We start from the raw sequence: 461,373 nt of genomic DNA, 5'->3' as shown, positions 1-461,373 counted from the left end.
AACGGCATCGCAAACACTCGATGCTTGATCTTTTTAAAATCCACTAAATGACTGTGTAAGTTGGCTTGGTCGAACACATATTCGGCAGGAACTTCGAAAATCGAATCTACCTCGTTGGGATCGATTTTGGGTGTGTAGTCAGGGTCAATCAGTGCGACGACCGGTGTCACTGAAAATTTACTGATGGTATTCAGAGCGGGAAGCTGACCTATTACTTTGACCTGTTCTTTAACAACTCCAATCTCTTCTTGAAGCTCTCTGAGTGCAGTGTGTTGCAACGAAGAGTCACTTTGTTCATATTTTCCACCAGGAAAGCTCACTTGGCCGGGGTGATGTTTCAGATGTGCAGCGCGTTTAGTAAAAATTACGTTAAGTTCATTATTGCGTTCTACTAATCCGACAACCACAGCGGCTTGGCGTAGATCTTCGTCACGAAACTGTGCCACACGCTCTATGGATTCGGGGTGGTAGCCGACAATCGGGTTGAGTTGGAACTGTTGCAAAAAGTTTTGTTTATTCATATCGAGCCAATGTACTGATTATTATGCTAATAAGTATAGACATAACTTCTAGCTCAACACCAATCGGTAAAACTCGACAGTTTTAAAGAAGAAGAGGTGCGAAGTGTTGCATATTTGCTATATTGATAAAAAAGATCGCCCAATTTTTGAGTTTTCACTGGGCTGTTAAGTACTTAGCAAAGACACTGCTATGCAAACCGGACATCTAGAACTCTACTTTGATGTCGGAATTCTAAAAACAAAAAATGAAGGTATGCAATGAAAGGAATCATATTTACCGAATTCTTAGAGCTTGTTGAAGATAAGTTTGGTCTGGACCTCCTTGAAGAGGTACTTGAAATGTCTGACGACGAGGGTATCTACACCTCAGTCGGCAGCTATGACCACAAAGATTTAGTGAAACTCATCATCAACCTTAGTAAAAAGACCGATATTGATGCCGCTAGTCTGCAGCGAGTATTTGGTCAATCAGTATTTAAAAACCTACTCGATTCACTGCCTGACAAAGCCAGTCTTGCGCACAGCAATACCACTTTTCAGTTTATTCAGCATGTTGAACGCTACATCCACGTCGAAGTGAAGAAACTCTACCCAGATGCAGAGCCTCCTCAGTTTACATTTTTGACTACGGACGAAGCGCAGCTGGTGTTTGATTATAAAAGCGCGCGCTGCATGTCTCACGTATGCTTAGGTTTGATAGAGGGGTGTGCAGAGTATCATAACGAATCTATCGCGATTGAGATGATCCCTCAGAATGAAGACCAAAGCGTTGTACGTTTTAACCTGAGAGTAGAATAGCAGTATGAGTTCAGAGTCGGCCATTGAGCGAAAGCTTAAACGACAGATTGCTGCGAGAAAGGAAGCGGAAAGGTTACTAGAGCAGAAAAGCCTAGAACTCTTTGAGGCAAACCAGCAGCTCGAGCTAGCGCTCCGTCAGTTAGAGAAGCGATCCAACGCCAACTTACGTCGGATTGAATTCCAAGAGCAAATAGATAACTTGCTGATCAACTTTGGTCGCGCGTTTTTGCGCAACGATCTTGACGACGTTATGCTCCAAGAGTTAACCACCAATATCACCAATAGTTACCTAATTGAAGCTAGCCGTTTAGTGCTGCCTCCCAAACTGCTCCCTGAACTCAAAACCAATGATTATGGAGATGCAATACTTGGTGGGATCGATTTGGATACACAAGAGCTGACTTGGCAAGGCGATGTGTTGTTGATTCCGTTAGAGGTAGAGAAGGTTATTATTGGTTCGCTGCTAGTAAAGGTAAACCTTGTCGATCAAGATAGCGACTTTATTCAGAGTCAGCTGATGTTGGTGACGGATCTCATTTGCAGTGCTATCACTCATCAACTCGCCATTAATCGAAATATAGAGTCAAGACGACGCGCTGAGGAGTCCGAACGCTCAACACGTGATTTTGTTGCAATGATTAACCACGAGCTTAGAACACCGCTCAATGGATTGTTAGGTAGCGCAGAACTGATTAGCGACACAGAGCTGACCGAACCGCAACGTGAAATTGTCAACAACCTCAGTCAATCCGGTGAATTTCTCAGAACCATCATCAACGACCTGCTCGACTACAGCAAAATCAATGCAGGTATGCTGGAGCTTATCCCGAAAACATTTGCGTTGCGTGATCTGAAAAACACCATCGAAAGTATTTTCGTCAACCGAGCAACGGAAAAGCAGATAGACTTTACTATTTCAATAGGTAAACAGGTTCCATCTTACTTTAATGGCGATTTGGAGCGAATTACTCAGCTTTTTGTCAACTTAATTGGTAACGCTATTAAGTTTACGGAAGAAGGTTATGTTCGAGTCAACGTAAATTGGAAAGACGGCCAATTCGTTTTTGCAGTGGAAGACTCTGGGGTAGGTATTGCCGAAAGCGCTATGACTACCTTGTTTGATCCATTCACACAAGCTGACCGATCCAGCAGTCGAAATTATGAAGGCACTGGCTTAGGTTTAGCCATATGTCGCAAGTTAGTTAGCCTCATGAACGGTCACATCTTTGTAAAAAGTGAGCAAGGGGTAGGGACAACCTTTACCATCGCGCTCCCTCTTATCGTAGTGGACACCTCTCATTACGAAGAGAAGGTCAAAGAGAATATCGTTTCCGATACGGGTTTATCACTATTGAAAGTGCTGGTGGTCGATGACATCAAGATGAATCAAATTATTATTCAACAGATGCTGCGTAAGCATGAGATAGAGCCGGCAATTGCGAACAACGGTGTAGAAGGCTTTGAGTTAGCCAGTGTTAATGAGTACGACGTGGTATTCATGGATTGCCGGATGCCAATAATGGATGGTTTTGAGGCTACCGAGAAGCTTCGCGAACAAGGCTACACCAAATCGATTGTGGCTTTGACCGCGGGAACAACTTTAGAGGAACGTGAGCGTTGCATCGAATGCGGGATGGACGACATCCTTAGTAAGCCTTATACAGCTAGCGATCTGAAAGAGATGCTTAAAAAGTGGGGAATGAGTTCTGTTACTCAATAGTTATGGCAAAAGTGCGCCCAAATAGTAGCTTGCACATTTTGCTAGCGTGACTTACATAAAAACCAGAAACTCGAGCTTCTGATTTTTTATGTTGTTAGTACATATAGAACATCAAGTACATACAGAGCATTCCGCTAGGCTTTCGGCTAGTTATGAGCAAGCACTGGCAGGATTCTACTCAGCTTATCTAGCGTCTCTTGATATTCTGATTGACAGTCACTGTCTGCAACAACGCCACCACCTGCCCAAGCGTATAACGTGTGATCTTCTGCAACTAGAGTACGAATGGTGATGCTGGTATCCATACGACCATGACGGCTAATGTAACCGATACTGCCGCAATAAGCAGAGCGCCTGTGCGGTTCAAGCTCTTCGATAATCTGCATCGCTCTTACTTTCGGAGCACCCGTAATCGAGCCTCCTGGAAAACAAGCTCTCAATAGATCCGTTGCATGGTATTGTTCATCGAGCTCGGCACGAATGGTACTCACTAGGTGATGAACTGCAGGGAAACTTTCGATATCAAACAGTTTCGGGACGTGTACTGTACCCGGCTTAGCCACGCGACCAATGTCGTTCCGCAGTAGGTCTACGATCATCAGGTTCTCAGCTTGGTCCTTTTCTGCATGAGCTAAATCGTTGGCATATTCAGCATCGATTTGAGCTTCTTCAGAGCGAGGGCGAGTCCCTTTGATTGGCTTGGTCTCAATTGTGTTGTCTTTAAGTTCAAGGAAGCGTTCTGGAGAGACACTTAAAATAGAGCAATCTTCAAGGCGAATAAAGCCAGAGAAGGGGGCGCTGTTATATTGCTCAAGCTTTTCATACGCTTGCCACTCTGAGCCTTGGTACTGAGCCTTGAAGCGCTGCGCCAAGTTAATCTGATAGCAGTCACCGGACAATAGGTACTCTTGAACAGAATCGAACTTGCTTGCGTAGCTCTCCTGACTCATATTCGATTGCCATTCACCGATTAAGCTAAATGGAGCTTGCGATCCCGCACTGTGCTCCTGAAGCCATGCAAGTCGAGCTTCAACATTCAAACCAACCACACACGCTGCTTTGAGTTTATGGTCAACAATAACTGCCCAATCATACAGTCCAACGGCCATATCCGGCGCTTTGATATCGTGTTCGGCGAGCTCTGGTAAGGTCTCGACACGGCGGCCTAAATCGTAGCTGAAATACCCCAGAGCACCACCGACGAATGGCAGGTCATGTTCAAAATTAAGATCTGGGATTAATTCCTGTTGATACTGATGAAGCAACTCAAACGGGTCGCTTTCTGAAATTATAGGGTCTTCTTGGAGTACACGATTTTCATTAACATTGATCGTGGTTCTTTGACCCGTGGTCTCGAAAGTGGCGACTGGTTGAGCAACCAAAATATCAAAACGACTATCGACATGGCTTTCTGAAGCTGAGCGTAATAGCATTGCCCACGGTAGGGTTTCTATACCTGAAAACAGCTGTTTAGCTAAATTTGATTGATATTCGAGCGGCTTAATTTGGATAGACTGGAGTTCGTTGTTATTCATTTGTTTAATTTGTGACAAAGAGTTCGATCACTGCATGGCGTGTGAGAGGAAGCAAGAGTATCATAAATTGAAATTAAAATGGGCTCCTGGTTCACACAGTTCAAAACAAGGGGTTTAGTGCAATGCGAAGCAGACGACTATCTTGGCTATTTGATGGTTCAGATAAGCGAGTGCCAAAGCAACTAAATTAAGCTCAACATTATAATAAGCTAAACACCCGTAGTGCCATGAGCCCAACATGGAACTAGAACAATAAAGAGGCATGCAATGACGGTTATTCGTAAGCAAGATGTGATCAGCAGTGTCGCTGACGCACTTCAGTACATTTCTTATTACCACCCTTTAGACTTTGTCCAAGCCCTAGAAAAAGCCTATGAGAAAGAAGAGAGCCAAGCAGCAAAAGATGCGATCGCTCAGATTCTGATTAACTCTCGTATGTCGGCAGAAGGCCACCGTCCAATCTGTCAAGATACCGGGATCGTAACCTGCTTCGTCAACATCGGTATGGATGTGAAATGGGAAACAGACCTAACCGTTCAAGAGATGGTTGATGAAGGCGTTCGTCAAGCTTACAACAACCCAGATAACCCACTGCGTGCATCTGTGCTAATGGACCCAGCAGGTAAGCGTATTAATACCAAAGACAACACACCAGCGGTTGTTCACATTAATATGGTTCCAGGCAACAAGGTTGAAATCCAAATCGCGGCGAAAGGCGGCGGTAGCGAAAACAAAACTAAGATGGTGATGCTTAACCCTTCTGATGACATTGCAGAATGGGTAGAGAAGACACTACCAACTATGGGTGCAGGTTGGTGTCCACCGGGCATGCTAGGTATAGGTATCGGTGGTACGGCTGAAAAAGCGGCGGTACTGGCGAAAGAGTCTTTAATGGAGCATATCGATATCCAAGAGCTTATCGAAAAAGGCCCTGAGAACGCAGAAGAAGAGCTTCGTCTAGACATCTTCAACCGCGTAAATAAGCTAGGTATTGGTGCACAAGGTCTTGGTGGTCTCACTACCGTTGTTGACGTGAAAATCAAAACTGCGCCAACACATGCGGCGTCTAAGCCTGTATGTTTAATCCCTAACTGTGCAGCGACGCGTCACGTACATTTCACTCTAGACGGTAGTGGTCCAGCAGAGCTAACACCACCTAAGCTAGAAGAGTGGCCAGACATCACTTGGGAAGCGGGCGCGAATACACGTCGTGTTAACCTTGATGAAGTCACTAAAGAAGATGTTCAAGAGTGGAAGACAGGTGAAACGGTTCTTCTATCAGGCAAAATCCTTACTGGCCGTGATGCTGCACATAAGCGTATCCAAGGCATGTTAGAGAACGGTGAAGGCCTACCTGAAGGCGTCGATTTCAAAGGTAAGTTTATCTACTACGTAGGTCCAGTTGATGCAGTAGGTGATGAAGCGGTAGGTCCTGCTGGCCCAACAACTTCAACACGTATGGATAAGTTCACTGATATGATGCTAAACGAAACAGGCATCATGGGTATGATCGGTAAAGCAGAGCGCGGTCCTGCAACGGTTGAGTCTATCAAAGAACACAAAGCGGTTTACCTGATGGCAGTAGGCGGTGCAGCTTACCTTGTAGCGAAAGCGATCAAGAAAGCGCGCGTTGTCGCGTTTGAAGACCTAGGCATGGAAGCGATTTACGAATTTGAAGTGGAAGATATGCCAGTAACGGTTGCAGTAGATTCAACAGGCGCTAACGCTCACCAAATTGGTCCAGATACTTGGAAGGTCAAAATCGCTGAAGCAGCACAGTAATCAGTGAATGATCAGGGCATAAAATTTAGATTTTTTGCTCGAAAAAGAGAAAAGTGCAGCAACTCCTGCACTTTTGTCTTATTATCAATGATATAGTGATAAACACATAGTTTGATATAAGAGTATAGGAGAAACGGATGCCTCGTTTTATTCAGATCCTCCAGATTATTTTAGCCGTAGTGATTGGTGGTTTTGTTGGTTATGATCTGATCTTGAAAGGGATTAGCATTTTCGATAATAAATACGTCACAATTACATGTGCGTTGTGGTTGATTGCAGAGATTGCACTATTTGTTATCTATAAGTTGATAGAAGACGATTAATCGTAAAATGCAAACAGATAAATTGTCAAAAGCCCCTGATTATAATGATAATCAGGGGCTTTTATTCATCTAGCATTAAGAAATGATGTTAGATAATACTTCGCATAAACAGGACAGGTGCATTCATTTACTTCTCTTTCTTATCCCCTGTTTTTGAAATGCGCTCGTAGGCAGTTAAGCATGCGAGCCAAGTATAACGGAGTCGTTCGAATGAAAAAAATAACACAAGAAGTGAGTGACTTTATCAGTCGAGGAACGGATTCTCATATTAGAGTGGCGGTGACTGGCTTATCGCGCGCGGGTAAAACTGCTTTTATCACTTCCTTAGTGAACCAACTGCTGCATACCTCAACCCACAATAACTTGCCCCTGTTTACTGCGGCGCGAGATGGACGCTTAATTGGCGCAAAACGCATCCCACAGCACAACATGATGATTCCGCGCTTCTCTTATGATGAGGCGATGGATGCGCTGCATGCAGAGCCACCATTTTGGCCAGTGCCAACGAGAGATGTGAGTGAGATTCGCTTGGCACTCAAGTACAAGCCAGCGCGCGGCGCAAAGAAGCTGCTCAGTAAAAATAGCACCTTGTATCTCGATATTATCGACTATCCGGGAGAGTGGCTACTGGACTTACCGCTACTGGATATGGATTTCGATACTTGGAGTCAGTCTCAGTTTGCCGCGCTGAAAGGTCAGCGCGCTGAATTGGCACAAGTATGGAGAGAGCAAGCAAGTGAACTGGATCTACTTGTCGATGCGGACGAAAAGCGCTTGGCTGAGATCGCGGACACATACATTCAATATCTACACGGTTGTAAAGAGCAAGGTTTGCATTGGGTTCAACCGGGGAGATTTGTCCTGCCGGGTGAACTAGAAGGTGCACCTGTGCTTCAGTTCTTCCCATGTCTTGAGCCAGCGGAAAAATATGGCAAACAGAGTAATTACGCGGTATTAAAAGCGCGCTATGAAGAGTACCAACAGAAAGTGGTAAAGGCGTTTTATAAGAATCACTTCGCTACGTTTGACCGCCAAATCGTGTTGGTCGACTGCTTACAGCCTCTAAATGCTGGCCATGACTCTTTCATGGACATGCGTGGTGCACTAGAGCAGTTATTAAAGAGCTTTAAATATGGGCGTAGCAATATTTTGCGTCGTCTGTTTGCGCCGAAAATCGACAAGATCCTATTTGCAGCAACCAAAGCAGATCATGTAACACCGGATCAGCATCCCAATCTCGTGTCTTTATTGCAGCAGATGGTTCATCCAGCTTGGCAGCAAGCGGCCTTTGAACACATTGAAATGAGCTGTATGAGTATCGCGTCGATTCAAGCAACCAGTGCAGGCTTCATCGCCTCAGGTTCGAGTAGCCAACCAGCGCTGCAAGGCACCACATTGGATGGGCAACCACAAACCATGTATCCAGGTGAAGTGCCGAAGAAGTTGCCGCACAAAGACTATTGGCGACAGAATAGCTTCGATTTCACTAGCTTCAGGCCTATGCCTCAGCATTCTGATGAACCTTGTCAGCATGTGAGAATGGACAAAGCACTTGAATATCTTATTGGCGATAAACTGAAGTAGGGGGTGAAAGAATGAGTGAATTGAAAACCAAACAAGTCTTCGACCAACCACTGAATAGTGAGTTTGCTGATGAAGAAAAACGTCAAGATACGCCAGAGCTGAATGCACAGACCGTATTTCAACAGCAAGAGAAGTTCATTCCTGCTGCTGTAGAACAAGACAGCGAACAGCAGGGGGAACCAGAGAAGCAGCTGGAGCAGGTCATCCGTCCAAGTCGCGGACGTAAATGGCTGGCTTCAGGTCTACTAGCGGCTTTTGCTGGCTTAGTAGGCTGGCAAGCCATCGATAGTGTTATTACTGCTATCCAAACGGCAGATTGGTTATCACTTGGTTGGGCAGGTTTTATGGCGATAATTGCTTCTCTTGGCCTTGGTGCTATGGGTAAAGAGTTGTGGAAATTGCGCTCTTTGAGAAACCACTTCAGTGTGCAAGAGCAAAGCGAAGTGCTACTGAAAAGCGATAGCGTCGGCAAGGGCAAAGCCTTCTGTGAAGATATCGCCAAGCAGGGCGGCATTATTGCTGAGTCGCCAGCGTTTGATAAATGGAAGAACAGCATTAACCCAGCGCACAGCGATGCCGAAGTGCTAGATATGTACGATGCGATTGTCGTGTCGCAACAAGATAAGATTGCTACCAATCTTGTTACACGATACTCAACAGAATCTGCAGCCCTTGTCGCTGTAAGCCCATTGGCCGCCGCAGATATGTTGCTGGTGGCTTGGCGTAATTTCACCATGATCGACAAACTGGCTGATGTTTATGGTATCGAGCTAGGTTACTGGTCGCGTTTGAAATTGTTCAAACTGGTATTGGTGAACATGGCGGCTGCGGGTGCTAGTGAGCTGGCAATCGATGCAAGCATGGATCTCGTTTCGATGGACTTGGCGGGCAAAGTATCAGCGAGAGCGGGTCAAGGCTTGGGTGTTGGTATACTGACAGCCCGTTTAGGTTTAAAGGCGATGGCACTGCTGCGACCAATGCCTTGGCATCAAGATCGCAAAGTGAAGCTATCACATATGCGCAAAGCGGTGGTTCACGAGCTGAAACGTATCGCAATTAAATAATTATTGAGAGAAGAGTAAACATCTGTTTACTCTTCTTCTTGACTGAATAGAGGCCTTAATTCACACTACTGTCAACTTATCCTGACACCTTGAATAGGAACACTTGTGCGTCTTGAAGTATTGTGTGAAGACAGACTCGGTTTAACCCGTGAGCTGCTTGATATTTTAGCAACCAAAAGCATCGATCTACGCGGTATCGAGATTGATGTTAAAGGTATTATTTATCTGAATTGCCCAGATATAGACTTTGATGCCTTTAGTGAACTTATGGCTGAAATTCGTCGAATTTCTGGTGTAAAGGATGTCCGAAAAATTCAGTTTATGCCAAGTGAAAGGCATAACACAGAGCTGATTGCACTACTTGCCAACCTTCCTGACCCGGTTATCTCTATCGACCTTAAAGGGTCAGTAGACATGGTTAACCATGCCGCGCTTAATCTGTTTGGTAAGACAGAGAAAGAGGTCGTGGGTGAGCCTATCTCTACTTTTGTCCCTAACTTCAACTTCAGTCGCTGGATTGAAGGTGACGTAAAACGTCATCGTCAGGTTGTGGTTTTGGATGGTTTAGACTTCTCTATCGAGATACTCCCTGTTTATCTAGGTGGCGACGTTAATGAGCCAGTGCTGGCAAGTGGTGTAATGACCATTCGTTCGTGTCAGCAAGATCAAGCGCAGCAAGATTCACTATCAGAGCAAAACAATTTAGGCTTTGAACATTTTGTCGGTGTCTCTAACCGTCATAAGGCGCTGATCAGCCAAGCTAAGAAACTGGCGATGCTCGACCAACCGCTGCTTATTGAAGGTGATACGGGCACAGGTAAAGAAATGCTAGCGAAAGCGTGTCATAACCGCTCTCATCGCTCTTCATCGCCTTTCCTTGTCTTGAGCTGTGCCTCAATGCCAGATGATGTTGCAGAAACGGAACTGTTCGGCCACGCTCCAGGTTCGTTTAACCATGAGCAGGGCCATAAAGGTATTTTTGAGCAAGCGAACGGTGGTACGGTTTTCCTCGATGAAATCGGTGAGATGAGCCCACACCTGCAGATTAAGCTACTGCGCTTCCTACAAGATGGCAGCTTTAGACGTGTTGGTGAAGAAGAAGAGATGCATGCAGATGTGCGCATTATCGCTTCAACTCGCCACAAGCTCTCTGAACTGGCAGATTCCGGCTCCTTCCGTGAAGACCTGTTCTACCGCTTAAATGTACTGACACTGTCGATTCCAGCACTGAGAGAGCGCTCGAATGACGTTGCGCCGCTACTTGAGCTTTTTGTGGCGAAGTACGCACAGCAACTCGGTATGCTAAAGCCCAAGCTCACTGCAGAACTGGTTGAGCAGCTTGGTAATTACCAGTGGCCGGGTAATATCCGCCAGCTTGATAATATGGTTCTACGTGCGCTGACAGAGCTGGAAGGTGATACTTTGGCGATTGAACAGTTCCATTTGCCGCAGTTAGAAACCATGAACTCTGGTATGGCTAACCTTAGCCTCGACGGTTCACTGGATGAGATAATGAAAGACTACGAATCGCAAATCTTAGAGAAGCTTTATCAGTCTTTCCCATCGAGCCGCAAACTCGCTAAGCGATTGAATGTGTCTCATACCTCGATTGCCAATAAGCTTCGAGACTATGGTATCCGCAAGAATTAGGGACGTTTGATGGAAGATAAGAGCACTCCTGAGCGTCTATATAAACGTTCAGGTAACCTGATTGTGCGTACTGCAGAAATAGACGATGCGTCTTTGATCAGTGGTTATTTTCAAGCCAACCGTGAGCACTTAAAGCCTTGGGAGCCGACTCGTGAAGAGGCGTTTTTCGAACGTACTGGTTGGGCCCAGCGTTTAATCAAGCTCAATGAACTGCACAAAATGGGGCTGGCTTATTACTGCTTGATTATCAACGCAGAGACCAACGAGATGTTAGGTACTGTGTCGTTCAGTAACCTATCTCGATTCCCATTTCATGCGTGTAACTTGGGTTATTCCCTAGCGAAAGATGCGCAGGGCAATGGTTACATGCGCAAAGCGCTTCGTATGGCGTTGGATTACATGTTTGAAGTGCAGAAGATGCATCGCATCATGGCAGGGTATATCCCACATAATGAAAGAAGTGCGGCGGTATTACAGCATTTAGGCTTCGAGAAAGAAGGGTTTGCTAAAGATTACCTTTTGATCGACGGCCAGTGGCGAGATCATGTCCTCACTTCATTGATCAACCCAAATTGGGAAGAGAAATGATCGCGATGATCTAGAATTAGCATTTACTGAGCGTTTAAGCTCGGTAGGAAAAATATCAAGCCGATTGAACAAGGCTTTTTAAAAGTTAAGGAAATTTGATGTCATATACAACTTTGGACGAATACCAAAGAAAATGGATTTTCACTCATCAGTCAATGCCATTGCCTGCTGAAGACTTAGAAAAGATCAAACCTATGACACAGGCGCGCGCTTCGCAGTTCTGGAAAGAGAATGTAAGCCCACAGAGCCCAGATGCAGATAGATTGAGCTCGCAAGACTGGCCAAGCAAAGCATCTAACTGGGAGCAAGAGATCAGTTGGATGGAAAACTGGGAAGCTGACGAACCCGATATGCCACAAGAGATCTTAGACTTCATTGACTGGCAAGATGACGTAACTGTTTACTTTTGCTATGAAAAATACAATGTTCTTGAGACTAAATGGTCGGTATTTAAGAAGCATTGGAAGAACTTTTTGTTCTACGATGATGGCCCGATTTTACTCGGACGTCGTCGCTCACAAGCACTATGGTTTGCAACCAATGGTACAGTGAAGATCGGTAATCGCGCGGAGTAACAACTCGGTATGGGTTTGGCGTGATCAGATGAACAAAGCGGGCTCAGTGCTCGCTTTTTTGATCGTGCTGATTGGATAAAAACTGACCTGATAATTAGCTGAATTCTCAAAATGAGATCGCTATCTCATTAGTTTATTTGAAGTTTTTCGCCTGTGAACTAAATTTATAGTACTGCCTTAGTGGAGGTGAAGTATTATGATTTGGGAAACTCTCGAACGTGTAAATAAACTTCGCAAGGAAGCAATGGAAGATCCAGATTTCTTGGATTCGGCAAAAATGCATGAGGAGTGGATATTGAACGAAACTCATCAGCCAACTAAACGAGGAGCAAAACCGAAGAAACCTAAAAAACTGTCTGATATTTATGAACACACGGATTTTACGATTAACCCAACCGGAACAAAACATTAGTAATGACAAACCACATTATGGTTCAACGATTTAAATGGTTAAACAAGGTAACCAACATAAACTAAAAAGCCACTTTCAATCAGCGAAAGTGGCTTTTTTATTATCAACTGGTCGTATTAAAACGGATTAGCTCTGAATTAAACTCAGCCCGCTTGGTAGAGCATCACCAAACACACGCTTAGACTCGCTTTCTGAAAGCTCAGTCACTTCAGTCACCAGTGTTAGCCATGAGTCTGGCACTTTACTGCTCTTCAACTTCTCGATAACTTGTGCGCGGAAATCATCAGAAATATCGAATAAGCGATCGCCCGTCTTACGACAAATCATGACGGCTGCAAAGGCAATCATAGGCTCTTTGTGCCAGTTCTGCTCAAGTAGCTTAGGTAGCCATTGTTCAGCTTGCTCACGTGGAATGACAGTGTGTTGGCTTCCATACAGAGGTGTACGAGACGCCAAACGACCCAGTGCCCACCAGTGTGCTTGCTCGAACTGATTATGATTAATCGCTTTGTTGAGGAACCAAGTCGAAAGTAGCGCTTTGTCTTCGACTTCTAGTTGCTCTAAAGAAGCTGCCAAGCGAACCATAGATTCGTAACCGTGGTCTTGCGCATCTTTCGCTGATTTAGGATTCTTCATCGCACCCGGGTGTAGATACTTAGCAATATCTGCCAAGATGGTCTCTTGCTGCTCTTGGTTCAAGCCGCCTGCGACACGACGCCAGAATACCCACCAGTCCGTCCAACCTTGGTGATTCTTGAACTGAATACCTTGTTGATACAGACCCCACAGTTGTTCCATACGCCATGAATCCGTTGGATCACCAAAACCGGGACGCATGGAATACCCAGCCAAGCGAAGCCAGTTTTTCTCGTGGGCTTCAGAGCGGCGGCGGCGTTTTCTACCGAGTGAGAAGGTATCAAATAGGTGACGCAAGGTGGTGAAATCCCACTCATCCCGTTTCCCTAAACGCTTTTCAAGATCTTTAGCGAGTGTCTTAATCTCTTTTGAATCGGCACTTTTCTTATTCCCACTGTAGAGGCGAGATATGAGCTCTTTACACTCTTCAAGGCGAGGGTGGAGCTGCTCTTGCTCAGTATCATCACCTTGCTTATTGCGAACCTCAAACTCCAACGACCAACGCTGGTTGTCATCATTAACACTCACACACTCCATTTTCAGTGTGCCGACTTCTGTTAATTGGCAAGCAAGCTGAACCTCAACACGCTCTTTCTGGTTAGCTTGAAGCTCTTTGTCATCCAAGCTTTCCAGCGTTGAGATATAAGGCGGTAACGGTGAAAAAAGATCCGCATCGACGTCAACCATCACGCCATTTTGAATCGCAGTATCGTGAGCGATCTGATCATGAGTGGAAGTCAGTAGGTTGAATCGTACTGGTTCGCCAAGAGTTAAAGAGAAACGACGACTGCTTAGACGAATCTCGTGACCTTCTTCGGTACCTTTAGCCAGTAGACAAAGTGCTTTGCCCATCTTGTTCTTTTCTTGTAGATGCAAGAAGTAAGAACGAGCGGCACCACCGCCAATTTTTAGTTGTGCGCCACGACGTGCTTTACCAAAGGCAACGGCACCTAAAGCGACCGACCAATCTGGATGCGGGTTATCTAATACGGTGATATCCGAGCCTCTCCAACCACTCATTAATTGAGTGATACGATCGGTTACCAAGTCACTGTTAAACACACCACCGTTCAATAGGATGGCTACTGGAATCGCTGGTGCAGACTCATCATGCTCAATTGAAGAGTTTTCCAACGCAGCTTTTGACACTTGTTGGTGCTGAGTTAGAAACTCGGCAATGTGTTTGCTTACTGCTGGATCAGCAACATACGGAAGACCAAACTCGACCACCGCACTGCGGCGTTTGTCTGGAACTTCATTAAAGTCAGAAAGAGGGAAGAAGCCTTCCAGAGCAATCTGATGTACTTCGGCCTTGGTCAAGCCAATACTCTTTGTACCACCAAGTAGCTTTGAACCACTACCCAGCATGGTGATTTTCACATCCTCTGGCGCTTGGCTTGAGAGTAGGCTCTCTTTAGCGCTTCGAGTTTGCTGAATCAGCTTGGTTAGGCTAGAAGCATTCAACTTTTTGGTTTGGTTGAAACGCTGCTCAGCAAGGTGCGCTAGAGCCAAGTCTAGGTTGTCACCACCAAGCATTAGGTGTTCGCCAACACCAATACGATCAAGGGCGAGCTCTGCTTCACCGCCATTGTTGGAATTAAAGCGTGCTTCAATCAAGCTTAAGTCGGTCGTACCACCACCAACGTCACACACTAAGATCAGCGGCAGTTGTTCAAGCTCTTCTGCCGCTGTTTGCTGGTGGCGAGCATACCAGTCGTAGCAAACCGCTTGAGGCTCTTCCAGTAGTAAGATCTTGTTAAGACCCGCCAGTTGAGCCGCTTCTAACGTCAATTTACGCGCTGTTTCATCAAACGATGCGGGTACTGTTACCACAACATCTTGATCTTCTAGCTTGTTACTTGGGTTGCGGTAGTTCCAAGCTTGACGGATATGGTTGAGGTAGCTTGCACTTGCTACAACAGGTGAGACTTTATCGACGTCACTTGCACCTGCCCATGGCAAGATGTCCGAATTACGGTCTACAGCTTGGTGAGAGAGCCAACTTTTAGCACTGGATACCTGACGACCTTCAACTTTAGCGCCGAGTTCACGTGCCCATTCACCAACAATCACATTACTAATATCGCCAGCGACAGGTTCAACGTCCCAAGGAAGTGTAAGATCGTTTTGCGCAATCTGCCCTTGAGCTGGGTGATAACGGAAAGAGGGGAGTAGAGGTTTACGGACCACTTCGCCAGGGCCGATAAGCTGGTCGATGTCGAACAGAGAAACAGGGGATTGTTGTAAATCGTCGGTGATTTCACAGTAAGCCACCACAGTGTTGGTGGTACCCAAATCGATACCGACTAAGAAACGAGGAGATGCCATACAAAACCTTATTCTTCTCAAGTGATGACCAGTTTGTTGAAAGAGTTGGTCTTATTGTCGTAATTCTTAAACGTCATTCCCGATAAGGAGGTATTACATCAATCGTGATAAACAATTGAGTCGGGAATATCATCACTTTGGATTTCAATGTATCGGTTGAAAACAGATTCTCTAGGTTATCCGTATCAGCGGCAGAGAATCACGCTTTGATAAAATAACGGCACCCGCGAAGGTGCCGTTGAATCATTATGCTTGCTCGTTTGAGTCTTGGTTCGAATCTTCACGAACGTCAAACTCAACGTGCCACTTCTGACCGTTGTCAGTCGCAATTGCTTCTAGGTAAAGCGTACCTAACTCAGTGACGCGTGAAGCAAGCGTTACAGGAACGACTTCGCCTTCACGACGACCTTCAGACACAGGCAGAGTCACTTGGATCTCTGGCAGTTCTTCTAGATCTTCTGGTGCCCAGTGGTCAAGGTGAGTACCCGCCTCATCGTCACGGCGTGTCGTCGAACCGAAGAATTGGAAGTGAACCGGTTGACCGATGACTAGGCCGAACTCTTGGCTTGGTACTTGAACACTTGAGCCCTCTTCCATACCAAATGGAGCAACACACAGTGCTTCCATTGGAGGAGCCATACCTGGAATAGCTGGCATCGCACTTTCAATACCTACGTAGTAAGCAGAAGCGATACCACCGCGAATACGTACGCCTTGGCCACGACGAACAGCGCCGTAGTAAGAAGCACCGCTTGCAACGGCAAGATCAAGATCCAGACCAGAAAGTTGCTTAGCAAATTCTGCATCTGCATTGATTAGCCATTCGTTGATCGTATCTGAAAGACGATCAGCCAGTAGGCTAGATTTCAAAACACCACCGTTGAATAGGATAGCGGTAGGTTTGATGAAATCAGCAGCAGGCGCTTCAGCACCCGGCATGCCTGGCATGTTTGCGAATGGGTTGAAATCTTGCTGAGTCGTTTCTTCGCCACCTGATAGCGCGTTTGCTTGCTTAGATAGGAAAGCCGCAATATGGCGCGTGATGCCCGCATCTTGAGCGTAAGGCAGACCCATTTGAGTCAGTGCACCACGTGTTTTCTGAACTGGGTGATCAGTTACAGCCACTTTAGGGAAGAAGCCATCAACCAGAGTTTGCTGTACTTCCTGTTGTGTCAGTTCAGTTTTTAGTGTTGCACCCAGTAGCTTAGAGCCACGGCTTGGAACAACGATTGGCACAGATTGCAGCTCGGCATCGTTCAGCAGCGCTTCTTTTGCGTCACGACATGCGTGCGTCATCGCTTGAACTTGCCAAGGAGCCAGCTCTTTGCCTTCTTGTGCTAGCTTCATCTTCAGACGGTAAGCCAGCGCTAAATCCATATTGTCACCGCCGAGTAGGATGTGTTCACCTACCGCGATACGGTTCAGAGTTAGATTGCCGTCGTCTTCAGTCACTTCTACCAAAGAAAGGTCAGTCGTACCACCACCGATATCGACAACAAGCACGATGTCGCCAACTTCAACTTCATCACGCCACTGATCGTTGCTGTTATCGATCCAGCTGTACAGTGCCGCTTGTGGCTCTTCAAGTAGAGTCAGGTGAGTGAAACCAACGTTACGTGCTGCTTCTGCCGTTAAGTCACGAGCTGCAGGGTCGAAAGATGCAGGAACAGTAATGGTCACATCTTGCTCAGAAAGCGGGTGTGATGGATTAGCGTGGTTCCAAGCTTCTTTCAGGTGCTCTAGGTAAAGCTCAGTCGCTTTCAGCGGTGATACTTTTTCAACTTCTTCAGGGCTACCTGCAGGAAGGAAAGCATCACGACGGTTAACGCCAGCGTGACATAACCAAGATTTCGCGCTAGCGATTAGGCGGATTGGTGTTTTTGAGCCAAGGTTACGAGCAATTGCGCCAACCAGTGCTTTTGGTTCTGTTGACCAAGGAAGCACGCGTGACGCTTCGTTCATCTCGTGTTCGTGAGGCTGATATAGGAACGAACCCAGTTGGCTGCGTGTTTCTACTGTACCCGGAGCTGTAAGCTGAGGGATTGGCATTACTTCTACTCGCGCATCTTCATTAGTTGTATCAATGAAAGACAGCACACAGTGGGTAGTACCCAAGTCGATACCTACGCTGTATTTAGCGCCTTGCTCTTGTGCTGGTTGCTCTTGAGACGAAGCGTCTTGAGATAAGTGGTTATGCTGTTCCATTATAGTTCTACCTCTGCAGGAGCAATAACCGACGCATCGTAGTTTTCAGCCAGTTTAGGCAGCTTCATTTCAGTCGCTTTCCAGCCTTTGTGAACAAGCGTACCGTTGAATGGTGCGCTACCAGTTACGTTACCTGTTAGACGAACTTCTTGTGGGTTGAAACCTTCAGCTACAGTAATGCGCGTCTCTTCGTCTTCGCTACGGATGTGAGATAGAGTTACGTAGTCACTCAGTACTTTTTGGCCGCCAGTGTGGATAACACGTGCTGCAGCACCAACTTCTTCGTCAGAGAACGACGTTAGGTCTTCTTTTAGGAAGTCAATCAGGCGAGCTTCTTGTTGCATGATAGATAGAAGCTGCATTGCAGAATCTGTGGATGCTGTTGCTAGCTTAGATTCAACTTCTACGACTTTTTCGATAACTTTTTCTACTTCAACAACTTTCTCAACTTCTACGATCTTTTCAACCGGCTTTTCAACTTCAACAATTTTCTCTACTGGCTTTTCAACCACTTTCTCGACGACTTTAGATTTGCGAGATACAGCGATCAGCAGTAGTAAAACGCTTGATGCAGTTAGACCTGCGTGAAGCATATCAAACGTTTGTGGGATAAGGTTTAAATCAAAGTTCATTGTGATTTCTCTTTAGATTGATTTAACGGTATATTCGCTGGTATATGTGAATATACTGGTTGGAAAGAAGAGTCATTTACCTTGGGGTAAGAGAGTTTCTTTCAAGCTATAAATATGAATGGATACTAGCATATTCAAGGTCTAAGAGCTTTATTTAATGTTTTTGATAAAAGGTTTTTTTGGTGTGTTAGCTTGAAAAGTAACCGAGATTTGTTGCTTTAATCGCCGTTTATGTCCGCAGTTTGTGAATAGTGTCAGCACTAATCCAAAATAATCCCTAAAGGGTAATAGAGACTGTTATATTGTCGGTGTATAATTTAGAATCAAATAATATGTTTTGGAAGGTCCATGCCCCATACTATCGACCCTAGAACTGGGTTGAAAAAACGAACACTTCCGTTAGTTACTTTTTCTGTCACGTTTTTGATAACACTGTTGTGTCTTGTCGTTGTTGCCATAACGCAAAGCCGATCCTTAAAGGCAAACTTAAACAGCTTTGCTGATCATCAAACTCTGAGTTTGGAAGCTTTCATTGACAACGACGTGGCCTATATTGGCTCTGGCGCAAATTTCTTTTACTCCAATGATCCTCAACATTGGGATAAGTTCGACCGTTTCGCTGAGCAAACCGTTAACGGTTCCAAAAGTCTTATCGGTCTGCAATGGATGCAAAAGGTCACAGCAGATGAAATTGATCAATATACGGCGAAAATGAAAACGCTGTACCCATCTTTTGAACTCTACACTATCCCTAAACATGGCCCTAAAACCTATGGCTACGTTCTAGATGGCGAGCCAGCATTTGTCGCAACCGACGTTTATCCAAATACAGAGCGCAATAATCAAGTCTTAGGATTCTATTCCTCCCGTGAACGCTTTAGGCTCATCATAGATAATATACGTGAGACTCGAAAAGCGAACATTTCGGATAAAGTACGATTATTGCAGGATGGTTTGAGTCGCGATCTACCCAAAACAGGTATGTTGGTGTACCACCCAGTATTTGATGGAAAAACCGATAATCTGCTCGGTGTGGTGATTGGAGTGATCCGCACAACCTTCTATTTTGAAAACCTTCTTGCTTCAACTGTGGGTGATATGAATGTACATGTTCGTGTTACGGATCATGGATTTGAAGCAGAAGATGCCCCTATTTTATTCGAGTCTGACGGGTTTGAGGACATCGATGGGCAGCGTATCACTAAACATATCATGCTGACCAATCGACAATGGACAGTCGACTACCAAATCAACTCTTACATCTCTTCCAATGGCTATTTGGTATTGGCGGGTATCGCGCTAGTGGGAACCATGATTTCCCTGTTACTGGCGTACATTGTGAACTTGCAAGTAAGGGAGAAAGAAAGACTCTATCAAATGCTCGATAAGCGTACCGAAGAACTTCGTTTTCTTGCTAATCACGATAGCTTGACTGAGATTTACAATCGCCGCGCGTTTAATAAAATGCTCGATAATGCCATACGAAGCGACAAGCCTTTTAGCCTCATTGGGTTTGATATTGATAAATTTAAAGCGATAAACGATGAATACGGCCACCCCGCTGGTGATGCTTTGTTAATGCACGTGGTTAAGGTTATTTCCGTCAGTCTCAAGTCTGGAGATAACTTGTTCCGAATTGGTGGGGACGAATTTTGTATTCTTTCATCTATTGCTGATAGAGAACAGCTGTCGAGTTACTTGGACTCTATTCTAAATAAGGTACGAGAGACAGTTTGTGAGCACAATGGTCAGACACTTCGTTGTACATTGAGTATCGGTGCGACTATTCGCGTGAATGAGGGGGTAGAAGAAACTCTTCAACTTACCGACAGCATGCTCTATCAAAGTAAAGTGAATGGGCGAAACCAGGTGACAATTGCAGGTGATTTGAACACTTAACAGCCTTGGGGTCGAGATCTTGAAAAGGCTCAGGTACAATCCCTGCTTTAAATTTTAGATGAGAGAATTAGGCAACGTATGAATCACAATCGAGTAGTTTGTTTCGATTTGGAAATGTGCTGTTGGAACGAAGATGGAGTGGGAACAACGGGCGAGATCATTGAAGTGGGTCTGGCTGAGATTGATCTGGCTTCGGGAGAAATCGTTAAACGCGCTCAGTACTACGTTAAGCCTGAAAAAGATGAAGTCTCTCTGTTTTGTGCGGAATTAACCGGTATTACACCGCGTAAGATCGAAAAACAGGGTCGCCCATTGGCGTCTGTGGTTCAGTCGATGATCAAAAACTTTGGCGGTCCAAATAAGATTTATGCAGCGTGGGGGCGTGACGACTTGATTTTACACAAAGAGTGTATCGAGAAAGGGATTGAACCTCCGTTTACCGAGTTCCTCAATATCGCGACCTTGTATCGCATTCAACATCGCTTGAAAGACAAGCGCATTGGTCATCGAGCGGCTCAAGAAGCACAAAATATCGAGTGGGAAGGGCGTCAGCACTCAGGTTATGTCGATGCATACAACTTGGCCAAGCTCACTTTAACGATGCTTTAAAGCCCAGCGTTACTCATTAGAAAAGCCATCATTACTCAATCTGTAATGATGGCTTTTTTCTTATTAGTTACTCTTTATCGGTTGGGCTATCGACTCTGTTACCACGTTTTAGATGGCGCAGGGTTAGAGTGCCAATCCGTATGAGTTGCACCACCGCTTTCTACCCAAGGCGTGATGTCTGGGTAAGCTTGGCTGGTATCTGTTTTCTCGTATGGATGAGCCCAATTTGCTGGAACATCTAATGCCCAAGGTAGACCTGCCTGCGTTTGATAGAACTCGTTATTCTCAGCAACACTGTCATCATCGCCGACACCGAATATGCTGGTATTGGCTAGGTCTGTGTTCGGGTAGTTCATTAAGTGAATCTCTTTATTTCTAGAGCCTACTTTGAAAATGAACGGGTTGAACGCTTTTGGTGCTAAGCTGCTCATAGAGCCATCAATGACTATCGATGCGCTGTAATCTACCGCGCTTCGGTTATCACCCGCTTCGGTATTGTAGAAGTTAGATGAACTGCTGGCTGGCAATAGTTCGTTTACGCTGTCAATCAGTATGAATACCATTTCGCCGCTATGACCGGATTCAGGAGTCACCGTTGTCGTGACACCGTCGATCGTACGCGTCAACGTACCAACATCAGATGCTTCCAATCCAGCTAGAGATATCGCAAAGCTGTTGTTTTCAGCCGCACCACGAGCAACGGCTTGACCGTAGTAATCGAATCGAGTGACTTCATTGCTTGCGTTGGTGTAAACACCGTAAGCGTAGCGAGTGACGAAATCATTCAGATCGTAATCGCCCTCATAAGGCCATAGATCTTCGTACGCTAATGTATGCCAGCCGGTTGTTGGTGTTCGGCTATAGAATGCGATATTCGGATCGTTTGGTGCGTAGTCATTGGCATCAGCCACACCGTCGCCATCGCTATCACCAATCTTTGGCCAACTGATTTCTGCAAAGTTACTGATCAGACCGTTAGAGTCAACCGCGGTCACCTGCACTTTCCACAGTTCGCCATTTTCAGTCTGGTTAGCAGGTAGGGTTGCACCATTGTTGTCACTCTTGCCGACGAACTCATCATCTACATAGAAGCCTTGTCCGACATCGACAAACCAACGATAAGTGTACGTGACTGAGTCACCATCTGGATCGGCAGGGCTCGGGCCTGTTACTGACACCACTAGTGGGTCATTGTCGCCTAAACCGCTGCTGCGAGATAAGGTTGGAGTGAATGGAGGATCGTTCTCAATCTCGGTGTAGGTTACCGTCAATAGGCTGTAATCGAGAGTAGTTAACCAACCATCACCATTCACATCGATGTCTAGGTCTACGTTGATCAAGCCGTCTTCCAGTGAAGCAAGTGGTAAATCAAACACCGTTGTAGACCAGTTGTTGTTGGTGCCTTGAAGGAAACCTGGATTGAGCATAGTGCCGTCAACCGTCACACTATCGTACTCCCCATTTTCACCATGATGAGCTTCAGAATCCACATCGTAAGCATAGATTGTGAGTGTCGCGGAGGTGACTTGAGCACCAGATGGAATAGAAATGTTGTGTTGCCAAGAGTAGTCTTCGTTCTTGTTACTGTAGATCGAAAATCCGTATCCAGAAGGTGCAACATAGTGAGGAGAAGTACTGCTGGCATTGATCTTTTGAGTTACGGTCGTAGAGCCGTCACCGTTATCGACAGTTTGGTTGTCTGAAGCCGCTGCAAATACTTGATTGGAAAGACTACACGCAGCTATGGAACCGACTACAAGCAGTGATTTCTTCATATTATCCATAATAATTCACTCCTTAATCTGCGTCTAAAACGATGTTGCAACTGACATACAGCGCATCGGTAATGTTCGTCGAATCAACCTGAGAGATACACTCGTTGCCACGAACAAGCGCTACCAATTTAATGCCTTGCCATGTGTCTAACAGGCTCAGTGTGTTCGTCAGTTGACCATCGTTGTTTGTCATGCCGGTATAGAAGGGTTGCGAATCGGTAGTGCCACTACTCATGCTATAAAGCTTGATAATGTGAGAGCCGCGGATCGCTGCCGCTTCTCCGTCACGCTGTGACACATCACTGACAACATTGATAGTGAGATCTCGAGAAGTCGAGCCGCTCCACTCAAAAGAGCTCGGCACTGAAATGTCTGAGAAACTCTGAGTTGCTGCAGGCGTTGATGTACTGCCACCGCCTCCGCCGCCACCTCCACCGCATCCATGTAAGGTGAGAGCAACTGCTGTCGTTAGTATGGTTGGAAGTAGCTTTCTCATGGTCGATTCCCTCTTATCCCTAAAAACCTAACTAGAGCAAAGAGGGTGCCAATTTTTAACCTTATGAAATCAAAAGGGTTTGTAGATTTTTGTTATTTTGGCAATAGGAGATCGAATGAATATCTCAATATGAGAATCAAAATGCTGCCAAAGTGAAGTTCAGAAATTGCAATAGTGGGTTTTTGTATGTTTTTGGGTTCGTATAACTCATCTATTTTTAATTAATATTAAAAATCGATTCGTGGTCTTTTTATCGTCAAAACATGTGTTAAGTTTCTCTCGTTTTTAACAAGGAGTGAGTATGAAAGAGACAATAATCAGAAAATCGATTAAGCACACACTCGGTGCTTTGATGGTAACGATTAGCAGCCTGGCAATGGCTGAGCCGGTGGTGTTAATCAATACGTTTGCTGTCGATGCAGCGAGCGAAGAGGTAGCACTCGAATATTGGGAGGCCGCGAGAGACATTCTCGAGCAACAACCGGGATATATCTCGACCAAATTGCATCGTTCACTTTATGACGATGCGACGTACCGTTTTATTAACGTAGCGCAGTGGGAGAGCGAGGTCATGTTCAAAAATGCGATAGCAAACATGAGAAAGGAGTTACCGCCGATAATGATGAAAGGCGTGTCTGCCGACCCTAACCTATACCGGATTATACGAGACTAAGAGATGATGTTGATGCGATACACAGCCCCACTGACTTTAGCTTTTTTTAGCTTATTTTTATCTTTTAATATTAATGCGGCAGCCTTTGGTGTTGCTGTTGCGTGGAAAACCGACGATGCTCAAGCGGTGTTTGATACGATGCCTATTCAAAAGAAAGCCTTCTCAAACTTGATTGATGCTGGATTAATTCACGATATGTTTGTGAGTAAGAGTAACATCGGTGACAAGTCGTTTCCCATCATTAAATTCGTGATGGAAGCGAATAGTGAGCAAGAGGTACGGGATACGATCGGCAACTTACCACTACAATACAAAGAACTAGCTGAGGTTATCGAGGTTAGAGATATTGGGAATAAGTGGTTAAATTCCGATGTAGCCTTCGTCAACTACGCCGTAGAATTGAGTTGGAAAAAACCGGAAGACAAATTGCTGGTGGATAAGGTTATCAGCCGTGACTTGCAGAAAATTGTCGATTGGAGCGCGACAAGTACCATCACTTCCGCTTATCTTTATAACAAAGACATCTCTGGTTCATCAGGTGGTGACTCAAAGATGGTTCGTCCTGTCTACTCTATTGCAGTACTCGCCAAGGATGAAGACCATGCACGACAAGTGGCTAGTGAACTCGAAGCAGTTAAGCTCGGCTTTGCGGATGTCCATGTTAGTGAGCTGGGCTTTAAGCTAACGCTCTGATTATGAAATAATATTTATAAATGTGCTAGTCTGTGTTGATTGGCACATTCGCTTTTTACTGTATGGATAACAATAAAATCACCTTAGATGACTTGATGCTTGATCTTGATACTTGCACACTACAAAGCACGACCACTTCTCATCAAGTTAACCTATCTTGTTCAGAGAGTTTGATCTTAAGTCTTTTGTACAAAGATTCTCCTAAGACCATCAAGCGCGACGTTTTGCTCGAACAGTGTTGGCCTGGAAAGGTAGTCACGAGTAGTTCGTTAAATGTTGCCGTTAAAAACCTACGTAATGCGTTGATTACATTAAATGCACCGTTCAAAGTGGTGACGGTACAAAAAGAGGGTTACTGTATTCCAGCTCTTGATACCCTAGCATCGACTCCAACTTCAACTCCGACTACTGACAGCACGACAGTGAAAGCAAAAACGGTGAGTCAGTTTAAATTCGCAGCATCTGAGTTATCCGATACTCATGAATCTTTAGAGAAAGTGGTGTTTGGCATTGGTTTATCATCATTAGTCAAAGGAGCGCTCGGAGTTGTAGTAGCTGTTGGGCTTTTAATCCCCTTTTCTCAAATGGCATTCTTCATGAATCATGACACTATAGCCGGGATAGAGGTCGTTCATGATGACATTAAAATCATTAAGAAAGATGAGGCGCTTTTTGAAGAACTCTCCAAACGCGGTGTGACTAGAGTGTATCTACATGAACGCGGTGTTGGATGCAAAAATATTCAAGCCGTTGCTTTAATAGATGGGCAGTGGGTTGAGATTTCCTCTGAATTTTTGTCAATTACTTGCCGCCAAGAGTCCTAACGTGAGATTTTTTTGTCTGCCAATTATCCTCGTCATTGTACTGCTTTTAACGGTTGGGTTAGTTTCTGGGATCTCCACCAATAATACGTACCAGTTTAAGATCACTTATGACGGCGTAGGATATGAGGAACTGACGCTGCGCCTCAGAAATGGTCGCTCAAAAATGCACTACATTGGCTATGACCGAGACGGTGTGATTCATGCAAAGCAGTTCTTTGGCGTTTTCTTGCGTTGGGGCGACCATTACTATTTCTATCAAACGGAACAAGACCAAGCGTCGAGTCCTCAAGCATTCAATGTAAAGAACCTGTTTATTCAGGAACTAGAGAATAAACGTAGTGTGTTGATATCAGACCAAAGAGGACTGTTTATTCGTAAAAACGGTGACCCTTTAGAGCTGAAAGGGATCTTTTACGGGCGTTCTCTCTCTAGTGATTAGATAGGGCACAGGCTAACCATCTTAGGTTAGCCTCTAACATTAGTGAGGAGTACGATGGCGTTGCAGAAGGGAAGGCTGTAAAGCTACTCTTTTCCAATAACACTCAGTTTTGTTTTGATGAAATCACTGTGGTCTACGTAGAGCAGTTCTGCAGTTTTACGAATCACGGCATCTTCCATTGGATCAATCTCACCATCAGCATGAGCCACTTCCCACATCGCCTTAATTAAGTCGATGCGTACAGATTGTGAAAGCTCGCGCAGTTGCGATGTGAAATCATACAGAGACACCGATTGGTCTACTTGTGGCTGCGCTTTATCGAGCAACTGAGCGGCTTCTTCTTCAGTTAAACCTAACAGACGTTGAATCAGCATGAGTTTAGCGGCTTGCTCTTTCTCACCAATTTCGTGATCAGCGCCTGCGACTTCACACAGTAAACTCGCTATCGCAATATTGGGTGATGCTTTTGAGGTTTGACTGAGGTCTTCACCTTCAATCAGTTGTTTGAACAGTGAGGTAAGAGAATTAAACATAATAAGCTCCAATCGTACGAAACAGGATTTATTTGCAGGCTCAACATAACAATAGTTGGCTGATAGGCCGCCCTAATGCTAATAACATTGGGATTGATTTGGTCAATCCCAAGCGGGTTTACACGATGCTGACAAAATTATAGGTCGTTTGAATCGCCATCACTCTTTATCAGGCTCAGGGAAGCGAGTTACTTTGCCATCACCACTTAAGGTAGCGATTGAAATAGGTTTTCCCGAATCATCGAGCTTGAGTTCACCAATCGCGCTACGGTTTGAAAGGCGATAGAAGTTCTGGTTGTCAGGGCTTCGTTTCTCAATTTTCAAACGCTTGCGTTTAGTGAAATAATTAAGTATTGAACGTGGGCTGTAGAGCAGGCGATCACATACGTCACAGAACTTAAGTAGCGATGGTGGGAAGTTGTTCTTAATCCCGCTGCAAGTGATTTGATAGATGTTTGGACTGTTCTTGCGATAACGAAGCTTGATGTCGTATGCAAATGAGTAGTGTACATCTCCAGAAAGCACCACGAAATTGGTCGGTGTTTTGGTGTGAGTGAAAATGCTGATCAATGTGTTAGCACTACCAGGGTGAGCCATCCAGTTTTCCGCATCAACCAGCAACGGTTGACCACAAGTCGTCATGATTTTCTGTAAAGCTTCAATGAACTTAACCCCAAACATCGGAGCAGCAGAGATAATAATCACCTTGTCTTGATGCATAAGTTGATGTTGAAGCTCAATTAACGCTTCCCAGTCCATCAAGCCTGACGGTTTATTCATGCGTGATTCTGAACGCCAGCGACGTGTACGAGTATCAAGCACTATGACTTTTGGTGATAGATCGATGGTGTAATGCCAATCTTCAAAGCGGTTCAAATATTCGATGAACGCTTGATGTGTTTGTTCGTCGATCATGTGTTGAAGAGGCGCGTTCTCTTGCGAGGCTTGAATCTCAAACACTGATTTAGCGTGATCGATAAATTCATCATTGAACTTTTCGGGCGCATTTCCCCAACCTTGGCAAAGCCAGTATGACGCGAGACCATTCCCAATCACTTGTGTAGCCAGTTTGTTTTGCAGTACCGCTTGTTCCCACCCTATGGTTAGGTTCCAATCATCGGTCACATCATGGTCATCGAAGATCATGTAAGTCGGGATGTGGGCGAGTAAGCGTTGAACCTGCGGCAAACCTTCGATGAAATCGTTAATGACTTCAGTTTCATCACGCCACTGTTGTTGCTCGAGTGGTGTGAGCTTTCGACCACCTTGCTCAAAGTTGTTCTCAATCAAACGCTCGCGGTTAATGCATTGCCATAGAGTAGGTGACCAGACCAATAGGTACATTGCAACAAATTCAGACAAGGTCACTAGGTGGTTTTCACAGTCGCTAGAACTGAAAATTGCCACTTTTCGATTGGGAAACAGCTTATCTAGCAGAGAGTCTGATTGCTTGTGATGTGGCAGGTAATGGTGGCGTTGATACAGGTGATATTCACTTCCAAACAGAGATTGGCCGTCATGAATATGACCCACCTGAGCGTCGGTTGGTAAGCGTTCATCCGGCAATCCTAACAGTTGGATCACTTGGTAAATGGCATCTAGCGTTGGTCCTGCTACATGGTCAGCGTAAATTTGGTCGCCACTCATCATTAGTAGATTAGGGCGTTCTTGCGGGGACTGTGTTTCAACTTTGCTGTCAGCGGCAACCAAGCTGTCTTTGCTTGGGTGGTGTGGATTACGACAAGAGCCATGAAGTATGTAGTTCGACTCTTCTGAGACAACAAACTCAACACGCTGGCGATCCTTGTAAGTAAGATGTGACGCTAACGCTTTAAGTCCGCCTTGGTTCGTCTCGATATCGTACTCGAGCGGCGTATTGGTTGGGAAATCTCCTTCAAGGTGGATAAGCGTTACCCAAGCTGACACACCAATTCTCAAGCTTTGCTGCTCAGCCAACTTTGACTGAAAAAAGGCACGATCTTGATCGCGATGGTAGAGCGAGATCCTACCCAAAAGTGGTTGACTGGTAACGACCCAGATTACAATTTCGTTCTTGGTCGTTTTACGCAGTATTGGACCAGCAATAAGCAAAGGGAGTGTTTTAGGTGTCGAATGCTTCACAGTGTTCCTAAAATCGATGTGGTGGACGATTCTTTAGTTATATTGAGTCTTTATCTGATTCGGGTGTTTCGAGTATTTCGATAACTTCCGAGCTAGAAAGTTCATGCGCCATCAAAAATAGAGCCAGCATCGCGTCGGCTTTTGTTTTTGTGTCTGAGGGAGCATCAAGTATTTGTTCGAGTTTTTCTCGGATCATGGTAACTTCGTGCTCCACAAAACCACGACCTTCTTCGTCTCCCTGTGTTTCTTCAGGAGCGTTATCAAATTGAAGAAAAAGCAGCTCACCATCGAGCGTAGTGTCGATAAGTCTTTCAGGTAACCAAGCCTCTCCCATAACGACGTCAGGGTCTGCATCGTTCGGAAGCTGGTTTATAATGTTTTGTAATTCGGAAACTTTCACAATACTTTAAATTGACCATAGGATGATCGCCATTGTAACGATCAATGGCGATCAAACCTAAAGTTAGTTACTTAAAATTAAGTTAGTTGACCAAAATTGGTCAAGAAATACCTATTCGTTAGCAGAAATCGGATAAATAGAGAAAAAAACAGTAATGAAGAATAAATTAATAGCAACCATGATGAGCTCGGGCGCGCTACTTAGCTGTGGTAATGCGGTAGCGATTGAAGAGCAGGAGTGGGGTATTGCCGCGATGTATCGAACGGCGAGTATTCCCTACGACACGTCCGGTGGCGATCAAACGGTAAGCTCGTTTGTACCTATGCTGTTTTTTAAAAATGATTATGTCTTTATTGATGGTACAGAAATGGGGGCATACCTGCTCGAGTCAGAGGATGAAAAGTGGCAACTGAACGCCATTTCGCGTATGCGCTTTATCGACATTCCCGCATCTGAACAGAATGCGATTGAGGGAGATACCGCTGATTTTGGTGCGCAGCTTACCTATCAACTGGATGATCAATGGCGATTAGAAACCGAACTGATGACTGATGACTCTTACCGTTTTCATGGCAATTTTAGAGCCAAAGGGTACTACGAGGTCGGAGATTGGGAGTTCACACCTAGTGCGACACTTCGTTATAAGAGCGCAGACTTTAACACTGAATATTACGAAGTCGATGGAAAGTCTATAGGTGCTGGTGCCGATTTCAATGTGGGCATTGAAGCCAAATACCATGTTGTTTCCAACTTGTACCTGCTTGGTTCGACGAGTGTCACTCGTCTAGATGATAACGCCTACCAATCGTCAATTGTTGAAGATCGCTATCAAGGTGAATTTTACGTTGGTTTCGGTTTCTTCAATGACAAAGAGAAAGCGCCCAAACCACGATTAAGTAACCCTGCTTATTTGCGCGTGGCACACGGTTGGGCAACGCCATCAAACATTGGCGATATCATGAAGTTCAATCGTGAGAAAGATGAGTTTAATAACCAGTTGACCTCATTCTTCTATGGTCATCCATTGACGGATGAGATATTTGGCTTCCCATTGGATATCTACCTAACACCGGGTATTGTTCACCACTGGAGCTCAGAGGTTCAATCAAGCAGTACGGAATATGTGGTTGCAATTAAGGCTTACTATACCTTTAACTGGCCAACACAATGGCGTTTTGGTGTGGCAGAAGGTATGTCATACATCGATTCAATTACTTATATTGAAGCGACGGAAATGGCAGAAAAGGGCTACACCGCCAGTCATCTATTGAACTACCTAGACTTCTCGTTCGATGTCAATGTAGGCGATCTGTTCGGCAAGAGTGATCTCAACAATCTGTGGTTCGGTTATTCGCTGCACCACCGTTCGGCTATCTTCGAAAATGCGTCACAGTTTGGTCGCATCAAAGGTGGCAGTAACTACAACACCATCTATTTCCAGTATGAGTTTTAACTCCAACCCGATTTAACGACAAAAGCCTCATAGTGATGAGGCTTTTTAATTGCAATTTTTAGCGTCTACGCTCGATGTTCGCGCATACGTTGTTGGATGCTCTTAAGCCAATTCAGCCAGTTTGCTCTGCGCTTCTGAGATGCCTTTTGCTGCTGCGTCTTCACCCATGTTGAGTGCTTCAGCGTAAACAAATTCCACTTCTGTGATGCCAACAAAGCCAAGTACTGTGCGTAGGTAAGGTGTCACGCTGTCAGTCGCTGCGTCTTTATGGATGCCGCCACGAGTCGTTACTACGATTGCTTTCTTACCTTCGATTAGACCTTTAACGCCGTTTTCTGTGTAAGTGAACGTCACGCCAGCACGAGCAATTAGGTCAATCCAGTTTTTAAGCTGAGTCGGGATAGTAAAGTTGTACATAGGTGCAGCAATCACTAGCGTATCTGCCGCTTTAATTTCTTCGATTAGCGTATCAGATAGGTCAACAATCGCTTGTTGGTCTTGAGAAAGATCTTCCGTTGCACGAAGCGCAGTGGCTACCGAAAAGTCCAATACTGGTAGTGGGTTTGCAGCTAGGTCGCGAACCGTCAGTTTGTCTTGGTCTACATTCTTGATGAACTCTTCTACCAGTTTGGTTGATTGAGAGTAGTCGCCTAGGATGCTTGATTTTAGGGCTAATACGCGAGACATAATGGTTTTCCTTGAATGAGTGCTTTCTTGTAATGTGATGCATTATAGAGGAACAAAGAAAGCTAAAAAGGCGATAGTTTCGCTTAAGTTGTTCGAAAAAATTGAATAACTCTAGAAGGGTACTGTCCGTAAGGTGCTTTCCGTTATCTTGTTCTAGCCCTTGTGTGCTACAATTCGCAAAGTTTTATGTAATGAAAAGAATAGGACACGCTTTGACTTCGTCTCCGGAAAAAGCAGATAAGAATCAAGACGCCGCACGTTCGGACGCGGCAGACAAGAATTCTGCTTCTCAGGCTAAGGCCTCCCAAAATACACCTGCCTCTCTTCGTAAAGCGCTCAAAGAATGTATGATGCGCGATCGCTTCCGTCTGAGTAAGCGAATTGCAGGTGCTAGCCGAATTAAAAATGAGAAATCGAAACACGCCGTCTTTGACGAGATTGCACTAGATATTGCCCAATCGATGATGACGGCAACCCAGCGCGCAGCGCAAAAGCCAACCATCGAATACCCAGAAATCCTGCCAGTAAGCCAAAAGCGTGACGATATCGCTAAGGCGATTGAAGAGAACCAAGTGGTGATCGTTGCGGGTGAAACGGGTTCAGGTAAAACAACTCAACTTCCTAAGATCTGTTCTGAGCTTGGACGTGGTCGCTATGGCCTAATTGGTCATACTCAGCCACGTCGTCTGGCTGCGCGCTCTGTTGCGAACCGTATTGCTGAAGAGATGGAAACCCAACTGGGTGAGTTTGTGGGCTATAAGGTTCGATTTAACGACCAAATCTCGGACAACACTCAAATCAAATTGATGACCGACGGTATTCTACTGGCCGAGATTCAGCACGACCGTTATCTAAACCAGTACGACACTATCATTATCGATGAAGCGCACGAACGTAGCTTGAACATCGACTTCATCATGGGTTACTTGAAAGAGTTGTTGCCAAAGCGTCCTGATCTGAAAGTGATCATCACGTCGGCAACCATCGACCCTGAGCGCTTCTCTAAGCATTTCAATAATGCGCCAATCATTGAAGTCTCAGGTCGTACTTACCCAGTAGAAACTCGCTACCGCCCACTTGGTGGTGAAGACAGCGATTCCGATCGCGATCAAATGGAAGGTATCTTCGAAGCGGTTGATGAGCTGTGTGATGAAGGCTTAGGTGACATTCTGATCTTCATGAATGGTGAGCGTGAAATTCGTGATACCGCAGATGCGCTAAGTAAACGTAACCTGCGTGATACTGAAATCGTGCCGCTGTACGCACGTTTGTCAGCGGGTGAGCAAAACCGCATCTTCCAATCTCACACGGGGCGTCGAATTGTACTGGCAACCAACGTAGCGGAAACCTCGCTCACGGTTCCGGGTATCAAGTATGTAATCGACCCAGGTACTGCGCGTATCAGTCGCTACAGCTACCGTACGAAAGTTCAGCGCCTACCGATTGAGCCTATCTCTCAAGCGAGTGCTAACCAGCGTAAAGGTCGTTGTGGTCGTGTGGCTGAAGGTATCTGTATTCGTCTTTACTCCGAGGAAGATTTCGAATCACGTCCAGAGTTTACTGATCCAGAGATTCTGCGTACCAACCTAGCGTCGGTAATCCTACAGATGACGGCGCTTGGCCTAGGTGATATCCAAGCCTTCCCATTTGTAGAAGCGCCAGACAAACGCAACATCCAAGATGGTGTAAGACTGCTTGAAGAGTTGGGTGCGATTGCATCGGGCAAGCCAAATAGCAAAAACAAGAACCAAGGTGACGATACTAAGAAGCTAACGGCTATTGGTCGCAAGCTATCTAAGCTGCCAATCGACCCGCGTTTAGCGCGTATGGTGATTGAAGCACCAAATAATCGCTGTCTACACGAAGTGATGGTTATCGCGTCTGCATTGTCGATTCAGGATCCGCGTGAGCGTCCGTCTGACAAACAGCAGTCGTCTGACGATAAGCACAAGCGTTTCTTCGATAAAGACTCAGATTTCATCACCTTTGTGAACCTGTGGGACTACATCAAGAAGCAGCAAAAAGCGCTGTCGAGCAACCAGTTCCGCAAACAGTGTAAGCAAGATTACCTGAACTACCTGCGTATTCGTGAGTGGCAAGATGTCTACTTCCAGATCCACCAAGCGATGCGTGAGTTAGATACCAAGCTTAACGATGAACCGGGTAGCTACGAAGGTATTCACCAGTCGCTACTTTCAGGCTTGCTATCGCACGTTGGTATGAAAGACCAAGAGAAGAACGAGTACCAAGGTGCGCGTAACGCTCGTTTCCATATCTTCCCAGCGTCTGGTCTGTTTAAGAAGCAGCCTAAGTGGATCATGTCCGCTGAGCTGGTGGAAACTTCAAAACTTTGGGGTCGCATTATCGCCAAGATTCAGCCAGAGTGGATTGAACCGTTAGCTAAGCACCTAATTAAGCGCAGCTACAGCGAACCACATTGGTCGAAGAAGCAAGCCGCGGTCATGGCTCACGAGAAAGTGATGCTTTACGGCATTCCAATCGTACCTAAGCGCCTTGTGAATTACGGTTCGATTGACCCAACTGTCAGTCGTGAACTGTTTGTACGCAGTGCACTGGTTGAAGGTGAGTGGGAAACCAAACACGCTTTCTTCAAACAGAACCGCAAGCTTCTGCAAGAAGTGGAAGAGCTAGAGCATAAATCTCGTCGTCGTGACATCTTGATTGATGACGATGAGCTGTTTGATTTCTATGACCAGCGTGTTGGTGAAGAGGTGGTGTCTGGCCGTCACTTCGATACGTGGTGGAAGAAAACCAGCAAACAGACGCCTGAGCTACTGAACTTTGAGAAATCGATGCTGTTCCGTGGCGATGCGAGCCATGTTACCGATTTAGATTACCCGAACTTCTGGCATCAAAATGGTTTGAAGCTAAAACTGAGTTACCAATTTGAGCCGGGCGATGACAACGATGGTGTGACCGTTCACGTACCACTGCCGATTCTGAACCAAGTAGAGCAGAGTGGCTTTGACTGGCAGATCCCAGGGTTACGTCAAGAACTTGTCATTAGCCTTATCAAATCGCTACCTAAGACGTTACGACGTAACTTTGTGCCTGCGCCAAACTATGCAGATGCATTCCTTGCGCGAGTAACACCACTTGAAGCGCCGCTGCTCGATTCTCTTGAGAAAGAGTTGCGTCGTATGACAGGTGTTGAAGTTGTGCGTGATGATTGGAAACTGGATCAGATCCCAGAGCACTTGAAAGTGACATTCCGCGCGGTAGACCACCGTCGTCGTAAGTTGAAAGAACACAAAGATCTGCACGAGCTCAAAGAGAGCTTGAAAGACAAGGTTCAAGAGACACTATCGAAAGTGGCTGATGATGACATCGAGCAGCAGAACCTGCACACGTGGAGTTTTGGTGAACTGCCGAAAGTGTACCAACAGAAACGTGGCGGTTACGACGTAAAAGCCTTCCCTGCGTTGGTGGATACCAAAGACAGCGTAGAGATCAAGCTGTTCGAAACCGAGCAAGAGCAGATTTCAGCAATGAAAGCGGGTCAGCGTCGCCTGATCTTACTTAACGTGCCATCGCCGATTAAGTATCTACACTCAAATCTGCCAAACAAGTCTAAGTTAGGTTTATACTTTAACCCTTATGGTAAAGTGCTTGATTTGATTGATGATTGTATCGCTTGTGGTATCGATAAGCTTATCGAAGAGAAGGGCGGTTTGGTTTGGGAACCAGAACAGTTTGAAGCACTGAAAGAGCACGTTCGTGCAGAGCTTGGTGATACGGTGGTAGAGATCGCTCAGCAAGTTGAAACCATTCTGACGACAGCGTTCAATATCAATAAAAAGCTTAAAGGGCGTGTTGATCTGTCGATGGCATTTGCCTTGTCGGATATCAAAGCGCAGATAGAAGGGTTAATATTTAAGGGCTTTGCGACTGAGTGTGGTTGGAAGCGTTTGCCGGACATCCTACGTTACATGCGTGCGATTGAGCGTCGTATGGAAAAACTGCCGATTGACCCGAACAAAGACCGCTTACACATGATTAAAGTCGAATCAGTAATGAACGATTACAAAGAGTTACTGAATAAGGTACCAAAAGGGATCGCGGTTCCAGAAAATGTCAAAGAGGTGCGTTGGATGATAGAAGAGCTTCGTGTAAGCTTCTTCGCACAGCAACTTGGCACGCCGTACCCAGTATCGGATAAGCGTGTTAAAAACGCTATCGATGCTTGTTAAGGATAGAGCGAGATAACGAGCAAGGTTTAGGTATGAATCTTGCTTGTTTTCTTGTTAATTGGATAGTAATTACAAAAAGACGTTTTAGTGGCAATCATTTACCACTTAAGCGTCGCTAGGACGAGAAGGTCAAGTATGAAAAAAACGTTATTAGCGCTAGCTCTGCTAGGTGCATCTTCAACAGCGATGGCTGATTCATGGTTATACGGTGGCGTAATGGGTGGCCAAAACTCACTAGGCAACGAGAAAGAAACGGCAGTTGGTATCCACGTAGGTACTGGTATTCTACCTATCATCGGTGTAGAAGCTGGTTACTGGGATCTAGGTTCTTTCGATAGCGTTAAATATGGTAACCGTACAGTTCAGAACATGGATGCAAGCACGGCATACCTAGCTATTAAACCAAGCATCGACTTCGGCCCTCTACACGTTTACGCGAAAGGCGGTCTGCATTCTTACGAGCTGAAGGGCGATTCTTTCAAGCAAGACGATGTTGATATCATGTACGGTGTTGGTGCAGAGTACTTCATCTTTGGCCCACTATCTGTTGGTGCAAGCTACCAGAACTTCAAGATGAAAGACGATGACTCAGGTGTATTCACGCTAAACGCGACAATCCACCTACTGTAAGATTTTTCTAAAGCAGTGAGTCGTCATTTTGGCGCTTTCGATTCGAACGGCACCAAAAACAACGAATGAATAAAAACGCCAGCGTAATTGCTGGCGTTTTTGTATTTGGGCTTTTAGTAACTAGTCTAGCGAGACTTTTTACTGTCTAGAATCTTTTGGATTCTTGGGTTCAGCGCTTTGCCGTGCTTCTCTTCGTACTCTTCACGTTTCAAATCGTTGAGGTTCTTCACTGAGTTCGCAGCCAACAAATGTTGCGGCAGTTCAGTATGAAGCATACCTTTCTCATCGAGTCTCTTCGCTTCTAAGTAGTACTTCTTGAATAGCGCATCAAGCTTGTTCTCGGCTGTGCGTTTCAAGTCGTAGAGCTTGTTCTGAATCAGCCATTTTTCAATGGGGTTGATAGCAGAGCGCGACAATACACGAATGCGACTATCCAATAGCTCTTCTTCTGTCAGTGAATCTTTTAAGATCCACAACTCACCCATTTGTGGTGGCCAACTGTTACCCAGTTGAATACGCTCATGGCAGTGCATCAGTACGCGATTTAAGCCGTCTGAGTCGATGGTATTAGCGAACTCGATGAACTTGCCGCTTGGCTCACTGCCGTATTGGTACTCCCACTGCGTTTCATACACACTTAGGAAAGAACCAAAGACATGGATGCACCAGTCAGACAGCTCCAGATCAGCCGGATCTTGGTCAACAACGGGTACTTGTTGATTAGATCCTGTATTTGACTCAACAACAGGTGCCGATGGTGAAGTAGCGGCCGGCAGAACTTCTGGAGTAACAGTAGGCTCAGGATCAGAAAGTTGGCTTTTTGCCTTTCTGGATGAGTTGCTGCCTGAAGCGCTCAGATGGGCTAAGCTTTTGTCGATACCCATTTCCTTGAGTTTGTCCTGAAGTTCCTGAATATTGAGCGGTTTTCGGTTGTTGTCTTTCATTTTGCTTCTCGTTTACTAGCCAGTACTGCAACTTAGATTCAATTCGAGATATTGGCATTAATTCATTGGCTTTGGCTTTGTACCAAAGGACAAACTTCTTCCATATTAGATTATGGTCACCGGACAATCCGGAAAACTTAAACGCACGTTCAGCCCACGATGGAATGTTCTCTTCATCCAAGTCGTGAGTTGAAATTGTGTTGCCATTCATTCCACCGCGGCTTTGTGGGCGAGGGGAGGTCGACATCACTTGCATTTGTGCTGGAGCCGGCTGATATTTCGGTGCAGGTGCAGGTGCAGGTGCAGGTGCAGGTGCATAAACTGGAATTGAGTTGACCGGTTGTGTTGGTTGCTCTTGTTCCAGCAGCATCTTAAACACGTGAATTTCTTGATTGTCTCTGCGCTCGACTTTCACTTTATCTAGCCAACCATTGTCGACTAGGGCTTTCAAGCAGTCCGCTAATCCAAAAACAGATAGGGCCGTCAGCGCAGAAGCTCTGTGAAGTTCAATCGTTGCGTAGCCTTCATCATCGGCATTGTCTGCGAGTAAAAGCATCACCAACTTTTCAGCTGGGCTGCTGGTATTAATTTTCCAAGTAAGATAGGTAAATTTGGCGCTCAAAATGATGCTCTTGATAAAGTACAACTCATGTCCCCATTGTAAGCCACACTCAACGGAATTTATAGCAACTTCACCTAAATCAATGTCAGCTAAACAAATATTAACCATCGTTCAGTATTGAAAGTCGCGCCTCAGTTTTAAAGCGACACATTTTAGTTTCATAAACGTTTGAGAATGAAGTGTTCGTCGTATCTGACATTTGAAAATGTATGAGCTTGGTTGAGTAATTACCAGAAATGATTCATCAGTCGAATAAAATTATAAAATCAACTTGATCTGATCAATGTTTGCGCTATTATGACGATAAGTCAAAAATGACGAAGCGTCACAAAATGGCAGCGTACATGATTATGGGATTCATGTTATTATATTGAGTAGGAGTATTGTTTAATACAGACAAGGTTTAAAACAGACCATGCCATTATATAGGCTGAGTTAAGGTACGGACTAAATATGAAGTTTGGCTTAGGTTGCAAAGATGAAATTAAAGGAATGCTGGGGTGTGTCTCGGGCATGACTAAAAAACAACAAGCGATCGCAGAACGCGAGGTAGAGCTTATGTTGTTGGCAAGAGATATCGTTCGAGAGCAGGGTTTTGGTAACTTAACTATGGATAAGCTGACCGCTGCAAGCTCTTACTCAAAAGGGACGATATACAACCATTTTTGCAGCAAAGAAGACGTTGTTTTAGCCCTGTGCATTCATTCACTTAAAACAGAGGCGATGTTGTTTGCGCGCTCTGCGGAGTTTGAAGGCACAAGCCGTGAAAAAGTAATGGCACTGCACGTTGCATACCGAATTTATGCACGTATGGAACCGGTACTTTCAACCTGTGCAATTATGGCCAAGAGCCCTTGGATACTAGAGAAGGCTTCGCCAACAAGAGTACAAGAGCTTAATCAACTCGAAGAGATGGTGATTCAGCATGCGGATGATTTGGTTAATCGTGCGGTTGAGGCTGGAGATTTGAAATTCTCTTCTGGGATTGGGTCTGATGCGATTGTCTTTGCTAACTGGTCTATCGCTTTTGGTTCAAACGCCTTGAATCAAAATGCGTCTAACAGTCACTGTATTAAACGAATCCAAGACCCATACTCTGTGCTGCACAACGCTAATATGCTTTTAGATGGCTTGAACTGGCAACCGCTCTCTTCGGAATGGGATTATAAAAAGACCTGGCGCCGAGTAGAGCAAGAGTTGTTCAGTGAAGAAGTTGCTTATCTAGAATCTGTTGGTCGTTAAGTTTAGATAGCCCATTGCGCAAGTTAATGGGTTATTTTAGCGCCATTAGTGACGAATCGTCAAAAAGATGAATTGATTTAGGTTGTATCGAGTCAGTTCTTAATTTTGACCTCATTTTGTATGTTTGCCAGCGAATTGCTGGTTTTTAAATGTACATTTATGACGAATCGTCACATATGGAGACTGTGATGGAACCCCAAAATCAACCATCAGAAACACAGAGCGCTTGGTATACGTTACCCACCCAACGCTCGTTTATAACCTTATTCGTAATGTTAGCAGTGATCGCCGTTGCTACGTTCGGTGCTAAGAACCTCTATTTTAGAGGTGATTACAATATCTTCTTTGAAGGAACCAACAAACAGTTGATGGCGTTTGACGAGATTCAAACCACCTTCGCCAAAACAGACAACCTTTCCATTGTGATCGCCCCAGACGATGGCAATGTTTTCACGCCAGAGACTTTGACTCTGATCCAGAGCCTTACCGTCGATTCATGGCAAATTCCATACTCTAGCCGTGTTGACTCCATCGCTAACTATCAACATACCGAAGCACTCGAAGATGACCTCTTGGTAGAAGATCTCTTGTATGAAGAGTACGAACACACCCCCGAGCGTATTGCAAAAGTAAAACAGATCGCGTTAAACGAACCACTACTTAAGAATGCATTGGTGTCTGAGTCTGGTGATGTGACGATTGTTAACGTGACGGTGCAATTACCAGAAGTGGACAAAACCGCGGAAGTTCAAGAGGTCATCACGGCCATTAACGCTATGATCGGCAAATACCAAGCTGACTATCCGAATGTTGATTTCTACAAAGCGGGCATCATAGCCATGAATGACGCCTTTATGACTTCAGCTCAAGAGGACAGCTCAACGCTAGTGCCTTTAATGCTGTTGGTAGTGTTGGTATTTCTCACCTTGATGCTGCGCTCCTTCTTTAGCGTTGTAGCAACCCTTGTGGTGATTATCTCTTCTATCCTAGCAACAATGGGGTTATCTGGTTGGGCAGGCATGTTTTTAAGCACTGCAACCGTGAATGTGCCTACATTGGTGTTAACCCTAGCGGTCGCTGATTGTGTTCACGTGATTGTGACCATGCGCCAAGCCATGCAGCGCGGAATGATCAAAGCCGAAGCAATTCAATACAGCATCAAGCTTAACTTCATCCCGATTCTAATCACGTCAGTGACCACGGCGATTGGTTTCTTGATGATGAACATGTCGGACTCTCCCGTACTGCGTGACTTCGGTAACTTGTCTGCACTGGGTGTGATGATCGCATGTTTGCTGTCAGTCTCTCTGCTGCCTGCACTGCTTAACCTGTTGCCTGTGAAGCGCCTTGCGCCATCCACTACTGAGTCTGAAAAAGTAACCTTTATGGACAAGTTGGGCGATTTTGTAGTGAACAATCGCAAAACCTTATTGCCTGGTTCTGCGCTAGTGATCGTGATTGCTGCGGCCTTGATTCCACTTAATAAAGTCAACGACGAATCGGTGAAGTACTTTGATACCTCAAACGAGTTTCGCCAAGCCGCTGACTTTATGGAGCAGACGATCAGTGGCATGACCAACCTGAGCATCGCGATAAAAACCAACGAGTCTCAAGGCATTGCTGATCCTGTGTTCTTGCAAGCGATAGGCGACTTTACTGAGTGGTTACGCGTTCAACCAGAAACCGACCATGTCGCGACACTGTCAGATGTTTATAAGCGTTTGAATAAAAACATGCATGGCGATGATCCTAGCTATTATCAATTGCCACTCGATCGTGAACTCGCGGCGCAATATCTGCTGCTGTACGAGATGTCTCTGCCTTACGGATTGGACTTGAACAACCAGATCAACGTCGATAAGTCCTCAATCAAAATGGTACTCACCGTCGATAACCTTGGCAGTGTGGAGCTAGTGGAACTTGAAGAGCGTATCTACGCATGGTTTGCAGCCAATGCGCCTCAATATGAAGTGGTCGCATCCAGCCCATCACTGATGTTTGCTCACATTGGTGAAACTAACATGGCGAGCATGCTCTCTACCTTGCCAATTACGCTCGTGCTTATCTCTGCGCTGATGATCTTCGCTCTGCGTTCCGTTCGCTTGGGTGTAATTAGCCTAGTACCAAACATTGCACCAGCGATCATTGGCTTCGGTTTATGGGCGCTTATCTCAGGCGAAATCAACCTCGGATTATCGGTCGTTGTCACGCTTACCTTAGGTATCGTGGTGGATGATGCAGTCCACTTCTTGAGTAAGTACCAGCGCGCACGCAAAGAAGGTCAGTCAGCTGAACAGGCGGTACGTTACGCCTTCCACACTGTGGGCCGCGCATTGTGGATCACCACAGTGGTGCTTGTGGCTGGCTTTAGTGTACTCGCGCTATCTGGTTTCAGACTCAACGCCGACATGGGTTTATTGAGTGCCATTGTTATCTTCATCGCACTGGTTGTGGATTTCATCTTGCTACCAATCTTGCTGATGATTTTCGACAACGAGAACCACTACGTGAGCGACGCAAAAAAGCAAACGCCAGAGACACGAACCACCTCAGCGAATCAAACACAGCCCAACCCAGCTGCTCAACTATCCACTTCGACCAAATAAGGAAATGTCAGCCTGCGGATATGGGCTGACCAAGGAGATCATGATGAAAAACACCAAATACTCGATCAAAAAGAAAACAATGTTGACGTCAATCATAACAGTAGGGGCGCTGACCATAGGTACATTTGCGACTCTACCTGCGTTGGCTGATCCTGCAAAAGGGCTAGAAATCGCGGAAAAACGCAAAAACCTAGACACTGGTTGGGGTGATTCAGTGGCAACGATGGAGATGCTGCTTAAAAACAAACAAGGGGAGAGCAGCACCCGTTTAATGCGATTGAAATCATTAGAGGTGGAAAACGATGGCGACAAAGGCTTGACCATTTTTGATGAGCCGCGCGATGTAAAAGGCACCGCTTTCCTTAACCATTCGCACATCACCGAGCCAGATGACCAATGGTTGTATCTTCCTGCTCTGAAACGTGTGAAACGCATCTCTTCACGTAACAAGTCGGGTCCATTCATGGGCAGTGAGTTTGCTTACGAAGACTTGAGTTCATTCGAGCTAGAAAAGTACACCTTTAACTACGTGGAAGATGCCAAACTCGATGGAGTAGAGACCTTTGTATTGGAGCAAGTGCCAACCGATAAAAACTCCGGTTACACCAAACAGAAAGTGTGGCTCGACCAAGAGCACTATCGCCCAATGAAAGTCGAATTTTACGACCGTAAAGGTGCACTGCTAAAAACCTTGTCATTCCAAGATTACAAACAGTACCTGAACCAGTATTGGCGTGCTCATACTATGGCAATGCAGAACCACCAAACGGGTAAAAGTACTGTTCTTACCACAACGGATTTGGTGTTCCAGAATGGGTTAGAAGATCGCGACTTCCAAAAGAACACCCTTAAGCGAGCGAAGTAGGGCATTAATATGAAAAGGAATATGTTACTCGGCTCGCAGTTGGCGGTGACCATCGCTGCAACACTCGGTTTAATGAGTGTCTCTGCAATGTGTCATTCGATAGAGTTAGCGGGACAAGTCAATGTAGAGCATCGTCAGTTTTTCAGTGACGGCTTACAGGGGCAAAGCAAAGAGCAAACCTCATTAGTGCTACAACCTGAACTCTATTGGGAGCAAGAAGAGGGCAACGGCAGCTTTACCTTTATCCCGTTTTATCGCTTCGATAGCCAAGACGACGAACGAACACACGGTGATGTTCGTGAGGCGCTTTATCTCACTTATTGGGATGACTATGAACTGCGTGCCGGTGTTGGCAAAGTGTTTTGGGGTGTGACGGAATCGGCGCACTTAGTCGATGTGGTTAACCAAACCGACGCCATTGAATCGGTCGATGGCGAAGCCAAACTTGGTCAACCTATGGTGCACTTCACCTCTGTCAAAGAGTGGGGTACGGTGAATGCCATGCTCCTGCCGTATTTCAGAGAGCGCACCTTTGCGGGAGAAGATGGAAGGCTACGTCCAACCATCCCTGTTTCTGACGATGCCCTGTATGAATCCTCGAGAGAAGAAAAGCACGTCGATGTCGCGCTGCGCTATAGCCAAATGTACGGTGATTGGGACGTTGGCTTGAGCTACTTAGCGGGCACCAACCGCGACCCATATTTTCGCTTTGAAGGGAACAAGCTCAAACCTTACTACGCGCAAATGCAGCATGTCGGGTTGGATGTTCAAGGCATTGTTGGCGACTGGCTACTCAAGCTAGAAAGTGTTTATCGCGACAGTTTCGATAATCATACAGGGCTAGTGACAGGCTTTGAATACACTTGGGTCGGGGCGTTGGATTCGTATTGGGACATTGGCTTTCTGGCAGAATATCTGTATGACAGCCGAGGCAACAATGCGCAAAACGTAGGGCAAAACGATCTGTTTGTTGGGACACGATTTGCACTCAACGATGAAGATGGTACTGAAGTTCTGGTTGGCATGACACAAGACTTAGACAACAGTGATGTTTACAGCGCTCGTCTAGAAGCCTCAGCGCGAATCAATAACCATTTCAAATGGCGATTGAATGGCTGGTTGTTCGAGAACGAAACGCCGGAAGATTTGCTCTTCTTCGCGAGAAAGGATGACTTTGTCGAAGTGGCAATCGAATATTATTTCTAGAAACTGACATCAAAAATAGACACTTAAGCCTTTTGGTTATTAAACAAATTAATCACTTAAACAGTTAAGCTGTGAAACAGTTAAACAATGGGCTCTGACATAGGGCCCATTTTTGTATTTAGAAGTGTCATCTACTGTTCATCAAGCCTGATTAGCATCAAGTTGTACAGCATAGCTATGTTTGAAAACGACAACTTTTGCCTGTTTCTGGGGAAGACTCAGCGGTATTTGGTTTCAATGACATTAAAGAAGGCTAAATTTGTCGTGTTTTTAGTCAATAACTTGTTCTTTTGGCAATTCAATTTGGCATTAGTAGCTGGTTTGATTACTATGTGTAGCTATCGAAAAAACTAATCATCCGATACGGACACTACCAGAAGGTAGATGAGGAAACGATGCAACATCTAGAAGAGATCATTGCTAATGCAACGACAGCGATTGAAAGCGCTGATTCGTTAGTCGCACTTGATGAAGTGCGAGTTCAGTATTTAGGTAAGAAAGGTGAACTAACTTCACAGCTTCAAAGCCTAGGTAAACTACCACCTGAAGAGCGTCGCACTGCTGGTCAAGAGATCAACAAAGCGAAAGGTGCTGTTCAACAAGCGATCGCAGCTCGCAAAGACGCACTACAACGTGCAGAGCTAGAAGCGAAACTGGCTGAAGAGACAATCGATGTGAGCCTACCAGGTCGTCGCATTGAGAACGGTGGTCTACACCCAGTAACACGCACAGTTGAGCGTATTGAACAGTTCTTTGGTGAGCTAGGCTTTAACACTGAGTCTGGTCCTGAGATTGAAGATGCATTCCACAACTTTGATGCACTAAACATCGCAGAAGATCACCCAGCTCGTACTGACCACGATACCTTCTTCTTTAACCCAGACCTAATGCTACGTACGCACACTTCTGGTGTTCAAATCCGTACAATGGAAAACGGCAAGCCTCCTTTCCGTTTCATCGCTCCGGGTCGTGTTTACCGTAACGACTACGACCAAACTCACACGCCAATGTTCCACCAAGTGGAAGGTATGCTGGTAGATGAGAACGTAAACTTCGCTCAGCTGAAAGGTATTCTGAACGACTTCCTATGTAACTTCTTTGAAGAAGAAGTAGAAGTGCGTTTCCGTCCTTCATTCTTCCCATTCACAGAGCCTTCAGCAGAAGTTGACGTGAAACGTAAAGATGGCAAATGGCTAGAAGTTCTAGGTTGTGGCATGGTTCACCCTAACGTACTTCGCTCTGTAGGCATCGACCCTGAGAAATACTCTGGTTTCGCATTCGGTATGGGTGTTGAGCGTCTAACAATGCTTCGTTACGGCGTAAATGACCTTCGTGCGTTCTTCGAGAACGACCTTCGTTTCCTAAAACAATTCAAGTAATCCGGGGCAGTCAAAACTATGAAATTCAGTGAATCTTGGCTACGCGAGTGGGTTAAACCTGCAATTAACAGCGAAGAGCTAGCTCACCAAATCACTATGGCTGGTTTGGAAGTTGACGATGTAGAACCTGTTGCTGGTGAATTCACCGGCGTTAAAGTAGGTAAAGTGGTTGAGTGCGGTCAGCACCCAGACGCAGACAAACTACAAGTTACAAAAATTGATATCGGTGAAGAAGAGCTGTTAGACATCGTATGTGGTGCATCTAACTGTCGTCTTGGCCTAACTGTAGCAGTTGCAACAGTTGGCGCAGTACTTCCTGGTAACTTCAAAATCAAGAAAGCAAAACTACGTGGCGTTCCATCGCACGGCATGCTTTGTTCTTTCTCTGAGTTAGGTATCGACGTAGAGTCAGACGGCATCCTTGAGCTACCAGAAGGTACAACTCTAGGCATGGACGTTCGTGAACTTCTAGATCTAGAAGACGTAGCGATCGACGTAGACCTAACAGCTAACCGCGCTGACTGTTTCAGCATCCGTGGTCTTGCTCGTGAAGTTGGCGTACTAAACCGCGCAGACGTTACAGAGCCAGCAGTTGAAGCTGTTGCTACAAGCATTGAAGACACAGTATCTGTTGAAATCAAAGCAACGGATGCGTGTCCACGTTACCTTGGCCGTGTGGTTAAGAACGTAAACGTGAAAGCGGAATCTCCAATCTGGATGCAAGAAAAACTGCGTCGTTGTGGTATCCGTTCAATCGACCCAGTTGTAGACATCACAAACTACGTGATGCTAGAGCAAGGCCAACCAATGCACGCATTTGATCTCGCTAAGATCGAAGGTGGCATCGTGGTGCGTCTAGCAGAGCAGGGCGAAAAACTAACACTTCTAGATGGCAACGAAGCTGAACTAAACAGCAACACGCTTGTTATCGCTGACCATAACAAAGCACTAGCAATCGCTGGTATCTTTGGTGGTGAAGAGTCTGGTGTAACAACTGAAACTACAGACGTTCTTCTAGAAGCAGCATTCTTCGCACCGGATCACATCCGTGGTCGCGCACGTGCTTACGGCCTACACACTGATTCTTCTCTACGTTTCGAGCGTGGTGTTGATTCAACACTTCAGCTAGCTGCTATGGAGCGTGCAACACAGCTTCTAGTTGAAATCTGTGGTGGTGAAGTTGCGCCAGTAAACGGTAGCGAATCTGAAGCTGATCTACCAAAAGCAAACGTAGTATCTCTACGTCGCGCTAAGCTAGACAGCCTACTAGGTCACGAAATCCCATCTGAAGACGTGGTAGAAATCCTAACTCGTCTAGGTTGTGAAGTTGAGACTACGGACGCAGGTTGGACGGCAACGTCTCCATCTTGGCGTTTCGATATCGCAATCGAGCAAGACCTAATTGAAGAAGTAGGTCGTATCTACGGTTACGATAACATTCCAAACCAAGCGCCTAAAGCGGCACTTAAGATGAACGACCACAAAGAAGCTGAACAACCGCTTAAGCGCGTTCGTGATCTTCTAGTTGACCGTGGCTACCACGAAGCAATCACATACAGCTTCGTTGAGCCAGAGCAGCAAAAACTGATCGTTCCAGATGTTGAACCGCTAATCCTGCCATTCCCAATCTCTGCGGATATGTCAGCTATGCGTCTTGGCCTAATCCAAGGTCTTCTAAACACAGTTGTTCACAACCAGAAGCGTCAACAGCCACGCGTTCGTCTATTCGAATCTGGCCTACGTTTCATCCCAGAAGCATCAGCTGAAAACGGCATGCGTCAAGAAGTAATGCTAGCGGGCGTTATCTCTGGTACTCGCGGTGAAGAGCACTGGGACGTTGCAACTAACACTGTTGACTTCTTTGACCTGAAAGGCGACCTAGAAGCAGTTCTAGAGCTAACAGCGAATGAGAAGGCTTACAGCTTTAAAGCAGCTAAGCACCCAGCACTTCACCCAGGTCAAACTGCGGCTGTCGTAGTAGACGGCAAAGAAGTGGGTATCATTGGTACTGTTCACCCAGAACTAGAGCGTAAGTTTGGTCTAAACGGCCGTACTATCGTATTCGAAATCGAATGGGCAGCTATCAACACTCGCGTGCTTCCAGAAGCAGTAGCAGTATCTAAGTTCCCTGCAAACCGTCGTGATATCGCGGTTGTTGTGGACGAAGCAGTCGCTTCTGGCGACATCGTAGAAGCGTGTATCGCAGCTGGTGGCGAATTCCTAACAGACGCTAAACTGTTCGACGTTTACGTAGGTAAGGGCGTAGAAGAAGGCAAGAAGAGCCTAGCTATCGCACTGACTCTACAGTCTGTAGAGCGCACACTAGAAGATGCAGACATCGCTGGTTCAGTAGATGCAATCGTAGCTTCAATCTCAGAGAAATTCGGCGCAGCACTTCGCGACTAATCTCTTCTGATAGATAGAAAAACCAAAGGCCTCGCATTGCGAGGTCTTTTTTGTTGGGTAAGGAGTAGGGTGTTAATTCGTCATTGGACAATTGTCATTTTCGGAAAATCGAACATTAGCAATTAATTAATAACTTTTTATAAGGCAAACTTGCCAATTAGTGCGCCTTTGTACAGTGCGCACTTTGTCACTTTGAGTTAGGTGGGGCTAGTTTCACATTTGAAGTGGCAGCGTCACGTATCGGTACTTTTACACTCCCTACTGGCCAACTGGTATCATCTCAACAGGTACTGACGGGTATTGTGCTGCTAGAAATACAATCAGAATTAGAAATTAAAACTTCACGAAAGCTGTTAAGTTACGCTAGGTTACTAGCATCACTAAAGTAAAAAAGAGGGCATTAGCCCTCTTAAATTATGTAAGACCACTTATCTCATTGTATAAATCAATCAAGTGAGTAATCGATAAATCTAAAATTGGCTCATACATAAATGAGTTTAAGTGAATGTTTGAACATACGGTGACACTAACTTTTTTAAGTGTAGCTAAATGTTGTGAATCTGGAAATTGAGTTTCGAATTCTTTACCTAAGAGTTTGCCATAGGAAAATTGAGTACTCCAATAATCGGCTCCCTTAACTGTTCTCAATTCCTCAGTTATAAACTTTTCTGCTTTTACTCGAATTGCTATGGATAAAAGAACCTTATCTTGTAAGTTAACACCTTCATGATCAGCTTGGCTGACGATTGAGTCTGCGGTATCAAAAAGTAAATCAATCATATAGGAATCCTGATTATCAGGACTATGTTCAGTAGAAAATACCTGATTATATACCTCGAAATATTGACCAACGGTTATGTCACTAGAGCCTTGCTTCCAATGTAGTAATTTTGTCAGAAGTCGATAGCCTTCATCGTCCATGCCAGTCGTAAACTCAATTAGGTTTCTAGTGAATGGTACGCATGAATATAGAATTGAATTAGAAGTTGTTACGTTTTTCTTCCAAAGCCCAACAAAGATGTTTCGTACTCCCTCTGATTGAACAAGTTGCAACTCTGTCTCTGATTTATTCACCATTAAACATCGTTTATCAGGGATAAATGACAGCAATAGAGAACGGTAGAAATCGAAGTTATGAGTTAGGATTACTTGATAAAAGAACTCTGTTTTATTCAAGTCATCTAGATACTGCAAAATTGCATGCTTGTTTTTATAGTCGAAAGAATCAGCTACATCGTCAATTATGAAGATTGTTTCTAGAGACTCCCTTTTTCTGTACTCAACGTCAAAAATAAAGCTAAGCAAGTACAAAGCTCGGCGTTCTCCTTGGCTGAGGGCGGAGATTTCATGACGTTCGCATTCTAGGGTGTCTTCTTTATCTGTAAATATGAACTTCAATACAGCTTTTGATTTTCCTAGAATTGCGTCAGATTGATTAAACAAACCTAACTTGAATGGCATATCGACAAAACGAGAGTTAAAAAGTTCTATTGCATCTAGCCATTGAGGGGCTTCTTGAGCAGCTTGCTCCTCAAGTTTTTGGATCTGTTCTTTATTCGATTCCCATGCTGACAAAAAAAGATCTACTTCAGGACAGTTCTCAATATACATTCGCCATAGTTCTTGTTTGAACCATTCGCGTTTGCCAGGATTCAAATTAACAATTAAGGATTCAGCTTCAGTTGGACTGCTAGACTCTAAGAGAGTTTGGATTGCCATAGATTGAGCATTTTTTGCCAATTTAGTTTTGAGAGTTTTGAGCTTTGTGTCTGTATCTATCCCTTTGTTTACTTCTTTAATTTTTTCTTTAAACTCTTCTAGCCCAATGTCTCCGGTGTCACCTTGTATTTTTATGGTATGACCAGCGTCGAAAAAAGCGTTTTTTTCTAGAGCATCACGACTGGCGTCAGCTTGGTTAGGATTAAAAACTCCTTTTAGATATAGTCCTCCACTTGATTTAAAAACATCGTCATAGCGTTCAAGAAACTCTCGTGCTTTTAATACAAACTCGGGACTGTCTAGTACTTCTACTGCCTTTTGATGAAAAACATCGGCATAAAAAACTTTATCTGATGAGAATGTAGGTGAAATAGTTTTTGCTTTTTTCAGAGATTCGATAAGTGACTGCGCAGGGAAATCTTTACGAATTGTTTCTTCTACGTCAGCTTTTTTAACCTTTGATAGTTTTTGAAGTTTCGAAAGCATTTTAGATTTAGCACTTTCAATATCTTTAACTAATGAATCATATTTCTCTTTACTTTCTCTGTTGATCAAAAGGTTAGTGACGGATTCGTCATCAGTGGTGAGATCTATGTTTGAATTGAGGACGTAAATATAATTTGGGTCTATCTGATCCCCCTTGAAATTAACATTCGCAGTCGAAGGGCGTTGAAACCTCTCTTCCTGAGGTTGTTTCTCTTGTCGTAAAGCATCAAATGTTCTGGTAAATGAGGTTTTCATTAATCCATTTGGAGCGTAGATGGCAAAAGCTCGATTTCCACGACCAGAAAAGTCGAAGTCATACTTTAATTCTGAAATTCCGTAACAATTCTTCAATTGCACATTTAATATAGTCATCCAAATCCCTCTAGTAACAAAGTCATCAATAGTGTTTATAAATCAATAGATTAGAGAAGATGGTATGTTACTCAATAAGAAAAGTGAAAGCCGACTTGACGATTTTGATAAGTAGACCTGATAGTCATGTGGAATTTACCCCGTAATACAACACGGGAATTCACGGCGAACAGTATTAGAAGAGTGGATAACTTTTAGTAAGGCAAAAGCTCATGAACAGAAGGTTTAAGCAACTTTGGGGCAGAAATGAGTTGGTTAAAGCACCATCACGAGAGCGGGCTTTATCTAAATTACTATTGACCTGTCTACAACTTCACACTTTATAGTGGCTATATTGATTGAGAGGGGCGCTTTCTGTGTTCCCTTCAAAGTAAGTAGAGAGACACTATGAAGCGTTTAATTCTAAACATCACATGCCTGATATTCATGGCACTTGGTAGCATGAATGCCATGGCTCATGATTCAAAGGTTAAGTACGATATTGCAATATCTCACGATGGTGAGCGAATTGCGTATGGCAAAAGTGGGAGTTGGTATGCGGGCTTATTGTCATACGTGGCTGGATCCCAGATAGGAAGGTAAACCAAGTCAGCTCTTGCTAATAGCCTCTCAATTTCTTCCACGCTTACTGCTCGATAGTGATAGAATCCCCGCACTAGAAATATCGAGAACCACTATGTTTATCCATCATGTAAACGGCATCGACTGGCTGGTGATTACTGCCTTTGAAGAACTGAAACCGATGTTTATTGAAGATGCTGGCCCAATCCCATCGTACTTCTCTATCAATAGCGAATTGAGCCTGATTGACCAAGCCAAGCGCAGCTATGGTTTTTTGCCAACACTTCGCGGCGTGATCACTGATACTGGCACATTCCAAAGCAAAGATCTTGAAGAAGATTTGAACCCGCAGCTAGCGTGTATCGTTGAAGGTCGTGGTCGCGTGTTTATCTACGACGGCGACTACGTGGCTTTTGTCGATGACGAGCAAACCTTCATTACCCGAATGGATTAAAGCCAGTGAAGTAGGGCAGTTAAGATCTAAATAGAAACCAAGGCCTCGCGTTTGCGAGGCTTTTTTGTGAGCGGAGGTTTTCTCGGTACATTCACATCAATTTGCGAGTCGCGACGGAATCTATCATCCATTAACCGTCCTATAACGGGTGTCTCATAGTTATATAAATGATTCATCAACCGCCCACTCTATAGGTAATTAGCTTTGTTTATATTGACCAAAGCTGAACGTACCCAGCGGGTGTTGGTTATTGAAAATAATCACTTTAACTCCGTAACTTAGGACGCCAGTTATGGCTAAGAAAATCATATTCATTCATGGTCGCGCTCAAAAGCCTGACAAAGCGCTACTTCAAGCACTCTGGTACGATGCGATAGAACATGGCTTGCTGAGAGACTATGGGGAGTCAGGTTCATTGCAAGCTTTTAGAAATGTCGATAAACGGTTTGTCTATTACGGTGAGCTTTCAAACTCATTGTTAAGAGAACCAGCGGAAGACCCTGTAAGTCGACAACAAGCCCTATCCGATCTCAAAGCGTACCAAACCAACCAGTTCGACGAAACAACGTATAGCGAAGTATCTAAAGTGGGCTTTCTAAAAGAGTCCTTAGCCGATACCTTTTCTGCGATATTGGGGCGGATGGGTGCGGCAGAAACGCTAGTTACAATGGCCGCACCGGATATGGCGCACTATTGGAATGAAGATACCTACTTTGGTAGCGATGTTCGGCATAGATTAATGCTCGAACTGAAGGAAGCACTTGATAATCAAAATGACGTAATGATTGTATCGCACAGCCTTGGTTCGATGATCAGTTATGACGTGTTATGGAAGTTATCTCACTATGGAGAGTACAGACACGATTATGGCGCTGATAAGAAGGTAGATCTATTGGTTACACTCGGTTCACCGCTGGGTGATGAAAACGTAAAAGACAGGCTCAAAGGCAGTCGCCTAAAAGGTGAGAAGAAGTACCCTTTAAACATTCAACGGTGGATAAACCTATCGGCAGAAGATGATTTTATCTCTCACGACAGTAGAATCAAAAACGATTATCAAGAGATGCTTGAGCTGGGGTTAGTACCCGGCGGGATGAAAGACATCTACCCAATTTATAACCTCAACATCCGCAACGGGAAAAGTAACCCGCACGCTTCAATAGGCTATCTTATCCACCCTGAATTCATTGCAGTACTGGATGAATGGCTCTTGAGTTAACTAGCTCTCGGTAATTTCTGGTTGAACAACAGATACAATAAGGCCTCGCGTGTACGAGGCCTTGTTCTTTCAAATTAAATGCTATTCGAGCTTAGCGGAAGCTTGGGATGATTGCTGGAATCCCCGGTAGAAGGCCAACCAATGCCATCACGCTTGTTAGAACAACAAACATAATGCCCGGTAGCACCCAACGACTCATTTTACTCAGCTCACCACTGCGTTCTTTACAGCCAACTAAGCCTAAGTTGTCTAATAGCATAGTGATAGACCAACCAAATGCTGGGTTCACAAGCGCTGATGAGAACACAACAATCGCGGCTGATTGAGTGGTTTTACCCTCACGCGTCATCTCCATGCCTGCCTCTAGCAGTGGAACGAATACACCCACAATCAGAGCTACACAAAGTACAGGTTGCCAGATAGCTAAATCCATCGGGTAGCCCCAAACAGCGGCGATGATACAGAACAGAGCCGTCAGCAAAGCTCCTGCCGGAATAGGGCGTTTCGCAATCGCTGCAGGTACGATGTAAGTACCCCATGAAGAGGTAAAGTTAGTCCCACCAAGTAGAGAACCAAAAGTTTGACGAATAGACGCTGTGGTCATAGTGTCATCAATGTTCATGTGTACTTTTTCAGTACGATCTGGGTAGCTGATCTTTTGGAATACTTGATGCCCCAAGAAATCGGGTGACCACATCGCTACCGCTAGAATCGCGAACGGCAGTACTACCATGAAGTGTTCAATCGTCGGTAGACCTAGCATCCAGCCAGTATCTTCTCCCCACCAATACATAGGGTTCATGTTCGGTAGACCTGGCTCGGTTTGGAACGAGAACGGCGCGCCCATAGCAAATGCAATCGTACCACCCAACAAACAGCTAAGAGGCACAGCTAACCAACGCTTACGGAAGTGCTCCAATAGCGCGTACAGGATAATGGTACAGAAGATCACGACAAAAGCGATGTGGCTCATATCGATTCCTTCAGCCCAAGCGAACAGCTTCTTCACTTGAGAAACGGTACCCACAAAGCCAAGGTAGAGCAGTAAACCGCCGCACACGCCTTTACTGGTGAGGTTGGCTAACATACTGCCTCCTTTACTGATGGCTAACAGCAAGCCAAATGCACCAATCAGTAAGCCAAACGCCATAGGGTGTCCACCAGCGGCAACCACGATAGGGATTAATGGAATAAGAGGGCCGTGTGTACCTGCAAGGTTAGCCGTCGGCAAGAGAAAACCAGAAAAAAGAATGATAAAAACAGAGGCGATAAGAAGTTCATAACGAACGTTTTCTAGGATGAAGCCTTCGTTTAGCCCAAGCGCTCCCGCAAAGGTGGCTGCAATCGCGCCCACCATCACCACTTTACCAATGGTCGCGGCCATCGCTGGGATGGTGTCTTCTATCTCGAATCGGTAATCTTTAAACGGCAAATTTGGGCGCCAGCGCTTAGGCGACATGATTTGTAATTCGTGCTCGAGATACTGCTCTCGCGAATCAAATTCCGAACTTGGTTTGTGTTGTTGTTCATAAGAGAGTTCGTCCTCATTGGTTTGAGGCTTCTCTGTTCGTATATTTAGGGACTCTAAAGTACTGCTCATTTTGATTCCTTTCTTTCACACTCTAAGGCGTGTTACTCCAACAAACGTAAGTGACTCACGGCACGAAGATTTAACAGAGTAATTGGCTCTGTTGTTTTGTTACATTGAACTTGCTGACTCTATTTTCTTTATAAGTAGACTTGTTATTTGTCAGTGAAACTGACCTACCTAGATATAAAAACAATACATCAACTTGTAATTAAAGAATTATTAACATTTGATTGTTAGTACCTTATACCAAACCAAAAAAAACAAATAGACTCAGTCAGTTAGACATTAGTAGTAGAGTGTTTATTGTTCTCGGCAAGCACTTTAAGCTGTTTGAACTTGATTTGCCGATGCATTTGGGGGTGCTGGTGGGCGGAATTTTCATCGCATGACACTGCGTGCTGTTAGACTAAGTGGTATGATTTTGACTAATCGCATGAATTAAAGGGTTAGCACGATGGCAAAAACGATCTCATTGGTACTTGGCAGTGGCGGCGCGAGAGGCTTGGTGCATGTTGGTGTTATTCGTTGGCTAATCGAACATGGTTATGAGATAAGATCTATTTCTGGCTGCTCAATTGGTGCGCTTATCGGTGGTGTGTATGCTGCTGGGAAGTTGGATGAATTTGAAGAGTGGATCACTAGTATTGATCAATCGAATATGACTATGCTGTTGGACTTCTCATGGCAATCGAGTGGTATGTTCAAAGGGGATAAGATCATAGATTCACTGCGTCAGCTGATCGGTGAGATTTCTATCGAAGAGCTATCTATTCCTTACACTGCCGTTGCTGCAAATGTCGCTTATGAGAAAGAGGTTTGGCTGCAATCTGGTTCTCTGTTTGACGCGATTCGCGCGTCTATTTCTCTGCCACTCTTCTTCACACCTCATGTCATTAATGGTCAAGAGCTTATTGATGGCGGAGTGCTTAACCCTGTTCCGATTGCGCCTACATTTGGTGATCATACAGACGTGACATTGGCGGTGAACTTAGGAGGGGAACCGGAGCCGCTTGAACAAAAAGTCACTCCCGTTTCATTGCCCACCAAAGAGAGTAACTTGCACGACAAGGTTGTTCATTTCATCGATAACCTAGGCACTAATGTGAAAAGTAAAATGAGCTTTAATTTTGCCGCTTACGACATTGCCAACCAAGCGTTTGATGCAATGCAATCGACCATCGCTCGCCAAAAATTGGCCGCTTATCCTGCTGATATTACACTTGAGATTCCGCGTAATGCCTGTGGTACGTTGCAGTTTGAACGGTCAAAAGAGATGATAGATAGAGGCTACCATTTAGCACAGGCTAAATTGGGTAATCGACTTTAAAATACAGAGAAAAAGAGAGTGTCTATTGAAACTGGGCTCGCGCCACTGTTCTTAGAGTTTGAGCCACTGTCCTTTGGTCTGGCGTTGTCTACTGAGTAGCAGACAACGCCAAAGTTAAGATGAACGCTTTAGCTTAATTAGCGGCTTCTATGGTGCCTTTGAAAGTACTGGCTAGAAAATCGTTTATCTCTTGCGAGTGATAAATTGAGATGATCTTTTTATACGTCTCATTATTTTTATCTTCTTCTCGCGTTGCCACCACCATCACGGCTAGAGGTGCGTCTTTGTTCTCTAAGTAAATCCCTTGTTTCTTAGGGTCGAGTCCAGCAGACATAACGTAGTTCATAGTGATTGCTGCTGCATCTACATCATCAAGCGAGCGAGGTAACTGAGCTGCATCCACCTCAACAAATCGAATGTTCTTTGGGTTGCTAACAATATCGCTTAACGATGCTTTGAAACCAACGTTTTCTTTTAATGAAATCAGCCCAGCATCTTCAAGCAGCAATAGCCCGCGCCCACCGTTCGTTGGGTCGTTTGGAATCGCGATTCGCGCGTTGTCTGGGATAGAATCAAGCGAAGTGTACTTGTTAGAGTAGATACCCATTCGCATCAAAATTGAACGTCCGATGGAGACCAGTTTACTATCGTGATTGTTGTTATAGTTGTCGAGAAATGGCTGGTGTTGGTAACTGTTCAGCTGGATACTTCCATCCTCTAATGCGGCATTGGGTGTGATGTAGTCTGAGAACTCGACCAGTTCAATGTTGATCCCTTGCCTCGCCGCTTCTTTCGCCACTGCCTGTACCACTTGCGCATGTGGGCCAACTGTCGCCCCAATCTTGATGACAGCCTCGTCTTTATTTCCACATCCTGTTACGCCGAATATGAATGCTAATGTTAGCAGGGATGCGGTGATTTTTTTGTAGCTGATCATGATAACTCCATTTAATTAACCAAAAGACATTTAGGTGTCTGGACGTCTATATTAGCTAATTATGCGATCGGGTCAATATGTTTCTCAGGAATAGGCTAAGATAGGCTTTCGTAGCCAACTTAACAGAAAAATATTATTGTATTTTAATAACCCTAATGAACTGTTGAAGCTATTGTGACTTGCCCAATCACAACACGCTTTTAACCTTGAACAGTTTTCAATCGTTAAGTGATAGGTTTTCCGACTTAAAAGCTAGAGAACGTAAACATCACATATTTCACATTAAGTTAGAGGTGTACGCGCCATTTTAAATATTGGGCAATACTCTATTCACAATTCTAATGTGATTTATCTCACTGCCTGAACGTTTTACCTCTGTTTAAGTAATACAATAGTGCTAGATCACAGTAATTGAGTGATTGTGTGAATACAATTCAAACTATAGGAATTCACAACGATGTGACTCTTTCTGATTGAAGCTTTTTATCAGAGAGTGTCGATTAATAGGGTAGTTAAAAACATGAAAAACATATTCAAAACTTGTTTCTTGGCAGCTGCGGTATCTTTAGCGTTTGGCGCAAATGCTTCAGATAAGGCTGCTCCAGCAGACTACGAACAATTTCAAGATGTATTAAAAGTGTCTAAGCTTCAGGCGTCTGATCCCGAAGGAAAATCGGGAAATAAGTCGGAGTATGCTTTAAACGGAGAGTTCGATGGTTTGGTGCTTGATAGCTTTTATGTAGACAAAGCATCGGAAGCGCTTGTGTTTAAAATGCCTGGTTACAAAAATCGTAGTGAAGTACGCATCTATAAAAACTTTAATGTCGGAGAGGCCGATAAATACTATCATTTGGGCGCAGAAATTAAGCCAATCAACCCACGCGCGTCAGTAGCTAACACGGACAAAGCGAAGAATGATGCGATCACATACCTTCAAGTACATAATGCGGGTAGTGTCTCTGCTGATTTCCCTGACGGTGTGTCTGGAGAAGGTTATATTCCACACCCACTAGTGCGCGTAGTTTATGAAGCTGAACGTAGTGGCAAGAACGATTGGTACTGGGCTGTAATTAAGAACAATGCTGTGAACTGTGGTTCGAAGAGTGGCAATAAGGGCACAGAAGAGTGTAAAAATGCGTATTTGAAGCTACCAATTGCACCAATCGCCAAAGAAGGTACAGACAAGTTTGATATCTATGTTGGTGGTAACAAGTTGATCATTAATCATAACGATAAAACGGCCATCAACCACGACATCACATATTGGAATGAGAAGAAAAGCTATTTCAAAGCCGGTGTTTATAACCAGTTTAAGAACGGAGAAAGTGAAGCTCATTTTTACAAGCTAACGTATTCGGTAGAAAGCGAGCCGGTAATTCGTTAATCATTTGTGATTTAATGAATCAATACAAGACCTCGCAGATGTGAGGTCTTGTTGCTTTGAAGCTGGGTGAATTAGCTCGCGGTTAACTGAACAGAAACAAGCTAATTCATAACCAAATTAAGAGAGTTTATTGCTGAAAAACTCGAGTGTCCGAGCCCATGCTAACTCTGCTTCTTCTTTCGCGTATCGACCTGTTGAATCGTTGTGAAAACCGTGGTTCACACCTTCATAGATGTAAGCGGTGTAGTCTGCCCCAATCTCTTTCAGTTCAGCTTCATAGTCTGGCCATGTCGCATTAACTCGTTTATCGATTCCGGCAAACTGTATGAGTAGTGGCCCCTTAACGTTTTTTCTTAAGTCTGGGGCTGCAGGAGTACCATAAAATGGAACACCAGCATTGAGTTGATCTGGTATGACGGCTGCCAACATATTCACGATGTAACCACCAAAGCAGAAGCCGACTGCACCGAGCTTTCCGTTACTTTTTACATGAGATTTTAAAAAGTTCGCTGCTGCAATGAAATCCTCTTCAATTTTGTCTCTCGACAGGGATTTCTGCATCACTCGACCTTCATCATCATTACCTGGATACCCGCCAAGTGAATGGAGCGCATCAGGAGCAAAGGCAATGAATCCTGCTGTTGCAAGACGTCTTGCCACATCCTTTATATATGGATTTAAGCCTCTATTTTCATGGACAACTAATACCACAGGTGCATTATCTTTTAACTGTGTAGGTACGACCAAGTAACCACGGCCTTCTCCGTGTCCTTTTGGGGAAGGGAAGGTTTCATAGGTGGCTTTGATGGATGGATCATTGAACGAGACTTGCTCTGCCTTAGCGTAATTGGGAATCAGTGCAGAAGTTAATGTTGTCATGGTTAAACCTACAACAGCTAACCCTGATAGACGAGCCATAAACTCTCGACGATCAATCAGCCCGTGCGCGTATTCGTCATACCAGTCAAAGGCTTCTTGTGGGATAGATCGAGTTTGTACTGATTGCGATTCGGCATTTTGATTCATAACTTTTCCTTGTTGTGAGTTCTTTTACCTGTCAACTATAGTAGAAATTCAGATAGTACCTGAACGTTCGCTCAAATATTTTGTGTTATTTGTTATACCAAAGTACATAAAGTTGATGACAGTCAGATAAAACGGCGGGTCGATCTGCACTTAGGACAAAGAAAAATGCCCACCCAAAAGGGCGGGCATTGATAGAAATTAGTTTGTTTTAGTTGCTTCGTGCTGTTCAACCATGAACGCTATTGCATCATCATTCAAACATGACTTGCTCACGTATTGGCGCTGTTTACCAATATGGATGATAAGGCCCAGTTCAGTCTGCTCAAGCTTGTCGATTTGGCTCCACTTGATAGTGTTCGTCGTTTTATAGTTTTTGTAACTTACTCCATTTAAGTCGCCTTTAAACACTACCTTGCTGCCCGAACCAGAGCTGATTCTTTGACGCCACAACCACCATGTTCTTTTACAGTAAACACTGAACGCTTCAATCACACTCAACACAATAAAGAACCAGCCTACATAACCGCTAGGTAACAGCTCAAATTCGAGTAAAACCCAACCAAAAATAAGGAACAGGAAAGCCTTTATGTAGGCCTTAGGAAACTGCGCAGGCATGCTAGTTTGGTCGTAGCATTCTGCAAAGAAAGTTTTGTCTAGGGTGTACTCTGTGGTGAAGCCAGGTTCTTTGGACATGTATCGTTACTTTTTGGTTCTTGTAAATAGGAAGCTTGTGCCACTGGTGTGTGGTATCAGCATTGTATCGCTTCTTAGTGCCTTTCTTTAGTTCTTTTAAGTCTGTTTTGTAAGTCGATACTACCAAATGATACACGCTCGATAGTGCTTGTTTAACGAAAAACGGGCGAGGTATCTCTGAATATTTGTCAAAAATTAACATTGATAATGAGAATTGTTCGCATTAGTATGTATTGAAAATACGAACAAATCGCACAAGTGTGGATGTGTTTGTACCGAATGTTAAAGATTCCTACCCTCGAGGAGACAGGTATGAAAAAACTCGCGGTGGCTGCTTCGGCGCTGCTTTTGGCCATGGCGCCATTAGTTAATGCTGCAGAAGATAAGATGAAGGTCGTTACTACTTTTACTGTTTTAGCTGATATAGCTTCAAATGTTGCAGGGGACGCTGCTGAAGTTGTGTCTGTCACAAAACCGGGTGCCGAAATTCATGGTTACGAACCTACACCGAAAGACATTGTTCGTGCTTCTGATGCTGATCTTATTCTGTGGAACGGCATGAATTTGGAATTGTGGTTTGAGCAATTTCTATCAAACATGAAAGACGTGCCGGCGGTAACACTGACTAAAGGTATTAACCCAATTCCTATCGCTTCGGGCTCTTATCAAGGTAAACCAAACCCGCATGCGTGGATGGGCTTAGATAATGCGCTCATCTATATCGATAACATCGTAGAGGCATTTGCTGAGCACGATCCAAGTAATGCGGCGATTTATGTAAAGAACGCAGCTGCTTATAAAGCCAAACTGAGAGCAACAATCGAACCTCTAAAAGACCAAATCGCTCAGATCCCTGACAGCAATCGTTGGTTAGTCACGTGCGAAGGTGCGTTTAGCTATCTTGCGAAAGATTTTGGCTTGAGAGAGCTGTACCTATGGCCGATGAATGCAGATCAAGTCGGTACTCCACAACAGGTACGCTCGGTGATTGATGGCGTGAAAAAGAACCAAATCCCGGTTGTCTTTTGTGAATCAACCGTCAATACCTCTCCAGCAAAACAAGTGGCAAGAGATACTGGTGCTCAGTATGGCGGCGAATTGTTTGTCGATTCGTTATCAACGGCTGATGGTCCGGTTCCTACGTATTTAGATCTGTTAAAAGTGACCTCGACTACCGTAGTGAATGGTCTTACGGCGACCAACTAAGACACATGTCCAACAACATTAGACACAATCAAACAGATATTGGGAGTAGAGCACCTGTTATGAATGATGTTAAAAATGAGGAACGCCTTGGCATTTCAGTCAGTGATGTAACGGTGACTTATCGTAATGGTTACACGGCCCTTTATGATGCGGACTTTACCGTTCCACAAGGATCGGTGACGGCATTAGTTGGTGTAAATGGAGCAGGGAAGTCGACTCTTTTTAAAGCCATTATGGGTTTTGTACCTATGTCTAAAGGGCAGATCCAAATACTGGGTGAGAGCGTTAAAAAAGCGCTCAAGAGTAACATGGTGTCTTACGTACCTCAGTCCGAAGAGATTGATTGGAGCTTCCCTGTTTTGGTTGAAGAAGTGGTCATGATGGGACGCTACGGTCACATGAATTGGCTACGTAGGCCTAAAGATGTTGATCATCTTGCGGTCGACCTGGCTCTTGAACGAGTCAATATGCTGGAATTTAGAAAGCATCAAATCGGTGAGCTATCTGGAGGTCAGAAGAAACGCGTGTTTTTGGCGAGAGCATTGGCACAAGAAGCCAAGGTGATTCTGTTGGATGAACCTTTTACTGGGGTTGATGTAAAAACTGAACATCAAATTATCGACCTTCTCAAATCACTTCGTGATGAAGGACATGTAATGTTGGTGTCGACACACAATCTTGGCTCTGTGCCAGAGTTCTGCGATAGAACCATTATGGTCAACAAAACAGTTTTGGCTTCAGGACCAATTGAAACGACGTACACAGAGGAAAATCTACAGCGCGTTTTTGGTGGCTCATTAAGACACTTCAAGTTAGGTGGTAATACACTTCATCACGATGAAGATACGAGGGAACTGACCATTCTTACGGACGATGAGCGACCATTCATTCAGTATGACGGTAAGGCGTTAACAACCAAAAAGACGGAGCCTCAATTATGATGGATCTGTTGTTACAACCATTTGGCTATGGCTATATGACTAATGCTATGTGGGTGTCTGCGTTAGTCGGTGGTGTTTGTGCGTTTCTATCTGCGTATTTGATGTTAAAAGGATGGTCCTTAATCGGTGATGCTCTGGGGCATGCCGTTGTACCGGGTGTCGCATTGGCTTATATGATTGGCCTTCCTTTTGCTTTCGGTGCTTTTATCTCAGGAGGAATAGCCGCAGGCACAATGTTGTTTTTGTCTGAGCGATCTGGCTTAAAAATCGATGTGATTATCGGTTTAGTCTTCACTTCATTTTTCGCACTTGGGCTTTTCCTTATTTCAATCAACCCCATCTCTGTCAGCGTTCAAACCATCACCATGGGTAACATTCTTGCGATTACACCTGAAGATACGCTTCAGTTAGTCGTGATTGGTGTCGTCACGCTGGTGGTTTTATTGGCGAAATGGAAAGATCTTATGGTGACATTTTTTGATGAGAACCATGCGAGATCCATAGGTCTGAATCCGGGTATTCTAAAGGCGATCTTCTTCACTCTTTTATCAGCGTCGATTGTTGCTGCTATGCAAACAGTAGGAGCGCTGTTGGTGATTGCTATGGTGGTGACGCCGGGTGCCACGGCATATCTGCTTTGTGATCGTTTTCCTCGATTGATTTTGGTGTCAGTCGTTATTGGCAGCACAACGAGTTTTGCCGGCGCTTACATCAGTTTCTTCTTAGATGGGGCGACAGGGGGCATTATCATTTGTCTGCAAACCATTATCTTCGTTTTGGCGTTTTTCTTTGCTCCCAAGCATGGTTATCTGGCTGCGCGTTTGAGGGCGAAAAAGGCACTAGCAAAGAGGCTAAGATCTGACAAGCGTGCCACTTCTCATTCACCACTTGAGCACTCATCTTTGGCAAAGGAGTATTAGTATGGATTTATTGTTGCCATTCCAATTTCCTTTTATGCAGAACGCTTTCCTGATCTGTTTGATTGTTGCGTTGCCAACGGCACTATTGTCTTGCTTTTTAGTGATGAAAGGGTGGGCTCTTATGGGGGATGCCGTCAGCCATGCTGTACTGCCGGGGATTGTTCTGGCGTATGTGACGGGTTTGCCTTTATTGCTAGGCGCATTTTTGGCCGGGATGTTGTGTAGTTTTTTGACCGGTTTCTTAGCCGAAAATTCTCGAGTAAAACAAGATACGGTGATGGGAGTGGTGTTCTCAGGCATGTTCGCACTAGGGATTGTGCTTTATGTAGCGTTAGATACTCAGGCGCATCTAGATCACATCCTGTTTGGCAATATGTTGGGTGTGGATGCACAAGAGCTTACGACTGCAGCGATTATCTCAGTGGTGGTTGTTACAGGTATTGTATTGTTCTGGAAAGACTTCCTCTTGCACTCTTTTGATGAAGTTCAAGCTAAAGTTAGTGGATTGAATGTGAAGGTGTTGCACTACACCTTGCTAACCTTTCTCTCGCTGACGATTGTTGCCACACTGAGCGCGATCGGCCTTATCTTAGCGATTAGCTTGCTTATCGCCCCCGGTGCAATAGCGTTTTTGTTAGTAAAGCGTTTTTCAAGCATGCTATGGATTGCGTGCGTGGTAAACCTCTCGACTATGGTGTTGGGTGCGTATTTAAGTTTCCATATCGATAGCGCACCAGCTCCAACTATTGTTTTGATTCAAAGCCTAGTGTTTATTATTGCACTTGTACGACGTATCTCTATGACCAAGAAACAGTCGCAAAAGTTGCACACAACGACGGCATAACGTTATTAAGAATATCAAGGTCAACATTCGAAAAGCGCTCACATCGGAGTAATGCCGATGTGAGCGCTTGCGTTTGTATTTAAAGCAGATACTTACTCTGAATAAACACAAGTCTAGAAACGCCAACTAGTGCTGGAAGATGAGTGTATGAGTCTCGGTGTCGGTCGAGGTTGTACCAACGATGTTGAGCTTACCGTCTGCGCCGTAGAAAACGAATTTAGGTACAGTAGGGTGGTCGATATTATCGATGGTAGAATCCGCTAAACTAAAGCTCTCTTGCAAGCTCAAATCAGACGATGATAAGACTCTTATTGTACTGCCTTCTCCCTGCATAGCGTACGCGAGCTTCGTGCTATCGTGTGATTCGTCCAAAGTTTCAATTGCTGAATAATATGGCCAACCCTGTGTTGGTGGTAGCGTAATTTGACCAGCATAACGCATATCTTCATTGGCGTTGTCTGATGCATTTAACTTCACACCACATTGGGTAAAGATCGCTGTGCCAGTGTGGTTGAACCAAAAGTCATTACAGAATTGGTAGTTGCCATGATAAATCGAGCTTACAGGGTATGCAGGTGAAGCCGGATCGGTGAGGTCGGCTCTAGAAATATTACCTGGGCTTAATGCAGTGGTTAGGCTGTAAAGGCCAGAGCTTGTTGGGTTAATCTTCAACTTGGTCTTTTCATAATAACTCCATTCATCGCCGAGTTTGACTGAACCGTCATTGAGGTTGATGATTTGTAGCTCTTCCCACTGATCGGTATTCGGTAATGTCCATGCGTATGTACCATCGGTAGACAAATCAAAGACATCATGAGAATTGAATATCTGATTGGTTTGGCTACTTTGTGGTGCGACGTTATTGTAGTTTAACGTCGTGAGCATCATGTTGTGACCAACGATGAAGCGATTCGTCCCGTTGATATTATCGACTGCGACAGAAGTGGGAGCGCTGGTAAGCTCGATTTCATAAGAACGGGCATCAGACAGGCTGTAGAAATAGATCGCGTTCTTTGGTGAATCAGAAACGATAGCTATCACATTTAATGCGTCAGAATAGACGGCATCTATTGTGTTGTGACTTGGTTGATTATCAAAATAGACCTTTGCATTGTTGGTTGGAGGCGTCGTTGGTGTTCCTGTGTCTGGCGTTGTTGTTGCCCCTGTAATCACGTAATCAACTGGAACGGTAATTGGGCTGCCTTCAATTGGATAAACACAGCTAGGATCGTAACAAGCCTTAACGGTGACAGCCGAGCTGTATGTCCCACCTCCGACCACAGAAGGCGTTTCAAATGTCATATTAAGCCCGATGCTAGCGAGAGCAGGGAAAGGGTTAACAGATGTTACCATTGGATTGCTAGCTTGCGCTTCTATGTGAAGCTGGTAAGGGTCAGAACCAGAAAATTGGATGACCTCAGCAACATTATGACCTATGTTTACATCGTTGTAATTTGCAGTCACTTTGATTTTGGCTTCAGCTAGGCTGATTTGTTGATCCAATGTTACTTCGTTAGTCAGAACGACAGATTTTGGTGAACCAGAATAGTGCTTGTTACAGTAGTAGTCGTGACAAATATTGAACTCTATATTGGTTGATTTCGTACCATTCCCCAATTGGTAGCCAGGCTTAAATAGCACGGTCGCATAGCCAGTTTTATCGTCGTTAGCGTAGATATCGATCCTCTCAACCACCTCACTGTCGCCGAAAACACCATAGTAAAGGTTATCTCCCGCAACGTGTCGAACACTAAAAGGGATATCGATACTGACCTCTTCGAATGCCGTTGATTTGAGATCAAATCTGGTTTGCGGGACGGAAAGCGAACTGCTTGGTGAACTGTCTCCGCCGCTACCGCCACACCCTGTAAGGGTAGTCAATAGAACTGCGGGGAGGAGGCAATGAAAACCATTCCTAATCATATAATTACTTCCAATTTATAGATCTTAACTAAATTGGATTATTATAATCATGCTGTTTCATTTGGATTCAATGCATATTAAAAACAAATACGTGGCGTTTCACATTTGATTTTTGATGAATGCGTTATGGATCGCACTTATCTAGTTGAAAAAGAAAACAAAGTTTAGGACAAGTACTCTCACGGTTGTTGCCAAATATGCAAACTGCTATCCCATTTAAGCAGCTAGTTTTAGCTGGGAAGAGGGCTTTTATAGAGTAGAACTAAGCATCACTGAGATCGATTTTTTCGATGTCAGTATTCGAATTAAATTCTGTAGAACAATAAATGGAATGAAATACTGTGTTCGAATTATAATCTTTGTTGAGATTAATGTTAAACCAAGTGGCTGATTTTATTGAAGGTAAGCCCAAATTCTCGATTTTCTGCAAAAGTATCAATTTGGCTTTATATTCTTACTATGTGCATTTGTTTGGTTTTTAATTCTAATGGATGTTCTATGGTTGGATGTTTTTTAGTTTAATATCCACTTAATCAAGAGAGTTATGTTCTTGATTTGCATAAATAATTAAAGAGTTGACACAAAAAAGTTGGCGAAAATCAGAAGCTTGGCATACACTTTCCTTGTAAACAGCCTTATCTCATTGATTGAATAGGGTAAATGCTTCGGCGCTACTGACGATAGTAGCAAGGTTTAACATAGCTTTGAGGAAAGTTTTATGGCACTCACGAAGGCCGATTTGGCTGAGAACCTGTTTGAGACACTCGGGTACAGCAAACGGGATGCCAAGGAAACGGTGGAAGTGTTTTTCGAAGAAGTTCGTAAAGCACTTGAAAATGGCGAACAGGTAAAACTGTCAGGTTTTGGTAATTTTGATCTTCGCGAGAAAAATGAGCGTCCGGGTCGTAACCCTAAAACTGGTGAAGACATTCCAATCTCTGCTCGACGTGTTGTTACTTTCAGACCGGGTCAAAAACTAAAAGCCCGCGTAGAAAATATTAAAATCGAGAAGTAGCCAAGCAATAGACCACGCACAGCGTGGTCTTTTTCTATCTATCCATGTGAAGTTAACAATCTGTCACCATTGAGTGCTAAGTGACTAGGCTGCTTTAATATGAGTGGTAATGTAAGGCTGCCAAGCCTGTTGATAAAGCTCTAAGGATTGGCGTCTTAGGTTGTTGATTTGCGCCGCTTCGATATCGTTGAGTGAGCGATTTTGTGCCATTGCATTACGCTCAATACCTTGGATGATTTCGTACAGCTCATGTTCTGGACCACTTTTCACATCAGCGATCGCTTTAAGGTGAAGCTGGACTTCTGCAATGATATTCGTTTTAGGTAAGCGAACCAACAAGTTAAGGTCACGGTAACCCGAGTCTGCAGGAGACTTAAACTTGTTTTTTACTTTAACAACATCGGCCTCTCTGCTGACCGCTTCATACACTTCCACTAAGCTCTCTACATCATTAGCGATAATAGTCGCACGAGCAAGATCAGTGATTCGGGTAACGTCGCCGTTAAGCTCTAATGCAATCTTTTCTTCTGCACGAGCTTGCGATTTTACGCCCGCAAACAGCGCTTCAGAGTTAGTGAGTAGAGCAGTACTTTTACAGATGGTTTCTAGCTCTGCTTGAGCTTGGTGTGATTTGCTGTAAAGCACGTCGAAGTCGGTGTAGGGTTGAGTTGGCTTTGAGTCAAAGGCTTTGATGCCGTACAGACCGCTTAGGCTGTGACGGAATACTTTTGATGACACTTGGTTTTGTGCTGGTGTGCGAGTTGGTTCTGCTGAGTTAGTTGATACAGTTGCTGCGAATGCAGGCGCGCGGCTCAATACAAGAAGCATTAGTGCCGTGGTACGGAGAAATACACTCATTCAAACTCCAATATACTAGGTTACAAAACGGTGAAACTAAAAGGGGTAACCAGTAACGCTAAGAGCAAATTGTTGTTCAAATAGCAGTGTCTCTAAATACGATATGGGGCCGTTTGAACAGAAACCAACCTTAACGTTTTTTCGTGCCTTAATATGTGAACATATAGACAAATTAAACCAATGTGAGTACCACATTTTCAAGAACTTTGACGCCTGCCAAGGTTGCTCTTACCTGTCTATCCTGTACCCTTGCATTATTGAATCAACAAGATGAACGAAAGATGAATAATCCTGAATTTTGGCACAATAAATGGGCCGCAAACCAAATTGGTTTCCACCTAGAAGATGTGAATCCGCTGCTGATTGAGTTTTGGAAGCACACTGAACCGAGCGACGCGAAGAGCGTTTTTGTTCCATTATGTGGTAAGAGCGAAGATTTGGTTTGGTTGGCGTCTAAGCATCAAGACGTTCAGGGTGTTGAACTAAGCCAAATCGCAGTTCGTGCATTTTTCTCGGAACATTTTTATACGCCGATGGTGACGCAGATTAATGGTCAACATGAGTTGTACCAGTTTGATGAACTCAGTATCTACACTGGTGATTACTTCACAGCGCCGATTCAAGCAGTTGATACTATTTACGACCGTGCTTCTTTAGTGGCATTGCCTAAAGAGATGCGAGTACAGTATGTGGCTAGGTTGAAGCAGTTACTAAAACCGGGTGGTAAGATCTTATTGGTGACTCTGGATTACGATCAAGAAGAGATGAGTGGGCCTCCATTCAGCGTACCAAGAGATGAAGTAGAGCAGCTATTCTCTGGATACAAGATTACACAATTAAATCAAGATATTGCTGATGACGATCATCCTAAGATCGCCAAGAAAGGTTTGTCTCGCTTCTCAGAAGAGGTCTACTTGATTGAGTGTCAGGCTTAATAAAACCTGCATACAATTTAGCAACGACAAAGACGGGCATTGAAGCCCGTCTTTGGTTTTCTTCCGCTGGAGAGTACGCGAACAAATGTCACCGATAAAGGTTACAGGCTCTAGTAGATGACTTTAATCTTAGAAGCGGTTTCTACGGCGTCTTCAATCGCTGACTCAACACTATCACGGCGAGTAAGGGCGACACCTAAGCGGCGGCGGCCATTGATGTCTGGCTTACCAAATAATCGAACCTGAGTTTGAGGAGCATTTAATGCGTTTTCCAAACCTTCGAAACGAATATTTGTCGACGTACCCTGACCAAGAACAACGGCAGACGCACAAGGGCCGTACTGAGTGATATTCTTGATTGGCATGCCTGTAAATGCGCGGACGTGCAGAGCAAACTCAGAGGAGTCCTGAGACAGCAATGTAACTAGGCCGGTATCGTGTGGACGAGGTGATACCTCATTGAAGATCACGTGATCACCTTTGACGAACAGTTCTACACCAAAGATGCCGTAGCCGCCTAGAGCGTCAACCACTTTACCAGCGGTGTATTGCGCTGCCTTAAGTGCATTGTCAGACATCACCTGTGGTTGCCATGACTCGCGATAGTCTCCGTCTTCTTGTCGGTGGCCGATTGGCGCACAGAAGTGAATACCGTCCACCGCTCGAACTGTCAGCAAGGTGATTTCGTAATCAAAGTCGATAAAGCCCTCTACGATGACTCGTCCAGCGCCAGTACGACCTCCTTCTTGAGCGTAGTCCCACGCTTTTTGGATATCGTCTTCACTCTTAATAACACTTTGACCTTTGCCAGAAGAACTCATTACGGGTTTGACGACACAAGGGATACCGACAAATTCTACCGCGGCAGAGAAATCTTCAAAACTATCGGCGAAGCGATAAGGTGAAGTCATTAGTTCCAGCTCTTCTGCTGCGAGGCGACGAATCCCTTCACGGTTCATTGTCAGCTTGGTCGCATTCGCAGTAGGAACAACGTTTAAGCCTTTTTCTTCTAATTCAACCAGTTTGCTGGTCGCGATGGCTTCAATTTCAGGTACTACGTAATCCGGCTTTTCTAGCTCAATGATAGCTTCAAGCGCATCGCCATCCAGCATGTCTAGGACATGACTACGATGAGCAACTTGCATTGCAGGGGCATCTGGGTAGCGATCACAAGCGATCACTTCTAAACCTAAACGTTGACACTCAATAGCAACTTCTTTGCCTAGCTCTCCAGAGCCCAATAGAAGTACACGAGTAGCATTGTCACGAGTGGCGGTACCAAACATAGTTATTCCTTCCGAACATGTTGAACGAGTATTTGAGAACGGGGAGATCATACTCATTCCAACCTCAAAAGCAAACGTTTGCGTGATGGTTTTAGTGAATTTTAAGCATAAAAAAAGCAGCCGACTAAAAGAGGGCTGCTTATGTAAATCGCATGTTAACTTAATGCAGTTATATTGCTAAGTAAGTGACTGGGATATCTGGGTTAATTGCTTCTAGCGTTGATTGGGTCTCTGCCAAGTGACTGATGTTGCCTTGTGCGTTTTCAACCAGAGCTGCACTCTCGATTTGGTCGAAGTTATTACCTGCCAGCATTACTTGAATCATCGCTACTTGAAGTGGAGGCAAGCTCGGGTTAAATGCCGCGTTTTCTGCGTATGCACCTGAGAAGATCTCACCCGACGCAAGTTGAAGTGAAACACCGCTTAGGTTTTTGGTGTAAGGGGCATGACTGCGGTTCATGGCCTCTAGAGCTTTAACAACAATAGGTGTTGTCTCTTCAGTCGTGTACTTGTGGTCAAGTTCTGTCATCAGGCCTTCGGTGATACCAAGATCAGAAGGGCCGAAAGAGTCGGGCAGATAATCTTGGAGTGAACGCTCTTCACGTTCTGGTAACTGGATTTTCAACTCATTAGCCGTAGTCAATTCGTTCATAAATTGACGACAGTGACCACAAGGGCTGTAGTTGATGGTGATATCAGAAAGTCCTTTTTCACCTTTCATCCAAGCGTGACTGATTGCCGCTTGTTCTGCGTGTACCGTTTGACCTAGCTGTGCACCTGCAATCTCCATGTTTGCACCGAAGTAGATGTGACCAGATAGGCCGCGCACTACTGCGCCAACGTAGAAATCAGAAAGTGGTGCGTAAGAGAACGCAGCTGCGATTGGCAGTAAAGCTAGACGAACTTCTTTATCAGAAAGACCGCTTGCATCTAGCAAGCTTTGAAACTGCTCTTTAGAGATGGTGGCGTCAAAGTTGTCTGCTAATACGATGTCACTTAAAAGTGCTTTCAATGAAGCTGGAGCACTTTCCAGCGCCAGGGTAATACGACTGTTCATGTTGAATCCTTAATTGACCTTAGGCTTTAAGTTTATGCAATACCCAGAAACTTTCTGTGATCGAGGTCACCAATGTATGTTGCTTGTTACATTGTGTTGCACAATTAGAGTGAGGTCACAAATGAAATCGTTTGCAGCCAGCAAAGTGTAATTAAAGTCACAAATTGATGGGTGCATCACATTGCATGAATAAATAGTTTAGCTGAAAAAAAGAGCGCATTTCCTAAAGATTTGTTGGAAAAGCGCTCTGATTTTGTTCGGGAATTAGCAATGACATAGATTGACTATCAGCTACTTCAAGTTAAGTATTTTGCTATTAGGAGTATATCCATAGCACCAATGAGAACATTGAAGGTGCTAATATCGAGGTGATAACACCACACAGAACTAATGCCAGAGAGCTAAATGCTGCATCTCGTGGATCTTTCTCGGCGCTAGTCGCTGTACCTAATGCGTGTGATACGGTTCCCATCGTAAGTCCACGAGCGATAGGGCTCTTAATACCGATCAGGTTGTAGATTGGATAGGCGAAAATTGCCCCGAAAAGTCCAACCAAAAGCACTAAGATCGCGGCTATGGCAGCTTCACCACCAAGATGACTAGACACTTCCATTGCGATAGGAGTCGTCACCGATTTACCGAGTAAACTGGCAATTAAGCCAAGGTCTGCATGAAAAGCTGCAGCGATTAATACAGCGCTTAGCATCGACATCACGCTACCTAGCAGACTCGCAAAGGTGATAATGCGCCAGTTAGCTCTTATCTGTGGGAGTTGTTCATACAGTGGGTAAGCAAGCGCAACAACGGCTGGTTGGAGCATGTAGGTAATCCAAGTGTTGTCTGCGTAATACTCTTCGAATGGGATTCGCCAATAGGTGAGTACAGGAATAATGATCGCTAAGCTAATCAATAGAGGGTTACATAATGGCGAGTTTACTTTTTGACTTACCCAACGTGCAAAAAGAAACACAACAATAGTCAGAAGAATCCACATATTATTTCCCCTTCGCAATCACTCGGTCTAGGAACCAAGACAGAGAAACAAGAACGATCAGTGTGCCACCAACCGCACTGGCTAAAATAGGAAGGGCGTTGGCAATTAGCATGTCGAAGTGTTCCATTAGGCCAACACTGATAGGCACAAACAGTAAGATCATGAAACGGATGATCAGGCTCGCACCAGGTTGAACCCAATGAGATGGAATAATTCCGATCACCATCGCGAAGAAAAGCAGCAGCATCCCAAAGATACTTCCGGGAATTGCAGTATCGAGAAGGCTTTGAATGGCATTGCCTGCTGTTAGTGCACCGATGATTAATGTAAAAGAGATCATTAGATACACGAGTTGGATCAATCTTTCTTTCAAAGGGGGTCTCTTTCTGAGTTAATGGATAACGGCTAACGAGTAACCGTTATTTAAGGCTTTAGAATGACGACACTTTTAATTTAACTCGCTAATTTCTCAACGTATTGATATACCGCTTTGAGTATCGCCATCTTCTTTTCGTCGTTTTCATGCTCATGAGCAAGATTCTCAAGGTTGAGCATGTACTCTTCAAGTCGACTTTCGTAAAACTCACGACAGTGATTAGCCCATTTTTGCTGCTCTGACTCGTCTAATGTCCAAGGGTAGTGACGCGCTTTGTAACGGAACAGAAGGGGTTCTATACGTTCGTCGGCAAAGCTGATGTCGAGTGCTGCAAGGTTGTTTGGTTCGGTTTGGCGAATAATATCCATTGCGGCTTTATCTGATGGAGAGAAGAAACCATCGTAAAGCTGAGTATCAACATCGTCGTCTTTCTCGTATTCGCGCTCAACAGAGTAAAGACCAATCAGTTTTTCGCGAATCTCTGGGTGTTCACGAAGAATCGCTAAGTTTGCGAGACACTGCTGACGATCAATGCCAATGGTTTCAGCATTTTCGGCTGTTAGTGTTTTCGCAGGAGCAAGAATAGGGCACTTGTTCAGTTGCACGAGTTTAATCGGCACTGGTCGCTCATCTGGGCCCAATTCGCTGTGTTTGGTGTAGAGTCGTTCACGCAATTCATCTGCGTCTAATTCAAGCAGTGGTGCTGGGTCTTTCGCTAGATCAACAACGATAACCGCGTTTTGATTGGTCGGGTGCCAAGCCATTGGAACAATCCAACTGGTGTAGTTGCACTCTTTCCCCAACATACCAGACACGTGCATCAGTGGTGTCATGTTTACAATGTCGATCAGCTCATTCAGTTTACGCTTGTGGCGCATGTTGTATAGGTAGTCGAACATTTTCGGTTGAGCGGCTTTAATTTTCTTTGCCAGCTCAATGGTTGCGATAACGTCAGCCATCGCGTCATGCGCATTCTCGTGCTCAATACCGTTAGCAACAGACAAGTGCTCTAGTTTAAAGCTTGGGAACCCTTCTTCATTCTCCGGCCAAACGATGCCGTCTGGACGCAACGCATGTACGGCGCGCATCACATCTAATAGATCCCAACGAGAGTTACCGTTTTGCCAGCTCCATGCATATGGATCGATAAAGTTGCGGTAACAGGTATAACGAGTCACTTCATCGTCGAATCGAATACTGTTATATCCAAGACTGGTTGTGTTTGGCTTAGACAGTTCTGCATGAATTTTAGCGATGAACTCAGGCTCTGGTAGGCCTTGTGACATTGCTTTCTGTGGGGTGATTCGCGTAATCAATGCAGCTTCAGGTGCTGGTAGATAATCAGCGGGTGGTTGGCAATAGATAACCAGTGGATCTCCAATGATGTTGAAATCTTGGTCGGTGCGAACACCCGCAAATTGACTTGGTCGATCTTTGGCTGGGCTCGTTCCCCAAGTTTCGTAATCGAAGAAGAAGTAGGTTGGCTGATTATCTGAGCTCATGGAATATCCTGACAGTAGATAGGGTCTACTGTGACTGAAGTTAACTTTACTTCAGTATCTGACAGGAGGCGGTGAGGGTGCAAGCGGCATTGTAAATAAATTTCATCAAATCGATGCATTACTATTCAATTAAGCACGATGCCATGGCTCAGCGTATCAAAACGTATTAATTCAGCTAAATTAAGAAGATGTACCTCTCTCAGTCTGTTGGTGGTACGAACATCATTTTTAGCTTTGTTCGCCAGCTGTATTCTCTGTTTTTTAAATCTCGGAATATGAGTTTCCACTCTTGGAAGGTGACGGTGATAGGATTGTCGCTGTTGACTGGCTTAGTCGTTCCATAGCGAACGGTTTCCACTTCCGGCTCAAAAGTGCCAAACAACTTGTCCCAAATGATGAGTACGCCTGCGTAGTTTTTGTCGATATATTGTGGATTACGGCCATGATGAACGCGGTGGTGAGAAGGTGTGTTGAACACCCACTCTAAGGGGCCTAGTGTCCGTATCCATTGAGTATGAACGAAGAACTGTAGACCAAGGTTGAGAAGCACGACAAAGACCACCCATTTAGGTTCAAAACCGATGATCACCAATGGCAGCCAGAAGATCCACATACCTGATACTGGATACATTAAGCTTTGACGGAATGCGGTACTAAAATTCATTCGTTCAGAACTATGGTGAGCGACATGCGATGCCCACATCCAACGTGTTCTGTGGCTGGCACGGTGAAACCAGTAGTAACAGAAATCTTGCAAAATCATTAGGCATAGGAAGCTGACTAGCCCCATTTCAACATCTATGAGCCGCCAATCAAAGAGCCAAAGGTACAGGTAAGCCACGAATAGCCCCGTCACTAAATCGGAAAGTTGATGCATCCCCGCCAAGGTAAAATTACAAGCGACTTCCGTAATCGTATAGCGCGAATTTTCAGGAAGCTGTCCCTGCTTTTGTCCAATCAAATACTCTGCGAGCATACAAACAATAAAAAGCGGTGCCAGTACCACAAGTAACCATTCTGGATTATTGATGAGCGACTCTATGTTCATCTGATGCCTCGGTGTGTATTTATAACAGTGTTAGGGTAGAACTCTGTGATTGGATGTAACTTCTCTTACCAGCACGCGAAATGATCTTCGGTTAATCCAAGTACATGCTCAAGCTGGTGGGTGACCCCATTGTTATCCTTTATCGAGCCAGAAAAATGACCGATGAACTGACGGAAATTGCTCTTGAGTACGATAAAATTGAGCTTTTCACTGCGTTTATTACGAGGAGTAAAAGTGAGATCAATTCGTCGATCTTCAGAGTAAATTTGCCAAGGTTGAGTGGTGTCATCACGGTTAAATTCAAAATGGACGGCAGGAAGTAGATGCTTTTTACCGTCTATCCAAAGTGCGTTCTCACAGGTTCCAGTTTCATTAACGCCCGCCGCTAGATTCATCCCCAACGGAATCCGCTTTGATGACTCTCCTAACAGATGCGTGTTAATGCTTGCCCAGCGCCAGCTTGTTTCACGACGCATATAACCCGCTGAAAAGTCGTAGCCTCCTAAGGCGTGGTCGAGCTCAACTTCATGGTTGTTAACGGTCAACTTCCCACTGACTGAAAGCGCGTTGTGTTTTTGGGTGTAGGTCCACCCTGAATATCCAGTGGGTGTCGTCATAGAAAGCGGCTGACTGTCTTCTCTAACTTTGAGTTTAAGGTTGGCTTGTACGAGCTTAGTATTGATTTCTACTGTCCAGTCGCCTTGATTGATCTTGAATTGGATCTGGCCGCGAGCAATATGGGTAACCCCTTGATGTGGAGAAGAGGTCACCACTTTGTCGAAAGAGAGTGGACGAAGCCAAGATTGCTCTTCGAGACTATTTTCGTTGATGTTGTATACATAACAGAATGCAGAGCTAAGATACCTGATATCGGCGATTGCTACTCCAATCACATAGTCTGCGGTAACCACGCTGACAAACTGGAATTGCTTGTAATGAAAGTAGCGTTGCCATCGACTGGCTGGATTATCCATGACGTTACGATAATCGAACCTCTCTATATCGAGCTCATGGGGGATAGTATCGAACTGACCAAAAACAGGCTTGCCCTGAGAATCAATAATACTTCTCGGCGCTTTGTGGATGGTTTCAGGTTTAATCATGATTAAAGTTTACATGGCATTAACATAATGGCTATTCTAGCTAGCCACTTAGCGAAAAGTTAGGTCATTATCGGACACTGTTGGGCTTGCTCTCACGCTGTGGGATTTGGAGATGGTAAAGTTCCAATAGAGAGGCCAACTCAATTATTGATTAGAAGGGAAGCCGACGACGGATGATGGAACAGTCATGACAGAAGAGAAAATATTGGCGGCATATCAGCCAAGTAGTGCTCATCAACTGTTGGGAAGCTTAGATATTGCATTGCTGTTTGATAGCTTGGAAACTCGTGGTATCAATGGCAAAGCGCTACTGTCTTCTCTTGGTCTAGTTAACATTGATTGGCAAGATCCGAATATTCAACTTAGCTTTGCCGACAAGTTGATTGTGTTCAAGGCGGTGAATCGTCTACTGCCTCAAGAGGGGCTGGGTTTGTGGCTTGGGCAGCAGGCGAGGTTGAACCATTTTGGCGTGCTAGGTTACGTACTAGCGACGAGTGAAAACGTGTTGCAAGCCGTTAAAAGTGGTTTCAAATATCTTAGGCTCAATGGTCCGATATTCTCCGTAGCATTGATTCAAGACGTCGATGAAGCAATCATTCGAATCGAGAACTCTTTGGATATCGGTGAAATGTTACCTTTTTGCTGCGAGTACTTTTTCAGTTCTCTTGTTTCTCTGTTTTATCAACTAACTCGCCAGCCTCTCAAGCTCAATGCGTTGCGTCTCTCTTATCCTGAGCCTATGTATTCATTGTCTGGGCATGGCAATAAATACCGGCATCGGTTTGGTTGTCAGGTTGAATTTAACCACATGTTTTGTGAACTCCGCTTTGATCGTGATTTACTCCACAAACCACTGCCGAATCATGATGCTGCTACTCTCGAGTGTTATTTAGCATCTTGCCATAGCATTATGTCGAGTCTGGGATCCCCTTCTATTTTGAGTAATCAAGTGAGATCTATGCTTTATCAAGCACCTAGTCAGTTTCCGACGATTGAGCAATTAGCGGAGGAATTTGGTTGCTCCTCACGAACATTGCGACGGGAGCTCTCAAAAGAGGCGACGAGCTACCATGATTTACTTGCCGAAGTGCGTCGAGAACTGGCCAAGGAGTTGCTGCTAAATACCGACATCAGTGTAGAAGATATCGGTGAGCGTCTTGGATACAGTGATTCAGCTAACTTCAGACGCGCATTTAAGGGGTGGATGAAACAGACACCCGTACAATTTCGCCAACGTTTGTCCTAGTTTCTAGGGCGTGAGTAGTTTCTGGGGTGTGAATAGATTTTAGGGTGTGAATAACAGCAAGTTTAGCAATTTGACTCTTTATCCTTGTCATAAACCGAGTAGGGGATATAAACAGAATGACAAAAAACAGGTATGATAGTGCTGTTTTTAATCCTGAACTGGGAAAGTCATGGCAAAGTTAACACTCCAAGAGCAGATGCTGAAAGCTGGCTTGGTTAATGAGAAAAAGCTGAAAAAAGCAAAGAAAGGCTCTAAGAAGTCACGTGTTCAAGCGCGCGAGGCGAAAGCTGCCGCAGAAGAGAACCGTTTGGCACAACAAGCGAAAGACAAAGAGCTGAATCAACAAATGAAAGAGAAACAACTGAGCAAAGAGATAAAAGCTCAGGTGAAACAGTTGATTGCGATGAATAAGATCGAGCAAAAAGATGGCGAGATCAAATACAACTTTACTGACGGTACGTTAGTTAAACATCTTTACGTTGAAGAGTTGACTCAAAAGCAGCTAAGTAAAGGTATTTTAAGTATTGCTCGTGATGGCGAAGGATACGTGATTATCCCGACCAGCGTTGCTAACAAGATTGCGATGCGTGACGAAGAGTCTATCGTTGATACTCAGACAACTTCAGAAGAAGCGGTTGATGAAGATGACCCGTACAAAGATTTCGTCGTACCGGATGATTTGATGTGGTAATTAGGCACTAAGCCTTAACGAATTAAAAATGCAGTTGTGCTCGTATGAGTCAACTGCATTTTTTATGCCTTAGATAACGCGAACACATCAGTCGTCGTTTGCTAACGTCAATCATTCACTCATTCAAGACAAAAAATTAATTTGTACTCTAATTATTTTTTGAAAAAAGTTACCACTAATAAATCCTTTATAATCAGATGTTTATACTGACCTTGGTGGGCTAATAGGCAGAGGTTACCAAAAAAATGTTTTATTCTGTGTTATAATAGCGCCATCGGGATTGAGCAAGACGCCGTAAGTGATTGATTAAATTCACTTATTTTCACCCTTTTATATGGTACGGCGCGCTGATCAAATTTTAATTGGATATGGAGTTGGTCCTTATATTCGAATTGTCGAATATGTGTACACCTTAATTTATGAGTTTTAAGTCAAAAAAATACAGTATAGATTCAACAGATTATCAAGTCGGTCAAGACAACATTAATAAGTGGGGCATGGATGTCCACAACACGGTTTTCACTGCTTCGGTAGGCCTTTCAATTCTCTTCATTGTTACACTTCTCGCAATGGCACCCGGCGATGCAAAAGCTGCAATTGACACGGTAAAAGCCGCCGTTCTCGCGAACTTCGATTTCCTATTTATGTGGGGCGCGAACCTTCTACTCATTTTCGCTATCGGTTTAGCATTCTCTCCATTGGGTAAAATTCGACTTGGTGGTGAAAATGCGACAGCGGACTACACCACGACATCTTGGATTTCGATGCTGTTTGCTGCAGGCATGGGTATTGGTCTTATCTTCTGGGGTGTGGCTGAACCCACTGCGTTCTTTACTGATTGGTATGGCACGCCATTAAATGCGGAAGCTTATACTGAAGCTGGCCGTGAAGCGGCACTCGGCGCCACGGTATTCCACTGGGGTCTGCATGCTTGGGCGATTTACGGTATGGCAGCACTGTGCCTTGCTTACTTTGTTTACAACAAAGGTTTACCACTATCGATGCGTTCAGTTTTCTACCCAATTCTTGGAGACAAAGTTTGGGGTAAAACGGGCGACGTTATCGACGTGATGACGGTACTAGTAACACTATTTGGTCTAGCGACTTCACTTGGTTTAGGTGGCACGCAAGCCGCGAGTGGTATTAGCCATGTATTCGGTCTAGAGAATAACCTATTCCTACAACAGTTAATCATTGCGTTAATTATGGTGCTGGCAATCGTTTCTGTACTACGTGGTATGGACGGTGGTGTAAAACTACTGAGTAACCTAAACATGGTTATCGCGTTTGTTTTCCTAGGTTTTATCGCAGTGCTTAACTTCACTACGGTTCTAGACTCGCTTGCGACAGCGGTAACCGGTTACGTGAAGAACATTATCCCGCTAAGTCAAACAGCAGGTCGTGAAGACACCACTTGGTTACATGGTTGGACAGTATTTTACTGGGCATGGTGGGTAGCCTACGCACCGTTCTTCGGTATGTTCGTGGCTCGTATCTCTAAAGGCCGTACGGTTCGTGAGTTCCTGTTATGCGTTCTGATCATCCCTACGCTTGTTACTACGGCTTGGATGTCTATCTTTGGTGGAGTGGCGATTGAGCAGGTGATGGATAAGGTTGGACAACTGGGTATCGACCAGGGTATCGCTGATGTTTCTCTAAGCTTGTTCTACATGTTAGACGCCTACCCGCTAGGTAATATTCTGTCTGTGATTGCGGTTGCGCTTATTATCGTATTCTTCGTAACCACTCTAGACTCTGGTTCTATTGTTATCGATGGTATGACTGCAGGCGGTAAGTTAGAAGTGCCTGTTCGCCAGAAAGTTGTCTGGGCAATCATTTCAGGTGCAATTGCAATGGTTATGCTGTGGATTGGTGGCACGCAATCTATTCAAGCACTGCAATCAATTACAATCATTGCTGCATTGCCGTTTACCATCATCCTAATACTAGGTTGTGTAAGTCTGATTAAAGGTCTTCTGACTGAAGTTGAACAACCAAAAGTGGCGACTGATACCGCGAAACAATAACGTGTTGTGAACTCAGGTAATGACTTTACGCCCTTGTTTTTGCAAGGGCGTTTTTTATGAATCGTAATTCGAAGAGCGTCAGAAGTGGATCACCTTTCTGGGATTCGACGATAGGCGTTGCTATTCACATCAAGGTTGTCTGGCGAGAAGTCGTCCAACATACGTTGTTCGTAGTGTTCATAGCCATCAAAGCGGCATTCACCGATCTCATTTCGTGGGCACACCTGTGCATGGTGTCTTTCGATTAATTCGGTCGAGCAGAACGGGCAGTATTTCATACATCCTCCTGATTGTACTCATTGTCTCAATGGGCATTTTCAGTAACGCAAATTCATGTTTCGATTTGATGGCATTTTTAAGTCATTTTCTAAATGAGCGATCTGTATGCCAAAGCGTATAAACACATACCGACAATGTTAAGGTTATTCGGATACGGCGCCAAAGACGATCACTTGAACCTGTATGAAAAGGTAACAATTTGTGTTGCCTGTTATGGTGCACGTTTTTAGTAAATCGGTATCAGTTATTGATGAATAGAGAATGAGTTTTTGAGTTGAAGCTCTTCAAAGTAGTCTTGAACGAATTGAACAAACGCTTTGTGTTTTCTAGCTGGGTAGACCATTTGAGGATAAAACAGGTAGATGGAATTACCATTAGCGATGCATTCATGGGTAAGCAGTGGTGTTAAACGGCCTTGTTTTACCTCTTCAGCAACGTAGTAACTCGCGATACGGATTATGCCGCTGCCGTGTACAGCTTGCTGCTTTAAAAGGTGGTTCTCGTTGCTTGATAACCAGCCAGATACATGCACGTTACCACTGTTAAATGGCCATTCATGCTGGTGTAGGGTCGCAAGACACTGATGATCTTGCAGATCGTCGAGTGACTTAGGCTCCCCACACTTTTCTAGATAGCTTGGCGCCGCAACGAGATCATGTTGATACGAAAATAACTTCTTAGCCACCATATTCTCTGGTGGAGTATTGGTCGCTCGAAACGCAATGTCGATATCTTCACGATTGAGGTTATAGGTGGTGTAGCTGCTATTAATTTCGAAATAGATGTCTGGATAGATCGCTTGGAAGCGTTGGCACAGATCAGACAGAAAGATCTCTGTGAACATTTTTGGTGCTGTGATCCTTAAAACCCCTTTAATTGCTTCATGTTCATCCGACACGCTTCGCTCTAGGTCGAGGACTTGAGATCGAATTACCAACCCTTGAGCAAGTGCTCGTTCACCTTGAAGCGTGAGTCGAACACTGCGTGTGGTCCGGACTAACAACGGACACTCTAAGTCGCTTTCTAAACGTTTTATCTGTTCCGACAAGTAACTTTTTGAAATCCCCAGTTGTTCTGCTGCTTTGGTGAAGTTGAGCTGTTGAGCAAGCTCAACAAACAACATCAACCTTTCTATTCTTTTGTGCTCATTCATATCTTATCTCCAGTTTCCATTTGTTCATTATAACGAACAATTATTTCGTATTCAGGCTATTCTGTTTTTCTTGTAGAACAATATGATTGAGGCTGATTTCATGAATACGAGAATGAACAATGAAAAACGTACTTCCTTTATCAAAACATTTAACCAACGTCAGTGAGATTGCTTACGGCTGTATGGGGCTAGGCGGTGGTTGGAACGACAACCCTGTTTCTCAAGATGATGTTTACCAAACACAAGGTATTATCGAAACGGCAATGGCTTCAGGTATCAATCTTTTTGATCATGCAGACATTTATACATTTTCTAAAGCAGAGCAGGCCTTTGGCCAAGTACTAAAGAGCCAGCCTGAATTGCGCGATCAAATGTTTCTGCAATCGAAATGTGGCATTCGTTTTCAAGGCGAAGGTAATGTTGGACGCTATGATTTCTCTGCGCAATGGGTGCAGAGCTCTGTGGAAGGCATTCTTGAACGCTTAAATACGGAAAAGCTAGACGTACTCTTATTACACCGCCCTGATCCATTGATGGAGCTTGATGAGCTAGCTCGTACGCTTCAAGACCTGCATGCAGCGGGTAAGGTCGAACATTTTGGTGTGTCTAACATGAGTGGTCATCAGATTGAGTATCTGCAATCTGCTCTTGACCAACCTTTAGTGGTTAACCAGATGGAAATGAGCCTAGCGAAACTGGATTGGCTTAACGATGTTGTTCTAGTTAATTCTCAAGGGTTGAATGAGTCTGATTGGGCTCCGGGCACACTAGAGTACTGCCGAGCTCATGGCGTGCAACTTCAAGCATGGGGTTGTTTGGCACAAGGACGCTTCTCTGAGCAGGGCTTAAATTCAGAGGACGAAAGTGTACGAGCGACTTCGAAATACGTTCAACAACTTTCTGAGAAATACGGTGTGACGAGCGAAGCGATTGTATTAGCGTTTCTTCTGCGCCACCCAGCCGGTATTCAACCTGTGATCGGCACAACTAATCTCGACCGAATTCGCGCAAGTGCTGCTGCGACTCAGATTAAGTTAACTCGCGAAGAGTGGTACAACTTATTTGTTTACTCTCGTGGTCAAGCACTACCATAGGTAAATAATCATGCTGACTTTAAATAAAGCTCAACAAGCGGTAGCGACGGCGATTGAAATAGCAGCTCAGAATCAGCAGCAAATTGCCGTTGCTGTTTGTGATACGCACGGTGAATTGATCGCATTCGCTAAAATGGACGACGTTAGTGTCCAGGCTGGTTTGCTCGCAAAAAGCAAAGCGTATACGTCGGCGCGTGATCGTCAACCAAGTGGTAACTTAGGTGAGTGGGCGCGTGCGACAGGCAAGGATATGGGTTATTGGAATGACTCGAATATCACTGGCTTTAAAGGTGGTGTACCTATTGTTTCCTCTGGCCGTGTTATTGGAGCTATTGGTATCAGTGGCTTGAGCGAGGAAGAAGATGAATTGCTTGCTCAGTCAAGTATCTCTGATCTTCAGCTTTAATATTCTTACGCAAGAAACAAAAACCGATGCAAGCGCATCGGTTTTCTTTAGCTTAAATGAGTATACGTTGCTCGCCTTGAGTCGACGCTTACTAGCAAGTTATGCTTGAGCTTGTTGAAGATCGTTCTTCTCTTCTTTGTTGCCTAAAATACGACTCGTGATAGTACCTGCAGTCATTGAACCCGATACGTTTAGCGCAGTACGAGCCATATCGATAAGCGGTTCGATAGAGATAAGCAGTGCTGCGATAGTCACAGGTAACCCCATAGCAGGCAGTACGATTAACGCTGCAAACGTTGCACCGCCACCTACGCCAGCAATACCAAATGAGCTTACTGTAATGATAGCGATCAGCGATAAGATGAAGTTGATGTCCATTGGGTTGATACCCATGGTTGGCGCAACCATTACCGCTAGCATAGCAGGGTAGATACCCGCACAGCCATTTTGACCGATTGTTGCACCGAATGACGCAGATAAGTTTGCAATCGCTGGTGGCACATTGAGCTTAGTGATTTGTGCTTCAACGTTAAGAGGAATCGTTGCTGCAGAACTGCGCGATGTGAATGCAAAGGTCAGTACTGGCCAGATCTTCTTGAAGTATTCTTTCGGGTTCACACCAAAAAATGAAACTAATACGCCGTGAACCACAAACATCAGTAAAATTGCCACGTAAGAAGCAACGATGAAACCGAGTAGGCTAAGAATGTCGGAAGCACTTGATGTTGCGACAACTTTCGCCATTAGTGCAGCGATGCCGTATGGCGTTAGAGCCATGATCATCTTAACTAGGCGCATAACGATAGATTGAGCCGCTTCGACAAAAGTGCGAATCGGAGACTCTAGTTCTTCTTTTTCTGCCATTACTTTACGTGCTGCAATACCCGTCAATACACCAAAAATAACAACGGCAATAATAGAAGTAGAGCGAGCACCAGTTAGGTCTGCAAATGGGTTAGTCGGAATAAAGCTAACCAGCATTTGAGGGATAGTCAGGTCAGAGACACGGTCTGCGCGAGTTTCAAGCGCTGCTAGACGTGCTGTTTCACGAGCACCTTCTGTAAGCCCCTCTGCAGTCAGACCAAATGCCTGCGTTACCATGATACCGATGATTGCTGAGATTGCGGTTGTCGCCAATAAGATTGAAATGGTGATGCCTGAAATCTTACCTAGGGAGCCGCCTTTCTCAAGTTTCACAACCGCTGCGATCATGGAAACAAGCACCAGTGGCATGATCACCATTTTGAGTAAACCAACGTAACCACGGCCAACGATGTTGACCCAGTCCAATGTCTCTTTGATGATTGGGTTGCCTTCGCCAAATAGCAGTTGTAGAGCAAGACCAAAACCACTACCAAAGACAAGTCCAAGCAGCACTAAGCGGGAAAGTGTGTGTTCTTTTTTCTGCTGCCCGTAGAGAAAAAATAGAATACCAGTGAATACCGCCAAGGCAGCGATAGCAGGGAGTGACATTGAATTTCCTTATGAATTACTTCAGAACAATAAGAGCCTAGGGGTATAGGCGTGAGCACAGCTAGCTAAAATAACGTTCTGTAACAAAACGTAAAATAAGGAAAAGTAATTTGATAGAACAATTAGTCATATCCAAAAGAACAGTTGTTCGCATATTCAACAGAGTGACGGTTCTGGCATCAATCTAACGATATTTCGCCAAAAAATTGAACACCTCACTCGGAGAAAGATTTGGACATTTTTTTGAATTTTTTTCGAATAATCTAAACAGCATCGCATCGGCAATCGACTCTAACTCGAGCGAATTTTGTTCAATCCAACAACAATCGCAGTTTGAAAGGCGAGTTATCGATAGATAGATAAGACGATAGCAAGTACACTGATTGTTACTTTGTCACAGCCAAGGAAGCGCGATGAACCTCCAGTTCGATTCTCTCTCTGCAAATGAAATCTACCACCTGATGACTCAAACAGTTGTCCCTCGTCCCATAGCGTGGGCGCTGACCAAATCAAGTGGTGATGTATTTAATCTTGCTCCATTTTCCTACTTCACTCCAGTATCGAGCCAGCCTCCATTGTTGATGCTTTCTGTGGGTAAAAAGCCGACAGGTGAAATCAAAGACACTGCAAAAAATGCGATAGAAACCGGTAAGTTAGTTATTCATATCGCGTCTGAATCTTCTGCGGAGGTGATGACCTCTACAGCTGCAACACTGGATCATGATCATTCGGAAGTACAAGCGAACGATATAGAGTTGGTCGAGTTTGAAGGCTTCTCTTTGCCTCGAGTTAAGTCTTGCTCTGTGGCGTTTGGGTGCACGCTTTTTGAAGTTAAAGAAGTAGGAGAGGTTCCCCAAAGCTTAGTGTTTGCAAAGGTTGAAGCGGTGTACATTGCTGAAGAGATTATCGATCAAACCAGTGAGCGATTGAAAATCGATGCCTTAGCGTTAAACCCGTTGTCACGTCTTGGTGGCGGTGAATACGCAACTCTCTCTAATGTTTTTTCGGTAGCACGACCAAAATAATTGAAAGCTGAGCCAACGATGGGCTTAGCTTTCTGATTTTTCTATGTAAGAAACTATTTTTCTACGTAAGAAACTACTGCGCTCTCAGTAAAAACCGTCATTTAACGATTAAAAGTCTCAAATCATCACATTGGTAAGTCATCTTCATGCTAGATACTCAACACTCTGCGTTTATCCAAAATCGAATCGATCAAAAAACCAAACCATTGGGCGCCCTTGGCCTTTTAGAGAAGACCGCTTTTCAACTGGCGCTTATTCAAAGCCAGCAAAGCCAAACGCCGATTGAGAAAATTCAAATCGCCAAGCCTTCAATGTTTGTTTTTGCTGGCGATCACGGAGTTGCGGATGAAGGGGTAAGTATTGCCCCAAGTGCCGTGACTCAGCAAATGGTATTGAACTTTGTTCATGGTGGCGCCGCGATCAACTGCTTCTGTCGGTTAAACGATATTGACTTAACCGTTGTGGACGCAGGTATTTTACAAGCCATAGATACCAGTGATATTTCGGGTAGTCATACCGAGTTATTGGTCGCTCAAAGATTGGGTAACGGCACTCACAATTTTAATCAGCAAGCAGCGATGTCACTTGAGCAAGTCGAGAAAGGGATCAGCTATGGTCAGTCTTTGATTGAAAGTAAAATCGCGCACGGCTGCAATCTCGTTATGTTTGGTGAAATGGGTATTGGTAATACCAGCAGTGCTTCGGCAATACTGAGCGCCTTAACGGGGTTAGATGCAAAAGAGTGTGTTGGCCTTGGTACTGGAATAGATGACGAACAACTTAAGCGAAAGCAGCAAGTGGTTGCCAACGGTGTTGAACGCTGTAAAGGAAAAAACGTAGAGCAAGTACTTGCTGAAGTGGGCGGCTTTGAAATTGTACAAATGGTTGGTGGATTTATCGGCGCAGCAAAGGCGCAAACACCGATTTTAGTTGATGGTTTTATTGTTTCGGTGGCGGCATATGTAGCGAACTTAATTGAACCAAGGTGTCGCGATTACATGCTGTTTGCACACAAATCTCAAGAACACGCGCATCAATATGTGTTGAGAGAGTTAGATGCCGACCCTATGTTGGACTTGGGACTCAGGTTGGGTGAGGGCACGGGTGCTGCATTGGCACTGCCTTTGATTAAGGCCGCCGCTGAGTTTTACAACAACATGGCAAGCTTTGAAAGTGCTGGAGTGACGGTGTAATGGACCAGTCTGAGACAAACAGCGGCTTTAAATATCAGTGGCAACTGTTTTTGTTGGCGTTGGGCTTCTTCTCTCGTCTACCGGTGCCACACGATACGCCTTATTCCGAAGAGCGTATGAATCGAGCTGGGCGATGTTTTTCAATGGTCGGCATTGTGCTCGGTCTACTGTGTGCCAGCGTTTATGTTTTGCTAAGTTTGTTCTTACCTACTGACGTCGCATTAATCCTTATGATGGTATTCAGCTTAATGCTGACAGGTGCATTCCACGAAGATGGCCTGACAGATATGGCTGATGGTATTGGTGGAGGCATGACCGTTGAGCGGCGCCTAACCATTATGAAAGACAGTCGTATTGGGACTTATGGTGCTTCCGCATTGATAATGGCTCTTTTAGGTAAGTGGGTATTTCTGAGCGAGCTTATTGGGCAAACAAGTACAGCGGATCTTTTTATGATCTTGGTTTCTAGCTACGCATTTAGTCGAGCGATCGCCGCATCGCTGATTTATGACATGCCTTATGTAAGCGATCCCGATACCAGCAAGAGTAAGCCATTAGCTAATAAGCAGACACGCTCTGAAACTCTATTTTTGATTACCATTGGATTCATACCGAGCTTATGGTTTGGTATTGAATTTAGCGCTTTGTTGCTAGTCATTGGTTATGCCGTTCGTACACTGCTTAAACGTTGGTTAACGCTTCGTATTGGTGGCTTTACTGGAGACTGCTTAGGTGCCGCGCAGCAACTGGTCGAACTTTCAACTTACTTACTGTTTATCGCTGCGTTTTATAACGGGCTTATTGGGTAAACACGAATCATGAACCATCAAAAATCTACGCATTTAATTCTTGGTGGAGCACGCTCAGGAAAGTCGAGCTTCGCTGAAAAACAAGCCATCGAGACTTCGAGTAACCAAGCACTTCAGCTGCACTACATAGCCACCGCTATAAGCTTTGATGAAGAGATGGAGGCTCGTATTCTTCATCACCAACAACGACGCGATGCACGTTGGCAAGAACATGAAGTACCACTTGAGCTTGCAAATACACTGCGTGACTTAAATTCATCAGATGTCGTGTTAGTTGATTGCTTGACCCTTTGGCTCAATAACGTGATTTTTCAGCTTGGTGAGCAAGCGACGAACGCGCAAGTCGAAAGTTGGATAGAAGAGTTAGTCGATGTCGTCGAAGCGAGTCCTGCAACTATCATTTTGGTTTCGAATGAAGTGGGGCTTGGTGTTGTTCCTATGGGGCAAGTGTCTCGTTTATTTGTCGACAATGCTGGCAGAATGAACCAAGCCTTAGCGAAAGTGGTGAAGCGGGTCACTTTCATTGCAGCAGGGTTACCTATGGTTCTTAAAAACGAAGGCTAACGAACTCACATTGAACAAGATACGCACCAAACATATTTACCTAGTTCGCCATGGCAAAGTACTTGGAGAGGCTGCACTCAATGGCAAGACAGACGTGCTCGTTGACGCGTCACTCCAAGATGAGATTTGCGCAGCAATCACAGCTCTGCCGTTTAAAGTTGATGCAGTAGCAACATCACCACTGCGCCGCTGTCATGATTTGGCAGAGCGAGTGGCACAATCGCAATCAATACCTTTACAGAGCATCGAAGAACTGCAAGAGATGAATTTCGGTAATGTTGATGGGGTGCCTTTCGACCTTCTAAGCGGGCAATGGGAGAGTTTAGAGTCGTTTTGGAAAGATCCAGCAAATCACCAACTTGCTGGAGCGGAAAGTTTACAGGCATTCCATCAACGAGTAATTCAAGGTTGGTCGCAACTTATTAGTTACACCAATGACAACACATTATTGGTTACGCATGGTGGCGTAATTCGAATGATTTTGGCGCACTGTTTGGATATTGATTGGAAGAAGCCAACGCTTTACTCCAACCTTGCTATTGGCAATGCGTCTCTGACACACATTCAAATCACACAAACAGACAATAACTATATCAGTGTGAAGGTGATAGGGCAGCCATTATTGACGCCTTAAGCACCAGCCAGTGAGAGCTGGTTTTTTAATATACCAATTTATCGATGTAACATCGCACAGAATAAGGACAGAACTCATGACAACGCCAAGTTGGGATTTGAGCATTGCATATCGTGGATTAGACGATTCAAAAATTGATCAAGATATTGAATTGATCGAGCAGTGTATCGAACTGCTTTATCTTCATGTTGAAAAGCGCGATACCGTGATCGCGATGCAGAATGCGATCCAAACCTCAGAAGCGGCAGGCACGCTGCTAGGAACCATTCATACCTTCGCAAATTGCCATGCGTCAGTGGATGCCACGCATACCGAAGCGAAGCAGCTTTTGGGTCGTGTGGCAAAACTCAACTCTGAAATGTCTCAAGCTTTTAGTCCATATGAAGACACCTTAATTCACGCTGACGTGGAATTTATTACAAAAGTACTAGACCACGCCAGCCCAGATGTCGCAGGCCAAGGCTTTGCTATCGAGAGTTCTCGTAAGCTCGCGGCAACTCGTTTAAGTGTTGCTGAAGAGCAACTGCTTGCGGCAATGGAAGTTGATGGTCGTGATGCGTGGGGTCGTTTATACGACAACTTAACGGGTTCATTAAAACTGTCTCTACAGCTCGAAGGCGAAGAGGAAGTGCTTGGCTTCTCACAAGCAGCAAGCCTTCTTTATGGCAGCGAGTTTGAAAAACAAGAACCTGCTTGGCGCGCTGTTCAACAAGCAATGGCTACGCATCAAGAATCGTTCGCTTCCATTCTTAACGCATTGGCCGGCTGGCGCTTAACTGAAAACAAAAAACGCTCCAAGATCTGCGATGTGCACTTCTTAGCGCCAAGTCTGCATGGCAGCCGTATTGTGCCTGAAACACTCGACACCATGATGGCGACCGCAAAAGCCAATCGTTCGGTAGGCCAAAAAGCGGGATTGCTGATGGCGAAAGTACATGGTTTGGATGAGATGAAACCGTGGAATCATCTTGCTGCGATGCCACCGCTTGGTGATGGTGAATCTAAGGTTTACCCGTTTGATGAAGCGATCGATGTGATCAAAACGGCTTTTGCTGAAGTGAATCCAGAAATGGCACAGTTTGTTGATCTTATGGTTGAAAACGGTTGGATTGATGCAGCGCCAGCGCCAAACAAACGCTTGGGAGCTTACTGCACTAAATTCGCCGCGACACGTTCTCCACTGGTCTTCATGACTTGGAGTGGTAGTCGTTCTGATCTGATGACGCTTGCTCATGAGCTTGGTCATGCCTTCCATAACTGGGTGATGCGTGACATGCCGCTGTGTCAGACTCGTTACCCGATGACGTTGGCGGAAACCGCTTCCATCTTCGCTGAAAACATTGTTCGCGACTACTTGCTAAAACAAGCTGAAACGCGTGATGAGAAGCTTGAAATGTTATGGGAAGAGCTCTCTTCTTCTTTAGCATTAATGATCAATATTCCAGTGCGTTTTGAGTTTGAAAAAGCGTTCTATGAACAGCGTGAAAAAGGCGAGCTTACGGCTAAGCAGCTGTGTGATTTAATGGAGAAAACATGGAAAGCGTGGTACGGCGACGCCATGAGTGAAGCTGACCCATACTTCTGGGCAAGTAAACTGCACTTTAGTATCTCGCAAGTCAGTTTCTACAACTATCCATATCTGTTCGGTTACCTATTCAGTAAGGGCGTATATGCCCAGCGTGAAGTGAAGGGTGAACACTTTTACAGTGACTACGTTGCTCTTCTTAGAGATACAGGCAGCATGATGGCTGAAGATGTGGTGGCGAAGCACTTAGGTATGGATCTCACTGAAGCAGACTTCTGGCAACAGAGTATCGATATGGTCTCTGCCCAAATCGACGAATTTGAAAGACTGCTCAATCAGGAAAATTAATTGGTCTTAATAGGTTCATACTCAATAAGAGCTGTGGTAGTTTACACGGCTCTTATCTGATTGATATAGCTTGAAAACCTCGCAAGGTTTGATTTTCCCTGCTGTGAACAGGGCCAATACAACGATTTATGGGCAGTATTTGTGAGTGACAACGGAGTTTCTGTTGATAAGTGCGATCCTAGCAACACAATTTCTTTGTACAATTTATTAACATACGGCCGTGCAATTAAGGAGTAGCGCATGACGAAATCTCTCTTTCGCCAATCATTTCTTTTGGACAGCCTAGATCTTGAACAAGAAGTGCTTGCAGGACAAACCGTACTAGGTAATGGAGTACAGCTAAAAGTTCATCAACGTGGTGTCTTTGAAGTGATTCCAGCGGATTACGATCAACAGACCAAGAACATCATTTTTTCAACCGGCGTTCATGGTGATGAAACCGCACCTATGGAATTGGTTGATAAGATTATTGAAGACATTGAAACAGGTTTCCAATCAGTAAAAGCTCGCTGTTTGTTTATTATCGCTCACCCAGAAGCGACTAATGCTCATACCCGTTTTCTTGATGTAAACATGAACCGTCTTTTTGACGATAAAGCGTATGAAGTAAACCGCGAAAGTAAGATTGCGAAGCAATTAAAACACTTAGTTACTGAGTTTTATAGAGATACTCAACCTGAGACGCGCTGGCATTTAGACCTTCACTGTGCAATTCGTCTATCGAAGCACTATTCATTTGCCGTGAGTCCTAAAGTTCGTCATCCTGTTCGAAGTAAAGAACTCATTGATTTTATTAATAGTGGGCACGTAGAGGCTTTGTTGCTCTCGAACTCTCCAACCAGTACATTCAGCTGGTACAGTGCTGAGAACTTTGGTGCACAAGCACTAACTATGGAACTTGGGCAGGTTGCACGCATTGGTGAGAACCAACTTGAAAGGCTAACGGCATTTGATTTGGCGATGCGCAATCTTATCGCTGAAACAGAACCAGAGCACCTTCCAAAGAAAACCATTACTTATCGTGTCAGCCGTACTATCGTTCGTCTGCATGAAGATTTTGATTTTATGTTCTCGGATTCTGTTGAGAACTTCACCGCATTTAAACATGGTGAAGTGTTTGGCCACGACGGTGATAAACCGCTGATGGCTAAAAATGAGAACGAAGCGGTGGTGTTCCCCAATCGCAATGTTGCTATTGGACAACGTGCTGCGCTGATGGTGTGTGAAGTGGAAACGCGATTTGATCATGGCCAACTGGTCTACGATTAATCAACACCAGCAATTCATCTCAAACGATTGATATCACAAGGTTCGCACGTTATGGCGAACCTTGTGTTTATTTGGGGATACAGGTAAGGTTACGCCAACTTAGTTAAAGTAGCTTGATATGGATTTCCAACACCTTATTCAACAAAAACAGCGATGCTGGACTCGTGCCATCTATCTAATGCTTACAGCGTTGATTGTTCTTAGCGGCCTCTATTTAATGGTCGGCGACCTTTTTATCTCTCCGTTGAATGCACTCTCTCCACTTGAAGAAAAGTTACTTGTCGATTTACGACTTCCACGCTTGCTTGCTGCGATTGCAATAGGGGCTGCGCTCGCTGTCTCTGGTGCAAGCTTACAAGTCTTGTTAGGAAATGTGTTAGCCGAGCCCGGTGTACTCGGAATTTCCGGTGGCGCCAGCCTCGCAATGGTCGTTGTTCTGTTTTTCTTACCCTTCGCTCCAACGCCCGAACTGTTTATGATAGCAGCCGTGATTGGCTCGCTCTGTTTTACACTCCTGCTGGTGGGCATGGTGGGAACGATGCGTTTGACCACAGCAAAACTCTTGTTGATTGGCGTTGCTCTCGGGATTTTGTCTGGGGCGATGGTCACTTGGGCATTCTATTTTAGTGATGACCTAAGCCTTCGCCAATTGATGTACTGGCTGATGGGCAGTTTAGGCGGTGTCGCTTGGTATCAACATACACTGACTCTAGTTATGATTCCCGTCATCATCTGGCTGTGTTTGCAGGGCAGCAAGCTTGATAAATTGATGATTGGGGAAGTGCACGCTGCTCAATTAGGGATTAACGTTCCAGCGCTGCGTTGGCGTTTGATTTTCGCCGTCTCAATACTTGTCGGTTGTGCTGTTGCTCTTGGAGGGGTGATCAGCTTTGTGGGCTTAGTAGTGCCACATCTATTGCGCTTGGCAATCGGTACTGATAACCGATATCTGCTGCCACTGTCTGCGGTATCAGGCGCAGCACTGTTGGTGTTTGCCGATATCTGCGCTCGTACACTGCTGGATTCTGCTGAACTGCCGCTGGGTGTTATGACAACCACGATTGGCGCGCCAATCTTTATTTGGATGTTGGTGAAAAATCATGATTCAAATTAAAAGTCTAAGCGTAGGCTCAAGGTTATTGCCACTCTCATTCAACCTGAAACCGGGTCAGGTTACTCATGTTATCGGGCCAAACGGCAGCGGCAAGAGTACCTTACTCGAGGCGATCTCTGGTATAGGAGAGGGTTATACAGGCGAGGTAATTTGGGTTGATAAACCATTATCGAGTTTTTCACTGCAAGACCTCTCTCTGCAGCGTGCTTATTTAAGTCAGAGCGCACGACCAGCGTTCAACCTAGAGGTGTTCCAATTTCTTGCTTTGTCATTGCCAAGCTCAGTCAATCTAAACAGCGCAATCGTGTCAGAGGTGCTGGTCGAAGTGAGCGAGATGTTGGAGATAAGCGATAAGCTGCACCGTTCAATACAGACCCTTTCTGGCGGGGAATGGCAACGTGTGCGTTTGGCGGGTATGTGTCTGCAAATTTGGCCGTCGTTAAATCCCTATTCGAAGTTACTGATTTTGGACGAACCGGCTGCACCGCTGGACATTGGTCAAGAAGCTTTACTCTACAAGCTGATAGACCATGTTGCCAAACAGGGGATCTCAGTATTGATGGCGAACCATGATTTGAATCGTACCTTAAGACATGCCGACCAAGTACTTCTGCTTGATAAAGGAGTGTTGCAAAAAGTTGGCTCAGCTGAAAAAGTGATGGTTCCAGAACGGCTTGAGCAGGTCTTTAATACTCGAATTAAAAGTATTACGGTAGACGACGCCACCTATCTACTTTTTGAATAAATGATTCACAGCCTGAGTCCTAGGTACGTGTAGTCGTGTCTTCCCAGAGCCTCGATTGAGGGCTAAACCTGACCACTAATGGCTTGTCGCCTTAAGTCGAAATATTATTTAGCTTCTTTTACTATGTAACTTGTTAATTTCATTATTTTTCTTCTGCTCTGTTGTTATTTAACGCTGTTTTGTTACTGTGAAAGGAACAGCAATTAGAGTGATACAACAACATGAACTAAGAAGGAAATGAAATGGAAATACAAGTAAGACGCACAGAACCGAGTGATGCCAGAAGTGTTAAAGAGATCTATGAGTGCCCAAACGCGTTTCGCGGCACCTTACAACTCCCACACCCTTCGCTCGACCTCTGGGAGAAGCGTCTCACCCATGTTCCAGAGCATGTCTATTCTTACGTCGCGCTGTATCAAGGTGAAGTGATTGGCAATCTTGGTTTAGAGGTTTGTGTTAACCCAAGACGTCGACACGTTGCCTCGTTGGGTATGGGTGTTAAAGATAGCTTTACGGGCAAAGGTGTGGGTAGTGCGTTATTGCAGACTGCGGTCGACCTTTGTGATAACTGGATCAATATTAAGCGTCTTGAACTGACGGTTTACACCGACAACGAGCAGGCCATCAACCTCTATAAGAAGTTTGGTTTTCAGATTGAAGGGGAGTCTGCGGCGTTTGCATTTCGTGATGGCGAATATGTGGCGGCTTACCACATGGCGAGAATCCAACCAAGTTGACTTAGTCATTTTGAACGGCAGAAAGAAACAAAAAGCGCCTCAGAATTTGAGGCGCTTTTTTAATTCCCGTATAAGAAGATGGTTTTAAACCGTTAGCGGCGCAAGATCTGCTGGGCGGTAGTAAACCGACTTAAGCACTTTTCCTTGGCGAATGGTTTTCTCTTCTGACACGAAATCTTCTGCACATTTCGCGATGATGTAATCACCTTTCTGTACAGCCATCAGTTTGATGTTTTGCTTGGCGTAGAACGCTTCAGTTTCTGCGTACTCTTTCTCGTTGCGGCACACTTTGCTCATGTTGCTTGAGTGTACTTCGTCCCAGCATGGTAGGAAGTCGATAGCGCGATTCTTCGCAACATTAAGCAACAAGTCAATTAGGTAGCTGATCGCTAAGTTGTCTTCAACTTTGTCTTGGCCCATGTGGACTAAACGCCCCATCAGTACATAGACGCTGTCGACAATTGCGTCGGCTTGCTCAATTTTTGAATCGGCTTCTGCAAGTTCAGTCAGCTCTTCGATCGCTAAAGAGGTGTGAAGAGTGTCACCTTTGTCGTCCATAGTTTCTGGTGCAGCAACAGGAAGATCAAAAGTGCTACGGAACTCTTTGATGTCGCGGTACAGGTGATCGAAGATGGTTTGGTTTAGTTGAGAAAGGGTCATATTCCTATCCATTTGTCTTTGGTAGGGGAGCATTTTAGCAAAGCTCGAAGTTTGGCGCTATTCACAAGATAAGCGGTCGGAAATGTATTCTTTGTGCCAACGTCTGTGATTGAGATTGATCGCTGATGAGTGTTTGTATCTCACTAAAAAAATGGGCGGGACACAATTTTTGGCCTGCCCATATAGGATGACTTCACAGAAAGTTTGTACTAGCTAGCACCAAACAAATAAGGGAAGAGTTTGCGTCGTTCTTCGGGCGTCAAAGATTCCACACGAGCGATATTGGTATCTGGAATCGCTTCTGGGTTCGGGTAGTGCTTCAGCACTTTTTCCATGCTCTCTTCGCGAATCAAGTGATAAACAGGATAAGGTGAACGGTTGGTCAGGTTCTCATCGTCTTCTGGATCTGCACCACCGAAGCAGTAATCAGGGTGAAACGTCGCCACTTGGTAGATGCCTTCCCAATCTTGCTGCTTAATCAGTGCCTCGATCCAATCGATAAACATGTTGTAGTCAAAGAAATCTTTAAGCATGTTTGGAACAACAACCAGCGTTGTCTCCAGTACCTGAGGCGACGTGTTATCAAGTTCAACAAAGTGCGCCATAATGTCTTCCAACAACATCTCTTCAGTTGTGGCTTCACTAACGAAAATCTTAATCTGCTTATTACGCTGTGGTTTGGCTGCAAAAGGGCATAGGTTGAGTCCAATCACAACGTCATTGAGCCATTGTTGAACTTGGTCGTGAATAACCTGAAGATCGTTCGAGGGTGGGTTTGACATGACTTGCTCCGAATAATTTTTGCGTAGCATAACAAAATCGGTCGTAATCAAAACCCTAATTTGCGGTTACCGAGATAATCCGCTGTTTCAAATGCTCAATGGAGTGCTTGTCAGGCTTGAGCTTGAGTCATCGCAGGTTTGGTTGCGCGATGATGGTGCAGTTGATAGAGCCAGATGAAGATCAAGCCGTATAACAACGAACCTCCCGCCATAACACCGTTCCAACCAAAATGTTGCCAGCAATACAGCAGCAAGAATCCGCCTAGACTACCACCAATATAGTAGTGAACGAGGTAAAGTGCGGTTGCCGTCGCTTTTGCCTTTGTCGCCTTTTGACTCACCCAAGCGTAAGCCAGCGTATGGGCAAAGAAAGCACCAAAACTTATCAGCAGTAAACCTACAATCATGAAAGGAATCTGTTCGACCGCTGAAACAAGCATACCAAGTAAACTGATACTTACACCAAGGGCAATACCCTTGAGTGGGTCAAACTTTTGTGTCCAGCGGCTGGAAAATTTAGAGCTAAAGGTGCCTGCTAAATAACATAGGAAGATCAGTGATGCTAAGCTGACCGCAAGTGAGTGAGGAGCCGCAACAAGCCTAAAGCCCATTACAGAATATAAGTTGACGAATAGGGCAAAGTTAGCACCACCAATTAGCATTGCTGTCCAAAGTGTAGGGTTTTTAAGGTGGGTGATCACCGCGCGGTTGTGGTGAAAGAACAGCCCTTTCTGTGGTTTAAATCCATGTTGGTTAGGCAGTTTCCAAGAGATGTAAACAGCACCGATAAAGGAACCTACAACAAAGAATATAACGGCAGCATGCCAATCAAAGTAATCAGTAATGAGTCCACCTAAAACACGACCAAAAATCCCTCCTAAAGAGTTAGCTGCGATGTAACCGCCAATAGCGATGGCGAACGCTTTTGGTGTTAGCTCTTCAACCATATACGCAACGGCAACGCCAGCAAAGGCAGCAACCGCAACTCCCATGATTGCTCGAGCCGCAACCAGTTGCCACAGAGTGGATGTAAATAGCATGAAAGTGCCAACAAGCGGGATTAAAAACAAACTCAGGAGAATGATAGGTTTCCGGCCAAAGCTCTCAGATGCGATTGCCCACGGAACGAGGCTGAGTGATAAACCCAATGTGGTAGCCGCAAACAACCAGTTTACTTGGGTCTCGCTAACTGAAAATACTTCAGCCATATGCGGAAGAATGGGTTGAAACACATAGAGGTTACAAAAAATAATAAACGAGCCAATCGCCAATGAACGGGTGATGTTTCTGTATTGTGGCGTGCCTGCGTCAAACATGAAGTGAGCCTTGTGTTATTTATTTACTGACTTGTGAACAAAGTAACAACTCATCAAGGATAAAAGAAATATATTAAACATATAACCTCAATATATTTTTTATATCACCATGCTTGAGTCTAAATCACTCCGTCACTTCTTAGCGGTTGCCGATTCTGGCAACTTTACGCAAGCCGCTAAATCGCTTCACATTGCACAACCTGCCCTAAGTATTTCGATAAAAAAGCTTGAACAAGCCCTTGAACTCACGCTATTCCGACGCGGGGATAAGAAGGTGAGTTTAACGGAGGAAGGCAAGGTGCTTTATGAGCACGCCAAACGCATCGGGCAGCAGTTTGAAGATGCGCAACTAGCGATGAATGAGCTCAAGGGGTTGGAAAAAGGGGAGGTGCGGTTAGGTGCTCCAAGCATGATGGGAAGCTACTTTTTTCCAAGAGTCGTTATGGCGTTTAAAAGCCGGTACCCAAACCTCAAGATCACTCTGATAGATGCTGGTACTGCATCAATTAGAGAAATGCTCCTTAATGGCGAGCTCGATATCGGTGTGATAAATCATGAAAAGGTGCCCGAAGATTTAGAAACAGACCACTTGCTAGCTTCAGAAATGTTGGCTGTTGTCGGTAAAGATCACCCATTCGCGACACAAAAAAGCCTGACCTTTGAGCAGTTCTTTGAGCAAGACTTGATCATGTTTAAATCGGGATACTTTCATCGCGATTTTATAGACCAAATGTGTGTTAAGCATAATCTTGATATGAGTATTGCCTTTGAAACGAATCTATTACCTATGATTCTGTCAATTGTAAAACAGGAATTTGCAATAACTGCTTTATTAAGTTTGGTGACTGAATATGAATCGGATGTTGTGGGTATTCCATTTAGTGAACCAGTCAAGCTCAATTTATCGTTAGCCTGGCGAAAAGAAGGATATTTATCGAAAGCAGATAGAACATTCATTGAATTCGTTAAGCAGTATGTTTAGGAGATAGTGAACGTCAATAAATAGTCGCTATCGCCACTTTACAAAAGTGAGTGTCTTGAGAGCAATGATCATAAAACTCTGTCTTTCTGAGTATTATTGGCTAAATGTCACATTATTAGTGTGGTCAATACCCGCGATTTTATCGAGTAACTCTTGATTTTTTACGATTAGATGTAAATTAATTTTACTTTAAGTAATGGTTACGTATAATTCGGATTATTGACGGTTTCCCATTCAGATATTATGAAATGTAAATGTAAAGAACAGCAAGTTGTAAGAGTACACAGAAATTTATTTGATAAAATTCTGGGTATCAAAGCGAAATACAAATGCGTTAAATGTAATGCTGTATTTAAAATTAAAGGTTGATTTCATCCTGCCATTTTTATATTTATTTTTGTTACGGGTATAAATAAACCCGCATTATACGGGCTTAATTTATAGCGTAATTTAGACCGACTGAGTATTAGTTGTAGTTGGCGTTATACATCTTGTCGAAGTTTTTCTGATTCCATCCCACCATAATTTGATCACCAATTTTAAGTACTGGTATTGAGCGAGCACCCATTGCTTGTAACTCTTTGCGGCCACGTTGCATTTTTGCGTTGGTCAGGCGGTAGGTGATGTTCTTTGAATCTAGGTAGCGTTGAGCATCTTTGCAATGAGGACATTTATCCGCTACGTACAATACAACACGTTTCATTTCGGTTCTCTCTTAATGGTTCTAAGCAAAGTGTATCGAATCTAAGGTGATTAGAAAAGTGTGATCAGTTACACTATACCGCTTTGGTTTGTGCCCTCTCTTAAGAGCTCATTTAAGGTGTAGCTTAATGCATCCATCACTACGTTACATTCAAGGTTACCCGCAACACATTATTGATCCTGTGACTCAAATGGTTGAGTCCGGTCGACTGGTGAAATGGTTCGAGTCGCGCTATCCGGAAAACCATACCATCAAGAGCGAGAAAGCGCTGTTTGATTATGCGATAGCGATCAAAAACCGTTACATGAAGAAAACGCCACCAATCAGTAAAGTGGTGTACGACAGTAAAATCCACCTCATCAACAACGCATTGGGTCTGCATTCATATGTGGCTAAGAACCATGGCGGTAAAATCAAATCTAAGAACGAAATTCGTATCGCCAGCGTGTTTAAGAATGCACCAGAGCCACTTTTAAGAATGCTCGTGATTCATGAACTCGCTCATATCAAAGAGAAAGAGCATGATAAAGCCTTTTATCAGCTATGTTGTCATATGGAGCCTGAGTATCACCAGTTAGAATTGGATGCTCGTCTGTTTATGATCTATTTAGACCTAAAGAAATAAATGATGAATCAAAAATCTAAACGCAATTTTGCCTCGAAAAGTCGAAATGATAGAAAAAATACATCAGCTAAGATGTCTAAGGGGCAAAAGCCTGTTTCGTCAAAGAAAGGCTCTACGTCTAGCAAGCAAAGCAAAGCTATAAAGAGATCTGGTCAAACTACGGTAAAGAAACCACAGGTCAAAAGTGGCTTGCATCCACGAAATCAACACCGAGGGCGGTATGACTTTAGTGCTTTGGTGAAAGCTCTGCCTGAACTACAAGACCACTTGGTGAAAAATCCTGTTGGTGATTCAACGATTAACTTTTCTGATCCACTCTCTGTAAAGTTATTAAACAAAGCCTTGCTAGCACACCACTATGGTGTTCAACACTGGGATATTCCTGCGGGCTACTTGTGCCCACCGATCCCGGGGCGAGCCGATTACATTCATCGAGTTGCCGACCTACTTAATTGTGAGAGTCAGGGTAAGCCGTATTCACATGACAAGGTTAAAGCCCTTGATATTGGTGTAGGAGCAAACTGTATCTACCCAATCATTGGAACGACTGAGTACGGGTGGCGTTACAACGCAAGTGACGTGGACCCTGTCTCAGTGAAAGCGGCAAACTTCATTGCTGAAAGTAACCGCAACTTGAAAGATAAGATTCATTGTCGATTACAACACGATTCGGCTGCCTTCTTTAAAGGGATCATTAAGGATAATGAACGTTACGATGTCACAACGTGTAACCCACCATTCCACAGTTCTCTAGAAGAAGCACAGAAAGGGACTCAGCGAAAATTAGATAACCTTGCAGCGAATCGTGCAAAAAAGCAGGGCAAATTCGATAAAAAGGTTTCGCGTCCGAGTGCAATGGCGAATAAGCAAAGTAAACCGGATCTTAACTTTGGCGGTCAAAAAGCGGAGCTATGGTGTCCTGGCGGTGAAGCTAAATTCATCACTGGTTTAGCCAAGGAGAGCTTGGAGTTTGCTACGCAAGTTCTATGGTTCACCACTTTGATTTCTAAGAAAGAAAACGTCTCCGTATTAAAGGCTCAACTGGCTAAGCTTAATGCGAAAGAGGTTAAAGTTGTTGAAATGGCGCAAGGACAAAAAATCAGTCGTTTTGTCGCCTGGAGCTTTATGGATAAGCCGCAGCGTCAGACTTGGATTTCACTGAAGTAACTCGCTGAACTCATTGAATAGTAGGTTATGTTTTAGCTGTAGCTGATTGAAGGATTAAAGCCGATGGTTGATGAGACTCAATCATCGGCTTTTTAATAGATATCGCTTTTTAGGAAACTTTCATCTCATCAAGCATCGATTGGTATTTATCACGCAACGCGTGGTTACCTGCTTTTGATTCCAACTCCACTAAGATCTGCAAAGAGGGGATTTGATATCCATAACGCTGGTGGAATTTGAACAAGCGTAATCTTGCATCTCGAAACTCTCGTTGTGACACCTCAATTTTTGCTAGTTGGAGCGTCGACTTGATGCGGTTGGGCTCATGGTCAAGAGCGCGAGTGAAGTAGTATTTAGCCTGTTCACTATCACCTGACTTTAGTGCACAAAACCCAGCGTTCTCATAGCTTGCCGAAACCAGATAATAGAAAGGCTGGTCAATTGCTTTATTGAAGTAGCGGTCGGCTTGGTCGTAGTTGCCTTGTTTACACAGAAAAGTACCGTAGTTGTTAAGAACGTTACCGTTGTTCGAATCCAGTCGCAGTGCTCTCTTATATTCTTTTATTGCTTGATCGACTTCACCTACTTTTTCATAGTAATGCGCCATCGAGAGACGAGCGCGGTAATAGCTCGGAGCATGTTGAATTGCCAGTTCGAGATTCTCTCGTGCTCTAACCATATTCTCTTGTTCCATGTAACCTAGGCCAAGAGCGATTCTAGACTCGGACATTGCGATTGGATTGGCTTCAACTTTTAATGACTCACCTTCGGTCACTGATACACAGCCGGTAAGCGCAAATAAAACTAGGAAAGAGGATAGGTTAGCTAGCTTGAGTGAAGGCATTGAAAGGCTCCTTTTAAATACTAAAACATCATAGGAGAACTCGAGCCGCTGATTGGTAAAAAGGCGAGGTAATGCGATCCACTCACCATAAAAAGGCCGTTTGTTACTGACTCAAAATAGAGTGGTGACAAACGGCTCGAATCAATGTGCCAGTATGAAAACACAGCCAAGATAAATCAGTCGTCTTTGGTGAAGTTTTCTTCGCTGAAATGATCCAGATCGTATGGCGTTTGTTGATAAACGCAATAGTTTAGCCAGTTTGAAAATAGAAGGTGTCCGTGACTGCGCCAGCTCGCGATAGGCTTGTTATCCGGGTTGTTGTTAGGATAGTAGTTGATCGGAATAACCGGCTCCATCCCTTCGCCTAGGTCTCTAACGTATTCATTGTGAAGTGTATGAGCGTCGTATTCTGGATGCCCAGTAACGAACACATTTCGTTTGTCTTTGGTGGCCGCTAAGTAGACACCTGCGATGTCAGATGTCGCCAGAATATCGAGATCCGTATGGTCTGATAAGTATTCTGGTGAGAAGTCTGCATAACGAGAATGTGGTGCTAAGAAGGTGTCGTCAAAGCCTCGTAGTATCGGGTGATAGGGGTTATGAATTTCATGGTGATAAACCCCAGATAGCTTCTCTTTGCGAGTTCGTTTTGGTAGATCATAAAGCAGTTTTAAACCTGCCTGCGCCGCCCAACAAACATAAAGGGTAGAGGTCACGTGTTTATTAGCCCACTCCATGATGGTTTTTAGGTGGTCCCAGTAGATCACATCTTCAAACTGAACCAAACCTAGCGGTGCGCCTGTGATGATCAGTCCATCAAAGTTACGATTTTTTACCATCTCAAATTGACGATAGAAGTTGTCAAGGTGTTCAGTCGGTGTGTTTTTACTTGGCCTGTCGTCAATGCGCAAGAGCTCTACATCCACTTGCAGTGGGCTATTCGAAAGTAAGCGTAAAAATTGAGTTTCGGTTTCAATCTTCTTTGGCATTAGGTTGAGGATCAAAACTCGAAGTGGACGAATTTCCTGTGTCGATGCTCTTGATAGCGGCATAACAAAGATGTTTTCTTGACGAAGTACATCGCTCGCTGGCAATTGGTCTGGAATGCGAATAGGCACAGCTTTCTCCCTAAGCTAGATATTTAGACGTCTATACTTCTAAATCTATAATATATTGTGACGCTTGTCGACATACAAAACGAACCTTTGTATATATTTCGTTATTGAGCTGGCTAAGTATTCACTTCACCTATGTAGCGACGGAAACTATATTGGAGCAGGTGAATACACCAAGGGTGCCTTTTCTGCGCGAACCGATTCTTGGTGATCTAGGTTTATGATTCTGAACTCAGATACGTTAACATCCTGTTTTCTATTATTTTGATAGCCGTTGAGTACAAGTTTGAAACTTATCTTAATTCGAGGCTTACCTGGTTCGGGCAAGTCGACAAAAGCCAAGTCTCTTGATGCCTTCCATGTAGAAGCCGATATGTATTTTGTAAGTCGTGATGGTGATTACTGCTTTGATCCGGCTTTACTTCCCAAAGCACACGAGTGGTGCCAAAAATGTGCGGAGGGTGCCCTAAAGCAAGGGCTCGATGTGGTGGTTTCGAACACGTTCGTTAAGCGATGGGAGATGAAAGCGTATCGAAACATGGCACGCAAACATGGTGCTGAACTGGTGATTGAGGTGTGCCGTGAACAGTATGGCAATATCCACGAAGTGCCTGAGTCAGTGGTTGCACGCATGAAGAAAGATTGGCAAGAGTAATAAAATCTTTACCATCGAACGAACTCGATGACCCAAAGTGTCTTTTTGTATGAAGACAAATGAAGAAAACAGTTAAAGGTTAATTGAACAATGGCAAAACGTTCTGTTGTCGTGGATATGACTTCCTATGGTATCTACTCGACTTGGGATTCAAAATCTAAAGATCTACCTAAGATTCAGGAGTTCACTCATCGAGTCGAAGCAGAAATCGATGTAGAGTTTGGGTATATCATCAACATCAAAAAGGCCAAAGGTGAAAAGATCCGATACTGCATCTATCACCCCAATATCACCACCGACAAAGGAGAAGTGCTTGAGCCATTCGATGGTGAAGAGTATGTCGGAAGCAATGACTGGGACTTTTATCTCGGTGATACGATTTGGGCGCCTATCGACAATAAAATTGGCAAATGGAGAATGACCGTCGAGCTTGAGGGGAGAGTGATAGCTGATAAGACCTTTGATTTAGTTGCGAAAGATGAAGGTCAATTTTGGAAAAGGCGAGGGTTCTAAGCTATTGCCGTAGATTCGCGAAGCTCCATTGAAACAACAAAGCCAAGCTGTCGCGCTTGGCTTTTCCGACTTTTCGGTCCTTTAAATAATTCTGAGCTACTGTGTTACGTAGGTAATAACAAACTCAGTGATTGCAACCATATCTTTAACTGCGATGTACTCTTCAGTTGTATGTACTTTCGCCATACCTGTTGACAGATTAACGGTGGTTAAACCTTTCGCGTTAAAGTTGTTTGCATCACTACCACCACCAGTACCTTTGGTTGCAGCAGTAACGCCTAACTTTTCGAATGCTGATTTAATTGACAGGATGTGAGGGTGATCATCGGCAATAACAAAGGCGTCGTATGCGCGAGTTGATTCGATTTCCACTTCAGCACCAAACTGCCTAGCACTCTCTTCAAAAGTCGAGATCATGTGGTTGACTTGGTTAGTCAATTTATCACCATTCAATGAGCGCGCTTCGGCAACAACTTTTAGTTCAGGCATTACGATGTTCGTCGCTTGTCCGCCCTCAACAATACCTACGTTAGCTGTGGTCTCTTCATCGATACGCAGCAAGTTCATCTTAGTGATAGCGTCAGCCGCAACTTGAATAGCACTAATGCCTTCTTCTGGTGCTAGACCTGCGTGGGCAGGACGGCCTTTGATTTTAGCCACAATTTTTTGCTGGCCTGGTGCAGCATTAACGATAGTACCGATAGGGCCGCCAGTATCCAGTACAATAGCGTTGTCTGATTGGATGAAAGACATATCAAAGTTCAACGAACCAAACAGGCCACCTTCTTCATAAACGGTAAACGCAATCTCAATAGTTTGGTGCTCGAGACCTTCGGCCTTAATACAACGTACTGCTTCCATGATCGCAGCGATGCCTGATTTGTCGTCACCACCTAAGATGGTATTGCCTTTGGAACGAATGATGCCGTCTTCGATAAACGGCTCGATACCAATTCCCGGCGTTACGGTATCCATATGACAGCTAAATACAGTGCTACCTTCCAGTGAACCCTCTAGGCGTGCGTAGATATTGAAGCCGTTTGAGACTTCTTCTGGTACAGGCAGTTTGTGAACGGTGAAACCAAGCTCACCTAATTGCTCTGCTAATGCCTCTGCTATCGCTTTTTCGTTACGTGATTCACTGTCAATTTTTACTAGATCGCAAAAGTGCTCAACCAGACGTTGCTCATTAACTTTAGTCATTTTTAACTCTCACTATGATGATCACTTTTTCTTGCGAAATAGTGGTCTGTAGGAACAGGAAATTCAATATAACGCCAACTTGACGCGCCATTGTCTGAGTTAAATCAAGAAAATGCTCTGAATCGTCTAAATTTCCCAAAATCTGAACGACAATTGTTGCTGAACCGACGTATGTGGCTAGCTATATAGTGATATCTTTGAGGCTTTTACTTGCCTACGACGGTTTTTATACATACGCTAACGGTTCTAGTTCATAGTTAAGCAATGGCAAAATGACGAATATTTTTATTGTTGTAATTCTTCTGGTTGTGTTCTTTTACTTCATACAAAAATATGTGGTTAAACATGATGATACAAAGGATCATGCTTACCAAAAGAGAGGTGCGCTACTGAACATGCAGCAAGCCGCTTTTTATAACGCTTTGAAATCTGCAGTTGGTAATCACGGCGCTGTCTTCGCCAAAGTTAGCATGACTAGTGTGTTAACCCCAGCTAAGTCAAACTCTAAAAAGAATTGGTTTATTGCCAACAATAAGATATCTCGTAGCTATTTCGATTTTGTTGTCTGCGACCCAAGAACGTTAGAACCGCGAGTCATTATTGAACTTGATAACGGTAAGGAACTGAATAAGGGCAAAGTAGACCGTGAAAAGTTGCTGATTCACGTGTGTAAATCGGCGAATTTACCTTTGATCGGTGCGTCAATTAAGCACAGTTATCAAGTAAGCCGTTTGAAGAGGTTACTGGCTGCGCACATTGATTTGATTGAGCCTTCTAAAGAAGTTCGCTTTTGTAAAAAGTGTGGTTCACCGATGATCATCAAGCTTGCAAGTCAAGGCGAGCACAAAGGTCGTCGCTTCTTTACATGTAGCCGCCAACCCAATTGCACCTACACTGAAAACTACAATGTCGTTTTCGAAAGTGATGAAGAGTAGAAATTTTAGTGACCCAACTCAATAAAACGAGCTCGTAGAGTCTAAAAAAAAGACGCTTTGTCGATATATAGAGCAAACGGTTGATTTAAAGTAAATTTCTACTTGCACCATTTCGGCTGTGTCGCTAATATCTCTCTCGTTCTTAAGGAATGGGTCCGTAGCTCAGTTGGTTAGAGTACTACCTTGACATGGTAGGGGTCGGCGATTCGAGTTCGCCCGGACCCACCATCCCTTACTGCATAACAATGCAACGAACAACATTTTGGATCCGTAGCTCAGTTGGTTAGAGTACCGCCTTGACATGGCGGGGGTCGGCGATTCGAGTTCGCCCGGATCCACCAAATATAAAGACAAAGCCTCGCATTATGCGGGGCTTTGTTGTTTCTGAATTGGTAAGACTGTGCGTTCGAACTGTTGGGCTTGTTACTTGATATGCTAACTGCTCTATACATATTTATTCTTGTACCTAGAATGACCTCTGTCTTCATATCTAAGTTTGTGCCCACTCTGTGACCATAACGTGACTAGGCAATATTTCAGATAGTGCCAATCGTTATGGCTTGAGAGCTTGCACTAGTCATTTAACCTGTCATCAACACGTTAAACCAACTAAATAACACATTATAATCGTCGAGAAAGTTAATTTTCACAAGCTTATAAACCTCTCTGCTCTAGACCTATCAAATACTATGACCCTCAACAAAACGACATCAGTTGAGAGGCCTTCATGTTATCCGATTGAGAAAGCTATCGACATTGGAGATCTTCCGGTGAATTTGAGTGAGCATGTTTCAAAAAGTTTGGCGTTAAATGGTAAAGATCTCGATTCTATATTTTGTAACATTATGAGTTGTCGTTCTATTTTAGAGAACCTCGACTCTATCAGGGAAGGTTACATGACATTTAGAAGAGATTTAGATCAAGAGCAATGAGAGCTACAAAGAGACTTAGAAAAAACTAAAAGTGACTTAATGAACCAATGGTTAGCTAAGGGCATTGATGAAGATACCTTTACTAATAAATTGAATTTGTTAGATAAAAAACACAGCGATATTTAGTTTGCTATGCAGTTGCTGAGAAAGAGCTTTTTAAGGCTTCGATGCCTGGCGTTCCAGAGTCGATGTTTGAGGAACTAGTTAGTTTTATAAAAAGGACTTGAACCAAGGACCTTATGTTTTTAGATGTCAATCTCATTAATAGTTTTTGACAAATGATCAGTTGAATTATGGTTGGTATCGGCTATTTTGCACGCAAATTACGCAGCACATGCAAATCAATAACCACTGCAAACCCAGTATTTATAAATTTGATTTAAATCATTACTCAAATGAATGATTTATAAAACTTTCATTTTGAGGTTTGTGAATGGCGTTCTGTTAATATAGAATGCCGTCGTCTTATTACATACTACTGAACTACTTATATGACCGAACTATTAGCTTCATTTATTGCTTCATTTTCTGCAGAGTCCATTTCAAATAGCTTTATCTACCTAATTTTATTGTTATTGGTAAGTTCGATTTTATTGGCTGTATTGGGGAAGGCACCTCGATTTACGGCAAGTACGACTAATATTTTAACGTCGCTAGGTATTCTTGGTACGTTTGCAGGCATCGTTGTTGGCCTGATGGACTTCGATCCACAAAACATTGACGGTAGTATCGAATCACTGCTGGGTGGCCTGAAAACGGCGTTTTTAACAAGCTTAGCTGGTATGGCGGGCTCGATTTTTTACAAAGCTGCATTAGGTTTGATCCCTCAAAAAGAACTAGAAGAATCTAAATCAGTGGGTCCAGAAGAAATATTCTCTGTTATGTCTCAACAGCTGCAGGCATCGACTGAACAGTTGAACGCTTCAAACGAGTTGCTATCAGCGATTAAAGGTGATGAAGACTCATCATTGACCTCCCAAATTAAGAACCTCAGAACTGACATTAATGATGGTCAAAGAACCTTAAATGAGCAGTTCAAGCAGAAAACAGAGCGCAATGCTGAATTCCAAAGCACACTATGGAAGAAAATGGATGAGTTCGGTGAGCTTCTGTCTAAGTCAGCAACAGAGCAAGTAATCAATGCGTTAAAAGAAGTCATTGTCGACTTCAACGAGAAGTTGACGGAGCAATTTGGTGAGAACTTTAAGCGTTTGGATGAATCAGTCAAGAAACTAGTCGATTGGCAAGAGAACTACCGTCATCAGCTCGAAGATATGGCGACTAAATACCAGTTGGGGGTTGATGCTATTTCATCTACTGAGAAATCTGTGGCGCACATCAATGAGCGAGCGGAAGCAATCCCAGTAACAATGGAAAAACTGCATCAGGTAATGGAGCTTGGCCATGGTCAAGTGACTGAGCTTGAACAACGTTTGGAAGCATTCAAAGATCTACGTGACAAAGCTGTTGAAGCAATGCCACAAATCCGCGAGCAAATGGATACAACAATGAATGTTATTGGTGATTCAGTTAAAGCAGCTTCTACTCATTATGAATCGATGCTTAATGAATCACAGACAATCATCGACAACTTTAGCTCTACCGCGAACCAGAGCGTTGATGTTATGCGTACTAACTTGGAAGAGGGTGCTCAGGATATCTCTACTCAGTTAAGAGAAAGCGCTCAAGATATCGGCGGTAAACTTGCAGAAGCTTCGTCTGATATTCAGGAGCAAGTAGGCACGGCGACTGGTGGTTTAAGTAATGCTACAAGTCACTTAACAGATACAACAGAACAAATCCGCCAACACCTTGAAGATTCGATTACAGAATTGAATGGTCAGCTACGAGTTTTAGTCGCAGATATTAAAGATGATTCAAAAGAAACTGGCCGCGTACTTAAAGAGGCTAATCAAGAGCTAATTTCAAGTACTAAAGAACTTCAGGTAGAAACGACTTCAGCTATCTCCAAGCTGCATGATCGATTGGAAACCACATTAGAAGATGTGTTCCAAGTTCAAGCTCAAGCAGTAAGACGCACGTTTGATAGCTTAGAAGATCAAATTACAGAATCAGTGGGCAAGACAGGCAGCGCGGTAGAGAAACAGGTGGAAGTACTTGATCTACAGATGCAACAAGAACTGAACCGTACAATAAGCGAAATGGGTGAAGCACTCGCAACCGTTACTCAACAGTTCACTCGCGATTACAAAGATCTTGTGCGTGAAATGAATAACGTAGTTAGCAGTCGAGTAGCGTAATTATGGAAAAGCTATTTGGTTCTTCAAAACGCTCTAATGATAGCGGTGAACATTGGATGTCAGTTTCAGATTTGATGGCTGGCTTAATGATGGTCTTTCTCTTCATCTCTGTTGCGCTTATGCGCGACGCGATGGTCGAGCGCGATAAGATCAAAGAGGTCGCAGAGACTTATCAGCAAACACAAGAAGCTATCTATGTTGCTCTTTTTAAAGAGTTCGAGGTTGATTTAAAAAAGTGGGGGGCTGAGATTGACCGCGATACATTGAGCGTTAACTTCACATCTCCTGACGTTTTGTTTGCTAATGGTAAAGCGAACCTTACAGGTAACTTCCAGGCTATCTTAGACGATTTCTTTCCACGTTATTTGAAAGTGCTCGACAGCTATAAACCGATTATTCAAGAGATAAAAATTGAAGGGCATACATCAAGTAAGTGGAATCATGATTCTACGGACTATGAAGCTTATTTCAATAATATGCGCTTGTCTCAATCGCGAACCCGCGCAGTTTTAGGTTATGTAATGTTATTGCCTAACGTTGCTGAACAGCATTATAGCTGGGTAAAAGCTAACGTGGCGGCAGTAGGTTATTCATCTTCTAAGCTAGCAACGAATGAAGAAGGCCTTGAAGACGAAGATCGTTCTAGACGCGTGTCATTCCGTGTCATCACTAATGCTGAAGAACAGATCCGTAAGATTTTGGGTGCTTCATGAAGTTGAGTATAAGTTTTGGCAGTTTGAAAAATGCGATCAACTTGATGGAGCCGGAACAAAAAGGCGAATTCAAGCTTGAGTTACATGAGACGCAAATAGAAAAGCTTGATATAGAGCTTGCCGAAGGTAAAGACGTTGAATTAAAAGACGTTGATGTAGATTCGGGCTTATTGAGTTACAAGGGGCGTCAGGTTCTTTTGTATATCAAGGACCATGGTTCAGCTGTCCAGAATGTAATTCGTAAACCTGAAATGGGTAACAAGTTTCACGTCGCCGACTGTTCAAAACTGAAATCGATGCGTTCAGAGGGACGTTTTGAGCGATACGTTGTAATAAATGATACCTCTGGAGAATTCCCAATTTCGGGCTCATCGTACTACGGCGGTCATCAAGAAGAAGGAAAAGCGAAGCTTAAAATTTGTAAATTTTGTCTTGGGCAGCTTAATTATCAGGGGTACTCTTCGGGCAATAATAAAAATGCTATCTTTGAAGGATTCGATATGGCTGAGTTCTTCGCAACCTACAGCTCGTTCTTCCCACATATGCCATCTAGGAAAGCTGAGTCAGCAGAAACAGGATATACAGAAGATTGGTCTAAAATCTCTTCTCATTATAGGGTTGAGAAAGGCTTTCAATGTGAACAATGCAACGTCAACCTCCGTTCGAATAGAGGCTTACTGCATGTACACCATATGAATGGTGTTAAGTCAGACAACTCACCTAGGAACTTAAAAGCGCTGTGTATTGACTGTCACAGTAAACAGCCAATGCATTCGCATATGGCAGTAAGTCATTCAGAAAGGCAGTTAATTAACAAGCTACGGAACGAACAAGGGTTACTAGAAGATCTAGGTGATTGGCAAAGTCTATTTGATTTCGCAGACCCAGGTTTACATGGTGTTTTGCATGCTTGTAAAGGCTTTGGAACTACATTGCCAGAGGTTGGGTTTTATATTTTAGATTCATTCGGAGACCTAGCTGTGAAAATTGAGCTAGCCTGGCCTAAACACAAATTTGGCATTGCTATATCAGCGAATGATATTGAAGATGCTAACAATGAAGGCTGGCATGTGGTCACGGCCAATGAATTTTTAGCAGACTATCGATCTCAAGCGGGGAATTTACGTTGGTAGGTTATGTATTAGGAGATAGGACGTGAGAATACGTTTTGATGAGGTCCTCGAAAGAATAATCACAATTAACCATGCATGGAAACTGTCTCGTGATGAGTTTGGAAACGATTTTGTGGCTACAAAATCGTTTCGCGATACAAAGTCATCCTTGCAAGCTACCTTGCTGCGTGAGTTTACAGAAGAGGTCTACCTAAAAGTGGCAACTGATAACGATGACTATGGTGAGGCCATGTATAGCGTCCGGCTCAAGAACCCTATACGAATTAATGACACGTTACGTACAGATGCTGAGCACCTTCCGATAAGAATCGCCGAAGAGCTGTTTACTCCCCAAGAATTACAAAACTTACTAAATCAATAGGCTTAACATGCTTCAATTTATTTTGAATTTATTCAGCGAACCTGTGACCGCGGTGATCATTAGTTCAACTATAGTGTGCTTTATTTTCTTTCTTTATAGGGAATGGAAGACTAACTCTGATGAAAAAATCAGGTTATCTGCTCTAGCATCACTTACCGGGAGGTTCAGTGATGGTCAGCTACCAATCGCTAAGCTGACTAAAGACGAATTAGTTTGGGTTACAGACCATTTGGTGTATGACGCTAAAGATGAGTTACTTGTAGTCGAGTCTAAACAAGGCAAGTGGCTATCTAAATCTCCAGTCACACAAATGTTACCAAGTTTTGATGCCAGTCGTTACAAGCTGGTACCAGCTCTATTAACGAGCTTAGGTATCACAGGCACATTTTTAGGTATCACCCTGGGTCTTAGTGAGTTCTCCATGGCTGGTGAATCTCAAGCGCTTTTGAAATCAGCAGCGCTATTATTGGAAGGCATGAAAACAGCCTTTTACACGTCGTTGGTAGGCTTATCATTATCTGCTGTGTTTATGGCTGTTATGAAGGCCTCTTCGAGTACGATTGCTAAAAAACAGAGTGATTTTATTGCTGCTATCGCTAGTCAATATCTAGAAGCTAGCCCAATCATGTATTTGAAAAACATCTCCAACGAAAACCAACAAGAAGTGATTGATGCTCAACTAAACTCTGCGCTTGTAATGGAAAAACTGGGTGTGAGCATGGACTCAGTTGTTACTCAATTGTCTGCTTTAGGGCAATCATTTAATGGTGAAATCATGGCGAATACGATTTCAGCAGCAGTGACAGAGTCAATCGAAAAACAAATGTCACCTGCTTTAGAAGGTATTAAAAATGAACTTTCACTTCTTAAAGAGATAAAAGAGCAAAATCAGAAAGAGCTGATGGAGCTTATGATCGGTGAGATGAAAATCCAGCTGATTGAACCTGTTATAGCAGAACTAGAGAAAACGGCGAGCGCAGTAGAAAAAAACAACGAAGTATCGGAGCTACTCAACCGCAACGTTGAACAAGTAATGACACGTACAGCTGAAACAGTAGAAACAATCGATAAATTCCAACAAGAAACCATGGTTAAACTCCAAGGCTTTGCTGAGTCGCTTAAAGAGATCTTAAGTAGTTTTAAAGACGACACCCAAGGCGCTATGGGAGCAATTGCTAACGAAGTTCAGCAAATGCTTAATAGTGCAACAGAGGGGATGGATAAACAGCGCGTTGCTTTTGAACACAGCTCAGAAACAGCTGCTTCCGCTTTCGAAGGCATCAAAGATTCAATGGATAAAGCGCTCTCAGAACGACAAAGTGCAGAGCAAGCTCTATTCAATAATGTTGAAAGTCGAATTGCTTCTTTGTTGAAAGAGTCGCAAGACATTTTTGATAACCAAACCAAAGTACTGGAAACGGTAGGTGAAGAGGCGAGCGGTCTGATGTCATCTGCAAAAGATGAGTTGATTTTAGGGCTTGGTGATATCGATAAGAAAGTGATCTCAATGTCACAAGCAGTACAAACTGAGCTAGAAGCGTTCCGTGAACAGTATCAGCAGAACTTAACCAATTACTTCAGCCAGCAAAATACGTTATTGGAAGATAGTCTTGGTAGGCAACGTGATGGTTTAAATGGTGTGGTTGATAATTTCCGTAAAGTCTTTGAAAGTGAGTATCAGACTCGTCACAACCTACTGCAAGAACTAACGGCTCAACACACTGAACTACAAAAGTCAGCGAAAACGATCGAGCAAGTAGCTAAGGCGATCGGCTTAAATGAAGCGTCGAAAATGGCTGAGTTGCAAGATGCAGCACGTACCATGGGTCGAGAGATTGGACAGCTTAAATTAGAGTATTCAAAAGCGGCTGCTACGTTTAATGACGTTACCGAAAACCTGCCTAAGGCTATGGATGAATATTTCACAAGAGCGAACCAAAGTTTCGAAAGCTTCTTTGGTGACTTTGATACAGCAGCAAGCTCTATTCATAACAAGTTATCGCAAGCTGCAGGTTATTTGATTAACTCTCAAGTACAGCGTCGAGAGTTTGAAGCCGACGAGCGAGCTGTTGCTAAGGCGGAAGCGTAATGCGTGGGTTGAGAACAAGCCCGCGAACAGCCGATGCTGAAGAGTCTGGGGTTTGGTTATCGATAGGCGACTTGATGTCCGTACTCTTGATGATCTTTGCATTGTTATTGATTAGTGCGTTAGTACAGATCTCGGAAGTTCATGAAAATAGCCAAACCACCCGAGTTGTTATCATTAAAGGCATTAATGACGCTTTGGAGGGGGCGGGTATTGAAGTTCAAGCTAACTCTGAAACTGGTGATATCTCAATTTTAGATTCAATTCTATTTGATAGAAACGAGTACCGCTTGAAACCGTCTGGCAAAGCGTTTCTCGATCAGTTTATCCCTATTTATTCCGACGTGATATTTCAATCTAAGCAAACGTCTGATGAAGTAAGTCGCATTGTGATTGAGGGGCATTCAAGTTCAGAAGGCTCATTTGATCGCAATATGGAGCTTAGTGTCTTAAGAGCAAATAGTGTAGCGAAATACATAAACAGCATGGATTTTGCGCACAAGCTGCCGTTTTTTGATAAAGCGATGATCTCAGGTCGTGGACCAATAGAGGCCAACCAAGAAGCGACAGATCCGGCAGACCGAAAAGTGAAATTCAGATTCCAGTTTAAAGATGATGAGTTCCTAGGTTATTTCTCTGAGGTGAAATCAGTTGAGTAATAAAGGTTTTACTTTTAATCAGCCTGTCGTCCCTGGCGCAAATAGCCTCGACAGAATGTCATTTGATGATTTCTACAACATGGGTGATCTAGAGGGCAACTTACCGAGCTTCCCTCCCAAAACGATAAAACAGATCATCCAATTGGTTGACCAAGGGAAAAGTGACCAAATCTCGATTTTAGAGTGGCTAGATGCAGTAGATAACCAGAGTCAGTGGAACGATCTCGAAGCGAGTGAAGTTAACGATGCTTGTCGTGCTATTTGGTACGCAATGTGTACCAATGTCGCGTTGGGGGATATTGCATTCTTTAAAGTAGCATTAGCACTTGATGGTAAGCCAACGTCTATTATCCCTGATTTGATTCAAAGCATGGATATTGTTCAAGGCGTATCTGAACTTGCAGACTTAGAACGGAAAAAGATCGATTGGCTTCAAGCGATAAGAAACCAAAGCTACCAATCAATGAGTCAGTATTGCTTTGACAACAATAGAACGCCAAAGAGTTACGTAAAATATTTACGTCTACCAAAAGCTAATTCGTACGAACGTCATTTATCAACTGAATTAGTTAAAGTCGCTCCTAAACCGCTTACTAGCGTAGCGGACTTATGGCTACAAGAATGTTTTCGTAGCCTAAAAACGACCAGTGATAAGTTGGCTTTTTGCGATACAGCAATCAGCTACTTCAAAGACTGTGATTACGGAAAACACGTCGAAGACATTCTCGAAGAAAAATGCTTACCAACGAGCGATGATTCTTTTTGGTACTCATTGTCTGAGCAAAGTAAAAGCATACTCAAAAAGAAATTCAATATTTCAAGTTATTACGAGCTAAAGAGTATATCTAGGTTATTAACGTCAGAGCACGGCAAAGAGCATCTTAATTTCGAGGAGCATGAAGCGAGGCAGATTCATAGCCGAACCATGTTTTGGTCTAACTATAGTGCTCGATTTAATCGAATAAGAGCACTGTTACCTACGCAAACTCTTCAATACCTGATGAGCCAAGGGTATTCACCTTCTGGTCAAATTGAGGCGTTGTCTGATAAATCTCATTATCAATGTGAAGTGCTGATTTTCGAGTTAGACAAAATTATCGCAGTTGAAGTTTTGAGAGGAGATCTGAGCGAAACTCGCTTTTTCAAAAATACAGAGTGGAACGCTAAGCGTCTGTTTGAATCGTCAGAGCTGACCATCGAAGCCATACGCGAAATGTCTCAGCTCGATGTTCATGACCATTTGACGTCGTGGCAGTATTTCTGTGAAAAACTTTTGAGAACCAAGTTTAAGCTGTTACCAAATCCCGATATTCCTTATTTCAAAGGCTTACCTCCTGCCGTTAATAGTTACAGTGAAACTCGTGGTTTGCCAAAACCTGAACAAAGTTATCTGGATGAAAGGGCTAGGAAACTCGAGCGTTGGGTGGAATATTTTTGGGAAACTGAATTTAAGACATCTAAATATGGCGACCAGTCTGGATTGCAGCAGAAGAGTAATTTTTATCTGTCTAAAGCATATGTTGCTAAGCAACTGGGCAAAGATGAAGACCATGAACTTTACATTAAGAAATCTGCGAATCAGGGTAACCCTGAGGCAATGAACCAGCTGGGTCAAATATTATTGCGAAACAGTGATGCAAACTTACGTCGCCATGGTGAACGTTGGTTGGCGAAGGCTGCTGTAACTGGACATGAGAATGCTCAAACCCTAGTCAAGAAGTTCAAGATAGAAGTGGAGCAAGGCGCTGATTATTACACTCAAAAATTGAATTCAAAACTTAAAAAAATAGACAAAAGCCATTACAAATACGAGGCAACATTAAAACCTGCCTCTCTTGTAAGCCTTAGTATTTTTGATCTTGAACGCAAATACCGTTTTGTAGAGCATAATGTTGGAGACTTGATTCTTCTCCTTCGAGAGCTTGAGAAAAGGACTGGTAAACAGGAAAAGGAATTTAAGAATATAGTGACTGATAGACTCGAAGACATTTTTGAGTCGTTTGACTAGCTTTCACAAGCTTACAAAACTCGCAATTTTCTATGTACGCCGTAGAATTCGCACATGATAAAATTTGACGAGATAAAACAGTGAAGAACAAAACGATAGCGGCACTTTCAGAAAAGATGGGCGTGCCAACGAGAGAAACTAAAAAAGCGTTAGCATGGGACATTACCTCTGGCTTTGGTGTTGTTGTGCAAATAGACCAGCCTAGCACTGGCGAATATGCTTTGGTTTGGTTGCCTCACAACGCGGATGCATTGAAAGAGCTTTCTTGTGAAAAAGATGTCTATCCAGAAGAAAAGGGCAGACACAGTAATACGTACGCCTCTCCAGGTTTAAAGCGTGGTGATGCAGCTATACGTGCCAAGATAAAAACAGAACAAGAGCTTAACGAGTTATTGAGCTTCTTATTTGACCCGTTTTACTAGGCTAGGGATGTTTCGCGTTGTGGACGTTATTGCACGCAAGCCTGAGTGCTAACTGTGCAATTATGTGAATAAATGGATGTTATGTGAGCGATAGTCACATCTTTAAAAAAAAACTAATAGGTCGCATGCGGCCTATTTCACCGTTTTATATAAGGTTTTTATTGTAACCAAAGATTTTTGGTGAGTTAATTACCCTTATCGAGCCTTCAAAGCGTAAAGGTTCTGATGAGTTTATTGAACTTACACTTCCTCAATCTAAGAAACCTTTCTCTGTACCGAACAACCTGTATTTGATTGGCACAATGAACACCGCTGACCGTTCTCTAGCCATGATGGATACCGCTCTGCGTCGTCGTTTCGATTTCGTAGAAATGATGCCTAAGCCTGAGTTGCTTGTAGGTACAGAAGTGAAGAGCGTCGATTTACAGCGTCTGCTCGAAGTGCTGAACCAACGTATTGAAATCCTTTATGACCGTGAACATACTCTTGGCCATGCTTTCTTTATGCCCATAAAAGCTTTAGTTGACGCGGGCACGCAAGATGAAGCGTTTAATGCTTTGGTCTCTGTTTTCAAAAACAAGATCATTCCTCTTCTGGAAGAATACTTCTTTGAAGATTGGAGCAAGATCCGTCTAGTGCTGGCAGATAATCAGAAGAACGATATCAACTTGCAATTTGTTCAACAGCATAAGCAGACCAAACAAGACCTCGATGGTTTGTTTGGCCGTAACCATAACTTAGATCAATATGGTCAAGAAGTTGTGAAATACACACTTGCTGCTGATGAAGATGACGTTTGGAATAACGCCAAAGCTTATATTGGTATCTACAAATCAACGGAAGAAGCACCAACTGAGTCACCAGAGTCTCAGACCGAATCAAACAATGAGCCGTCGTAATGCATACCACTGTATTTGAATATGGCTACTTAACGCATGACAAAGCAGCGAGTGATGAAATAGGCGCAAAGCTTATTTCTAAGCGTGCATTCGAGTACTTAAAGGATGTGAGTTTAAGTGCTGGGGAGTCTGACACCAACAAGTGTTTAGGTTTAACCAAGCGTTTTGGCTACGAGTTACTTCAAGTGAAAAACTACGTCGGTGTATTGTTTACACCGACTGGTGAGCATATTGAAGTTCTACCTAAAACAGGGCGTAAGTCAGCAACGCAAGAACAGGCTGTTTCAGAATCCCGCGATATGTTGTTGATGATGCTGCAGCATTTGGGTTTATTTCGCTATGTGTCTTTCAATCAAGCTAGTATCGCGACAAAGCAGATGCTATTGCTAGAGGTGTTTATTAGTCAGTTTTTACAATCTGTAAATACCTTGGTTAAGCGAGGGCTAAAAAGTGACTATGTCACGCAAGAAGATAACCTCCATTTCCAAAAAGGTAAGCTGAAAGTTTCTCAGCAAATCAAATACAACGTAGTTAACAAACATAAGTTTTATGTTGAATATGATGAGTATCTGATTAACCGCCCAGCCAATCGACTTATTAAAACGGCTCTGTTGAAGTTAGCTCATTACACAAGGTTAGCAAGCAATCAGAAGCTGCTGCGTGAGCTGCAGTTTGCTTTTGCAGATGTCCCTACGAGTCAGTCCGTTAAACAAGACATCAACGCCCTTAAGCTGGATAGAGGTATGTTGGATTATCATTCGCCGATTGCTTGGGCAAAATTGATATTAGATGGGTTCTCTCCACTGAGTATGAAAGGTGACAGCAGCGCGCTTTCTTTGTTATTCCCAATGGAAGCGGTATTTGAAAGCTATGTTGCTTCAGTGCTTCGAAAACAACTTCCTGATGGTGCAGAGCTTACGACACAAGCATCTTCGAAATACCTCGTAACTCATAATCAGCAGAGTCAGTTTCAGCTGAAGCCAGATCTATTGTTAACATTACCGGATAATTCGAAGTTGATTCTCGATACTAAATGGAAACTGATCGATACCGAGGAACACAACTACGGGCTGTCCCAATCCGATCTCTATCAAATGTTTGCTTACGGGCATAAATATCTAAATGGGAAAGGTGACCTTTTCTTGATTTATCCATCTCATCAATCTTTTAATCAGCCGATAGAATGCAGTTTCGACTTTAGCGGCACACTAAGGCTATGGGTTGTGCCATTTGAATCAGGTCTAAATGGTGATAGTCGTCTCATATTGCCAGACAAATTTTCGCGCAAGGCGCTGTTTTCGTAAGCTTACGTACGTCATTTATTTATTAGATATCGTACATTACCAATTATAAAAATAAGTTTGAATCAAGCGCATTTAGAGGCGCCACACAACGTCAGGATTCGTCATGCAAACATACAGAAATGTCCTCTCTTCAATTCTTAATGCGAGAGAGTTGACCAAACCAAATGCTCAACCTGTATATAGTTATAAAGTGACGGCAACGGAGTTTGAGTTACTTAAGCAATCATTAGTTGCTAGTGTCGAAAGTAATGGTATTCAGACCTATTCGAACAAGCCAACAAGGGAATGGGCGGGGTGCTTTGTATTGTATGCGGCAGAGTGGTGGCGCACATCTTTTCAAGGCGGCGTTTGGGCTTGGGAACCTGTATTAGAGTCTCTCGGCTTACAGGCCAACGCAATTTCACCAACTCAAAGAAGTGAGATTGTTGCTAAGGGTTTAAGCTTTTGGGGGCGAAAGTTATTATGCAACACTAAGGGACGCATGTTACTTGGCACTGTCGCGGTTGAAGGTGGTTTGCCACAAACGCTTATTCAAGATCCAAATAGCAGGCTTGCCCATTATTTCGAACAAGTGATTCAAGATTATGGCCAATTTGCTAACTCACGGTTAAGTGCTGTATCAGTTGCTAAATTACACGCGCACTATATCGCGGCATCATATCGTGATGAGACGGTTTATAGCATTGTCGCCCAAGTTGCTGAGTCCATTTATTATTTGGTCGATAAGCACGGGTTAGATGAGCAAAGCGACCCGCTTCATTACTTGAATACGGTCGATGCAAATTGGTCGCAAGGTTTACCATTGAATATGGAGCCTGAAGCCGCTCGAACTTTATTGGGTAATGCGCTTGGTCTTGCTGTTGAAGTTCAACGTCGTTTACCAAACTCTATTAAGATTCTTCGTTCTCTACGTAAATCTTATTCTCATTATGCCTCAATGATGGATATGTCGGCATCGGATGACGATTATCAGTGGCAATACCAAATTGATATCACACTCAAGTCTCGTCTTAATGCCAAGTTCTTACAGCAACTGTTTAGTAGCGTGAATTTGCCAGACCGCATAAACCTGTTTGCGGTTGGAAGTAAGAGTCTTTTATTGGCAAAGGCATTCAAACGTGGCGCTGACTCTGAGCACTATTTGCTCGATGTTTATACTAAGTCGCTTCCTGCAGAGTGGTTCGACTGTGATATACAATTGAAAGCAACGGATGACGCTGGTAATGAGTGGTTCGCTCCAGTGCTTGGTGGCGCGGGAGTTGATGCCAATGAACCTTGGGTATTCACGCAACATAACGATGAATGGCTACTCAAAGGTGGTGGAAATGTCGAATGTGCAGAAGCGAACGTTTTAGTTTCAGTACCGGAGCGCTTATCGCATCCTACACTTGCTAGGGTAGGTCACATCAGTGGACGTGTTCTTTATGATGTTAATACTCAAGTAGATAGGGAATTTTATTTTGACGCCTATTGTGTGTCACTTGAGCGAGAAGATGGGGCATCTCTTGAGTTCAATTTAGTTGGTCAGGCCATTCCTTATCAAGCTAACCCAAGTAAGTGTTTTATTGGTGTGCCTAGCTTAGTTGCCATTGATGAAAATGGTCAGCAATCAGAAATCCCAAACACGCAACTTCGTTGGCGCAATACAATGCTTGAACGGTGGCAGTCAATGAATACGGTACCTTTTGGTAAGGTCGATATCGCTTTGTTTGAGAATAACAAACCTGTTAAGCGTTTCACTGTAGGTTTGTTACCGGACGATTTTTCTATTGAACTGCAACCGAGCCACACGGTACAAATTGGTCAGATCGGCTTTTATTCTAATAAACCACTACCAACTATTGCGCTAAAGGACGCAGAACAACTCGATGTTCTGCCGAGCTCAGTTCTCTCTCATTCTCAGCAAGATCCGAATCAAGCTAAACGCACTTTGGATATGCTCAGTCATCAAGCTCACCCACCAGCACAAGTTGACGTAGCGATATGGTGGCAAGATCAAGCAAAGTCGTTGTCGATAACATTGCCATTCCCCGCTAAAGGTATTTGTCTAATTAGTTCTGGGGGTGAAGCGGTTCGTAACGCTGAAGCAATTTTAGTCGATACGCTTAATCGTTATGAGCTATTCGGTTATGGTGTCAGTGATTCGTTAGAGGTGGAGTTCAAGCTTCTCGCTAGAGATATTTATGGTGCTTTTTCTAAATCCGCTTACGTGAAGCGAACTTTGCCAAAAGGCGACGTTTTATCTACCGGATTTTCCTTAGCAACGTTTAAAGAGGATATTGAATCCCTACTGGCTCTATCATCCTCATTAGATGCAGCCGTTAAGGTATCGGTGTTGGATAATGCACATACCATTTTCAATTTCAGTGTTAACGCGTACAGCAATACGCTTATTCCAAACAGAGCACAAGGCACGATTGAAATCGACAGCGATAGATTCATAGGCACACTTTCGATGGTGCCTTTGGATAACCCAACTTATGCACCGATTACTTTAACCAAGAATGGCGGGCAGTGGTATTTCCCTGAAGAAGATGTAATGCCCGGTGCTTGGCTTATTTATGCTGATGAAGCAGAACAGGGTGTAAGACCTTTGATGTGGAGTAAAGACCTTGAGCTGTTATCGTCGCCAAGTAATCGACTAGAAGAAGCGGCATCTATTGGGGCCCGTAAGGAGCGTCTAGAGAAGTTTTCTGCGGTTTGCGGTCAGTTGGCGACAGAATTTAGTGCGCCTGAATGGAAATACATCAAAGCATTGTTGGCCTTTGATCGTGTTCCGCTAACTGCGTTTGATCTATGGAGAGGTGCGATAAATAAGCCTGAATTCATGCTCGCGATGCTACTAAGCGCAAATAAGAAAGAAGCCGAGCGTATATGGCAGTTTAGTCAGCAGTTTCCTTTCTTATGGCACTCTATTAAAGCTCGAGATGCGATCGCGGTAGTGAGCGCTTTTTATGCTTCACGTATCGAGGTTTACGGCCACGATTTTTCGGACATTATCTGCAGCCAAATTGAATCGGTATTAGGCGAATTAGTAACGCGCTACCAAGGCTTACAAAGCCTCAAGAACCTTTTAATGCATAAAATCGATGCCAATCGAGAGAAACCTTCTCTTAATCCTGCCGCCTATATTCAGCAATTGTTTGACCTGCGAAATGCATTGAATAACCAATACAACGAATCTCGCTGGCCTTGCGAATTTTCAGATCACATATTCAAGAGTTCAATTAGGGCTGTCGACCAGCAGTTAGCTGGAGTGTGTTTCACGACTAAGGACCTGTACCGCAACAACGTGATGAATGCGCCAGTACTGCTGGCTTTGTCCACATGTGGTTCTGCATCTCTGAGAATGTCACCAGAGGTAGTACATGCGATGAGAGAGTACAACAGTTTTGATCCAGAGTACTTTGAGCAAGTGTTCGCTCTTACACATAAAATGATTTTCGGCCTAGTGAATAGCTAAAAAAGGTAAATCAACCATGCAATATTTTGAGTCTTTAGTTGATCAACTGACTAAACGTGCAGCGCGCGCTACTTTAGGGCAGTTTGGTTTGAGATCTAAGCCGTTACGTGAGTTTTTATGGCAGTCATTTTCTCAATCCCCAGGTAAAGAAGGCGCTTTTCTTGCTGACCCTGTATTTGAAGCGACCTTTGGCTGGAAACCGCATACTCAAAGCATGCGAGACTTATCAGGTGGGTTATTAAACAGCTCGATTGTAAACGCGATGGCAAATCCACCGAAAGAGCTGAAAGAAGACTATCTTTTTGATAGCAGTTGGCACCCGTATTCCCATCAACATGAAGCATGGTCTCATCTATTGGAGCCATCTCCTAAGTCTGTCATTGTGAGTAGTGGTACGGGTTCTGGTAAGACAGAGTGTTTCTTAGTGCCAATTCTGAATGACATTGTTGAACGAAACAGCAGGCCAGATGGCGTTGAAGCTTTGTTCTTATATCCACTTAATGCATTAATCAACAGTCAGAGAGAGCGTTTAACGGCATGGACTCACCAATTAGGTGAGCAAGTTAAATTTAGCCTGTTTAACGGCGATACGCCCGAATCAGTAAATGTGGCAGAACGAAAAAAGCACCCAAATGAACAGCTTTCTCGTAAGGAGCTGAGAGAAAACCCAGCTCAAATACTTGTGACCAACTCTACGATGTTGGAGTACATGTTGGTTCGCCAAAAAGACGCGAATATTTTGAACCGCTCTAAAGGCAAACTGCGTTGGATCGTTTTAGATGAAGCTCATACCTATATTGGTTCTCAAGCTGCTGAGTTGTCGTTGCTGCTTCGACGAGTAATGCATGGGTTCGGTGTCACGCCAGATCAAGTGAGATTTGTCGCAACTTCCGCAACGATTGGTGGAAAGGAGTCTGACGCGGATCTAAAAGCGTTTTTGGCTGATGTCGCTGGTGTCGATATTACTCAAGTTCATTTAGTGAAAGGCGAGCGAGAAATCAAACCGCTGATGGAACTAGAGCAAATCAAGGCGATGAACCTTGATAGTGTTTCAAGAATAACGAGCGAGATAGAACGTTACGATGTGTTACAAAGCTTACCGCCTCTAAGAACGTTAAGGCAGCACCTGAGTTCAACCGATAACAGATTGACGTTGAGCGAAATAGGGAAGCTATTGTCTGCAACTGAGGAACCGTTATCTGAACAAGACTCACTTCAATGGCTTGATATCTGTGCTTCGACAAAGAACGCAGATGGAGATGCATTTATTCCGTTTAGGCTACATTTATTCCATAGAGTTGCTGGTGGGCTTTGGGCTTGCTCAAATTCAGATTGCTCGGCAAAGGTAGGCACGCCTCTAGAGTCGATTGATTGGCGATTTGGTATGGTTCATATGTCACGTCGTGAGAAGTGCTCGTGTGGTTCACCGATATTTGAAATGGTTAGCTGTAATGGTTGCGGAACTAGCTTATTGGCTGCGACTGAAAAAACGGATTCAGAGACCAGTCATTCACAACTTCATTTAACCAAACCAGATTCATCGATCGATGACTTTGCCTTGGACCTTGTTGGAGAAGAAGATCTCACCATCGAAGATGATGAGGAAACTTCAGAGGAGTATGACCGCTTTGCTCTCATCTCTCCGTTAAGTTTTGAAGAAACCGGTGAATACTGGATTAATAACCAGAGAGATGTAAAAACCGCTAAAGTTCCAGGCGCGCATTTAATCCATCGAGTCGAAGGGTATCGTAAAAGTGACGGTGTTTTGTCTATGCGCTGTCCATGTTGCCAGCATACTAAAATCAAGAATTTCGAGTTCTACCGTCACTTCAGAAATGGCGCCCCGTTTATGCTGTCGACGGTGATCCCTACATTATTGGAATATTGCCAAGACGGTAAAAAAGAGCAGTTGAAAGGTCCTTGGAACGGCCGTCGCATGATTACTTTCACCGATAGCCGTCAAGGTACAGCTCGTTTTTCTGCCAAGTCACAACAAGATTCTGAAAGGCAGTTTTTGCGTTCCACCATTTATCATTTGATCTTGGATAAAGCGATCCGAGAGAGTGGTTCAAGCTCTGAAGATACTGCTGAGCTCGAGAAATTTCAGAAAATGCTCAAGATGGCTAAAATGAGCGGTGAAGAGGACATGATCGAGTTTGTTGAAGGTCAAATCGCCTCTTTGGTTGGTGGAAGCTCAAAGTCGGTTGCAGTAACTTGGCAAGAAGTTGAGGATTTTTTAGCAGAACAGAAAGAAGTGAAACTGTGGATCAAAAAGTTTTACGAACACTTCGATGACCGGATGGATATGGTTGCAAACCCTAAGTTGTTAGCCCGCCTATTGCTACTGCGCGAATTCAATAGTCGCCCTAAAAGACAGAACACTCTGGAAACTATGGGCTTAGTTTCCATGGAATATCCAGTTTTAGCCAAAAAGGAGGGTTCAGCTCCTAGTGAATGGCTGAGACATTTTGATAGTGCTGAAAAAGCGCGTGAAGAGTGGGTTAATTTCCTAACCGTTTGTGTGAATTTTCATGTGCGAAGCATGAAAGCCGTGAGATTAACGGATGAACAAATCAACTGGATAGGGGCAAAATATTCGCCAGCTTTCTTAGTAGGACAAGATGAGCCTACCCATATTTGGAACGTGGAAGCATGGCCAAAAATTAGGCGTAAAGGGCCACGACAACCAAGGTTAGCTAGATTGCTTGCGACGGCTCTGAATATAGAGTTAGAAGATTCTGATACACGTGCAGATATTAACGAAATTTTACGCCAAGCGTGGATGGCTCTTCAGTCGTCAGTGTTGACACCGAGTGGTGACGGCTATCGTTTAGAGCTTGAGCAACAAGTGAGTTTCTCATTAGTTGCAGATAAGCACCAATGTCCTCATACCCAAAAAATCATAGATAAGCCATTGTTAGGGGTGACTCCATATCTGAATTTATCTGGGGACCGCAGCGAGCATTTGTGCAAACAGATATCTACCCCAAGTTATCCGTACCCATTTGGTCGCGATCCTGAAAGTGGAGAAACGGTTGATCTAAACAAAGTTAGAGATTGGCAAGAGCAGCCAGACTTAATTGATGTACGCAAAGAAAACGCGTGGTCAGATATTGCTGACCGTGTTGTAGAGCGTACGCCTTACTTTAGAGTCGCAGAGCACTCTGCACAGTTAAAGGCAAGCCAGTTACGCGAATATGAAAAAGAGTTCAAAGAAGGAAAAATAAACGTTTTAAGCTGTTCTACGACGATGGAAATGGGTGTAGATATTGGCGGTATATCGGTAGTAGCTATGAATAATGCTCCACCTAACCCTGCGAACTACTTGCAACGTGCAGGTCGTGCTGGCCGTCGTGGAGAAACTAAGTCGATTGCGCTTACGTTATGTAAATCCACTCCACATGGGGAGCATATCTTCTCGAATACGCGATGGGCGTTTGATACTGAAATTAAAGTACCGAACGTATCGCTATCGAGTGACTACATTGTTCGTCGCCATGTGAATTCGTTATTACTTTCAACCTTTTTAAATCATGTTGTGAAGTCAGAGAACTCTTTGAAATTGAATTGTGGTAACTTTTTCAAATCTGATCATGAATCGGCGGCTTCTCAAGCTGACCAATTTGTTGACTGGTGTGTAAATGGAGCATTAGATTTTGTACAAGACGGGTTGGATATTTTGTTACGTCGAACTTCTCTTGATGCAACATCACGTATCGAAATTCTAGATGCGTCCGCTAAGCATATGAAGCGCATTGTCGAGCGTTGGTCCGTTGAGCATCAATTGCTAAAAGAACAATCTAAAAGCTTAGAAGAGAACCCTAACTCGCTATCAACAGCGCAAGCTGCAGTAGAAAGCCAAATTCAACGCTTAGAGGGGGAGTTCTTACTTTCCGAGTTAGCACGTAAAGGCTTCTTACCCGGATATGGGTTTCCTACTGATGTGGTATCTTTAAATACCGATCATGCCAAGGTGATCGAAAGGCGAAAACGCTACATTAAAATGAAACAAGACCAAATCAACGATAATACGTCTCGCAAAGATAACTTGTATAGCTCTGGTGGCTTTCCATCTCGAGACCTTTCAGTTGCTATTCGCGATTATGCACCGGGTAATGATGTTGTGATTGATGGACGAGTGTATCAGTCAAAAGGCGTTTTGTTGAACTGGCATAGTCCTGCGTCTGCCGACCAAGTAAAAGAGATACAAGCATTAAGGTGGGCATGGCGTTGCGACAAGTGTGGTGCCAGTAATACTTCGTTATTAAGACCAGAACTGTGTGAATGTTGTGGTAATGAGTTCAATTTTAGTGACGAGAAAACAAAAGATCGTATTCACCCTTATATTCAGCCAGCGAGCTTTGCGGTCGATATTAGAGACGAACCTCATAACGATATCTCGCGTCTGAATCATGTACCTTTCAATGATCCTTGGGTGACAGTAGATGGCTCTGAGTGGCATGAAGTAAGCGTAAACCCCGGAGCATCATACCGTTCAAGTCATAATGGTCATGTTTATTATTACAGTGCGGGACCCGTTAACCAAGGGTACGCGCTTTGCTTAGAATGTGGTCGTATGGAAGCTATGCCCGAAGGTGGAGATAAGTCACCAAAAGAAGTGTTGATGGGGCACACTCGCTTACGCGGTGGTAAGGGCCATTTAACCAGCTCAAGCGAAGTTTTGTGTGGCGGGAACGACAGGGAGTTCACTGTAAAAGGTCCGCTAAAGTTGGGCCATAGCACCTATACGGACGTGTTCGAATTATTGTTATTTGATGAGCTGGGTAAACCGCTTGTAGAGAGAAGTATTGCTCGTTCAGTCGCGGTACTGATGCGAAACCAGTTAGCTGAGAAGCTGGGTATAAATAATGATGAAATTGGCTGTACAACCAAGCCAGTGAATCATGAGGGACGAGAAGTACAAGCTATCGTGTTGTTTGACAATGCAGCTGGTGGTGCAGGTTTTTCAATTCAAGCTTCTGAGTATGTTGTTGAGTTACTCAAAGGAGCAAAGAAGGTTGCATCTAATTGTCACTGTGACAAGGCATGCCATCGTTGCTTAGTGGATTATTCAACTCAACATGTCCTTGATTTACTTGATAGAAGAAAAGTGGCTACTTATTTGAGTAACGGCTTTTTTAACAATCTTAGCTTGCCAGTGGAATATGAATTGTTCGACCATCACAATAGGCGTGAACTACGTCCGCTAATGATAGCAATAGAAAAAACACTGGCTAAATATGATGACTCAGAACTCTATGTTGAACTCCCTGTAAGTCAATTGAACGATTTGGGTGATTGGCAACTGTACCAAGCATTTAGTCGCTGGGTTACTGAGCGAAAGGTAAACTTGATATTGACAGAGGCTCAAGTGCAAGAGTTGTCACTAGAGCAAAAAGTGACCTTGTCTTGGTATCAGAACCACCCAAATGTTAAGGTAATGAGCAAACTACTAAATGAGCATGCTGGTCACCAGGTGGTAGCTTCAGTGGCTAATGAATCATATTGCTATCAATGGGGAAACCGTATCGATGATCTTGAAACTTTAGTGGTTGGTATTGGTTCTTTGGGTGAGTTGGTGGACTTTGATTCTACGCGTTTGAGTCAAAGTTCTGATGTAGAAAAAATAGTGATTGATAATGAACTGGATGGAAAAGCTTCTGAGTTCGGATTCAAGTTTTGGACCCTTGTGTTTAAACGCTCACCTACATTGATGAAGTTGATGCAAAACCAAATTATCGAATCGGTTACGTACTCTGATCGTTATCTGGCCGCGACTTTACCTGTTTCTCTTTGCTTCAATACCTTGAAGTTTATCGGGGAGTATTACAAAAACTGCCAGGTCGAAATTCACACTGGGGAATTAAGTCGAGGCTGTAAGCCAGCGACAGTACAAGATAACTTTTTCGATGATTACTCACGTGACAAGGTAATCGGTTTGGCATTTGAAAACTCTGATGCAAATATGAGTTTCAAAACGACCTCGAAATACAAGCTGCCTCACTCGCGAACGCTCGTATTATCTTTTGACAACGGCCAGCAAGTGACGTTGTGGCTTGATCAAGGATTTGGGTACTGGTTTGCTGATAAACGTCTACCTGAGAACCACTTACCTTATCATCTTGATGATGAAGAGCACGCAAATATTATTGCTGAAGGGCAAGCTCAAATATCATCAGGTACATTCCCAACAGATGTATTTGTGTCATTTCGTTGATTGAAATGAATGGAGAGCGAGCCCCACGTTGGATTCGTTCTCCTTTTTAACTAAATGGAGTGCAGTTTCATTAATTACAGTGTATGAGCGAGTTCATAAGCTTAAGAATACCAATCTGAATTATTAACTTTTATCATAGCGTCTGAACAAACAGGGGTTTAGCGTATATGACAATACAATTGGTATAAATTTTAAGGTTATAGCACAACTATTAAGTCCTTCTTTTTCATACAAGACCAAATAACTTAGTGAGCTTATTTTGAAAAACATTTTGGTAGCCGTAACAGGCGCAAGTCCTCAAGTCCTAACTGAAACGTTGTTTGCACTGAATTATCAAGGTAAAACAATGCCTGATGAAGTATTTGTGATTACTACCGCCAACTCTAAGCTAACGTTAGAAAAAGGGTTGTTTCAAGATGGTCATTGGAACAAGTTAATAGAAGATTATCAGCTTCCCGAAATTAAGTTTAGTTCTGACAATATTTGGTTGATCTCTGATGAAGAAGGCAATGTATTAGATGACGCTAAGGCTGAAGCCGACCAAGTCGTTATGGCTGACTTTATTACACGGAAAGTAGAGGAGTTGACTCGTAATGACGATGTTGCGATTCATGCTTCAATTGCTGGTGGCCGAAAGACAATGGCTTTTTATATGGGCTACGCAATGTCTTTGTATGGCCGTGAGCAAGATGTACTGAGTCATGTGTTCGTAGACGATGATTTTGAGTTTGTAAGCGACTTTTATTATCCAACTCCTTACGACAAGTATATTGTTGGAAGAGACAAAAAAAAGGTAGTAAACACCAAGGATGCCAATGTTACCCTAGCAGAAATCCCGTTTGTAAGAATGCGTCGTCAAGTTGATGAATCAATTTACAACCAAATGCAAAGTCACTCGTTTTCAAAGACTGTATCAGCGTTTAATAGCGCATATAGCTCGGAAATTAAAGTAAAAATTTCGACCAAGGACAAGACGTTAGATGTGGTTGGTGTACCTGTAAAACTCACAGCTAAAGCGCTAGCCATCTACTTATTCTTCATCAAAAAAGCCATGAGAACGGAAACGTTGGGGCGAACTTTTGAAGAAGACGTTGACCAAACGCGTGAATATTTAGAAATATTAGATTCAATGAAAGCCGACGTACGTTTGTATAAAAGTATGGGCTTGGAAGATGAGGGACAGTGGCGTCAGAATGATTTTGTACTGACACCTAAATTGACGAAGGACTTCGTACGTCAGTCATTAAGTGCATTCCATAAAGCGTTAGAAGGGCGTTTAGTTCCAGATATCGTAGAAAAAATCAAAGTGCACTCTGATGGTGCCAAATCTGGTGCGAGCTATAGTGTAAGGAACGACATTGTTATTTTGTTGGATGGAGTCTCGCTTTAAGAATTATTTATGCAGAGAATATTTCTCAACGCAAAACCCTAAGCCTAAAACCCTTCAAATAATGCTCCAATAATAGGCAGCATCACCAAGAGCAGTAAAAAGAAGGCCCAGTCGCTACGCGACTAGGCCTTCAAAAAGGTTTTAAATGGTTCTTAACTTACAAGCATTAAGCATTATGCGGGGCTTTGTTGTTTCTGGAGTATGGGAAGTTACCTCGCTTCCATTAGCGATAACAGCTTAAATAGATAATGACGATTCTTAACTGGATAAAGCGCCCGATAACAGCTTTGGATTCGAGAATCGTTGCTATCGAAACGCCATATCGACAAGAGTCGCTTTCCAGTGCCACTTCGTAGTGTCTACTGGGTGGAAAACTATGCTTGAAAGCTAGTGACTTCTTCTTTGTCTGAAAACTGCTCCCTTACTGTCATACAGGTATCGAGATTCTGTTTAAGGGCATCAACACAGTTTGGATCGAACATTATGCCAACGTTTTCTTCGATGTACTCCAACACATCATCAAGTTCCCATTCCGATTTATAGGCTCTTTTGCTGAGCAAGGCATCAAATACATCTGCCAGAGTAACGATACGCGCTTCTAGAGGAATCTGAGTCCCACATAGCCTGTCAGGTAAGCCCGTTCCGTCGTAGCGTTCGTGGTGATGTCGAATAATGTTTTTCAGAAACTGTATTTCATCATGTGAGATTGAGTGGTTATCTGAAATTGAGACGACATCGTCAATCATAGCCTCACCGAAAATCGTGTGCTGATTCATTATGGCTCGGTCTTCATCAGTAAATCGTTTGGTACTAAAAAGTACATGATCGGGGATACGATATTTACCGATATCATGAAAAGGTGCATAAACACGGATTCGATGAATGAACTGATAAGTGATTTCCGGTTTTTGCTCTGACATAGCGCGCGCCAGTATCTCGCTGTAACGTCCCATGCGAATCAAATGCTCCTTGGTTTCAGGATCTCTTGCATGGCCCATATTGAGGGCGATTGCGAGAGAAGTTTGAAAGTGTTTTTGACTCTCATGCAGTCGAGTAAACAGGTTCGCGATAAGTTGAGATAGGTACGCGATGTCCGCTTGAATGCTTTTCTGATTGAAGAAACCGATCGTGGTGGCATTAATAAATATAAAACCGAGGTTTTGGTCGCGATAGTAGATTGGAGAGGTGTAGCTACTTTGATGTCCAATATCGATTAAGCGACAAATTTGTCGTGTTGGGTTCATCGTCGATAAGTCATTGATAACTCGTATTGAAGGCAGTTCAGACATCTTTCTCAGGGAAGATTCTGGTCTGATGTTGTATTCGATGTAGCTATCATTCGCTTCTTGGCACAAGGCATCGGAAACAAAGTAATTGGTGGCTTTGTTTTCATTTGTTAAAGCTATAGAAAGGCGCGAGAGCGTCGGGTAGAACGAACGCACAAGCTGGAAAAGATCGTCTAATGTGGAGGTAATATCTTGATCTTTAGCTGCGATTTTACTGAGTTGGGAGTAGTCAAACATGAGCGGGGCTGACCTTTATTTATAATTATATAATTGTTTTTCTTTGACTTATTGATTTCTCATATTTAAGAATATGAACATACCAGTCCTGTTAATGAATTGTAATCTCGTCATCTTATAAATTCTAAATACATCACTAAAAATGTGGTTATTACATTAGAGCATCATCCATTTTGTTAACTGGGTTCGCTTTTTTGTTATGTCGATCTAGATTTCCAATCCATTAGGGGTATTTACAGCGACGTTGGTTCCATAAAGTACGCTCAATAAATGCGATGATTATTAATAGGTTGGGTGAACAGTATCGGAAATAGATGTGTTCTAACCACGTACTGAAGTCAGAATTGTTAGATGTTTGGATTAGAAAACGGACTTATTGAGTGATGTGTCGGTTAGTTCTCACGCGATCAGACCATAATTAAACATATCCATCGATGATAATTAGGAGAGTGACAGGCTTTGTGCCATCATTACCTTCAGTAACAGGCATGCAGGAAGCTGACCTAAGTAAACAACCGTTATGATGATGGTGAACTAACGCAGAGTACTTGCTCTGTTTAAGGTACGACGATGACAGATGAAGAAAGAATTGAGCTGCAGAAAAACAACCCACTGCACGGCTTAAAGTTAGAAACCATGATCACCGAGCTGGTCGATCATTACGGTTGGGAAATACTTGATGCAGCAATGCGCATGAACTGTTTTAACACGAAGCCGTCTGTTGCGAGTGCGGTGAAGTACTTAAAGAAAACACAGTGGGCGCGTGAGAAAGTAGAGAACTTTTACTTGTACCGCTTCAAACGTATGCCTAAAGCGTCTGATCTTGAATATCAAATGCCGCCGCGTTCACGTACTTTCCGCCATGGGCTTGAGCCTAAAGAACCGATGGAGCTGACGGTAGAGTCTATCTTAGCATCTCAAGCTAAGGCCGCGTCTTCATTTAAAGCGCGCCGCTCGGGTGGTAAAGGACGCAACTTCCGCCGTTAATCGCTATGGTGGACTGAACAAGATACAAAAAAGGAGCATCACGCTCCTTTTCTTTTACTATCTACTTTTGAAGTAGGGTAAACCCATCAAGTTGTATTGCTCTGCGAGTGCTCAGGCTTCGCGGTTTTTCTTTTGATTCTTAATAAAATCACTTAAGTAGATTGCAGCGCTGAAGACGAGAAACAGAGCAGAAACCGAAAAAAGAGCGGGCATTTTTAGTATCCACGCAAAGGTTGCTGCTAAGAATGCAATGAAGCAGATCAGTCTGCTTGATGACATAACATGACCGAGTTTGATGTTCATAATGCCCCCTAATATGCTTGCTTCTTATACGCAGTCAGTATCGCACCTCTGGATAAAAATTAATCTAAATTAATATCAAACAAGGTGATTATCAGATTCTCTTCACAAATTCAGCGAATGCTATTTTCATGATTGGAAGTAACGCTCAAAAGTAAAACGAACTCCTATAGGCAAAGGGCATATCTGGCGGTTTTTAATAACCGGTTAATTGGCGTAGAAAAAGTATGCGGTGATCAAGAAACTGGCAACGATAACGCTATTACGAACATAGTTTTGTGGAATGTTGCGTGATATCTGAGCAGAGTAGTAGCCACCAACCAGTGTACCGAGTAAGACTACAAGTCCTGAACTCCAATCAATTGAACCATCAACAATAAACAATACAATGGCCGCCATTGAAGCGCTTGCTGAGACCAACAATTTAATCCCATTCATGACATTGATGTTGGTATAACCAGCTAAGGCAAGATAGCTTAGCGTGACAATACCAAGACCAGCATTGAAGTAACCGCCGTAAACACATACCAAAAGCAGCAATAGGGCAGAGAAGAAGGCGCCTGCTTTCCCTGCGTGTTTGTGCTTTGATGCCGCTTTTTTAATGAAGCTGTTGATGTGGCCGCCAAAGGTAAACAGTAGTGCTGCGAATAGCAGTAGCCAAGGAACAGATTGGGTAAAGAGTGCCTCAGGTGTATGTAGCAGTAAGAAAGCACCGATGGCACCGCCCAAGACACTCAGAATCAAAGTCAATTTAAGCTGTTTTGTGCCTGATAGAATCTCTTGCTTTAATGCATAAGCCCCACTTATGTAACCGGCACAAGAAGCAAAGGTATTGGTTGCGTTGGCAGCGACCGGAGGTACGCCCACAAAAAGTAAAGCAGGGAACGTAACAAAACTGCCGCCACCTGCAATGGAGTTCAATATGCCACCAAGCACACCGGCGAGAAAAAGTATCAGCCATTCCATGACGATAGTTCCTAATTGAGAGATGAATAACTAACTTACTGAATTTTGAATCTAAAACCAGCTTTATCAAGATGTTATGGGTAAGTTTGTGATTTGTTGCAACGGATGCTTGCTCCATTAATAGAAAAGGGAGCCGAAGGCTCCCTAGATAAAGTAAGATTTGATTAAGCTTCTACAGGTTTGGCTTTAAGGCTCTTAAACAGCTTCATGAATAAAGGGCTGAATAGAACCAACACTGCAAGGATGGTAAAGCTCATAGTAATTGGGCGCTCCCAAAGGAAACTCAATTCGCCATCACTAATCATGAGTGCACGTCTTAAGTTCTCTTCCATCAACCCGCCTAAGATGAAACCTAACAGCAGTGGTGCCAGTGGGAAGTCAGCTAATCTCAATCCTATGGCAGCCATTGCTATAAGCAACATGATAAAGACATCCATAGTGTTAAATGACACCAAGTAAACGCCAGTAATTGAGAAGAACAGAATCATAGGTAGTAAAACGGTTCTTGGTACGGCAAGCAGTTTCGAGATATATGGGATCAGCGGTAGATTTAAAATCACCAGTACAATGTTACCGAAGTACATAGAGATAATAACTGACCAGAATACATCTGGGTGTTCAACGAACAGACGCGGACCTGGTTGAATACCGTAGGCAATCAAAGCACCAAGCATAATCGCCGTCGTACCTGAACCTGGGATACCAAGAGTCAACAAGGGAACAAATGAACCGCTAGAAGCTGCGTTGTTTGCAGATTCTGGTGCAACAAGACCGCGGATACTGCCTTTACCAAACTCTTTCTGCTTCTCTTTTGGCGCTAGACTACGTTCCATACCATAGCTTAGGAAGGCTGCGATAGTTGCACCAGCACCCGGTAGTACGCCTGTAAAGAAACCAAGAATAGAAGAACGAATCGATACAGGGGCGACGTCTTTTACTTCTTCTTTGGTCACTTTCATGCTGCCAATATCGGACATCTTACGGCTTTCTTCTTCGCTGGTGTCTTTTTGAGGTTTAAGCACACCCATCAGGGTTTCACCCAGCGCGAATGTTGCCATCGCGAGCAGTAAGAAGCTAAAGCCGTCCATTAAATCGGTTAAGCCGAAAGTAAATCGTTCAACACCGACACCTTTATCGATACCTACCGTTGAAAGCATCAAGCCTAGAACGGTCATCATCCACGCTTTGATCACTTGTCCCGGTCCAGCGAAAGCTGCGACTGCCGATAGGCCAAGTAACATCAGTGCAAAGTAGTCTGACGATTGGAAACTTAGCGATACGCTTGCAAGCGCCGGCGCTGCGATAAGGAGCATGATCGCTGATAACGTACCTCCAGTAAATGAAGAGTAAGCCGCCAGTGCAAGTGCCTTACCCGCTTGGCCTTTTTGGGCCATTGGGTAGCCATCAAATGCAGTCACTACGGTTGATGAACAGCCCGGAGCATTAATGAGAATCGACGAAGTGGAGCCGCCAAATACCGCACCATAATAAACACCTGCCATTAGGATTAGACCTGAAGAAGGTTCTAAACCGTAAGTAATTGGGATCATTAGCGCGATCGCAGAAATAGGCCCTAAGCCCGGTAGCATGCCGATAAAAGTACCAACGAAGCAGCCCACGATCACCATCATGATGTTCATCGGCATTACCGCGGTCGAAAGTCCTTGTAAAATTCCATCTAACATAATGCGGTTCCTACCAAAGTGTGTAGATAAGACCAGGTTCTAGATAGATATCCAATCCCTGAGTTAATAGAAGATAAAAAACGATGACGAACGGAAATGAAGCACCAATCAGGATTGGCTTTCTGCGTTCACCCAGTAGATAAAAACCTGCCAACAAGAAGAAGCCGGTTGCTAAAACAAAGCCAAGATAGGTAAGCCCAACACCATACAGTGCCATTAGAATCAAGAAACCGATCAACAGCTTCCAGTTAAGCGGTGTGGTATCGCAGGATTTCTTCGGTTCTTGTTTTCCGGTTACGAGTAAGATCAGCGCCAGCCCAATACCCGCAAAGGTGAGTAGGGTTGGGAGTGTTCGCGCTGTAAAAGGTTCGTATTCATCCCCAGGAAACAGAGGAATAAGGGTTGTCTGGTAGCCATAGCATAAGCAAACCAGTAAGAAAACGAGGGCACCGATGCGATCGCGAGTGAGTAGGTTCTCTTTGGATAAGAACGTGTTCGACTGTTCCGACATATCCAACTCCATAAAAATAAAAAAGCCATGCATGAGCGGGTTAATGAAAAATGTCTGGGATCACTAACGGAATGTAGGAAGAGAGTAGTGCTCAACTGCCCACAAATTACAAAGGAGATTGAGTGAACTCATGCATGGCAAAACAGAGAATAAGGAAGGAGGGAGCTGGTAATTCCCTCCTGAATATTGTGATTACTTAAGGAAACCAAGTTCGCGCATTAGGTCACCCATTTGCTTCTCTTGATCTTCTAAGAAGGTGTAGAAATCTTTATCGGCTTTGTAGTTGTCGATCCAACCGTTACGGTCGCGAACCACCTTCCACTCATCGGTGGTGTACATTTTTGTCAGTGCTTGGTTCCACTCATCAATTTTCGCTTGGCTTGTCCCTGGAGCTGCGAAGAAACCACGCCAGTTAGCAAAAACAGTTTCGTTACCGTACTCAGTTAGAGTCGGGATATTCGGCGCTGCATCGAGTCGTTTAGGTGCTGTAACCGCCAGTACCTTTACTTGGCCAGATTTCGACATTTCTAGTACTTCGCCAAGACCTGTTGAAAGCAGTTGTGTCTCACCCGAGAGTAGAGCTGCCATCGCTTTGCCGCCCGCATCGTAGGCAATGTAACGCACTTTCTTAGCGTCAAAACCTTCACCTTTAAATGCTGCCGCTACGACTAAATGGTCCATGCTACCACGAGCTGAGCCACCAGCAATTTTGACTTTACGAGGGTTAGATTCGAACTCTTTAACCACATCTTCCCAAGTATCGTACTTAGAGTCTGCAGACGTTACGATCGCGCCATAGTCCGCAATGGTTGCAGCAACTGGAGTTAGGTCACGGAAAGATTGAGGGAATATCCCTGTCAGTGAACGAACAACAATCGGTGTGGAGTTGACCATTAGCGTGTCTTCTTGACGCTTAGCCGTTTCAATAAGGTGTGCAATCGCTTTACCGCCGCCGCCACCAGACAGGTTTTGGAAAGAGACATTTTCTACGATGTCAGACTTTACCAATACATCGCCAGTACCACGAGCAGTCATGTCCCAACCGCCGCCTGCGCCGCCAGGAATTAAGAAGTGGATTTTCTCTACGTCTGCCGCAAAAGTGTTGAATGAGAAGGTAGCGGCGATCACAGTCGCTGCGATAGAGGGTTTCATTGCCTTGAACATGTTTCACGTTCCTTATGTCTTGTTCTCTTATCTAACCGAGAAACTTATTGATGTATTAACTACTGGGTATTGAGCGAAGTTCAAATAACCAGTCGATGCTCAAAGGTTAATGTTGTGTTAATGAATTGTCTTTAATGTGGTGATATTGAGGATAAAGAGCATTGAATTAATAAAGTTCATAAAGTTCACGGCTCGCAAATTGGATGATAAATCGTCGGGTTAGGGTGAACGTTTTAGTAACTTACTAACAATCTATTATGGCACTCAATCACTATACCTTAGTCTAAATTGTCGACAATATGCTTGATTATTGACAGGTTGGTACGCTATTTTGTTATCAAAGCTGAATGATTGTTAACAATTGTTGTGATTATAAAAACAATCATTAGAGATGAATACGTAGGATTAGGGTGAAAAGAAGATGGCGACAACAGCAGTAAATACCTTGCTTAATGAGGACCCTAAGTTAAAAGGGGGCGACAAAGAGCATACTAAGTCAGCGAGTCTGACTGAGTATCTGATTGAAGCCATTGTTAGTGGTGAACTTGAGCCGGGCGCAAAAATCTCTGAGCCAGAACTGGCTAAACGATTTGAAGTGAGCCGTGGCCCGCTACGTGAAGCCATGATGAGAGTGGAAGGACTTGGGCTGATTGAGCGTATTCCTCACGTTGGTGCTCGCGTAATTACCCTTTGCGAACACAAGCTGATCGAACTCTATTCGGTACGAGAAGCACTAGAAGGCATGGCGGCGAGATTGGCGGCTCGTTACATCACAGCTGAAGAGTTGATGAGTTTAGAAGGGCTGCTACTGACTCACTCAAAGCACATTGACCAAGTAGATGGCGCTTCTTACTTCCATCAGCACGGTGACTTTGACTTCCATTATCGAATCATCAAAGCGAGTCGTAATAGTAAGCTAGAGGCGCTTTTGTGTGACGAGCTTTATCACTTACTTCGTATGTACCGCTACCAATCTCCTCGAGCTCAATCACGCCCAATCGAAGCTCTCAACGAACACAAGTTTATTCTGCAAGCAATCAGTCAGCGAGATGAAGAGTTAGCAGAAATGTTGATGAGAAGACACATATCTGGCAGTCGCCGCCTTATCGAGCAACGATTGCAACTTAAACAGGACGCTCAATAAACCGAGTGAATCTGAAATTCTTACTTAAAGCACATAAAGCGTGATGACTGCAGCTGTTCGCAGTCACACCAACAGAAATCGAACACATCAGGGAGAGAAATCATGAATCTATCGCCAGGAGCTAAGTTTCGTGAAGCGGTTGCAAATAACCATCCGCTGCAGATTGTCGGAACCATTAACCCTTATTGCGCAATGATGGCGAAAAACCTAGGGCATCAGGCTATCTATTTGTCAGGTGGTGGTATTGCCAATGCGTCTTATGGACTACCCGATTTAGGCATCACCACATTAAACGACGTGCTAGTGGATGTAGAGCGCATTACCAATGCGTGTGATTTGCCACTTTTGGTCGACATTGATACTGGTTTTGGTGGGGCATTCAATATTGCTCGTACTATCAAAGCGATGGAAAAAGCTGGAGCCGCGGCGGTTCATATGGAAGACCAAGTGGCGCAGAAACGATGCGGTCACCGTCCAAATAAGGCCATTGTAAGCCAAGCTGAGATGGTCGACCGAGTAAAAGCGGCAGCAGATGTAAGGGTAGACAGCGACTTTGTGATCATGGCGAGAACAGACGCTTTGGCCGTTGAAGGCATCGATAGTGCTATTGAACGTGCAATTGCATGTGTAGAAGCAGGCGCAGACATGATCTTCCCTGAGGCGATGAATCAGCTTGATCAATACGTGAAGTTCTCAACAGCGCTGCAATCTGCCACTGGTCGTCATATTCCTATCTTGGCCAATATTACTGAGTTTGGTCAGACACCATTATACAACTGCAAAGAACTGGCAGAGGCTCATGTCGACATGGTTCTTTACCCGTTGAGCGCCTTTAGAGCGATGAACAAAGCGGCAGAAAACGTCTACAAGCACTTGTTAGTAGAAGGAAACCAAGAGGCGCTGCTTGATTCAATGCAGACACGAAAAGAGCTTTACCAGCACCTCAATTACCACGATTACGAGAATAAGCTCGATCAGCTGTTTGCGAGTGACGAGAGCGAATAGAGCGGCTCAGTAACGCAATTAGAAATAACGAATTTAAAGAAACATTAAGAATACCTAATCCAATAACGTGAAACAGTTAGCTCGACCTATAACAGCCAAGTGACTCTATATTTTGGATGAAATATGCGCTTGGGACTGAATCAAAAACGCACCAGAGAGTGCAGGCGGCTAACACAGAAAAGGAGTTCATCATGACCACTACAGCGAGCAACAAAGCAAGTGTCGAAGAGAAAGCATCTGCTAAAGCACCGATCGGCGGGGCGGGTCTTCGAGGCCAAAGTGCAGGCGAGACTGCTTTGTGTACCGTGGGTAAATCAGGTACTGGTTTGACGTACCGCGGCTACGACATTACCGATCTTGCTAATAATGCCCAGTTTGAAGAAGTGGCGTACCTACTGCTCAGAGGCCATCTACCCAATGCGAAAGAGCTTGATGATTACAAGACTAAGCTTGTTGGCTTACGTGGCTTACCTGATTCATTAAAAGCGGCGCTTGAGTTAATTCCTGCTGATGCGCACCCAATGGATGTGATGCGAACAGGTTGTTCCATGCTGGGCAACATTGAGCAAGAGACAGATTTTACTCAGCAACTTAATGCGACTGAGCGAATGCTTGCGCTGTTTCCTGCCATTATCTGTTACTGGTATCGCTTTAGTCACGACGGCGTAAGAGTAGATACTGAGGATCACAGTGAAGCATGTATCGGCGGCTACTTCTTGAAAATGCTAACCGACGAAACGCCATCTGAGCTACATAAGCAGGTGATGCACTGTTCACTTATCCTTTACGCTGAGCATGAGTTTAATGCATCAACTTTTGCAGCACGTGTGTGTGCTTCGACACTGTCCGATATTCACTCTTGTGTGACTGCGGCGATTGGTACGCTGCGAGGGCCTTTGCATGGTGGTGCGAATGAAGCAGCGATGGAGATGATTCAAGATTGGCAGACACCAGAAGAAGCTGAATCCAATATCATGCAGATGCTTGCTAACAAAGACAAAATCATGGGCTTCGGTCACGCCATCTACCGTGAAAGCGATCCACGTAACGCTCTGATTAAGCAATGGTCTAAGGCGCTTTCTGAAGAAGTGGGTGACACCAAACTGTATGCAGTTTCAGAGCGCGTTGAGTCGGTAATGAAGCGCGAGAAAGGCTTGTTCTGTAACGCTGATTTCTTTCATGCCTCGGCGTACCACTTCATGGATATCCCAACTAAGCTGTTCACTCCGATCTTTGTGATGAGTCGTTTGACTGGCTGGGCTGCGCACGTGTTCGAGCAAAGAGCGAATAACCGTATCATTCGCCCAAGTGCGGACTACACAGGACCTGAGCACCAAGAGTGGTTGCCTATCCATTTGCGTTAACTGTAACGATAGACAGAGTGGATTGCTCTGTCGGCAATGGATGTCGTCTGACTCTATTTAGACGTCATCCACCTTTATCAAGCAGTGAAGTTACGTCCAATATGGAGGGGCGACTATGACCGAATATACCCAAGACCGTGAGCAGTATCGAAATCAGTTTCGAAAAGTGTTGCCGGGAACTAACCTTGAATTTTATGACGTACGTGAAGCGGTTGAGCAACTCGCTCCCGGTAGCTACGACACCTTACCTTACACCTCTAAAGTGCTGGCTGAGCAGATTCTAAGACGTTGTGATATCGACTCGCTACAAGCCAGCCTAGAACAGATCATCGAAAGAAAACGAGAGCGTGATTTCCCTTGGTATCCGGCTCGCGTTGTTTGCCACGACATCCTTGGGCAAACCGCATTGGTTGATCTCGCAGGATTAAGAGATGCCATTGCGGATCAGGGCGGCGATCCAGCCAAAGTAAACCCTGTGGTTGAGACGCAACTGATTGTTGATCACTCATTGGCTGTTGAACACGCCGGCTTTGAAGACGACGCTTTTGATAAAAACCGCGCCATTGAAGAGCGTCGCAATGAAGACCGCTTCCATTTTATTGAGTGGTGTAAAACGGCGTTTAAGAACGTGAATGTTATCCCTGCGGGTAACGGGATCATGCATCAGATCAACCTTGAGAAGATGTCGCCAGTGATTCAAAACAAAAACGGCCTAGCATATCCAGACACCTGCGTCGGTACCGATAGCCATACTCCTCACGTTGATGCACTAGGCGTTATCGCGATTGGTGTTGGCGGACTAGAAGCTGAAACTGTGATGCTTGGGCGACCATCAATGATGCGTTTGCCTGATATCGTGGGTGTTAAGCTCACTGGGAAACGTCAAGAAGGTATTACTGCAACAGATATCGTGCTCGCGATTACTGAGTTCTTGCGTAAAGAGCGTGTTGTCTCTAGCTACTTGGAGTTTTTCGGGGAAGGGGCGAGAGCCTTGTCGATTGGTGATCGTGCGACGATCTCTAACATGACACCGGAATATGGCGCGACAGCGGGTATGTTCTACATCGATGAGCAGACCATTCAGTACCTCAAATTAACGGGGCGTGAGCCAGAGCAGGTCGACTTGGTAGAGCGTTATGCTAAGCAAGTAGGGCTTTGGGCTGATGATATGAGTTCAGCAAAATATGAGCGTGTGCTTGAGTTTGATTTGTCTCAGGTTGAGCGAAATCTTGCTGGCCCATCTAACCCTCATCGTCGACTACCAACTTCTGAATTACAGCAGCAAGGAATCAGCCATGAAGAGCTGACTGAGAGCGACGACGATCAAATGCCAGATGGCGCGGTGATCATTGCTGCTATCACGTCTTGTACTAATACCAGTAACCCAAGAAATGTGGTTGCAGCAGGCTTAGTCGCTAAAAAAGCCAACCAGTTGGGGCTTGTTCGCAAACCGTGGGTGAAAACTTCGTTTGCTCCGGGGTCAAAAGTGGCCAAGCTTTACCTTGAATCGGCAGGCTTGTTGGACGAACTCGAAACGCTTGGTTTCGGTATTGTCGGCTATGCCTGTACTACCTGTAATGGCATGAGTGGCGCGCTAGATCCTAAGATTCAACAAGAAATCATAGACAGAGACCTGTATACCACAGCGGTGCTATCTGGAAACCGAAACTTCGATGGTCGTATTCACCCTTATGCCAAGCAAGCGTTTTTGGCCTCCCCTCCACTGGTTGTCGCTTATGCGCTTGCAGGGACAATGCGTTTTGATATTGAGAAGCACAGCCTCGGCAATGACGCGTCAGGCAATCCGATCTATTTGAGCGACTTATGGCCAAGTGATGAAGAGATCGATGCAGTTGTCGCGCAGCACGTAAAACCACAACAGTTTAACGATATCTACATTCAAATGTTTAAGTTGGATGAAGAGCAGTCTGCCAGCGAGCCTCTCTACGATTGGCGTCCGAAGAGCACCTACATCCGTCGTCCTCCATATTGGGAAGGAGCTTTGGCTGGCGAGCGTTCTCTGAAAGGAATGCGACCGCTGGCAATTCTGGGTGACAACATCACCACGGATCACCTTTCTCCGTCTAATGCGATTCTCGCGAGCAGTGCAGCCGGTGAGTACTTAGCCAAAATGGATTTGCCAGAAGAGGACTTTAACTCTTATGCGACTCACCGAGGCGACCACTTAACGGCGCAACGTGCCACCTTTGCTAACCCTAAGCTCTTTAATGAGATGGTCCAAGAAAATGGCAAAGTGGTACAGGGCTCCCTCGCTCGAATCGAACCTGAGGGCAAGGTAACACGCATGTGGGAAGCCATTGAAACCTATATGGATAGAAAGCAACCTCTGATCGTGATCGCGGGTGCAGACTACGGTCAAGGCTCATCTCGAGATTGGGCTGCCAAAGGTGTTCGCTTGGCAGGTGTAGAAGCGATTGTTGCTGAAGGCTTCGAGCGTATCCACCGTACCAACCTAGTCGGTATGGGCGTGCTGCCACTGCAATTTAAAGCAGGGGAAAATCGCAATACGCTCAAGCTAGATGGCACAGAACTGTTTGATGTCCATGGGGATATCACACCGGGCGCTGATCTCGCGCTAGTTATTACACGTCAGGATGGTAGCCGATTGGATGTGGCAGTGACTTGTCGTCTCGATACCGAAGACGAAGTGCATGTCTATCAAGCTGGTGGCGTACTTCAACGCTTTGCCAAAGACTTTTTGGCGCAGTAGGGAGGCATTATGAGTATTCATCAATTGAAAATTGCGGCCACCTACATGCGAGGTGGCACTAGTAAAGGAGTTTTCTTTAATCTTGTTGACCTGCCAGAGCGTGCGCAAACGCCCGGCGAGTATCGAGACAAGTTATTGATGCGCGTGATTGGTAGCCCAGATCCTTATGGCAAACAGACAGACGGTATGGGAGGAGCGACATCCAGTACCAGTAAAGTGGTGATTGCATCTAAGAGTGAGCAACCCGGTCACGATGTCGATTATCTATTTGGTCAGGTAGCGATTGATAAACCGTTTGTCGATTGGAGCGGTAACTGTGGCAACTTATCAGCGGCTATGGGGCCTTATGCCATTCATGCGGGTTTAATTGATCCAGAACGAGTCCCAATGAACGGCGTCGTTGAAGTTCGGGTTTGGCAAGCCAATATCGAGAAGACGATTATTGTCCATGTACCAATGATTAATGGTCAAGTTCAAGAGGTCGGTGATTTTGAGTTAGATGGCGTGACTTTTCCTGCGGCTGAAATTCAGGTCGACTTTATGGAACCCGCAGGTGAGGTGGGGAGTGTGCTTCCAACCGGACAAGCGGTCGATCTGCTCGATGTTCCTGAACTGGGTTGTATTGAGGTGAGTTTGATTAACGCGGGGATACCAACCATCTTTGTTGATGCCTCCGTTCTTGGATATCAAGGAACCGAACTGCAAGAAGACATCAACTCTGACGAGAAAGCCTTAGCGCTGTTTGAGTCGATTCGAGCACACGGCGCTGTTGCTATGGGGTTGATTGACGACATCAGTGAGGCGCAAATGCGTCAGCACACGCCGAAGGTAGCGTTTGTATCGCCACCACAACCGTATAAAGCATCCAGTGGGAAGATGGTCGAAAAGGATGAGATTGACGTCTTGGTTCGAGCGCTGTCCATGGGCAAATTGCACCACGCCATGATGGGGACAGCAGCCGTTGCCATCGCGTCGGCCGCCGCCATATCCGGAACATTGGTTAATCGCGCTGCAGGCGGTGGCGAACGAGATTTTACGACCTTTGGACACCCTTCTGGAACGTTGAAAGTGGGAGCCGGTGCTTCGTTAACCCCTCAAGGTTGGGCGGTAGAGAAAGCCATGATGAGCAGAAGCGCTCGGATCCTAATGGAAGGGTTGGTGCGCGTACCTTGCCCATTGTAAATACTTGGGTCATGGCATGGTCTGTCTATTACGACATTGGCTGTGCGAAGCCCTGAATAAGCTATTCAATACGGGAAATAAAACGTAAAGACAAAAGATCAACAGGCCGAGTATACGGCTGATCGTTTTCTGACGAATTCAAGGAGGAGGCGTTATGTCTTCTACACTAGAGCAAAAAGAGCAATCAACTGAAACTTCAAACGAAGTTACCATGCAAACAGGAGCTTACCAAGCTGCCTATGATTTTGCGACGCGTAACCCTGAGCAATACTGGCAAAGCCAAGCCCAATTTATTGATTGGTTTGAAGAACCTACCCGAATTTTAGAGAAAGATGATAATGGTATTGAGCGCTGGTTTTCGGATGGCGTGATGAATACTTGTTGGCTCGCACTTGATTATCATTGTGAGCAAGGGCGAGGCGATACTACTGCGCTTGTCTATGACTCTCCCGTAACTGGCGTTAAAAAGCGCTACAGCTATGTGGAGTTACGCAATCAAGTGGCGAAAGTCGCTGGTTTGCTAGCGGATCAAGGAGTCAAGAAGGGTGACCGAGTAGTTATCTATATGCCGATGATTCCCGAAGCGGTGATGGCGATGCTTGCCTGTGCGAGACTTGGTGCGATTCACTCAGTGGTATTTGGAGGTTTTGCCCCTCATGAGCTTGCGGTACGCATTGAAGACGCTGAGCCCAAGGTGCTGATCACAGCGTCATGTGGTATCGAAATCAACAAAGTTATCCCTTACAAGCCTTTGGTTGATAGAGCGATCATGGATAGCCGCTGGAAGCCACAAAACGTACTGGTGTTTCAACGTCCTGAATGTGAAGCTGAGCTACAAAATGAGCGAGATTTGGATTGGCAGCAGGAGATGGAGAACGCACTGCCTCACGGTTGTGTGCCTGTGCTTGCGACCGATCCTCTTTATATCTTGTATACCTCAGGCACCACAGGTAAGCCTAAAGGGGTTGTGCGCGACAATGGAGGTCATGCGGTCGCGATGAAGTATTCGATGAGTACCATCTATAACATGCCTCAAGATGGTGTTTTCTGGGCTGCCTCTGACGTTGGATGGGTTGTTGGTCACTCTTACATTGTCTATGCCCCTTTAATTCACGGTTGTACGACCATTCTGTTTGAAGGTAAGCCAGTTCGAACTCCCGATCCGGGCGCATTTTGGCGAGTTTGTGAAGAGTACTCTGTGAACGTTTTATTCTCAGCTCCTACAGCGTTCCGCGCTATTAAGAAAGAAGACCCAGAGGGTGAATGTCTCAAGCAGTATGATCTATCAAAGCTCGACACTATCTTTATGGCCGGGGAGCGTTTGGACCCACCAACCCTAGAGTGGGTTGAAAGTAAAACAGCTAAACCGGTTGTCGATCATTGGTGGCAGACCGAGACAGGTTGGGCGATAGCGGGTAATCCAACTGGCTTAGAACTGATGCCGGTGAAAGCTGGTTCAGCCACTAAACCTGTTCCGGGCTATCAAGTCGAGATCTTGGATGAGTTGGGAGAAACGGCTCAGCCAAATCAGCAAGGCTTCGTTGCGATTAAGCGGCCTCTGCCACCGGGTTGTCTCCCTACAGTGTGGCGCAATCACGATCGTTTCGAATCTGGCTACTTGAGTCAGTTCCCCGGTTACTACGTATCGGGTGATGGTGGATATCTAGATGAAGAGGGCTATCTATTCATTATGGGACGTATTGACGATGTGATTAACGTTGCCGGTCATAGATTGTCGACCGGTGAAATGGAAGAGATAGTTGGTGGCCACCCTGCTATTGCTGAATGTGCGGTTGTGGGAATTCACGATGACTTAAAAGGGCAGCTTCCGCTTGGATTAGTGGTGCTCAAAGATGGCGTAAAAGTCGATGACGTTGAGCTTCAAGGTGAATTGGTAGGCAAGGTTCGTAATGAAATTGGGGCGGTTGCCTGTTTTAAACAAGCGCTGGTGGTTGATCGTCTGCCTAAAACTCGTTCTGGAAAGATTCTACGTAAGACGATACGGCAAATCGCGGACGGAGAGCAGTACGTTGTTCCTTCAACGATTGATGACCCGTCTAGCCTCAAAGAAATCGAAAGTCGTCTATCTAAAGAAGTTTAGCTAGTACTGTTAATACAATTAGTACAGTTAATAAAATAAAGACGTTTAATAAGCCGCTTAGTGATGACTACTAAGCGGCTTTCTTCTTTATTCAATTGGAATAATCGTAGTGGCTAAACAGGCTGTTACAAGTATCTGTGCTTGTATCGTCGCTATGGGTAAGTAAACTAGGCTATAGTGTTATTTTGTGGAATAAAAGAAGACTCTACGCTATGAGCCTAACATTGAGAGCTGCACAAAGCTCAGACCTTGAGCAGCTGAACGAGATGATGTTCGATCTACATCATTATCACCATCTCGCTAGCCCGGAGCACTTTAAAACTGCTGAGGAGATTGAACAGGAAAAGAGTATCGCTCGATACCTTGATGATCCTCAATGCTTGGTTTATGTGGCTTTGAAAGGACAGCTGATAGTGGGTTTTGTCACCGGACATTTTTGTGAATTGGTGTCCACAGTGAGTAAACCGGTTCAAATGGGCAGTATTGATGAATTGTTTGTTTTGCCCGATTACCGAAATCAAGCAATTGCTGAGAAGCTATTCAGTAAATTAGAGAAAACATTTGATGATTATGGAGTGAAGCAGGTGTTCGTTGAAGTATGGGACTTTAATGACAATGCCAAGCAGTTCTATCAAAAAATGGGGTTCATACCGCACATTCAATGGTGGAGAAAGTCTTTGGTGATAAGCTAGGCTGCGCGTGGTGAGTGACTCCATTACACTGCGTTGTTTTCGTTCATATTTTCTTATTAGTTTGTAGGTACTTTCGTTGTTATATCGTTTCTTCCTCATAATATTGGTTTCTATTTTAGGCATCTCAAATGTATCGGCTCAAGAACAACTGCCCGATAACCTAGCGGGGGCGCTCTGTTTAGTTCGAGCTGATGATCAAATTGTTTTGGTCGATGAGCTCATTACAGGTCAATTGTCTTTACCAGGGGGCACTATAGTGGCTGGCGAGCCTGCTTATGTCGCCGCTCAAAGGGAGACATGGGAAGAGGCTGGCCTAGCCGTTACCGTTGGTGATGTTCTGGGGTATACCGATGGTGCAGTGGTGTTTGATTGTGTTTCTGATTCGGAAATCATCAGCTACGACACGAAAAACGAAATCGGTGGGTTTGAGCTGCCAATCTGGTTTGCTCCGCACTATGGTGTAGAGGTAAGCCGCGCTATGCTTCTAACTCCTGAAGCGCTAGATGCCAAAGAATACCGCTACCCAGAGCAGTGGAACACCATTGTCGAGATGTTTGGTCGCGCGTCGGATCAACCCGCTACTTATGTCTCTGAGTTAGTCGCCGCAGCGCCTCAAATCCATCAAGGGGAGCTTGGTGTCATCGCAATGCTTCAAACTGCCATAAACTCACTGCCGAGTACTATTCGTCATACCATTCTAGTGACCGATCTTGTTGCGCAACCTTGGATTTTTATTGTTGTTTTGCCTTTGATAGCTTGGCATTTTGGCCGCAATTTTGCGCTCAAGTTTGGTTTTACGCTTATCTCCGTGACTCTACTGACTTTGATTGCTCATCAGGGCTTTGGTTTGCCCCGTCCACACGCATACCTCCCAACGCTTAAGCTGGTGGATAGCAGCGGTTATAGTTTTCCAAGCATGTTAGCGGCTATCTGGGTAAGCCTCACCAGTCTGGTCGTTTGGAAGCTGAACAAACTCGACGATCAAAAAGCGTGGTCTTGGATCGGTATTGGTTTGTTGTGGATTACACTATTTAAAGCATATTCAGGAAGTGCGTTCTTCAGTGATGTCTTAATGGGGGCGGTGTTAGGTGGCCTAGCGACTTGGCACATTGTTCGATTAGATACAAAGCCAGATGTAAACATTAGTGAGTTATTGAGTTCCAAGTCGGTTTGGTGGGGACTTGCGATTATTTCTATTGTTCTAACCGTCATATGGCCACTTCCCACTTTTACATTCTGGGTCGCTATTCTAATGACAATAGCCTGTTTGGTGACTTTGACTCACGCTAATCCCCTAGTAGGTCAGTTCTCATTTAACATTGTACTGGGCGTGATCGTGCTGCTTTTAGCAACCAATGGAGTAATTAGCTGGGTAGGAAGCTTTGTTTCGTTTAGCGGTATTGGTTCGTTGATTGTCGAAACATTTCGTTTTCCGCTGTTGATTCTGCTTGGTGTAGTTGCTTTCCGCTTACCTTGGAAAAGAGTTTAGAATCGATATCGCGTAATAAAAAAGGCTGTGAAGACAGCCTTCAGATTGCTGACGAACCCCACTTTTTGAAGTGGGGTTCTCTTTTCGAGCGGCCGTAGGCCGCGATCGCGATATTTTTTTATTATGCGAAGTTTGGAAGAGCCCAACACTTAAATTGGCATCTAGACGCCATAATTTGACGTATTTGGGACATATTTAGCCCTATTTTTTGTAAATAGCTCACCACCAAGGCTATCTTCTTGATGTTTTGAGCGGCAGCTGCCAACCAACATTGCATTTGCACTTTCGAGAGCCCGCGGAAGCGGGCATAACGGTGACCATGGTGCTGCTTAGCGTCGGCGAAGCTCCGCTCTACCGTCTCACTTCTTCGCCTATACGTCTTTTTTCCATAAGGTGAGAGCCGCATTTGGTTGGCTCTATCCATCGCGTCCGTATAGATGTGTCTTGTAATGACTTTCTTCATATTTTTACTTTGCGTACAGTCATCTCTCATTGGACAGAACGCACACTCTTTCGGGTCGGAGTGATACTCACGATACGCATCTCTAGACGTTGTTTTATAGATGAGCTCTTGACCGTTAGGGCAGCGGTAACTGTCTCGCTCTTCATTGTAGATGAAGTGCTTTTTCTTGAACGCATTCTTTGTTCTCGATGGTCTGCGATAACCGAACACGCCTAAGATATTTCGACGCTCTAATGACTCAGCGACTGGCGCAGTGAAGTAGCCCGCGTCGAGTCCAACGGCGATTGGATTAAGGTTAAATTGCTCTAGGGTATAGTCCAGACGCTTCACATAAGGTTGAGAGTCATTGATATTACCTGCTGTGACATGGGTATCTAAGATAATGCCATGCTGTCCATCCACTGTACGGTGGTCGAGATAGAAGAAGCCTTGGGGCTTATTATCTCGAGTCATGAAGCCACTTTCCGGGTCGGTAGTACTCGTTTTGGTGTTCTTAGTTTTAGGCTCAGCGGTACGTGACTTTAGAGGTTTCTTACCCTCTTTCTCTCGGTCTAGCGCGACATCTTCATCGAGCATATCAAGATAAGCACTGGCGCGAACCTTAGTCACTTTGTTCGTGTGCTTATTTTTGTTGGCATTGGCTTTTAGGTGCGTGCTGTCAGTAAATAGTTCTTGGCCTGCGACCAAACCTTTCGCCATTGCCTGCTCTACGATATTGATAAAGATACGCTCAAACACATCGGTACCATTAAAGCGGCGAATACGGTTTTGGCTGAGTGTCGATGCATGGATAACTTTCTCTGTCAGTGACATACGCAGGAACCATCGATAAGCGACATTGACTTCAATCTCTTTCACGAGTTGTCGCTCGCTTTTTATTCCGAAGAGGTAACCAAGCAGGATGATTTTAAACAGGCGTACAGGGTCAACAGGTGGGCGACCGTTGTCTTTACAGTAGAGGTGAGCGACTTCATTACGGATAAACTCGAAGTCGATGGCTTTATCTATCTTACGAACTAAATGGTTCTGAGGAACGAGCTGTTCCATGGTGACCATTTCGAGTTCATATTGTTGAGGTGAAGACTCTTGAAGCATAGTGAGATATCCATATTTCGATACCCCTATTAGATCAAAGGTCTAGCTTGAAAGCTAGACCTTTGTCAGCAGTCTGAAGGCTGTGAAGACAGCCTTTTGTGTTTTTACCCGGAAGGGCGAGAGCCCAATTAGCGATTACTTGTCGAAGATAAACTTATCAATAGCTTTCGCTACACCGTGGTCGTCATTACTTGCGGTAATGTAGTTGGCAATTTGTTTCGTCTCTTCCATCGCGTTTTCCATTGCAATACCGAGGCCTGCGTATTCCAGCATATGATGGTCATTTTCAGCGTCACCCATACAAATCACTTCATCAGAGTGAATGCCAAGGTGGTTCGCAATGGCTTCGATACCCACGCCCTTGTTTGATTTAGGGTTTAAGAATTCAAGGAAGAATGGCGCACTTTGAACAATTGTGAATTGAGACTTAAGTTGTTCAGGTAATTTCCCAATGATTTCTGTCAGTTTGCCCGGCTCTGCGACAATCATGGTTTTGATGATCTCGTGATCGTCTTCTAGTTGAGAAAAATCGAATTCAGTAATTTCTAGGCCGTTGATGCGCGCTTCGATGCCTGTGTATTCGTTGTTTTCTGGTGTGATTAGACCATGAACCTTACTGAATGCATGAACATACCCACCCAGTTCATAGGCAAGTTCAGCAATCTCCTTAGCCGCTTTACCATGGCTGATTTCGCTATGAATCACCTCTTTGGTTGATACGTTTTGTACCATTGAGCCGTTGTAGAAAAGGACGAAGTCGTCTTCGCCATCGATGTTTAACTCGTCGAGTTTGCTCTGCATCCCTTCAAGTGGACGCCCTGATGCTAATACAACTTTTACGCCTGCTGCACGAGCTCGGGCAATCGCATCTTTGTTCTCTGTCGAGATGACTTTGTCACTGTTTAACAGTGTGCCATCCATATCCAGAGCAATCAGTTTGTACATGTGGACCCTTACTTACTAAAAATAAAAAGCTAACAAAAAATGAATGTTGGCAAGGATAAGCCAAGTGGAAACTGCAAGCTAGGGCTTTGATCAACGGATTTTGTAATACTCATTTGTTTGACCCAAGCCTTTAAGTGCTTTATCGTCTCCGCCTAATTTGTTTTACGAAATGATGTGAGCTGAGGGAAAGTTGTACAAGATTAATGAAATGTTTGAAACCATCCAGGGTGAAGGTGTCTTTACTGGTGTTCCAGCGGTGTTCGTGCGCCTGCAAATCTGTCCGGTCGGTTGCTCTTGGTGCGACACCAAACAGACATGGGAAGCACTGGCTGAAGATGAAACATCCCTTGGCGATATTATGGTGAAAACAGAAGACTCACCCACTTGGTCCTCAGTTGATGCTCAAGGCATTGTTGACCAATATGTTAAACAAGGCTTCAATGCCAAACATATTGTGATTACTGGTGGTGAGCCTTGTATTTATGATCTTGTACCTTTAACTGAGGCTTTTGAAAAGATGGGGTGTCGCTGCCAAATTGAGACCAGCGGAACATCAGAAGTAAAAGCGACGGCGAATACTTGGGTGACAGTGTCACCTAAAGTGGCGATGAAAGCGAAGCTAGAAATCTTAGACAGCGCTCTGCAGCGTGCTGATGAAATTAAACACCCAGTGGGTACGTCTAAAGATGTCGACCAACTTGATCACCTATTAGAGCGTGCAAAGGTCTCTTCAGACACGGTTATTGCACTGCAGCCGATTAGCCAAAAAGATCGTGCGACACAGTTATGTATCGACACTTGCATCGAGCGAAATTGGCGCCTATCTATTCAAACGCACAAATATTTGAGCATTGCGTAACTTAGCAGCATTGTTGAAAAGGAATAAAAATGAAGAAAGCAGTTGTTGTATTCAGTGGTGGACAAGATTCGACCACGTGTTTGGTTCAAGCTCTTAAAGAATATGATGAAGTTCATGCGATTACTTTTGATTATGGCCAGCGTCATCGATTAGAAATCGAAGTTGCGCAGAAATTAGCAAAAGAGCTAGGAGTAAAAGCACACAAGGTTATGGACGTAACGTTATTGAATGAGCTTGCGATTAGCTCACTGACGCGTGACGACATCCCTGTATCTCATGAACTGCAAGAGAATGGCTTACCAAATTCATTTGTACCGGGTCGTAATATCCTATTTCTAACGTTGGCGGGTATCTATGCGTACCAAATTGGTGCACAAGCGGTGATCACAGGTGTTTGTGAAACAGACTTTTCTGGTTATCCGGATTGTCGCAATGACTTTGTGAAAGCAATGAACTCTGCCCTTGTGCAAGGTATGGACAGAGAACTGGATATCAAGACGCCGCTTATGTGGCTAAACAAAGCAGAAACTTGGGCGCTTGCGGATCAATACTCAGCACTTGAGCTTGTTCGTAACAAAACTCTGACTTGCTACAATGGCGTGATTGGCGATGGTTGCGGTGATTGCCCAGCATGTGAGTTACGTAAAGTAGGGCTCAACGACTATCTAGATAATCGTGAGCAAATCATGGCTGAACTGGTTCGCAAGCAATCGGTGAATCACTAAAATTGTGAGTTTAGATTGGGTCGTTATACGCATCGATAATGCAGTTTCTTCCATTCGCTTTTGCTTGATACAGTGCTTGGTCAAGTAACGAATAGAGAGTGTCAAAGTCACTCAATGATTTTTGCGTCGCTAAATAGGCGAAACTTGCAGTAATCGTGAGTGGCTTTTTTGATTCTGATAGAAATTTGCTGGTGGAGATGGCGTAGTGGATCTCTTCAACACGTTCGCGAACGTCTTCGATATTGGTATCCTTTAACAGAATGAGAAATTCTTCTCCGCCAAGACGCCCCAATAATTCACCTCTGCTTAGATGCTTAACGATCTGATGGCTAACATGAACCAAAGCACGATCGCCAGTAGGGTGACCAAACTTATCATTAATCGTCTTGAATCTGTCTAGATCTAATAGAACTAATGCGTGTTGTTTATTCGGTTTTGAAGGCGCTTTGGTCTCTTTCACTCGCTTAATGATTTCCGCGCGACTGTACGCCTTTGTCATTGAATCAATGGAAGCTTTACGGCGTATTTTGTTATTCGAGTAAAAAGTGAGGCTAGCGGTAACGACCAAAAGTAAAACGATAGCATTGTACATCAGCTTTTGCTGTTGCATTTTTTCTAATTGCAATTGGTTAAGGTCTTGTTGACTTCGAAGTTCAGCGCTTTCTAGCTCTTGCTCGTATTTATTGTGTGACAAACTTAACGCCTCTAATGCTAAGCGGTTATCAGTGTTGCGAGTAGCAATTTGTGATTGTGCGTATTGTTCATAGTAGAAGAGTGCCTGTTGGTAATCTTCTTTGGCTCTGTAAAGTCGTGATAACTGGCGATATACATCGGCTATGTAACTCTCTCGCTCCAGTTGTTTCGCAAGAACCAAAGCACGGTTTGCGTAATCGAATGCTTCTTTCAGTAATTGTTGTTCTTCAAACATGTCGCTTATGGCTAGATAGGCTTGAATGCGAATCACTTTATTATTGATGTCGCTAGCATAATCTAAAGACTCTATGAGGTATCCTCGTGCCAAGGTGTATTGTTTGGTTGCTGTGTATGCTTTACCTAAACCCAATGTCGTCATAGCCGTGCCGTAGTGGTGACCTGAAGAGTGGAGCAATGTCTTGGCTTGTAAAAACTGCGAGATAGCTAGGTCGTATTTAGATTGATCCATATAAAGTTTAGCAAGACTATGGCGAACTTGTGCTTTCATCAGATCAGAGCCATCGAGGCGTAATTTGAGGGCTGCTTTCAAGTATTGTTCTGACTTATCAAACTGTTTCATCTCTTTGAAAAGGTTACCTAAATCGTTATAGATCCCAGATATGTCTTGCCCTTGAGGAAATAACTCAATCAAAGTCATATAGGTATTCAGCGCTGCTTGGTAATCGCTTCTGAAGTACTGATTATTGGCGATAACGCGGTAAGCGATAGATTTGGGCACTACAGGGTCTGCAATATCGTTGATGTCTGCGTCAAGTATCGAACAGTAGTAATTGGCTTGATGATAGCGAGACTGTTCATTGAAAGAACGGCAAAGGTGATATTTCAATAACAATTTACCAGTTTGGTCATTTTGAGCTTTCATCTGTTTGAGCAGCTGCATTAATCCTTGTTGGGCTGCTTGATATTGCCCCTGACTATCTAAGGACAACGACTCAATGAACTTGACTTCTAACGCTTGGTAATTTTCATTGCCTGAGCTTCCTCCATAAAAGGGTTGATCATGGCGTTTCATATAGTGATAGAGGAGGGCAGCGATATAAAGCTTTTCACCGTTAGATTCAGCGCTGGTGTATCGAGATTTGAGCATGTTAAGTGCTCTAACTGAATCTGTGTTGAGTGTTGATAGATAAAGAGTATTCCAGTCTGAATTAGGGGTTTCGCCCAGGTGAATTTTAACATCAGCCTCCGTCCTATCAATCTCAGATTTGACAGGTAAGCTTATGAAGATAAATAAGAATAAATAAATTAGGCGAATCACAAATGAACGTCTGAACCAGATAAAGAACGCCATTCTAAATTTAGTTTGATCTTGGTTCAAATTATCAGTGGAAAGTGTTCAGAAATGTGTGAGTGAAATCTCTGTCTTTGCCTGGGATAGCATCGAATGTTAAACAACAGATAAAAAAATGGCCGCTGTTGAGCGACCATTTCTTATGATTTAGATGTATAGCTTAGCTAGGTCTGAAGGCTCAAGCTCTTTGCCTTCTAAAGAAGCGTTCCAGTTAACGCCCACTAATACGCCATCTTCAGCAAGTGTTAGTAGCCAATCTTCAACGAAGATATCAAGAGGGATTTCAAGTACTTCGAAATCAGCCCACTCTTCAACGTTGTGCGTTTGAGCATCTTCCTTCGAAGACCAGAAAGGCATAACTTCGCTATTTTCAAATTCAGTAGAGTCACATGCTAGCCAACCTTCTTCGTTACGAAGGCCCCATACAAGTTTGGTTTCTTTTGATTCAGAAACGAATAGATCAAGGTTTGCTTGAGTATCAGCTGTTAGTTTGCTCATGAAATAGTTCTCTATATTGATAACGGAGCAAGGTTACCACTAACACAGCCTTAGGTACATGGCTGAAGTGGGGTAACCTATACCTTTACTGGTTATTTGCGACCATTAAGTTTTCAGCTACTTGGGTATTTTAGTAAAGATATGCCATTCTTCTTTGATGTGTCCCTTAAACCCAGCCACAGATGCCACTACTTTACGATTGAGTGCATGACTAATGTTGTCTTGATTGACTCCTCCTGAAGCCGAATCACCGTAGCCGACAATATTAATTCGTGATGGAGCGATACCATTGCTGATCAGAGCTCGACGCACATTAGCAGCACGTTCTTTTGACAGCATTAAGTTATGCTCTGCATTACCTGTTTTACTCGCGTAGCCTTGCAATTGGATAGTCGTGGTTTCATAGCGTTTTAAAAAAGCAGCCATTTGACGGATCTGACTCAAGAAGGCAGGGTTGATTTCCGTTGAGTTATTCGCAAACAAAATATGAAGCTGTTTCTGCTCAGAAGATTCAAAATATGATCCGCAACCATCATTATCTATTTCAGCATCAACAGGCGTCCCCGGGCAGAGGTCACGAGCATTAATGACACCGTCGTTGTCATCGTCTTGCAAGTCATAGATTTGCTCTGGTTTTGGTGTCGGTAAGTAGGCATATTCATCGTTGAACTGCTGAGCTATGGCTGATGATGACGTCACCATGATCAAAGTAGATAAGATGCTAAATTTATTCATTGCTTAGTACTCCACTTCTTCATGCCACTCATCGGGCGTTTGTACTCGCAGTGCGGTGAGTAGGTTGCCTGTTGCGTTCATGACTCTATACTTTGCATATTGTTCATCATATTTAGCATCTAGATAGTCTTTTCGTGCTTCAAAAAGCTCATTCTCGGTGTTGAGTAAATCAAGGAGAGTACGTTTGCCTATACGGTATTGTTTTTCATAAGAAATGACAGTGTCAGACGCTGAATCAACGTGGTCAGACAGAAATTCTTTCTGTTGAACAGTTAAATCAAGTGCGCTCCAAGATAGTCTTAAGCTCTCTTCAACATTTCGATAGCTTCTTTCTCTTAGATCTTTCGCTTTGTTAAGCTGGTAAGCCGCGCTTTCTGCCTTATCTTGATCTGCCCCGCCATTATAAAGATTGTACCTAAGTCGCAACATCGCTGAAAATTCATCGCTACTGCCTTCTGTACCACCGGCATCGTTTCGCCAAGTTTGTGCGGCTTCAACAGATATGGTTGGGTAGTTCGTGCTTTTTGATTGTTGGTACTGAAATTTTGCAGAATCAACATCGGCACGAGCAATTTGAATAACAGGGTGAGTTTGAAACGCAAGCTCAAGTGCATTGTCGATGGTATATGGAATCGCAGTAGAGTCTGCTCTTGGGAAAGTCAATCCAAGTGGCTTTTGACCAGTGAGACGCTTGAATTGAGTGTGTGTATCAAGGAGATTGTTTTGAGCGGCAAGTAAATTACCGTGTGCTTTAGCTATACGAGCCTCAACTTGTGACATGTCAGCAGTGGATCCAATACCTGAATCTACCCGTTTTTTGATATCGCGGTAGATATCTTTGTGGGTTGCTAGGTTACTTTCGGAAAGGGAAAGTACCTCGTATGCCTTTACCGCATCGAGATAAATTTTTGTTACTTCCAACGCTGTATCTTGTGCCGTTGCCAGTAGTTGATAACGGACTGATTCAGCATCTGCGGCAGTCCGGTCGATATCATTGAGAGTATTGGAACCATCCCATATCAACTGCGTGAGAGTTATCGTCGCTTCTTTGCGAGTGAGATCTGTTGTATTTGCGTTTGTTACAAGATCGGTGTGCTCATAGCCAATACCTGCGTCAAGGTCGATACTTGGTCTGTATGCGCCTCCAGAAGCGTCATTGAGATAACGTTTGCTGATGTACTCGTTATAAGCGCTTTTTATATCTGGGTTGTTTTCAAGAGTAAACGCAACCGCCTGCTCTAAAGTTTGGCTATATGAGGGCATACTAAAGACAACTGCAAGCCCAAACGTTGCGGTTTTAATCGTATTCACTGAAATCTCCGTACTGTGCGAATTACAAACAAAAATCAAGCTGAAATAGGTCACTAATTCATGCGCCAAAAAAATAACGATCTTTGGATTGTATTGATAAAAAAGAGAAGGTTTTTGAGGGACTATTGAGACTGTTAAATCCCCTGAGGTTTTAACAAATCTTACCAGTTGCCATCTTCTTTAATATTAGAAAACACAATAACTTATATCGATGTTTTGAGCACTGAGACTATCATTTGATGTGATCTTTGTCATTACTCTGTATCTGTTTTTGTTAAATGAATGAGTGCTACCTATGAAATGGCTATAAATAGGTGTTATATTTTATCTAATTAGCATTTTTTATGTGTCGCATTTTTGACACGCCACTTCAAAAGTGGACTTAGGGGTAAATATGGATATGACAATTTTAAACCTAGTAGGCGTACTAGGTGCTGGACAACGTATTGTTATAGGTCTTGATGGCAACGTGCGAGTTTTGGAAGCCGGAGAAGCATTAAGAGCTGGTGACCTCATTTTGGAAAGTCAAAATAATGAGGCGGTCAACCCTAACTTGTCTGTGAAGAGATTTGAAGATGATGTCGAGATAGAACTTGATGAAGACATCGCAAATATTTTCGCTGCATTAGAAGAGGGAGCGGACCCGACGCAACTCGGCGATGAATTCGCTACTGCTGCCGGTGAAAGTGGCTCAAGCCTAGTTAATAGCGGCACTATCGAGCGTGACGGTGAAGAGACTATTCCCGAAACTGAGTTTGTAACCAGTGGGTTTCAGTCAATCGGTTTGTCAGAAACTCAAAGCCTGACTCTTTTAGAAGCATTCCGCTCATTTACCTCGGAAAATAGCACGCCCAATTTTACTAACCCTGATGGTTCTCTATCTGGAGATACGCTGTCAATTTCAACAGACGAAGATACGTCAGTTAGTGGTCAACTAGAAGCAACAGATGCAGATGGTGACTCGGTCACATTTTCAGAGGGTCAATCCCCATCAAATGGTCAGTTAGCTCTTTCGGCAGATGGCAGCTGGACCTACACCCCAAACGCAGACTACAACGGCAGTGATAGCTTCACCGTTATCGTCTCTGACGGCCAAGGTGGCACAGATACAATCACAGTTAACGTTGACGTTACCCCTGTCAACGATGCCCCAACGCTTGTTGATAGCAATGGCGATCCATTAGGCGACAGTGTTTCAGTCTCAACCGATGAGGATACCCCAGTCAGTGGCTCTCTCTCTGCATCTGATAGCGATAATGACTCATTAAGCTTCTCCAAAGGCAGCGATCCATCTAATGGCTCAGTGACTGTCGACGAAAACGGCAACTGGACTTATACACCAAACGAAGACTACAACGGCAGCGATAGCTTTACGGTTATTGTCTCTGACGGCCAAGGTGGTACGGATACACTGACAGTGAATGTTGGTGTGACTCCGGTGAACGATGCTCCGACGCTTGTTGATAGCAATGGCAACCCTCTAGGTGACAGCATTGCTGTAACAACAGATGAAGATACTCCAGTCAGCGGCTCTCTTTCTGCATCTGACGGAGACAACGACTCTTTAAGCTTCTCAAAAGGCAGTGATCCAACTAATGGTTCAGTGACGGTTGATGAGAACGGCAATTGGACCTACACACCAAACGAAGACTACAACGGTAGCGACAGCTTCACAGTCATCGTCTCTGACGGTCAAGGTGGCACAGACACACTGACAGTGAATGTTGGTGTGATTCCAGTAAACGATGCTCCGACGCTTGTTGATAGCAATGGCGATCCATTAGGCGACAGCGTAGCAGTAACCACAGACGAAGACACTCCAGTCAGCGGCTCACTTTCTGCATCTGACGGAGACAACGACTCTTTAAGCTTCTTAAAAGGCAGCGATCCAACTAATGGCTCAGTGACTGTCGACGAAAACGGCAACTGGACTTATACACCAAACGAAGACTACAACGGCAGTGACAGCTTTACTGTTATCGTCTCTGACGGTCAAGGTGGCACAGACACACTGACAGTGAATGTTGGTGTGACTCCAGTAAACGATGCTCCGACGCTTGTTGATAGCAATGGCAACCCTCTAGGTGACAGCATTGCTGTAACAACAGATGAAGATACGCCAGTCAGCGGCTCTCTTTCTGCATCTGATGGAGACAACGACTCTTTAAGCTTCTCAAAAGGCAGTGATCCAACTAATGGCTCAGTGACTGTCGACGAAAACGGCAACTGGACCTACATACCAAACGCAGACTACAACGGCAGCGACAGCTTTACAGTTATCGTCTCTGACGGCCAAGGTGGCACGGATACATTGACGGTGAATGTTGGTGTCAGTCCAGTTATAGCGCCGACGCTGGACATCACCAGCAATGATGCGAACCTGATCGAGGGCGAAACCGCGACCATCACGTTCACCTTCAGTGAAGCGGTGGATGGCTTCGATGCGAGCGACATCGTCACTTCAGGCGGTACGCTGAGCGGTCTGACGACCACAGACAACATCACCTGGACGGCGACCTTCACGCCAGCGGAAGACTTCGATGGCACCGCGAGCATCACGGTAGCGGATGATAAATACACCGACGTGGACGGCAACAATGGTACGGGCGACAGCCTGAACCTAGGCGTTGATACGGATGCGCCGACGCTGGACATCACCAGCAATGATGCGAACCTGATCGAGGGCGAAACCGCGACCATCACGTTCACCTTCAGTGAAGCGGTGGATGGCTTCGATGCGAGCGACATCGTCACTTCAGGCGGTACGCTGAGCGGTCTGACGACCACAGACAACATCACCTGGACGGCGACCTTCACGCCAGCGGAAGACTTCGATGGCACCGCGAGCATCACGGTAGCGGATGATAAATACACCGACGTGGACGGCAACAATGGTACGGGCGACAGCCTGAACCTAGGCGTTGATACGGATGCGCCGACGCTGGACATCACCAGCAATGATGCGAACCTGATCGAGGGCGAAACCGCGACCATCACGTTCACCTTCAGTGAAGCGGTGGATGGCTTCGATGCGAGCGACATCGTCACTTCAGGCGGTACGCTGAGCGGTCTGACGACCACAGACAACATCACCTGGACGGCGACCTTCACGCCAGCGGAAGACTTCGATGGCACCGCGAGCATCACGGTAGCGGATGATAAATACACCGACGTGGACGGCAACAATGGTACGGGCGACAGCCTGAACCTAGGCGTTGATACGGATGCGCCGACGCTGGACATCACCAGCAATGATGCGAACCTGATCGAGGGCGAAACCGCGACCATCACGTTCACCTTCAGTGAAGCGGTGGATGGCTTCGATGCGAGCGACATCGTCACTTCAGGCGGTACGCTGAGCGGTCTGACGACCACAGACAACATCACCTGGACGGCGACCTTCACGCCAGCGGAAGACTTCGATGGCACCGCGAGCATCACGGTAGCGGATGATAAATACACCGACGTGGACGGCAACAATGGTACGGGCGACAGCCTGAACCTAGGCGTTGATACGGATGCGCCGACGCTGGACATCACCAGCAATGATGCGAACCTGATCGAGGGCGAAACCGCGACCATCACGTTCACCTTCAGTGAAGCGGTGGATGGCTTCGATGCGAGCGACATCGTCACTTCAGGCGGTACGCTGAGCGGTCTGACGACCACAGACAACATCACCTGGACGGCGACCTTCACGCCAGCGGAAGACTTCGATGGCACCGCGAGCATCACGGTAGCGGATGATAAATACACCGACGTGGACGGCAACAATGGTACGGGCGACAGCCTGAACCTAGGCGTTGATACGGATGCGCCGACGCTGGACATCACCAGCAATGATGCGAACCTGATCGAGGGCGAAACCGCGACCATCACGTTCACCTTCAGTGAAGCGGTGGATGGCTTCGATGCGAGCGACATCGTCACTTCAGGCGGTACGCTGAGCGGTCTGACGACCACAGACAACATCACCTGGACGGCGACCTTCACGCCAGCGGAAGACTTCGATGGCACCGCGAGCATCACGGTAGCGGATGATAAATACACCGACGTGGACGGCAACAATGGTACGGGCGACAGCCTGAACCTAGGCGTTGATACGGATGCGCCGACGCTGGACATCACCAGCAATGATGCGAACCTGATCGAGGGCGAAACCGCGACCATCACGTTCACCTTCAGTGAAGCGGTGGATGGCTTCGATGCGAGCGACATCGTCACTTCAGGCGGTACGCTGAGCGGTCTGACGACCACAGACAACATCACCTGGACGGCGACCTTCACGCCAGCGGAAGACTTCGATGGCACCGCGAGCATCACGGTAGCGGATGATAAATACACCGACGTGGACGGCAACAATGGTACGGGCGACAGCCTGAACCTAGGCGTTGATACGGATGCGCCGACGCTGGACATCACCAGCAATGATGCGAACCTGATCGAGGGCGAAACCGCGACCATCACGTTCACCTTCAGTGAAGCGGTGGATGGCTTCGATGCGAGCGACATCGTCACTTCAGGCGGTACGCTGAGCGGTCTGACGACCACAGACAACATCACCTGGACGGCGACCTTCACGCCAGCGGAAGACTTCGATGGCACCGCGAGCATCACGGTAGCGGATGATAAATACACCGACGTGGACGGCAACAATGGTACGGGCGACAGCCTGAACCTAGGCGTTGATACGGATGCGCCGACGCTGGACATCACCAGCAATGATGCGAACCTGATCGAGGGCGAAACCGCGACCATCACGTTCACCTTCAGTGAAGCGGTGGATGGCTTCGATGCGAGCGACATCGTCACTTCAGGCGGTACGCTGAGCGGTCTGACGACCACAGACAACATCACCTGGACGGCGACCTTCACGCCAGCGGAAGACTTCGATGGCACCGCGAGCATCACGGTAGCGGATGATAAATACACCGACGTGGACGGCAACAATGGTACGGGCGACAGCCTGAACCTAGGCGTTGATACGGATGCGCCGACGCTGGACATCACCAGCAATGATGCGAACCTGATCGAGGGCGAAACCGCGACCATCACGTTCACCTTCAGTGAAGCGGTGGATGGCTTCGATGCGAGCGACATCGTCACTTCAGGCGGTACGCTGAGCGGTCTGACGACCACAGACAACATCACCTGGACGGCGACCTTCACGCCAGCGGAAGACTTCGATGGCACCGCGAGCATCACGGTAGCGGATGATAAATACACCGACGTGGACGGCAACAATGGTACGGGCGACAGCCTGAACCTAGGCGTTGATACGGATGCGCCGACGCTGGACATCACCAGCAATGATGCGAACCTGATCGAGGGCGAAACCGCGACCATCACGTTCACCTTCAGTGAAGCGGTGGATGGCTTCGATGCGAGCGACATCGTCACTTCAGGCGGTACGCTGAGCGGTCTGACGACCACAGACAACATCACCTGGACGGCGACCTTCACGCCAGCGGAAGACTTCGATGGCACCGCGAGCATCACGGTAGCGGATGATAAATACACCGACGTGGACGGCAACAATGGTACGGGCGACAGCCTGAACCTAGGCGTTGATACGGATGCGCCGACGCTGGACATCACCAGCAATGATGCGAACCTGATCGAGGGCGAAACCGCGACCATCACGTTCACCTTCAGTGAAGCGGTGGATGGCTTCGATGCGAGCGACATCGTCACTTCAGGCGGTACGCTGAGCGGTCTGACGACCACAGACAACATCACCTGGACGGCGACCTTCACGCCAGCGGAAGACTTCGATGGCACCGCGAGCATCACGGTAGCGGATGATAAATACACCGACGTGGACGGCAACAATGGTACGGGCGACAGCCTGAACCTAGGCGTTGATACGGATGCGCCGACGCTGGACATCACCAGCAATGATGCGAACCTGATCGAGGGCGAAACCGCGACCATCACGTTCACCTTCAGTGAAGCGGTGGATGGCTTCGATGCGAGCGACATCGTCACTTCCAGGCGGTACGCTGAGCGGTCTGACGACCACAGACAACATCACCTGGACGGCGACCTTCACGCCAGCGGAAGACTTCGATGGCACCGCGAGCATCACGGTAGCGGATGATAAATACACCGACGTGGACGGCAACAATGGTACGGGCGACAGCCTGAACCTAGGCGTTGATACGGATGCGCCGACGCTGGACATCACCAGCAATGATGCGAACCTGATCGAGGGCGAAACCGCGACCATCACGTTCACCTTCAGTGAAGCGGTGGATGGCTTCGATGCGAGCGACATCGTCACTTCAGGCGGTACGCTGAGCGGTCTGACGACCACAGACAACATCACCTGGACGGCGACCTTCACGCCAGCGGAAGACTTCGATGGCACCGCGAGCATCACGGTAGCGGATGATAAATACACCGACGTGGACGGCAACAATGGTACGGGCGACAGCCTGAACCTAGGCGTTGATACGGATGCGCCGACGCTGGACATCACCAGCAATGATGCGAACCTGATCGAGGGCGAAACCGCGACCATCACGTTCACCTTCAGTGAAGCGGTGGATGGCTTCGATGCGAGCGACATCGTCACTTCAGGCGGTACGCTGAGCGGTCTGACGACCACAGACAACATCACCTGGACGGCGACCTTCACGCCAGCGGAAGACTTCGATGGCACCGCGAGCATCACGGTAGCGGATGATAAATACACCGACGTGGACGGCAACAATGGTACGGGCGACAGCCTGAACCTAGGCGTTGATACGGATGCGCCGACGCTGGACATCACCAGCAATGATGCGAACCTGATCGAGGGCGAAACCGCGACCATCACGTTCACCTTCAGTGAAGCGGTGGATGGCTTCGATGCGAGCGACATCGTCACTTCAGGCGGTACGCTGAGCGGTCTGACGACCACAGACAACATCACCTGGACGGCGACCTTCACGCCAGCGGAAGACTTCGATGGCACCGCGAGCATCACGGTAGCGGATGATAAATACACCGACGTGGACGGCAACAATGGTACGGGCGACAGCCTGAACCTAGGCGTTGATACGGATGCGCCGACGCTGGACATCACCAGCAATGATGCGAACCTGATCGAGGGCGAAACCGCGACCATCACGTTCACCTTCAGTGAAGCGGTGGATGGCTTCGATGCGAGCGACATCGTCACTTCAGGCGGTACGCTGAGCGGTCTGACGACCACAGACAACATCACCTGGACGGCGACCTTCACGCCAGCGGAAGACTTCGATGGCACCGCGAGCATCACGGTAGCGGATGATAAATACACCGACGTGGACGGCAACAATGGTACGGGCGACAGCCTGAACCTAGGCGTTGATACGGATGCGCCGACGCTGGACATCACCAGCAATGATGCGAACCTGATCGAGGGCGAAACCGCGACCATCACGTTCACCTTCAGTGAAGCGGTGGATGGCTTCGATGCGAGCGACATCGTCACTTCAGGCGGTACGCTGAGCGGTCTGACGACCACAGACAACATCACCTGGACGGCGACCTTCACGCCAGCGGAAGACTTCGATGGCACCGCGAGCATCACGGTAGCGGATGATAAATACACCGACGTGGACGGCAACAATGGTACGGGCGACAGCCTGAACCTAGGCGTTGATACGGATGCGCCGACGCTGGACATCACCAGCAATGATGCGAACCTGATCGAGGGCGAAACCGCGACCATCACGTTCACCTTCAGTGAAGCGGTGGATGGCTTCGATGCGAGCGACATCGTCACTTCAGGCGGTACGCTGAGCGGTCTGACGACCACAGACAACATCACCTGGACGGCGACCTTCACGCCAGCGGAAGACTTCGATGGCACCGCGAGCATCACGGTAGCGGATGATAAATACACCGACGTGGACGGCAACAATGGTACGGGCGACAGCCTGAACCTAGGCGTTGATACGGATGCGCCGACGCTGGACATCACCAGCAATGATGCGAACCTGATCGAGGGCGAAACCGCGACCATCACGTTCACCTTCAGTGAAGCGGTGGATGGCTTCGATGCGAGCGACATCGTCACTTCAGGCGGTACGCTGAGCGGTCTGACGACCACAGACAACATCACCTGGACGGCGACCTTCACGCCAGCGGAAGACTTCGATGGCACCGCGAGCATCACGGTAGCGGATGATAAATACACCGACGTGGACGGCAACAATGGTACGGGCGACAGCCTGAACCTAGGCGTTGATACGGATGCGCCGACGCTGGACATCACCAGCAATGATGCGAACCTGATCGAGGGCGAAACCGCGACCATCACGTTCACCTTCAGTGAAGCGGTGGATGGCTTCGATGCGAGCGACATCGTCACTTCAGGCGGTACGCTGAGCGGTCTGACGACCACAGACAACATCACCTGGACGGCGACCTTCACGCCAGCGGAAGACTTCGATGGCACCGCGAGCATCACGGTAGCGGATGATAAATACACCGACGTGGACGGCAACAATGGTACGGGCGACAGCCTGAACCTAGGCGTTGATACGGATGCGCCGACGCTGGACATCACCAGCAATGATGCGAACCTGATCGAGGGCGAAACCGCGACCATCACGTTCACCTTCAGTGAAGCGGTGGATGGCTTCGATGCGAGCGACATCGTCACTTCAGGCGGTACGCTGAGCGGTCTGACGACCACAGACAACATCACCTGGACGGCGACCTTCACGCCAGCGGAAGACTTCGATGGCACCGCGAGCATCACGGTAGCGGATGATAAATACACCGACGTGGACGGCAACAATGGTACGGGCGACAGCCTGAACCTAGGCGTTGATACGGATGCGCCGACGCTGGACATCACCAGCAATGATGCGAACCTGATCGAGGGCGAAACCGCGACCATCACGTTCACCTTCAGTGAAGCGGTGGATGGCTTCGATGCGAGCGACATCGTCACTTCAGGCGGTACGCTGAGCGGTCTGACGACCACAGACAACATCACCTGGACGGCGACCTTCACGCCAGCGGAAGACTTCGATGGCACCGCGAGCATCACGGTAGCGGATGATAAATACACCGACGTGGACGGCAACAATGGTACGGGCGACAGCCTGAACCTAGGCGTTGATACGGATGCGCCGACGCTGGACATCACCAGCAATGATGCGAACCTGATCGAGGGCGAAACCGCGACCATCACGTTCACCTTCAGTGAAGCGGTGGATGGCTTCGATGCGAGCGACATCGTCACTTCAGGCGGTACGCTGAGCGGTCTGACGACCACAGACAACATCACCTGGACGGCGACCTTCACGCCAGCGGAAGACTTCGATGGCACCGCGAGCATCACGGTAGCGGATGATAAATACACCGACGTGGACGGCAACAATGGTACGGGCGACAGCCTGAACCTAGGCGTTGATACGGATGCGCCGACGCTGGACATCACCAGCAATGATGCGAACCTGATCGAGGGCGAAACCGCGACCATCACGTTCACCTTCAGTGAAGCGGTGGATGGCTTCGATGCGAGCGACATCGTCACTTCAGGCGGTACGCTGAGCGGTCTGACGACCACAGACAACATCACCTGGACGGCGACCTTCACGCCAGCGGAAGACTTCGATGGCACCGCGAGCATCACGGTAGCGGATGATAAATACACCGACGTGGACGGCAACAATGGTACGGGCGACAGCCTGAACCTAGGCGTTGATACGGATGCGCCGACGCTGGACATCACCAGCAATGATGCGAACCTGATCGAGGGCGAAACCGCGACCATCACGTTCACCTTCAGTGAAGCGGTGGATGGCTTCGATGCGAGCGACATCGTCACTTCAGGCGGTACGCTGAGCGGTCTGACGACCACAGACAACATCACCTGGACGGCGACCTTCACGCCAGCGGAAGACTTCGATGGCACCGCGAGCATCACGGTAGCGGATGATAAATACACCGACGTGGACGGCAACAATGGTACGGGCGACAGCCTGAACCTAGGCGTTGATACGGATGCGCCGACGCTGGACATCACCAGCAATGATGCGAACCTGATCGAGGGCGAAACCGCGACCATCACGTTCACCTTCAGTGAAGCGGTGGATGGCTTCGATGCGAGCGACATCGTCACTTCAGGCGGTACGCTGAGCGGTCTGACGACCACAGACAACATCACCTGGACGGCGACCTTCACGCCAGCGGAAGACTTCGATGGCACCGCGAGCATCACGGTAGCGGATGATAAATACACCGACGTGGACGGCAACAATGGTACGGGCGACAGCCTGAACCTAGGCGTTGATACGGATGCGCCGACGCTGGACATCACCAGCAATGATGCGAACCTGATCGAGGGCGAAACCGCGACCATCACGTTCACCTTCAGTGAAGCGGTGGATGGCTTCGATGCGAGCGACATCGTCACTTCAGGCGGTACGCTGAGCGGTCTGACGACCACAGACAACATCACCTGGACGGCGACCTTCACGCCAGCGGAAGACTTCGATGGCACCGCGAGCATCACGGTAGCGGATGATAAATACACCGACGTGGACGGCAACAATGGTACGGGCGACAGCCTGAACCTAGGCGTTGATACGGATGCGCCGACGCTGGACATCACCAGCAATGATGCGAACCTGATCGAGGGCGAAACCGCGACCATCACGTTCACCTTCAGTGAAGCGGTGGATGGCTTCGATGCGAGCGACATCGTCACTTCAGGCGGTACGCTGAGCGGTCTGACGACCACAGACAACATCACCTGGACGGCGACCTTCACGCCAGCGGAAGACTTCGATGGCACCGCGAGCATCACGGTAGCGGATGATAAATACACCGACGTGGACGGCAACAATGGTACGGGCGACAGCCTGAACCTAGGCGTTGATACGGATGCGCCGACGCTGGACATCACCAGCAATGATGCGAACCTGATCGAGGGCGAAACCGCGACCATCACGTTCACCTTCAGTGAAGCGGTGGATGGCTTCGATGCGAGCGACATCGTCACTTCAGGCGGTACGCTGAGCGGTCTGACGACCACAGACAACATCACCTGGACGGCGACCTTCACGCCAGCGGAAGACTTCGATGGCACCGCGAGCATCACGGTAGCGGATGATAAATACACCGACGTGGACGGCAACAATGGTACGGGCGACAGCCTGAACCTAGGCGTTGATACGGATGCGCCGACGCTGGACATCACCAGCAATGATGCGAACCTGATCGAGGGCGAAACCGCGACCATCACGTTCACCTTCAGTGAAGCGGTGGATGGCTTCGATGCGAGCGACATCGTCACTTCAGGCGGTACGCTGAGCGGTCTGACGACCACAGACAACATCACCTGGACGGCGACCTTCACGCCAGCGGAAGACTTCGATGGCACCGCGAGCATCACGGTAGCGGATGATAAATACACCGACGTGGACGGCAACAATGGTACGGGCGACAGCCTGAACCTAGGCGTTGATACGGATGCGCCGACGCTGGACATCACCAGCAATGATGCGAACCTGATCGAGGGCGAAACCGCGACCATCACGTTCACCTTCAGTGAAGCGGTGGATGGCTTCGATGCGAGCGACATCGTCACTTCAGGCGGTACGCTGAGCGGTCTGACGACCACAGACAACATCACCTGGACGGCGACCTTCACGCCAGCGGAAGACTTCGATGGCACCGCGAGCATCACGGTAGCGGATGATAAATACACCGACGTGGACGGCAACAATGGTACGGGCGACAGCCTGAACCTAGGCGTTGATACGGATGCGCCGACGCTGGACATCACCAGCAATGATGCGAACCTGATCGAGGGCGAAACCGCGACCATCACGTTCACCTTCAGTGAAGCGGTGGATGGCTTCGATGCGAGCGACATCGTCACTTCAGGCGGTACGCTGAGCGGTCTGACGACCACAGACAACATCACCTGGACGGCGACCTTCACGCCAGCGGAAGACTTCGATGGCACCGCGAGCATCACGGTAGCGGATGATAAATACACCGACGTGGACGGCAACAATGGTACGGGCGACAGCCTGAACCTAGGCGTTGATACGGATGCGCCGACGCTGGACATCACCAGCAATGATGCGAACCTGATCGAGGGCGAAACCGCGACCATCACGTTCACCTTCAGTGAAGCGGTGGATGGCTTCGATGCGAGCGACATCGTCACTTCAGGCGGTACGCTGAGCGGTCTGACGACCACAGACAACATCACCTGGACGGCGACCTTCACGCCAGCGGAAGACTTCGATGGCACCGCGAGCATCACGGTAGCGGATGATAAATACACCGACGTGGACGGCAACAATGGTACGGGCGACAGCCTGAACCTAGGCGTTGATACGGATGCGCCGACGCTGGACATCACCAGCAATGATGCGAACCTGATCGAGGGCGAAACCGCGACCATCACGTTCACCTTCAGTGAAGCGGTGGATGGCTTCGATGCGAGCGACATCGTCACTTCAGGCGGTACGCTGAGCGGTCTGACGACCACAGACAACATCACCTGGACGGCGACCTTCACGCCAGCGGAAGACTTCGATGGCACCGCGAGCATCACGGTAGCGGATGATAAATACACCGACGTGGACGGCAACAATGGTACGGGCGACAGCCTGAACCTAGGCGTTGATACGGATGCGCCGACGCTGGACATCACCAGCAATGATGCGAACCTGATCGAGGGCGAAACCGCGACCATCACGTTCACCTTCAGTGAAGCGGTGGATGGCTTCGATGCGAGCGACATCGTCACTTCAGGCGGTACGCTGAGCGGTCTGACGACCACAGACAACATCACCTGGACGGCGACCTTCACGCCAGCGGAAGACTTCGATGGCACCGCGAGCATCACGGTAGCGGATGATAAATACACCGACGTGGACGGCAACAATGGTACGGGCGACAGCCTGAACCTAGGCGTTGATACGGATGCGCCGACGCTGGACATCACCAGCAATGATGCGAACCTGATCGAGGGCGAAACCGCGACCATCACGTTCACCTTCAGTGAAGCGGTGGATGGCTTCGATGCGAGCGACATCGTCACTTCAGGCGGTACGCTGAGCAGTCTGACGACCACAGACAACATCACCTGGACGGCGACCTTCACGCCAGCGGAAGACTTCGATGGCACCGCGAGCATCACGGTAGCGGATGATAAATACACCGACGTGGACGGCAACAATGGTACGGGCGACAGCCTGAACCTAGGCGTTGATACGGATGCGCCGACGCTGGACATCACCAGCAATGATGCGAACCTGATCGAGGGCGAAACCGCGACCATCACGTTCACCTTCAGTGAAGCGGTGGATGGCTTCGATGCGAGCGACATCGTCACTTCAGGCGGTACGCTGAGCGGTCTGACGACCACAGACAACATCACCTGGACGGCGACCTTCACGCCAGCGGAAGACTTCGATGGCACCGCGAGCATCACGGTAGCGGATGATAAATACACCGACGTGGACGGCAACAATGGTACGGGCGACAGCCTGAACCTAGGCGTTGATACGGATGCGCCGACGCTGGACATCACCAGCAATGATGCGAACCTGATCGAGGGCGAAACCGCGACCATCACGTTCACCTTCAGTGAAGCGGTGGATGGCTTCGATGCGAGCGACATCGTCACTTCAGGCGGTACGCTGAGCGGTCTGACGACCACAGACAACATCACCTGGACGGCGACCTTCACGCCAGCGGAAGACTTCGATGGCACCGCGAGCATCACGGTAGCGGATGATAAATACACCGACGTGGACGGCAACAATGGTACGGGCGACAGCCTGAACCTAGGCGTTGATACGGTCAACGACAAACCAACCGCAACCGACTTCTCTGTGACCCTAGATAACCAAGATGAGGCATTCTTTACGTTTGATGGTGGTCAGTCTGGTTCTCAAGATAACGTTGGTGACATTGAAGATGATGCTTCCGGAACGTCAGTTAATGTGAAGATTCTTGAAGAGCCATTATTCGGTAACCTTTACGACGTTAGTGGCGGCGGCAAAGTACTGATTAAAGCTGGAGATATCATCAGCAGTGATGCTCAAATTGAATATGAACAAGACCAGAATGCGGTTGACAACTTAGACTTCGTTGCAAGTACGTTCCAAGGCCAAGTTGGGAATGGGACTACTAGTGTTAGCTACCTACAGAGCGACGATAACGATCCACAGAGTGGCGTCGTTATCAGTGCGGGACTTTATAGTGGTTCTTCTCCAATCGATGAAAATATCGATACTAACACCGCGTCTTATCTTGTTTATGATACGGGAAATAATAACCAAGAAAACGGTTTTGGCGTTTCTAAGAGTGTAACAGCAACAAGTGGTGAGCTAGACGTTGTAAACGACGATGCTCAAGAGTACATTTCCATCGATTACTCAGCGACTGGTGCATCTATCACACAGGCGAATATCGAGTTTGGTAGCGTATATGGTAACTACAGTGCAGGTAACAATGCAGGTGGTCGTATTGAAGTTATCGCGCTTGACGAAAGTGGCAATGTAGTTGGGACTTTCTATTTCGATAGTGATGAGTCTGGTGCAAACGGATTGAGTATTGATAGCAATGGTAATGCTACTGTCAACATCCAAGTTGATGGCGGTTTTACTGAGTTGCGTGTATTCACTACTCAGGATGGTTCTGATAATCCAAATAAAAACTCTAATATCACACTTAAAGGTGTTGACGTAGTAAGTGCGGAACTATCTGAAGAAATTGATTATCAGTCGGTGGACTCTAGTGGTTTGGTGAGTGACGAAGTCGCGCAACTTTCTATCGCACTAAACACAGCTAATGCGAAGCCAGTAGCCCAAAATGACACAGTGTCTGTCTTTGGAGGATTATCAGGATATTATTACAGCTCGAGTGACAGCGTTAATGGCAACATCGATTCTGTACAAGACGCGTTAGATGTTATTGCTAGCAAAGATGCGGACCTGACATTTGAAGCAAAAGATATCAATTATACGTTAAACGGAAACAACAACGGCTTAAGTTCTCAAAGTCAGTTTGAAGACTTCTTAAATACCGACTCTGGCTCAGTTGAAGGCACAGTTGGTGAACACACTGACGGTGTCGTTAAAATGAGTGGCTCAATCTACCTCGAAGCCGGCGATTATGCGTTCAAAGTTACCGCCGATGACGGCTACACGGTCTTGATTGATGGGGTTGCCGTTGCAACTGTTGATCGGAATCAGTCATCTACGACGACTCTGCATAATTCATTTACAGTAAATAGCGATGGCTACCATTCAATTGAAATCGTCTATTGGGACCAAGGCGGTGCTGCTAATCTAGACATCAATCTTGGTACGGTTGACGGCAATGGTAATTACAATAATGGCGAGCACGACTTAAATGATTTCCCACTGCTAGGAGATGTTTTGTCTGTTAAAGAGGGAGAGTCTTTAACGGTTGATTCGTCGCTTCTTTTGGCTAACGATTACGATCCAGATGATGGCGATACGTTTACTATTGTCGCCGATGGATTTAGCTCGACTGACGGAACAGTCTCATACGATCAAAATAGTGGTGAGATCTCCTTCACGCCAAATAGTAACGTGACGGGCAGTGCGTCATTTACATATACCATTGTCGACAGCGTTGGGCTCACTAGTACCGCGGTTGTGACAACTACTGTTACACCAATCAGTAACGGATTGACTGTTTCAGCAGACCTAACCAGCATAAGTGGAAACATCTCAGATTCAATCGTCTCACGCATTGAATCTAATCTGGCCACGAAGTCTGTTGATACAAGTGCGGACAACAGCGACAATCACCTTCAAAGTTCTGAAAGCGTAGCTTGGGTTGAGGCCCTTGATGGTAATGACACAGTTGTTTATGGCAGCGGAAATCATATGCAGGTACGAGGCGGAGACGGTGAAGACATCATTATCGGAAGTGATGGTACATCTTCTGTCTTGACGGAAAACTTACAAGGTGGCGACGGTAGCGACATTTTGGTTGGCGGGATAGATACATCCACAAGTATTAATCTGTTGGGAGATGATACTGGAGAATCTGGTAATGATGTTCTCATCTCTCGTAGTCCAACAACGAGCACAGCATACTATGGTGGTTCTGGTATCGACGTAGCGTACCTTGCAGGTCAAAGTACAGACTACACCTTTAGTACAGCAGGAGCCCCAGATTTCCGCTTAACTCATACTGGAACAGGGAATGCAAAACACGATTTTTATAGTATCGAGTCGTTGTATTTCTCTGACGGAAAATTCGAAGTCCAAAATGGCAACTTAGTTAAGGTCGCTGACGTTTACGAGCTCAATATCGATATCGATTTACACGATAATGATGGAAGTGAAGTCGTCACTGAAGTAACGGTTAGCAATGTACCTCAAGGTTCAGTGCTTTCTATCGGTACAGATAATGGCGATGGCACTTGGAGTATTCCAGTCAGCTCTTTAGACGCGGAAGGGAAAGTAACGATTCAAATTGAAAGTATCGTTGGTTCTACACCTAATTTGGTTGTTACAGCGGGTGCCCAGGAAATCGACAGCGATGGCGAGCCTGTAGACTTGCCAAAATATGCACAGGATGAGACAGGTAACATTCATAAACCTGAAATTGACCCTAACGGCGATAACAATGTTATGGGCGGTAAAGGTGAGGATGTACTATTAGGAGATTCAGGCGGATTTGTAACTAACGTTACCCCTGGTGTTAACTACAACATTGCTTTGGTTGTTGATGTCTCGGGAAGTATGGGATGGAACACAACAGATGGCGACGGAAATACGATAACACGCATTGCGATGCTTCAAGATGCGCTCAAGTTGCTAGCCGCAGATCTTGCGTCTCACGATGGCACGATCAATTTGAAACTGATTGGATTTGAGTACGAGGTAGTCGTTGAATTTGCAGTCAATGATTTACAACCTAATAGTCAAGGATATCTCGATTTAATTAACACCATCGAGAATGAGTTGGACCCAGATGACGGTGGTACCGGCTACGATGATGCTTTGGCTGCTGCAAATACATGGTTTGATACTCAGACGGTCGATAGTAATACCGAAAATTTGACGTTTTTCTTAACAGATGGCCAGCCAGCGAATAGCACTGTTGAAGATGCGCTTACTGAGTTTGCTGTACTGAGCACCAAGTCTAGCGTTATGGCCATAGGAATTGGTAACGATATTGATGACTCAATATTGAAGTTCTTTGACAATACTTCTTCTACTGGCCTTGCTGCAGTGCCTGGTTTAGGGACTGAAACTAAGCTAATCGATGTTTCTAATCATGGCTTTACAAATGTTAGTGATGACCACTATTACTCTGCTGTATATACCGATGACGGAAACTTAGTGTTTTATGACTATGATTCAAACGCGAGTAGTGATGTTGAAGCAGTTAGAACTCAAGAGTTTTCTGTTGCTAAGGATAGTAGTTCTATAAAGTTTGATGTTGATTTAACTAAAAGTAATTTCACCTGGTATCTGTATGACACTAACGGTACGCTGATTCAAAGTTCGACTCTAAGTAAGCATAACGGTGATACCTCAGTTCTGATCGAAGGTGTTGCTTCTGGTAATTATTACATGGTGTTCTCTCATGACGCATCGCAACAGTACAAAAATACTTACGCGGAGATTGAAGACATTTTTGTCGTAGAGCCGTTACTTGCTCCCGCAGGAGAAGTACAACTGGTGGATACTCCTAGCGAGCTACAAGCTGTGCTTCAGGGAGGTGAAATCATTAAAGATATCGCCGAATTGGGATCAGATACAGTAACAGGTGGGCAAGGTGCGGATATTTTATTCGGCGATAGTATCAATACCGATAACCTTCCGTGGAATACGGCAGGTAACCCTGCTAAGCCTTCTGACTTAGATGATGGCGCGGGTCTGCCTGCGTTAGAGCAGTTCCTTGAGCTAAAAAATGGTAACACACCAAGCGAGTTAGAGGTCTATGAGTACATTAAATCTAATCACGAATTGTTTAATGTCGACGGTGATTCACGCGGAGGTGATGACACGTTAGATGGCGGAGAAGGCAATGATATCCTCTATGGCCAAGGCGGTGACGATACACTGATTGGCGGATTAGGTGACGATATCTTAACTGGCGGTGAAGGAGAGGATATCTTTAAGTGGGTAGACATGGATGATGGATCTTCCGACACTATTACTGATTTCAGTGTGGCAGATGGAGACAAACTTGACCTATCTGAGCTGTTGGCTGACCTTGAGGCAGATGATATTAATGCTCTGCTAAACAATATTGAAGATTCGATCACTGACAACAATAGTGGCGGTTCTACTCTTACTATTGAAAAGGGTGGTGAGTCTATGACAATTGAGTTCAACAACGTCACTTCTTCAGAGTTAACTGATTATCTATTTAACCAAGATGGTTTGAAATACACCGATAGCTAACCGTTCACTGAAGTTCATTAGATAACAAAAGGGTCATCAAATGGTGACCCTTTTTACTTCTTAATCTTTAACTAGATATGTAACGCTTAAAGGACTAAAGAACCTTACACGCAAAACCTTTTAGGTAAAAACCTTCAGGGTAAGCTGTGTCTGTCAGATGGTCTGCAGCTTGCTCAAAACGCTCGACAAATTTAACTGTGCGACCAGCATCGATTGAAGCATCGGCAATGATCTTTTGGAACAGGTCGGTGCCCATTAAGCCGGAACACGAGTAAGTAAGCAGCGTGCCACCTGGTTTAAGTACCTGCATTGCTAGCATGTTTACATCTTTGTAGCCGTTCGCACCTGATGTTAGGTTGTTTTTACTAGAAACGAACTTTGGTGGGTCCATGATCACAACATCGAACTTGGTGCCTTGGTCACGGTATTCACGAAGAAGCTTAAATACGTCTGCATTTAAGAACACCGCGCGTTTTTTTGAAATATCGAATTCGTTTAATTCTGCGTTGTGCTTAGCAGTGTCTAGTGCAAGCTGTGAAACGTCAGCATTGATAACACGCTTTGCTTCGCCTTTGAGTGCGTATAGACCAAAGCCACCAGTGTAAGAGAAGCAGTTCAAGACTTCTTTGTCTTTTACATACTTCATTGACTCTTTACGGCTATCACGTTGGTCTAGATAGAAACCTGTCTTGTGGCCTTCAACGATATTTACGCTGATTTTTACGCCGTTCTCTTCGATGACAACAGATTTAGGTGGCTCTTCACCGTGAAGAACGCCGACAGTTTGTTCTAGTCCCTCTTTCTTACGCACTGCAACATCCGATCGCTCGTATACGTTGCAGTCAGGGAAACACTCCACTAGAGCTTCTACAAGAGCAGACTTATGATACTCCGCACCAGCACTTAGCAGTTGGCATACTAGGAAGTTCTGATATTTGTCGATAGTGATACCAGGTAAACCATCAGATTCAGCAGCGATTAAACGGTAGCCAGTAAGACCATCACGAACAATGATCTCTTCGCGAAGCATTTGTGCGTCTTTGATGCGTTTAACAAAGAATGCCTTATTGATATCTTCTTTTTCAAACGTCCAAACACGAGCTCGAATTTGGGAAGCAGGGGAGTAGGCTGCTTTTGCTAGCCATTGACCGTTGCTTGCAAAAACGTCGACCGTTTCACCGAGTTGTGGCTCACCCGTTACTTTATCAATGCCACGAGAGAATACCCATGGGTGTTTGCGGCGTAGCGATTTATCACGGCCTTTTGCTAGTTGAATCGATGGAGTCATAGTTTACTCTGATTGTTTGAATTCGAAGGAGGTGTATTGTCAGGGAAGCGTTAGGCAAAATCAAACGCCAAAGACGTTAGATATAAAAAAGGGCCACAAAAGCGGCCCTAATCATCGGAATTACTACTTTAAGCTTTGAGGCCTGTTAGTAGACCTTCCATTGAATCGCTTTGTTGACGAAGTTGGTCAACGTTCGCGTTACTCTTGCTAATCATGTCGCAGATGTTGTTTGACTGGTTGCGAATCTCTTCAACACTCTGTGCAATGTTGTCAGCAACTACGCCTTGCTCTTCTGCAGCCGTAGCTATTTGAGTGCTACTATCTGAAATAGATTGGTTCTTTTCTGCTAATGAACCAATTTCAACGTTAACTTCAGACATCAGTGTTTGACCTTCGTTCGCGTTATTAACAGTGACTTCCATTAACTTGGTAAGCGATTGGCTGTTACGTTGTAGCGCTTCAATCATGGTTTGGATCTCAACCGTTGCTTGCTGTGTACGGCCAGCTAGGGCGCGAACCTCGTCTGCAACGACAGCAAAGCCACGGCCTTGCTCTCCAGCACGAGCCGCTTCAATCGCCGCGTTCAATGCAAGCAGGTTTGTTTGCTCTGAAATTGCATTGATGGTCGTTACCACTTCATCGATTTGCGCTGCGTTTGCATCGAGCTCTTCAACGGCTTGTGAGGCAGACTGAATCTCTTGAGAAAGGTTAGAAATCGATGCAAGCGTATTCGACACTTTGTGCTGACCACTTTCAGCGACACCATGAGCGTCCATTGTTTGAGAACTTGATTCATGTGCTAGGTTAGCAACTTCGCGTATGGTTGAAGCCATCTCTTCAGTTGCGCTTGCAAGACTGTTTAAGTGCTCTTGCTGAACGCCTGAAATATTTGAGCTTTGCTGAGTTGATTGGTTTAGATCTGAGCTGATTTGCTGCATCAAAGCGACAGACTCTTGAATTGAAAGCACCATCTTTTGCTCACGTTCTGCTACCTTATCAATAGTGATAGCAATTTCACTGAACTCATCGCGCACTAAGAAGTAGTTCATACGCCCTGTTAGATCGCCTTCCGCGAGTGTATTAAGTGCTTTATTCACGGAGAACATCGCACCGCCAATAAAGGTCATGATGTAGTAAACACCTAGAGCGATTAGAGTGAGGGTGATGCCGATGATAGTGATTTGAGTTGTCGAAAGTGAGGACCATAGGTTTTGGTCGTGTGTCGCTACTAAACTGAATGCGCCATTCATAACAGACACCGCGCCTTCACCAAAACCCAAAGAGATGGTGTCTGATTGGCTGACAAGCTGAGCTACTTGGTCACGAGACAGTTGACCTGCTTCAATAAGGCCTTTCATTAACATCAATTCATCTTGATAAAGATGGACCAAAAGTGCGTCCGCAGCGCTATCCAAGACTAGAGTTAAGATAACAAGAGCCAGTACAGGGAGTAGAAAAAGAAGGTAGAATTTCTCTTGGATTTTCAGATGGATAAGATATTTGTCAATCCAGCGAAAGGGGATTTCTTTCATATTAATAATGCTCAAATAATTCCACCCTGCTAGGGCGGATGAATAGATTTATCAACTATATCACTCAAGTAAATTATGAGGCAATGTTATGGATCGTTCCCATCGTATATTTCTGGTAACAGGTCATGTCCAATGTGTTGGCTTTAGATATTCAACACGAATAAGAGCAATGGACTTAGGGCTAACTGGCTATGCAAAGAACCTAGACAATGGTGACGTAGAGGTTCTCGCTGTTGGTAACAGTGCTAATATAGAAAAGTTGCATATCTGGCTCTATCAAGGTCCGGACACTGCGAGGGTAGAACGGGTAGTGGAGAAAGATGCTGCTGGCACAAAGGTTGATGACACCAACAGCAGATACTTTCAAGTTCTTTAAAGCATGAAATTGTTATTCAACGTAATTGCTTTGAATTGTTAGCCAAACGCTCTATAGGCATTTTGCTGGTTTAGGCAGACCCGCTAGCTTAGTTGCTTGCTTTGCCGGCCCCTTTTTAAATAGCTTAAACAGGTATTTACTGTTCCCTTTTTCAGGGCCATGAGCTTTCTCCATCGCTTTTACAAGCATACGGACAGCAGGAGATGTATTGAACTCCTCATAGAAATCACGCACGAAATGAATGACTTCTAGGTGGGCTTCAGTAAGCTCAATACCTTCGTCATCGGCTAGGATCTCAATCATACCTTCTTCCCATTGGGTGTGGTCTAAAAGATAGCCTTGAGCGTCGGTTTCGATTTGTTTTCCGTTGTATTCAAACATGTTTAATCCAGATTCATACCAATCAGCTGCGTAGGGTACATTACTCAGCGATGTTTCCCAACAAATAATAACGAATAGAAAACAAAAAGCCCAAGACGAATCTTGGGCTCTGTAGGATTAATAAGTTGACGACAGTATTAATCGTCGTTACCCATAATACCTAGAATGCTAAGTAGGCTGATGAAGATGTTGTAGATAGATACATATAGCGTCACTGTCGCTGAAATGTAGTTAGTCTCACCGCCACGGATAATACCTTGAGTTGTCATCAAGATAGCCATTGTGGAGAACACAATAAATAGGCTGCTAAGCGCTAGGTGTAGAATTGTTGATTGGATGAAAAAGCTTGCAATCATACCAACAACTAGAACTACGAATAGTGACAGCATTAGGCCGCCCATCATGGATAGATCGCGCTTAGTGGTTAATGCATAAGCTGAAGCTGCCATAAATGATAGCGCAGTACCGCCAAGAGCAGTCAGAACCACGTCACCCATGCCAGCACCGATGTACGCGTTAAGAAGAGGGCCGATGGTGTAGCCTAGGAAGCCAGTGAATAGGAATGTAAACACGAGACCCATGCTGTTATCACGGTTCTTCTCTGTTAGGAAAAGTAGACCATAGAAACCAACCAGCATGATGATTAGGCCAGGACGAGGCAGGTTCATCGCCATTGAAATGCCTGCCACAACAGCAGACCAAAGTAGTGTCATTGAAAGTAGCGCGTAGGTGTTACGCAGCACTTTATTGGTTTGCAGAGCGCTCTCTTGAGAAGCTGTGCGAGAAAACATAGGGCTGTTCATAATCTTCCTCGTAAGGTGATATCAATAGTTGTTAGTACATTTATGGGGCTGAAAGTTCGAAAAATCAAGCCTTTCATTCAATTTGTTTACTTAAAATGATAATCAAAATAGAGAGTTAAGTATTTTTCAAGGTGTAACATAATGTTAACTACTTCATGGGGTGTTACTTCATAAAGTAAAAAGGGCAGCAAAAATAGCTGCCCTGTTAGGTAGATAAGGATTCTAATGGTGTAGAATCTGACTCAAGAAGTTTTGAGTTCGATCGGACTGCGGATTTTCGAAGAAGTCAACAGGATTGTTTTCTTCGATGATTTCGCCGGCATCCATAAAGATCACTCGGTCGGCTACCTCTTTCGCAAAGCCCATTTCGTGCGTTACACAAAGCATGGTCATGCCTTCTTCCGCCAATTCAACCATAACGTCTAGAACCTCACGAACCATCTCTGGGTCGAGTGCTGACGTGGGTTCATCGAACAACATGACTTGTGGGTTCATACATAGAGAGCGTGCAATCGCTACACGTTGCTGCTGACCACCAGAGAGCTGACCTGGGAACTTATCCGCTTGCTCTGGTATTTTTACACGTTTTAGGTATTTCATTGCGATTGCTTCAGCTTCTTCCTTCGGCATTTTCTTTACCCAAATGGGGGCTAGGGTGCAGTTTTCTAATACCGTAAGGTGAGGGAACAGGTTGAAGTGCTGAAAACACATGCCTACGTCTTTACGTACGGCTTCAATGTTTTTTAGGTCTTCAGTCAGCTCATTACCTGAAACAAAGATGTGTCCTTTTTGGTGCTCTTCTAATCGGTTGATACAGCGAATCATCGTTGATTTACCCGACCCAGAAGGGCCACAGATTACGATTTTCTCGCCTTTCTTAACTTCTAGATTGATGTTCTTAAGAACGTGGAACTCTCCGTACCACTTGTTCATATCTTTCAGTTCAATCATCAATTCTTGAGATTCGTTGTTTTGTTGTTGCGTCATAATACGTCCTTGATCTCTTTAACTATCGTTTGTGACCGGTGTGAAGTCTGTTTTCTAGCCATATCGAGTATCTCGACATACCAAAACAGAACACCCAGAACACTAACGCGACAAATACATAACTTTCTGTTGCAAAGCCTAACCACTCAGGGTCGGTATTAGCAGCTTGACCGATACCCAGTACATCGAACATGCCGATGATGAGAACCAGACTGGTATCTTTAAACAGGCCGATAAAGGTGTTTACGATAGATGGAATCGTAATCTTTAGAGCTTGAGGAAGAATGATAAGTCCCATTTTCTTCCAGTAAGTTAAGCCAAGCGCATCTGCGGCCTCATATTGACCTTTAGGGATCGCTTGTAAGCCACCACGAATAACCTCTGCCATGTAAGCTGCACTGAACAGCACCACGCCGACTAGTGCACGAAGCAGTTTGTCTGTTTCTGAACCCGCAGACAAGAACAGTGGAAGCATTACAGATGCCATGAACAGAACCGTAATCAGAGGTACACCACGCCAGATTTCGATATATACAGTACAGATGCTGCGAATAATCGGCATTTCCGAGCGTCGCCCAAGTGCAAGTGCGACACCTATAGGAAGTGACACCACAATACCAACGAGTGCGATGATTAGTGTAACGAGTAATCCGCCCCATTTGTGTGTCTCTACAACCTCAAGACCAAATACACCGCCATACAAGAGACCTGCGATGATGAATGGGTAGATATTAACGAAAAATAGCCAGATCCACGTACGCTTCGGAGTTCCTTCATAGGCTAATAAGCCAACGAAGACAGCAAGCGTAAAGTAGAATAGGCGAGGGCGCCACAGTTCAGCTTCAGGATAGAAGCCGTACATAAACTGCTCCCAACGTACACTGATGAATACCCAGCACGCACCATCGCTAGTACAAGCGTCACGTGTCGTCCCTACCCAGTCTGCGTTTAGGATACCCCAGTCAAAAACTGTCCAAATTAATGAGAATGCAAAATAACCTAGAATTACAGTTACCACACTATTCACAGGACCGTTAAATAGGTTTTTTCGAAGCCAACCTACAACACCGACCGTATTCGCTGGAGGTGGTAAATCAGGCTGAAATTGATGTGTGCTCATTTTATCTCTCCACCAATGCAACTTTACGGTTATAGATATTCATTAACGCAGAGGTTAATAAGCTCAATGTAAGGTAAACGGCCATCGTCATCGCGATAATCTCAATCGCTTGACCTGTTTGGTTCAGCGTTGTACCTGCGAATACAGAAACCAAATCGGGATAACCAATCGCCATTGCTAGTGATGAGTTTTTAGTTAGGTTTAAGTATTGGCTTGTTAGCGGTGGGATAATAATTCTCAACGCTTGCGGAATGATGACCAGCTTTAAAGTACGAGAACGTGGTAAACCGAGAGACATTGCTGCTTCAGTTTGTCCATGACTTACCGCGTTAATACCTGAACGAACGATCTCAGCAATAAATGATGCCGTATAGATACTTAATGCAAGCATAAGAGCTGCAAGTTCTGGGATAATGCTAATACCGCCTTTAAAGTTAAAACCTTTAAGCGCTGGATACTCCGCTGAAATTGGCATACCCATGATGAAGTAAACAATGATTGGTAGAACAACAATTAAACCAAGAGCAATACGACCCATAGGTGTCTGTTGACCGGTTAAACGTTGTTTATTCTTAGCCCAAATATTAATGATGATGGTTGCAACGATGCCCGCGATGAAAGCGGCAATAACGATATTACTTCCTGCCTCAAAAATAGGCGCAGGGAAGTAAAGACCTCGAACATTAAGGAAGATAGCTTCACCAAGACTTAAGCTTTGGCGAGCAGATGGTAGCGCTTGTAGAACCGCGAAGTACCAAAAGAAAATTTGGAGTAAAAGAGGAACATTACGGAAAATTTCGATATAAACCGCAGCAAGTCGGCTAACTAGCCAGTTTGACGATAGACGTGCAATACCCATAGTAAAACCAAGAACTGTCGCTAGAATGATACCTAGAACAGAAACGAGTGCGGTATTGAGTAGGCCAACGATGAACGTTCGACCATAAGAGAAGGTTTCGTCATATTCGACGAGTGTTAAACCGATGCCAAAGCCAGCTTCTTGGCTAAGAAAATCGAAACCGGTAGCGATGCCGCGTGCATCCAAGTTCGTCAACGCATTGTTGACAATGGTATAGAAGAAAGCGGCGAGAGCACCAAGAGCGATGATCTGAAAGACGACCGATCTGAAAGTTGGGTTATAAAGAAGGTTTGCGCTTTTCGCTTGGGGCTTTTCCTGGGAAGGAATAGAAGTGTTATTAGGTTTCATACTGCAATAACCTCAAATCCATTTAACAGTTAGGGCGGAAATCCGCCCTAATTTCGTGTTACTCAGTTGTAAATTCAGCGACTCTAGGTCAATCACTATATGTAGGATTGGTCAGAAGCCGCTGTGTAAAGTAATCACGTAGTGGCTATTAACGGATTGGTGGAGCGTACATAAAGCCGCCCGCATTCCATAGCGCGTTTACACCACGAGAGATCTGAAGAGGAGAACCTGTACCTACAGTACGCTCGAAACTCTCGCCATAGTTACCCACTTGCTTGATAACTTGGTAGCCCCAGTCATCACGGATACCTAGGCCTTTACCTTTAGGTCCATCAACACCAAGGATACGCTTGATGTTTGGATCTTTAGATTTCAGCATTTCATCTGCATTTTTAGATGTAATGCCGTACTCTTCTGCGTTGACCATTGCAGACAGTGTCCATTTAGCAACGTTGAACCATTTGTCGTCATCTTGACGAACTACTGGACCTAGAGGTTCTTTAGAGATGATCTCTGGAAGTACTTCAGCAGACTTAGGATCGGCTAGGTTCAAACGAAGTGCGTAAAGACCAGATTGGTCTGTTGTCAGAACGTCACAACGACCTGCGTCGAAACCTTTAGAAGTTTGTGCAGCCGTGTCAAATACCACTGGCTTATAAGACATACCGTTGTTACGGAAATAATCAGCAAGGTTAAGCTCTGTTGTCGTACCAGATTGAACACATACAGAAGCGCCATCTAGCTCTTTAGCACTTGTTAGGCCAAGATCTTTCTTAACCATAAAGCCTTGACCATCGTAGTAGTTAACGCCTACGAAGTTTAGACCTAGAGCAGTGTCACGGTGCAGTGTCCATGTCGTGTTACGTGATAGAACATCGATTTCACCCGATTGTAGAGCGGTAAAACGCTCTTTAGCTGTTAGAGGTACGTATTTAACTTTAGTCTTATCACCGAGTACAGCCGCTGCAAGAGCTTGACAATACTCAACATCAATTCCTTCCCATTCACCTTTTGAGTTAGGGTTAGAGAACCCTGGAAGACCTGTACTTACACCACAAGTTAGAAAGCCTTGAGATGTGACTTTGTCCAGAGTGCTTTCTGCCGCTGATGCAGATGTTGCCATCATTGCAGTTGATGCAGCTACTACTGAAGCAAGAAGTGTTAGTTTATTTGTCATTTGTATCCTTCCTTGTTAAATCAAGTGACACCTGATAAACGTGCTCGATTTGTGTTGTGCTTGCTGTGTTGCTTGTTTTTGTTACCTTTAAGCGCAGTGTTCAAATCAGTATTTGCATTTCGCAAATAATATTGTGTGCGATTTGAACCACTGTTTATAAGGTTAGGAAAGGATTTGCGGTTTCTCAAATGTATAATTTAAAAAGATTTTTGAGTGAAATCACAAATCCGGACACATTTAGAATGACCAAATGTTACGTGAATGTAAATAGTGCAAGGGTTCACACTGTTGGTGCAACGAGATTTAGGTTTTTAATTTATCAATAGCCTAGGCAAATATGTTGTTTATCTAATTTTCTGTCGAAACATTAAACTTAAGAAAATCGTAAATTTGGTGAAATATTATTTTAATTATGCAAATGCACCTAGGATTATGCCCCAAATTTGGTAGCATGCATGAATAGTTATTAAAGAGGTCTCAAGGAAGAAAATGCGTTACTTTCCAATGTTTTTAGACATCGAAAACAAACCGATTTTGGTTGTAGGTGGTGGTGAAGTAGCTTGTCGAAAAGTCGATAGTTTGCTTCGAGCCGGAGGCGATGTAACCCTTATATCACCGAAGGTTGAACCTTATTTGCAGCAGTTGGTAGATGAAAATAAATTGCACTGGGTGCAAAATTTTTATTCGTCTCAAATGCTGTCGAGTCGTTACTTGCAAGTATGGGCAACCACTGATAACCCGGAGTTAAATCACCAGGTGCATAGTGATGCAAAAAAAATGGGTATTTTGGTAAATGTGGTTGATGATCAGCCATATTGTGACTTTATAACCCCTTCGATGATCAACCGAGGAAGAATTCAGATAGCGATTTCTAGTGGTGGCGCTTCACCGGTTTTAGTTCGTAATATTCGCGAAAAGTTTGAGAGCCTGTTGCCGCAGAATTTGGGTCTACTCGCCGATTTTGGTGCGTCAAAACGTAACTCAATCAAGGAGACCTTTCCAACGGTAGATGAACGTCGTAAGTTTTGGGAACGCTTTTTATCTTCATCACGTATAGAAGCTATTAAAGATCGTGAAGAGCTTGAAGCTTTCTACCAAGAGTCCTTAAAAGAAGAAGTAGACTCACAAGGGCAAGTGACCTGGATCGAGTTTGACTCAGACGTCGAGCTACTCTCTATTAAAGCTTTACGTCTTATGCAGGAAGCGGAGCTTGTTTTACACCCAGCTGAATGCCCATTCGAATACGTGGATCTGTGTCGTCGTGACGCTGAGCGTGAGCAGTTTAAAGACAGTGGTGAGCTCTCCACAAAATTAATGAAGGCCCGCAACGAAAACTTGCGAGTGTGTGTGTTTGTATCGCCAAATAGCGTTGAATTTAACTTGCTGATTGGTAGTGATATCAAATTAGCTTCAGGGCGTAGCCTTTGAGTTTCATGACTTGACTGAAATAACAGTCATTTAAATACAAAAAGCCTCAATGCGATTCAACATTGAGGCTTTCTTTATATGGCTCGTAAAGATTAGTCGCGGAAGTTATCGAACTGGAATGGTTGACCTAGCTCACCATTGCGAACTAGCGCCATAACAGCTTGAAGATCGTCACGCTTCTTACCTGTCACGCGAACTTTCTCACCTTGGATAGCAGCCTGAACCTTAATCTTGTTGTCTTTAATCAGCTTGACGATTTTCTTAGCAACAGTGGTTTCAATTCCTTGCTTGAAAATAACGTTTTGGTGCCAGTATTTACCAGATTGATCGGGTTTCTGAGATTCCATTGCTGAGACATCAATGCCACGTTTCGTCAAGTTGCCACGAAGGATGTCTCGAAGCTGGTTTAGTTGAAAATCGTGCTCTGCAGACAGTTTTACAGTCTCATCTTTGAATTCGAAGCTTGCTTCAACACCACGGAAGTCGAAACGTGTCGCAAGTTCACGGTTTGCATTGTCGACCGCGTGGCGCAGCTCAACGGTTTCGATTTCAGAAATAATATCAAATGAAGGCATGGTTAATTCCTTAAGCTAAGTTTCTATCTTTAATGGCAGTTGCAAGCAGTTCAAGCATGATCGCAGTATCGTCCCAGCTTAGGCATGGATCTGTGATTGACTTACCATACTCTAAGTTGTTGAGGTCTTTCATCGACTGATTGCCTTCTTCAATGAAGCTTTCAGCCATGATACCTGCGATTTGATTCTTACCGGATTTGATCTGCTCACAGATGTTTTTTGCAACATCAAGTTGTTTGCGGTGTTGTTTCTGACAGTTAGCGTGGCTAAAGTCGACAACAAGACGTTGAGGCAGGTCGAATTCAGCCAGTTGCTGGCAAGCTTGATCAACCGACTCTGCATCGAAGTTAGGGCCTTTATCGCCACCACGTAAAATAACGTGGCCGTACGGGTTACCAGAAGTGCGGTAAACAGTCATACGACCATTTTTATCTGGAGAATAGAAGTAGTGAGAAGCTTGTGAAGCACGAATAGCGTCGATAGCGATTTTGATGTTGCCGTTAGTTGCATTCTTAAAGCCAACAGGGCAAGACAGAGCAGACGCCATCTCACGGTGGATTTGTGATTCTGTAGTACGAGCGCCGATTGCGCCCCAAGTAATGAGGTCGGCAATGTACTGGCCAGTAATCATATCTAAGAACTCAGTCGCCGTCGCTAAACCCAGCTTATTGATATCAAGCAGAAGTTTGCGTGCTTTGTTAAGACCTGCTTCCAGAGCGTAAGAACCATCTAGGTTTGGATCGGTAATCAGACCTTTCCAACCTACAACAGTACGTGGTTTCTCGAAGTAAGTTCTCATTACGACGAACAGTTCGTCTTTGTATTGCTCTTGAATTTTGCTGAGTCGTTCAGCGTAATCCAAAGCAGCATCAGTATCGTGCACAGAACAAGGGCCAACGATGACCAGTAGACGGTTGTCTCGTCCAGTGAGGATGTCTTCGATTTGGCGGCGAGAGTTTGCAATGCGCTCAGCAACGTCGTCAGTGATTGGGTGTGCGTTGCCTAATTCGGCAGGAGTTGGCATTGGCCCAAGTGCTTGGGTTCTCAACTCATCAGTTTTTAATGGCATGTGATAGCTTTTTATTCTATTGCGAAGCAGTAAAGATAACGGAATTAAACGGAGGAATAAACTCCCTTAGGTCAAAGTTAGCTCGGATATTGGCAATATTCTTAGATTTATCAGTTTGCTTGGGGCGTGCGTCAAGGTGAGGTTCATTGAAACGAGTTGAATGACTGGATGTGTAAGGCTATCTCTCTTTTTCGTAACATTTTTTTGACATTCAAACGTGCGTTAGGTTAACTGGTCTGACAACTCACAAGCTAGGACGCAGCAATGTTATCACCGCTTCAGAAAGCAAACCTTTATCTCAACATGTTTGGCTTTTTTAAAGTGCCCTTGATTTGGTTATGTCGACCAAAACTGTTGGCGCTAGATGATACTCATGTAGAAGTCAAAATCCCTCTAAAAAGAAGAACTAAAAATCATCTCAATAGCATGTATTTTGGTGTGCTCGCGGTAGGGGCTGACGTAGCTGGCGGTTTCCTTGCAATGAGCAAGTCTCAGCAACAGGGTGAAAAGATCTCATTGGCTTTTAAGGGAGTGAGTGGCCAGTTTTTAAAGAGACCGGAAGGCGATGTGCATTTCATATGCCGCGACGGGGCTCTGATTAATGATATGTTGGCAGAGACGATGAAAACAGGAGAGAGGGTAAACCAGCCTGTTTCGATTGTCGCGACATGTCCAACACTACACGGTGATGAGCCGATGGCTGAGTTTACCTTAACGCTTTCGATCAAAAAGGTCAGCCGCTAAGCTGACCCTCATATAATCCTAACTCTCTGTATCGCCTTACTTTAAGCAACCGATTCACGCAAAAGTTAGACTTGTGTGATCTCTTCAATATCCACGATTTTCGAACGGTTCATAACGATTTTCCAACGATAGTAAGTTGGTTCACCATCATGATTGTTCTCTTTGATAATCAAATTAAGCAGATGGCGCTTCTCGACTGATTCTCGACTGACTTGACCATCATTCAAACGGTAGACTTTATTTGAACCTTTATCCATCAAACGGGTTAACGCTCTTAAGCTGATGGACAGCGTCTCGCGAGTCTCTTCGTAACCACTCATAAAAGTGGAGGTCGACATTTCTGTATGCGAACGATAATGAAGGATTTGTTCTTCGCGTTGCACTACGCGCTTTTTGCGTATTGCTTGAATGCGATCTGCTAGCTTTGAATAGCTAGTGTAATCTAACCACTCTAATTTGTGCCCAACGACCTTCTTCGTTGTCGGATCGAGATAACGGCGTTTCCACTTTGGTTTACCTTTACGAATCCAACGCCAAAGGATATCACGCAGGTCATCTTTAAATATTTCACGTAACGCGTAGATGAATGACATAGCGACAATAAAAGAAGCGGTAATCTCACCGAGAAAATCACGAGCCAAGATAACGGTCGTAGTTACGAACACCATCACAAGACCTGTTGCGATCCCTTTAACTGCACGTTTCACATTGTTACCCATAGATACTGCTTTTTCTTGAAGGACGATAGGGTGTTCAATTAGACGGCGTAACAAGCGCATTTTATTACTCAAACGAGTGACGTCGTCGCGAACTTTCGTCGAGTTGTATCTATTGAGCTTACGGTGAGCGGTCTCTTTTTCACATAAAGCGATCAAGCGTTCTTTAATCGTCGAGTACTCACTACCTCTGGGCATATGAGAAATCAGTGACAAGAATTTCTGCTCGGTATACCAAGATAGGTAGTTATCGATATTGGCATAGTAGCGCTTTAAGTTCTCTTCATAAGGAATGCTTCGACGAAGCTTTTTAAGGATATCCAGCGCTAGCTCAATCACTTCGTCTACTTCATCTGAAGTGACCGTGTCACTATCGTTTTTATGCAAGCTATCATTTTTATTTAAGCTCGACACCGCTTTATCTAAAGCAATCACATATTGATAAGCAAATAAGCTTAGGCTGACACGGTATTGAGTAGTAGAGAGGCGTCCTCGCTTTGCAAGGCGACTGTGCACGAGAGGCAGTAGTGTTTTATCACTGTAATAAGCCCGTTTTTGAGTGATGGAACTGTAGAAAAATGCGCTCTCAGAGAGAACTTCTTGCGTTAGGCCGAGCTCACCGGGAACAAAGAGATACACATCCATGTCGAGTTTTTTTGTCTTGGCCATTGCATGGTTTATTTTTAGTGTAATCGCGTCTTGTTTATCAACGGTGATCAACGAAAGTTCCTCCAGTGTAAAAATATGAATGAAGTTAGCGAAAGCATAACAGAGATCACGTATAATCTCTGACAAATTTAATGTAGAGACAATTTTGATGATTAATATTGGTCAAATAAACAGCTTAGAAGTGGTAAAACAGGCAGATTTCGGTGTATTCCTTGACGCAAGCGACTATGGAACCGTGTTGCTACCAAAGAAATTTACTCCTGAAGGCGTTGAAATTGGTCAAAAATTAGATGTTCTGCTTTACATCGATTCAGACAATCAAATTGCAGCAACGACAGAAACACCCATCGCACAAGTGGGTGAGTGGGGTCTAATGCAAGTCGAGGGTGTGAACAGCACGGGTGCATTCGTTAACTGGGGCATTAAAGGTAAAGACCTACTAGTACCATTTAGCGAACAGCGCGGCCGTCTGCATGAAGGTCAATCTATCCTTGTGTATGTTTATATTGATAAAGCGTCTAGTCGTATCGTAGGTACAACGAAATTCAACAAATTATTGGATAATACCCCAGCGAACTACAAGCGTAATCAGCAAGTAGACCTTATTATTGCTGAGCGTAGCCAATTGGGTTACAAAGCGATCGTCAACGGCGAGCACTGGGGTATGATTTTCCCGTCAGACGTTATCGGCAAGCTTTTCATTGGTAAAACATTGAAAGGTTACATCAAGAACATTCGTGAAGAAGACGGTAAGATTGACCTCTCTTTACAGAAAGTTGGTGTGGCGAAGATGGACGACTTGAGCGTTAAGATCCTAGATTTACTCGAGAAAAAAGGTGGTTTCTTGCCGCTGAATGATAAGTCTTCACCTGATGCTATCTTCTCTGCTTTCCGTACCAGTAAGGGTACATTTAAGAAAACGATCGGTGGGCTCTACAAAGCAGGTAAAATCTCGATTGATAAAGAAGGCATCACCTTAGTTAAGTAAAGAACTATATTGCGCCTCAGTCCGCGTCTGTAGAGGAGCTTTTTATGAGCTCCTTTTTTCTTTCATCACTCTTTTGTAGTGGATATTGGAAACGAAAAAAAAGGTTCATCGCGGATTAGCGGGAACTTAAAACAAAAACGGTAGTAAGTGATATGGTTTAGTCGCCAAACAAAAATCATACACAAACTACCGTTTCCATGCCGAATCATACTTTCCTATCTTCATTCTGGGAAGGCTTTCAAATAGTAAAGTCTCACCAGACAGCAACACTTATTACCCTTACTCTTAAACCTAACTCTGAAGCTAAATGCCTCTGTGGTCTTGAAGCCGAAGCTATCCATGAGTATCAATGGCGTCATGTAAAGGATGCCATGTTACTCGGTGTTCCAGTTGAACTTTCCGTTCAAACTCGAAGGATTAAGTGTCGCGACTGCGGCATAAAAACAGAGTCTCTATCTTGGTTAGAGCCTTATGCTCGCATAACGAAGCGCCTAAAAAGCTATATAGAACAACTATTACCTCTTCTCCCTATTAAGCATATCTCCCAGTTAACGAGCGTTCATTGGCACACAATTAAAGAGATAGATAAACGCCGGCTTAGACAAGTTGTACCGTCAATAAAATGGGAAGATCTAAGGCAACTCGTCATGGACGAGTTCGCCATCTTTAAAGGACATCGATATGCCACGGTCATCGCTGATGCTAAAACTCACCAAGTCATTTGGATAGGATTAGGTCGTAGCCGCAAAGACATACGACCGTTCTTCGAGCAATTAGGCGAGCATGGGATAAATATCGAAGCCGTCGCGATGGACATGAATACGGCTTTCGATCTTGAAGTTCAAGCGCACTGTCCGAACGCAAAAATCGTTTACGACTTATTCCATGTTGTCGCTAAGTTCGGTCGCGAGGTGATGGATAGAGTTAGAGTCGACCAAGCTAACAAACTTAAGCAAGACAAAAAAGCGAGGCAATGGGTGAAGCGTTCACGCTGGGTACTGCTGAAAAATAGAGGCAACTTAAATACACGCCAAGAAAGCTATCTTAGTGAAATATTGAATATCAATAAGGACTTAATGACCACATATATACTCGGAGCACAACTCAAAGAGCTTTGGTATTGTGAATCAGAAGGGCACGCTAAGGGGCTCTGGGACGCGTGGTGGGAACAAGTGCAAGAGAGTGGGATCAAGCCATTAAAAGAGTTCGCACGAAAACTCAGACCATATCTTCACGGGGTTATCGCATCGGCAAGTTATCCGTTAAATACCTGCACGCTTGAAGGGATAAACAACAAGATAAAGCTAATCAAGCGAATGGGATATGGTTATCGAGATACTGACTACTTCTTCTTGAAGATAAAAGCGGCTTTCCCCGGAAAGCCGCGATGAACCAAAAAAAAGCCCAAACGTTCCTGTCCGGGCTTAGGGGAAAGGGCTCCAAGGAGCCGACGCTTACAGCGCTATTTATCTGTCTGATAGGTCAAGTTTAGACGATTTTTGGTAAATATCGATTAATTGCCTTTAAAAGCAAATATATTTATTAATAATTTTGATATTAATGAAACTGATTGTTATGCAATTTGGTGTGCAATAATTCATCTGGTATCGAAGAGATAGAAAATAGAAAAGCCCGATAACACAGCAATCACTGGTGTGTTATCGGGCATTTTATTGTTTGAAAGGTAAGCCTAAAACAAGTTCTTGTCTCGGACTAACTCACGAGGTAGGCCATTTTTAATTCGATTGCCGACCCATTTCCCAAGCCCGATAATCGCACCTTCAAATTTAACTAAAACTTCGCCTTTTCCTGATAGGCTGTCAGGGCGCACGTCACGCCCCATAAACCACTCTCGAGCATCCTCGATCGTCAACTCAACAATTTTTGACTCACTTCCTGTCGCTAAGGACGTCGCGACTTGATGTTGCCAACGATATCCTTTCTTATGAGTTTCGGCGATCTTGATGCCCATACGCGAGAAACGTAGCTCACCAATCATTGGCTCAAGCGCCGCAGGGAATAGCCAAACATCTTTATCTCGAAGCCAAACTTGCGCATCTTTGGGTAGATAAATATCTAAAGCGGTATTTAAGTGAGTTTCAACTTCCTGGTGTACTTTGTTTGATGCCTTTTCAAATGGGAATTTACCCATTCGCTTTTTAACTTTCGGTGGTGTAACTGAAGCGACCTTACGTATACGAGCGACGAAGAAACCCTCTGAATCATAAACTTGCGGGAAGATATGCAGGAATCCTTCTTCAGTTAAGGTCGCTTTTGCATCTTCGAATAAACCTTCCAGAGATTCAAACTCAACGGCATCACCAAACGTCTCTTTCAAATGGTGACAAACTTGTTGGTTCTCTTCTGTGCTCAGTGTACAAGTTGAATAAACGAGAACACCATCAGTCTTTAATGCGTGGAAAGCGCTCTCAATCAGATCTTTTTGCGTATTCGCGATATCAACAACTGAATCGTAAGTCCAGTTTTTCATCGCGTCTGCATCTTTACGAACGGTGCCTTCGCCTGAACATGGAGCATCAAGCAGAACAGCGTCAAATGTCTCTGGTAGCCAGCCACCAAAAACACGTCCGTCAAAGTTACTCAGTGCCGCATTGCGAACACCGCAACGCTCAATGTTAGCGTGTAGGACTTTTACACGGCTTGCTGCGTATTCATTGGCAACCAAGACACCCTCATTATTCATCAGAGCGGCGATTTGAGTCGTTTTAGAGCCTGGTGCCGCTGCAGTATCAAGGACTGAATCGTATTTTTCATTGCCAAAAAATAGTGCGGACGGAGGCATCATTGAGCTGGCTTCTTGGATGTAGAATAGACCAGACATGTGCTCAGACGTGTTTCCAAGTGGGACAACACTCTCGTCTGCAGTGATCCAAAAACCAGTATCGCACCACGGTACAGCTTCCAATTCCCAACCTTTGTCTTTTGCTCGTACGAGGAAGTCATCGACACTGATCTTAAGTGTATTAACGCGAATACTTTTGCGCAGTGGTTTTTGGCAAGACTCGATAAATGAAGCCATGTCTAGATGACTAGGCATAAAGGTTTCGATGTGAGTAAGAAATTCATCTGGAATATAGACGTTAGCGTGCAAGGGGAAATCTCAGCTTTGACATGAATACCACAAGTTTAAAGCAAAAAGGTTGAGCGCTAAACCACAATTGAGCTAGATAGCAAAAATGCAGCACATTGGCTGCATTTACGTTTAATTATTGTTCTATCTAGTGCCTGTTTTAGAACTAAGGCTTGGGAATTGCGGTACGCCACATTTTCCACTCATCTTCCGCTTGTGGGTAAAGATAGAAAGATTGATCTTCGTCAGCTGGGGGCTGAAGTACATCTGTTGGCGGAGTAGCAAACGTGATTCCGCCTCGTAACAAGCTTTCCACCGTACCAGCTTTAATATTGGCGCCAGACAAACCGATAGAAACATCGACACCTGAGACGTTCCAGAACACACTATTTGCGCGTACCAGATAGGCGTACTCAGAATCGATACGAATCGTCGAGATGATACGGTCAGAAAATTCACCTAAGCGAACATCAATTACAGTACCTATCTCCAATTCGCGGAATAGAATAGGCGTGCCTTTCGTTACTGAGCCACGAGATTCACTCTGAAGTACGAACACTTTACCTTGAGAGGCCACAGGCGCGTCAGATAATACGAATTGATTCGTGTGTTTTCCCGAACCCGGCTCAACGTTGATGTGTTTAGACAACAGTGCTGAAACGTTTTTGATACCATTGAGTCCGATCTCAGGGCTTGCCAGCCAGAAATGACTATTCTGAACCGCCACTTTATCCACGTACTCCGGAAGAATTCGCGCTGTGATCTCAATACCTTTGCGATTAAAGTTAGGAACAACCAGCGTTACTTCACCAACCTTCACCCCTTGATATTTAATTGCCGTACCTTTAGTTACTTCAACATCGCCACCAGCGGTTAACTGGATCGCGCGTCCAAACTTACGAGCTGTTTTTGCATTGTCGTAAAGCTTCCAAGAAGCGCCAATTTTATTGTCTATTCCTGGTAAGGAGTCAAATGCGATACCACCTTGAATCAGTGTTTTTACTGGTGCTGCAGTAATATTGACCCCGGCAAGAGACGCATCCACTTCAACGCCTGAGCGATTCCAGAATACAGTTTGGTCGGTAATTAGGTGTGCATAACGGTTCTCAATCTTGGCTTTAATCTTCACGCCGCCATCAGATAGCTCGAAATCGGACACAGTGCCAACCTCAAGATTTCTATAAAGGATAGGGCTACCTTTCGAAATAGGAGGTAGCTCGTTTGCAAATAGAGTGATTGATTTCGAACCAGTGTGATCGAGTTTAGCCAACTCAGCTAATGACTTACTTTGGAACAGTTGATACGTCGGTTGTGCTTTGGCCTTTCCTTCGCTTACGAAGCTAATTGAGCCTGTTAATAACTGTTTAGCCGGTGGTACTGTGATGCTCAAACCAGACTCAGTGAGCTCCGCTGAGGCGCTGCCTGTCACAAAGAAACGGTTATTGCTTTTAATAAGATGGGCGTACTGGTTGTCGATTAAGGCATCCATGTAGACTTCGTGCTGCTCACTTCCGGAGCCAACGCTATCGACCAAACCCACTTCGATGATTGAGCCAACAGCAATACCTTTGTAGAGAATATTCGTTCCTACATCTAGACCAAATGAGTTGTTTGACTTCAGACGAATCGCTACAGATTTCTCTTGTTGTTGGTTGTATTCATGCTTACGGATAGCGGTAAATTGACGAGCTTTGTCACCTTCGCCCGGTACTAACGTTAAGAAGTTTCCTTTTACGAGGTTGCTGATGTTTTCAACACCGCTAAATGAGAGCTTGGCTTCTTCTAGAATGAATTTACTACCAGAATTGAGGAAGTCACTAAATGCGGGCTGTATTGCAGCTGAAGCGACCACGTGCTCACGTCCTTTACTCAATGATAGGTCGGTAATCTGGCCGATCTCTATCCCTCGGTACATGATTGGTGCACCCGTCGCGCTGATATTATTGTCGTCGGGAACGGAAATCTTGACTGAAATACCACGGCCTGCCGTTTTTAAATCTGGATACAGCTTGAACTTGGTATTCATTTCGACAGGTTGACCTTCTCCTGGTGAGTCAACCGCAATCGAACCACCTAGTAGGGCACTAAGACTCTCTAAACGTACGTCGACACCGGAAAAGCCAATGCTTGCACCTAAACCACTTACATTCCAAAAGCGGCTCTGGTCAGTGATGATATGACTGTATTCATCTTTAATCGCCGCTTGAATGGTAACGGATTTGCCACTCTCGTTAAGCTGATAGTTGTATACTTCGCCGATTGGGATTTTTCGGTAGACGATTTGTGAACCCACCGATACACCACCAAGGTCTTTTGCCGTTAGTTGAATGTTCAAACCTTCAGAAGCTAGCAAGTCAGAAGGGGAAGACTCTAACGCCCTGAAAACTGTTTCAGGTTCTTTCTCGGTCTCACTTGGGTGAATCGCAATATAGTTACCTGACACCAGAGCATCTAGACCAGAGATTCCAGAAAGACTCGCGGTCGGTTTTACTAACCAAAAACGAGTCCCTTTGCTGAGAAGCTTTTTCGCTTCAGGGTAGATGTCTGCATCAACATAGATACTTTCAAGATCTTCAGAGAGGGTGATGTCTCGCACCATACCGACTTCAAGGCCTTGATAACGAATGGTTGTACGACCCGCGACTAAGCCTGCCGCATCAGAGAAGTAGATCTGAACGCGCTGCCCTGCATCATGAATAGATTTCATCACCAACCAACCGGCGAGAGCGACGGTCAATATTGGAAGAATCCACAAAGGCGATATACCTTTGTTTTTTCTTATCTCAGGTGAGTACGACGTTTGTGATTGGTTATTGTTGTTCATTCACTGACCCATCATTAGAGGTGTGGTTATCCCAAATAAGCCTTGGATCTAAGCTATCAGCAGCGAGCATGGTAAGTACCACCACAATGCCAAAAGCCACAGCACCATATCCTGGTGTAAAATTCAGTATTTGACCGCGGTCAACCAGTGTCATCATGATTGAGATAACAAATAGATCCATCACAGACCATTTCCCAATCCACTTAACGACAAAATAGACCGTCATGCGCTGACGACGGTAGAGTGTCCTTTTTACTTGAATACAGATAAGAATGTAGGCAAGCCCAAGAATCTTTGCGACAGGCACTATGATGCTGGCAATAAAAATGATTGCTGCAATGCCGTACATCTCACTATTGATGAGTGAGGCAACACCGGAGATTATCGTGTCTTCAAGGCGTTGACCGTTGGTAATGAGTATCGAAATAGGAATCACGTTAGCGGGTATCACGGCAACAGCTGCGGCCAAAAGGAGACACCATGTCTTTTGAATGGAGTAAGGCTTGCGATGATAAAGCTGGTGGTGACAGCGCACGCAGCGCTCACCTTCTGGCTGAGAAAGGTGACAGTTGTGGCAGTGCACGCTTTTAGCTTCTGAAAATTCGAAGCTGGTTTCTTCTTTCCACGCTTCCCAATAACGGCGAACACTAATGCGGCTCACCAGCAGTACACTAAATAGTTGCAGAAGCAGCAAGCCGATAAGTCCTGGACCGACAAAAATGTCTGAATAGTCTTGTAGCTTAAAACAAGAGACCGCAACACTGACAAGGAATACATCGAGCATCATCCAGTGTTTGAGGGTTTGGATGATGGTGAGTGAATAACGAAATGGCCTAAACCATTTCATGTCCAACGATAGGTGAGCAATTAAAACTGAGGCGCACACAAGAAATGGTGCAATCGAACTACAAAATAGAATGAGCAGTCCGAGCAACGGGAAACCTTCTGCCATCAGTGTGAATACGCCAGAAGGAAGTGTCGCTGGGATCATCACGCCAATTAGACGAATACTGATGTAATCGAAAAAGTGCGATGGAATGAATAACAACAGGCAGGTAACCGCTATAGCTAGGTTACCCGACAAGCTAGGAGAGCCACCTCGATAAAGCTGAGTGCCACAGCGAGGACAATATGCTGACTTTCCAGTAGGGACGTTGGTTTTATCAACCGGCAACTCGCACCCTTGGCAAAGGCGCACATTTTGCGCCTTATTCTGATGCCTTTCAGGTATAGGAATTGATGGACTTGACGTTTTAGAAGTGGAGGCCATTTGACCTCCCAATGATGACTTGATTGTTGAGCAGATAAAACTGGTCGTGGTTCAAGGGGCGACTTCTAGTTTCGCCCTTAGATGGGGAACAAACGTTAGGCGTGAGATTGCACACTACCATAGAGTGTTTGATACAGTCCTTGTTGTTCAACCAATTCACCATGTGTACCTGTTTGTGTTACTTGCCCATCTTCTAATACATAGATTAGATCAGCTTGTTTTACCGCTGAAAGTCGGTGCGCAACAATCAATGTTGTGCGATCTTTCAAAAATTCACTTAACGCTTTGTGTAGCGCGGCTTCCGTTGCAGTATCTAGGGCAGACGTCGCTTCGTCGAGGATAACAAACTTAGGGTTACTCAACACCATTCGAGCGATAGCTAAACGTTGTCGTTGACCGCCAGATAGTCGAACGCCGTTCTTACCAATTTGTGTATCTAGACCATCACTTAACTGCGAAATGACGTCTTGCATTTGAGCAATATCTAGAGCACGCCACAGCGACATCTCATCGTAATCTGCACCAAGGGTTAGATTATGCCTTAATGTATCGTTGAAAAGTATAGGTTGTTGTAAAACAACGGCTATTTGATTCCGAATGACATCGAAGCTGATGTCGTCGGTGGTCTCACCGTTATATCTAATGTGCCCTGATTCAGCGCGATAAACCCCAATTAACAATTGGATTAACGTGGATTTACCACCACCGCTTGCGCCCACCAGTGCGACTTTCTTACCCGCTGGAATAGAGAGCGAAAGTTGGTTTAAAACAGTGTTTTCTAAAGTGTAAGAGAATGTAACATTTTCAATGTCGACTGACACTTCTTTATTTTCAGAGAATGGGTTGACTTTGCTAACAGGGCGGTGTTCTTCCTCGAGAGTAAGTAACTCGTTGATTCTTTTCAATGCTGCCTTGGCGCTATACCAAGAAAATTGGATACCGAGTAGCTCTTGCACTGGGCCTAACATAAACCAAAGGTAGCCAAATACCGCAAAGATTTGACCAATGGTCAAGTCGCTAAATAGCACCATTAACATTGCCACCGCTCTAAACAGTTCGAAACCGAGCAAGAATAGAAGGAATGATAGGCGACCAGCAGCTTCTGATTGCCAAGCGTATTTATCAGCGTCGATACGAACTTGGTTCGCTTGCTGTTTGAGTTCGTCTAAGAAGATACGTTCTTTGTTGGCCGCTCTTAGTTGATAAATACCATCCAGTGTCTCGACAAGACGATTCTGGAAGCGCTCAAAAGACTGGTTTTCATGTTTTTTAAGGTGTTTAACCTTGCTACCGAGTTTCCGAGAGAAATAAATGACGACAGGATTCACTAATAAGATGAATAAACCCAGACGCCACTCTAGCCAGAGCAAGACAATTGAAGTGCCGAGCACGGTAAGAAAGCTGATCAGAAATTTAGACAGGGTTGAACCAATAAATTTGTCGATGGTCTCTATGTCAGTGATTAAGTGAGCATTGATTCCGCCGCTCCCTTTGGTTTCGTATTGTCTGATACTAATGCGCCCGAGTTTATCGATCATCTTGCTGCGCATCTGGTAGGTGATGGTTTTAGAAACTAGGGTAAATTGGCGTCCTTGTAGGATGTTAAACCCTTGGCTGAAAGTACGCATTACAATCACCAACAGCAGTGTCAGCGCGATGTAGCCGGTAGGATTCTGCATTGAAGCGGGTAGGAGATGATTCATCATCTCTAAGCCAGAAGCGGGTTTGTCTAGTAGTACCTCATCAACCATTAATGGCATGAGCAGAGGAATTGGAACACTGATAAGCGTCGCTAGAATGGCAATAATGTTGGCAAACACCAGTTTGGACTTGTGTTTTTTTATTTGAGTCGTCAACCAAGAGCGGTTGATCGTGTCATCTGGATTGGTCATTTTAATGAGAATAAGTCCTATTTGTGTTGATGGCCGCATTCTACTGCGTTCTATTAATAATGGAAGTCTCAATTTAATCGGAAGTTAATATGAAAATAGAACATTACCGTCGCTTAACCAAACAAGCCGTTGCATTAATCGAATCAGAAACCGATATGATCGCAAATTTGTCAAATATCAGTGCATTACTGTCGATGGAACTTGACGATCTCAACTGGGCAGGCTTTTACTTAATGAAGGGCGATGAGTTGGTGCTTGGTCCTTTTCAAGGTAAACCTGCTTGTGTTCGTATACCGGTTGGTCGTGGTGTGTGTGGTACGGCAGTGGCTACAAACTCTGTACAACGTATATACGACGTACATGAGTTCGAAGGTCACGTCGCTTGCGATGCAGCAAGTAACTCAGAGATCGTGATTCCGTTCTCAATCAATGGTGAAATTGCTGGTGTCCTTGATATCGATAGCCCAAATGTTGGCCGATTTAGCGAAATTGATGAGGAAGGATTGGTATTTTTCATGGCAGAAGTGGAAAAGCTGCTTAATTCGCATACGAACAAGGCATAAATTATTCTCTTACTGTGGTTTTTCCCAAGCATCTCTCTATAATACGTAAAAATATTTTCTTAATGCTCGCGGAAAACCGCAAAAACCAGGAACCCTCATGGAAAACACTGAAAAGTTAAAAAACAGCAAAGAAGTTATCGCATATATTGCTGAATGTTTCCCTAAATGCTTTACTCTAGAAGGTGAAGCAAAACCACTTAAAATTGGTATTTTTCAAGATCTTGCTGAACGTCTAAGTGAAGACGAGAAAGTAAGCAAGACTCAGCTACGTGCAGCGTTAAGACAGTACACTTCATCATGGCGTTACCTGCACGGCGTAAAAGCGGGTGCAGAACGTGTTGACCTAGATGGCAATGCATGTGGTGTTCTAGAAGAAGAGCACGTAGAGCACGCGAAAGCGACGCTTGCAGAAAGCAAAGCGAAAGTTCAAGCTCGTCGTAAAGAGCAAGCACAAAAAGCTCGCGAAGAGAACAAAGCAAAACCAAAGGCGAAGAAAGCTCAACAGCCTCGTCGTCAAGCACCAAAAGCTCCAAAAGTAGAAAAGCCTGTTGAAACACGCGCTCTAAATGCTGACGAATTCGTTACTGGCAAAGAAGTGAATGTGAACATGGGTAAAGGAAACATGGCTGCGACCATTGTTGAAATCAATAAGGAAGATGTACGTGTTCAGTTAGCAAACGGCCTACAAATGGTTGTTAAAGCGGAGCACTTGCGCGCTTAAAGGAGATACTCCTACGCATGAAATGCCGTTCAAAATTGACACTGATTGCTGCTAGCTTTTGGCTAGCAGCTTCAGCTCAGGCTCTCGAAGCCAAACTCGATCAGGATGATTTACCTCTACTCGCTCCTGAAGCCCAACATGAAACCGCGAGCAAACGCGTTACTTCTCGTTTCACGCGTTCTCATTACAAACACTTCAATCTCAACGACGATTTTTCTCAAGCTATCTTTAATCGTTATTTAGAGATGCTTGATTATAACCGCAATGTCTTCACTCAAGCGGATATCGACTCTTTCACTTCTAAAGCCATTCAACTTGATGACCAGCTAAAAGCCGGTAATAACCAGATAGCTTTTGACGTGTACAATCTTTCGATTCAAAAACGCTTTGAACGTTTCCAATATGCCTTGTCTCTGCTTGATGATGAGATCAAGTTTGATGTCGATGAGAGTATTGAACTCGACCGAAGTGAAGCGGCTTGGCCAAAAGATACGGCAGAAGTAAACGAACTTTGGCGCAAACGAGTTAAATACGATGCGTTAAATCTTAAGCTGACAGGCAAAGAGTGGCCTGAAATTCAAGAAGTTTTGGAAAAGCGCTACAACAATGCGATGAAGCGAATCACGCAATCGCATAACGAAGATGCTTTCCAGATTTACATGAATGCATTCGCTCGTGAAGTTGACCCGCATACGAGTTACTTGTCACCACGCAATGCTGAACAGTTCCAATCTGAAATGAATCTTTCATTGGAAGGGATTGGTGCGGTGTTACAAATGACCGATGACTATACAGTTATTCGTTCATTAGTCGCTGGTGGCCCTGCATCTAACAGCAAACAGTTGGGTGAAGGTGATCGTATCGTTGGTGTTGGTCAAGATGGCGAAGAGATCGTTGATGTTATTGGCTGGCGTCTTGATGACGTAGTTCAACTAATCAAAGGGCCAAAAGGAACTAAGGTTAAGCTTCAGATCCTGCCTGATGGTAAAGATGCAAAAAGTCACGTTGTCACAATTGTCCGTGATAAGATTCGTCTAGAAGACCGAGCGGTTAAATCTGAAGTGATTGAGAAAGACGGCAAGAAGATTGGTGTACTTGAAGTACCAAGCTTTTACGTTGGCCTTTCAAAAGATACCGATAAACTGATTACTGACCTTAACAAGCAAGGTGTCGACGGTATTATTGTTGATCTTCGTAATAACGGAGGCGGCGCATTGACAGAGGCAACGGCACTTTCTGGTCTGTTCATTAAAGAAGGCCCGGTCGTTCAAGTTCGTGACAGTTATGGTCGTGTTAAAGTGAACAGTGATACCGATGGTGAAATCAGCTACCAAGGTCCGCTGACAGTTTTGATTAATCGATACAGTGCATCCGCATCAGAAATCTTCGCTGCAGCAATGCAAGATTACGGTCGAGCTATCATTTTGGGTGAGAACTCGTTTGGTAAGGGTACTGTACAACAACACCGTTCATTGAATCATATCTACGATTTATTCGATAAAGAGTTAGGTTATGTTCAATATACCATCCAAAAGTTCTACCGAATCAATGGTGGTAGTACCCAGAACAAGGGTGTTGTACCAGATATCGCTTACCCAACACCAATCGATCCTGCTGAAACGGGTGAGAGTGTAGAAGATAATGCACTACCGTGGGATAGTATCGACAAAGCAAAATACTCAGTGTTACAGCGTAACGATGAGCTGATCGCAAAGTTGACGACGCAACATCAAGCTCGTATTGATAAGAATATGGAATTCGGATTTATCGCTCAAGATATTGAAAAATACAAAGCAGATAAAGACGATAACGCGCTTTCTCTAAACGAGAAGATAAGACAAGAAGAGACAGACACAGCAGAAGCGCTTCGTTTGGAGCGTATCAACCTGCGTCAAAAAGCTAACGGTGAAGAAGTCTTCAAGACACTCGATGATGTGCCTAAAGACTATGAAGCGCCTGATGCCTATCTCGACGAATCTGTTGCTATCATGCTAGATATGCTAAAGAAGTAGTTCTTAATTAGCAATCAAAAGCGAGCTTTAAGCTCGCTTTTTTATTATCTGTTGATTGTGATTGATTAGCGATTTTTTCTTCAAAGATGACAAAAAAGTTACTTTGTAAGTAAAATTTAGTGATTTGGATCATATTTTTCGCTTTATATGAATAACGTGCCTAAGCTTAAAGAAACATAAGGGGGCGCGTATGAAATGGATACTTCTGACATTATCTTGTCTATCATTTATCGCTACAGCTGGTGAAGGAGCTGCACCGAAGCCAACTGAGCCAACCCAGTCTATAAAGAGTGACAGTAATCTGTCGCACTTCGACCTTCCACTCTTGTTAGGGGACTGGTATTTACTCAACCCAAACCCAGAGGGTGGGACCGAAGATTTTCGAGCCATTAAACTTACGCTTGATTCAAATTACACCTTCAGTATTGATATTCAAAAGAGAGACTTTAGCGTTGATCATTGGGAAGGCATGTACAACGCCAACGGTGACACAATTATTCTTGGTCTCAACACCTCCGAGCCGCAGGTATACTCCTACAGCAGTAATCACAACATGTTAAACCTGAATGGTGTTCTATTTACAAAAGCGTTGCCTAACGAACTGGCAGGGATCTGGTCGAGTGCAGAGCTGTCTGGAAGTGATTTGAGAGCAAGTAACATCCAGAAAATGGACTTAGTTTTACAGCCAGATTTCGTTTTCATGTTTAGAGTTTCTGATGAAACCGGTGGTGAAATTGTACAACGCGGTGTCTACTACACCGAAGGAGATCAATTAGTCTTGCTTTATGAAGATGGTGAACACGGTACGCGTTACACACTGAACAGTGACGTTTTGACTCTTGAAGGGGAAGAGAGTGACATGTATGCAGTCCTAAATCGGATTCGCTAACGTACTTTTTGCAAAAGAAACCGCGTTACTGTCTACCCACAAGGGTTTATGGAAAATAGTAACCGAGCCCCTAATCACAGTGATAAATAACATATCTGGTCAAAAAACTAGCAAATATAAGAGGCATTTATACCAAATGCCTCTTTTTGTTCATCTAGCCCTTGTGTTCTGACTAAACTGCCTTTAGATATATACAGTTATTTCAAATTTACGCATAACGATCAAAAGGAACAAGTCATGGCGCATACCCCTCAAGCCAAGTATCGTAAAGATTATCAATCACCATCTCACAGCATCTCAGAGATAGACCTAACATTTGACTTATACGACACGGCTTCTATTGTGACTGCTGTCTCCAAGGTGAAGCAAGAAAAGGAAAGCTCAACACTGGTACTGGATGGTGAAGGCTTGAAGTTGGTATCGGTCTCGGTCAATGGCGCAGAGTGGACTCAGTACCAGCAATCTGAAACTCAACTAACACTGACAGAACTTCCACAAGAGTTTGAGCTAACGATTGTGACAGAAGTAAACCCAGAAGGTAACAGCGCGTTAGAAGGGTTATACAAGTCTGGTGGCGCTTTCTGTACTCAGTGTGAAGCGGAAGGTTTCCGTCGTATTACTTATTACATGGACCGTCCTGATGTATTAGCTAAATTCACGACAACGGTGATTGCTGACAAGGCGGAAAATCCATACCTACTGAGTAATGGTAACCGCATCGACGAAGGTGAAGCTGAAAATGGTCGTCATTGGGTTAAATGGGAAGACCCGCATCCAAAACCGGCGTACCTGTTTGCACTAGTTGCCGGCGACTTTGATGTACTGCGTGACAAATACACGACTCAATCTGGCCGCAACGTTGATTTAGAAATCTTTGTTGATAAGGGCAACCTAGACCGCGCAAACCATGCAATGGTGTCACTGATTAACTCAATGAAGTGGGACGAAGAGCGCTTCGATTTAGAATATGACCTAGATATCTACATGATCGTCGCGGTTGATTTCTTCAACATGGGTGCGATGGAGAATAAAGGTCTCAACGTATTCAACTCTAAGTTTGTTCTGGCAAATGATCAAACGGCAACAGATACAGATTATCTAGGTATCGAAGCAGTGATTGGCCACGAGTACTTCCATAACTGGACCGGTAATCGCGTTACTTGTCGCGACTGGTTCCAATTAAGTCTGAAGGAAGGTCTAACCGTATTCCGTGACCAAGAGTTCTCTTCTGATCTAGGTTCAAGAGCGGTTAACCGTATCAACAATGTTCGTATTATTCGCGGTCCTCAGTTTGCAGAAGATGCAAGCCCAATGTCTCACCCAATCCGTCCTGAGAAAGTTATCGAAATGAACAACTTCTACACGTTGACGGTTTACGAGAAGGGCAGCGAAGTGATTCGTATGATCCACACTTTGCTAGGTGAAGAGGGCTTCCAAAAAGGTATGAAGCTCTACTTTGAGCGCCATGATGGTACAGCCGCGACTTGTGAAGATTTCGTGGCAGCAATGGAAGATGCATCCGGTGTCGACCTGACTCAGTTCCGTTTATGGTACAGCCAATCGGGTACACCGACTTTATCTGTAGAAAGTCATTACGATGCAGAAGCTAAACAGTTCACACTGACGACACGCCAACGCACTGAGCCAACACACGAGCAGTCTGAAAAACAAGCTCTACACATTCCTTTCGATATCGAACTCTACACATCGAAAGGTGATGTGATTGAGTTACAATGTAACGGTGAGCGAGTAGGCAATGTGTTAGATGTAAAAGAAGCGGAGCAAACCTTCGTTTTTGATAACGTCCAAGAGCAACCTATTCCTTCGCTATTGCGTGAATTCTCTGCACCTGTGAAACTGGAGTATGATTATTCAGACGAAGAGCTTATCTTCTTGATGGTTCATGCTCGAAATGAATTCTCTCGTTGGGATGCAGGCCAGATGCTACTTGCTAAATACATCCGCAGTAATGTAGCGAATGTGCAGCAAGGTAAAGATTTTGAACTGTCTTCTTCGGTAGTCGATGCGTTCCGTGGGGTGCTGTTGAGTGAAACTCTTGAGCCAGCGTTTATTGCTGAGATGCTATCGCTACCAAGCCACAATGAAGTATCAGGTTGGTACGAACTTGTCGATATCGATGCAATCGCGTCTGTACTGAAATCAATGAAAGTCACGCTAGCTGCAGAACTGCAAGACGAGTTGGCTGCGGTATACCATAGCCATGCACTAAAAGAGTACACCATCGATCATGATTCGATTGGTAAGCGTACATTACGTAAAGTTTGCTTGAGCTACCTAGCACACACTGAGCTTGGTAACGACCTGGTTGTTGATATGTACGAATCTGCAAACAATATGACAGATACGATGGCGGCAATGGGTGCAGCAAACAGTGCACAACTTGCGTGTCGTGAAACGCTAATGGCGGACTACAGTGATAAGTGGAAACACGACGGTTTGGTCATGGACAAATGGTTTGCGCTTCAAGGCACTAACCCAAGTAGTGATGCACTCGAAGTAATCAAGGCGTCCATGTCTCATCAAGCATTTAGTTTGAAGAACCCTAACCGTACCCGAAATTTGATTGGCTCATTCCTGAACATGAATCCAGTTCAGTTTCATGACAAATCGGGTAAAGGGTACCAGTTTGCCGGCGAAATCTTACGAGAGCTAAACAGCACTAACCCGCAAGTTGCTTCTCGATTGATTGATCCACTACTAAAATTCCGCAAGTACGACGACGAGCGCCAAGCGTTGATCAAAGCAGAACTTGAGACATTAAAATCGATGGACAATCTAGCAAAAGACTTATTTGAGAAAGTGACGAAAGCGCTTGAGGCGTAATCTAGGTCATGATTCTCTTCTAACTCTAGCGAGATTATCTTCTAACTATACAGCGAAAAGCGATATAGTCAGATAACGTTTAAATTTAAGCCAGCAATGCATTTGTATTGCTGGCTTTTTAATCAAAAATGCCGAATTATCGGGATACTGTTTATTTATACAGGTTTTATATGAACAGCTACCATTTCAGACTCAACATTACTTATCAGCAATTTTTGGCGAATTATTCGGGAGCCGCAAGTAACGTACATGTTACGACGACCACAGGTTTAAGGCTTCAATTGCCTGCAACTCGATTCAGACCATTTCTTACACAAATGGGGGTGAAAGGGCTGTTTAGACTAACAACTGACCAAAATAATAAGTTTATTAAGTTAGAAGCTCTGTAAGGCTTGCTATAACTAGAGAGTTAAAAGGAATCTTAATCACATAATCAAACATTTCACCTCCTACCAGCCTGAAAATTATTAACTATTTTTCAATATTGCTTTTACAATAAACGGGTGCATTACCTTTGCTCAATTCACTTGTAAAACCAGAGGTGTAGCGCCCAGTTTTTAAGTGAGTGAGTAATCCCCCTAATAATAAAATACAATTCTAATTGTGGAGTGTGACTATGACCGCACGTGAAACTGTGGTTCCAGTTTTGCTTGAAAAAGTATACAAGCTGATTCAAGACAAACTAGACCTTGCTCATCGACCTCTAGTAACTCAACTTGCTCAACACATGTTTAGTAATGTTTCTCAAGACGACCTTATCCAGAGAAACGAATCCGATTTATATGGTGCTGTAGTTAGCTTATGGCATCACATCAATGAGAAGAAAGCCGACGATATCTCTGTACGAGTATTCAACCCGACGGTAAGTCGCCAGGGTTGGCAGTCAACGCACACGATTGTTGAAATTGTGGTGCCTGATAGCCCGTTTCTTGTCGACTCAGTAAAAATGGCACTCACGCGCCTTGATCTCTCTTCTCACTTAATGCTCCACAACCCAACTCAAATTCTTCGTTCAGACAAAGGCGATGTCGTCGGTGTTAGTGCTAACGAGGGTGTTTTCCAGTCACTATTTCATATTGAGGTTGACCGCTTAAGTAGCAAAGCCGAGATGACTCAGCTGAAAGAAGAGCTAGTGGCGATCTTCCGTGATACTGGTCTGGTTGTTAACGACTGGATGAAAATGGTTGAGCGACTACAAACCGTCACCGATCAAGTCGAAGCACAAAAAGCGTCTATTCCAGTAGATGAAAAACGTTTTGAAGAGACCGTTGCATTTTTGCGTTGGCTAGGTGAGCACAACTTCACATTCATGGGATACAAAGAGTACGACTTAGTTTCTGTGGATGGCGATACTGTTTTAAAACCAACGCAAGAGCAAGGCCTTGGTTTGTTCGCGAATTCGAACCGTGTTCGTGACGTAAAACTGTCTGAATTCTCTGATTCGGCAAGACTAGAAGCGAAGAAGCCTTACGTTCTCATCCTAACGAAAGGCAATACCGCGTCACGCATTCACCGTCCAGCGTATACCGATTATATCGGCATCAAGAAGTTTGATGAGAATGGTAAAGTGATCGGTGAGCACCGTTTTACAGGTCTATACACCTCTGCAGTTTATAACCACACAGTAGAAACGATCCCACTCGTACGCGAGAAGGTAGAGCGTATTCTTGAAGCGAGCGGTTACCGAGAAGGTTCATACTCTTACAAGGCTCTGCATAATATTCTTGAAAACTACCCACGCGATGAACTGCTTCAAGCTCGTGAAGAAGAGTTGTTAGAAGTCGGTACTGGTGTAGTACAAATGCAAGATCGCGATCTGCTGCGTCTGTTTGTTCGCAAAGACCCATTTGGCCGCTTCTTTAGCTGTATGGTGTATGTGACGAAAGATAGATACAACACCGAATTGCGTCGTCAAACTCAACGCATTCTTAAACAGTACTTTGGCTGTGAACAAGAAGTAGAATTCACGACTTATTTCTCAGAGAGCCCACTGGCTAGAACGCACTACATTGTTCGTGTTGATAATAACAACATGGACGTTGACGTTAAGACAATCGAGCAGAATTTAATGGAAGTATCATCGACTTGGGATGACCGCCTATCGGAGTCAATCATTGCAAACTTTGGTGAGAGCAAAGGACTTCCTCTGTCGAAAGAGTACATGCGTGCATTCCCACGTTCATACAAAGAAGACATGATGCCAGGTTCTGCGGTTGCAGACATTGAGCGCTTAGAAGCTTTGTCTGAAGAAAATAAGCTGGGCATGTTGTTCTATCGCCCGCAAGAAGAAGCGTCGGACTCGAAAGCCGTTCGACTCAAGCTTTTCTACCAAAGCGATGAGCCAATCCACCTTTCAGACGTAATGCCAATGTTGGAAAACTTAGGTCTTCGCGTGATTGGTGAATCTCCTTATGAAGTGCGCAAGACCAATGGTGTGACTTATTGGATCCTTGATTTCTCAATGCTGCACAAGAGCGAAGAGACGATTGATCTTCGTGAAGCGCGTGATCTTTTCCAACAAGCATTTGCAGCAATTTGGGCAGGTGAGTTAGAGAGTGATGGTTTCAACCGTCTAGTACTCGGCGCGGGTCTGTCAGGTCGTGAAATCTCTATTCTACGTGCGTACGCTCGATACATGCGTCAAGTCGGCTTCCCATTCAGTCAACAGTATATTGAAGAAACACTGTCTCATTACCCAGAGCTTGCGAAAGGTTTGGTTAAGCTGTTTGCTAAGCGTTTTGATCCTAAACACAAAGGCAGCGCGAAAGGCCAACAAGATCTGATCAATACAATCACTGAACAATTAGATCATGTAGAGAGCCTGGATGATGACCGTATCATTCGTCGTTACATGGAGATGATCAGTGCTACGCTTCGTACCAACTACTATCAAGTAGACGAGAACAAGCAGGCGAAACCATGGCTAGCACTTAAGATGAAGCCAAGCGAGATTCCAGACATTCCAGCTCCGGTGCCGGTGTTTGAGATCTTCGTTTACGCACCAGACATTGAAGGTGTGCACCTACGTGGTGGTAAAGTGGCTCGTGGTGGTCTTCGTTGGTCAGATCGTCAAGAAGACTTCCGTACCGAAATTCTTGGCCTAGTTAAAGCGCAACAAGTTAAGAACACGGTAATTGTTCCAGTTGGCGCGAAAGGTGGTTTCGTATGTAAGCGTCAGCACACAATGACTGGCCGTGATGAGATCTTTGCTGAAGGTCAACGTTGTTACAAACGCTTTATTCGCGCGCTACTGGATGTATCCGATAACATCATTGAAGGTGAAGTTGTTCCGCCTAAGAATGTTGTACGTCATGACGAAGATGATCCGTACTTGGTTGTTGCAGCAGATAAAGGCACTGCGACCTTCTCAGATTTAGCGAACTCGGTATCTGCGGAATACAACTTCTGGCTAGGTGATGCATTTGCATCGGGTGGCTCTAATGGTTACGACCACAAAGCGATGGGCATCACTGCTAAAGGTGGTTGGGAGTCGGTTAAACGTCACTTCCGTGAAATGGGTATCGACTGTCAAACTACAGACTTCACTGCAATTGGTGTAGGTGATATGGCGGGTGACGTATTTGGTAACGGTATGCTGCTATCTAAGCACATTCGTCTGCAAGCTGCGTTTAACCACATGCACATCTTCATCGATCCGAATCCAGAATCAGCGAGCAGCTGGGAAGAGCGTAATCGCTTGTTCAATCTGCCGCGTTCTAGCTGGGAAGATTACAACAAGGAGCTGATCTCTAAAGGTGGCGGTGTGTTCTCACGTCGTTCTAAGTCGATAGCGTTGACACCAGAAATCCAAAAGATGCTTGGTACTAAGAAAGCATCGCTAGCACCTAATGATTTGATCAAAATGATCTTGTCTATGAAGGTGGATCTACTTTGGAATGGCGGTATCGGTACTTATGTGAAGTCTTCAAATGAGACTCATACTGATGTCGGTGACCGTGCAAATGATGTATTGCGTATCGATGGCCGTGACTTACGAGCGAAAGTTGTTGGTGAAGGTGGTAACTTAGGTATGACTCAACTGGGGCGTATCGAATATGCTCTAGCTGGTGGTCGTGTAAATACTGACTTTGTGGATAACGTTGGTGGTGTTGACTGTTCGGATAATGAAGTAAACATCAAGATCTTCTTGAATGGTCTAGTTTCTAATGGTGATTTAACCATTAAGCAGCGAAACCAAGTACTTGAGTCGATGGAAGATGAAGTCGGCGAAATTGTATTGGATGATGCGTACTGCCAAGCTGAATCTATCTCTGTAACTGAGCACCAAGGTGTTGGTTTAGTGAAAGAGCAAATTCGCTTTATTCACACAATGGAGAAAGCGGGTTACCTAGATCGTGGTCTTGAGTACATCCCAGATGATGAAACGCTATTAGAGCGTGAGAAGCAGGGCAATGCACTCACGCGTCCTGAACTATCTGTTCTTATTGCTTACGCGAAGATGGTATTGAAAGAAGACCTTGTTTGTGACGAAATTGCAAACGATGAATTCCATGCTCAACAATTGATTCAATACTTCCCAACCGAGTTACGTCGTAACTATGTGCAGCATATGGATAACCATCCACTGCGAGCTGAAATCATAGCAACAGCGTTGGCCAACCAAATGGTTAACGAAATGGGTTGCAACTTTGTAACTCGTCTTCAAGAAGAGACCGGCGCAGACATCGTTGATATCGCGAATGCATACACAGCATCACGCGAGATCTACGGTTTTGGTGACGTGCTTAAACGTATTCGTGCGCTAGACAACGTGGCATCGTCTGAAGCCCAGTACGACCTTATCTTCCATGTTCGCCGTGCGATGCGTCGCATTAGCCGTTGGTTGCTAAGAAATCGTTCAGGTAAACAGTCTGTGGCTGCACTAGTCGAACTATATCGAGACGATGTGAATGCGATTACTAAGGTTCTTGATGAAACGCTAGTCGCTGCGGAAGTAGAAGAGCACAACTCGGTTGCTAAAGTCTGGGTAGAGCAAGGTGTAGAAGAAGAACTGGCAAACTCAGTCGCGCGTTTGTCTAGCCTGTACTCAGCACTGGATATATCCACAGTGGCTCGTGAAACAGGTAAAACGGTTGAGCAAGCATCGAAACTGTACTTTAACCTTGGTGATCGCCTGTCATTGCACTGGTTCTTGAAACAGATCAACAGCCAAGCGGTAGATAACAACTGGCAAGCTCTAGCTCGTGCTGCATTCCGTGAAGACCTTGACTGGCAACAACGTCAACTTACCGGCCAAGTTCTAACGTGTGGTTGTGCGGCAGACCTTGATGTGATTAAAGCACTGGATGATTGGATGGAAAGCAATGCCGTATCACTGCATCGCTGGGAAAGCATCCTAAACGAGTTTAAAGTCGGCTCTGTTCATGAGTTTGCTAAATTCTCGGTCGCGTTACGTGAACTTATGCTTCTTAATCTAAATTGCATGTCGAAAGACTAATAAAATTTAGGCTAGATAAATACCGATACGAAATGGCAGCCGAGTGGGGCTGCCATTTTTATACCGGGGGGATAGGCCGATACTGTTAATTATTATCGCTTCCAAGTAGATAGACGATAACGTTTGCCTAATTCTTGATGCACTTTGTTAAAAATTCGAATTATCTTATCCTTGCTCGTAGTAATAGATTGAATTGTTGAGTAAATAAGTAAATAATATCGCCCCGTTTACTCGGGGCTTTTTTCTATCGGAGGCACAATGCTTTACCGTCTAGCCAGAACTGGCTTTTTCCAACTTGATGCCGAAAAGGCACATGATCTTGCAATTCAAAACTTCAAGCGTTTCACTGGCACTCCTGTCGATCTGCTTTACCGTCAACAGTTACCGCATCGTCCTGTAGAGGTGATGGGACTTACGTTTAAAAACCCAGTAGGTCTTGCTGCCGGCTTAGATAAGAACGGTGAGTGTATTGATGCATTCGGTGCAATGGGCTTTGGCTTTGTAGAAGTCGGTACTGTTACGCCACGCCCTCAAGCGGGTAATGATAAACCTCGTCTTTTCCGTCTTGTTGAAGCGGAAGGTATTATCAACCGTATGGGTTTCAACAACCTGGGTGTTGATAACCTAATCGAGAATGTTAAGCGATCAAACTACGATGGCATTCTTGGTATCAACATCGGTAAGAATAAAGATACTCCAATTGAGAAGGGCGCTGAAGATTACCTAATCTGTATGGAAAAGGTTTATCAATACGCAGGCTACATTGCTGTAAACATCTCCTCACCAAATACACCGGGACTTCGCTCTCTTCAATACGGTGAAGCATTAGATGAACTTCTAGCTGAACTAAAAACTAAGCAAGCAGAGCTCGAACAGAAACACGGCAAGTATGTCCCACTTGCACTTAAGATCGCACCGGATCTAAGTGATGATGAAATTAGCCAAATCTGTGAATCGTTGATCAAAAATAAGATCGACGGCGTGATCGCGACCAACACGACGCTAGATCGTTCAATTGTTGAAGGTATGAAGCATGCGGATGAAGCGGGTGGTTTGAGTGGCCGTCCAGTTCAATCCCGCAGTACTGAAGTGGTTCGTAAACTGCATGAAGAGTTGGGTGACAAGCTTCCAATCATTGGGGTAGGTGGTGTTGACTCTTATGTTGCGGCAAAAGAGAAAATGATGGCGGGAGCTAAGCTTGTTCAAGTTTACTCTGGCTTTATCTACAGAGGCCCAAGCCTAGTGAGTGACATTGTTAAAAACCTATAACGCTAGAGGTGATCTTGAACGTCACGTTATAAGTTGATAGATATCACTAAAAGATACACTGTAACTCGCTGAGTTTTAGAGAAAAGAGGAATTTCATTTCCTCTTTTTTTTTGCCTATTGCTCAGTAGAATTACTGCATCGAAGGGTAATTTTGCGTTTTACCTAATGGATTGCTTCAACAGTGTGAGACGAAACGATGCTTAAACCTAGTGATACATGGAGTTGGTACTACGATGAACAGCAATGTTCATTAATGCTAAACCTCGGAGAGGATATGATTTTCAAGACTAACCTCGTCCGTAATAAGCTGGTGGATTGTGCATTCAAGGAGAATGAATTCACGGTTGATGATGCTTCTTCCTTCCAGACCTTCAAAGAACAGATCTCTGGATTAGACCTTTCTGAACCTCGTCAAGCAGAGTTAGCACTATACTGTGTTGCTGCAAAACGCTTCCACAAGCCTGTTCAGCCGAAAAGTTGGTTTTTTGAGTCCCAGCCACAAGGCCATGAATGCCCGGAAGAGGGCGATATTGTCCGAATGAACAATCAATATAGTGTAGGCTACTTCATTGTACTAGAGGTTGGAGAGAACGCGAGTTTGTGTGCTTCAGTAGACTTAGATGAATTTAACTTAACCTCGTCAAAAGCACTTCAATTCGGTGATTGTATTAAAGTGATGCACGATAGAATGGTGGACGCAAACGCCATATTGCATCATCACCGTCATATAGCCATGGTTGGCTAGTCAAAAATAACGCTCTCACACTCAAGAAAATCGACCTCAGGGTCGATTTTTTTATACCTGAAAATTAGAAACCCTACCAAATCACCCATAGATAATTTGTCTATGAGGCGCTTTTTTACACAGTCAAAGCCTGTTTTTTAAACTTAATTTCAACATATCGATAAGCCGATTTTTGGAAATAGGTCTATAAAATTCCTTGTTTAAGTGGTTTTGTAACCAAATTACATACTTAAATTCCTACTGGTATATACCAAATTTAAGCTGAATAATGATTCACAAGCGGAAGGTCGAGTGAATATTTAGTGAATAGAGTCTGTTATAAGGTTGTTTTTTGAGCGCAAGATGTATGTTGGCTTAGAGAGTTAGCGAGTGCTTAGCTCAATGAACAATTGCTGAACGATTAAGAGGAAGAATCAGTGAAAAGATGTGTTTAGAGTGACGCTTATTGACTCAAATAAGGTATAATCGAACTCATTTTTATCAATAAAAGAACACTATGAATCAATATCTAGCGGTTACCTCAAACGGCCTTGAGAATTTATTAGTTGAAGAACTAACCCAACTAGGGATTACAAACGCAAAACCTGTACAAGCAGGTGTTAAATTCAAAGCGACGAATGAGCAGATTTATCGTTGTTGTTTGTGGAGTCGTTTGGCTTCAAGATTTGTACGTGTCCTTTCTGAGTTCACTTGTCAAGATGACATGGACCTGTACCTTTCTACGACGGCAGTAAACTGGGTAAATCAATTCCATAGCTCTAAGCGTTTTGTGGTTGATTTCAACGGTACTAACCGTGAGATTCGCAATAGCCAGTATGGTGCGATGAAGGTGAAAGATGCGGTTGTAGACTGCTTCGAAAAGAAATCTTTACCTCGTCCAAATATCAGTAAAGAGAATCCAGATATCCGTATCCACGTTCGTCTGCATCGTGATAAAGCGATTTTGGGTGTTGATATGGTTGGTAGTGGCCTTCATCAACGCGGCTATCGTCCAGAATCTGGTCGTGCACCTCTACGTGAGACGTTAGCTGCAGCAATCCTGCTACGTAGTGGTTGGGATGCGACAAAACCATTCTTAGATCCAATGTGTGGTTCGGGCACGTTAGTTATCGAAGCCGCAATGATGGCAGCGAACATGGCGCCTGGCGTTAAACGTCAGAAGTGGGGCTTCCAAGCTCTTGAAGACTTTGATGCGGAGCTATGGGCAGAAATTAAATCAGAAGCGAATGTTCAAGCTCGTCGTGGTCTGAAAAAAGTAGAGTGTAAGTTCTACGGTTACGATAACGATGCTCGCGTTCTAAAAACAGCACGTGATAATGCGCGTCGTGCTGGTGTTGAAGATTTGATCGAATTCGAATTGGGTGATGCGGCGCTAGTCAAGCGTCCAGCTGAGTTTGATAACGGTGTTATTGTATCGAACCCGCCATATGGTGAGCGTCTTGGTACAGAGCCGGGCCTTATCGCACTGTACACAGCATTTGGTGCGCAACTGAAATCTGAGTTTGGTGGTTGCAATGCGTCAATCTTCTCTAGCTCTGATGAACTACTGAGCTGTCTACGTATGCGTGCGGATAAACAGTTCAAATTGAACAATGGTGCGTTACCGTGTCACCAAAAGAACTACTCCATCTCTGATCGTCCTATGTCAGAGCGTCCTTCTGAGCAGCAAGAACAACAAATTGCACCAGATTTCGCTAACCGTTTGAAAAAGAACATTGGCAAAATTGGTAAATGGGCGAAGAAAGAGCAGCTAGATTGCTACCGAATTTATGATGCCGACCTTCCTGAATACAACGTTGCTATCGACGTTTACCCGGGCCATCTTGTGATTCAAGAGTATGCAGCACCGAAGAATGTTCCTGAAGAGAAGGCGAAGCGCCGTCTAACAGACATCATTCGTGCATCGATTCAGGTAACAGGCGTAGAAGCGAATAATGTCGTTCTTAAAGTGCGTCAGAAGCAGAAAGGCTCTTCTCAATACCAGAAATTATCTCAGGATTCATCGAATCTAGAAGTGAACGAATACGGCGTGAAGCTGATCGTAAATCTTCATGATTACCTAGACACGGGTCTGTTCCTGGACCACAAATTAACGCGTCGACGCATTGGTGAGATGGCAGCGGGTAAAGATTTCTTGAACCTATTTGCGTACACCGGCTCTGCAACAGTACATGCTGCGGTTGGTGGTGCTCGTACGACTAAGACAGTCGATATGTCAAATACCTACCTAGAGTGGGCAAAAGAGAACATGGAGCTTAACGGTCGAGTAGGCCGCCAGCACCAATTTGTTCAAGCTGACTGTCTACAATGGCTAGCAAAAGAGAATGGTAACTACGATCTTATCTTTATCGATCCACCAACCTTCTCTAACTCTAAGCGTATGGAACAGACGTTCGATGTACAACGTGATCACCTTCAGTTGATGGAGAATCTAAAACGTATTCTTCGCGAAGAAGGTACGATCGTGTTCTCGAACAATAAACGTCACTTTAAAATGGATCTAGAAGGTTTAGAGACGCTAGGGCTTAAAGCTCAGAACATCTCTGCTAAAACACTGCCTCTAGATTTCGCTCGTAATAAGCATATTCATAACTGCTGGGTTATCACTCATAAGTAACGGATAGTGCACGAATAAGGATAGATAAGTGCTGACACTATACAGTACTGAAGGATGCCATCTATGTGAGATGGCATTTGAACTTACGGAACAGTTAAACATTAGCCAGCACGTTCAAGTGGTTGATATTGCATTTGATGATGAGCTATTTTCCCGTTACGGGGTCACTATTCCCGTACTCAAATACGAAAGCTATGATGGCAATATTAGTACAGAACTGAACTGGCCTTTTGGCTTGTTAGAATTAAACGATTGGTTAAGAAAGAATGGCATTACTTACAATTCATAATGGTCAGCTCGCATTTGGTGATCACCCATTATTAGACCGCGCAGACTTCGCGCTGCAGGAAAACGAGCGTGTTTGTTTGGTAGGCCGTAATGGCGCTGGCAAGTCAACCTTAATGAAGGTCCTTGCTGGTGAGATCATTATGGATGATGGTAAGATGCAAGTGACGCAAGATGTTGTTGTATCGCGCTTAGAACAAGATCCTCCTCGTAATGAAGAGGGAACGGTTTATGAGTATGTGTCCGGCGGCTTAGCGGAAATCGGTAAGAAGCTAAAGATCTACCACGATCTATTGGATCTTATCGCAGAAGACCCAAGTGAGAAGAACATTAACCGTTTAGCCAGAGTTCAAGAAGAGCTGGATCATGCGAATGCATGGCGCTTTGATGATCGCGTTAACAATGTTCTTGGGGCTCTTAAACTTTCTCCAAACACTAAGTTAACCGATTTGTCCGGTGGTTGGCAGCGTAAAGCGGCTTTGGCTCGAGCGCTTGTATGTGACCCTGATGTACTGCTTCTTGATGAGCCGACTAACCATCTAGACGTAACAACAATTGAGTGGCTAGAAGGTTTCTTAAAAGACTTCCGTGGTTCTATCATCTTTATTTCTCATGACCGTGCATTCATTAAGTCTATGGCGACTCGTATCGTCGACCTAGATCGCGGGCAACTGAGCTCGTTCCCAGGTGATTATGACAACTACCTTGTAGAGAAAGAAGAAGCGCTTCGTGTCGAAGAGATGCAAAACGCTGAATTTGATAAAAAGCTTGCTCAAGAAGAAGTATGGATTCGTCAAGGGATCAAAGCTCGTCGTACTCGCAACGAAGGTCGCGTGCGTGCACTGAAAAAGCTTCGTGAAGAGCGTCAAAATCGCCGTGAAGTGCAGGGCAAAGCCGTTATTCAAATCGATGATGCGCAGCGTTCAGGTAAGATTGTCTTCGAAGCAGAGAACCTGAACTTTGGTTTTGAAGGCAAAGAGATCGTGAAAGATTTCAGCTTCAACATTATGCGTGGTGACCGTATTGCTCTGATCGGCCCTAACGGTTGTGGTAAGAGTACAGTACTTAAACTGCTACTGGATCAGCTTAAACCAGACTCTGGTCGTTTACACTGTGGTACTAAGCTTGAAGTGGCTTACTTTGACCAATACCGCGAGATCTTAGACCCAGAGAAATCGGTTATTGATAACCTGGCTGATGGCAAACAGGAAGTCATGGTTGGTGGCCGAGAAAGGCATGCACTAAGTTACTTACAAGACTTCTTATTTTCACCTAAACGTGCACGCACGCCGGTTAAGGCGCTCTCTGGTGGTGAGAAGAACCGCTTGTTACTTGCTCGTATTTTCCTCAAATCGAACAACTTATTGATTCTTGACGAACCAACTAACGATTTAGATATCGAAACTTTGGAACTTTTAGAGGATTTGCTTGCCAACTATCAGGGTACGCTTCTTTTGGTAAGTCACGATCGTCAGTTCGTAGACAACACGGTTATGACTAGCTGGATCTTTGAAGGAAATGGCGTTATTGAAGAATTTGTTGGTGGTTATCACGACGCTCAACAGCAACGCGCTCAAGTTCTTCAGTCACGTCAGGCTGGAAAGCCATCAAAGAAAGCAAAAGTAGTTGAGGAAACTCCCAAAACTGCACCTGCTAAGGCTAAACCTAAGAAGTTATCGTATAAGCTACAGCGAGAGCTTGAAGCGTTACCTATGCGTTTAGAGGAATTGGAAGCCCAAATTGAAACTCTTCAGGAAGAAGTGAATGAACCTAACTTTTTCTCAAATCCTGTAGAGCAGACACAACCAGTTTTAGACAAGCTATCTGCGGCAGAGCAGGAGCTAGAAGTTGCTTTTGAGCGTTGGGAAGAGCTCGAGGCACTACAACAGGAAAGTTAAGAAGTAATAATGAGTAGTACGAATTTTAAGTTAACTACGATTGCAGCCTTAGTATTGGCTGCAACTAACGCTAATGCTGCCTTGTACCAGGTCGTTGAGGTAGAGAAACCTGCAGCGATTACGAACGCAACTGAGACTTTCGGTGTTGCTATTCAGCCTGGTAGTGCGACAGATGGCTCTAATGAACTTGCTATGGGGTGTTTCGATTCTAGCGCGACAAACTGTACGAAAGATTCATTTAAGTTAGCGGGTGAAACGCGCAACACGGTGGAAGGCGTTAGCTATCGTGAAGAAGTGCCTTTTGCAATGGATGCAGCGTTTCAGTACATCCAAGAATTTGATGACTTTGAAAGCTACTGTTTTCGTGAGTTAAGATATTCGACTTGTGAAAGCTGGGCTTTACAACGTTGGAATACGTGGAGTAAGGAAATTGGCGATCTTACTCATGTTAATGCCCAAGCTTTCTTAGAAGGTGGTGCAGCATCGATTAGCAATTATAACGTCGTTATTAATGCACTAGATTCATCTGGCTCGCCGCTAGGTATCGAATCTAATGGTAATGACATTCGGCATAATGCAGTTACTACGGTTCCTGTGATTGCTTCTTCCGAGTCACGAGCTTGGGGAGCGAAGACCCTGAGTAATGGGACGGTTGTTAATTACGGTAGTATCTCTGAAGATCAACCTGTAACAGATACCTCAAACATTACTTTTAGCTCTAAAGCGGCTATTTGGAGTGCAGGACAAGTAGAGCAGATTACTTGGATTCAAGGAGACATTCCGCAAACAGGTGATTACTTCGCGCAAGGTAGTATGCGTGGCCTGGCTGAAGACAATGGTAAGCTTTATGGCGTTGGATTCGGAACGGCTAATGGTAGTGGCGATCTTCAAGATATGAACGCGAGCGTATTTATTAGCGACGGCCTTGATTTATCTTCAGCAACTTGGGAGACCAAGCAAGTTTCAGGTGCGCTAGTAAACTCTGGTTCATCAAATGACGACGCTATTTATAGTAATTCGGTTCTCTCTGATATCAACGACAATTTGTTGGCGGTAGGACACGCTAAACGTAATGGTTATGTTCCAGAGAATGGTAGCGCCGCGAATAAAGCCTTTATCGTCGAAGATGTCTCAAGCACTACACCTTCTGCTAAATTCTTATCTGGTGGAATTTTCTTTAGTGGCGCAGGCAGTGAAGCGAAGTCGGTTAACAAGTATAACGAATTTGTTGGTCAAGTTGATGCGGATACTATTCGAGAAGTAGACGGTAGTGAACGTCGCCATAGAGGTTTTATCTATCCGTATCAAGCAAACGGTACTGAGCCTTCAAGAATCGCATTGTTTCAGAGCAAAGCTTGGTGGTTGGATGATCTGACTAATGGTGCTAATGCTGATGGCAAAGATTTCTCTGACGAGAATAACTTTTTCCGCATCATCGATGCGTCAGACATTAATGATGCTGGTGTTATTTCTGCAACTGCGATCAAATGTACAGTCAATGGAGTCGCACAACAGTACGACACCACTTCACATAATTCATACTGTGGTGATGCTTCGTCTGACGCAGTAGAGGAGGTCGTCGCGGTTAAGTTGGTGCCTATTCAAGGTGCAAAAGCTGAAGACATTCAGCCGCGTGGTACTGATTCTCAGAGCGTAGAACGTCAAGGTGCTAGCCTTGGTATTTTCGCTTTGACACTGCTTGGTTTCCTGGGGTTCCGCAGAAAACTTAAATAATTTTAGTTCTTGAGCCCAAGTTCACAGTTCTGAACTTGGGCTTTTTTTCGCCTTGAGAAAAGTAGGATCTTGGTTAATTCTTAAAGTTGGAGTCACAAAAACTCCATGATGTTGTAATCATTATATGTTTAGAAATGGACACCCGTATGAGGACTGCACTATGAAGAGACAAAAGCGTGATCGCCTAGAACGAGCACAATCTCAAGGCTACAAAGCTGGTTTAAATGGAAGGTCGCAAGAAGCTTGCCCATATAGTCAAATGGATTCTCGGTCGCATTGGCTAGGTGGTTGGCGTGATGCCAAAGATGATAAACAAGCAGGTCTCTATAAGTAATAGGACAAACGTCAAGAATTTCAAAGGCTCCGAAATCGGAGCCTTGTTATTTCTTATGAGAGTGAAAGCTGGTGGAGGGGAAAGTTTAGTAAATTGCAGTAGTAATAATTATACTTAATGCACTATAACTAAATGTTTAGACACAAAAGAAAAGCTGCAAATATGCAGCTTTGTCTTAAGAATTCTATTAGAAAGAAGACGTATCTTGGAAAAGGCCAACCTTCAGGTCTTTTGCAACGTAGATTTCTTTGCCATCTACAAGAACGCGACCGTCTGCTAGGCCCATTACCAGTTTACGGTTTACAACACGTTTCATGTGGATTTCGTACGTTACTTTTTTCGCTGTTGGTAGGATTTGACCAGTAAATTTCACTTCACCGACACCTAGGGCACGACCTTTACCTTCGCCGCCAACCCAACCTAGGAAGAAACCAACAAGTTGCCACATCGCGTCTAAGCCTAGACAACCTGGCATTACAGGGTCACCCGGGAAGTGACAATCAAAGAACCATAAGTCTGGAGTAATATCTAATTCAGCAAGGATTAAACCTTTACCAAAATCACCCTCAGTTTCAGACATCTTAGTGATGCGATCCATCATCAACATGTTTGGTGCTGGAAGTTGAGGGCCTTGTGGCCATAGTTCGCCTTGGCTTGATGCTAGAAGCTCTTCGCGAGTGTAAGAATCACGTTTGTTTTGCATTATCAATTTACTCCAATTTTTGATAGGTGCATATTAGTGAACAGGTGTACGCTAAACAAGTCCGATCAGTACTAGACAAACCAGTTTTTGATGCGTTCCACAATTCCTGGCGGATGTTCATGTCTTTCAAAGTTTTCAATACGTTCCGCGATTTTGCTAAGAACGCTTTCTTGCTCTTCGTCTCTAAATGGTTTGTTCATAATAAGAGGAATTGCTTCATCTACATTTGATACAGACCAGATATGAAACTCTCCATTTTTGATGCTTTCTACGACATCGGGTTGAAGTGCCAAATGCTTCAAATTTGTATGCGGTAGAATGACACCTTGCTCGCCTGTTAGACCTTGATGTTTACAGACGTGATAGAAGCCTTCGATCTTCTCGTTTAAGCCTCCGACAGCTTGTACGCGGCCAAATTGGTCAACAGCACCTGTTACGGCAATCTGCTGATTGATTGGGTACTCTGAAAGAGCGCTGACAAGTGAGCATAGTTCTGCCAACGATGCGCTGTCGCCATCAACTTCACAGTAAGATTGCTCGAATACAACGGATGCAGAATATGGTAACGGATCTTCAAGGTTTAGCGAGGCACTCACAAACGCTTGCATGATCATCATACCTTTAGCATGAAGGTTACCACCAAGTTCTGCTTTGCGTTCTACGTCAGAAATATCGCCGTCACCAAAGTGAATGACACATGAAATACGAGCAGGCTCACCATAAGAGATAGGATGTCCCGGGACGTCAATAACGGTCAAGCCATTGACTTGACCTACTTGCTCACCATTAGTCTCGATGATCACTTGTCCATCAAGGATATCGTCTAAAGCTCTCTGTGGTAGATAAGATTCACGTTGATATTTGTGTGATAACGCTTGCTCAACGTGGATGCTATTAATTTCAGTGTTATTTGACTCAATCGCTGCTTCACTAAGTAAAGTGTTGTGCCAAATTGGACACAAGGGGGTATATGTTTGGTCTTCAGTTTCTCTGGCACCAGCACAAAGTAAGGCGGTAACGGCGTCTACATTAAGTTCCGGTAACTGATAGCGTTGCTGCAGCCATTTTAGGTAGCCTAGATATTCAACTAGACTCTCTTGGTCTAACTTAAGATCTTGTTCAATCTCACTAAACAGACAAAAACCGTTGCGTATATCGCTATCTAAATAGTCAAGATCGCCCATTTGACCACGATCACCAACTATGATCAGCTTGATGTTATACGCTCGAGGCAACTGCGGTGCACATAGATGATCTGGGTTACTTCTGATTGGTTCAATCTCATCACCAAGTAACGCTGACTTAAGTAATAGCCAGCTACCTGGATTCGCAAGGATAAGATTCGCAGATACAATAAGAAATCCATTGTCGGCTTTAGAAAGTAATCCTTGTTTGGTCGCAATCACTTGCCCATCTTTTGATTCCACTTGATCAAATAGGGCTTCGGCGTTTAATGATTCAGTTCGGATTACAGCAGGGTTGTCTAAAGAAGTAGAGTGGCTTAGTGATTCTATGATGAGTTGGCGATAGATAGCATTATCAGGCGCATTGACGAGTAACACTCGTGATAGGCTAGACAAGCGTACAAAGCGAGTTAAGGCATCACGGAATCTATGCTGAATCTGAGTAAATGAAAAGGGCGTTAGGTTAGGGTATTGCTCTAACTGATGTGTGTATTCATCATATTGTGGCGTCACATGTCGCCAGTCTACTTGAGTCATTGAATCTACTAAAAATGGGAAATAGACAGGGAGTATATAGAAAAACGACAATGCCTAATAGAAGTATCTGTTTAATCGCGATAAACCAAGCAATATAAGTATGATCTTGGTCTATTCTTTTAATTGTTCAATTGTCTAATTATGTAATTTGGGTTACGCTGTCACTAGGATTAACGTTTGGGATTTGACATGAAATATCAGCAACTTGAAAACTTAGAATGTGGTTGGAAATGGAACTACCTAGTAAAGAAATGGAAGGAAGGTGAATCCATTACCCGCCATATCGATTCAAGTGAAGCAGAGGTTGCGGTACAGAACCTTCTTAAGCTCGAACACCAACCAACAGGTGTTTTAGAGTGGATAGAAGAGCACATGTCTTTAGAGCTCGACAACAAGCTAAAGCAAGCTATTCGAGCGAAACGTAAACGCCACTTTAACGCGGAACAAGTACATACCAAGAAAAAGTCGATTGATCTGGATTATCGAGTTTGGGAAAAGTTGTCACAAAGGGCAAATGAATTAGGTTGTACGCTTTCTGACGCAATCGAGTATTTAGTCAGTGAAGCCTCAAGAAGTGAACAAGCAAGCAAAACGGTAACAAGTCTCAAAGAAGATTTGAGCGCCTTGCTATCTGACGATAAATAGTAATTCAAGGAGGCTGTTATGATGTATGTGATTCTTATTGGGGCAGCACTCGTATTTTGGCTGGTTGCCGTTGATAGGCCTGTGCTCAAAGTGACTTTTGAAAAAGGACAAATAGCTCAGTTTAAAGGGCATATGCCACCAAGTTTCAAACACAATTTGCAAGAAATTGGCCGTAATCAGAGCTTTGAGGGTGAGCTGAAGGTTTATGCAAAACGCTCGGGCTACAACTTAAAATTCTCCAAACAGGTTCCTAAAAGTACTCAACAACGTATCCGTAACGTGTTTCCTCATAACGGCTTTAAATCGAAAGGGTCTAAGAGAGCATAAACTCTGTTAACGCTTACTGACTAGTACTTTGCCATTCTATATCCATCCAATTTATTCATAATTGGTGTGCATAATATCTTCTATTTAGGAGGTATTATGAAAAGACTACTGATTCTCTTTCTTTTCTGCCAAAGTTCGATTGCCGATGATGCATTAGTTAACCCGGTGGCGAAGCAGATCAAATCTCAAATTATCAAAACACTCAATGCTAAAGGGTACAGTGAACTCGATGGTTTTTGTGATTTGATGTTGGAAATGAGGCATAATAAAGCATTCACAAAAGTTCACCGAGTTCGTACTCATGGCGATCCTAAACTGTGTAAAGTCGCTAAAAAAGCAGTACCCAAGAAACTGTATCGATACAAAAACTATGAAAAGTTGATTCGTATTCAGATCGTTTTTTGAACAGAAACCTGTATACTAGTGCACTATAACTAAATGTATTGAGCAACTAGTAACTAACTCGTGAAAAATAATCTAACTTCATCTAATATGTGCTATCTATAATTTAAATAGGCTGTCATAACAGCCAGATAACAGAATGTGTTCAAGGGATTTGTAGGTTGTTGCTAGCAAATAAAAATTACACTCCTGAAGTAGTAGAACTCTCAAGAAAGATATCGTCGAATGTATCACAGTGTTTTAACAACTGGCTTGTTAACTCCAGCTACAAAATTAATCACGATCTCGTCGATTCATTGCTTAGCTTGGAAAATCGCTATTGTGATGATGTTATCTTTAAAGAATCAGAACGTATCACCAATAACCAACGCATTTTATTGAGGTGCGAACAAGATAGGGTGGCCGCAAAACGAGAAAAAATCGCAGCGAAGCAAAATACATTACGATATGTCTTAGAAGATATATGCGAGACAGCTTCAGTAATGCTAGAGAAGAAGCTTGAAACTACACTTATCAGTTCACTCTTTTCTCAGCTCCCGGACTATAATCACTTCGCTAGCATTGCTTATTCTCCTTCATTGAATTTCAATAAATTGAATCAAATAGCGCTAGAGAACCGTGGTTTATCGTCAAGCCTCACTGACTTTGTTTCGAATAGGCAGTTTTGTGAGAAGTATGGTCGTAAACCGAAGGTGATTTTAGATCCCAAAGTAGCAGTGGGGTTGATAGGGATCGACAATTGCCGGTTACTTTTTCCTATTTTAATGAGCCAGTCGTTGCTTAAATGGTCAGACGAAAATACGAAAGATATTTCACCAAAACTATGGCAACACTTAGTGGTGACCGCCAACGCGACACGTATACGACTGCAAGACACCTCAGTTAGAGAGCCTGATGTTGGTGTGTTATTGGGTACACTGCGTGTCATACCGATGTTTCTGGTGTGCAATCATTTTTCTCAAACGTTTGAAGATGCACTTGTTCAAACGATGCTAAGTTATCGTGAAGCAAGTGATAGACACAACGAATATTATGCCTGTGCAGAAGTGCTACCTGATACCAGTTTCCTTGAAAAAATCTTTTCGAATATGGAGAAGAGACTGCTTAGTAAGCTTATCGAACATATTGATTGGAGCCCGAATACCGCTTACATTAAGCAAGCATTAGTGGAGGAGGTCGATGGCGTCGATGTTTCAGAGAGAAGTGTTTATGGTGCCGCACTTGCTCAGGCCCATGCATTTTCTATTTTCGAAGCCTTGAACAACAGCGAATTGTTTAACCTTAAACATCGCCCTTACTGGTTCTCTCAAGTTCAAATGTCAGGCTTAGCAATAGCGCAGATGAAGTCGAGAGTTCCTGGACAGTTGACGGACAGTATGTAGTTACCTTGTCACTAAAAATATGTTTAGCACCGACTATGCAATGTATAGTCGGTGTGTGCCTTCAAAGTTAGAGCTAGAGTCATCTAAACTTGCACTCTACGCAATTTGTTTACTCGCTGATTTGCTTTTTCAGAAAGAGCAAGGAGCCTAATGAGCTCACTCCTTGTTTTCGGTTAAACAATCAACTTCGACCTACGAAGCTAGCTTATATACAAGTTATTAGAACGACTGTACTTATTTGGCCTTTTTTGCGTTAAGTTGCAGTGTAACTTTTTTTAGCTTGCCAAATCCCAGAGTTCCGTATGGCCAACTTGTTTGTGTTTTTCTTGATTCACCCGAAAAATCGAATGCTTATCGCTATAAAACGCTACAGGTTTGCCGTGTTCATTAAGACTCTCGGGTTGCTAGCATGTAATCAAATGCCGATTCGGTCTCGCTGAATCTTAAGTTCATCAGACGGCCAGTCGCGTCATCGATGAAGACCAGTAGGCAACATTTATCGCTGCAGCCTTCGAACCAATCATGGTGTGAACCATCGATTTGGATGAGCTCACCGAGACAATCACGGCGATAGCGAGGCTGATAAATTCTAGGCTTACGTCTAGAGTATGGAGTCCATAGTCCGTCAGCAATCATCCATTGTCGGAGGGTTTCTTTAGAAACAATCAGATTGTGATGCTCAGAGAGTTTTTCTAGCGCAAACGTGGGTGAAAAATCGAAGTATTGTTCACGTACAATCTTTAATACTTCAGCTCGAAAGTTATCATCATAGCGTCGGTTGCTTGGGCGACCGCGGGCTGCATGTGCCAAGCTTTTAGCGCCATAAGTTGCTAACTGGTTCAACAGTCGTCTGACATGTCGAGTCGAGACATTTAAAATGTCTGCAGCGTCGACTTGTCGTAAGCGTTTTTCTTGTACATCCGTTAGTACTTTGAATCGATTTATCTCGTGATCACTCATAGCAATTAACATCTGTTTAGGTTCTTAAAGCCAAGCAACACTTTAAGCTTAGGAGGACATTTTAAAGTTGCTCAAACCGGACATTACTATATTGCTCTTACAAATTGACTGCGTATTATGTATATTATGTTAAATAAGTTATACCCGAGCGAGATATAACTTCTTATATCAGCTCCCCACTATCATTTTGTAATAGACAAACCAGTTCAATTTAACCGAAAGTCTATTTACCATAAAATACCTAATAATCATATTCATAATCTTCGATTCAGAATACGTTTATTAGGACTCTACTAATAAACGATCGATCGCTTCTGTGATCTCTTTGGTCCTTACTGGTTTGGTAACGAAATCATTCATGCCAACATCTAAGCAAGAACATTTATCTTCGTTAGATGTATGGGCTGTGAGTGCGACAATTGGAATGTCGATGCCTTTTTGTCTCATCAGTTTGGTGGTTGTTAGCCCATCCATTACTGGCATTGAAACGTCCATAAGAATAATGTCTACAGGTGCTTCTTCAGATTGGATAAAATCAATCGCTTCTCGACCGTTGCTTGTGATGAAAACTTTATGTCCTTGTCGTGACAAAATCAGCTGGATTACCATTTGGTTGGTTGGATTGTCTTCAACGATTAGCACTGAATATTGAGTCCTAAGAGATGGGTTTGTTGGATGGCACACTTCTCTTGGCTCTGTGTTCTGACGTGACTGACTTAACACCGGTAATTTAACCTGGAAACATGAACCTTTGTTGAGTTCACTCGAAACTTCAATCTTTCCACCCATTAACTCAACCAGACGTTTAGTGATCGCTAAACCTAGGCCTGTTCCTCCAAATCTACGAGTAATGGTGCTGTCTGCTTGAACAAACGGACTGAATAACGATGCCAATTGCTGTGGGTTCATTCCGATTCCCGTGTCTTCAACCGAGATGTGGAATGTGTTTTTCTGGTAATGGATAGCAATGTTGACTTCACCTTGCTCCGTGAACTTAATCGCGTTACCTACTAGATTAAACAGAATTTGAGCTAGTCTCGTTTGATCTATGTAATATAGTTCGTTTTCAGGTATTTCACATGTCAGATTTAACGTTAATCCTTTGGCATCTGCTATCTTCTTTTGCTCAGACAATACAAAAGTTACAGTGTCTCTTACGCTATTCCATTGAGGAGCCAGTGAAAAACATCCTGACTCAATTTTAGAAAAATCCAACACGTCACTAATTATAGCCAGTAGTAACTCAGAAGATGTGCCCATACTTTGAATGATCGAACGTTGTTCACAAGTCAATTGTGAGCACTTTAATGTATCTATCAGCCCGATAATGGCATTGAGTGGCGTTCGAAGTTCGTGACTCATCATTGCCAAAAATTCTGATTTGGCTTTATTTGCTCGCTCCTCTTCTTTGCGCGCAGAGATAAGCTCGGCTGTACGTTCCCGAACAGTCGCTTCTAATTTCTCTTTGTTTTCGATGTCGAATACTGCTCGTTCGATCAGAGGTCGAAAACGATTCAATGTTGCTTTGGTTTCAACACTGAAGTGCTTGGTATTGGAGTGAATAAAAACGATAACAGATTGAGTCAAGCCTGTGTCGATGCCCGTCATCAATACCGAGTTGATTTGATCGAGTACTATTGAGTTGAGCGAACTAAATTCAGGAAGATTTCGTGGCTCAAATAAAATTGTGCACTCACCATTAATGATACGTGACAACTTACCTGAGTCTTTCCAGAGAATATCCTCATAAACTCGGTTGTTAGTTAAAAGTGTTTTAAAACTATCTTTGTTATTTAGACGTGAAATAACGATGAAGTCGTCAAATTTTATATACTTCTTAAGTACGAGTTCTAAGCTGGAAAATATGTCTGAAATAGATTCCGCTTTGCTAATTTCTGATATCGTCGACAAGATCACTCTATTCTCTTCGGCTAAACTACGCTCCCGAGACCTGGCTCTCTCTAACTGTACCAGCGCTTCTTGCAACGCTTCTTGGTTGTCTGTACCCATTATTTTTTTAACCTATAAAATGTGGCCGACGACACCATCAAGTTACCATGTGCGCTCTCTCTACCACATAGGCGACCTTGTTCTCCAAAGGTGAATGGACAAATGTATGGCAACCCATTAAGTGCTTGATTTATTTGAGTGCAGACTTCACTCATATCTTGTTTAAGACTGAGCATTGGACCCGCACAGAAGATGTTGATTGCGCCCAGTTTTTCTTCATGATCCAAGTCGTTAAAGTAAGAGGAATGTATGATATTTGCTGCTCGGCTAATGATATGCTTTTTTGAACCCTGCATTAAATGAATCACATCACCTTCATTAATATCTGTAAATAATTCAATGCCTCTGCACTCAGTTTGTCTAATTGAGTGAGACAATTTAAAATAAGGGGTTTTATATGAAGTCCCCACTTTTCTCCCGAGTGGATAGACAGATGACTGTTCAAAAATAAAACCATCATCTGAGCTACCTAAGTGATAATTAGTCCATTCATTATAGACATCTACTGCGGGTTTATTATCAATTTCTTGGAGTACGCGATCGCGTGCTTTAGTCACCACGCCTGAATATTCAGTTGGTGTGTGTCCGGCATTGAGCGAGCTGTATACAGATTGAGATGAGAAAAATACGGTAAGAGAAACACCATTAATAGAAACGAGATCTTCAGTAAATATGCTCCAGTTTCCGGAAACTTTATTGTCGGCTGCACTACCACCAATGACAGGAACTTCGGTGCCAAATTTCGTATCAATCGCGTCCATGATGATTTCTTCATTGCCCGGCGTTGAATGCAGAAGAATTAGATCAGGTACTTCCCCTTCCCGTTCCGCTTTGCTCAATGCCATGTCTATCGCATCATAAGTACTCGAGATCACATCTCCTTCAAAACTCTTGATCCCCGTACCATATGCATTGATTCCTGAGTCATAAATTGCCAGTACACCGACAACTGGGCCTGAGTGAAACCCTGTTTCTGTCATTATCCCGTGACAGGTTGTACAACCATGAATAGGTATGTTTGATAGGTGCTGTTTAAGCAACGCCTGGACTGCAAACGTAGAATATTCTTCCGTGCAGTAGCAAATAAGACATGTAATCTCATGAGTTCGCTCTAAACCAGCGAGGATCTCTTGTACAGCGATGACGTCGTCGTGTGAGTAGGAAACTTTAGAGAGAAACTTCATAACGCTCGATCAATGGATTAATCGCTTAGTTATAACATTTTCAGATGGGAGTTTTTACTGATTTAGTACAAGTTATTTCCACCTCCGACCTGATAATGACTATTTTGAGAGGATGACCGAAACACTGTGATCTTGTTGCGTGGTTGTGATGATTATTTGTGATGTCGGTTCATCGGTTGTAAGTAGCCAAGAAGATGAGCTTTTCGCGACTAAAGATCCGTTTCCACTATAGCTAACATCAACTTTGTTACTTTCAGATGTTTCGATTAAATAGGCGTGATTATCACTTGAAACACTAACATTATATTTATCAATAGTGATTTCACACGGTGTCGAAAGAATACAGTCAACCGTTTCGTTATTTTCGTATGTCACTGTTCTCCAAGTAAATGCAGCTAATAAAATAGACAACATGATGACAATTTGTACAAGCCTTCCTTTTGTGAGCTTTTGTGCTGCCATTTTATCCTTTACTCCTTGTTACAAAGTTCAAAGTTTTTAAATAAAAATACATTTCCTGACCAACCGTAAGGTTACTACTCTGTCATTGATTTGTTAATTCAAGTATAGTGTCGCGTTGAAAATGCCACTTTTTTTTAAAATCAGCAAGCGGAAATAAAGTTCTGAATAGTCTGAGTTTCTTTTTCTGATTTGGGTGGCATTACGACGTGAGTCGTGTTGGAAGTAAAGTGTAGTAAATAAGAAATTGGAAGCATGCAAATGAGCCAAGAAAAGCAGCTTGAACAAAACTACAACTATACGGTCGTCCGTCAGTTCACCTTAGTAACTATTCTTTGGGGTATTGTCGGTATGGGCGTTGGTGTTTTGATTGCCGCTCAATTAGTTTGGCCACAGCTAAACTTTGATACGCCGTGGCTGACGTACAGTCGTTTACGTCCCCTGCATACTAATGCGGTTATTTTTGCGTTCGGTACAAGTGCCCTGTTTGCAACATCATATTATGTTGTACAACGCACCTGTCAGACGCGTCTCTTTGGTGGCCCTCTCGTAGCCTTCACCTTCTGGGGTTGGCAAGCGATTATTCTGTCCGCTGCAATTACTTTACCGTTAGGTCTAACCTCTGGTAAAGAATACGCAGAACTTGAATGGCCAATCGATATCGCTATCACGCTTGTGTGGGTAGCTTATGCAATCGTGTTCTTCGGAACAATGATTAAGCGTAAGACATCGCACATCTACGTAGCAAACTGGTTCTTTGGAGCCTTCATTATCACGGTTGCCGTGTTGCACATCGTTAACAGCCTAGCTGTTCCTGTATCTGCGTTTAAATCGTACTCGATTTACTCAGGTGCTGTCGATGCAATGGTACAATGGTGGTACGGTCACAACGCGGTAGGCTTCCTGTTAACAGCTGGTTTCCTAGGTATGATGTACTACTTCGTACCTAAGCAAGCTGAACGTCCTGTTTACTCTTACCGTCTATCGATTGTTCACTTCTGGGCTCTAGTGTCTCTGTATATCTGGGCTGGTCCTCACCACCTACACTACACAGCACTACCAGACTGGACTCAATCTCTAGGTATGGTTATGTCTCTTGTTCTATTCGCTCCTTCTTGGGGTGGTATGATCAACGGTATCATGACTCTATCTGGTGCGTGGCATAAGCTACGTTACGACCCTATCCTACGTTTCCTAATCGTTTCTCTATCTTTCTACGGCATGTCGACTTTCGAAGGCCCAATGATGGCGATTAAGACGGTTAACGCACTATCTCACTACACTGACTGGACTATCGGTCACGTACACTCTGGTGCATTAGGTTGGGTTGCAATGGTTTCTATCGGTTCTGTTTACCACTTAGTTCCAAAACTATTTGGTCAAGAGCGTATGTACTCTGTATCTCTGATCAACGTTCACTTCTGGTTGGCAACAATCGGTACTGTTTTCTACATCGTAGCAATGTGGATCTCAGGTGTGATGCAAGGTCTGATGTGGCGTGCAGTTAACTCTGACGGTACCTTGACTTACAGCTTCGTTGAGTCTGTAGAAGCATCTTACCCATTCTACTTTGTACGTTTCCTAGGTGGTTTCATCTTCCTAAGCGGTATGATCTTAATGGCATACAACACGTACAAAACTGTTACAGCACCAAAAGCTAGCTTAAAAGCTATCGCGCAACCGGCTTAAGGAGATTTAAGAATGAGCTCAAATTCAAATAATCGCCATGAGTTGGTAGAAAAAAACGTCGGCTTGCTAGCAATCCTGATCGTTATCGCAATCAGCTTCGGTGCTCTTGTAGAGATTACCCCTCTTATTTTCCAAAAGCAGACAACTGAACCTGTAGATAACCTACGCGTGTACTCTGCTCTGGAAATGGAAGGTCGTGACATCTATATCCGTGAGGGTTGTAACGTATGTCACAGCCAAATGATTCGTCCATTCCGTTCTGAGACTGAGCGTTACGGCCACTACTCAGTAGCGGGTGAAAGCGTTTGGGAACACCCATTCCTATGGGGCTCTAAGCGTACTGGTCCGGATCTAGCGCGTGTTGGTGAGCGTTACTCTGATGAGTGGCACCGTGTTCACCTTATTGATCCTCGTGAACTTGTTCCAGAATCAAACATGCCTGGTTTCCCGTGGCTTGAAGACAATGTACTTGATGGCAAATTGACTCAGCAGAAGCTTGAACTCTTCCGCAATCAATTTGGTGTTCCTTACACAGACGAACAGATTGCTAACGCGAAGCAAGATGTTGAAGGCAAAACAGAGATGGATGCAATCATTGCTTACCTTCAATCTCTTGGCCACGCAATGAAATAAGGAATGACTATGGACATTATTACATTTCAAAGCGTTTGGACTGTGACCGTTTTTGCTTGTTTTATCGGCATCGTTTGGTGGGCATTTGGCAAGAATCGTAAATCTCGTTTCGAAGACGATGCAAACCTAGTTTTTGCGGATGAAGCTGAAACGAGTTCAAAAGAACAAGGAGTGACTAAGTAATGAGTACATTCTGGAGTATCTGGGTTACCGTAATTACTATCGGTACACTCATTGGTTGTGCGGTTTTACTTCGCTCATGCTTCTCAAACAAAACGGGTATTGAAGAAGGTGATGACATGGGTCACGAATACGATGGTATTCGTGAACTTAACAACCCTCTTCCGAAGTGGTGGACTTACCTATTCATCGGCACACTTGTGTTCGCGGTAATCTACTTCATCCTTTATCCAGGTCTAGGCAACTTTAAAGGTGTTCTAGGTTGGACGAGTTCCGACCAAACCGTTACTTCAGTAGCACAGTCTCGTGCTTCTGTCGTAGACGCTCAACAGAACAAGCGACTAGACCAATATGCGAAAGAGCTAGACGACGCCAATAACTACTTTGGTGAAGCGTTCAACCAACTTGCATACAATGATAACGGTCTTCGTTCAATCCCTGATATCGCATCAGACTCTGAAGCAATTAAAGTGGGTCAACGTCTGTTCTTACAAAACTGTTCTCAGTGTCACGGTTCAGATGCGCGTGGTCAGAAAGGTTTCCCTAACCTAACTGATGATGCTTGGCTGTACGGCGGGGAGCCGGAAGCGATCCTAACGACAGTACTACACGGTCGTGTTGGTCAAATGCCAGGTTGGAAAGACGCTCTTGGCGAAGAAGGCGTAAAAGAAGTGGTTAGCTACACTCTTAGCCTTTCTGGTCGTAGCGTTAACGCTCGTGAAGCTGAAGCCGGTAAAGCTCGTTTTGTAGTGTGTGCAGCGTGTCACGGTACAGATGGTAAAGGTAACCCTGCTGTAGGTGCCCCTGACCTGACTGACCGCGACTGGTTGTTCGGCGATTCTCGCGCAGATGTAACAGAAACTGTAATGTATGGCCGTTCTGGTGTGATGCCAGCATGGAAAGACATTCTAGGTGAAGAAAAAGTTCAGCTAGTTTCTGCATATGTGTGGAGCTTAAGCAACTCAGATAATAAGTAACATTTCAATAACAGCCCCTTTCTTAGGGGCTGTCTTTCCTTTATTTTATAAGCACTTCTTTTCATTCTTTTTCGAGATCTTTTTTATGGTAAAGCCTTGGTATAAACAGTTTTGGCCGTGGTTCTTAATCGCGTTGCCTGCAACAGTTGTGGTCTGGACGATCTTAACGGTTATTGTATTTACACAGAACTCTGTTGACTTGGTCACTGAGGATTACTACAAAAAAGGGAAAGGCATTAATGTCGATATCTCTAAGGTCAACGTAGCAAAAGAGTTGGACTTGTCCGCTGACATTTCTGAGCGTGGTGAGTCAATCATCATCTCTTTAGACAAGGGTAAACTCCAGCACTTCCCTGCGATCAGTGCCATGTTTGTCCATCGTACCCTCCCTGACCGCGATTTTACGCAATTGCTTACAGCGAACGCTCAAGGTGATTACGTCCTTAACACGCAACATGAAATCGAAGGCCCTTGGTTCATTGAGTTGACACCACACAATGAAGAATGGTTGATTCAAGGCCGTATTACCTTCCCTCTAGAAAACAAAACCAAGCTAGAGAACTAAAGTATGAGTGAATCCTGTTATCACTGCGGTGAAGATGTACCAGCGGAAACGGATTTTAAAGTAGAAATATTAGGCTCTATACGTTCAATGTGTTGCCCGGGCTGCGAAACCGTAGCCCAAACCATTGTTGATAGTGGCTTGGTCTCCTACTACCAGTATCGTACCGCTCCAGCTGAAAAAGCTGACCTTGTTCCTGAACAGTTGCTTGCGCTCAGTCATTACGACAATGAAGACGTACAACTTGAGTTTGTTCGTAACTCTGAAAACACTTCCGAAGTGACATTGTCACTTGAGGGCGTCTCTTGTGCGGCTTGTGCGTGGCTGATTGAGAAGCAAGTCTCTTCTCAAGACGGTGTCTATGGTATTCGTGTTAACACCACTACCAACCGTGCTCTCCTAAGCTGGGACAATACCAAAACGAAATTGAGTGAGCTGCTATCGGCAATTCATACTTTGGGCTACAAAGCGGCGCCTTTTGAGGCGGACAAGCAAGAAGCTGCCTATCATCGTTCGATGAAGAATTACTTGTATCGTTTAGGTGTTGCGGGTTTGGCAACAATGCAAGTGATGATGCTTGCGGTCGCACTCTATCTTGAAGTGTTCGGTAATCTTGAGCCTGAATTCAAACACTACTTCCGTTGGGTGAGTTTGATCTTCGCTACTCCGGTTCTTCTCTACTCTGCTCTACCTTTCTATATTAACGCTTGGCGTAGTATTAAGGGCAGAACATTAGGCATGGACGTACCGGTGTCGATCGCTTTATTGTTTGCTTATGTTGCGAGCCTAGTTGCGACCGTCACAGAGCAAGGTGAAGTCTTCTTCGAATCTATCTCTATGTTTACGTTCTTCCTGCTGTTAGGACGATTCCTAGAGATGCGAGCACGTCGAAAAGCTGCGGCGGCGAGTGGTAACCTGCTTAAACTCGTACCAGCGATGGCGACGACATTAGACGGCGAACAGATTCCTGTTAAGACGCTAAAAGTCGGTGACAAAATCCGCGTATTACCAGGCGAACATATTCCTGCAGACGGTATCGTACTTTCTGGCCGCGTTCACATTGACGAATCAATGTTGACGGGTGAATCAATCCACGTGGTTAAGAACCAAGGCGATTCTGTTTTCGCGGGTACTTTGAATGGCGATGAGTCTTTTGAGCTAGAGGTTAAAAGCTCTAAAGCCGATTCGGTTATCTCTAATATTGTACGTTTGCAAGATGAAGCGCAGCTTTCTAAGCCACGCATTGCGGAAATTGCAGATATTGTCGCGCGTTATTTTGTAGCTGTGATTCTAGTTATCTCGTTTGGTACATGGTTGTATTGGCACCAAACCAGACCTGAAGATGCGTTCTGGATCATGTTGTCAGTGCTGGTAGCAACTTGTCCTTGTGCACTGTCTCTTGCTACGCCAACGGCCATTACTTGTTCCACTTCGCGTATGGGTAACTTTGGCATCCTGCTACGTAAAGGACATGTTTTTGAGACGCTGTGCAAAGTAAACCACCTGATTATCGATAAAACAGGCACACTGACCGAAGGCGATATTCGTATAAGCCAAACGGAAACACACGCTGAGTTAGACAAAGATACTTGTCTACAAATTGCTGCGAGCCTTGAGCAGCACGCTAATCACCCTATTGCTAAGGCGTTTAAGGCATTCGAATCTGATGATGTAAAAGTAGAGTCAGTGAATAACGTGATTGGTTCTGGTATTACTGGTGAGTGGAATGGTCACAAAGTGGCTATCGGCAGCAGCGAGTTTATTCTTGGTCAGGCGCAGAACGCTCAGAGCAACGGTATCTATCTTTCTCTGGATGAAAAACATATCGCTACCTTTGTATACGAAGACCCAATTCGTAAAGAGAGCATCGAGTTCATCCAGAAGTTTAAAGAAGCGGGTATTAAGACCACGCTGTTAACGGGTGATTCTTTGGTGAACGCTAAACCTGTCGCGGAAGAGATCGGTATTACTGATATCGTGGCGAATGCGAAACCGGAAGATAAGCTTGCGTACCTTAACTCGCGTGATGATAAAGATATTACCATGATGGTTGGTGATGGCATCAACGACGCTCCTATCTTGGCTGGCGCTCATTTATCTGTCGCTATGGGTGGTGGTACGGATGTAGCGAAAGCATCCGCTGATATGGTTTTATTGGGTGACAAGCTAGATAGACTACTTCAATCACGTAAGTTAGCATTGAAAACGCGTAAAATCATCCGCGAGAACTTGGCGTGGTCATTGGGATACAATCTACTTATACTGCCGCTTGCAGTTGCTGGCCTCGTAGCTCCGTATATCGCTGTAGTTGGCATGTCAGCAAGCTCTATTATTGTTGTGTCTAACTCATTAAGACTTTTAAAAGAGCAAGGTAAATAATGGAAAGCTTATACATACTCATTCCTATCGCTATCGTCTTAGTGTGTGTTGCCGTCGGTATTTTTTTGTGGGCGGTGAAAAGTGAACAATTTGAAGATCTTGAACGTCAAGGTCACAACATTTTGTTTGATGAAGACACAAATGACTCTTCTCCAAAGAAACAAACAAGTAGCAAAAAATGACACCTGATTGGATTGGTGCCTTTGTTGTTGGCTTGATTGGCGCGGGCCATTGCATGGGAATGTGTGGTGGCATTGCGTCGATACTCTCTATTGGTACTCAAAAGCCTTCCCCTATTACGCCTGTTCTTTATAACCTCGGGCGCTTACTAAGCTATATGTTGATTGGTGGTTTGATTGGCGGAGCCGTTTCGTCATTAGGACAGCTTAGTGATTTTAATGCTGCATTGGCATGGCTTAGACTCATTGCTGCACTATTCATGGTTGTTTTGGCGTTGTATATCGGCAAATGGTGGTTTGGACTGCTTGCATTTGAGAAAGTCGGCCAGCGTTTATGGCGTTATGTGTCACCAATGGGACAGTCTCTTCTCCCTCTCAAGCACCCAACCCATGCTCTACCTTTTGGTTTTATATGGGGTTGGCTTCCTTGTGGCTTGGTTTACTCTATGTTGACATGGGCGGCGGTGTCCGGTAGCTGGGTCAATGGGGCTGGAATCATGTTAGCTTTTGGCCTAGGAACATTGCCCGCCATGCTTACCGTTGGCTTTGGTGTAGGTTTTCTAAAAAAGTTGCAACAAGCTGACTTATTCAGACAGTGTGGCGCAATTTTGATCCTTTTATACGGCGTATTTACTGCTTATCAAGCTATTCAGCTCATTATTTATACCGTATAACAGCGCTTTAAATGCGGTTTTTTTTCTATCCTTTAATGTGAAGGGATGCTAAAATATTGACGTATATCAAATAGTGAAAGATTGTTATGATTTCTGAAAAGCCTGTGACGAAACGTGTTCAGTCTGGTGGCTGTGCAATCCATTGTCAGGATTGCAGTATTAGCCAGCTGTGTATCCCATTTACTTTGAATGAGTCTGAGCTTGACCAACTTGACCAGATCATTGAAAGAAAGAAGCCTATTCAAAAGGGCCAAGAGCTGTTTAAAGCGGGTGACGAGCTTAAGTCTCTTTACGCAATACGCTCTGGCACTATCAAAAGCTATACGATTACCGAACAAGGTGATGAGCAAATCACTGCATTCCATTTAGCGGGTGATCTAGTCGGTTTTGATGCAATTACTGGTGATTCACATCCAAGCTTTGCACAAGCGCTCGAGACATCGATGGTATGTGAGATTCCATACGAAATCCTAGATGACTTGTCAGGTAAAATGCCTAAGCTTCGTCAGCAGATCATGCGTTTGATGAGTAACGAGATCAAAGGCGACCAAGAGATGATACTACTGCTTTCGAAAAAGAACGCAGAAGAGCGTCTTGCAGCATTCCTTTACAACTTGTCGACTCGTTTCTCTCAGCGCGGCTTCAGCCCTCGCGAATTTCGTTTAACGATGACTCGTGGTGACATCGGCAACTATCTCGGCCTAACGGTTGAAACCATCAGTCGTTTACTAGGTCGTTTCCAAAAAGCGGACATTCTAAGCGTTAAAGGTAAATACATCACCATCGAAGATCATGATGCGCTGATGGAACTGGCTGGTGTTTCAAAAGAATAGTTCTAAATATCAATGATGTAGTTCAATAATGAGCTACATCATGTTTCTCTCCAAAAACCTTCTATATTTCTCTTAATCTTCTTATAACTACGCTACATTGTTTATATGTCCAGTCTGAAAAGTAGGCTTAGTTATGAGTATCTATAACAAAATCTTAGTGGTCGCTGACATCAATCACGATGAGCAACCTGCCCTAGTTCGCGCTATTCAACTTGCTAAAAAAAGCACGTCAAAGAGCCGCGTTACTTTCTTTCTTTCTATCTACGATTTTTCCTACGACATGACATCGATGCTTTCTGCTGATGAGCGTGACGCGATGCGTAAAGGTGTTATACACCAACGTGAGATCTGGATGAATAAAGTGGCAGAGCCATATTTGGATGACTCAATTGAGTTCAATGTTAAGGTTGTCTGGCATAACCGCCCTTATGAGGCCATCATTGCTGAAGTTTTTAGCGGTGAACACGATATCCTGATAAAGGGCACTCGTAAGCACGATACTTTAGAGTCGGTCATTTTCACCCCGACCGATTGGCACTTATTGCGTAAATGTCCAAGCCCTGTTTTATTGGTTAAAAATGAGTATTGGCCAGAAGACGCGAAGATCTTTGCATCTGTCCATGTCGGTTCCGAAACGGAATCTCACTTAGAGCTTAACGATGCGATGGTCGAACGATTATTAGAAATCACAGGCCGACTAGACGCTCAGCCTTACTTGGTTAACGCCTACCCTGTGACTCCAGCTAACATTACCATTGAGTTGCCGGAGTTTGATCCGACATCCTATACCGACGCTGTCCGTGGTCATCATCTAACTGCCATGAAAGCGCTTCGTCAGAAGCACGGTATGTGTGAAGAACAAACAATTGTAGAGCAAGGCTTACCTGAAGACGTTATTCCTAAGGTGGCAGCAGAGAACAACGCTGCAATGGTTATTCTTGGCACAACAGGTCGTACAGGTCTCTCAGCGGTATTTATTGGTAATACCGCTGAGCATGTGATTGATAAAATCAACTGTGACGTCTTAGCATTGAAACCAGCCGGGTTTATTAGCCCACTCGACCCAAACACTTCTAGCTAAGTTTCATCACGTATTAAAAAAGCGCCTCTAGTTTGACTAGAGGCGCTTTTCTATTTGTGTCTGTTGTCTCTAACTTAGATGCTAGATGTTAGTCACGTCGATGAACATTGACTCATCGATGTTAGAAGATGAGATTTCAGCTTCTTGGAATTCGTACTCTTCACGCTCGCCGCTACGATCTAATGGAAGGTTCACGAAATCAAAAAGTTCACGGTCAGCCAGTTGGCTTGGGCTAACGTTTTGAATTGACTTGAAGATCTTCTCTACACGACCTGGAGTTTTCTTATCCCAGTCAATGAGCATCGCTTTGATAGATTGACGTTGTAGGTTCTCTTGCGAGCCACATAGATTACAAGGGATGATTGGGAACTCTTTGTGTTCAGCGTACTTGATAAGATCCGTTTCACGACAGTAAGTCAGTGGGCGGATCACTACGTTGCGACCATCATCAGAACGCAGTTTAGGTGGCATAGCTTTTAGGCGAGCACCGTGGAACATGTTAAGGAACATAGTTTCAACGATGTCATCCATGTGGTGACCAAGGGCAATTTTAGTCGCGCCAATCTTCTCTGCAAAAGAGTAAAGTGTTCCGCGACGTAGGCGTGAACAGAGTCCACAAGTCGTTTTACCTTCGGGGATCTTCTCTTTAACTACTGAGTACGTGTCTTTATCTACGATGTAGTAAGGGATGTTCAGGCTCTCAAAATACTCAGGAAGAATATGTTCAGGAAAGCCAGGTTGTTTCTGATCTAGGTTTACCGCAACAACATCAAATTTGATTGGCGCTGCTTCACGTAAACGTAACAGGATATCTAGCATAGCGAATGAGTCTTTACCGCCACTAATACAGGCCATCACTACGTCATTTTCTTCGATCATGTTGTAGTCAATGATGGCATTTCCAACATTTCTTCTAAGGCGCTTCTGAAGCTTGTTGAGTTCGTGGATTTCTTTTCTGTTATCGTTTTGGTTCATTGCTATTCTCATACTGCCGGAAACACCGACTGTCGATTGCTAGGTGGTATGTTTTAGGGCGTGGATTATACGGATTTTTATTTAAGGTTGAAATAGTCAACGCGAGATAACCTCACCTCTTATTGACAATACTCTTCTATATCAATCAGATTCAAACAAAAACAGCAAGCGAGTGCTTGCTGTTTCGTCAAAATATTAGACCCCGTTTTATTTGTCGGCTGGAATATATGGCAGTACTCGTAATGTTGGCTCTGGCAGTGTAAAGCTGCTCGCGCCGTCAAGGTCTGCAATAGTAAAGCGAGCGCGACCTTGCTCAATTGCTATCGTTTTGCCATTTGAAAGGCTGATTTCACTATCGAGTTGATTTGGGAACTCCAGTGTTACGCCCTCAATATCAGGTGTGAACCAACTAGAAAACATACCGCTGAGGTCTTCTAACATGGATTGCATTTGTGGTAGTAGTGTTTCGATATCGCTCACTTGCACCTGGCCTCGGAGCGGCTCTTTGGTCATCACAACGAGCGAGTATGCACACTCCTTCTCTTTTGTCTGAACGAAGATTAAAGGATTAGCAGAGCGCAAATTTTTGTCGATAGGAAGCAGAAGTTCATTACCAGAAGAAACTTTTAACTCTTCATAATGTTCCTCTTTTTCCATCCAAGACTTACTGATGTGGCAAGTTGTATTGGTGGTTTGGTCTACGAAAAACACTGCAACTTTTACGTCGTCGTGACCTTCTTTGAGGTTATTTTTCAGTTGTGTGTAGAGTTTTGAATAGGTGAACATGTACTCTTGGGCGGCAGCGGGCAGAGAGAGCCCAAGACTCAATGAGGCCAGAATAGCAAGCGTCGTCTTTTTCATGGTACTTCTTATCATTGTTGAGCTAGGAAACGAAAAAGAGCAGCGTTAACCCGCTGCTCTTTATTCATTCAAGTGGTTATTTGACCCAGTATACCTTGTTGTGGCGTATCATGGCTTGTAAATCAGTCACATAGTCAGCACCACGTTCAGAATATTTCAACAAACCTTCCGTCAGTTTAGTAGCCGCTTCCATCGTTAACAGATCGTCGCCTTTACTAGCCAACTCAGCTCTGATATTACGTAGGTCTTGATAGGCATTATTTCGATTTAAGTTCATGAAATAGCGGTGTACGGATTCTTGGCTAGAAGAAAATTTCGCTACTTCATGTGTGCTTCCTTCATTACGTTGTAATGGAACAAGCCCACATCCTTTGCTGTAACACCAATGCCCAAAGTAGTTGTTTGCTTTAGTCGCAAATCGAGACGTACCCCAAGCAGATTCATTAGCCGCTTGTGTCAGAACTAAAGCTTCCGGAATCACGTTTACACGGCTCAGCATTTCTTTCACCCACTTTTCATCGATACCTGCGGTTGAAAGCGGTAAGCTGTATAGCTTCGCTAATCTTTCCGCGTATGCTTCGTCTTCTGCGTCAGCATTTGAGACTCCCTTATCGGCAAGCTTTTCTAAGAAAAATCGTTCTTTGGAAATGCGGCGGTTTTCAAGATTGATACTCGGGCGTAGATAGTCGAAGAAGGCTTTTTTCTTTGCATTAGTATCTTCAATCTCAGCGAAGTTAGGTTTCCCTGATGGCAGCTTTAATTTGGGAATATTGCTGCTCCCCGCTTCAGTTTTTTCGATGGATGCCTTTCTGCGCTCGACTTCCTCATTATAAAGGTAAGGGCCGACCAAAGAGACCGAGCCTAATAATACGAGAGCCGTGGCCTTGAGAGCAAGAGTACGGCCTTTTTGTTCTAAATCTGAGTTATGCATTGAAAACCTGTGAGTCATTATTGTTGTCGTCATCACCCTTAGGTTTATCTGAAGCGATAAGTTTCAGCTTGATACCGAACATTTCACGATACAAGATACCTTTCACATGGAAGAAGAATGGTAAAACGAAAATCAAGCCAATGCCGTACAACATTGCAGCAGCGATAAACATTAGCATCACCATCAAGTAAATAGCGGCAACAGTGAATATCTTCTTGTTTACTGCACGTAATGAAAGTAACAAAGATTGCATCGGCGGTACTTTCTTATCACAGATAAGCAGGATTGAATGAGTGAAAGCCAAAGAGAAATAAATCGACAAGAACGGCAGAATCATACCTGCTATCCCCTGCAGCATTAAACTAAATAGCGTCGCCAAGATCACAGGTACAGTAAATTGCAGACCTTTCCCGATATGACGCAGTTTTGTATTTAACCCTGCAGCGTGACTCATCGCCATTAGGCTGATACCTGCGTATACCGGAGCACTGATAACTTCATAGCTAAAGTTAGCAATGAAAATCGACTCAACAATCTGTGGCGTAAAAGCTTCAGGATCAATGACTGCATCAAGGATGATACTCGGGTCACCAAGTTGTAACTTGAGAGCGATATAAAAGATAGCGAGTTGGACAAACATTAAAGCAATAATGGCCGGCGAGAAGTTTAAGAAGTGACTAATCGTGTGCTTCCACGCTTCTTGAAAAACAGCTGTCGCTTTAAGTTCGTAATCTCCAGAAAGTGCTCTGTCGATACTGCCGCCTAAATTAAAGTCTTTTTCGATGTCATTGTTCATAGTGATACCTAGGTGTGCCAACAAATTCGAAGCCACCTAACTTATTGATAAAAAATTGGCTTCATTATACTCACATGTCGAGTGCAAACTAAAACTTGATTCTGTAACAAGGCTTGCTTTTGTGAGTTAATGGTTAATAATTAGACACTTATTTAATCGTAAATGCCTCAATTATCATTATGGTAAAAGATGTTTACTTTTACCTGCGAAATTTTTTATCAATCAATGGCAAAAAATGCTTTGAATTCACGATTTTGGTGATTATGATGCGCGCCTTAAAAGTGTGTAGCAACAGGTCTTGAAAAGGACCAAGGTGGAGAAAAACAGACGTTGAACGCTAAACAATCAGTAGGAAAACCAGTAGTACAACTCACTGGTATTAGTAAAAGTTTCGATGGTAAGGAAGTCATCGGCAATCTTGATCTAAATGTCAATCACGGTGAGTTCCTCACCATCTTAGGCCCATCCGGTTGTGGTAAAACCACAGTACTAAGAATGATTGCGGGGTTTGAAACGGCAGATAATGGTCAAATCCTATTAGCTGCTCAGAATGTTACCCAAGTTCCTGCTGAACAAAGGCATGTAAACACGGTTTTCCAGAGCTACGCCCTATTCCCACATATGACTGTCTTCGACAATGTGGCATTTGGTCTACGTATGCAGAAAGTCCCAAGCGCTGAGATTGAGCCTCGCGTAATGGATGCTTTGAAAATGGTACGCCTAGAACAGATGGCACAACGAAAACCACACCAACTCTCCGGTGGTCAGCAACAACGTATCGCAATTGCGCGTGCGGTTGTTAATAAGCCTAAAGTTCTACTGCTGGATGAATCTCTATCTGCGCTGGATTACAAACTTCGTAAACAGATGCAAATTGAGCTCAAACAGCTTCAGCGTCAACTTGGTATTACGTTCATCTTTGTAACGCATGACCAAGAAGAAGCGCTATCGATGTCAGATCGTATTATCGTTATGCGAGACGGTGTTATCGAGCAAGACGGTACGCCACGTGAAATCTACGAAGAGCCTAAAAACCTATTCGTTGCGCGTTTCATTGGCGAGATCAACGTGTTCGAAGCAACCGCTATTTCTCGTCAAGACGAAAAGCGTATCGTGGCAAAGATTGAAGGTGAAGACTCTATCATCTATCACGATAAAGAGATCTCTGAAGGACAAAAGCTGCAAGTTCTATTAAGACCTGAAGACCTTCGAATTGAAGAGATCAAAGAGTCTGAGCAACGTGGCATTGTCGGCCATATCGTCGAGCGAACTTACAAAGGCATGACGCTAGATTCAGTTGTTGAACTGGAATCTGGTATGCGTGTAATGGTAAGCGAATTCTTCAACGAAGATGACCCAGACGTTGATCACTCACTGGGGCAAAAAGTTGCTGTAACTTGGGTTGAGAGCTGGGAAGTGGTGCTAGAAGATGAGCAAGAAGTTTAATTTACAAAACGCCATTATCGCTTTAATCACTGGTTGGCTTGTTGTTTTCGTGATGATTCCAAACATCATGATTATTGGTACAAGCTTTCTAACTAGAGATGAAGCGAACCTTATCGAGATGACGTTCACTCTCGATAATTATGTTCGTCTGGCTGATCCATTATACTTCAAAGTGTTAGCGCATTCGTTCTACATGGCGATTGTAGCAACTCTACTATGTTTAGTGATTGGTTACCCATTCGCTTATATTATTGCGAAAATGCCAGCTAAATGGCGCCCATTCATGCTGTTCTTGGTGATTGTTCCTTTTTGGACAAACTCATTGATTCGTACCTACGGCTTGAAGATCGTCCTAGGTACTCAAGGTGTATTGAACAAAAGCTTGATGGCATTAGAAATCATCGATAAGCCGATGCGTATTATGTACACAGAAACAGCTGTAATGATTGGTCTCGTATATATCCTACTGCCGTTTATGATTCTGCCACTCTACTCTGCAATTGAGAAGTTGGACGATACCTACATTGAAGCGGCAAAAGATTTGGGGGCGAATAAATTACAGACGCTACTTAAAGTCATTTTACCACTAACAATGCCAGGTATTATTGGCGGCTGTTTACTTGTCCTGTTACCTGCGTTAGGCATGTTCTACATTTCCGACCTTTTAGGCGGTGCGAAGAACCTACTGATTGGTAACGTGATTAAGAGCCAGGTACTGAACGCCCGAGATTGGCCGTTTGGTGCGGCAACCAGTATTGCGCTAACGGCAGCAATGGCTGTGATGCTTTATGCCTACTATCGTGCAGGTAAGCTATTGAATAAGAAAGTGGAGCTAGACTAATGGGTCGCACAGTTAAGTTCAGCTTTATGACATTGGTATATGGTTTTCTATACTTACCAATCATCGTACTAATCGCAAACTCATTTAATGCGAACAAATTTGGTATGAAATGGGGCGGCTTCACCACCAAGTGGTATGACGCACTGATAAATAATGACAGCCTTATGCAGGCAGCATGGCACTCTCTCAATGTGGCTGTGTTCTCTGCAACCGCGGCGACAATCGTCGGTAGCTTAACGGCTGTGGCATTGTTCAGATACCAGTTCAAAGGTAAAGGCGTTGTAAACACAATGCTGTTTGTGGTGATGATGTCACCTGATATTGTTATGGCAATCTCGTTATTGGCACTGTTTTTGGTAATGGGTGTTCAGCTTGGGTTCTTCACCCTACTCGCAGCTCACATTACCTTCTGTCTACCGTTTGTTGTGGTGACAGTCTACAGTCGCTTGAACGGCTTTGATGTCAAAATGCTGGAAGCAGCAAAAGACTTGGGCGCCAGTGAGTGGACGATCTTGAAACAGATCATTCTACCGCTAGCGAAACCTGCAGTTGCTGCGGGTTGGTTACTGAGCTTCACACTATCGCTTGATGACGTGATCATCAGCTCTTTTGTGACTGGTCCAACATATGAAATCTTACCATTGAAGATTTATTCAATGGTGAAAGTGGGAATATCACCAGAGGTTAATGCCCTCGCAACGGTTATGCTTGTGGTCTCGTTGATACTAGTTGTTGCTTCTCAACTGCTAGCAAGAGAGAAAATCAAGTAAACCTCACGTGTTATTCATAAGCAGAATGGTGAAATCGCCATTCTGTTTTTCTATCTACTGCCTTTAGGCAACGTTTAGTTTGGAGCTAACGTCAATGAAAAAATGGGCTACTTTATTAGCTGGTAGTGCATGTGCGCTTTCTATGTTTTCTGCGTCTGTATCTGCAGAAGAGAACAAAGAATTAGTGTTTATGAACTGGGGTCCTTACATCAACAGTGAGATCTTAGAAAAATTCACAAACGAAACAGGTATTAAGGTGATCTACTCTACTTATGAGTCGAACGAAACCTTATACGCAAAGCTAAAAACGCATAACAAAGGTTACGACCTTGTTGTGCCATCTACCTACTTCGTCTCTAAGATGCGCGATGAAGGTATGCTACAAAAAATTGATAAGTCTAAGTTAAGTAATTTTAATAACTTAGATACTAATTACTTAGATAAGCCGTACGATCCAAATAACGACTACTCTATTCCTCACGTTGTAGCGATCACAGGTCTTGCCGTTAACACAGATATGTATGATCCAGAAGAGTTCCAAAGCTGGGCAGACTTGTGGAAACCTGAGCTTGAAGGTCAATTAATGATGATGGATGACACTCGTGAAGTGTTCCACATTGCTCTTCGCAAGCTTGGTTACTCAGGTAACACAACAGACGAGAAGCAGATCGACGAAGCTTACGCTGAACTACAAAAGCTGATGCCAAACGTACTTGTGTTTAACTCTGATAACCCAGGTGCTCCCTACATGTCTGGTGAAGTTGGTCTAGGTATGCTTTGGAACGGCTCTGCTGCTGCGGCTCAAAATGAAGGTTTGCCAATTAAACTGGTATTTCCCAAAGAAGGCGGGATCGGCTGGGTAGATAACTTCGCTATCAGCTCTGGTGCTGTGAACGTAGAAGCGGCACATAAGATGATCGACTTCTTACTGCGACCTGAGATTGCAGAGCAGATCTCTCGCGATACGGGCTATTTAACCGCAGTAAAAGCATCAAACGAGAAATTCAAAGATAGCCCTGCGCTGTTCCCTTCTCAAGAAGATCTAGATCGCGTTGAATGGCAAGCTGCCGTTGGCGACAAAACCGTGAAATATGAAGAGTATTTCATGAAGTTGAAAGCCGGCCAATAAGGTCTATAATAAATTCAATGCAATAGGCAGCTTAGGCTGCCTATTTTCGTATTAGACTGCTATAATCCGACGCGATTTTTATTAATCGATTCACATTGGGTTCGCAACCCAGATTCAAATCAAACAAATGAACGGAACAGTAATGAAAAAAGCACTGTATACCGGCGCATTGTGTGCTGCTACCTTACTTTCAACGCCCTCTTTCGCAGCAGACCAAGAACTGTATTTTTACAACTGGTCTGAATACATTCCTAACGAAGTGTTAGAGGATTTTACTGAAGAGACTGGAATTAAAGTTATCTACTCTACCTACGAGTCTAACGAAAGCATGTACGCCAAGTTAAAAACTCAAGGGTCAGGTTACGACCTAGTTGTTCCTTCTACTTACTTCGTATCTAAGATGCGCAAAGAAGGTATGCTACAAGAGCTAGACAAGTCTAAGCTTACGCATTTTGCGGATTTGGATCCAAACTACTTGGACAAACCATTTGATCCAAGTAACAGCTACTCTATCCCATACATTTGGGGCGCAACGGGTATTGGCATTAATTCAGACATGTTAGACAAATCTTCTGTTAAATCATGGGATGACCTATGGGATACACAGTGGGAAGGTCAACTGATGATGATGGACGACTCTCGTGAGGTGTTCCACATCGCTCTAACTAAACTGGGTTACTCTCCAAACACGACTAACCCAGATGAAATTAAAGCGGCTTATGAAGAGCTGAAAAAGCTGATGCCAAACGTGTTGGTGTTCAACTCAGATTTCCCGGCAAACCCTTACCTTGCAGGTGAAGTTTCTCTGGGTATGCTTTGGAACGGTTCTGCATACATGGCTCGCCAGGAAGGTGCAACGATTGACATCATCTGGCCGGAAAAAGGTGCTATCTTCTGGATGGATAGTCTAGCGATTCCGTCAGGCGCGAAAAATATTGAAGCGGCACATAAGATGATCGATTTCCTATTACGCCCTGAAAATGCTGCGAAAATCGCATTAGAAATCGGCTACCCAACGCCAGTTAAAACGGCATACCCTCTTCTACCGAAAGAATTTGCTGAAGACCAGAACGTATTCCCACCACAATCTGTAATGGACAGCGGTGTATGGCAAGACGAAGTGGGCGAAGCGAGCGTTATTTATGACGAGTACTTCCAGAAACTAAAAGTAAACAACTAGTTTATTTTTGACTGAATATGAAAGCGGCGTTGGCCGCTTTCTTTTTATCTCAACGAATACGTTATTACCTCTTTCAAGCTCTCAAACTTTTGGGCTCTTCATATAGAAGCTCTGAAACTAATTTAGGCACTTCAATACTTGCCTTACCATAACGCTTTTCAACAAACTCGCTTTCTACAGCGCTTGGCTCTAGGTTAATTTCAATAGTATGAGCGCCATGCATTTTCGCATCGTGGACAAAGCCTGCAGCTGGGTACACTACGCCAGAAGTACCGATAGAAATAAATAGATCTGCATCTTCCAACGCAGAGTAAATGTCGCCCATACGCAGCGGCATTTCACCAAACCAAACAATGTGAGGCCTCATCTGAGCTGGGATTTGGCAACAATGACATAGCTCACCAGTCAGAATGTCATCTTTGTGCTCAATAACCTGATTCGATTCACTGCAACGGGCTTTTAGGAGTTCGCCGTGCATGTGTATCACATTGTCGCTACCACCTCTCTCATGAAGGTTATCGATATTCTGTGTGATGATGGTGACTTTCCCCTCTAAACGCTTCTCCAGCTCACCCAGCGCTTTGTGTGCAGCATTAGGCTCAATGTCGGGGCTTTGTAGCCCCTTGCGGCGCTTATTGTAAAATGCTTGAACCAAATCAGGGTCTCGTTGAAAGCCTTCGGGAGTCGCCACATCTTCGATCTTGTGGCTTTCCCATAATCCGTCCTGCGCACGAAAAGTTTGTATTCCTGACTCTGCCGAGATCCCAGCTCCTGTGAGAATCACGATATTTCTGTATGGGAAATTCATATTACATCCTTATCAATATGTCACTTTGTAACAGCTTAGCACTGTTCAAATTCCAACAATAGTTTTGGGGATTAGACGATGGTCTTATGCGCATGTATTCATTGGTCATTTGTGAACTAGCTTGAGTTTTGAAGAGGAAAAATAGCGAAGAGACGACTGTTGAATGGATTATCGCTCTTTGTAGAAAACAAAAAAGCGACCGAAGCCGCTTTTAAGTTGAGTGTTTCGAGACTCGAAGATTGTTCTGATAAAACCTTAATCTTCACTCACAGATGAGATCTTGTGAATGGATAGATCCGCGCCGTTAAATTCATCTTCCTCGCTTAAACGAAGGCCTGTCACTTTGTTTAGAATGCCGTAGACAATGAATGCACCGCCAACCGCAACCACAATGCCTGCGACAGTACCCAGAACCTGAACCACAAAGCTCACCCCACCGAGTCCCCAGAATGCTTGTTGACCAAAAATGCCTGCCGCAATACCGCCCCACGCACCGCAAACGCCATGTAGAGGCCAAACACCTAATACGTCATCAATCTTGGTTTTGTTTTGCATGTAGGTAAACAGATAAACAAATAGCGCGCCTGCGACACCACCTGTGACAAGTGCACCGAGTGGATGCATCAAGTCTGAGCCTGCACAAACTGCGACTAAGCCCGCCAAAGGACCATTGTGAATGAAGCCTGGGTCATTCTTGCCAGCAAACAGTGCAGCGAGAATACCGCCGACCATCGCCATGAGAGAGTTCATTGCAACTAAGCCACTAATGCCATTGATCGCTTGTGCTGACATCACGTTGAAGCCAAACCAACCGACACAAAGAATCCATGCGCCTAATGCTAAGAAAGGAATGTTCGATGGTGCGAAGTTAGTGTGTTTGCCCGCACGTATACGCCCTTTACGCATTCCCAGAAAATAGACCGCGACTAATGCAATCCAACCACCAACGCCATGTACGACGATTGAACCTGCGAAGTCATGAAAGCCATAGCCGAATTGGGCTTCAAACCAATCTTGTAGGCCAAAATTCCCATTCCAAATAATGCCTTCGAAAAACGGATAAACCAGCCCAACCGTAAATAAGGTCGCCAATAGTACAGGGTAGAAACGTGCACGCTCTGCGATACCACCCGATACAATTGCTGGAATCGCCGCAGCAAACGTCATTAAGAAGAAGAACTTCACTAACTCATAGCCATTTGCTTGAGCCAAGGTATCGGCATCAGCGAAAAAGTGTGCGCCATAAGCAACCCAATATCCGATAAAGAAATACGCAATGGCAGAAACGCCAAAATCCGCAAGAATCTTCACCAAAGCGTTTACTTGGTTTTTCTTTCGTACTGTACCTACCTCAAGGAAGGCAAAACCGGCGTGCATCAAGAAAACCATGATGGCACCAAGTAATAAAAACAGTGTGTCTGAACTTTGCGTCAAGTTCTGTACTGCGCTATGAACTTGCTCGACTGACTGGCTCATTAAAGCTAACTCCTTTTGCTTTATCATTTGCACTGATTGTGTGCGTATTAAATGATGTAATTATTTAAAGACTCAATAGCTAGGCAAGATGCGTTCCAAACCATATGAACCGAATAAGCGCAGTCTGCACTACTTCTTAAATGATTGATTAATCAAGATTTGAATATATAGTGGCACGATTTTGGTGAGCGACAGGGTGTAAATTGCTAGTTTTATTTGCACCAAGATAGTGAAATGCACCATAAAGAAGCGTGCAACATCAAAGCAGTGCGTTAGAGGATAAGGACTGATTTAGAGTAGTTAGACAGCAGACAATAAAAAACCCAGCAAAGAGCTGGGTTTTAAATAGAACAACTTAAGAGTGTTGTTATAGGTTTGGTCCTGTCGAAGCTTTTTGTGGCAAACCTTGCTTCAGGCGGGTCATTCCTTGGTACATACGAATAAACCAAACCACAATGGCAATAGCACCAAATAACATACCCACGTAAGGGATGTAGTACGCAACTTTATCGATGAAATGACTCTTATACCAGTAGTCATTTACGCCTTTCAAAACACCATTTGACGTTGCAACAGTTACGATCAATACCACAAAGTAGGTCAGATTCAGGAAGAAAGTACGGATCAGACCGTAGTAATGGGAATCGACAATTTCCCCATCTTCCCCTTTGTCTAGACGATACCCTGCATAGACAATAGCGATTACACCCGAAATCAGACAGGTAAATGGCGTAAAGCAACTTAGTATGTAAGCAACCCAAATACCTTTATGAGGTTTGTTCATTCGGCTTTACCTCTTTTTCTGTTTGCGAGACATTCTCTGTATTCGAACCAGTAACATCCCCTTGTCGTGCTTCCTGCTTCTCTTTCGCCATAACTTCTTCGTACCAAAGGTCGTGGTGCTCTTTTGCCCAAGTTTCGTCAACTTCACCCGTTACCATACCTTCTAGCGCCCCTTCCATACCAAACAGGCCGATATAGATGTGGAACACAAAGCCACAGATAAGGATCAGTGCAGCCAACATGTGAACTAAGTTTGAAAGCTCCATATCACGACGTGTTTGACCAAAGATTGGGAAGTCTAGAACTAAACCACTGATCGCAACGACGGTACCTACAACGATAAGTAACCAAAACAGTGCTTTTTCACCAGCGTTTGAAAACTCTGCTGACGGGTGTGAGCCTTTATGCTTACCAACCATACCACCAAGCTTCATAAACCACTTAAGGTCGACCATCTTGAAGATAGACTTACGCCACCACTTCACCAGTACGCACATTAGCAGTACATAGAAGATTGGACCGATGTAGTTGTGGTATTGCTTAGCGAGCATGATGATAAAGCCCCACAAATCCGTTGGGATATAAGGCTTTAAGAAGTGCTTACCATAAACCAACATTAAGCCGCTGAAGGCCAAAGTTAGGAAGGTAAAGGCCATGCTCCAGTGGAGTGCTCTGTCTAAACGCGACCAACGTTTTATCTTACGCCCTGTTCTCGGCGCACTTAACATCAGTGGGCCAATCACAATGTACATCAGAGTAACAAAGGCAATACTACCGAAAATAGCAACTGCGCCTGCCGGAGACATCCACTTCTCTTTTAAGATGTACCACGTTTGCCCAGGAGTACTTATCAGCATACCGTGCTCAGCAGATTGAGACGTTGTGTAGCCTGTCTCACCTTCACGCACTTGTCGCCAAAAGTCTGCACCTGCCAGTTGGGTCATCTCACGCTCTGCGGTATTCGCTTTCGTCTCAGCAGCGTGACTCATTGGAGCCAGCATTGTCAGTGCTGCCAGTAGTGGCAGCACGACAAGTGAGAGACGTTTTAACAATGAAAACATACGTCTCTCCCTACTTAGCTCTTAGTCGCATCGTAAGAAAGGTCATTGCCGTCAGTCCAACCAGCGCCTTTCGCACCACGCTCTACAACGCGCTGACGGAATACATCAGAGACTTTCTCTGCATCACCCGCAAGTAGCGCTTTAGTTGAACATAGTGATGCACACATTGGCAGCTTACCTTCAGCAATACGGTTGGCACCGTACTTCTGGCGCTCTTCAACAGAGCCCGCTTCAGTTTCAGGACCGCCAGCACAGAATGTACATTTGTCCATCTTACCGCGCTCCCCAAACGCTTCCTGTTTAGGAAATTGTGGTGCGCCAAATGGACAAGCGAATAGACAGTAGCCACAACCGATACACAGATCTTTGTTGTGAAGTACGATGCCGTCTTCAGTGTGCTCGAAACAGTCTGCAGGACATACCGCCATACAAGGTGCGTCAGTACAGTGCATACAAGCAACTGAGATAGAGTTTTCACCCGGTTCGCCATCGTTCAGTGTGACAACGCGGCGACGTTGGATACCCCACTCTAGAGCATCATCGTTTTCGTTTTTACATGCAGTGACACAGCCGTTACATTCGATACAGCGCTTAGTGTCACAAAGAAATTTCATTCTAGCCATTATTGGACTCCTTAAGCCTTACGAATGTTACAAAGGGTTACTTTCGTTTCCTGCATCAAAGTTACAGGGTCATAACCATAAGTGGTCGCTGTGTTTGCAGCTTCACCAATAACATACGGATCAGTGCCTTCAGGATACTTAGAACGTAGATCTTCACCTTGGAACTTACCGCCGAAGTGGAATGGAATAAATGCCAGACCAGGCTTCACTCGACGTGTGACAAGAGCTTTCACCTTAATACGGCCTTTTTCTGCACCTTCAACCCACACATCATCGCCGTCTTTGAAACCGATGTCGTTTGCATCTTTCGGGTTCACTTCAACGAACATCTCTTGTTGAAGTTCAGCAAGCCAAGGGTTAGAACGAGTCTCTTCACCACCACCTTCGTATTCAACCAGGCGGCCAGAAGTTAGGATGATTGGGTACTCGCCAGACTTATCTTCTTCTTGAATCGATTTGTACAAGGTTGGTACACGGAAGATCGCTTCTTTGTCATCCCACGTTGGGTAGTCAGCAACTAGGTCACGACGTGGTGTGTACAGCGGCTCACGGTGAAGTGGTACGCGGTCTGGGAATGTCCAAACAATCGCGCGCGCCTTCGCATTACCAAATGGGATACAACCGTGCTTAATCGCAACGCGTTGGATACCACCAGATAGATCGGTTTTCCAGTTCTTGCCTTCAGCAGCCGCTTTTTCTTCAGCTGTAAGATCGTCCCACCAACCCAGTTGCTTCAAAAGCTTGTCGCTAAACTCTGGGTAGCCGTCTTTGATTTCACTGCCTTTCGAATAGCTGTCTTCTGCCAGTAGGTTTTTACCTTCGAATTCAACGCCGAAACGGGTACGGAAGTTACCGCCGCCCTCTGCAACAGGCTTAGATGTATCGTAAAGGATATGTGTACCAGGGTGTTTCATCTCTGGTGTGCCCCAACATGGCCAAGGCATACCGTAGGTTTCACCGTGGATTGGGCCACCTTCTGCTTCCAGCGTCGTTTTGTGGAATGTATGCCAGTTTTGCTGGTGCTCTTTAAGACGCTCTGGGCTTTGACCTGTGTAACCGATCGTCCACATACCTTTGTTGAACTCACGTGTAAGGTCTTCAATCAGTGGTTGATTGTTCTCTACGCGGATGTTTTTAAACAACTGGTCTGCATAACCTAATTTCTTAGAAAGTAGGTACATGATTTCGTGGTCAGGCTTAGAGTCGAACAGTGGATCAACCACTTTGTCACGCCACTGCAGTGAGCGGTTTGATGCCGTAACACTGCCGTAAGTTTCGAACTGAGTCGTCGCTGGAAGCAGGTAAACGCCGTCGGTACGATCGTTCATTACCGCAGCAACTGTTGGGTATGGGTCAACAATCACCATCATATCCAACTTCTGCATCGCCTTTTTCATTTCAGGGCCACGAGTCTGAGAGTTGACCGCGTGCCCCCAGTAGAACATTGCGCGAATGTTTTCTCGTTGGCGGATGTTGTCTTTGTTTTCTAAGACACCGTCAACCCAACGAGATACTGGAATACCGGCACTGTTCATTGGTTTCTGACCGCCGTAAGCGTTGTCATCAAAACGCCCTTTCACCCAGTCGAAGTCCAGATCCCAGACTTTCGACCAGTGACGCCACGAACCTTCAGAGAGACCGTAGTAGCCAGGAAGCGTATCTGATAGTACGCCTAGGTCAGTTGCGCCTTGTACGTTATCGTGACCACGGAAAATGTTAGCACCGCCGCCTGATTTACCGATGTTACCTAGTGCAAGTTCAAGTACACAGTAAGCACGAGTGTTGTTGTTACCTGTGGTGTGTTGAGTACCACCCATACACCAAACGATACAACCCGGACGGTTTTCAGAAAGCAGTTTTGCCGTGTGGTAAACGTCGGCTTCAGATACGCCAGTTACGCGCTCAACCTCAGCTGGCGTCCATTTTGCTACTTCTTCACGGATCTCATCCATACCAAATACACGTTGGCGAATGAACTCTTTGTCTTCCCACTTGTTTGCAAAGACATGCCATAGCACGCCCCAAATAAACGCAACGTCAGAACCTGGACGAAGTGATACGTAGTGATCCGATTTCGCAGCTGTACGAGTGCGACGAGGATCCGCAACAACGATCTTACAGTTGTTTTTCTCTTTCGCGATCAAGATGTGCTGCATTGCGACCGGGTGCGCCTCTGCTGGGTTTGAACCAATGAATAGCATCGACTTACAGTTGTGCATGTCATTGAATGAGTTTGTCATTGCACCGTAGCCCCAAGTGTTCGCTACACCTGCTACTGTGGTTGAGTGACAAATACGCGCTTGGTGGTCGACGTTGTTGGTTCCCCAAAGTGACGCCATTTTACGGAATGCGTAAGCTTGTTCGTTGCTGTGTTTCGCACTACCAAGGAAGTAAACCGAATCAGGACCAGACTCTTTACGCAGCTCGAGCGCCTTGTTACCGATCTCTTCGATTGCTTGGTCCCAAGAAAGCTTCTTCCATTTACCGCCTTCCAGTTTCATTGGGTACTTAAGACGACGTTCACCGTGGCCGTGCTCACGCAGTGCTGCACCTTTCGCACAGTGTCCACCAGCGTTGAATGGGTGGTCAAATGCCGGCTCTTGGCCAGTCCATACGCCATTTTGAACTTCAGCGTAGATACCACAACCCACAGAACAGTGAGAACAGATCGTACGTTTGATCTCAGTTTTCGCATCTGGATCAACCGACTTCGCTTGTGCTTTTTTCATCATGCCTGGAGCGAATAGGCTTGCACCTACTACAGCGCCACCAGCAGCCAATGAAGTGTTCTTCATGAATGCACGACGAGATACGCCGAGCTGATTGGTTTCCTTGCTCACACTATCGGAGCGTTTGACTAGTTTCATCCTTTATCCCCTATAGTGTGTCGTAGTAGTCGCGAATATGTTGCGTTTCACGGTAGCCAGTCTTCTTCACGTCTTTTTTGGAAAGGTCAGGCGTTTCAGCCGCTGATGCCACTGTTGAAGTTCCAGCGACAACAGCACCCGCTACGGCTGCAGTTGTTAAGCCTTTGAGTAAGTCCCTACGGCTTGTATTTACTTCTTTATTATCTTTCATCATTGCTTCCTTACCTTACGGTAGATCTTTATGGAGGCTTGCTGCCCCTCTATCGATATGATCGATTACTCGTAATCAGTGACGTTTTTTACATCAATTTTTGATTTGTGCTTACTGCTTTTGGTATTCACACTAAAACGAACTTGTTCTAGTGATAGGAATGCTTTGCATAGTTGAGCGGCCGGCTTGTAAAAGTTGGCGTGTTCCGCACTCTCCGTCTGGCGAGTGAAAGATTCAAACCAAGGTGCAATATGTTTATTGAAAACAACTTGTTGAAGCTCTTCTTCTTCACCGGTTAGCATCGCCATCACTTCACAAAGTGCTGAAATATGATCTTCTGGCTCTTTTACGTTTTCGTCGCGCTCAATACCAAGAAGCTCAAGATCGTGTCGGATCTCAGCAAGTGGCTTTTCCATCATTGCGCCAGTCATATGCCATGAACCAAAAGGCATCACTTCACCACGGCCAATACCGATGAAAAGGTCTTGGTATTCGTCCTCTAGTGCTTCACGCTCAGCTTGAATTGCGGCTTGTTGAAGCGCAATCCAAGCTTTTTGCATGGCACTTTCCGACTCTTCAATTTCTAGAGATTTTAAAAAGTCGATCATCTCTTCTGTTGGAGCACTACGAAATAGTGCGGATAGAACTAGGTAGATATCTGTTCTTAATGTTTGTTCTTGTTCTGAATGAGTATCCAAAGCCAACTCCTAGTATTTCAGTTGTTTCAATGGGTCTTGAGCCATTGAATCGAACATATCGATGACACGGCAGTCTTCACACATAGCAATACGATTGATCGCTGCTTCGTCTGAAAAATGTGAGTGACCGCGTAACTTGTTTTGCAACATATCAATCATAGATTGAGGAGCAAAAGGCTTATGACAACGAATACACTCCGCAGCTTTCTCTTCATGGATCACAACGGCCTTCTGACGCTCCTCTCTCACCCAATTCATACGAGGTGTTAGAGTTAGAACGTTTTCAGGACATGCTTTTTCACAAAGGCCACACTGAACACAATCTTGTTCAATGAATTTTAGAGATGGAGATGTGCCATCGGTATGAAGTGCACGAGTTGGACATACCGCCACACAACTCATACATAACGTACAATCTTTGCTTTCACACGAAACGTTGCCGTAAGGTGCGTTCGATGGAAGCTCAACAATGTTTTCTACCGGAATACGTGATGTACTCAGGGCGTCTAGCGCAGTAAACAGGCGCTGACGTTTATTACCTCGTAAGTCACCAAGTGCCAAATCAAAAGAGTCGGTACAGAGTGTCGGCGCACCTTCGCGAAGAGATTCAAGGTAAAGGATATCTACTGTCTCTTTTGCTACACCAATTTGATCCAACAGTTCTTGAGCGATACCCACTTCATTATTTAGCACACGAATAATGGTTTCTGGCATAAAGCGTGACGCTGCAAACAAAACCTGAGTGGCACCATTCACTAGGGCTGCAAACCAAGTATCAATCCCGACCGAAGGAAGCTCTTCAACAACAACCGGAATCACATTCTCTGGAAGTGCTTTAAGTGCCATTACATTGTATGTTTCATGACGAGAGCTACAGATCAGAACGATCGGGTCTAGCCCCCCTGCTTTCTCATAGTTAGCTAATGTACGCTCAATGAATTTTTGCGTGTCATCTGGATTAGGCAATGCGTAAGAGATAGCTTCTGTCGGACAGCTCGTTGCACAAGTACCCACGCCTTGACAAAGGTACGGGTTAATTTCGATGCGATGACCGGTTTTGTCTGTACCTTCACTGGATAGCGCGCCTGCTGGACAAGCATCAACACAACGCTCACAGCCTTTAACGCCACGAGAGCTATGCGCACACAAATCAGTATCTAAACGGAAAAATTTTGGCTTATCGAAGGTACCCATTAGCGTTGGGATCTCTTCTAGTGCTTCAGCCAATTTCGGATAGCCACGTCCAACCGGGTAGTAACCCGGAACTGGAACTTCTTCAGTCATGCAGCTGTTTAGGCATAGGTCTAACACAACATCAAAGCAATCGTGATTAATAGCAACTTTCGCTAAATTGCTCGTCGTCCCACGGTTTTCAATAATCACTTCAAACGTACCTAGGAAACCTGATACCTGAACCGAATTAGCGAAATAGAGTTCACTGTTTGAACCCTTCTCTCCATCCGTTGATAGCAGAGTAAGGCTGGTCAATTGAGGAAGCTGTGCAGCCGCGCTCTCAATGATTGCAGTTGGCCCTATGATTAGGGTATTACCACCACTTTCATAACTTACGGTTGGTGGAATAAGGTTGGTTAACTCTACGGTATTTTCAAAAGCATAGAGTCGCGCTTTACCATTATTGGTTGTTGCTTCTTTTAATAGTTCTTTAAGCATTGCTCAGTTCCATATAGCGTCATGGATAATCTGCTCAACCTTGATTGTAGTCAGCCTCTAATAGAATGCTGATTAATTGCTCAACTAATGATGTCTCGTATCTCATCATTGATCGTAAAACAATCTACTAACCCGTTGATTATGTTTGTTCAAAGCAATGTATGTGCCAATTTTAATTTGATTAAATTTCAATAGCTTATAGGATTTATTGCTCTATTTTAAGGACAAAAAAACCGACTGGGACAATTTGTCTCAGTCGGTTCATTGAGTATTTAGTCAAAATGTACCTATTTTTTGTGTGGTATATTTTGTCTCAATTACAGATTCATCTTTGTAGATAAAATGCCTATTTTATGAATAACTGTATATATGTACAGTTAATGTTATTTTGGAGACTTCTCAACGTTCTCAGTGTCTGAATTGAGGGTATCTTGAGGTTCATTTTCAGAAGCATCGAATCCTTTTTGTTGAACATCTTCTTGCTCTGCTTCTGCTACCTCTTGTTCTAAGGTATCACTGGTCGTAGTTGACTCATCTTTAGCATTAGCAGTGACAGGCTCACTATCCTCAACCGTCTCTTTTACCCAGTCTCTTAACGTATCAGCAACGCCTTCAGTAAGAGACTTAAGGTTACTGTAGTCATCATCATAATCGTCTAAGCCATCACGAACATTGAACTCTTCAGATAAGAATAGCTTTCTCAGAGCGGCCTTTTTCACGCTCTCCGATGCCTCAGATACCAGAAGCTGAGCAACAGAAGGAGATTCACCTTCAACGTTCTCTACTGAGTCATCCAGACTTTCCACTGAAATATCAGCGTGTATTTGCTCTGAAGCAACCGAAGGTTCTGGGTCGTTAATGCTCGTAAATTCAGGAGATTGAGCATCAGTAGTAACGTTAACTGTCTCTTCTGCTTCAACGTCAGTACCCTTGTCTCCATCTAACTTACGCTGTGACCAACGACTAAAGAAACTAGTTGCCATTTGCGCGCCCTGCTCCTTTACGTTTCTTACGACGTTTTTCTAACAGTTCGCCATGTCGACCAATGAAAGCTTCCATCCAGGCTTGAACAGGTAAAGGCATGTCAAACGAAAGCACCTGATTGTCTCCATCCATATACTGGCCTGCGACAGTTTGAGAAGCTGTTAGCAGTTGGATAATCGGAACACCTGAATCAACGTTGTCCATTACCAGAAAAAGCTTCGGTTGTTGCGAGCTAAGGTTGAATCGATAGTCTGTACGTTCATCTTTATGCAACTGCAGTAAGCACACCTCTTTCGAGTCACTGTTCGGGGACAACTCAAACCCTACCAGTTCCCATTGTGTGGTTGTCCACATGCCTGTCTTGATCTCTTTTTCGATGCGATGGACGCCTATCGACCAAGATGTCTCGGTTTTCTCATATTGTTGTTCTAGTTCTTTAGTTTCCGACATATCTCATCCCGTTGTTATTTGAAGCCGCTGCCAATAGGACATTTTGTTCTATTCACTACGTTACAAAATCTTTGGTTTACTACAACTAAGCAATAACCACGCCATAGCGCCATTAAAATAGGTGAAGTCTCTGTTCAGGTTAGACCGATGTGACAGTTTTTGCGCTAAGTAAAGGTAATCACCCGAATAATTTGAGATAAAGTACGCTTTGGAATAAGAATTGCTTTAAGCATTAAAACAAAGAAGCAGACTCCTTTGGCGAGTTTTAAAAATAACGCCTAAATCGTCAACGTCAAAACGCGTGATGAGCGTATACACAACTAGGATATTAAAGTGGTTAAACCAAACATTATTAAAACCAGTGAAAACCCTCTCCAAACCATTGAAGTGGAAGTGTTCGACGAGTATGGCGAAAAGCTAACAAAACAGATTGCTTGCGAACGTCCCCTAACCGTTATGCTTAACTGGAAAGAGATCGTGACTCTGATGACTTTGGGCTCGCGTCCTGAATCATTAGTCTTAGGTTATTTAAAAAACCAAAGCTTCCTCTCTGACCCAGAAGCCATTGAATCTATCATTATCGACTGGGAAACCAGTTCAGCGGCGGTTGTCACTAAAGAAGATACAAGCCAGTTAGAAAGTGCGCTCAAAAAGAAAACCGTCACCTCTGGTTGCGGTCAAGGCACTATGTACGGCAATGTCATGAAGCAGCTTGAAAACTACCAAGTACCTCAAACCAAGCTTAAACAATCTGAAATCTACACAGCTCTAGAAGCGCTGACTCATTACAACGACACCTACAAAAAAGCTGGCGCAGTTCATGGTTGTGCCGTGTGTAAAGACGACAAAGTACTCTCATTCGTAGAAGATGTCGGCCGTCACAATGCCGTGGATACACTTGCAGGTGAAATGTGGCTGAATCAAGAAGATGGCTCGGACAAAATTTTCTATACTACTGGCCGTTTGACCTCTGAGATGGTGATTAAGGTGGCTCAAATGGGTATTCCTGTGCTGCTCTCTCGTTCTGGTGTGACTCAAATGGGGCTAGATCTTGCTCAAAAATTTGGTATTACGACGATTGCTCGCGCAAAAGGACTACGTTTCCAAGTTTTTACAGGTGCCGATAAGATCATCTTTGATGTGAAGGGAAACCAAGATTGAGAATAACAAAGGTTAATTCAACCCTATCTCCTTTCTAAGAGTGCTTAATTAGGTATTCTGCATCACCCTCAATAACCGCGGTCGTTACCAAGAGCTGAGTCTTATCGTGTGTTGTTGAGGGCAACTATCATTTCAGCAGTTATTAAAATGTCGTCTTGACATTTCTTTGGGCAAAATTATTTACCAAACTGATCCAATTCCTTGCGTTACCTCCCTAATAAGCTATTAGTTACATATCTATCTTTTATTAATACATAACTCAAATAAATAATGGATAGTTATAAAACGTCATCGGCTAAAAGGAGTTGCCTATGGATAGGCCAACTGACAATCAGCGATCTCCGCTGTCATTGTCTATACGAAGTAAATTTATTCTTATTAACATTACCTTATTTATCTCAGTGTTCGTTTATGCCGTATATGAACAAATGAGCCTTGACCGGCTGGAGTCGCTTGAACGTGCTGCCAACGAAAACCTAAGGAGTTCAGTCGACCTGCTTATGTTAAGAAGGCACGAGAAAGATTTTTTAGCGAGGAAAGAACAAAAATACGCAGAGCGCTTTGATACCACAGCCGTAACACTGGACCAAAGATTATTAGATTTAAATCAGACGCTTATTTCCCATGAGTTAAACCTTTCTGACAACACCTCCAAAATCACCCAAGCAATCGAGAGCTACGAATACCAATTTCGTCAGATTGTTCAACAAGTCAATGCGATTGAAAACCCTAACCCTTCTGTTGGTTTGATTGCTGCCTTAGAAAAAAGAAGAACCGAATTGAAACATGCGGTCGAAAAAGAGGCAAACTTAACCTTGGAGCTTGCCTTACTTGAATTAGTAGAGAAAGACTTTCACTACCTAGCACACACCAATGACCAAACCAGTCTCGCATTTGATGGTGCATTAGATGTGTTTACACCCTATGCACAAAATACCGAAGCGACGAAACAAGCGTACTTAAACTATCGAAGTGCCGTCGAAAAGCTGCTCATAGCGAATACGCGCCTTGGACTGACCGAAGATTTGGGATTAAAAGGTGAGCTTCGCCGAACCGTTCATCAAGCCGAACAAGCGATCAATAGCGTTCAACTGGAAATCAACAATGCGATTAGCCAAGCGAGTGCAGATACAAAAAATACGCTGCATCTGTTTGGTTTTGCTATCGTAATACTTCTTTCTGTGTTGTTGGCTCTGATCGGAAAAAGTGTTTTAACTCGAATCAAAGCGATCAACGAAATGATGGAGTCAATCGCGAACGGTGACGGTGATTTAACAGTGAGAATGAACGCCAAAGGCACTGACGAATTAGCACAACTCTCCCACTCCTTTGATGCCTTCATCAGTAAGCTGCATGCGAACATCAAAGACCTTTCTAGCGTAATGACCATACTCACCGACAGCTCATGCAGTTCAGAGCAAGCCGCACAAAAAAGTATGAGCAATGCCGAAAAGCAAAAGCAGCAATCAGAATCAGTCGCCACGGCGGTCAATGAACTGGTTATGACCAGTAATGAGGTGGCAGCGAATATTGAGAATGCGGCATTGAGCGCCGAGAAAATTAAGGGCAACGCGCATCATGCACTGCAAGAGACGCACGCGACCGATGACAGCATTCAAGTGCTGGTCAACAATATTGAAGAGTCTCAAGCGCTGATTGATCATTTGGAAGAACAGAGCCGAGAAATAAACCAAGTAGTGACGACAATCCAAGGCATCGCAGAGCAGACTAACCTACTCGCCCTCAACGCAGCGATCGAAGCTGCACGTGCAGGTGAGCACGGTCGAGGTTTTGCCGTTGTTGCATCTGAGGTTCGAGAACTTTCGTTGATGACCAATAACTCTACCCAACAAATTGAGACTACCATTCAAGGGCTAACTAACGGTATTGATAAGACAGTTGCTAAGATGTCGGAGAGCTTAGATCAAACAGAGCATGTTAAACGTCAAACTAAGGGGGTAGTCAATGCGATTGAAAGTATTCATTTCCAGATTGGCGAGATGTTTGATTTGAACAGCCAAATCGCGACCGCATCGGAGGAACAATCTGTTGTATCCGCAGAGATTGACCGAAATATCACAGAGATCGCCCATTTATCCGTGGATACATATGAAGTGGTATCAGGGTCTGTGCGCTGTAGTGAACAGGTGTCCAATGTGAGCGTTAAACTGGATAAAATCGTCGCCCAGTTTAAATATTAGTGTTGTTGTAACAAGCAATTCAGTACAAACAAAAGCGCCTTTATCGCAATGACAAAGGCACTTTTTAATGAGTTTAATATCGCTTAAACAACATTAACGATTCGATTAAGCGTCGATACCACGCGCTTTTAGGAACTCAGCGTAAGTACCACGGAAGTCATGGATCTGACCATCTTTGATCTCTAGGATACGTGTTGCTAGTGAGTCTACGAACACTCGGTCGTGAGAAACGAAGAACAGTGTGCCTTTGTAATTTTCAAGAGCCAAGTTAAGCGCTTCGATAGATTCCATATCCATGTGGTTCGTTGGTTCATCCATTAGCAGGATGTTTGGTTTGTGCATCATGATTTTACCTAGAAGCATACGACCTTGTTCACCACCAGAGATAACCTTAACTGATTTCTTAATGTCATCTTGACCAAATAGCATACGACCTAGGAAGCTACGTACTACTTGCTCATCTTCGCCTTCTTGACGCCATTGGCTCATCCAGTCAAACAGGTTCATGTCTTCTTCAAAGTCATGAGCATGGTCTTGAGCGTAGTAACCGATATTCGAATTTTCAGACCACTTGTACTCGCCGGTACGTGGTTCTAGCACGCCAGCAAGTGTGTTTAGCAGGGTTGTTTTACCAACGCCATTCTCACCGATGATTGCTACACGTTCGCCTACTTCGAAGATCGCATCGAACTTATTGTATAGGTCTTCTTCAAAACCTTGAGATAGGTTTTCAACCACAAGCGCGTTACGGAATAGTTCTTTAGACTGTTCGAAACGGATGAACGGGTTTTGACGGCTAGATGCTTTAACTTCTTCTAGCTGAATCTTATCGATCTGTTTAGCACGAGACGTTGCTTGCTTAGCTTTAGACGCGTTAGCAGAGAAACGAGATACGAACGTTTGAAGTTCGGCGATTTGCGCTTTCTTTTTCGCGTTGTCAGACAGTAGACGCTCACGAGCTTGTGTCGCTGCCGTCATGTATTCATCATAGTTACCTGGGTAAACGCGTAGCTCACCGTAATCAAGGTCAGCCATGTGAGTACATACAGAGTTTAGGAAGTGACGGTCGTGCGAAATGATGATCATTGTGCAGTTTCGTTGGTTTAGTGTCTCTTCCAACCAGCGGATAGTGTCCATGTCCAAGTTGTTCGTTGGTTCGTCTAGTAGCATGATATGCGGGTCTGCGAACAGAACTTGTGCTAGAAGAACACGAAGTTTCCAACCAGGAGCAACTTCACTCATTAGGCCAAAGTGAAGAGACTCTTCGATACCTACCGCCAGAAGGAGCTCACCCGCTTTCGCTTCTGCCATGTAGCCATCCATCTCTGCGAACTGAACTTCTAGGTCAGCTACTTTCATACCGTCTTCTTCGCTCATTTCTGGTAGCGAGTAGATGCGGTCACGCTCTTGCTTTACAGCCCATAGCTCTTTATGGCCCATAATAACCGTGTCAATTACAGAGAACTCTTCGTAAGCGAATTGGTCTTGGTTTAGCTTAGCTACGCGCTCGTTTGGATCGTAGCTTACGTTACCTGCGCTTGGCTCTAGTTCACCTGAAAGGATTTTCATGAACGTCGACTTACCACAGCCATTCGCGCCGATTAGACCGTAACGGTTACCTTCGCCGAACTTCACTGAAATATTTTCGAAAAGTGGCTTTGCGCCGAATTGTTGGGTGATATTTGCTGTGGAAATCAATGCCTTTACCTTTTTAATGTGAAAAACGCCGCAACGTTACTCGTTCAGGCGGTTAACTGCAAGCGTTGTTTGCCTTATTCCGCATATTCGCCACGTGAAATGGAGAAAATCATATCTAACCTTTCACATCGAATCATGACCTATTAAAAAGTAGAAGGGATTCTTGAAAAGCCCAGCTTTGGTGACGATTATTTCAGCGGAAAGCCATAGTTATTAGCAGCAACAACAATCAAAGAGGATCATTAGCGGTAAACGAACTACACTTATTCAACCTGATCAGGAAGTTAAAGTGAAGTTTATGCGCCAATTATCACTGATGTACGTTCGGTATATTTGGTTACTGTGGGTGGCAATGGTTTCATTCAGTAGTGCAGCACAATGGCAATACGAACAAGAAGCCACCCCTCGCGTCAGCGAAATCGCTGTGAGCATCAGTAGCGAGATTCAAACCCTCCCCGAGCCTTTGTTTATGTCGGTTCAGGATCAACGTAAAGCGTCTCAATTACTCAGAGTCGTGCTCTCAGAACAACAAAAACAGAGCGAGCTATTCGCGCTGCACCTTTCCCAATTCATCGATAACCTTAAATCCGATGAAGAATCAGAGATTAAATCAAAAACAAGTGACGATATTTGGTTCGAAGTTCAGTCAGACTATCTAACACTAAGCAGTATCAATAACAGCAAGCAACAGTTATTAGAGCTTGCCGACAGTACCACTCGAGACAAACTTATCGGCTTTGGTCCTCAAGGGGTTAGACAGTTAAAGCAAGAGTGGCAGTTAACGTTGCTCAATGCCGAATACCTGTTTTACTTTCAACTACGCAGTTTTCGCTCATTGATACAAGATACCTTCGTTTCACCCGTTCCAGTGGTTTGGGCTGGTATTAAGGTGTTTTTCATCTATAGCATATTAATGTGGTGGCTAGCCAACAGCACTAGAATTATAAAACTGTATAAAAACACAGTGCTAGAGAAAAGCACCACTCCACCTTTGTGGATTCGTCTCATTTGGTATTTGAGCCGCGCACATAAAGCCCTCGCGTGGCTAATAGCGATAACCCTATCTCTGCAAGTTTTATCGACTATTCCAAGTCTTCAACATGTTGTCTTTCTTGAAATATTTACCTGGTGGATTCTCGGAGGATCTATCGCAATAAGCTTTATTTTAGAATTCACTTACCGTAATAGTCGCTCTTCTAACAAAGAGATTGTTGAATTACGATTGTCGACCATACGTCGTTATGTTTGGAGCGGAATTATTGCCGGTGTGATATTGCAAGTCTCAATCATGACACTGGGTAAAGGCACTATCTATAACTGGATATACAGCGCGCTCTTCTTTTGGTTTGTTCTTATTACCGTTTCCGTATTGAGATTGTGGCGCGACACTGTGTTTGAGATGGTAGAAAACATCGCTGACCGTCCTTGGTGGGTCAATTGGGCGATCGGCAAAAAGCGAGTCTGGATCATTAGTATCATTGCGACTGCCATTGCTACAACATGGGTCATGGTTCATATCGCTAAGCATCGATTAATCTCAAAACTATCGCACTTTACCTTTTTCAGCCAAGCGCTTGCCTATCTTTTTCGGATTGAGGTTGCTAAGCAGAAAAACAATACAGCAGATGGGCACGCGTTAGTTCGTGTGAAAGGCGATGCTGCCTTTGACTATGTGTTACCAGGCAATCATGACAGCGAATTAATTGACTATGCGGATGCCGAAATTAAGCAGCTCTCTAAATACCTGCTGACTGACTCTCCTGCTTTATGTGTCGTTTCTGGAGAGCGAGGTGTGGGCGCCACAACCTTTTTAAAACAACTGCTTCACCGAGTGAAAAATGCGGAACCTATCTACCTGAACTGCCCTCATTCTGGCTATCAAGAGCTACTCGCTCACTTTGCGGTGAGTATCGGGCTGGATGAAAACGCCACTGAAATACAGATTCTGAGTCACCTTCGAAGCAGCAAAACTACTTACTTGATTGCTGTCGACAATGGGCAAAGGTTAGTCAAGCCTATGGTTGGTGGGCTGGCTGCGCTTATACGTTTAACCAATCTTATTCGACGTTCCAAGAAGAATCACCGTGCGATCATCTCAATAGAGAAAGCGAGTTGGCGCTTTGTCGATAGAGCTCGAGGTGAAAGACTATTGTTTGATTGGGTTGCCTTTCTTCCTAAGTGGAATGAACTGCAAATCGCCTCACTGCTCGACACACGTATCAACCAAACAGACGAATACTCTGTGAGCTTTGACGGATTAGTGGTACCCAAACAGTGGGATCAGCAGGAGATCAGCGAAGAAGAGCGCGCAAAACAAGGGTTCTATCGAATCTTATGGCACTACTCTGATGGAAATCCGACAGTAGCACTAAGATTCTTCCGTTTCTCCCTAAATAGAAACAAAGAGACTGACCAAGTGATGGTCAGGCTGTTCCATGCTCCCGAATCAGAAGAGCTTGAGAAAATGCCAAAGCCCATGTTGGCAGTATTGCGTTCAATTGTTCAATTGGAAATTGCAACACCGGAAGAGCTCTCTGAATGCACACAACTCACGATTTCTGAAGTGACAGGGATACTTCGCTACTTCCAAAGCCGAGGCTATATCGAATGGACAGAAGATAAAGCAAAACTCTCAGACCACTGGTTTAGACACATTACCAATGTACTAGACAGACAGCATTTATTGGTGAAGTAATATGAACAGAATTTCTAACATACTTGGTATAGCCTTACTGATACTGCTGCTGTCATTTCAACAGGCATTTGCCGCAGAAGAAGTGGTTAATGTTGAGAGCATCCAACAATTTGCCAGTCTGATTCGCTGGAGTGGTGTTTTCTTTTCAATTTTAGTCATCGCTGCAACATGGTTACTGATCAAATTTATGAACTCAATGGTTGAGAGTATTGGGAGTCAGTTTGTTCAGTATCGAATGGTGTTACAAAAGGTCCAGTCTTTCCTGCAGTTTTTCATCTATATGACCGCCGGTTTGGTGGTTTTTATGATGAGCTTTCGTATTAACGATCACATCTTGGCGCTGATCGGCGGCACGCTCGCTGTGTCGGTCGGTTTTGCTTTGAAAGACCTCGCTGCCTCATTTATTGCTGGCTTAACCGTGATGATAGACAGGCCGTTCCAAGTGGGTGACCGTGTGACGTTTGAAGGGAATTACGGCGACATCATTACCATTGGTTTACGTTCAGTGCGTATGAGAACGCTCAACGATGACATCATTACCATCCCTAACAACAAGTTTCTAAACGAAGTGACGACAAGCGGAAACTACGGTGCTCTCGATATGCAAGTCGTGATTCCATTCTATGTTGGGATGAATGAAGACATCACCCTAGCCCGTGACTTGATCCAAGAGGCCGCATCGTCGAGTCGTTACATTCACTTGCCAAAGCCCGTGACAGTGCTTGTTAAACAAACCATTACTGACAACTACTTAGCCATTCAATTGACCTGTAAGGCGTATGTTGTTGATACGGCGTATGAGAAGTTGTTTGAAACCGACATTACCTTAAGAGTGATGAAAGAGTTCAAGAAGCATGGCATTAAACCGCCGAAAATCGCGTTAGCTTCTGATTAACTATTAACGACTAAAAGGCTAGTCTAAAAACAAAGAAGCCCTCGTTTCATGGGAAACGAGGGCTTCTTTGTTTATAACGTTTAAAAACTACACTTTGAAGTATTTCAGTTGCTCAGTTAGATGCTCTGCGGTGTTGGCCATTTGTTGGCTATCTTCAGCGAGTGACTGAGACGCTTGAAGCACTTCGTTCGCCGCCAAATGGATGCTTGAGACGTTCTGGTTCATCTCTGTCGCCACTGAACTTTGTTGCTCTGAAGCTGCTGCAATTTGTGCCACCATATCGTTCGCATTTTGCAGCTCAGCGACAATTTCATCCAGTTGAGCTCGAGTATCGTCTGACGCTTTCACACTATGATCGACCTCTTCATTACTTTGCTTCATTGCGACAAAAGTTTGCTCAGCCTGCTGAGTAAGCTTTTCAATGGTGTGTTGCACTTCATTGGTCGAGTTTTGAGTGCGACTAGCTAGGTTACGAACTTCATCAGCAACCACCGCAAACCCGCGCCCTTGTTCACCCGCTCGTGCAGCTTCAATCGCCGCGTTCAAAGCCAACAGGTTAGTTTGCTCGGATACATCGCGGATAACACCTACCACTTGGCTGATTTCTGTCACCCCTGCTTGTAGGTCTTGAACTAAGCTGTTCGCATTCGAAATGTTGTCAGACACGTGAGAGATACTTGTCGCCGTCACCTTCATGTTCTCGTCATTGCGATACGCATGATCGACAACTTTATTCGTGCTCACAGCGGTGTTTTCAGCATTAACCGCAACATCAGAAATGGTTGCGCTCATTTCTGTCATAGCGGTTGATAACAACTCAAGTTGTGCGTGTTGAGAATTAACGCTAGTCGCTGCTTCTTCACTGGCTTGAGCAATGTGACTTGCCATTGAGCTAGATTGCCCTGCTGACTCATTGGCCGTCTTGAGAGTGCTTTGTAGTTTCTCTAGCATCTTATCGATCTGCGTAGACATCTCACCCAATTCATCTTTGCGTGTCATGTTCATACGAACACGCAAGTCACCATCAGCGATGGCATAAGTATTGTTAATCAACTTGGCAAGTGGAATCAAAATGTTGTTAGCAATTGCATACCCCATCGCAACCAATAACCCTGAGAGGGCAAGCGCTACCAACGCCTCTTTAATCGCTAGAGCCCAGAATGCTTCTTGAATATCTGCGACTAAAATCCCCGAGCCTACAATCCAATTCCATTCAGGGAACAGTTCAACGTAAGAGATTTTATCTTTTAGGTCACCTTGCGGACTTTTCCACTGGTAATCGAGAAAACCTTTACCTTGAGGAGAGCGTGAGATGGCGACCATCTCACGCCAGTGGAACTTGCCTGCACCATCTTTAAAATTATGAGTGTTCTCACCATTGAGTTCTGGCTTTAGCGGGTGCATCACAACCTGTGATTGTTGGTTAAGAATCCAAAAGTAGTTGTTTTCGTCGTAACGTAGGTTTTGAATTGCTGCTAAGGCTTGCTGTTGCGCTTGTTGATCACCCAACACATTACGTTGCTCGTAGTAATGCTTAGCTAGTGATACGGCGGACTCAACTTGTGCACTGAGTTTACTTTCACGCTCAGCCATTGAAGTGGCACGCTGCTGAAGCAAATTGTATGTACACGCCATAATCAGTGAGACCACTGAGAAGATGACAATTAAGAAGAGTTTAGACTTGATAGAGAGGTTGCTTAATTTCATAGCGGACTGACTTTTTTTGTTATTAGTTGGGAGCAACTTAACAAAACTATATTCAACCGCGATGACGCGTGTCATGAAGAATAAATATTCATATAGTTACACATGCAAAAGGTGACACTTATCACCTGTGGCCAATTGATTTTCACAAAAGCATAATGAATAACATGTATATCGATTTAGCGTCTTAATTCCGAAAGCTGTGTAATGCTGTCGTATTGAAAACCATCAAGGTTTTGTTCTGGTTTCTGTGTAAACCAAATGGCATTGATTCCAGATTTCAGAGCGGGAACAATATCTTTCTCAAGTGTATCGCCAACCATAGTTACGCTAGATGCAGGTACGTTGAGGCGAGAAATAATGGTAGGGAAAAAGTCTGGGCTCGCTTTATCAACGCCAAGATTGGCTTTGCAGAAGTAACCGGCAATGAACTTGTCTAAACCCACTCGGCTAAATGCTTGTTGGATATCTTGTTCCGAAGAATCTGCTGCATTGGTAGCAATATAGACTTGGTGGTATTGAGAAAGGTATTCCAGGGTTTCTAGCGCGCCGTCAATCGGCTCAACTGTTGGCCAGTCGCACATTTTTCCAGATTGATCGGGGAAGTTCACCATCAAGGTGTCTCCCCAATCAAAGAGGTACGTTTTTGTCATTCTGCCTCCATGCATGACGTTATATCTATTTGTTACTTTTAGTTCATCGAGTGCAACCCGATCACATTCCCCTCAGTATCCCTGACTAAGCTAATAAAACCAAACTCTCCAATTGCTATTTTGCTCATGTGAAGTGTACCGCCGTTCATTAACGCGCGTTTCTCTTCGATGGCACAGTCTTCACAGGAGAAGTAGACAATGGTGCTATTTCCACCAGCTGTCATATCATCCATCTTGACTAATGCGCCGGTTGCCCCATAGCTCCCCATATCATCAGAGAAAACCCACATATCAATTGGGATTCCACCAGGACTGTCAATTTTTGAGAGGCTGACTTGAAACACGTTTTGATAAAACTGTTTCGCTCTATCCATATCGTTCACGTAAATTTCAAACCAACCGACAGGATTACCTAACATAAGCCTACCCTCATTTGCTGAACACAAATAGAGCATAGCTCACTGCAAAGCATACATGGTAACTAATAACAGCTTTATCAGTACTTATACGATGAGTGTTCGCTTGTTTTAGGAGATTGGTTTAATTGACGTTCGAGACAAGTAACTGCGGTACGGCTTTCTTAGGCAAACAGACGCTGAAACGGCTACCTTTACCAAATTCAGATGCGACGCGAATTTCACCACCAGTTTGAGAAAGAATACTCTGTGATACTGATAAGCCTAAGCCAGTACCATCACGCTTAGTGGTATAAAACGGTGAGAAGATACGCTTCAACTGCTCTTCTTTGATTCCACAACCTTCATCTTCAACATGAATCACAGCACCTTGAAGGACACCCTCTTCTATCCAATCTTCACTAGAAATGGTGAGGTTCCCTTCCCCATCCATTGCGTGAATCGCGTTCATTTGCAGGTTAACTAAGATTTGTAGCAGCTGATTTCGATTCACTTCTACAGAGGTTTTAGCTTCAAGTGATGAGTGGTACACAATACCTTTCTTCTTTGCACCGGTTTTAACCAGAGTAATACTCTCGTCAACAATTGGATTGATGTGCTGCCAAGTCACCTCATCTTGAACACCACCATGACGACTGTATTGAAGAAGGCTGCGAGTGATGTTTCGAATCCGGTCGATCTGCTCCATGATCGCTTGAATCTCTTCATTGACGCGTTCAGTCTCTTCACCCAGTTCAAATTTCATCAACTCAACGTTACCTAAAATCACAGCTGTTGGATTATTGATCTCATGAGCGATCCCTGCCGTAAGTTCACCAAGCGCGGCAAGTTTTTCATTGACCACCAGTTTGTCTCGCGCTTGGTTGAGCAAGGCGATGTGGTGCTCTAGTTGATCTGTTTTCTCTTTGAGGCTAGCGGTTCGAGAGTGAACCTTGCATTCGAGTTCTAGCGCCGCTTGTTGGATCTCTTGATTGCGCTCGTGCAGAAGATCCAGCATCTTGTCGAACTGCTTCGCAAGCTGAGTGAGCTCATGCTGATCATCCAGCCCCAGAGTACCGATGCGCTTGTCTTGCCCCATCTGAACTAATTTGACCACTTTGTGAATGCGCTCAATCGGGTTAAATAGATCGCGCGCGCCACGGTGAACAATAAAACCAGACAACAGTAACAATGCGACGATGGTTACGCTTATCTCACCCAGGTTGGTAAGGTATGTTTCAACCAGAGGCCAGATCAAATAACCGGTATAAAGCATACCGATAACTTGTTCATGGTGATCACGAATCGGTTGATATGCGGTGATGTACCACGCATCGTAAACATAAGCGCGATCAAGCCACTCTTCTCCTTGATTTAATACTTTGGAGTGCACCTCATGAGAAACTCGCGTACCTATCGCACGCCCCTCACTTGCATCGCTATTGAGCGGGACGTTGGTACTCACACGTAGATCATCTAAAAAGACGGTTACGGTGCCAATACGACGAGAGAACCCTTCACGCCTTGGGTAGATAAGGTTGCTGATCTGATCAACAAGCTGAGTACTATTATTAAGAAGAATACCGCCATCTAGGAAACCAATAACACGATTGTCGCCGTCATAGATAGCGATAACCGTACGACTGACCAAGCCTCGAGTTTCGATTTCAGAGCCTGTTAACAAGGGGACTTCTGCCTTTTTGGCTAAAGTTCGATCTAATTGATTAAGTTGGCTACGTGTTAGCACACTAAAAAAGGATTGCTTGCGAGTGAGTTCGAGCAGTTGACTGGTATCTTGCACTGAGTGAGCGCTGTGCCAACGTAAAAAGTCCAGTTCATAACGGCTTTTGTTGTCCGACACCCATTGAATGAGATCCTCCTCATCTAGGTTGCTCTGCAATTTGTTACGAAAGCGGTATGATTCAGAGAACGCTCTTACGTTGTAAGCTTGCTGGTTCTGAATAAGGTGAATACTGTTATCAGCAACATCTAAACGCTCATCAACATCAATCAGAGCACCTTGCCAAGTGTAATGTACAGACCAATACAGTGTGATTGCGATTAAGGCACAGAGAGTAAGAATGATCGGCGCTGAGGTTAAAAACAGAAGTCGATAGCGAACCATCGTCTTAAATCGAAAACTCCACTTCGCCCACCAGTGGCGACTAGTCGGCATATTCTGATCCCTCTGCATTCCAATCTTTATATTTACGCTCTAGGGTTTTGCGCGCAACACCTAAGTCCCGGGCAGCGGCTGATTTGTTGCCATCATGATAAGAGACAACTTGTTCAATATGCGCTTTCTCCACCTCTTTGAGTGTCCAGCTATTCGGGTAACCCTCTGCCATGTCATTCGGGTCCATACTTGGCAGCTCCGAACCGTGTGACACCGTCACAGAAATTCGAGTTGGCACACTGTTTTCGCCATTCAACTCACGCCAGTAATGCGCTGGCGGTTTACCAAGTAAAATACAACGTTCCATCAAGTTCTTTAGCTCACGGATATTGCCCGGCCACTGGTACTCGTTCATCGCTAAAATGTCCTCATGTGCCCAAGCTGGCTCTGGCATACCCAGTTCATGAGCCAGCAGACGTGTGAAATAGGGAACAAGATCCATCAAATCCGATATACGCTCACGAAGCGGTGACACATCGATCTTCAATACATTCAATCGATAGAAAAGGTCACGTCTGAAATTACCTTTCTCTACCTCTTCTTGGAGGTTTCGGTTAGTTGCAGCAACAACTCGTACATCGACCGTTATCTCTTTTTCACTACCCACAGGGCGAATTGTTCTTTGTTCCAAAACGCGAAGCAGTGCAGCTTGCATTGGAAGCGGCATCTCACCTATTTCATCAAGAAACAGAGTACCGCCATTGGCTACGCGAAACAGACCTTCACGACTCTTTTTCGCGCCGGTAAACGCACCCGACGTATGACCAAACAGCTCACTTTCCAATAGCTCTGGAGCAATCGCCCCGCAATTAATCGGTACAAAAGGCCCAGAACGCTTACTTGCTTCATGAACACCTCGAGCCACTAACTCTTTACCTGTGCCTGATTCCCCCTCAACCAGAACCGAAGCTCGTGATGGTGCAAACTGCGTGATCAGTTGCTTTAGAAGTCGAGTCTTGTCTGAATTACCGATAATTTCGGTCTTGATATGGCGGCTAACGTCACGTTTCAGTGCATATTGCATACGTTGAGCGAGTCGCTTATCCATGCAACGAAGCACGGCTTGAATCATCTGCTCAAGATTGAACGGCTTTAAAATGAAGTCGGACGCACCGAGCTTAAGAGCGGAAATCGTCATCTCTAAGTCGGCGTAACCCGTCATAAAGATAACGTCAGATCGCTTTTCGCTATCGTTGAAGGCTTCTTCCCACTCGATGCCAGAACGCCCAGGAAGATTGATGTCCAAAACGATCAGGTCAAAATGCTCAGCGCTACGGAGTAGCTCCGCCTCTTCAACCGAGCCTGCGCACATCACCTTACCAAATAGTTTACCCAGTGCCTTTTTCAAAATCGCCTGCATCCCTACCTCATCATCGACCACCAAAACAGAGAAAGCTTGGTACTGAGTTAAGGAGTTCAGAGTCTTGTTTGTGACATTTGGGCTAGTAAGAGACATAAAAACATACCGGTGAGAGAATTTGGGACAGAGTGTACCAACTCGCCTTAAGTACAACAGGTTCAATATGCGACATTTTGTCCTAGCTCATACTTTCTTTAAATTTAATGTCGAAAATGGTGCTATTTTACCCGAAATAACAGATATTTAATGAACCTAGTTACCTATCCTTGTTGGCACTATGTTTGCTTAAAGGGTGTGGATAATCCATTTATACCATTTGGCCCAGGAGCCATAAGTCGGTTAACACTGCTTATGGTGGTCTATTCATAACTCATGGACATAATAATAATGAAAGCAATTCCTTTAACTATTGCAGCACTTTCCCTCGTCAGTTATTCAGCTAGCAGTGCTGAAGATACTCAACATATCAAACTCGCGACAACCACCAGTACCTACCACTCTGGTCTACTTGATTTCCTACTCCCAGAATTTGAGAAAGATTCTGGTATCAAGGTGGACGTCATTGCTGCGGGTACCGGTAAATCTCTGCGCATGGGTGAGAACGGCGATGTCGATCTAGTAATGACACACGCACCTAAAGCGGAAGCGAACTTTGTCGAGAAAGGTTATGGCGTTCTTCCACGCAAACTGATGTACAACGATTTCGTTATTGTTGGCCCTCAAAAAGATCCAGCAAAAATCAGTTCTCAAAATGACGTAGCTGAAGTGTTTAAATCTATCGCAACGAACAATGTGACTTTCGTTTCTCGTGGTGATGACTCAGGTACACACAAAAAAGAGATGGGCATCTGGGCTCAAACCAAGATGGAACCAAACTTCGGTGGTTACCGCAGCGTAGGCCAAGGTATGGGTCCAACGCTAAACATGGCGTCTGAGATGCAAGGCTACACCATGACTGACCGTGGTACTTGGTTGGCTTACCAAAACAAACTAGACCTTAAGATCCTATTCCAAGGTGACAAGAACCTTTTCAACCCGTACCAAGTGATTCTTGTTAACCCAGAGCGCTACCCAAGCATCAATTATCAAGCAGCAAAAACGTTCAGTGATTGGTTGGTAAATCCGAAAGGACAAAAGCTGATCAATGAGTTTAAGCTTCATGGTAAGCAGCTATTTGTCGCAAGTGCGGAATAAAGCACTCGAATGGTCAAAGGTGCCGGTATGAGCAATTAAAAACGCTCATATCGGCACTGGAAAATTTGCAACTGAGCAATGTGCTCAACTGACCATTTCCATAACAGACAAAGCTATACTGGAACTAAACGCGGAGCCTCCGCACAAAAGAGATACATCATGACCCTATGGCAAACAACGCTGGATGCACTGAACTTACTTGTGAACTTTGACCACGAGTTGTGGCAAATTGTCGCAGTGTCATTCAGCGTTTCTCTGTCGGCAATTTCACTGGTTATCGTACCTGCAATTGTCATGGCTTTTTTACTCGCCTATACAGAGTTTCCCGGTAAATGGGGGTTGCTCTCTATCATTAATACTCTTCAAGCGATCCCTACAGTCGTGATCGGCCTATTAATGTACATGATGTTATCTCGCTCTGGCCCTTTGGGTGATTGGCAAATGCTCTTTACCCAAAAGGCTATGATTCTCGGTCAGATGCTGATCTGCTTCCCCATACTTGTCTCTATGATGCATGGTGCGCTTCAAGCTAGTGACCGTCGTGCCGTTGAAACAGCTCGTACTTTGGGTGTGTCGACTTTGCGTATCGCATCTACATTGATTTGGGAAACTCGCTTCCCACTTCTTGCTGCAACCATTGCTGCCTTTTCACGAATAGTGACAGAGGTTGGTTGCTCGATGATGGTAGGCGGTAACATTATGGGCATGACGAGAAACATCCCGACGGCAATCGCGATGGAAAGCCATAAAGGTGCATTCGCACAAGGGGTTGCTTTGGGTATGGTGTTGTTGGCGTTGGCGCTGATTTTGAACTTTTTCCTTTCTAGTGTGAGAGGAAAAGGCTATTTAAGAACATAGGAATGCTGTCATGAGTATAAAAATAACAACGCAGCAAGTTTCAATGCGCTACAAAGAGCGCGTTCTTTTTCATATCCCTGAATTGTCCATTGGCCCAAACGATGCGATCTATCTTAAGGGTGACAACGGTGTCGGTAAAACCACCCTACTGAAAATCCTATCTGGTTTGATCAAACCAACATCAGGAAAAATCCAGACAGCACATCAAAGCTGGAAAGGAACCCTACTCCCTCGTTCTAAATTCAAAGACATTATATACCTACATCAAACACCTTATTTGTTTGATGGCACTGTGTATCAAAATGTCGCTTATGGCATTCGATTTAACAAAGAGTCACAAAAAGATAAGCGAGCTCAAATAATCAATGCGTTGAGAATGGTAGGTTTAGAGACCCTAGCGGATGAACACATTTCTGTCCTATCTGGTGGGGAACGTCAACGAGTCGCGATGGCAAGGGCCTGGATTTTAAAACCCTCCATCTTACTTATGGACGAACCAAGCGCATCATTAGATAAAGAATCTATTGAAAGATTGGTCATTATGGCCGAAGATCTTCTTCAGCGTGGCGCAAGTTTGGTGATAACAAGCCACCAAACCAACGCTCTGACCGATCTATGTAAAAAGCAGTGGTGGATTAAAGATAACTCTTTGACTGAATCACCATTGCTGCAAATTATTAAAAAAGACAGAGCACAAGAGAATATTTATGCTGCTTCCAACGCAAACTAGTTGGGTTATCTTAGCTGGCGGACAAGCGAGCAGAATGGGTGGACGCGACAAAGGTCTCGTCGAGTTAAACGGTCGTCCACTTATTCAATACGTTATCGACAAATTGTCGCAACAAAACGTCTCGATCACCATTAATGCCAATCGCAACCAAGAGCGCTATCAAGATTTCGCGCCTGTGGTTTCTGATTCCTTTCCTGACTACCCTGGGCCGCTAGGCGGTATCCATGCTGGATTAAAAAATGCCGACACCGACTGGGTCGGCTTTGTTCCTTGTGATAGCCCGCAAATCAACGAAGACTTAGTCGAGCGTTTCTGTGCGGCGGTTAATCCCGACAGCGATATTTTGGTTGCTCACGACGGCGAATTTAAACAGCCGGTATTTACACTATTCCATAAACGTGTGTTACCTAGGTTAGAAGCCTTTTTAGAGCGTGGCGATCGCAAGATCATTCTGCTCTATAAAGATTGTGTGACCGAGTTTGTCGATTTTAGCGACTCGCCAAACTGCTTCGTAAACCTCAATACACCAGAAGAACTTACTCAATTTGGTACGCTCCAATAATGAATGATTCAAAACAACGCCCTAGCCTTCCGCTACTAGGTTTTGCTGCCTACAGTGGCACTGGAAAAACAACACTACTTGAAGCTTTGCTGCCAATGTTGACCGAGTCAGGTCTACGCATTGGTGTACTCAAACATGCGCACCACGACTTCGATGTTGATAAGCCAGGCAAAGACAGTTATCGCTTACGCAAAGCAGGCGCAGGCCAAATGTTGATCTCTTCAAGAAAGCGTCATGTGTTGATGACTGAAACCCCTGAAGCTGAGGCTGATTTTGATTACTTACTGACTCGCTTTGATACAGAGAAATTGGATCTGATTCTGGTTGAAGGGTGTAAAAACATCGCTTTTCCTAAGATTGAACTGCACCGCGAAGAAGTTGGTAAACCTTGGCTGTACTCGAACGACAGCAACATCATAGCCATTGCAGCGGATACTCAAGTTGAATCGGATCTTCCTCAAATGTCGATCAATGATTTGGATGCGATTCGCGACTTTATTATCAACTACGCGCAAGAGTTCAATCCGACCCCAGTCAGTTACCAGTCACAATCATCGAAAGCGCCAGCTGTGTGCTGTGACTCTTTCTCACCAGCAGGTTTGAGTGTCGCGCAAGGTCAAGAGAAGATTTTAGAGAGCATCACTACAGAAACGCTCAGCGAAAGCGTTGCGGTTGAATCTGCTTATGGTCGCGTTTTGGCTGAAGATATTGTCTCTCCAATTAACGTTCCGCAAAACACAAACTCAGCAATGGACGGTTACGCGATCCGTGGCGATGATCTGAACCAAGAACAGTATCATGTTGTCGCTGAAGTTTTCGCTGGGCACAGTTACGATCAAGAGATTCAAAAAGGCCAAGCGGTTAAGATCATGACCGGCGCACCAACACCAATTGCGGGTGATACTGTCGTCATGCGTGAGCAAGCGGTTCAAGAAGGTGATGTTGTTCGTTTCCCTGACGCTAAAATCGATGTAGGCCAAAACGTTCGTATGGCGGGTGAAGACTTGTCTGTTGGTCAAGCGGTATTCAAACAAGGCACACGCATCGAAGCACCTGAAATGGGGATGATGGCGTCGCTAGGTTTTGCAACCTGCCCTGTTCTTCGCAAAGTGAAGGTGGGTATCTTCTCTACCGGTGATGAAGTTCAAGCACCCGGAACACCGCAGCAAGCGAATTCCATTTACGACTCAAACCGTTTCACCATCATTGGTATGCTACATAAGTTAGGGTGTGAAATTGTTGATTACGGCATCATCGAAGACGACCAACAAAAAATGACGGAAGTTCTGCACTCTGCTGCGTTAGAAACAGACATGGTTCTAACTTCAGGTGGCGTGTCGGTTGGTGACGCTGATTACATCAAACTTGCTCTTGATGAGTTGGGTGAGATTAACTTCTGGCGCATCAACATGCGCCCGGGTCGCCCGCTTGCTTACGGTAAGATTGAGCAAACACCTTTCTTCGGGTTACCGGGTAACCCAGTGGCGGTAATGGTCTCCTTCATCAACTTTGTTGAGCCAGCGATTCGCAAACTTCAAGGTCAAACAAACTGGACACCAGTAAAAGCGAATGCAATTGCGACAGAACAACTTCGTTCTCGGCAAGGTCGTACTGAGTTTAGCCGCGGTGTGTTCTCAATGAATGAGCACGGTCAACTCGAAGTCCGCACAACAGGCAAACAAGGCTCTGGTATTCTACGTTCATTGAGCGAAGCAAACTGTTTGATTGAGATCTCGCCTTCTGTTGATACGGTTAAAGTGGGTGAAACCGTAACGGTTATTCCACTTCAAGGACGTATCTAACGGCATCAAAAGCGAAGCTGTTTATAGCTTCGCTTTTTTATCTCCACTCATTCAACAGACCATAGAATAATCTTTCCCCACTATTTTGGTTTAGACGTGTTTTACTAAACAACTAATTCCGCCTTAACCTTGAGAGTGTGTAAGATTTTCTGTAGAGTTCGCGAAAATCCTAGATTCAACAGGAGAGCATTATGGCTCGCACTATTCTGTACACCTATAAAGATGAAGACAAAGAGTTGCTGTTTTCAAAACAACAACACCGCACGATCCAAGAAGCGGTTGCTGCGGCTGAAGGCATCGACATCACTGAGTATTTAAAAACAGAGCAACAGCTTGAATTGATTTCAGATACTAAAGCGGTTCGTAACTACCAAGATAACTACTTCCGTAAGCTCGGTTTCACAAAGCTTACACTGAAGCAAAAAGAAAACTTGGGTGTTGGTAAAAAGAACAAGTAGCGCTTCGCTTCTTCGTCCTGATTGCTCGTTTTGAACATCAAACAATGAAAAATGCCGCAACCTCGTCAGAGATTGCGGCATTTTTATTTCGTCGACTTAACCTAAGGTCAATTACTTTGGGTTAATTACTTAAGGTTAAGGAATGCTGCACCACGAACACCGCCTGAATCGCCGTGTTTCGCTTTAATGATCTTCGGACATTTAGCAACTGAAAGCAGGTACTTAGGAATACGCTTTGGCATCTCTTCGTAAATCAATTCGAAGTTTGATAGGCCGCCACCCAGTGCAACTACGTGTGGGTCCAGTGCGGTAAATAGATTAGCGAAACAGATAGCCAGAAGCTCCATGAAGCGCTCTACATGCTCTACTGCTTTCTCTTCACCTTCCGCATGTGCTTTGATGATGTCGATGGCTTTCTTCTTCTCGCCGAAGTAGTGCTCGTAAATTAGCTCGAAGCCACGGCCAGATAGATAGCTATCCAAACAACCTTTCTTACCACAACCACAGCCTAGTAGCGGCGCGTTGTCACCAAGGTGAAGCCATGCGTCTAGTGGTAAACGCATATGACCAAGTTCACCAGCAACGTGGTTACGACCTGAGAATACTTTGCCATCAAAGATTAAGCCGCCACCAAAGCCAGTACCTAGAATGAGACCCGCGACTGATGGTTCATCTTGAAGCTCTTCGTCCCAAGCTTCTGAAAGTGCAAAACAGTTCGCGTCATTTTCAATTTTAACGCTACGGCCAATACGAGCTTCTAGGTCTTTACGCAGTGGTTTACCTGTCGAGGCAGGAACGTTAACAACCAACATTGTGCCGTCGTCCGCGTTTTCCATACCTGGTAGACCTAGACCGATCTTACCTTCACATGAGAACTCACTGTCGTACTTCTCAACTAAGCCAGCAATTGTGTCAATCAGTTGTTGGTATGAATCTGTAGGCGTTGGTACACGCTCAGTTGCCACACGTTCTAGTTTCTCATTGAATGCACCAAATTCAATTTTAGTGCCGCCAACATCAAAGCCGTAATACATCAAATCTCTCCAATTTTTCCCTAATTTGGGACAATATAAAAGTCACTGCGGGTTATTATCCATAACACTCCCCCTACAAACCGTGATAGATGACAAACTTATTCTGTGATTGAGTCCGTTTGAACAAGTTGTCAGCACATAAGGTGTCAAGCTTAGAGTGACATCTCATTTTCACAATAATCGATATAAGCCGTTAAGCTTGGCTTTGTTTGGTCCGACTTATAGCGGGTTTTACTTAGCATGTAGCTCTCTCTAAACGCTTCAAACCACATTTGTAGTGTTTTTGATCCCTGCTCTTCACCAGCTTGCTTCAATACCAAACTCGCCACTTCTGCCGTTGATAAGTGCTGCTCATTATCCGATTTTCGCATCATGTATTGCGATACTGATTCTGGTTCAATAGATAACACGGGTAAATGTTGTAAATACTCAGAGCGACGGAAAATACGACGAGCTTCGCGCCAACTACCATCAATAAAGATCAGCAGTAGTGTTTTGTTTGAATCACGCATCGCAGGTAGATTTTTAACCACACGACTTTTATCGTCCGTATAGTCTTCAGGAAACACGACCACGGGTTGATATTTTTCGTCTTTTAAGACAGCAAGCATCTCTGGATTTGGCTCAGTTCTATGCCAAAGGTATACATGGCTGTCTTTGACGGTGTCTACAATGAGTCGACCCGTATTACTCGGTTTAAGAACTTCGTTATCAGATAAGATCAACATAGTCGCGACATTGGTTTCAATATCAGGTTGATGCTCGCAGATACAGTGACCTTGTTCGATCTTACAATATTCGCAGCGAACCACCTTACAGCCTCGCGCTTTAAAAGGTCGAGTAGAGAGGGACAAACGATGTTGATAAAGGTGGTGAAAAGCGTGAATTCTCATGGTGTTTAACGATAGCTCTAGAAAAGTGGTGCGATTGTACTTAGAGTGAATGGATAATGATAGAAGGAATTCCTATGCAAGACCCCTCTTTGCTTCGCCTTGCCTGCTTTGTCACCGCGTTTGTCGGCTGTGCTTTATGGGAAGCGTATTCTCCACGTAAGCAGCTTACCCAGAGCAAATGGTTCCGCTGGAGTAACAATTTTGCCCTAGTGGCGCTCAATAGCGTGTTACTCGCCACTTTGATACCGATAGCTGCGTTCCAATCTGCGCTTATCGCCGAACAAAACCAGTGGGGTTTGTTCAACCAAGTTTCGCTTCCAACACCTCTGGTCGTGATACTTTGCGTTTTGTTGTTGGACTGCGCTATTTACCTGCAACATCTGGTATTTCATCGAATCCCAGTACTATGGCGTTTGCACCGTGTCCATCATGCTGATTTGGATATTGATGTCACCACCGGAACACGTTTCCACCCTATTGAGATGATTCTCTCCATGCTGATTAAGATCGGCTTGGTGATGCTACTCGGCGTCCCCGCTTTGGCTGTTGTTATCTTTGAAATCGTTTTGAATGTAAGCGCAATGTTTAACCACAGCAATGCCAAACTGCCTCTTAGAATAGATAGAGTTTTGCGGAAATGGATAGTAACTCCAGACATGCATCGCGTTCACCACTCTGTGATCGTTAAAGAGACCCACTCTAACTTCGGTTTCTTTCTCTCTGTCTGGGACAGGTGGTTCAAAACCTATCGCGCTCAGCCTCGACTTGGTCACGATAAGGTTCAGATAGGCGTTCCTGAAATCCAAGATGGTAAAGAGCAACGTCTCGATAAAATGTTGCGTCAACCTTTCATCAAACAGAACTAGGTCACAACGAGTGTAGATGTAAAAAAAGGCCGATTATCCTATCGATAGTCGGCCCTTTTTCTATTTAACTTTGTTGATGAACTTTAGCTCAAAACATACTTATGCAACATCGCTTGTTGGTGCCCTGCGATATCCGCGACCTGCTCAGAACTTTCGATCATCGACTCCAATTGCATCTTGGTGTTTTCCCCTTGCTCAGAGACTCGGGTGATGGATTGTGTCACATCTACCGTCGCACGCGCCTGTTCTTCAGTCGCGACCATGATCTGCTCAACCCGCCCTTTAATTTGAGCAACCGCCACTTCAATCTTCTCAAATGCTTGTTTAACGTCACTGCTCGTTTGAAGTGCGTTAGCCATTTCACTGCGAGATTCAATAACGGACTCTTTAGAGCGATCAGCGGCTGCGACCAGTTCCGTCATCATATTGCGGATGTTGGTCGTTTGTTGAGAGGTGTCACTTGCCAGCTTACGAACTTCGTCGGCAACGACCGCAAAGCCTCGACCTTGCTCACCCGCTCTCGCCGCTTCAATTGCCGCATTGAGCGCCAGCAAATTTGTATTCTCAGCGATACCACTGATCATATCCACCATTTCACGAATCTCTTTCACGCGGTTATCCAGTGCGCTCATCGACTCTTCATTAACGCTCAGTGTCTTCTCAAGTGCATGCAGCCGTTGTTGGTTCAAGCCGACTACTTGACTGCCGTTAACTGATTCAGTCTCAGCCGTTTGCGCATCATCATTTGACGCATTCGAGATTCGTGCAATTTCGCTGATCGACGCCTCTAATTGAGTAATCGTCGTAATCATGTTTTGCAACGAATCATTTTGCGCATCCAAACTTTGGTTGGTCTGCTCCGCTGCATCATGACTTACCTCGGCAGTTTGATAGAGGGTTTCACAATTGCGTGTCACTGATCTAACCGATTCTGCTGTTGATTCAACCACAAGGTTGAGTTTTGAGGTAATAACTTGCAGCTCGTACGGGCCTTTAGGCTGCGACTTCTTAGAAAAATCATGCTCAGCCAATAGCGCTAGGTGTTGCTTGATGTTTTTAAGCCCATCGTTAACCCAACGTTGAAGTACCAATCCAGAAATCAATATGATCATAGTAATTACTGTACCGCTAATAAGTAATACTCTATCAATGTTACTGATCGTGCTATTTACTACCGACTCGCTTTCATCGATCAGGAGTGATGCTTCTTCGGATAAAGTATTGAGGCTTAGAATCACTCGGTTTGCTGTTGCCATCACTTGGGCAAGTTCTTGCTTTTGTTCTTCTACCAATGTGAGTCTGGCGAGTATATTTTTAATGATTCCCTGCTCTTTAAATCCATCTGACACCATCTGATAAGCGGCAACGAGGCTTGTGAAGTCTTTCACATCTGGGTGCCACTCAGCAAAGTCATCATAAGCGAGTTCCATGCCTGCCAAACGGTTACGTAACTGTCGGTACTCCGATTGTGCTTTATCCATATCTTCATGCATCATCAACATCAAGAACGCACTTTCCATTGCGCTAACACTCGACACAAAACGGTTCGCTGCGTCCGTTGACTCAGGGTTACCCTCTGCTAAAAATGAGCTAATACGGCTCATTTCTGGCCCTGCAGAGCTTACGCCATAACGAAACGACTCTACCTGCTTATCGATAACATTCTGCTTATCTTGAATGTCTATCTGCATCGTCAACACCTTCGATGTCATAGTTTGCAGCTTTTCCATGTTTGTGACTAAGGTTTCTTTGTCTTGAACAGATATGGCATCAGGGAAATGACCGGCAATAACGAGTAGGTCCTGAAGCATCCTATTCGATTCATCAGCCAACTTTTGTATCGATGATTTCGTCGAATTAAGATCATTGAGATCGGAAGATTGAGTGCTATAACCCAATAATTTAACTTGCTCTAGGACATTTTGTGTCAACTTGGCATTATTGAGTGCAAGCGGTAATACTTGTTCTGAGAGCGTATCAAAGTAGCCGCCAACTCGATCGACTCCTTTGATGCTGACCATCGACAAAAAGACAACAAGCAATAAAATCACACAGAAAATACTGCTTACGGTTTGTATAAGAGAGAAAGTGAAACGAGCAGGTTGATTAGTTACATTTTTATCAGGCATTGTTATTCCGATTTAGGTACGGTGTGTGGCATCCTTTCTAAGATCGGTATAGTAAGTTTCATTTATGACACTTATATTTCATATATTTTTCAGAAGAGTTACAGATTGCTATTAATTCAAAGAGTTATATTAATTTCCGTCGTACTTGGTGTTCTAGGGTGCTCATCATCGCCCGATTTCAACGCTCCTAGACTCAATAACCAGACGCTATCGCCCCAAGAGAAGCGAACGACACAGGCTTACATGAGCGTGTATAAAGAGTGGCAAGGGGTTCCCTATCGCTTTGGTGGCACGTCTTATAACGGTGTAGATTGTTCGGCATTCGTTCAGATAGCGGTACTCAATGCGACACAGCAGGCGTTACCAAGAACAACGCTCGATCAAAGTAAACAAGGCGTTGAGATAGCTTACGAGCAAGCTAAGAGTGGTGATTTGGTGTTTTTCAAAACGTCACCAAAGGTAAGACATGTAGGCGTTTATCTGGGCAATAAACAGTTCTTACATGCATCGACGTCTAAGGGTGTGATTATCTCTAGATTAGATAACCCTTACTGGGCTTCATCATTTTGGCATTTTAGACGACTCTAATCGAGCCATCAGGGTTTGAGAAGTGAGTATCGGCGAACGTCAATTGAACAATCCGCCAATCACTCAAAGTGAGTTTAGCGTTAATCGTATTTAGCTACCGCTGTATCAAACAGGTTTTTCACCAGAGCGATATACTCGTCTAGGAAAACGATTTGTTCGTTGGTTGCTTTCTTAGACCAAACACCGGCCAACACCTCACCTAGGTCAGCAACGACAGCATCTGCTTCTTTGAGCAGCTGGAACCTGACACTGGCATGCAATTCTGGATTCTGTTCAAAAATCGCCATGATGTTCGTTGAGATCATGTCTGTAACGATATCTTCAACACTCTCTGTGCCTGTATCACCTTTGCCACTTGTAAATACATCCAAATTAAACGACAAGTGTTCAATCAAAGCTAAATAACCATCGGTTTCTACAACCACAATACATCTCCGTTTAAGCTCAATGGTAAATTCATCACTACGATAACCTACAATACTAGGCGAACTCTCAGTATTGTCATTAACTAATTGTTTGATTTCCTAATAAAGCATTCGACCTTAGGTCTAAATGCTCAAAATTAACTCAGAAGTAGATCCCATACTTCCTGAAATGAGGAAGTACAGTGCACTTTAGATCAAACCAAACTTTCATCTATCATCGCGACTTGACTCATTAAAACACAGTTTTTTAAGTCACATATTGATTTATGCAAATGATTAGGAGCTCTTAAAGCATTCTCGATTATAGACCGTCTCAATTGTGAGATTGATTCCATTTTGGATGTTTATAGGACGACGTTTAAGATTGGGGCTAAAGGTCACAATTCTTGTAATTGCTCGGCTTGAGAACAAATAACAGCTTAGAACATTGACGCATACATCGATAAATCATCGAAATTTATCCTAGACTATTGCATATACCCATGTTCTTTGAGGATTTCCTATGTGGCAGGCCATTTCTCAACAACTTTCAGACACACTTCTCTTTAACTTCCCTATCACCGAGCGCGTTAAGGTATCTGGTGGCAATATTAATGATTGCTATATGATCACCGATGGTAACGAGCGTTACTTCGTAAAAGTAAACCAAAAAGAGTTTATTCATAAGTTTGAAGTTGAAGCCGAAAATCTAAGATTGTTACGAAATACCTCCACAGTTTATGTCCCAGAACTGGTACTTATCGGCACCACCAAAGAGAGCGCTTTTATTATCCTCAACTATTTGCCAACCAAACCGTTAGATACTGGTAACAACGGCTTTGATTTTGGTGTTTCGCTCGCCAAGCTTCACCTTTGGGGAGAACAGAAAGAGTTTGGTTGCGACCAAGATAATTACATCGGTAGTACTCTTCAGCCCAACCCCTGGCATAAAAAATGGGGTCGTTTTTTCTCTGAGCAACGGATTGGTTTTCAGTTGCAACTCCTTAAAGAGAAAGGGGTTGAGTTTGGTGATATCGATGAGATCGTGGATGTCGTAAACACCAAGTTAGCTGGTCACAATCCAACGCCCTCTCTATTGCATGGCGACCTTTGGCATGGCAACGTAGCAACGTCGGCGTTTGGTCCTATCTGCTACGACCCCGCGTGTTACTGGGGTGACCGTGAGTGTGATATTGCGATGTCGGAATTGTTTGGTGGTTTCCCACCAGAATTTTACCAAGGCTATCAGAGCGTCGCGCCGCTCGACGTTGACTATAATATGCGAAAAGACCTGTATAACTTGTACCATCTTCTCAATCATTGCAATCAGTTTGGCGGTAGTTATCTAGAACAAACAGAAGCACATGTTCAGAAGATTCTGGCTGTTTAAGTTGCTGTAAGGAGAATCGATCATGAATAACTACACGGAAAAGTACGTTTCTTGCCCTCACTGCGGGCACTCTATTGGCATCACCCTGGACGCTTCAAACGGAAGCCAAGACTTTTATGATGACTGCCCTGCTTGTTGCCACGCTATTCATTTAGACATGCAAGTCGATGAAGTGAGGAATACCATCAATTTATCTATTGATGCTGACGACGAACAAGTATTTTAGCGCGCGACAAGGCTGATGAGTTAATTAAAACAAAGAGCACGTGATGACGTGCTCTTTTTGATTCTATTGTCTTGAATTTGTTTGACTAAATTATACCAATCAAAAATTCTAACGCAGTTATCGAGCGTTTTAACAAGCTAGGGTGAGCAATTATTTACTACGATTGGTATTATCTTTTTTGATTCGCCAATACACGTTCGACTGTGTCGACAATGGCTTGTGTCTGCGGGTCAAACTCAATATTTACTTGGTCACCCACTTGTCGCCTACCAAACAGGGTGCGATTGAGTGTTTCTGGAATTAGATGTACCGAGAAACGATTCTCCTCTACTTCCCCTATGGTGAGTGAGCAGCCATCAATACCAATGTAACCCTTACTCAATACGTATTTCATGGATTCTTGAGGCAACTCAAACCAAATTGTGCGGTTGTTTTCGGTCTTAATGACATCAACGATGTCTGCTACGAGCGTAATATGTCCTGACATACTGTGGCCGCCAATCTCATCACCAAACTTTGCCGCACGTTCAACATTAACCAAATCGCCTTTATTCAGACGACCAAGATTTGTCAGCCTTAAAGTGGCTTGCATCAAATCAAAAGAGACTTGAGTTCCGTTGATTTTCGTGACCGTTAAACAGCATCCGTTATGAGCCACAGAAGCACCAATTGTCAGACCTTCGACCATATCGTCACTCAGCTCAATAACATGAGTTTGGAACATCTCTTTCTTTTCTATAGCAACTAAGGTCGCCATGCCTTGCACGATACCTGTAAACATAATATTTCCGTTTTGTGTCGTCACATCACAGTTTTTCATAGCAGTTGTAGTGACATTTCTTTATTATTCGCCCAGTGGCGCATTACGGTCAGTATCTCTGATTCAATCTAAATGTCCATCCCTAAGTATCTAATCTTATTATCTTATAGCTGGAGCCCTTTGTGCATCGTTACAAAACAGAAGCCTCAAACTTAATAAAACTCGCGACACCGGTACTCATAGCCTCTGTTGCCCAAACTGGTATGGGTTTTGTCGATACCGTCATGGCCGGTGGTGTTAGTGCTATTGATATGGCTGCGGTATCTATCGCTGCCAGCATTTGGTTACCATCTATTCTGTTCGGTGTTGGACTGTTAATGGCTCTGGTTCCTGTGGTTGCACAACTGAATGGTTCAGGTCGCCAACAAAAAATCTCGTTCGAGATTCAGCAAGGCGCGGTGATGGCTCTGCTTATCTCAGTACCCATAATTGGGGTGCTATTTCAAACTCAGGGTATACTCAATTTAATGGACGTCGAACCGCTAATGGCAGCAAAGACCAATGGTTACATGCATGCGGTGATGTATGCTGTACCTGCATTTTTGCTATTTCAGACGCTTCGTAGCTTCACAGATGGTATGTCATTAACAAAGCCTGCGATGGTGATCGGCTTTATCGGCTTGTTGCTCAACATCCCTCTTAACTGGATGTTTGTATACGGTAAGTTAGGTGCCCCAGCTCTGGGTGGTGTTGGTTGTGGTGTTGCTACAGCCATCGTTTATTGGGTGATGTTCGCCCTACTTCTTGGCTATGTAATAACATCAAATCGCCTAGCTAAGATCGACTTATTCGGTCAGTTCCATAAGCCTCAGTTAAAAGCTCAGGTGCGCCTGTTTAAACTCGGATTCCCTGTTGCAGCCGCGCTGTTTTTTGAAGTCACGCTATTTGCCGTTGTTGCGCTATTGGTTGCGCCATTAGGCCCAATGATTGTTGCTGCTCACCAAGTTGCCATTAACTTCTCGTCTTTGGTGTTCATGTTACCAATGAGTGTGGGCGCAGCGGTTAGTATTCGTGTTGGCCACAAGCTTGGTGAGAACAATACTGAAGGCGCAAAAATCGCAACCCATGTGGGAATCTTAGTTGGATTAGTCATGTCTCTTGGAACGGCATTTATTACCATTTTATTCAGAGAGCAAATCGCTCTTCTCTATACAGAGAACCAAGCGGTTATTACCATTGCGATGCAACTGCTTGTGTTTGCTGCGGTTTATCAATGTACCGATGCGATTCAAGTTATCGCTGCAGGAGCACTTCGTGGCTACAAAGATATGCGCTCTATTTTCAATCGCACGTTCATCGCGTATTGGATTTTAGGCTTGCCACTTGGTTACATTCTAGGCATGACAGATTGGATCGTTGAGCCAATGGGAGCACACGGTTTCTGGATAGGCTTCATTATCGGCCTCTCTTCTGCCGCGCTATTGCTTGGTATGAGATTGCGCTGGATGCATAAACAAGAAGACACCATTCAACTGGCTTTCAGCGAACGCTAGTTCCCAAACTTTCTACTTCCAAAAGACAAAGAGCCCTGTATCAAGGGCTCTTTTAGTATTCAGCTTTCTCTCTGATGAAACGGGCAAATTTAGGTTTGCCATTTTGTGTATATCCATTGTAGCGGAACGTAATTCGACTACCGATTGGTGGCGGGTCTAATCGCATCTCATCAGTGAATCCAGTACCAATATAAAATTGAATGCCTTTCTCAGTGTGAACTAAGAGTGATCCCATCATTCCTGAATATTTCCCTGTTCCACTCTTGTAACCCACAACAATCGCTTCCGCATCGTGGTGTCGTTTCAGTTTGAGCAGATCGTTACTGCGTCCAGCTTGGTAACGACTGGTAATTTTTCGCAGCATGATCCCCTCACCCTTTTGATTATCAATATTATCCAGCTGCTTGTAGAGCGTGGCTTCACTCTCTATTGGATAGTGCTCTACATAGTGAATATGTTTTCGATTTATCCGTTTCACCCAGTCAATAATGTTGTAATAACGTTTTTGATAGTCACCAGCAGCACCGGGCATATCAAACAGCATAAACTTAATCTGGCTCCAAGCTTTGTCTACTGGGGTGGTATCGAGAACGGTCGACTGAACAATATGAAAACGATCTCTTCCTGCCCATAGCTCCCCTTCTAAACGTACCTTTGGTAATGGATTTGTAAACCAAGCAGGTGCATAAATACGATTGCCGTTGCGAGTATGTAGATGTTCTCCATCCCAAATAGCACGCACACCGTCAAGCTTTTCACTCTGCCAATACTCATTGATATCGATGTGTTGATCATAATGGCTTGCTAACATGACTTGATAAGTTGGTTGGATGTTTGCACTACTGTGGGCTGAAAAAAGCAATAACGTAGCAATCGTCAATTTGTTTAGTGTCATCATCATTCCAAGATTAAGCGTCATATCCTCATTTAAAAACGCCTCGCCTCAAGTTTCACCGATGGTATGGCTTCGATGCGACACACTCACCAAAACTATAGTCACCGCTGTCTCATTTTCATTTTGTATGTGTTGTAACCCCCATAAAGCCCACTCTTTTTCATTCTCATATTGAGAAAACGCTGTTTCCTATTCTGAGAAACCCAACAAAATCAAAATAAGCAATTGAAAATTAACAAAAATAAAACTGGCACAGAGTCTGCTAGGTATAAGGAAACAAAAAAGAAAAGTAACAGCTTCAAGGAGAGACATCATGGAATTACGTAAAGTCGAACTAAACAATTCAACGCTAACGCTATCAATCTTCGGTGACCTAGACGCTTCCGGCAGTCGCAAAGCACAACCTGGTATTGATGACGTCATTACTAACGACCTACACCCTGAGGTAGAAATCGATTTTAGCCACGTGAAATTTTTAGATTCTTCAGGTGTCGGTGCCATCGTTTACATGTTCAAACGTCTGACGGAACGAGAGCGTAATATGCGTCTAGAAAATGTATCCGGCCAACCGCTGGAAATTATGAACCTGCTTCGCATCGGTCATGCCATCCCGGTTAATTCAAAAAAGGCAGCGAATTCATAAAGTTCCGCTAAGCTAAAGATGTACATAATTATAATAAAAACTCAAAGGACGTTGGCATGAATAAATGGACTCATTACATAGCCCTTCCCCTGTCTGCCCTTGTTGTGGGTTGCAGTAGCTATCCAGAACATGGCACAGGCGGCTTGGCAGAAAGCTATGATTCAATTAATTATCAGAATTCTGATTTTTCACCTGTAATGCCTGATGAGCCTCTCGGCCCTGAACATGGGTTAAGATTTGACTGGCAGCTAGCAAAACTTCACTTGGACTCGCTTATTCAAGAAGGCGCCCGTTGGTGTTTTCCCGCAGCTGTTGTTCAAGCAATAGAGAAACAAAATCGTATCGCACGTGAGCTTCAAGGCGGACTTCTTCTCGATGCCGCTAATGACCTCGTGATTCAGCGTAAACGTCTTAACGACCTAGAGAACCGCTTAGACTATGTCACATCTCAAGCCCGTTGTGAGCCGCCTAAGAATGAATCCCAATTTAGACTACAACTTTCGATCATTGAACAACTTTACGACCTACTCAATGTCGACAACCAATTTGCCCATAACTCTACCGAAGTAAACCCGAAGTACATGGGGCACTTAGCTGAAGCGAGTACCATTTTAAAGGACCACCCGACGCTAGATTTGATCGTTACCGGTCATGCTGATGCTACGGGTACTGAAGAGTACAATGACAAATTAGCCCTTGGCCGCGCAAAACAAGTGGAACGTTACCTCACTATTTTTGGTTTAAGCCCAACTCGTATCAAAACAGTATCTGTAGGTGAAACCGTGCCTCTTTTCGAAGGCGAATCTGCTGGGACTCGTTTGACTAATCGCCGAGTGAGTATTGAGATTGTCTCTCCTGACAACGCAGAAATGATGGGAGGTTCACTATGAAAACCCTAATCATCGCTCTAATGTGTTTTTTAGCTCTTGCTATTGTACCTGCATATGCAGAAGACGAATTCAGTGATGCTGTTCAGGTTGGTGACCTCATCCAGGTTAACGTGCCCGGCGAGGAGACCTTAAATCGTGGTTTTCAAGTCGACAAACGAGGCCGTATTACTCTACCTGAGGTGGGTGCAGTGTTTGTTGCCGGTTACGACAGCGAACAATTACAGAAAGTGGTTATCGATGCGTTGAGCACGACTTATCGCGATTTATCGACGGCTACCGTATTTATCAAAGAGCAGCAGATTCTAATTTCGGTTCAAGGCTATGTTGAACAGCCTGGAGAATACACACTCTCACTGGGTTCAAGCGTTCAAATGGCACTTTATGCTGCTGGAGGCTTAAGAGCAGGCGCGCAATTAGATAAACTGATTCTTAAACGCGGCGCTGATAGAAAAGAGTTTAACTACAAACGTTTTCTCGATACTGGTGATGACTCTCAGCTACCTGAACTGCAATCCCTTGACTCAATCTTCGTACCCGCATCTCCATTGGTCGGTAATATCGAGCAAGAGTTTGACGCAGCCAAACTTGCTAACTCGGGTGACAGTGCAGATTCTCGTAATGCAATCAAAGTATTCGGTGAAGTTAACGCGCCAGGCTCTTTTGCCTACAAAGAAAATACCGACCTTGTTGATGTGATCATGCGATCAGGAGGTGTAACGCGTTACGCAGGTGTCGAACAGATTCGTGTTATCTCGAATAACACACCGACGCTTTTCAATTTAAAACGTTATTTAGATACAGGTGATGATTCACTGCTTCCAGTGCTACGTCCGGGGTCAACAATCTTCGTTCCAAAACAAGAAGTAGAGATAAAATCGGGTGCGAACACGGTGTACGTGATGGGTGAAGTCGCTGAACCGGGCGCTTACGATGGCAAAAAAGGTGCAACCTTTATGGACATTTTGGCCAATGCTGGTGGCCCGACTCGATTTGCAGAATCACGCCAGATAAGAGTGATCAAAGCCAGTGGTCAGGTTCTTAAATTCGACTTAACCGCTTACACTGAAGGCTTGCGCGGCGTGAAGCCACCAGCAATCCAGCCGGGTGATGCTATCTTTGTCCCTGAAAAAACCGATATGAATGAGAAATCTTGGCTCAAGATCTCACCCGACCGCGCTGTCAATGTAATTGGTGAAGTGGTTCGTCCAGGACGCATCGAGTGGTCCGACGAAATGGATCTTATGGATCTTCTTGCCCACGTTGGCGGTCCAACTCTTCGTGCAGATACCACCAAAATTGAAGTCGTAAACGGACGCAAGCTTACGGTTTTCGATTTAGATGCTTACATCAAAAACGGCGCGCCACGTGAAGACCTGCCTTTCATTCGTGCTGGTGCTATTGTACGTATCCACGATTTGCCGCAAGACCCATCAGACAACAAATCACAATGGGTTCGTCAAAGCTCGGATGCATCAATCTACGTATTTGGGCAGGTAAATGCGCCGGGGCGTTACCGCTTCACTAAAGATATGCACTTCTTAGATATCTTGTCTGCAGCAGATGGCCCAACAAAAGACGCTGACATTCACAATATCCGCGTGACACACAGAGACAAGCCTTATGCGAAAGTAAGTAAACTGAACCTATCGCTTTACTTTGAAACTGGTGATGAATCTATCCTACCTCGAGTAACTACTGGCGATACGATTTACATCCCAGAAAAAGACAAAAACTGGCTGGATACATCAAAAGAGTCAACGGTACGAGTGCTTGGTGCAGTCAACAAACCGGGTCGCTATGTGTTCAATGACAATATGACCATCCTTGACTTATTAGCTGAAGCCGCAGGGCCAACTGAGAACGCTTACTTAGAGAAGATTACTGTCGTCAACATGTCTTGTTGTCAGGGACAAGCACGTACATTCGACCTGATTAAGTTCAGCAAGACCGCGAATATCTATCACCTACCCGTCCTACGTGCCGGTGATACGATTTACATTCCAGACCGTAGTGAAAGCTTTATGGAAAAAGCACGTGTCACCTTAGATGACATTCTTCGCCTAACCACCACTATCGTATTAATTGGAGCATTATGATGACTATTTCCGCCACTCAAGCCGAAGTCGAGAAGCTCTACTTAACATCTGAGCTCAATGGCTACCGTTCAATATGCATTACTGCCTGCCAAAGCGGTGACGGCGTCACTTCAATTGCGTCTGCATTTGCAGAACGTTGCATGCTAGCAGGACACTCCACTCTGTATGTCGACCTGAATTTGTTCAATCCGGCGTTCCATGATTTAGAGCTGGTCAATCTTGAACAACAAGTTCAACTGATCGAGCATAAAGCGTCTCAAAGACTGTTTGTGGGCGTGCCTGCTCCTAAAGAAGCATCCGCTCAGTTGGCGTTTAAAGATCCAACGATGCTCAAAAACACGGTCGACCAGTGGTTAACCCAATATGATCGCGTAGTGATAGATACCTCCCCATTGCTGCAAATAAACAAAGGTAATATCCCCGCACAGTCCGTTGCAAATGCGTGCGACTCGACCTTATTAGTCATCGCTTATGGCGAGACCACGACCAGTCAGCTTGAACAAGCCAAACAGCTGTTATCGACAGATGGTATCCAATTGTCTGGTGCAATCATGAACATGAAACACTCGCCAAGTTTCACTCAAGAGTTAGTGCGACAGTTAAACAGAATGAAATTTATCCCTTCTAAATTGCGCACATCAATCAGCAATAAGCTTTCTCAAAATGAGTTCTTAAACTTGCCGATTTAGCCACAACTAGTGCAGTGATTTCATTTTAATTCGACTAATTTCGCAGAAAATCACTGCACTTAGACAAAAAAACCAACAAAAACACCACTTTAATCCTCAGTAGTGTGACTTAGATTAGCAATGCGCAATCAATTTATATCAAAAATGGAATTTATCCAGATATTCCCTAAACTTTTAAAAAGTGGTCAATTTTTGTGGATTCGTCATAAATACTGGGTACCACTCTTACTAATCTGTTCCTTGGTAAATCGAAAGGGACCAGCCCATGAGACGACCAAAGGATATGACTCGTCACATCAACACCACTTAGAACAGCTCAACCGCAAAACATGATCTTCAGTGTTCTTGTTGTAGAAGTTGTGAACTTTAATGAGAAAGGAACCTCAATATGAAATACAAGTTAAGCGCCATGTTTTTTTTAGTTGCCACCGCCAGTAACGCCAACGCTGCTGAATGTGGCAGCGTAACAATCGCAGATATGAACTGGAACTCAGCAACCCTCATCGCCAATATCGATAGGTTTATCCTAGAACACGGGTATGGTTGCGACGCAGAACTCATTCCCGGCGACACCATGCCCACGGGCACCTCAATGATTGAGAAAGGCCAGCCAGACGTAGCCCCAGAGCTCTGGAGTAACAGTTTGAAAGCTGCGCTCGATAAGGGCGTCGAAGAAAAACGACTGCGTTACGCGGGTAAAGCGCTCGTAAACGGCGGTGAAGAAGGCTTTTGGGTACCGAAATACCTTGTGAGCCAATATCCTGAAATCGCGACTATCGAAGGTGTTCGTAAACACGCCAAACTATTCAAACATCCGGAAGATCCAGATACATCCGCATTTTACAGCTGCCCCGCTGGTTGGAACTGCCAAATCAGTGCAGGTAATCTTTTCAATGCATTAGCACTTGAAGAGAGTGGCTTTAGCATTGTCGATCCCGGCTCTAGTGCGGGTCTCTCTGGGGCTATCGCCAAAGCCTATGAGCGTGAAGAAGCGTGGTTTGGGTATTACTGGGCACCGACGGCTGTACTAGGTAAATACGACATGGTTAAAGTGGACTTTGGCAGTGGTGTTGATAAAGACGAGTTCGTGAACTGTACGACTCAAGAGGGGTGTGAAGCTCCCAAAGCGACCATGTACCCGCCCTCTCCAGTACATACCATCACGACAGAAAGCTTTGCGAGTCGCGCGCCAGACGCCTATGACTACTTCACTAAACGTGGTTTTACTAACGACAAAATGAACGCGCTATTAGCTTGGATGGAAGACAATCAGGCCGACGGTGAAGAAGCTATGTTGCATTTCCTAAGTGAGTATCCTGATATTTGGCACCCTTGGGTATCTCAAGACGTTGCGAAAAAAGTAGAGGCCGAGCTGTAAACCTCATTGGTTTATGACTTATCTCGGATTAAATCATACATTATAACGTCGCTATCATTGATGTTATTCAGCATTCGAAGCGGTTGTGCTTACCAACCGCTTCGGAATATAAGGATATAAAATGGCTGACAATAGCTGGTTCTCCAGTTTTCCTGAAATGGAACGCTCAGACTTACGAGCAATTAAGAAAACGCTAGACGGAGCCTACCGAGATTTTTCTCGTGAATACGGCGAAATGATCGAATCTTTCTTTGACCCTTTACTTTCGTTTCTCGTCTGGTTTGAAAAACTCCTCATATCTACTCCGTGGCTTATTGTTCTGGTGGTGTGTAGTGCCCTAGTTTACGGTGCTAGTCGCTCGTGGAAGTTGGGGCTTGGTTGTGTAGTTTCACTGCTGCTCATCGGTTACTTTGGTATGTGGGAAGACACCATGCGCACTCTTAGTATCATTACTGTGTGTACCTTGGTTTCAATATGTTTAGGCATACCGATTGGGATTGCGATGGCACGTTCCAATCGAGTTCAATCTATCGTGACTCCACTACTCGACGTCATGCAAACCATGCCTGCATTTGTTTATTTAATTCCAGTCGTAATGCTACTTGGCATCGGTAAGATCCCAGGGCTTATCGCTGTTGTTATCTACGCTATCCCACCAGTCATTCGCTTGACTAACCTCGGCATTCGTCTTGTAGACAAAGAAGTGCTCGAAGCAGCAACCGCTTTTGGAGCGAATAAAAAACAACGCCTTTGGGGTGTTCAGTTACCCCTAGCGATGCCAACCATCATGGCAGGCATAAACCAGACCATCATGATGGCTTTGTCTATGGTGGTCATCGCATCAATGATTGGTGTAAAAGGATTAGGCCAGCCGGTGTTGAAATCTATAACTAACCAATATTTCACGTTAGGTCTTCTCAATGGTTTCGCTATTGTGGCATTAGCAATCCTATTTGACCGAGCATCGCAAGCCTACGCAAAAAGAACCAACGCACATTTAGGAGGGTTTAAGCATGACTAAACCTCTGATTGAAATTAGCGGGTTGTATAAAGTCTTCGGCCCTAAGCCTAAGTCTGTGATTGAGCGTATTCATAATGGTCAAAACAAAGACCAAATTCTCGCAGATACGGGGCACACCGTAGGTCTCAAAGAGATAAATCTAGAGATCAATCGTGGCGAAATATTCGTAATAATGGGACTTTCTGGCTCTGGGAAGTCAACATTAATCCGACACTTCAACCGCCTGATAGAGCCGACCGAGGGTAAGATTACCGTTGAAGGGATCGATGTTATGAGTCTCAACACCAGAGAGCTGGAAGAGTTTCGTCGCCACAAGATGTCAATGGTATTCCAGCGTTTTGGTTTAATGCCTCATCGAACTGTGGTTGAGAATGTGGCTTACGGGCTTGAGGTTCAGGGCATAAAAAAAGAAAAGCGTTTAGCCAAAGCGTCTGAATGGCTAGATACGGTTGGTCTTAAAGGTTATGAGCACCAATACCCAGCACAGTTGTCTGGCGGCCAACAACAGCGTGTTGGCTTGTCGCGCGCTCTCTGTACCGATGCTGAGATCCTGTTGATGGATGAGGCATTCTCAGCGCTCGACCCATTAATTCGTAGTGAAATGCAAGACCAACTGATTGAGCTGCAAGAGAAGCTACACAAAACCATTATTTTCATCACCCATGACCTTGACGAAGCACTGCGACTTGGTGACCGAATCGCAATCTTAAAAGATGGTGAATTGGTTCAACAAGGAACACCCCATGAAATTCTTTTGCACCCGGCAGACGATTACGTGGAAGCCTTCGTTAAAGATGTGAATCGCGCACGTGCACTGACGGTAGAAACGGTGATGCAGCCACCTCTATATCGGATCACTTCAGAAACAATTGAAGGTGCGCTTGCTCAAATGAAGATGTTGAAACACGACTATGCCTATCATGTCACAGATGACGGGTATCAAGGTTTGGTGACTAAAGAGAGCCTTCAAGACGCCGTCGAATCTGATACGGTGAATGACTTCAATGAGGATATTTACGAAGAAGTACCTTCGGTCAATCCTGATGCTGTCATAGAAGAGGTTCTGCAAGATACCATGTCATGCGAATACTCGTTGCCTGTCGTTGATGAAGAAGGCAACTTAAAAGGTGAGTTAGAACGAAGTGCCGTAGCGGACATCTTTGCAGAACCGGGAGAAACCGAAACCGTCCCAAAGTCCGAGATTGATAAGGCGTCTTAGACGCTAACTGGCGCCCACTGTTCGCTTCTTGAACTTGCGTGGGCGCTTTTTTGCTACACTATTGTTGTCCATTCCCTCTTAGAACCCACCTCGCTTGGCATTTTTGCAATCTTCCATATTCAAGCGGTTGAAATTATTCTAAAAAATGTCTAATACTTAAATATCTAATTGCGTTACAGATGTTACCCTTCGTAACAATCACGTTTTACGAACTTTCATGGATGGATCTACGTACGATGACAGTGACCAACACTTATGCCGAAGACCTTGTTGATGAATCGGTTCTACAACAGATGATTGTAGATACCAGCGCAGAGGTCATCCCTATTCTGATCGACCACTATGTGGAAGAGTCTAAAACGCGCATTGAAGCTATTAAACAGGCCGCTCAATCCCAAGATGGTGAGGTTCTCGAGTTTGAAGTTCACACACTAGGCAGCACATCACTCGCTTTGGGAAACCGAGCTTTATCAACACTAGCTCGCGACATTGAACGTCAATGCTTAGAGAAACAGACAGAGCTTGCATTCACACGTGTCGATGAGCTTCTTGCTTTGGCGGACGATTCGATAGAAGCGCTTATCACCCGCAAAGAGCTTGGCTTCGACTAAAAACACCAATGTCTGGATTAGAATACCGATAACGACATAAAGCACAGAACGCAAAGATTGACGTTTGGTTAGGACAAGATTCAAAAGGAATAACACAATGCGCCCTAAAGTATTGTTAGTTGAAGACTCCACTTCATTAGCTGTTTTATACAAACAGTATGTAAAAGATGAACCCTACGACATTTTTCACGTCGAAACGGGAGCAGAAGCCAAAACCTTCATTGAGCGCCACACGCCGCAACTGGTTATCCTCGACCTGAAGTTACCTGACATGTCGGGCGAAGAAGTATTAGATTGGATAACAGAAAATGAAGTTCCGACGGCTGTAATTATTGCTACCGCTCATGGCTCAGTCGACATTGCAGTTAGCCTTATTCAGCGTGGTGCAGAAGACTTTCTCGAAAAACCGATTCAAGCTGAACGCCTAAAAACCTCAGTTCAGCTGCACCTTAAACGCGCCAAGCTAGAGAATCTAGTTGAGAACATCAAAAGTAAGTTCGACCGCGAATCCTTCCAAGGCTTCATTGGCTCATGTCTACCGATGCAAGCCGTATACAAAACCATCGACTCGGTAGCACCAACCACTGCCAGTGTGTTCATTAATGGTGAGAGCGGTACGGGTAAAGAGGTGTGTGCTGAAGCCATCCATAAAGAGAGCCAGCGCCGCGACAAGCCGTTCGTTGCGATCAACTGTGGTGCCATTCCTCGTGATTTGATGGAAAGTGAAATTTTCGGCCACGTTAAAGGCGCATTTACGGGTGCAACGACGGATAGAAAAGGCGCTGCGATGCAAGCGCACGGCGGCACTCTATTTCTCGACGAGCTCTGTGAGATGGAGCTCGAGATGCAGAAGAAATTGCTGCGATTCTTACAAACAGGCACATTTACCCCACTGGGGGCAACTCGTGAAGTTAAAGTAGATGTACGAATCATCTGTGCGACTAACCGTGACCCGTTGTTAGAGGTTGAAGAAGGTCGCTTTAGAGAAGATCTCTACTACCGTGTTCACGTTGTGCCCATTGAAATGCCGCCTTTGCGAGAGCGTGGTAGTGACATTGTCACACTATGTAAGCACTTTCTGAAAATCTACGCTAAACAAGACGGCAAGAAATTCAAATCGATAGATAAAGAAGCTCAGGTTTTATTAAAGAACTACCCTTGGCCAGGTAATGTTCGCCAACTTCAGAACATTATTCGAAACATTGTGGTCCTTAATAACGAAACCAATGTGACCAAAGAGATGATACCCGCTCCGATTAATGGTGCGGGTGGCCGGAGCAAAGTCGTAACGCCTACTAAGCGCGCCGAACCTGTTCAAGAAGCAGTAGTAGAAACAGTCTCCAAGCCTGCCCCATTGATTCCAGATCAAATTGAGGCTACACCTGAGAGCAACGGCCCCGCTCTTACCAATGGTGATGGCAGTATTCGCCCAATGTGGAAGATTGAGCGAGAAGCGATTCAAAATGCGATCAACCACTGTGATGGTAATGTGTTGAATGCCGCAGTGCTGTTAGAGCTTAGCCCTTCTACCGTGTATCGTAAGAAGCAGGCATGGGAAGCTGAAGATGAGTACAACCAAGCCTAAGCACATTCAAAAATTTGAGATTGAACCAAATGAGATTTGGCTGTTACTCGACAGCCAAACCTTCGGAGGTATTGAAACTCACGTTTTGGAGCTTGCCAAAGGGTTGAAAGCGCATCAACAAAAGGCGCGCATCATCCTACTCACTCGCTATTTTCCAGCCCCTCCCATTATTGAACGCCTTGAGCAAACGGGTCTGCATTTCTCCTTTTTACAAGATTTAGCAACGACTCAAGGTTCATCAGTGATTCAGCTTAGTCATGCCATCGAAACTTACCAACCAAGGCTCCTACATTGTCATGGTTACAAATCCAGTATCATTGGCAAAGTAACAAAGCTAATCTACCCTCGCCTTTCTCTTTACCAAGTATCTACCTATCACGCAGGGGAAACGCCAAAGGGTCGCGTCTGGCTCTATGATGCTCTCGATCGCTACACGAGCTTCCTATCTAGCCATTCATTGGTCGTCAGCAATAAGATCAAAGAAAAGATCCCAAGCGCAACGACAATGCTCAACAACTTTGTGAGTATGCCAGAGCGCCAACCTTCTTCTGATTTTACCTCTAGCTCATACCGATTTGGTTTCGTGGGTCGCTTGAGTCACGAAAAAGCAGCCGACCGATTCTTAGATTTAGCTATTCACTTTCCTGACCACCAATTCCATCTGTTTGGAGATGGGCCTGAGCGCGAACAGTTGGAATCACGCAAAGCTGATAACTGTATCTTTCACGGTCACCAGCAAAATATGGATAAAGTATGGAGAAGTATCGACATACTGATTATCCCATCACGATATGAAGGTTTGCCAATGGCAGCATTAGAAGCAATGTCTCTCGGCATTCCAGTGATTGCGACCGCTGTCGGTAACTTACCTCAACTCATAAATCACAGTGAGAATGGCTATTTAGCACATGTTCCAGAAGATCTCGAAGCATGCGTAAATCGTTGGCTATCACTCTCTCAAAATGAAAAAACAGCGCTCAGCCAACAAGCAATAGACACCATTAACAAGACGTACTCACCGCAAGCTGTGATCCCGCAATTACTTGAGTGCTACGGACTCTGATTGTCAAAAAGAAACTACCATTCTCGACTCAACAACATAGTTTCTCAAAATAGAACATGACTCTCTTATCCATAAATCACTCATCAATCTGATTCTCAAATTGACATTCGCTTGACAACCTCAGAAATAAACCCTTAAAAATCAGCCACTTAAAACAATAACCATACTGGCATTCCGCTTGCTATGTTCACTCTATACAAACAATTTATCCCATCTAGGGGCAACGTATTTGAATTGGTAGAGAGTGAGGCTTAGCGATGAATAATTACAAGAACATACTCTTTGTACATTACGGTGATAACTGGATTCGTGGCAGCGAGGCGTGTTTGATCAATTTGATTTCGAGTTTGAATAAAGAGAAGTTTCGACCAATTGTTTGGAGCAATTGCAAGCCGTTAACAAAACACTTTAAAAAGCAGTCAGTCCCTACCGTTTATACCTCCTTTAAACTGCTACTCGGCTGGAGCGCGCCAAGGTTCGATCTGTATCAATGGGGCGTGCAAGTAAAGCAAGCTGTCTCTCTTATCAAACAGCATGATATCGACATTGTTCACATCAATAGTGGCGCTCCTTGTCAATGGATGTGTATCGCAGCCAAATTGTGCGGCGTCCCTGTGGTAACCCAACTTCACAGTGACTATCAACTTCGAGATCGCTTTACTTTGGGTTTACACCTTTCTCCAAACATCGCCTGTGTGAGCCATGATATTAGCAAGGGTCTTCTTGATGACGGATACCCACAAGAGCAACTTTGTGTCATTCACAATGGCGTTGTCCAACATCGAACTACAAATAGAGACGTGCGAGCGGAACTCAACATCCCACAGTCAAGCTTTGTATTTATTACTGTTGGCTCTCTGATTGTTAGAAAGGGCGTCGATTTGATTATCCAATCATTGAATCGAATTCAGAGCGACAAAGATGCACATCTTATTGTGATTGGTGATGGTGAAGACAGAGACAACCTAGTCGCGCTCGTGAACGATTTAGACCTAGGCTGTAAGGTCCATTTTGTTGGCGAAAGACAAGACGTTGCAGATTGGCTTTGCAGCGACGTCGACGCGTTCATTAGCGGTGCGCGATATGAAGCCTTTGGTTTGGTTTTAGCGGAAGCGGGGTTGGCAGGACTACCTGTTATCGCCCCTCGCATTGGTGGTATACCAGAGTTTATCCACCACAATCGAACTGGTCTTTTATTCGACCCGAGCAATCCTATTGATGAGATGTGCCACCAGATGACTCGCTTAATGTCTGATGGGGCGCTAGGAGAGGACCTAGCAACTCAACTGCATCACTTAGTACACTCAAAACTCACGATCGAAGCCAACACTCGCCAATTTGAAAACCTATACCACAAAGTGATACGCCAGAACGATTCATCTTGCTTACTCAATGGTCTAAAGCCACTTGTCCGCTGGGCATTTCATTAACATCAACAGGTTGGAGACATACGATGAATACCAAGACCCGAAATGCCAACAACAAATCAACACATGGCTTGATTTACGACCCAATTCCTTTTGCTGGCGGATCTAAAATAGCAACCCTCGAAATGTTGATGACCACTCACGAGTCAATCGAAAAGCAAGCTGAGGACAATGTCAGTTTTACAATTGTTACCGCTGATCCTGACTCTTGGAGAACCGCAGTAAGCAAGCTTAACGCGAGAATTATTACTCTACCTAACTGGGGTTTTCTTACGGTACCTCAAGGGCTTCGCTACTGGGTTGCTCAGTTAGTATTGGCCTTAACTCTGATGATCACATTGCTCCGCCTACCAAGTATCAGTTATACCGTAGGTGCTTCAAACCCAGGGATCGATATGGCGCTCTACATCGTTAAATGGGTTTGGAGAATGCCAATCATACAACTGGTTCATGGTCCTGTTGGACTTTCGCGTTCTATCGGTCATTGCTTTACTCGCGCTGATTCGGTCTTTTATTTATCTTCAAGCATCGATTCAATACGCGCTGCGATAAGCTGCTACTTTTCTAAGGCTCGTGACTCTGAACAAGCTGAGATCATGACGCGTGCTGTTCTTGAGAGCGCGAGTTTTGAATCTTTTACTAATGGTTTGACCCTAGCGAATTGGCCAACTCAAAGCACAGGAACATCAAATGACGTTTTTTGGGCAGCTTCTCTACTTAAATGGAAAGGATTAGAGACACTCAATGAAGCATTGAACATTGCTCATCAAACAACGCCATGGAATACCAACATCTGTTATATCACACCGCAAAATACACATTTAGGTGTGAGCAGTTTACCGACAGAAAGTACGTACACTAAGCTGTTCCATGCGCCTAACAATCTTGACCAAATCCGCGCAAATTCAGGTATTTTTGTGTCTACCAGTATCAACGAGCCGTTTGGCTTGTCTGTTTTGGAGAGCCTAGCCGCTGGGCTGTGCGTCGTTATTCCAAGCGATGGCGCTTATTGGGATCGAGTCCTTGAAGATAATGTCAATTGCCTAAAGTTCGCTCCACAAGATCCACAATCATTGTATGAAGCTGTCCAAACGTTGATTGGCGACCCTCAGCTTCGTCAACGTTTATCACAGGCAAGTTTTGATAAAGCGAAACAGTATCGAGCGGAGCATTGTTACGCTTCGATCTGTATTGCTATGCGCGGACAAGCTGCGACTAAACCAGCAATGGCTTCGTTGGAGACTTCTCATGATTAACTCTTTACGTCAGCCATCACCGCTAATAAACATGCTGACCTACGGCATCGGATTGGTCGTAAGCAAAGGCGCGGCTCTAATTATGTTGCCGATTATCGCCAACTATCTTGCCCCTTCTCAAATTGGTCGGTTAGACCTGTTAGCCTCTATCGGTGCGGTAACGGGTATCGTCGTGACATTTGCTCTGCATGAGGCACTTTACCGTTTTGTTGGAGAAGAGAGTGATTTTAAAAAACGTTTTTTGAAAGCGAGTGAAATCTTCTCCCTCACCTGTGTCGTTTCTCTGATTCTGGCTGCTGTTCTTTTTGGCTATATCAATATTGGCCTTGGCGACCAATTTGCCTTTGCAAGCCGCACTGAGCTCAATCTCATTTTAGTTTGTGCTTCTCTTGAAGGCGTTATCGGTTTATCTACCGCGTGGCTGAGAATGCAGGACAAAGCATTTACGTTTCTAGCAATCAGTGTCGCTTCAACACTACTACAAATCAGCTTAATTCTTGGTGTGCTATTTTCTAGCCCGAGTGTTGAGAAAATTTTAATGTGCGGCGTGGTCACCTACCTTTTCCAAATCACTGCACTGCTTATTATTAATCGCTTTAAACTCACATTTACCAACATCTCAGCATTTCGAGAGTATCTTCGTTACGGCTGGCCACTGATGCTAACTGGCTTAATCGGTTTTGGTTTAAACGGTGCAGAAAGATTCTTCGTCGCCTACTCCACCAACCTAGATACCCTTGGACAATATGCGATTGCGATTAAATTCTCGTTTGCCATGTGTATCTTGGTTCAGCCTTTTGGAATGTGGTGGATGCCAAAACGTTTCAATACGCTAGCGAATCAAGGTCGCCGTAAAACCGTTGAGGTTACCCAGCTTGGAGTTATCTACATCACTCTACTCACTGTAGGCGTCGCATTCGCAGCCAAAGCTTTCATCTTGCTAGCACTGCCAGAAACCTATCTATTGTCGGCTCAACTTGTATTGGGAACGTTGCTGTTTTCTTGGTTCAAGGAGGTCGCGGAACTGCTCAATATCGGCATTCTTCATCGCAAAGCCACCAGATTACAGCTATGGATTTCGGTAAGCGCCACTCTCATTGGTCTTAGCATGATGTGGTTACTAAGTGGCTTTGGTGTCTGGGGGATAATTGGCGCTTTGTGTATCGCTCAAGCATTTAAAGCTGTCATTGTGTTTATCTACAGTCAAAGGCTGACTCATCTACCTTATTCGCTCGGACTGTTCCTCTTTGAGTTTAACGTGCTAGTACTGTGTCTGTTGTTAGCTCTCTCTATACAAAATGTCTGGTTCTGCCTAGCGATGGCAGTCATTGCTCCAGTGATCTGTTGTCTGCCCGCTTATCGAATTGAAGCAGTAAGGCACAACGTTCAAGTGTTGGGACAGAAGCTTATTGGCAAATTAGGAATCTTAGCTGGGCACAAGCCTTGCTAGATCATTATTTCAGCAAATAGGATTTTCATTATGACTAACGCTACCCACAAGTTACCTTCAATTGTCACAGTATCCGTGCTGTGCCTATTGATGGGCGGCGTTTGGTACATCGTCCCACATCCAATTGTTGCAATTTGCTTAGCTTTCATCCCATTAGGTGCCCTATTTGTTATCAACAAAACCTATTGGCTGGTCATTTTGTTCGTCGTATTCTCATTTTTCCGCATCCATGAAGCGATCCCCCAACTTTATGCATTTAAACTGCCTCTGTTTCTTTCACTTGGAGCTTTGTCGGCTTTGATGTGGCACACGCTTATTAGCAAGGAACTTAAGACCTATTGGCACCGCTCACTATCGTGGTTAGCACTGTTTTGGTTACTTGTCACAATTGGTCTGGTATTTGCCTCGAACCGAGGGGTTGCTATCCAAGAATTTAAAGGGATTTACTGGAAGATTATGGTGATGACACTCGCGATTGTTTGGCTGGTAAACAGCATGGATAAACTCGCTAAAACGTCGACTATCATTATCTTCTCGGGCTGTTTAATTGGCATCATCGCCATCTCTAACTCCATCAATGGAATTGGTCTTGTTGAAGGTACTCGTGTCACCATTGGCCGAGACATTGGCTCAATGCTCGGTGACCCAAACGATCTCGCTCTTGTACTCATGTTCCCTATGGCCTTTGCGATCAGCCAAGCGACAACGAAAGGCATACCCACAATGCACCGCTTCATCGGAGCAGCTGCATGTATCATCCTTCTTTATGCAGTTATCGCAACACAAAGCCGTGGCGGCCTTCTAGGCTCTATTGCTGTTCTAGGAATCTTCGCTCTGAGCATCATTCGCTCGAAGGTCACTTTAATTAGCTTAGGCGCTATTGCAGCGGTTGGACTCTATTTCGCTGCCGGCATATCCGATAGAGCGTCCGGCGGTGCTGCAGAAGCCGGTATCGATGCGTCGGCTATGGGGCGCCTGTACGCTTGGGAAGCAGCGTTTAAAATGGCGCTCGATAATCCACTAACAGGGGTCGGGTTAAATAACTTTTACTCGAACTACTTTTTCTACAGCCCACACTGGGATGGTCTCAACCATGCTGTACACAGTACTTGGTTTGGGGTACTCGCCGAAACTGGCTTCCTTGGCTTAACCGTATTTATCATCTTGATTGGCTCTTTGCTCATCACCGCACGCAAAACCCTAAAACAAATCAAAGCCACTGGTAATTCAGTCAACCCAATCCTCTACTCTTCGGCGTTCGCCGTTTATGCCGGGCTTATCGGGACAATTGTGTCTGGTACCTTCCTAACTCAAGGCTTCAACTGGCCTATTTATATCCTTTCTGCATTGACGGTTTGTGTTTCTCATATATCCCAAACTGAATGTCAAAATGAGAAGCCAAACAAGCACAATCCTTAAGTAACTGAAAATTAATAACTATTTATATGGCACATATAATGAAAGTACTCCATTAAAACAAAAAATGGAGATTTCAAAATGACGTCAGTATCAGTTCATCAATTTAAGACTTGGTTGAAGTTTCATCCTAATTCTCATATTCGTAATCTGTTTTTCATTTTGAAAGACATACGAAATGCCGAACTTCCAGTACCTAAATTTGCCAGTAAATGCCTATACCATGTTCACCGCAGTATCTCGGGTGTCATTTCAGGCATTATTCGCTTCTTCTATTGGACACCCGCTTTTAAAGGTCGTCTAAATCGCTGTGGTAAACATCTATACCTTTATGGTGGTTTACCGTTTGTTAGTGGCCCTCTCACTATTAACGTGGGTAACGAGTGTCGTATTTCAGGCCACACGACATTTTCAGGTTGTAGCCAACCGACTGCTGATGGTAGCCAACCTTGCTTAGAAATTGGCGATAACGTTGATGTCGGTTGGCAATCGACAATTGCGGTTGGACGCCGCGTTGTTCTTTCTGACAATGTACGTATTGCAAGTGGCGCATTCCTCTTTGGTTATTCTGGTCACCCTCTTGATGCACGACGTCGTGCTCTCGGTGAAGGCGACGATCCGGAACAGATTGGCGATATCATTCTTGAACGAGACGTTTGGCTGGGCACCAATGTCACTGTAAAAGGTGGAGTAACCATCGGCGAAGGCAGTGTGGTTGCTGCGGGAAGTGTCGTGACAAAATCTGTTCCGCCACTTTCAATTGTTGCGGGCAACCCAGCACGCATCGTTGGCAGTATTCCAAGCGAGCCAGCTGTGTTCGATATTGAAGAACACAAAGGAGGCCGTCATGCGTGATTTGATTGTTTTCGGGGAAGACTTTGGTGGATTACCGTCATCGACGCAGCACTTAATCCGTCATTTAGCGAAGCAACATAAAGTGCTATGGGTAAATTCGATAGGTTTAAGACAACCAAAGTTAAACCTAAAAGACATCACTCGTGCATTGAACAAACTAGTAGGAAGAAGTAACGCACAAACTCAAAACATGTTAGCCGAGCAAGCATTCGACAACATTACCGTGGTTAATCTTAAAACCGTACCAGCACCACGTTCTTTAGTCGCTAGAAAGCTTGCTAAGGAGCTGATGTTAGCTCAGCTAAAGCCTCTTATTAAGAAGTTGGGAATGAAAAACCCAGTACTTTGGACTTCGTTACCAACTGCTGCTGACTTGTGTGGTCACTTGGGAGAAACCCATGTGGTCTATTACTGCGGCGATGACTTCTCGGCACTCGCCGGCGTTGATCACAGCTGCGTCGCTCGACACGAACAGGCTCTAATAGAAAAAGCTGACGTGATTTTTGCAGCTAGTCAGAAGCTAATGGATAAATTCCCTTCTGAAAAAGCCCACTTATTACCACATGGGGTAGATTTTGCGCTCTTTTCTAACCCAGCGAAACGCGCAACAGATTTACCGAGCCATCATCGTCCAATCGCAGGTTTTTACGGCAGTTTATCTCAATGGCTCGACTACGATTTGATCGAAAAAACAGCGTTAGCACGCCCGGATTGGGACTTCGTTTTCATTGGCCCTAACGAACTAGATCAGCTCGCTCTACCAACACTCAATAACGTGCTCTATCTTGGTCCAAGAGCACATCATCAGTTGCCGAGTTATTCACAACACTGGGATGTGAGTTGGTTACCATTTGTCGACAATGAACAGATAAGAGCTTGCAGCCCTTTAAAACTCATGGAGTATCTCGCAGCTGGAACACCGATTGTGACTACCCCTTTTCCTGCACTCAAGCCTTATCAAGAGTATGTGACTACCGTGAATAACGCTGAACAGGCATCGCAAGCCTTAACTCACGCTCGCCAATCGTGCTCTGTTTCTCCAACGATCGTAGAAAAAGAGAGTTGGGAAACTCGCGGTGAGATTGTTCACTCTATTTTGGAGTCGTTATGAATAATCTAAAAACCCGATTACTACAGATACTTTATGGCGCATGGCGACAACGCTATGTGATTGTCATTCCGATGCTGATACTACCGATTGTGGGTTTATTGGTCGCAAATCTGACGCCTAAAAAATACGACTCGCACACCAGTATGCTGATTCAAGAAACCGCTAAAATGAATCCGTTTCTTGAGGACATCGCAGTATCAACCATGCTTAAAGACCGTATCAATGCTCTAAAAACACTGCTGCACAGTCGCCATGTTCTCTACTCAGTAGCAGAAGAACTCAAGCTAATAGACTCAAGTATGTCGAATATTGAGCAAGAGGAGGTCATTAACGACCTGTCACAACGGTTGATGGTCACTCAATTAGGTAAAGACTTTCTCAAAATAAGTCTAACTAGCCACACGCCTGACAGAATGGAAGAGACTTTGAAATCCGTCAGTGAGCACTTTATCGCTCAATTACTTGCTCCAGAGCGCTCTTCAATTGAGGACTCAAGTAACTTTCTTGCTATTCATATTGAAAAACGTCGTGAAGCACTCGACCAAGCGGAACAAGCGTTAGCGCTTTATCGCAACAACAACATCGAATCGACCCCAGAGATTCAGAGCCAAAGTCTCAACCGATTAGCGGCGCTCAAACAGAGCCTGTCTGAGAAAGAGGCGGAAATGGCTGGTGTTAAGAAAAGCTTAGGTTCAATGGATCAACAGCTTTCACGTACCAATCCAGTGATCGGCAAAATCGAGGACCAGATCATTGATATCCGCAGCGAGCTCACCTTACTCCAAGCTAAGTACACCAACAAACATAGCGCCGTACAAGCAAAACTGCGTGAGTTAGACAGACTAGAGAGTGAACGCAAAACCTTGCTTGAAATGAAGCAACCTAACATGAACAGCGACCAGCTTTGGGACATTGCCAGTAGTAACACCTTTAACGACGTCTCAGAACTACAGCCTCTGTTGGTAACACAATTACACAGCTTGCAACTGGTTCGTGCGCGTTTTGAATCGTTAAAAGAAGAAACTAAAAGCTTGAAAACGATGATCTTTGAGTTGGAGAACAAAGCAAACAACTTTGGGCAAAGCGCCAAAGAGATGTACCGATTTCAGCGTGACGTTCAAATCAAGCGTCAGCTTTACGATGAGTTAGTTGAGCGTTACGAAATGGCCCAGCTTACCGGCTCTTTGGGTGTCTTTGAACAAAACAAACGAGTCAAAATTATAGATCTGCCCTACACGCCGAGCATCCCATCCAACATGCCTTCATTCATCTTTGCCATTGCTGGCTTGATCGCAGGGGTTGGTTTTGGGATAGGCTTAGCAATTCTATTCGAACTGTTTGACTCATCAGTGAAAGGAAGTGCTCAGGTTGAACAAGTGTTGGGTATCCCTGTGATTACCGTCATCCCCAAAATGAACTAGCTACCTTTTTGAGTAATTAAACCACCAGCTTCAACTGGTGGTTTTTGGTTTCTTTCTCCATTCAATTTTCCGCTATTTCATTTTCAACAAGCGGTTTCTCACAAAGCCGTTTCTTGACAAGCGTTTTGATTTTCAAATTGAGAATAAGAGTCAAAAATCAGCCATTAACACTTAAGCAGTTGTATTTATTGAATTATTTTATTGGCACGCGACCTGCTATGTTTATAACGGTAGAAAATTAAAAGCTGAGAATAGTAAGAAATATCACATCCCTTACTTACCCACTTACTAACAATAATGAAAGCGGAGTACCACATGAAAGCACAAGGAAAGAAAATAATTCATGTCGTTCAGCACCTCGCTCCTGGTGGGCTGGAAACATTAACACTTGATCTGCTTCGCCTTGCAGACCCAAAAGATCAAGTTTTGATCGTCAGTTTAGAAGGCCAATGTGACTCTTCAATCAACAACTGGCCAAAGCTCGAACAGTACCGCTCACAAATTGTGTTTCTAGATAAACAGCCAGGTGTGCAATTCAACGTTCTGCTTTCTCTGATTAAGGCATTTAGCAACATCAAACCCGATGTCGTTCACACCCACCATATCGGGCCTCTTCTTTACGCGGGCTATGCTGCTCGCCTTTGTAGTGTTCCTTATCGAATCCACACAGAGCACGATGCTTGGCATCTTAAAAATGCCAAGAGAAGACGTTTACAAGCAATCGCTCTTCAATTTGCGAAACCTATGCTAGTCGCAGATGCAGCGAAAGTTTATAACCAGCTGTGCTCAGCATTTTCCTACAAAAACATCACAACAATACGCAACGGAATTGATTGCGAAAAATTCCGCCCAACTTCAAAAATAGCTTCGCGTCGTCTATTTAACCTCAGCGCCAATGACTTCATCGTTGGTTGCGCAGGGCGATTAGAAAAGGTGAAAGGACAAGACCAACTCATTCAAGCTCTCCCTCTGATTCCAAAACGTATTAAAGTCGCGATCGCAGGTGACGGCTCACAAAGAGAAGCCCTTGAACAGTTAGCTAAAAAACTGAATGTTGCAGACCGCGTGATGTTCCTCGGTTTGGTCGAAGACATGGTCTCATTCTACAACTCGTTAGATGTATTTTGTCTTCCATCACGCTCAGAGGGCTTGCCACTCTCTTCCCTAGAAGCTCAAGCTTGTAACATTCCGACAGTTGCGATGGATGTAGGCGCGGTAAAAGAGACACTTTGCCCTGTGACCGGGCACTTAGTAAAACCGGACAACGTTCCTCATTTAGCTTATTCGTTATTCAAGACATCACAAAACCACATTTTAGAAAACTTTTCTAATCCACGTCGTTATGTACTTGAGAACTTCAACATCAGCGACATGGTTGAGTCGTACAACAAGCTGTCAGAGGAGCGTTACGTATGATCGATATGGTACTTGCTACCCTTTGCCTACTGGCTGGAACGCTCATCGTATATCACCATGCAGGCTATCCAATTCTGCTTCGTTGGTATGCGAAGCGTCACCCTAAGCAACCTGTACATGAAAACCAAAGAGCTTACAAAGTAGAAGCACAGGACTGTACGCTGCCAACCGTGACTATCTTGGTTCCAGCTTATAACGAGGAAGCTTGGATTGCGGACAAGATTCGCAACCTCGCATCTCTCGACTACCCAAAGGACAAACTGAAAGTCGTGATTGCCTGCGATGGTTGTACAGACAAAACCGTTGTGAAAGCGCAGATGGCAATTCAAGAAGCGATCTGCAGTGACATCTATTTCGAGATTCATGATCACCAAGTCAACCGAGGCAAAGTAGCGACCGTTAATCAAGAAATCGCGAATATAGACTCGGATATTACGGCCCTGAGTGATGTATCGGCATTAATTTCATTAGATGCGTTATTGATCGCGGGAGAACATTTTAAGAAGCCAGAAGTAGGTGTGGTCAACGCGACTTATCAACTTTGCCCAACAGGTAATCAGGGTGAAGATGTTTATTGGAAATACCAAACAGCCGTTAAAGAGTGTGAAGCATCATTCGGCTCAAGTTTAGGTTCACACGGTGCCTTCTATCTATTTAGAACAACCCTGTTCACACCACTGCCTAGCAACACAATTAACGACGATTTCATTCTACCAATGCAAATCGTCAAACAGGGTTACACTGCTGAGTACGAAACACGCATGGTGGCTCTGGAATTAGAAGAGACAAATACCAAAGCTGATTTCAAAAGAAGGTTACGAATCTCGGCGGGGAACATGCAGCAAGCCATTGAGCTGTTTAGTTTATTCAGCCCAAAATTCAAAGGGATAGCATTTGCTTTCTTCTCCGGTAAAGGGTTAAGACTACTCACCCCGTACCTAATGATTGTTAGCTTAGTGTGCTCATTCTTCCTACGTGATTACTTTCTATTTAACTTTTTATTCTGGGCACAAATCGCCGTTTATACGCTTGGCATCGTTGGGTATTTATTACCAAAAAAACTAAGCATCAAACCTATTTCGTTAATTTCTTATCTTGTGGTGGGACACTACGCCAACTTTGTAGGCGGCATCCGTTACCTAATTGGATTAGAGAATACCCCTTGGACACGAGTCAATCGTTAAGGATCAACTATGTTTACTCAAGACCATAAACACATGCTTTACCAAAACAAGATTTCTCGCGCTAAACGTAGCTTCGACTTCTTTGCGTCCATGTTCGCGATTGTTTTGTTCTCTCCGGTTTTCCCAATCATTGCTCTTGCGATTGTGATGACGTCTAAAGGGCCCGTCTTTTATCGCCAACTGCGTGTAGGAAAATCGACACCCGAAAAGATGGAAATTTTTGAAATTCTTAAGTTCCGCAGCATGTACGAAGATGCTGAACAACGATCTGGTGCTGTTTGGGCAACCAAGAACGACCCTCGTATTACCCCTGTTGGTCGTTTTTTGAGAAAGACTCGTCTTGATGAACTGCCACAGCTTTTTAATGTCATTAAAGGCGATATGTCGTTGATAGGCCCTCGTCCAGAGCGCCCTACCTTCTATAACAAACTTGAAACTGAGATTCCGTACTTTGCAGACCGCACCTATGGTGTGATGCCAGGGATCACCGGCTTAGCTCAAGTTAACCAAGGTTATGACACTTGCATTGAAGACGTAAGACGCAAAGTCGGTTTCGATCACAGCTACGCACTTAGCTTATGCTCAATGAAGTCATGGATCATTGCTGACCTGTCGATTATCAGTAAAACTATCATCGTTATGGTGGATGGGCGTGGTCGCTAGTTAAACAACAACGCTACGGAATCAGGCTATTGGAATGGAAGCTTGGCGAGTGACGCGATAGCGCCTGACCTTACCTTCCATTTCATCGTTGTATTCACCAAGATATTCGCCACCACATTTCTCAATCACTTTTTGAGAGGCTGGGTTATCAACTGAACACGTGACTATCGCCGACTCGGTTATGGCGTTGTCTCGAACCCACGCCAATAGGAAGGAAGCCACTCCTTTTCCTCGAGCTGTAGGCCTTGTTTCGTAGCCAATATGCCCAATTACGTTTTCTACATAGTCATTGGTACCTTGTCTGACTCGAATCGCACCCAAGATTTGATTATCTGATACACACTAATAGGTCTTACTAAGTAGATATCCTTCTGGTAATCCCGTGGTGTCTTTTTCACGCCTGATGATGTTAGAAAGGTGTCCTTCTGGATCCTTTTCTACATCTTGATATCTGGGAATACCCGATTCAGAGCACTCCTTGGCATAGCTTTCCATCAATGGCGCTAAACCAATACTCGCTTCTACCACTTCCATGTAATTATCCTGATACAAAACTCGACAATGCTGACTTATATGCTTTTTAAATTCTAAACGCGCTCTTCGAGGCCAAACTTCTTGAAAAAGTCTGATAAATCGAGCGTCGCCAAGTCTTTAAATTCACCTGCATCATAGAAGCGACCTTTACATGTAGGGCAACTCTCGAACCAGATATGAGGTTGTTGAGGATCCACTAAGCGCAGTAACTTGTTATTCGGACAAACAGGACAACTAATACGATCTACGGCATTAAATGCCTTACCTACCTCTTCGTCACCATCATCGATAACATCTGCTAAAGGTTTCATTGATTCAACTTCACATCGGTCAATCCATAAACCTTTGCAGTCCACGCATCTTTCCACATCGCCAAATGGTGTCTGCAGTTGCTCAAAATCAGAGCTACATTTAGGACATTCCATCTTTTTACCTTGCATATCAAATTTTCCTTATGTTATTTCTTCGAGAACAATTCAGTATTTCATCACTGAATAGCTTTCGCTGTTTCATATGGATAACACAATACCATCATATCGCTATTATTTTCAGTAACTTAAATCACCCATCTTTTGACTTGGTCACAAAATGTGGATCATTTGGGTAAGAAAACGCTCTCAGGGGTAGCCAGTTGAATGATATATCGCCATTAGTATTTACAGCGAAACACAGAGTACAAAAAGCCCGCGATCCTTCTCAGGATCGCGGGCTTAAGAATTGCTATCTATTGTAATGAGCCGTGTTAAGCAGCTTCGAATGCGAGGGCCTTCTTTTCTACTTGTCGGAATATCAGAGTTAGTAGTCCATTTACGCCTAAGTAGAATGCGCCTGCGATGCTGAACACAGTGAGTGTGTCGTAGGTTTGGCCGTTGATACGCTGTGCGTAGCCCATTAAGTCCATGATGGTGATGGTACTCGCGAGTGACGTGCCTTTGAATACCAAAATCACTTCGTTTGAGTAGGCTGGAACCGCGCGGCGCAGTGCATAAGGAAGTAACACTTTAAGCGTTGCCACTTTATCCATACCTAACGCTCGACAAGCTTCCCACTGCCCCACTGGAATCGCGTTGAATGCGCCTTTAAATAGCAGTGTGCTGTATGCTGCGGTGTTCAAGGCTAGAGCCAACATTGCACAGAACCATGGCTGACTGAGCCAAGTCCACATAAAGCTTTCACGAATCCAATCAAACTGACCTGGACCGTAATACACCAAGAAAATCTGCACTAAAAGAGGCGTACCAGTAAATAAGGTAATGATGCCACGAGTTAGCCAATGGATAGCTGAAAGCCTTAACACCAAAGTCACGGTCATCAAAAGCGATAAGATGCAGCCGACAAGTAGCGATGCGCCTGTAAGTTGAATGCTGGTCACTAGGCCTTCAAGCATTTGGGAGAAGTACTGTTCATTCATGCCATCGCTCCTTTAGCGCCTAAGCCTTGGATTGAGTATTTCGCGTCAATCACTTTTACTGCTCTTTGCGTCACCAAGGTGATCACTAGGTAAATCGCTGCTGCGGTTGCGTACCATGTGAATGCTTCATGTGTTGCCGCTGAAGTTAGCTGTGCTTGTTTTAATAGATCAGTCACACCAATTAACGATACCAAAGCCGTATCTTTCAGAAGAACTAGCCACTGGTTGGTTAAACCCGGCAGTGCGTGTCTTACCGCTTGTGGGAGAACAATCTTGAAGAAAGCGTGCGATTGAGGAATGCCCAGTGCGCTTGCTGCTTCTCTTTGTCCTTTGCTCACTGCTTTTAATGCGCCACGCAAAGTCTGCGAAGCGTACGATGCAAAAATAAGTGACAGTGCAACAACACCAGATAAAAACGGGCTCACCTCAATGAAATCGCCAGTGATCATAAACAGCACTTGAGTCGAGCCAAAGTAGATAAACAACACCACTAAGATCTCTGGCAAACCACGAACCATGGTTACAAACGCCGTGGTTGGCCATTTAATTGCGATACGTCGAGACATCTCTCCACTGGCAAACAGTACTGCTAAAACTAATCCGACTAATAGGCTGACAAATGCAAGCTGAATGGTCATCCAGCTTGCTTCGACGAGCCCTAGAGAGTAACCCGTTAATTCCATATTACTTACCGAAGTACTTGTTGAAGATCACGTCGTATTCGCCGTTCGCTTTCACAGCTGCTAGCGCTACGTTTAGTTGGTCAACGAGCTCTTGGTTGCTCTTGTTTACTGCGATACCAAAGCCATTACCGAAGTACTCTTGGTTCGTAACTTGATCACCCACGTATGTTAGGTTGTCTTGCTTTTTAAACCATTCAGCCACAACTGCTGTGTCACCAAATACTGAATCGATACGGCCGTTTTTCATGTCGATGAATGCATCTTGGTAGCTTGAGTAAGGTACTGCAGTTACGCCAGTCATCTGCTCTAGTAGGTAGCTTTGGTGTGTTGAACCGTTTTGAACGCCAACACGCTTGCCTTCTAGTGCTGCTTGATCAGCAACTTTACCCTCAATAGAAATGAACGCAGCAGAGTTATCGTAATAAGCGTTAGAGAAGTTCACCTGCTTTAGACGAGCATCAGTAATATCCATCGCCGAAATTGCCGCGTCGTAACGCTTGAATTTAAGTGCAGGGATTAAGCTATCGAACGCTTGGTTGTGGAAAGTACACTTCGCTTTCATTTCTTCACACAATGCGTTTGCTAGGTCAACATCGAAACCTTGGATTTGGTTGTTTTCATCCATGAACTCGAATGGTGCGTAAGTCGCTTCCATTGCGAATTTAATCTCTTGTTGCGCTGCCGCGTTGAAAGAAGCAAGACCGATAAGTGAAGCTAGTAGAATCTTTTTCATGTTGTTACTCCGAATATGTGTAGTTGCAGCCTGCGGCCATTCTTATAATTGGATTGTTTTAATCAATGTTATGTTTTAGCTAAATCTGATCCTGTAGGTAGATCTAGTGAGTAAGATATTCAGCAAACTCAGGCGTCTGAGGATTGATAAACGCATCGCTCGTGCCGTGCTCAACGATGTACCCTTTTTCTAGGTAGAGAACATGGCTAGCAATCTTTTTCGCAAAATCGACTTCATGAGTGACAACCACTTGCGTGATGCCGGTTCCGCTTAACTCTTTAATAATACTGACAACTTGGTTGGTGATTTCAGGGTCGAGTGCTGCGGTTGGTTCATCAAACAGCAACACATCTGGCTTCATCATCAAAGCACGCGCAATCGCGACACGTTGCTGTTGTCCACCTGAAAGTTTTAACGGCCATGCGTCGGCTTTGTCCGCTAATTGAAGTGTCTCTAGCACTTTCTTCGCCTGAGTAATCGCCTCTTGTTTATCCATTCCTGCAACTTTGACTGGTGCTTCAATCAGGTTTTCAATCACCGTCATATGTGGCCAAAGGTTGTACTGTTGGAAAACCATGCCTACTTTACGACGAAGTTGCAGCCCCTGTTTATCTGGGATTGAGCTTGAAAAATCAAACGACTCACTAGCAATCTCTAGTTGGCCGTCGTCTGCAATTTCCAATAGGTTTAGGACGCGAAGCAATGAGCTTTTACCCGCACCACTTGGGCCAAGTAAAACCAATGTTTCACCGCTTTCGCAATTGAACGAAATATCGTGAAGAACCTGGGTGTCGCCATACGATTTATTGATGCTCTTTACTTGAATACTCATGCCAAAATACTGCATTAATTGTCATTTGGTAGTTATTCTATTCATTGGCAATTTTTATGCAAGAAAAATGTATAGAAATTTATTGTGTTGAATTTTTGTAACAAATATTGCATAAAATGCAGGCTATCTATCTGGTCTTACAAGTTTTAGATCTATCTCATTGAATTAAAAATAAGGTGCTCAAATTAGCAAACGTTTGAACGCAGTTTTATAAAACAAGGCTTCGATAATGACATTCTCTTTACGTTAAGAAAAATAGAGGTATTCGATGAATAAGTATTGTAGGAATCAACTCGAAAAGAGTTATGAGTAATCACTTAATCAGGTGCGAGATGGTTTAAAATAAACGCGGTGAGTCATATAGTTAGAGATGTAGTAATCTCCAAGATCAGCTCGTATCGCACATTACAATCAGCGATAACGTGTTCTAATGGGTTATCAATCTATACTAAGGTAGTCTCATGTCCGACTCTGCTTCTACACTTGAAGATCAAACCACACCGCCACCGGAACAAACAAAAAAGAGCCTAAAGATCTTACTAGAGCTCTTTCAGTTCATTAAGCCATACCGAGGCAAAGTGGCTATTGCACTGATAGCTCTGATTTTTACTGCAAGTCTCACACTTACGGTCGGTCACGGCGTACGTATTCTTATCGACCAAGGTTTTACCCAACGCTCAACCGATGAGTTGGGAAATGCGATTCAATTTATGTTGGTGATCATTGGTTTGATCTCCATCGGGACTTTCTTCCGTTTCTATCTGGTGTCATCGGTTGGCGAGCGTGTCAGTGCCGATATACGCTTAGCAGTATTCAAGCATGTGGTCTCGCTGCATCCGAGCTATTTTGAAACCAACGGCAGTGGTGACATTATGTCGCGTATCACCACTGACACTACCCTGCTACAAAGCATTATTGGTTCGTCATTCTCCATGGCGATGCGCAGCGCATTGATGTGTATTGGCGCCGTGATCATGCTGTTCGCGACCAATATCAAACTCACGCTAATCGTATTGGCCTCCGTTCCCTTTGTTCTGGTACCGATTCTGGTTTATGGCCGACGTGTGAGAGCTCTTTCACGTAAAAGCCAAGATTCAATGGCCGACGTCGGCTCTTACGCTGGTGAGGCAATTGAGCACATCAAAACCGTTCAGAGCTATAGTCACGAGCAACAAGAGATCGCTTCATTTGGTAAGGAAGTAGAGAAAGCGTACGAAATTGGTCGTCAACGCGTTAAACAGCGTGCGATTCTAGTCTCTGGCGTGATTCTGATTGTATTCAGCGCTATCTCAGGAATGCTCTGGGTTGGTGGGAGTGATGTGATTAATGGCACTATGTCGGCAGGTGATTTGGGCGCATTTGTGTTTTACGCAATCATGGTTGCTTCATCGCTTGGCACCATCTCTGAAGTCATGGGTGAACTTCAACGTGCTGCAGGTGCGACTGAAAGGCTGATTGAAATTTTGCATGTTGAGAGTCATATTATTGCGCCAGTTAGTCATCCTCAAACGACCGAGGGATTAGCGGCAGAAATCGCTTTCAATGATGTGACCTTTAGCTACCCTTCACGCCCAGATGATCCTGCAACAACGGCGCTCACTATGACAGCAGAAGAAGGGAAAGTATTGGCTCTGGTTGGGCCGTCCGGTGCCGGTAAAACAACGTTGTTCGAACTACTGCAACGTTTTTACGACCCACAAGTTGGCAGCGTTACACTTGGCGGCGTCCCGCTTCACCAATTTGACCCGAAGGAACTACGCTCGCAAATGGCGTTAGTACCACAACAACCCGCATTATTTAGCCACGATGTGTTTCATAATATTCGCTACGGTAATCCAAGTGCGACCGATGAAGAAGTCATTGTAGCGGCGAAGAAAGCCCATGCTCACGACTTTATTATGTCGCTACCTGAAGGCTACAACAGCTTCTTGGGGGAGCTAGGTGTTCGCTTATCGGGAGGGCAACGTCAACGTATCGCTATTGCTCGTGCGATCTTAAAAGATCCAAACATCCTATTACTGGATGAAGCGACCAGCGCACTCGATAGTGAAAGTGAACACCATGTTCAGCAAGCCCTTGAAGAGCTTATGAAAGGCCGAACTACATTGATCATCGCTCACCGACTTTCTACCATCAAACACGCCGACCAAATTGCCGTGCTTGACCAAGGTAAGCTGATAGATCTCGGAAATCACGAGTCGCTGATGCAGAGCTGCAACCTTTACCAAAGATTGGTGGAGTTGCAGTTTAAACACGTTCGTGGATAGGTAAGCCGGTTGATGAGTCTTTACTCATTGGTCACAAGTCACAGCTCGCCATTTTCAATGTTGCAGCGATGTTAAAATGGCGATAGTGTTTTTATTCCAATAACTCATGATTTCTCAAAGATCATTCTAACCACAATAAGAGAGTCTGCATGGAAGCACTATTATCTGAATACCCTGTAATCACAGAAATCCCCGTGGCTTGGGGAGAGATGGACGCACTCAATCACGTGAACAATGCCGTCTACTTCCGTTATTTTGAAACCGCTCGCCTAGACTTTTTCAAGCATGTTGAGCTTATGGAAGAGATGGCAGTCACTAAGGTTGGTCCAGTGCTCGGTGATACTTACTGCAAGTACTTCCGCCCAGTCACCTACCCTGACACACTGCTAGTAGGTTCAAAAGTAACAGAGGTTCAAGACGACCGCTTTACCATGGAATATGCCATCGTCAGTAAGGCTCAACAGAAAGTCACCACTATTGGTACAGCCACTATCGTGATGTTTGACTTTGCATCCAACCAAAAAGCGCTACTGTCTGTCCGATTACTAAACGAAATTCAAAACATGAGCACGCTAAAAACCCCGTGCTTTAAGCAAGAAACCGTCGCTGAGCAACAGTAGATCCACTTTATAGATTTAAGAAAGGCCACTCGAATGAGTGGCCTTCATTTTTTAACTGAGGTTCATTTAACCAATAAGGCTTGATGAACGTCTAACCAATGGTTAATGTGCGCAGCAACACGCTGAGGCTGTTCCATTGTTGAAAGGTGTCCACAGTCAGGAATGACGTGTAGCGACACATTCTCGATATGCTTTGCCATCAGTAGATGATTATCAATTGGACACAATAGATCGTCTCTACCAGTAATCACCAATGTTGGAATTTTAATATCCGCTAGCAGTGGTCTAGAGTCTGGTCGTGTTGCTAAGGCATGTGCATGTGCTTCGAATCGACTAACACCGACATTAATCGCCATTTGTGAGATTTGCTCTGTAAGTTGCTGGTTGTGCGATTGGTTGGGATGGATTAACACTGGCATCAATACATTAGGAGTGATTGACTCAAACTCCCCAGCTTTTGCCTTATCAACCAATGCATAGCGCTTTTCCGACACTTCAGGCTTTTCGTCAGCAGAGTTGGTATCCATAAGGATTAACCCTTTTACCCTTGTTGGTGCTTGACGTAAAACTTCAAATGCCAAGATGCCACCCATTGATAAGCCGCCCAGAATAAAGGTGTCTGGGGCATCCTTTAATACTTTACTCGCCAATGCTTGCATGGATGTTTCTGCAGCTAAGTCACTCGTAAAAGGAGCCACCCAATTGGGCAGCTCACTATTGACCTCATGAAACAAGGCTTCATCACATAACAGACCAGGCAACCATAATAGTGGTACTTCTGGTTTCATTATTAGTCGCCCTGTAAGGTTTGTGGCTGATCAGAACCAAGAACTACATAGGTAAAGCTGTTACCACGTAGGTTTTCAAGGCTATAAGATGCCCCTACTGGCACACTGAACACATCACCCGTTGTTAACACCAACTGAGCCTGCTCGCCATCTTGAACTAGGTTAAGTAACGTATCCCCTTCAAAATTAATCAGCACCTGTTTTTCGCTACGCTGATGAACCGGAATACTTGCCCCTTCAGTCAACTCATACGCCATAATACTTACGTCATCGACGCTCTTCACTTGGAAGTCGTACTCTGCTTCGGGGTGACCCGTCAGTGCGTATTGTTTCACGTTCGGGTTAGAAAAATCCCCTTTGATCTCGCGATAATCTTTTTTCAGCGCCACAAAAGGCATCATCTGTTCTGCTGTGTAAGTATCGAATTGAGACAACTCTTGCTCGGTTAGCAATGGCATCAATTCAGATTCATTTGGCACAGCATCACCATCAATGGTATCGACTAGCGTGCCGTCTGCTTTTAGGTATAACCCGTGACCTTGGCTATCTTTAATCACCTTAGGATGCCAAACCACACCACCACCGGAATTATCTCCACCTAACACAGAGTACATAAAGCCATAATCTCTACCTACCACTTCGAATCCTCGGAATAGATTAGTAGGAATCGAGATCACATCACCGTGTGACAGTACCGCTTCATGCTCTCCTTCATTGCCCCAATAGAAGCGGAATTGACCTTTAAATACAACAAACAGTTCTGCAGTGTGGTGTGAGTGGAGAGAGTTCTTAATACCTGGCGGTTGGCCCGCAGCACCAATATTGAAACCGGCCGTTTCACGAATATGAACGTGCTGGCGGCTACTTTCGGCAACACCCGTACCGATAATGCAGAAGTTATCTTTTAAGTCACTGCCAGGCGTTCGTGCATCAATGAATGCACTGGTACCTGGGATCAGTTCCATATAGCGAACTAAATTACTATTAATTTTATTTTGTAGGGTCATTATTCGTTCCTTTCGCCAACTGTTGGGGCGAGTTTTTAGCTCAGCCACCAGTCAGGTTGTTAGTTTTAATTACTTAAAGGTCTACCACCATCTACTGCGATGGTATTGCCCGTTGAGAATGTAAGCAGCTCTGCAGCCGCGAACACCGCATTTGCGACCTCTTCGTCATTAGCGAGTCGTTTAAGCGGAGTCGATTGTTCCTGCGTATCACGCCACTCATCATCCAGCCCTTTGACAAATTCGGTATCAACAAGACCCGGAGCAACCGCAAGAACTCGAATGTCTGGAGACAAAGCTCTTGCTAACGAGCGCGTCATGTTCTCAACCGCAGATTTGCTCGCGCAGTAAGCGACGTTACTTCCCATCGCAGTTTGTGCCGCTATCGATGTGATGTTGACGACACAGCCTTTCGCGTTTCTAAGTGCTGGTTCGAACGCTCTAACCATCGCAAAGGGGGCTCGAACATTGACGCGGAAAATCTTGTCGATCAGGTCATCACTTAAGGCGTTCAAATCATGGTGAGGGACAAACTTTGTCATACCCGCACAGTTCACCAACAGATCCAACGATTGCGAACTTTCGCTAACTTGTTCCGCCAATGCGCTGATCGCGACACTGTCTTCAACATTAAGCTGATACATAGCATGACCGTTGCCTTCAAGACTGTTCAAAACCTGCTCTGCTGCACTCTGGTTGCTATTAAAAGTAAATACAATGCGGTAACCAGACTTGGCCAGTTTTTGACATATGGCGGCTCCAATGCCGCCACTGCCGCCTGTAACTAAGGCGAGTTTTGTCATGTTACGCCTCTACTGATTTGTCTTTATAGCGACGTACACGGATATCAGCTTGCTCTTTGTGGCCAGCGAACCCTTCCAATGCACATAGACGAGAGCAGTATTCACCCACCTTCAAAGAGGCCGCTTCTGTTACTCGTTGGTAAGTACAAGTCTTGATGAATTTACCTACCCACAGGCCACCGGTGTAACGCGCCGCTTTGTTTGTTGGAAGTGTATGGTTGGTACCGATACATTTGTCGCCGTAAGAGACGTTGGTCTCACGACCTAAGAACAGTGCACCATAGTTGGTCATGTTATCTAGGAAGTACTTAGGATCTTTGGTCATAACTTGCACGTGTTCCGAAGCGATCTCATCTGCCACTTCAACCATCTCTTCGTAGCTATCACACACAATCACCTGACCGTAATTTTCCCATGCTTTACCCGCCACCTCAGCTGTAGGAAGAATAGTCAATTGACGTTCAATCTCTTTTACTGTCTCTTCAGCGAACGATTCGCTGTTCGTGAGTAGTACCGCTGGAGAGTTATAACCATGCTCAGCTTGGCCAAGTAGATCTGCAGCAGCGAGTTCAGGGTCACAACCCTCTTCGTCCGCAATGACTAAGGTTTCTGTTGGACCAGCAAACAAATCGATACCAACACGACCAAACAGTTGACGTTTTGCCTCTGCCACAAATGCGTTACCCGGACCAACGATCATGTCAACAGGTGCAATCGACTCCGTACCTAGAGCCATCGCACCAACCGCTTGAACGCCACCGAAACAGTAGATTTCATCTGCCCCTGCCATCGCCATCGCAGCAACAATCGCAACGTTTGGTTGACCATTGAAAGGTGGAGCACATGCAATAACACGTTTTACGCCTGCCACTTTAGCCGTAAGGACACTCATGTGTGCAGAAGCGACCAACGGGTATTTACCACCTGGGATGTAACAACCCACACTGTTCACTGGTACGTTTTTGTGCCCCAGTACAACGCCCGGCATGGTCTCAACTTCTACATCGTGCATCGAGTCACGTTGGATCTGTGCAAAGTTGCGTACTTGCGTTTGAGCAAACTCAATGTCGTGTTTAGTCGACTCATCTAGAGCATCAACACATGCCTGAATTTGTTCTTCTGTTAAACGAAACTGCTCTGGAGACCAGTTATCAAATTTTTCTGAAAGCTCACGAACTGCACTGTCACCTTTCTTTTCAATATCAGAAAGGATGTTTTCAACGGTTTGACGTACTTGCGCGTTGTTTGATGCTGATGCTTCTTCAGTGATTCCGTGTTTTAGAATGCGAGCCATGCGTAGTTCTCCTTGTCGCTATGCCTAGTGTTTGCTTATTGGTCAATTAACTCAGAATTATTAGTTTATGTATGATTTTGGATACGAATGCAAAACAAACATAAACATTTTATTAACACTTGGCAAATCATATTTCAACGACCTGAATTTTCACTTAAACTTCTGTTTTTATTGAAAACACACACAATTAGAAGGTAAAAAACCAAATATAAGGAATGAAAAACAATCCATTTATGTTGCATTCGTCACACTGTTTTTACTCTTTTTTTACATAAACACATGTTAAGTTTTGCATACCTTTGCAAAAAAGAGTAAACGTAATGAATAACTTTAAGAACACACTTAACAATACAGAACTACTAGGCACTTTTGTTAAAACGCCTCACCCACATATCATTGAAGTGCTTGCGCTCGCGGATCTTTCTTTCATTGTGCTAGACGCGGAACACGCCCCTTTCGATAGGACATCATTAGACAGCTGTATTCTTGCAGCTCGCGCCAATCAACTCCCATGCGTAGTGCGAGTTCAAGACAGCCAGCCATCAACCATTTTGAATGCGTTAGACTGCGGAGCAACAGGAATCCAGATCCCACACGTATGCAGCGCTGAACAAGCGGAGAAGCTAGTAAAAATGTCCCATTATGGTGAAGGTGGCCGAGGCTACGCAGGTTCAAGTCGCGCAGCAAAATACGCCACTAAACCTATGGCAAATCACTTAAAAGACAGCAAGAACAATACCGTTGTGATTGCTCAAATCGAGGACCCCGAAGGTGTTATCAACGCAGAGTCGATTGCTGAGGTCGAAGGGATTGATGCCCTATTCATTGGCCAAGTCGACCTAGCTGTGTCTTACGGTGCTGAAAGTGTAAATGACGAATGCGTGCGTGAAGCGAGCATAAAAATAATCAAAGCAGCTCAACAGGTTGGCAAACCTGTGGGAATGTTTGTCGCTAATGCTGAATTAGCTCGCGAATGGGGTGAGTTAGGCGTTAACTTCTTCTGTGTAGGATCTGAGCACAAAATGATCATTGACGGCTTTCGAAATGAGCATGCCGTCATGAAATCATAAATTTTCTTTGTTATTTGAAAAGTTATACGTATTGTAATTATCAAACCACGCTCATTTCGTCTTGCCTCACACTTGGAAAGGCTGCGAATTAAGGAGATTTCACCATAAAAGCCAAAGTTACCTCTATTGATGTCGCCAAAATGCTCGGCGTTTCTCAATCAACCGTTTCTCGAGCATTTAGCCCGACTGCCAGTATCAGTGAAAAGAAACGAAAAATGGTTATGGACGCCGCCGCTAAGCTTGGGTATACGCCAAACGCAATTGCGAGAAGCTTGATTTCAAACCGCTCGGGGCTGGTCGCTATTGCTTTGGATAGTGAATCTAACCCAATGTACGATTTGCAATCCCGTGCTCTTGCTATAGAAATTCAAAAACGTGGTGGACAGGTTGTTCTGTGCCCGATTGATAAAGATGACTTGGATCTCGCGATTTCAAGGGCGATAGAATACCAGGTAGATGGATTAATCATCGCGACCAGTCGTCTGACTTCGCGAGCCTTTGCCCAGTGTGAAAAGTTTGGGGTTCACTTAAGCTTAATCAACCGTTACACAGAAGGCATTAATGCTAACAGCGCCGGTCTTGATAACCAAAGAGCAGGCACACAAGCAGCAGAATACCTACTTGAGAAAGGCTATAAGCAATTGGCCTATGTCAGTGGTGATGCCGGTTCAATGACCAGTGATAAACGTTGGCTTGGTTTTTCCGAAACCGTGAAAGCGCATGAAGCTGTCCCTCCTATCTTCATCAATGCAAAATACAGTTTTGAAGCAGGTTTAGAGGCCGCTAAAGCGTTACTGGAACACACATCAAGACCCGACGCTGTTTTCTGTGCCAATGACATCTTAGCGATGGGCGTGATTGACGGCTTGAGACAGCTTGGATGCAGTATTCCACAAGACTTCGCCGTTATGGGCGTTGATGATATCCCAATGGCGTCATGGCCAAGCTACGATCTGACTACGATTGCCCAGCCAGTTGACAAAATCGTGCAAAGCGCGGTCGAAGATCTAATGCAACGTATCAACGAAAATGTCGATGCAAAAGGCGAATATCTTCTCCAATCAGGCACTATCGTTGAGCGTGGCAGTACGAAAACAAATTAATTAGCGACTTTGAAATTAATAGTCGTCAAATTGATACTCCTCCAACATCTATCCAATAGATTTAGACTATAAGCCCTAATTTCATATTGGGGCTTTTTTCTGTGATCCACTTTATAAAATCACCAATTGCCATTTATTATGTTATCAATAATGAACATTTGTTATTGACTTGTTATCCTTGCATTTATAATTTTGGATTCGTATGCAAAACTAGGATATGAAGTGCGTATTAACAACCCACTGACCAACATGACTCAAATGAATGCACATAGAAGTCATGTGAAGAACAAGGAAGAACAATGAAACGCGCAATTTTTACCTCAATAACTGCCCTTAGCTTAACGCTTGCCAGTATGAATACGTTTGCAAGTAATGTCATTCGTCTTGCTCACGACAGCCAAGAAACATCCCCTGTACATAAAGCGATGCTGCACTTTGAGAAAGAGCTTGAAGCTCGCTCGAACGGTGAACTAGAAGTCGACATCTACCCCGCACGTCAACTGGGAGACGTAAGAGAAACGACCGAATTGGTTCAACAAGGCAACCTACAAATGACATTTGGTGCATCCGTACTTCTTTCACCGTATGTTCCTGAATTTAACGTTCTCGATGTGTTCTATCTTTTTGAAGATGAAGAGCAAGCTCATACAGCACTCGATAGTGAAAAGATCGGAAAACGCCTACTGAGCTCTATGGAATCCAAAGGCTTTCACGGCCTTGGTTTTATGGAAGTTGGTTTTCGCAGTATTACCAATAACAAACATCCCATTGAAAGCATTGAAGACCTAAATGGTCTAAAAATTCGCTCAGCTTCAAATCCAACACAAATTAGTGCTTGGAGATCGGTCGGCACAGCACCGACACCACTCTCTTGGGGTGAGATCTTCACTTCGCTACAACAAGGCTTAATCAATTCACAAGAGAGCGCGGTTTACTCAATTTATGCTGAGCGCTTCTATGAGGCACAAGAGTACCTTTCTCTAACGAACCATATCTACACAAACTATGTTCTGTTCATGAATAAGGAGTTCTGGGACTCTTTACCAAGCGATCAGCAGACTCTAATTAATGAAGTCAGCCAAGAGACTATTGCAGTACAACGTGATCTCGCAGCAAAGCAAAACCAAGAAGTGATCAAAGAGCTCGAAGCTAAAGGTATGACAGTAAATGTGGTGCCGACCGACGTTCGTGCTCAAATGAAAGAGAAGATGAATGCTGCGGTTTATCAGGAATTGCGCAGCAAAACGGGCGAAGACCTCTTTGACAATGTGATCGCAGAAATAGAGCAACTCTAAACCACGATCGCAACCTTAAAGTGTTCTACCTCAGACTTTGAGCCATTTTGCTTAAAGTCTGAGGCACAATTTATTCATTGGCTCTTGACGCCCTTTTCAGTTCTCTTTGGAGTTAAGTATGAAATGGTTTCGCCTGTTCGACCGATACTTCGAACCAACACTTATCGTGTTCTCTGTTACTTTAATGACAGCGCTATTGTGCTTGCAGATAACATTACGCTTGTTTGATGCGTCCATCCCTTGGGCAGAAGAGCTCGCTCGCTACCTATTTGTTTGGGCGATGTATTTAAGCATCAGTTATTGCATACGCGATGACCGACACATTCGTATCCGTATTTTTGTTGATAAGTTACCGGGTAACCTAACCCACTACAGTTTGATCTTATCAGACCTTATATATTTGGCGTTTAGCTGCACGGTCGCTTGGTTTGGATTTAAAGTGATAGGCCGTAGCCTAAAGCTAGGACAAATTGCTCCGGCTATGGAGATTCCAATCGCTTGCTTATACGCCTCTGTACTTGTGTGTGCCGTTCTAAGCGCGATACGTTTGATTGTCAGTATCAACAAACGTATCTCAATTGTCGCGCACTCTCCTAAATCAGCACGATTTACGCAGCGCCGCTATCGTCACTTGAAAGCGAAGCATCGTACGTCTAACCGTTTATTGGATCTAAGCCTATGACTTCTGCTCTTCTATTTGGTAGCTTCGGTCTGTTACTACTGATTGGAGTTCCGGTTGGTATTGCTCTCGCAGGCGCAAGTATGCTGGCAATATTGAGCCTACCTTTCCTAAACACCGAATTCTTGGTTCAAGGCTTGGTTACTGGCCTTGATTCCTTCCCACTGCTGGCTGTTGTCCTATTTACACTTGCTGGTAACTTAATGAGCCAAGGCGGAATATCTAAACGCCTTCTGCATGTTGCTGAAGTCTTCTTTGGTCACTTCACCGGAGGCTTGGGGATTGTTGCGATTGTCGCATGTATGTTTTTTGCCTCCATCTCCGGTACTGGCTCAGCAACGGTTGCCGCGATTGGTTTGACTATGATTCCGTCTATGGTTAAAAAAGGTTATGACCGAAGCTTTGCTGGTGCACTAATAGCCTCCTCTGGCGGTATCGGAGTAATTATTCCCCCATCGGTTGTAATGATCGTATACGCCATTACTGCTGAAGTCTCAGTTACAAAAATGTTCATGGCCGGTATTATCCCAGGGATAGTCGTCGGGCTAGTTCTTATCGGCTACTGTTTGATTGTATCTAAAATCCGCGGCTACAAAGGTAACGATAAAAAAGCAACATGGCCTGAGCGACTGGCGGCACTAAAAGAAGCTATCTGGGCAATGCTATTACCTGTGATCATCCTCGGTGGAATATACTCCGGTGTCTTCACGCCAACGGAGTCTGCTGCGATTGGCGTGTTATACGGCCTGTTTTTCGGCATGTTTGTCTACAAAGAGCTTGATTACAAAAAGGTCGTGAAGATCATTTTAGAATCTTCTTTATTGGTGGGGGCAGTGCTTGTGATTGTAGGCGCTTCGGTCACTTTTGGTCGAATCCTAACACTTGAACGTCTGCCGACTGAAATCGCACAGTTCATTCTCTCTATCACGGAAAACAAACTGCTGATCTTGCTATGCATTACCGCATTACTATTGATCGTCGGTACATTCATGGAAACATTGGCTGCAATCGTTATTTTGACGCCAATACTGCTGCCTATTGTGACCGCCTTAGGAATGGACCCAATCCACTTCGGTATCATTATGATTGTCAACTTAGCTATCGGCTTTGTAACACCACCGCTTGGAGCGAACCTTTTCATGGCCAGCCAAGTCGGTAACGTGCCGATCGAATCCTTATCCCGCGCTATTCTAGGCTGGATTGGTGCCATGCTCGTCGCCTTGATGATCATTACATTCATTCCAGCCATATCACTCTATCTTCCAGAGTTGCTGTCTTAGGTGCTGTCCTAAAAGAAGCCACTAGATATTCGTTTCTAGTGGCTTTTTGGCTTAACCTCAAGTGCACTCGTTTTGCATTCGAATCCACAAAAAACAAACAAAATCAAACAAGCGGTTAACAATTAAATTTCAGTTGTATTAACCAACCATCCGAAGTTTGAGTATTTACTCTTCTTTCCTTACTTCTACGAATCTTCACAGATTATCGGCTCATTTAATTCTATAACTATCATTGAGATTAAAAATACTTTAAATACAGATAGTTGATAATGATTATGTTCTTATATACGCCTAGCCCTACTCTATACAGAAACCCAATCAATGGTTCATTCTCACCCATTTACGACTAACCAAGTATATTATTAAAATTGTTAAAAAACAGATCTAAACCACAATAAACGAACACGCCCAAAACAACTCGTTGACACATTGGTAACAAACAGCAATATTGGATACGTAACCAAAATAATTCAAAAACTATTTTTTTAATGCATCAGGAGGTGATTAATGGCTATGGTTGGCTTTGATTCTAAATGGCAAGATTTTCCAGATTACATATTAGGTATTACTAAAGAAATTTGGGAAGATCGAGGCCTGAGTACCCTACATAATTATTATTCACCTGACATCATAGTCCGCACACCACTCGCAATCACAACCGGTAACGAAAAAGTCATTAGCGCGACAATGGGAACATTGGCTGAGTTCCCAAACCGCACCTTATTGGGTGAAGACGTTATCTGGTCAGGAACTCCTGAGCAAGGCCTGCTTTCATCACATCGAATCATTTCAACGGCAACTCACACTAACGATGGTGTATTTGGTAGAGCCACGAATAAGACACTTAAGTTTCGAATCATTGCAGACTGCCATGCCATCAACAATCAAATCAATGACGAGTGGATGATCCGTGACATCGCTGCCATTTCAAACCAACTTGGTATGACGTCTGAAGAGTACGCTCGACAACAAATTGAAGCAGAAGGCGGTGTCGAAAAATGCTCATACCCGTTTACTCCTCAAGTGGATATCCAAGGCCCTTATCTCGGTGTGGGTAACGACAATGAATACGGTCAACGCTATGAGGACATACTGCGACGTTTAATGAGTGCTGAATTCTCAGTGATACCGAAAGAGTATGACCGAGCATGTATCGGTGAGTACACAGGCGGGAAAACTGCACTCTCTCATAATGAAATAGACCAATTTTGGATGTCACTGCGATCTTCATTTCCAAACGCTGAGTTTAAAATTCATCATCGTATTGGTCGCAATGACGAAATGATGTCACCTCGTGCAGCTATCCGCTGGTCGTTGCAAGGCAAACATGAAGGCTACGGTATGTTTGGAAAGCCAACAGGAAAAGACGTTTACATCATGGGAATCAGCCATGCAGAGTTTGGACCTTGGGGTTTACGCAGAGAGTTTACTCTACTTGATGAAAGTGCTGTTTGGAAACAGATTCTAATCCAAGTCGGCTAAGTATATAAGGAAGTATTATGATGAACAGCTTGATAGAGAATTTCTACAAAACCTATTTTAACGCTCAATCTACAGAGCGGAATCAAGTAGCTCAAGAGATGCTAAATGCTGATGTTAAATGGTGTGTCGCGCATCCGATTAACGATGTCTTCGGTGTCGATGCAACTGAGCAAGCATTTCTATTACCGCTAATAAACTCGTTACCTGACATTGAACGACGTCCATCGATCATCATGCAAGGTGAATACCAAGGCCGAACTTGGGTAAATTCTACAGGTTATTTTGTTGGTACATTTGCACGACCACTGTTTGGAATTCCAGCAACAGGTAAAACACTCTACTTGCGCTATACAGAGATGGTTTGCATACAAGATGGGCAAATTACTGAATCCTACTTAATACCTGATTTTATTGATGCCATGAACCAAGTTGGCGTGAATCCACTGCGAAAAAGCCTAGGTCATATGGGGTTAGTCCCTGCCCCAGCGACTCAAGATGGAATACAGGCAGGTAACATCGATATCGAAGCGAGTGAAAAGAGCCAAAAGCTAGTCCTAGACATGTTAGATTGCTTGGGTCGATTTGACGGAAAGCACCTTGATTCAATGGATTTAGAAAATTATTGGCACAGTGATTTTATGTGGTATGGACCTGCGGGGATCGGTACGACACGTGGAATTCAAGGATTCCGAGAGCACCACCAAGGGCCATTTGTATTCGCTTTCCCTGATAGAAGTGTTGATATTAAGCTCAATATTTTATCCAAAAATGACTACGTATCCACAGGTGGTTGGCCACACATGCACGGTACACATACTGGCAGCAGTGGTTGGTTAGGACTGGCAGCAACCGGCAAGCACATTGAACTTCGCGTTATGGATATTTGGCGACGAGAAGGTGAATTACTCAAGGAAAACTGGGTCGCTATCGATATAGCACACATATTAAAACAGCTTGGCTACGATCTGTTTGCGCAAATGGAAGAACAATTAAAAGGACGTGAGTATGTATGAGTTTGGCGCTTTAAACTGGACAATTCTTGGTACTTACATCGTCCTAACGTTAATTATGGGTGCCGTTGTTGGTAGACGTGTCACCTCCGCTAACCAATTTGCGTTGGGCGACAAAAATATTCCTTGGTGGGCCATTGGTATTTCTGTTGTCTGTACCTATGTCAGTGCTATGTCTTTTCTAGGAGGGCCGGCTTGGTCATATAAAGAAGGCTTGTCGGTAATCGCAATCCATCTTAACTACCCTCTCGTGATCTTTTTTATCGTTGCAGTGTTTATGCCGTTTTTTTACAACAACGGCCTCACTTCAATTTACGAATATCAAGAGCGACGCTTTGGTAAAGCTTCACGTATCACTCTGTCTCTGATTTTCTTAATTAAACAGGCGATAAGCTCAGCGGCGGTCTTGTACGCGACCTCACTAATTCTTGAATTCATTACAGGTATTGACGTTACTTACTGCATCATCATTGTTACGGTTATCGCACTGATTTATACCGTAATGGGGGGAATTGCCGCCGTTATTTGGACAGATGTTATTCAAGCGATCATTTTGTTTGTTGGGGCATTCATCATCATTGAAGCTGTCTGGAACGGTATGCCTCAGCCCATGACAGAGGTAATGCAAGATCTTAAGTCACAAGGAATGACCAATGCGTTGCAAACTAATTTAGATTTAAGCCAAGTCACCACTGTGTGGGCTGGTGTTATCGCGATGACGATGTTCCATACTACTGTATATGGCGGTAACCAAATGATGGTTCAGCGTTGTATGGCGGCGAAAAGTATGGGGGATGCAAAAAAAGCGATGCTAATGATGGGTTATGTTGCTTTCTTCATCTACTTCGTTTTCATTCTGTTAGGGGTATTATTTAACGCGTATTACGATGGCAAAGAGTTTGAGAATGGCAATACTATTATCCTTCACTATGCCAGTGAATACGGTATGCCAGGGCTAATGGGGATCATCGCGGCGGCTATTCTAGCAGCGAGTATGTCCAGCCTGGATTCCGCATTTAACTCTATGGCTACCGTATCGGTTACTGACTTCTATAAACGCTTCTACAAGAAAAATGAGTCAGAGGAACACTACCTCAAAGCATCACGTTTCTTCACGGTTATGTGGGCATTATGTATCATCATTCCAGCCTTCATGTTTGCAACCAGCAGTGGTTCAGTTTTAGAAATATTGAGTAAAGCAGGTTCCTATTTTGTCGGCGCTAATTTCTGTATGTTCGTGCTTGGTTTCTACTCTAAACATATTACTGAGAAGGGACTATTACTTGGTGTTGCTGCAAGCTTCTTAGCGATTTGGTATGTAGCTGTTGCAACAGATATTGCTTGGCCTTGGTACTGCGTAATCGGTGTTTTGGTTAATACGATTGCCGCATACGCTGCAAGCTTGTGGCTAACCGGCAAACAGACAAAGATGCACCTCTACACAATCAAAGGTCAGCAAGCAGAATATGCGCGTTTGAACAAACCGATCAAAGAAGATGGTTGGTATGTTGTTCCAGGCAAAATTGATGCACCTTGTTGGGGGCTGTTGGTCATGTTTGTATTCTCGCTCGTACTACTGTGGGGAATTAACGAGTTTATTGACAATGCGCCAATGCTGATTAACTTTATCCGAATTTGCTCTGTTATTGTTGCTACAAGCATAATCGGATATATGATTTACTCATTCAAACGCTCTAAGCCATCAAGAAAAATAGAACAAATCAGTTAAAATTCAATTTGTTAACTTTTAAAAAGGCTCACTATCGCAGTGAGCCTTTTAGTCTCTGATAAACACCAGTTCTTGATTAACTAGGTTCTTTAAAGCCCTTGAACATACTGGTTATTGGTCCTAATTTGCACTAAGTGATTTAAGTTGTCTATCGCAGCTTGGTCGCCCGTTATCAGCGCTTCAAATTGCGTAATCAACTCCACCTTGTCCGCTTTCTCTTTTGACCCTGAACCGATGTCAGTCAGGTCGATAAAGAACTCATCAAACAGGTTTGAGAGATCCGTAACTGCACCTTGGTTTAAGAACTGCTCATGGTTGTAAATGCTTGGGTAGCCTCCCTTCTGTTTATCGACCGCAAACGAGGTGCCTTTCACATTGGTAATCGTGGTTGCTTTCTCACAACGCAGCATACAACCATCTTCAATAGCCGGTTTGTTACAGCCAACTGTTCTTTGGAAGAAACACTGACGACTGGTCATCATCAGAATTGGATGATAGATACTGTAGTAAAGCTTGAAACCTTCAGGACGACGAACATGGCGCAGTTGACCTTTGTTCAGCTCATTTGAAAGGAAAGCACCCGAACAGTTCAATTGCTCTTTTAGCGTGTACAAAGCGTGCGAGTTGGTCGTGTTCATGAATGGACCCGCCACCCACTCAATACCCATCTCATAAGCCTTGTAAGCAATCCCGGTATTGTTGGTCACAATGCGCTTTGGCTTTACAGTTTCAAGAATGCGAACCGCTTCAATGTAATCTTTGCCAATCAGTACTGCTGGGAACCAAGGGATCAAACTCGGGTTCTCAGACAAGATATCAATATACTTGTTGTTGCGCTTTTTGTAGCTCTCAGGCAGTTTGAAGTAGATGTCTGCCTCCGTCACATCACAAAGGTGCAGATCGGCAGTGTCAGCAATCAACATAGACAGTGTCGGTGTCTCGTTCACTTTGCCAAATTTCGGTAGCGCAGGAACATCAACATTCTTAACAACGTCTACAGAACCATTCAGAATAAAGTCGATCTCTTCTTTTAACTGGGTTAGCTCTTTCAAAGAGACAAATAGACCTTCATTGAACTGCTCAAAATCATAACCTTCAAGTGAGTGAATACCACTACGAAGTGATTTGAAGCGCTTTTCTAAGATTTCCTTGGTCAGTGGTTTCTCACCCTCTGCTATCAATACAGATTGAGACTTCACGTCAAAGTTGTCTTTGTCAGAAATCACTGACACCACTAGAGGCTCACCTTGACAGGCACTGAATGAAAGCTTGATTGGTGTTTTGCGGATATCCAGATACTGGATTTTGCTACGCATCTCATCACCCAACACATCTTTCGCTGCGTGAAGGTCTTTGCTGACATCTTCAATCTGAACAACTGAGATCGCATCTTCAGCATTGGGATCAAACTGTTGAACCTGTTTTGCAGCCTGCTCTACCGCATAATTTTTACTATTATCACGCGGGTTATCGATGAACATGTCTTTCGTTAAGTTACCCTTCAAGAAAGAGTTGGTGAAATCACGGTTAAATACCTTGTGTAGGTTTGAATCATCACCTATCAGATCGCCACTCTCGATAAAGCTGTCGATCTGCTTGCGCCATGTATCGATTACGGTGTAAACATAGTGAGCACCTTTGATACGGCCTTCAACTTTCAGCGAATCAACCTGTGCGTCTACCAGTTCTGGTAAATCAAAGTAAGCAGAGTTGTCTTTCAGGTTAAGTGGGTAGCGGTTACCTGCATCAGTAATCTCATATTCGTCGCGACACGCCTGTGAGCAGCGGCCACGGTTACCTGAGTTACCGACACTCACTGAGCTTGAGTAACACTGACCAGAAAACGCGATACACAGAGCACCATGAACAAAGACTTCTGTTAGAACATCATGGTCATGCGCAACTTGAGTCAGCTCTTTAATCTCAGGCAGGTTCAATTCACGCGATAAGTTCACGCGTGATGCACCAATCTTAGCCAAGAACTTGATTTGGCCTTCGTTGTGCGTAGTTAGCTGGGTAGACGCGTGAACATCGATCGTTGGAAAGTATTTCTTCACCAGATCAAACAGACCCAAGTCTTGGACAATAATGCCATCAACCTTAGTGTTCACAAGTTGGTTCAAAAGCTTGCTGATGTTCTTGATTTCACTCTCAAGTAACACGACATTCAGAGTCAGAAAGATCTGACAACCGTACTCATGAGCAAGACGAATAATGCCGTTCAGCTCGTCTAAAGATAAATTCGAGGCGCGGTTACGGGCGTTAAATGTTCCCAGTCCACAGTAGACCGCATTAGCTCCTGCTACGATAGCTGCTTTAATCGCCTCTACATCGCCACCAGGGGCTAATAACTCAATTTTTCTGCTCATTTTTGAAGTCGCTCACTTACTTATAATTTTTAAGCCGCGTATTCTACCCACATCACTACTGCTTTACCACCGCACAGCAACCTTTAAACCCAATGACAACAAAGACTCCTCTAGATTTACCAATCCTTTATTCACTGCGTCGCTGCCCTTATGCAATGCGCGCTAGGCTAGGAATTCTCCTTGCAAATCAACAAGTCTTAATCCGTGAGATTGTCACTAAGGATAAACCAGAGGAACTGCTGGAATGCTCACCAAAAGGTACAGTCCCAGTATTAGTGTTATCCGATGGAAAGGTTATTGAACAGAGTTTGCAAGTTATGGTGTGGGCGCTGGAGCTGAATGACCCTCAAGATTTGCTTCGACAATCCGATGATGAAGCCCATCGCAATGTCTTTGAATTAATTGAAGAGAACGACAACATCTTTATTAGACATTTGGAGCAATATCGTGCGGCAGTTCGTTATCACAATGAAGATCTCGTAGATCGCAGGACTTTATGTGAGGAATTTCTTACCAAGCTTGAGACCAGACTGAAGCAAGGAAACGGTTATCCGAACAAGAGCTACCTATTTGGCGACACACCAAGCGTTGCGGATTATGCAATAGTTCCTTTTATTAGCCAATTTGCGCGTGTCGAGAAAAAGTGGTTTAACCAATCTCGCTACATTGGCGTTCAAGCTTGGTTAAGAAACATTTTAGACAGTGCCCTGTACAGCAAAACCATGAAGGCTTACCCTCTTTGGAACGAGAGTAAGGAAGACATGGTATTTGGTGATTCCGTTTAAAGTTACCAAAACGACTTGAAACACTTACCAATCATTTAATAATTAAATCACTCAATCGCTATCGAAATTTCGACTCTGTCTTCACCGATGTATCGTTCAAAGTCAGTCGTGTAGCGACGAGTATGTGGGCAATCTGCCTGAGTGAAATAGCCCCAAACCTCACCCCATAAATCGATAACCGCTTGAGGCATTTCTCCCTCAGATTCAAAGGTGAGGTATTTACCCGCTTCAATTTGAACACGAGATGTTTGCTCTAAACCCGCTATCGCAGCCTCATCACTGCAAGCGAGCACATCGAATTCACCGGTATAGTCAGATTGATAGTTTGTATAAACACCAAACACTTGTGACTTCTCAGTCAAATGTGGGCCACCTTGCGTCGAAAACGTCTGCCACAGTCCAGCAATATTTGCAGTTTCTAAAGACATCTCATTTTCATTAGTGGTTCTCACTTTAAAACCCGATAACTCCACTGCGTCGATGATTTGAACTTTCATTGCGTTCCCTATTGATTCGCTTTTATGTAGATAGTTGATCATTCCTCAATGGTTTTGTTACCGCACTTCTCACAAATAACGTGCCTAGAAAACTCATCCATTGATGCGATGAAAGCTCCCAAGAACATGCTCTTCACAAATCCAGAAAGGAACTCTTTTTGGGTTTGATTAGGTGAACTTGCGTAAGGGCTCGGTTTTCTAACTAGCACCACCACATGTTGCGTACGAGCTTGGCATGATGGGCAATAACAGACTTCTTGACTCATTGGCATAGTAAACTCCTAGTGTTAGCAAAACATTGGGATCAACACAAAAGGCTCACCAGTTCGCTTCCTCGCCCAGTCACGTATTCGCCTATTGGTAAACTTGCATGCTCATTAGCTATCGGTTAAACGTCACTTTTGTAAAGTGCGGGTTATCCACCAAAACTTCGAGGGTTCTGAGTTCATCCAGAACAATGAGTTGCAGCTTACCTTGATTGTCAACCTGTATGCACTCTCTTTTCTGCTCGTCTCTTTTCGTGTCCCTTGCAATACACTCAAGTTGAACACCAGACGCCAGAGTAATCACTATCGGGTAGCGATACATACAGACAATTTCGATGTAATCATAATCGCTGCAACTCATCATAATATTTACCTTTCAAGATGTTGGGTTCAAAGTTAAAGCCAGACGCCATACTAAGCAATCAGTGGAATATCTATTTTGTGATGCGTTTCCAGTATTGATACAAACCTTGAATACAACTCGTGCTATCCATTGAATAGTTATTTATACCAATATTGAAAACCAGTAACCGATCGTTTTTGTTTTTTGTTCTCATATTTACAAGATATTTAAGCGCTTGTACAAAACGGTGTAATTCTTAATTCACTGATGTTCAGATAACTCTGAGTGAACTATCAATGTAATAGAAAGTTCTTCCCTTAGAACAAATAGATATGAGCATTTTGTTTAATATGAGATCCGTTCGAAGGAATTTTGTTGGCGAAATTCTATGCTATTTATAGACCCTAGATAAGAGAGGTGAGCTATGGAATACAAACATATACTCGTCGCAATTGAGCTATCACAAGACACAAACATATTGATTGATAGAGCGACATTTTTTGCCGACAAACTCGATGCCGATCTGTCTTTCGTTTATATCGATGGAACACATGGTGAAATATATCCTGAACTGGTGGATATCAAACAGCACACTGGCGAGCTTCCATTTAATACAGACGCCGTCAAACAGCTAAGAGATTTCGAAGCATATTCAAAGCACAACATTAAGCACTTGTTTATGGGTACTGGTGACTTGACTGATAAGCTGAAAGAGACCATTGCTGCTAACCAAGTCGACTTTTTGATTTGTGGTCACCACCATGACTTTTGGAGCAAAATCATCTCACACTCCAAACAGCTTATTGATAAGTCACCGGTCGATATCTTAGTCGTACCTATCGAATAGTTACCAATCGAAAAACGGCTCAACTTAAAAAACTACCGAGTATAAGACCTCTGGTCTAGCCAAAGTCACGCTCGGTAGATGTCCCTTCCTCTTTGATTTTTCTAGCTCTTTTAACGTGCTAACCTGATCGATCAGCCATACTAAACCGTAGTTACAGCTAGTTATCTATTCACGAGATTCCAATCAAGAGAACCACAGTGATGAAAAAAATTGGCCTTTACTATTTCACTAACGACCCGCGCTTTAATCACAACGAGCTTTTATCATTGGCATGTGACCAAGTTGATGAACTGATCGGTGTCGTTATGCCTATCCAAATCTCTCCTTTCGTTCAACATCACTCTGGTGAAGACCAAGTTAGTGGGCAGAGATTGTTGTTCTGGCAGCAATCAGTTGAGGATCTCGCAAAACAGTTCGAAGCCCAAAACCAAAGCTTGTTTACAATGCACTCTAGCGAAGCAAACGACTTAATTCAGTTGATAGAAACGTGCCAAGTGAGCCACATCTATTGCAATCAACATCCCGGCAGTGATGAATACGAACTTATACGAGAGGTACAGGATTCCCTACCCCATATAAAAGTTATCTCCACCAGCAATAGCACACTGCTGAACAACGCAGAGTTACCGCTCGAGCTAAACAAGCTTCCAACATCTTTTACCCGTTTTCGTAAATTGATTGAGGCAAACAACGAGCTGTTAAACATCACAGAGCATAGTCCCGCACCCGTGCTTCCTAAAATGCCAATTGTGCTGAGAGATAACATAAACATCGCGCCTAATATTTTTGCCATAAACACCTCAGAAAATAATCAGATTTCGCGCGCATCAAGTCAAACCAGTGTGGCACTTTTTGAAGGTGGCGAAAATGCTGGGATCGCGCACATCACAAACTATTTCCAGCACTCCTATGCTAGTCGCTATAAACAGACACGAAACGCGCTCGATGGTATGAGCCACTCAACCAAATTCTCGCCCTGGTTGGCTGTGGGTTGTTTATCGCCAAAGACGATTATCAGAATGCTAAGACAATACGAAGATCAGTATGGCTCCAACGAATCAACGTACTGGATTCAGTTTGAGCTTCTATGGCGTGAATATTTCTATTGGCGTGCCAGAGCTACAGGAAATGCACTGTTTACCAACCCACAAGACAGTCACGCTTTAAGTACCAAGGCCCACGATGTAAGTACCAAGGACGAGACAGCTTTCAAGCGATGGAAAACGGGTAATACCGGCTACCCTATCGTCGATGCCTGTATGCGAGAGCTAAATGCCACTGGGTATATGTCTAACCGGGGTAGACAATTAGTGGCGAGTTGCCTTATCTACGAGTTAGGTTGCGATTGGCGTTGGGGAGCGGCGTATTTTGAAACTCAATTGGTCGATTACGATGTTGCGTCTAACTGGGGAAACTGGTCTTACATTGCAGGCATGAATGGGCAGCAGACTCGTCACTTTGATCTTGAAAAGCAGACACAAATGTACGACCCGCAACATGAATTTATCCAACGTTGGACAACCACTAACGAACTGCACCAGATCGCCAAATAGGAATAGAGAATGAAATTCAAGACTGTACGCCTAATACTGGGTGATCAACTTAATATTCAACACTCTTGGTTCTCTGCCCGAGACTCAAGTGTCTTATACATCATTGCAGAGCTTCATCAGGAGACGGGCTACGTCAATCATCACCGCCAAAAAGTTGCAGCATTTTTTAGTGCAATGACAGCTTTTGCTTCAGAACTCAAAGATGAAGGGCATCAGGTGCTGTACCTGACCTTGGATGATACCAAACAGTTTCCATCTCTAAATGAGTTGATAGAGCACTACACAACAGAGTATGACGCTGAAAAGTTCGAGTATCAACGCCCAGATGAGTACCGACTTCTAAGCCAGTTAGCTCAACTCAAGCTGACGAAAGCGGTAAAACGCTGCACCTGCACCGAGCACTTCCTGCTGCCATTTGACGAGATTGAGTCGCAGTTTCCGGCAGGCAAGCACATCATGATGGAGCATTTCTATCGTCGAATGCGTAAGCGCTTCTCTGTGTTAATGGATGACGGAAAGCCTATCGGTGGCAAGTGGAACTACGACGGCAACAACAGAAATAAGCTCAAGCCAAAAGATATCGAAACACTGCCCTCACCCTTGATGTTTGCCAATGACGTGAGCAGCATTGTGGAGCGAATGGACAGACACAATGTTCAAACCATCGGCGAAATCGATCAAACAAGACTGTTATGGCCGATTAATCGCGCCCAGAGTTTGTCTCTACTGGCGCACTTCTGCCACACCTGTCTTCCGCTATTCGGTCGTTTTCAGGATGCAATGACCAAAGAACATAGTTCTCGATGGAGCCTGTACCACAGCCGTTTATCGTTCAGCTTAAACAGCAAACTGATTACTCCCCAAGAGACCATTGATGCGGCGCTCGCTGCCTATCACAGTAACGCAAACATCGACATTTCTCAGGTCGAAGGATTCGTGCGTCAAATTCTCGGTTGGCGCGAGTATATTCGGGCGGTGTATTGGGCCAACATGCCACGCTACAAAACCATCAATCATTTCCAAGCAAATCGCAATCTGCCTCACTATTTTTGGGACAGTGACACTAAAATGCAGTGCATGAAACAATCCATTGTGCAATCACACAAATTTGCTTATGCCCACCATATTCAAAGACTGATGGTGACAGGTAACTTCAGTTTGATCGCAGAGCTCAATCCCGACCAAGTGGATGAGTGGTATCTAGGTATCTACATCGACGCTATAGAGTGGGTTGAAATGCCAAATACACGCGGTATGGCTCTGTTTGCTGATGGTGGAATTGTCGGAACCAAGCCCTATGCTGCGAGCGGCGCTTACATCAATAAGATGAGTGATTACTGCAAGGGTTGTCACTACAACGTGAAGTCACGAAGTGATGAAGATGCCTGCCCGTTCAATAGCCTTTACTGGCGCTTCATGACTAAACATCGAGAGCAACTCACTCGTAATCCAAGGATGGGGATGATCTACCGCTCTTGGGACAACATGGACAAGCAAGAGCAAGATAAGACACTACAACGTGCTGAAAATTACCTCCAACATTTGGAGGATTTGTAATGGATAATGCCAACAAAACTGTGCTAGTGATTGGAGGCTCTGGTGGTATCGGCAAAGCCGTAGCGAAACAGTTACAAACAATCGAGCCCACAGCCAACATCCATACAACTTTCTGCAACGGCAAGCCAGACTCATCAATCAAAAATGTCACCTGGCACAAAGTCGACATCACCAACGAGTTAGACGTGCAGCAGCTCGCTTCGCAATTCAATTCCTTGGACTGGGTGATCAATTGTGTTGGGATACTTCATACAGCGACACATACGCCAGAGAAGAGCCTAAACACCATCGACCCAGCGTTTTTCTTAGAGAATATGACGACCAATGCGCTTCCGACTCTACTGCTTGCAAAGCATTTTACCTCTCTATTGAAACATTCGCCTGCAGGTAAGCTTGCAACCATTTCAGCCAAGGTTGGCAGCATCAGTGATAACCGTTTGGGTGGTTGGTACAGCTATCGCTCCTCCAAGGCGGCACTCAACATGCTGATTAAGTCCATCTCCATTGAGTGGAGTCGTGTTGCCAAGAGAGCAACGATCCTCTCTCTACATCCGGGAACGACCGATACCCCACTCTCCAAGCCGTTTCAGACCAATGTTCCTGAAGGCAAACTGTTCGATGCTGATGACGTTGCGCGCCAGTTATTGAATATTATTGAAAGATCAACGCCACAAGAGAGTGGTCGCTTTTTCGCATACAACGGTGAAGAGCTACCTTGGTAATTTACGACTTGTGGATGCTGCCTTTATTGCGGCGGCAACGTTCTGAGCAATATTGCACTTGGTCCCAACACTTTTGCCACTTCTTGCGCCACATAAATGGACGCAAACACACTGGACAGAGTTTAGTGGGCAGGTCGCGTTTCTTTCGCATCGCATTTCTCTAACTTGAGGTTGTTAAAAGCTATACGGTCAACAGCTGCTAAGAGTTTGAAATACAGTTGAAATAAAAAAGAAAACAACTAAAAGGGGCAGATTGACTGCCCCTTTGTGTTTGTAAATCACTTACCGCCTATGCGACCTTAAACTCTTTACTCATCTCACTAACACCCAAACCAGAATGCTTAGTGATTTTGAGCTGGACGGGGACTCGCTCTTTTAACGCCTCGACGTGACTGATCACACCGATCATCTTGCCAGATGCATTCAAGTTATCGAGCGCATTTAGAGCAATATCTAACGTGTCGCTATCCAGAGTACCAAAGCCCTCATCGAGGAACAGCGAATCAATACTGGTTTTGTGGCTCACCAAATCAGACAGCGCTAATGCCAAAGCAAGACTCACCAAGAAGCTTTCACCACCAGAGAGCGTTTTGGTATCTCGGACCACATCGCCCTGCCACGTATCCAGCACTTGCAACTCTAGTCCATCTTCCGCTTTGCGTTTTAACTCATAACGACCGTGCAGGCGCTGCAGTTGCTTGTTAGCAAGGTAAACCAGGTTCTCGAGGGTTAACCCTTGCGCGAACTTTCTAAACTTGTCGCCATTCTTTGAGCCAATCAATGAGTTCAACTGCGAAATATCATCAAACGCTTGCTGTTTTTCATCAATCTCTTTGAACAAGTGTTGCTGATTCTCGCGATTCTTCTTGTCCATCTCAAGGTTTGCGTTAATCGCACCGATTTGACTCGCTGTCGTTTGCTGTTGTTGTTGGCAATCGGAAACTTGCTGCTCTACTTGCTCAATTTCAACCTCTTGCCATTTAGCTGCATTAGCGTGTTCGAGCAACTCGTCAACACTTTGATTAGCGGCTTTGAGCTTAGCTGAACTACTCACTATCGCGTTATCAAGTCTTTGCTTGAGTGCAACGAGATCGGCTCTAAGCTGCTCATCCAATAAAGCTTGTTCAAACTCAGTCTCGGATTCAAATGGGCTGACTGATAACGCTCGAGTCCATGATTCATTCGCCTGAGTGAGATCGTTCTGTTTGGTAGCAAGCTCTTTTAAGAGTGAAGCTTGCTTGGTTTGCCACTCACGCAGTGTCAGTTCACAGCGGTTAAATGCCGCTTTCAAAGTTTCTAACTCTTTAGTCGCTTCTTCCAACTTAGCACTCATCAACTGCTCTTGTTGTTGAATCTGCTTGTCGCCAAACAGTGCCTGACGCTCCTGCTGAACCTTAGTAAGATCATCCGAGGTCAACATAAGATCTTTCTCAAGCTGCGCCAGTTTATTGACCTGTTCAGCTAAGGATGAAGCCAAAGACTGATGTTTCTCTTGGTGAACGATCAGCGCTTTATCCAGCTCCGCTTTCTGTTGGTAGCTTGCTTGCCACTCTTGCGACGCCGCGTTTTTCTCCTCAAGCCATTGATCAATACAATCTAATTCGGGGGCGCTGTTTCCAGTCTCAGTAATGCTTTGTTGTAGACTCTGCCATTGTGATGACTGAGTTAGTTTCAATTGAGCAGTTTGCTCTTCAGCATCCACTCGCTGCTTTTGCAAGTCTGCAATACGCACTGATAATGCTTCAACTTTGTTAAGCGCATCTTTCAACGCTAGCTCAAGATTGATACGCTGTTTCTCTGCCGATTGGTAATCTACTTTGGTTTGCATTTGTTGCTGTTGAAGTTGAGTGACTTTATTCAGTTCATGCTCACAACGATCAACAAACATTGCGACAGCATCTTTATCTGCAATCTGCTCTTGAGTAACAACCCACTCCATCAACGATGTATGGTTGTCTAACTCTGCATTCGCGTATGAACTACTTGCACCCGTTTGAGTGAACTTCTCTACCAACAGCGCCCAAGATTGCTTGGCTTGCTCGGCATCCGAAGTTAGGTTTTGAATTTCACCCTCAAGGTGGTTCAAGATTGGCGCGAGTGAATCCAACTTCTGACGAAGATCCTGTCCCTCTTTTTTAACCAGAGCCAAAACCTCCGACTCTTGTTTTTGCTGCTGGAGCAACGCGTTCACATCTTGAGATTGTTCGACCGAATGGTCCGTTGAACCACACAGAGGACACTCAGACCCCGGCTCTAACATAGCGCGATACTTAGCGAGTTCACCCTCTTGAGCAATCAAGGTCTGCAAACGCTCTAGCGACTGCTCTTTCTCTTTGTAACGTTCAACCAAGACTTCACGTTGCTTTGTCAGCTCTGTGTTTTCAGATGTCTTACGCTCCAACTCGCTACGCTTAACTTGTGCTTGTTCGGTCGCCATCAAGTAACGACGTTGAACATCCGTTAACGCGTGGGTTTGTCGGTTCCACGCTTCTAAAACGTGTTTCAAGCCATTTAACTGCTCTTCGCCGTGTACCTGCTGTGACTGCTCCCATAACGCTTTCGCAGCTTGCTCAGCCGTCGTTAATGCAGACAACTCTTGAGTACTATTTTGTTGGTCTAGTGTCAGTTTCTTTACTTGCTGCTCTTGGGTGCTGATTTCATTCGCGAGACGCTCTACTCGCTGTTGCTGCTGGGTTTGCTGCTGTTCAAGCGTTCGGATCTGAGCAACATTGGTTTGCCACTGACCTAAATAGCGGTCAAGAGATTTGCTGCTTTCATGAGTCGATAAGTACTCAGCCAGCGTTTTCTCTTTCTGTTTTAACTCTTCAAGTGACTTTTCCACGTTTTGAATCAAAGACTGTTTGGTCTCTTGTTCCGCTTTAAGCAGTGATTGAGTTTGCTTCTGAGTTGTCAGTTTTTCATCGAGCAAAGCGACTTGCTGATCAAGTGGGCGCACTTTTTCTATGGTCGCCACAAGCTCAGTTTGTTCTTTGCGAAGTTGGTTTGTAGCTTCCGTTTGCGCGTTGAGCGCTGTTTCCGTTTGGATCTTATCTTGATTGCCAGTTTCAAGCTGTTTATTCGCATCATCCAATTGAGTCTTTAATGACGCGACTTCCCGCTGCACACGATGAAGTTCTTTATGAAGTGGGCGCAGCTTTTCAGCAGGTTCACTTTTCGCTAACTGTTCCAATTGATGTTTATTGGCTTCCATCTCCGCTTGAGCAGATTTCAACTCACTTTCACTGCTCGCCAGCGCTAACTTGGCTTTATTGAGTTCTCGCCACCAAGCCAAATGCTCTGACCAACCTTTCAGCTCTTGGTTAAGCTGCTTTAACGCGATCTCTAAACTCGATTTGTTTTGAGAGAGCTCTTCGACTTGCTCAGCGGTTAACAGATTTACACCTTCAGCTTTCGCTTTCAGCTGGTTTAACCCTTCTTCACTAGATTTGTAGTGCTCATAGATGCGCTCTGAGATCAGACTGTAGATCTCAGTACCCGTCAGCTCTTCTAACAATTCAGCGCGATCATTAGCATTGGCATTTAAGAACGCTGCAAACTCACCTTGAGAAAGCAAAATAGACTTAGTGAAACGGGAAAAATCGAGACCTGTCGTCGACTCAACCAGTTTAATCTTCTTACTGAGCTGAGTTTCTAATACCTTATTGGTGTCCGCATCAGCAAACTCGCAAGTGGGTGTTTGGAGTGCGCCATCATGCTTGTTACGAGCACGTTTCTGATGGAAATTAGAACGATAAGTTTTCCCTTTCACTTCAAACTCAATCTCAGCAAAACACTCGCCCGTACCGCGTGTCATGATCTCATTATTGCCTTTCGCAATGCTCTTTAGACGAGGCGTTCGGTGGAACAAGGCCAAACAGATTGCATCTAAAATCGTAGTTTTACCTGCGCCAGTCGGCCCAGTAATGGCGAACAATCCATTTTCAGCAAACGGAGATTGGGTAAAATCGAGCTTCCAACGGCCTTTGAGTGAGTTTAGATTCTCAAATTCTAGCGATAAGATTTTCATAGCAGCTTACTCAACCTCTCCGTCATTCACTTCTGTCATCACTTGTTTGAACGTCACAGTCATACGCTCTAAACGTGCTTTTTCTGATTCAGTTTCAAACTCTTCCAGTGCGATACGTTTTTCAAACACTTCCATTGGGCTCAACTCCGACAGCGTTTCTGCAGACTCTTGATTCAATGTCTGATTACGTTTTTCCCGCGCTCGTCGTAATTGCAATACTTCTACATTCAGATCTTGTGTTAATCGAGAGACACGCTCTTGAAGATCAGACAAATAGTCTTGGGTTTGCACTTCTATCGACAACCACACACTCTGCTCACCATCGAGACCAATATATTGGTTTAACTGTGTCTCAATGCTTTCAAGATCGCCCTTAATTTCAGCGAGTGGTTGGAAGGTGGGAACGTTCAGTTGAGAAATAGTACGTTGCCCTTTTTCGAACTCGACAATACACACTTGCTTGGTTGATTTAAGTTCATCAAAGCTGAGTGGAATTGGAGAGCCGCAGTAACGAATATGCTCTTGCTTCGCTACCACCTGTGGTCGATGGATATGACCCAGAGCGATGTAATCGGCTGGTGGGAAGCCATCCGCAGCAAATCCATCTAGATTGCCCACATAGATGTCGCGAACTGAATCAGATTGCTGAACACCCATAGCGGTTAAGTGCCCGGTCGCAACGATAGGAGTGGACTCACCATACTGTTTTCTCTGCGCCACCGCTGCTTGATACACGCTAGCGTAGTGCTGCTTAATCGCATCCCCCAGCTGTTTCTGCCTCTCGACACCAGAGACACCAGCTTGACTTGTCAACACGTCACGTGGACGAATAAATGGAATCGCACACACCAAGGCCTCAACCTCGCCAGACTTTCCTTTCAAAGGAAGTACCTGTGTTGAGTAATCTTCATTGGTGTTTGGAATCACATCGGTTCCCATGTACTTGAGCAGTTGCTGTGTCTCTTTGAGTACTGAAACTGAGTCATGGTTTCCGCCAAGCAAAACTAATTGGCAGTTCAATTTGCTGCAGTCTACGACAAACTTGTTGTACATCTCACGCGCATAGCTCGGTGGTGTGCTGGTATCAAAGATATCACCAGCAACGATAATGGCATCGACACTCTGTTCAACGACTTGTTGCAATAACCAATCTAGAAATTGCTGATGTTCATTTTTACGGCTTTTGTTGTAAAAGTTTTGACCAAGATGCCAATCTGACGTGTGAAGGATTTTCATGGTGTCTCGCTAAGAGGATCGGATGTTCTTAATCTATCAAAATCGTTCTTTCATATCTCTTTAATAAGCTTATGAAAAGCAACTATTCCTGCGTATTTGACTATTCGACCGCAATTTGAGCAGCTCAGCCCTCATTGACACAATTATCACTCTATCGAGTCACAAATTTCACACCGCACATTTGAGTTAAAATAATACAAATGACACTATACTGATTTCGATAAACCAAAGTAATCAACATAATGAAAATCAAACCCATTTCAGCTGCAGTGATGACGATACTCCTAGCAGGGTGTGGTAGCAGCTCTTCCTCATCAAGCGAGCCTGATCAACCAATCGATCCAACCGACCCTGTTCACGAGACCGTCGCGCCCTATAGCATCGCAAAGTATCAGAACATTCTCGACAACTCTGATCTACAGGTATCAGACCCTAATGGCAGCGAAGGTAATAAAACTTCCGAGGTTAAAGACGGAGCGTTCGATGACTACCAGAGTGACTACTTTTACGCTGAGGAAGACACTGAGAATCTTGTATTCAAAATGTCGAATTACAAGATGCGCTCAGAGGTACGCGAGTTAGAGAATTTTGATGTCAGTGAAAGCGGCATTAAACGCACTTTCTATGCGGAAGTTAAGTTACCTGAGATTGACCTCGCTATGGCTAACTCACCCGCTGATCATGATGAAGTCACTTTTCTACAGATCCACAATAAAGGTACCCATTCAGATGGAACAGGTTATATCCCTCACCCATTGGTTCGTATTGTTTGGGAGCAAGAGAGAGATGGTTTAACCGGTCACTACTGGGCGGTTATAAAAAATAACGCATTGGATTGCAGCCAAGCTTCGAATACGAGCAACTGTGGTAACTCTTACGACCGTTATGATTTAGGCAAGGCCGACTTGAAGAACTTTACCCGTTTCGAGGTTTCAGTTTTCGAAAATACGCTGTCTATCGAAGTAAACGATGAATCCAAAGCGACTATCGATATCTCTTACTGGTCGCACCTACTCAGTTACTTTAAAGCCGGTATCTATAACCAATTCGAAAACGGCGAAGGAAAAGCGCAGTTTAGCCAACTAACCTACAACAAAGAGGTTATTGATACCTCGGCTAAATGGAACATTGAAGACTGGAAGATCACCATCCCACCCAGCAAGGATAACTGGTATGGAAGTGGTGGTACGAGTGCCGCTGAGTTAGAGCCAGAACGCTGTAATTCAAGCAAAGGTGTGTTGTCGAACGACAGCAACATTTATGACAATGACATCGATGTCTCTTACTTCAATGTGGTGGATGGACAGATGCACTTTCGAGCGGATATGGGATACGGCACATCAACAGCCAACTCTAGCTATATTCGCTCCGAGCTAAGAGAGCTTTACACCAGCTCAGATAACCCAGACTGCAGCACCAGTGACGAAGGCACCAGTTGGTATCTCAACGATCTTCGAACGAAGGCAAAAAATCATACTCTTGAAGCACAATTGCAAATCAATGAGTACCCAGATCTCGACTTCAGTAAACAGCGTCCTAAAGTGGTATTAGGACAAATTCACGGTTGGAAAATCAAGCAAGCGCTGGTCAAATTACTTTGGGAAGGCCATGACAAGCCAGTACGAGTCATCCTTAATAATAATTTTTCTCGTGATAACCAAGACTGCACCAACTGTGAACCATTTAGCGTAACTTTAGGTCAATACGCTGCCAATGAAGAGTGGCGCTACATTATCCGTGCCACACAGGATGGGCTTTTCCTAGCGACGACAGATCCAGATGGTAGCAATAAGGTTTCTCATCAAATCAATTGGGGCGAGAAGTATACCGACATGAATGGTGACACCGTCACACTAAGCAGCGACTGGGCAAGTGATGACATCGCCTTTTACTTTAAAGCTGGCATCTACCCTCAGTTCAAGCCTGATGACAAGTATCAAGGCGAGATCTTCGACGTTAGCTTTAGTGAAGTATCGACCGAACATACACAGTAACCGTCTGTTACCAGTGGAGAGCTAGACATATTAAGCTCTCCACCAGGCAACCAATAGCAAAAGCCATAGAATCTGTTAAAGACTCTATGGCTTTTTTGTACGCACATAAAAAAGCCAGCAACAAAGGTTGCTGGCTTAAAAATACTAGTCTCTATCGTTTTCTTCTATGAGATAGAGTAAGTTGCGATGTAGAGAGTTGGCTTAGCCTTGGAACTCACCGTATGTTGCGTCTAGCTCGTAGAATGTTGCTTGCACGTAGTCATCTGGCTCACCGTACATGTTCTGGTTGTAAACACCAGCTTTAAAGTACATGTAGCGACCACCTTCGTCGTAACCACTGTCACTCATATCCACGACTTGAACAGCATCTTCTTTGCCTTCACGCATAAGCGTTACTGTCATGATGTTGCCTTTCACATCAATTTCATAACTGAACTTCTCACCCAGTGCGATACCGTCATCACCGATTTCACCCGTCATATCACCAACTAGGCCGTAGTAGTCTTCTGTACCTGTTTTGGTTTTCTCGTGAGCAAAGTAAACCGTACCTGTTGCTTGGTTTGGTAGCTTACGGTAGTACAGACGGATTGGCTCGTCGTCTTTGTCGTGGATTTGGCCGATAATGAAACGACCCACCTCATGAGATTGACCCGTTGTTGTGGCATGGTCGATCTTCAGGGTTGCTTTCAGCGTACCATCTACACCACCAGCCGCTTGTTGATCTTCAATTGGAGCAGAGCTAAATACCCAGTTATTCGGGTTCACACCTTTGGTTTTGTGTGACTTATCACCTGCACGCAACATTGAACGTAGTTCAGTACGAGCGTATTTTGTATTCTTCGAAGTACGCGCACCTTTCACGTAACTCTTAAACACCATACCGCCATCTTCAGCCGTAAAGAAGATGTCTTCGTTCTGGAAGCCGTGTGCTAGATCCCACTCATCAACGTCATCGGCACGACCATCTTGATTGTGGTCATAAGGTGTTGTCAGCTTCCAACGAGTTAAATCAAAGTTCTCACCCGGAGCATTAGTTGCAAGTGGAGTTGCTGGCAACGTCGGGGTTGGCATTGGCTTAGAAAGATCACACTCTACCGTTGTCTCACAAGGGCGAACTAATGGCGCACCAAAGTCACCCTTACGGTTCTTCTTCAACAGCTCTTTCTGTGCCTTTTGTTCGGCTTTCATCTGCGCGATCATGTCTACCTCTGCCGCCACTACAGCATCAGAAATAATATGGTTTGAAGGACATGCGTTGATGCCACAGTTCACCGCAGCAAGCTCTGTTACTGAGTTCCATTGGTTCTTAGTGTTGCCATAACCTACGTAACGTACGTAACGCGCCTTTACAGCCGGCTCAAACTGAAAACGCTCTAAACCTAGAGCGCGGCCAGAACTTTTCTGATCTTTAAGCACTGTAACCCAGTTCTCGCCATCTTCACTCATTTGAATATCAAATGAAGTAACACGCTCATTACCTTTACTGAACGATGCTTGAACCGCATCAAACTCGTGAACTGAACCGTAATCCAATGTTGCATACTCGCCATTACCGTTCGCAGCCCAACGAGTCATGATGTTGCCATCAATTAGCTGTTCAGGAGTGTTACCGTCATGACTACTTGCTGTAACAGCGACTGGCGTTAGAAGTGGCTCACCTGTCTCTTTGTTGTTTGGAAACTGATCTGCTACAGGCGCTGAGGTACTTGCGCAACCAACAGCTAGAACGATAGAAGATGCAAGCAAGCTTTTTAGATAGATACTTTTCATTAGACCTTTTACCTTTAATGCTTAAGTTTGAATTATTTGTATTATAAGACGAAGACAAGATACCTTATCGGCATGAAACCCAGCCATTAAGCCACGCTCCAAGCGTTGTATTACCTATGTCCTTCACGCTAATGACACAAGTATAAACATAATAAAGTAATACAAATACCCTTAAAAAGTCATAAATGAGATCGCGCTCTTATACAGCGCCATCGAATCATAGATAAATGAGATCGGAGTCTAATTGAAGCAAAGAACCAAACATGATCTCACTGTTTTATGCCCTATTTTTTCGTTCAAGATAAGCGTAGGCTACGTCACTCTGCTCGATAGAAAGCAAAAAAAAAGAGGCCAAAATGGCCTCTTTTACACTAAATTATATGATTTAGAATAATTCAGAATCTAAGTCGTCAAAGTAGCTGTATGTGCCACTGCTAGAGTTATCACCTACGTAAGCTGCAAACATAACAGGTGCACCCTCATCAGCTTCAGCAACTAAAGGATAGGTTGTGCCATCCTCTTCATAAGACGTGTATTCTTTCCCGTCAACCGTGATTGTCACATCATAAGCAGAGCTGTCAGAATTTGGCTCCCATGCCATTGTTACATCAACCCAAGTATCATGAGTATAATCGGCTAGGTCTTTTTGGCTGCCACTTTCGTTACGGAATTTGAGCGTAGAGCTACCAAACGCCACTTCAGTAAATCGCTTGCTCGAAGACGCAGTGTCTGATGAGCCTAAGAACAGGTACGTTGATTTCACATAACCTTCGGATGGAATGAACACAGACATCGACACCGAACCGGACTCCGCACCACCATTCTTGAATGTACGTGATACGACAGGCTTACCTGCAGTTGAGTTGTCATGCAGCAGCAGTGACTTATCACCTGAGTTCGCTTGTTCAGTACTTACTTCAGCAATAATCGTTGTCTCATCATCACCGTCTTTGTCACCTTTAATGACATAAGCACTGTTCGCTGCATCGATACGAATGCCCGCAGTGTAACTCTCGAAGTCATCCGTCACTTCACCCGGTACAGGATCTGTTGGGTCAGTCGGGCCTTCACCTTCAGTAACAACCGTCGCTTCCGCACTATTGTTATTGTACGGGTCCGAGCCACCTAATACAGCACCGTTAACATAGCTATCAAAATCGTCTTCGAAAACGACTTGATTATCAGTCTCATCGTTCGAATAAACCGCTAAATTATCTGCGATAAGTTCGTAATGAGTAGTGTTCGATGTATCGCCCAACTTCAATGAAATGACCGTTACGGCTGACTTATCGAATGATTCAAAGCCGTTGCCATTATTGTCGTATACAGTGTCATTGATAGTGAATGTGTAGTAACCATTTGCCCAACTCACTTCAACCGCTAAGTCTTCCCCGAGCTCATAAGTACCAACAGGCTGATCCGAGATTTGTGGTTTACCGCTAGAGTCAGTCGCTGTTGAACGATAGAAAATCTCACCCGCATTGAAGATGATTTCACCATGCAGGTTAGTGTTTGAAGTTCCTGAGCCATACAAAGAGATGTAAGCGTTGTTACCGTTGTCGTTCGCTTCTTCACTCGTGTCTGTATCTACTTGGTAGATCAGATCAACGGATAATTTACCCGAAGCAATGCTAGAAACTGTTGCTGATTCAGACAATTTTAGACGCAGTTCACCAACGTCATTTTTAGTGCCACCAAAGTTTGTATCTAAGATTTGCACCACATTGTTGATACCATTGTCTTCATTCGCTTTGGTGACAGCATCTTTAACCGAGTCGTTATCAACTTCATCTGAACCAGACAGATCAACGCCTTGGTCTTCGTCAATGAATGTCATCGACGCAGGCGTATCACCTGAAGCTTCTGTTAATGTGAACTCACCTGACACTTCCATTGTCGTGCCACCGTCATAAAGCATAAATGAGATAGTGCCGGCGTCTTCATCGTAATCGTTAGTAGATGCTGATGCGTCTTTGATCACGTACGTACCAGGTGTTGCATCATCGTCGTAGTACTTATGATTGCCATCTTCACTAAATACATACACATTTGGAAGATCTGTACCTGCCGTTGAAAAACTTGCTGCTGATGCCGCTGTACCTAGTTGCCAATAACCGCTGGTAATTTTCAATTCTGGAGATGGTACTTCAGGGTCTGTTGGTACAGGTAAGCCATCGCTATTACAGCCAAAAAGTAAGCCAGTCGACAGTGCGACCGCTGTTGCCACTTTAGAAATCTGCATAATAAACTCTCTTGTTCGTTATAACTTTTATATATTCTTAGACAAAAGGTTTTCTCATCCGTATTGAGGAATATGACAGAGAAACATAGCTCCACTCAGCGCAGAGCTAACCTTAAACTATTGCCTCTTTACGTATTAAAATGAGTAAGCAACACCTACACGGTACTTAGCTTCACGGTCACTAGAACGAGAGCTAATGTCTGAAGACCAAAGTTCCGCAAATGGCTTCCATGAACCGAATTTGTAGTTCACCTTGATACCTGCATCCCATTCCCAGTCTTCGTTATCGTAAAGAAGAACATTGTCTAAAGACTTCACATAGTTAGCTTCGTAAGAAAGACCAAGCTTAGGCAGAGATTCGATCTTGTATGAACCTGTTAAAGTGATTTTTGATTTCTGTGCAGATTCTAGTTTGTCACCAGTTTCATTATCTGTGTCACCAAAAAGTGTGTGATTACGGAAATCTGAGTACTCGTGACGGTAACGAATCGCTGTGGTCAGACCCATATCCGCTTTATAACCAACTCGGAATTGAGGTTTGTAAGTGACCTTTTTCATTTTCCAGTCACCATCGTTGAAATTTGGCTCATCCCAATCCCACGCGATTGGCATACCGACTTGTAGGTACCAGTTACTATTTACGGTGTAAGTCGCTGTGTTGTCTATCTCCATACCGTAAACGTACCAGTTTCCATTGTAGAAACTTTTACTGTTACCACTCTTAACACTGCCAGAGTCAGCATCGTAGTAAGAATCGTCAGTATGGAATTTGATTTCTAGGCTCGTTGAATGCTTCCATTTGTCGTCTAACTTAAAGCTGTCGCCCAATTTCACACGATGCTGGTGGCGCGCATCAACGTGGCGAGTTTCACTCGTTCCATCTTTTTCGTAGGTGTAATCGGTAGCTGCACGGTACTCATAACGGTAATCAATAGACGCGGCTGGTGCCATACCCGCAAAAAGTGTTGTAACCACTGCAATAGCCACTTTAGAATTTTTCATATTCCCTTCTCTTCTTTGTTACGCAATTGGATTAAGTCTTATTGTTAGACAAATAAAACACAGCTTCAAATGCTCCTTGCCTATAGAATGAGCTCTCTCACAATAACTGCGATGATTAACTCGAAACTAAAACATAAGTCACAGAAGCGATAGCAACATTGGGGTCAACATAAACATTTATTCATACAAATAAATAAAAACCAATGAAGAAAAACAGAGAGAAATTGGCAAGAAACCAATAAGTAAAAGGATAAAAGACAAAATCAATAAAGATAAATGAGTTCTAAAAAGGATTAATCAGAAAAAATAAAGCATACAAATATAAACAGGAAAAATAGAATTTGGGAAGGTATAGCCAAATTAACTTCAACACACCGACTATAGATGATGTGATTCCAACCTCATCGGACCGAACATTTGAAGTATAAGATATGACATATGTGGAATATGTAATTGCGTGTAATGGTCATTAATTCTAAGGCAATAAGCGCTACTTTGGCTGATGGGTAGAACCTTGGAATAAGACTTAACTCAGCTGAAAATTGTAAATTTAGAGAGATAAGTAGATAAAGAGATAATCAATAGAAAGGTAAAAGAGTGGACACCAACCGAGAGTCTGTAATGTTCAGGTATTGACGCTCGGCCTCAGTGCCTCCGAACAGAACTGAGTCCGTAAGGAAAACGTAGGGTACAGAATCGATTTAGAAGTCGGATGTCTTACTTCATTGAATCGGCGATTAGCTGGGATTGACTAAATCCAGCAACACACTACCGTGCTCAAGAGATTTCGCACCATTTTCAAGATGATGGTGAGCCATAAATGCGTCTCCCGCACTCAGGATTTGTGTATTGCCATCAACTTCAACTTCAAAACTTCCTTTGACCACATATCCAATCTGCTCTTGTACTTTGTGATCGTAGACCGCACCTACGGCGCCTTTATCAAAACAGAGGTGGACGGCCATCAAATCCTTGGTTAACGACACTACTTTGCGCTTCAATCCATTACCAAGATCTTCCCAAGGGTGGTTATCGGCTTCATAAAAGAGATTCATTGTTCGGTCCTTGTCGCTAAATCTAATCAGGTGATGACTAATTAAGCGAACTCTAGTCGATACACTCAACTTGTCATACAAATAAGCAATAATTATGTGATTTCTGTCACCCTCTTTCTTTAGCGCATACGATTTGTTGTTAATGTTGGGTGTCATCTGATCAAAAAAGCCAGCAAGACGCTGACTCTTCTGAGATTTTTTACATTAAGAATTGAGATAAACTATGGCGCCATTTGACCTCCATTAACGTCGAGAATTTGTCCGGTTATATAACCTGCACAGGCATGAGATGATAAGAAAGCGAAACTCGGAGCAACCTCTTCTGCACGACCAAAACGTCCCATTGGTATTGAATTGGCTATACCGGCTTTGACCTCTTCAGATTTTGCTTCGTGAAAAGCGGTATCAATGGTGCCTGGAGAAACGATATTGAAACGAATACGATCTTTGGTAAATTCTTTAACCCAGTTTCGATGGATGTCATGAAGCCAAGCTTTAGATGCTGCATATAAACCAGCTCCAACACCCCCGCCCTCACGTGCTGCGATCGAGCCAGTACTGACAACGCAAGATGTTTCACCAGACTCCGCAGCTGACGCTCTTAGATGTGGAATCGCAAACTTGGTGACCATCAGCGCAGATCGTGCGTTTAGATCAATAACACGATCGAAAAACGCATCATCAATATCCTCTAGGTTTTCCCTGCCACCTAGACCACCCGCGTTGTTTATCAACACGTCTAGCCCACCAAAGTGGTGTGTAAAATCGGCAACAAGTTTTTCACAGCCTGACGATTGCATTAGGTTGGCTTGGAAAAACTCAGCCTCTCCCCCTAATTCTCTTAATTCGTTTAAGATCGCTTCGATTTCTGAGGTTCTTTCGCTGCGGCCATTCAAACCAATATATGCCCCACATTGAGCAAAATACTTCGCCGTTGCTAATCCCATACCCGACGTTGAACCTGTGATTAGTACACGCTTGCCTTTTAAATCATCAAACATCAGTGAACACCTTTTGTTGCCTCAATTTTATTTATAATACAATACCACCATACAAGCAGCAATATACGAAGTGTAACAACGAGATCTAACACTCATTGCGACGCGAAAATTATCAACCATTGCATTTATGGTTAATACTTTAAACAACTATCACCTCGACTCATTATTCTAGTTTTAGATTCTAAAAAATAACGCTATAATCATACAAATATATCTCAATGAGTATTCGTTATGTCTGATACCCTTTTACCCAACATATTGCAGTTTATCGATAAAATTGACCCATTTGATAAGGTACCTAAAGACGCCTTAAGGGAACTCGCCTCTCAAATACAGATAAGCTATGTTGGCAAAGGTGAAGTCATCGATCTTTGCTCAAATAAAGGTGAAAAAGCACTCTACATCGTCCGAACTGGCGCGTTGGAGCAACGTAAGTCAGATGGTGTTTTGAGAGCGAAGTTAGGACCTGAAGATCTCTTCGGCTTTACCTTTCTGGGTCAGCAGCAAGACAGCAGTGAAATCTATCAAGCTATCGCAATTGAGAACTCACTCATCTACTCTGTGCCCCACTCTGCGCTCAAAACACTGTTTACCAAACATCCAGAGTCAGCTGAACACTTCGCGTCTCAAGCGCAAGTTCGTCTAAAATCCGCATTGGATGTGGTTTGGTCAAATAAAGAGAAAGGTCTGTTTATACGTAGAGTCGGTGATGTCGCAAGCGGGCGAGTGGCTGTTGTTACCGCAGAACAACCGATCAAAGAGGTTGCCAAAGAGATGCTTATTCAACGCTCTCCTTGTGCCGTGGTCTATGAAGACGATGAAATTGTCGGCTTGATTACAGACAGAGACATGACCAAGCGCGTCATCGCGAAAGATGTCAGTACATCTCTTCCAATTTCCGAAGTTATGACACTGTCACCGTTAACCATTTCGCCAGACGATCTTGTTCTACAAGCGGCATCGATGATGATGCAGTTCAATATTCGTAATTTACCCGTCGTTCAAGATAACAAGGTGGTTGGCCTTCTAACGACCACCCACCTCGTTCAAAATCACCGTGTTCAAGCTATCTTCCTTATCGAGAAAATTAAATACGCAGGCAGCGTATCGTCATTGGCTAAGTTTACTCCAGAACGTCAGGCCATTTTTGAAGCCTTAGTTGAGGGTAAAGTCAGTCCAGAAGTTGTCGGTAAGGTGATGACAATGATCATGGATGCCTATACTCGCCGTCTTATTCAGATTGCTATTGATAAATTAGGTCCTCCACCCTGTGATTTCGCGTGGATTGTTGCCGGTTCACATGCGCGTAATGAAGTACACATGCTTTCAGACCAAGACAGTGCCATTGTATTGTCTGACGATGCAACCGATAACGACCGTATTTATTTCAAACACTTAGCAATGATTGTCACTAAAGGCTTGGAGAGCTGCCATTATCCACTGTGCCCAGGGAAATACATGGCTGCGACACCGAAATGGTGTCAGCCATTGTCGGTCTGGAAACAGTATTACAAGAAATGGGTGGATAACCCTGAATACGAGCGCCTACTCAACATTAGCGTTTTTCTAGAAATTCGCTCAGTTTATGGCAACAGCGAGTTTGAGAAGATTCTAAGGGACGAACTGCATCAAAATATTCAAAGCAATCGAAGCTTCCTTACTATGCTGGTTAACGATGCGGTGAATACCAACCCTCCTTTAGGAATCTTCAATAGCTTGGTTCTTGAAAAGACCGGCGAAAACAAGAAGACACTCAATATTAAGAAGTACGCGATTAACCTGATCATCGATCTCGCACGCATCTATGGGCTAGCCGTATCTTGTGACCTGTCAGCGACAGATGAACGATTTAGAACTGCATTCGAGAAAGGTTCACTCAGCGAAGATTCGTACAAGAACATTATCAACGCGTATCGTTTCATTCTTTCTTTCCGTTTCAGTCATCAACTCGAAGCGCTTAAACAAGGTGATGAGCCCAACAACCATATCAACCCAAACAGTTTTGGTAGCTTTGAACGTAAACACCTCAAAGATGCCTTTAGGATCATTGCGGAATTGCAAGATGCTGCAAAAATGAAATTCGGAGGCTAATACATGCTATTTAAACGCTTTCACCCATTGATGCGTCTAAATAAAAAGAGAGAGCTATTTATTGAGCAACGCCATCAGGCTTCTGAACTGACCGCTTTGGTGTCTGAACCAGAATGTACTCTCGACACCAAAGCTGAAGAGCTGAGCTATATTGTTTTGGATCTAGAGACGACAGGACTGCAAGCGGAAAGCGACCTTATATTGTCTATGGGTTGGGTTGAGATAAACGCAGACAAAATCAATCTAAACTCCGCATCACACCTTTACATCAATGAAGAGTCTTCTGTAGTACCTGAAACCGCGGTGATTAACCATATCACTCCGCAAATGCTTAGAGATGGTATCTCGCTACCGAACGCTATGAGTCAATTTTTCGAAGCTGCTGCAGGTAAAGTGCTCATTGCTCATGCCTGTGGTGTAGAGAAAGCGTTTATCGACCGTTACCTAGATACCTATTATCAAGTGGTAGATTTGCCCATCTTATGGATCGATACGTTAGCGATCGATAAGAACATGGCGAAAGCGCGCAACGAACACGACTTAGACTACTCTTTGTCTTCGACACGTGAACGTTATGGGTTGCCGGAGTATAACAATCACAACGCACTGATCGATGCAGTCTCAACCGCCGAGCTCTTCTTGGCACAAAAGAAACGTCTCTCCCCGACGACATCAGTCCCCATCGCCAAGCTATACAGTTTGAGTCACAAGTAAAAACCGTTAATACAAAAAGATCTTACCCCATAAAAATAACCCCGATATGAGTGACATATCGGGGTTTTATTTATCGAAAAACAACAAGTCGCTTCTTGGGTCGAAAGCTATACAATAAAAACGACAGAAGCGGCTGAACGATCAGCCGCTTTAAAATTATCTATTTGAAGTTATGAGTGCATCAGACATTATGACGTTTGTTCTGATACTGCGCCCTTCTCTTCAACAGTTTCATCCACCGCTTTCACAAGCAGCATACCAACACCACCGACAATCGCGCCACATAGGATGAACACCATACGTCCCCACATCGGGTTAGATAGGAGTGCCATAAACATCACACCCACACCCGCTACTGCGATAAGTTTACCAAGCATTTGACGCTGTTTGTTGTCCAGTTTCTTCTGCTCTGTAGACTCAGCAACCAAAGGTGTATCTAAGTTATTGAAGAACTTATCGACATCAGCTTGACGATCTTCACGTAGTGGTTTGTAGAACAGAGTTGAAGCGATGAAGAAACCACCTGTTAGTGTGATGTGACCGATTAGACCAATCGCAACCTTAACATCAGACCATTCACGCTTAGTTAGCTCTTCAAGACCAAATAGTGATGAAACCATCTCTGCATTGATAACGAAGCCAACAATGTAAGAAACCAGACCACCTACAATTAGTGTACCCCAACCTGCCCAATCAGGAGTCTTCTTAATGAAGAAGCCAAGGAATGCTGGAATTGTCATTGGGAAGCCGATTAGCGCACCCACGTACATCATAGTATCGAACAAGCTCAAACCTTTTAGAGAGTTGATGAACTGTGCGATAAGGATAATTGCGATACCAAACACTGCAGAAGTAATCTTCGATACAGTAACTAGCTCTTTCTCTGAAGCCTGACCTTTACGAACAACAGGTTCGTAGAAGTTCTTAACGAAAATACCTGAGTTACGGTTTAGACCTGAGTCCATAGACGACATGGTTGCTGCAAACATTGCCGCTACCAGAAGACCAACCATACCAGCTGGCATGTACTCTTGTACGAAGTATAGGTAAGCGAAATCACCCGCTTTAGAACCAGCTTCAGGGTAGGCAGCAGATAGGTCGACGCCTTGACCAGCAATGTACCAAGAAGGCATGAACCAGATGAACACACCGCCAAGCATTAGCACACAAGCAAGAAGCGCCGCTTTCTTAGCGTTTTTAGAGTCTTTTGCCGCTAGGTAACGGTAAGAGTTAAGCATGTTGTTAGTAATAGAGAACTGCTTAACAAAGATGAAGAATGCCCAAATGCTAAAGATGCTTAGGTAATTCAGATTGTTACCCGCTACGAAAGAGCCAGTATCACCGACCGGGAAGTTATTGATGATCTCACCAACACCGCCACCTTGAACAACAGCGACCACCGCACAAGTAACCGTTACTGCCATGATGATAACCATCTGCATAAAGTCAGATGCGATTACTGCCCATGAGCCCCCTGTCACCGACATTGCCAGAACGACCAGACCTGTAATCCAGATTGTCATTGTCATGTCAAAGCCGAAGATGCCTGAAGCAATGATTGCAAGTGCATTCAACCAAACACCAGCCGATACAACAGAGTTCGGCATTGAAGACCAAGTAAACACTTGCTCATTCGCAGCACCGAAACGCATACGGATAGCTTCGATTACCGTAACAACGCGAAGTTGACGGAACTTAGGAGCAAAGTACGCAAAGTTCATGAAGTAGCCAAACGCATTTGCCAAGAAGATGATGGCGACGGCAAAACCATCGTTGTACGCCTTACCTGCAGCACCAGTAAATGTCCAAGCAGAGAATTGCGTCATAAATGCCGTAGCACCTACCATCCACCAAAGCATGTTACCGCCCCCACGGAAGTAATCACTGGTGGTACTAGTAAACGTTCTGAACATCCATCCTATAGCGATAAGAAATAAGAAATAGATGCCTACAATAGCTGTATTGAGTTCCATTCTAATAGACCTTTTGTTTTTCTATAATTAGTTTCGACCTGTACATCATAGCTATAAATCCAATGTATTGTACTACAATAAGTCAAAAGTGTGATTAATGGCAGATTAATATTATTTTTGTGAATTGGTCGATCCTAGTGGGTTTCTAGTGTCACTTGAGGTGTTAAACCCTTTTTGACAAAGGGTTAGAGCGTTTAATGAATCACCTGTGTGGTCTGTTTATCATCCTTCTTTCCACCACAGATAAAAACCAGGCTCTTGTCATACATATAAAAAAGCCCACGTCCGAGAACAAGACGTGGGCAAAACGGATAAACCGCCTGAACAAAAGCAGCAAGAGAACGTTCAGCAAGACAAACGATACCCCCACGGAATTCTACGTTCGCCTCATAGTTGCTGGCGTTACTCAACTTTTTCGCCAAAATCGGCTAACTGCTGTGTTCAGTAAAATGGGAACATAACTCATTTGTAACCTCTATGAACCAACCATAAGTCAGTTCAAAAGCAACAATAGATTGCGGTGTTTAACAACAACGAATGAGCCTTTAAACGCCACAATCAGAATTATTGTATTATTAATAATTTAAAATGGTTAGTTTTTGATTGCGAAATAGAGAGCTATGTCAATAAATGAGTAATAACCCATTCGGTGAATGTATTGCTACTTGTGGCATAAAAAGAGGTGTTTTGAAGGGAAATCACGATAGTTGTAAATTCTAGTTAAGTCACATAGTTGGCGATTATTTCGTTTGACAGATGGATTTTTCTCACAGATTGCATAACCTAAAAATAATACAATAACATCACACATAATTGATTATTAAGAACCGTTTTAGAGCGACACAATCAATGTCTAAATTCACTTGTCTATTTGCGTGAACAACTATGAAAAACATAAAAACGTTATTTCCACTAGGTTTTAAAGGCAAACTCATCCTTATGGTGGCCGCTGTCACCACCGTTTCGCTAATTGCATCAAACTGGTTTTCTTTCAACCTAGCTAAAGAGCAGGTTGAAGAGACCATTTACAAAGAGATCGACCGTTCTCTTTCTGTAGAGATCAATGAGATTGAGCAAGATGTACAACGCACCATTGCCGTCGTGAACTCAACAGCAGCAGAGCTCAACGCTGCAAAATTTGAGGTCGAGTATCAAGCGCTGATGCACTACTCGGCTAAACTAGGCGGCATTGATAAGATGGTCATTGGCTTCGATGATGGTCGCTCTTTTACATCACGCCCTTCCGAATCTTTTCCAAACGGCATTGGTATTCCAGAGAAGTACAATCCAACGAGTCGCCCTTGGTACAAACAGGCCAAAACTCGTTCTGGACTCTCTTTTAGTGACCTGTTCTTTACCAAAAGCACGCAAACGCCAATGGTTGGCGTAATGTACTCTTTTGAAAACAGCGTACTTATGGCCGACCTTCGCTTTGATGATTTGGAGGATAAATTGGGTGAACTGGAAAAAATCTATCAAGCTCGCGGCTTAATCGTTGACGACAAAGGCATGATCATCGCTTCTACCATTGAAAGTATCGCTCCTCAAACCATGATTAGTTCGTTGCCTGCCACAACTCAGATAGCGGCTGCAACACGTCAATCTGAAGTGTTTATTCGCGGTAATATTGACCAAAAAGAGATGATGCTAATGGCTAAAGTCGTCAATATTGGTGATTCAAACCAGTGGCATATGATCTCGGTTATCGACCCTAAAATCGCTATGCGAACTCTAGATAAGGTGGTCTTCAATGCTCAAATGTTGATAGTGGCCGCTGTCATCTGCTCAATTGCTGTGATGACTTTACTACTCAACATGCTATACCACCCTATCATCTCGCTACGTAACATTGTTCATGACTTATCTCAAGGCAATGGTGACTTAACCCAGCGCTTAGAAGAAAGAACCAATGATGACCTTGGTAAGATTGCACGAGACATCAATATCTTCATCAGTGGCCTTCAGAGCATGATCACCGAAATGAAACAGAAAAACGTGGTGCTTGAAGGTAAGGTTGATAGCATCGAGAGTTGTTGCCAAGAAACCAACAGCGTGTTGCAAGTTCACACCAACGAGACCAGCCAAGTTGTCACAGCGATTGATAGCCTATCTCACGCCTCCATTGAGGTAGAGAGAAACTCGCAGTCTGCAGCCGAAGCCGCTCACAACGCAGCCACATTCAGTGATGAGACCAAGCAAATCAATGTGCTAACCGAGTCCTACATTAACTCTTTGGAAGAGCAAGTTGATACCACGTCTCATGACATTATTGCGATGGCCAATGAATCCCAAAGTATTCAATCTATCGTGACTGTCATCGGTGGTATCGCTGAACAAACCAATCTACTCGCTCTAAACGCATCCATTGAAGCTGCGCGTGCAGGTGAACATGGTCGAGGCTTTGCTGTGGTCGCTGATGAAGTGCGAGCATTAGCAAATCGCACTCAAGAGAGTACGTCAGAAATTGAGGAAGCACTCTCTAACCTCCAAGGCCAGTCTGAAGGTTTAGTAAAATCGATTGAGCTCACTAAATTGAACTGTGAAAAAACACGCAATCAAGTGGTTCAAGCCGTAGAGATGCTCTCTAAATTGAGTGAAAAGATGGAAGTCGTAAGTCGCTTCAACAGTGATATCTCTAGTGCATCCGCTGAGCAAAACGCCGTCACACAGAGCATCACAAAGAGTATCCATGAGATTGACCAAATGGTACTTGAGCTCAATAAATTGAGTGTGAATCAAGTGAATGAGTCCGTTGAGATCAAACAGCTCAACCACAGTATCAGCACCTTAATGAGTCGTTTTAAGGTTTAACCTCTAAGTTAACACTCTACCCAACTAAAACCAGAAAGCCGCTCCCAACATAGCGGCTTTCTCATTATTATCGATTAGTAGGGTTAGAAACTACTCTTTCTTACTTAATCTTGTTAAACAAACCGCATGACAAGTACAGTGCTCGTTTGTCATCAACTTGCTGACTCTCAGGTACGTAACGAACTTCACCTATATCAAAATCGAACGGTTCATCGGAGTAAAGAAGCAACGGAGTATTCAAATCGGAAAAATCTAAGCCATTCTCAGCCAAGCAACTCAAAGGCACTTTAACGGTCAACCAAGGCTTATCACTGTTCGTCAACGCTTGTGAGAGCTCTTTCTCAATTGACGCGATTGCACCACATGGGTAAACGCAATGACTCGCGAGCTTTAAAGACTTAGGGACTGAGCCGTAAACCGCAATGTCGAACTCCAAGTCTGCGCCTGCAAATAAATAACCCGTCAGATCAACGCCTGTCTTATCCGGTGTTTGTAAGTAAAATTGCATCGGCAACGATTGACCTAGACTGACTGAGAGTGCGTCTTGTTGGTGTTTGTAGTTGATTGGTGTGGTGTGCGCGGTACCAATTTCTGTCACTTTAGAACGAGATACAAACGTACCCTTCCACTGCGTCACCTGACCACTCACTTTAGGCACAAACTGATCACTGGCCAGTCGTCCAAAAATCTCCAAATTATGGGTCGCTTTGGTTTTTTGGAGCTCTTTACCACAGCCAAGTCTCTCTTTATCTGACTCTATTTCACTCAAATGCCGTGGCGTTTGGTAACTCAAGCCGTAACCATAGTCAAACAATGGTGGACTCTCTTCTGGAGAGCGCTCGTTTTCTGGTATCACATAGTTTGCAATACGGGATTCAAAACGGCTCACATTGCTCACACACTTATCACGTGGCCAACTAAACGACAATTGCCCTGTAAAATCTTTGCCATTCACACCAAACAACACATCGGTGATGCCCATCGCTTCGGTTCCTGGTAGCCAAGCTGCCACGAACGCATCAGACAAATTGAGTTCCGGCGTGGTGTATAGAGGTCTGCCAGAGAAAAACAGGGTAACGACCTCAAAACCTTGTTGCTTTAGTTGTTCCAGTAAACGTAAATCACGCTTATAACTGGTTTTAAGTTCTGAATAAGCAATGCTTTGGTGTTCCTTGATATCACCAAACATCTCCGCATAAGGATCTTCACCCATGACGACAACTGCAATGGCATCCATCGGAGCTGTCTCTGGGTCGGTAAACACCCTTTTCTCGCCAACTTGCTCAACGAAAGCCTCAAGTACAGTTTCACCGTTTCTATAGTCAGAGCGTCTATTTTCATTGCCCTGCCAAGTTAACGTCCAGCCACCACTCTGCTTTTGCAAGTCATTTGATGCGCTACCAACGACAAGATAGGTTTGATTATTTGAGTTGAGAGGTAAGATCTGATTGTTGTTTTTGAGCAATACTAAAGACTCGCTGACCGCTTGCCTTGCCACCAGCCGATGTGTGTCTGCACCAAGTAAAGATTCATCACCCGCATAAAGTCGATAAGAAGGTCTCGGTTTTAACCATAGCCCCGCTCTCATTTTCACTCGCAGTATTCGAGTCACCGCATCATCGATTCGCGACATCGGAATTTCGCCACTTCGCACCTGCTTTATGACATTGCGATAAAAACCTTTCCAGTCTTTATTGTCTGTCACCATAAACAGGTCATTACCAGCCAGAACAGCTTGTGGGCAGTTGGCATTGGTACACCCTTTTACCTCGCCATGCCCATTCCAGTCGGTCACTACAATGCCATCAAACCCTAGCTTTCCTTTGAGCACATCCGTGACAAGGTAACGACTGCCATGTAGTTTGCCACTATGCCTTGAGTTCGCATCAGAGTCGCTAGTACCATTTTCGTCAATTTGCTGCCAAGAGTTAAATGACGTCATGACCACTTGCGCACCAGCCTCTATAGCTGAGAAATAGCCGGGGGCATGAAGATTACGAAGCTGATCTTCTGTTGAATGATTCACTCCTCGGTCTACGCCATTGTTAGTCCCACCATCACCGAGCCAATGCTTAACGGTGGCAATCACTTTAGACTCAGTTTGCAGCTGTTGTTGATTACCTTGTAACCCTTGCACAATTGCTGGTGCGTAGTGATAAGTAATCTCTGGGGATTCTGAGTAGCCTTCGTAGACCCTTCCCCAACGGTAATCTCTTGGAACTGCCACCGTAGGAGCAAACGTCAAGTCAATGCCTGTTGCAGCAACTTCTATGGCGGTTATTTCGCCAATCTGTCGTAGTAATTCTGGATTGTTCGACGCTCCTAGCCCGATGTTGTGAGGAAACAGTGTCGCTCCATAAACATTGTTGTGCCCATGAACAGCATCGGTCGCCCACATAAAAGGAATCCGGAATCCTCGCCCAGCGTAGGCTTCATCCAATGCCAGCCAATAACTATCCGCCTGCTTTGCCCACTCTTGCGCTGTCGCATATTTGTCTTCATTCGGCCAGCCACCACCACCATTAAGTACCGAGCCAATTTTGTACTGCTTGGCTTCTGCCGGCGTCACTTGTCGATATTCAGGCATGATCATCTGCCCGACTTTCTCACCCAGTGTCATGCGACTTAGTATGTCTGCGATACGCGCTTCAATCTGAAGGTCTTTTGCTATCGCACTCTCTAATGTCGGCCATTTTGAGTAATAGGGAATGGTAGAAGTCTTCGCTTCATTAACTGAATTGACTTCAACTGGAGGATCCGCAATCGCACAAGGAGCAGCGATTAAGCATACAGCAACGCCCCCAAACAGAGCTTTATGGTTGTGTAGTATCACTTTGTAATTCCTAGCTAATCGACGATATTCAATAGCTTAAGTGTAGAACAAAAACCAAAACCATAGACATCAATAGACATCAATAGACATATCAAACTTAGAAAGCTACTGAGTATTCAAATAGACAAATAAGTTCGATGTAATGAATACAGAAAGCCCACTGATCAAAAGATTCAGTGGGCTCAATGAATTAAAGCTATGGGGTGACTAGATTATTAAGCTGACAGCGATAGTTGCCATCATAACACCAACCATAAACTCTAGTATTTTCCATGACTTAGGACGGCTGAATAGTGGAGATAGAAATCTCGCTCCAAAGCCAAGAGAAAAGAAGAACACGAACGAAGCTGTAATTGCTCCAACGGCAAATTGCATCTCATTCGGTTGGTACTGGGTGGAGATAGACCCAAGCAATACGACCGTATCCAAATAAACATGTGGATTTAACCAAGTAAATGCCAAACATACCGACACCACTTTTAGCAAAGAGCCTTTGGTTTGAACGTGCGTTTCTAGCGCGTGATTCTCGGTAAACGCCGAGCGGAAGCTCAATATTGAATACACCGCCAAAAACAGCGCACCACCAAATCGAGCGATCTGTTCTATCTGTGGAAATTTCTCAACAATTGCGCCAAATCCAGCCACACCAAAGCTGATCAAAAGTGCGTCTGACACAGCGCAAACTAGACAGACAATGAATACATGCTGATTTTTCAAACCTTGCTTTAACACAAAAGCGTTTTGTGAGCCAATGGCCAAAATCAGTGACAAACCAAGGGAGAAACCTGATAAATACGTGGTCATACTGATTGAATGTCTATCGTCATAAAATGGCTGTTAGGATCAAGCTTGTAGTCCGCAAAAGGTTCACAATAACGAAAACCAAATTTCTCATAGAGATTTCGAGCTGGTTTGAAGTACTCTTCAGAACCAGTCTCTAAACTCAGCGTTTGATATTGGCGAGACGACGACACATCGAGTACATGCTGCAATAACTTGCTAGCGACACCGCCCTTTCGTGCGTGGCGAGATGTTCGCATCGATTTAAGTTCTGCGTGCTCTGGTTCGAGCTCTTTAATTGCCACGCAACCCAGTAGAACATCAGCCTTCCAAGCACTAAAAAACGTAATGTCTGAGGCCTTTAGCGCATCGACATCAAGAGCGTGAACGCTTTCGGGTGGTGACGTAGCGTACATATCGGCCAAGTGCTCTTCAAGCAGCGCTATGACATCGCCGCCCGACAAATCATCCTTTCTAATTTCCATTGAATCCATTCCTTTGTATTGCCGTTTTGTCATTGTTGTCTTCTTGTTACTGACAAGAAAACGAACTCCTGAGCATAACTGAAGCCTTATTTATAATTCAAGCGCCAAGATACGCGTTTTATAGCAAGGAGTTACCAATCAATCGAGAAAAACAAAATCGCAGGCCTTCTGACCTGCGATTTTACTTGTATATCTGACTTGACCTTAGAAATCTGCAGTCATTCCCACGTAGTAAGTACGCGGTTTTTCAACATAACCCATGCTCTCAAGCTCTTGAGAAACGGCCTCGTCGGTTAAGTTTGTAATCCCCGCTCGAAGACGAACTGAGTCATTGACGTTGTATACAGTACCGATATTCAGAGTCGTGTAAGCATCTTGAACTAGATCTGTTTCAATTTGACGTTCACCACGATATCTCGCACTTACGAATGCGGTGAGGTCGTACGTTGGGTTCCAATTCAGTTTCACCAAACCAGAATGTTTGTAACGTTCCAACAACTGCTCGCCTGTTGATTTGTCTTCTGTGTCTAGGTACGTGTAGTTCCCTGATACATCCCACTGTTCTGAAATCTGGAATCCACCAGCCAGCTCAACACCTTGAATAACAGCCTCTGATACGTTTACATAAGTACGAGTACCATTGCTTACAAAAGTGCCGTCATCTTCAACACAACCAATACCATTGCCACCCCATGTGCCACCAGACAAACATTCGGTATCACCACGGTCGATCAGGTCTTGGATTTCATTTCGGAACAACGCGCCTTCAATGTTCCAACGCGGTTGGGTATAAAGTGCCGCTAATTCATAGTTCCAGCTCGTTTCTGGGCTTAAATCTTCATTGCCGACAATGTCACACCAGCCTTTACAACTCACAACTGTATAACCTGAGTGATTCTGCGTCAGTGTTGGCGCTTTAAACGCTTTACCTACACCACCTTTGATGACGAGGTCATCTGTCGTTTGATGAACTAAATACACGCGAGGGCTGAACTCTTCACCATACTTCTCGTGTTTGTCTAAACGACCACCCAAGGTTGCCGTCAACTGCCCAGTAACGTTCCATTGATCTTGAATGAATAGAGCGCCTTGATACGCCTCCGCAGGAGCTCCCGTTACATTTTCTTCGTTTGTTAGCTCACTCAACTGGTAATCCACACCCACCGTCAGAATATGGCTATCACCGAGATAGCTTGTCGCCGACGCTTCAAAGATCTGTGTTAGCTCTTCAACATCACGTGTTGAATTTCCGACATCTGCTGAGTTTTTATCAATCACGTTCTCTCTAGAGTAGCGAACTTTGGTGTCACCCCAGCTCCAGTAACCATTGTGTGTGATCGCTTGGCTATTACGTTTTACATTAGAATTTGAAACGTTCAAGCCTGTCGCATGCTCTGCCGCAGTATCACGTTTGTCATCGCTGTAACCGAGATCTAAATCGATAGTCTGGTTATCAGTGGCATGCCATGTCAATGTAGCAAGCAAACTCAGTGTATCGCGCCCTTCTAAAGCAGTGACATCTTCGCGATCGTGTCCTGCGTTGTGAGTACCAGAATAAGGCTGCCACGCATCACGGCTGGTTTGGTTTATGGAGAAACGAGCAAACAACTCATCTTCAATCAAGGCACCTGATGTCGTCAGCCCTACAGAATGCTCTTGACCACCATTGCCATCCATTGGCGATGATGTATCCATACTCAATGTCGAGCTCCAATCATTCTCAGGCGCTTTGGTGATTATGTTAATCGTACCGCCCATACCATCGGAGCCATACAGTGCCGACATTGGACCGCGAATGATCTCAACGCGCTCAATCGAATCTGCTGGGATGGTTGAAAGATCGAAATCATTACCACGAATGATTGCACTTGCAGAACTGAGACGTCGACCATTTACCATGATCAAAGTGTAGTCTGAATCCATACCGCGAATTGAGATCATCTGACGGCCTGCACGCGTACTATCGAAATCGGACTCAACACTGGTGGAATCCGCCACAATATCCGCCAACGTGATACCCGGATTATTCTCAATATCTTCTGCCGTGATCACCGACATAGATGCTGGCGCTTGTTTGAGCGAAGTTTCTGTACGAGTTGCGGTGATAACCATCTGCTCGTCAGTTTTTACTGGCGCTTCATTGGCAAAAGAAGTTGATGAAATAGCAGAACAGACAAAGGCTACTGCAATGGCTAAAGGCTTAGGAGAAAAAAGAGAACGATCTGTCATAATATGATGTCTTTGATTGCAAATGATAATGGTTTTCATTAGACATTTGGTTACCATTTACATCAATGAAAGTTTCATCCCCTTAGGTTATTCTGACTATTTATATTTTAAATAAAGATTTCTTTTCGTATTCAATAAATTTATTGGTTGGCATATGTGTATTAATTATCATTATGACACTTAACTGTATAACTCTTTGAAAGTACGTCGGATCCATTGACACATAGGATCATTATGAAAACGCTTATGCCAATATAAGTAAACATCTTCTGACGGATGACGAAGTGCTTTTGGAACTCTTTTACAAACGAGATTGCGCTGCTTGGCGGCTTGTTGTGCAAAAGGAGTCGGAAGATGAAAAACGATATCTGTCGTTTCGGCAATGTCAGGCGCGGCATTGAAATTAGAGAGTTGGACAGGAATCGATAACTTACGTTGCTTATCAATTAAACCAAGTTCTTTGAAACGACTTTCAATCGACAGCTTTTTATCGCCTTGAAGCGAGATCTGCCCTAGTTGGCAATTTAAAAGGTCATCAACCGTGATCTCTTTCTCTGCCAATGGGTGATCTTTACTCATCAGCAAACGATAGTCGCGACTGGTTACATAAGTGCGATACAGATTCTGTTCTGAACTCGACGGTTCATGAGTCGAAAGAACAAAGTGTGCATCTCCGGAGACTAAACTCTCGAAGTGACGTTTTGGAATTGAGTCAATATCAACAATCATGTTCGGAGCCTGACGACGAATTTCCGCCATCACTTTCGGCATTAAGTGGGAAATCTGCGGCGCTAAACCAAAGAAACGAACCGTTGCGTCACTATTTTTTGGCTCAAATACATCCCCTGCCACCAATTTTTCCAGACGGCCCAGCACCGATGTTAGATCTTGCTTAATAGATTCGGCTTTAGGTGTCAGTTCATACCCATAAGTCCCACGAACCAACAGATCATCATTGAAAACCGTACGAAGCTTTTGCAGCGATCGACTGATTGTTGGTTGGCTCATATCTAGCGCCAATGCGGTATTGGATACATGCTTTTCTTCTAACAAGTGCTTAAGGATGACTAATAGATTAAGGTCGACTTGAGCCAGATTCATAAAATAGATACTTAGATACAGAAAATTCAGTTTTAGAATAATGCAGCTTACTCTTTATGAACACAATGGCATTACCCACTTGTTATCTAGGTAAAATGTAACAGTTTGTAGCAAAGACAACGGTTACGGAAAACGACAAGAACATAAAAATACACACGCTCTAAAAATAGAACAGCCGCACTGTAAGTACGGCTGTGATTGAGGTGATTTTAGTGCGTTATGTTGTTAGTCGCTCAACATCGACAAATCATCATCCACCGAGTTTTCGTTGTTTTGGTTATCGAAGCTAGAGCTGTCATCCATTACATCGACGCCCATATCGGTGTTGTCTTGCGTAGTCCAATCACCTTGCGAACTGTCATCACCAGACATTGGATTTACCGCTCTATCGGCACTGGTTCCCTGCATTTCGTAGCTTTCATCAATGTGTATAGACACTCTCGCTTCTGTACCTTCTACAGGCACATCGTTAACATCCATGCCCACCATTTCTAGTTCAATCTCTCCTTCAAATAACCCGCTCACTTTGAGTGCTATTGATGAATCGAGATTGCTCACGCTGTAGCCGCCCTCACCATCTGAAACACCTTGGATAGGCTCAACTCCATCAGGTAGCCCAGTGATTAGCAGATGATCTACCTCTCCATTTCCGGTGATGTTGGTAGGAATATCAACGTCGAATGTATCTCCCGGAGCCACAGTATAATCTGGTTCTTGGTTTGAGCTTGTTTGAGGTGCAGACTCCCTCATTGCCATCGCATCCACAGGTTGTGGCTCATCAAGTGGGTCTTGGTTTAGCAATGTCACTTGGTGCTGACTACCTTCTGAGGTAGTAAAATCGATATCAATGTCACCTTGGTAGTTCGGGTCTCCCCAGAAGCTCCACGTCCCATTGTTATTATCGATAAGCGTACCACCATCGCCAGTGTATGAAACCTCACTGATAGTAATGGTTTCATCACTATTTGGCACCAACTCAAGCAAATCTTCACTTTCGATCAGTGCATAGCTTTCATCACCAAGAACGAACGGAGAAGGCTGTGAATCACCTCGGCCTAACTCTGTTGTTACCTCATAATCAGCAGGATCTTCAACTTCATCCAATGAAACCACGGCTAGCGTCACAGAGAACTCACCGTTGTAGTTTTCTGGAGGTGTCATGGTCAGTGTATCAAGGTCCCATTTACCAATATCAATCGCCTGATTTTCTTCAGTAATCACCACTGTATTCGAACCATCACTCACGGTAAACCCAACAGGATAACCTGTCATTGTTACGCTGGTCATGATTTCTGACGTATCAAGCTGTTCGATATCAATACCGAAGTGGGCTGTCGTATCCTCTTTGAAAACCAGTGGTCCATCAAAGCTTGTGGTAATTGCCACACCATCAGCGACCGGACGAATGTAAACATTCATATCCATGCTGGCTTCAGTGTTACCATCAGTAACAACCACTTGAAGACCCGTAGTGCCCGCAAAGTCTTCGGTTGGCGTAAACGTCCAAGTTCCATTACCGTTGTCGACAACCGTGCCTTCCGCCTCTTCACCTGTTGCGGTAACGACGCGAGATACAGTCAACGAACTATCTACGTCACCAAATAGGTCAATTAAGTCAGAACTGTTGAAGGTAATTGCTCCATCTTCATCCACAGCTAAGTGCGCATTTCCACTTTGGAACGGGGCGTCATCTACCGCTATTATATTGAGGTTTACAGTGCCCTCTGTGGTCGCTTCACCATCACTGACCTCATAAGCAAGATCAATAGCGCCATTATAATTTTCCGGAACCACAACTTGGTAAAGGCCGTCTTGAGTAGGGGTAATTGATGCTTGGATTGGCGTTCTGACAGACAAACTCTCTAGCGTGAACTCACTGTCATCCACGTCAGTGACTTTTGAGAGAATGAAAGCAGGATCAATGATAATAACTTGATCCTCTACACCTTCCATTGAGAGGGTTGGGGCATTTGGCGCATCATTGACCGCTTCCACATTAAACGTCAAATCTGTGGTTGTGGTCGAGGTGTCACCATTCGAGCTTTCCACCGATGTCGCAGACAACTGCAAGCTGACTTCACCGTTAAAGTCTTGAGGCGGCGTAAACTGCAGATTATCTAAATTCCAGCCCACTACATCAACACTGTTGCTTTCCGCAGTCGCGTCAAACGTATTCACACCATCAGTTAAAGTGCTCCCTTCTGGCAAAGCATCCAAAACTATAGACTGCATACTTTCCGAACCGTCGAGATCGGTAAGCATTGTACTGATATCAATACGGATATCATTATCTTCTGTCGCTACTTCAGTCACTCGAATGTTGTCTAACAATCCTCCTAGGCTGTTGTCATCAGGCGCGTTAAACTCAAGTCGCGGATTATTAGTTGTCGCTGTTAGCTCGTAGCTGTAAGTGTGCCACCCCACGGTATCTTGGCTGATGGTATCAATAAGCTCACCATCAAAATAGAGCTCAATATCCGAATCATCTTCCCAGTTACGTCTTGCTGAATAGTCAAAGGTAAGAGTGACGGTTTCTCCGGCTTGAAGGTCAAGATTTTGGTAAAGATTAGATTCATCACCTCTATGAACTTCTAACTCGATGACGTTACCACGGTCGCTATCACTAATGCCGGTATAAACTTGTTCGCCACGAATCTCCAAGCCGCCATGAGCATTGTCCGTGTTCCACTCTTCGAGGGGATCGCTAGTATCAAAATCCGTATCAACCATCGCACCCAAACTGGCTGAAACGTTAGGTGCGTCAGCGACCGCTTCCACGTCTAAATTGAGTAACGCAGGTACGGTATGTGTCCCATCCGTGACATCATAAGTCACCTCAATATTGCCGCTGTAGTTTTCTAGTGGGGTCACAGTAAATGAGCCGTCTGGATTTGTGATCACAGAGCCAACCGCAGGGTCGACTGAAACATTCAATGCCGTCAGGTCATCGCCATTGATGTCAGTTGCATTCGCCAGAAGGTCATCTTGAGTAAACGTAATAGCATTGTCTTCAATGACCGAGTCAGACAACGGCGTTACTTGCGGTGCATACTCGTTAGCATCAATATGTAAGATTTGGCTTGCTATCGCTGAGTCCTGATTCGAGCCCTCCGTTGAGGTCGCTTGAATCACGAGATCGATATCGTCGCTAAAGCCTTCTGGCACTTCCAATGACAATGTTTGGTCCAATATGACAGAAGGGATGATGACAGGCTCCCCTTCTGATACTAAGATTTCGCCGCTATAGATCGCTTGGTTGGTTTCTCCCAAATCAATCGAGAAAGAGAAATCATCATAGTCGCGGTCCCCACCGCCATAAAGATCTTCAATTCCATAGATTAATTCACCGTCGTCGTTCATCGTGACGCGGGTATGTTCTACACCATCTTGGTTAAGGTTTGTGCTGGAGCCACCATGGAATACTGCATCACCATTTTGACCACGAATGACACTTTCTGTCCCATCTTCAGCGATGTAGATTAATTGCGGATCATTCGAGGTGATACTTGCTGGAGAGCCATCCTCATTTCTAAAGACAAACTCACCGCCTTCCAGTGATTCAAAATCGTTGTAGCGACCACCGTTCGGAATGACGAATAGGTTGAAGCTCTGACCCTCTTCGAGTTCGAACGAGAAAGAAGATTCTCCCGGGATTAAAGAGCCACCAGCGCCCTGTTGTGAGGCGTCGCTATACACCATATTCACATTGTTGATGGAGCCATCCTCTTCCACCACATAGTAACCAACCGAGTTCTTGTAACCTGCATTCTCACCTTCAAACGTCACCGTCACAGTAGAGTCAGTAAAACTGGTCAAGCCGCTCGATTGATCATTAAGAATCGCATCGCTGTCGTAACGAATGACACTACCATCAGGCGCGCCATTAACCGTAACACTGAGTGTTTCAGAACCGTCTTGATCCACCAAAGAGGCATCGATATCAAATTCGACAATATTCTGATTATCGCGGACCACTTCACCATCTAGGTTGTCAGCACTCGGTGTAACATTAAGATTAGGAGCATCTGCCACGGCTTCAACATTGAGTTGCAGCTCGTTGCTAACAGTATCAATACCGTCAGTCACCTCATAGGTGATGGATATGTTGCCGTTAAAGTGCTCAGCTGGCTCTATGGTAAAGGTTCCATCTTGGTTATCCGTAAGTACCCCATTCCCATCAATATTCAGGTTCAGCGCTGTTAAAGCGTCTCCGTCCAGTTCCGTAACATTAGACAGAAGTTGTGCTTGCGTCAGTGTAATTAAACCATCTTCATCAACCTGATCCGTCAACACGCCATCGACAACTGGCGCATCTTGTTGAGGGATAACATCCACAGACACCGTCGCCGTATCAAACGAACCATTGCCATCTGTTACTGTATATTCAAATTGAGCTTCACCGAAGTAGTTGGGTGCTGGTGTGAAGGTAATCGCGCCGTTTTCACCTAGCACCACTTCGCCTTGGCTATCATCGACCATGCTCACTTCGACTATCGATAACAAGTCACCATCGGCGTCGGTGTCATTGGCTAGCAGGTCGCTGACATTCAGGACAAGCACACCATCTTCCAATACCTGAATAGGTGTCGTGGTAATGGTGTTATCAACATCTATCAATTGTTCAGTAACATCGATGGGTTGGTTAGCGGTATCGTAGTTTAGGTCTAAGGTTGTAGCACTTGTCACCTCACTGCCATCACCTTGAATAGTGACCAGTTGCAACTCTTCTGTAAGGGTGCGCGATACCGTCATATTCTGCACAACATACGTACCGGTTCCGCCAGTGGTACCAAGTTCGAAGTGATGCACGGGCTGATCCGTTGTGAAGACATATTGATCTTGGAACTCACCTGATTCTCTATATCCACCTTGAGAATCAATGACATTACCCTCTGCGTCGTAGGCAGTGATAATGACTTCCGTCGCGTTGCTGTGCGATTCATCAAACCAACCGCCGAGCCCATCGAGCTGGAAGGTAATTTGATTCACATCCTCACCATCAATCGTGACAACGAGCGTGTCGTTGTGAGACAAACCATTATTCGATTGATCGCCAATCCCCGCACCCACTGACGTTCCTGCACCATTCCAAGCGGTCAAGTCACCGCCTGTCACTTGAGTCGTTATTGTGACGTCGTCTTGCGTAAATACAGCCGTATCACCATTAACCACTCCCCAATCAGACGCTTGTGCTGTTCCATCGAAGATATTCGTACTGGTATCGTTGTCGAAGCTCCCTACTTTGATATCAATCGTCGCTGATTCGACGGCATCGACATCTGGCACAAATTGAAGTTCAGTATCCGCAGAGTATATTTCACCGACGACGATATCTTCCCATACGTCATCTTCATTAAGGTATTGCAGGACGCCATTTTCCGGCTCAGCATCTAGGCGAATACTTGGCTCCGCCGCACCAAGCTCTGAGTCATCATTAGCTATGACCGGATCATTAACAGAAACTACGTGAAGATTGGCGGTGGTTTGAGCGATAGCGCCTTCATTGTCTTCAATGACAACATCAAACACGACATCACCATGAAAGTTCTCATTTGGCGTGAAGCTAAACGATCCATCAGGGTTTTCTACTAGCTCGCCATCATCACCAGAGTATTCGACAGACTGGAGGCTCACAGGCCCTTCAACATCGGTAGAGTTAGCAAGTAAATCATCCGCCGTGAAATTTAACACGCCATCTTCATTGATCTCATGGTTAGTCGGCGCTGCATCAGGGAGATCGTTCACCGCTTCGACATTCACATCAAAGGATAAACTGTCGGTTGTCGTATCGCTGTGTTCAAGCTCGTCAGAATAGATCGATCGTTCAGGAGTGACATTGACATCAAAGCTCTGAGTATCCTGCTTGGTGTCACTCACCTCACTTGGGCTGATGGAGCGGCTACTGCTAGAAATCTCGCCATCTTGCACTTGAGGCACGACTGACTGTTGAGCAGGTTGCCCGGCATCATCACGGCCAGAGGGCGTGTCTCCACCGACCTGTTGGGCACCGACACTCGGTTGCGCACCACCGCTTTGCTCTGTGCGTTGCTCGTTTTCTTGAGGCCCCTCTTGTACTTGAGAAAGCGTTGCGCCATCTTCAGTTTGAAGCCCCTCTTCGGTAACAGCTCGTTCCCCCTGCTCTCCACCCTCTTTTTGTTGCTCGGCCGTCGCTTGTTCGCCGCCTTCTGACTTCTGATCGCTGTTTTCTTCTAGCGGTGCAACCGAGTCAGAACCAGTGGCGACTGTGTTTGCAGCCGTCGATTGCTGATTATTTTGATTGCCGGGATGAGATGACGAAGCAGGCGACTTGTCATCTGTCTTAACTTGCTCAACTGCATCATTCAATTCGTTGTTTTCTGGGTTCTGACCAACTGGCATACGCACTCCTTGTCAATGACTTGTCTGACTCTAATTACCCTTTATGCTATACGTAGCATAGGACACAAGGCACATAAAACAAGTTGTTCAAAGTCGTATCGAACAAAAAGATGATCCGACGCTTATTCTGTTTAATACATATTAAAAATTAACAAGTTAGACGTTCTTTTTAACGAAACTGTACTACAGTAAAAATAAAACAAGACTAAGTTGCATATGGAGCACCTAGTCGAACAACAAAAATACAACGTCACTAAACTCGCTAAGGCCTTATACAACCCGCTATGTTGCGGAATTGCAGACCATTCAATGCGAAGGGCAAGGATGACTGGTTTATGAATGAATTAGATAAAATCATCGAGCGCTCAATCAACCAAGAGCATCAATCAACGCTCGATGTGTCCAACTCCCAAGACCGAGTTACAGTAAACAAAGTCTTTGTGATTATTACTGTTTTTATATTGGGCATTGTGGTCTGGGCAACCCAAGCCACTATTGATATTACCGTATCGACAAGAGGCGAAGTTTTACTCGATTCAGACGTTGAAAAAGTACAGCATTTAGAAGGCGGTATTCTAGAAGAGCTCTATGTATCTCCTGGGGATCTTGTTTACAAAGGTCAAAAGATCGCCACATTAACTTCTCAAGACCGAGTGTCTGAATTGCAGTCCACTCGATATGAAATATCTCAACTTCAAGTAGAGAAACTCAAATACCAAGCGCTCATCAACAACACAAAACCGGATTTTTCGCGCTATGAAAACTACCCTGCTTTAGTTGAAACGCAAACCCTCTCATGGACTGAAGAGAACAATCGAAACCAATCCAATGATGAGCTGTTCTTGCATGATATTCAGCATAAAAAAGGGTTAATCGAGTCAATGAAACGCCGCGTAGCATCATCAAAGCAACAGTTAGCAGTGATTAACCAACAACTAAAAATCAAAGATCAGCTCTATAAAGAAGAGATGGCATCGCATATCGATGTACTCAACATGAAGGTACAGCACCTAAACATGTTACGTGAAATAGAAAATCTCAATGAAGGCATCTTAAACGAAAAGTTCCAACTCACCCGGCTTGAAAAACAGTTAAGTGATAACCAAAAAAATCGCAGGACCGACTACTACGCCAAACTGACGGAAGTGAACAACAACCTTGAGATCAAACAGACGCAACTCCCATCATTAACCGACAAAGTGGAAAGGCTATTAGTATTCTCTCCTGTCGATGGCAAAGTCGATAAAATCAACTTTAATTACCAATCAGCGGTAATTCCTCCTGGTGATAGCATTGCCGATATCACACCACTCAACAATGAGATGCACGCAGAGGTGAAAATCCCGCGTAAAGACGTTGGCTTCATCGAAAAAGGACAGGAGGTCAAACTCAAATTCGATACTTATAACTTTGCTAAGTACGGCATCTTATCCGGCAACATCGAATCCATATCCCGCAGCTCTTACGAAGAGAAAGAGCAAGAGTATTACATCGCCAAAATTAAGATTACCGAGAATTACCTAACGCGTAATCAAATCCAATATTACATTGCTCCTTATATGGAGTTTACTGCAGACATTAAAACCGGTAGCCGAAAAGTGATCGATTACGCCTTGAAGCCGATCATGACCGCGCTCGACGAATCATTTGATGAAAGGTAGCGGCTATGAGTCAGTCAAATAGATACACTCACAAACTAAGTCACATACTGTTTATTGTGATCGTTGCCATTTTGGGTACGAGTACGGTTTATACCATTCAGACCATCTACAGTAACAATGAACGGAGCAGCGCTCAGTCGCTAATGTTTGGTAAATCTCATGAGGTACTCAGTGATATCTCAACACTGAACTCAACGTTAGACCTATGTAGCAACAATATTGAAAGCTGTGAACAAGAGCAAGTTAACCTACTGATTACCAAACTTCAGGGCGAACTATCAGAGTTGCAACAACTGATCTCTGAAGAGAAATCACTAGCCCTTTTAACTGGAGTTATGGGGTTCGACTTGTTAGAGCTTCACTTCCAAAAATACCAAGAGACAGGTGACTTAAACCAACTAAGCCGTTCGCTGCGTGTAGCATCCGAAAAAAGCATCAATACGGTGAAAAGCTTTATCAATAACTACCACAACCAAGCTGCGCAAACCTCTCACCTACAGCTGTATACCATCGCTAGTTTCAATCTAGTGCTCTTTTTGGCGCTGTTTGTTTATGTCACCCAAAATAGTCGACTCTTAAGTCGAACCCGAGCACAAAAAGACCAAGCGCATGCAACCTTCAAACAGATATCGAGCAATCTAAAAAGCATCGATCACGAGGCAGTAAAAGCGCGAATATCAAGTGTCGAAACCTCGAGCATTGAAAAGAACATCTACGCCAAGTTGCTGTCAAGTTATGAGCAGTTAGAGGAACAAAAGTCGCAGACCGACCTTTATCAACGCCTTTACAACCTACTCGGTTACGAGGTGCGCGGTATCACCAACACCATTCAAGGTGGTATTAAATTATTGGTTAAAGACAGTGATGAAAACGGTGCGCTGCTGGCTAAAGAGATCATCTCTGCTACATGGACGTTAGAAAACCTCGCAGACAACTTTAACCGCCTATCGAACGTAGATGCACTCAATGATGACAAGAACATCGATTTCTATGACTTAATCAGCGAATTGATTGTTCTTACTGCCACCAAATCAAAGCAACAATCCAAAACGCTCGAATGCTTCGTTGACAATGCTATCCCAGCCCAACTTTACGGCAGTCAAACTGGATTGTTCTGGATATTGTTGCTCCAAATTTCCAACAAAATCGCGACACCTACGCACTCCAATGCACTACTTCATGTTGGGTGCAGTAGCTCATCACAAGTCGATAAACTGCGAATTACGCTGTCGCTCTATTTTTATCGTAGCGCCTATACCCAAATAGAGCAGCTAGACAAACTCAACTGGGGTGATGCGGTAACTAAAGACATCACCAATGTCGAACTAGCCAACAACCTGCTTACTGGGGTTAAAAACTACTCCGCGATAACAGAAACATTAGACGAAGCTGAAAAGATGGTGATTAACTTTGATGTCAATGCCTCTCAGTACGCACCTCTGACCAACCGTTTGGAAGGACGTACGATCCTGTTATGCGGTATTGATAGCTTACAGCTCGATATATTGAGACAGACCTTCGTTAATGAAGGTGCTAATGTTGTTTTAGCAAGCACCGCAAACGACATCTTTAAGATGATGAAGGATTTAAAACCTCACGACGGTATATTCTTAACTGACCACATTAAGGGGATCACTCTCGATTCATTCTGTAAAACGCTGAAAGCACGATTAGCGGCAAAAGAGATCAAACTGATGCTCTCTATGTCGAGTTCAGCCGATCTAGACGATACCTACAACCACGTTGATTATGTGTTCTACCACCCGTTCACCCCTATCGACTTCATCGACAACATTGTTAAGACATTGGACAGTGAAAGTGAGAAAGAGAGCCAGTCTGATAAGCAGTTCTTGATTGTTGAGGATGATAGAGTACAACAGATCATTCTTAACAAAATTCTCTCTAATTTTGACTTCCAGTGTCAAGGGGTAGACGACGGAGCCAAAGCCGTTGCGCTTATCAAAGAGCAACAGTTCGATATCATCTTTATGGACTGCATTATGCCAAACATGGACGGTATCGAAGCAACCACTCATATTCGCCAATACGAGCGTGATAACCACTTACCACCCACCACCATTATCGGTGCTACAGCGTTAACCAGTAATAAAGAACACAAACGCTGTGTTGATGCAGGCATGGATTACGTCATCAGTAAGCCATACAAGAATGATGAGATTTACTCGGTCATCAAGAAATACATGGCGATCAGGAAGGTGGGTTAATGAAATCAGCGTTTGATTCAAGAAGGTATAAAAAGCCGACCTTAGGTTTACCCTTAATCGGTTTAATCACGCTTGTAAGTAGTATCGACTCCCATGCTGGTGAGCTGTCTGTCGTGATCAATGGAGCGATTGAAAATAACTACAGTATCATCAACTCAAGATATGAAATTCAAAGTACTGAGTTTGATAAAGACATCAGTTCCGCCTTTTTCTATCCAACTATCAATGCCAACGCCAATACCACATGGAACGAATCCGACGTACGTGCCTTACAGCCAAGTAACCAAAACTACAACAGCAATGGTTATACGCTGTCACTGTCTCAAACCTTGCTCGATGTGTCGCGCTACAACACTTACCGCGAATCTGAGCTAGATGTTCAGATCAGCAAACTGCAACACGACAAACTGGTTAATGATACAGTGGTTGAAGTTGTAGATAACTACTTTTCTTATCTAAAGTTTCATGCCCAAAGAAAAGCGACCGATGCTCAGTATCGTTCGTCGGTATCTCGTCTAAAGCAGGTAACTCGTAATAATGAGCTAGGTAATCTACCTAAGACGGATGTTTACGAAACTCAAGCGAGAAAGAACACCACCAGCAAGCAGATTTCAGATATTAACAAACAGATAAACTTGTCGTTGAATCAGTTGCAATCAACGTCACAGACTCAAGTCGTTCCCTCTTTTGACCTAGCGCTCAACAATCAATATCTGCCCATCTCAGATTCAGAAAAAGCGCAACTTAAGAGGAGACTGGTTGAAGCGAATTTCGACATTGCAATTGCAAAGTCACTATTGGATAAGTCCAAACGCACTCTGAGCAAGTCGCGTTCTGACTTCTATCCAACTCTTCAAGCTTCTGCCAATTACGAGTACGAAGACAGTAACCGTGACAACTCTAAAACCGACACCACAACCTACAGCTTAACCGTCAATTTGCCGATTTTTGAAGGCGGTAGCGACTATTACGAATATCAAAAAAACAAGGGCCGCATTCAGCAGTTCTCAGCCCAATATGACCAAGCGTTGAATGACGCGCAGTTTGCTCTCGACGATACAGTGCTAACCATAAATGCCAATATCGAAGCCATGTCCTACCTACGTGCGGCTGTAATCGCAAACTATCGCGTTTACCAAGGCAATAAGAAAGCTTATCGACTCGGAACGAAAACGTTAACCGACCTGCTCAACTCTGAATCTGACCTTTTTGATAGCATCCGCGAGTACTATACCAATCAGTATGACTACGTCATTAATGTAACCAAACTGAGAGCACTATTTGGAGCGATAGACCTAGAAGAGCTCAACCGTATTTCTGAGCGGATGATACCTATCGAGGACACTTTTGACTTATCGATCATCGACAGCTTGTCTGCGCAAGGAGAAGGATAATGGACAAACTAAATTACCTTCCTAAACTGAGTGCAAGCGACACTGGCTTTTTGGTGATTTCTAGCATACTGACCACAATACTCGGATTGGTACTGCCGTTTTCGATACTGATCATTTTTGACCGAATCATTCCAAATGAATCCAGTTCTTCTCTCTATTTCATCTTCGCGATTATCCTTGTCGCAATCATGCTCGACTATAAGATCAAAAATATTGAAGAGTCGATGGTATCAAGAATTGGCAACCGATTTGAACAATCTACGACCAATCAGATATTCAATGCGATATGTCACTCAGACACGGTTCAATTTAAAAAACTGGATACTGGGTCTTACTTGGAAAGGCTCACTACCATTCTCGGGCTTCGCTCCTACTACAGTGGTGAGCTAATCGGCGCAGTCATCAACGCATTTACTTGTCTTGTTACTCTGCTGATCATTGCGGTTATCAACTCGCCAGCGGGTCTTATCCTGCTGATCAGTGCCGTTTTTCTGCTGGCTACAGCTCTCCACTTATCAAATAGTAAAGTCGCTTTGATGCAGAAAAAATCCGATATCGATGGCACCACCAACTCAAATATCATCGATATCATATCCAACCCGCTCGATATCAAAGGTCGTTCGATGGAGTATCGACTAGAAAACCTTATGAATACCATGATCAAAGAGCGCGAGTACTACACTAGCGAATTTGAAAAACAAGAATCAAAGTTCAGCCTAACCTTAACCTTAATTCAGCAACTGGCTGTCATTTTAACTGTGGTAACCAGTGCCGTTGCGGTGATTAACCTCGATATCAGCCAAGGGGTGATGGCAGCTATCATTCTTCTGACCAATCGCTTTTTTGGCCCCTACCAACAAACCATGCGAGCCATTAGCCAATGGAAGGTTAACAAGAGCTATATCAAGAGATTGAATGAAATCATAGAGATAGCAACTGAGCACACACCCAACCAGTTGGTGGGTATGCCGCCAGAATCTGTCAGCTACCAAGGTCAGGAGCATTATCAGTTTCGAGCCAATAAAATTACTGTTCTTTCAGGTCAGTCTGGTTCCGGTAAGTCTTCTATTTTACGAGGTCTAAGCCAGTATTCTGACAAACCAACTTTGGAAGGAGAACTCGACGACAATGTCATCGATAACATTATCATGGTCAATAAACACAGCACTTTTGTTGATGGCACGATCATCGATAACATCACCTGCTTTCGACCTGAGCTGCACAAAGCTGCCTACTCTTTATGCGAAACGTTAGGGATCAAAGGAGATATCGACGACCTTAAGCAAGGCTTTTATACCGAGATCACCACCACAGGCATCAAACCATTCTCGCGTAAAGTTAACTTTGCACTGCTTATTGTCCGTGCGCTACTCAGCAACAAGAAGATCGTACTCATCGATGACTTCGACCTCTCATATGAAGTCGACTTTTCAGCTAGTTTGCTCTCTTGCTTACGTCCAAGGATCAACTCTTATTTATTCGTCATCGCTAGTAACAAGATAAAACACAAAGATCGTAACATAGAACACATCAAAGCTCGCGAGGTGGCTTAGCATGGATACATTGATTGCTTTTGACGAGATAAAAGCGCGGCTACTGCACTTTCGTGAAGGCCACCTATCGACACGTTATGCTGAGAACCCACTATTACTCGGTTTAAGTTACACACTGGTCGCTCTTCAATGGGAAGGCACTGCTGAGCTTCTATCAGATACGTTTATCAGCGACAAAGACCACTTTAAAGCCTTTGATGCGACACTCTCACGACTTGGATATCAATGTCTACACCAAAAGATCACCCATCATAGACAGCTAGAAACACTCAGTTGCCCAGCGTTTATATCCATTAATCGCCAGAACTACATTTTACTGGGTGTCGAAAAAGAGGTACTGCATCTATACGACTACGAAAATGATATCCCTATTGAGAGTCCTCTGCCGGCAAAATTTAAGGCTCGTGTTTGTGCCATATCGAGCTACTCACGGATCTTTCGAGAGCCGCCGCCTGAATCCCAAGACAAACGTAATTGGGTAAAACACATTTTCTATGAACACAGTGCTGAGTTCAAAAGTCTCGCCCTATTGAGTCTTTTCATCACCCTATTTGGGACCATACAACCGTTTTTCATTATGGGCGTTTATACCTTTGCGTTGACCGCAGATTCAACCTCAACCTTGTATTGGCTAGCCTCTGGCGCAATTGCCGTCGCTCTTATGGAACACTACTTGAAGCGGCAGAGAATGAGTATTCTCAATACATCAGGACAGGAGCTTGCCCACTATATCTCTTACCATGTCATCTCTAAATTATTGTGGCTGCCCTACGCGATGACTTCCAGTGCCACCACCTCTTCACAGTTAGCACGATTGAAAGACATCGACCAATTTAGACAGCTAGTGACAGCAGAGTCGAGCCTAAGCTACTTCGATCTGCCCTTTATTTTTATCTTTCTGGTTGCGATTTTTGTTATGTCTGGCAGTGCTGCGATTACCGTTCTAATTGGTATTGCGATAATGGTGGTGTTTTGTATTTATGCCCGCTACATCTACCTACAAGCGACGTCACGAAGCTCTCGTGCCAATGCGATGGTCTCTTATCAATGGAACGAACTATTAAATAATGTTGGCTCAATACAAAAGCTTCCGCTGCTCTCCGTCGTCAAATCCCGCTTCAACGCTGCACTAACCCAACGTTTGAAAGACTCCCATAAAGTATCAATCACCAACTCTAAAATTCAACAACTCGGCAGTAGCCTGATTCAAGTAATAGGTACCGCCAGCATCGTCACTGCGGTATCTGCAGTGATGGCCGGAGAAGCCAATCCAGGTGCAATGCTTGCGATCATCATTCTAGTTTGGAAGACACTAACGCCCATCATGGGGATCTACAATTCACTCGCAAAAATCGACACGATTAAAGCTTCCTCTTCTCAAATCAATGCTTTAATGTCGCTTGACGATGACAGAACTAAAATGGAGAAAAGCCCGCCCATACAAGAATTAGGTGGTCGCGTTAACATCAAGGGGTTGTCTCACCGTTATCCAGGAGTTGGAGGTGGCTTAACCAACCTATCTATTGGGATCACTCCAGGGCAAAAAGTGGCGGTATGCGCACCGTCTGGTGCCGGTAAAACCACCTTAATGAATATACTTGCAGGGATAGAAACCCGTTTTCAGGGCCAACTGCTGTACGATGGCTATAACGTTGCTCAGTTCAACAACTTCAGACTGAGAAGCAGCCTGACCTATATCCCATTTAATATGCACCTTTACCCGTCTACTGTTCACGCTAACTACACGGTATATAACGGATATGTACAAGAGGAAACCATTGATGAGATGCTCAACTTCTTTGATCTACTTCCTTATTTACCTCAAGGCAAGGACACCCTATTAACGACCGATTTCCTTGACCGACTTCCTGATGGCGTCTATCGAAAACTGGTACTGGCAATCGGTCTGGGAGACTGTCACAAAAAGATTCTCATTCTCGATGAACCCTTCGTTGGCGCCGAAAATGAAAACAGTCGTTATATAACGCTGTTGTTTAAGGAGAGATTAGCGTACAGCACGGTAATCTTTACCACCACTAGCAAAGCCATGATTGCCGTTTCAGACCGATGTCTGCTGTTAGAAAAAGATGGTTCACAGAAGTTTTTCGGAACGCCTGATAAAGTACTGCAGGCCGCCCCCTCAATGATTAACTAACCCTGATAAAGGTTGCATCAGGAAATAAAAACTGAAAGACGAAAATAACGAATACTCATTATTCAGAATTGCGCAATAGTAAAACAATTAAGCGACAGCGAGCTTTAAATCTGTAAAGTGCCAACCGTCATTGTTCAGTGATAACCCTTAAAGTTATGGTTTTATTCACATTATTGATAGATCATACTGTTTCAATTGGTTTTGATTTTATAAATTAAAATACATAATCAACCCGCCGCTTAAGCGCCCATTAGAATATGACCAACAATTACATAAGCATTGCCAAGACTTCACTCCATTTTATTGCATCTTTTTGTTTTTCTATGGCTTTGCTCCTTCCCATTACTCCATTTCACTACAAAGACGTGAGTGAAAAGTCGATGGTAATCGCAGAAACAAAGTTGGATGAGATAAAGGCAAAGTTCGATTCTTTTCTAACGACACAAAATGCCAGTCTTCCGTGTAAAGCCTTTGTACGAGAGCTTAGACAAACGGTATTTGACACGGACTGGGTGAAAGAGGCAGCGATATATAATAATCAAGACTACTTTTATTGTTCAACAACCGAAGGCGACGTTTGGTTTCCTCTGTATCAGACCATCAGCAGTCGAATAAACAAAGACCCAAACTTAACGACACTCTCCTATACCAATTCTGCGATTTCCCAGTCCAAAGCCATAATGCTGATCTTCAAAGATCAAGTGAGTCAAGAAGGTGTTAGCCTTTTGATTCCACCTCACTACATTTCAGACATAGTTGAAGACCACCTTTCCCAATATGGATTAAATTCAAAAGTTGAGGTGATACACCGAGATATTTCTGAGCTAGAGCCAGTCTCATACATTAAAACTCTAAAAATAGAGTCTGACACCTACCCGTTAACCGTCATATCTTATGCAGGCTATGGCTATTACCTCAATTTCTTTCTCAAATACTCTTGGTTTGGCTTTCTTGGTGCTGGTATCGCGACCATCATTGCATTGAACATCAAACATAAAAGGCAGGGACAAAGAGGGTTGGAGTATTCACTGTCTAACGCCATGAAAAACAAACACTTACATGTTCACCTTCAGCCTATCGTTGACCAGCGCACTTCCCAAGTTGTCGGTTGCGAGTCACTGCTACGATGGAACGATCCAATCGAAGGCAGCGTTTCGCCCGCGATTTTCATTCCCCTCGCGGAGAGTCTTGGGTTAATCGAAGATCTCACCTACTTTGTGCTTGAGCAGGTGTTAAGCACCCTAAAAGCAAATGGAGCGCTTTTTGAGAATAGATACATCAGCGTCAATATCAGTCGCAATGTTGTCTCTAATCCAGATTTCGCAGACCGTACTCTAAGAATGTTCCGTAAGAATCCGGATGTGTTGAACAAAATTGTCTTTGAGGTTACCGAAGACGGTGAGTGCCTTGAAAAAGACATGGTCACCATCAGAACAAATCTAAACAAACTGGCAGAGGTTGGTGTAGAGATCGCGATAGATGACTTCGGTACAGGCTACGCAGGATTGGACTTTGTTCGTCAATTCCCTTTTAGTGTTCTTAAAATTGACCGAGTGTTTGTTAAAAATATCTCAGATTCAACAAGCTTAGGGGTCCCTATTCTTGAGTCGATGCTTCAATTGGCCGACTCGCTTGGAATGGCGGTTATCGTTGAAGGGGTAGAGAACGAATCACAAGTCAATACGCTAAAAGGTCTGGGGGTAACCTACATCCAAGGTTTCTACTACTACAAACCAATGCCAAAGAAACTCGCCCTAGAGATATTAAAACAGCAAGACCTGATTCGATATGAAGGGTTTAAGTTGCTCCCTTCATGAAGAATAACCAGACACAGTGTTGGCAACGTGAGGACAACGCACCTTCTCAAAAAACAGTGAATAGAAAATAGAAAATAAAAAAGAGGCCTTGTCACAATGTAACAAGGCCTCTAACAAAACGCTAAACCCATATTTTGCTATTAAGCACTATGCCAGTTAGCAGTCTTTTTCAATTTAAAACAACTAATTACGATTATACGTCGTAAGTTGTAGAAGCAGTATCGCCGCCTGTACCAGTCCAGTTAGTGTGGAAGAACTCACCACGTGGACGGTCAGTACGCTCGTAAGTGTGAGCACCGAAGTAGTCACGTTGAGCTTGAAGCAGGTTCGCTGGTAGACGTGCAGTTGTGTAACCGTCTAGGAAAGATAGCGCAGAAATCGTACATGGCATTGGAATACCAGATTCTAGAGATTTCGCTGCTACTTTACGCCATGCCGCTAGGCTACCTTGTAGGATGTTCTTGAAGTACTCATCAGAACCTAGGAACGCGATGTCTGGGTTTGCTTCGTACGCATCACGGATGTTGCCTAGGAATGCAGAACGGATGATACAACCACCACGCCACATTAGTGCTACGTTACCGTAGTTTAGGTCCCAGCCGTTCTCGTTAGACGCTTCGCGCATTAGCATGAAGCCTTGAGCGTAAGAGATGATCTTAGAAGCGAGTAGTGCTTGACGAAGTGCATCAACCCACTCTTGCTTGTCGCCTTCAACTGGAGTGATTGTCTTACCGAATAGAGATTCAGCTTCAACACGTTGATCTTTAAGCGCAGATAGACAACGAGAGAATACAGACTCAGAGATAAGCGTTAGAGGAATGCCTAGGTCTAGTGCATTGATACCCGTCCATTTACCCGTACCTTTCTGACCAGCTGTATCTAGGATCTTCTCAACTAGAGGCTCACCGTCTTCATCTTTGTAGCCAAGGATGTCAGCCGTGATTTCAACAAGGTAGCTGTCTAGCTCAGTCTTGTTCCAATCAGCGAATACTGCTTGCATCTCGTCTGCAGACATACCAAGACCATCTTTCATGAACTGGTAAGCTTCAGTGATAAGCTGCATGTCGCCGTATTCGATACCGTTGTGTACCATCTTAACGAAGTGGCCAGCGCCGTCGTTACCAACCCAGTCACAACAAGGTTCGCCAGCGTCAGTTTTTGCAGAGATACCTTGGAAGATTGGCTTAACCGCTTCCCAAGCTTCAGCTGCGCCGCCTGGCATGATTGAAGGACCGAAACGTGCACCTTCTTCGCCACCTGATACACCCGTACCGATGAAGTGAATGCCTTTTTCACGACAGTGAGCAACACGACGGTTTGTGTCTGGGTAGTTAGTGTTACCACCGTCAATGATGATGTCGCCTTCGTCTAGAAGTGGAATTAGGTTGTCGATGAAAGTATCAACAACTGCACCAGCACGAACCATTAGCATCACTTTACGTGGTGCTTCTAGCTTCTCAACAAGCTCTTCTAGAGAGTAAGCACCAACGATGTTTGTACCTTTCGCTGGACCTTCTAGGAACTCGTCTACTTTCGCAGCAGTACGGTTGTGAGCAACAACTTTAAAGCCGTTGTCATTCATGTTTAGGATAAGGTTTTGACCCATTACTGCTAGGCCAATTACACCGATATCACCTTTCATTATTTATATCTCCTTGCGGCTATTCGCGATTATGCGATAGCACTTGCTGCATTTGAATCTAGGAACCACTCTGTTTCGCCAGTTTTAGACTGGATTTTCGCTGCCGGGTAAGGCAGTTCTGAAGCAGGAGTTGTATGAATTTCTTTAACGATATCAACTTTGCCAGCACCCAGTACTAGATAGCTGATTCGTTTTGACGCTTCTAAAACCTTAGCTGTTTTAGAAACACGGATTTGACCAGACTCAGGGTGAGAAGCCAGTACAGACAGGTTCTCATCTTGGTAGTTCGTTGCACCTGGGAATAGTGATGCTGTGTGGCCATCTGCGCCAACGCCTAACAGGATCCAATCGAAAACAGGTGTACCGTTTTCTGTTGGAATGACTTCTGCCATCTCTTTTGCAAAACGCTCTGCTTCCGCTTTAGGCTCATCTTCACCACGGATACGGTGGATGTTCTCAGCAGGAAGGTTGACCTGAGAGAATAGAAGTGCATTTGCTTCACCATAGTTGCTTTCCGCATCATCTGGTGCCACGCAACGCTCGTCGCCCCACCAGAAGTGAAGGTTTTTCCATTGAATACCTTCTGCGTATGGCGCCTGTGCCAACAGTTTGAATAGCATTTTTGGCGTGCTACCACCTGAAAGAGAAATATGTACAGGTTTGCCCTGCTCGCTGTACGCTTTCATTTCGTTTGCTAGGTTTTCAACAACTAGCTCTGGCGTTTCAAAGATCTTATGGTTGATCATAATTCGCAATAATCCGTGTCTGTTAAGTTTTTGCATGGGAAACGCCATGCGCGGCCATCACGTTGCAGAAGTTCATCTGCTTCCTGCGGGCCCCAAGTACCACAAGCATAGCCAAATAGAGCTTGAGGATCTTGTTTGAAATCTAAGATAGGTTGAACGTACTTCCAACACGCTTCTACCGCATCAGTACGTGCAAACAGAGTCGCGTCGCCATTCAGTGCATCAAGAAGTAGACGCTCGTATGCTGTTAGCATTTGAGTCTCAGGCAAGTCAGAGTAAGAGAAGTTCATTTTCACTTCTTTTGCTTTAAAGCCTGCGCCTGGTTCTTTCAAACCAAAGCTCATTTGGATGCCTTCGTCCGGTTGAATACGGATAATCAGCTTGTTCTCTGGTGCATCTTGACCAAATACTGGGTGTGGCGTGTTCTTAAAGTGAATCACGATTTCCGTCACACGCGTTGGTAGTCGTTTACCTGTACGCACGTAGAAAGGAACCCCATTCCAACGCCAGTTATTGATGTGAGCTTTAAGACCAATGTATGTCTCAGTACGAGAATCATCCGCAACCCCCGGCTCTTCACGGTAACCAACTAGGTGCTGACCACGTACATCTGACGCCGTATATTGACCAAGAACCAAGTCTTTACGTAGGTCTTCCTCTTCAAGAGGTTTTAGACACTGCAATACTTTAACCACTTCGTCACGAATCGAATCTGCATTGATTTGTGCAGGCGGTTCCATACCAACCATTGCTAATACTTGTAGCAGATGGTTTTGGAACATATCGCGCACAGCACCAGAACCATCGTAGTATCCGCCACGCTCTTCAACACCAAGGAACTCAGCACCTGTGATTTCAACGTAATCAATAAAGTTACGGTTCCACAGTGGTTCAAACATTGCGTTGGAGAAACGAAGTACGAGAAGGTTTTGTACCGTCTCTTTACCTAGGTAATGGTCGATACGGTAGATCTGGTGTTCTTGGAAGTGATGATGGATTTCTTCATCTAGCGCCTGGGCAGATGCTAAATCATAACCAAATGGTTTTTCGATGATAAGACGGCGCCAGCCGTTAGACTCATCGTTCAGGCCATGTGCTGCTAGGTTAGCTGGAATCACACCATATAGACTTGGTGGTGTTGCCAAGTAGAATAGAGTGTTGTGATTTTCGAATTGATAATCTTGTTCTAGCTTGTCTAGGCGCTGTGCTAGACGAGCATAATCTTCTGTGTCAGAGGTATTAATCGCTTGGTAGTGCAAGTGGTTAATGAACGCGTCTAGCGTCTCTGGCTCAGTTTCTTCCATTTCCTGAAGGGATTTCTTCAGCTTTTCACGGTAAGACTCATCGCTGTACTCAGTACGGCTCACTCCAAGAATCGCAAAGGATTCCGGCAGTTGATTGCTAGCATACAAGTGGTATAAAGCGGGGATCAGCTTACGATACGTGAGATCGCCCGACGCACCAAAAATAACGATGCTGCTGTTTTCAGGTATTACCATCATCTTTCCTATAAAAACAAGGTTTTCAGTATTCGCCAACGGTATCAGCGACATACAAAAATAGATAATAGGTCTTGGCTATTAGTTAAATAGCGAGCGCCTATCACACTAGAGAATGCGTTTGGTAAACGAGGGTGATATAGATCACCTCAATTCGGGTCAGTATTGTCTATGACTATTTGATTTACATCAACCACTGTGAGGGCAATCGATTAAATATTGACTCATTTAATACAAATAATTTGCCATTACTTAGAACAAAAATGATTAAACGACAACGGAACTGCATTCCAAATCATTGTAGTGAAAAATAAATGGGATCTGGTCGGTGGAGTAGCACGAAAAACCAGTTTAATCGCTGTTTAGTAGTGAAATATTAAACTGGTTTTATAATTTGTAATGTTCTGAATCAGTGCCTGAGTTCATTCGCGAACGCCAAGCTGGGAAAGGAGGCCAATAAAGTAAGTCGATTCAAGCGACATTCTCAAGAGATTACCGAGTCGCTTTATTGTAACAACGTTCTGGTCGACCCACTGAACCATAGTTAAGGTCAGCGTTCAGTTCGCCAGTCGTGATCAAGTATTCAAGGTATCGACGAGCAGTAGTACGACTCGCGCCAATACGCTCCCCTGCCTCATCTGCTGTCAGATCTTTCGTTTCGGCACTTTCAAATAGCGCTCGGATTTTATCAAGCGTCACGCCATCAATACCTTTCGGCAGCGTTGCTATTGGCTTAGAGTCGGCTTGATTGGCCGCTTGCAACATCTTATCAACTAAGCCTTGGTTGAGATCCGATACACTCTCGAGTTCTTGTTGTTGCGAACGATATTTTTTAAGTGATGCCTCTAGGCGTGGAAACATCACAGGCTTAAGCAAATAGTCAACAACGCCACCTCGCATTGCCTGCTGAAGCGTATCAACATCGCGTGCCGCCGTGATTAAGATGACATCACAGCCTTGGTTGTTGCCTCTCACATGATTCAAAATATCCAAACCACAGCCGTCTGGTAAGTAAACATCAAGCAGTACAAGGTCAGGCTTTAGTATATCTAACTGCATGATCGCTTCGGTTTGGGAGGTTGCAATCCCAACCACATCGAACCCGCCAATCTGCTCTAAATAGCGATGGTGCAACTCTGCAATCGCAATATCATCTTCAATGACCATGACTTTAGTGACGGCATTCATTTAACGCTCTTCCTTAAACGATATTTGTTCTTCTTTTGGTAGGTAAACGGTCGTCCGTGTACCAAAATCTCTGTTTTCAACCATGTCGAGTTGGCCTTGATATCGATCGGCAATTTGCTTAACCAAATACAAACCCACACCTCGGTTCTGCTTAGCTTTACTCGAAACCCCTTTGCGCGTGAGATCTTCAATAGCCAGTCCCTCTGGTAAACCGCACCCTTTGTCATCAACTTCAAGAATCACTTCATTACCATAATCACTGACTGAAACTTCGATAATACGTCTCGCAGGCGGGAATGATTCCGTTTGGCTAATTGCCATTCGAGTCGCATCAAAGGCGTTGTCAATCAGATTCCCCAAGATGGTCACGACATCATCTGCGTTTAACCATTTTGGTAGAGTCTCTAATCGAGAGCCCTCTTCTACCACCAGCTCTAATCCAATCTCGCGAGCACGCTCTGTTTTACCTAATAGCATACCTGCCACAAGAGGCTCTTTGACGGTCTCTCTCAAAAACTCGATAAGGCTCTGATAGTGTGCGGTTTCTTGGCCAATTAAATGTTGCACCGCTTCTAGCTCACCCATTTGCAACATGCCGCTAATAGTGTTGAGCTTATTGCGATGTTCGTGAGTTTGAGAGCGTAGCAGGTCAGCATACTCTTTGGTTTGCGATAGCTGCTCGGTGAGATCATTAATCTCATCCCTTAATCTAAAACTCGACACCGCACCAACCACCTCACCCGCCACCACGATTGGGCTACGGTTTGCGATAATGCGCTTATTGTTTAGATAAAGCTCAATGTCGTGATCCGTTTGTCCACTCGATAGTAATTGCTCAAGATCACTGCTTGGCACAACTTGAGAAAACGGTTTGTTAAGTGACGATTCTCTATCGATAGAGAGAATATCGCAGGCACTCTTGTTGATTGAACGAAGGACGCCGTGATTGTCGATACTCAGAATACCCTCTTTCACCGTGCTCATAGTGACATCAAGCTCGACGTACAGACGACCGATCTCTTCAGGTTCAAAACCAAGAATTGCTCTTTGGAAACGTCTCGATACATAACTAGAAATCAAGGCATTAACAGCGACAACCAACAATGCCATGATGATCAAGAACGCCAGATACGGTTCGATTCTATCTTGCAAAGAGTCAAGCAGATAACCAACAGAGACTACGCCAATAATCTCGCCATTTGAGTCTTTAACCGCAGATTTACCACGAACCGAAAGCCCTAAAGAACCTTTGGCGGTAGACACATAGGACTCACCGAAAACCAATGCTTTCTGGTTATCCCCACCTCGCATCGGCTTACCCAACCTTTCATCAACGGGGTGAACAAGTCGAATCCCCTGCTGGTCGCCAATAACAATGAATGCTGCGCCAATCAAATGGGTTAAGTTACGGAAACGTTGTTGATGTTCAGAATTTATCTGAGACGAGAGATCGGGATGGCTTGTATGACGTTGAATCAGGTCGATAACACGTGGCGATTCAGAAAGGAATTCTGCCACACCCAAGGCTTTAAGCCCCATCTCTTCTTCTTGGGAGTGTTTGATGTAAGCAAAACCAGCCGCGCTAAGAATCAACAACTCGACTAACCCTGTCACTGTCATAATAATCAGCAATCTTTTCCTAAAGCTGATACTGCTCCACTTCATCGACACCTACTCCCTATGCGATCCAACAATGTTAACATCAAGTTAATTCTGAAAGACTTCAAAGGTTCAGATTTGTGACTAAAGCGCGTGTTATTAACAGAAATTTTCATCTAAAACCGATTAACTTCTGATTTAGACAAACCTAAAAATCATTTTTTAGAAATTCTGGACTCTTGCAGTCCGTTTCCTGATTAATTGTTGACCTAGATCACTCCGATTTTAGCTGTTTTTTAGGTTGGTTATAAAAAACACAATTATACTAGTTGCACATGACCAGGGTGGTCATAAAGCAACCAATTAAGAGACACCGTTTCTCTTGAGAGCAGACACTACGAAACAGGTAACACACTGGTAACAATTGGCGATTATCGTATGTGTCACGCGAGCACGTAGCGAATGTGTTCAACTACGTAAATGTGGGAAATCATCTTGTGATGTAGAGAAGCTTTCCACCGAAATCACAATAACAAAAGAGGCAGTCTTTAGTTCTCAGACACTCCAATAACAAATGCTGATTGGCAAAAGTGACGCAGTCGATTTCAGAAACGGATTAAAAACATAACGTAACAACATTGTTGATAAGGAAAATAGGCAATGAAACGCGATTCTTTTGGAATTTGCCTCACTAAGGCTATGCTGTTCAAAAACTTACAATCGACATTTACACACGTCAGAGCTTATGAGAAAGATGCTACTTCACCACTTGATCTAAAAGTGTTATTGGCGTTCCCCCAAATGTCCGGAAGAGATTTGCTTCAAACAATGCAAGGTTCGCGTCACCTAGTTTGGCGTGCAGACCACCACTGCCCAGGCTTTGATTAGAACATTTTCATTTTAAAACAATCACTTCTATACTTAGTAAAAGAGCACGTTCTAACGTGCCCTTTCTATTTCTAATGAAACACCGCATCTAGACTGAACGTAATACTCAATCGCAATAGATAATTGCTCAATCAGTTCAAGACAAATTTGGATCGGCCTGTTAACATTAGAGTCATTACTCTAATTTGGTAAGTATGAAGATGACATCACCAAAATTCAGACCAAAATTTTCACTGACCGCACTACTAATAAGTTGTGTAAGTTCGGTCAGTTTTGCCGCGCCTCTCTCCTTTCCTGAAGCGTGGGATCTACTACAGCAAAACAATAACTCTCTAGCCGCCCAGCAAGCAAATGTAGAGCGTTATCAGCACCTTCAAAATGCAACGGGCAGCCTCAACTTACCCTCTATCACTTTAGGTGCGAACTACACCCACCTCGATAGCGATATAACTATCAATGGCGAGCAGTTTGCGGACAGTTTGAGTGGTGTGCCAAACCTAGGTATTCCGATTCCACCAGCGTTGATTAGCGGTTTAGGTGGCATTACTTCAACCATTACAGAACAAGACATCTTTAGTTCTTCTATTCGTGCTGTGTGGCCTATCTTCACAGGTGGTCGAATTACGGCTGCTCAGACGGCGGCTGAAGGTCAAAGTGAAGAAGCGCAAAGTCAGTTGTTGATGGAGAAACAAGCGCGTTACGAAGACCTTACCAAGTACTACTTCTCGGTAATTCTCGCGCAAGACGTAGTCCAAACCCGTTTAGCCGTTGAAGCGGGCTTAACTCAACACCGAGATTTCGCGATTAAGCTTGAAGAGCAAGGTCAGATCGCGCGTGTAGAACGACTGCAAGCGGATGCCTCTCTTGATAAGGCAATCGTCGAAAGAACCAAAGCTCAAAATGATCTAAAAATAGCCCAGCTAGCGCTAACTCAGATTCTCGGTCTTTCAGAGAAAGTTGAGCCATCAGAATCCCTGTTCATCAACAATAATCTGCCAAACATGGATACCTTTGTTGACCAGACACTAACGACATACCCTGGTCTTCGCATTTTAGATGCAAAAGAGAAACAAGCGAGCAGCCTGATTAAAGCGGAGAAAGGCAAATATTACCCAGAAGTTTACCTATATGGCGACTACAGCCTGTATGAAGATGACTCGCTTGCAAGTGAAATGAAACCAGACTGGTTAGTGGGAATTGGTGTTAATGTGCCACTGGTCGATACTTCTGGCCGCTCTGATAAAGTAGCCGCTGCGCACAGTGCAGTTTCACAAGTTCAATACCTAAAGTCTCAAGCAAAACAAGATCTCACCGTATTAGTTCAAAAAACCTATCTTGAGGCTCAACAAGCCATAGAAGAAGTACAAGGCCTGAATTCAAGCTTATCTCTTGCACAAGAAAACCTATCGCTACGTAAAAAAGCCTTCAACCAAGGTCTCTCTACATCGTTAGAGGTGGTAGATGCTGAACTCTATTTAGCGAGCATTAAAACCCAACAATCGGTCGCTCGTTTCCAATATCTCGTCTCTCTCAACAAACTACTGGCGCTTAGCAGTGAGATGAATGCATTCCCAAGCTATTCAACTTCTGCTGTTTACCCAAAGACTCACAACACCAATACAAAAGGATGATTCATGAAATCTGTTAAACCACTTATCGCTTCAATCATCGGTATTGGCATTATCGGATGGGTTGGGTATAGCTTCTATCAAGCTTATTTACCGCAACCTGTTAGGATTCAAGGTCAGATAGAAGCTCAGCAATACAGCATCTCTTCCAAAGTGCCAGGGCGTATAGACCAAGTATTTGTTCGTAAAGGAGATATCGTTGAAAAAGGTCAGTTGATCTTCTCATTATTGAGCCCTGAGATCGATGCGAAGCTAGAGCAAGCCAAAGCCGGTGAGAAAGCTGCAGGCGCGCTTGCACAAGAAGCTGAGAAAGGCGCACGTGAGCAACAAATCCAAGCAGCGAAAGATCAGTGGCTAAAAGCAAAAGCTGCTGCTGACTTAATGGAGAAGACTTACCAACGAGTGAACAACCTTTACAAAGATGGCGTAGTCGCAGAACAGAAACGTGATGAAGCAGAAACTCAATGGCAAGCAGCAAAATACACAGAAAGTGCCGCTCTTCAAATGTATAAACTGGCTCAAGAAGGCGCTCGTGATGAAACCAAAGTCGCAGCGGCTCAAAAAGCGTTGATGGCTGCAGGCGCCGTTGCTGAAGTTGAAGCTTACGCCAAAGATACACAAATCCACAGCTGGTTTAATGGTGAAGTTGCTCAAGTGCTATTGAGCAGTGGTGAGTTGGCACCTCAAGGCTTCCCTGTTGTCACAGTGATCGACACCCAAGACGCTTGGGCTGTACTCAATGTAAGAGAAGACCACCTCAAGCACTTTGAAAAAGGCACTCAATTCGACGCTTACTTGCCTGCACTTGATAAGACAGTGACATTCGAAGTTATCCATATTGCTGTCATGGGTGATTTTGCAACTTGGCGCTCAACGGATGCCGCACAAGGCTTTGACCTAAGAACATTTGAAATTGAAGCTCGCCCCGTCGATAACAAAGATACGTTACGCATGGGTATGAGTTTAGTCGTTGAGCTGTAGGGGCAATTATGTCTTACTCTTCTCAACACAACGATGTTGACACCACTGGCAACGAATTTTCTCGCCAGTGGCAAATCGTGCGCAAAGACAAATGGTTGCTATCGAGCCTCACTTGGATCCCACTACTTCTGGTAGCGAGTATCTGGTTGATATTCTCTCAAGGTATTGCTCGCGATTTGCCAGTTGCTGTGGTGAACTTAAACCATAGTCAACTTTCACAACAGTTTGTCCGTTTCATTGATGCATCTCCGACCTTAGCGGTCACGCAAAAATACACGGATATTAACCAAGCTAAACAAGCCATGATCAAACGTGATATCTATGGCTACGTGATCATTCCTAAACATTTTGAGCGCGATATCTACCTTGGGATGAACCCTAAAGTGTCTGGGTTTTACAACAGTCAATTTATTCTGATTGGAAAACTGGTCAATTCCGCTCTGTTACAAGTACAAGGAACGTTTAATGCTCAAGTGGAAGTGGCCAAGCAGTTATCTCACGGCGACAAAACGATTAAATCAGCACTTGGCCAAGCCGTGACAGTTCAAAGCCAAATTACTCCCCTATTTAATAAAAACACCAACTATTCACAGTTCTTAGTGTCGGCAATCATCCCAGCTCTGTGGCAAATTATGATTGTCGTTGGGACCATATTGGTTTTAGCAGCCAATTGTCGTGAAAGAGCGTTTAAACAGTGGCTCGGCAAATCACCGGTCAAAGCGCTTGCCTCTGCACTGCTGCCTTACACTCTGCTGTTCTTCGTGTTTGGTATTGGCTTTATGACTTGGTTTTACCTGTTTTTAGATTGGCCTTATCACGGGAGTTTCATAGCTCTGATGTTCGCACAACTGATCACCGTAATTTGTTGCATGATCATGGGTAGTGCCTTCTTCTTTTTGACACTTGATCCCGCGAGAGCCATGAGCTTTGCAGGTGCTTTTACCGCACCAAGCTTTGCGTTTATGGGCATTACCTTTCCAGTAACAGACATGAATACAGCCGCACAAGCATGGCGTAGCCTATTGCCAATCAGTCACTATATTGAAGTTCAAACCGCATTGTCGAGTTATGGTATCAATACCGCGCAAACCATAATGCAGCTGCTGCCAATGTTCGGCTACGTGATACCAGCTATCGTAACACTGCTTCTGATTCGCAAGCATTTGAACGCACAACCTGTGAATGGAGCCGTATAATGAAACCAATCAGTTTCATCGAACTCATTAAACACGAGATCTTAGCTGTCGTTCGAAACCCTGTCGTTTTATTAACCGTCTTTGGTGGGGTGATTTTCTACTCTTTTCTCTATCCTCTGCCTTACGCGCAGCAAACCCCTGAGCAATTAAAGGCATCTGTGGTGAATTTAGATGGAAGCAAGAGCAGTTATCAACTCGAACGTATGGTCGATGCCACACCTCAAATTGACATCACTCGCCGTGATTTTAGTCTCGCAGATGCCAAGCAGGCACTACTTGATCAGGAAATTGGCGGCTTTTTGGTGATTCCAGAGAACTTCTACAAAGACCTGCTGCTAGGTAAAAGCCCAACACTATCGTATGCGGGCGATGCTTCATTCTTTCTCGTGTACGGTACTATCATCGAGGGATTGGCTAAAGCGGGTGGCACACTCGCCGCTCAGGTTAAAGTCAGTCACCTACTCGTTGAAGGCGTGCCGTTAGCGAGTGCTGCCAATGGATATAACGCATTCAGTCTTAACCTTAAACCAACGTTTAACAGTCGTATGGGCTACATCGATTACGTTGTACCAGCGGTATTTGTTTTAATACTTCAGCAAACCCTCGCTATGGCATCTGGCTTGATCGGAGCGACCCAAAATAGCCAAGCAACTCAAGGGTATTGGTCTCGGGTATCAGGTTTAAAACTGATTGTCGCTCGCTGCTGTGTACTCGTGAGCATCTATTACCTGCTCGCCATGTATTACTTTGGGGCGAGCTTCGAATTCTACGGTATTAACTCACTGGCAACTCATGGTCAATTGCTTACACTGCTGCTTCCATTCTTAGTCGGTAGCTGCTTAGTTGGTATCTTGATTGGTGAATTTGTGCCAAGAAGAGAGTGGGTCACTGTCGTTGTTTTGATCAGTTCGATGCCTTTGATTTTCTCCTCAGGTTTTATATGGCCTGTAGAGATGATGCCAACTTGGTTGGTAGGGCTGTCGCAACTGTTTCCTAGTACCCCAGCAATTCAAGGCTTTCTTGGGATAAATCAGATGGGTGCTACTTGGCAAGATATAGCGCCACAATGGACGCTCCTTTGGGGACAAATCGTGCTTTGGTCTTCGTTGTTAGCAATTAAGTTGTTTCACAAATCTCAGAGACGAATCTCAGGGTATAGCGAATAACGACCAGCAATAGGCTTTGTGATTTATAAAAATAACGCACACTAACGATTACTTTTCGAATGGCCCTTTATGATAAAGGGCTTTTTTATCGGTTAAATATAAAGTAACACAAATAAAAAGTTATCACTGTGTTTCAGAAAAAATATAAGATTCAACTTACCCATACTTCCCCACCACTACTACCAGATTTTTGCCGCGCCAAGAGCCCAACTTAAAGCGCAAAACACTCTCTTTATCAACATGCCCAATACAAATTCATCCGTTTTGGTCAACATGCAAACTGATGTACATACTAAAAGACCAAGAGTCGCATTTTTAAAACAATGACTTACTAAAAACGATGACTAACCCCAAACAAATGTAAATTAATTGTAAAAAATTCTTTGATGACATTATTTTTATGTATAGGATTGTCAGCAAGGTCAGTTATAAAAAATAGAGCGACCTTATTCACGCAGAGACGCTATATCCATATAAAACTTGTTCAGTAATTATATTTATTTGAAGTATTGAGTTGGCTACAAGCCGTTTGTCGTCAACCAAGTAAATAGATAACTTATTGAAAATAAAAGTTAATAGAAAGCAAGCTCAACAGCAGTAAACAAAATTTAGTAGAAGACAGGGAAAACCATGAAAAACATAAAAGCATTATTTTTAGGGTTTATATTATTATTCAGTTCCACAGCATTTGCAGAAGAAGGGTCATTTAATCAAACAATCAGTAATTTAAGCCAAAGTATTGATGGTTTTTTCAACGAATATACTGGTTGGTTCGTTGGATTAATATTCAAAAGTGTGCCAGTTGGCGAAGCTAACTTCCCAATCATTGTTGGTTGGTTATTGCTCGCTGCACTCATTTTTACTGTTTATTTTGGCTTCGTTCAATTTAAGCGCGTGGGTATGGCCATCGACATTATTCGAGGCAAATACACAGACCCTAACTCCAAAGAAGACGGCGAGGTTTCTCACTTTCAAGCGTTAGCTACTGCCCTTTCCGGAACCGTCGGCCTTGGTAACATCGCAGGTGTAGGTGCTGCTCTAGCAATTGGTGGTCCAGGTGCAACATTCTGGATGATCTTGTGTGGCCTTCTTGGTATGGCATCAAAATTCTGTGAGTGTACGTTAGGTGTTAAATACCGCACCATCTTACCTTCAGGTGTTGTGTCTGGTGGTCCAATGTACTACCTAAGCCAAGGTCTAAGCGAACGTGGCATGGGCGGACTAGGTAAAGCACTGGCTATCGGCTTTGCTCTAATGTGTATTCTGGGCTCTCTGGGTGGCGGTAACATGTTCCAAGCCAACCAAGCTCACGCAATGCTAACTTACGCATTCGACATTCCAAGCGAATACGGCATCATTACAGGCTTTGTTCTAGCTGGTTTGGTTTTCTCTGTAATTGTTGGTGGTATGCCTTCGATTGCTTCTGTAACTGAGCGTGTTGTACCTTGGATGGCAGCGCTATACATCGGTATGGCTCTTATTGTTATTGGTTCGAACCTTGATCAAGTAGGCCCTGCTTTCAACGCTATCTTTACTGGTGCATTTACTGGTGAAGGTGTTGTAGGTGGCTTCATTGGTGCCCTAATCCAAGGTTTGAAACGTGCGACATTCTCAAACGAAGCTGGTGTAGGTTCTGCTGCGATTGCTCACTCTGCGGTTAAAACTAAAGAGCCAATCACGGAAGGTCTTGTTTCACTACTAGAACCGTTCGTTGATACCGTTGTAATCTGTACAATGACAGCACTTGTTATCACTATCGCGGGTCTAAACACAGGTCCATTCGATGGTTCAGGTCTAACTGGTGTAACACTCACAGCCGCTTCGTTTACTGAGACAGCTGGTTTCTTCAAATACACTCTTGCCCTTGCTGTTATCATGTTCGCTTTCTCAACTATGATCTCTTGGTCTTACTACGGTCTGAAAGCATGGACTTACCTATTCGGTGAAGGTAAAGCAACTGAGCTTGTGTTCAAAGTGATGTTCTGTGTGTTCGTTGTGATTGGTGCGACAATTCAGTTTGGTGCGGTAATCGACTTCTCAGATGCGGCTATCTTCGCGATGTCTATCTTTAACATCCTTGGTCTTTACTTCCTAATGCCTGTGGTGAAAAAAGAACTTCACTCATTCGTAGCTCGAGTAAAGTCTGGCGAGATCAAAACATACGGAAAATAGAAGCTTGTTTTAACACCAAGTTCCTATTGAGAAAATAGTAAAAAGTCCATATCAAACATTGATATGGACTTTTTTAATAGAATTTAGAAAAGATCAGAAGACTACAAACCAATCTCTTCAGTCAGGTCTTTAATTTGCTGAAGGTCCATTTTATGAACTTCGATCATCTGTCTGATATCGCTCAAGCGAGAATTAGCAGCATCAAGCTTGTCGCAAGAGTCTGATTTAGCGTCCCAAGATGTCCCCTCAAGGAACGTATCACACTGCTTCTTAAGCGGCTTTAAATTTGGCTCTAGCCTATCACGTTCCGCCTCTAACGCTTCAAGAGCCTGTGTGATTTGAAGCTCTTTGCGGAACAGTTCACGTGAGCGCTCAAACATGGTCGATTGCATGTCTGCTTGGCGGTTAAGTTTTTGATTTTTTTGTTCTGACTGCTCTAGTGCTATTTTCTGATCGTTCAGTTGTTGCTCTAAAGAGTAATTAGCCTTTTCAAGAACAGCGGTCTGTTTTTTTATCTCGTCCAGCTCTTTCTGGTGCGCCTCTGCTTGTTTTTGCAGAGCCGCTTCAACTTGATTGCCAATTTCGGAGTCGACTTTAGCTACCTTAGCTTCTACTTGTGTGACCAACTGCTGCTTACTGTTGTTCAGCTCTTGATAGCGAGATTCTAAAACTTGATAAGTTGACTCCCATTTCGATGCTGTAACCGAAGAGCCAATCAGACCTCCAAGGGCTAAACCCATAACGGCGGCAATACCAATGTATAGCTGACTGCGTTTGTCACGCTCTTCAATGACAACCACTTCGTCTTGTTCATTTTGCCCAGATTGTTGGCTCACAGGGTTACTCCAATTCATTAAAGGTTACAATGTCACTGGAAAGTTATCAGTAACGGGTACTACTCTTGGTTCAGCGCGTCAGTTCAGAAAACATTAAGCTTGCGGTATACAACAAAAAGCCACCTACGATGACAATCACTACGCTTTTCTGCACTTTTTCGTTGGTCCGATAACGAAACAGCACAAACGCCAACGCCAATAAAAAAACAATTGCGATTAGTCGAGTCATAACTCCTCCTTGTTTCTCCATTTTATACCATTTAAATAAGCAAGTTACGTCAGAGTCACGTTGTTTGATCATTTAGTTGAACAAGATTTGTGCAAACAGATATTTTACTACTGACATCACACTTTTTCTGATCTAGGATACGCGTACAGATTACCTATTCATGTGGGTAATTGTTCCTATGAAGACTGCAGGAGAGTGGTTTTTAACTAAATATTAACATTTAGTTAGATTGACCCGCCGAAGAAGTAAATCTTTCAGGTGCTTTATGCTGATAAAAATCAGCAAAGTGAGGACTGTCGTTGGAGGAACCTCTGGAGAGAGCCGTACTACGATTTTTGTAGCAAGCGGCCGCCGAAGGAGCAAGCTTAGAGACCAAAACTTCTCAGTAAGTTTTTCGCTAAGTGAAACTCTCAGGCAAAAGGACAGAGGAGTGGAAAGCAACAACCTTAATTCAGAACACTAACTACAGTAATAATGTATTAAGTGGTGCGATCTCATTGATCAGTACTGCCCTTTCACTCTTCTCCTTAAATTTTTATTTATTAAGGGGAACCTATGAACTATCTACAAGAAACATTACAAACCATCAACCAACTTGTTTGGGGACCACCGCTGCTTGCTTTGCTCGTTGGTACAGGTATCTACTTTACTTTTCGCTTGGGCTTACTCCAGTTTAGACACCTACCAACCGCTCTGAAAATGGTGTTCACCAAAGACAAATCTGGTCATGGTGATGTTTCTAGCTTTGCTGCTTTATGTACTGCCCTTTCCGCGACTATCGGTACTGGTAACATCGTTGGTGTTGCTACTGCGATTAAACTTGGTGGACCGGGTGCGCTTTTTTGGATGTGGCTCGCTGCTCTGTTCGGTATGGCGACTAAGTATGCAGAGTGCCTTCTTGCCGTTAAATATCGCAAAGTCGATAGTAAAGGTGAGATGGTCGGCGGACCAATGTACTACCTGCAATACGGTGTTGGTTCTCGTATCTTAGCGGTTCTATTCGCTGTATTTGCACTTGGCGTAGCCTGTTTTGGTATCGGTACTTTCCCGCAAGTGAACGCGATTCTAGACGCAACTGAAATCTCTTTTGGGGCTTCTCGTGAGCTCTCTGCGATCGTATTAACCCTACTTGTTGCAGTTGTAACACTCGGCGGTATCCAGTCAATCGCGAAAGTAGCCGGTAAAGTCGTTCCAACGATGGCTGTTATGTACATTGTCGCCTGTTTGAGTGTCCTGATATCGAACGCAGGCCAACTATTAGATGCTATTAGTTTGGTGATCACTTCGGCGTTTACTAATACGGCAGCAACCGGTGGTTTCCTAGGGGCAAGTATCATGCTAGCCATTCAATCAGGTATTGCTCGTGGTGTATTCTCGAACGAATCTGGCCTAGGTAGTGCACCTATGGCAGCTGCAGCAGCTAAGACTGATTCATGTGTTAAGCAAGGTCTTATCTCTATGACAGGCACCTTCTTCGACACCATCATCATCTGTACTATGACAGGTTTGGCACTTATCTTAACCGGTGCATGGCAAACGGATCTTTCAGGTGCAGCGATGACGACGCACGCTTTTGCTATTGGTCTTAACGCCGACACAATTGGTCCAATGCTGGTGTCTGTTGGTCTTATCTTCTTTGCTTTCACGACCATTTTAGGTTGGAACTATTACGGTGAGCGCTGCGTTGTTTTCCTGTTTGGCACTAAAGCAGTTCTACCGTACAAGGTTATCTTCATTGCATTAGTTGCCTCAGGAGCCTTCTTAAAGCTTGACGTGATTTGGCTACTGGCAGACATCGTCAATGGTTTGATGGCGATACCGAACTTAATCGGTTTGATATTGTTACGCCAAGTCGTGATTGAAGAAACCAAACAGTTCTTTAACCAAATGACGATGAAAAGCGACCCAAGCAGAACAGATAAACCATCGATGATTTATACCAATCGTAGTAAATAACTGCTCACCCTAGCTTGTTAAAATGCTCGATAACTGCGTTAGAATTTTTGATTGTAGAATAACTACTTATCGAAACTCTCTGTTGCAGAAAAGCCGCCTTGTTCTCAAGCCTTTTTCCTGCGCTACTTTTGATCACTTACTTACTGTGATTGGTATTAAGCGATCAGATTGATAGTCTCAAACATACAAAAAAGCCGAAGTAGAACACTTCGGCTTCATTTTGTCTTTAGAATTCAGTAATTAAGCTGTTGGCGTTGTCGGCTCTTCCAGAATCAATTTGATGCCTAATGAGATCAGTACTGCCCCTGTGACGCCTTCCATCCAACCGATCACTTTAGGACTCTTGAAGAGTTGTTTGGCTGAGCCTACTGCACCAGCGATGCCACACTGCCACACCATAGCGATCATAAAGTGGATTCCAGCCATCAGCATAGATTGCATAAATGGTGAACCTTGAGGATCTATAAACTGCGGTAAGAATGCTAGATAAAAGACCGCTGTTTTTGGGTTCAACACATTAGAAAGAAAACCTTCTCTAAGAGAGCGCGATACACTCAATTGATCGTGTTTCGCATCCGACACCTCAAAACCTGCATTACCTTTGACTACACCATAAAGACTAGAAGCTCCCAACCAAATTAGGTACGCAGCACCAATTAGCTTTACCGTTTGGAATAGCTCTGCTGATTGCAGAAGAATCGCGGAAATACCGATCGCAGAGAAAGTCGCATGTACAAACAAACCTAAACAAACGCCAAAACTTGTTACGGCACCATCTCTCACTCCGGAACGGGTGGTGTTGCGAATCACCACAGCTGTGTCCAGCCCAGGAGTCAAAGTCAAAATGGTGATCGCCACAACAAAGGCTTCAAAGTTCAGTATCATAACCGCATCCTTGCAAAATAAACGCTTAGTTTGCCTGCTGATATCTAAATGAACAACACAGAGGCAAGCACAATTAATATGCTGCAGATTAACTCAATTCATCCTCGTTTGTTAAGCTTTGTATTACTCCCACTGACTTCTTTTATAGACCACTAAGTCTGATTCCTTTTCTATGGTTTACAAATTATTTACAACCGAGGTCGCTTTGTAGAACAAACCTATTGGTCGCTATGCCATTGGTTGCTAAACTCATTCTTTTATTCTCAGGGAATTATGATGAGCGCATTCAAAAAACTGGTTGAACATTCTCAAAAATGTTCACGCTTCCAACATTTATCTGCAATTTGTGGCTGGGACGCCGCATCTATGATGCCTGCAGGGGGTAACCAAGCTCGTAGTGAAGCAATGGCAGAGTTGTCCGTTCATATTCACGGTCTTATGACGCAACCTCAACTGGCTGATTGGCTCGCTGATGCTGAGAATGAAAACTTAAATGCAGAACAAAAGTCGTCGCTGCGTGAGATTAAAAGGCAGTGGCAACAAGCGAACCTTCTTCCTGAAAAGCTGGTGCAAGCAAAATCTCTAGCTGGTTCGAAGTGTGAACATGCTTGGCGAACACAGCGCGGCGATAATGACTGGGTGGGTTTTGAGAAAAACTGGCGCGAAGTTGTCGAACTTTCTCGTGAAGAAGCACAAATCAGAGCCGATGCTTCAGGCTTAACACCTTATGATGCAATGCTGGATATCTACGAACCAGGAACGAGTTCAGCCTCTCTTGATGCTCTTTTCAGCGATGTAAAAACTTGGCTTCCTAGTTTGATCGATCAAGTTATCGAAAAGCAATCCACCGAACAGCTGATTGCTCCTGCAGGTCACTACCCAACAGACAAGCAAAAAGCACTTGGCCTTGAAGTCATGAAACTGCTCAAGTTCGACTTTGAACATGGCCGACTGGATGAAAGTGTTCACCCATTCTGTGGTGGTGTACCTTCAGATGTCCGCATTACCACGCGTTACGATGAGTCCGAATTCGTACAGTCGCTAATGGGCATTGTTCATGAAACGGGCCACGCACGCTACGAACAAGGTTTACCAAAAGCACTAGCGGGCACACCAGCAGGCGAAGCTCGCTCAATGGGTATTCATGAGTCTCAATCTCTGTTCTTCGAAATGCAAATTGGCCGCAGCGACGCTTTCATTGCACATTTGGCTCATATGGCAGGTAACCACTTCAACGGTCCAGAATTCGAACAAGAGAACTTCAAGAAGATCTACACCCGTGTTAAGAAAGACTTTATCCGTGTTGATGCCGACGAACTCACCTACCCAGCGCACGTTATCTTACGTTATGAAATTGAGCGCGATTTGATCAACGGTAACATCAAGCATACCGACGTACCTGAGCTATGGAATCAAAAGATGCAAGATTACCTAGGGCTTAGCACTCAAGGTAATTTCACTAACGGTTGTATGCAAGACATTCACTGGACTGACGGCGCATTTGGCTATTTCCCAAGTTACACATTAGGTGCAATGTATGCAGCGCAGTTTATGGCAGCGATGAAGCAAACGGTCGATGTTGACCAAGTAATTCAATCTGGTGATCTGACGCCGATCTTTAGCTGGTTGGAGAACAACATCTGGAGCAAAGGAAGCCTACTCACAACGGATGAGTTAGTGAAAGGCGCGACAGGTGAAACGCTGAACGCCAAGTTCTTCCAAGAGCACTTGAAAGCTCGCTACCTATAAGACTGTATTCAAAACAGTACCGAGCAGCGAGAATCATACGCTGCTCCTTTTCCCCTTCCCCAAGGAAAGATAACCATGGAATGGATCCTGTTCACTGTGCTTGCGGCGTCGAGCCAAGCATGGAGAAACGCTTTTCAAAGCCGCTTAAGTCAAACCTTGAACGTTTCAGGCGTAACACTTGCGCGTTTTCTTTGGGCAAGCCCTCTAGCCCCACTCTATTTGATCTGCCTGTACCAATACCAAGATGCTCCAATGCCAACGTTTACTGGGCACTCTTACTTCTTTTTGGCTGGCGCTTCTGTTATGCAGATCGTCGCCACAGGTTTAATGGTGGTACTGTTTAAGCAACGTAACTTTGCGATTGGTGCTGGACTGGCAAAGAGCGAAGCCCCCGTTTCAGCAATATTGGGGATTCTATTTTTTGGCACTTCGTTAACACTACTCGGTTGGATTGGCGTCGCTTTTGGTATGGTCGCGGTATTTCTGCTTAGTTGTGCCAATGGTGTTCGCAGTGTCTCTCTAAAAACCGCTTCAATTGGTCTTGCTTGTAGTACCGCTTTTGCTCTTACTTCACTATGGATCCGTGAAGCGAGCCTGAGCCTTAACTTGCCATTTCCGCACAGTGCTGCGTGGGTTTTGTTCATTGTCATTCTGACGCAAACCCTACTGCTATTAACGTATTTGCTTTTAAAAGACCGCGACACATTGAAGCTAATGTTCAATAAACCCAAATTGGTGATCATGACCAGTATTGCGAGCTTTGTGGGTTCGCTTGGTTGGTTTAGCGCAATGTCGCTGCAGGCAGTGCCTTATGTAAAAACACTCGGGCAAATAGAAGTGTTTTTCACCATGTTGATTTCGATATTCTGGCTTAAAGAGCCAGTTAAGCACAAAGATATGCTTGCCCTATTCTTTATCGTGATTGCCGCTATTTTGGTGATGTGGCAATAGTTAATTCATGCTACCAAGTGAGGTCTCCCTCACCTGCTGACTGGATTCAACAACTATGAGCCATTAACATGGTCCTGGTTTAGTTATATGAGCAAAGTGTAATGGAAAAAATTTACCTAGCCGGCGGCTGCCTATGGGGAGTCCAAGAGTTTATTAAATACGTACCTGGCGTTATTGATACCAAGGCTGGGCGTGCTAATGGTACAAATACGACAACTCAAGGCGATTACGACGGTTACGCCGAATGTGTAGAAGTGACTTTCGATCCGACAAAGGTCGCTTTAGAAACGCTCATACATCACCTTTTCGAGATTATCGATCCATACAGTGTAAACAAGCAGGGAAATGACGTTGGCGAAAAGTACCGAACCGGTATTTATAGTGAACAGCCGAACCATGTTGAGCAAGCCAAGCAAATCATTGCAGCTCGAGACGATGCCGATCGAATTGCTCTAGAGGTTTTGCCTTTGACAAACTTTGTTCCAAGTGACGATATCCACCAGCACCATCTGTCACTTCATCCAGAGAATCACCACTTGTGTCATATTCCTTGGGATCTACTGCATAAGTACAAAGCGAAGTAACACTGCGCTTTTTATCTTCGAGGTCATAACGTCAGTTAGATTAACGCACCTTGTTGTGATCACTTGCGACAGTGACATTCATTTTTAGGGCGATTTCAACCTCGACAAAATTCTCAAATTGAGAATCCATAACCGATACTACCCTCCAATATTGACGATAAGAACTACAGAAAACACCAAAAAATCACCACTCAAGATACCTGATTTACTTAAAATTAAACTGATTGCATATCTTTTCGTACTTGGCTGTACCTTGATCCCACAGGTTCAATCACCAATACTTTTTCCTAATTTGATTGTCAATTTGACGTATCGTTTTTTGCTGTAATTTTTGGATTTGGAAGTGTGGGAATGACTAAAACTATTTTGGCAGCCACTTTGATGGCGAGTTCACTCAGTGCGGTTTCAACTGAATTTCCTTCTGCAGGCACCGCTTTTATCCTTCCAGGCCAGCACGAATCTACAACCAATCATAATGGTGTTGATCTGACAGCCCAAGAGCTCATTGATTGGGAGCTGAGCAATAGTGATATTGTTTTCGGCTCTTATAGTGAGCCCTCTGACAACGCTCGCAGCAATACATTGGGTTACATGTACAACCAGAAACTAGAGATCAACTCAAGTTGGGTAGAAAACGAACTAAGACACTACGCTGAAGCTAACGACCTAAACTATGAGGATTTCTTCCTACACTTTTCTGAAGACACAGTGATTGCGGAGGTAGATTCTACGCACGGTGAAAACACCATTCTCAACCGAAAGCCTATGATTGTTGGATACACAGTCGATCAATCGCACGCAGGGTTTTGGTTATACCAACAACCGCCTTGGGATGCCGATGTCTTTGAGCACTCCGCAAACAATGGTGCCCTCTACATCTATCACTCAGAACCGTTTGACCGCTTAACGCTGAAATTTTCTCAATTTGCGACCGGCGGAAGCTTCTCAATAGAGTATCCAAATGCTATCGACCAGCGCGGTCAAGTTACCCAATGGCAAACCATTTCGATCAAGAAAGATAAGACCCTGAACATGACCAAGAACCAAGCCGTGATTTGGAACATGCCGGATGATTGGAAGCGCGCAACGACGCACGATGGCAGCGGTGCCAGTTATGGCGGTGGGCAATATTTTGGTTCTGAATATCTTCGTGATGGTGGCCTACTGTATGTGGTGCGCATTCGATGGAACGAACCAGAGCACAGACCACGCTTAAAAGAAATAAAACTGAAAAACTCTTTCCCAACGGTGAAGCTTTCCGACGCAGCAGAAACAACGCCAGATGGTCGAACAATCGAGAGATGGAGAAAGATCAGAGGCTTTGATCAATCAGCAGACATCAACAACGACAACTATCTATCAAACTCTGAATACAAAGCTCGTACAAACAAAAACGCTACTGCTCGTTTTCGCTGGGAATCCCGGGTTATCCCTTTCGGTCGCATGTGGAATCAGTCTTCGTCTTGGGCATTAACAAATTTGGCTAACAACGACTATCAAGAGGCTATGTCGACTTACTACGCAACAAATTGGACAGAACAAGGCTTAAATGGGGCTTACAACGATGACACTAATAAACTATTGGGCAGTAATCAATTCTTCGTATATTCCGGAGGTAACATTACCGAGTTACAAGCGATAGCGGGCTCTGACGAAGCATCTCGTCGTTCCTAAACAGACTTGCAGCCGATCAACCCGGAACACTTGTTGGTTTAAATATCGGGACGGCAAATCTGTATGGCCGAAATGGGCAATCTCATCTCATCGATGCAGGCTCTCTGTATCTACGCGAGCATTATCTCTTCCCTACTACTGGCTTCAGTGGTTATGCGGGAATATCTAAATTCTGGGATAACTCAGCGTTAGCTCAGTCTGGTAGTAGCGTCATTTTCCAGGCTACGACACGATATGGTCGAGTTCAATATTTTGAGAATACGCAAGAAAACTGGCAACAAGATCAGTATTCTGCCCTTGCCATCTACTACCTCAATCATCACGCGGATCGCACCTACTTTAATCAGTGGAATAGCAGTTATCTGTATGGGAGTCATAACACCACCAGTGGTAATTACTACACCAGTGGCATTGCTCAAAACATTGCCTACCAACCTACTTCGTTATTGAAGGTGGACATAGGTGCGCCTTCAGGGGAAATCCCGAGTAACCACAATGCAATCCCACTCATGCTATCAACATCGACGCCTTATGCTGCCGATTACACGATTATTGGTGATAGTGCGATGACCGAGTTAGTTCATCAAGATTTACCCAATGGAATAGCTCATGTCATGCCTACTCATACTTACTTCGCTTACCAATCGGAGAATCAAGTCGTCAATGGCGGACCAGAAGAGATGGTTCTCGCACGTCAGTTTGAAAAAGGTTTAGTGCTGTATCGAACCGACTTTCATGGCCGAAATGTGAGTTATTTTTCAGAGCCTTTGATTACGGTTCAGTTGGGTAAGCCGATGAGACCTGTAGATGCTAACGGTAACCTCGGAGATCCAGTCACCCAAGTTCAAATTGGGGGGTACCAAGGTCTAATACTGGTCAACGCAGAATAAACAGCGAGTACCAAGTTTCTCTCCTAAAATACATCACAAATAGAAAAGCCTCTCGTCATATAGAATCAAGAGGCTTTTCTTTCGTCATTGATAAGTCGCTATCAAAAACTAATCGTGGCGAGTTTCGGGATAAGGTTAATGATCAGCAATATTGTCTGGCATGTTTTCCTAACACATCAAGCCTTGGGTAACTTTAACTGATAGATCTTCTCTGCTTTCGTCCCTAACAACCAGAAACTCACCGCGAGAATCGCGAAGAACAGGGCTTTGTGCATACCTTCCCAAAGGTACTCAAAGAAACGGCTATAAAGATTCAAGAAGATGAACACCAAAGCGACTCCTTTGGTCATATCATCATGGTGCTTCAATCCAAGATAGAGTGCCACAAACGAAGCCACCAGAAGCAGCACAGACCAATACAGAATCGAGATCTGCTCTATATCTAACCAAATACTGAAATCAGCGTGGTTGCCGAATATCGAAAGCAACCAAAGAGAAAAGAAGAAATAGAGCAAGCCAACAAACTTAGTCACACTCTCAAATTCCATCGCCGCTCTGATTCTTGGCAAAACGTAGAGACTCGCCAGCAGCAATACTCCACCAAACAATGCAAATCGTAACGGGTAATTCATACCTAGATAGTAACCATCACTCTGAACTTGATAGGAATGAAAACCAAACCATGCGCCTAACGTTATCAGAGAGAATATCCAGACCGTTTGCGACGGCAACCAGAGCCCAATCAAACCATAAACCGCTGAAGCCAATAGAATCAATGGTGCTAGGTTCTCAGTCTCTATAACCTTGCCAAGGAAGAAGATCGACAGTGCAGTACTGATCATCCCGAGAACGAACAGCGCCTCATTAGCCAAGACTTTGCTTGGGTAAAGTTTCCTTCTACGAATACCGAACACGTAAAAGCCAATAGCTCCCGCGAAGAAGAACAGACTCTTTGCTAGTTCTGGTGCAGTGAAGATGCTCTTGAACAGCTCTATCAACCATTCATCAAACACAAAGGACAAGGTTGCCAATACCACACATGTCACCGCAATGGTGAACGAGTAACGAGCAATCTGGGTCCAATCAAAAGCAGAGACCTCGAAGGTACTCTCTAGCTTGTCATGCTCTTCTTGTGTTAAGACACCTTGGGACTGCCACTCATCAAGCGCATTGCCAATGATTCTACGCTCCTTCTTAGACACTTTCATGCCTACCTCTCTTAATACCGATATTCACAAGTGAAAATTCACTGTTTCCAACTCAATTATGGCTTAAGAGTAACATGGAGTTTCCGTCTCCGTAGATCAGACACGGATAAATTGATGGTTTTTAAGATCTTTAAGGGTTATGAGATCAGGCTTGCACTCGAATTGGTGCTAAGAGGTGAAGCAATTGAAGGCAGAAATACGAAGATAAAAAAGCACGCATATGCGTGCTTTAAGAGAGTGCTTACTGATAAATAAATCAGACAAATGAGCAACCCTACTCATGAGGGAAAAGGAAGAAAAATTCTCATGAGCAGGGCTTATTTGTATTACTTCTCTAGCTTAGTGAAGTAATCAAACAGTACTGGTACGTCGTTTTGACCTAGACCTGCATCAACAGCAGCTTGTAGGCTCTTAGAAGTACCTTCAGCGATTAAAGACTCAGTACCTAGGTCTGAAACCATCTCTAGGAAGTAACCAAGGTCTTTGTTCGCGTTTGCTACAGAGAAACCTAGCTTCTCTTCACCGTCTACTGCGTAGAACTTACAGAACTGCATGAACGGAGAGTTAGATGGGCCTGCAGACATGATGTCGAACAGCTGTTGACCATCAACGCCAGCCAGTTTTGCAACTGCGAATGCTTGAGACATTGTTGCTACTGTCGTCATGCCCATGAAGTTATTAACAAGCTTAGTTACGTGACCAGAACCTAGTGCGCCTAGGTGGAATACGTTCTCACCTTGCTCATCAAGAACAGGTTTAACTTTGTTGAATGTTTCGATGTCGCCAGCAGCCATGATGTTTAGTAGACCATCTTTCGCGTGAGCTGGTGTACGACCTAGAGGTGCGTCAATCATACCAGCGCCTTTCGCTGCAAGGTCTTCACCAATCTTACGAGTTGAAGCTGGGATAGAAGTACCGAAGTCGATCAGTGTTGCACCTTCTTTGATACCCGCTAGGATACCGTCATCACCGTATACCACTTTTTCTACAACAGCAGACGTTGTAAGACAAAGCATTACGATGTCGCTGTTTTCCGCAAGTTCTTTGCCAGAAGTTGCTTCTTTTGCACCACGAGCTACACAAGCTGCAACTGCGTCTTTGTTAAGATCCATAACGTTTAGCTCATAACCACGTTTTTGTAGGTTCTCAACCATGTTGCCGCCCATAAGACCAAGGCCAATGAAACCAATGACAGGTTTTGTCATAACTAACTCCTAAACTCAAGTAATGTGTTATTGTATGATTATATTATATTGGTGCAAAACCTATTGTGCAATGACCTTGAGTTAGAATCTGTGATCAGCTAGACGTATTAGGCTTGTAATGGGGTATAAATCAGACAATATGCCAGTAAATAGTCAGACTATTATCTACTTTTGGCAATAAAATTCGGTTCAGCATGATTCTGGAAACCGAAGAAAGGTTTTCAGATGAGCAACGTAACAAGCACGCTTTGTAAGAGTACAAGCTATTATCAAGTAGCGAATAAAACGCCGACTCAATTGAGTCGGCATCTCTCTTTATTAAACGTTAGTCATTAGCCATGAATAATCACATTCTGCTGCACCAACGCATCTAAGATGTCATCAGACATATTGCTAGCAAGTGTCAATTGCGGAGCAAGATCTTCTACCACTATCACCTGTTGGGTGGTTCCCATACCATCTGGGTTTATCGTTAGCTCGATGTCATTACCGTCCACGACTTTTGCATCTATCTGTTGTAACAGTACTGCCATATCAAGCGTCGTGTTTTGTAGTTCAGGTAACACTTCCCTGAGATCGATAGTATCCCCTTCTGACAAATCAAAGTCGGTAATCTTGTCTTCGACACCATGTTGGATGTTGAGCCAAACGAAAGAGTCCATCCCATCGCCGCCGGTAAGGATGTCAGCGCCATCGCCACCGATTAAGGTATCATTACCGTCACCTCCAATTAGCTCATCATCTCCACTACCACCTTCAAGTCGGTCATCACCAGAGCCAGACTCTAGTTGTGTATTACCTCCGTCGCCAAACAACTGAACATCATCCGCCGTAGCACTTAGATCAATGTCTGTTGCATCAGCCACAATCGTTAGGTTGAGGTCTATCTCTGAAGAGGTTGCTCCTGGAGATATCACCATATTCATATCGTCTAACTCCGAAGATACCGCTTCCAACTTAATCGTATGTGGTGTGGCATCTTGCGGAAGGTCAACAATCTTTAAGCTATCAATCGCATCAGCGGATGCGACCCAAACACCACTATTAAGAGCGACCGTACCCGCACTGCTTATCACGGAAGCACCCGCTGGCACATCTTTGATATTCAGAGTCAGGATCTCATTAATATCAGCCAACGCCGCCACAATACCGACCAAAGGAATACCACTCGCACTTGCGGTTTGACTGGCAGTAATGTTGCGAACATAGTTCATAGCAGGATCAATCGACAAGCTCGGTGTATTAGCGACCGGCGTTACCTGAATTGGGTAGTTCTCCGGTGGCGTAGTGATAACAATACCCGACGGGTTGCCACTGTCTTCCGCAACCACCTGTAGATTAATACTGTTTGTTGGAATGTATTGAGTGTTCACAAACAACCCGACAGGATTGGCTGGTGTATTGATGATATCGTTGATGTCAGCCGGTGTCCCTTCTAGGATAATTGAGTTAGTGCCCTGCCCACTAACCGTCACAGTGGTAGTTGTCGGCGGAATTACCGACAAGGTACCAAAGTCGACACTCAAGGTGACCGTCATAAAGTCACCAGCGTGGGCACCGACGTAATCTGGGTCAGCAACGGTAATACCACTAACCAATTGGTCGACGTCTTCATCAATAACTGACGTGACATTGTCACCGTTAATCACGGGTGAATCGTTAATACCTGTTACGGTTAAGTTTAATATGCCGCTATCTGTTAAGAAGTCATCAACCCCATTGGTTTGCCCATTGTCTTGAATGGTGTATGAGAAGCTGATGTCTCCACTGGTCGCATCGTATTCATCGTTAGCATCAAATACCCAATAAGGTCCAGTGATCGATGGGTCGTCAGCTCCGCCACTGTTTTCAAAGTACTGCAACTGACCTTGCCCTGTAGTGAGGCTGACATCGATAACGGTCAAGTTATCCCCTTCAGGATCACTCGATGCGGCAATCAAATCTTCAGCTTTAATCACGATTTGATCATCTTCAGAAATCGTTCCTAAATCGATAACGTCGGCGGCATTTGGTGCATCATTAACCTCAGTAACTTTAATCTCAAAGGTCGTTTGGTTAGTCAGTGGGCCCGGTGAACCATTGTTACCACCGTCATTGACCTCCGCGGTCACGGTAGCGACCCCGCTCTGATTCAAGTAGTTTTCATCAGCACCTAATTCAAACCTAACGCTGCCTGAATCTAGCGCATTGTTGATATCCGCCAAGGTCCCTGTAAGCGTCAATTCAATGCCATTGCCGGATACAGGATCTACGCTTACCCCTGTTGAAGAGGTAAAGGTCAACTCACCTTTATCCACCGACAACTTGAGCGTGTATATCGCACTTGGATCATCATAAACCGCATCTGGGTCCTCTATTTTGAAACCAGAGATATCGCTCAAGGCAATCGAGGTATCTTCCGGTGTCTCTAAGTTTTCAATATTAACAAAGGTTGGTTGGTCATTAATTGGGTCAATCATCAAGTCCACGTTGAAGGTCGTTTCTGGACCTAAATACTCTGTGTTGTCTGCATCCGTATCGACTGAACGCACAGAAATAGACAACGGTGAATCAATACCCAGAGCGTTACCAGTATCGGAGTTATGTTCACCAGAGTTAAAGACGATTTTATCGAGTACGGTTGCATCAACATCTAGCGTCCACGTATCGGAGCTAGCATCATAGGTACCTAATGTTGTGCCATCTGGATACAAAATTGAAGCATCAGAAGGAACATTGCTAACGACCACTCGGATAGTCTCTGGTTCATTCTCGGTAGTCAGCGCAGGCGCAGAAGCGTCTTTATCAAGAATGCTCGCATTGATTTCGATATCAATATTTTGGCCTTCCAATCCTGAAACAGAATCCGTCGGATCCGTATCAATATCATCCCCTACTGGCAATACATGTACTTGGAATTTTGGCAGAGTGCCTGCGTTAGTTGGGATACCTAATAGCGACTCTTGCGTGAACACCTCAACACCAAAATCAAATGTACCGCTGAAGTTTTTCGGTGGCAGCACCGATATTTCACTTAAATCAAATGAATTTGAGACACTGGACGGCAGTTGGACACTCCATACACCTCCACCATTGTTCTTTACGGTAAAATCAGAGCCGCTATCTACTCTAAATTGGAAACCATCAGGGACACCCGTGAATTTGATAGAAACAAACTCTTCCGAACCATCGAGATCAGTCAAGGCGATAGAAATCGGACTTGAACCCGCAAGTGAAATCTCTTGATCTTCGTTGCCTGTGATTTCTACGACATCAGGATCACTTCCTGGCCCTGTAATTTGAACATCATCAACGACAGGAACAACATCAAAACTGACCGACGTTGAGAAGGACTCGCTTGTTGCATCTTCCGTTGTGCTCGAGCCCCCTTCATTAAACGTCGCCGTATCTAAAACGTTGCCGCTCACGGTAACGCTAACGGTACTGACATCCACACCGTTTACATCATCGTAAGTTGGGAAGTTTTCTTTCGGTCTAAACAGCACTCCAGATAAAGCACCACTTTCAATTTCACTTTCGGTGAACGATATAGATGCGCCCAGTGGGGTTCCTGTATCACTGTAAAACTGACCATTAGTTGTATCATCCAATGTTAAGGTCACATCAGTAAAGCGTTCGTTACCACCTTCAATACCATTGAATTGGTCCGCTACAGAACCAGAGAAGTCGAGCACAATATAAGTATCTTCATAACCAACAGCTTCGGCTCCCGGCTTGCCATCGATATCGACTGGATTCAAAGCATCGTCCAAAGAACCTGCGATATTGACAGAAATACTTGGTGCTACGTCGGTTACCGCAGAAACTTTGATGATGGCGCTGGTTTCAAGCATTTTCTCATCGCCCGATGTCAAATCTTTGGTGATAACCGTAAATGGCAACTCAAAGTCTCCGGAGTAATCCGCGGGGAGATTTAATACCAAATCTGAGAAATCTGGCGCTACACCTTGTACCAAAGTGGACTGGTAAACGTATTCCCCGTTAACAAAGTCAATTGCACCACTGCCACCAACGCTGATATTAATGGTTGTTTCGTCAGGGCTTCCTGGATTAATAACGACGGTCTCATCAATCACGATGGTAATTTGGTCATCAGATGCATCACCACCAGTGAAACTAATGACGCTTTCAAGAGCATCACCCAACATGAGTTGGGTATCCTCAGTGGCATCAATTGTTTGGTCCGGAGTCACAACGATATCAGCAGCGATTTCTCCGTTGCCAGTTATCTCTTCAGGGAAGGTTAATATCACGTCTCCCTGTCTCTGAACAATCGCAGATTGTTGGTCACCCGGCTCATCGCCTAAGTCTTCAACTAGCGTAAAGACTGTCATTTTTATACTGCTGATGTTAGTCGATACACCATCATCATATGGTGCAGTTAGATCCAACCCTTGAGGCGCACTAATCGTAAATGCATCTTCATCAATTATCACCCAACGACCATTAGCTTCATAAACCGCACCAGTCACAAGTAGTTGACTCAACACTTCGTATGGTAGAGCGCCGCCAGACGTGGTCGTCAATTCAATGATGGCTTCATTAACGACTTCATTGACAGGAAACTCTGGTGAGACATCTTCTTGTTTGTAACGAATAACGTACTCACCACTGGTTGTAAGGTTATTGCTATTCGTTGTGAAATTAATCTGCCCTGCGGCATTTGACGCAATGGTTGTCAATTGTCCAGTGCCGTCCTCATTAGAGAAGACAATCAAGTTATCAGCATCTGTTGGCTCAACCACAGGAACCACTTGCACGGTGATAGTACCTGTAATCGGTGGGTTGGCTTCAATAAAGCCACCATCTTCTCCCAGCAAGCCACTTGGTGTGTATTCAAAATCTCGCTCTTCAACTTCCAGAATTGTAGTGATCGTAAAATCTTCACTGGAATGTTCCGGAGGTGTTAGTTGGATAAAATCATTGGCCAACGCAATCTGAGTAAACTGCTCTGGAGTTTGAGATGCATCTTTCGGGGTAATAACCAATGTGCCAGCCACGCTGTCATCAACAGTAACATCACCATTAACGACCGCGGTCACACCTGCTGGTATTCCATTGATCGTGATGGAAGTAAAGTGCTCATCGTCATCAATGTAATTCGCTCCTTGTGGGTGCCAATCAATATTAATGGCGGTGTCTTCGTCTCCAATAGTGGTGTTACTGTAGGTTGCAGAAGTATCGATCCTTGGTTTGATAAGCACTCGAACTTCTTGATCGAACGTTAAGGTATGACCGTCATTCTCTGTAACGACGATACGCCCTTGAATGTGAATATTCTCAGTAGAGGAGTCAACAGGACGAATGATGATACCCGACGCTTTCCCAGCCTCTGTAATGTTCGCTTCATATATAGGCTTATCAAGATCAGGATTACCACTGCTGTCTTCTTCATAACCAACAAAGTTAAGATCTATTACCGTCCCATCTCCATCTTCGATAACCACACCCTCTGGGATACCGGATAGAATAACGGTTATCGCTTCTGAACCATCACCAACAAGCGGTGCGTCATTAGGATCGTCAGGTCTTCGCTCACCTGACAATACAGTGAAATCAAGAAATGCGAAGCTGTCTCCGTTCTGGCTCTCTTGGATTGTTGTTTGTACCCCACTCACACCTACATCAGTAAACGTCACCCAATCAGTGCCGTTGGTTCCACCAAATGGCACATCCGCGACACCAATCACTTCAACATTGACCCTCTTAGGACCAAACGTTACTTCATCAGTTTCTGGCCCAGTCGAGAGCGAGGCTGTGTCTTTTACGACGCCCAAAACATCAAAGCTGAAATCTTCATTGCTGTGCTCTTTCGGGATCACTTCAACATTGGCGAGTTCGGAGTAAAGTATTTCTTGGTAATCGACGCCATTAATCGTCACAGTCGGGATAACGGTGTTGGTTCCTAATTCGTAGAGCTCTGCACCTTGAGTGATATTGTAGATTCTTACGTATAACAATTCGGAACCGTCTGCATCAACTGATGGTTTCATCGTGATCACGTCATCAAGGGTGAAGGCAACTCTATTATTTGGGTCACCAACAACATCTGGATCTAAGATATTGTCTTCATTGATGGTTTTACGACTCACACTTAGGGTTCCTAAGTCCGCATCTGGAAGTACATCAATCACTATCGTTCTTTCTTCAGAAGTCGCAAACCTTTTACTGTTGGCTCCGCTATTGTCAGAATCTAGGAATGGATTACGGGTTTCTTCCGTCAAAGCCACCACTTTGAAGCTAATTGTGCCCGAGAAATTATCAATTGGATCGACAACTGTGCTATTGATGTCCGCCGCATCAATAATATATGGACCACCATCCGGCCCTATCGGGCTTCCTGAGCTATCCAATAGAGTGAACTTCCCAGCCCCCGCTTCGACTGTCAGTTGATACGTGATTGTTTCTGGTCGAGAAGCGTCCTGAGTATCAGCTTCAAGATTAAGCGTGATGGTATTGCCGTCTTCCGTTACCGGTATATTTGCCCCCATGCCGTCGGTATCTGGTAGGTAGGTATATGTGCTATTGGCATCATTCCACTCAGCTTCATCAGCCACCGCTTCGATTTCAATTCTAAAGTTTGAACTTACGGTATGGTCAGGAGCACCGTTATTGTCGATCTCCAATTCATAGTTGATCCTTACACCATTTCCATTTGTGCTAAAGTTGCGGTCAGGTACAAAGTAGAGATTGTCGATAGTTGCAATGACATCTTTAGGATCTGTGGTGTCATCTGGGTCTGGCATAAAGCTCTGAACAATATCTGCACCATCCAGAATGAAATTACCGTCACTATCTGTCGACAACTTCACGTACTCTGAACCATTAAAGTAGTAAAACGTGCCTCTGTGGTTGGTATTATCAAATATCTTCAGTTGCCCGATCGCTTCAGCGTTATCTTGGTCGTACAAGTTAACTTGCAATGCAACTTGAGCCGGAGCATCCGGTAGACCATCTTGATTATCAAAAGTATTTTCTAGCTCTGCAGGTTCGCTACCCGCAGCGTAGTTAATAGATGGATCTCGGCCAATATCTTCTGTGGTTGTGACTTTCAATGAAACGGCAGTTGAGTCTTGGTCGACGATGGTGATATTCAACGGCGTTTCAGAGGTATCCAAATCCGCATCGGTTGCTACTACGTTGATTGAGAAGTTAATCTCATCCCCATCATGATCAAGATAACCATTGGCTCTGAATTCAATTTCACCGTTAGAGTTGATGCGCAAGCGACCTAACTCTCTCTCGTCGACAACATTGCCCCCAGCATCAAACTCCTGTTCATAGACACGTACCTGTTGAACACCAGAAGTAAGATCATAGGTATTACTTTCTGTGTCGCTTGGGTTTCTTCTGAATACAATCGCCGTATCGGTATCAGATACTCCTTCGATTTGGGTAAGCACAGCCCCATCAGCACCCGTATCTGTTGCATTGGCAAACATGTTTACTTTAGAGCCGTTATAGTTCTGACCCTCGAGGCGGGTAATAGATTGAGTCGTCACAAGAGGAACATCATCCGTCACCGATAAGTTAAGCGCTATTGCGTTTGACTGATCCCCATCAAAATCTTCTGCTACCACGGAGAAGTTCAGAGGAATACTGTTTTCCATATCCGCATCTGGATGCTTAAGCGGTTTAAACAATTCAAACTGGTAGCTATTGTCGTTGGTATCAAACACAATCTCGAACACAGCTTCGTTGCTGGTCTCCGTTTGTGCGGTATAGGTAAATGTGGTGCCACTTTCAACGACCGGCAGCCACTCTAAGCCTTCTCCTTCCGAGGTTAGCCCAGTTAATACAGCATCTGGATTTACCAACTCATAAAGCACGACTCCGTCGGCACCCTCATCAATCGTAAACAAACCGTTAATAACCGTATCTTCCGATTGATCCGAGCCTATACCGGTCAAATCATCTTCATCGACGACGGTTTCTCCTGTTGGTGCGGTCATCGTTGGTCCATCATCCAACACTTCTATTGGTAATCGGTATTGATTTGAATCATCACCATCACCATCGATCGCTACCACATCGAAAGGTATGGTTAGCGTATCTAGATTGGCAGGAGTGGTCGCGTGATTAAGAGGCCCTAACAGAGTAAAGGTATAGTCGCCGTCATTGGTCAATACTAAAGTAAAGATTGGAGTACCCGATGAATCTGTGGCTCCTTGATAAGTCGTGGTATTAGCAGCGCCTGTAATTTCTGTGATCTTAATACCTTCACTTCCAGACGAAAGCATCGCTTCCACTGTCGCTATATTACGCAGTTCGTAAGCTTCGACTTGGTCTGCACCTTCTGTGGTGACGAAAGATCCTGCTGCCTGTGTTGGGTTACCAATATCTTCCTCATCAACGATAAAGGTACTTCCCACGCCTGTGTCTGTTATTTCTGGTACGTCATCGGTAATCGTCACGTTGAGTGGTGTGCTCGCCGAATCAGTTTCATCCGTATCAACGGCATAAACCGGTAGAGTAAAGAGCTGATCATTATTGCCCTGTACAGAGTCATGATCGATCTCTTGCAGTAGTGTAAAGGTGTACTCTCCTAATACAGTAGTAGAGAATTTAATCGTAAAGATATCAACCTCTACATCGAGGGCATCTTTGGTAAAGCCGATATAATTCCCTGAGTCAGCAGGATCTTCTTTTATCTGAATGGCTAAACCGTTCGATTTAAGAGCACCACCGACATTAAACTCGGTCGGCTCAATTCGGAAGTAGCTAACATCATCACTACCAGCAGTAAAGGTGATCTGCTCAGTTTGACTTACAGGCAGACTTGGTGAAGAACCATCGGCTAAGTTAACTTCACTCAAACTCACTGGCGGAATAATATCAATCGTAGGTGGAGCACCATCACTAATGACTAACCTAACGGTTGCTTGTTCTAGATCGACATCTTGGTCTTGAGATTTCACAACAATGTTCTTAACAATATCGCCGTTTTCATGATCCAAGTTTCTGTTTGGCTCAAAGCGAATGTCGCCATTGATTTTGACAAACAGTGTTCCTTCTGGATACACAAATGCTTGCTCATCTGTATCGTTTTGATTCAGTGGCTGCTCGGCCCCTCCATCGTAAATAAACCCAGTGATTGTTGAACCGTCTGCACTCGGGCCTGGCATTGTTTCAAACACATTACTACTCACGACACCCGAAGTAGGCTCTGTGACAAGTAAATCCCCAGATTGCATAACCTGAACATCATCGCCTATCACAACTTGTAGAGGCTTCGGAGCAGATAAATCACCATCGGTATCTTGTGCATAAACCGATAAATCAAAGGTAATGTCATTATTGCCATCACCAGGGGCATGATCTAAGCGCTCCAATAGAGTAAACGTGTAAAGACTAGGATTTGAGCTATCAAACGTTAAGGTGAATATCGGCACTTCAACGCCCGGTGACACCGTTGTGAACGCCAGATAATCACCAGAGCCGACAGGGTCTTCTCTTAGGTCAACTGCCAGCCCATTCGATGTAATCGAACCGCCCGTGTTGAACAGAGAGGTATCGACGACAATCTTCGCGATGTCATCGCTGCTGGCGAATGATGTGATGAGATTGGTTTCGCTGATTAAGCTGGAGTCTGGTGTCGAACCGTCCGCTAAGTTACTTTCTGATAAGTTAACACTAGGAACTACGTTCAATTCAGGTCCTTCACCATCAATGATGGTCAATCGAACGCTCGACATAAAGACATCATTGTCAAAATCTGATGAGGTGAACACGATATCTTTAACAATGTTTCCACCCGAGTGATCAAGGTTTCGATTGGGCTCAAATCGAACATCACCGTCTAACGTGACAAACAGTGAACCTTCGGTAAAGATAAACTCTTGTTCACCTGTAACCGTTTGATCGAGTGAAATAGCAAGTCCACCACCGTAAGTAAATTCAGTAATGGTTGCGCCATCGGCACTTGGCAATGGCATGATATCAACCGTCGCTGTTGTAGGAGTACCCGTGCTTGGCTCCGTAATGGTTAGAATGCCATCCTGCATTTGCTGTATGTCATCTTCAATCGTTACCACAATATCACGTCGAGTTGACTCGGAATTATCCGTATCGACAGCGTAGATCGGCAGACGGAAGTTAAGATCGTTGTAATTCAGGCCATTGAGATGATCGAGAGCTTCCAGCAAGGTAATCGTAAATTGACCTTTGTTAACGCTATCGAAGCTTATCGTGAAAACATTCGTTTCATTACCTAAACCATCTGTCGTAAATCCAATGTAATTCCCTGAGTCCGCAGGTTCTTCTTTCAGCGCGACAACGAGACCATTCGACTTCAGCAAACCACCAAAATTAAATTCATTGGTTGCAATACGGAAGTGGCTAAGATCATCACTCCCCTCGGTATAAGTAATGGTGTGAGTAGAGCTCACTGCTCCCGCTGTTGGCATTGAACCATCAGACAGGTTAACTTCTGACAAATACACATCTGGCACAATATTGATAACAGGGTCAACACCGTCAGTAATAGTTAGAGTCACTGTTGCGGTTTGTACGTCTTTATCAAAATCGCTAGTGGTCACAACAATACTGCGAACAATGTCGCCAGCAGAGTGGTCGAGGTCTCTGTCAGGCTCAAAACGTAGAGAACCATCTAACTTAACAAACAGCTTCCCGTCTGCAACCGCGAACTCTTGCTCAGTGAAGTTCGTTTGATCTAGGGTAAACGGTCCGTCAGTGCCATACATAAACTGAGTAACAGTAGCACCATCAGCACTTTGTGTTGGCATCACGTCGACGATACCCGTTGATGGTGGCCCGCCAGCACCTGATGTTGTGACTGGTTCAACAATGCTTAGCGTGCGATCTTGAGTCTGCTGCAAGTCATCAGTAATCATGACGTTCAAAGAGGATGAAGCTGAGTCCGTGTTGTCAGCATCAACCGCTATCACTGGAATATCAAAGTCTAGGGTATTGGCAAGGTTGGCATCAGTATGATCCAGTGCTTCCAAAAGTGTGAATGTATATTGACCTATGTTGCTGTCAGAAAACTCGAGTGTGAATACATTCGTTTCCACATTCGAAGCGTCAGTGACAAAACCAACATAGTTGCCTGAGTCAGTAGGTTGCTCTTTAATTTCGACCGTGAGGCCGTTTGATTTCAATGTACCTGATGGATTGAAGTTTGCGGTGTCAACTCTGAAATGTGTGACATCATCACTACCCTCAGTGAAAGTGATAACTTTGGTTTCACTCACCGACGCCCCTGTTGAAGCAGATCCGTCACTCAAGTTCGCTTCATTTAGGTCAATATCAGGGATCAAGTCGATAACTGGAGCATCACCATCTTCAATCGTTACCGATACGGAAGTGCTAACAATATCTCCATCCCCGTCCACTGAATTGACAGTAATAGTTTTTACAATGTCGCCACTTGAATGGTCCAAATCGGACACTGGCTCAAATCGCATACTGCCGTCTATAGAAACAAACAGTGTACCTTCGTCATAAGTAAACGACTGTTCACCTGCCACATTTTGATTGAGTGTTTGTAGTGGTTCTCCGTCGTAGCTAAAGCTCGTCAGGGTTCCTCCATCCGCACTGCTGTCAGGCATTAGACTTATAGTATTCGACGTTTCTACGCCTGTAGTTGGCTCTTTCACGGTCATAGACCCTGCGACCAATGACTGGATGTCATCAGTAATCGTCACTGATAATGGTGACATCAATGAGTTATCACCGTCAGTATCGACAGCATAGACAGGCAAATTGAACGTGAGATCGTTGTTACCTTGAATCGGCGCATGATCAATGGCTTCAAGCAGCGTGAAAGTGTATTCGCCTAACGTGGTTGAGCTGAAATCCAACGTAAAGACTGTCGTTTCCACATTCGAAATATCAGTGGTGAAACCAATATAGTTACCCGAGCCCGTTGGCTCCTCGCGAAGTTCAATGATCAAACCATCCGACTTCAACGAGTTATCTGTATTGAACTCGGTCGGCTCTAGTCGGAACTTCTCGACATTGTCACTTTGGTGAGTGAATGAGATGGTTTCAGTTTGGCTGACCGCCCCTGTGATTGGAGAAGAGCCATCCGCAAGCCCTGCCTCTGCAAGCGTCACGCTTGGAACCGATTCAATGGTTGGGATGTCACCATCGGTAATCGTTAGCGTCACCGTCGCGGTTTCGACATCGATGTCACCATCGCTTGAGGTGAAGACCAGTGATTTGACGATATCGCCATTCTCATGGTCAAGATCTCGGTTAGGCTCGAAGCGCACATTACCTTCAATGGTCACGTACACATCCCCTTCGGTGAACGAGAACTTCTGCTCACCGGTGATTGTTGGATCTAGAGTCTGCGCAGCACCGCCATCGTAGGTGAACTGAGTAATCACCGCCCCATCAGCACTTTGCGCGGTCATAACATCAATGGTATTGGTAGTCACCGTACCATCGGCTAGATTCGGTTCAGTGATATCAAGTGTGCCATCCGCCATGATTTGCACGTCATCACCAATGGTGACCGTCAGTGGTGACATCAATGAATTATCACCGTCTGAGTCGACCGCGTAGACAGGCAAGTTAAAGGTGAGTTCGTTATTATTCAGGCCGTCAGCGTGGTCTAGTGCTTCGAGTAGCGTGAAGGTATACTCACCCAAAGTTGTACCTGAGAAGCTCAAGGTAAATACCGGAACTTCCGTGCCACCGTCATTGATAAAGCCGACGTAAAAGCCTGAGTCTGTTGGGTCTTCTTTAAGCTCGACCACAATATTATTTGAAGTTAATGCACCACCCGTATTGAACTCTGTTGGTTCAAGGCGGAACTTCTCGACATCATCACTTTGATTTGTGAACGAGATGGTTTCGGTCTGACTGACTGCACTGCCACTTGGGGTTGAACCATCGGCAAGTTGCGTTTCCGATAGCGACACGCTTGGCACCGATTCAATGGTTGGAATATCGCCATCGGTGATGGTCAGAACAACCGTTGCGGTTTCGACGTCCACATCACCATCGCTGGATGTCACCACAATCGATTTGACGATTGGGCCCGATTCATGGTCGAGGTTGCGGTTTGGTTCAAAACGCATCTCACCCTCAAGAGTGATAAACAGCGAGCCTTCGGTGAAGACAAACTCTTGCTCACCGCTATCCGTCTGGTCAAGCGTCAGTGGCGTACCGCCATCGTATGTGAATTGAGTAATCGTTGCGCCATCGGCACTCTGCTCAGGCATCACATCAATGGTGGTTGTGGTCACCACCCCGCCTGCCAGATCCGCGACCGTCGGCTCTTCGATGGTCAAGATGCCGTTACTCATGCCTTGCACATCATCTTCAATCGTCACCGTCAGTGGCGACATTGCCGAATCATCGCCGTCACTGTCTACCGCGTAAACAGGTAAATCAAAGCTTAAGGTGTTGTTGTCTAAGCCATCGTCATGGTCAAGCGGTTCTAGCAACGTGAAGGTGTATTGACCTAGATTTGTGTCAGAGAAGCTGATAGTAAAGACGTTGGTTTCAACATTCGACGCATCTTTAACAAAACCGATGTAATCGCCAGGATTCATCGGATCTTCTTTCAGCTGAACCGCCAAGTTATTTGACGTCAAAGCGCCTAGTGTATTGAACTCAGTTGGCTCAATACGGAACGACACCACATCATCACTTTGGTCAGTAAATTGAATAACTTTCGTATCGCTAACAGCAGCAACTGTTGGATCCGAACCACCCGTTAAATTCGATTCAGATAGCGAGATTGGCGGGATCACATCTATGGTCGGAATATCACCATCAGTAATGGTTAACGTGACGGTCGAAGTAAGAACGTCATCATCACCATCACTTGATGTCACCACGATATTTTTCACAATATCGCCAGCCGAATGGTCTAAATCTCGGTTTGGTTCGAAGCGCACATCACCTTGAGTGGTGATATAAAGGGAGCCCTCAGTGAAGGTGAACACTTGCTCAGCACTGTCTGTTTGATCGAGCGTGTAAACCGTGCCGTCGTAAGTAAACTGAGAGACACTGGCGCCGTCCGCACTGGCGCTGGTCAGCACATCGAAAACAGACGTCGTTGGCGTGCCCGCCACAAGGTCAGCGACTGTAGGCTCTTTGATACTGAGTGCACCGCTCGCCATAACTTGAACGTCATCCGTGATCGTCACTGATAACGGCGACATCAACGAGTCATCACCGTCAGTATCGACAGCATAGACAGGCAAATTGAACGTGAGATCGTTGTTACCTTGAATCGGTGCATGATCAATGGCTTCAAGCAACGTGAAAGTGTATTCGCCTAACGTAGTTGAGCTGAAATCCAACGTAAAGACCGTCGTTTCCACATTCGAAATATCAGTGGTGAAACCAATATATTGACCCGATCCCGTTGGCTCCTCGCGAAGTTCAATACTCAAACCATCCGACTTCAACGAGTTATCTGTATTGAACTCGGTCGGCTCTAATCGGAACTTCTCGACATTGTCACTTTGGTGAGTAAATGAGATGGTCTCTGTTTGGCTCACTGCCCCTGTGATTGGAGAAGAGCCATCCGTAAGCCCTGCCTCTGCAAGCGTGACGCTTGGCACCGATTCTATGGTTGGAATGTCGCCATCGGTAATCGTTAGCGTCACCGTTGAAGTTTCTACATCAACGTCACCATCGCTTGAGGTGAAGACCAGTGATTTGACGATATCGCCAGATTCATGGTCGAGATCGCGGTTCGGCTCAAAACGTACATTACCTTCAATGGTGACGTACACATCCCCTTCAGGGAACGTGAACTTCTGCTCACCGGTGATTGTTGGATCTAGAGTCTGCGCAGCACCACCATCGTAGGTGAACTGAGTAATTACCGCCCCATCAGCACTTTGCGCCGTCATGACATCAATGGTGTTGGTGGTCACCGTCCCATCGGCTAGATTCGGTTCGGTGATATCAAGCGTGCCGTTCGCCATGATTTGCACGTCATCACCAATGGTGACCGTCAGTGGTGACATCAATGAATTATCACCGTCTGAGTCAACCGCGTAGACAGGCAAGTCAAAGGTGAGTTCGTTATTATTCAGGCCGTCAGCATGGTCTAGTGCTTCGAGTAGCGTGAAGGTGTACTCACCCAAAGTTGTACCTGAGAAGCTCAAGGTAAATACCGGGACTTCCGTGCCACCGTCATTGATAAAGCCGACGTAAAAGCCTGAGTCTGCTGGGTCTTCTTTAAGCTCGACCACAATATTATTTGAAGTTAATGCGCCACCCGTATTGAACTCTGTTGGTTCAAGACGGAACTTCTCGACATCATCACTTTGATTCGTGAACGAGATAGTTTCGGTTTGACTCACCGCACTGCCACTAGGCGTTGAACCATCGGCAAGTTGCGTTTCCGATAGCGACACGCTTGGCACCGATTCAATGGTTGGAATATCACCATCGGTAATCGTCAGAGTGACCGTTGCAGTTTCAACGTCCACATCGCCATCGCTGGATGTCACCACAATCGATTTCACGATTGGGCCCGATTCATGGTCGAGGTTGCGGTTTGGTTCAAAACGCATCTCGCCCTCAAGAGTGATAAACAGCGAGCCCTCGGTGAAGGTAAACTCTTGCTCGCCAGTGTCCGTTTGGTCAAGCGCATAAACAGTGTTGTCATAGGTGAACTGAGTAATGCTCGAGCCATCAGCACTCTGCTCTGGCATCACATCAATGGTGGTTGTGGTCACCACGCCACCGGCCAGATCCGCGACCGTCGGCTCTTCGATGGTCAAGATGCCGTTACTCATGCCTTGAACGTCATCTTCGATGGTCACGGTGAGTGGCGACATCAAAGAGTCATCACCATCGCTGTCTACCGCATAAACAGGTAAATCAAAACTTAAGGTGTTGTTGTCTAAGCCATCTGCATGATCAAGCGCTTCAAGTAGTGTGAAGGTGTAACGACCTAACACGACATCATCAAAATTGATGGTAAATACTTCAACTTCTTGATTTAGCGCGTTAGTTGTAAAACCCGTGTATTGACCCGAATCTGCAGGGAACTCTCTAAGCTCAACAGCTAAACCATTCGAAGTCAGTGTGCCTGATGGATTAAATTCATCGGTCGCGATTCTGAAGCGTTCAACATCATCACTTTGGTTCGTGAAAGAGATAGTTTCCGTTTGACTCACGGCCACACCGCTCGGTGCAGAGCCATCAGCCAGACTGGACTCTGAAAGCGAGACAGGAGGAACCACATCTATGGTCGGGATATCACCATCAGTAATGGTTAACGTGACGGTCGAAGTAAGAACGTCATCATCACCATCACTCGATGTCACCACGATATTTTTCACAATATCGCCAGCCGAATGGTCGAGATCTCGGTTTGGTTCGAAGCGCACATCACCTTGAGTGGTGATATAAAGGGAGCCCTCTGTGAAGGTAAACACTTGTTCAGCACTGTCTGTTTGATCGAGTCTGTAAATCGTGCCGTCGTAAGTAAACTGAGTGACACTGGCACCGTCCGCACTGGCGCTGGTCAGCACATCGAAAACAGACGTCGTTGGCGTGCCCGCCACTAGGTCAGCGACTGTAGGCTCTTCGAGACTAAGTGCACCGCTCGCCATCACTTGAAGGTCATCCGTGATCGTCACTGATAACGGCGACATCAACGAGTCATCACCGTCGCTATCAACGGCATAGACAGGCAAATTGAACGTGAGATCGTTGTTACCACGACCACCTTCATGGTCGATATTCTCCAATAACGTAAACGTATATTGACCCAAAGTCGCAGCACTAAAGCTTAACGTAAAGATTGGTGTTTCAACATTGGTTGCGCTGGTCGTAAAGCCTACGTAATTACCGGAGCCGACAGGATCTTCTTTCAAATCAATTGGAAGCCCATCTGATTTGAGTGAATCATCACTATTAAACTCCGCCGGCTCTAGTCGGAACTTCTCGACATTATCACTTTGGTGAGTAAACGAGATGGTTTCAGTTTGGCTGACTGCCCCTGTGATTGGAGAAGAGCCATCCGCAAGCCCTGCCTCTGCAAGCGTGACGCTTGGCACCGATTCAATGGTTGGGATGTCACCATCGGTAATAGTCAGAGTTACCGTTGCCGTCTCAACATCGACATCACCGTCACTTGAAGTAAACACAAGTGATTTAACGATATCGCCATTCTCATGGTCAAGATCTCGGTTCGGCTCGAAGCGAACGTTACCTTCAATGGTGACGTACACATCCCCTTCAGGGAACGTGAACTTCTGCTCACCGGTAAGGCTAGGATCTAGAGTTTGAGGGCTGCCACCATCGTAGGTGAATTGGGTAATCACCGCCCCATCGGCACTTTGTGCTGTCATGACATCAATGGTGTTGGTGGTCACCGTCCCATCGGCTAGATTCGGTTCGGTGATATCAAGCGTGCCGTTCGCCATGATTTGCACGTCATCACCAATGGTGACCGTCAGTGGTGACATCAATGAGTTATCACCGTCTGAATCGACCGCATAGACAGGCAAGTCAAAGGTGAGTTCGTTATTATTCAGGCCGTCAGCGTGGTCTAGTGCTTCGAGTAGTGTGAAGGTGTACTCACCCAAGGTTGTACCTGAGAAGCTCAAGGTGAATACCGGGACTTCCGTGCCACCGTCATTGATAAAGCCGACGTAAAAGCCTGAGTCTGCTGGGTCTTCTTTAAGCTCGACCACAATATTATTTGAAGTTAATGCGCCACCCGTATTGAACTCTGTTGGTTCAAGACGGAACTTCTCGACATCATCACTTTGATTCGTGAACGAGATAGTTTCGGTTTGACTCACCGCACTGCCACTCGGGGTTGAACCATCGGCAAGCTGTGTTTCCGATAGCGACACGCTTGGCACCGATTCAATGGTTGGAACATCACCATCGGTAATCGTCAGAGTGACCGTAGCAGTTTCAACGTCCACATCGCCATCGCTGGATGTCACCACAATCGATTTCACGATTGGACCCAATTGATGGTCGAGGTTGCGGTTTGGTTCAAAACGCACCTCACCTTCAAGAGTGATAAACAGCGAGCCTTCGGTGAAGACAAACTCTTGCTCACCGCTATCCGTCTGGTCAAGCGTCAGTGGCGTACCGCCATCGTATGTGAATTGAGTTATGGTTGCGCCATCGGCACTCTGCTCTGGCATCACATCAATGGTGGTTGTGGTCACCACCCCACCGGCCAGATCCGCGACTGTTGGCTCTTCGATGGTCAAGATGCCGTTACTCATGCCTTGAACATCATCTTCAATCGTCACCGTCAGTGGCGACATTGCCGAATCATCGCCATCACTATCAACCGCATAGACAGGTAAATCAAAACTTAGAGTGTTGTTGTCTAAGCCATCTGCATGGTCAAGCGCTTCAAGTAGTGTGAAGGTGTAACGACCTAACACGACATCATCAAAATTGATGGTAAATACTTCAACTTCTTGATTTAGTGCGTTAGTTGTAAAACCCGTGTATTGACCCGAATCTGCAGGGAACTCTCTAAGCTCAACAGCTAAACCATTCGAAGTCAGTGTGCCTGATGGATTAAATTCATCGGTCGCGATTCTGAAGTGATCAACATCATCACTTTGGTTCGTGAAAGAGATGGTTTCCGTTTGACTCACGGCCACGCCGCTTGGTGCAGAGCCATCAGCCAGACTGGACTCTGAAAGCGAGACAGGTGGAACTACATCTATGGTTGGAACCTCACCATCAGTAATGGTTAACGTGACGGTCGAAGTAAGAACGTCATCATCACCATCACTCGATGTCACCACGATATTTTTCACAATATCGCCAGCCGAATGGTCGAGATCTCGGTTTGGTTCGAAGCGCACATCACCTTGAGTGGTGATATAAAGGGAGCCCTCTGTGAAGGTAAACACTTGTTCAGCACTGTCTGTTTGATCGAGTCTGTAAATCGTGCCGTCGTAAGTAAACTGAGTGACACTGGCACCGTCCGCACTGGCGCTGGTCAGCACATCGAAAACAGACGTCGTTGGCGTGCCCGCCACTAGGTCAGCGACTGTAGGCTCTTCGAGACTAAGTGCACCGCTCGCCATCACTTGAAGGTCATCCGTGATCGTCACTGATAACGGCGACATCAACGAGTCATCACCGTCGCTATCAACGGCATAGACAGGCAAATTGAACGTGAGATCGTTGTTACCACGACCACCTTCATGGTCGATATTCTCCAATAACGTAAACGTATATTGACCCAAAGTCGCAGCACTAAAGCTTAACGTAAAGATTGGTGTTTCAACATTGGTTGCGCTGGTCGTAAAGCCTACGTAATTACCGGAGCCGACAGGATCTTCTTTCAAATCAATTGGAAGCCCATCTGATTTGAGTGAATCATCACTATTAAACTCCGCCGGCTCTAGTCGGAACTTCTCGACATTATCACTTTGGTGAGTAAACGAGATGGTTTCAGTTTGGCTGACTGCCCCTGTGATTGGAGAAGAGCCATCCGCAAGCCCTGCCTCTGCAAGCGTGACGCTTGGCACCGATTCAATGGTTGGGATGTCACCATCGGTAATAGTCAGAGTTACCGTTGCCGTCTCAACATCGACATCACCGTCACTTGAAGTAAACACAAGTGATTTAACGATATCGCCATTCTCATGGTCAAGATCTCGGTTCGGCTCGAAGCGAACGTTACCTTCAATGGTGACGTACACATCCCCTTCAGGGAACGTGAACTTCTGCTCACCGGTAAGGCTAGGATCTAGAGTTTGAGGGCTGCCACCATCGTAGGTGAATTGGGTAATCACCGCCCCATCGGCACTTTGTGCTGTCATGACATCAATGGTGTTGGTGGTCACCGTCCCATCGGCTAGATTCGGTTCGGTGATATCAAGCGTGCCGTTCGCCATGATTTGCACGTCATCACCAATGGTGACCGTCAGTGGTGACATCAATGAGTTATCACCGTCTGAATCGACCGCATAGACAGGCAAGTCAAAGGTGAGTTCGTTATTATTCAGGCCGTCAGCGTGGTCTAGTGCTTCGAGTAGTGTGAAGGTGTACTCACCCAAGGTTGTACCTGAGAAGCTCAAGGTGAATACCGGGACTTCCGTGCCACCGTCATTGATAAAGCCGACGTAAAAGCCTGAGTCTGCTGGGTCTTCTTTAAGCTCGACCACAATATTATTTGAAGTTAATGCGCCACCCGTATTGAACTCTGTTGGTTCAAGACGGAACTTCTCGACATCATCACTTTGATTCGTGAACGAGATAGTTTCGGTTTGACTCACCGCACTGCCACTCGGGGTTGAACCATCGGCAAGCTGTGTTTCCGATAGCGACACGCTTGGCACCGATTCAATGGTTGGAACATCACCATCGGTAATCGTCAGAGTGACCGTAGCAGTTTCAACGTCCACATCGCCATCGCTGGATGTCACCACAATCGATTTCACGATTGGACCCAATTGATGGTCGAGGTTGCGGTTTGGTTCAAAACGCACCTCACCTTCAAGAGTGATAAACAGCGAGCCTTCGGTGAAGACAAACTCTTGCTCACCGCTATCCGTCTGGTCAAGCGTCAGTGGCGTACCGCCATCGTATGTGAATTGAGTTATGGTTGCGCCATCGGCACTCTGCTCTGGCATCACATCAATGGTGGTTGTGGTCACCACCCCACCGGCCAGATCCGCGACTGTTGGCTCTTCGATGGTCAAGATGCCGTTACTCATGCCTTGAACATCATCTTCAATCGTCACCGTCAGTGGCGACATTGCCGAATCATCGCCATCACTATCAACCGCATAGACAGGTAAATCAAAACTTAGAGTGTTGTTGTCTAAGCCATCTGCATGGTCAAGCGCTTCAAGTAGTGTGAAGGTGTAACGACCTAACACGACATCATCAAAATTGATGGTAAATACTTCAACTTCTTGATTTAGTGCGTTAGTTGTAAAACCCGTGTATTGACCCGAATCTGCAGGGAACTCTCTAAGCTCAACAGCTAAACCATTCGAAGTCAGTGTGCCTGATGGATTAAATTCATCGGTCGCGATTCTGAAGTGATCAACATCATCACTTTGGTTCGTGAAAGAGATGGTTTCCGTTTGACTCACGGCCACGCCGCTTGGTGCAGAGCCATCAGCCAGACTGGACTCTGAAAGCGAGACAGGTGGAACTACATCTATGGTTGGAACCTCACCATCAGTAATGGTTAACGTGACGGTCGAAGTAAGAACGTCATCATCACCATCACTCGATGTCACCACGATATTTTTCACAATATCGCCAGCCGAATGGTCTAAATCTCGGTTTGGTTCGAAGCGCACATCACCTTGAGTGGTGATAAACAGTGAGCCCTCAGTGAAGGTAAACACTTGCTCAGAGCTGTCCGTTTGATCGAGTGTGTAAGCCGTGCCGTCGTAAGTAAACTGAGTGACACTGGCACCGTCCGCACTGGCGCTGGTCAGCACATCGAAAACAGACGTCGTTGGCGTGCCCGCCACTAGGTCAGCGACTGTAGGCTCTTCGAGACTAAGTGCACCGCTCGCCATCACTTGAAGGTCATCCGTGATCGTCACTGATAACGGCGACATCAACGAGTCATCACCGTCGCTATCAACGGCATAGACAGGCAAATTGAACGTGAGATCGTTGTTACCACGACCACCTTCATGGTCGATATTCTCCAATAACGTAAACGTATATTGACCCAAAGTCGCAGCACTAAAGCTTAACGTAAAGATTGGTGTTTCAACATTGGTTGCGCTGGTCGTAAAGCCTACGTAATTACCGGAGCCGACAGGATCTTCTTTAATATCGATTGGAAGTCCATCTGATTTCAGTAAATCATCACTATTAAACTCTGCCGGCTCTAGTCGGAACTTCTCGACATTATCACTTTGGTTGGTAAATGAGATGGTCTCCGTTTGGCTGACAGGCCCCATGATTGGAGAAGAGCCATCCGCAAGCCCTGCCTCTGCAAGCGTGACGCTTGGCACCGATTCAATGGTTGGGATGTCACCATCGGTAATAGTCAGAGTTACCGTTGCCGTCTCAACATCGACATCACCGTCACTTGAAGTAAACACAAGTGATTTAACGATATCGCCATTCTCATGGTCAAGATCTCGGTTCGGCTCGAAGCGAACGTTACCTTCAATGGTGACGTACACATCCCCTTCAGGGAACGTGAACTTCTGCTCACCGGTAAGGCTAGGATCTAGAGTTTGAGGGCTGCCACCATCGTAGGTGAATTGGGTAATCACCGCCCCATCGGCACTTTGTGCTGTCATGACATCAATGGTGTTGGTGGTCACCGTCCCATCGGCTAGATTCGGTTCGGTGATATCAAGCGTGCCGTTCGCCATGATTTGCACGTCATCACCAATGGTGACCGTCAGTGGTGACATCAATGAGTTATCACCGTCTGAATCGACCGCATAGACAGGCAAGTCAAAGGTGAGTTCGTTATTATTCAGGCCGTCAGCGTGGTCTAGTGCTTCGAGTAGTGTGAAGGTGTACTCACCCAAGGTTGTACCTGAGAAGCTCAAGGTGAATACCGGGACTTCCGTGCCACCGTCATTGATAAAGCCGACGTAAAAGCCTGAGTCTGCTGGGTCTTCTTTAAGCTCGACCACAATATTATTTGAAGTTAATGCGCCACCCGTATTGAACTCTGTTGGTTCAAGACGGAACTTCTCGACATCATCACTTTGATTCGTGAACGAGATAGTTTCGGTTTGACTCACCGCACTGCCACTCGGGGTTGAACCATCGGCAAGCTGTGTTTCCGATAGCGACACGCTTGGCACCGATTCAATGGTTGGAACATCACCATCGGTAATCGTCAGAGTGACCGTAGCAGTTTCAACGTCCACATCGCCATCGCTGGATGTCACCACAATCGATTTCACGATTGGACCCAATTGATGGTCGAGGTTGCGGTTTGGTTCAAAACGCACCTCACCTTCAAGAGTGATAAACAGCGAGCCTTCGGTGAAGACAAACTCTTGCTCACCGCTATCCGTCTGGTCAAGCGTCAGTGGCGTACCGCCATCGTATGTGAATTGAGTTATGGTTGCGCCATCGGCACTCTGCTCTGGCATCACATCAATGGTGGTTGTGGTCACCACCCCACCGGCCAGATCCGCGACTGTTGGCTCTTCGATGGTCAAGATGCCGTTACTCATGCCTTGAACATCATCTTCAATCGTCACCGTCAGTGGCGACATTGCCGAATCATCGCCATCACTATCAACCGCATAGACAGGTAAATCAAAACTTAGAGTGTTGTTGTCTAAGCCATCTGCATGGTCAAGCGCTTCAAGTAGTGTGAAGGTGTAACGACCTAACACGACATCATCAAAATTGATGGTAAATACTTCAACTTCTTGATTTAGTGCGTTAGTTGTAAAACCCGTGTATTGACCCGAATCTGCAGGGAACTCTCTAAGCTCAACAGCTAAACCATTCGAAGTCAGTGTGCCTGATGGATTAAATTCATCGGTCGCGATTCTGAAGTGATCAACATCATCACTTTGGTTCGTGAAAGAGATGGTTTCCGTTTGACTCACGGCCACGCCGCTTGGTGCAGAGCCATCAGCCAGACTGGACTCTGAAAGCGAGACAGGTGGAACTACATCTATGGTTGGAACCTCACCATCAGTAATGGTTAACGTGACGGTCGAAGTAAGAACGTCATCATCACCATCACTCGATGTCACCACGATATTTTTCACAATATCGCCAGCCGAATGGTCTAAATCTCGGTTTGGTTCGAAGCGCACATCACCTTGAGTGGTGATAAACAGTGAGCCCTCAGTGAAGGTAAACACTTGCTCAGAGCTGTCCGTTTGATCGAGTGTGTAAGCCGTGCCGTCGTAAGTAAACTGAGTGACACTGGCACCGTCCGCACTGGCGCTGGTCAGCACATCGAAAACAGACGTCGTTGGCGTGCCCGCCACTAGGTCAGCGACTGTAGGCTCTTCGAGACTAAGTGCACCGCTCGCCATCACTTGAAGGTCATCCGTGATCGTCACTGATAACGGCGACATCAACGAGTCATCACCGTCGCTATCAACGGCATAGACAGGCAAATTGAACGTGAGATCGTTGTTACCACGACCACCTTCATGGTCGATATTCTCCAATAACGTAAACGTATATTGACCCAAAGTCGCAGCACTAAAGCTTAACGTAAAGATTGGTGTTTCAACATTGGTTGCGCTGGTCGTAAAGCCTACGTAATTACCGGAGCCGACAGGATCTTCTTTAATATCGATTGGAAGTCCATCTGATTTGAGTGAATCATCACTATTAAACTCTGCCGGCTCTAGTCGGAACTTCTCGACATTATCACTTTGGTTGGTAAATGAGATGGTCTCCGTTTGGCTGACAGGCCCCATGATTGGAGAAGAGCCATCCGCAAGCCCTGCCTCTGCAAGCGTGACGCTTGGCACCGATTCAATGGTTGGGATGTCACCATCGGTAATAGTCAGAGTTACCGTTGCCGTCTCGACATCGACGTCACCATCGCTTGAGGTGAAGACCAGTGATTTGACGATATCGCCATTCTCATGGTCAAGATCTCGGTTCGGCTCAAAACGCACATTACCTTCAATGGTCACGAACACGGAACCTTCGGTGAAGGTAAACTCTTGCTCACCAGTGATCGTTGGATCTAGAGTTTGCGCAGCCCCACCATCATAGGTGAACTGAGTAATTACCGCCCCATCAGCACTTTGCGCCGTCATGACATCAATGGTGTTGGTAGTCACCGTCCCATCGGCTAAATTAGGCTCGGTGATATCAAGCGTGCCGTTCGCCATGATTTGCACGTCATCACCAATGGTGACCGTCAGTGGTGACATCAATGAATTATCACCGTCTGAGTCGACTGCGTAGACAGGCAAGTCAAAGGTGAGTTCGTTATTGTCTAATCCATCTTCGTGGTCTAGTGCTTCAAGCAGCGTAAAGGTGTACTCACCCAAAGTTGTACCTGAGAAGCTCAAGGTAAATACAGGGACTTCCGTGCCGCCGTCATTGATAAAGCCGACGTAAATGCCAGAGTCTGCTGGGGCCTCTTTAAGCTCGACCACAATGTTGTTTGAAGTTAATGCACCACCCGTATTGAACTCTGTTGGTTCAAGGCGGAACTTCTCTACATCATCACTTTGGTTAGTGAATGAGATAGTCTCAGTTTGGCTCACCGCACTAAGACTTGGCGCAGAGCCATCAGCAAGCTGCGTTTCAGACAGTGATACGCTTGGTACCGATTCAATGGTTGGAATATCGCCATCGGTAATCGTCAGAACAACCGTTGCAGTTTCAACGTCTACATCGCCATCGCTGGATGTCACCACAATCGATTTGACGATTGGGCCCGATTCATGGTCGAGGTTGCGGTTTGGTTCAAAACGCACCTCACCCTCGAGAGTGATAAACAACGAGCCCTCGGTGAAGATAAACTCTTGCTCGCCAGTGGCCGTCTGGTCAAGCGCATAAACAGTGTTGTCATAGGTGAATTGAGTAATGGTTGCACCATCGGCACTCTGCTCTGGCATCACATCAATGGTGGTTGTGGTCACCACCCCGCCTGCCAGATCTGCGACCGTCGGCTCTTCGATGGTCAAGATGCCGTTGCTCATGCCTTGAACATCATCTTCTATTGTCACCGTCAGTGGCGACATTGCCGAATCATCGCCGTCACTGTCTACCGCATAAACAGGTAAATCAAAGCTTAAGGTGTTGTTGTCTAAGCCATCGTCATGATCAAGCGCTTCTAACAACGTGAAGGTGTAACGACCTAACACGACATCATCAAAATTGATGGTAAATACTTCAACTTCTTGATTTAGCGCGTTAGTTGTAAAACCCGTGTATTGACCCGAATCTGCAGGGAACTCTCTAAGTTCAACAGCTAAACCATTCGAAGTCAGTGTGCCTGATGGATTAAATTCATCGGTCGCGATTCTGAAGTGATCAACATCATCACTTTGGTTCGTGAAAGAGATGGTTTCCGTTTGACTCACGGCCATACCGCTTGGTGCAGAGCCATCAGCCAGACTGGACTCTGAAAGCGAGACCGGTGGAATTACATCTATGGTCGGAATATCACCATCAGTAATGGTCAGTGTGACTGTCGAAGTAAGAACGTCATCATCACCATCACTCGATGTCACCACGATATTTTTCACAATATCACCAGCCGAGTGGTCTAGATCGCGATTTGGTTCGAAGCGCACATCGCCTTGAGTGGTGATAAACAGTGAGCCTTCTGTAAAGGTAAACTCTTGTTCAGAGCTGTCCGTTTGGTCGAGTGTGTAAGTCGCACCGTCGTAAGTAAACTGAGTGACACTGGCACCGTCCGCACTTGGAGCGGTAAGAACATCCACCACAGCAGTCGTCACTGTACCAGCACTTACATCAGCTAGATTCGGTTCAATAGCAGTTAAATCAACATCCTGCATTACCTGAACATCATCATTGATGTTCACTACCAACTGACTGACAGCGGTTTTGTCACCATCCGTATCAACAGCCAAAATAGGGATATTGAATGAGAGTGAGTTATTACCTTGTAGTGGTCGATGATCGAACGCTTCAAGTAATACGAAGGTAAATTCACCTATATTGGTTTGATCAAAAGTTAGTGTGAAAACAGGCGTTTCCGCGTTTGATACATCGGTTGTGTAGCCTAAGTAATTGCCCGATCCTGTTGGCTCTTCACGAATTTCAACAATAAGCCCGTTAGAAGTTAGCGAGTCATCTTGGTTAAACTGCCCAACGACTACTTCGATACGTGCGACGTCATCACTCGCTTCAGTAAATGAAATAGTATTATTTGAGTCGACAGACACACCGCTTGGCGCCGAACCATCCATTAATTCCGACTCATTAAGAGTAATACTAGGTACGTTATCAATGGTCGGATCATCACCATCGGTGATCGTTAAGACTACGGTTGCCGTATCCAAATCTACATCGCCATCGCTGGAGGTTAGCACAACCGTTTTGACAATATCCCCGCTAGTGTTATCAAGATTACGATTTGGCTCAAAACGTACATCACCATCAAGCGTAACAAACAGAGAGCCTTCTAAGAATTGAAACTCCTGCTCCCCAGTCATATTCTGATCTAAAGTGCGAATCGCCCCATCGTAGGTAAACTGAGTGATCGATGCACCATCTGCCCCTTGGACTGGGAGTACATTAATCGTTTCCGTAGTAACAGTACTTTGAGTCAATACCTCTAGACTTGGCTCTTGAATGGTCAACGCGCCATTTTGCATGGTTTGTAGGTCATCACCTATGGTTACAGTCAGCGGAGCTCCCAACGAATCATCGCCATCTGAATCCACCGCATAAACGGGAAGTTCAAATGATAGATCGTTATTTTGTAAACCATCAGCATGATCTAGAGAACCCAATAGCGTAAAAGTATATTCACCCAATTTGGAATCTGAAAAGGCAAGAGTAAACACTGGGATATCTGTGTTCGAATTGTCTGTCACGAAACCAATGTAAGTTCCCGAGTCCGTTGGCTCTTCTTTCAAACTCACGACTAAGCCGTTCGATGTTAACGCACCGTCGGTATTAAACTCAGAGTTCTCAAGCCTAAAACGAACGACGTCATCACTACCCTGCGTGAAATCAATAGTTTGCGTTGAACTAACATCAGAACCTGTCGGTGAAGAGCCCGATGCCAATTCAGGCTCTGAAAGCGAAACACTCGGAATGTCATTAATGGTAGGAATTTGACCGTCGGTAATTGAGATTTGCAACAAAGCTGAGTCTGTATCGCCATCACCATCAACGGCATTAAATGTAATATCTTGAGTGATAGTCTCACTTGCAGAATGATCAATATCTCTGGCAACAACAAAAGTCACATCACCGTTTAATGCAACATTGAGTGTGCCCTCATCAAACACAAACGCCTGTTGAACGGCCTCATCCTGGTCTGGATCTAAATTGTATGTCGTACCGTCATAAACAAACGATTGTACCGTCGCTCCATCACCACCTGTGAAGTTGAAAAGGTTGTAAGAAACCGTTGAGTCTCCGTCTTGCGTTGGTTCATCAAGTGCCACAGTATTATCTTTCAACTCGACAACATCATCAGACACAGTGACAACAATCAATGCTGGTTGCTCCTGTCCGCTGCCACCAGCTAAAGTGGAACGGTCGCCATCTGCATCGACGGCATAAATAGGCAGCTCAAAACTGAGCTCAGCATCTTGAGAACCTTGGTGCGTTAAAGAATCAAATAGCGTAAATTCATAAGAACCTAACGCTGGACTATCGACAATGACTTCAAAAACAACGTTTCTCACCCCCTCAATAGTAATGAAGCCTTCATAGGTTCTTACCCCATTTGCTTCACCCACTAACTCCAGCGAAACAGGTTGACCATTCGACAACAGGCTATTATCGGTATTGAACTGCAATGGCTCTAATTCATGGTGGTCAATAATGTCGCTCGAAAAGGTATCGGAATCAACGGAACCCGTTCCCGTTAGGATACCGATGCCCTCTTCAGATCCACCTACAAGACCACTCTCTTGCACTGAAATTGGATCAACAGAATTGATTGTTGGACGGTCACCATCCGAGATGGCGATATTCAGTGTGCTCACCACCGAGTCTTGATCGAAGTCCGTAATGGTTACAGGAAGTGAAAATTCAATCGTGTCCGAACTGTTCTGTTCTATTGGTTTGAATTGTTGAAAATGATACTCACCATCAGTATCAACCGAAATCGTAAGAACAGCCTCTCCGCTCCCTAAGATAGAGAGAGAGATCTCTGTGCCATCGTCCGACACTCGTGCGATAGTATTTTGATTGTCACTCAAAATGCCATCGAATTGTGCCAACGACGATGAATCAAATACTACCGAGGCCAAGCGATCACTTTCTATGGAAACGAAGCTCCCCTCAACTAATGTCGTGTTCGTTTCTTGGTTGGTAACTGTTACAGTCTGGGGAATTGGATCTGCGCCATCCAAAATTGCAATACTGGCTGAGATAGGTGTCGCAATAGCATTGCCACCGATGTCAGCACCTTCAATTTCAAAGGTTAGGGTAATCTGGTTGTCAATGTATGAGACTTGCCCGTCACTTACTGAAGAAACATGATCGATAGGAGCCGATATTGTCGAGGTAAGCGTCAAGTTGACATTCGAACCCGAGCTAACGGTATCAACATCAACGCGCAGAACTTCCGTACCATTCTGAGTGCCTACGATGGCATTTTCGTTGGCATCATAAACAAACTGTACCGCAACACCACCCGATGTTATGTCACTATTTAATTCGCTAAGTAGAGAAGAGAGAGAAGCAGCAGCGGGTACAAAAGAGTTAGGATCGAGATCAAGACTACCGCTTTGAACAAGTTGATTCGTGGAAATGGTTTGAGGATAGGTTCCCTGAGATATTGAGCCTTCAGTCAAGCTTTGAGAAACACTTTGACCTCCGGTAGAAGCTGTAACATCGCTTCTAAAATTGTCGTTATCTTCGTCAACTTCTTCTTCTGTCAAAGCAGAAGTTTCAAAAAATGTCGAAGGTCGAGTTTCGGTGTAGTTATAATCGATTGTGACGAAGCCGGCATTAGCTGAACCTCCAGCACCACCTGCAGCCGTCGCCTCTAAAATTTGAGTCGGATCTTCTCCAGCAAGTATTGCTTCTTGAATCGCAGCAATATCATCGGCACCAAAACTATTATCGCCAAGTTGACTCAAATCTATTTCGATATCACCTTGTAGTGGTATATCTCGCCATGCAAACACTTCATCAATACAACCGACGCAGTTTTCGTCGACCTGTAAGTCTCCAGAAGTGTCAACTAATACCAACTTCGCGCCTTTCGGTGTCAATACTATCTCGTTCTCACGAATCGTATCGCCTACTTTAACTTTGCGCGCTGTCCCATCTGCATCCATGATGACAACATCGCCACTCACCTGCTTAACTACTGCTGCATTACGCAAAACTTCGACATCCATATGTCCTCCTAGATACAGATACTAATGGTTCTCATCATCGTATATATATTGTTGTAAGCGCTTAGTGATCCGAAACTCAAATTCAATTTCAATTTCAACCACTACTTTGTTATCAAGTTTTCTCATATTTAAGAGTTGGTTCGATATTGTTTTTACTCTATTCTTTTCGAACTCATTTACTTTTAAGGCTAGTATTTCCTTAGAAAAATTCCATTTTCAGAGGTAATTGATTGCATATCGAACTACATCCGCTTTATGAACAAGATTTTTCGAAATAAGCGTGAGCAAATAAGGACTTATTTTGAGTAATAAGAAATAGTCCCCAAGTAGCTCCATTTTTGCTCATTGTTTACCGTCGACTTAACCCTAGTACCTAAGTTTTTTCATACGTAAAGCGCCATTTCTACGAAGTTATCTCGATTCAAACCACTTGTTTTCAGCCAGATCTACCCAAAGCAAAAAAGCCACTGTTCGCTAAAACAGTGGCTTTTTAAAATAAGAGATATCGAAAAATCAGTTAGTTAGACGGTTTGCAGTCCAAAGGTACAGAAGTTCTAACGCTATGGTCGCTCCCGCCAATGCCGTAATATCACTTTGGTCATATGCGGGTGATACTTCGACAACATCCATTCCGACCATGTTGACTCCTTGGAGACCACGAATAATCTTCAAAATCTTGTCGGAGTTTAATCCACCGCAAACCGGTGTTCCTGTACCCGGAGCAAATGCCGGATCTAGGCAGTCGATATCAAACGTCAAGTAAACTGGCTTGTCGCCAACAGTCTGCTTGATACGAGATACGATATCAGCCACGCTCAGATCATTGGCTTCCATTGCATTAATAACGTCGAAACCGTGTTTTTCTTTTGTATAGTCGGTACGAATGCCAATTTGAACAGAGTGCTCTTTAGAAATTAGCCCCTCGTTTGGAGCATGAAAGAACATGGTTCCATGGTCGTAACGACTGCCATGACTGTAAGTATCCGTGTGTGCATCAAAGTGGATGAGCGCCATTTCGCCATACTTTTTCGCGTAAGCACGTAAAAGTGGTAATGTGACGAAATGATCACCACCGAGACCCAACAGCGTTTTACCACTATCAAGGATTGCCGTTGCTGCCGCTTCTAGACGTACCGTTAAATCTTCAGCATCACCGGTGTCAAAGACCAAATCTCCAGAGTCAATGACCTTAGTATGGTCGAAGAGATTAAAGTCCCACGGGAATTTCTTACCTTCCCACGCCAAGTTAACCGATGCACGACGAATCGCATCTGGACCTAAACGAGCTCCTGGACGTCCCGACGTTGCCATGTCTAATGGTGCACCAAGCACCACCACATCAGCTTCAGCATCGACCGGATTTTGCACCAAAGGACGGCGCATAAACGTCATCGCATTGGAGTACAGTGAATAATCTTTTTTAGTAAACAGATCGTCCATTAAAAATCCTCTAAATACGTGTAACCCGTTAAGCCTTGTTCTAACTCAGCAAGCACACTCTGCTGCTCTTCTCTTGGAACTTTTGCGCTAACCATCTCTTCATAGGTTTGGCGAATAAAATCCACGTCGATGTGCACGTAGCGCATCATGTCAGCAACGGTATCACCTTCATTGATATAATCTAGGTTCGCTTTACCTTCATCATCAACATTGACAACAACACTGTGTGTATCACCAAACAAATTGTGCATGTCACCTAAGATCTCTTGGTACGCACCGACCAAGAAGAAGCCCATCAAATAAGGCTCATCTGGGTTCCATGCAGGCACTGGTAACGTTGTTTCAATACCTTGCCCATCTACGTACTGATCAATGGTGCCATCTGAATCACAAGTAATGTCCAGAACCACGGCTCGTCGTTCATTCACTCTGTCCAATCCGCTTAGTGGCAAGACAGGGAACACCTGATCAATACCCCATGCGTCTGGTAGAGATTGAAACAGCGAGAAGTTGACGAAGAACTTGTCGGCCAATCGATCGCTCAGTTCATCCAAAATTGGACGATGGTAGCGGTTCTTTGTGCTCATCAACTGATTCAACTCGTAATTGATACGCAATGAAATTTGCTCTGCCCATGCGCGACTTTGTAGGTCCAGCATACCCGTTGCGAACTGATTGTGTGCCTCGGCAATATCACTCTGCGTATCGTTGTAGATCTCAATCAATGCACGGTCATCGCTACCGTCACGCAGTGACTGGAAGTTACGCCACATATTTTTCAGAAGTAGTGGCGCATCTTCGTCTGGTTCAGCAATCACTTCTGGTGAGTAACTTTCTGTACCAATAACGTTAGTGATCAAAACTGCGTGGTGTGCTGTCAATGAGCGCCCGGACTCAGAAATAATCACTGGCATCGGCTGTTGGTATTGTTTACAAATGTCACCGACAGTCATCACGATGTTACGTGCGTACTCAGCTAAACCATAGTTCATTGAGTTCGCCGATTGGCTGCGAGTGCCGTCGTAATCGACCGCCAAACCACCACCGACATCGATGTAATCTAACTGAGCACCGATATCGCGCAATTCACAGTAGAAACGAGCAGCTTCACTCACACCATTTCGTACATCGCGAATGTTTGCCATCTGAGAGCCCAAGTGGAAGTGAACGAGCTCTAATGCTTCTAGCTGATCTTCCTTTTTCAGACGCTCAATCACTGTCAACACTTGCGACGCAGACAAGCCGAACTTTGACTTCTCGCCGCCACTTGCTTGCCACTTACCGGCTCCTTGAGAAGCGAGACGAATACGCAAACCTAAGCGTGGTTTTACGCCTAGCGCTTTCGCTTCTTGCAAAACAAGATCAAGCTCAGACAACTTTTCAAGTACGATGAAAACTTTATGGCCTAGCTTCTCGCCGATCAAAGCCAAGCGAACATATTCACGGTCTTTGTAACCATTACAAACGATCACCGAGCTCGCTTTTTGAGCCAGTGCTAATACCGCCAATAACTCAGGTTTGCTGCCCGCTTCTAGCCCTAGCTGTTTTTGCTCTAGTTGTGCTTGGCTTGCTAAAATTTCATCCACGACTTCCTTTTGTTGGTTTACCTTAATTGGGTATACCAAAAGGTAGCGATTGTCGTATTGATAATCATCGATAGCTTGGTTAAACGCATTACAAATATTGTGTACTCGTTGATGAACTATCTGTGGGAATCGCACCAAAGCTGGTAAGCCGACATTCTTCTGTTCAAGTTGCTTAACAATATTACTCAAAGGAATTTGATGATCCGTTTTGCTTGGAGAGACATACACTTCCCCATTATCATCAATACCGTAGAAACCTTGGCTCCAGTGCTTTACGTTATATTCTGCACGGATGCGATCTAAATTAACTGATTGTTCCATTTCAAGAGACCTTACTGTATAGGGCCATCACCAAGTAACACCCTGTTTAAACAAGTGGCATTACCCAAGCTAAATCGATACGTCACGATTCGTTGGGCGCATTAACTGATATTCTGGCTAGTGAGTCCAATCATAGATATTTGTCGTGTCGACAATGGTCGATTTACGACTGCGTGAGATATCGGTACATCAGGGCTTATCGCCAGATCTGTGAGCAATACGGCATGAACATTTCTTCAGATTTTTTTCGTGAACCATAAGAAATCCCCAATTCTGCACTTGTTTTTGGTGCTCACTGCTGTTCATCTTTTAAACTTTTTCTTGCGATAGCTTGTAAAACAAACATGACTGGTATAAATTTGAACAACTGACCGATCGGTCAGTCGGTAGAATGGGGAGCAAAAATAATGAACCACAATCCAATGACCAGTGATGAAGCGGTATCAAACGCTGACATGACGAAGGTATTCGCCCAGCAGAAAAATTACTTTCGAGCTAACTCGAATACTGACTTACAAACACGCCAAAATAATCTAGCTCATCTAAAAGAGCTGCTGGTGCGTTACCAAGATCAAATCATCGACGCACTATCAAAAGATTATGGTCAAAGAGCAAGATACGATTCTCTCATTGCCGATATCACACCTTCGTTGCACTTAATTGATTACAATCGAAAGAATCTTAAGAAATGGATGAAACCTTCGCGTCGAGGTGCTGGGTTAATGCTTCAACCAGCGAAAGTCAGTGTTCATTATCAACCTCTAGGCGTTGTTGGCATCATTGTTCCTTGGAACTTTCCTATTACCCTATCGATTGGTCCGCTAGCAACGGCATTGGCTGCGGGCAACGTAGCGATGATGAAAATGTCAGAGTTCACACCCACAACAAACCTTGTTTTGAAAAAGATGCTGAGCGAAGGATTTAGTGAAGATCAAATCGCGATCATTGAAGGTGAAGCAGAAGTCGCAGCGAACTTCAGCGCTCTCCCTTTCGACCACATTATGTTTACAGGCTCCACTGCTGTAGGTAAGCATGTAATGAAGGCAGCTTCAGCTAACCTCACACCGGTTACTCTAGAACTCGGCGGCAAGTCACCCACCATCATAGCCCCCGATATAGACGTGATGGACGCAGTACAGAGAATCCTATTTTCGAAAAGCCTAAACGCTGGTCAAATTTGTGTCGCACCGGACTACATCTTACTCCCTAAAACAAAAGTGAATGAGTTTGTTGAAGCTTACAAGGGCTACTTTAGAAAGCTTTACCCGGCAGGGCTTGAGAGTAACGATCTGACATCGATCATTAATCAACGTCAATACGCTCGACTGAAAAGCGTGATTGACGATGCCAAGCAAAAAGGCGCAACCGTTCATACGGTGAGCGAGCAAGCTCAAGACGATGTGAATCACCGCATGACACCTCACTTATTGACAGATGTAAGTGACGACATGATTGCACTGCAAGATGAGCTGTTTGGTCCTATTCTGCCTATTGTCCCTTATGATTCTCTAGACGAAGCGATTGAGTACATCAATGAGCGCCCTCGCCCATTGGCGCTATATATCATGAGCCACGAAAGCGAAACGCAGAACGCAATCCTCAACAGAACTCATTCTGGTGGCGTATGTATTAATGACTCTCTGGTTCACGTTGCCGTTGACGATGCACCATTTGGTGGAATTGGTCCGTCAGGTATGGGTCACTATCACGGTATCGAAGGGTTTAAAACCTTTAGTCACGCCAAAACGGTTCTGAGCCGAGGTAAAATCAACTACACAAAATTGTTACATCCTCCTTATACAAAAGCGTTTAAGAAATTGATTTTTAAAGTGATTAACCGATGACTACAAAAAGACAGCAAATCTTAGACTCCGCCCTTCAACTCTTTGCAGAACAAGGTGTTGAAGGGACATCAACCGCGCAAATTGCTAAAACAGCAGGTGTGGCAAAGGCGACTCTATTTCACCATTTTGAAAACAAATCACTACTGGTTGACGAGCTTTTTAGAGAGCTAAAGCAAACTCTGTTCAATACGATTTTTCAAGGGATAGGTTCATCTTCAGCTCCACTGTATTCGAGAATGAACCAACTTTGGTTGGGTGGGATTGATTGGGCTTCCGTTCATCCAGACGCCATGAAGTTTTTCTCCAATATTCACTTCCATCCGACAACTGAAAAAAGGCAAAGCATCGTCACTGAGTTGTTTACAACACTGGACGAGAATATTAGAGCAGGTCAAGAGTCCGGTGAATTGTTGACGTTAGATATTGAACTCGTTCGTCACTTCATTCATAGCCACTTCTTGATATCGGTTAACTGGCTGCTAGACCAAAAGCAGCTCTCGATTGAAGAACAACAGAATTACGTTCAACAAAGTTTTGATATGTGTTGGCGCGCTATTGGTGGTAAACAGCCTGATTAGATTCATATTACCCTTTAGATACGACAAATGTTTTATCAAGTCATTTAGGTGGATCCAATACAGCGCAGCCCTCGCAATCACTAGTTAAGACACGTACACTACCCGCCTAAACGAAACACAATCAGAAGGCTTAGGTTTGCAAACTCTAGAACAATTACAATCCGGACAATTATTGGGCTCAACACATTTAAAATTGGCTGAAGGCCTTCAAACGTTCCCAATGGAAATCATAGAGCTTGCAGACACTCTCGAAGTGCTCGACCTTTCAGGCAATTTACTATCTGAACTTCCACAAGAATTGGCAAAACTGACCAAGCTACGCATTATCTTTGCCTCTAACAACAAGTTCACACATCTTCCTGAGGTGTTGGGAGAACTACCAAACCTAGAAATGGTTGGCTTTAAAACGAACCAGATTAAGACGGTTAGTGAACACGCATTACCTATCAAGTTACGTTGGCTGATTCTGACTGACAACGCGATTGAGGTATTGCCAGAAAGCCTAGGACACCGCCCAAGACTGCAAAAGCTGGCGCTAGCAGGCAACCAAATTAATGCGTTGCCAAACAGTATGGAAAACCTTACCAACCTCGAACTGGTTCGTCTATCGGCTAACCAATTGACCGAGTTTCCGGAACTGCTGATTAAGCTTCCCAAATTGGCGTGGGTAGCATTTGCTGGAAACCCGTTTTGCAAACACCCGAAGCCACTTGATAGCGTACCGCAGGTAAAAACGACAAGCTATCGTTTGAATCAGGTATTAGGGCAAGGTGCGAGCGGCGTTATCTCTCATGCAAACTGGATTGATGACAAGTTTGATTTTCCAAAAGAAGTGGCAGTTAAAGTATTTAAGGGCGAAGTGACCAGTGATGGTTATCCGCATGATGAATTAGAAGCGTGTCTACAAGCAGGTCATCACGATAATCTCGTTAAGTCCATTGCACAGGTAGATGATGGCAACGACCTAGCATTGGTTATGGAGCTCATCCCTGACAATTATTACAACCTAGGACTACCACCAACACTCGAGACCTGCACGCGTGATACTTTCCCTGAAGGTTTCGAGCTTCCGATCTCGCAAATCGAGAAGATCGTGACTCAGATGATTGACGTATTTAACCACTTGCACGACAACAAGGTTTGTCATGGCGACCTATACGCACACAACACCTTGGTCAATAAGCAGGGTCAGATGATCTTCGGCGACTTTGGTGCTGCGACCATCTACGGATATCTGACTGCAGAACAACAGCAAGGTATTCGCCGTATTGAAGCCCGTGCTTTGAAACACTTTATAGATGATCTGCTGACAATCTGTGCCAAGCAAGACCTTGAGAGTAAACTGTACTCGCGCCTTGCGAGCTTCGAAGTGTAAACGTAGCATGAACTTCAGTTTCAAGGTTTGAAGTTAATTTTCAAGGACTAAAGATATGTTGTTAACGATTAAACAAGCTCGTAAGAGACAACGTACAGTTGAGAAATGCCTGGATAGATATCTTGAATCACATCTTTAAGCACTGGCAGCGTCATGTTCTCTTGTTGAGCGTGGAACTCGCCCAGTTCATCGAACAGGATCGGTTCTACGCTGATGATCTTAAGATCACAGAATACACGCCCCTCTTCTAACGTTGATACTTCTACCACACTGCCTGGTTGGTAATCGCGCTCAGATTCATCACGTATGGTGATGGTCTTTTTGCCGGAAAGGATGTCAGCTTCAAAACGCTCAAAGAACGTCATAGTGGTTGGTGCGGTCATGGATTTCAATCACTTGTCATTAAAGATTTAGATACCTGTTTATATACCAGAATATCTAACGAAGCGAATGAAAATTGGATGCGAGATGCGAGATGCGAGATGCGAGATGCGAGATGCGAGATGCGAGATGCGAGAGAATATGACAAGGCAAAATAGCGGGCAATAAAAAAGGAGAGCCTAAGCTCTCCTTCTCTTAATCCTAAATGCAAACTCTAATTAAAGAGCAGCTTTTGCTTTTTCAACTAGAACTGCGAATGCAGCTTTGTCGAATACCGCGATGTCAGCAAGGATCTTACGGTCGATCTCGATAGATGCTTTCTTAAGACCGTTGATGAAACGGCTGTAAGATAGACCATTCTGACGAGATGCAGCGTTGATACGTGCAATCCATAGTTGACGGAATTGACGTTTCTTGTTGCGACGGTCACGGTAAGCGTATTGACCAGCTTTAGTAACTGCTTGGAAAGCTACGCGGTAAACACGAGAACGTGCACCGTAGTAACCTTTAGCTTGTTTTAGAACTTTCTTATGACGTGCACGAGCTTGTACACCACGTTTTACGCGAGGCATTATGCTTCTCCTAAACTAAACGATTATTAAACTAAAAAGAATTAAGCGTATGGCATCATACGAGCAACTGCAGCCACTTCACACTTAGGAAGGATTGCATTTGGACGTAGCTGACGCTTGTTCTTAGTAGTACGCTTAGTCAGGATGTGACGTTTACCAGCGTGCTTAAACTTAATACCACCAGCAGTTTTCTGGAAACGCTTAGCAGCACCTTTGTTGGTTTTCATCTTAGGCATGATGAATAACTCCGCATTGTTGAGTTGTTAATAACATAGTAATTAGGGCGAATTAAACCCCGCAACCTGAGGCTGCAGGGTTCAATTACTTGCAAAGCCGTTAATTACTTCTTTTTAGGGGCCAATACCATGATCATTTGGCGGCCTTCGATTCGAGTCGGGAAAGATTCTACAACAGCTAAATCTACTGTATCTTCTTTCAGACGATTCAAAACGTCGACACCGATGTCTTGGTGAGCCATTTCGCGGCCACGGAAGCGAATTGTTACCTTCACTTTGTTGCCGTCTTCTAGGAAACGCGTCAGGTTGCGTAGTTTTACCTGATAGTCTCCAATATCAGTTCCAGGACGGAATTTTACTTCCTTAATCTGAATCTGCTTTTGCTTCTTCTTCTGCTCTTTCGCAGCTTTGCTCTTCTCGAAGAGGAACTTACCGTAGTCCATCACACGACAAACTGGCGGCTCGGCGTTAGGGCTGATCTCTACAAGATCCATACCAGCTTCTACAGCTGCATCAAGCGCTTCTTGGATAGAAACGATACCAACGGCTTCACCGTCAGCGCCTGTTAGACGAACTTCACGAACGCCACGAATTTCACCGTTTAAACGATGCTGGTTTTGTTTGGCCGGTTGTTGGCCACGTCTTCCGCCTTTAATAGCTTATTCCTCCAGATTGAGCTTACGGCTTGAAACCTCGGCTTGGATGTAAGAAATAAAGTCATCCACTTTAAACTTGCCTAGGTCTTTACCTTTACGTGTACGTACTGCAATTTCACCGGCTTCCATTTCTTGGTCACCACATACAAGCATGAACGGTACACGTTTCAAAGTGTGTTCGCGAATTTTAAAGCCAATCTTCTCATTTCTCAAGTCTGCTTTGACTCTAAATCCACTTTTTTGCAGTTTTTTCGTAATTTCTTGTACGTATTCCGACTGTTTATCGGTAATGCCCATTACAACTGCTTGTTCTGGCGCCAACCACGTTGGGAAGAAGCCAGCGTATTCTTCAATTAAAATACCGATGAAGCGCTCTAGTGAACCTAAAATCGCGCGGTGAATCATAACTGGCGTGTGACGCTCGTTATCTTCACCAACGTAAGTTGCACCTAGACGCTCTGGTAATGCAAAATCGAGCTGCACTGTACCACATTGCCATGCACGGTCCAAACAATCATGCAAAGTAAATTCAATCTTAGGACCGTAGAACGCGCCCTCACCTTCTTGAATCTCGTATGCAATGTCCATTGCTGCTAGTGCTTGCTTGAGGTCGGCCTCAGCACGGTCCCACATTTCATCAGAACCTACGCGTTGCTCTGGACGAGTAGACAGCTTAACAACGATGTTTTCGAAACCGAATGTTGTGTAAGTGTCGTAAACCATTTCAATACAAGCTTTAACTTCTTGTTGAACTTGGTCTTCAGTACAGAATACGTGCGCATCATCTTGAGTAAAGCCACGAACACGCATGATACCGTGAAGCGCGCCAGATGGCTCGTTACGGTGACATGAGCCGAACTCAGCCATACGCAGTGGTAGATCACGGTAAGATTTAAGACCTTGGTTGAAGATCTGTACGTGACCTGGACAGTTCATTGGCTTGATCGCGTATTCACGGTTCTCTGAAGATGTTGTGAACATCGCTTCTGCGTATTTGTCCCAGTGACCAGAGCGTTCCCAAAGCACACGATCCATCATTAGAGGACCTTTCACTTCTTGGTACTCGTATTCGTTCAGTTTTTGACGAATGAATACTTCTAGTTCACGGAAAATAGTCCAACCGTTGTGGTGCCAGAACACCATGCCTGGTGCTTCTTGCTGCATGTGGAATAGATCCAATGCTTTACCGATTTTACGGTGGTCACGCTTTGCAGCTTCTTCTAGGCGAACTAGGTGAGCCTTAAGCGCTTTTTTATCGTGGAATGCAGTACCGTAGATACGTTGTAGCATCTTGTTATCACTGTTACCACGCCAGTAAGCACCCGCTACGTTAAGTAGAGTGAAGTGCTGACAGAAACCCATATGTGGTACGTGTGGACCACGACACATATCGATGTATTCTTCATGGTGGTATAGACCTGGACGGTCGTCTTTAGAAACGTTCTCGTCTAGGATTTCCATTTTGTATGTTTCGCCGCGAGCTTCGAAAGCATCACGCGCTTCCTGCCAGCTAACTTTCTTCTTAACAACCTGGTACTTGGTCTTAGCCAGCTCTTTCATGCGCTTTTCAATCTTCTCAAGATCTTCTTGCGTTAGAGAGTGCTCTAGATCGATGTCGTAGTAGAAGCCGTTGTCGATCGTTGGACCGATCGCCATTTTCGCTTCTGGGAATAGCTGTTTAACAGCGTGACCAAGAAGGTGAGCACAAGAGTGACGTACAATTTCAAGACCATCAACTTCATCTTTAGCGGTGATGATTTCTAGGCTTGCATCGTTCTCGATTAGGTCGCAAGCATCAACACGCTCGCCATCTACACGACCAGCAATGGTTGCTTTAGCAAGACCAGGACCGATTGATAGGGCAACATCTAGAGTTGATACAGGGTTGTCAAATTGACGCTGACTGCCGTCAGGAAGAGTAATAATTGGCATTATTTGTCCTTTACAGTGGTGTTGCACACCAAGCAACACATGAAAATGTTTAATATATGTCGGTCAACCAAGCGGAGTTGGTTGGGGATATATGCATAAGTAAAATTCACTTTTCAAGAAACAAATACAGATGCCTCTTTAAAAAGCGAGCAGGCATTGTAACGAATTCATATTAAATAACAATGATCGCTTTCTCCCATGCACTTTCAGTAAGCACAAAAAGCCAAAAATTCAAACCAAAAAACAAAGGTTAATAAAATGTTAAATATCACTTTTACCACTAAGCTTAACTTACTATCGCTAGTTAACCTTGGGGGTGGGAATGAAAAACAGAGTTTTGATTCAAACGCTGAGCTTTGTGACTCTCTTTCATACTGCGCCTAGCTTTGCTAGCGATGAATATGGACCGCTATTGAGTTATGTCCAGTCCCCTCTGCATTCAACGCGTCATACGCCAACCCTACGTTCAGGTTTCCCTATTAGTGATGGTGATATTGAGCTTTTTACCAGCTTTACTGCAGCGAGTATCTGGGCTAACTCCTATGACTATCATCTCGACTATTATCAAAACCAACTCCACACCGGACTACGCTGGCAAGTCAACAGTGATTGGCAATTTGAACTCAATTACCGCTGGCTATATGCCGGCAATAATCACCTTGATAGTTTGATTATCGATTTTCACGACTTCTTTAATATTGACCAAGCAGGGCGCGACCAAAAAAACAAACACGAATTCGACATTTATGCACCGCAACATGGTGTCAACATTTCCAACTTCTCTGGGGACACTCTGACCAGCGCCTTTACGCTATATAGCCAATACCAATTCATCAATACACCATCTCACGGCCTGTCATTGGGTATCGCTCTTTATAAAAACAACGTTAATAACGGTATCTTTGAAGGGGAAAGTTTTGAGCAGAGTGCGCAGTTAAATTACAGCTATGCATTTACGGATCAAAGTATCTACTCCTCTATCGCAATCACTCACCAATCCGACTACGAACGAGAGAATGACTTTCCGCACAAAAGTACCCTGCTCTCTTTTATGGTTGGGTATCGCTTGGAGTTGCTCACCAATCATGAACTTCATTTGGAATATCGACTTTATGAAGGTGCAGAGAATGGCCCTACCGAGTTTTCAGAGTCTGCCAACGAAATTCTCTTCGGTTACCGCTACAAATTGCCGTTTGGCGCGGTTGAGCTATCGATTATTGAAAACATCATCAATATGGATAACTCGACCGATGTTGGCTTTCAAATAGCTTATCGTCATCGAATCAGAAGCAGTGAGTAAGTTGCTCAATAGAATGTACCAATCCATTCACTTGAATGGGCCAGAGACAAAAAGCCGCGCATCGACACGGCTTACTCTTGCTTAGTGACTACATAAACTACTTACTTATGAGCTCATGATACGAGAAACAGCAGAATTGATATCACTATCAGACGCATTGATTGGCAGGCTAAATGAGATGTACTGGTCACCACGGAAACTCAATGAACGATCGATTTCAGCTAGGCAGTGAACCGTATTACCATTCACGATAATAAATGAAAGCTCAATCTCTTTGTTGTTGATGAAACCGCCATTTCTAAATTCTATCTCTTGGTAGCAACCCGACACAGACGAGAAGGTGTTGCCTTTTAAGTAGCCCTTTTCAACGTCGGCTTTGACCATTGTCATCCCCGCAGCCTCAACACCTTGGATGATCTTTTCAACCGTCGGCAGAGGCTTAACAACGATAAAGTCGCGATCTTTAGGATCAATTGCGAAACCGATATCTAGGTTCGTTTCTACCCATACATGGCACTGATTCATTTTCGCATTGAGTGCTGTGATTGGCGTTTCATCATTCAACTTTAAGCGAAATGGGACTTTCTTAGTTTCACCAGGTTGAATGGTGAATGGCTCTACTGCTTGAATTCTTCCTAAAGAAAAGGTCTCGTAACTTGTGCTGTCTTCCGTTTCCACTTTGACTTCGGTATTCAGCACCAAATTAATCAGATCGATCTGCTGCTCTACATCACCACCGAGAATATGGACGTTTCCGGATAATTCCCCACCTTGGAACACTTCGATATTATCCAAAACTGTGTCAACTTTAGCCGCACCTATACCCAACGAGGCTTTTAGTTTTTTAAACATACTTTCCCTTTTTAGAATTATCGTTTTTGAATGACTAATGACTTGAGGGTCAAACGACCAATTTGCTGCAGTTGCATCATATTAGCAAGTAATTTGCCCCATCCATGAGTCATCACACCCCACATTTCGCGTAAATATTGTAATCGTTCGCAAATCAGGTACTCTATTTGTATAGTCAATTGAGGGTTAAGTATGTCGAACGCGCCGTTATATTTGCAGATCAAGCAGTTTATAGATGACAAAATTTCTAAGGGGCACTGGCCGCCCGGTCACAGAATTACCACAGAGTTAGAGCTGACCGAACAGTTTAACGTAAGTCGAATGACGGTGAATAAGGCTATCAGAGATCTGGTAAGTGAAGGGAAGTTGGTGCGTAAGCCTCGTCTCGGTACTTTCGTCTGCGAGCCGACAGAAAAGGCGCAATCTCCTCTGCTCGACATCAATAACATCGCTCAAGAGATACGTGAACGTGGACAAGATCATCGAAGCCAAGTGCTGAAGCACCTGCAAATCAACGCGGATGAAAAGACCGCTATGCAACTGGGCGTCATGATAAATACACCTATTTTTTATAGCGAAATCATCCACTTTTCTAACGAAACACCAACCCAGTTAGAATGCCGATGGGTGAATTCGGACATTGTTCCTCACTACCTTGACCAAGATTTCACTCACGCTACTCCGAACGAATACCTCTCAAACAGCTGCCCATTGAGTGCCATAGAGCACACTGTAGAAGCCATTGTGCCAGACGCTAGAGTTCAGAAGAGCCTAGAAATGGCAGCTAACGAGCCTTGCTTACTCCTCAATCGCCGTACTTGGAGTGCCGAACGCTTGGTTAGCTTTGCACTGCTTTATCACCCTGGTTCCAAATACAAATTAAGCTCCAAAATACTGCTCAATTAAAGCACATCATCCTGCTTATTGATCACAATTTTGCAACATCAACTTGATTAGTTAATCGCTTTAGCCTATTTATTTGTATATACATTTAAACAACCAAGGTTAACGATGGAAATGGTGAAAAACTTGATTCTCAAAAATGCCAGTATTTGCTCAATGGAAGTTGGCGAGAGCGGCTACGCAATATCTGCGCTTCAAGACGTGCTAATCGTAGATGGCAAAATTGCTCAAATTGTCCCATCAGAGTCAAACGCATTTGCCACACAAGAATCAATGTCAGATCATCAGGTTGTTGACTGTTCAGGTAAGTTGGTAACCCCAGGGTTGATCGACAGCCACACTCACCTTATTTACGCGGGTAATCGTGCTAATGAGTTTGAGATG

339 protein-coding genes, 2 tRNA genes, 6 pseudogenes and 1 riboswitch (2 of these 348 cut by a window edge) are annotated in these 461,373 nt (G+C 44.6%); of the genes and pseudogenes, 201 read left to right on the top strand and 146 right to left on the bottom strand.

The features are described from left to right. Positions 1-521, bottom strand: partial view of a CoA pyrophosphatase gene (locus AC6I7V_RS07730; protein ID WP_498010606.1) — the 5' portion only. Its footprint begins 79 nt before the window's first position; 521 of the gene's 600 nt are visible here — the first part of the coding sequence; its start codon is at positions 519-521; its stop codon lies beyond the left edge, outside the window. A 258-nt stretch (positions 522-779) separates the two neighbouring features. Here AC6I7V_RS07730 and AC6I7V_RS07725 point away from each other — a divergent pair, with 258 nt between their 5' ends. Together AC6I7V_RS07725 and AC6I7V_RS07720 are read left to right on the top strand one after the other, a co-directional pair. Continuing rightward, positions 780-1,319, top strand: a complete 540-nt coding sequence (locus AC6I7V_RS07725; RefSeq protein WP_255230564.1) for a heme NO-binding domain-containing protein — start codon at positions 780-782, stop codon at positions 1,317-1,319. Between the two features lie 4 nt (positions 1,320-1,323). Then, positions 1,324-3,039: an ATP-binding protein gene (locus tag AC6I7V_RS07720; RefSeq protein ID WP_498010605.1), complete on the top strand. Its 1,716-nt coding sequence runs from the start codon at positions 1,324-1,326 to the stop codon at positions 3,037-3,039. Between the two features lie 146 nt (positions 3,040-3,185). Here AC6I7V_RS07720 and pabB read toward each other — a convergent pair whose 3' ends face one another. Further along, the gene (pabB, locus tag AC6I7V_RS07715) at positions 3,186-4,574 is read right to left on the bottom strand and encodes an aminodeoxychorismate synthase component I (protein WP_498010604.1); all 1,389 of its coding nucleotides are present in this window, start codon (positions 4,572-4,574) and stop codon (positions 3,186-3,188) included. A 267-nt stretch (positions 4,575-4,841) separates the two neighbouring features. On the opposite strand from pabB, the gene AC6I7V_RS07710 reads away from it, so the two are divergent. From AC6I7V_RS07710 to AC6I7V_RS07675, 8 genes are all read left to right on the top strand, one after another. Next, a complete protein-coding gene (locus AC6I7V_RS07710; protein WP_255230567.1) occupies positions 4,842-6,356 on the top strand; it encodes a fumarate hydratase in 1,515 nt (504 codons plus the stop codon). Positions 6,357-6,493: 137 nt separating this feature from the next. Next, positions 6,494-6,679 (top strand): hypothetical protein, encoded by a 186-nt coding sequence (locus AC6I7V_RS07705; RefSeq protein ID WP_032548748.1) that lies wholly within the window; start codon positions 6,494-6,496, stop codon positions 6,677-6,679. Positions 6,680-6,889: 210 nt separating this feature from the next. Continuing rightward, on the top strand, positions 6,890-8,263 hold the full coding sequence (locus AC6I7V_RS07700) for a YcjX family GTP-binding protein (RefSeq protein WP_498010603.1): 1,374 nt from the start codon (positions 6,890-6,892) through the stop codon (positions 8,261-8,263). Between the two features lie 11 nt (positions 8,264-8,274). Continuing rightward, positions 8,275-9,327, top strand: a complete 1,053-nt coding sequence (locus tag AC6I7V_RS07695) for a YcjF family protein (RefSeq protein ID WP_498010602.1) — start codon at positions 8,275-8,277, stop codon at positions 9,325-9,327. 105 nt (positions 9,328-9,432) lie between these two features. Further along, positions 9,433-10,977: a transcriptional regulator TyrR gene (tyrR, locus tag AC6I7V_RS07690; RefSeq protein ID WP_261881684.1), complete on the top strand. Its 1,545-nt coding sequence runs from the start codon at positions 9,433-9,435 to the stop codon at positions 10,975-10,977. A 9-nt stretch (positions 10,978-10,986) separates the two neighbouring features. After that, on the top strand, positions 10,987-11,565 hold the full coding sequence (rimJ, locus tag AC6I7V_RS07685; protein ID WP_255230571.1) for a ribosomal protein S5-alanine N-acetyltransferase: 579 nt from the start codon (positions 10,987-10,989) through the stop codon (positions 11,563-11,565). Between the two features lie 98 nt (positions 11,566-11,663). Next, complete coding sequence (locus AC6I7V_RS07680) at positions 11,664-12,140, top strand: DUF2947 domain-containing protein (protein WP_152468896.1); 477 nt, start codon at positions 11,664-11,666, stop codon at positions 12,138-12,140. Positions 12,141-12,336: 196 nt separating this feature from the next. Next, a complete protein-coding gene (locus AC6I7V_RS07675; protein ID WP_032548757.1) occupies positions 12,337-12,552 on the top strand; it encodes a hypothetical protein in 216 nt (71 codons plus the stop codon). A 126-nt stretch (positions 12,553-12,678) separates the two neighbouring features. Here the strand turns inward: AC6I7V_RS07675 and AC6I7V_RS07670 are convergent, their stop codons facing one another. The 3 genes from AC6I7V_RS07670 to AC6I7V_RS07660 all read right to left on the bottom strand — a co-directional run bounded on the left by AC6I7V_RS07670 (position 12,679) and on the right by AC6I7V_RS07660 (position 18,353). Then, positions 12,679-15,516: an Hsp70 family protein gene (locus tag AC6I7V_RS07670; protein ID WP_498010601.1), complete on the bottom strand. Its 2,838-nt coding sequence runs from the start codon at positions 15,514-15,516 to the stop codon at positions 12,679-12,681. 246 nt (positions 15,517-15,762) lie between these two features. Then, a complete protein-coding gene (locus tag AC6I7V_RS07665) occupies positions 15,763-17,721 on the bottom strand; it encodes an Hsp70 family protein (protein WP_498010600.1) in 1,959 nt (652 codons plus the stop codon). Continuing rightward, positions 17,721-18,353 (bottom strand): DUF2760 domain-containing protein, encoded by a 633-nt coding sequence (locus AC6I7V_RS07660; RefSeq protein WP_032548760.1) that lies wholly within the window; start codon positions 18,351-18,353, stop codon positions 17,721-17,723. Before AC6I7V_RS07660 ends, AC6I7V_RS07665 begins: the two co-directional genes overlap by 1 nt. 348 nt (positions 18,354-18,701) lie before the next feature. On the opposite strand from AC6I7V_RS07660, the gene AC6I7V_RS07655 reads away from it, so the two are divergent. Together AC6I7V_RS07655 and AC6I7V_RS07650 are read left to right on the top strand one after the other, a co-directional pair. Continuing rightward, positions 18,702-20,252 (top strand): sensor domain-containing diguanylate cyclase, encoded by a 1,551-nt coding sequence (locus tag AC6I7V_RS07655; RefSeq protein WP_498010599.1) that lies wholly within the window; start codon positions 18,702-18,704, stop codon positions 20,250-20,252. Positions 20,253-20,330: 78 nt separating this feature from the next. Next, entirely contained in the window at positions 20,331-20,861 is a 531-nt protein-coding gene (locus AC6I7V_RS07650) for a 3'-5' exonuclease (RefSeq protein WP_032548762.1), read from the top strand. A 98-nt stretch (positions 20,862-20,959) separates the two neighbouring features. Here AC6I7V_RS07650 and AC6I7V_RS07645 read toward each other — a convergent pair whose 3' ends face one another. Next, positions 20,960-22,645 (bottom strand): LruC domain-containing protein, encoded by a 1,686-nt coding sequence (locus AC6I7V_RS07645; protein ID WP_498010598.1) that lies wholly within the window; start codon positions 22,643-22,645, stop codon positions 20,960-20,962. Between the two features lie 13 nt (positions 22,646-22,658). After that, entirely contained in the window at positions 22,659-23,132 is a 474-nt protein-coding gene (locus AC6I7V_RS07640) for a hypothetical protein (protein WP_255230577.1), read from the bottom strand. A 316-nt stretch (positions 23,133-23,448) separates the two neighbouring features. Here AC6I7V_RS07640 and AC6I7V_RS07635 point away from each other — a divergent pair, with 316 nt between their 5' ends. The 4 genes from AC6I7V_RS07635 to AC6I7V_RS07620 all read left to right on the top strand — a co-directional run bounded on the left by AC6I7V_RS07635 (position 23,449) and on the right by AC6I7V_RS07620 (position 25,761). Further along, positions 23,449-23,805 (top strand): antibiotic biosynthesis monooxygenase family protein, encoded by a 357-nt coding sequence (locus AC6I7V_RS07635; RefSeq protein WP_498011667.1) that lies wholly within the window; start codon positions 23,449-23,451, stop codon positions 23,803-23,805. 12 nt (positions 23,806-23,817) lie between these two features. Then, positions 23,818-24,498: a hypothetical protein gene (locus tag AC6I7V_RS07630; protein ID WP_498010597.1), complete on the top strand. Its 681-nt coding sequence runs from the start codon at positions 23,818-23,820 to the stop codon at positions 24,496-24,498. Positions 24,499-24,560: 62 nt separating this feature from the next. Then, a complete protein-coding gene (locus tag AC6I7V_RS07625) occupies positions 24,561-25,322 on the top strand; it encodes a winged helix-turn-helix domain-containing protein (protein ID WP_498010596.1) in 762 nt (253 codons plus the stop codon). Position 25,323: 1 nt separating this feature from the next. Next, positions 25,324-25,761: a hypothetical protein gene (locus AC6I7V_RS07620; RefSeq protein ID WP_498010595.1), complete on the top strand. Its 438-nt coding sequence runs from the start codon at positions 25,324-25,326 to the stop codon at positions 25,759-25,761. An 83-nt stretch (positions 25,762-25,844) separates the two neighbouring features. Here the strand turns inward: AC6I7V_RS07620 and AC6I7V_RS07615 are convergent, their stop codons facing one another. From AC6I7V_RS07615 to AC6I7V_RS07605, 3 genes are all read right to left on the bottom strand, one after another. After that, a complete protein-coding gene (locus AC6I7V_RS07615; RefSeq protein ID WP_498010594.1) occupies positions 25,845-26,294 on the bottom strand; it encodes a tellurite resistance TerB family protein in 450 nt (149 codons plus the stop codon). Between the two features lie 159 nt (positions 26,295-26,453). Continuing rightward, positions 26,454-28,415 carry a metallophosphoesterase family protein gene (locus tag AC6I7V_RS07610; protein ID WP_498010593.1) on the bottom strand — a complete coding sequence of 654 codons (1,962 nt, stop codon included), beginning with the start codon at positions 28,413-28,415 and terminating at the stop codon, positions 26,454-26,456. Between the two features lie 37 nt (positions 28,416-28,452). Then, complete coding sequence (locus AC6I7V_RS07605; protein WP_255230580.1) at positions 28,453-28,815, bottom strand: VC1380 family protein; 363 nt, start codon at positions 28,813-28,815, stop codon at positions 28,453-28,455. A gap of 154 nt (positions 28,816-28,969) precedes the next feature. On the opposite strand from AC6I7V_RS07605, the gene AC6I7V_RS07600 reads away from it, so the two are divergent. Further along, positions 28,970-30,268 carry a MipA/OmpV family protein gene (locus AC6I7V_RS07600; RefSeq protein ID WP_498010592.1) on the top strand — a complete coding sequence of 433 codons (1,299 nt, stop codon included), beginning with the start codon at positions 28,970-28,972 and terminating at the stop codon, positions 30,266-30,268. Between the two features lie 102 nt (positions 30,269-30,370). Here the strand turns inward: AC6I7V_RS07600 and AC6I7V_RS07595 are convergent, their stop codons facing one another. After that, a complete protein-coding gene (locus tag AC6I7V_RS07595) occupies positions 30,371-30,955 on the bottom strand; it encodes an FMN-dependent NADH-azoreductase (RefSeq protein ID WP_498010591.1) in 585 nt (194 codons plus the stop codon). Positions 30,956-31,167: 212 nt separating this feature from the next. Between AC6I7V_RS07595 and hrpA the strand changes: the two genes are divergently transcribed. Further along, positions 31,168-35,166 (top strand): ATP-dependent RNA helicase HrpA, encoded by a 3,999-nt coding sequence (gene hrpA / locus AC6I7V_RS07590; RefSeq protein WP_498011666.1) that lies wholly within the window; start codon positions 31,168-31,170, stop codon positions 35,164-35,166. A gap of 135 nt (positions 35,167-35,301) precedes the next feature. Continuing rightward, the gene (locus AC6I7V_RS07585) at positions 35,302-35,796 is read left to right on the top strand and encodes an outer membrane beta-barrel protein (RefSeq protein WP_255230583.1); all 495 of its coding nucleotides are present in this window, start codon (positions 35,302-35,304) and stop codon (positions 35,794-35,796) included. A gap of 125 nt (positions 35,797-35,921) precedes the next feature. Here the strand turns inward: AC6I7V_RS07585 and AC6I7V_RS07580 are convergent, their stop codons facing one another. Next, entirely contained in the window at positions 35,922-36,680 is a 759-nt protein-coding gene (locus AC6I7V_RS07580; protein ID WP_498011665.1) for a hypothetical protein, read from the bottom strand. Then, positions 36,601-37,362, bottom strand: coding sequence for a hypothetical protein (locus AC6I7V_RS07575; protein ID WP_498010590.1), 762 nt, complete (start codon positions 37,360-37,362; stop codon positions 36,601-36,603). Before AC6I7V_RS07575 ends, AC6I7V_RS07580 begins: the two co-directional genes overlap by 80 nt. 453 nt (positions 37,363-37,815) lie before the next feature. Here AC6I7V_RS07575 and AC6I7V_RS07570 point away from each other — a divergent pair, with 453 nt between their 5' ends. From AC6I7V_RS07570 to pheT, 6 genes are all read left to right on the top strand, one after another. Further along, a complete protein-coding gene (locus tag AC6I7V_RS07570) occupies positions 37,816-38,604 on the top strand; it encodes a TetR/AcrR family transcriptional regulator (RefSeq protein WP_255230587.1) in 789 nt (262 codons plus the stop codon). Positions 38,605-38,792: 188 nt separating this feature from the next. Further along, positions 38,793-41,210 (top strand): efflux RND transporter permease subunit, encoded by a 2,418-nt coding sequence (locus AC6I7V_RS07565; protein WP_498010589.1) that lies wholly within the window; start codon positions 38,793-38,795, stop codon positions 41,208-41,210. Between the two features lie 79 nt (positions 41,211-41,289). Then, entirely contained in the window at positions 41,290-42,075 is a 786-nt protein-coding gene (locus AC6I7V_RS07560; RefSeq protein WP_498011664.1) for an outer membrane lipoprotein-sorting protein, read from the top strand. Positions 42,076-42,084: 9 nt separating this feature from the next. Continuing rightward, on the top strand, positions 42,085-43,281 hold the full coding sequence (locus tag AC6I7V_RS07555; RefSeq protein WP_498010588.1) for a hypothetical protein: 1,197 nt from the start codon (positions 42,085-42,087) through the stop codon (positions 43,279-43,281). A 395-nt stretch (positions 43,282-43,676) separates the two neighbouring features. Continuing rightward, entirely contained in the window at positions 43,677-44,660 is a 984-nt protein-coding gene (pheS, locus tag AC6I7V_RS07550; RefSeq protein ID WP_032548794.1) for a phenylalanine--tRNA ligase subunit alpha, read from the top strand. An 18-nt stretch (positions 44,661-44,678) separates the two neighbouring features. Beyond that, positions 44,679-47,066 carry a phenylalanine--tRNA ligase subunit beta gene (pheT, locus tag AC6I7V_RS07545; RefSeq protein ID WP_498010587.1) on the top strand — a complete coding sequence of 796 codons (2,388 nt, stop codon included), beginning with the start codon at positions 44,679-44,681 and terminating at the stop codon, positions 47,064-47,066. A 414-nt stretch (positions 47,067-47,480) separates the two neighbouring features. Here pheT and AC6I7V_RS07540 read toward each other — a convergent pair whose 3' ends face one another. Beyond that, the gene (locus tag AC6I7V_RS07540; RefSeq protein WP_255230592.1) at positions 47,481-49,643 is read right to left on the bottom strand and encodes a hypothetical protein; all 2,163 of its coding nucleotides are present in this window, start codon (positions 49,641-49,643) and stop codon (positions 47,481-47,483) included. A 387-nt stretch (positions 49,644-50,030) separates the two neighbouring features. On the opposite strand from AC6I7V_RS07540, the gene AC6I7V_RS07535 reads away from it, so the two are divergent. From AC6I7V_RS07535 to AC6I7V_RS07525, 3 genes are all read left to right on the top strand, one after another. Next, on the top strand, positions 50,031-50,225 hold the full coding sequence (locus AC6I7V_RS07535; RefSeq protein WP_498010586.1) for a hypothetical protein: 195 nt from the start codon (positions 50,031-50,033) through the stop codon (positions 50,223-50,225). Positions 50,226-50,319: 94 nt separating this feature from the next. Beyond that, entirely contained in the window at positions 50,320-50,658 is a 339-nt protein-coding gene (locus AC6I7V_RS07530; RefSeq protein ID WP_498010585.1) for a cytosolic protein, read from the top strand. A 292-nt stretch (positions 50,659-50,950) separates the two neighbouring features. Continuing rightward, the gene (locus AC6I7V_RS07525) at positions 50,951-51,877 is read left to right on the top strand and encodes a hypothetical protein (RefSeq protein WP_498010584.1); all 927 of its coding nucleotides are present in this window, start codon (positions 50,951-50,953) and stop codon (positions 51,875-51,877) included. Positions 51,878-51,968: 91 nt separating this feature from the next. On the opposite strand, the gene AC6I7V_RS07520 is transcribed toward AC6I7V_RS07525, so the two are convergent. Beyond that, positions 51,969-53,477, bottom strand: coding sequence for a DUF3360 domain-containing protein (locus AC6I7V_RS07520; RefSeq protein ID WP_255230594.1), 1,509 nt, complete (start codon positions 53,475-53,477; stop codon positions 51,969-51,971). Between the two features lie 445 nt (positions 53,478-53,922). Here AC6I7V_RS07520 and AC6I7V_RS07515 point away from each other — a divergent pair, with 445 nt between their 5' ends. Next, the gene (locus AC6I7V_RS07515) at positions 53,923-54,795 is read left to right on the top strand and encodes a patatin-like phospholipase family protein (protein WP_498010583.1); all 873 of its coding nucleotides are present in this window, start codon (positions 53,923-53,925) and stop codon (positions 54,793-54,795) included. A 133-nt stretch (positions 54,796-54,928) separates the two neighbouring features. On the opposite strand, the gene AC6I7V_RS07510 is transcribed toward AC6I7V_RS07515, so the two are convergent. Further along, positions 54,929-55,732, bottom strand: a complete 804-nt coding sequence (locus tag AC6I7V_RS07510) for a MetQ/NlpA family ABC transporter substrate-binding protein (RefSeq protein WP_498010582.1) — start codon at positions 55,730-55,732, stop codon at positions 54,929-54,931. Positions 55,733-56,252: 520 nt separating this feature from the next. Between AC6I7V_RS07510 and AC6I7V_RS07505 the strand changes: the two genes are divergently transcribed. Further along, positions 56,253-57,116 carry a polysaccharide lyase family 7 protein gene (locus tag AC6I7V_RS07505; RefSeq protein ID WP_255230600.1) on the top strand — a complete coding sequence of 288 codons (864 nt, stop codon included), beginning with the start codon at positions 56,253-56,255 and terminating at the stop codon, positions 57,114-57,116. A 117-nt stretch (positions 57,117-57,233) separates the two neighbouring features. Here the strand turns inward: AC6I7V_RS07505 and AC6I7V_RS07500 are convergent, their stop codons facing one another. Together AC6I7V_RS07500 and AC6I7V_RS07495 are read right to left on the bottom strand one after the other, a co-directional pair. Further along, complete coding sequence (locus AC6I7V_RS07500) at positions 57,234-58,142, bottom strand: dienelactone hydrolase family protein (protein ID WP_498010581.1); 909 nt, start codon at positions 58,140-58,142, stop codon at positions 57,234-57,236. Positions 58,143-58,340: 198 nt separating this feature from the next. Continuing rightward, positions 58,341-58,835 (bottom strand): YcxB family protein, encoded by a 495-nt coding sequence (locus AC6I7V_RS07495; protein ID WP_255230602.1) that lies wholly within the window; start codon positions 58,833-58,835, stop codon positions 58,341-58,343. Between the two features lie 312 nt (positions 58,836-59,147). Here AC6I7V_RS07495 and AC6I7V_RS07490 point away from each other — a divergent pair, with 312 nt between their 5' ends. The 4 genes from AC6I7V_RS07490 to AC6I7V_RS07475 are packed head-to-tail and all read left to right on the top strand — an operon-like array spanning position 59,148 to position 62,746. Next, positions 59,148-60,041, top strand: a complete 894-nt coding sequence (locus tag AC6I7V_RS07490) for a metal ABC transporter substrate-binding protein (RefSeq protein ID WP_498010580.1) — start codon at positions 59,148-59,150, stop codon at positions 60,039-60,041. Between the two features lie 59 nt (positions 60,042-60,100). Further along, positions 60,101-60,982, top strand: coding sequence for a manganese/iron ABC transporter ATP-binding protein (locus AC6I7V_RS07485; protein WP_498010579.1), 882 nt, complete (start codon positions 60,101-60,103; stop codon positions 60,980-60,982). Further along, positions 60,982-61,902, top strand: a complete 921-nt coding sequence (locus AC6I7V_RS07480) for a metal ABC transporter permease (RefSeq protein WP_498011663.1) — start codon at positions 60,982-60,984, stop codon at positions 61,900-61,902. The genes AC6I7V_RS07485 and AC6I7V_RS07480 overlap by 1 nt, the downstream gene beginning before the upstream one ends. Before the next feature lies 1 nt (position 61,903). Further along, on the top strand, positions 61,904-62,746 hold the full coding sequence (locus AC6I7V_RS07475) for a metal ABC transporter permease (protein ID WP_498010578.1): 843 nt from the start codon (positions 61,904-61,906) through the stop codon (positions 62,744-62,746). A gap of 126 nt (positions 62,747-62,872) precedes the next feature. Here AC6I7V_RS07475 and AC6I7V_RS07470 read toward each other — a convergent pair whose 3' ends face one another. After that, complete coding sequence (locus tag AC6I7V_RS07470; protein ID WP_498010577.1) at positions 62,873-64,627, bottom strand: hypothetical protein; 1,755 nt, start codon at positions 64,625-64,627, stop codon at positions 62,873-62,875. Positions 64,628-65,387: 760 nt separating this feature from the next. On the opposite strand from AC6I7V_RS07470, the gene ihfA reads away from it, so the two are divergent. Continuing rightward, the gene (ihfA, locus tag AC6I7V_RS07465) at positions 65,388-65,684 is read left to right on the top strand and encodes an integration host factor subunit alpha (RefSeq protein ID WP_004734853.1); all 297 of its coding nucleotides are present in this window, start codon (positions 65,388-65,390) and stop codon (positions 65,682-65,684) included. An 84-nt stretch (positions 65,685-65,768) separates the two neighbouring features. Here the strand turns inward: ihfA and AC6I7V_RS07460 are convergent, their stop codons facing one another. Beyond that, positions 65,769-66,542 (bottom strand): RelA/SpoT domain-containing protein, encoded by a 774-nt coding sequence (locus AC6I7V_RS07460; RefSeq protein WP_498010576.1) that lies wholly within the window; start codon positions 66,540-66,542, stop codon positions 65,769-65,771. 281 nt (positions 66,543-66,823) lie between these two features. On the opposite strand from AC6I7V_RS07460, the gene AC6I7V_RS07455 reads away from it, so the two are divergent. Beyond that, complete coding sequence (locus AC6I7V_RS07455) at positions 66,824-67,477, top strand: thiopurine S-methyltransferase (RefSeq protein WP_498010575.1); 654 nt, start codon at positions 66,824-66,826, stop codon at positions 67,475-67,477. Between the two features lie 110 nt (positions 67,478-67,587). Here the strand turns inward: AC6I7V_RS07455 and purT are convergent, their stop codons facing one another. The 7 genes from purT to AC6I7V_RS07420 form a co-directional block, all read right to left on the bottom strand. Further along, a complete protein-coding gene (gene purT / locus AC6I7V_RS07450; protein WP_255230610.1) occupies positions 67,588-68,763 on the bottom strand; it encodes a formate-dependent phosphoribosylglycinamide formyltransferase in 1,176 nt (391 codons plus the stop codon). Positions 68,764-68,932: 169 nt separating this feature from the next. Next, positions 68,933-69,820 carry a cytidine deaminase gene (cdd, locus tag AC6I7V_RS07445; protein ID WP_255230611.1) on the bottom strand — a complete coding sequence of 296 codons (888 nt, stop codon included), beginning with the start codon at positions 69,818-69,820 and terminating at the stop codon, positions 68,933-68,935. A gap of 316 nt (positions 69,821-70,136) precedes the next feature. After that, positions 70,137-70,814 carry an LrgB family protein gene (locus AC6I7V_RS07440; protein WP_255230612.1) on the bottom strand — a complete coding sequence of 226 codons (678 nt, stop codon included), beginning with the start codon at positions 70,812-70,814 and terminating at the stop codon, positions 70,137-70,139. Position 70,815: 1 nt separating this feature from the next. After that, positions 70,816-71,187, bottom strand: a complete 372-nt coding sequence (locus AC6I7V_RS07435) for a CidA/LrgA family protein (protein ID WP_255230613.1) — start codon at positions 71,185-71,187, stop codon at positions 70,816-70,818. An 80-nt stretch (positions 71,188-71,267) separates the two neighbouring features. After that, the gene (sbcB, locus tag AC6I7V_RS07430; RefSeq protein ID WP_261881648.1) at positions 71,268-72,692 is read right to left on the bottom strand and encodes an exodeoxyribonuclease I; all 1,425 of its coding nucleotides are present in this window, start codon (positions 72,690-72,692) and stop codon (positions 71,268-71,270) included. Between the two features lie 199 nt (positions 72,693-72,891). Then, positions 72,892-73,740, bottom strand: coding sequence for a sterol desaturase family protein (locus AC6I7V_RS07425; protein WP_255230615.1), 849 nt, complete (start codon positions 73,738-73,740; stop codon positions 72,892-72,894). 65 nt (positions 73,741-73,805) lie between these two features. Continuing rightward, the gene (locus AC6I7V_RS07420; RefSeq protein WP_255230616.1) at positions 73,806-74,843 is read right to left on the bottom strand and encodes a DUF2804 domain-containing protein; all 1,038 of its coding nucleotides are present in this window, start codon (positions 74,841-74,843) and stop codon (positions 73,806-73,808) included. A 187-nt stretch (positions 74,844-75,030) separates the two neighbouring features. Here AC6I7V_RS07420 and AC6I7V_RS07415 point away from each other — a divergent pair, with 187 nt between their 5' ends. From AC6I7V_RS07415 to AC6I7V_RS07405, 3 genes are all read left to right on the top strand, one after another. Beyond that, a complete protein-coding gene (locus tag AC6I7V_RS07415; RefSeq protein ID WP_498010574.1) occupies positions 75,031-76,089 on the top strand; it encodes an AraC family transcriptional regulator in 1,059 nt (352 codons plus the stop codon). Positions 76,090-76,258: 169 nt separating this feature from the next. Beyond that, positions 76,259-76,780 carry a DUF2058 domain-containing protein gene (locus tag AC6I7V_RS07410; protein WP_255230618.1) on the top strand — a complete coding sequence of 174 codons (522 nt, stop codon included), beginning with the start codon at positions 76,259-76,261 and terminating at the stop codon, positions 76,778-76,780. A gap of 419 nt (positions 76,781-77,199) precedes the next feature. Continuing rightward, on the top strand, positions 77,200-78,807 hold the full coding sequence (locus AC6I7V_RS07405; RefSeq protein ID WP_498010573.1) for a BCCT family transporter: 1,608 nt from the start codon (positions 77,200-77,202) through the stop codon (positions 78,805-78,807). Between the two features lie 89 nt (positions 78,808-78,896). On the opposite strand, the gene AC6I7V_RS07400 is transcribed toward AC6I7V_RS07405, so the two are convergent. Beyond that, complete coding sequence (locus AC6I7V_RS07400) at positions 78,897-79,085, bottom strand: hypothetical protein (protein ID WP_498010572.1); 189 nt, start codon at positions 79,083-79,085, stop codon at positions 78,897-78,899. Between the two features lie 245 nt (positions 79,086-79,330). Continuing rightward, positions 79,331-80,239 (bottom strand): LysR family transcriptional regulator, encoded by a 909-nt coding sequence (locus tag AC6I7V_RS07395; protein ID WP_498010571.1) that lies wholly within the window; start codon positions 80,237-80,239, stop codon positions 79,331-79,333. A 119-nt stretch (positions 80,240-80,358) separates the two neighbouring features. On the opposite strand from AC6I7V_RS07395, the gene AC6I7V_RS07390 reads away from it, so the two are divergent. Together AC6I7V_RS07390 and AC6I7V_RS07385 are read left to right on the top strand one after the other, a co-directional pair. Then, entirely contained in the window at positions 80,359-81,333 is a 975-nt protein-coding gene (locus AC6I7V_RS07390) for an aldo/keto reductase (protein ID WP_261881640.1), read from the top strand. A 10-nt stretch (positions 81,334-81,343) separates the two neighbouring features. Further along, complete coding sequence (locus AC6I7V_RS07385; RefSeq protein ID WP_498010570.1) at positions 81,344-81,739, top strand: GlcG/HbpS family heme-binding protein; 396 nt, start codon at positions 81,344-81,346, stop codon at positions 81,737-81,739. A 99-nt stretch (positions 81,740-81,838) separates the two neighbouring features. Here AC6I7V_RS07385 and AC6I7V_RS07380 read toward each other — a convergent pair whose 3' ends face one another. Continuing rightward, a complete protein-coding gene (locus AC6I7V_RS07380; protein ID WP_255230624.1) occupies positions 81,839-83,212 on the bottom strand; it encodes an L-cystine transporter in 1,374 nt (457 codons plus the stop codon). Positions 83,213-83,625: 413 nt separating this feature from the next. Here AC6I7V_RS07380 and AC6I7V_RS07375 point away from each other — a divergent pair, with 413 nt between their 5' ends. From AC6I7V_RS07375 to AC6I7V_RS07330, 10 genes are all read left to right on the top strand, one after another. After that, positions 83,626-84,237 carry a flavin reductase family protein gene (locus AC6I7V_RS07375; protein WP_372068469.1) on the top strand — a complete coding sequence of 204 codons (612 nt, stop codon included), beginning with the start codon at positions 83,626-83,628 and terminating at the stop codon, positions 84,235-84,237. Between the two features lie 146 nt (positions 84,238-84,383). Beyond that, positions 84,384-85,430, top strand: coding sequence for a nicotinate-nucleotide--dimethylbenzimidazole phosphoribosyltransferase (gene cobT, locus AC6I7V_RS07370; protein ID WP_498010569.1), 1,047 nt, complete (start codon positions 84,384-84,386; stop codon positions 85,428-85,430). Further along, on the top strand, positions 85,430-86,239 hold the full coding sequence (locus tag AC6I7V_RS07365) for an adenosylcobinamide-GDP ribazoletransferase (protein WP_498010568.1): 810 nt from the start codon (positions 85,430-85,432) through the stop codon (positions 86,237-86,239). The genes cobT and AC6I7V_RS07365 overlap by 1 nt, the downstream gene beginning before the upstream one ends. Positions 86,240-86,248: 9 nt before the next feature. After that, on the top strand, positions 86,249-86,803 hold the full coding sequence (gene cobU, locus AC6I7V_RS07360; protein ID WP_498010567.1) for a bifunctional adenosylcobinamide kinase/adenosylcobinamide-phosphate guanylyltransferase: 555 nt from the start codon (positions 86,249-86,251) through the stop codon (positions 86,801-86,803). 10 nt (positions 86,804-86,813) lie between these two features. Then, positions 86,814-87,437, top strand: coding sequence for a histidine phosphatase family protein (locus AC6I7V_RS07355; RefSeq protein WP_498010566.1), 624 nt, complete (start codon positions 86,814-86,816; stop codon positions 87,435-87,437). Between the two features lie 76 nt (positions 87,438-87,513). Continuing rightward, positions 87,514-89,310 carry a M3 family oligoendopeptidase gene (locus AC6I7V_RS07350; protein WP_498010565.1) on the top strand — a complete coding sequence of 599 codons (1,797 nt, stop codon included), beginning with the start codon at positions 87,514-87,516 and terminating at the stop codon, positions 89,308-89,310. A gap of 240 nt (positions 89,311-89,550) precedes the next feature. After that, positions 89,551-90,579: a succinylglutamate desuccinylase gene (locus tag AC6I7V_RS07345; RefSeq protein WP_255230631.1), complete on the top strand. Its 1,029-nt coding sequence runs from the start codon at positions 89,551-89,553 to the stop codon at positions 90,577-90,579. Between the two features lie 118 nt (positions 90,580-90,697). Continuing rightward, positions 90,698-91,693 carry a vitamin B12 ABC transporter permease BtuC gene (btuC, locus tag AC6I7V_RS07340; protein WP_498010564.1) on the top strand — a complete coding sequence of 332 codons (996 nt, stop codon included), beginning with the start codon at positions 90,698-90,700 and terminating at the stop codon, positions 91,691-91,693. Continuing rightward, a complete protein-coding gene (btuD, locus tag AC6I7V_RS07335; RefSeq protein WP_498010563.1) occupies positions 91,680-92,438 on the top strand; it encodes a vitamin B12 ABC transporter ATP-binding protein BtuD in 759 nt (252 codons plus the stop codon). Before btuC ends, btuD begins: the two co-directional genes overlap by 14 nt. A gap of 242 nt (positions 92,439-92,680) precedes the next feature. Further along, entirely contained in the window at positions 92,681-93,175 is a 495-nt protein-coding gene (locus AC6I7V_RS07330; protein ID WP_261881629.1) for a GNAT family N-acetyltransferase, read from the top strand. Positions 93,176-93,259: 84 nt separating this feature from the next. Here the strand turns inward: AC6I7V_RS07330 and AC6I7V_RS07325 are convergent, their stop codons facing one another. The 3 genes from AC6I7V_RS07325 to AC6I7V_RS07315 form a co-directional block, all read right to left on the bottom strand. Beyond that, positions 93,260-93,835, bottom strand: coding sequence for a nucleoside triphosphate pyrophosphohydrolase family protein (locus tag AC6I7V_RS07325; RefSeq protein ID WP_255230635.1), 576 nt, complete (start codon positions 93,833-93,835; stop codon positions 93,260-93,262). Between the two features lie 209 nt (positions 93,836-94,044). Continuing rightward, positions 94,045-94,617, bottom strand: a complete 573-nt coding sequence (locus AC6I7V_RS07320; protein ID WP_498010562.1) for a DUF1415 domain-containing protein — start codon at positions 94,615-94,617, stop codon at positions 94,045-94,047. A 110-nt stretch (positions 94,618-94,727) separates the two neighbouring features. After that, positions 94,728-95,933, bottom strand: coding sequence for an MFS transporter (locus AC6I7V_RS07315; RefSeq protein ID WP_498010561.1), 1,206 nt, complete (start codon positions 95,931-95,933; stop codon positions 94,728-94,730). Between the two features lie 109 nt (positions 95,934-96,042). Between AC6I7V_RS07315 and AC6I7V_RS07310 the strand changes: the two genes are divergently transcribed. Next, complete coding sequence (locus tag AC6I7V_RS07310) at positions 96,043-96,915, top strand: LysR family transcriptional regulator (RefSeq protein ID WP_255230638.1); 873 nt, start codon at positions 96,043-96,045, stop codon at positions 96,913-96,915. Between the two features lie 466 nt (positions 96,916-97,381). Here AC6I7V_RS07310 and AC6I7V_RS07305 read toward each other — a convergent pair whose 3' ends face one another. After that, positions 97,382-97,618 (bottom strand): glutaredoxin family protein, encoded by a 237-nt coding sequence (locus AC6I7V_RS07305; protein WP_032549688.1) that lies wholly within the window; start codon positions 97,616-97,618, stop codon positions 97,382-97,384. A gap of 127 nt (positions 97,619-97,745) precedes the next feature. Here AC6I7V_RS07305 and AC6I7V_RS07300 point away from each other — a divergent pair, with 127 nt between their 5' ends. Together AC6I7V_RS07300 and rlmF are read left to right on the top strand one after the other, a co-directional pair. Then, positions 97,746-98,243 carry a YgjP-like metallopeptidase domain-containing protein gene (locus tag AC6I7V_RS07300; protein ID WP_255230639.1) on the top strand — a complete coding sequence of 166 codons (498 nt, stop codon included), beginning with the start codon at positions 97,746-97,748 and terminating at the stop codon, positions 98,241-98,243. Between the two features lie 6 nt (positions 98,244-98,249). Continuing rightward, positions 98,250-99,410: pseudogene (gene rlmF / locus AC6I7V_RS07295) on the top strand (23S rRNA (adenine(1618)-N(6))-methyltransferase RlmF); the annotation flags it as partial. Positions 99,411-99,519: 109 nt separating this feature from the next. On the opposite strand, the gene pilW reads toward rlmF, so the two are convergent. Both pilW and metA read right to left on the bottom strand, forming a co-directional pair. Then, positions 99,520-100,254 (bottom strand): type IV pilus biogenesis/stability protein PilW, encoded by a 735-nt coding sequence (pilW, locus tag AC6I7V_RS07290; RefSeq protein WP_498010560.1) that lies wholly within the window; start codon positions 100,252-100,254, stop codon positions 99,520-99,522. A 176-nt stretch (positions 100,255-100,430) separates the two neighbouring features. Further along, positions 100,431-101,372 carry a homoserine O-acetyltransferase MetA gene (gene metA, locus AC6I7V_RS07285; RefSeq protein ID WP_255230641.1) on the bottom strand — a complete coding sequence of 314 codons (942 nt, stop codon included), beginning with the start codon at positions 101,370-101,372 and terminating at the stop codon, positions 100,431-100,433. Between the two features lie 283 nt (positions 101,373-101,655). Between metA and AC6I7V_RS07280 the strand changes: the two genes are divergently transcribed. Both AC6I7V_RS07280 and AC6I7V_RS07275 read left to right on the top strand, forming a co-directional pair. After that, complete coding sequence (locus AC6I7V_RS07280; protein WP_498010559.1) at positions 101,656-102,024, top strand: ATP-binding protein; 369 nt, start codon at positions 101,656-101,658, stop codon at positions 102,022-102,024. A gap of 90 nt (positions 102,025-102,114) precedes the next feature. After that, positions 102,115-102,537 carry a DUF3859 domain-containing protein gene (locus AC6I7V_RS07275; protein ID WP_498010558.1) on the top strand — a complete coding sequence of 141 codons (423 nt, stop codon included), beginning with the start codon at positions 102,115-102,117 and terminating at the stop codon, positions 102,535-102,537. Between the two features lie 96 nt (positions 102,538-102,633). Here the strand turns inward: AC6I7V_RS07275 and AC6I7V_RS07270 are convergent, their stop codons facing one another. After that, positions 102,634-103,740, bottom strand: coding sequence for a M20/M25/M40 family metallo-hydrolase (locus AC6I7V_RS07270; protein WP_498010557.1), 1,107 nt, complete (start codon positions 103,738-103,740; stop codon positions 102,634-102,636). Between the two features lie 272 nt (positions 103,741-104,012). Here AC6I7V_RS07270 and AC6I7V_RS07265 point away from each other — a divergent pair, with 272 nt between their 5' ends. From AC6I7V_RS07265 to csm6, 17 genes and pseudogenes are all read left to right on the top strand, one after another. Further along, positions 104,013-104,675, top strand: a complete 663-nt coding sequence (locus AC6I7V_RS07265; RefSeq protein ID WP_255230645.1) for a DUF2726 domain-containing protein — start codon at positions 104,013-104,015, stop codon at positions 104,673-104,675. A 151-nt stretch (positions 104,676-104,826) separates the two neighbouring features. Continuing rightward, positions 104,827-104,903: transfer RNA gene (locus AC6I7V_RS07260), tRNA-Val, on the top strand. Positions 104,904-104,939: 36 nt separating this feature from the next. After that, positions 104,940-105,016, top strand: a tRNA-Val gene (locus AC6I7V_RS07255). A gap of 1,082 nt (positions 105,017-106,098) precedes the next feature. Further along, positions 106,099-107,868 carry a hypothetical protein gene (locus AC6I7V_RS07250; protein WP_255230646.1) on the top strand — a complete coding sequence of 590 codons (1,770 nt, stop codon included), beginning with the start codon at positions 106,099-106,101 and terminating at the stop codon, positions 107,866-107,868. A 2-nt stretch (positions 107,869-107,870) separates the two neighbouring features. Beyond that, entirely contained in the window at positions 107,871-108,581 is a 711-nt protein-coding gene (locus AC6I7V_RS07245; protein WP_498010556.1) for an OmpA family protein, read from the top strand. Beyond that, positions 108,578-109,714, top strand: a complete 1,137-nt coding sequence (locus AC6I7V_RS07240; protein ID WP_498010555.1) for an HNH endonuclease — start codon at positions 108,578-108,580, stop codon at positions 109,712-109,714. Before AC6I7V_RS07245 ends, AC6I7V_RS07240 begins: the two co-directional genes overlap by 4 nt. Positions 109,715-109,736: 22 nt before the next feature. Next, a complete protein-coding gene (locus tag AC6I7V_RS07235; protein ID WP_498010554.1) occupies positions 109,737-110,075 on the top strand; it encodes a hypothetical protein in 339 nt (112 codons plus the stop codon). Between the two features lie 7 nt (positions 110,076-110,082). Next, entirely contained in the window at positions 110,083-112,164 is a 2,082-nt protein-coding gene (locus tag AC6I7V_RS07230; protein ID WP_498010553.1) for a chemotaxis protein, read from the top strand. Then, a complete protein-coding gene (locus tag AC6I7V_RS07225) occupies positions 112,164-112,820 on the top strand; it encodes an OmpA/MotB family protein (protein ID WP_498010552.1) in 657 nt (218 codons plus the stop codon). The genes AC6I7V_RS07230 and AC6I7V_RS07225 overlap by 1 nt, the downstream gene beginning before the upstream one ends. Positions 112,821-113,091: 271 nt before the next feature. Further along, the gene (locus AC6I7V_RS07220; protein WP_498010551.1) at positions 113,092-114,828 is read left to right on the top strand and encodes an EH signature domain-containing protein; all 1,737 of its coding nucleotides are present in this window, start codon (positions 113,092-113,094) and stop codon (positions 114,826-114,828) included. Positions 114,829-114,908: 80 nt separating this feature from the next. Further along, entirely contained in the window at positions 114,909-115,250 is a 342-nt protein-coding gene (locus tag AC6I7V_RS07215; RefSeq protein WP_255230653.1) for a hypothetical protein, read from the top strand. Between the two features lie 173 nt (positions 115,251-115,423). Then, a pseudogene (locus tag AC6I7V_RS07210) lies at positions 115,424-115,549 on the top strand (hypothetical protein); the annotation flags it as partial. A gap of 3 nt (positions 115,550-115,552) precedes the next feature. Continuing rightward, positions 115,553-116,149 carry a hypothetical protein gene (locus AC6I7V_RS07205; protein ID WP_498010550.1) on the top strand — a complete coding sequence of 199 codons (597 nt, stop codon included), beginning with the start codon at positions 115,553-115,555 and terminating at the stop codon, positions 116,147-116,149. Further along, positions 116,149-117,453 (top strand): McrC family protein, encoded by a 1,305-nt coding sequence (locus AC6I7V_RS07200; protein WP_255230654.1) that lies wholly within the window; start codon positions 116,149-116,151, stop codon positions 117,451-117,453. Before AC6I7V_RS07205 ends, AC6I7V_RS07200 begins: the two co-directional genes overlap by 1 nt. A gap of 103 nt (positions 117,454-117,556) precedes the next feature. Further along, the gene (locus AC6I7V_RS07195) at positions 117,557-120,916 is read left to right on the top strand and encodes an STY4851/ECs_5259 family protein (RefSeq protein WP_498010549.1); all 3,360 of its coding nucleotides are present in this window, start codon (positions 117,557-117,559) and stop codon (positions 120,914-120,916) included. 16 nt (positions 120,917-120,932) lie between these two features. Then, a complete protein-coding gene (locus AC6I7V_RS07190) occupies positions 120,933-127,133 on the top strand; it encodes a DEAD/DEAH box helicase (protein WP_498010548.1) in 6,201 nt (2,066 codons plus the stop codon). Between the two features lie 259 nt (positions 127,134-127,392). After that, positions 127,393-128,523, top strand: a complete 1,131-nt coding sequence (gene csm6 / locus AC6I7V_RS07185; protein ID WP_498010547.1) for a CRISPR-associated ring nuclease Csm6 — start codon at positions 127,393-127,395, stop codon at positions 128,521-128,523. A 374-nt stretch (positions 128,524-128,897) separates the two neighbouring features. On the opposite strand, the gene AC6I7V_RS07180 is transcribed toward csm6, so the two are convergent. Beyond that, positions 128,898-130,046 carry an HD-GYP domain-containing protein gene (locus AC6I7V_RS07180; RefSeq protein ID WP_255230657.1) on the bottom strand — a complete coding sequence of 383 codons (1,149 nt, stop codon included), beginning with the start codon at positions 130,044-130,046 and terminating at the stop codon, positions 128,898-128,900. 570 nt (positions 130,047-130,616) lie between these two features. On the opposite strand from AC6I7V_RS07180, the gene AC6I7V_RS07175 reads away from it, so the two are divergent. Further along, positions 130,617-131,033 (top strand): VF530 family protein, encoded by a 417-nt coding sequence (locus AC6I7V_RS07175; RefSeq protein WP_032549168.1) that lies wholly within the window; start codon positions 130,617-130,619, stop codon positions 131,031-131,033. 111 nt (positions 131,034-131,144) lie between these two features. On the opposite strand, the gene AC6I7V_RS07170 is transcribed toward AC6I7V_RS07175, so the two are convergent. The 5 genes from AC6I7V_RS07170 to AC6I7V_RS07150 form a co-directional block, all read right to left on the bottom strand. Next, entirely contained in the window at positions 131,145-131,336 is a 192-nt protein-coding gene (locus AC6I7V_RS07170; RefSeq protein WP_255230658.1) for a hypothetical protein, read from the bottom strand. 204 nt (positions 131,337-131,540) lie between these two features. Then, positions 131,541-132,299, bottom strand: coding sequence for a sulfite exporter TauE/SafE family protein (locus AC6I7V_RS07165; protein ID WP_498010546.1), 759 nt, complete (start codon positions 132,297-132,299; stop codon positions 131,541-131,543). Between the two features lie 164 nt (positions 132,300-132,463). Then, complete coding sequence (locus AC6I7V_RS07160) at positions 132,464-133,984, bottom strand: tripartite tricarboxylate transporter permease (protein WP_255230662.1); 1,521 nt, start codon at positions 133,982-133,984, stop codon at positions 132,464-132,466. A 10-nt stretch (positions 133,985-133,994) separates the two neighbouring features. Continuing rightward, complete coding sequence (locus AC6I7V_RS07155; protein ID WP_225310988.1) at positions 133,995-134,495, bottom strand: tripartite tricarboxylate transporter TctB family protein; 501 nt, start codon at positions 134,493-134,495, stop codon at positions 133,995-133,997. 192 nt (positions 134,496-134,687) lie between these two features. Then, positions 134,688-135,659: a tripartite tricarboxylate transporter substrate binding protein gene (locus tag AC6I7V_RS07150; protein ID WP_255230665.1), complete on the bottom strand. Its 972-nt coding sequence runs from the start codon at positions 135,657-135,659 to the stop codon at positions 134,688-134,690. Positions 135,660-136,080: 421 nt separating this feature from the next. Between AC6I7V_RS07150 and AC6I7V_RS07145 the strand changes: the two genes are divergently transcribed. From AC6I7V_RS07145 to AC6I7V_RS07110, 8 genes are all read left to right on the top strand, one after another. Next, entirely contained in the window at positions 136,081-136,803 is a 723-nt protein-coding gene (locus AC6I7V_RS07145; protein ID WP_255230666.1) for a GntR family transcriptional regulator, read from the top strand. A 102-nt stretch (positions 136,804-136,905) separates the two neighbouring features. After that, positions 136,906-137,808, top strand: coding sequence for a methylisocitrate lyase (gene prpB / locus AC6I7V_RS07140; protein WP_498010545.1), 903 nt, complete (start codon positions 136,906-136,908; stop codon positions 137,806-137,808). Between the two features lie 191 nt (positions 137,809-137,999). After that, positions 138,000-139,172, top strand: coding sequence for a bifunctional 2-methylcitrate synthase/citrate synthase (prpC, locus tag AC6I7V_RS07135; protein WP_498010544.1), 1,173 nt, complete (start codon positions 138,000-138,002; stop codon positions 139,170-139,172). Positions 139,173-139,287: 115 nt separating this feature from the next. Then, positions 139,288-141,903 (top strand): Fe/S-dependent 2-methylisocitrate dehydratase AcnD, encoded by a 2,616-nt coding sequence (gene acnD, locus AC6I7V_RS07130; protein ID WP_498010543.1) that lies wholly within the window; start codon positions 139,288-139,290, stop codon positions 141,901-141,903. A gap of 9 nt (positions 141,904-141,912) precedes the next feature. After that, positions 141,913-143,085: a 2-methylaconitate cis-trans isomerase PrpF gene (prpF, locus tag AC6I7V_RS07125; RefSeq protein WP_255230670.1), complete on the top strand. Its 1,173-nt coding sequence runs from the start codon at positions 141,913-141,915 to the stop codon at positions 143,083-143,085. A 211-nt stretch (positions 143,086-143,296) separates the two neighbouring features. Continuing rightward, the gene (locus tag AC6I7V_RS07120; protein ID WP_498011662.1) at positions 143,297-145,186 is read left to right on the top strand and encodes a propionyl-CoA synthetase; all 1,890 of its coding nucleotides are present in this window, start codon (positions 143,297-143,299) and stop codon (positions 145,184-145,186) included. A gap of 212 nt (positions 145,187-145,398) precedes the next feature. Then, on the top strand, positions 145,399-145,878 hold the full coding sequence (locus AC6I7V_RS07115) for a GNAT family N-acetyltransferase (protein ID WP_498010541.1): 480 nt from the start codon (positions 145,399-145,401) through the stop codon (positions 145,876-145,878). 97 nt (positions 145,879-145,975) lie between these two features. After that, positions 145,976-147,367 carry an NUDIX domain-containing protein gene (locus AC6I7V_RS07110; RefSeq protein ID WP_498011661.1) on the top strand — a complete coding sequence of 464 codons (1,392 nt, stop codon included), beginning with the start codon at positions 145,976-145,978 and terminating at the stop codon, positions 147,365-147,367. Positions 147,368-147,488: 121 nt separating this feature from the next. On the opposite strand, the gene AC6I7V_RS07105 is transcribed toward AC6I7V_RS07110, so the two are convergent. Both AC6I7V_RS07105 and AC6I7V_RS07100 read right to left on the bottom strand, forming a co-directional pair. Beyond that, complete coding sequence (locus AC6I7V_RS07105; protein WP_498010540.1) at positions 147,489-148,925, bottom strand: IS1182 family transposase; 1,437 nt, start codon at positions 148,923-148,925, stop codon at positions 147,489-147,491. 135 nt (positions 148,926-149,060) lie between these two features. Beyond that, positions 149,061-149,870 (bottom strand): Cof-type HAD-IIB family hydrolase, encoded by an 810-nt coding sequence (locus tag AC6I7V_RS07100; RefSeq protein ID WP_255230673.1) that lies wholly within the window; start codon positions 149,868-149,870, stop codon positions 149,061-149,063. A 190-nt stretch (positions 149,871-150,060) separates the two neighbouring features. On the opposite strand from AC6I7V_RS07100, the gene queE reads away from it, so the two are divergent. Together queE and queC are read left to right on the top strand one after the other, a co-directional pair. Beyond that, entirely contained in the window at positions 150,061-150,729 is a 669-nt protein-coding gene (gene queE / locus AC6I7V_RS07095) for a 7-carboxy-7-deazaguanine synthase QueE (protein ID WP_338062717.1), read from the top strand. A gap of 29 nt (positions 150,730-150,758) precedes the next feature. Continuing rightward, positions 150,759-151,454: a 7-cyano-7-deazaguanine synthase QueC gene (gene queC / locus AC6I7V_RS07090; RefSeq protein WP_255230675.1), complete on the top strand. Its 696-nt coding sequence runs from the start codon at positions 150,759-150,761 to the stop codon at positions 151,452-151,454. A gap of 10 nt (positions 151,455-151,464) precedes the next feature. On the opposite strand, the gene AC6I7V_RS07085 is transcribed toward queC, so the two are convergent. From AC6I7V_RS07085 to AC6I7V_RS07070, 4 genes are all read right to left on the bottom strand, one after another. Further along, positions 151,465-153,426 (bottom strand): diguanylate cyclase, encoded by a 1,962-nt coding sequence (locus tag AC6I7V_RS07085; RefSeq protein ID WP_498010539.1) that lies wholly within the window; start codon positions 153,424-153,426, stop codon positions 151,465-151,467. 180 nt (positions 153,427-153,606) lie between these two features. Continuing rightward, positions 153,607-153,957: a DUF2750 domain-containing protein gene (locus tag AC6I7V_RS07080; protein WP_032549144.1), complete on the bottom strand. Its 351-nt coding sequence runs from the start codon at positions 153,955-153,957 to the stop codon at positions 153,607-153,609. A 117-nt stretch (positions 153,958-154,074) separates the two neighbouring features. After that, positions 154,075-154,692, bottom strand: a complete 618-nt coding sequence (locus tag AC6I7V_RS07075) for an OmpA family protein (RefSeq protein WP_498010538.1) — start codon at positions 154,690-154,692, stop codon at positions 154,075-154,077. Between the two features lie 3 nt (positions 154,693-154,695). After that, the gene (locus AC6I7V_RS07070) at positions 154,696-155,955 is read right to left on the bottom strand and encodes a TolC family outer membrane protein (RefSeq protein ID WP_498011660.1); all 1,260 of its coding nucleotides are present in this window, start codon (positions 155,953-155,955) and stop codon (positions 154,696-154,698) included. Positions 155,956-156,397: 442 nt separating this feature from the next. Between AC6I7V_RS07070 and AC6I7V_RS07065 the strand changes: the two genes are divergently transcribed. Further along, complete coding sequence (locus tag AC6I7V_RS07065; RefSeq protein WP_498010537.1) at positions 156,398-162,103, top strand: Ig-like domain-containing protein; 5,706 nt, start codon at positions 156,398-156,400, stop codon at positions 162,101-162,103. Continuing rightward, on the top strand, positions 162,006-174,410 hold the full coding sequence (locus AC6I7V_RS07060) for an Ig-like domain-containing protein (protein ID WP_498011659.1): 12,405 nt from the start codon (positions 162,006-162,008) through the stop codon (positions 174,408-174,410). The genes AC6I7V_RS07065 and AC6I7V_RS07060 overlap by 98 nt, the downstream gene beginning before the upstream one ends. Before the next feature lie 94 nt (positions 174,411-174,504). Here the strand turns inward: AC6I7V_RS07060 and AC6I7V_RS07055 are convergent, their stop codons facing one another. Both AC6I7V_RS07055 and AC6I7V_RS07050 read right to left on the bottom strand, forming a co-directional pair. Continuing rightward, positions 174,505-175,698: a class I SAM-dependent methyltransferase gene (locus AC6I7V_RS07055; protein ID WP_498010536.1), complete on the bottom strand. Its 1,194-nt coding sequence runs from the start codon at positions 175,696-175,698 to the stop codon at positions 174,505-174,507. 128 nt (positions 175,699-175,826) lie between these two features. Then, positions 175,827-177,230: a methyl-accepting chemotaxis protein gene (locus tag AC6I7V_RS07050; RefSeq protein ID WP_255231823.1), complete on the bottom strand. Its 1,404-nt coding sequence runs from the start codon at positions 177,228-177,230 to the stop codon at positions 175,827-175,829. 88 nt (positions 177,231-177,318) lie between these two features. Here AC6I7V_RS07050 and yccX point away from each other — a divergent pair, with 88 nt between their 5' ends. Beyond that, positions 177,319-177,606, top strand: a complete 288-nt coding sequence (gene yccX / locus AC6I7V_RS07045) for an acylphosphatase (protein WP_255230681.1) — start codon at positions 177,319-177,321, stop codon at positions 177,604-177,606. Positions 177,607-177,657: 51 nt separating this feature from the next. Here the strand turns inward: yccX and AC6I7V_RS07040 are convergent, their stop codons facing one another. The 6 genes from AC6I7V_RS07040 to AC6I7V_RS07015 form a co-directional block, all read right to left on the bottom strand. Continuing rightward, positions 177,658-177,987, bottom strand: a complete 330-nt coding sequence (locus tag AC6I7V_RS07040; protein ID WP_255230682.1) for a TusE/DsrC/DsvC family sulfur relay protein — start codon at positions 177,985-177,987, stop codon at positions 177,658-177,660. A gap of 137 nt (positions 177,988-178,124) precedes the next feature. After that, complete coding sequence (locus AC6I7V_RS07035) at positions 178,125-178,790, bottom strand: Bax inhibitor-1/YccA family protein (protein WP_150872326.1); 666 nt, start codon at positions 178,788-178,790, stop codon at positions 178,125-178,127. Positions 178,791-179,012: 222 nt separating this feature from the next. Beyond that, positions 179,013-179,777: an amino acid ABC transporter ATP-binding protein gene (locus tag AC6I7V_RS07030; protein ID WP_498010535.1), complete on the bottom strand. Its 765-nt coding sequence runs from the start codon at positions 179,775-179,777 to the stop codon at positions 179,013-179,015. 22 nt (positions 179,778-179,799) lie between these two features. Beyond that, the gene (locus tag AC6I7V_RS07025; protein ID WP_255230684.1) at positions 179,800-180,897 is read right to left on the bottom strand and encodes an amino acid ABC transporter permease; all 1,098 of its coding nucleotides are present in this window, start codon (positions 180,895-180,897) and stop codon (positions 179,800-179,802) included. 1 nt (position 180,898) lies between these two features. Then, positions 180,899-182,104, bottom strand: coding sequence for an amino acid ABC transporter permease (locus AC6I7V_RS07020; protein ID WP_255230685.1), 1,206 nt, complete (start codon positions 182,102-182,104; stop codon positions 180,899-180,901). Positions 182,105-182,252: 148 nt separating this feature from the next. Next, positions 182,253-183,281: an amino acid ABC transporter substrate-binding protein gene (locus AC6I7V_RS07015; RefSeq protein ID WP_150872329.1), complete on the bottom strand. Its 1,029-nt coding sequence runs from the start codon at positions 183,279-183,281 to the stop codon at positions 182,253-182,255. Positions 183,282-183,770: 489 nt separating this feature from the next. Between AC6I7V_RS07015 and AC6I7V_RS07010 the strand changes: the two genes are divergently transcribed. Beyond that, positions 183,771-184,709 carry a precorrin-2 dehydrogenase/sirohydrochlorin ferrochelatase family protein gene (locus AC6I7V_RS07010; RefSeq protein WP_255230686.1) on the top strand — a complete coding sequence of 313 codons (939 nt, stop codon included), beginning with the start codon at positions 183,771-183,773 and terminating at the stop codon, positions 184,707-184,709. A 92-nt stretch (positions 184,710-184,801) separates the two neighbouring features. Here the strand turns inward: AC6I7V_RS07010 and AC6I7V_RS07005 are convergent, their stop codons facing one another. Beyond that, entirely contained in the window at positions 184,802-185,284 is a 483-nt protein-coding gene (locus AC6I7V_RS07005) for a YajQ family cyclic di-GMP-binding protein (protein WP_255230687.1), read from the bottom strand. 10 nt (positions 185,285-185,294) lie between these two features. Then, positions 185,295-186,353, bottom strand: coding sequence for a 3-deoxy-7-phosphoheptulonate synthase (locus AC6I7V_RS07000; RefSeq protein WP_255230688.1), 1,059 nt, complete (start codon positions 186,351-186,353; stop codon positions 185,295-185,297). Positions 186,354-186,617: 264 nt separating this feature from the next. On the opposite strand from AC6I7V_RS07000, the gene AC6I7V_RS06995 reads away from it, so the two are divergent. Continuing rightward, positions 186,618-187,097 (top strand): PaaI family thioesterase, encoded by a 480-nt coding sequence (locus AC6I7V_RS06995; protein ID WP_255230689.1) that lies wholly within the window; start codon positions 186,618-186,620, stop codon positions 187,095-187,097. A gap of 65 nt (positions 187,098-187,162) precedes the next feature. On the opposite strand, the gene AC6I7V_RS06990 is transcribed toward AC6I7V_RS06995, so the two are convergent. Then, positions 187,163-188,533: a hypothetical protein gene (locus AC6I7V_RS06990; protein WP_498010534.1), complete on the bottom strand. Its 1,371-nt coding sequence runs from the start codon at positions 188,531-188,533 to the stop codon at positions 187,163-187,165. 97 nt (positions 188,534-188,630) lie between these two features. Here AC6I7V_RS06990 and AC6I7V_RS06985 point away from each other — a divergent pair, with 97 nt between their 5' ends. Further along, entirely contained in the window at positions 188,631-189,470 is an 840-nt protein-coding gene (locus tag AC6I7V_RS06985; protein ID WP_498011658.1) for a CvfB family protein, read from the top strand. Between the two features lie 197 nt (positions 189,471-189,667). Beyond that, on the top strand, positions 189,668-190,861 hold the full coding sequence (locus tag AC6I7V_RS06980) for an ISL3 family transposase (protein WP_255229689.1): 1,194 nt from the start codon (positions 189,668-189,670) through the stop codon (positions 190,859-190,861). A 299-nt stretch (positions 190,862-191,160) separates the two neighbouring features. Here the strand turns inward: AC6I7V_RS06980 and rsmF are convergent, their stop codons facing one another. From rsmF to AC6I7V_RS06960, 4 genes are all read right to left on the bottom strand, one after another. Beyond that, complete coding sequence (gene rsmF / locus AC6I7V_RS06975; protein ID WP_261881553.1) at positions 191,161-192,582, bottom strand: 16S rRNA (cytosine(1407)-C(5))-methyltransferase RsmF; 1,422 nt, start codon at positions 192,580-192,582, stop codon at positions 191,161-191,163. 145 nt (positions 192,583-192,727) lie between these two features. Beyond that, positions 192,728-195,385, bottom strand: a complete 2,658-nt coding sequence (locus AC6I7V_RS06970; protein ID WP_498010533.1) for an MlaD family protein — start codon at positions 195,383-195,385, stop codon at positions 192,728-192,730. Next, positions 195,372-196,655 (bottom strand): PqiA/YebS family transporter subunit, encoded by a 1,284-nt coding sequence (locus AC6I7V_RS06965; protein WP_498010532.1) that lies wholly within the window; start codon positions 196,653-196,655, stop codon positions 195,372-195,374. Before AC6I7V_RS06965 ends, AC6I7V_RS06970 begins: the two co-directional genes overlap by 14 nt. Before the next feature lie 95 nt (positions 196,656-196,750). Beyond that, positions 196,751-198,547: an ABC transporter ATP-binding protein gene (locus AC6I7V_RS06960; protein ID WP_498010531.1), complete on the bottom strand. Its 1,797-nt coding sequence runs from the start codon at positions 198,545-198,547 to the stop codon at positions 196,751-196,753. A gap of 89 nt (positions 198,548-198,636) precedes the next feature. On the opposite strand from AC6I7V_RS06960, the gene AC6I7V_RS06955 reads away from it, so the two are divergent. From AC6I7V_RS06955 to rmf, 14 genes are all read left to right on the top strand, one after another. Next, the gene (locus AC6I7V_RS06955) at positions 198,637-199,110 is read left to right on the top strand and encodes a GAF domain-containing protein (RefSeq protein WP_498010530.1); all 474 of its coding nucleotides are present in this window, start codon (positions 198,637-198,639) and stop codon (positions 199,108-199,110) included. 97 nt (positions 199,111-199,207) lie between these two features. Then, entirely contained in the window at positions 199,208-199,831 is a 624-nt protein-coding gene (gene proQ / locus AC6I7V_RS06950) for an RNA chaperone ProQ (RefSeq protein ID WP_032549122.1), read from the top strand. Between the two features lie 17 nt (positions 199,832-199,848). Then, on the top strand, positions 199,849-201,843 hold the full coding sequence (prc, locus tag AC6I7V_RS06945) for a carboxy terminal-processing peptidase (RefSeq protein WP_498010529.1): 1,995 nt from the start codon (positions 199,849-199,851) through the stop codon (positions 201,841-201,843). A 190-nt stretch (positions 201,844-202,033) separates the two neighbouring features. Then, complete coding sequence (locus AC6I7V_RS06940) at positions 202,034-202,732, top strand: hypothetical protein (protein WP_255230697.1); 699 nt, start codon at positions 202,034-202,036, stop codon at positions 202,730-202,732. Positions 202,733-202,969: 237 nt separating this feature from the next. Continuing rightward, a complete protein-coding gene (gene pepN / locus AC6I7V_RS06935; RefSeq protein WP_498010528.1) occupies positions 202,970-205,576 on the top strand; it encodes an aminopeptidase N in 2,607 nt (868 codons plus the stop codon). Positions 205,577-205,746: 170 nt separating this feature from the next. Then, positions 205,747-205,965 carry a DUF2835 domain-containing protein gene (locus tag AC6I7V_RS06930; protein WP_255230699.1) on the top strand — a complete coding sequence of 73 codons (219 nt, stop codon included), beginning with the start codon at positions 205,747-205,749 and terminating at the stop codon, positions 205,963-205,965. A 227-nt stretch (positions 205,966-206,192) separates the two neighbouring features. Then, positions 206,193-211,034, top strand: a complete 4,842-nt coding sequence (locus AC6I7V_RS06925; protein WP_498010527.1) for an NAD-glutamate dehydrogenase — start codon at positions 206,193-206,195, stop codon at positions 211,032-211,034. Positions 211,035-211,292: 258 nt separating this feature from the next. After that, entirely contained in the window at positions 211,293-212,303 is a 1,011-nt protein-coding gene (gene pyrD, locus AC6I7V_RS06920; protein ID WP_498010526.1) for a quinone-dependent dihydroorotate dehydrogenase, read from the top strand. 196 nt (positions 212,304-212,499) lie between these two features. Beyond that, positions 212,500-213,048 (top strand): cell division protein ZapC, encoded by a 549-nt coding sequence (locus AC6I7V_RS06915; protein ID WP_255230701.1) that lies wholly within the window; start codon positions 212,500-212,502, stop codon positions 213,046-213,048. 496 nt (positions 213,049-213,544) lie between these two features. After that, entirely contained in the window at positions 213,545-215,665 is a 2,121-nt protein-coding gene (gene rlmKL / locus AC6I7V_RS06910) for a bifunctional 23S rRNA (guanine(2069)-N(7))-methyltransferase RlmK/23S rRNA (guanine(2445)-N(2))-methyltransferase RlmL (RefSeq protein WP_498010525.1), read from the top strand. A 70-nt stretch (positions 215,666-215,735) separates the two neighbouring features. After that, positions 215,736-215,954, top strand: coding sequence for a glutaredoxin family protein (locus tag AC6I7V_RS06905; protein ID WP_498011657.1), 219 nt, complete (start codon positions 215,736-215,738; stop codon positions 215,952-215,954). Continuing rightward, positions 215,932-217,848: an ABC transporter ATP-binding protein gene (locus tag AC6I7V_RS06900; RefSeq protein WP_498010524.1), complete on the top strand. Its 1,917-nt coding sequence runs from the start codon at positions 215,932-215,934 to the stop codon at positions 217,846-217,848. Before AC6I7V_RS06905 ends, AC6I7V_RS06900 begins: the two co-directional genes overlap by 23 nt. 9 nt (positions 217,849-217,857) lie before the next feature. Further along, entirely contained in the window at positions 217,858-219,582 is a 1,725-nt protein-coding gene (locus AC6I7V_RS06895; protein ID WP_498010523.1) for a DUF3466 family protein, read from the top strand. Positions 219,583-219,742: 160 nt separating this feature from the next. After that, on the top strand, positions 219,743-219,916 hold the full coding sequence (gene rmf, locus AC6I7V_RS06890; protein WP_255230706.1) for a ribosome modulation factor: 174 nt from the start codon (positions 219,743-219,745) through the stop codon (positions 219,914-219,916). Between the two features lie 187 nt (positions 219,917-220,103). Here rmf and fabA read toward each other — a convergent pair whose 3' ends face one another. After that, positions 220,104-220,619, bottom strand: coding sequence for a bifunctional 3-hydroxydecanoyl-ACP dehydratase/trans-2-decenoyl-ACP isomerase (gene fabA / locus AC6I7V_RS06885; RefSeq protein ID WP_032549106.1), 516 nt, complete (start codon positions 220,617-220,619; stop codon positions 220,104-220,106). A 71-nt stretch (positions 220,620-220,690) separates the two neighbouring features. After that, positions 220,691-222,340 (bottom strand): S16 family serine protease, encoded by a 1,650-nt coding sequence (locus AC6I7V_RS06880; RefSeq protein WP_498010522.1) that lies wholly within the window; start codon positions 222,338-222,340, stop codon positions 220,691-220,693. Between the two features lie 189 nt (positions 222,341-222,529). Between AC6I7V_RS06880 and matP the strand changes: the two genes are divergently transcribed. The 4 genes from matP to AC6I7V_RS06860 all read left to right on the top strand — a co-directional run bounded on the left by matP (position 222,530) and on the right by AC6I7V_RS06860 (position 225,096). Next, on the top strand, positions 222,530-222,985 hold the full coding sequence (matP, locus tag AC6I7V_RS06875) for a macrodomain Ter protein MatP (protein WP_255230708.1): 456 nt from the start codon (positions 222,530-222,532) through the stop codon (positions 222,983-222,985). 18 nt (positions 222,986-223,003) lie between these two features. Then, on the top strand, positions 223,004-223,312 hold the full coding sequence (locus tag AC6I7V_RS06870) for a DUF3634 family protein (protein WP_498010521.1): 309 nt from the start codon (positions 223,004-223,006) through the stop codon (positions 223,310-223,312). 96 nt (positions 223,313-223,408) lie between these two features. Beyond that, on the top strand, positions 223,409-223,717 hold the full coding sequence (locus AC6I7V_RS06865; protein WP_498010520.1) for a hypothetical protein: 309 nt from the start codon (positions 223,409-223,411) through the stop codon (positions 223,715-223,717). 158 nt (positions 223,718-223,875) lie between these two features. After that, the gene (locus tag AC6I7V_RS06860; RefSeq protein WP_498010519.1) at positions 223,876-225,096 is read left to right on the top strand and encodes a hypothetical protein; all 1,221 of its coding nucleotides are present in this window, start codon (positions 223,876-223,878) and stop codon (positions 225,094-225,096) included. A 281-nt stretch (positions 225,097-225,377) separates the two neighbouring features. Here the strand turns inward: AC6I7V_RS06860 and AC6I7V_RS06855 are convergent. From AC6I7V_RS06855 to AC6I7V_RS06840, 4 genes and pseudogenes are all read right to left on the bottom strand, one after another. Continuing rightward, positions 225,378-226,056 (bottom strand): annotated as a pseudogene (locus tag AC6I7V_RS06855) (ISNCY family transposase); the annotation flags it as partial. A 282-nt stretch (positions 226,057-226,338) separates the two neighbouring features. After that, a complete protein-coding gene (locus AC6I7V_RS06850; RefSeq protein WP_498010518.1) occupies positions 226,339-228,066 on the bottom strand; it encodes an ATP-binding protein in 1,728 nt (575 codons plus the stop codon). After that, positions 228,066-229,250 carry an FIST signal transduction protein gene (locus tag AC6I7V_RS06845; RefSeq protein WP_498011618.1) on the bottom strand — a complete coding sequence of 395 codons (1,185 nt, stop codon included), beginning with the start codon at positions 229,248-229,250 and terminating at the stop codon, positions 228,066-228,068. Before AC6I7V_RS06845 ends, AC6I7V_RS06850 begins: the two co-directional genes overlap by 1 nt. 99 nt (positions 229,251-229,349) lie before the next feature. Then, the gene (locus tag AC6I7V_RS06840; RefSeq protein ID WP_261881539.1) at positions 229,350-229,712 is read right to left on the bottom strand and encodes a hypothetical protein; all 363 of its coding nucleotides are present in this window, start codon (positions 229,710-229,712) and stop codon (positions 229,350-229,352) included. Positions 229,713-229,970: 258 nt separating this feature from the next. On the opposite strand from AC6I7V_RS06840, the gene ccoN reads away from it, so the two are divergent. The 10 genes from ccoN to uspE all read left to right on the top strand — a co-directional run bounded on the left by ccoN (position 229,971) and on the right by uspE (position 238,896). Next, complete coding sequence (gene ccoN, locus AC6I7V_RS06835; RefSeq protein WP_255230716.1) at positions 229,971-231,398, top strand: cytochrome-c oxidase, cbb3-type subunit I; 1,428 nt, start codon at positions 229,971-229,973, stop codon at positions 231,396-231,398. 12 nt (positions 231,399-231,410) lie between these two features. Then, positions 231,411-232,031, top strand: a complete 621-nt coding sequence (gene ccoO / locus AC6I7V_RS06830) for a cytochrome-c oxidase, cbb3-type subunit II (protein ID WP_255230717.1) — start codon at positions 231,411-231,413, stop codon at positions 232,029-232,031. A gap of 9 nt (positions 232,032-232,040) precedes the next feature. Next, complete coding sequence (locus AC6I7V_RS06825) at positions 232,041-232,214, top strand: CcoQ/FixQ family Cbb3-type cytochrome c oxidase assembly chaperone (RefSeq protein WP_032549071.1); 174 nt, start codon at positions 232,041-232,043, stop codon at positions 232,212-232,214. Next, on the top strand, positions 232,214-233,188 hold the full coding sequence (gene ccoP, locus AC6I7V_RS06820) for a cytochrome-c oxidase, cbb3-type subunit III (RefSeq protein ID WP_498011617.1): 975 nt from the start codon (positions 232,214-232,216) through the stop codon (positions 233,186-233,188). Before AC6I7V_RS06825 ends, ccoP begins: the two co-directional genes overlap by 1 nt. 85 nt (positions 233,189-233,273) lie before the next feature. Next, positions 233,274-233,753, top strand: coding sequence for a FixH family protein (locus AC6I7V_RS06815; protein WP_498011616.1), 480 nt, complete (start codon positions 233,274-233,276; stop codon positions 233,751-233,753). Between the two features lie 3 nt (positions 233,754-233,756). Continuing rightward, positions 233,757-236,129 carry a heavy metal translocating P-type ATPase gene (locus tag AC6I7V_RS06810; protein ID WP_255230721.1) on the top strand — a complete coding sequence of 791 codons (2,373 nt, stop codon included), beginning with the start codon at positions 233,757-233,759 and terminating at the stop codon, positions 236,127-236,129. After that, on the top strand, positions 236,129-236,311 hold the full coding sequence (ccoS, locus tag AC6I7V_RS06805) for a cbb3-type cytochrome oxidase assembly protein CcoS (RefSeq protein WP_420856587.1): 183 nt from the start codon (positions 236,129-236,131) through the stop codon (positions 236,309-236,311). The genes AC6I7V_RS06810 and ccoS overlap by 1 nt, the downstream gene beginning before the upstream one ends. Then, positions 236,308-236,982, top strand: coding sequence for a sulfite exporter TauE/SafE family protein (locus tag AC6I7V_RS06800; protein WP_255230722.1), 675 nt, complete (start codon positions 236,308-236,310; stop codon positions 236,980-236,982). The genes ccoS and AC6I7V_RS06800 overlap by 4 nt, the downstream gene beginning before the upstream one ends. 86 nt (positions 236,983-237,068) lie before the next feature. Continuing rightward, entirely contained in the window at positions 237,069-237,815 is a 747-nt protein-coding gene (fnr, locus tag AC6I7V_RS06795) for a fumarate/nitrate reduction transcriptional regulator Fnr (RefSeq protein ID WP_255230723.1), read from the top strand. A 133-nt stretch (positions 237,816-237,948) separates the two neighbouring features. Continuing rightward, a complete protein-coding gene (uspE, locus tag AC6I7V_RS06790; protein ID WP_498011615.1) occupies positions 237,949-238,896 on the top strand; it encodes a universal stress protein UspE in 948 nt (315 codons plus the stop codon). An 81-nt stretch (positions 238,897-238,977) separates the two neighbouring features. Here the strand turns inward: uspE and ttcA are convergent, their stop codons facing one another. From ttcA to AC6I7V_RS06770, 4 genes are all read right to left on the bottom strand, one after another. Then, positions 238,978-239,871, bottom strand: coding sequence for a tRNA 2-thiocytidine(32) synthetase TtcA (gene ttcA / locus AC6I7V_RS06785; protein WP_498011614.1), 894 nt, complete (start codon positions 239,869-239,871; stop codon positions 238,978-238,980). Between the two features lie 207 nt (positions 239,872-240,078). Next, complete coding sequence (locus tag AC6I7V_RS06780; RefSeq protein WP_498011613.1) at positions 240,079-240,732, bottom strand: DUF2987 domain-containing protein; 654 nt, start codon at positions 240,730-240,732, stop codon at positions 240,079-240,081. Positions 240,733-240,808: 76 nt separating this feature from the next. Continuing rightward, complete coding sequence (locus AC6I7V_RS06775; protein WP_498011612.1) at positions 240,809-241,663, bottom strand: glucosaminidase domain-containing protein; 855 nt, start codon at positions 241,661-241,663, stop codon at positions 240,809-240,811. Then, a complete protein-coding gene (locus AC6I7V_RS06770) occupies positions 241,656-242,459 on the bottom strand; it encodes a DUF2189 domain-containing protein (protein WP_255230728.1) in 804 nt (267 codons plus the stop codon). Before AC6I7V_RS06770 ends, AC6I7V_RS06775 begins: the two co-directional genes overlap by 8 nt. 330 nt (positions 242,460-242,789) lie before the next feature. Between AC6I7V_RS06770 and potA the strand changes: the two genes are divergently transcribed. The 5 genes from potA (at position 242,790) to AC6I7V_RS06745 (ending at position 247,825) form a co-directional block, all read left to right on the top strand. Beyond that, positions 242,790-243,905 (top strand): spermidine/putrescine ABC transporter ATP-binding protein PotA, encoded by a 1,116-nt coding sequence (gene potA, locus AC6I7V_RS06765; protein ID WP_498011611.1) that lies wholly within the window; start codon positions 242,790-242,792, stop codon positions 243,903-243,905. Then, positions 243,889-244,746, top strand: a complete 858-nt coding sequence (gene potB, locus AC6I7V_RS06760) for a spermidine/putrescine ABC transporter permease PotB (RefSeq protein WP_255230730.1) — start codon at positions 243,889-243,891, stop codon at positions 244,744-244,746. The genes potA and potB overlap by 17 nt, the downstream gene beginning before the upstream one ends. Then, complete coding sequence (gene potC / locus AC6I7V_RS06755; RefSeq protein WP_032549054.1) at positions 244,746-245,516, top strand: spermidine/putrescine ABC transporter permease PotC; 771 nt, start codon at positions 244,746-244,748, stop codon at positions 245,514-245,516. The genes potB and potC overlap by 1 nt, the downstream gene beginning before the upstream one ends. A gap of 94 nt (positions 245,517-245,610) precedes the next feature. Further along, the gene (locus AC6I7V_RS06750) at positions 245,611-246,645 is read left to right on the top strand and encodes an extracellular solute-binding protein (RefSeq protein WP_255230732.1); all 1,035 of its coding nucleotides are present in this window, start codon (positions 245,611-245,613) and stop codon (positions 246,643-246,645) included. Positions 246,646-246,787: 142 nt separating this feature from the next. Continuing rightward, positions 246,788-247,825 (top strand): extracellular solute-binding protein, encoded by a 1,038-nt coding sequence (locus AC6I7V_RS06745; protein ID WP_255230733.1) that lies wholly within the window; start codon positions 246,788-246,790, stop codon positions 247,823-247,825. A gap of 73 nt (positions 247,826-247,898) precedes the next feature. On the opposite strand, the gene cobB is transcribed toward AC6I7V_RS06745, so the two are convergent. The 11 genes from cobB to AC6I7V_RS06690 form a co-directional block, all read right to left on the bottom strand. Continuing rightward, positions 247,899-248,633 carry a Sir2 family NAD+-dependent deacetylase gene (gene cobB / locus AC6I7V_RS06740; RefSeq protein ID WP_255230734.1) on the bottom strand — a complete coding sequence of 245 codons (735 nt, stop codon included), beginning with the start codon at positions 248,631-248,633 and terminating at the stop codon, positions 247,899-247,901. A gap of 255 nt (positions 248,634-248,888) precedes the next feature. Next, positions 248,889-250,109 carry an ammonium transporter gene (locus AC6I7V_RS06735; protein ID WP_498011610.1) on the bottom strand — a complete coding sequence of 407 codons (1,221 nt, stop codon included), beginning with the start codon at positions 250,107-250,109 and terminating at the stop codon, positions 248,889-248,891. 367 nt (positions 250,110-250,476) lie between these two features. Next, positions 250,477-250,893, bottom strand: coding sequence for a hypothetical protein (locus AC6I7V_RS06730; protein WP_255230736.1), 417 nt, complete (start codon positions 250,891-250,893; stop codon positions 250,477-250,479). Beyond that, positions 250,877-251,953, bottom strand: a complete 1,077-nt coding sequence (locus AC6I7V_RS06725; protein ID WP_255230737.1) for a formate dehydrogenase subunit gamma — start codon at positions 251,951-251,953, stop codon at positions 250,877-250,879. The genes AC6I7V_RS06730 and AC6I7V_RS06725 overlap by 17 nt, the downstream gene beginning before the upstream one ends. A 14-nt stretch (positions 251,954-251,967) precedes the next feature. After that, a complete protein-coding gene (fdh3B, locus tag AC6I7V_RS06720; RefSeq protein ID WP_255230738.1) occupies positions 251,968-252,576 on the bottom strand; it encodes a formate dehydrogenase FDH3 subunit beta in 609 nt (202 codons plus the stop codon). A gap of 11 nt (positions 252,577-252,587) precedes the next feature. After that, a complete protein-coding gene (locus tag AC6I7V_RS06715; protein ID WP_255230739.1) occupies positions 252,588-255,443 on the bottom strand; it encodes a formate dehydrogenase subunit alpha in 2,856 nt (951 codons plus the stop codon). A 10-nt stretch (positions 255,444-255,453) separates the two neighbouring features. Beyond that, complete coding sequence (locus tag AC6I7V_RS06710) at positions 255,454-255,654, bottom strand: twin-arginine translocation signal domain-containing protein (RefSeq protein ID WP_032549042.1); 201 nt, start codon at positions 255,652-255,654, stop codon at positions 255,454-255,456. A gap of 65 nt (positions 255,655-255,719) precedes the next feature. Then, complete coding sequence (locus tag AC6I7V_RS06705; RefSeq protein ID WP_498011609.1) at positions 255,720-256,352, bottom strand: TorD/DmsD family molecular chaperone; 633 nt, start codon at positions 256,350-256,352, stop codon at positions 255,720-255,722. A 9-nt stretch (positions 256,353-256,361) separates the two neighbouring features. Further along, complete coding sequence (locus AC6I7V_RS06700) at positions 256,362-258,023, bottom strand: 4Fe-4S binding protein (protein WP_255230741.1); 1,662 nt, start codon at positions 258,021-258,023, stop codon at positions 256,362-256,364. Between the two features lie 383 nt (positions 258,024-258,406). Beyond that, complete coding sequence (locus AC6I7V_RS06695) at positions 258,407-259,006, bottom strand: DUF3306 domain-containing protein (RefSeq protein ID WP_498011608.1); 600 nt, start codon at positions 259,004-259,006, stop codon at positions 258,407-258,409. Next, entirely contained in the window at positions 258,996-259,457 is a 462-nt protein-coding gene (locus AC6I7V_RS06690) for a DUF3305 domain-containing protein (RefSeq protein WP_498011607.1), read from the bottom strand. Before AC6I7V_RS06690 ends, AC6I7V_RS06695 begins: the two co-directional genes overlap by 11 nt. Positions 259,458-259,790: 333 nt before the next feature. On the opposite strand from AC6I7V_RS06690, the gene fdhD reads away from it, so the two are divergent. Together fdhD and AC6I7V_RS06680 are read left to right on the top strand one after the other, a co-directional pair. Then, positions 259,791-260,618, top strand: coding sequence for a formate dehydrogenase accessory sulfurtransferase FdhD (gene fdhD, locus AC6I7V_RS06685; protein ID WP_255230744.1), 828 nt, complete (start codon positions 259,791-259,793; stop codon positions 260,616-260,618). Positions 260,619-260,929: 311 nt separating this feature from the next. Beyond that, positions 260,930-262,819 carry a methyl-accepting chemotaxis protein gene (locus AC6I7V_RS06680; protein ID WP_498011606.1) on the top strand — a complete coding sequence of 630 codons (1,890 nt, stop codon included), beginning with the start codon at positions 260,930-260,932 and terminating at the stop codon, positions 262,817-262,819. 105 nt (positions 262,820-262,924) lie between these two features. Here AC6I7V_RS06680 and AC6I7V_RS06675 read toward each other — a convergent pair whose 3' ends face one another. Then, a complete protein-coding gene (locus AC6I7V_RS06675; RefSeq protein WP_255230746.1) occupies positions 262,925-264,517 on the bottom strand; it encodes an ABC-F family ATPase in 1,593 nt (530 codons plus the stop codon). A gap of 298 nt (positions 264,518-264,815) precedes the next feature. On the opposite strand from AC6I7V_RS06675, the gene AC6I7V_RS06670 reads away from it, so the two are divergent. Together AC6I7V_RS06670 and AC6I7V_RS06665 are read left to right on the top strand one after the other, a co-directional pair. Continuing rightward, positions 264,816-267,212 (top strand): ATP-binding protein, encoded by a 2,397-nt coding sequence (locus AC6I7V_RS06670; RefSeq protein WP_498011605.1) that lies wholly within the window; start codon positions 264,816-264,818, stop codon positions 267,210-267,212. A gap of 1 nt (position 267,213) precedes the next feature. Continuing rightward, on the top strand, positions 267,214-268,107 hold the full coding sequence (locus AC6I7V_RS06665; RefSeq protein WP_255230748.1) for a mechanosensitive ion channel family protein: 894 nt from the start codon (positions 267,214-267,216) through the stop codon (positions 268,105-268,107). A gap of 87 nt (positions 268,108-268,194) precedes the next feature. On the opposite strand, the gene AC6I7V_RS06660 is transcribed toward AC6I7V_RS06665, so the two are convergent. The 5 genes from AC6I7V_RS06660 to AC6I7V_RS06640 form a co-directional block, all read right to left on the bottom strand. Beyond that, positions 268,195-269,814 carry a methyl-accepting chemotaxis protein gene (locus AC6I7V_RS06660; protein ID WP_498011604.1) on the bottom strand — a complete coding sequence of 540 codons (1,620 nt, stop codon included), beginning with the start codon at positions 269,812-269,814 and terminating at the stop codon, positions 268,195-268,197. 176 nt (positions 269,815-269,990) lie between these two features. Further along, a complete protein-coding gene (locus AC6I7V_RS06655) occupies positions 269,991-270,464 on the bottom strand; it encodes an HAD family hydrolase (RefSeq protein WP_498011603.1) in 474 nt (157 codons plus the stop codon). 38 nt (positions 270,465-270,502) lie between these two features. Continuing rightward, positions 270,503-270,883, bottom strand: coding sequence for a VOC family protein (locus tag AC6I7V_RS06650; RefSeq protein ID WP_498011602.1), 381 nt, complete (start codon positions 270,881-270,883; stop codon positions 270,503-270,505). 121 nt (positions 270,884-271,004) lie between these two features. Continuing rightward, positions 271,005-273,035 carry a sensor histidine kinase gene (locus AC6I7V_RS06645; protein WP_498011601.1) on the bottom strand — a complete coding sequence of 677 codons (2,031 nt, stop codon included), beginning with the start codon at positions 273,033-273,035 and terminating at the stop codon, positions 271,005-271,007. Beyond that, positions 273,025-274,491 (bottom strand): sigma-54-dependent transcriptional regulator, encoded by a 1,467-nt coding sequence (locus AC6I7V_RS06640; RefSeq protein WP_261883072.1) that lies wholly within the window; start codon positions 274,489-274,491, stop codon positions 273,025-273,027. The genes AC6I7V_RS06645 and AC6I7V_RS06640 overlap by 11 nt, the downstream gene beginning before the upstream one ends. Before the next feature lie 291 nt (positions 274,492-274,782). Here AC6I7V_RS06640 and AC6I7V_RS06635 point away from each other — a divergent pair, with 291 nt between their 5' ends. The 6 genes from AC6I7V_RS06635 to AC6I7V_RS06610 all read left to right on the top strand — a co-directional run bounded on the left by AC6I7V_RS06635 (position 274,783) and on the right by AC6I7V_RS06610 (position 279,999). After that, positions 274,783-275,589, top strand: coding sequence for an ABC transporter substrate-binding protein (locus tag AC6I7V_RS06635; RefSeq protein WP_255230754.1), 807 nt, complete (start codon positions 274,783-274,785; stop codon positions 275,587-275,589). A gap of 159 nt (positions 275,590-275,748) precedes the next feature. Beyond that, complete coding sequence (locus AC6I7V_RS06630) at positions 275,749-276,447, top strand: ABC transporter permease (RefSeq protein WP_255230755.1); 699 nt, start codon at positions 275,749-275,751, stop codon at positions 276,445-276,447. Positions 276,448-276,457: 10 nt separating this feature from the next. Next, positions 276,458-277,177 carry an energy-coupling factor ABC transporter ATP-binding protein gene (locus tag AC6I7V_RS06625; RefSeq protein WP_498011600.1) on the top strand — a complete coding sequence of 240 codons (720 nt, stop codon included), beginning with the start codon at positions 276,458-276,460 and terminating at the stop codon, positions 277,175-277,177. Continuing rightward, positions 277,155-277,739, top strand: coding sequence for a molybdenum cofactor guanylyltransferase MobA (gene mobA / locus AC6I7V_RS06620; RefSeq protein WP_261883070.1), 585 nt, complete (start codon positions 277,155-277,157; stop codon positions 277,737-277,739). The genes AC6I7V_RS06625 and mobA overlap by 23 nt, the downstream gene beginning before the upstream one ends. Continuing rightward, on the top strand, positions 277,739-279,541 hold the full coding sequence (locus tag AC6I7V_RS06615) for a bifunctional molybdopterin-guanine dinucleotide biosynthesis adaptor protein MobB/molybdopterin molybdotransferase MoeA (protein WP_498011599.1): 1,803 nt from the start codon (positions 277,739-277,741) through the stop codon (positions 279,539-279,541). The genes mobA and AC6I7V_RS06615 overlap by 1 nt, the downstream gene beginning before the upstream one ends. 191 nt (positions 279,542-279,732) lie before the next feature. Next, complete coding sequence (locus AC6I7V_RS06610) at positions 279,733-279,999, top strand: DUF2960 domain-containing protein (RefSeq protein WP_032549019.1); 267 nt, start codon at positions 279,733-279,735, stop codon at positions 279,997-279,999. 125 nt (positions 280,000-280,124) lie between these two features. Here the strand turns inward: AC6I7V_RS06610 and nagK are convergent, their stop codons facing one another. After that, entirely contained in the window at positions 280,125-281,033 is a 909-nt protein-coding gene (nagK, locus tag AC6I7V_RS06605; protein ID WP_255230759.1) for an N-acetylglucosamine kinase, read from the bottom strand. Positions 281,034-281,185: 152 nt separating this feature from the next. Beyond that, the gene (locus tag AC6I7V_RS06600) at positions 281,186-281,926 is read right to left on the bottom strand and encodes a tRNA-uridine aminocarboxypropyltransferase (RefSeq protein WP_498011598.1); all 741 of its coding nucleotides are present in this window, start codon (positions 281,924-281,926) and stop codon (positions 281,186-281,188) included. A gap of 74 nt (positions 281,927-282,000) precedes the next feature. On the opposite strand from AC6I7V_RS06600, the gene AC6I7V_RS06595 reads away from it, so the two are divergent. Further along, complete coding sequence (locus AC6I7V_RS06595; RefSeq protein WP_498011597.1) at positions 282,001-282,792, top strand: sterol desaturase family protein; 792 nt, start codon at positions 282,001-282,003, stop codon at positions 282,790-282,792. A gap of 83 nt (positions 282,793-282,875) precedes the next feature. Here AC6I7V_RS06595 and AC6I7V_RS06590 read toward each other — a convergent pair whose 3' ends face one another. Further along, positions 282,876-284,921 carry a methyl-accepting chemotaxis protein gene (locus AC6I7V_RS06590; RefSeq protein ID WP_498011596.1) on the bottom strand — a complete coding sequence of 682 codons (2,046 nt, stop codon included), beginning with the start codon at positions 284,919-284,921 and terminating at the stop codon, positions 282,876-282,878. 114 nt (positions 284,922-285,035) lie between these two features. On the opposite strand from AC6I7V_RS06590, the gene AC6I7V_RS06585 reads away from it, so the two are divergent. Continuing rightward, positions 285,036-285,509: a C40 family peptidase gene (locus AC6I7V_RS06585; RefSeq protein ID WP_498011656.1), complete on the top strand. Its 474-nt coding sequence runs from the start codon at positions 285,036-285,038 to the stop codon at positions 285,507-285,509. Positions 285,510-285,589: 80 nt separating this feature from the next. On the opposite strand, the gene AC6I7V_RS06580 is transcribed toward AC6I7V_RS06585, so the two are convergent. Beyond that, positions 285,590-285,934, bottom strand: a complete 345-nt coding sequence (locus tag AC6I7V_RS06580) for a DUF3802 family protein (protein ID WP_255230764.1) — start codon at positions 285,932-285,934, stop codon at positions 285,590-285,592. A gap of 502 nt (positions 285,935-286,436) precedes the next feature. On the opposite strand from AC6I7V_RS06580, the gene AC6I7V_RS06575 reads away from it, so the two are divergent. Beyond that, complete coding sequence (locus AC6I7V_RS06575; protein ID WP_255230765.1) at positions 286,437-287,303, top strand: fructosamine kinase family protein; 867 nt, start codon at positions 286,437-286,439, stop codon at positions 287,301-287,303. 22 nt (positions 287,304-287,325) lie between these two features. After that, positions 287,326-287,529 (top strand): CPXCG motif-containing cysteine-rich protein, encoded by a 204-nt coding sequence (locus tag AC6I7V_RS06570; protein WP_255230766.1) that lies wholly within the window; start codon positions 287,326-287,328, stop codon positions 287,527-287,529. 169 nt (positions 287,530-287,698) lie between these two features. Here the strand turns inward: AC6I7V_RS06570 and AC6I7V_RS06565 are convergent, their stop codons facing one another. Further along, positions 287,699-288,310 carry a riboflavin synthase subunit alpha gene (locus tag AC6I7V_RS06565; protein ID WP_498011595.1) on the bottom strand — a complete coding sequence of 204 codons (612 nt, stop codon included), beginning with the start codon at positions 288,308-288,310 and terminating at the stop codon, positions 287,699-287,701. A 161-nt stretch (positions 288,311-288,471) separates the two neighbouring features. On the opposite strand from AC6I7V_RS06565, the gene AC6I7V_RS06560 reads away from it, so the two are divergent. After that, positions 288,472-289,842: an MATE family efflux transporter gene (locus tag AC6I7V_RS06560; RefSeq protein ID WP_498011594.1), complete on the top strand. Its 1,371-nt coding sequence runs from the start codon at positions 288,472-288,474 to the stop codon at positions 289,840-289,842. Positions 289,843-289,894: 52 nt separating this feature from the next. Here AC6I7V_RS06560 and AC6I7V_RS06555 read toward each other — a convergent pair whose 3' ends face one another. After that, complete coding sequence (locus AC6I7V_RS06555) at positions 289,895-290,737, bottom strand: DNA ligase (protein WP_498011655.1); 843 nt, start codon at positions 290,735-290,737, stop codon at positions 289,895-289,897. Positions 290,738-291,050: 313 nt separating this feature from the next. Here AC6I7V_RS06555 and AC6I7V_RS06550 point away from each other — a divergent pair, with 313 nt between their 5' ends. From AC6I7V_RS06550 to AC6I7V_RS06455, 20 genes and pseudogenes are all read left to right on the top strand, one after another. Next, a complete protein-coding gene (locus AC6I7V_RS06550) occupies positions 291,051-291,380 on the top strand; it encodes an STAS domain-containing protein (protein WP_255230769.1) in 330 nt (109 codons plus the stop codon). A 56-nt stretch (positions 291,381-291,436) separates the two neighbouring features. Continuing rightward, positions 291,437-292,270 carry an OmpA family protein gene (locus AC6I7V_RS06545; RefSeq protein ID WP_498011593.1) on the top strand — a complete coding sequence of 278 codons (834 nt, stop codon included), beginning with the start codon at positions 291,437-291,439 and terminating at the stop codon, positions 292,268-292,270. Beyond that, positions 292,267-294,366 carry an SLBB domain-containing protein gene (locus AC6I7V_RS06540; RefSeq protein ID WP_255230771.1) on the top strand — a complete coding sequence of 700 codons (2,100 nt, stop codon included), beginning with the start codon at positions 292,267-292,269 and terminating at the stop codon, positions 294,364-294,366. The genes AC6I7V_RS06545 and AC6I7V_RS06540 overlap by 4 nt, the downstream gene beginning before the upstream one ends. Further along, positions 294,366-295,055, top strand: a complete 690-nt coding sequence (locus tag AC6I7V_RS06535) for a P-loop NTPase family protein (RefSeq protein WP_255231826.1) — start codon at positions 294,366-294,368, stop codon at positions 295,053-295,055. The genes AC6I7V_RS06540 and AC6I7V_RS06535 overlap by 1 nt, the downstream gene beginning before the upstream one ends. A gap of 388 nt (positions 295,056-295,443) precedes the next feature. Continuing rightward, on the top strand, positions 295,444-296,433 hold the full coding sequence (locus AC6I7V_RS06530) for an ABC transporter substrate-binding protein (protein ID WP_498011592.1): 990 nt from the start codon (positions 295,444-295,446) through the stop codon (positions 296,431-296,433). 121 nt (positions 296,434-296,554) lie between these two features. After that, a complete protein-coding gene (locus AC6I7V_RS06525) occupies positions 296,555-297,454 on the top strand; it encodes an ABC transporter permease (protein ID WP_255230773.1) in 900 nt (299 codons plus the stop codon). Beyond that, the gene (locus tag AC6I7V_RS06520; protein ID WP_498011591.1) at positions 297,447-298,673 is read left to right on the top strand and encodes a quaternary amine ABC transporter ATP-binding protein; all 1,227 of its coding nucleotides are present in this window, start codon (positions 297,447-297,449) and stop codon (positions 298,671-298,673) included. The genes AC6I7V_RS06525 and AC6I7V_RS06520 overlap by 8 nt, the downstream gene beginning before the upstream one ends. A gap of 221 nt (positions 298,674-298,894) precedes the next feature. After that, on the top strand, positions 298,895-299,284 hold the full coding sequence (locus tag AC6I7V_RS06515) for an Hpt domain-containing protein (protein ID WP_498011590.1): 390 nt from the start codon (positions 298,895-298,897) through the stop codon (positions 299,282-299,284). Between the two features lie 97 nt (positions 299,285-299,381). Next, positions 299,382-300,869 (top strand): sigma-54-dependent transcriptional regulator, encoded by a 1,488-nt coding sequence (locus AC6I7V_RS06510; protein WP_498011589.1) that lies wholly within the window; start codon positions 299,382-299,384, stop codon positions 300,867-300,869. Then, complete coding sequence (locus AC6I7V_RS06505; protein ID WP_498011588.1) at positions 300,850-301,932, top strand: glycosyltransferase family 4 protein; 1,083 nt, start codon at positions 300,850-300,852, stop codon at positions 301,930-301,932. The genes AC6I7V_RS06510 and AC6I7V_RS06505 overlap by 20 nt, the downstream gene beginning before the upstream one ends. 257 nt (positions 301,933-302,189) lie before the next feature. After that, positions 302,190-303,362 (top strand): glycosyltransferase family 4 protein, encoded by a 1,173-nt coding sequence (locus AC6I7V_RS06500; RefSeq protein WP_498011587.1) that lies wholly within the window; start codon positions 302,190-302,192, stop codon positions 303,360-303,362. Positions 303,363-303,385: 23 nt separating this feature from the next. Further along, entirely contained in the window at positions 303,386-304,615 is a 1,230-nt protein-coding gene (locus tag AC6I7V_RS06495; protein ID WP_498011586.1) for a glycosyltransferase family 4 protein, read from the top strand. Continuing rightward, positions 304,608-305,372, top strand: a pseudogene (locus AC6I7V_RS06490) (lipopolysaccharide biosynthesis protein); the annotation flags it as partial. The gene AC6I7V_RS06495 and the pseudogene AC6I7V_RS06490, both read left to right, overlap by 8 nt. Before the next feature lie 723 nt (positions 305,373-306,095). After that, on the top strand, positions 306,096-307,484 hold the full coding sequence (locus tag AC6I7V_RS06485; RefSeq protein WP_498011585.1) for an O-antigen ligase family protein: 1,389 nt from the start codon (positions 306,096-306,098) through the stop codon (positions 307,482-307,484). Between the two features lie 78 nt (positions 307,485-307,562). After that, a complete protein-coding gene (locus AC6I7V_RS06480) occupies positions 307,563-308,336 on the top strand; it encodes an acyltransferase (protein WP_498011584.1) in 774 nt (257 codons plus the stop codon). Beyond that, positions 308,329-309,447 carry a glycosyltransferase gene (locus AC6I7V_RS06475; RefSeq protein WP_498011583.1) on the top strand — a complete coding sequence of 373 codons (1,119 nt, stop codon included), beginning with the start codon at positions 308,329-308,331 and terminating at the stop codon, positions 309,445-309,447. The genes AC6I7V_RS06480 and AC6I7V_RS06475 overlap by 8 nt, the downstream gene beginning before the upstream one ends. Further along, on the top strand, positions 309,444-310,868 hold the full coding sequence (locus AC6I7V_RS06470; RefSeq protein ID WP_498011582.1) for a GumC family protein: 1,425 nt from the start codon (positions 309,444-309,446) through the stop codon (positions 310,866-310,868). The genes AC6I7V_RS06475 and AC6I7V_RS06470 overlap by 4 nt, the downstream gene beginning before the upstream one ends. A gap of 315 nt (positions 310,869-311,183) precedes the next feature. Further along, entirely contained in the window at positions 311,184-312,284 is a 1,101-nt protein-coding gene (locus AC6I7V_RS06465) for a glycosyltransferase (protein WP_498011581.1), read from the top strand. Next, positions 312,281-313,468, top strand: a complete 1,188-nt coding sequence (locus tag AC6I7V_RS06460) for a glycosyltransferase family 2 protein (protein ID WP_255230786.1) — start codon at positions 312,281-312,283, stop codon at positions 313,466-313,468. The genes AC6I7V_RS06465 and AC6I7V_RS06460 overlap by 4 nt, the downstream gene beginning before the upstream one ends. A gap of 9 nt (positions 313,469-313,477) precedes the next feature. After that, a complete protein-coding gene (locus AC6I7V_RS06455) occupies positions 313,478-314,131 on the top strand; it encodes a sugar transferase (protein ID WP_498011580.1) in 654 nt (217 codons plus the stop codon). A 21-nt stretch (positions 314,132-314,152) separates the two neighbouring features. On the opposite strand, the pseudogene AC6I7V_RS06450 reads toward AC6I7V_RS06455, so the two are convergent. The 6 genes and pseudogenes from AC6I7V_RS06450 to artP form a co-directional block, all read right to left on the bottom strand. Continuing rightward, positions 314,153-314,665: pseudogene (locus tag AC6I7V_RS06450) on the bottom strand (GNAT family N-acetyltransferase). Positions 314,666-314,718: 53 nt separating this feature from the next. After that, positions 314,719-315,090 (bottom strand): zf-TFIIB domain-containing protein, encoded by a 372-nt coding sequence (locus AC6I7V_RS06445; RefSeq protein ID WP_306416905.1) that lies wholly within the window; start codon positions 315,088-315,090, stop codon positions 314,719-314,721. Between the two features lie 317 nt (positions 315,091-315,407). Further along, a complete protein-coding gene (gene artM / locus AC6I7V_RS06440; protein WP_255230788.1) occupies positions 315,408-316,076 on the bottom strand; it encodes an arginine ABC transporter permease ArtM in 669 nt (222 codons plus the stop codon). Beyond that, positions 316,073-316,759, bottom strand: a complete 687-nt coding sequence (gene artQ, locus AC6I7V_RS06435; protein WP_255230789.1) for an arginine ABC transporter permease ArtQ — start codon at positions 316,757-316,759, stop codon at positions 316,073-316,075. The genes artM and artQ overlap by 4 nt, the downstream gene beginning before the upstream one ends. A gap of 1 nt (position 316,760) precedes the next feature. After that, positions 316,761-317,492 carry a lysine/arginine/ornithine ABC transporter substrate-binding protein gene (locus tag AC6I7V_RS06430; protein WP_255230790.1) on the bottom strand — a complete coding sequence of 244 codons (732 nt, stop codon included), beginning with the start codon at positions 317,490-317,492 and terminating at the stop codon, positions 316,761-316,763. Positions 317,493-317,595: 103 nt separating this feature from the next. Beyond that, positions 317,596-318,324, bottom strand: a complete 729-nt coding sequence (artP, locus tag AC6I7V_RS06425; RefSeq protein WP_498011579.1) for an arginine ABC transporter ATP-binding protein ArtP — start codon at positions 318,322-318,324, stop codon at positions 317,596-317,598. A gap of 461 nt (positions 318,325-318,785) precedes the next feature. On the opposite strand from artP, the gene AC6I7V_RS06420 reads away from it, so the two are divergent. Next, a complete protein-coding gene (locus AC6I7V_RS06420; RefSeq protein WP_498011578.1) occupies positions 318,786-320,591 on the top strand; it encodes an ABC transporter ATP-binding protein/permease in 1,806 nt (601 codons plus the stop codon). Between the two features lie 149 nt (positions 320,592-320,740). Continuing rightward, positions 320,741-321,211, top strand: a complete 471-nt coding sequence (locus tag AC6I7V_RS06415; RefSeq protein ID WP_255230793.1) for an acyl-CoA thioesterase — start codon at positions 320,741-320,743, stop codon at positions 321,209-321,211. 62 nt (positions 321,212-321,273) lie between these two features. Here AC6I7V_RS06415 and AC6I7V_RS06410 read toward each other — a convergent pair whose 3' ends face one another. The 4 genes from AC6I7V_RS06410 to hisD form a co-directional block, all read right to left on the bottom strand. Beyond that, positions 321,274-321,999 (bottom strand): alpha/beta fold hydrolase, encoded by a 726-nt coding sequence (locus AC6I7V_RS06410; protein WP_255230794.1) that lies wholly within the window; start codon positions 321,997-321,999, stop codon positions 321,274-321,276. Positions 322,000-322,001: 2 nt separating this feature from the next. Further along, positions 322,002-323,006, bottom strand: coding sequence for a cupin domain-containing protein (locus AC6I7V_RS06405; RefSeq protein WP_498011577.1), 1,005 nt, complete (start codon positions 323,004-323,006; stop codon positions 322,002-322,004). A gap of 65 nt (positions 323,007-323,071) precedes the next feature. Continuing rightward, complete coding sequence (locus AC6I7V_RS06400; RefSeq protein ID WP_255230796.1) at positions 323,072-323,806, bottom strand: SDR family NAD(P)-dependent oxidoreductase; 735 nt, start codon at positions 323,804-323,806, stop codon at positions 323,072-323,074. Position 323,807: 1 nt separating this feature from the next. Beyond that, positions 323,808-325,100: a histidinol dehydrogenase gene (hisD, locus tag AC6I7V_RS06395; protein WP_255230797.1), complete on the bottom strand. Its 1,293-nt coding sequence runs from the start codon at positions 325,098-325,100 to the stop codon at positions 323,808-323,810. A 320-nt stretch (positions 325,101-325,420) separates the two neighbouring features. Between hisD and AC6I7V_RS06390 the strand changes: the two genes are divergently transcribed. The 8 genes from AC6I7V_RS06390 to AC6I7V_RS06355 all read left to right on the top strand — a co-directional run bounded on the left by AC6I7V_RS06390 (position 325,421) and on the right by AC6I7V_RS06355 (position 334,748). After that, a complete protein-coding gene (locus AC6I7V_RS06390) occupies positions 325,421-326,170 on the top strand; it encodes an HpcH/HpaI aldolase family protein (protein WP_255230798.1) in 750 nt (249 codons plus the stop codon). A gap of 140 nt (positions 326,171-326,310) precedes the next feature. Beyond that, positions 326,311-327,273 carry a LacI family DNA-binding transcriptional regulator gene (locus AC6I7V_RS06385; protein ID WP_498011576.1) on the top strand — a complete coding sequence of 321 codons (963 nt, stop codon included), beginning with the start codon at positions 326,311-326,313 and terminating at the stop codon, positions 327,271-327,273. A gap of 299 nt (positions 327,274-327,572) precedes the next feature. Beyond that, positions 327,573-328,568 (top strand): TRAP transporter substrate-binding protein, encoded by a 996-nt coding sequence (locus AC6I7V_RS06380; protein ID WP_498011575.1) that lies wholly within the window; start codon positions 327,573-327,575, stop codon positions 328,566-328,568. A gap of 118 nt (positions 328,569-328,686) precedes the next feature. Further along, on the top strand, positions 328,687-329,250 hold the full coding sequence (locus tag AC6I7V_RS06375; RefSeq protein ID WP_498011574.1) for a TRAP transporter small permease: 564 nt from the start codon (positions 328,687-328,689) through the stop codon (positions 329,248-329,250). Continuing rightward, complete coding sequence (locus AC6I7V_RS06370; protein WP_498011573.1) at positions 329,247-330,527, top strand: TRAP transporter large permease; 1,281 nt, start codon at positions 329,247-329,249, stop codon at positions 330,525-330,527. Before AC6I7V_RS06375 ends, AC6I7V_RS06370 begins: the two co-directional genes overlap by 4 nt. A gap of 507 nt (positions 330,528-331,034) precedes the next feature. Then, positions 331,035-332,009: a nuclear transport factor 2 family protein gene (locus AC6I7V_RS06365; RefSeq protein ID WP_261883039.1), complete on the top strand. Its 975-nt coding sequence runs from the start codon at positions 331,035-331,037 to the stop codon at positions 332,007-332,009. Between the two features lie 17 nt (positions 332,010-332,026). Next, positions 332,027-333,022 (top strand): nuclear transport factor 2 family protein, encoded by a 996-nt coding sequence (locus tag AC6I7V_RS06360; RefSeq protein WP_498011572.1) that lies wholly within the window; start codon positions 332,027-332,029, stop codon positions 333,020-333,022. Then, on the top strand, positions 333,015-334,748 hold the full coding sequence (locus tag AC6I7V_RS06355) for a sodium:solute symporter family transporter (protein ID WP_498011571.1): 1,734 nt from the start codon (positions 333,015-333,017) through the stop codon (positions 334,746-334,748). Before AC6I7V_RS06360 ends, AC6I7V_RS06355 begins: the two co-directional genes overlap by 8 nt. Positions 334,749-334,837: 89 nt before the next feature. Here the strand turns inward: AC6I7V_RS06355 and AC6I7V_RS06350 are convergent, their stop codons facing one another. Then, on the bottom strand, positions 334,838-337,117 hold the full coding sequence (locus AC6I7V_RS06350; RefSeq protein ID WP_498011570.1) for a peptidase U32 family protein: 2,280 nt from the start codon (positions 337,115-337,117) through the stop codon (positions 334,838-334,840). Between the two features lie 92 nt (positions 337,118-337,209). Between AC6I7V_RS06350 and AC6I7V_RS06345 the strand changes: the two genes are divergently transcribed. Further along, positions 337,210-337,902: a glutathione S-transferase gene (locus AC6I7V_RS06345; protein WP_498011569.1), complete on the top strand. Its 693-nt coding sequence runs from the start codon at positions 337,210-337,212 to the stop codon at positions 337,900-337,902. Between the two features lie 47 nt (positions 337,903-337,949). Here the strand turns inward: AC6I7V_RS06345 and AC6I7V_RS06340 are convergent, their stop codons facing one another. The 3 genes from AC6I7V_RS06340 to AC6I7V_RS06330 form a co-directional block, all read right to left on the bottom strand. Beyond that, complete coding sequence (locus AC6I7V_RS06340) at positions 337,950-338,399, bottom strand: GyrI-like domain-containing protein (protein ID WP_255230805.1); 450 nt, start codon at positions 338,397-338,399, stop codon at positions 337,950-337,952. A gap of 38 nt (positions 338,400-338,437) precedes the next feature. After that, positions 338,438-338,671 carry a hypothetical protein gene (locus tag AC6I7V_RS06335; protein WP_255230806.1) on the bottom strand — a complete coding sequence of 78 codons (234 nt, stop codon included), beginning with the start codon at positions 338,669-338,671 and terminating at the stop codon, positions 338,438-338,440. 109 nt (positions 338,672-338,780) lie between these two features. Further along, on the bottom strand, positions 338,781-339,029 hold the full coding sequence (locus tag AC6I7V_RS06330; protein ID WP_498011568.1) for a Rho-binding antiterminator: 249 nt from the start codon (positions 339,027-339,029) through the stop codon (positions 338,781-338,783). Positions 339,030-339,432: 403 nt separating this feature from the next. Between AC6I7V_RS06330 and AC6I7V_RS06325 the strand changes: the two genes are divergently transcribed. From AC6I7V_RS06325 to AC6I7V_RS06310, 4 genes are all read left to right on the top strand, one after another. After that, positions 339,433-339,855: a universal stress protein gene (locus AC6I7V_RS06325; protein WP_255230808.1), complete on the top strand. Its 423-nt coding sequence runs from the start codon at positions 339,433-339,435 to the stop codon at positions 339,853-339,855. Between the two features lie 200 nt (positions 339,856-340,055). Then, complete coding sequence (locus AC6I7V_RS06320) at positions 340,056-341,408, top strand: DASH family cryptochrome (RefSeq protein ID WP_498011567.1); 1,353 nt, start codon at positions 340,056-340,058, stop codon at positions 341,406-341,408. Between the two features lie 9 nt (positions 341,409-341,417). Then, positions 341,418-342,965: a cryptochrome/photolyase family protein gene (locus AC6I7V_RS06315; RefSeq protein ID WP_498011566.1), complete on the top strand. Its 1,548-nt coding sequence runs from the start codon at positions 341,418-341,420 to the stop codon at positions 342,963-342,965. Beyond that, positions 342,965-343,687, top strand: coding sequence for an SDR family oxidoreductase (locus AC6I7V_RS06310; protein WP_498011565.1), 723 nt, complete (start codon positions 342,965-342,967; stop codon positions 343,685-343,687). The genes AC6I7V_RS06315 and AC6I7V_RS06310 overlap by 1 nt, the downstream gene beginning before the upstream one ends. 1 nt (position 343,688) lies before the next feature. Here the strand turns inward: AC6I7V_RS06310 and AC6I7V_RS06305 are convergent, their stop codons facing one another. From AC6I7V_RS06305 to sbcD, 3 genes are all read right to left on the bottom strand, one after another. Continuing rightward, positions 343,689-343,838 carry a DUF2256 domain-containing protein gene (locus tag AC6I7V_RS06305; protein ID WP_255230812.1) on the bottom strand — a complete coding sequence of 50 codons (150 nt, stop codon included), beginning with the start codon at positions 343,836-343,838 and terminating at the stop codon, positions 343,689-343,691. A gap of 138 nt (positions 343,839-343,976) precedes the next feature. Further along, a complete protein-coding gene (locus AC6I7V_RS06300; RefSeq protein ID WP_498011564.1) occupies positions 343,977-347,714 on the bottom strand; it encodes an AAA family ATPase in 3,738 nt (1,245 codons plus the stop codon). Between the two features lie 6 nt (positions 347,715-347,720). Next, a complete protein-coding gene (gene sbcD / locus AC6I7V_RS06295; protein WP_255230814.1) occupies positions 347,721-348,950 on the bottom strand; it encodes an exonuclease subunit SbcD in 1,230 nt (409 codons plus the stop codon). Between the two features lie 242 nt (positions 348,951-349,192). Between sbcD and AC6I7V_RS06290 the strand changes: the two genes are divergently transcribed. Beyond that, positions 349,193-350,944, top strand: coding sequence for a polysaccharide lyase family 7 protein (locus tag AC6I7V_RS06290; RefSeq protein ID WP_498011563.1), 1,752 nt, complete (start codon positions 349,193-349,195; stop codon positions 350,942-350,944). Between the two features lie 201 nt (positions 350,945-351,145). On the opposite strand, the gene AC6I7V_RS06285 is transcribed toward AC6I7V_RS06290, so the two are convergent. The 5 genes from AC6I7V_RS06285 to AC6I7V_RS06265 all read right to left on the bottom strand — a co-directional run bounded on the left by AC6I7V_RS06285 (position 351,146) and on the right by AC6I7V_RS06265 (position 358,014). Continuing rightward, the gene (locus AC6I7V_RS06285; RefSeq protein ID WP_498011562.1) at positions 351,146-352,714 is read right to left on the bottom strand and encodes a polysaccharide lyase family 7 protein; all 1,569 of its coding nucleotides are present in this window, start codon (positions 352,712-352,714) and stop codon (positions 351,146-351,148) included. 385 nt (positions 352,715-353,099) lie between these two features. After that, positions 353,100-354,956, bottom strand: coding sequence for a hypothetical protein (locus tag AC6I7V_RS06280; RefSeq protein ID WP_498011561.1), 1,857 nt, complete (start codon positions 354,954-354,956; stop codon positions 353,100-353,102). Between the two features lie 135 nt (positions 354,957-355,091). Continuing rightward, the gene (locus AC6I7V_RS06275; RefSeq protein WP_498011560.1) at positions 355,092-355,958 is read right to left on the bottom strand and encodes an oligogalacturonate-specific porin KdgM family protein; all 867 of its coding nucleotides are present in this window, start codon (positions 355,956-355,958) and stop codon (positions 355,092-355,094) included. Positions 355,959-356,695: 737 nt separating this feature from the next. After that, the gene (locus AC6I7V_RS06270; RefSeq protein WP_255230820.1) at positions 356,696-357,013 is read right to left on the bottom strand and encodes a cupin domain-containing protein; all 318 of its coding nucleotides are present in this window, start codon (positions 357,011-357,013) and stop codon (positions 356,696-356,698) included. A gap of 221 nt (positions 357,014-357,234) precedes the next feature. Next, on the bottom strand, positions 357,235-358,014 hold the full coding sequence (locus tag AC6I7V_RS06265; RefSeq protein WP_261883021.1) for an SDR family NAD(P)-dependent oxidoreductase: 780 nt from the start codon (positions 358,012-358,014) through the stop codon (positions 357,235-357,237). Between the two features lie 231 nt (positions 358,015-358,245). Here AC6I7V_RS06265 and AC6I7V_RS06260 point away from each other — a divergent pair, with 231 nt between their 5' ends. Then, positions 358,246-360,105 (top strand): DUF294 nucleotidyltransferase-like domain-containing protein, encoded by a 1,860-nt coding sequence (locus AC6I7V_RS06260; protein WP_498011559.1) that lies wholly within the window; start codon positions 358,246-358,248, stop codon positions 360,103-360,105. A 3-nt stretch (positions 360,106-360,108) separates the two neighbouring features. Then, positions 360,109-360,819, top strand: coding sequence for a 3'-5' exonuclease (locus AC6I7V_RS06255; RefSeq protein WP_255230823.1), 711 nt, complete (start codon positions 360,109-360,111; stop codon positions 360,817-360,819). A 188-nt stretch (positions 360,820-361,007) separates the two neighbouring features. Here AC6I7V_RS06255 and AC6I7V_RS06250 read toward each other — a convergent pair whose 3' ends face one another. After that, positions 361,008-362,792 (bottom strand): sodium:solute symporter family transporter, encoded by a 1,785-nt coding sequence (locus tag AC6I7V_RS06250; RefSeq protein ID WP_255230824.1) that lies wholly within the window; start codon positions 362,790-362,792, stop codon positions 361,008-361,010. A gap of 194 nt (positions 362,793-362,986) precedes the next feature. Then, positions 362,987-363,202, bottom strand: a complete 216-nt coding sequence (locus tag AC6I7V_RS06245; RefSeq protein WP_261883017.1) for a hypothetical protein — start codon at positions 363,200-363,202, stop codon at positions 362,987-362,989. A 529-nt stretch (positions 363,203-363,731) separates the two neighbouring features. Between AC6I7V_RS06245 and AC6I7V_RS06240 the strand changes: the two genes are divergently transcribed. Continuing rightward, the gene (locus AC6I7V_RS06240; RefSeq protein WP_498011654.1) at positions 363,732-365,603 is read left to right on the top strand and encodes a methyl-accepting chemotaxis protein; all 1,872 of its coding nucleotides are present in this window, start codon (positions 363,732-363,734) and stop codon (positions 365,601-365,603) included. Positions 365,604-365,703: 100 nt separating this feature from the next. On the opposite strand, the gene AC6I7V_RS06235 is transcribed toward AC6I7V_RS06240, so the two are convergent. The 6 genes from AC6I7V_RS06235 to AC6I7V_RS06210 all read right to left on the bottom strand — a co-directional run bounded on the left by AC6I7V_RS06235 (position 365,704) and on the right by AC6I7V_RS06210 (position 379,409). Then, a complete protein-coding gene (locus AC6I7V_RS06235; protein WP_498011558.1) occupies positions 365,704-368,436 on the bottom strand; it encodes a glycoside hydrolase family 3 protein in 2,733 nt (910 codons plus the stop codon). 207 nt (positions 368,437-368,643) lie between these two features. Next, positions 368,644-369,240, bottom strand: a complete 597-nt coding sequence (locus tag AC6I7V_RS06230; protein WP_255230827.1) for a LysE/ArgO family amino acid transporter — start codon at positions 369,238-369,240, stop codon at positions 368,644-368,646. Continuing rightward, entirely contained in the window at positions 369,237-369,701 is a 465-nt protein-coding gene (locus tag AC6I7V_RS06225; RefSeq protein WP_255230828.1) for a GNAT family N-acetyltransferase, read from the bottom strand. The genes AC6I7V_RS06230 and AC6I7V_RS06225 overlap by 4 nt, the downstream gene beginning before the upstream one ends. Before the next feature lie 204 nt (positions 369,702-369,905). After that, complete coding sequence (locus tag AC6I7V_RS06220) at positions 369,906-371,930, bottom strand: TonB-dependent receptor domain-containing protein (protein ID WP_255230829.1); 2,025 nt, start codon at positions 371,928-371,930, stop codon at positions 369,906-369,908. Between the two features lie 180 nt (positions 371,931-372,110). Next, positions 372,111-373,031 carry a LysR family transcriptional regulator gene (locus AC6I7V_RS06215; protein ID WP_255230830.1) on the bottom strand — a complete coding sequence of 307 codons (921 nt, stop codon included), beginning with the start codon at positions 373,029-373,031 and terminating at the stop codon, positions 372,111-372,113. A 225-nt stretch (positions 373,032-373,256) separates the two neighbouring features. After that, positions 373,257-379,409, bottom strand: a complete 6,153-nt coding sequence (locus tag AC6I7V_RS06210) for a tandem-95 repeat protein (RefSeq protein WP_498011557.1) — start codon at positions 379,407-379,409, stop codon at positions 373,257-373,259. A 335-nt stretch (positions 379,410-379,744) separates the two neighbouring features. Between AC6I7V_RS06210 and AC6I7V_RS06205 the strand changes: the two genes are divergently transcribed. The 6 genes from AC6I7V_RS06205 to AC6I7V_RS06180 all read left to right on the top strand — a co-directional run bounded on the left by AC6I7V_RS06205 (position 379,745) and on the right by AC6I7V_RS06180 (position 390,214). After that, on the top strand, positions 379,745-381,070 hold the full coding sequence (locus tag AC6I7V_RS06205; RefSeq protein ID WP_498011556.1) for an HlyD family type I secretion periplasmic adaptor subunit: 1,326 nt from the start codon (positions 379,745-379,747) through the stop codon (positions 381,068-381,070). Positions 381,071-381,075: 5 nt separating this feature from the next. Then, complete coding sequence (locus AC6I7V_RS06200; RefSeq protein WP_498011555.1) at positions 381,076-383,295, top strand: response regulator; 2,220 nt, start codon at positions 381,076-381,078, stop codon at positions 383,293-383,295. Then, entirely contained in the window at positions 383,295-384,689 is a 1,395-nt protein-coding gene (locus AC6I7V_RS06195) for a TolC family protein (RefSeq protein ID WP_498011554.1), read from the top strand. Before AC6I7V_RS06200 ends, AC6I7V_RS06195 begins: the two co-directional genes overlap by 1 nt. Next, a complete protein-coding gene (locus tag AC6I7V_RS06190; protein WP_498011553.1) occupies positions 384,689-386,242 on the top strand; it encodes an ABC transporter transmembrane domain-containing protein in 1,554 nt (517 codons plus the stop codon). The genes AC6I7V_RS06195 and AC6I7V_RS06190 overlap by 1 nt, the downstream gene beginning before the upstream one ends. 1 nt (position 386,243) lies before the next feature. Next, positions 386,244-388,397 (top strand): ATP-binding cassette domain-containing protein, encoded by a 2,154-nt coding sequence (locus AC6I7V_RS06185; RefSeq protein WP_498011552.1) that lies wholly within the window; start codon positions 386,244-386,246, stop codon positions 388,395-388,397. Positions 388,398-388,654: 257 nt separating this feature from the next. After that, positions 388,655-390,214, top strand: a complete 1,560-nt coding sequence (locus tag AC6I7V_RS06180; RefSeq protein ID WP_498011551.1) for an EAL domain-containing protein — start codon at positions 388,655-388,657, stop codon at positions 390,212-390,214. A gap of 193 nt (positions 390,215-390,407) precedes the next feature. On the opposite strand, the gene gnd is transcribed toward AC6I7V_RS06180, so the two are convergent. From gnd to AC6I7V_RS06155, 5 genes are all read right to left on the bottom strand, one after another. Then, positions 390,408-391,856, bottom strand: a complete 1,449-nt coding sequence (gnd, locus tag AC6I7V_RS06175) for a decarboxylating NADP(+)-dependent phosphogluconate dehydrogenase (RefSeq protein WP_004742688.1) — start codon at positions 391,854-391,856, stop codon at positions 390,408-390,410. A 29-nt stretch (positions 391,857-391,885) separates the two neighbouring features. Next, the gene (gene pgl, locus AC6I7V_RS06170; protein ID WP_255231827.1) at positions 391,886-392,602 is read right to left on the bottom strand and encodes a 6-phosphogluconolactonase; all 717 of its coding nucleotides are present in this window, start codon (positions 392,600-392,602) and stop codon (positions 391,886-391,888) included. Then, complete coding sequence (gene zwf / locus AC6I7V_RS06165; RefSeq protein WP_498011653.1) at positions 392,599-394,101, bottom strand: glucose-6-phosphate dehydrogenase; 1,503 nt, start codon at positions 394,099-394,101, stop codon at positions 392,599-392,601. Before zwf ends, pgl begins: the two co-directional genes overlap by 4 nt. Before the next feature lie 492 nt (positions 394,102-394,593). After that, on the bottom strand, positions 394,594-395,289 hold the full coding sequence (locus tag AC6I7V_RS06160) for a response regulator (protein ID WP_255230839.1): 696 nt from the start codon (positions 395,287-395,289) through the stop codon (positions 394,594-394,596). After that, the gene (locus AC6I7V_RS06155) at positions 395,290-396,954 is read right to left on the bottom strand and encodes an ATP-binding protein (protein ID WP_255230840.1); all 1,665 of its coding nucleotides are present in this window, start codon (positions 396,952-396,954) and stop codon (positions 395,290-395,292) included. Positions 396,955-397,548: 594 nt separating this feature from the next. On the opposite strand from AC6I7V_RS06155, the gene AC6I7V_RS06150 reads away from it, so the two are divergent. From AC6I7V_RS06150 to AC6I7V_RS06125, 6 genes are all read left to right on the top strand, one after another. Further along, positions 397,549-397,776 carry a hypothetical protein gene (locus AC6I7V_RS06150; RefSeq protein WP_032549176.1) on the top strand — a complete coding sequence of 76 codons (228 nt, stop codon included), beginning with the start codon at positions 397,549-397,551 and terminating at the stop codon, positions 397,774-397,776. Positions 397,777-397,970: 194 nt separating this feature from the next. Beyond that, complete coding sequence (locus AC6I7V_RS06145; protein WP_255230841.1) at positions 397,971-399,407, top strand: TolC family protein; 1,437 nt, start codon at positions 397,971-397,973, stop codon at positions 399,405-399,407. 3 nt (positions 399,408-399,410) lie between these two features. After that, positions 399,411-400,385 (top strand): HlyD family secretion protein, encoded by a 975-nt coding sequence (locus tag AC6I7V_RS06140; protein WP_255230842.1) that lies wholly within the window; start codon positions 399,411-399,413, stop codon positions 400,383-400,385. An 8-nt stretch (positions 400,386-400,393) separates the two neighbouring features. Beyond that, on the top strand, positions 400,394-401,581 hold the full coding sequence (locus tag AC6I7V_RS06135) for an ABC transporter permease (RefSeq protein WP_255230843.1): 1,188 nt from the start codon (positions 400,394-400,396) through the stop codon (positions 401,579-401,581). Positions 401,582-401,589: 8 nt separating this feature from the next. Beyond that, positions 401,590-402,747: an ABC transporter permease gene (locus AC6I7V_RS06130; protein ID WP_498011652.1), complete on the top strand. Its 1,158-nt coding sequence runs from the start codon at positions 401,590-401,592 to the stop codon at positions 402,745-402,747. A 630-nt stretch (positions 402,748-403,377) separates the two neighbouring features. Further along, a complete protein-coding gene (locus tag AC6I7V_RS06125; protein ID WP_498011550.1) occupies positions 403,378-404,919 on the top strand; it encodes an alanine/glycine:cation symporter family protein in 1,542 nt (513 codons plus the stop codon). A gap of 101 nt (positions 404,920-405,020) precedes the next feature. Here AC6I7V_RS06125 and AC6I7V_RS06120 read toward each other — a convergent pair whose 3' ends face one another. Further along, positions 405,021-405,755: a chromosome partitioning protein ParA gene (locus AC6I7V_RS06120; RefSeq protein ID WP_255230845.1), complete on the bottom strand. Its 735-nt coding sequence runs from the start codon at positions 405,753-405,755 to the stop codon at positions 405,021-405,023. A gap of 70 nt (positions 405,756-405,825) precedes the next feature. Next, complete coding sequence (locus AC6I7V_RS06115; protein WP_032549183.1) at positions 405,826-405,984, bottom strand: hypothetical protein; 159 nt, start codon at positions 405,982-405,984, stop codon at positions 405,826-405,828. 301 nt (positions 405,985-406,285) lie between these two features. Continuing rightward, positions 406,286-406,420: riboswitch (glycine riboswitch) on the top strand. Positions 406,421-406,539: 119 nt separating this feature from the next. Between AC6I7V_RS06115 and AC6I7V_RS06110 the strand changes: the two genes are divergently transcribed. Beyond that, positions 406,540-407,940 carry an alanine/glycine:cation symporter family protein gene (locus tag AC6I7V_RS06110; protein WP_498011549.1) on the top strand — a complete coding sequence of 467 codons (1,401 nt, stop codon included), beginning with the start codon at positions 406,540-406,542 and terminating at the stop codon, positions 407,938-407,940. A gap of 240 nt (positions 407,941-408,180) precedes the next feature. Here the strand turns inward: AC6I7V_RS06110 and AC6I7V_RS06105 are convergent, their stop codons facing one another. Continuing rightward, complete coding sequence (locus AC6I7V_RS06105) at positions 408,181-408,825, bottom strand: LysE family translocator (protein ID WP_498011548.1); 645 nt, start codon at positions 408,823-408,825, stop codon at positions 408,181-408,183. A 276-nt stretch (positions 408,826-409,101) separates the two neighbouring features. On the opposite strand from AC6I7V_RS06105, the gene AC6I7V_RS06100 reads away from it, so the two are divergent. From AC6I7V_RS06100 to AC6I7V_RS06085, 4 genes and pseudogenes are all read left to right on the top strand, one after another. Next, the gene (locus tag AC6I7V_RS06100) at positions 409,102-410,574 is read left to right on the top strand and encodes a carboxypeptidase M32 (protein ID WP_498011547.1); all 1,473 of its coding nucleotides are present in this window, start codon (positions 409,102-409,104) and stop codon (positions 410,572-410,574) included. 75 nt (positions 410,575-410,649) lie between these two features. Beyond that, a complete protein-coding gene (locus AC6I7V_RS06095) occupies positions 410,650-411,525 on the top strand; it encodes an EamA family transporter (protein WP_498011546.1) in 876 nt (291 codons plus the stop codon). A gap of 101 nt (positions 411,526-411,626) precedes the next feature. Further along, positions 411,627-412,109: a peptide-methionine (S)-S-oxide reductase gene (locus AC6I7V_RS06090; protein WP_498011545.1), complete on the top strand. Its 483-nt coding sequence runs from the start codon at positions 411,627-411,629 to the stop codon at positions 412,107-412,109. Between the two features lie 351 nt (positions 412,110-412,460). After that, positions 412,461-414,673 (top strand): annotated as a pseudogene (locus AC6I7V_RS06085) (hypothetical protein). Positions 414,674-414,849: 176 nt separating this feature from the next. On the opposite strand, the gene AC6I7V_RS06080 reads toward AC6I7V_RS06085, so the two are convergent. The 5 genes from AC6I7V_RS06080 to speA all read right to left on the bottom strand — a co-directional run bounded on the left by AC6I7V_RS06080 (position 414,850) and on the right by speA (position 450,360). Beyond that, positions 414,850-415,881 (bottom strand): hypothetical protein, encoded by a 1,032-nt coding sequence (locus tag AC6I7V_RS06080; protein WP_255230852.1) that lies wholly within the window; start codon positions 415,879-415,881, stop codon positions 414,850-414,852. Positions 415,882-416,207: 326 nt separating this feature from the next. After that, a complete protein-coding gene (locus tag AC6I7V_RS06075; protein WP_498011544.1) occupies positions 416,208-417,086 on the bottom strand; it encodes an NAD(P)-dependent oxidoreductase in 879 nt (292 codons plus the stop codon). Positions 417,087-417,418: 332 nt separating this feature from the next. Further along, a complete protein-coding gene (locus AC6I7V_RS06070; RefSeq protein ID WP_498011543.1) occupies positions 417,419-447,013 on the bottom strand; it encodes a retention module-containing protein in 29,595 nt (9,864 codons plus the stop codon). Positions 447,014-447,526: 513 nt separating this feature from the next. After that, a complete protein-coding gene (gene speB / locus AC6I7V_RS06065) occupies positions 447,527-448,453 on the bottom strand; it encodes an agmatinase (protein WP_498011542.1) in 927 nt (308 codons plus the stop codon). Beyond that, positions 448,453-450,360: an arginine decarboxylase gene (gene speA / locus AC6I7V_RS06060; RefSeq protein WP_255230856.1), complete on the bottom strand. Its 1,908-nt coding sequence runs from the start codon at positions 450,358-450,360 to the stop codon at positions 448,453-448,455. Before speA ends, speB begins: the two co-directional genes overlap by 1 nt. 407 nt (positions 450,361-450,767) lie before the next feature. On the opposite strand from speA, the gene AC6I7V_RS06055 reads away from it, so the two are divergent. The 3 genes from AC6I7V_RS06055 (at position 450,768) to AC6I7V_RS06045 (ending at position 454,157) form a co-directional block, all read left to right on the top strand. Continuing rightward, positions 450,768-452,204 (top strand): coniferyl aldehyde dehydrogenase, encoded by a 1,437-nt coding sequence (locus AC6I7V_RS06055; protein WP_498011541.1) that lies wholly within the window; start codon positions 450,768-450,770, stop codon positions 452,202-452,204. Next, complete coding sequence (locus AC6I7V_RS06050) at positions 452,201-452,782, top strand: TetR/AcrR family transcriptional regulator (protein WP_255230858.1); 582 nt, start codon at positions 452,201-452,203, stop codon at positions 452,780-452,782. The genes AC6I7V_RS06055 and AC6I7V_RS06050 overlap by 4 nt, the downstream gene beginning before the upstream one ends. 136 nt (positions 452,783-452,918) lie before the next feature. Continuing rightward, positions 452,919-454,157, top strand: a complete 1,239-nt coding sequence (locus tag AC6I7V_RS06045) for a leucine-rich repeat-containing protein kinase family protein (protein ID WP_498011540.1) — start codon at positions 452,919-452,921, stop codon at positions 454,155-454,157. A 68-nt stretch (positions 454,158-454,225) separates the two neighbouring features. Here AC6I7V_RS06045 and yqfB read toward each other — a convergent pair whose 3' ends face one another. The 5 genes from yqfB to thrS form a co-directional block, all read right to left on the bottom strand. Continuing rightward, positions 454,226-454,540, bottom strand: coding sequence for a N(4)-acetylcytidine aminohydrolase (gene yqfB / locus AC6I7V_RS06040; protein WP_255230860.1), 315 nt, complete (start codon positions 454,538-454,540; stop codon positions 454,226-454,228). A 216-nt stretch (positions 454,541-454,756) separates the two neighbouring features. Beyond that, a complete protein-coding gene (gene rplT / locus AC6I7V_RS06035) occupies positions 454,757-455,110 on the bottom strand; it encodes a 50S ribosomal protein L20 (RefSeq protein WP_004401084.1) in 354 nt (117 codons plus the stop codon). A 41-nt stretch (positions 455,111-455,151) separates the two neighbouring features. Further along, positions 455,152-455,346: a 50S ribosomal protein L35 gene (gene rpmI, locus AC6I7V_RS06030; RefSeq protein WP_032549209.1), complete on the bottom strand. Its 195-nt coding sequence runs from the start codon at positions 455,344-455,346 to the stop codon at positions 455,152-455,154. Positions 455,347-455,450: 104 nt separating this feature from the next. Further along, positions 455,451-455,939 (bottom strand): translation initiation factor IF-3, encoded by a 489-nt coding sequence (infC, locus tag AC6I7V_RS06025; RefSeq protein WP_301339526.1) that lies wholly within the window; start codon positions 455,937-455,939, stop codon positions 455,451-455,453. 66 nt (positions 455,940-456,005) lie between these two features. Beyond that, the gene (gene thrS, locus AC6I7V_RS06020) at positions 456,006-457,934 is read right to left on the bottom strand and encodes a threonine--tRNA ligase (protein WP_255230861.1); all 1,929 of its coding nucleotides are present in this window, start codon (positions 457,932-457,934) and stop codon (positions 456,006-456,008) included. A gap of 322 nt (positions 457,935-458,256) precedes the next feature. On the opposite strand from thrS, the gene AC6I7V_RS06015 reads away from it, so the two are divergent. Beyond that, the gene (locus AC6I7V_RS06015) at positions 458,257-459,234 is read left to right on the top strand and encodes a DUF3187 family protein (protein ID WP_498011539.1); all 978 of its coding nucleotides are present in this window, start codon (positions 458,257-458,259) and stop codon (positions 459,232-459,234) included. Between the two features lie 105 nt (positions 459,235-459,339). On the opposite strand, the gene AC6I7V_RS06010 is transcribed toward AC6I7V_RS06015, so the two are convergent. Beyond that, positions 459,340-460,086: a sporulation protein gene (locus AC6I7V_RS06010; protein ID WP_498011538.1), complete on the bottom strand. Its 747-nt coding sequence runs from the start codon at positions 460,084-460,086 to the stop codon at positions 459,340-459,342. Positions 460,087-460,278: 192 nt separating this feature from the next. On the opposite strand from AC6I7V_RS06010, the gene hutC reads away from it, so the two are divergent. Continuing rightward, positions 460,279-460,992: a histidine utilization transcriptional repressor HutC gene (gene hutC / locus AC6I7V_RS06005; RefSeq protein ID WP_498011537.1), complete on the top strand. Its 714-nt coding sequence runs from the start codon at positions 460,279-460,281 to the stop codon at positions 460,990-460,992. A 105-nt stretch (positions 460,993-461,097) separates the two neighbouring features. Beyond that, positions 461,098-461,373 carry the 5' end (the start) of an imidazolonepropionase gene (gene hutI / locus AC6I7V_RS06000; RefSeq protein WP_498011536.1) on the top strand. The gene runs 969 nt beyond the window's last position, so 276 of the gene's 1,245 nt are visible here — the first part of the coding sequence; it begins with the start codon at positions 461,098-461,100; its stop codon lies off the right edge, out of view.

The organism is Vibrio sp. KUL70 (genome assembly GCF_059725515.1).
The sequence above is the reverse complement of the archived record's forward strand: the minus strand, read 5'-3'. Positions and strand labels throughout refer to the sequence as shown.

What these genes read in the sequence shown, in the direction of transcription:
- AC6I7V_RS06080 (WP_255230852.1), bottom strand. Translation starts at nt 415,881, where the DNA reads ATGAAAGTGTCTAAGAAGGAGCGTAGAATCATTGGCAATGCGCTTGAT.
- AC6I7V_RS06970 (WP_498010533.1), bottom strand. Translation starts at nt 195,385, where the DNA reads ATGAACAACAATAACCAATCACAAACGTCGTACTCACCTGAGATAAGA.
- AC6I7V_RS07115 (WP_498010541.1), top strand. Translation starts at nt 145,399, where the DNA reads ATGAGCCTAACATTGAGAGCTGCACAAAGCTCAGACCTTGAGCAGCTG.
- AC6I7V_RS06050 (WP_255230858.1), top strand. Translation starts at nt 452,201, where the DNA reads ATGACTACAAAAAGACAGCAAATCTTAGACTCCGCCCTTCAACTCTTT.
- AC6I7V_RS07190 (WP_498010548.1), top strand. Translation starts at nt 120,933, where the DNA reads ATGCAATATTTTGAGTCTTTAGTTGATCAACTGACTAAACGTGCAGCG.
- rimJ (WP_255230571.1), top strand. Translation starts at nt 10,987, where the DNA reads ATGGAAGATAAGAGCACTCCTGAGCGTCTATATAAACGTTCAGGTAAC.
- AC6I7V_RS07165 (WP_498010546.1), bottom strand. Translation starts at nt 132,299, where the DNA reads ATGGAATGGCTGATACTTTTTCTCGCCGGTGTGCTTGGTGGCATATTG.
- AC6I7V_RS06715 (WP_255230739.1), bottom strand. Translation starts at nt 255,443, where the DNA reads ATGAAACTAGTCAAACGCTCCGATAGTGTGAGCAAGGAAACCAATCAG.
- pilW (WP_498010560.1), bottom strand. Translation starts at nt 100,254, where the DNA reads ATGCCTTCACTCAAGCTAGCTAACCTATCCTCTTTCCTAGTTTTATTT.
- rmf (WP_255230706.1), top strand. Translation starts at nt 219,743, where the DNA reads ATGAAGAGACAAAAGCGTGATCGCCTAGAACGAGCACAATCTCAAGGC.
- prpF (WP_255230670.1), top strand. Translation starts at nt 141,913, where the DNA reads ATGAGTATTCATCAATTGAAAATTGCGGCCACCTACATGCGAGGTGGC.
- AC6I7V_RS07175 (WP_032549168.1), top strand. Translation starts at nt 130,617, where the DNA reads ATGACAGATGAAGAAAGAATTGAGCTGCAGAAAAACAACCCACTGCAC.
- AC6I7V_RS07425 (WP_255230615.1), bottom strand. Translation starts at nt 73,740, where the DNA reads ATGAACATAGAGTCGCTCATCAATAATCCAGAATGGTTACTTGTGGTA.
- AC6I7V_RS07585 (WP_255230583.1), top strand. Translation starts at nt 35,302, where the DNA reads ATGAAAAAAACGTTATTAGCGCTAGCTCTGCTAGGTGCATCTTCAACA.
- AC6I7V_RS07310 (WP_255230638.1), top strand. Translation starts at nt 96,043, where the DNA reads ATGCTTGAGTCTAAATCACTCCGTCACTTCTTAGCGGTTGCCGATTCT.
- AC6I7V_RS07065 (WP_498010537.1), top strand. Translation starts at nt 156,398, where the DNA reads ATGGATATGACAATTTTAAACCTAGTAGGCGTACTAGGTGCTGGACAA.
- AC6I7V_RS06390 (WP_255230798.1), top strand. Translation starts at nt 325,421, where the DNA reads ATGAATAACTTTAAGAACACACTTAACAATACAGAACTACTAGGCACT.
- AC6I7V_RS07305 (WP_032549688.1), bottom strand. Translation starts at nt 97,618, where the DNA reads ATGAAACGTGTTGTATTGTACGTAGCGGATAAATGTCCTCATTGCAAA.
- AC6I7V_RS06690 (WP_498011607.1), bottom strand. Translation starts at nt 259,457, where the DNA reads ATGTCGGAAACTAAAGAACTAGAACAACAATATGAGAAAACCGAGACA.
- ccoP (WP_498011617.1), top strand. Translation starts at nt 232,214, where the DNA reads ATGAGTACATTCTGGAGTATCTGGGTTACCGTAATTACTATCGGTACA.
- AC6I7V_RS07315 (WP_498010561.1), bottom strand. Translation starts at nt 95,933, where the DNA reads ATGTTTGACGCAGGCACGCCACAATACAGAAACATCACCCGTTCATTG.
- queC (WP_255230675.1), top strand. Translation starts at nt 150,759, where the DNA reads ATGAAGAAAGCAGTTGTTGTATTCAGTGGTGGACAAGATTCGACCACG.
- AC6I7V_RS06570 (WP_255230766.1), top strand. Translation starts at nt 287,326, where the DNA reads ATGAATAACTACACGGAAAAGTACGTTTCTTGCCCTCACTGCGGGCAC.
- AC6I7V_RS07320 (WP_498010562.1), bottom strand. Translation starts at nt 94,617, where the DNA reads ATGTCAAACCCACCCTCGAACGATCTTCAGGTTATTCACGACCAAGTT.
- nagK (WP_255230759.1), bottom strand. Translation starts at nt 281,033, where the DNA reads ATGTATTACGGCTTTGATGTTGGCGGCACTAAAATTGAATTTGGTGCA.
- AC6I7V_RS07720 (WP_498010605.1), top strand. Translation starts at nt 1,324, where the DNA reads ATGAGTTCAGAGTCGGCCATTGAGCGAAAGCTTAAACGACAGATTGCT.
- AC6I7V_RS06870 (WP_498010521.1), top strand. Translation starts at nt 223,004, where the DNA reads ATGATGTATGTGATTCTTATTGGGGCAGCACTCGTATTTTGGCTGGTT.
- zwf (WP_498011653.1), bottom strand. Translation starts at nt 394,101, where the DNA reads ATGGTAATACCTGAAAACAGCAGCATCGTTATTTTTGGTGCGTCGGGC.
- AC6I7V_RS06610 (WP_032549019.1), top strand. Translation starts at nt 279,733, where the DNA reads ATGGCTCGCACTATTCTGTACACCTATAAAGATGAAGACAAAGAGTTG.
- gnd (WP_004742688.1), bottom strand. Translation starts at nt 391,856, where the DNA reads ATGAAAGGTGATATCGGTGTAATTGGCCTAGCAGTAATGGGTCAAAAC.
- AC6I7V_RS07075 (WP_498010538.1), bottom strand. Translation starts at nt 154,692, where the DNA reads ATGAATAAATTTAGCATCTTATCTACTTTGATCATGGTGACGTCATCA.
- AC6I7V_RS06225 (WP_255230828.1), bottom strand. Translation starts at nt 369,701, where the DNA reads ATGGAAATTAGAAAGGATGATTTGTCGGGCGGCGATGTCATAGCGCTG.
- AC6I7V_RS06480 (WP_498011584.1), top strand. Translation starts at nt 307,563, where the DNA reads ATGACGTCAGTATCAGTTCATCAATTTAAGACTTGGTTGAAGTTTCAT.
- speA (WP_255230856.1), bottom strand. Translation starts at nt 450,360, where the DNA reads ATGGAACAATCAGTTAATTTAGATCGCATCCGTGCAGAATATAACGTA.
- thrS (WP_255230861.1), bottom strand. Translation starts at nt 457,934, where the DNA reads ATGCCAATTATTACTCTTCCTGACGGCAGTCAGCGTCAATTTGACAAC.
- AC6I7V_RS07070 (WP_498011660.1), bottom strand. Translation starts at nt 155,955, where the DNA reads ATGCCCTCATATAGCCAAACTTTAGAGCAGGCGGTTGCGTTTACTCTT.
- AC6I7V_RS07180 (WP_255230657.1), bottom strand. Translation starts at nt 130,046, where the DNA reads ATGTTTGACTACTCCCAACTCAGTAAAATCGCAGCTAAAGATCAAGAT.
- AC6I7V_RS06730 (WP_255230736.1), bottom strand. Translation starts at nt 250,893, where the DNA reads ATGAACAAACCTCATAAAGGTATTTGGGTTGCTTACATACTAAGTTGC.
- AC6I7V_RS07565 (WP_498010589.1), top strand. Translation starts at nt 38,793, where the DNA reads ATGGAACCCCAAAATCAACCATCAGAAACACAGAGCGCTTGGTATACG.
- AC6I7V_RS07665 (WP_498010600.1), bottom strand. Translation starts at nt 17,721, where the DNA reads ATGGAACAGCATAACCACTTATCTCAAGACGCTTCGTCTCAAGAGCAA.
- AC6I7V_RS06370 (WP_498011573.1), top strand. Translation starts at nt 329,247, where the DNA reads ATGACTTCTGCTCTTCTATTTGGTAGCTTCGGTCTGTTACTACTGATT.
- AC6I7V_RS07440 (WP_255230612.1), bottom strand. Translation starts at nt 70,814, where the DNA reads ATGTGGATTCTTCTGACTATTGTTGTGTTTCTTTTTGCACGTTGGGTA.
- AC6I7V_RS07395 (WP_498010571.1), bottom strand. Translation starts at nt 80,239, where the DNA reads ATGAATGAGCACAAAAGAATAGAAAGGTTGATGTTGTTTGTTGAGCTT.
- AC6I7V_RS06575 (WP_255230765.1), top strand. Translation starts at nt 286,437, where the DNA reads ATGTGGCAGGCCATTTCTCAACAACTTTCAGACACACTTCTCTTTAAC.
- AC6I7V_RS06365 (WP_261883039.1), top strand. Translation starts at nt 331,035, where the DNA reads ATGGCTATGGTTGGCTTTGATTCTAAATGGCAAGATTTTCCAGATTAC.
- AC6I7V_RS07145 (WP_255230666.1), top strand. Translation starts at nt 136,081, where the DNA reads ATGGCGACAACAGCAGTAAATACCTTGCTTAATGAGGACCCTAAGTTA.
- ihfA (WP_004734853.1), top strand. Translation starts at nt 65,388, where the DNA reads ATGGCACTCACGAAGGCCGATTTGGCTGAGAACCTGTTTGAGACACTC.
- AC6I7V_RS06135 (WP_255230843.1), top strand. Translation starts at nt 400,394, where the DNA reads ATGTCTTACTCTTCTCAACACAACGATGTTGACACCACTGGCAACGAA.
- AC6I7V_RS06470 (WP_498011582.1), top strand. Translation starts at nt 309,444, where the DNA reads ATGAATAATCTAAAAACCCGATTACTACAGATACTTTATGGCGCATGG.
- AC6I7V_RS06940 (WP_255230697.1), top strand. Translation starts at nt 202,034, where the DNA reads ATGAAATGGATACTTCTGACATTATCTTGTCTATCATTTATCGCTACA.
- AC6I7V_RS07150 (WP_255230665.1), bottom strand. Translation starts at nt 135,659, where the DNA reads ATGTTCAAGGCAATGAAACCCTCTATCGCAGCGACTGTGATCGCCGCT.
- AC6I7V_RS06810 (WP_255230721.1), top strand. Translation starts at nt 233,757, where the DNA reads ATGAGTGAATCCTGTTATCACTGCGGTGAAGATGTACCAGCGGAAACG.
- artP (WP_498011579.1), bottom strand. Translation starts at nt 318,324, where the DNA reads ATGAGTATTCAAGTAAAGAGCATCAATAAATCGTATGGCGACACCCAG.
- AC6I7V_RS06015 (WP_498011539.1), top strand. Translation starts at nt 458,257, where the DNA reads ATGAAAAACAGAGTTTTGATTCAAACGCTGAGCTTTGTGACTCTCTTT.
- AC6I7V_RS06780 (WP_498011613.1), bottom strand. Translation starts at nt 240,732, where the DNA reads ATGAAAAAGACGACGCTTGCTATTCTGGCCTCATTGAGTCTTGGGCTC.
- AC6I7V_RS06385 (WP_498011576.1), top strand. Translation starts at nt 326,311, where the DNA reads ATGCTCGGCGTTTCTCAATCAACCGTTTCTCGAGCATTTAGCCCGACT.
- AC6I7V_RS06125 (WP_498011550.1), top strand. Translation starts at nt 403,378, where the DNA reads ATGAAAAACATAAAAGCATTATTTTTAGGGTTTATATTATTATTCAGT.
- AC6I7V_RS06880 (WP_498010522.1), bottom strand. Translation starts at nt 222,340, where the DNA reads ATGACTCAAGTAGACTGGCGACATGTGACGCCACAATATGATGAATAC.
- AC6I7V_RS07630 (WP_498010597.1), top strand. Translation starts at nt 23,818, where the DNA reads ATGCGATACACAGCCCCACTGACTTTAGCTTTTTTTAGCTTATTTTTA.
- AC6I7V_RS06280 (WP_498011561.1), bottom strand. Translation starts at nt 354,956, where the DNA reads ATGCAGATTTCTAAAGTGGCAACAGCGGTCGCACTGTCGACTGGCTTA.
- AC6I7V_RS06845 (WP_498011618.1), bottom strand. Translation starts at nt 229,250, where the DNA reads ATGAAGTTTCTCTCTAAAGTTTCCTACTCACACGACGACGTCATCGCT.
- AC6I7V_RS06195 (WP_498011554.1), top strand. Translation starts at nt 383,295, where the DNA reads ATGAAATCAGCGTTTGATTCAAGAAGGTATAAAAAGCCGACCTTAGGT.
- AC6I7V_RS06680 (WP_498011606.1), top strand. Translation starts at nt 260,930, where the DNA reads ATGGATAGGCCAACTGACAATCAGCGATCTCCGCTGTCATTGTCTATA.
- AC6I7V_RS07250 (WP_255230646.1), top strand. Translation starts at nt 106,099, where the DNA reads ATGACCGAACTATTAGCTTCATTTATTGCTTCATTTTCTGCAGAGTCC.
- AC6I7V_RS06625 (WP_498011600.1), top strand. Translation starts at nt 276,458, where the DNA reads ATGAGTATAAAAATAACAACGCAGCAAGTTTCAATGCGCTACAAAGAG.
- AC6I7V_RS06240 (WP_498011654.1), top strand. Translation starts at nt 363,732, where the DNA reads ATGGTGGCCGCTGTCACCACCGTTTCGCTAATTGCATCAAACTGGTTT.
- prpC (WP_498010544.1), top strand. Translation starts at nt 138,000, where the DNA reads ATGACCACTACAGCGAGCAACAAAGCAAGTGTCGAAGAGAAAGCATCT.
- btuC (WP_498010564.1), top strand. Translation starts at nt 90,698, where the DNA reads ATGGATTTCCAACACCTTATTCAACAAAAACAGCGATGCTGGACTCGT.
- AC6I7V_RS07555 (WP_498010588.1), top strand. Translation starts at nt 42,085, where the DNA reads ATGAAAAGGAATATGTTACTCGGCTCGCAGTTGGCGGTGACCATCGCT.
- AC6I7V_RS06310 (WP_498011565.1), top strand. Translation starts at nt 342,965, where the DNA reads ATGGATAATGCCAACAAAACTGTGCTAGTGATTGGAGGCTCTGGTGGT.
- AC6I7V_RS06200 (WP_498011555.1), top strand. Translation starts at nt 381,076, where the DNA reads ATGAGTCAGTCAAATAGATACACTCACAAACTAAGTCACATACTGTTT.
- AC6I7V_RS07650 (WP_032548762.1), top strand. Translation starts at nt 20,331, where the DNA reads ATGAATCACAATCGAGTAGTTTGTTTCGATTTGGAAATGTGCTGTTGG.
- AC6I7V_RS06655 (WP_498011603.1), bottom strand. Translation starts at nt 270,464, where the DNA reads ATGACAAAAACGTACCTCTTTGATTGGGGAGACACCTTGATGGTGAAC.
- btuD (WP_498010563.1), top strand. Translation starts at nt 91,680, where the DNA reads ATGATTCAAATTAAAAGTCTAAGCGTAGGCTCAAGGTTATTGCCACTC.
- rlmKL (WP_498010525.1), top strand. Translation starts at nt 213,545, where the DNA reads ATGAATCAATATCTAGCGGTTACCTCAAACGGCCTTGAGAATTTATTA.
- AC6I7V_RS06630 (WP_255230755.1), top strand. Translation starts at nt 275,749, where the DNA reads ATGACCCTATGGCAAACAACGCTGGATGCACTGAACTTACTTGTGAAC.
- AC6I7V_RS06415 (WP_255230793.1), top strand. Translation starts at nt 320,741, where the DNA reads ATGGAAGCACTATTATCTGAATACCCTGTAATCACAGAAATCCCCGTG.
- AC6I7V_RS06530 (WP_498011592.1), top strand. Translation starts at nt 295,444, where the DNA reads ATGAAATACAAGTTAAGCGCCATGTTTTTTTTAGTTGCCACCGCCAGT.
- rplT (WP_004401084.1), bottom strand. Translation starts at nt 455,110, where the DNA reads ATGCCTCGCGTAAAACGTGGTGTACAAGCTCGTGCACGTCATAAGAAA.
- AC6I7V_RS07040 (WP_255230682.1), bottom strand. Translation starts at nt 177,987, where the DNA reads ATGTTTGAATACAACGGAAAACAAATCGAAACCGACGCTCAAGGCTAT.
- AC6I7V_RS07530 (WP_498010585.1), top strand. Translation starts at nt 50,320, where the DNA reads ATGTTTATCCATCATGTAAACGGCATCGACTGGCTGGTGATTACTGCC.
- AC6I7V_RS06190 (WP_498011553.1), top strand. Translation starts at nt 384,689, where the DNA reads ATGGACAAACTAAATTACCTTCCTAAACTGAGTGCAAGCGACACTGGC.
- AC6I7V_RS06750 (WP_255230732.1), top strand. Translation starts at nt 245,611, where the DNA reads ATGAAAAAATGGGCTACTTTATTAGCTGGTAGTGCATGTGCGCTTTCT.
- AC6I7V_RS06405 (WP_498011577.1), bottom strand. Translation starts at nt 323,006, where the DNA reads ATGACCCTACAAAATAAAATTAATAGTAATTTAGTTCGCTATATGGAA.
- AC6I7V_RS07005 (WP_255230687.1), bottom strand. Translation starts at nt 185,284, where the DNA reads ATGCCTTCATTTGATATTATTTCTGAAATCGAAACCGTTGAGCTGCGC.
- AC6I7V_RS07480 (WP_498011663.1), top strand. Translation starts at nt 60,982, where the DNA reads ATGGATCTGTTGTTACAACCATTTGGCTATGGCTATATGACTAATGCT.
- AC6I7V_RS07670 (WP_498010601.1), bottom strand. Translation starts at nt 15,516, where the DNA reads ATGGCATCTCCTCGTTTCTTAGTCGGTATCGATTTGGGTACCACCAAC.
- AC6I7V_RS07100 (WP_255230673.1), bottom strand. Translation starts at nt 149,870, where the DNA reads ATGTACAAACTGATTGCTCTGGATATGGATGGCACACTGTTAAACAGT.
- AC6I7V_RS07495 (WP_255230602.1), bottom strand. Translation starts at nt 58,835, where the DNA reads ATGTCCAAAGAACCTGGCTTCACCACAGAGTACACCCTAGACAAAACT.
- AC6I7V_RS06710 (WP_032549042.1), bottom strand. Translation starts at nt 255,654, where the DNA reads ATGAAAGATAATAAAGAAGTAAATACAAGCCGTAGGGACTTACTCAAA.
- AC6I7V_RS06055 (WP_498011541.1), top strand. Translation starts at nt 450,768, where the DNA reads ATGAACCACAATCCAATGACCAGTGATGAAGCGGTATCAAACGCTGAC.
- AC6I7V_RS07515 (WP_498010583.1), top strand. Translation starts at nt 53,923, where the DNA reads ATGGCAAAAACGATCTCATTGGTACTTGGCAGTGGCGGCGCGAGAGGC.
- AC6I7V_RS07460 (WP_498010576.1), bottom strand. Translation starts at nt 66,542, where the DNA reads ATGAGTGTATTTCTCCGTACCACGGCACTAATGCTTCTTGTATTGAGC.
- AC6I7V_RS06250 (WP_255230824.1), bottom strand. Translation starts at nt 362,792, where the DNA reads ATGGAACTCAATACAGCTATTGTAGGCATCTATTTCTTATTTCTTATC.
- AC6I7V_RS07225 (WP_498010552.1), top strand. Translation starts at nt 112,164, where the DNA reads ATGCGTGGGTTGAGAACAAGCCCGCGAACAGCCGATGCTGAAGAGTCT.
- AC6I7V_RS06185 (WP_498011552.1), top strand. Translation starts at nt 386,244, where the DNA reads ATGGATACATTGATTGCTTTTGACGAGATAAAAGCGCGGCTACTGCAC.
- AC6I7V_RS07510 (WP_498010582.1), bottom strand. Translation starts at nt 55,732, where the DNA reads ATGATCAGCTACAAAAAAATCACCGCATCCCTGCTAACATTAGCATTC.
- AC6I7V_RS07455 (WP_498010575.1), top strand. Translation starts at nt 66,824, where the DNA reads ATGAATAATCCTGAATTTTGGCACAATAAATGGGCCGCAAACCAAATT.
- AC6I7V_RS07560 (WP_498011664.1), top strand. Translation starts at nt 41,290, where the DNA reads ATGTTGACGTCAATCATAACAGTAGGGGCGCTGACCATAGGTACATTT.
- uspE (WP_498011615.1), top strand. Translation starts at nt 237,949, where the DNA reads ATGAGTATCTATAACAAAATCTTAGTGGTCGCTGACATCAATCACGAT.
- sbcD (WP_255230814.1), bottom strand. Translation starts at nt 348,950, where the DNA reads ATGAAAATCCTTCACACGTCAGATTGGCATCTTGGTCAAAACTTTTAC.
- pgl (WP_255231827.1), bottom strand. Translation starts at nt 392,602, where the DNA reads ATGATCAACCATAAGATCTTTGAAACGCCAGAGCTAGTTGTTGAAAAC.
- AC6I7V_RS06510 (WP_498011589.1), top strand. Translation starts at nt 299,382, where the DNA reads ATGCGCCCTAAAGTATTGTTAGTTGAAGACTCCACTTCATTAGCTGTT.
- AC6I7V_RS06505 (WP_498011588.1), top strand. Translation starts at nt 300,850, where the DNA reads ATGAGTACAACCAAGCCTAAGCACATTCAAAAATTTGAGATTGAACCA.
- AC6I7V_RS07420 (WP_255230616.1), bottom strand. Translation starts at nt 74,843, where the DNA reads ATGATTAAACCTGAAACCATCCACAAAGCGCCGAGAAGTATTATTGAT.
- ccoN (WP_255230716.1), top strand. Translation starts at nt 229,971, where the DNA reads ATGAGCCAAGAAAAGCAGCTTGAACAAAACTACAACTATACGGTCGTC.
- AC6I7V_RS07390 (WP_261881640.1), top strand. Translation starts at nt 80,359, where the DNA reads ATGAAAAACGTACTTCCTTTATCAAAACATTTAACCAACGTCAGTGAG.
- AC6I7V_RS06545 (WP_498011593.1), top strand. Translation starts at nt 291,437, where the DNA reads ATGAATAAATGGACTCATTACATAGCCCTTCCCCTGTCTGCCCTTGTT.
- AC6I7V_RS06070 (WP_498011543.1), bottom strand. Translation starts at nt 447,013, where the DNA reads ATGGATGTCGAAGTTTTGCGTAATGCAGCAGTAGTTAAGCAGGTGAGT.
- AC6I7V_RS06670 (WP_498011605.1), top strand. Translation starts at nt 264,816, where the DNA reads ATGCGCCAATTATCACTGATGTACGTTCGGTATATTTGGTTACTGTGG.
- AC6I7V_RS07595 (WP_498010591.1), bottom strand. Translation starts at nt 30,955, where the DNA reads ATGTCTCGCGTATTAGCCCTAAAATCAAGCATCCTAGGCGACTACTCT.
- ttcA (WP_498011614.1), bottom strand. Translation starts at nt 239,871, where the DNA reads ATGAACCAAAACGATAACAGAAAAGAAATCCACGAACTCAACAAGCTT.
- yccX (WP_255230681.1), top strand. Translation starts at nt 177,319, where the DNA reads ATGGATCGTTCCCATCGTATATTTCTGGTAACAGGTCATGTCCAATGT.
- AC6I7V_RS07345 (WP_255230631.1), top strand. Translation starts at nt 89,551, where the DNA reads ATGACGAAATCTCTCTTTCGCCAATCATTTCTTTTGGACAGCCTAGAT.
- potB (WP_255230730.1), top strand. Translation starts at nt 243,889, where the DNA reads ATGAGCAAGAAGTTTAATTTACAAAACGCCATTATCGCTTTAATCACT.
- AC6I7V_RS06850 (WP_498010518.1), bottom strand. Translation starts at nt 228,066, where the DNA reads ATGGGTACAGACAACCAAGAAGCGTTGCAAGAAGCGCTGGTACAGTTA.
- acnD (WP_498010543.1), top strand. Translation starts at nt 139,288, where the DNA reads ATGACCGAATATACCCAAGACCGTGAGCAGTATCGAAATCAGTTTCGA.
- AC6I7V_RS06960 (WP_498010531.1), bottom strand. Translation starts at nt 198,547, where the DNA reads ATGACCAATCCAGATGACACGATCAACCGCTCTTGGTTGACGACTCAA.
- AC6I7V_RS06140 (WP_255230842.1), top strand. Translation starts at nt 399,411, where the DNA reads ATGAAATCTGTTAAACCACTTATCGCTTCAATCATCGGTATTGGCATT.
- AC6I7V_RS06340 (WP_255230805.1), bottom strand. Translation starts at nt 338,399, where the DNA reads ATGAAAGTTCAAATCATCGACGCAGTGGAGTTATCGGGTTTTAAAGTG.
- AC6I7V_RS07325 (WP_255230635.1), bottom strand. Translation starts at nt 93,835, where the DNA reads ATGACCCTTTCTCAACTAAACCAAACCATCTTCGATCACCTGTACCGC.
- pepN (WP_498010528.1), top strand. Translation starts at nt 202,970, where the DNA reads ATGGCGCATACCCCTCAAGCCAAGTATCGTAAAGATTATCAATCACCA.
- AC6I7V_RS06220 (WP_255230829.1), bottom strand. Translation starts at nt 371,930, where the DNA reads ATGACAGATCGTTCTCTTTTTTCTCCTAAGCCTTTAGCCATTGCAGTA.
- AC6I7V_RS07725 (WP_255230564.1), top strand. Translation starts at nt 780, where the DNA reads ATGAAAGGAATCATATTTACCGAATTCTTAGAGCTTGTTGAAGATAAG.
- AC6I7V_RS06330 (WP_498011568.1), bottom strand. Translation starts at nt 339,029, where the DNA reads ATGATGAGTTGCAGCGATTATGATTACATCGAAATTGTCTGTATGTAT.
- AC6I7V_RS06445 (WP_306416905.1), bottom strand. Translation starts at nt 315,090, where the DNA reads ATGGAATGTCCTAAATGTAGCTCTGATTTTGAGCAACTGCAGACACCA.
- AC6I7V_RS06270 (WP_255230820.1), bottom strand. Translation starts at nt 357,013, where the DNA reads ATGAATCTCTTTTATGAAGCCGATAACCACCCTTGGGAAGATCTTGGT.
- AC6I7V_RS07170 (WP_255230658.1), bottom strand. Translation starts at nt 131,336, where the DNA reads ATGAACATCAAACTCGGTCATGTTATGTCATCAAGCAGACTGATCTGC.
- AC6I7V_RS06230 (WP_255230827.1), bottom strand. Translation starts at nt 369,240, where the DNA reads ATGACCACGTATTTATCAGGTTTCTCCCTTGGTTTGTCACTGATTTTG.
- AC6I7V_RS07695 (WP_498010602.1), top strand. Translation starts at nt 8,275, where the DNA reads ATGAGTGAATTGAAAACCAAACAAGTCTTCGACCAACCACTGAATAGT.
- AC6I7V_RS06460 (WP_255230786.1), top strand. Translation starts at nt 312,281, where the DNA reads ATGATCGATATGGTACTTGCTACCCTTTGCCTACTGGCTGGAACGCTC.
- pabB (WP_498010604.1), bottom strand. Translation starts at nt 4,574, where the DNA reads ATGAATAACAACGAACTCCAGTCTATCCAAATTAAGCCGCTCGAATAT.
- AC6I7V_RS07705 (WP_032548748.1), top strand. Translation starts at nt 6,494, where the DNA reads ATGCCTCGTTTTATTCAGATCCTCCAGATTATTTTAGCCGTAGTGATT.
- AC6I7V_RS06985 (WP_498011658.1), top strand. Translation starts at nt 188,631, where the DNA reads ATGATTAATATTGGTCAAATAAACAGCTTAGAAGTGGTAAAACAGGCA.
- AC6I7V_RS06925 (WP_498010527.1), top strand. Translation starts at nt 206,193, where the DNA reads ATGACCGCACGTGAAACTGTGGTTCCAGTTTTGCTTGAAAAAGTATAC.
- AC6I7V_RS07080 (WP_032549144.1), bottom strand. Translation starts at nt 153,957, where the DNA reads ATGAGCAAACTAACAGCTGATACTCAAGCAAACCTTGATCTATTCGTT.
- AC6I7V_RS06955 (WP_498010530.1), top strand. Translation starts at nt 198,637, where the DNA reads ATGAAAATAGAACATTACCGTCGCTTAACCAAACAAGCCGTTGCATTA.
- AC6I7V_RS07580 (WP_498011665.1), bottom strand. Translation starts at nt 36,680, where the DNA reads ATGGGTATCGACAAAAGCTTAGCCCATCTGAGCGCTTCAGGCAGCAAC.
- AC6I7V_RS06180 (WP_498011551.1), top strand. Translation starts at nt 388,655, where the DNA reads ATGACCAACAATTACATAAGCATTGCCAAGACTTCACTCCATTTTATT.
- AC6I7V_RS07500 (WP_498010581.1), bottom strand. Translation starts at nt 58,142, where the DNA reads ATGAATCAAAATGCCGAATCGCAATCAGTACAAACTCGATCTATCCCA.
- AC6I7V_RS06595 (WP_498011597.1), top strand. Translation starts at nt 282,001, where the DNA reads ATGCAAGACCCCTCTTTGCTTCGCCTTGCCTGCTTTGTCACCGCGTTT.
- AC6I7V_RS06520 (WP_498011591.1), top strand. Translation starts at nt 297,447, where the DNA reads ATGACTAAACCTCTGATTGAAATTAGCGGGTTGTATAAAGTCTTCGGC.
- artQ (WP_255230789.1), bottom strand. Translation starts at nt 316,759, where the DNA reads ATGGAATTAACGGGTTACTCTCTAGGGCTCGTCGAAGCAAGCTGGATG.
- AC6I7V_RS06320 (WP_498011567.1), top strand. Translation starts at nt 340,056, where the DNA reads ATGAAAAAAATTGGCCTTTACTATTTCACTAACGACCCGCGCTTTAAT.
- AC6I7V_RS06615 (WP_498011599.1), top strand. Translation starts at nt 277,739, where the DNA reads ATGAATGATTCAAAACAACGCCCTAGCCTTCCGCTACTAGGTTTTGCT.
- AC6I7V_RS07625 (WP_498010596.1), top strand. Translation starts at nt 24,561, where the DNA reads ATGGATAACAATAAAATCACCTTAGATGACTTGATGCTTGATCTTGAT.
- AC6I7V_RS07030 (WP_498010535.1), bottom strand. Translation starts at nt 179,777, where the DNA reads ATGACGCAACAACAAAACAACGAATCTCAAGAATTGATGATTGAACTG.
- AC6I7V_RS06410 (WP_255230794.1), bottom strand. Translation starts at nt 321,999, where the DNA reads ATGAAACCAGAAGTACCACTATTATGGTTGCCTGGTCTGTTATGTGAT.
- AC6I7V_RS06815 (WP_498011616.1), top strand. Translation starts at nt 233,274, where the DNA reads ATGGTAAAGCCTTGGTATAAACAGTTTTGGCCGTGGTTCTTAATCGCG.
- AC6I7V_RS07615 (WP_498010594.1), bottom strand. Translation starts at nt 26,294, where the DNA reads ATGTTTAATTCTCTTACCTCACTGTTCAAACAACTGATTGAAGGTGAA.
- AC6I7V_RS06840 (WP_261881539.1), bottom strand. Translation starts at nt 229,712, where the DNA reads ATGGCAGCACAAAAGCTCACAAAAGGAAGGCTTGTACAAATTGTCATC.
- AC6I7V_RS07160 (WP_255230662.1), bottom strand. Translation starts at nt 133,984, where the DNA reads ATGTTAGATGGAATTTTACAAGGACTTTCGACCGCGGTAATGCCGATG.
- AC6I7V_RS06335 (WP_255230806.1), bottom strand. Translation starts at nt 338,671, where the DNA reads ATGCCAATGAGTCAAGAAGTCTGTTATTGCCCATCATGCCAAGCTCGT.
- AC6I7V_RS06735 (WP_498011610.1), bottom strand. Translation starts at nt 250,109, where the DNA reads ATGAGCCAGTCAGTCGAGCAAGTTCATAGCGCAGTACAGAACTTGACG.
- AC6I7V_RS06650 (WP_498011602.1), bottom strand. Translation starts at nt 270,883, where the DNA reads ATGTTAGGTAATCCTGTCGGTTGGTTTGAAATTTACGTGAACGATATG.
- AC6I7V_RS07350 (WP_498010565.1), top strand. Translation starts at nt 87,514, where the DNA reads ATGACAACGCCAAGTTGGGATTTGAGCATTGCATATCGTGGATTAGAC.
- AC6I7V_RS07270 (WP_498010557.1), bottom strand. Translation starts at nt 103,740, where the DNA reads ATGACTAAAGTTAATGAGCAACGTCTGGTTGAGCACTTTTGCGATCTA.
- AC6I7V_RS07475 (WP_498010578.1), top strand. Translation starts at nt 61,904, where the DNA reads ATGGATTTATTGTTGCCATTCCAATTTCCTTTTATGCAGAACGCTTTC.
- ccoO (WP_255230717.1), top strand. Translation starts at nt 231,411, where the DNA reads ATGAGCTCAAATTCAAATAATCGCCATGAGTTGGTAGAAAAAAACGTC.
- AC6I7V_RS07385 (WP_498010570.1), top strand. Translation starts at nt 81,344, where the DNA reads ATGCTGACTTTAAATAAAGCTCAACAAGCGGTAGCGACGGCGATTGAA.
- AC6I7V_RS06315 (WP_498011566.1), top strand. Translation starts at nt 341,418, where the DNA reads ATGAAATTCAAGACTGTACGCCTAATACTGGGTGATCAACTTAATATT.
- AC6I7V_RS06095 (WP_498011546.1), top strand. Translation starts at nt 410,650, where the DNA reads ATGGAATGGATCCTGTTCACTGTGCTTGCGGCGTCGAGCCAAGCATGG.
- AC6I7V_RS06075 (WP_498011544.1), bottom strand. Translation starts at nt 417,086, where the DNA reads ATGACAAAACCTGTCATTGGTTTCATTGGCCTTGGTCTTATGGGCGGC.
- AC6I7V_RS07220 (WP_498010551.1), top strand. Translation starts at nt 113,092, where the DNA reads ATGTGTACCAATGTCGCGTTGGGGGATATTGCATTCTTTAAAGTAGCA.
- AC6I7V_RS06265 (WP_261883021.1), bottom strand. Translation starts at nt 358,014, where the DNA reads ATGTTTGATGATTTAAAAGGCAAGCGTGTACTAATCACAGGTTCAACG.
- AC6I7V_RS07655 (WP_498010599.1), top strand. Translation starts at nt 18,702, where the DNA reads ATGCCCCATACTATCGACCCTAGAACTGGGTTGAAAAAACGAACACTT.
- AC6I7V_RS07405 (WP_498010573.1), top strand. Translation starts at nt 77,200, where the DNA reads ATGAGTTTTAAGTCAAAAAAATACAGTATAGATTCAACAGATTATCAA.
- AC6I7V_RS06160 (WP_255230839.1), bottom strand. Translation starts at nt 395,289, where the DNA reads ATGAATGCCGTCACTAAAGTCATGGTCATTGAAGATGATATTGCGATT.
- AC6I7V_RS06565 (WP_498011595.1), bottom strand. Translation starts at nt 288,310, where the DNA reads ATGTTTACAGGTATCGTGCAAGGCATGGCGACCTTAGTTGCTATAGAA.
- cdd (WP_255230611.1), bottom strand. Translation starts at nt 69,820, where the DNA reads ATGAACAGTCGTATTACCCTGGCGCTGGAAAGTGCTCCAGCTTCATTG.
- AC6I7V_RS06275 (WP_498011560.1), bottom strand. Translation starts at nt 355,958, where the DNA reads ATGAAAAATTCTAAAGTGGCTATTGCAGTGGTTACAACACTTTTTGCG.
- purT (WP_255230610.1), bottom strand. Translation starts at nt 68,763, where the DNA reads ATGTTTGGTACCGCCACTCGTGACAATGCTACTCGTGTACTTCTATTG.
- AC6I7V_RS07245 (WP_498010556.1), top strand. Translation starts at nt 107,871, where the DNA reads ATGGAAAAGCTATTTGGTTCTTCAAAACGCTCTAATGATAGCGGTGAA.
- AC6I7V_RS06090 (WP_498011545.1), top strand. Translation starts at nt 411,627, where the DNA reads ATGGAAAAAATTTACCTAGCCGGCGGCTGCCTATGGGGAGTCCAAGAG.
- AC6I7V_RS06535 (WP_255231826.1), top strand. Translation starts at nt 294,366, where the DNA reads ATGACTATTTCCGCCACTCAAGCCGAAGTCGAGAAGCTCTACTTAACA.
- AC6I7V_RS06645 (WP_498011601.1), bottom strand. Translation starts at nt 273,035, where the DNA reads ATGCCGACTAGTCGCCACTGGTGGGCGAAGTGGAGTTTTCGATTTAAG.
- AC6I7V_RS06500 (WP_498011587.1), top strand. Translation starts at nt 302,190, where the DNA reads ATGAATAATTACAAGAACATACTCTTTGTACATTACGGTGATAACTGG.
- AC6I7V_RS07200 (WP_255230654.1), top strand. Translation starts at nt 116,149, where the DNA reads ATGCATACCACTGTATTTGAATATGGCTACTTAACGCATGACAAAGCA.
- AC6I7V_RS06590 (WP_498011596.1), bottom strand. Translation starts at nt 284,921, where the DNA reads ATGCCTGATAAAAATGTAACTAATCAACCTGCTCGTTTCACTTTCTCT.
- AC6I7V_RS07525 (WP_498010584.1), top strand. Translation starts at nt 50,951, where the DNA reads ATGGCTAAGAAAATCATATTCATTCATGGTCGCGCTCAAAAGCCTGAC.
- AC6I7V_RS07105 (WP_498010540.1), bottom strand. Translation starts at nt 148,925, where the DNA reads ATGCTTCAAGAGTCTTCACCTCAACAATATGAACTCGAAATGGTCACC.
- AC6I7V_RS06345 (WP_498011569.1), top strand. Translation starts at nt 337,210, where the DNA reads ATGACAACAAAGACTCCTCTAGATTTACCAATCCTTTATTCACTGCGT.
- AC6I7V_RS06260 (WP_498011559.1), top strand. Translation starts at nt 358,246, where the DNA reads ATGTCTGATACCCTTTTACCCAACATATTGCAGTTTATCGATAAAATT.
- potC (WP_032549054.1), top strand. Translation starts at nt 244,746, where the DNA reads ATGGGTCGCACAGTTAAGTTCAGCTTTATGACATTGGTATATGGTTTT.
- AC6I7V_RS06695 (WP_498011608.1), bottom strand. Translation starts at nt 259,006, where the DNA reads ATGGCAACTAGTTTCTTTAGTCGTTGGTCACAGCGTAAGTTAGATGGA.
- AC6I7V_RS06825 (WP_032549071.1), top strand. Translation starts at nt 232,041, where the DNA reads ATGGACATTATTACATTTCAAAGCGTTTGGACTGTGACCGTTTTTGCT.
- AC6I7V_RS06420 (WP_498011578.1), top strand. Translation starts at nt 318,786, where the DNA reads ATGTCCGACTCTGCTTCTACACTTGAAGATCAAACCACACCGCCACCG.
- AC6I7V_RS06800 (WP_255230722.1), top strand. Translation starts at nt 236,308, where the DNA reads ATGACACCTGATTGGATTGGTGCCTTTGTTGTTGGCTTGATTGGCGCG.
- AC6I7V_RS06155 (WP_255230840.1), bottom strand. Translation starts at nt 396,954, where the DNA reads ATGAAGTGGAGCAGTATCAGCTTTAGGAAAAGATTGCTGATTATTATG.
- AC6I7V_RS06995 (WP_255230689.1), top strand. Translation starts at nt 186,618, where the DNA reads ATGTTATCACCGCTTCAGAAAGCAAACCTTTATCTCAACATGTTTGGC.
- AC6I7V_RS07700 (WP_498010603.1), top strand. Translation starts at nt 6,890, where the DNA reads ATGAAAAAAATAACACAAGAAGTGAGTGACTTTATCAGTCGAGGAACG.
- hisD (WP_255230797.1), bottom strand. Translation starts at nt 325,100, where the DNA reads ATGGCTCGCATTCTAAAACACGGAATCACTGAAGAAGCATCAGCATCA.
- AC6I7V_RS07490 (WP_498010580.1), top strand. Translation starts at nt 59,148, where the DNA reads ATGAAAAAACTCGCGGTGGCTGCTTCGGCGCTGCTTTTGGCCATGGCG.
- AC6I7V_RS07375 (WP_372068469.1), top strand. Translation starts at nt 83,626, where the DNA reads ATGAACCTCCAGTTCGATTCTCTCTCTGCAAATGAAATCTACCACCTG.
- AC6I7V_RS06915 (WP_255230701.1), top strand. Translation starts at nt 212,500, where the DNA reads ATGCTTAAACCTAGTGATACATGGAGTTGGTACTACGATGAACAGCAA.
- prpB (WP_498010545.1), top strand. Translation starts at nt 136,906, where the DNA reads ATGAATCTATCGCCAGGAGCTAAGTTTCGTGAAGCGGTTGCAAATAAC.
- AC6I7V_RS06700 (WP_255230741.1), bottom strand. Translation starts at nt 258,023, where the DNA reads ATGCTTAAAGAACTATTAAAAGAAGCAACAACCAATAATGGTAAAGCG.
- AC6I7V_RS06665 (WP_255230748.1), top strand. Translation starts at nt 267,214, where the DNA reads ATGAACAGAATTTCTAACATACTTGGTATAGCCTTACTGATACTGCTG.
- AC6I7V_RS06455 (WP_498011580.1), top strand. Translation starts at nt 313,478, where the DNA reads ATGTTTACTCAAGACCATAAACACATGCTTTACCAAAACAAGATTTCT.
- speB (WP_498011542.1), bottom strand. Translation starts at nt 448,453, where the DNA reads ATGGACGATCTGTTTACTAAAAAAGATTATTCACTGTACTCCAATGCG.
- AC6I7V_RS06540 (WP_255230771.1), top strand. Translation starts at nt 292,267, where the DNA reads ATGAAAACCCTAATCATCGCTCTAATGTGTTTTTTAGCTCTTGCTATT.
- AC6I7V_RS07300 (WP_255230639.1), top strand. Translation starts at nt 97,746, where the DNA reads ATGCATCCATCACTACGTTACATTCAAGGTTACCCGCAACACATTATT.
- AC6I7V_RS06010 (WP_498011538.1), bottom strand. Translation starts at nt 460,086, where the DNA reads ATGTTTAAAAAACTAAAAGCCTCGTTGGGTATAGGTGCGGCTAAAGTT.
- AC6I7V_RS07020 (WP_255230685.1), bottom strand. Translation starts at nt 182,104, where the DNA reads ATGAAACCTAATAACACTTCTATTCCTTCCCAGGAAAAGCCCCAAGCG.
- cobU (WP_498010567.1), top strand. Translation starts at nt 86,249, where the DNA reads ATGAACCATCAAAAATCTACGCATTTAATTCTTGGTGGAGCACGCTCA.
- AC6I7V_RS06930 (WP_255230699.1), top strand. Translation starts at nt 205,747, where the DNA reads ATGAACAGCTACCATTTCAGACTCAACATTACTTATCAGCAATTTTTG.
- AC6I7V_RS06255 (WP_255230823.1), top strand. Translation starts at nt 360,109, where the DNA reads ATGCTATTTAAACGCTTTCACCCATTGATGCGTCTAAATAAAAAGAGA.
- rpmI (WP_032549209.1), bottom strand. Translation starts at nt 455,346, where the DNA reads ATGCCTAAGATGAAAACCAACAAAGGTGCTGCTAAGCGTTTCCAGAAA.
- pheT (WP_498010587.1), top strand. Translation starts at nt 44,679, where the DNA reads ATGAAATTCAGTGAATCTTGGCTACGCGAGTGGGTTAAACCTGCAATT.
- AC6I7V_RS06380 (WP_498011575.1), top strand. Translation starts at nt 327,573, where the DNA reads ATGAAACGCGCAATTTTTACCTCAATAACTGCCCTTAGCTTAACGCTT.
- AC6I7V_RS07505 (WP_255230600.1), top strand. Translation starts at nt 56,253, where the DNA reads ATGAAAAACATATTCAAAACTTGTTTCTTGGCAGCTGCGGTATCTTTA.
- AC6I7V_RS06495 (WP_498011586.1), top strand. Translation starts at nt 303,386, where the DNA reads ATGAATACCAAGACCCGAAATGCCAACAACAAATCAACACATGGCTTG.
- matP (WP_255230708.1), top strand. Translation starts at nt 222,530, where the DNA reads ATGAAATATCAGCAACTTGAAAACTTAGAATGTGGTTGGAAATGGAAC.
- cobB (WP_255230734.1), bottom strand. Translation starts at nt 248,633, where the DNA reads ATGAATTTCCCATACAGAAATATCGTGATTCTCACAGGAGCTGGGATC.
- AC6I7V_RS06770 (WP_255230728.1), bottom strand. Translation starts at nt 242,459, where the DNA reads ATGAACAATGACATCGAAAAAGACTTTAATTTAGGCGGCAGTATCGAC.
- AC6I7V_RS06745 (WP_255230733.1), top strand. Translation starts at nt 246,788, where the DNA reads ATGAAAAAAGCACTGTATACCGGCGCATTGTGTGCTGCTACCTTACTT.
- AC6I7V_RS06965 (WP_498010532.1), bottom strand. Translation starts at nt 196,655, where the DNA reads ATGGCCTCCACTTCTAAAACGTCAAGTCCATCAATTCCTATACCTGAA.
- AC6I7V_RS07710 (WP_255230567.1), top strand. Translation starts at nt 4,842, where the DNA reads ATGACGGTTATTCGTAAGCAAGATGTGATCAGCAGTGTCGCTGACGCA.
- AC6I7V_RS07645 (WP_498010598.1), bottom strand. Translation starts at nt 22,645, where the DNA reads ATGGATAATATGAAGAAATCACTGCTTGTAGTCGGTTCCATAGCTGCG.
- AC6I7V_RS06150 (WP_032549176.1), top strand. Translation starts at nt 397,549, where the DNA reads ATGAAACGCGATTCTTTTGGAATTTGCCTCACTAAGGCTATGCTGTTC.
- sbcB (WP_261881648.1), bottom strand. Translation starts at nt 72,692, where the DNA reads ATGAGCTCAGATAATCAGCCAACCTACTTCTTCTTCGATTACGAAACT.
- AC6I7V_RS07600 (WP_498010592.1), top strand. Translation starts at nt 28,970, where the DNA reads ATGAAGAATAAATTAATAGCAACCATGATGAGCTCGGGCGCGCTACTT.
- AC6I7V_RS07415 (WP_498010574.1), top strand. Translation starts at nt 75,031, where the DNA reads ATGACAGAAGAGAAAATATTGGCGGCATATCAGCCAAGTAGTGCTCAT.
- AC6I7V_RS07660 (WP_032548760.1), bottom strand. Translation starts at nt 18,353, where the DNA reads ATGAACTTTGATTTAAACCTTATCCCACAAACGTTTGATATGCTTCAC.
- AC6I7V_RS06475 (WP_498011583.1), top strand. Translation starts at nt 308,329, where the DNA reads ATGCGTGATTTGATTGTTTTCGGGGAAGACTTTGGTGGATTACCGTCA.
- pyrD (WP_498010526.1), top strand. Translation starts at nt 211,293, where the DNA reads ATGCTTTACCGTCTAGCCAGAACTGGCTTTTTCCAACTTGATGCCGAA.
- ccoS (WP_420856587.1), top strand. Translation starts at nt 236,129, where the DNA reads ATGGAAAGCTTATACATACTCATTCCTATCGCTATCGTCTTAGTGTGT.
- AC6I7V_RS06895 (WP_498010523.1), top strand. Translation starts at nt 217,858, where the DNA reads ATGAGTAGTACGAATTTTAAGTTAACTACGATTGCAGCCTTAGTATTG.
- AC6I7V_RS06360 (WP_498011572.1), top strand. Translation starts at nt 332,027, where the DNA reads ATGATGAACAGCTTGATAGAGAATTTCTACAAAACCTATTTTAACGCT.
- AC6I7V_RS06100 (WP_498011547.1), top strand. Translation starts at nt 409,102, where the DNA reads ATGAGCGCATTCAAAAAACTGGTTGAACATTCTCAAAAATGTTCACGC.
- mobA (WP_261883070.1), top strand. Translation starts at nt 277,155, where the DNA reads ATGCTGCTTCCAACGCAAACTAGTTGGGTTATCTTAGCTGGCGGACAA.
- AC6I7V_RS06550 (WP_255230769.1), top strand. Translation starts at nt 291,051, where the DNA reads ATGGAATTACGTAAAGTCGAACTAAACAATTCAACGCTAACGCTATCA.
- AC6I7V_RS06865 (WP_498010520.1), top strand. Translation starts at nt 223,409, where the DNA reads ATGAAAAGACTACTGATTCTCTTTCTTTTCTGCCAAAGTTCGATTGCC.
- fdh3B (WP_255230738.1), bottom strand. Translation starts at nt 252,576, where the DNA reads ATGGCTAGAATGAAATTTCTTTGTGACACTAAGCGCTGTATCGAATGT.
- AC6I7V_RS06300 (WP_498011564.1), bottom strand. Translation starts at nt 347,714, where the DNA reads ATGAAAATCTTATCGCTAGAATTTGAGAATCTAAACTCACTCAAAGGC.
- AC6I7V_RS07010 (WP_255230686.1), top strand. Translation starts at nt 183,771, where the DNA reads ATGCGTTACTTTCCAATGTTTTTAGACATCGAAAACAAACCGATTTTG.
- hutC (WP_498011537.1), top strand. Translation starts at nt 460,279, where the DNA reads ATGTCGAACGCGCCGTTATATTTGCAGATCAAGCAGTTTATAGATGAC.
- AC6I7V_RS06145 (WP_255230841.1), top strand. Translation starts at nt 397,971, where the DNA reads ATGAAGATGACATCACCAAAATTCAGACCAAAATTTTCACTGACCGCA.
- AC6I7V_RS06285 (WP_498011562.1), bottom strand. Translation starts at nt 352,714, where the DNA reads ATGAAAAGTATCTATCTAAAAAGCTTGCTTGCATCTTCTATCGTTCTA.
- AC6I7V_RS07035 (WP_150872326.1), bottom strand. Translation starts at nt 178,790, where the DNA reads ATGAACAGCCCTATGTTTTCTCGCACAGCTTCTCAAGAGAGCGCTCTG.
- AC6I7V_RS06110 (WP_498011549.1), top strand. Translation starts at nt 406,540, where the DNA reads ATGAACTATCTACAAGAAACATTACAAACCATCAACCAACTTGTTTGG.
- AC6I7V_RS07240 (WP_498010555.1), top strand. Translation starts at nt 108,578, where the DNA reads ATGAAGTTGAGTATAAGTTTTGGCAGTTTGAAAAATGCGATCAACTTG.
- AC6I7V_RS07025 (WP_255230684.1), bottom strand. Translation starts at nt 180,897, where the DNA reads ATGAGCACACATCAATTTCAGCCTGATTTACCACCTCCAGCGAATACG.
- AC6I7V_RS07400 (WP_498010572.1), bottom strand. Translation starts at nt 79,085, where the DNA reads ATGAAATACTGCCCGTTCTGCTCGACCGAATTAATCGAAAGACACCAT.
- AC6I7V_RS07540 (WP_255230592.1), bottom strand. Translation starts at nt 49,643, where the DNA reads ATGACTATATTAAATGTGCAATTGAAGAATTGTTACGGAATTTCAGAA.
- AC6I7V_RS07520 (WP_255230594.1), bottom strand. Translation starts at nt 53,477, where the DNA reads ATGAGCAGTACTTTAGAGTCCCTAAATATACGAACAGAGAAGCCTCAA.
- AC6I7V_RS06775 (WP_498011612.1), bottom strand. Translation starts at nt 241,663, where the DNA reads ATGCATAACTCAGATTTAGAACAAAAAGGCCGTACTCTTGCTCTCAAG.
- AC6I7V_RS06430 (WP_255230790.1), bottom strand. Translation starts at nt 317,492, where the DNA reads ATGAAAAAGATTCTACTAGCTTCACTTATCGGTCTTGCTTCTTTCAAC.
- AC6I7V_RS06290 (WP_498011563.1), top strand. Translation starts at nt 349,193, where the DNA reads ATGAAAATCAAACCCATTTCAGCTGCAGTGATGACGATACTCCTAGCA.
- AC6I7V_RS07230 (WP_498010553.1), top strand. Translation starts at nt 110,083, where the DNA reads ATGCTTCAATTTATTTTGAATTTATTCAGCGAACCTGTGACCGCGGTG.
- AC6I7V_RS06640 (WP_261883072.1), bottom strand. Translation starts at nt 274,491, where the DNA reads ATGTCTCTTACTAGCCCAAATGTCACAAACAAGACTCTGAACTCCTTA.
- AC6I7V_RS07640 (WP_255230577.1), bottom strand. Translation starts at nt 23,132, where the DNA reads ATGAGAAAGCTACTTCCAACCATACTAACGACAGCAGTTGCTCTCACC.
- artM (WP_255230788.1), bottom strand. Translation starts at nt 316,076, where the DNA reads ATGAATGAACAGTACTTCTCCCAAATGCTTGAAGGCCTAGTGACCAGC.
- prc (WP_498010529.1), top strand. Translation starts at nt 199,849, where the DNA reads ATGAAATGCCGTTCAAAATTGACACTGATTGCTGCTAGCTTTTGGCTA.
- proQ (WP_032549122.1), top strand. Translation starts at nt 199,208, where the DNA reads ATGGAAAACACTGAAAAGTTAAAAAACAGCAAAGAAGTTATCGCATAT.
- AC6I7V_RS06105 (WP_498011548.1), bottom strand. Translation starts at nt 408,825, where the DNA reads ATGATACTGAACTTTGAAGCCTTTGTTGTGGCGATCACCATTTTGACT.
- AC6I7V_RS06350 (WP_498011570.1), bottom strand. Translation starts at nt 337,117, where the DNA reads ATGAGCAGAAAAATTGAGTTATTAGCCCCTGGTGGCGATGTAGAGGCG.
- AC6I7V_RS06525 (WP_255230773.1), top strand. Translation starts at nt 296,555, where the DNA reads ATGGCTGACAATAGCTGGTTCTCCAGTTTTCCTGAAATGGAACGCTCA.
- AC6I7V_RS07205 (WP_498010550.1), top strand. Translation starts at nt 115,553, where the DNA reads ATGAACACCGCTGACCGTTCTCTAGCCATGATGGATACCGCTCTGCGT.
- AC6I7V_RS06600 (WP_498011598.1), bottom strand. Translation starts at nt 281,926, where the DNA reads ATGAGAATTCACGCTTTTCACCACCTTTATCAACATCGTTTGTCCCTC.
- AC6I7V_RS07485 (WP_498010579.1), top strand. Translation starts at nt 60,101, where the DNA reads ATGAATGATGTTAAAAATGAGGAACGCCTTGGCATTTCAGTCAGTGAT.
- AC6I7V_RS07195 (WP_498010549.1), top strand. Translation starts at nt 117,557, where the DNA reads ATGCAAACATACAGAAATGTCCTCTCTTCAATTCTTAATGCGAGAGAG.
- yqfB (WP_255230860.1), bottom strand. Translation starts at nt 454,540, where the DNA reads ATGACCGCACCAACCACTATGACGTTCTTTGAGCGTTTTGAAGCTGAC.
- AC6I7V_RS07000 (WP_255230688.1), bottom strand. Translation starts at nt 186,353, where the DNA reads ATGCCATTAAAAACTGATGAGTTGAGAACCCAAGCACTTGGGCCAATG.
- AC6I7V_RS06635 (WP_255230754.1), top strand. Translation starts at nt 274,783, where the DNA reads ATGAAAGCAATTCCTTTAACTATTGCAGCACTTTCCCTCGTCAGTTAT.
- AC6I7V_RS06325 (WP_255230808.1), top strand. Translation starts at nt 339,433, where the DNA reads ATGGAATACAAACATATACTCGTCGCAATTGAGCTATCACAAGACACA.
- AC6I7V_RS06215 (WP_255230830.1), bottom strand. Translation starts at nt 373,031, where the DNA reads ATGAATCTGGCTCAAGTCGACCTTAATCTATTAGTCATCCTTAAGCAC.
- AC6I7V_RS07015 (WP_150872329.1), bottom strand. Translation starts at nt 183,281, where the DNA reads ATGACAAATAAACTAACACTTCTTGCTTCAGTAGTAGCTGCATCAACT.
- AC6I7V_RS07050 (WP_255231823.1), bottom strand. Translation starts at nt 177,230, where the DNA reads ATGAAAGAAATCCCCTTTCGCTGGATTGACAAATATCTTATCCATCTG.
- AC6I7V_RS07155 (WP_225310988.1), bottom strand. Translation starts at nt 134,495, where the DNA reads ATGTCGGAACAGTCGAACACGTTCTTATCCAAAGAGAACCTACTCACT.
- AC6I7V_RS06485 (WP_498011585.1), top strand. Translation starts at nt 306,096, where the DNA reads ATGACTAACGCTACCCACAAGTTACCTTCAATTGTCACAGTATCCGTG.
- AC6I7V_RS07675 (WP_032548757.1), top strand. Translation starts at nt 12,337, where the DNA reads ATGATTTGGGAAACTCTCGAACGTGTAAATAAACTTCGCAAGGAAGCA.
- fnr (WP_255230723.1), top strand. Translation starts at nt 237,069, where the DNA reads ATGATTTCTGAAAAGCCTGTGACGAAACGTGTTCAGTCTGGTGGCTGT.
- AC6I7V_RS06375 (WP_498011574.1), top strand. Translation starts at nt 328,687, where the DNA reads ATGAAATGGTTTCGCCTGTTCGACCGATACTTCGAACCAACACTTATC.
- cobT (WP_498010569.1), top strand. Translation starts at nt 84,384, where the DNA reads ATGCTAGATACTCAACACTCTGCGTTTATCCAAAATCGAATCGATCAA.
- AC6I7V_RS06115 (WP_032549183.1), bottom strand. Translation starts at nt 405,984, where the DNA reads ATGACTCGACTAATCGCAATTGTTTTTTTATTGGCGTTGGCGTTTGTG.
- AC6I7V_RS07265 (WP_255230645.1), top strand. Translation starts at nt 104,013, where the DNA reads ATGACGAATATTTTTATTGTTGTAATTCTTCTGGTTGTGTTCTTTTAC.
- AC6I7V_RS06905 (WP_498011657.1), top strand. Translation starts at nt 215,736, where the DNA reads ATGGCATTTGAACTTACGGAACAGTTAAACATTAGCCAGCACGTTCAA.
- AC6I7V_RS07330 (WP_261881629.1), top strand. Translation starts at nt 92,681, where the DNA reads ATGGAAATACAAGTAAGACGCACAGAACCGAGTGATGCCAGAAGTGTT.
- pheS (WP_032548794.1), top strand. Translation starts at nt 43,677, where the DNA reads ATGCAACATCTAGAAGAGATCATTGCTAATGCAACGACAGCGATTGAA.
- AC6I7V_RS07055 (WP_498010536.1), bottom strand. Translation starts at nt 175,698, where the DNA reads ATGACTCCATCGATTCAACTAGCAAAAGGCCGTGATAAATCGCTACGC.
- fabA (WP_032549106.1), bottom strand. Translation starts at nt 220,619, where the DNA reads ATGCAAAACAAACGTGATTCTTACACTCGCGAAGAGCTTCTAGCATCA.
- AC6I7V_RS06555 (WP_498011655.1), bottom strand. Translation starts at nt 290,737, where the DNA reads ATGACACTAAACAAATTGACGATTGCTACGTTATTGCTTTTTTCAGCC.
- AC6I7V_RS06725 (WP_255230737.1), bottom strand. Translation starts at nt 251,953, where the DNA reads ATGTTTTCATTGTTAAAACGTCTCTCACTTGTCGTGCTGCCACTACTG.
- AC6I7V_RS06465 (WP_498011581.1), top strand. Translation starts at nt 311,184, where the DNA reads ATGAAAGCACAAGGAAAGAAAATAATTCATGTCGTTCAGCACCTCGCT.
- AC6I7V_RS07570 (WP_255230587.1), top strand. Translation starts at nt 37,816, where the DNA reads ATGAAGTTTGGCTTAGGTTGCAAAGATGAAATTAAAGGAATGCTGGGG.
- AC6I7V_RS06400 (WP_255230796.1), bottom strand. Translation starts at nt 323,806, where the DNA reads ATGACAAAACTCGCCTTAGTTACAGGCGGCAGTGGCGGCATTGGAGCC.
- AC6I7V_RS06660 (WP_498011604.1), bottom strand. Translation starts at nt 269,814, where the DNA reads ATGAAATTAAGCAACCTCTCTATCAAGTCTAAACTCTTCTTAATTGTC.
- AC6I7V_RS06205 (WP_498011556.1), top strand. Translation starts at nt 379,745, where the DNA reads ATGAATGAATTAGATAAAATCATCGAGCGCTCAATCAACCAAGAGCAT.
- AC6I7V_RS07410 (WP_255230618.1), top strand. Translation starts at nt 76,259, where the DNA reads ATGGCAAAGTTAACACTCCAAGAGCAGATGCTGAAAGCTGGCTTGGTT.
- AC6I7V_RS07275 (WP_498010558.1), top strand. Translation starts at nt 102,115, where the DNA reads ATGGCAAAACGTTCTGTTGTCGTGGATATGACTTCCTATGGTATCTAC.
- AC6I7V_RS06980 (WP_255229689.1), top strand. Translation starts at nt 189,668, where the DNA reads ATGCCGAATCATACTTTCCTATCTTCATTCTGGGAAGGCTTTCAAATA.
- AC6I7V_RS07365 (WP_498010568.1), top strand. Translation starts at nt 85,430, where the DNA reads ATGGACCAGTCTGAGACAAACAGCGGCTTTAAATATCAGTGGCAACTG.
- AC6I7V_RS07535 (WP_498010586.1), top strand. Translation starts at nt 50,031, where the DNA reads ATGAAGCGTTTAATTCTAAACATCACATGCCTGATATTCATGGCACTT.
- AC6I7V_RS06515 (WP_498011590.1), top strand. Translation starts at nt 298,895, where the DNA reads ATGGATCTACGTACGATGACAGTGACCAACACTTATGCCGAAGACCTT.
- AC6I7V_RS07120 (WP_498011662.1), top strand. Translation starts at nt 143,297, where the DNA reads ATGCAAACAGGAGCTTACCAAGCTGCCTATGATTTTGCGACGCGTAAC.
- AC6I7V_RS06355 (WP_498011571.1), top strand. Translation starts at nt 333,015, where the DNA reads ATGTATGAGTTTGGCGCTTTAAACTGGACAATTCTTGGTACTTACATC.
- AC6I7V_RS07680 (WP_152468896.1), top strand. Translation starts at nt 11,664, where the DNA reads ATGTCATATACAACTTTGGACGAATACCAAAGAAAATGGATTTTCACT.
- AC6I7V_RS06900 (WP_498010524.1), top strand. Translation starts at nt 215,932, where the DNA reads ATGGCATTACTTACAATTCATAATGGTCAGCTCGCATTTGGTGATCAC.
- AC6I7V_RS06305 (WP_255230812.1), bottom strand. Translation starts at nt 343,838, where the DNA reads ATGCGAAAGAAACGCGACCTGCCCACTAAACTCTGTCCAGTGTGTTTG.
- AC6I7V_RS06210 (WP_498011557.1), bottom strand. Translation starts at nt 379,409, where the DNA reads ATGCCAGTTGGTCAGAACCCAGAAAACAACGAATTGAATGATGCAGTT.
- AC6I7V_RS07380 (WP_255230624.1), bottom strand. Translation starts at nt 83,212, where the DNA reads ATGTCACTCCCTGCTATCGCTGCCTTGGCGGTATTCACTGGTATTCTA.